Origin of the sequence: Flavobacterium sp. N502536 (assembly GCF_025947345.1) — a bacterium.
GTDB lineage: Bacteria > Bacteroidota > Bacteroidia > Flavobacteriales > Flavobacteriaceae > Flavobacterium.
In genome coordinates, this window is the sequence record NZ_CP110011.1 from 3,114,257 (window position 1) to 3,575,629 (window position 461,373).

Annotated in this window: 383 protein-coding genes, 2 tRNA genes and 4 pseudogenes (2 of these 389 only partly in view); 162 read left to right on the forward strand and 227 right to left on the reverse strand. The window is 36.0% G+C overall.

Annotated features, from left to right (window positions below):
- Together OLM61_RS13140 and OLM61_RS13145 are read left to right on the forward strand one after the other, a co-directional pair.
- A protein-coding gene (locus OLM61_RS13140) for a hypothetical protein (RefSeq protein WP_264523106.1) crosses the window boundary here: on the forward strand, nt 1-1,310 show its 3' portion. 46 nt of this gene lie to the left of the window's left edge; 1,310 of the gene's 1,356 nt are visible here — the last part of the coding sequence; its start codon lies off the left edge, out of view; it ends in the stop codon at nt 1,308-1,310.
- Between the two features lie 18 nt (nt 1,311-1,328).
- Nucleotides 1,329-1,889: a hypothetical protein gene (locus OLM61_RS13145; RefSeq protein WP_264523107.1), complete on the forward strand. Its 561-nt coding sequence runs from the start codon at nt 1,329-1,331 to the stop codon at nt 1,887-1,889.
- A gap of 26 nt (nt 1,890-1,915) precedes the next feature.
- Here the strand turns inward: OLM61_RS13145 and OLM61_RS13150 are convergent, their stop codons facing one another.
- From OLM61_RS13150 to OLM61_RS13175, 6 genes are all read right to left on the reverse strand, one after another.
- Nucleotides 1,916-3,829 (reverse strand): UvrD-helicase domain-containing protein, encoded by a 1,914-nt coding sequence (locus OLM61_RS13150; RefSeq protein ID WP_264523108.1) that lies wholly within the window; start codon nt 3,827-3,829, stop codon nt 1,916-1,918.
- Entirely contained in the window at nt 3,814-6,003 is a 2,190-nt protein-coding gene (locus tag OLM61_RS13155) for an AAA family ATPase (RefSeq protein WP_264523109.1), read from the reverse strand. Before OLM61_RS13155 ends, OLM61_RS13150 begins: the two co-directional genes overlap by 16 nt.
- A 39-nt stretch (nt 6,004-6,042) precedes the next feature.
- Nucleotides 6,043-7,887, reverse strand: coding sequence for an Eco57I restriction-modification methylase domain-containing protein (locus OLM61_RS13160; protein ID WP_264523110.1), 1,845 nt, complete (start codon nt 7,885-7,887; stop codon nt 6,043-6,045).
- A 2-nt stretch (nt 7,888-7,889) separates the two neighbouring features.
- Nucleotides 7,890-10,979 (reverse strand): SAM-dependent methyltransferase, encoded by a 3,090-nt coding sequence (locus tag OLM61_RS13165; RefSeq protein ID WP_264523111.1) that lies wholly within the window; start codon nt 10,977-10,979, stop codon nt 7,890-7,892.
- Nucleotides 10,979-11,287 (reverse strand): helix-turn-helix domain-containing protein, encoded by a 309-nt coding sequence (locus tag OLM61_RS13170; RefSeq protein WP_264523112.1) that lies wholly within the window; start codon nt 11,285-11,287, stop codon nt 10,979-10,981. The genes OLM61_RS13165 and OLM61_RS13170 overlap by 1 nt, the downstream gene beginning before the upstream one ends.
- 197 nt (nt 11,288-11,484) lie before the next feature.
- Nucleotides 11,485-11,649: a hypothetical protein gene (locus tag OLM61_RS13175; protein WP_264523113.1), complete on the reverse strand. Its 165-nt coding sequence runs from the start codon at nt 11,647-11,649 to the stop codon at nt 11,485-11,487.
- Nucleotides 11,650-12,116: 467 nt separating this feature from the next.
- On the opposite strand from OLM61_RS13175, the gene OLM61_RS20980 reads away from it, so the two are divergent.
- The gene (locus tag OLM61_RS20980) at nt 12,117-12,320 is read left to right on the forward strand and encodes a hypothetical protein (protein WP_413614359.1); all 204 of its coding nucleotides are present in this window, start codon (nt 12,117-12,119) and stop codon (nt 12,318-12,320) included.
- Between the two features lie 140 nt (nt 12,321-12,460).
- Here OLM61_RS20980 and OLM61_RS13185 read toward each other — a convergent pair.
- A tRNA-Ser gene (locus OLM61_RS13185) sits at nt 12,461-12,545 on the reverse strand.
- Nucleotides 12,546-12,732: 187 nt separating this feature from the next.
- Here OLM61_RS13185 and OLM61_RS13190 point away from each other — a divergent pair.
- From OLM61_RS13190 to OLM61_RS13200, 3 genes are all read left to right on the forward strand, one after another.
- Nucleotides 12,733-12,876, forward strand: a complete 144-nt coding sequence (locus OLM61_RS13190) for a hypothetical protein (RefSeq protein WP_230000237.1) — start codon at nt 12,733-12,735, stop codon at nt 12,874-12,876.
- 296 nt (nt 12,877-13,172) lie between these two features.
- Complete coding sequence (locus OLM61_RS13195) at nt 13,173-13,412, forward strand: hypothetical protein (RefSeq protein ID WP_264523114.1); 240 nt, start codon at nt 13,173-13,175, stop codon at nt 13,410-13,412.
- The gene (locus OLM61_RS13200) at nt 13,405-13,929 is read left to right on the forward strand and encodes a retroviral-like aspartic protease family protein (protein ID WP_264523115.1); all 525 of its coding nucleotides are present in this window, start codon (nt 13,405-13,407) and stop codon (nt 13,927-13,929) included. The genes OLM61_RS13195 and OLM61_RS13200 overlap by 8 nt, the downstream gene beginning before the upstream one ends.
- A gap of 29 nt (nt 13,930-13,958) precedes the next feature.
- Here OLM61_RS13200 and OLM61_RS13205 read toward each other — a convergent pair whose 3' ends face one another.
- The gene (locus OLM61_RS13205) at nt 13,959-14,876 is read right to left on the reverse strand and encodes a hypothetical protein (protein ID WP_264523116.1); all 918 of its coding nucleotides are present in this window, start codon (nt 14,874-14,876) and stop codon (nt 13,959-13,961) included.
- A 393-nt stretch (nt 14,877-15,269) separates the two neighbouring features.
- Here OLM61_RS13205 and OLM61_RS13210 point away from each other — a divergent pair, with 393 nt between their 5' ends.
- Entirely contained in the window at nt 15,270-15,581 is a 312-nt protein-coding gene (locus tag OLM61_RS13210; RefSeq protein WP_264523117.1) for a hypothetical protein, read from the forward strand.
- On the opposite strand, the gene OLM61_RS13215 is transcribed toward OLM61_RS13210, so the two are convergent.
- Nucleotides 15,578-15,739: a hypothetical protein gene (locus OLM61_RS13215; RefSeq protein WP_264523118.1), complete on the reverse strand. Its 162-nt coding sequence runs from the start codon at nt 15,737-15,739 to the stop codon at nt 15,578-15,580. The two genes, OLM61_RS13210 and OLM61_RS13215, sit on opposite strands and share 4 nt — an antisense overlap.
- A 169-nt stretch (nt 15,740-15,908) precedes the next feature.
- On the opposite strand from OLM61_RS13215, the gene OLM61_RS13220 reads away from it, so the two are divergent.
- Both OLM61_RS13220 and OLM61_RS13225 read left to right on the forward strand, forming a co-directional pair.
- The gene (locus OLM61_RS13220; protein WP_264523119.1) at nt 15,909-16,496 is read left to right on the forward strand and encodes a mobilome CxxCx(11)CxxC protein; all 588 of its coding nucleotides are present in this window, start codon (nt 15,909-15,911) and stop codon (nt 16,494-16,496) included.
- Between the two features lie 22 nt (nt 16,497-16,518).
- The gene (locus tag OLM61_RS13225; RefSeq protein WP_264523120.1) at nt 16,519-16,740 is read left to right on the forward strand and encodes a hypothetical protein; all 222 of its coding nucleotides are present in this window, start codon (nt 16,519-16,521) and stop codon (nt 16,738-16,740) included.
- Nucleotides 16,741-16,782: 42 nt separating this feature from the next.
- On the opposite strand, the gene OLM61_RS13230 is transcribed toward OLM61_RS13225, so the two are convergent.
- Nucleotides 16,783-18,024 (reverse strand): IS1595 family transposase, encoded by a 1,242-nt coding sequence (locus OLM61_RS13230; protein ID WP_264523121.1) that lies wholly within the window; start codon nt 18,022-18,024, stop codon nt 16,783-16,785.
- A 466-nt stretch (nt 18,025-18,490) separates the two neighbouring features.
- On the opposite strand from OLM61_RS13230, the gene OLM61_RS13235 reads away from it, so the two are divergent.
- Both OLM61_RS13235 and OLM61_RS13240 read left to right on the forward strand, forming a co-directional pair.
- Nucleotides 18,491-18,718: a hypothetical protein gene (locus tag OLM61_RS13235; RefSeq protein ID WP_264523122.1), complete on the forward strand. Its 228-nt coding sequence runs from the start codon at nt 18,491-18,493 to the stop codon at nt 18,716-18,718.
- Nucleotides 18,719-18,729: 11 nt separating this feature from the next.
- Complete coding sequence (locus OLM61_RS13240) at nt 18,730-18,963, forward strand: hypothetical protein (protein WP_264523123.1); 234 nt, start codon at nt 18,730-18,732, stop codon at nt 18,961-18,963.
- 205 nt (nt 18,964-19,168) lie between these two features.
- Here the strand turns inward: OLM61_RS13240 and OLM61_RS13245 are convergent.
- The 23 genes from OLM61_RS13245 to OLM61_RS13355 all read right to left on the reverse strand — a co-directional run bounded on the left by OLM61_RS13245 (nt 19,169) and on the right by OLM61_RS13355 (nt 44,048).
- Nucleotides 19,169-19,252, reverse strand: a tRNA-Ser gene (locus tag OLM61_RS13245).
- Between the two features lie 152 nt (nt 19,253-19,404).
- Nucleotides 19,405-19,803, reverse strand: coding sequence for an acyl-CoA thioesterase (locus OLM61_RS13250; protein WP_264523124.1), 399 nt, complete (start codon nt 19,801-19,803; stop codon nt 19,405-19,407).
- Between the two features lie 6 nt (nt 19,804-19,809).
- On the reverse strand, nt 19,810-20,943 hold the full coding sequence (gene ribB, locus OLM61_RS13255; RefSeq protein WP_173967331.1) for a 3,4-dihydroxy-2-butanone-4-phosphate synthase: 1,134 nt from the start codon (nt 20,941-20,943) through the stop codon (nt 19,810-19,812).
- A 2-nt stretch (nt 20,944-20,945) separates the two neighbouring features.
- Nucleotides 20,946-22,400, reverse strand: coding sequence for an LptF/LptG family permease (locus OLM61_RS13260; protein WP_264523125.1), 1,455 nt, complete (start codon nt 22,398-22,400; stop codon nt 20,946-20,948).
- Nucleotides 22,401-22,408: 8 nt separating this feature from the next.
- The gene (locus OLM61_RS13265; protein ID WP_263362991.1) at nt 22,409-23,101 is read right to left on the reverse strand and encodes a LolA family protein; all 693 of its coding nucleotides are present in this window, start codon (nt 23,099-23,101) and stop codon (nt 22,409-22,411) included.
- Between the two features lie 7 nt (nt 23,102-23,108).
- Entirely contained in the window at nt 23,109-25,562 is a 2,454-nt protein-coding gene (locus tag OLM61_RS13270; protein WP_264523126.1) for an FtsK/SpoIIIE family DNA translocase, read from the reverse strand.
- 18 nt (nt 25,563-25,580) lie between these two features.
- The gene (locus OLM61_RS13275; protein ID WP_264523127.1) at nt 25,581-25,955 is read right to left on the reverse strand and encodes a diacylglycerol kinase; all 375 of its coding nucleotides are present in this window, start codon (nt 25,953-25,955) and stop codon (nt 25,581-25,583) included.
- A gap of 9 nt (nt 25,956-25,964) precedes the next feature.
- Complete coding sequence (gene tpx / locus OLM61_RS13280; protein ID WP_264523128.1) at nt 25,965-26,462, reverse strand: thiol peroxidase; 498 nt, start codon at nt 26,460-26,462, stop codon at nt 25,965-25,967.
- Between the two features lie 428 nt (nt 26,463-26,890).
- The gene (locus tag OLM61_RS13285) at nt 26,891-27,148 is read right to left on the reverse strand and encodes a DUF6952 family protein (RefSeq protein ID WP_017495510.1); all 258 of its coding nucleotides are present in this window, start codon (nt 27,146-27,148) and stop codon (nt 26,891-26,893) included.
- Between the two features lie 106 nt (nt 27,149-27,254).
- Nucleotides 27,255-27,563, reverse strand: coding sequence for a thioredoxin family protein (locus tag OLM61_RS13290; protein WP_007805605.1), 309 nt, complete (start codon nt 27,561-27,563; stop codon nt 27,255-27,257).
- 168 nt (nt 27,564-27,731) lie between these two features.
- Nucleotides 27,732-28,370 (reverse strand): peroxiredoxin, encoded by a 639-nt coding sequence (locus tag OLM61_RS13295; protein WP_160375383.1) that lies wholly within the window; start codon nt 28,368-28,370, stop codon nt 27,732-27,734.
- Between the two features lie 137 nt (nt 28,371-28,507).
- Complete coding sequence (locus tag OLM61_RS13300) at nt 28,508-30,121, reverse strand: glycoside hydrolase family 3 protein (RefSeq protein WP_264523129.1); 1,614 nt, start codon at nt 30,119-30,121, stop codon at nt 28,508-28,510.
- 2 nt (nt 30,122-30,123) lie between these two features.
- Nucleotides 30,124-30,573, reverse strand: coding sequence for a GNAT family N-acetyltransferase (locus OLM61_RS13305; RefSeq protein ID WP_264523130.1), 450 nt, complete (start codon nt 30,571-30,573; stop codon nt 30,124-30,126).
- Between the two features lie 24 nt (nt 30,574-30,597).
- Nucleotides 30,598-30,939 carry a hypothetical protein gene (locus OLM61_RS13310; protein ID WP_264523131.1) on the reverse strand — a complete coding sequence of 114 codons (342 nt, stop codon included), beginning with the start codon at nt 30,937-30,939 and terminating at the stop codon, nt 30,598-30,600.
- Between the two features lie 23 nt (nt 30,940-30,962).
- Entirely contained in the window at nt 30,963-32,285 is a 1,323-nt protein-coding gene (locus OLM61_RS13315; RefSeq protein WP_264523132.1) for an MFS transporter, read from the reverse strand.
- Complete coding sequence (locus OLM61_RS13320; RefSeq protein ID WP_264523133.1) at nt 32,272-33,843, reverse strand: glycoside hydrolase family 10 protein; 1,572 nt, start codon at nt 33,841-33,843, stop codon at nt 32,272-32,274. Before OLM61_RS13320 ends, OLM61_RS13315 begins: the two co-directional genes overlap by 14 nt.
- 83 nt (nt 33,844-33,926) lie before the next feature.
- Nucleotides 33,927-35,195 (reverse strand): acyltransferase family protein, encoded by a 1,269-nt coding sequence (locus OLM61_RS13325; RefSeq protein ID WP_264523134.1) that lies wholly within the window; start codon nt 35,193-35,195, stop codon nt 33,927-33,929.
- A 218-nt stretch (nt 35,196-35,413) separates the two neighbouring features.
- Nucleotides 35,414-36,622: an anhydro-N-acetylmuramic acid kinase gene (locus OLM61_RS13330; protein WP_264523135.1), complete on the reverse strand. Its 1,209-nt coding sequence runs from the start codon at nt 36,620-36,622 to the stop codon at nt 35,414-35,416.
- Between the two features lie 302 nt (nt 36,623-36,924).
- Nucleotides 36,925-38,430: a sodium:solute symporter gene (locus OLM61_RS13335; RefSeq protein WP_264523136.1), complete on the reverse strand. Its 1,506-nt coding sequence runs from the start codon at nt 38,428-38,430 to the stop codon at nt 36,925-36,927.
- A gap of 221 nt (nt 38,431-38,651) precedes the next feature.
- On the reverse strand, nt 38,652-39,473 hold the full coding sequence (gene murQ, locus OLM61_RS13340; protein ID WP_264523137.1) for an N-acetylmuramic acid 6-phosphate etherase: 822 nt from the start codon (nt 39,471-39,473) through the stop codon (nt 38,652-38,654).
- Between the two features lie 220 nt (nt 39,474-39,693).
- Nucleotides 39,694-40,038: a hypothetical protein gene (locus tag OLM61_RS13345; RefSeq protein ID WP_264523138.1), complete on the reverse strand. Its 345-nt coding sequence runs from the start codon at nt 40,036-40,038 to the stop codon at nt 39,694-39,696.
- The gene (locus OLM61_RS13350) at nt 40,035-40,970 is read right to left on the reverse strand and encodes a RagB/SusD family nutrient uptake outer membrane protein (RefSeq protein WP_264523139.1); all 936 of its coding nucleotides are present in this window, start codon (nt 40,968-40,970) and stop codon (nt 40,035-40,037) included. Before OLM61_RS13350 ends, OLM61_RS13345 begins: the two co-directional genes overlap by 4 nt.
- 15 nt (nt 40,971-40,985) lie before the next feature.
- Nucleotides 40,986-44,048 (reverse strand): SusC/RagA family TonB-linked outer membrane protein, encoded by a 3,063-nt coding sequence (locus OLM61_RS13355; protein ID WP_264523140.1) that lies wholly within the window; start codon nt 44,046-44,048, stop codon nt 40,986-40,988.
- A 223-nt stretch (nt 44,049-44,271) separates the two neighbouring features.
- Between OLM61_RS13355 and OLM61_RS13360 the strand changes: the two genes are divergently transcribed.
- The 7 genes from OLM61_RS13360 to lpdA all read left to right on the forward strand — a co-directional run bounded on the left by OLM61_RS13360 (nt 44,272) and on the right by lpdA (nt 53,568).
- Nucleotides 44,272-45,021, forward strand: a complete 750-nt coding sequence (locus OLM61_RS13360; RefSeq protein WP_264523141.1) for a DeoR/GlpR family DNA-binding transcription regulator — start codon at nt 44,272-44,274, stop codon at nt 45,019-45,021.
- Nucleotides 45,022-45,162: 141 nt separating this feature from the next.
- The gene (locus tag OLM61_RS13365; protein WP_264523142.1) at nt 45,163-45,687 is read left to right on the forward strand and encodes a DUF6896 domain-containing protein; all 525 of its coding nucleotides are present in this window, start codon (nt 45,163-45,165) and stop codon (nt 45,685-45,687) included.
- 163 nt (nt 45,688-45,850) lie between these two features.
- Nucleotides 45,851-48,757 carry an FAD-binding and (Fe-S)-binding domain-containing protein gene (locus OLM61_RS13370; protein WP_264523143.1) on the forward strand — a complete coding sequence of 969 codons (2,907 nt, stop codon included), beginning with the start codon at nt 45,851-45,853 and terminating at the stop codon, nt 48,755-48,757.
- A gap of 324 nt (nt 48,758-49,081) precedes the next feature.
- Entirely contained in the window at nt 49,082-51,016 is a 1,935-nt protein-coding gene (locus tag OLM61_RS13375; RefSeq protein WP_264523144.1) for an amino acid permease, read from the forward strand.
- A 279-nt stretch (nt 51,017-51,295) separates the two neighbouring features.
- Nucleotides 51,296-51,541: a hypothetical protein gene (locus tag OLM61_RS13380; RefSeq protein WP_264523145.1), complete on the forward strand. Its 246-nt coding sequence runs from the start codon at nt 51,296-51,298 to the stop codon at nt 51,539-51,541.
- The gene (locus OLM61_RS13385; RefSeq protein WP_264523146.1) at nt 51,531-51,821 is read left to right on the forward strand and encodes a type II toxin-antitoxin system RelE/ParE family toxin; all 291 of its coding nucleotides are present in this window, start codon (nt 51,531-51,533) and stop codon (nt 51,819-51,821) included. The genes OLM61_RS13380 and OLM61_RS13385 overlap by 11 nt, the downstream gene beginning before the upstream one ends.
- 343 nt (nt 51,822-52,164) lie before the next feature.
- Nucleotides 52,165-53,568: a dihydrolipoyl dehydrogenase gene (gene lpdA, locus OLM61_RS13390; protein ID WP_095383995.1), complete on the forward strand. Its 1,404-nt coding sequence runs from the start codon at nt 52,165-52,167 to the stop codon at nt 53,566-53,568.
- Between the two features lie 52 nt (nt 53,569-53,620).
- Here the strand turns inward: lpdA and OLM61_RS13395 are convergent, their stop codons facing one another.
- The 3 genes from OLM61_RS13395 to OLM61_RS13405 form a co-directional block, all read right to left on the reverse strand.
- Nucleotides 53,621-54,274 carry a hypothetical protein gene (locus tag OLM61_RS13395; protein ID WP_264523147.1) on the reverse strand — a complete coding sequence of 218 codons (654 nt, stop codon included), beginning with the start codon at nt 54,272-54,274 and terminating at the stop codon, nt 53,621-53,623.
- A gap of 640 nt (nt 54,275-54,914) precedes the next feature.
- Nucleotides 54,915-55,289 (reverse strand): DoxX family membrane protein, encoded by a 375-nt coding sequence (locus OLM61_RS13400; protein WP_070907066.1) that lies wholly within the window; start codon nt 55,287-55,289, stop codon nt 54,915-54,917.
- Between the two features lie 198 nt (nt 55,290-55,487).
- Nucleotides 55,488-56,396 carry a DUF4349 domain-containing protein gene (locus OLM61_RS13405; RefSeq protein ID WP_264523148.1) on the reverse strand — a complete coding sequence of 303 codons (909 nt, stop codon included), beginning with the start codon at nt 56,394-56,396 and terminating at the stop codon, nt 55,488-55,490.
- 198 nt (nt 56,397-56,594) lie between these two features.
- Here OLM61_RS13405 and OLM61_RS13410 point away from each other — a divergent pair, with 198 nt between their 5' ends.
- The 3 genes from OLM61_RS13410 to OLM61_RS13420 all read left to right on the forward strand — a co-directional run bounded on the left by OLM61_RS13410 (nt 56,595) and on the right by OLM61_RS13420 (nt 61,443).
- Nucleotides 56,595-57,881, forward strand: coding sequence for an anthranilate synthase component I family protein (locus OLM61_RS13410; protein WP_264523149.1), 1,287 nt, complete (start codon nt 56,595-56,597; stop codon nt 57,879-57,881).
- Between the two features lie 134 nt (nt 57,882-58,015).
- Nucleotides 58,016-59,326 carry a tRNA lysidine(34) synthetase TilS gene (gene tilS / locus OLM61_RS13415; RefSeq protein WP_264523150.1) on the forward strand — a complete coding sequence of 437 codons (1,311 nt, stop codon included), beginning with the start codon at nt 58,016-58,018 and terminating at the stop codon, nt 59,324-59,326.
- A complete protein-coding gene (locus tag OLM61_RS13420) occupies nt 59,326-61,443 on the forward strand; it encodes a protein-disulfide reductase DsbD family protein (RefSeq protein WP_264523151.1) in 2,118 nt (705 codons plus the stop codon). Before tilS ends, OLM61_RS13420 begins: the two co-directional genes overlap by 1 nt.
- A gap of 155 nt (nt 61,444-61,598) precedes the next feature.
- On the opposite strand, the gene OLM61_RS13425 is transcribed toward OLM61_RS13420, so the two are convergent.
- The gene (locus OLM61_RS13425; protein WP_264523152.1) at nt 61,599-62,915 is read right to left on the reverse strand and encodes an ammonium transporter; all 1,317 of its coding nucleotides are present in this window, start codon (nt 62,913-62,915) and stop codon (nt 61,599-61,601) included.
- 404 nt (nt 62,916-63,319) lie between these two features.
- On the opposite strand from OLM61_RS13425, the gene OLM61_RS13430 reads away from it, so the two are divergent.
- Nucleotides 63,320-65,647, forward strand: a complete 2,328-nt coding sequence (locus OLM61_RS13430) for a TonB-dependent receptor (protein ID WP_264523153.1) — start codon at nt 63,320-63,322, stop codon at nt 65,645-65,647.
- Between the two features lie 120 nt (nt 65,648-65,767).
- Here OLM61_RS13430 and OLM61_RS13435 read toward each other — a convergent pair whose 3' ends face one another.
- The 3 genes from OLM61_RS13435 to OLM61_RS13445 all read right to left on the reverse strand — a co-directional run bounded on the left by OLM61_RS13435 (nt 65,768) and on the right by OLM61_RS13445 (nt 71,505).
- Nucleotides 65,768-67,075 (reverse strand): amidohydrolase family protein, encoded by a 1,308-nt coding sequence (locus OLM61_RS13435; RefSeq protein ID WP_264523154.1) that lies wholly within the window; start codon nt 67,073-67,075, stop codon nt 65,768-65,770.
- Between the two features lie 40 nt (nt 67,076-67,115).
- Entirely contained in the window at nt 67,116-70,112 is a 2,997-nt protein-coding gene (locus OLM61_RS13440) for an amidohydrolase family protein (protein ID WP_264523155.1), read from the reverse strand.
- Between the two features lie 169 nt (nt 70,113-70,281).
- Nucleotides 70,282-71,505 (reverse strand): S41 family peptidase, encoded by a 1,224-nt coding sequence (locus OLM61_RS13445; RefSeq protein ID WP_264523156.1) that lies wholly within the window; start codon nt 71,503-71,505, stop codon nt 70,282-70,284.
- Between the two features lie 404 nt (nt 71,506-71,909).
- On the opposite strand from OLM61_RS13445, the gene OLM61_RS13450 reads away from it, so the two are divergent.
- Nucleotides 71,910-73,445, forward strand: coding sequence for a YifB family Mg chelatase-like AAA ATPase (locus OLM61_RS13450; RefSeq protein ID WP_264523157.1), 1,536 nt, complete (start codon nt 71,910-71,912; stop codon nt 73,443-73,445).
- 33 nt (nt 73,446-73,478) lie between these two features.
- Here the strand turns inward: OLM61_RS13450 and OLM61_RS13455 are convergent, their stop codons facing one another.
- From OLM61_RS13455 to OLM61_RS13515, 13 genes are all read right to left on the reverse strand, one after another.
- On the reverse strand, nt 73,479-75,068 hold the full coding sequence (locus tag OLM61_RS13455; protein ID WP_264523158.1) for an ABC-F family ATP-binding cassette domain-containing protein: 1,590 nt from the start codon (nt 75,066-75,068) through the stop codon (nt 73,479-73,481).
- Nucleotides 75,069-75,221: 153 nt separating this feature from the next.
- Nucleotides 75,222-75,590: a nuclear transport factor 2 family protein gene (locus tag OLM61_RS13460; protein ID WP_264523159.1), complete on the reverse strand. Its 369-nt coding sequence runs from the start codon at nt 75,588-75,590 to the stop codon at nt 75,222-75,224.
- Between the two features lie 61 nt (nt 75,591-75,651).
- On the reverse strand, nt 75,652-76,338 hold the full coding sequence (locus OLM61_RS13465) for a GNAT family N-acetyltransferase (protein WP_264523160.1): 687 nt from the start codon (nt 76,336-76,338) through the stop codon (nt 75,652-75,654).
- 42 nt (nt 76,339-76,380) lie between these two features.
- On the reverse strand, nt 76,381-77,253 hold the full coding sequence (locus tag OLM61_RS13470) for an alpha/beta hydrolase (RefSeq protein WP_264523161.1): 873 nt from the start codon (nt 77,251-77,253) through the stop codon (nt 76,381-76,383).
- A gap of 196 nt (nt 77,254-77,449) precedes the next feature.
- Nucleotides 77,450-78,664: a PorT family protein gene (locus tag OLM61_RS13475; protein WP_264523162.1), complete on the reverse strand. Its 1,215-nt coding sequence runs from the start codon at nt 78,662-78,664 to the stop codon at nt 77,450-77,452.
- A 255-nt stretch (nt 78,665-78,919) separates the two neighbouring features.
- Nucleotides 78,920-79,516 carry a rhodanese-like domain-containing protein gene (locus OLM61_RS13480; protein ID WP_264523163.1) on the reverse strand — a complete coding sequence of 199 codons (597 nt, stop codon included), beginning with the start codon at nt 79,514-79,516 and terminating at the stop codon, nt 78,920-78,922.
- 111 nt (nt 79,517-79,627) lie between these two features.
- Nucleotides 79,628-80,815, reverse strand: coding sequence for a hypothetical protein (locus tag OLM61_RS13485; RefSeq protein WP_264523164.1), 1,188 nt, complete (start codon nt 80,813-80,815; stop codon nt 79,628-79,630).
- Between the two features lie 227 nt (nt 80,816-81,042).
- A complete protein-coding gene (locus OLM61_RS13490; protein WP_264523165.1) occupies nt 81,043-81,438 on the reverse strand; it encodes a VOC family protein in 396 nt (131 codons plus the stop codon).
- 212 nt (nt 81,439-81,650) lie between these two features.
- A complete protein-coding gene (locus OLM61_RS13495; RefSeq protein WP_264523166.1) occupies nt 81,651-82,010 on the reverse strand; it encodes a hypothetical protein in 360 nt (119 codons plus the stop codon).
- A 118-nt stretch (nt 82,011-82,128) separates the two neighbouring features.
- On the reverse strand, nt 82,129-82,512 hold the full coding sequence (locus OLM61_RS13500) for a VOC family protein (protein WP_264523167.1): 384 nt from the start codon (nt 82,510-82,512) through the stop codon (nt 82,129-82,131).
- Nucleotides 82,513-82,554: 42 nt separating this feature from the next.
- Nucleotides 82,555-83,031: a DinB family protein gene (locus OLM61_RS13505; RefSeq protein ID WP_264523168.1), complete on the reverse strand. Its 477-nt coding sequence runs from the start codon at nt 83,029-83,031 to the stop codon at nt 82,555-82,557.
- Between the two features lie 41 nt (nt 83,032-83,072).
- Nucleotides 83,073-83,612 carry a hypothetical protein gene (locus OLM61_RS13510; protein ID WP_264523169.1) on the reverse strand — a complete coding sequence of 180 codons (540 nt, stop codon included), beginning with the start codon at nt 83,610-83,612 and terminating at the stop codon, nt 83,073-83,075.
- Nucleotides 83,613-83,959: 347 nt separating this feature from the next.
- A complete protein-coding gene (locus tag OLM61_RS13515) occupies nt 83,960-84,409 on the reverse strand; it encodes a hypothetical protein (RefSeq protein ID WP_264523170.1) in 450 nt (149 codons plus the stop codon).
- Between the two features lie 224 nt (nt 84,410-84,633).
- On the opposite strand from OLM61_RS13515, the gene aac(6') reads away from it, so the two are divergent.
- The gene (gene aac(6'), locus OLM61_RS13520; RefSeq protein ID WP_264523171.1) at nt 84,634-85,071 is read left to right on the forward strand and encodes an aminoglycoside 6'-N-acetyltransferase; all 438 of its coding nucleotides are present in this window, start codon (nt 84,634-84,636) and stop codon (nt 85,069-85,071) included.
- Nucleotides 85,072-85,414: 343 nt separating this feature from the next.
- Here aac(6') and lysA read toward each other — a convergent pair whose 3' ends face one another.
- A complete protein-coding gene (gene lysA, locus OLM61_RS13525; protein ID WP_264526383.1) occupies nt 85,415-86,695 on the reverse strand; it encodes a diaminopimelate decarboxylase in 1,281 nt (426 codons plus the stop codon).
- A gap of 136 nt (nt 86,696-86,831) precedes the next feature.
- Between lysA and OLM61_RS13530 the strand changes: the two genes are divergently transcribed.
- The gene (locus OLM61_RS13530) at nt 86,832-88,964 is read left to right on the forward strand and encodes a TonB-dependent receptor (RefSeq protein WP_264523172.1); all 2,133 of its coding nucleotides are present in this window, start codon (nt 86,832-86,834) and stop codon (nt 88,962-88,964) included.
- 395 nt (nt 88,965-89,359) lie between these two features.
- Here the strand turns inward: OLM61_RS13530 and OLM61_RS13535 are convergent, their stop codons facing one another.
- Both OLM61_RS13535 and gltB read right to left on the reverse strand, forming a co-directional pair.
- Nucleotides 89,360-90,814, reverse strand: a complete 1,455-nt coding sequence (locus tag OLM61_RS13535) for a glutamate synthase subunit beta (protein ID WP_264523173.1) — start codon at nt 90,812-90,814, stop codon at nt 89,360-89,362.
- A 126-nt stretch (nt 90,815-90,940) separates the two neighbouring features.
- On the reverse strand, nt 90,941-95,458 hold the full coding sequence (gltB, locus tag OLM61_RS13540) for a glutamate synthase large subunit (RefSeq protein ID WP_264523174.1): 4,518 nt from the start codon (nt 95,456-95,458) through the stop codon (nt 90,941-90,943).
- Nucleotides 95,459-95,873: 415 nt separating this feature from the next.
- Between gltB and sucC the strand changes: the two genes are divergently transcribed.
- Nucleotides 95,874-97,067 (forward strand): ADP-forming succinate--CoA ligase subunit beta, encoded by a 1,194-nt coding sequence (gene sucC, locus OLM61_RS13545; RefSeq protein ID WP_173967052.1) that lies wholly within the window; start codon nt 95,874-95,876, stop codon nt 97,065-97,067.
- Between the two features lie 209 nt (nt 97,068-97,276).
- On the opposite strand, the gene OLM61_RS13550 is transcribed toward sucC, so the two are convergent.
- A complete protein-coding gene (locus OLM61_RS13550; protein ID WP_264523175.1) occupies nt 97,277-98,080 on the reverse strand; it encodes a DUF5694 domain-containing protein in 804 nt (267 codons plus the stop codon).
- Nucleotides 98,081-98,301: 221 nt separating this feature from the next.
- Between OLM61_RS13550 and OLM61_RS13555 the strand changes: the two genes are divergently transcribed.
- Nucleotides 98,302-99,342 (forward strand): sensor histidine kinase, encoded by a 1,041-nt coding sequence (locus OLM61_RS13555; protein WP_264523176.1) that lies wholly within the window; start codon nt 98,302-98,304, stop codon nt 99,340-99,342.
- A 1-nt stretch (nt 99,343) separates the two neighbouring features.
- Nucleotides 99,344-100,048, forward strand: coding sequence for a LytR/AlgR family response regulator transcription factor (locus OLM61_RS13560; RefSeq protein ID WP_264523177.1), 705 nt, complete (start codon nt 99,344-99,346; stop codon nt 100,046-100,048).
- A gap of 215 nt (nt 100,049-100,263) precedes the next feature.
- On the opposite strand, the gene OLM61_RS13565 is transcribed toward OLM61_RS13560, so the two are convergent.
- The gene (locus tag OLM61_RS13565; RefSeq protein ID WP_263363048.1) at nt 100,264-100,725 is read right to left on the reverse strand and encodes a DUF1456 family protein; all 462 of its coding nucleotides are present in this window, start codon (nt 100,723-100,725) and stop codon (nt 100,264-100,266) included.
- A 308-nt stretch (nt 100,726-101,033) separates the two neighbouring features.
- On the opposite strand from OLM61_RS13565, the gene OLM61_RS13570 reads away from it, so the two are divergent.
- From OLM61_RS13570 to OLM61_RS13580, 3 genes are read left to right on the forward strand one after another with little or no spacing between them, the layout of a single operon-like run.
- Nucleotides 101,034-102,074, forward strand: coding sequence for a TonB-dependent receptor plug domain-containing protein (locus OLM61_RS13570; protein WP_264523178.1), 1,041 nt, complete (start codon nt 101,034-101,036; stop codon nt 102,072-102,074).
- The gene (locus OLM61_RS13575) at nt 101,957-104,164 is read left to right on the forward strand and encodes a TonB-dependent receptor (protein WP_264523179.1); all 2,208 of its coding nucleotides are present in this window, start codon (nt 101,957-101,959) and stop codon (nt 104,162-104,164) included. The genes OLM61_RS13570 and OLM61_RS13575 overlap by 118 nt, the downstream gene beginning before the upstream one ends.
- Nucleotides 104,165-104,174: 10 nt before the next feature.
- A complete protein-coding gene (locus OLM61_RS13580) occupies nt 104,175-105,707 on the forward strand; it encodes a SusD/RagB family nutrient-binding outer membrane lipoprotein (RefSeq protein ID WP_264523180.1) in 1,533 nt (510 codons plus the stop codon).
- A 40-nt stretch (nt 105,708-105,747) separates the two neighbouring features.
- On the opposite strand, the gene OLM61_RS13585 is transcribed toward OLM61_RS13580, so the two are convergent.
- Genes OLM61_RS13585 through OLM61_RS13595 form a run of 3 tightly spaced genes read right to left on the reverse strand, consistent with a single transcriptional unit; the run spans nt 105,748 to nt 108,614 of the window.
- A complete protein-coding gene (locus OLM61_RS13585; protein WP_264523181.1) occupies nt 105,748-106,779 on the reverse strand; it encodes an aminotransferase class I/II-fold pyridoxal phosphate-dependent enzyme in 1,032 nt (343 codons plus the stop codon).
- Between the two features lie 5 nt (nt 106,780-106,784).
- Nucleotides 106,785-107,795: a dipeptide epimerase gene (locus tag OLM61_RS13590; RefSeq protein WP_264523182.1), complete on the reverse strand. Its 1,011-nt coding sequence runs from the start codon at nt 107,793-107,795 to the stop codon at nt 106,785-106,787.
- Between the two features lie 15 nt (nt 107,796-107,810).
- A complete protein-coding gene (locus OLM61_RS13595; RefSeq protein WP_264523183.1) occupies nt 107,811-108,614 on the reverse strand; it encodes an alpha/beta hydrolase in 804 nt (267 codons plus the stop codon).
- Between the two features lie 56 nt (nt 108,615-108,670).
- On the opposite strand from OLM61_RS13595, the gene OLM61_RS13600 reads away from it, so the two are divergent.
- Entirely contained in the window at nt 108,671-109,072 is a 402-nt protein-coding gene (locus OLM61_RS13600; protein ID WP_264523184.1) for an excinuclease ABC subunit B, read from the forward strand.
- Here the strand turns inward: OLM61_RS13600 and uvrB are convergent.
- The 13 genes from uvrB to trmD form a co-directional block, all read right to left on the reverse strand.
- Nucleotides 109,069-111,060, reverse strand: a complete 1,992-nt coding sequence (gene uvrB / locus OLM61_RS13605) for an excinuclease ABC subunit UvrB (protein ID WP_264523185.1) — start codon at nt 111,058-111,060, stop codon at nt 109,069-109,071. The two genes, OLM61_RS13600 and uvrB, sit on opposite strands and share 4 nt — an antisense overlap.
- Nucleotides 111,061-111,185: 125 nt before the next feature.
- The gene (locus OLM61_RS13610; protein WP_264523186.1) at nt 111,186-112,124 is read right to left on the reverse strand and encodes an alpha/beta fold hydrolase; all 939 of its coding nucleotides are present in this window, start codon (nt 112,122-112,124) and stop codon (nt 111,186-111,188) included.
- A gap of 89 nt (nt 112,125-112,213) precedes the next feature.
- On the reverse strand, nt 112,214-113,173 hold the full coding sequence (gene rlmF, locus OLM61_RS13615; RefSeq protein ID WP_264523187.1) for a 23S rRNA (adenine(1618)-N(6))-methyltransferase RlmF: 960 nt from the start codon (nt 113,171-113,173) through the stop codon (nt 112,214-112,216).
- 57 nt (nt 113,174-113,230) lie between these two features.
- The gene (locus OLM61_RS13620) at nt 113,231-113,893 is read right to left on the reverse strand and encodes a thiamine diphosphokinase (protein ID WP_264523188.1); all 663 of its coding nucleotides are present in this window, start codon (nt 113,891-113,893) and stop codon (nt 113,231-113,233) included.
- Nucleotides 113,894-114,029: 136 nt separating this feature from the next.
- Complete coding sequence (locus OLM61_RS13625; protein ID WP_264523189.1) at nt 114,030-114,470, reverse strand: DinB family protein; 441 nt, start codon at nt 114,468-114,470, stop codon at nt 114,030-114,032.
- A gap of 4 nt (nt 114,471-114,474) precedes the next feature.
- A complete protein-coding gene (locus OLM61_RS13630) occupies nt 114,475-114,957 on the reverse strand; it encodes a GyrI-like domain-containing protein (RefSeq protein WP_264523190.1) in 483 nt (160 codons plus the stop codon).
- A gap of 9 nt (nt 114,958-114,966) precedes the next feature.
- The gene (locus OLM61_RS13635; RefSeq protein ID WP_264523191.1) at nt 114,967-115,788 is read right to left on the reverse strand and encodes a DUF4249 domain-containing protein; all 822 of its coding nucleotides are present in this window, start codon (nt 115,786-115,788) and stop codon (nt 114,967-114,969) included.
- Nucleotides 115,789-115,825: 37 nt separating this feature from the next.
- Nucleotides 115,826-118,207, reverse strand: coding sequence for a TonB-dependent receptor (locus tag OLM61_RS13640; RefSeq protein ID WP_264523192.1), 2,382 nt, complete (start codon nt 118,205-118,207; stop codon nt 115,826-115,828).
- Nucleotides 118,208-118,424: 217 nt separating this feature from the next.
- Entirely contained in the window at nt 118,425-120,647 is a 2,223-nt protein-coding gene (locus OLM61_RS13645) for an NADP-dependent isocitrate dehydrogenase (RefSeq protein ID WP_264523193.1), read from the reverse strand.
- A gap of 278 nt (nt 120,648-120,925) precedes the next feature.
- Complete coding sequence (gene rplS / locus OLM61_RS13650; RefSeq protein WP_017495434.1) at nt 120,926-121,276, reverse strand: 50S ribosomal protein L19; 351 nt, start codon at nt 121,274-121,276, stop codon at nt 120,926-120,928.
- Nucleotides 121,277-121,507: 231 nt separating this feature from the next.
- Nucleotides 121,508-122,638, reverse strand: coding sequence for an agmatine/peptidylarginine deiminase (locus OLM61_RS13655; protein ID WP_264523194.1), 1,131 nt, complete (start codon nt 122,636-122,638; stop codon nt 121,508-121,510).
- Nucleotides 122,639-122,751: 113 nt separating this feature from the next.
- Entirely contained in the window at nt 122,752-123,576 is an 825-nt protein-coding gene (locus OLM61_RS13660) for an AraC family transcriptional regulator (protein WP_264523195.1), read from the reverse strand.
- Nucleotides 123,577-123,680: 104 nt separating this feature from the next.
- Nucleotides 123,681-124,361 carry a tRNA (guanosine(37)-N1)-methyltransferase TrmD gene (trmD, locus tag OLM61_RS13665; protein ID WP_263363065.1) on the reverse strand — a complete coding sequence of 227 codons (681 nt, stop codon included), beginning with the start codon at nt 124,359-124,361 and terminating at the stop codon, nt 123,681-123,683.
- Nucleotides 124,362-124,650: 289 nt separating this feature from the next.
- Between trmD and OLM61_RS13670 the strand changes: the two genes are divergently transcribed.
- The 7 genes from OLM61_RS13670 (at nt 124,651) to OLM61_RS13700 (ending at nt 129,542) form a co-directional block, all read left to right on the forward strand.
- Nucleotides 124,651-124,980 (forward strand): hypothetical protein, encoded by a 330-nt coding sequence (locus OLM61_RS13670; RefSeq protein WP_264523196.1) that lies wholly within the window; start codon nt 124,651-124,653, stop codon nt 124,978-124,980.
- Between the two features lie 115 nt (nt 124,981-125,095).
- On the forward strand, nt 125,096-125,551 hold the full coding sequence (locus OLM61_RS13675; RefSeq protein WP_264523197.1) for a nuclear transport factor 2 family protein: 456 nt from the start codon (nt 125,096-125,098) through the stop codon (nt 125,549-125,551).
- A gap of 385 nt (nt 125,552-125,936) precedes the next feature.
- Entirely contained in the window at nt 125,937-126,398 is a 462-nt protein-coding gene (gene tnpA, locus OLM61_RS13680) for an IS200/IS605 family transposase (protein WP_264523198.1), read from the forward strand.
- A 115-nt stretch (nt 126,399-126,513) separates the two neighbouring features.
- The gene (locus OLM61_RS13685) at nt 126,514-126,864 is read left to right on the forward strand and encodes a cupin domain-containing protein (RefSeq protein WP_264523199.1); all 351 of its coding nucleotides are present in this window, start codon (nt 126,514-126,516) and stop codon (nt 126,862-126,864) included.
- A 142-nt stretch (nt 126,865-127,006) separates the two neighbouring features.
- Nucleotides 127,007-128,158 carry an MFS transporter gene (locus tag OLM61_RS13690; protein WP_264523200.1) on the forward strand — a complete coding sequence of 384 codons (1,152 nt, stop codon included), beginning with the start codon at nt 127,007-127,009 and terminating at the stop codon, nt 128,156-128,158.
- A gap of 46 nt (nt 128,159-128,204) precedes the next feature.
- A complete protein-coding gene (locus OLM61_RS13695; protein ID WP_264523201.1) occupies nt 128,205-129,137 on the forward strand; it encodes a peptidylprolyl isomerase in 933 nt (310 codons plus the stop codon).
- Nucleotides 129,138-129,230: 93 nt separating this feature from the next.
- Complete coding sequence (locus OLM61_RS13700) at nt 129,231-129,542, forward strand: cytochrome c (RefSeq protein ID WP_264523202.1); 312 nt, start codon at nt 129,231-129,233, stop codon at nt 129,540-129,542.
- 108 nt (nt 129,543-129,650) lie between these two features.
- Here the strand turns inward: OLM61_RS13700 and OLM61_RS13705 are convergent, their stop codons facing one another.
- The 3 genes from OLM61_RS13705 to OLM61_RS13715 form a co-directional block, all read right to left on the reverse strand.
- The gene (locus OLM61_RS13705) at nt 129,651-130,046 is read right to left on the reverse strand and encodes a GreA/GreB family elongation factor (protein WP_264523203.1); all 396 of its coding nucleotides are present in this window, start codon (nt 130,044-130,046) and stop codon (nt 129,651-129,653) included.
- 328 nt (nt 130,047-130,374) lie between these two features.
- Nucleotides 130,375-130,938, reverse strand: coding sequence for a thioredoxin family protein (locus tag OLM61_RS13710; RefSeq protein ID WP_264523204.1), 564 nt, complete (start codon nt 130,936-130,938; stop codon nt 130,375-130,377).
- 144 nt (nt 130,939-131,082) lie between these two features.
- Nucleotides 131,083-131,976, reverse strand: a complete 894-nt coding sequence (locus OLM61_RS13715; RefSeq protein WP_264523205.1) for an alpha/beta fold hydrolase — start codon at nt 131,974-131,976, stop codon at nt 131,083-131,085.
- A gap of 133 nt (nt 131,977-132,109) precedes the next feature.
- Here OLM61_RS13715 and OLM61_RS13720 point away from each other — a divergent pair, with 133 nt between their 5' ends.
- The gene (locus OLM61_RS13720) at nt 132,110-132,445 is read left to right on the forward strand and encodes a tRNA-binding protein (protein ID WP_264523206.1); all 336 of its coding nucleotides are present in this window, start codon (nt 132,110-132,112) and stop codon (nt 132,443-132,445) included.
- A gap of 68 nt (nt 132,446-132,513) precedes the next feature.
- Here the strand turns inward: OLM61_RS13720 and OLM61_RS13725 are convergent, their stop codons facing one another.
- The 3 genes from OLM61_RS13725 to OLM61_RS13735 form a co-directional block, all read right to left on the reverse strand.
- Complete coding sequence (locus tag OLM61_RS13725; protein WP_264523207.1) at nt 132,514-133,059, reverse strand: RBBP9/YdeN family alpha/beta hydrolase; 546 nt, start codon at nt 133,057-133,059, stop codon at nt 132,514-132,516.
- Between the two features lie 145 nt (nt 133,060-133,204).
- Entirely contained in the window at nt 133,205-133,573 is a 369-nt protein-coding gene (locus OLM61_RS13730) for a PUR family DNA/RNA-binding protein (RefSeq protein ID WP_017495419.1), read from the reverse strand.
- A 68-nt stretch (nt 133,574-133,641) separates the two neighbouring features.
- A complete protein-coding gene (locus OLM61_RS13735) occupies nt 133,642-135,420 on the reverse strand; it encodes an ABC transporter ATP-binding protein (RefSeq protein ID WP_264523208.1) in 1,779 nt (592 codons plus the stop codon).
- Nucleotides 135,421-135,624: 204 nt separating this feature from the next.
- Between OLM61_RS13735 and OLM61_RS13740 the strand changes: the two genes are divergently transcribed.
- The 3 genes from OLM61_RS13740 to yajC all read left to right on the forward strand — a co-directional run bounded on the left by OLM61_RS13740 (nt 135,625) and on the right by yajC (nt 138,289).
- The gene (locus OLM61_RS13740; RefSeq protein WP_291286155.1) at nt 135,625-136,731 is read left to right on the forward strand and encodes a Glu/Leu/Phe/Val family dehydrogenase; all 1,107 of its coding nucleotides are present in this window, start codon (nt 135,625-135,627) and stop codon (nt 136,729-136,731) included.
- Between the two features lie 257 nt (nt 136,732-136,988).
- Nucleotides 136,989-137,900 (forward strand): transcription antitermination factor NusB, encoded by a 912-nt coding sequence (gene nusB, locus OLM61_RS13745; RefSeq protein WP_264523209.1) that lies wholly within the window; start codon nt 136,989-136,991, stop codon nt 137,898-137,900.
- Between the two features lie 113 nt (nt 137,901-138,013).
- Entirely contained in the window at nt 138,014-138,289 is a 276-nt protein-coding gene (gene yajC, locus OLM61_RS13750) for a preprotein translocase subunit YajC (protein ID WP_264523210.1), read from the forward strand.
- A gap of 190 nt (nt 138,290-138,479) precedes the next feature.
- Here yajC and OLM61_RS13755 read toward each other — a convergent pair whose 3' ends face one another.
- The 3 genes from OLM61_RS13755 to OLM61_RS13765 form a co-directional block, all read right to left on the reverse strand.
- Nucleotides 138,480-139,058 (reverse strand): YdeI/OmpD-associated family protein, encoded by a 579-nt coding sequence (locus OLM61_RS13755; protein ID WP_264523211.1) that lies wholly within the window; start codon nt 139,056-139,058, stop codon nt 138,480-138,482.
- A gap of 11 nt (nt 139,059-139,069) precedes the next feature.
- Nucleotides 139,070-140,347 (reverse strand): peptidase T, encoded by a 1,278-nt coding sequence (gene pepT / locus OLM61_RS13760; RefSeq protein ID WP_264523212.1) that lies wholly within the window; start codon nt 140,345-140,347, stop codon nt 139,070-139,072.
- Between the two features lie 224 nt (nt 140,348-140,571).
- A complete protein-coding gene (locus tag OLM61_RS13765) occupies nt 140,572-141,702 on the reverse strand; it encodes a formylglycine-generating enzyme family protein (RefSeq protein WP_264523213.1) in 1,131 nt (376 codons plus the stop codon).
- A gap of 253 nt (nt 141,703-141,955) precedes the next feature.
- On the opposite strand from OLM61_RS13765, the gene OLM61_RS13770 reads away from it, so the two are divergent.
- Nucleotides 141,956-142,990, forward strand: a complete 1,035-nt coding sequence (locus tag OLM61_RS13770; RefSeq protein WP_264523214.1) for a quinone-dependent dihydroorotate dehydrogenase — start codon at nt 141,956-141,958, stop codon at nt 142,988-142,990.
- Here OLM61_RS13770 and OLM61_RS13775 read toward each other — a convergent pair.
- Complete coding sequence (locus tag OLM61_RS13775; protein ID WP_264523215.1) at nt 142,976-143,692, reverse strand: DUF3307 domain-containing protein; 717 nt, start codon at nt 143,690-143,692, stop codon at nt 142,976-142,978. The genes OLM61_RS13770 and OLM61_RS13775 overlap by 15 nt on opposite strands.
- Nucleotides 143,689-144,303: a SatD family protein gene (locus OLM61_RS13780; protein WP_264523216.1), complete on the reverse strand. Its 615-nt coding sequence runs from the start codon at nt 144,301-144,303 to the stop codon at nt 143,689-143,691. Before OLM61_RS13780 ends, OLM61_RS13775 begins: the two co-directional genes overlap by 4 nt.
- A 209-nt stretch (nt 144,304-144,512) precedes the next feature.
- On the opposite strand from OLM61_RS13780, the gene OLM61_RS13785 reads away from it, so the two are divergent.
- The 4 genes from OLM61_RS13785 to guaB all read left to right on the forward strand — a co-directional run bounded on the left by OLM61_RS13785 (nt 144,513) and on the right by guaB (nt 149,112).
- On the forward strand, nt 144,513-145,379 hold the full coding sequence (locus OLM61_RS13785; RefSeq protein WP_263363083.1) for a hydroxymethylglutaryl-CoA lyase: 867 nt from the start codon (nt 144,513-144,515) through the stop codon (nt 145,377-145,379).
- Between the two features lie 84 nt (nt 145,380-145,463).
- Nucleotides 145,464-146,018, forward strand: coding sequence for a hypothetical protein (locus OLM61_RS13790; protein WP_264523217.1), 555 nt, complete (start codon nt 145,464-145,466; stop codon nt 146,016-146,018).
- Between the two features lie 151 nt (nt 146,019-146,169).
- Nucleotides 146,170-147,420, forward strand: coding sequence for a DUF5723 family protein (locus tag OLM61_RS13795; protein WP_264523218.1), 1,251 nt, complete (start codon nt 146,170-146,172; stop codon nt 147,418-147,420).
- A 219-nt stretch (nt 147,421-147,639) separates the two neighbouring features.
- Complete coding sequence (guaB, locus tag OLM61_RS13800) at nt 147,640-149,112, forward strand: IMP dehydrogenase (RefSeq protein WP_264523219.1); 1,473 nt, start codon at nt 147,640-147,642, stop codon at nt 149,110-149,112.
- 61 nt (nt 149,113-149,173) lie between these two features.
- Here the strand turns inward: guaB and OLM61_RS13805 are convergent, their stop codons facing one another.
- The 17 genes from OLM61_RS13805 to OLM61_RS13885 all read right to left on the reverse strand — a co-directional run bounded on the left by OLM61_RS13805 (nt 149,174) and on the right by OLM61_RS13885 (nt 168,912).
- Nucleotides 149,174-150,331, reverse strand: a complete 1,158-nt coding sequence (locus OLM61_RS13805) for an FAD-dependent oxidoreductase (protein WP_264523220.1) — start codon at nt 150,329-150,331, stop codon at nt 149,174-149,176.
- A gap of 214 nt (nt 150,332-150,545) precedes the next feature.
- Nucleotides 150,546-151,427: a L,D-transpeptidase gene (locus OLM61_RS13810; RefSeq protein WP_264523221.1), complete on the reverse strand. Its 882-nt coding sequence runs from the start codon at nt 151,425-151,427 to the stop codon at nt 150,546-150,548.
- A gap of 81 nt (nt 151,428-151,508) precedes the next feature.
- Nucleotides 151,509-153,026, reverse strand: coding sequence for a S41 family peptidase (locus tag OLM61_RS13815; protein WP_264523222.1), 1,518 nt, complete (start codon nt 153,024-153,026; stop codon nt 151,509-151,511).
- A gap of 39 nt (nt 153,027-153,065) precedes the next feature.
- Nucleotides 153,066-153,647 carry an NUDIX domain-containing protein gene (locus tag OLM61_RS13820; protein WP_264526385.1) on the reverse strand — a complete coding sequence of 194 codons (582 nt, stop codon included), beginning with the start codon at nt 153,645-153,647 and terminating at the stop codon, nt 153,066-153,068.
- A gap of 55 nt (nt 153,648-153,702) precedes the next feature.
- Nucleotides 153,703-154,974, reverse strand: coding sequence for an adenylosuccinate synthase (locus tag OLM61_RS13825; protein WP_264523223.1), 1,272 nt, complete (start codon nt 154,972-154,974; stop codon nt 153,703-153,705).
- A 96-nt stretch (nt 154,975-155,070) separates the two neighbouring features.
- A complete protein-coding gene (locus tag OLM61_RS13830; protein ID WP_029268726.1) occupies nt 155,071-155,529 on the reverse strand; it encodes a Fur family transcriptional regulator in 459 nt (152 codons plus the stop codon).
- Nucleotides 155,530-155,712: 183 nt separating this feature from the next.
- Nucleotides 155,713-156,255, reverse strand: a complete 543-nt coding sequence (locus OLM61_RS13835; protein ID WP_264523224.1) for a hypothetical protein — start codon at nt 156,253-156,255, stop codon at nt 155,713-155,715.
- Between the two features lie 36 nt (nt 156,256-156,291).
- A complete protein-coding gene (locus OLM61_RS13840; protein WP_264523225.1) occupies nt 156,292-158,514 on the reverse strand; it encodes a RelA/SpoT family protein in 2,223 nt (740 codons plus the stop codon).
- Nucleotides 158,515-158,683: 169 nt separating this feature from the next.
- Nucleotides 158,684-160,222 carry a serine hydrolase gene (locus OLM61_RS13845; protein ID WP_264523226.1) on the reverse strand — a complete coding sequence of 513 codons (1,539 nt, stop codon included), beginning with the start codon at nt 160,220-160,222 and terminating at the stop codon, nt 158,684-158,686.
- Between the two features lie 16 nt (nt 160,223-160,238).
- The gene (locus OLM61_RS13850; protein WP_264523227.1) at nt 160,239-161,030 is read right to left on the reverse strand and encodes a TrmH family RNA methyltransferase; all 792 of its coding nucleotides are present in this window, start codon (nt 161,028-161,030) and stop codon (nt 160,239-160,241) included.
- 284 nt (nt 161,031-161,314) lie between these two features.
- Nucleotides 161,315-162,400 carry a phosphoglyceromutase gene (locus OLM61_RS13855; protein WP_264523228.1) on the reverse strand — a complete coding sequence of 362 codons (1,086 nt, stop codon included), beginning with the start codon at nt 162,398-162,400 and terminating at the stop codon, nt 161,315-161,317.
- Nucleotides 162,401-162,551: 151 nt separating this feature from the next.
- On the reverse strand, nt 162,552-163,883 hold the full coding sequence (locus OLM61_RS13860) for a DUF58 domain-containing protein (RefSeq protein ID WP_264523229.1): 1,332 nt from the start codon (nt 163,881-163,883) through the stop codon (nt 162,552-162,554).
- Nucleotides 163,884-163,974: 91 nt separating this feature from the next.
- Nucleotides 163,975-164,985: an AAA family ATPase gene (locus tag OLM61_RS13865; protein ID WP_264523230.1), complete on the reverse strand. Its 1,011-nt coding sequence runs from the start codon at nt 164,983-164,985 to the stop codon at nt 163,975-163,977.
- Nucleotides 164,986-165,026: 41 nt separating this feature from the next.
- Nucleotides 165,027-166,238, reverse strand: coding sequence for a DUF4350 domain-containing protein (locus OLM61_RS13870; protein ID WP_264523231.1), 1,212 nt, complete (start codon nt 166,236-166,238; stop codon nt 165,027-165,029).
- The gene (locus OLM61_RS13875; protein ID WP_264523232.1) at nt 166,231-167,004 is read right to left on the reverse strand and encodes a DUF4129 domain-containing protein; all 774 of its coding nucleotides are present in this window, start codon (nt 167,002-167,004) and stop codon (nt 166,231-166,233) included. The genes OLM61_RS13870 and OLM61_RS13875 overlap by 8 nt, the downstream gene beginning before the upstream one ends.
- Nucleotides 166,997-167,947 (reverse strand): hypothetical protein, encoded by a 951-nt coding sequence (locus tag OLM61_RS13880; RefSeq protein WP_264523233.1) that lies wholly within the window; start codon nt 167,945-167,947, stop codon nt 166,997-166,999. The genes OLM61_RS13875 and OLM61_RS13880 overlap by 8 nt, the downstream gene beginning before the upstream one ends.
- On the reverse strand, nt 167,947-168,912 hold the full coding sequence (locus OLM61_RS13885; protein ID WP_264523234.1) for a stage II sporulation protein M: 966 nt from the start codon (nt 168,910-168,912) through the stop codon (nt 167,947-167,949). The genes OLM61_RS13880 and OLM61_RS13885 overlap by 1 nt, the downstream gene beginning before the upstream one ends.
- Before the next feature lie 20 nt (nt 168,913-168,932).
- On the opposite strand from OLM61_RS13885, the gene OLM61_RS13890 reads away from it, so the two are divergent.
- From OLM61_RS13890 to OLM61_RS13930, 9 genes are all read left to right on the forward strand, one after another.
- Entirely contained in the window at nt 168,933-169,676 is a 744-nt protein-coding gene (locus OLM61_RS13890; RefSeq protein WP_264523235.1) for an RDD family protein, read from the forward strand.
- A gap of 184 nt (nt 169,677-169,860) precedes the next feature.
- The gene (locus OLM61_RS13895) at nt 169,861-170,724 is read left to right on the forward strand and encodes a hypothetical protein (protein ID WP_264523236.1); all 864 of its coding nucleotides are present in this window, start codon (nt 169,861-169,863) and stop codon (nt 170,722-170,724) included.
- 92 nt (nt 170,725-170,816) lie between these two features.
- A complete protein-coding gene (locus OLM61_RS13900; protein WP_264523237.1) occupies nt 170,817-171,419 on the forward strand; it encodes a trimeric intracellular cation channel family protein in 603 nt (200 codons plus the stop codon).
- 172 nt (nt 171,420-171,591) lie between these two features.
- Nucleotides 171,592-172,569, forward strand: a complete 978-nt coding sequence (locus tag OLM61_RS13905) for a GNAT family N-acetyltransferase (protein ID WP_264523238.1) — start codon at nt 171,592-171,594, stop codon at nt 172,567-172,569.
- Between the two features lie 16 nt (nt 172,570-172,585).
- Nucleotides 172,586-173,728, forward strand: a complete 1,143-nt coding sequence (locus OLM61_RS13910; protein WP_264523239.1) for a DegT/DnrJ/EryC1/StrS family aminotransferase — start codon at nt 172,586-172,588, stop codon at nt 173,726-173,728.
- Nucleotides 173,729-173,745: 17 nt separating this feature from the next.
- On the forward strand, nt 173,746-175,062 hold the full coding sequence (locus OLM61_RS13915; protein ID WP_264523240.1) for a CDP-glycerol glycerophosphotransferase family protein: 1,317 nt from the start codon (nt 173,746-173,748) through the stop codon (nt 175,060-175,062).
- Between the two features lie 54 nt (nt 175,063-175,116).
- On the forward strand, nt 175,117-176,472 hold the full coding sequence (locus tag OLM61_RS13920; RefSeq protein WP_264523241.1) for a bifunctional cytidylyltransferase/SDR family oxidoreductase: 1,356 nt from the start codon (nt 175,117-175,119) through the stop codon (nt 176,470-176,472).
- A 26-nt stretch (nt 176,473-176,498) separates the two neighbouring features.
- On the forward strand, nt 176,499-177,944 hold the full coding sequence (locus OLM61_RS13925; protein WP_264523242.1) for a lipopolysaccharide biosynthesis protein: 1,446 nt from the start codon (nt 176,499-176,501) through the stop codon (nt 177,942-177,944).
- A 297-nt stretch (nt 177,945-178,241) separates the two neighbouring features.
- Complete coding sequence (locus tag OLM61_RS13930) at nt 178,242-179,108, forward strand: bile acid:sodium symporter family protein (RefSeq protein ID WP_264523243.1); 867 nt, start codon at nt 178,242-178,244, stop codon at nt 179,106-179,108.
- A gap of 156 nt (nt 179,109-179,264) precedes the next feature.
- Here OLM61_RS13930 and OLM61_RS13935 read toward each other — a convergent pair whose 3' ends face one another.
- A complete protein-coding gene (locus OLM61_RS13935; protein WP_264523244.1) occupies nt 179,265-180,170 on the reverse strand; it encodes a glycosyltransferase family A protein in 906 nt (301 codons plus the stop codon).
- A gap of 89 nt (nt 180,171-180,259) precedes the next feature.
- Between OLM61_RS13935 and OLM61_RS13940 the strand changes: the two genes are divergently transcribed.
- On the forward strand, nt 180,260-180,652 hold the full coding sequence (locus OLM61_RS13940; RefSeq protein WP_264523245.1) for a sugar 3,4-ketoisomerase: 393 nt from the start codon (nt 180,260-180,262) through the stop codon (nt 180,650-180,652).
- On the forward strand, nt 180,649-181,740 hold the full coding sequence (locus OLM61_RS13945) for a glycosyltransferase family 4 protein (RefSeq protein WP_264523246.1): 1,092 nt from the start codon (nt 180,649-180,651) through the stop codon (nt 181,738-181,740). Before OLM61_RS13940 ends, OLM61_RS13945 begins: the two co-directional genes overlap by 4 nt.
- On the opposite strand, the gene OLM61_RS13950 is transcribed toward OLM61_RS13945, so the two are convergent.
- Nucleotides 181,737-182,618: a glycosyltransferase family 2 protein gene (locus tag OLM61_RS13950; protein WP_264523247.1), complete on the reverse strand. Its 882-nt coding sequence runs from the start codon at nt 182,616-182,618 to the stop codon at nt 181,737-181,739. The genes OLM61_RS13945 and OLM61_RS13950 overlap by 4 nt on opposite strands.
- Nucleotides 182,618-183,301, reverse strand: coding sequence for a cell division ATP-binding protein FtsE (locus OLM61_RS13955; RefSeq protein WP_026109865.1), 684 nt, complete (start codon nt 183,299-183,301; stop codon nt 182,618-182,620). Before OLM61_RS13955 ends, OLM61_RS13950 begins: the two co-directional genes overlap by 1 nt.
- 418 nt (nt 183,302-183,719) lie before the next feature.
- Here OLM61_RS13955 and OLM61_RS13960 point away from each other — a divergent pair, with 418 nt between their 5' ends.
- The 13 genes from OLM61_RS13960 (at nt 183,720) to OLM61_RS14020 (ending at nt 206,044) form a co-directional block, all read left to right on the forward strand.
- Nucleotides 183,720-186,734 carry a tetratricopeptide repeat protein gene (locus OLM61_RS13960; RefSeq protein ID WP_264523248.1) on the forward strand — a complete coding sequence of 1,005 codons (3,015 nt, stop codon included), beginning with the start codon at nt 183,720-183,722 and terminating at the stop codon, nt 186,732-186,734.
- 85 nt (nt 186,735-186,819) lie between these two features.
- Nucleotides 186,820-187,683 carry a PhzF family phenazine biosynthesis protein gene (locus OLM61_RS13965; protein ID WP_264523249.1) on the forward strand — a complete coding sequence of 288 codons (864 nt, stop codon included), beginning with the start codon at nt 186,820-186,822 and terminating at the stop codon, nt 187,681-187,683.
- 97 nt (nt 187,684-187,780) lie between these two features.
- The gene (locus OLM61_RS13970; RefSeq protein ID WP_264523250.1) at nt 187,781-189,532 is read left to right on the forward strand and encodes a TonB-dependent receptor; all 1,752 of its coding nucleotides are present in this window, start codon (nt 187,781-187,783) and stop codon (nt 189,530-189,532) included.
- Between the two features lie 144 nt (nt 189,533-189,676).
- Nucleotides 189,677-190,207: a GNAT family N-acetyltransferase gene (locus OLM61_RS13975; RefSeq protein ID WP_264523251.1), complete on the forward strand. Its 531-nt coding sequence runs from the start codon at nt 189,677-189,679 to the stop codon at nt 190,205-190,207.
- Between the two features lie 107 nt (nt 190,208-190,314).
- Entirely contained in the window at nt 190,315-190,662 is a 348-nt protein-coding gene (locus tag OLM61_RS13980) for an SH3 domain-containing protein (protein WP_264523253.1), read from the forward strand.
- A gap of 73 nt (nt 190,663-190,735) precedes the next feature.
- The gene (locus tag OLM61_RS13985) at nt 190,736-191,185 is read left to right on the forward strand and encodes a hypothetical protein (RefSeq protein WP_264523254.1); all 450 of its coding nucleotides are present in this window, start codon (nt 190,736-190,738) and stop codon (nt 191,183-191,185) included.
- A gap of 1,066 nt (nt 191,186-192,251) precedes the next feature.
- Nucleotides 192,252-193,928 carry an asparagine synthase B gene (asnB, locus tag OLM61_RS13990; RefSeq protein WP_264523255.1) on the forward strand — a complete coding sequence of 559 codons (1,677 nt, stop codon included), beginning with the start codon at nt 192,252-192,254 and terminating at the stop codon, nt 193,926-193,928.
- A 313-nt stretch (nt 193,929-194,241) separates the two neighbouring features.
- Nucleotides 194,242-195,858, forward strand: a complete 1,617-nt coding sequence (gene asnB, locus OLM61_RS13995) for an asparagine synthase B (protein WP_264523256.1) — start codon at nt 194,242-194,244, stop codon at nt 195,856-195,858.
- 174 nt (nt 195,859-196,032) lie between these two features.
- The gene (locus OLM61_RS14000) at nt 196,033-198,768 is read left to right on the forward strand and encodes a M16 family metallopeptidase (protein ID WP_264523257.1); all 2,736 of its coding nucleotides are present in this window, start codon (nt 196,033-196,035) and stop codon (nt 198,766-198,768) included.
- 388 nt (nt 198,769-199,156) lie between these two features.
- Complete coding sequence (gene gyrB / locus OLM61_RS14005; RefSeq protein ID WP_173966966.1) at nt 199,157-201,097, forward strand: DNA topoisomerase (ATP-hydrolyzing) subunit B; 1,941 nt, start codon at nt 199,157-199,159, stop codon at nt 201,095-201,097.
- Nucleotides 201,098-201,210: 113 nt separating this feature from the next.
- Nucleotides 201,211-202,146 carry a malate dehydrogenase gene (gene mdh, locus OLM61_RS14010; protein ID WP_264523258.1) on the forward strand — a complete coding sequence of 312 codons (936 nt, stop codon included), beginning with the start codon at nt 201,211-201,213 and terminating at the stop codon, nt 202,144-202,146.
- Nucleotides 202,147-202,373: 227 nt separating this feature from the next.
- The gene (gene secDF / locus OLM61_RS14015; protein ID WP_264523259.1) at nt 202,374-205,346 is read left to right on the forward strand and encodes a protein translocase subunit SecDF; all 2,973 of its coding nucleotides are present in this window, start codon (nt 202,374-202,376) and stop codon (nt 205,344-205,346) included.
- 83 nt (nt 205,347-205,429) lie between these two features.
- On the forward strand, nt 205,430-206,044 hold the full coding sequence (locus tag OLM61_RS14020; RefSeq protein WP_264523260.1) for an acyloxyacyl hydrolase: 615 nt from the start codon (nt 205,430-205,432) through the stop codon (nt 206,042-206,044).
- 54 nt (nt 206,045-206,098) lie between these two features.
- Here OLM61_RS14020 and lgt read toward each other — a convergent pair whose 3' ends face one another.
- From lgt to OLM61_RS14050, 6 genes and pseudogenes are all read right to left on the reverse strand, one after another.
- Nucleotides 206,099-207,031: a prolipoprotein diacylglyceryl transferase gene (gene lgt, locus OLM61_RS14025; protein ID WP_264523261.1), complete on the reverse strand. Its 933-nt coding sequence runs from the start codon at nt 207,029-207,031 to the stop codon at nt 206,099-206,101.
- Nucleotides 207,032-207,096: 65 nt separating this feature from the next.
- Complete coding sequence (yidD, locus tag OLM61_RS14030; RefSeq protein ID WP_070906973.1) at nt 207,097-207,336, reverse strand: membrane protein insertion efficiency factor YidD; 240 nt, start codon at nt 207,334-207,336, stop codon at nt 207,097-207,099.
- A 22-nt stretch (nt 207,337-207,358) separates the two neighbouring features.
- Nucleotides 207,359-208,837 carry a cysteine--tRNA ligase gene (gene cysS / locus OLM61_RS14035; protein WP_264523262.1) on the reverse strand — a complete coding sequence of 493 codons (1,479 nt, stop codon included), beginning with the start codon at nt 208,835-208,837 and terminating at the stop codon, nt 207,359-207,361.
- 105 nt (nt 208,838-208,942) lie between these two features.
- Nucleotides 208,943-209,278, reverse strand: a pseudogene (locus tag OLM61_RS14040) (four helix bundle protein); the annotation flags it as partial.
- 116 nt (nt 209,279-209,394) lie between these two features.
- On the reverse strand, nt 209,395-210,066 hold the full coding sequence (folE, locus tag OLM61_RS14045; RefSeq protein WP_264523263.1) for a GTP cyclohydrolase I FolE: 672 nt from the start codon (nt 210,064-210,066) through the stop codon (nt 209,395-209,397).
- 202 nt (nt 210,067-210,268) lie between these two features.
- The gene (locus OLM61_RS14050; RefSeq protein ID WP_264523264.1) at nt 210,269-211,465 is read right to left on the reverse strand and encodes a pyridoxal phosphate-dependent aminotransferase; all 1,197 of its coding nucleotides are present in this window, start codon (nt 211,463-211,465) and stop codon (nt 210,269-210,271) included.
- A gap of 122 nt (nt 211,466-211,587) precedes the next feature.
- Here OLM61_RS14050 and OLM61_RS14055 point away from each other — a divergent pair, with 122 nt between their 5' ends.
- The 5 genes from OLM61_RS14055 to OLM61_RS14075 all read left to right on the forward strand — a co-directional run bounded on the left by OLM61_RS14055 (nt 211,588) and on the right by OLM61_RS14075 (nt 219,476).
- Complete coding sequence (locus tag OLM61_RS14055; protein WP_264523265.1) at nt 211,588-212,913, forward strand: PDZ domain-containing protein; 1,326 nt, start codon at nt 211,588-211,590, stop codon at nt 212,911-212,913.
- A 149-nt stretch (nt 212,914-213,062) separates the two neighbouring features.
- Nucleotides 213,063-215,702: a gliding motility-associated C-terminal domain-containing protein gene (locus OLM61_RS14060; protein ID WP_264523266.1), complete on the forward strand. Its 2,640-nt coding sequence runs from the start codon at nt 213,063-213,065 to the stop codon at nt 215,700-215,702.
- 33 nt (nt 215,703-215,735) lie between these two features.
- The gene (locus OLM61_RS14065; protein WP_264523267.1) at nt 215,736-216,671 is read left to right on the forward strand and encodes a type IX secretion system membrane protein PorP/SprF; all 936 of its coding nucleotides are present in this window, start codon (nt 215,736-215,738) and stop codon (nt 216,669-216,671) included.
- Between the two features lie 10 nt (nt 216,672-216,681).
- Complete coding sequence (locus tag OLM61_RS14070) at nt 216,682-218,847, forward strand: OmpA family protein (protein WP_264523268.1); 2,166 nt, start codon at nt 216,682-216,684, stop codon at nt 218,845-218,847.
- Nucleotides 218,848-218,990: 143 nt separating this feature from the next.
- Nucleotides 218,991-219,476: a hypothetical protein gene (locus OLM61_RS14075; protein ID WP_264523269.1), complete on the forward strand. Its 486-nt coding sequence runs from the start codon at nt 218,991-218,993 to the stop codon at nt 219,474-219,476.
- Between the two features lie 121 nt (nt 219,477-219,597).
- Here OLM61_RS14075 and OLM61_RS14080 read toward each other — a convergent pair whose 3' ends face one another.
- A complete protein-coding gene (locus OLM61_RS14080; protein WP_264523270.1) occupies nt 219,598-219,978 on the reverse strand; it encodes a DUF1573 domain-containing protein in 381 nt (126 codons plus the stop codon).
- A 273-nt stretch (nt 219,979-220,251) separates the two neighbouring features.
- Between OLM61_RS14080 and OLM61_RS14085 the strand changes: the two genes are divergently transcribed.
- Nucleotides 220,252-222,885: a valine--tRNA ligase gene (locus OLM61_RS14085; protein WP_264523271.1), complete on the forward strand. Its 2,634-nt coding sequence runs from the start codon at nt 220,252-220,254 to the stop codon at nt 222,883-222,885.
- Between the two features lie 64 nt (nt 222,886-222,949).
- Here OLM61_RS14085 and OLM61_RS14090 read toward each other — a convergent pair whose 3' ends face one another.
- The 7 genes from OLM61_RS14090 to OLM61_RS14120 all read right to left on the reverse strand — a co-directional run bounded on the left by OLM61_RS14090 (nt 222,950) and on the right by OLM61_RS14120 (nt 233,339).
- Nucleotides 222,950-223,573 (reverse strand): GyrI-like domain-containing protein, encoded by a 624-nt coding sequence (locus tag OLM61_RS14090; RefSeq protein WP_264523272.1) that lies wholly within the window; start codon nt 223,571-223,573, stop codon nt 222,950-222,952.
- A gap of 181 nt (nt 223,574-223,754) precedes the next feature.
- Nucleotides 223,755-225,068: an APC family permease gene (locus tag OLM61_RS14095; RefSeq protein WP_264523273.1), complete on the reverse strand. Its 1,314-nt coding sequence runs from the start codon at nt 225,066-225,068 to the stop codon at nt 223,755-223,757.
- A gap of 183 nt (nt 225,069-225,251) precedes the next feature.
- A complete protein-coding gene (locus OLM61_RS14100; RefSeq protein ID WP_264523274.1) occupies nt 225,252-227,522 on the reverse strand; it encodes a TonB-dependent siderophore receptor in 2,271 nt (756 codons plus the stop codon).
- Between the two features lie 255 nt (nt 227,523-227,777).
- Entirely contained in the window at nt 227,778-228,503 is a 726-nt protein-coding gene (locus OLM61_RS14105; protein ID WP_264523275.1) for a hypothetical protein, read from the reverse strand.
- A 102-nt stretch (nt 228,504-228,605) separates the two neighbouring features.
- Entirely contained in the window at nt 228,606-229,736 is a 1,131-nt protein-coding gene (locus tag OLM61_RS14110; RefSeq protein ID WP_264523276.1) for an alpha/beta hydrolase, read from the reverse strand.
- A gap of 2 nt (nt 229,737-229,738) precedes the next feature.
- Nucleotides 229,739-230,896 carry a PepSY-associated TM helix domain-containing protein gene (locus OLM61_RS14115; RefSeq protein ID WP_264523277.1) on the reverse strand — a complete coding sequence of 386 codons (1,158 nt, stop codon included), beginning with the start codon at nt 230,894-230,896 and terminating at the stop codon, nt 229,739-229,741.
- A 70-nt stretch (nt 230,897-230,966) separates the two neighbouring features.
- Nucleotides 230,967-233,339, reverse strand: a complete 2,373-nt coding sequence (locus OLM61_RS14120) for a TonB-dependent receptor (RefSeq protein WP_264523278.1) — start codon at nt 233,337-233,339, stop codon at nt 230,967-230,969.
- A gap of 218 nt (nt 233,340-233,557) precedes the next feature.
- Between OLM61_RS14120 and OLM61_RS14125 the strand changes: the two genes are divergently transcribed.
- Nucleotides 233,558-234,547: a helix-turn-helix domain-containing protein gene (locus tag OLM61_RS14125; protein WP_264523279.1), complete on the forward strand. Its 990-nt coding sequence runs from the start codon at nt 233,558-233,560 to the stop codon at nt 234,545-234,547.
- A gap of 50 nt (nt 234,548-234,597) precedes the next feature.
- On the opposite strand, the gene OLM61_RS14130 is transcribed toward OLM61_RS14125, so the two are convergent.
- Both OLM61_RS14130 and OLM61_RS14135 read right to left on the reverse strand, forming a co-directional pair.
- Nucleotides 234,598-237,027 (reverse strand): TonB-dependent receptor, encoded by a 2,430-nt coding sequence (locus OLM61_RS14130; RefSeq protein WP_264523280.1) that lies wholly within the window; start codon nt 237,025-237,027, stop codon nt 234,598-234,600.
- 117 nt (nt 237,028-237,144) lie between these two features.
- On the reverse strand, nt 237,145-239,571 hold the full coding sequence (locus tag OLM61_RS14135; protein ID WP_319800525.1) for a TonB-dependent receptor: 2,427 nt from the start codon (nt 239,569-239,571) through the stop codon (nt 237,145-237,147).
- Nucleotides 239,572-239,724: 153 nt separating this feature from the next.
- On the opposite strand from OLM61_RS14135, the gene OLM61_RS14140 reads away from it, so the two are divergent.
- A complete protein-coding gene (locus OLM61_RS14140; RefSeq protein ID WP_264523281.1) occupies nt 239,725-240,885 on the forward strand; it encodes an MFS transporter in 1,161 nt (386 codons plus the stop codon).
- Between the two features lie 334 nt (nt 240,886-241,219).
- Here OLM61_RS14140 and OLM61_RS14145 read toward each other — a convergent pair whose 3' ends face one another.
- The 3 genes from OLM61_RS14145 to OLM61_RS14155 form a co-directional block, all read right to left on the reverse strand.
- Nucleotides 241,220-241,696 carry a DUF6265 family protein gene (locus tag OLM61_RS14145; protein ID WP_264523282.1) on the reverse strand — a complete coding sequence of 159 codons (477 nt, stop codon included), beginning with the start codon at nt 241,694-241,696 and terminating at the stop codon, nt 241,220-241,222.
- Nucleotides 241,697-241,838: 142 nt separating this feature from the next.
- On the reverse strand, nt 241,839-244,139 hold the full coding sequence (locus tag OLM61_RS14150; RefSeq protein ID WP_264523283.1) for a type IA DNA topoisomerase: 2,301 nt from the start codon (nt 244,137-244,139) through the stop codon (nt 241,839-241,841).
- Between the two features lie 443 nt (nt 244,140-244,582).
- Nucleotides 244,583-246,025: a hypothetical protein gene (locus OLM61_RS14155; RefSeq protein WP_264523284.1), complete on the reverse strand. Its 1,443-nt coding sequence runs from the start codon at nt 246,023-246,025 to the stop codon at nt 244,583-244,585.
- A 317-nt stretch (nt 246,026-246,342) separates the two neighbouring features.
- Here OLM61_RS14155 and OLM61_RS14160 point away from each other — a divergent pair, with 317 nt between their 5' ends.
- Nucleotides 246,343-247,134: a DUF5995 family protein gene (locus OLM61_RS14160; RefSeq protein WP_264523285.1), complete on the forward strand. Its 792-nt coding sequence runs from the start codon at nt 246,343-246,345 to the stop codon at nt 247,132-247,134.
- Nucleotides 247,135-247,192: 58 nt separating this feature from the next.
- On the opposite strand, the gene OLM61_RS14165 is transcribed toward OLM61_RS14160, so the two are convergent.
- The 7 genes from OLM61_RS14165 to OLM61_RS14195 form a co-directional block, all read right to left on the reverse strand.
- Nucleotides 247,193-247,612 (reverse strand): lysozyme inhibitor LprI family protein, encoded by a 420-nt coding sequence (locus tag OLM61_RS14165; RefSeq protein ID WP_264523286.1) that lies wholly within the window; start codon nt 247,610-247,612, stop codon nt 247,193-247,195.
- 435 nt (nt 247,613-248,047) lie between these two features.
- Nucleotides 248,048-248,575, reverse strand: coding sequence for a hypothetical protein (locus OLM61_RS14170; RefSeq protein ID WP_264523287.1), 528 nt, complete (start codon nt 248,573-248,575; stop codon nt 248,048-248,050).
- 253 nt (nt 248,576-248,828) lie between these two features.
- Nucleotides 248,829-249,263 (reverse strand): RidA family protein, encoded by a 435-nt coding sequence (locus tag OLM61_RS14175; RefSeq protein WP_264523288.1) that lies wholly within the window; start codon nt 249,261-249,263, stop codon nt 248,829-248,831.
- 233 nt (nt 249,264-249,496) lie between these two features.
- Nucleotides 249,497-249,673, reverse strand: coding sequence for a DUF3606 domain-containing protein (locus OLM61_RS14180; protein ID WP_264523289.1), 177 nt, complete (start codon nt 249,671-249,673; stop codon nt 249,497-249,499).
- 206 nt (nt 249,674-249,879) lie between these two features.
- Nucleotides 249,880-250,500, reverse strand: coding sequence for a hypothetical protein (locus tag OLM61_RS14185; protein WP_264523290.1), 621 nt, complete (start codon nt 250,498-250,500; stop codon nt 249,880-249,882).
- A 340-nt stretch (nt 250,501-250,840) separates the two neighbouring features.
- Entirely contained in the window at nt 250,841-251,677 is an 837-nt protein-coding gene (locus OLM61_RS14190; RefSeq protein ID WP_264523291.1) for a hypothetical protein, read from the reverse strand.
- Nucleotides 251,674-251,916, reverse strand: a complete 243-nt coding sequence (locus OLM61_RS14195) for a hypothetical protein (RefSeq protein ID WP_264523292.1) — start codon at nt 251,914-251,916, stop codon at nt 251,674-251,676. The genes OLM61_RS14190 and OLM61_RS14195 overlap by 4 nt, the downstream gene beginning before the upstream one ends.
- A 584-nt stretch (nt 251,917-252,500) precedes the next feature.
- Here OLM61_RS14195 and prfA point away from each other — a divergent pair.
- Nucleotides 252,501-253,577, forward strand: a complete 1,077-nt coding sequence (gene prfA / locus OLM61_RS14200; protein WP_264523293.1) for a peptide chain release factor 1 — start codon at nt 252,501-252,503, stop codon at nt 253,575-253,577.
- 440 nt (nt 253,578-254,017) lie between these two features.
- Here prfA and OLM61_RS14205 read toward each other — a convergent pair whose 3' ends face one another.
- From OLM61_RS14205 to OLM61_RS14255, 11 genes are all read right to left on the reverse strand, one after another.
- Entirely contained in the window at nt 254,018-254,368 is a 351-nt protein-coding gene (locus tag OLM61_RS14205; RefSeq protein ID WP_264523294.1) for a hypothetical protein, read from the reverse strand.
- Between the two features lie 11 nt (nt 254,369-254,379).
- Complete coding sequence (locus OLM61_RS14210) at nt 254,380-254,772, reverse strand: hypothetical protein (RefSeq protein ID WP_264523295.1); 393 nt, start codon at nt 254,770-254,772, stop codon at nt 254,380-254,382.
- 39 nt (nt 254,773-254,811) lie between these two features.
- Nucleotides 254,812-255,096, reverse strand: a complete 285-nt coding sequence (locus OLM61_RS14215; protein ID WP_264523296.1) for a YtxH domain-containing protein — start codon at nt 255,094-255,096, stop codon at nt 254,812-254,814.
- A gap of 48 nt (nt 255,097-255,144) precedes the next feature.
- Nucleotides 255,145-255,297 carry a lmo0937 family membrane protein gene (locus tag OLM61_RS14220; RefSeq protein WP_264523297.1) on the reverse strand — a complete coding sequence of 51 codons (153 nt, stop codon included), beginning with the start codon at nt 255,295-255,297 and terminating at the stop codon, nt 255,145-255,147.
- Nucleotides 255,298-255,330: 33 nt separating this feature from the next.
- A complete protein-coding gene (locus tag OLM61_RS14225) occupies nt 255,331-255,972 on the reverse strand; it encodes a porin family protein (protein WP_264523298.1) in 642 nt (213 codons plus the stop codon).
- Between the two features lie 38 nt (nt 255,973-256,010).
- Nucleotides 256,011-256,577, reverse strand: a complete 567-nt coding sequence (locus OLM61_RS14230) for a DUF4142 domain-containing protein (protein ID WP_264523299.1) — start codon at nt 256,575-256,577, stop codon at nt 256,011-256,013.
- A gap of 143 nt (nt 256,578-256,720) precedes the next feature.
- Complete coding sequence (locus OLM61_RS14235; protein WP_264523300.1) at nt 256,721-258,505, reverse strand: CHASE3 domain-containing protein; 1,785 nt, start codon at nt 258,503-258,505, stop codon at nt 256,721-256,723.
- A 10-nt stretch (nt 258,506-258,515) separates the two neighbouring features.
- Entirely contained in the window at nt 258,516-258,965 is a 450-nt protein-coding gene (locus tag OLM61_RS14240) for a response regulator (RefSeq protein WP_264523301.1), read from the reverse strand.
- Between the two features lie 21 nt (nt 258,966-258,986).
- Nucleotides 258,987-259,538 carry a helix-turn-helix domain-containing protein gene (locus tag OLM61_RS14245; protein WP_264523302.1) on the reverse strand — a complete coding sequence of 184 codons (552 nt, stop codon included), beginning with the start codon at nt 259,536-259,538 and terminating at the stop codon, nt 258,987-258,989.
- Nucleotides 259,539-259,694: 156 nt separating this feature from the next.
- Entirely contained in the window at nt 259,695-259,880 is a 186-nt protein-coding gene (locus OLM61_RS14250; protein WP_264523303.1) for a CsbD family protein, read from the reverse strand.
- A 106-nt stretch (nt 259,881-259,986) separates the two neighbouring features.
- Nucleotides 259,987-260,460 carry a Dps family protein gene (locus tag OLM61_RS14255; RefSeq protein WP_264523304.1) on the reverse strand — a complete coding sequence of 158 codons (474 nt, stop codon included), beginning with the start codon at nt 260,458-260,460 and terminating at the stop codon, nt 259,987-259,989.
- Nucleotides 260,461-260,624: 164 nt separating this feature from the next.
- Between OLM61_RS14255 and OLM61_RS14260 the strand changes: the two genes are divergently transcribed.
- The 4 genes from OLM61_RS14260 (at nt 260,625) to katG (ending at nt 267,504) form a co-directional block, all read left to right on the forward strand.
- The gene (locus OLM61_RS14260; protein ID WP_264523305.1) at nt 260,625-262,808 is read left to right on the forward strand and encodes a DUF5723 family protein; all 2,184 of its coding nucleotides are present in this window, start codon (nt 260,625-260,627) and stop codon (nt 262,806-262,808) included.
- 115 nt (nt 262,809-262,923) lie between these two features.
- The gene (gene pyrF, locus OLM61_RS14265; protein ID WP_264523306.1) at nt 262,924-263,751 is read left to right on the forward strand and encodes an orotidine-5'-phosphate decarboxylase; all 828 of its coding nucleotides are present in this window, start codon (nt 262,924-262,926) and stop codon (nt 263,749-263,751) included.
- A gap of 159 nt (nt 263,752-263,910) precedes the next feature.
- Nucleotides 263,911-264,711 (forward strand): ABC transporter substrate-binding protein, encoded by an 801-nt coding sequence (locus tag OLM61_RS14270; protein ID WP_264523307.1) that lies wholly within the window; start codon nt 263,911-263,913, stop codon nt 264,709-264,711.
- A 588-nt stretch (nt 264,712-265,299) separates the two neighbouring features.
- Nucleotides 265,300-267,504, forward strand: a complete 2,205-nt coding sequence (gene katG / locus OLM61_RS14275) for a catalase/peroxidase HPI (protein WP_264523308.1) — start codon at nt 265,300-265,302, stop codon at nt 267,502-267,504.
- A 155-nt stretch (nt 267,505-267,659) separates the two neighbouring features.
- Here the strand turns inward: katG and purU are convergent, their stop codons facing one another.
- The 5 genes from purU to OLM61_RS14300 all read right to left on the reverse strand — a co-directional run bounded on the left by purU (nt 267,660) and on the right by OLM61_RS14300 (nt 273,183).
- A complete protein-coding gene (gene purU / locus OLM61_RS14280) occupies nt 267,660-268,514 on the reverse strand; it encodes a formyltetrahydrofolate deformylase (RefSeq protein ID WP_264523309.1) in 855 nt (284 codons plus the stop codon).
- Nucleotides 268,515-268,594: 80 nt separating this feature from the next.
- Nucleotides 268,595-269,320, reverse strand: a complete 726-nt coding sequence (locus tag OLM61_RS14285) for a DUF4197 domain-containing protein (RefSeq protein WP_264523310.1) — start codon at nt 269,318-269,320, stop codon at nt 268,595-268,597.
- 294 nt (nt 269,321-269,614) lie between these two features.
- Nucleotides 269,615-270,874 (reverse strand): hypothetical protein, encoded by a 1,260-nt coding sequence (locus OLM61_RS14290; RefSeq protein WP_264523311.1) that lies wholly within the window; start codon nt 270,872-270,874, stop codon nt 269,615-269,617.
- Between the two features lie 164 nt (nt 270,875-271,038).
- Complete coding sequence (locus OLM61_RS14295) at nt 271,039-271,458, reverse strand: cytochrome c oxidase assembly factor 1 family protein (protein WP_264523312.1); 420 nt, start codon at nt 271,456-271,458, stop codon at nt 271,039-271,041.
- Between the two features lie 147 nt (nt 271,459-271,605).
- Entirely contained in the window at nt 271,606-273,183 is a 1,578-nt protein-coding gene (locus OLM61_RS14300; protein WP_264523313.1) for a L,D-transpeptidase family protein, read from the reverse strand.
- Nucleotides 273,184-273,485: 302 nt separating this feature from the next.
- On the opposite strand from OLM61_RS14300, the gene OLM61_RS14305 reads away from it, so the two are divergent.
- Nucleotides 273,486-276,926, forward strand: a complete 3,441-nt coding sequence (locus tag OLM61_RS14305; RefSeq protein WP_264523314.1) for a methylmalonyl-CoA mutase family protein — start codon at nt 273,486-273,488, stop codon at nt 276,924-276,926.
- Between the two features lie 338 nt (nt 276,927-277,264).
- Here the strand turns inward: OLM61_RS14305 and OLM61_RS14310 are convergent, their stop codons facing one another.
- A complete protein-coding gene (locus OLM61_RS14310; protein WP_264523315.1) occupies nt 277,265-277,765 on the reverse strand; it encodes a hypothetical protein in 501 nt (166 codons plus the stop codon).
- Between the two features lie 58 nt (nt 277,766-277,823).
- Here OLM61_RS14310 and OLM61_RS14315 point away from each other — a divergent pair, with 58 nt between their 5' ends.
- Nucleotides 277,824-279,401, forward strand: a complete 1,578-nt coding sequence (locus OLM61_RS14315) for a T9SS type A sorting domain-containing protein (protein ID WP_264523316.1) — start codon at nt 277,824-277,826, stop codon at nt 279,399-279,401.
- A gap of 399 nt (nt 279,402-279,800) precedes the next feature.
- Here the strand turns inward: OLM61_RS14315 and OLM61_RS14320 are convergent, their stop codons facing one another.
- Nucleotides 279,801-280,181, reverse strand: a complete 381-nt coding sequence (locus OLM61_RS14320; protein WP_264523317.1) for a flagellar motor protein MotB — start codon at nt 280,179-280,181, stop codon at nt 279,801-279,803.
- Nucleotides 280,182-280,477: 296 nt separating this feature from the next.
- Between OLM61_RS14320 and OLM61_RS14325 the strand changes: the two genes are divergently transcribed.
- Entirely contained in the window at nt 280,478-280,945 is a 468-nt protein-coding gene (locus tag OLM61_RS14325) for a type ISP restriction/modification enzyme (RefSeq protein ID WP_264523318.1), read from the forward strand.
- Nucleotides 280,946-280,996: 51 nt separating this feature from the next.
- Here the strand turns inward: OLM61_RS14325 and OLM61_RS14330 are convergent, their stop codons facing one another.
- The 3 genes from OLM61_RS14330 to OLM61_RS14340 all read right to left on the reverse strand — a co-directional run bounded on the left by OLM61_RS14330 (nt 280,997) and on the right by OLM61_RS14340 (nt 283,086).
- Nucleotides 280,997-281,383, reverse strand: a complete 387-nt coding sequence (locus OLM61_RS14330) for a secretion protein (RefSeq protein ID WP_264523319.1) — start codon at nt 281,381-281,383, stop codon at nt 280,997-280,999.
- A gap of 364 nt (nt 281,384-281,747) precedes the next feature.
- The gene (locus OLM61_RS14335) at nt 281,748-282,155 is read right to left on the reverse strand and encodes a T9SS type A sorting domain-containing protein (protein ID WP_264523320.1); all 408 of its coding nucleotides are present in this window, start codon (nt 282,153-282,155) and stop codon (nt 281,748-281,750) included.
- A gap of 511 nt (nt 282,156-282,666) precedes the next feature.
- On the reverse strand, nt 282,667-283,086 hold the full coding sequence (locus OLM61_RS14340) for a secretion protein (RefSeq protein WP_264523321.1): 420 nt from the start codon (nt 283,084-283,086) through the stop codon (nt 282,667-282,669).
- Between the two features lie 449 nt (nt 283,087-283,535).
- On the opposite strand from OLM61_RS14340, the gene OLM61_RS14345 reads away from it, so the two are divergent.
- From OLM61_RS14345 to OLM61_RS14360, 4 genes are all read left to right on the forward strand, one after another.
- Complete coding sequence (locus tag OLM61_RS14345; RefSeq protein WP_264523322.1) at nt 283,536-284,408, forward strand: AraC family transcriptional regulator; 873 nt, start codon at nt 283,536-283,538, stop codon at nt 284,406-284,408.
- A 211-nt stretch (nt 284,409-284,619) separates the two neighbouring features.
- Nucleotides 284,620-286,656 carry a M13 family metallopeptidase gene (locus tag OLM61_RS14350; protein ID WP_264523323.1) on the forward strand — a complete coding sequence of 679 codons (2,037 nt, stop codon included), beginning with the start codon at nt 284,620-284,622 and terminating at the stop codon, nt 286,654-286,656.
- Between the two features lie 248 nt (nt 286,657-286,904).
- The gene (locus OLM61_RS14355; protein WP_264523324.1) at nt 286,905-287,774 is read left to right on the forward strand and encodes an alpha/beta hydrolase; all 870 of its coding nucleotides are present in this window, start codon (nt 286,905-286,907) and stop codon (nt 287,772-287,774) included.
- 98 nt (nt 287,775-287,872) lie between these two features.
- On the forward strand, nt 287,873-288,397 hold the full coding sequence (locus tag OLM61_RS14360; protein WP_264523325.1) for a hypothetical protein: 525 nt from the start codon (nt 287,873-287,875) through the stop codon (nt 288,395-288,397).
- 69 nt (nt 288,398-288,466) lie between these two features.
- Here OLM61_RS14360 and OLM61_RS14365 read toward each other — a convergent pair whose 3' ends face one another.
- Nucleotides 288,467-289,432 (reverse strand): TerC family protein, encoded by a 966-nt coding sequence (locus OLM61_RS14365; RefSeq protein ID WP_264523326.1) that lies wholly within the window; start codon nt 289,430-289,432, stop codon nt 288,467-288,469.
- Nucleotides 289,433-289,614: 182 nt separating this feature from the next.
- On the reverse strand, nt 289,615-290,631 hold the full coding sequence (locus OLM61_RS14370) for a glutamine synthetase beta-grasp domain-containing protein (protein WP_264523327.1): 1,017 nt from the start codon (nt 290,629-290,631) through the stop codon (nt 289,615-289,617).
- Nucleotides 290,632-291,059: 428 nt separating this feature from the next.
- Between OLM61_RS14370 and OLM61_RS14375 the strand changes: the two genes are divergently transcribed.
- From OLM61_RS14375 to OLM61_RS14420, 10 genes are all read left to right on the forward strand, one after another.
- Entirely contained in the window at nt 291,060-293,249 is a 2,190-nt protein-coding gene (locus OLM61_RS14375; protein WP_264523328.1) for a glutamine synthetase III, read from the forward strand.
- 396 nt (nt 293,250-293,645) lie between these two features.
- A complete protein-coding gene (locus OLM61_RS14380; RefSeq protein WP_264523329.1) occupies nt 293,646-294,272 on the forward strand; it encodes a hypothetical protein in 627 nt (208 codons plus the stop codon).
- A 66-nt stretch (nt 294,273-294,338) separates the two neighbouring features.
- Entirely contained in the window at nt 294,339-294,818 is a 480-nt protein-coding gene (locus tag OLM61_RS14385) for a hypothetical protein (RefSeq protein WP_264523330.1), read from the forward strand.
- Nucleotides 294,819-294,822: 4 nt separating this feature from the next.
- The gene (locus tag OLM61_RS14390) at nt 294,823-295,557 is read left to right on the forward strand and encodes a curli production assembly/transport protein CsgE (protein WP_264523331.1); all 735 of its coding nucleotides are present in this window, start codon (nt 294,823-294,825) and stop codon (nt 295,555-295,557) included.
- 88 nt (nt 295,558-295,645) lie between these two features.
- The gene (locus tag OLM61_RS14395) at nt 295,646-296,089 is read left to right on the forward strand and encodes a curli assembly protein CsgF (protein WP_264523332.1); all 444 of its coding nucleotides are present in this window, start codon (nt 295,646-295,648) and stop codon (nt 296,087-296,089) included.
- 60 nt (nt 296,090-296,149) lie between these two features.
- Nucleotides 296,150-297,526 (forward strand): CsgG/HfaB family protein, encoded by a 1,377-nt coding sequence (locus OLM61_RS14400; protein ID WP_264523333.1) that lies wholly within the window; start codon nt 296,150-296,152, stop codon nt 297,524-297,526.
- Nucleotides 297,527-297,613: 87 nt separating this feature from the next.
- Nucleotides 297,614-299,101: a carboxypeptidase regulatory-like domain-containing protein gene (locus OLM61_RS14405; RefSeq protein ID WP_264523334.1), complete on the forward strand. Its 1,488-nt coding sequence runs from the start codon at nt 297,614-297,616 to the stop codon at nt 299,099-299,101.
- Between the two features lie 156 nt (nt 299,102-299,257).
- A complete protein-coding gene (locus OLM61_RS14410) occupies nt 299,258-300,436 on the forward strand; it encodes an AIR synthase related protein (RefSeq protein ID WP_264523335.1) in 1,179 nt (392 codons plus the stop codon).
- A 187-nt stretch (nt 300,437-300,623) separates the two neighbouring features.
- A complete protein-coding gene (locus tag OLM61_RS14415) occupies nt 300,624-300,980 on the forward strand; it encodes a hypothetical protein (RefSeq protein WP_264523336.1) in 357 nt (118 codons plus the stop codon).
- 96 nt (nt 300,981-301,076) lie between these two features.
- Nucleotides 301,077-301,682: a GNAT family N-acetyltransferase gene (locus tag OLM61_RS14420; RefSeq protein WP_264523337.1), complete on the forward strand. Its 606-nt coding sequence runs from the start codon at nt 301,077-301,079 to the stop codon at nt 301,680-301,682.
- A 778-nt stretch (nt 301,683-302,460) separates the two neighbouring features.
- On the opposite strand, the gene OLM61_RS14425 is transcribed toward OLM61_RS14420, so the two are convergent.
- Nucleotides 302,461-303,084 carry a M949_RS01915 family surface polysaccharide biosynthesis protein gene (locus tag OLM61_RS14425; protein ID WP_264523338.1) on the reverse strand — a complete coding sequence of 208 codons (624 nt, stop codon included), beginning with the start codon at nt 303,082-303,084 and terminating at the stop codon, nt 302,461-302,463.
- A gap of 176 nt (nt 303,085-303,260) precedes the next feature.
- On the opposite strand from OLM61_RS14425, the gene OLM61_RS14430 reads away from it, so the two are divergent.
- Together OLM61_RS14430 and OLM61_RS14435 are read left to right on the forward strand one after the other, a co-directional pair.
- On the forward strand, nt 303,261-305,588 hold the full coding sequence (locus OLM61_RS14430) for a GH92 family glycosyl hydrolase (protein ID WP_264523339.1): 2,328 nt from the start codon (nt 303,261-303,263) through the stop codon (nt 305,586-305,588).
- 169 nt (nt 305,589-305,757) lie between these two features.
- A complete protein-coding gene (locus tag OLM61_RS14435; RefSeq protein WP_264523340.1) occupies nt 305,758-306,204 on the forward strand; it encodes a hypothetical protein in 447 nt (148 codons plus the stop codon).
- A 508-nt stretch (nt 306,205-306,712) separates the two neighbouring features.
- Here OLM61_RS14435 and OLM61_RS14440 read toward each other — a convergent pair.
- Nucleotides 306,713-307,027 carry a GIY-YIG nuclease family protein gene (locus tag OLM61_RS14440; RefSeq protein ID WP_264523341.1) on the reverse strand — a complete coding sequence of 105 codons (315 nt, stop codon included), beginning with the start codon at nt 307,025-307,027 and terminating at the stop codon, nt 306,713-306,715.
- A 302-nt stretch (nt 307,028-307,329) separates the two neighbouring features.
- Between OLM61_RS14440 and OLM61_RS14445 the strand changes: the two genes are divergently transcribed.
- Nucleotides 307,330-307,539, forward strand: coding sequence for a hypothetical protein (locus OLM61_RS14445; RefSeq protein WP_264523342.1), 210 nt, complete (start codon nt 307,330-307,332; stop codon nt 307,537-307,539).
- A 49-nt stretch (nt 307,540-307,588) separates the two neighbouring features.
- Here OLM61_RS14445 and OLM61_RS14450 read toward each other — a convergent pair whose 3' ends face one another.
- The 15 genes from OLM61_RS14450 to OLM61_RS14520 form a co-directional block, all read right to left on the reverse strand.
- The gene (locus OLM61_RS14450) at nt 307,589-309,448 is read right to left on the reverse strand and encodes a peptidase M61 (RefSeq protein WP_264523343.1); all 1,860 of its coding nucleotides are present in this window, start codon (nt 309,446-309,448) and stop codon (nt 307,589-307,591) included.
- A gap of 99 nt (nt 309,449-309,547) precedes the next feature.
- Nucleotides 309,548-309,826: a DUF2805 domain-containing protein gene (locus OLM61_RS14455; protein ID WP_173965611.1), complete on the reverse strand. Its 279-nt coding sequence runs from the start codon at nt 309,824-309,826 to the stop codon at nt 309,548-309,550.
- Between the two features lie 120 nt (nt 309,827-309,946).
- A complete protein-coding gene (locus OLM61_RS14460; protein WP_264523344.1) occupies nt 309,947-310,774 on the reverse strand; it encodes a sterol desaturase family protein in 828 nt (275 codons plus the stop codon).
- 145 nt (nt 310,775-310,919) lie between these two features.
- A complete protein-coding gene (locus OLM61_RS14465) occupies nt 310,920-311,162 on the reverse strand; it encodes a GlsB/YeaQ/YmgE family stress response membrane protein (RefSeq protein ID WP_140506371.1) in 243 nt (80 codons plus the stop codon).
- Between the two features lie 32 nt (nt 311,163-311,194).
- Nucleotides 311,195-311,902: an aquaporin Z gene (gene aqpZ / locus OLM61_RS14470; protein ID WP_264523345.1), complete on the reverse strand. Its 708-nt coding sequence runs from the start codon at nt 311,900-311,902 to the stop codon at nt 311,195-311,197.
- A gap of 29 nt (nt 311,903-311,931) precedes the next feature.
- Nucleotides 311,932-312,288 carry a DoxX family protein gene (locus tag OLM61_RS14475; RefSeq protein ID WP_264523346.1) on the reverse strand — a complete coding sequence of 119 codons (357 nt, stop codon included), beginning with the start codon at nt 312,286-312,288 and terminating at the stop codon, nt 311,932-311,934.
- Between the two features lie 88 nt (nt 312,289-312,376).
- Complete coding sequence (locus OLM61_RS14480) at nt 312,377-313,273, reverse strand: EamA family transporter (protein WP_173965602.1); 897 nt, start codon at nt 313,271-313,273, stop codon at nt 312,377-312,379.
- 208 nt (nt 313,274-313,481) lie between these two features.
- Entirely contained in the window at nt 313,482-314,624 is a 1,143-nt protein-coding gene (locus OLM61_RS14485) for a peptidylprolyl isomerase (RefSeq protein WP_264523347.1), read from the reverse strand.
- A gap of 42 nt (nt 314,625-314,666) precedes the next feature.
- Nucleotides 314,667-315,743, reverse strand: a complete 1,077-nt coding sequence (locus OLM61_RS14490) for a peptidylprolyl isomerase (protein ID WP_264523348.1) — start codon at nt 315,741-315,743, stop codon at nt 314,667-314,669.
- 16 nt (nt 315,744-315,759) lie between these two features.
- Nucleotides 315,760-316,401 carry a gliding motility-associated peptidyl-prolyl isomerase GldI gene (gldI, locus tag OLM61_RS14495; protein WP_264523349.1) on the reverse strand — a complete coding sequence of 214 codons (642 nt, stop codon included), beginning with the start codon at nt 316,399-316,401 and terminating at the stop codon, nt 315,760-315,762.
- Nucleotides 316,402-316,409: 8 nt separating this feature from the next.
- Nucleotides 316,410-317,414, reverse strand: a complete 1,005-nt coding sequence (locus OLM61_RS14500; protein ID WP_264523350.1) for a DHH family phosphoesterase — start codon at nt 317,412-317,414, stop codon at nt 316,410-316,412.
- Between the two features lie 184 nt (nt 317,415-317,598).
- Nucleotides 317,599-318,855: a voltage-gated chloride channel family protein gene (locus OLM61_RS14505; RefSeq protein WP_264523351.1), complete on the reverse strand. Its 1,257-nt coding sequence runs from the start codon at nt 318,853-318,855 to the stop codon at nt 317,599-317,601.
- A 130-nt stretch (nt 318,856-318,985) separates the two neighbouring features.
- On the reverse strand, nt 318,986-319,369 hold the full coding sequence (locus OLM61_RS14510) for a RidA family protein (protein ID WP_264523352.1): 384 nt from the start codon (nt 319,367-319,369) through the stop codon (nt 318,986-318,988).
- 165 nt (nt 319,370-319,534) lie between these two features.
- Nucleotides 319,535-319,840 (reverse strand): chaperone modulator CbpM, encoded by a 306-nt coding sequence (locus OLM61_RS14515; protein WP_264523353.1) that lies wholly within the window; start codon nt 319,838-319,840, stop codon nt 319,535-319,537.
- Nucleotides 319,833-320,753, reverse strand: a complete 921-nt coding sequence (locus tag OLM61_RS14520; protein ID WP_264523354.1) for a J domain-containing protein — start codon at nt 320,751-320,753, stop codon at nt 319,833-319,835. The genes OLM61_RS14515 and OLM61_RS14520 overlap by 8 nt, the downstream gene beginning before the upstream one ends.
- A gap of 483 nt (nt 320,754-321,236) precedes the next feature.
- Between OLM61_RS14520 and OLM61_RS14525 the strand changes: the two genes are divergently transcribed.
- Nucleotides 321,237-321,950, forward strand: coding sequence for a hypothetical protein (locus OLM61_RS14525; protein WP_264523355.1), 714 nt, complete (start codon nt 321,237-321,239; stop codon nt 321,948-321,950).
- 100 nt (nt 321,951-322,050) lie between these two features.
- On the opposite strand, the gene OLM61_RS14530 is transcribed toward OLM61_RS14525, so the two are convergent.
- Nucleotides 322,051-322,578, reverse strand: a complete 528-nt coding sequence (locus OLM61_RS14530; protein WP_264523356.1) for a hypothetical protein — start codon at nt 322,576-322,578, stop codon at nt 322,051-322,053.
- A gap of 242 nt (nt 322,579-322,820) precedes the next feature.
- Here OLM61_RS14530 and guaA point away from each other — a divergent pair, with 242 nt between their 5' ends.
- From guaA to OLM61_RS14570, 8 genes are all read left to right on the forward strand, one after another.
- On the forward strand, nt 322,821-324,350 hold the full coding sequence (guaA, locus tag OLM61_RS14535; protein WP_264523357.1) for a glutamine-hydrolyzing GMP synthase: 1,530 nt from the start codon (nt 322,821-322,823) through the stop codon (nt 324,348-324,350).
- Between the two features lie 61 nt (nt 324,351-324,411).
- Nucleotides 324,412-326,331 (forward strand): LysM peptidoglycan-binding domain-containing protein, encoded by a 1,920-nt coding sequence (locus tag OLM61_RS14540; RefSeq protein WP_264523358.1) that lies wholly within the window; start codon nt 324,412-324,414, stop codon nt 326,329-326,331.
- Between the two features lie 94 nt (nt 326,332-326,425).
- Nucleotides 326,426-328,528 (forward strand): LysM peptidoglycan-binding domain-containing protein, encoded by a 2,103-nt coding sequence (locus tag OLM61_RS14545; RefSeq protein WP_264523359.1) that lies wholly within the window; start codon nt 326,426-326,428, stop codon nt 328,526-328,528.
- Complete coding sequence (locus OLM61_RS14550) at nt 328,528-328,929, forward strand: OsmC family protein (protein ID WP_264523360.1); 402 nt, start codon at nt 328,528-328,530, stop codon at nt 328,927-328,929. The genes OLM61_RS14545 and OLM61_RS14550 overlap by 1 nt, the downstream gene beginning before the upstream one ends.
- A 252-nt stretch (nt 328,930-329,181) precedes the next feature.
- Nucleotides 329,182-329,928, forward strand: coding sequence for a hypothetical protein (locus OLM61_RS14555; RefSeq protein WP_264523361.1), 747 nt, complete (start codon nt 329,182-329,184; stop codon nt 329,926-329,928).
- Nucleotides 329,929-329,971: 43 nt separating this feature from the next.
- Nucleotides 329,972-330,631, forward strand: a complete 660-nt coding sequence (locus OLM61_RS14560; RefSeq protein ID WP_264523362.1) for a hypothetical protein — start codon at nt 329,972-329,974, stop codon at nt 330,629-330,631.
- A gap of 20 nt (nt 330,632-330,651) precedes the next feature.
- Nucleotides 330,652-331,212, forward strand: coding sequence for a hypothetical protein (locus OLM61_RS14565; protein ID WP_264523363.1), 561 nt, complete (start codon nt 330,652-330,654; stop codon nt 331,210-331,212).
- Nucleotides 331,213-331,224: 12 nt separating this feature from the next.
- Complete coding sequence (locus OLM61_RS14570) at nt 331,225-332,253, forward strand: hypothetical protein (RefSeq protein ID WP_264523364.1); 1,029 nt, start codon at nt 331,225-331,227, stop codon at nt 332,251-332,253.
- Nucleotides 332,254-332,721: 468 nt separating this feature from the next.
- Here the strand turns inward: OLM61_RS14570 and OLM61_RS14575 are convergent, their stop codons facing one another.
- The 13 genes from OLM61_RS14575 to OLM61_RS14635 all read right to left on the reverse strand — a co-directional run bounded on the left by OLM61_RS14575 (nt 332,722) and on the right by OLM61_RS14635 (nt 360,470).
- Nucleotides 332,722-334,578, reverse strand: a complete 1,857-nt coding sequence (locus OLM61_RS14575) for a glycoside hydrolase family 35 protein (RefSeq protein WP_264523365.1) — start codon at nt 334,576-334,578, stop codon at nt 332,722-332,724.
- A gap of 86 nt (nt 334,579-334,664) precedes the next feature.
- Nucleotides 334,665-336,020 (reverse strand): Gfo/Idh/MocA family protein, encoded by a 1,356-nt coding sequence (locus OLM61_RS14580; RefSeq protein WP_264526387.1) that lies wholly within the window; start codon nt 336,018-336,020, stop codon nt 334,665-334,667.
- A 99-nt stretch (nt 336,021-336,119) separates the two neighbouring features.
- Nucleotides 336,120-337,445, reverse strand: coding sequence for a DUF3472 domain-containing protein (locus OLM61_RS14585; RefSeq protein ID WP_264523366.1), 1,326 nt, complete (start codon nt 337,443-337,445; stop codon nt 336,120-336,122).
- Between the two features lie 100 nt (nt 337,446-337,545).
- Complete coding sequence (locus tag OLM61_RS14590; RefSeq protein ID WP_264523367.1) at nt 337,546-339,243, reverse strand: RagB/SusD family nutrient uptake outer membrane protein; 1,698 nt, start codon at nt 339,241-339,243, stop codon at nt 337,546-337,548.
- 13 nt (nt 339,244-339,256) lie between these two features.
- The gene (locus tag OLM61_RS14595; RefSeq protein WP_264523368.1) at nt 339,257-342,337 is read right to left on the reverse strand and encodes a SusC/RagA family TonB-linked outer membrane protein; all 3,081 of its coding nucleotides are present in this window, start codon (nt 342,335-342,337) and stop codon (nt 339,257-339,259) included.
- An 827-nt stretch (nt 342,338-343,164) separates the two neighbouring features.
- The gene (locus OLM61_RS14600) at nt 343,165-343,491 is read right to left on the reverse strand and encodes a helix-turn-helix transcriptional regulator (RefSeq protein WP_264523369.1); all 327 of its coding nucleotides are present in this window, start codon (nt 343,489-343,491) and stop codon (nt 343,165-343,167) included.
- A gap of 643 nt (nt 343,492-344,134) precedes the next feature.
- Nucleotides 344,135-346,315: a M1 family metallopeptidase gene (locus OLM61_RS14605; protein WP_264523370.1), complete on the reverse strand. Its 2,181-nt coding sequence runs from the start codon at nt 346,313-346,315 to the stop codon at nt 344,135-344,137.
- 300 nt (nt 346,316-346,615) lie between these two features.
- The gene (locus tag OLM61_RS14610) at nt 346,616-349,711 is read right to left on the reverse strand and encodes a DUF5107 domain-containing protein (RefSeq protein WP_264523371.1); all 3,096 of its coding nucleotides are present in this window, start codon (nt 349,709-349,711) and stop codon (nt 346,616-346,618) included.
- 293 nt (nt 349,712-350,004) lie between these two features.
- The gene (locus tag OLM61_RS14615) at nt 350,005-353,010 is read right to left on the reverse strand and encodes a glycoside hydrolase domain-containing protein (protein ID WP_264523372.1); all 3,006 of its coding nucleotides are present in this window, start codon (nt 353,008-353,010) and stop codon (nt 350,005-350,007) included.
- 166 nt (nt 353,011-353,176) lie between these two features.
- On the reverse strand, nt 353,177-354,166 hold the full coding sequence (locus OLM61_RS14620) for a c-type cytochrome (RefSeq protein WP_264523373.1): 990 nt from the start codon (nt 354,164-354,166) through the stop codon (nt 353,177-353,179).
- A 142-nt stretch (nt 354,167-354,308) separates the two neighbouring features.
- Nucleotides 354,309-355,721: an aryl-sulfate sulfotransferase gene (locus OLM61_RS14625; RefSeq protein ID WP_264523374.1), complete on the reverse strand. Its 1,413-nt coding sequence runs from the start codon at nt 355,719-355,721 to the stop codon at nt 354,309-354,311.
- Between the two features lie 102 nt (nt 355,722-355,823).
- Nucleotides 355,824-357,335, reverse strand: coding sequence for a RagB/SusD family nutrient uptake outer membrane protein (locus tag OLM61_RS14630; protein WP_264523375.1), 1,512 nt, complete (start codon nt 357,333-357,335; stop codon nt 355,824-355,826).
- 36 nt (nt 357,336-357,371) lie between these two features.
- Nucleotides 357,372-360,470 (reverse strand): SusC/RagA family TonB-linked outer membrane protein, encoded by a 3,099-nt coding sequence (locus OLM61_RS14635; RefSeq protein WP_264523376.1) that lies wholly within the window; start codon nt 360,468-360,470, stop codon nt 357,372-357,374.
- Nucleotides 360,471-361,149: 679 nt separating this feature from the next.
- Between OLM61_RS14635 and OLM61_RS14640 the strand changes: the two genes are divergently transcribed.
- The gene (locus OLM61_RS14640) at nt 361,150-361,788 is read left to right on the forward strand and encodes a sugar-binding protein (RefSeq protein WP_264523377.1); all 639 of its coding nucleotides are present in this window, start codon (nt 361,150-361,152) and stop codon (nt 361,786-361,788) included.
- 989 nt (nt 361,789-362,777) lie between these two features.
- On the opposite strand, the gene OLM61_RS14645 is transcribed toward OLM61_RS14640, so the two are convergent.
- Nucleotides 362,778-363,818 (reverse strand): LacI family DNA-binding transcriptional regulator, encoded by a 1,041-nt coding sequence (locus OLM61_RS14645; protein ID WP_264523378.1) that lies wholly within the window; start codon nt 363,816-363,818, stop codon nt 362,778-362,780.
- A 230-nt stretch (nt 363,819-364,048) separates the two neighbouring features.
- Between OLM61_RS14645 and OLM61_RS14650 the strand changes: the two genes are divergently transcribed.
- The 15 genes from OLM61_RS14650 to OLM61_RS14715 all read left to right on the forward strand — a co-directional run bounded on the left by OLM61_RS14650 (nt 364,049) and on the right by OLM61_RS14715 (nt 382,468).
- Nucleotides 364,049-365,140 (forward strand): mevalonate kinase, encoded by a 1,092-nt coding sequence (locus OLM61_RS14650; RefSeq protein WP_264523379.1) that lies wholly within the window; start codon nt 364,049-364,051, stop codon nt 365,138-365,140.
- Nucleotides 365,141-365,278: 138 nt separating this feature from the next.
- A complete protein-coding gene (locus OLM61_RS14655) occupies nt 365,279-366,154 on the forward strand; it encodes a sugar phosphate nucleotidyltransferase (RefSeq protein ID WP_264523380.1) in 876 nt (291 codons plus the stop codon).
- A 184-nt stretch (nt 366,155-366,338) separates the two neighbouring features.
- On the forward strand, nt 366,339-367,712 hold the full coding sequence (locus OLM61_RS14660) for a sugar MFS transporter (protein ID WP_264523381.1): 1,374 nt from the start codon (nt 366,339-366,341) through the stop codon (nt 367,710-367,712).
- 32 nt (nt 367,713-367,744) lie between these two features.
- Complete coding sequence (gene nagB, locus OLM61_RS14665) at nt 367,745-369,673, forward strand: glucosamine-6-phosphate deaminase (protein ID WP_264523382.1); 1,929 nt, start codon at nt 367,745-367,747, stop codon at nt 369,671-369,673.
- Nucleotides 369,674-370,008: 335 nt separating this feature from the next.
- Nucleotides 370,009-370,245, forward strand: coding sequence for a DUF3820 family protein (locus tag OLM61_RS14670; protein ID WP_099711497.1), 237 nt, complete (start codon nt 370,009-370,011; stop codon nt 370,243-370,245).
- 149 nt (nt 370,246-370,394) lie between these two features.
- Nucleotides 370,395-370,805, forward strand: a complete 411-nt coding sequence (locus OLM61_RS14675) for a hypothetical protein (RefSeq protein ID WP_264523383.1) — start codon at nt 370,395-370,397, stop codon at nt 370,803-370,805.
- Between the two features lie 75 nt (nt 370,806-370,880).
- A complete protein-coding gene (locus OLM61_RS20985) occupies nt 370,881-371,207 on the forward strand; it encodes a DUF2752 domain-containing protein (RefSeq protein ID WP_413614379.1) in 327 nt (108 codons plus the stop codon).
- A gap of 217 nt (nt 371,208-371,424) precedes the next feature.
- Nucleotides 371,425-373,038: a CTP synthase gene (locus OLM61_RS14680; RefSeq protein ID WP_264523384.1), complete on the forward strand. Its 1,614-nt coding sequence runs from the start codon at nt 371,425-371,427 to the stop codon at nt 373,036-373,038.
- An 80-nt stretch (nt 373,039-373,118) separates the two neighbouring features.
- Nucleotides 373,119-375,032, forward strand: coding sequence for a membrane protein insertase YidC (yidC, locus tag OLM61_RS14685; protein ID WP_264523385.1), 1,914 nt, complete (start codon nt 373,119-373,121; stop codon nt 375,030-375,032).
- Between the two features lie 96 nt (nt 375,033-375,128).
- Complete coding sequence (locus OLM61_RS14690; RefSeq protein ID WP_264523386.1) at nt 375,129-375,845, forward strand: toxin-antitoxin system YwqK family antitoxin; 717 nt, start codon at nt 375,129-375,131, stop codon at nt 375,843-375,845.
- Nucleotides 375,846-376,049: 204 nt separating this feature from the next.
- A complete protein-coding gene (mnmA, locus tag OLM61_RS14695; RefSeq protein ID WP_264523387.1) occupies nt 376,050-377,237 on the forward strand; it encodes a tRNA 2-thiouridine(34) synthase MnmA in 1,188 nt (395 codons plus the stop codon).
- A gap of 43 nt (nt 377,238-377,280) precedes the next feature.
- The gene (locus tag OLM61_RS14700) at nt 377,281-378,882 is read left to right on the forward strand and encodes a S8 family serine peptidase (protein ID WP_264523388.1); all 1,602 of its coding nucleotides are present in this window, start codon (nt 377,281-377,283) and stop codon (nt 378,880-378,882) included.
- A gap of 12 nt (nt 378,883-378,894) precedes the next feature.
- The gene (locus tag OLM61_RS14705; protein WP_264523389.1) at nt 378,895-379,839 is read left to right on the forward strand and encodes an NAD(P)H-dependent flavin oxidoreductase; all 945 of its coding nucleotides are present in this window, start codon (nt 378,895-378,897) and stop codon (nt 379,837-379,839) included.
- 21 nt (nt 379,840-379,860) lie between these two features.
- Nucleotides 379,861-380,271, forward strand: coding sequence for a hypothetical protein (locus OLM61_RS14710; protein WP_264523390.1), 411 nt, complete (start codon nt 379,861-379,863; stop codon nt 380,269-380,271).
- Nucleotides 380,272-380,302: 31 nt separating this feature from the next.
- Nucleotides 380,303-382,468: a T9SS type B sorting domain-containing protein gene (locus tag OLM61_RS14715; protein ID WP_264523391.1), complete on the forward strand. Its 2,166-nt coding sequence runs from the start codon at nt 380,303-380,305 to the stop codon at nt 382,466-382,468.
- 560 nt (nt 382,469-383,028) lie between these two features.
- Here OLM61_RS14715 and OLM61_RS14720 read toward each other — a convergent pair.
- The gene (locus tag OLM61_RS14720; RefSeq protein ID WP_264523392.1) at nt 383,029-383,466 is read right to left on the reverse strand and encodes a DUF4268 domain-containing protein; all 438 of its coding nucleotides are present in this window, start codon (nt 383,464-383,466) and stop codon (nt 383,029-383,031) included.
- Nucleotides 383,467-383,556: 90 nt separating this feature from the next.
- On the opposite strand from OLM61_RS14720, the gene OLM61_RS14725 reads away from it, so the two are divergent.
- Both OLM61_RS14725 and OLM61_RS14730 read left to right on the forward strand, forming a co-directional pair.
- Nucleotides 383,557-384,207 (forward strand): NUDIX hydrolase, encoded by a 651-nt coding sequence (locus tag OLM61_RS14725; protein WP_264523393.1) that lies wholly within the window; start codon nt 383,557-383,559, stop codon nt 384,205-384,207.
- Between the two features lie 125 nt (nt 384,208-384,332).
- Complete coding sequence (locus OLM61_RS14730; RefSeq protein WP_264523394.1) at nt 384,333-385,142, forward strand: lysophospholipid acyltransferase family protein; 810 nt, start codon at nt 384,333-384,335, stop codon at nt 385,140-385,142.
- A 106-nt stretch (nt 385,143-385,248) separates the two neighbouring features.
- Here the strand turns inward: OLM61_RS14730 and OLM61_RS14735 are convergent, their stop codons facing one another.
- From OLM61_RS14735 to OLM61_RS14745, 3 genes are all read right to left on the reverse strand, one after another.
- The gene (locus OLM61_RS14735; protein WP_264523395.1) at nt 385,249-385,881 is read right to left on the reverse strand and encodes a hypothetical protein; all 633 of its coding nucleotides are present in this window, start codon (nt 385,879-385,881) and stop codon (nt 385,249-385,251) included.
- Between the two features lie 8 nt (nt 385,882-385,889).
- Nucleotides 385,890-386,384, reverse strand: a complete 495-nt coding sequence (locus tag OLM61_RS14740; protein ID WP_089481356.1) for an RNA polymerase sigma factor — start codon at nt 386,382-386,384, stop codon at nt 385,890-385,892.
- Between the two features lie 119 nt (nt 386,385-386,503).
- Nucleotides 386,504-387,565 carry a DUF3810 domain-containing protein gene (locus OLM61_RS14745; protein ID WP_264523396.1) on the reverse strand — a complete coding sequence of 354 codons (1,062 nt, stop codon included), beginning with the start codon at nt 387,563-387,565 and terminating at the stop codon, nt 386,504-386,506.
- A 176-nt stretch (nt 387,566-387,741) separates the two neighbouring features.
- Between OLM61_RS14745 and OLM61_RS14750 the strand changes: the two genes are divergently transcribed.
- Nucleotides 387,742-389,202 carry an aminoacyl-histidine dipeptidase gene (locus tag OLM61_RS14750; protein ID WP_264523397.1) on the forward strand — a complete coding sequence of 487 codons (1,461 nt, stop codon included), beginning with the start codon at nt 387,742-387,744 and terminating at the stop codon, nt 389,200-389,202.
- 242 nt (nt 389,203-389,444) lie between these two features.
- Here the strand turns inward: OLM61_RS14750 and OLM61_RS14755 are convergent, their stop codons facing one another.
- From OLM61_RS14755 to OLM61_RS14775, 5 genes are all read right to left on the reverse strand, one after another.
- On the reverse strand, nt 389,445-390,755 hold the full coding sequence (locus tag OLM61_RS14755) for a DUF389 domain-containing protein (RefSeq protein WP_264526388.1): 1,311 nt from the start codon (nt 390,753-390,755) through the stop codon (nt 389,445-389,447).
- Between the two features lie 208 nt (nt 390,756-390,963).
- Nucleotides 390,964-391,737 carry a carboxypeptidase-like regulatory domain-containing protein gene (locus OLM61_RS14760; protein WP_264523398.1) on the reverse strand — a complete coding sequence of 258 codons (774 nt, stop codon included), beginning with the start codon at nt 391,735-391,737 and terminating at the stop codon, nt 390,964-390,966.
- Between the two features lie 206 nt (nt 391,738-391,943).
- Nucleotides 391,944-393,854 (reverse strand): DEAD/DEAH box helicase, encoded by a 1,911-nt coding sequence (locus tag OLM61_RS14765; protein WP_264523399.1) that lies wholly within the window; start codon nt 393,852-393,854, stop codon nt 391,944-391,946.
- A 204-nt stretch (nt 393,855-394,058) separates the two neighbouring features.
- Complete coding sequence (locus tag OLM61_RS14770) at nt 394,059-394,637, reverse strand: non-canonical purine NTP diphosphatase (protein ID WP_264523400.1); 579 nt, start codon at nt 394,635-394,637, stop codon at nt 394,059-394,061.
- Entirely contained in the window at nt 394,603-395,007 is a 405-nt protein-coding gene (locus OLM61_RS14775; protein WP_264523401.1) for a DUF2809 domain-containing protein, read from the reverse strand. The genes OLM61_RS14770 and OLM61_RS14775 overlap by 35 nt, the downstream gene beginning before the upstream one ends.
- Before the next feature lie 176 nt (nt 395,008-395,183).
- Here OLM61_RS14775 and OLM61_RS14780 point away from each other — a divergent pair, with 176 nt between their 5' ends.
- On the forward strand, nt 395,184-395,588 hold the full coding sequence (locus tag OLM61_RS14780) for a hypothetical protein (protein ID WP_264523402.1): 405 nt from the start codon (nt 395,184-395,186) through the stop codon (nt 395,586-395,588).
- Between the two features lie 41 nt (nt 395,589-395,629).
- Here the strand turns inward: OLM61_RS14780 and OLM61_RS14785 are convergent, their stop codons facing one another.
- From OLM61_RS14785 to OLM61_RS14795, 3 genes are all read right to left on the reverse strand, one after another.
- Nucleotides 395,630-396,103, reverse strand: a complete 474-nt coding sequence (locus OLM61_RS14785) for a hypothetical protein (protein WP_264523403.1) — start codon at nt 396,101-396,103, stop codon at nt 395,630-395,632.
- 119 nt (nt 396,104-396,222) lie between these two features.
- A complete protein-coding gene (locus OLM61_RS14790; protein ID WP_264523404.1) occupies nt 396,223-397,734 on the reverse strand; it encodes an FMN-binding glutamate synthase family protein in 1,512 nt (503 codons plus the stop codon).
- A 33-nt stretch (nt 397,735-397,767) separates the two neighbouring features.
- Entirely contained in the window at nt 397,768-398,562 is a 795-nt protein-coding gene (locus OLM61_RS14795) for an NYN domain-containing protein (RefSeq protein ID WP_264523405.1), read from the reverse strand.
- Between the two features lie 288 nt (nt 398,563-398,850).
- On the opposite strand from OLM61_RS14795, the gene OLM61_RS14800 reads away from it, so the two are divergent.
- Nucleotides 398,851-400,110 carry an aminotransferase class I/II-fold pyridoxal phosphate-dependent enzyme gene (locus OLM61_RS14800; protein ID WP_264523406.1) on the forward strand — a complete coding sequence of 420 codons (1,260 nt, stop codon included), beginning with the start codon at nt 398,851-398,853 and terminating at the stop codon, nt 400,108-400,110.
- Between the two features lie 116 nt (nt 400,111-400,226).
- Nucleotides 400,227-400,709, forward strand: a complete 483-nt coding sequence (locus OLM61_RS14805; protein ID WP_264523407.1) for a hypothetical protein — start codon at nt 400,227-400,229, stop codon at nt 400,707-400,709.
- A 94-nt stretch (nt 400,710-400,803) separates the two neighbouring features.
- Here OLM61_RS14805 and OLM61_RS14810 read toward each other — a convergent pair whose 3' ends face one another.
- The 3 genes from OLM61_RS14810 to OLM61_RS14820 all read right to left on the reverse strand — a co-directional run bounded on the left by OLM61_RS14810 (nt 400,804) and on the right by OLM61_RS14820 (nt 404,034).
- Entirely contained in the window at nt 400,804-401,922 is a 1,119-nt protein-coding gene (locus tag OLM61_RS14810; RefSeq protein ID WP_264523408.1) for a GTP cyclohydrolase, read from the reverse strand.
- Nucleotides 401,923-402,048: 126 nt separating this feature from the next.
- Nucleotides 402,049-402,597, reverse strand: a complete 549-nt coding sequence (locus OLM61_RS14815) for a hypothetical protein (protein WP_264523409.1) — start codon at nt 402,595-402,597, stop codon at nt 402,049-402,051.
- A gap of 438 nt (nt 402,598-403,035) precedes the next feature.
- Entirely contained in the window at nt 403,036-404,034 is a 999-nt protein-coding gene (locus OLM61_RS14820) for a transporter (RefSeq protein ID WP_264523410.1), read from the reverse strand.
- Nucleotides 404,035-404,123: 89 nt separating this feature from the next.
- On the opposite strand from OLM61_RS14820, the gene OLM61_RS14825 reads away from it, so the two are divergent.
- From OLM61_RS14825 to OLM61_RS14850, 6 genes are all read left to right on the forward strand, one after another.
- Entirely contained in the window at nt 404,124-404,444 is a 321-nt protein-coding gene (locus OLM61_RS14825; protein WP_264523411.1) for a DUF4834 family protein, read from the forward strand.
- 51 nt (nt 404,445-404,495) lie between these two features.
- Nucleotides 404,496-406,955, forward strand: coding sequence for a YfhO family protein (locus tag OLM61_RS14830; RefSeq protein ID WP_264523412.1), 2,460 nt, complete (start codon nt 404,496-404,498; stop codon nt 406,953-406,955).
- A 64-nt stretch (nt 406,956-407,019) separates the two neighbouring features.
- Complete coding sequence (locus tag OLM61_RS14835; protein ID WP_264523413.1) at nt 407,020-408,309, forward strand: glycosyltransferase family 4 protein; 1,290 nt, start codon at nt 407,020-407,022, stop codon at nt 408,307-408,309.
- An 81-nt stretch (nt 408,310-408,390) separates the two neighbouring features.
- Nucleotides 408,391-409,860, forward strand: a complete 1,470-nt coding sequence (locus OLM61_RS14840; RefSeq protein ID WP_264523414.1) for a lipopolysaccharide biosynthesis protein — start codon at nt 408,391-408,393, stop codon at nt 409,858-409,860.
- Between the two features lie 96 nt (nt 409,861-409,956).
- The gene (locus OLM61_RS14845; protein ID WP_264523415.1) at nt 409,957-411,609 is read left to right on the forward strand and encodes a mechanosensitive ion channel family protein; all 1,653 of its coding nucleotides are present in this window, start codon (nt 409,957-409,959) and stop codon (nt 411,607-411,609) included.
- Between the two features lie 327 nt (nt 411,610-411,936).
- Complete coding sequence (locus OLM61_RS14850; protein WP_264523416.1) at nt 411,937-412,185, forward strand: hypothetical protein; 249 nt, start codon at nt 411,937-411,939, stop codon at nt 412,183-412,185.
- Between the two features lie 90 nt (nt 412,186-412,275).
- Here OLM61_RS14850 and uvrA read toward each other — a convergent pair whose 3' ends face one another.
- Complete coding sequence (uvrA, locus tag OLM61_RS14855) at nt 412,276-415,071, reverse strand: excinuclease ABC subunit UvrA (RefSeq protein WP_264523417.1); 2,796 nt, start codon at nt 415,069-415,071, stop codon at nt 412,276-412,278.
- Nucleotides 415,072-415,578: 507 nt separating this feature from the next.
- Here uvrA and OLM61_RS14860 point away from each other — a divergent pair.
- The 3 genes from OLM61_RS14860 to OLM61_RS14870 all read left to right on the forward strand — a co-directional run bounded on the left by OLM61_RS14860 (nt 415,579) and on the right by OLM61_RS14870 (nt 418,018).
- Complete coding sequence (locus OLM61_RS14860) at nt 415,579-416,163, forward strand: RNA polymerase sigma factor (RefSeq protein ID WP_264523418.1); 585 nt, start codon at nt 415,579-415,581, stop codon at nt 416,161-416,163.
- A 51-nt stretch (nt 416,164-416,214) separates the two neighbouring features.
- Nucleotides 416,215-416,358 (forward strand): hypothetical protein, encoded by a 144-nt coding sequence (locus OLM61_RS14865; protein WP_264523419.1) that lies wholly within the window; start codon nt 416,215-416,217, stop codon nt 416,356-416,358.
- A 595-nt stretch (nt 416,359-416,953) separates the two neighbouring features.
- A complete protein-coding gene (locus OLM61_RS14870) occupies nt 416,954-418,018 on the forward strand; it encodes a hypothetical protein (RefSeq protein ID WP_264523420.1) in 1,065 nt (354 codons plus the stop codon).
- 24 nt (nt 418,019-418,042) lie between these two features.
- Here the strand turns inward: OLM61_RS14870 and OLM61_RS14875 are convergent, their stop codons facing one another.
- Nucleotides 418,043-418,693 (reverse strand): endonuclease III domain-containing protein, encoded by a 651-nt coding sequence (locus OLM61_RS14875; protein ID WP_264523421.1) that lies wholly within the window; start codon nt 418,691-418,693, stop codon nt 418,043-418,045.
- Between the two features lie 223 nt (nt 418,694-418,916).
- Between OLM61_RS14875 and bcp the strand changes: the two genes are divergently transcribed.
- The gene (gene bcp / locus OLM61_RS14880) at nt 418,917-419,369 is read left to right on the forward strand and encodes a thioredoxin-dependent thiol peroxidase (protein ID WP_264523422.1); all 453 of its coding nucleotides are present in this window, start codon (nt 418,917-418,919) and stop codon (nt 419,367-419,369) included.
- Between the two features lie 141 nt (nt 419,370-419,510).
- Here bcp and OLM61_RS14885 read toward each other — a convergent pair.
- Nucleotides 419,511-420,970, reverse strand: a pseudogene (locus OLM61_RS14885) (TonB-dependent receptor).
- Nucleotides 420,971-421,060: 90 nt separating this feature from the next.
- Between OLM61_RS14885 and OLM61_RS14890 the strand changes: the two are divergent.
- From OLM61_RS14890 to OLM61_RS14900, 3 genes are read left to right on the forward strand one after another with little or no spacing between them, the layout of a single operon-like run.
- A complete protein-coding gene (locus tag OLM61_RS14890; protein WP_264523423.1) occupies nt 421,061-421,825 on the forward strand; it encodes an MBL fold metallo-hydrolase in 765 nt (254 codons plus the stop codon).
- A gap of 13 nt (nt 421,826-421,838) precedes the next feature.
- Nucleotides 421,839-422,342, forward strand: a complete 504-nt coding sequence (locus OLM61_RS14895; protein ID WP_263360397.1) for a hypothetical protein — start codon at nt 421,839-421,841, stop codon at nt 422,340-422,342.
- A gap of 46 nt (nt 422,343-422,388) precedes the next feature.
- Nucleotides 422,389-422,820, forward strand: a complete 432-nt coding sequence (locus OLM61_RS14900) for a hypothetical protein (RefSeq protein WP_264523424.1) — start codon at nt 422,389-422,391, stop codon at nt 422,818-422,820.
- A 124-nt stretch (nt 422,821-422,944) separates the two neighbouring features.
- Here the strand turns inward: OLM61_RS14900 and OLM61_RS14905 are convergent, their stop codons facing one another.
- The 6 genes from OLM61_RS14905 to OLM61_RS14930 all read right to left on the reverse strand — a co-directional run bounded on the left by OLM61_RS14905 (nt 422,945) and on the right by OLM61_RS14930 (nt 428,269).
- Nucleotides 422,945-423,232: a helix-turn-helix domain-containing protein gene (locus tag OLM61_RS14905; RefSeq protein WP_264523425.1), complete on the reverse strand. Its 288-nt coding sequence runs from the start codon at nt 423,230-423,232 to the stop codon at nt 422,945-422,947.
- Between the two features lie 15 nt (nt 423,233-423,247).
- The gene (locus OLM61_RS14910) at nt 423,248-423,586 is read right to left on the reverse strand and encodes a type II toxin-antitoxin system RelE/ParE family toxin (RefSeq protein WP_264523426.1); all 339 of its coding nucleotides are present in this window, start codon (nt 423,584-423,586) and stop codon (nt 423,248-423,250) included.
- A gap of 204 nt (nt 423,587-423,790) precedes the next feature.
- The gene (locus OLM61_RS14915; protein ID WP_264523427.1) at nt 423,791-424,435 is read right to left on the reverse strand and encodes an alpha/beta hydrolase; all 645 of its coding nucleotides are present in this window, start codon (nt 424,433-424,435) and stop codon (nt 423,791-423,793) included.
- 176 nt (nt 424,436-424,611) lie between these two features.
- Nucleotides 424,612-424,938 (reverse strand): membrane protein, encoded by a 327-nt coding sequence (locus OLM61_RS14920; RefSeq protein WP_017498824.1) that lies wholly within the window; start codon nt 424,936-424,938, stop codon nt 424,612-424,614.
- 5 nt (nt 424,939-424,943) lie between these two features.
- Nucleotides 424,944-426,200, reverse strand: coding sequence for a dihydroorotase (locus OLM61_RS14925; protein WP_264523428.1), 1,257 nt, complete (start codon nt 426,198-426,200; stop codon nt 424,944-424,946).
- A 140-nt stretch (nt 426,201-426,340) separates the two neighbouring features.
- Nucleotides 426,341-428,269 carry a vWA domain-containing protein gene (locus tag OLM61_RS14930; protein ID WP_264523429.1) on the reverse strand — a complete coding sequence of 643 codons (1,929 nt, stop codon included), beginning with the start codon at nt 428,267-428,269 and terminating at the stop codon, nt 426,341-426,343.
- A 273-nt stretch (nt 428,270-428,542) separates the two neighbouring features.
- On the opposite strand from OLM61_RS14930, the gene OLM61_RS14935 reads away from it, so the two are divergent.
- Nucleotides 428,543-429,655, forward strand: coding sequence for a lactonase family protein (locus tag OLM61_RS14935; RefSeq protein WP_264523430.1), 1,113 nt, complete (start codon nt 428,543-428,545; stop codon nt 429,653-429,655).
- A 161-nt stretch (nt 429,656-429,816) separates the two neighbouring features.
- On the opposite strand, the gene OLM61_RS14940 is transcribed toward OLM61_RS14935, so the two are convergent.
- The 9 genes and pseudogenes from OLM61_RS14940 to OLM61_RS20910 form a co-directional block, all read right to left on the reverse strand.
- A complete protein-coding gene (locus OLM61_RS14940; RefSeq protein WP_264523431.1) occupies nt 429,817-431,169 on the reverse strand; it encodes a DEAD/DEAH box helicase in 1,353 nt (450 codons plus the stop codon).
- Between the two features lie 109 nt (nt 431,170-431,278).
- Nucleotides 431,279-431,647, reverse strand: a complete 369-nt coding sequence (locus OLM61_RS14945) for a response regulator transcription factor (protein ID WP_264523432.1) — start codon at nt 431,645-431,647, stop codon at nt 431,279-431,281.
- A gap of 8 nt (nt 431,648-431,655) precedes the next feature.
- Nucleotides 431,656-433,869 carry a DUF4838 domain-containing protein gene (locus OLM61_RS14950; RefSeq protein ID WP_264523433.1) on the reverse strand — a complete coding sequence of 738 codons (2,214 nt, stop codon included), beginning with the start codon at nt 433,867-433,869 and terminating at the stop codon, nt 431,656-431,658.
- 5 nt (nt 433,870-433,874) lie between these two features.
- Nucleotides 433,875-435,068, reverse strand: coding sequence for a YaiO family outer membrane beta-barrel protein (locus tag OLM61_RS14955; RefSeq protein WP_264523434.1), 1,194 nt, complete (start codon nt 435,066-435,068; stop codon nt 433,875-433,877).
- Between the two features lie 76 nt (nt 435,069-435,144).
- Nucleotides 435,145-436,581, reverse strand: coding sequence for a glycosyltransferase family 2 protein (locus OLM61_RS14960; RefSeq protein WP_264523435.1), 1,437 nt, complete (start codon nt 436,579-436,581; stop codon nt 435,145-435,147).
- Complete coding sequence (locus tag OLM61_RS14965; protein WP_264523436.1) at nt 436,578-437,639, reverse strand: HEAT repeat domain-containing protein; 1,062 nt, start codon at nt 437,637-437,639, stop codon at nt 436,578-436,580. The genes OLM61_RS14960 and OLM61_RS14965 overlap by 4 nt, the downstream gene beginning before the upstream one ends.
- A gap of 71 nt (nt 437,640-437,710) precedes the next feature.
- Nucleotides 437,711-438,475 carry a TIGR02757 family protein gene (locus tag OLM61_RS14970; RefSeq protein ID WP_264523437.1) on the reverse strand — a complete coding sequence of 255 codons (765 nt, stop codon included), beginning with the start codon at nt 438,473-438,475 and terminating at the stop codon, nt 437,711-437,713.
- Nucleotides 438,476-438,514: 39 nt separating this feature from the next.
- Nucleotides 438,515-438,964, reverse strand: a pseudogene (locus tag OLM61_RS20905) (ABC transporter ATP-binding protein); the annotation flags it as partial.
- Between the two features lie 204 nt (nt 438,965-439,168).
- Nucleotides 439,169-439,393 (reverse strand): annotated as a pseudogene (locus OLM61_RS20910) (ATP-binding cassette domain-containing protein); the annotation flags it as partial.
- Nucleotides 439,394-439,694: 301 nt separating this feature from the next.
- On the opposite strand from OLM61_RS20910, the gene OLM61_RS14980 reads away from it, so the two are divergent.
- The gene (locus OLM61_RS14980) at nt 439,695-439,994 is read left to right on the forward strand and encodes a hypothetical protein (RefSeq protein WP_264523439.1); all 300 of its coding nucleotides are present in this window, start codon (nt 439,695-439,697) and stop codon (nt 439,992-439,994) included.
- Nucleotides 439,995-440,130: 136 nt separating this feature from the next.
- Here OLM61_RS14980 and OLM61_RS14985 read toward each other — a convergent pair whose 3' ends face one another.
- From OLM61_RS14985 to OLM61_RS15010, 6 genes are all read right to left on the reverse strand, one after another.
- The gene (locus OLM61_RS14985) at nt 440,131-440,448 is read right to left on the reverse strand and encodes a DUF6787 family protein (RefSeq protein ID WP_264523440.1); all 318 of its coding nucleotides are present in this window, start codon (nt 440,446-440,448) and stop codon (nt 440,131-440,133) included.
- A gap of 33 nt (nt 440,449-440,481) precedes the next feature.
- Nucleotides 440,482-440,922: a DUF6146 family protein gene (locus tag OLM61_RS14990; protein WP_264523441.1), complete on the reverse strand. Its 441-nt coding sequence runs from the start codon at nt 440,920-440,922 to the stop codon at nt 440,482-440,484.
- Between the two features lie 243 nt (nt 440,923-441,165).
- Nucleotides 441,166-441,723, reverse strand: coding sequence for a hypothetical protein (locus OLM61_RS14995; protein ID WP_264523442.1), 558 nt, complete (start codon nt 441,721-441,723; stop codon nt 441,166-441,168).
- A 108-nt stretch (nt 441,724-441,831) separates the two neighbouring features.
- The gene (locus tag OLM61_RS15000) at nt 441,832-442,782 is read right to left on the reverse strand and encodes a D-2-hydroxyacid dehydrogenase (RefSeq protein WP_264523443.1); all 951 of its coding nucleotides are present in this window, start codon (nt 442,780-442,782) and stop codon (nt 441,832-441,834) included.
- A 243-nt stretch (nt 442,783-443,025) separates the two neighbouring features.
- A complete protein-coding gene (serC, locus tag OLM61_RS15005) occupies nt 443,026-444,096 on the reverse strand; it encodes a 3-phosphoserine/phosphohydroxythreonine transaminase (RefSeq protein WP_264523444.1) in 1,071 nt (356 codons plus the stop codon).
- 93 nt (nt 444,097-444,189) lie between these two features.
- Nucleotides 444,190-445,263 carry an acyl-CoA reductase gene (locus tag OLM61_RS15010; RefSeq protein WP_264523445.1) on the reverse strand — a complete coding sequence of 358 codons (1,074 nt, stop codon included), beginning with the start codon at nt 445,261-445,263 and terminating at the stop codon, nt 444,190-444,192.
- A 138-nt stretch (nt 445,264-445,401) separates the two neighbouring features.
- Between OLM61_RS15010 and OLM61_RS15015 the strand changes: the two genes are divergently transcribed.
- Nucleotides 445,402-445,752: a 4Fe-4S dicluster domain-containing protein gene (locus OLM61_RS15015; RefSeq protein ID WP_263360410.1), complete on the forward strand. Its 351-nt coding sequence runs from the start codon at nt 445,402-445,404 to the stop codon at nt 445,750-445,752.
- A gap of 147 nt (nt 445,753-445,899) precedes the next feature.
- Here OLM61_RS15015 and OLM61_RS15020 read toward each other — a convergent pair whose 3' ends face one another.
- Entirely contained in the window at nt 445,900-448,566 is a 2,667-nt protein-coding gene (locus OLM61_RS15020; protein WP_264523446.1) for a TonB-dependent receptor, read from the reverse strand.
- 316 nt (nt 448,567-448,882) lie between these two features.
- Here OLM61_RS15020 and ychF point away from each other — a divergent pair, with 316 nt between their 5' ends.
- From ychF to OLM61_RS15065, 9 genes are all read left to right on the forward strand, one after another.
- The gene (gene ychF, locus OLM61_RS15025) at nt 448,883-449,977 is read left to right on the forward strand and encodes a redox-regulated ATPase YchF (RefSeq protein WP_264523447.1); all 1,095 of its coding nucleotides are present in this window, start codon (nt 448,883-448,885) and stop codon (nt 449,975-449,977) included.
- A gap of 321 nt (nt 449,978-450,298) precedes the next feature.
- On the forward strand, nt 450,299-450,976 hold the full coding sequence (locus OLM61_RS15030; RefSeq protein WP_264523448.1) for a TIGR02117 family protein: 678 nt from the start codon (nt 450,299-450,301) through the stop codon (nt 450,974-450,976).
- 212 nt (nt 450,977-451,188) lie between these two features.
- On the forward strand, nt 451,189-452,103 hold the full coding sequence (locus OLM61_RS15035) for a YihY/virulence factor BrkB family protein (RefSeq protein ID WP_264523449.1): 915 nt from the start codon (nt 451,189-451,191) through the stop codon (nt 452,101-452,103).
- 7 nt (nt 452,104-452,110) lie between these two features.
- Nucleotides 452,111-452,635 carry an NADPH-dependent FMN reductase gene (locus tag OLM61_RS15040; protein ID WP_264523450.1) on the forward strand — a complete coding sequence of 175 codons (525 nt, stop codon included), beginning with the start codon at nt 452,111-452,113 and terminating at the stop codon, nt 452,633-452,635.
- Between the two features lie 3 nt (nt 452,636-452,638).
- On the forward strand, nt 452,639-453,616 hold the full coding sequence (locus OLM61_RS15045) for a transglutaminase domain-containing protein (protein ID WP_264523451.1): 978 nt from the start codon (nt 452,639-452,641) through the stop codon (nt 453,614-453,616).
- Nucleotides 453,617-453,713: 97 nt separating this feature from the next.
- Nucleotides 453,714-454,889 (forward strand): nicotinate phosphoribosyltransferase, encoded by a 1,176-nt coding sequence (gene pncB / locus OLM61_RS15050; protein ID WP_264523452.1) that lies wholly within the window; start codon nt 453,714-453,716, stop codon nt 454,887-454,889.
- A gap of 163 nt (nt 454,890-455,052) precedes the next feature.
- On the forward strand, nt 455,053-456,924 hold the full coding sequence (locus OLM61_RS15055) for a DNA topoisomerase IV subunit B (RefSeq protein ID WP_264523453.1): 1,872 nt from the start codon (nt 455,053-455,055) through the stop codon (nt 456,922-456,924).
- Between the two features lie 20 nt (nt 456,925-456,944).
- Nucleotides 456,945-458,048, forward strand: a complete 1,104-nt coding sequence (locus OLM61_RS15060) for a PDDEXK nuclease domain-containing protein (protein WP_413614360.1) — start codon at nt 456,945-456,947, stop codon at nt 458,046-458,048.
- A gap of 23 nt (nt 458,049-458,071) precedes the next feature.
- Entirely contained in the window at nt 458,072-460,792 is a 2,721-nt protein-coding gene (locus OLM61_RS15065) for a DNA gyrase/topoisomerase IV subunit A (protein ID WP_264523454.1), read from the forward strand.
- A gap of 104 nt (nt 460,793-460,896) precedes the next feature.
- On the opposite strand, the gene OLM61_RS15070 is transcribed toward OLM61_RS15065, so the two are convergent.
- A protein-coding gene (locus OLM61_RS15070; protein ID WP_264523455.1) for a TerC family protein crosses the window boundary here: on the reverse strand, nt 460,897-461,373 show its 3' portion. 297 nt of this gene lie beyond the right edge of the window; 477 of the gene's 774 nt are visible here — the last part of the coding sequence; its start codon lies off the right edge, out of view; it ends in the stop codon at nt 460,897-460,899.

A 461,373-nucleotide genomic window follows, 5' to 3' on the forward strand; every position in this document is an offset into this window, starting at 1 on the left:
AGGAAATTGATAATTCATTTAAACGTTTTATAGATTTAATATCTGAGGAATGGTTAAACAAAAACAATTATCATCCTCTTAGAGCCCTATGGAAAAGAAGTGATATTTTATCCTCAAATGAAATTTTCTCGCTTGGGACTGCTATTGATGAATTGTCTACTATAGATTCTAATTGGCTTCGTAATCAAGTTAAACTGATGAAATCAGCAGAGCGAAATAATTATCTTGGTGCATTTGCAGAAGTTTTTAGCATATATCTATTAAATGGAGACAATCATGTTACTGTTCCTGCAAAAACAAACCAACCGGGTTATGATGCATTAATGTCATTAACTCCTTCTGGTCAAACAATACGATTATCAATTAAAAATTATGGTCAATCTAAACATGAAGAAACATTTGTAAAATGGGCAACTAAAACAGAAGAATTAATAGTCAAACTTCTGAAAAAATACAAATACCATCCCGTAACAATTTGGATCGATTGTCCAAGTCAATATCCGAGTGAAGCAAAATGGAAATTGCTTCATTCTCATCTCGACAATATTTTTAAAATAAAAAAAAATGCAACAGATCCATTTTCTGCTTTATGTACAGACGTTCCTGAATGGATTGTTATTATTAGTCCCCATATCGCAGCTGATGGTCTACTTCACCCTAAATACAATTCATACACTTTTGTATTGAGTAGTGTTTATCACCCGAACGAAAATGACAATTTGTTAAGCAAGATTCAAGATGCCTGCTCTAATCTTTCAAAACACTCAGCAACCGAAGATGAATTTGTTAAAAATTTTCTATTTATACATCTCTCACCGTTGGCTTCAGTTGCAAAATGTAAAGAATGGCTAGATGAATATTTTATCGAGTTTCCTGATAAACCAATTTCATCTGTTTTATTTCACCAACCATCGGTTGTGACAAATGTGAAAACAGGCTCATCAAATATCAATCATTTCTTTTTCCCATATATAAGAGAAGAACGAATGGAAGATTGGTTACCCTCAGGCTTCCAATTTAATTTCAAAGTACCCATAGGTACAATATCAATGGAACCGGCAACCTATTCTTTAAATTTCACACACCCGGATGGTAAAATTGAAGTTATTACTGTTAATGATAGATATATGTATCAAAGAGGTAATCACTATATCCAAATGCAACCAAATGGTAAAGATGGTTTTACAGCTAATATTAGCCAGTTAGCACCTGGTGTATTTTCGAATATTGTTGTTGAATTTCCTAATCAGCCAGGTCAAGCAGTAATAACTGGCAAATTCCCTCCCAACGATGAATTATTAATTTTATAAAAAATAGGTTATTCAATCATGAAAATAGCAATATTAGTTTGGGGCTCATTGTACTGGGATCCAAGGAATTTACAAATTACAGGTGATTGGTTTTATGGTGGCCCATCATTACCAATAGAGTTTGCGCGAATATCTGGAGATAATAGACTAACCTTGGTTCTTAAACCCGGCTTCGATTCTGTCACTGTTCTATATGCAATTTCGTCACATAATACTTTTGAAGCAGCAAGGGAGAATCTTCGCAATAGGGAAAACACTCCCAATATTGATAATATTGGCTTCATAGATTTCACAAATAATACTCAACAGGTTAGACCCGCAAATTCCTTTATTATTGAAATACTTCGTTTGTGGAATGAAGACAAAGGTTTCGATGCAATACTCTGGTCAGATTTCTCGCCACGTTTTACCGATATCATAGGAAGACAGTTCAGCTTACAAAATGTAACAGCTTTTATTGATGATTTACCAAATAATGAAAAACAAATAGCATTAAGTTATATAAGAAATACACCCGCTCAAGTAGATACTCGTTTTAGAAAATCTATCGAACAATATTTTGAGGGAGTCTACCCCTAATTTTTTTCAGAAATAAAAACAAAAAATCAACTTATCAAATCAAGATTAACTATATTTTCACTTCCAAACCAATTTACAGCTTGTTTAATAATTTGAGCATCTGGATTATAATAGAAAATAATAAGATTGTCTTTTGCTCTAGTACAACAAACATAGAAAATTTTTTGAGTACGGGATAAAATTCCGGGATGAGATTTCTTTTTCGCAGCTGTTAATGTACTATATATGCTTGGGTTTAATAGGTATTCAAAATTATAATTATTCCATCCACCATTATCAAGTACAACTAGTACATTTTTAAATTCAGCACCTTTAATTTTATGTTGTGTTGAAAACGGAGTAAATCCTTCTAGATAATAAAACAAATTTTGGAACTGCTCAAATTTCACTTGCTTTACTCTTTCAAAAATATACGGATATTCATTAATAAATTTAGAGTATTTATCATCCTTTCTGCAAAGTCCTTTTTGATCTGCAAAATCAATAACTGTGGCAATTGTTTGTTGCGACATCTCATCTAATTCTTCAATTATCTTTTTAATGTTTATTTTATCTTTGACAGATCTTACTTGATATTCCGTACGTCTTAAAAACTCATTATATTGTTTTGTCTTATAAAAATGAATATTACGCTGAATTTTAAAAAGATGTTTAATCAGGTTATCTCTTTTAGATCCTTTTCTACTTTCATCTTTTTCATCCTGTTTTTTATCATCGATAAGAGAATCTTTATTAAGATAGGTTCTTTTTAAAATTTCGAAATTAGAATTTGAAGCATAAATAAACAATATAGAATTAGCATCGATGAACTCTTGTTGTGCTGGTGTTGGCGTTATACTTAATTCTTTGCAAACTTGACCAAATGTATACGCAGAAAAATCTTTTGTAATATTATTATCCTTTATATAATCTGTAACTCTCTTCTTGTAATCTAAAATTTTATCGCGATCATATATTTCCATGAGATCTCCAAAACCAGCCTTTGGAGCTATCAAATTGTGTGTCAAGTTCAATTCCTTTGTTTCTTTAGTGTCGTCAGATTTCCAACCAATTTTTACTTTATGTTTTTCTAAATCAGGATTTTTCGAATATATAAACTTTATTTTGCCTTGTTTTATAGCTGTTCCTTCCATATTTGGAGCAGTAATATCTTCAGAAGGTTCTTGTTTCAATCCATCAGTACGCAGTCTATTTGCTAAGTCAATTACTGTCATCGGATTTCTACGATTTTGTTTTTTTTGGACTTCTACTATTGATGAATCTAAAATATATTTTTTTAAATCGCCAACTCCATCATCATAAATTGCCTGCATTGAATCCCCAAAAAAACCAATAATATTTTTCTTTTTACTTTGCTTTAAATGCACCAAAAAGATCTCTATCACAAGTGGATGGGTATCTTGATATTCATCAATGAATATGAATTTATATTTATCTTTCAGAATATCAGATAATAATCTATATGTTTTAAAAAGATGATTTGATAGTTCAAGTACATCATCATGAGAAATAATCCCATCTTGAATTTTTGTCCATTCTTTATATTGAATACCTTCACTAATATCTTTAAAGTAGTGTACGTTGACGATACCTCCAGTAGGGCTTTTAATTTTTGAATCTTCAGTATTTATTAATTGTATTAAACCAGCCTTTAGCTCACTCTGATATAGTTTGATATTATCCCATAGAAAATCGTGAATAGTTGTGACACTTAAATTAGGATGGTTTACTCTTTCCTCTATTTCTTTTACAGCTGCATTCGTGTATGTCATACAGGCAATTTTCGAAGTGGGATTATCTTCAATTGCCTTCTTTATTACTTGTACCAGAGAGTATGTTTTCCCACTTCCAGCTCCTCCACTTAATAAAAAATTTTTCCCTTTGGTAATATACTCAAAGATAGTTTCGACCTCTTTCTCTAATTTTATTTCCTCAACCATAATAAGCTTTCTTTTATATAAGATGGAATTTGCCAGTTAGTATAAGATTCATCACTTGCAAATAAAATGTCTAATGCAAAGGAAGTTTTTTTCAAAATACAGTTCTCTGCAATGTCATATGAATCATAGTCATTGATATCATCAATATTTTTCAGTCCCTTAAATTTATCAATATTGTTTTTAATAAAATCCAAATTTAATGATATGAATGCATCTTCATAGCTCCTTGCATGGTAAGTCCCTTCAATAGACTGAAATGCAATATAGACATTCCCATTTTTGTCCAATTCCCATTTACCCTCAATTTTACTACAAATTGTCTCGTTGGTTTTTAGTAATTTTAAAGCATCAAAAGTAATTTCATTAAAAAAAAGTCTAATTGCGTTATTACCATAATCTGCAGCATCAGCAACTCTAGATTTTGTCCGGATCATTTTAGGTGTACCATCCGTATTCTCTCTGAAATTACCGAACCTGTCTTTTGACTGCTCTAGTTTATAAGTATCTATATCAGTTATAATAACTGTTTTAATATTTAAAAAATGAATTAATTTTTCAAATATTTGAGAATGTGCCCCCACTTCAATTACAGATATATTTTGAGATAGCAAAGGTAAATCTATATCACTTTTATTTTCTATATCTAGTTTTTTCATCATTGTTGCTAGCAATAATCTTTCTGTATCGCCTTCGATTAAGACTACTTTATCAGCAAAAAACAATTCTGTCCTGTTAATAGTCAAATATTGCTTTAAGAAATCATATTGTGTGGAATCTTCTGAATATTCTTTCCTTAGATCTTTTAGGTTCTTAGCAATAACCTTGTTTTCAGTTTCTTTGGAAAAATATTTAATATCATCAAAGTCACTGTCGGCGGTAATATGTGATGAATGTGTTGTAATTATTGTCTGTAAATCAAATGAGTGATTAACTCCTGCTTCACCTTTGCTTGCTTCTTTCAAAATGTTTTTTATGTTTTTTATAAAAACATATTGCATTTGGGGATGCGTGTGGGCTTCTGGCTCCTCAATAAACAACAAATTGATATCGGATGGTTTTTCATTTTCTTTATTATTCTTTCTAAAATCAGTAAGTAGGACTTCTATCTCAAATATAATTCCTATTAGATTCATATAGCCCAGACCATTATAATGTTCCGGTAATGAATGTTCATCGTTATGATCATACATTACTGTTGTATTCCCTTTTAGAAGCTCTTTATGTTGTAAGGTTGAAATAACTTTAATTATGGAATCACCCTTTTTAATCCCTCCAAACATTTCTACTTTTTGTATAATGCTTTTAAATAGTCTCCCATAAACCTCGTCAAGTTGTGCATCGGTTTCGGTTAGAGTGTCTTTAAACTTTTGAATTGCTTCAGATTTATTTTCAAGACCTTCTCTTTTTTCATAATACTTTGAAGATAATAAGGAAAGTGTCTTATCGGTGTCTTTATTTGAAACATCTCTTCGCGCATTTATTATCTTCAGATTAATAATTTTATCTAGTTGAATGTTCTCAGTGGTCAAGTCAATAAAATTACTATCATCTTCAACATTAGCTTCAATATTGAAAAGAATGGTTTTTCTTGATGACTTAAAATATGTTTTCTGATACTTTTTGAAAAAGTCATAAAATAAAGAGCTTACTTTTTGTTTTTTCTGGTTTTCAAATAAAACTTTTTGTTCAGGAGTTGTTGAGTCCTTTTCTTTTTCATTAAAATATTTATTAATCTTTGAAATTTGCTCTTTTTGAAACTCTTTGAATGCAGCTTTTAATTTAGGAAGATCATCAGGATTTAATGAATATTCAAATCCTAATACAACAGTTTTGTTGTCAGGATCAAGATCCATAATTACTTTACTCAAATTTGAAAGATCATCAGTTTCATCATAGACAATAAATAGTTTTAATGAAATTCCTAAAAACGGAATTTCAATATTTTCATCAGATTCAATAATTTTTTTTAGCTGCTTTTGGAAATCAATATTAAAATCATCACATGTAAAATCTTTGGTATTCGATTTATCGCTAAGAAATTTATCTAATACCGATAAAAGAGAAGTTTTACCACAATTATTTTTTCCTATTACAAGTGATAAGTTTTTTTCAAGATCTAACTCAAAATCCTGTAACAAACGATAATTTATAATTTTAATCTTCGTAATTTTCATATTTTAAATGTTATCGTTAGATGTTTCAAAATTTTGGGGTTAGATTTTAATTCTATATTTTTTTACTAAAAAATCATCCACTTCCTCTTTAGTTGCTCCGTTTGATAAAAAATATTTGTCCTGTTCATTTAACTCGCAAATACCAAAATTCTTGACATAATTTTTACCATACGATAAATAGCCTGATGAATATGGCTTACTAGTATTTGCAATGTAATATTCAAACACCTTAGATTCTAAGATACGTTTTAGAATTTTGAGTTCTTTTACCGAATCATTAAATATTGCATATCCACAATATAACATCATTTCCTTCTGATCGGTAAATACAAAATATGGTTTTTTTGCCATATATGGGAAAAGCAATTTATAACCTTTATCACTGAGTGCCTGTGTTCTTCCAAATGCATACCACTCTCCATAATTGCCATTCCCTTTATCCCTTTTATGGAGATCTACTTTATGATCTAACAGATAATCATATGCTTTCGGAAAATTATTCTTTAGATACTCTTCTTTCATTAGAGAAAGTGGAGAAATCCCGTTAGTATAAGGGTAAATTAATTTTTCTTTAACGGTTTCTATTTCATGCTCAAATTTCAAAATATTGGGCTTAATAATATCCCTACAAATGCTTTTTTCAATTTGATATTCTTTATTATTTCGAATCAAGAGATAATGTTTTTTGGTTTCTGAAACTGGCTTGAAAATGTAAATATCATTACTAAGAGTTGCAATCCCGTTTTTGATGGTATATAAATCACCTAGTGTTTTACCTGTTGATTCAATACGTCTGATATTTTCTACTATTATTTTATTATTAAGTAGCCATCCTTTATGATAATTAAGATCGTTGAATGAAATATGGTTGAATGATGTAAGTCCATTTTTTGTTAGTGACTTTGCTGATTCTTTTTTATAAGCAATAGTATCACTTTCTTTTTTTGTGATGAAGCAGATACAGGTGTAAGCCGATATTTTATCAAATATTTTTTCATCACCAAAATCAATAATACTTATATCATATTTCTTTTCCTCAAAATATTTTCTAAGCTGTCGTGCATTGACACTTTTAAAGAAAGAATTTACAGTAATATATCCTAAAATTCCATTTACATTGAGATATTTCAAACCAATTTCAAAGAAAGGAATGTATAAATCAGGATTTCCTGATTTTGTTACAGCCCAATCGGAGAGCATTTTTTTTGTCCCTTCATCAAGATTTTTAGCTCGTACATAGGGTGGATTTCCAATAATTATATCAAACCCTTCATTGTTTTTAATCCTGTTGCATGATGTGAACCAATCAAATGACAATGCATTTCCACAATACAAATTAAATTCAAATTTTTCTTGATCCTCACCATTTGAAAGTGCTAAAAGCGTAAGTAATATTTCTGTTCTTCGAATACTAGTTTCACTAATATCTAGCCCAAAAATATTATCCCTAAATATCTTATTGAAAGACTTTTTTGTTGAATAGTGTATTTTGTTAGCCAATGTAAAAAGGAATGCACCACACCCGCATGAAACATCACCAGATAAAAGTTTATCTTGATTTTTATCTGTTTTACTCAACGCATTTTCAACAATGAAAGATTTTATAAAGTTTGGCGTGTAAACAGCTCCATTTATTATTTTTTCTACTGATGGAATCGCCAATTCGAATGCTTCAATCAGATCATCAAAAGAAAAACTTTGCAATTGCAATGATAATGGTTCTGAAAATACTTCTGAATTTTCAGTAAGCAACAAATCTCTAATTAAAATATTTTTCTCAATTTTAATTGCATTTGATTTAACGAATAATGAGACAAGTATTTTATTAAGAGTCGTCTCATTTTCACTAAATTTCTTAATTATATTTATAAAATCTTTATTCATGACTAAGAATGAAGAATTTGTATTCGGTTAATGTTTCTATTTCTCTCTCTAAAAAAATCTTTTTCCTCTTGAGATAATTCATAAAGCTCATAACATAAATCATCTATGGTATTCCATTCTCTATTCAGAAGGGTTTCTATTCCTCTTTTTTGTGAAGGAGAAGAAGTGCTATGTTGAATTTGCATTGTTGAGATTCTCATGACTGAACGAGCAAGCTGGGCTTTTAAAGCTGCATTATTGGTAAAATTTCCAACGGGAAATGGCACAGGTTCAAGGAACTGCTTATTGAATTTGAAATAACCATTTGTTTGGGGATTCGCAATCGATCTGGCCAAAACAGAGAAAATGGTTGAATTAATAATTGCCGCCATCGCCTGTAAATTTATTTCATTAATTTGAGGAAGCTCTATATAATTTACATTAGCATTGTCACAATAATGTCTTTCAGAATAAGTTATAGCTCCAAAAGTATCCTGAGCTGTCATTGGTATATATATTTTTGGGAAATTCCTAGCAATATTATTTGCTCTTGTATAACAATGCCAGCGTTCACCAAGAAAAGTCTCTACTTTAAGCTGTATTTGCTCTTTATTTCTAAGTAAATAAGCTCCCGCTAGTGGAAATCGTTCATTAAAAAGTGTAAAAGGGATTTCTGTCGAAACTCCATTTTCAATTACATAAGGAAAAATACAATACGTTTCAGGAGTATCATCTCTAAAGGAATAGAAATGCTCATTTGGCAAAAGTGCACAACAAGCGTCCAACTCAATTTCAAATGAATCTTCCAAATGGGTTTTACCGGTAAGGATACCATTTGCTAATGATATTGGGCGAATATGATAAGCATCATTCCATAATGATTGTATACCAACTCTCACAACAGCATAATCACCAAGACACCCTAGTTCTAAAAGTTTTGCACGTATAGCTATGAGATCATTATCTCCGAAATTCCATGCGTTTCCTGATAATGAATTAGAGGGTAACAAAGTATATTCCTCTGCTGCTATATCTGGTGTTGCAACCTCTCTAAGTTCGAACTGTAAAGTTTCTGGTTTATCTTTAAATAATTTATAACTGAAATGGTCAGGAGCCAATCTGTCAAGTATTAATATTGTTACATATGTAATCCTATCTTTAAAAATAGCAGTTGTATCAAAATCAATTACCGAAGAAAGATAACTTAATCCAGAAATTATTTCTCTTATTTTTTTCCCATAATCAGTTTTAAAAAATCTTTTCTGAATAATAAAGCCAAGCCGTCCACTTGGATTTAGCAACTTGACTGACAACTCAATAAAAGGTATCGCAAGATCAATTTTTCCATTTTTTGCAGAAGGAAATTTTTCCTTAATGTATTGATGCATGAATGGCAGGTCAGTATTATAATTCTTCACTTCAACATATGGCGGATTTCCAATAATATAATCAAATCCACCTTTTTGACGGAATATCTCACTAAATCCATGTTCGCTGTCCCAATCAAAAATATTTGTCCTCAACAATTCTTCTTGATTATTTTCAATATCCGGGAATAAATCCAATATATCGGATTCAACTAAAGAGTTTCCGCATCTAATATTATTACCAATTCCATGAAGAATTTTACTTCCAAAAAGACCAATCTCATTATAAGATTCAGGATGTTCAGATGAATCTATTATTTTTAGAGATAATGACATTTTAGTAACCTCTACTGCTTCTGCATCTATATCCACCCCAAAAATACAATTGTCGAGAATAGCTTTTTTACCTGACAAATTAACTATTGTCTCTGTTTCTGTGACATGAAAGTATTGTATAAATTCAGGATGACCAGTAGCTATAAACAATTCTTTGAAATTATCTTCAATATAATCGTAAGCTTCAATAGCAAAAACTCCGCTACCACAAGCTATATCAAGAATTTTTTTGGAAAATATATTTTCAATTCCATCTCTCTGCAAATGTGATTTTAAAATTGTTCTTCGAATAATTTCCTGAACAATATATTGAGGTGTGCTGACAGCTCCTTTAGTTTTTGTATACTCACTTTTGATTTCGTCTTTTACAACCGAATCTTCAATTAAAAGTTTTCTAGAAAGAAATATTTCATAAATATCACTAAGGAGTTTAGTTGGTATAACATCAAAACGATATGGTGAAGGATAATATAAATGCTGAAGCAAAATATCAAAAACCGAATCTGATATATTAAGTTGGTGTATTTCATTAATTCTGTCAAACAACGGTCCATCATAGTGATCATAAAAATTAAAATAGGATGAATGTTTAAATTCCCTCCAGAATCCATTTCCTTTAAACATATTTAACAATCCATCTTCTTCAATCTTTCTTGCTTCGCAAACTCTTATAAAAAGAACTCTATTAATAATTACCTGTGTTATGTAGCTTAAATTAGTAGCATTGTTCTGAATATAGTCAGGATTATTTTCTAGAATATCTGCAGCTAACGCTAAGCGAAATTCTGATAGTTCTTTTGCAAATTTTAAGTCTGGTGTAATTTTCTCAATATATCTATTATCTTTTAATGTTGAAGAATAGATTTCAGCAAGAACTCCTTTATATACATTTTCTTTTAAAAGATGTTTTTCTAAAGTTTCAAAGTTGCCCAAATAATTATCCAAACTAAAATATAAACAACCAAAATTGGCATTTTGTCCTCTCACTGGAGTATAAGTACAGTCATAAATTGCGAATTCTTCAAAATTTGAAATAAAAGCGCATGGAGCGAGAATTGACCAACCGTAAGATTTAATTTGAAATGCTGAGTCAACATCATTTTTGATGTTTACACTAATATCTTTAGCATCTAGAAATGTTAATTTCTGCTTTGCTATTTTAAATGTATAATCAGGGCGTGTATTAGTTGATCCAATAGAGGTTAGTTGCTCTTTTTCTGCTTTTGATAAAACTTTCTCCTGCAAAATTTGAGAAGTATCTCTCACATCCCAACCAAATATTTCGAGAAATTGATTTAACCAAGTTCGAATTGTTTCCTCAGATGTCAAATCAAGTTTACCTTTTTCTTTAAATTCAGTATATTCTGAGATTAGATTTGATAATCTTTGTTTTCTATTTTCTGAACTCATTAATTTTTCTTTTTAATTTGATTATTAATTTGCTCTTCAGCTGCATGAAGAATATCTTTAGCATATTTTTCACCTGCTAATTGACACGCAAGTTGCTTACTCATAAACATTATAACTAACTGTTTCTCATCAACATTAAAAGTTTTTGCAACTATCGGTAGCATCTGTCTATTCACTGGACGTTCACCACGCTCAAGCTTGCTTAAAGTACTTTGATCAATATCTAAAATGGCTGCTAATTTTCGTAATGGCATTTCTGATTTTTCTCTTAAATGCCTGATATATTCTCCAAAATTTTCTACTTGCATCTTGATTTTGTTTTCTTGACAATGTTGTCAAATATAAGAAAAAAGAAGCGGATTAACTTGGTCTAAAAGGTACTGCAAGTACTTAATTATCCACATAATTATTAACTATTATAAACAAGTAATTCAATATAAAAACTAAACAAAAAAACCGCATCACATCTCTGCAACACGGCTTTTCCAATCAACCAAATCAAAAACTATTTTTTTGCTTTCGCCTTCACAACTTTACCACCTTTAACATAGCGATAACCCTTTTTAAGCGTTCCGTCTTTTTTAACGCCCTCTCGAGTAATTACACTACTGCATAATTTTTTTGCCGATACTCTTTTTGTCTTCTTCAATTTTGTTTTCTTTGCTACCATGATTTATGATTTTAAATTAATTTGCTGTGAATGATAATTTTTTCTTTTTGGGTTCGCTGACTACTTTTTTGTAGAACATTGAATATTTTAAAGTGAGATCGTTTCCTCTGTTTTTCTCCAGAGTAGCGAACCGCTGTTTAGGATCTTGATGAGAGGAACAATGAATTACTTAAGTTGGATTGTGTGTCATTTTATTACCTCAGTACATTGCGCTATTTTTTTGCTTGGGAAATGAAGCACCAAATGATTTTTGGGTATTTGGTACGAAGATAATTTAATGGTTGGTTGTGATTTTCAAGTTTGTAACCGAATCGAGATATGTCTCTAATTCGAGATTAATTATAGCTCCAGAATTCAGACATACCGGACTTGCCAAAAGGATTAAAATAAAAATTTTTGAGCTCAGCTGACAGAAATATCCCGATGCTCGTATATTCAGCCTAACTACTGATCTTGCTGTAATGAAAATGAACCACGAACTCGGTTTTGAACCCGTTACTTACTTCGAACTGACTTCAGACGAAACATTCTGGGAAAATTGTAAATCATGTGTAAACTGCCCCATATTGATGAATAAGGACAGGAAAAACTGTTTGTGTACGGCTATGCTTTATGACCTGAAACAAAATGGAACGAAGATAGATCTGGTAAAAGAGTTAGAGATTATGTAATAGTATTACAGATATTGGCTGCGGTTTCAACGGTAGGGATATAATACATTACCGCAACGTATATCTTTTGTAAAGTATCAGGAAACCATTGTAGTATAAAACAACAAAACCCTCAACAATGTTGAGGGTTTTGTCTTTTGCGGAGAAAGAGGGATTCGAACCCCCGGACCTGTTACAGTCAACAGTTTTCAAGACTGCCGCATTCGACCGCTCTGCCATTTCTCCAGTATGTCGCGATCATTTGCTGATTGCGAGTGCAAATATAAGATGCTTTTTTGGTTATTAAAAATATATATTAACCTTTTATTTAATTTAGATATTAATATACCCAGTGTACCAAATGAAAATCTTCTAATACACAACGGGATAATTGTTTAATTATATATACTATATAACTTCAAACAAAGATATCATGAAAACACTTTCTAATCACATTCAAGAAAGTTTTACTACTGTAAAAGAAAATCAGGAAACAATTGTAGAAAATAAAATAGACAACACAGAAGAAGTTGTTAATGAAGATGAATCTGTAGAAAAAGAAAAACCGTCCGAGTAAGGACGGTTTTAAGAATTGAACAAGTATGTACAGTTACCTAACGTATTTAATAAGCTACTAAACAAATATTTTCGATATTGATATATATTTGAAGAATCATTTTTTGCTAACAGTTAAAAAAGGGTATTTATACCTATTGAAAATTAAAATATTGATGATAGATTTGTATTACAGATAGCAAATCTGTATTGAGTATCAGAAATGAAATCTATATAGAATTGCAATTATTTTTAAAATATTGTATCTTTATATATAAATAACTATATTTTTGCACACTAGTTTTAAGAACACATATTATGTTAGAGAAAGAATTTCAATATTATTTAGACAATCAAGATGAACTTCTTAAGAAATATGCTGGTAAAATTATTGTTATCATAGGTGAAGATATTATTGGTGAATATGATACTGAAGTGCAAGCTTTAGTTGAAACAAGAAAGAGTCATGAGATAGGCACTTTTTTAATTCAAAAATGTTCTCCAGGAAACAATGATTATACAGAAACATATCATTCAAGAGTAGTGCTTCATGGTTAATAATAGTAAAGCGTTTACATTAAAGGGAAAAGGCAGAATGAATCAATTGAAAACTCAATGTGGAGTTTCTGATGCTGTTGATATTAATAATCCTTTGGTTAGACCCGTAATTAATAATTATGAAGCTATATGGGATACTGGAGCAACAGGAACAGTTATTACATCAAAAGTTGCTATCGATTTAGGTCTAAAACCCACAGGTAAAGTTACATCTAATCATGCTGGTGGATCGGATCAAGTTAATACTTATTTAGTTAATGTATATTTGCCAAACGGTATTAATGTTATTGGTGTTAAAGTAATTGAAGCTGTTTTATCTGGAAACACCGAAATGTTGATAGGTATGGATATAATATCTTTAGGAGATTTTTCTTTTACAAATTTTAATGGTGAAGCATGCTTTACTTTCAGAATTCCTTCTGCAAAACAGATTGATTATGTTGAGGAATGTAAGCCCAATAAACGATCTTGGTTAAAGCCATCTACTAGCTACAAAGGTCCAAAAAACAAAAAATAAATCCCGCTCAATGAGCGGGATTTATTTTTTTACATCCCAAGCACCACCTTCGAAGCTCCTAAGTTATCTGTGAATTGCCTTCTCAAACCGGTCATCTGATCAAACGGTGTGAAAGAGTAATTTCCGGCATATTGTTCTCCAAGTTTCGAGATTTGATCGTTTATCTTTTGTGCTTGCACCGTTGCATTTTTCCAAGCATTTATGTTTGCAGAAGACATTTTATTTCTTTGAATTCGATAAAGACTTAAATGCTTGTCAAGAATCTTTGAATGTGGGATCGTTTGCTGAATTAATGATTTTAGCTTAATCTGATAATTATCTAATGAAGAAATGTAAGATGGATTCTTTTTTAGTTCATTATAAGTCCAGTTGTCCAGTTTTATTTCACACGTTTTAGATTTGATGTAGTAATAGTTTTCGTAGTAAGCTTCATTAGTTTCATAAACTTTGTACCCTAACTTTTGAACAATTTTAATCATTTCTTGTGCTTGAATGTAGTCAGTAAGAGATTTTAAATTTTCTTCTCTTATTCCATACAATTTACCAGTTGAATCGTTTTTATAGATGAAATAAACAATCTCAGATAACCCATAGTTATTAAATTCTTTCGATTTATCTACTAATTCATTTTCGATATAATTCCCCTGTGGATCATTTCTTCTAGCATGCAAATATTGAGTTGGTATTTTTGAATACGATCCTACTAATTCGTTATCACTTATACCTTCATTGCTTAAAAACAATACAGGTCTTTTAGTTCCAATAATAGTGTCGTGAAGTATTGCATTCCATTTTAAATCTTTATTTTTAAAGTAAACGAGTGTACTTTCCGAAATTGATAATGAATGGTTTTCTTGACCGACTGTACGTGTTGTAAATAAGAATGTTGAAATGGAAATAATGGCGTACGCGAAATGCATGCAGTACTTTTGATAGTGCTTTTTCATTGTGTGGTAATTTGGATTTATAAATGTTTAGTGCAAAAAATAAGCGTGGACATTTACACCACACTAAATCCAGGGTTACCACACCCTTAAACAAGCAATGATGCAAAGCCACGCCATAGCGGCGTACCTCACATACATTATTGGCTTGTTAAATCTAGAAGCTGTTGAGCTTCAGGGTGGTAATTTGGATTTAGCAATAACGTAATTAAGCACGAATATTTTTACAATACAAAAATAATTAAAAAGGATAACGTGGGAAAATGAAAGAGAACAATGTTTTGATAGCTTATGAACATTGTTATATTATAAATAATCTAAAACATTAATATCATGTTCAGACTTCGACTTTATAAGTTTTTAGGTATCTTTATTCCTTACTTCAAAAGGAAACTTATGGATTCAATATATAATGCAATTAAAAATGAATTTGACAATCGTATTAGAAAATACGAAAAGAAAGAATTATTTAATTTAAACTTAATTGATAATTTAAAAAAGAAATATGCTGTCAAATATTCTGGATTTTGTCAAGAAGTAGAGTTTTCGATAGAAGTTGAATATATTAATGAGCAAATAATTTTCTCACATTATGTGGGTGTATCTTATTCTGATGCTTCATTTGAAATAACAGATTTTATAAGATGGATAGTAAAAATGCCAAAAGAGGACTTAATAAGAAGAATTCAATATTCTTCAACTAATTAATTATCCTCTTTCTCCTTTAAAGTTCCTCTCGTTATTCCTCCACCTTTTGCAGGATTCGTCCTCATCAAATCAGATAAATCTTCTTCAACAGGTTTTTCTTGAACTTTCTTTGTTGATTTATTTAGCGATTCTTGAATATGTTGAGTTAATGTTCTCATAATTTATGTTTATAATATTTATAACACTCTTAAAAACACCTTTGTTAAATGTTGTATTTCATCGAGTATATTTTCCATTCATCGATTATATACTATTGTCAAAATATTCAGCATAAAATTTGGTTTTGTTTTTTATATATTTGAATAATTTACCCCAGATAATTAATTCATGAATACTGAAAACCAAATTGACGAATACGATAATTTAAGACAAGATTGTTGGAATGATGCATTACATTCTTTCGGAACATCATATATTTATTCTAAAAGAAGCCGAAAAATTGGAAAGCTTTTAAAATTAAATAATTTTTTGGGAATTATAGTTCCTGTTGTTATAGGTGGAATAGTAACTTCGTATAACGTATCTGCAGATGCATTACAAATTATATTAATTATTGCAGCGCCTATTTCTGTACTTCAATTAGTCTTATCTGTACTTTCACTAACAAATAAATGGGATGATTCTTATTCGTATTATTTAGAGTCTACAAACGATAATGGTCAATTATCTAATGACTATACTAACTTAGCAAAATACCCACCACAAGAAAAAAGTGATTTAAAAACGAAAAAGGATATAATTAATATAAAGTATCAAATTAGAAATACAAATGATACAAAATATCCTTTAACAGACGAAGAAAAACGTGAAGGAATGAAATATTCTTTAAGAAACTTTCGCCGTTCATGTGCTGGATGCAATGTAACACCTACCGATATGAAATCAACCAATTGTGGTGTTTGTGGAAATTTTTAATACTTAACTAATAAATTATAATATGACCAACAACAAAGATGTACTTAGGGTACTTAATGGCTTTTTAGAATTATCCACTGCTGAAAAAATTGAATTAAAAAAAGAAATTGATAATTTAATAATTTCTGGAGTTTTAACCGATTTATCCACTAACCTAAGTAAAAAGAGAGAAATTAGTGTAAAAATGTCAGCAAATTTAGGACCAACGAATAATAATAACTGTAAGTGCTGTGGAAAAAGTTAATATTATATCCCAATCTAATGATTGGGATTTTTTATTTATGTATTAAACCTTTGCAATCAACTCCTTGTATCTTAATCTTTCATCACAGTTAACTAAAGTAAAATTAAACTGTTCTCCCAAGGGCATTTTGCTAATGTTATAGCGGTAAGCAAATTCATCACAATAACGATGTAAATGCTTTTTACTTGTAAAATGATATATCCCAATGATACCTCGTTTTAAAATCCCCCAAAATCCTTCAATTCCATTCGTATGGTAAGCTCCTACCTTATATAATCCTAAGTTATGCTGGATAACTTTATGGTCATAATACTTGTCTAATCCACGATACCCTTTCCATCCATCACTTACAATAGTAGAACCTTCTTTAACTTTATCATTGATGATGGGCTTGAGAGTTGCACCTGTAGTATCCCCCACAACTTTAGTATATACAATTCCATTGTTAAGCATTCCAAATACGATTGTTTTTGTTTTAGGACTTCTACCCTGCGTATTGGGAATCTTTTTACCTTTACTACGATTTTTATTTTTCCCTCCGACAAAAGTTTCATCAACTTGGGTAATACCGTCAAATTCGAAATCATCTCTCATTTTAACTGAATTCCGAATTCTACTTAACATAAACCAAGCAGTTTTTTGAGTAACTTCTATTTCTCTCATGAGTTGATAGCTACTAATACCTTTCTTACTTGTTAAAAATTTAAAAATAGCTATAAACCATTTATCTAAGGGAATTGTTGATTTTTCAAATATAGTTCCAACAATTACAGTAAATGGTAAGCGACAATCTTTACATTTGTAACGAAATTTCTCTTCTGTTCTTCCTTTAATTTTATAATGATTTTCACGTTGACTTCCGCAATGAGGACAAATTGGTTCTCCGTTCCATCGCAATTTTTCTAGGTGTTCACGACATGCTTTAAAATTGTTTAAAGTCTTTCCCATACTATGTACAGATTTAAAAATCTGTGCAGTATCAAGTTCAATATCAGGATGTTTACTCATCTTTGTTTTATTAAAAATAATACTTTTTGGTGTTATAGGCAAGGTTTTTCTTATATTTCTTAAACGAGTTGTTAACAATTTCACTGGGTCAGGGAACCTAACAAAGATTGGTTTAGGAAGTACTATTCCATATTGAACTAGAATTTTGTTTAAAAGATCTTCACAGGTTTCTTGTAATGCAGTTGGTTCTAAATCTGGGTAGATTTCTTCATAGTCAACATGTGAGAAATCGTATGCATCGTAGCAAGAAGTGAAGTCATATTTAATAGAAGCCATAATTTTAGATTTAAAAATTCTGGCTAATTCAACAATGTTTAAAAATGAAATCAATCTGATTTGAAACTTTGGAAAGCATTCAGAGTAAATCAAGAATATTGTTTAATTTATAAAATAAAACCACCTGCTACGAACAGGTGGTTTTGAAAACATCATTAGAAAAATAAATCTTTAAAAAAGTGTATTATTTCGTAAAGATTGTAAAGAAAAATCATTGAATGTAGTAGCTTTTTCAATGGTTCTGAAAATTTTGAAATTTGTTCGTGTAAGAACTTCAATGTCTGTTTAAATTTGTTTATCATAATTTTAAAATTTAAAATTTCGATAATTCAACAAGATTTAAAAATGAAACTCTACACTTTTGTTAAGTTAGAAAATGATGCAAAAAAAGCATGCTTTAGAAAGCATGCTTTTTAATTGTTTTTCAGAACATCTTTGTATCTTTATGGAAACTAAAAATTATAATATGAGTTGGATAGATTATCCTCAAATTAGACCCGCTACTTCGAGAACTTATTTAGTTTCTATTCAAAGACCTTATGTTGGTGGAGACTTCACTTTTAAATATGTTGCATATTATAACGTCGCTACTGGTAATTGGTATAAATCTGATGGATTTGAGGACGATAGCGTTAAAGAAATAATTACTGATAGAGTTGTTGGATGGATAGATGTACCTACATATCTCGTTTAAAATTTTAGACTATGAAGAATAAACTAGTATCATTGCTTCAAGAATTACTAATTGAAACAGATGAAATAAATAAAACTAATATAAAAGTTTCTATAATGTTGAATACTTCATTCTTAGCTAAACCGTCAACTTTTGGAGAACTTAGTAATTTAATGAAACATGTGAATGCTTATATGGAATCTTCAACTGATGCAAATAAAGTCAATATCGAAAAAGTTATAGATCGAATTAATGAAAAGTTCTAGAACTCTTATAAATAACAAAAAAATCCACCAGAAAAAGTGGATTTTTTAATTTGGTACACTGGGTATATTATTATCTTAATTTATTTTAATGTAAAGGCAAAGATAAACGTATTGGGTTGATTAGGTGTTTTTTAGTAGAGTATGGAGAAACCATTGCTGTATAAAACAACAAAACCCTCAACAATGTTGAGGGTTTCGTCTTCAGCGGAGAAAGAGGGATTCGAACCCCCGACCTGTTACAGTCAACAGTTTTCAAGACTGCCGCATTCGACCGCTCTGCCATTTCTCCAGTATGTCGCAGATCATTTGCTGATTGCGAGTGCAAATATAAGATGCTTTTTCGGTTCTCAAAACTTTTTTTAGACTTTTTTTGAAAGTTTTTTTTAATAATTTTCAAGTGTCTAGTTACCAGTATTTACGAGAAACTGATTTTTGAAAAAATTAATCCAGGTCGTCTAAAACCGGTACTGGTTTTTTGTTTTCATCAACCGCAACAAACGAAAAAGTTCCTGAAACTACGGTTTCGCGAAGTTCAGAATACATTTGTTCCATAAAAATATCTACGTGAATTTTACAGCTCGTTCTTCCAACGCTAATCACTTTGGCTACTAATTCGATTAAAGTTCCGGCAGGAATTGCTTTTTTAAAATCAATTTGGCCGGTTGAAATCGTAACTACCTTTTTTCGGCTGAATCGTGTCGCACAAATAAAAGCAACTTCATCCATCAAATGAAGTGCAGTACCTCCGAATAAAGTGTCATAATGGTTGGTTGTACTCGGAAAAACCGCTTTAAAAATGTGTGTTTCCGATTTTGCAATTCTTTCTTCTAATGTTCCCATATTTATTTAGTAGCTAACGTATTCGGTAATTTCAAGACCATATCCAATCATTCCCACACGTTTTGTTTGTTCCGTGTTAGAGACCAGTCTGATTTTTGAAATATCAATATCGTGTAAGATCTGAGCGCCAATTCCGTAATCTTTACTGTCAATGATCACTTTTGGTGCTTTCATTGTTCCTCCTGCCTGTAAGGCTTTAAGTTCTGCAATTCTATTCAACAGATTCACAGCTGTCATGTCCTGGTTAATGAATAATACAGCGCCTTTGCCATTTTCATTAATCACCTTAAACATATCGTCTAATTGCTGCTCGGCATTATTGGTTAATGTTCCTAACAGGTCATTGTTTACCTGCGAAGAATTGATTCTCGTTAAGATAGGTTCTCCCAGATTCCAGGTTCCTTTTGTTAACGCAATATGAATTTGTTTGTTGGTAGTCTGCTCGTATGCTCTTAATCTAAAAGTTCCAAAGCGTGTTTCGATATCAAAATCTTCTTTTTTTACAATCAAACTATCGTGCTGCATTCTGTAGGCTACTAAATCCTCAATCGAAACTAATTTCAAATTGAATTTTTTAGCCACTTTAACCAGTTCCGGTAAGCGGGACATGGTACCATCTTCATTTAGAATTTCGCAGATTACACCAGCCGGCTTGAATCCAGCTAGTCTCGCAAAATCAATTGCAGCTTCTGTATGTCCTGTTCTTCTTAAAACACCCCCTTGTTTGGCTACCAAAGGGAAAATATGCCCCGGGCGTGCCAGTTCATGAGGCTTAACATTTGAATCGGTTAGTGCTAACACTGTTTTAGATCGGTCAGCTGCTGAAATTCCTGTAGTTACTCCATGTCCTTTTAAATCAACAGAAACCGTAAAAGCAGTTTCCATATGATCCGTATTGTTGGTAACCATTGGTCTTAAATCTAATTCCTTACAACGGCTTTCTGTCAATGGGGCGCAAATTAACCCACGTCCGTGAGTCGCCATAAAATTGATCATTTCCGGAGTTACCTTTTCGGCAGCAGCCAGAAAATCACCTTCATTTTCACGATCTTCATCATCGACTACAATGATTACTTTACCCTGACGAATGTCTTCAATAGCTTCTTCAATGGTATTCAGTTGTATTTTTGTTGTTGACATAATTATTTTTGATTTTGAGCAGGGAAGAACCGCTCTGAAATTTTTTGAAATAGTTGTGATATTGGAGTTGTAATTGCGTCAAAGTTGATTAATCCGTTGTCGTTAGTAGCACGATACGTTAATAAAACAGCTAAAGGCAATAATATAAAAGAAGACATCCATGATCCTATAAACGGACTCATTCCGCCTTCCTGCGAAAGTCTTTTCCCAAAAGTATTGATGAAATGGAATGTAATAAAAATTAAAACAGCAAACACTATAGGTAAACCAAGTCCTCCTTTACGGATGATGGCTCCTAATGGTGCGCCAATAAAAAACATTAAAAAACAGGCAAACGCAATAACGAACTTTTCATATAAGGCCGTTAAGTGTTTGTTGATGTCTCTTTGTTTGTCTTTTAAATCGTTTTGTGTGGTTTCAATCGAATAGATGTTGCTCGTAACATTGCTGGTGGCCATTTTGAGAACATCAGATTTCTCTTTGGTGGTATATAGTGATAAAAGATTATTGGGTAAATCTTTTTTCTTTATAGCTGTTTTTAAGGTTGGCGGCGATTTTCGGATCCCAACACGCTGATTGATGTTTTCTGAAAAAGAAATGATTTCATTGTCCAGATTTTTGTTCAGGGAGTCTAGTGTGTAGCGAAGCTCGCTAACATTCAGCATTCCGTTTGTATTGCTTATATTTTCCTTATCGTCATCGGTTTTGTTTAATTCAGATAAGTCGATATTGATGATCTGCTTTTTGAAAGCTCCTTTTATGAAAGGCAGTTTGGCGCGATCCTCGTATTTTTTCGGAGTAACATCCTGATAGTAATAACCATCATTTAAAACTAATTTTAAAATGCTGGATTTTTCGTTACTCATTAATTTACCACTCTTGGCCTTAATAACGGTTTTGTTTTCACCGGTATTGTTTGGCTTTTCGTGAATAGTTACGCCTGTTAAATTGTTTCCGTTTTCTCCCGATTTTTTGTTGACCTTAATATTGTAGAATCCAACATCATTAAACTGTCCTTCGGCAATTGCCATTGCTGGCTTGGCTTGCGCGATGTTTTTTCGAAAATTAATAAACTTGTATTCCGCATACGGAATCACATTATTGGCAAACCAAAAAGCGACAATACTTAAGACAAAGATAAACACGATTAATCCCCGCATCGCTCTTTGAAGCGATATTCCGGATGATTTCATGGCCGCGAATTCATAATTCTCAGCCAGATTTCCAAAAGTCATAATAGAGGCCAGTAAAACCGATAAGGGTAAAACCAACGGGATGATTCGGGGCATCGAGAATAAAAGGAATTTTACCACCAGTATCAAATCCAGATCTTTACCTGCAAGTTCTGAGATAAAGAGCCATACGGTTTGAAGTATGAAGATAAAAAAAAGGATTACAAATACCGTAGTAAATGTAATCAGAAATGTTTTTAGTAAGTATTTGTCTAAAATTTTCAACCTTGTAATTAGTCTAATTTATTGATGTAGTATTTTGGATATTTGCTCGCTACAAATGTAAATTGATTTTTTGATAAAGGCTGATTGGTTTTAAAAGAATTAACGGTTAAAGTGGTTTTTGTTCCATTTTTTCCGGTTTCAATCAAATTATAGATGTGTTTAGTCTGAACATCAATACCTAAAAGAATCTCTTTTCTTTGGTCTTTCGAATTTGTAGGGGCTAATTTGATGTATTGAATTTTTCTTCCTTTTACGTTCTGTACAATATCCATATTGTATTTGTATCCTGAATTGAAGAAAGTCAGCATTTTTGAAGGCGTAATAGCAGTGTCGTCTTTTTCGTTTACTTTAGAAATGGTTACTTCCTCATCTTCCGGAACGATAGTGTATGTTTTCTGACCGTCAAAGATCTTCGTTACTCCCATAAAATTCAATACGTATTGATTGCCTTTCATTGTCACATTACCTTTACTGTCCTGGTTGATGTTTTCTTTGGCGTTATTCAGAGTGTATTTAAAGTCAATAACAATATTGTTGTAGCTCTTTATTTTAGAAGTTACTTCATTCAATAAATCTTTGGCTTTTTTATCCTGAGCCTGAATAGAAGTGAAGCTCAAAAGCAATAAAACTGCCATTTGAATGCACTTTTTAGTCGTCTTAGTAATAGAATTGTTTTGGATTTCCTGAATTTTTGTTTTCATGATGGGCTTAATTTTGTTCATTATTAAAAAATTGATCAAGAGCACTTAAGTCAGTTATGTTTACAGTTCTTGCTTTACTGCCTTCAAAAGGGCCAACAATTCCGGCTGCTTCCAGCTGATCGATCAAACGACCGGCTCTGTTGTATCCTAATTTTAATTTTCTTTGCAGTAATGAAGCGGAACCTTGTTGTGCGTTGACAATAATCTCAGCAGCTTCTCTGAATAAAGTATCTCTTTCGGAAATATCCACATCAAGATTGATGCCAGTTTCTTCTCCAATAAACTCCGGAAGCAAATAAGCCGTGGCATACGCTTTTTGCGAACCGATAAAATCCGTAATTTTTTCTACCTCAGGAGTGTCGATGAAAGCACACTGTACGCGTACTACATCATTTCCGTTGGTGTATAATAAATCTCCACGTCCAATTAACTGATCGGCGCCCTGAGTGTCCAGAATCGTTCGGGAATCAATTTTAGAAGTTACTCTAAAAGCAATTCTCGCAGGGAAATTCGCTTTAATTAAACCTGTAATAACGTTAACCGATGGTCTTTGTGTGGCAATAATTAAGTGAATACCAATAGCACGGGCCAGCTGGGCCAAACGCGCAATCGGAATTTCGACTTCCTTGCCAGCCGTCATAATCAAATCGGCAAACTCATCGACTACCAGAATGATATATGGCAAAAAGCGGTGACCTGCTTCGGGGTTTAATTTTCGTGCTCTGAATTTTTCGTTATACTCCTTAATATTACGCACCATTGCGTCTTTTAACAGGGAGTAACGGTTGTCCATTTCAACACAAAGAGAGTTTAGGGTATTTACTACCTTGGCATTGTCTGTGATGATGGCGTCTTCGGTATCCGGAAGTTTGGCTAAATAATGTCTTTCAATTTTATTGAAAAGCGTAAGCTCTACTTTTTTCGGATCTACCAGTACAAATTTGACTTCTGCCGGATGTTTTTTGTATAGAAGAGAGGTTAAAACGGCATTCAAACCTACAGATTTTCCTTGTCCGGTTGCACCTGCCATCAATAAGTGAGGCATTTTGGCTAAATCGACCACGAAAGTCTCGTTTGAAATGGTTTTTCCTAAAGCAATTGGCAGCTCCATTTCGGCTTCCTGAAATTTCGCTGACCCAATAACGCTTTTCATCGAAACCATTGTCGGGTTCTTATTTGGGACCTCGATACCAATTGTTCCTTTTCCTGGAATTGGGGCGATAATACGAATCCCTAATGCCGAAAGGGATAGCGCGATATCGTCTTCTAAACTTTTAATTTTAGAGATTCTGATTCCGGCTTCAGGTACAATTTCGTATAAAGTTACCGATGGACCAACGGTTGCTTTGATTTGTGCAATTTCAATTTTGTAATTGCGCAGAGTATCTACAATTTTGTTTTTATTTTCTTCTAATTCTTCCTGATTGATAGTGATTCCGCCAGTCGAATATTCTTTTAATAAATCAATTGTTGGGAACTTGTAATTGGATAAGTCCAAAGTTGGGTCAAATAAACCAAAATCGGCTACCAAACGGGAAGCCAGATTTTCTTCGATAATATCCTCTTCTTCCGCTTTTTCAATTACAAATTCTTCTGTGTGAACAGGGGCTTTTACAGTTACCGGATTTACATCCATCTGAACTGGTTTTAAAACCGGATTCAAATCAATTTCTGACGCATTTGAAATGGTTGGTTTCAAGGCTTCTTTGTTGATTTCGAATTGGCTGACATCCGATTTTAAATGAATGTTATCCAATTCCGGATCTTCTTCCTCGATTGCAAATTCTTCTAAATTATAAGCGCTTTCAGCTTCCTGAGGCTTTTTTATAGACGCTAGTTCTGAACTGAATTCCTTTTTAGTAGAATCAAAAAACGACTGAATTTTTTCAGGTGATAGTTTGATTTTAAAAATCAGGTATACAATTAACCCGAAAAGAAGTGTAAGTAAAGTACCTGTTTTTCCAATATAATCTTGTAAAAACAGGTTGAGTTCGTATCCAATTGTTCCGCCTAATTCAGGTGCTGATGTGGCGAAAAATCCAAATAGCACAGAAACAATAATAATGGCAAACAGATCCCAGAACCAAATGTTTTTTAACTTTTTGGTAGAGAGTTCCAAAGCCAGAAACATTCCGGTAAGAAAAAATAAACGCACCAGTACAAAGGCGGCAATACCAAAACCTCTGTATACAATAAGATCGGCGAGGAAGGCCCCAAATTTTCCGAGCCAGTTTTCTACAACTTCAGTACGATCACCAAACTGGGTTACCGCACTTTGGTCAGATTGCCATTGTCCGTTGACATAAAAAGAAATAAATGCCACTAATAGTGCAACTGAAAAGAGCACCAAAAGGCATCCCAAAACAAACTTTTGCTGTTTGGTTAATTTCAAGTACTTCGCTGTTTCAGTCTTTGATTCGTTTTTTTTGTCTAAAGTTTCTTTTTTGGTTGTTTTTGCCATTCTTGCGTTTACTGTTGCCTATATAAATTTTGGGAGATAAATGATCAAGCCTATTGCTATTGCGGTCATTGCAGCAAAAAATACCGCTCCGGCGGCAATATCTTTAATAAAACCGATTCGTTTACTGTAATCAGGGTGAATAAAATCGGCGATTTTTTCGACTGCCGTATTCAGACCTTCAACACTTAAAACTAAACCTATGGCTAATGTTTGGCACAGCCATTCGGTCTGTGAAATATGAAAATAAAACCCGGCAATGGTCATGATAATTCCCAATGAGAATTGAACCATAATGCTGTGTTCTGTTTTGATCAATTTTACGGCTCCATTAAAAGCATAGGTCATACTTTTTAATCGGCCAGTAACAAAGGTATTGTCTTTTTGAAATTCCATTTAAAGGTCTTATAGTGCTGCTAAAGCTGCTTCGTAATTTGGTTCGTTTGCAATTTCAGCTACTTGTTCTGTGTGAACTACTTTTCCATCAGCATCCACTACAATGATTGCTCTTGAATGTAATCCGGCTAAAGGTCCGTCAACAATTTCTAAACCATTAGTTTTTCCGAAATCTCCCGCTTGGAAATCCGATAAATTAACTACGTTTTCTAATCCTTCAGCACCACAAAAACGTTTTTGAGCAAATGGTAAATCTCTTGAAATACACAATACAGTTGTGTTCTCTAAATTACTAGCGCTTTCGTTGAATTTTCTAACAGATGTAGCACAAGTTCCGGTATCGATACTTGGGAAAATGTTTAAAACTAACTTTTTTCCGCTGAAATTCCCTAAAGAAGCAACTGATAAATCGTTTTGTACTAATTTGAAATCAGCCAGTTGTGATCCAACTGCTGGTAACTCGCCTGAAGTATGAATAGGATTTCCTCCCAATGTTATTGAAGCCATGATTTTTATTTAAATTAATGAGGTTCAAAAGTAAGGATTAATATTTGAATCTAAAAGTATTTGTTAATGGGTTTAAGGAGAGATTAAGGATAGTTTTTGGGCTGGTATGAATTAACGAATTTGAATGGAGAGGGCTTTGTTAAAGTTTTAAATTTTAACAAAACGGGAGGAGGGAGTTTGTTCCTAAACTTGCGTTTTTTGTTTGTTGGTCTGAGCAGGGAAGAAGATCTTTTGCAGCGTGAAAGTCCTTCGATTTCGCTTAGGAAGACACCATTGGTTTAAACCGAGACTGAAAACTGAGACAGAAAACTGCCACTGAGACTGAGACTGAACACTGAGACTGAGACTGAGACTGAAAACTAAAAAAAAGCGTCTCAAAATTGAAACGCTTTTTTCCTTGTCATGTTTTTTTTATTTGTAATGCTCGATTATTTATCGATGGAACCTAAAACACGTTTCATAAACGCATTTAGAGCTTCTTTTTTATCGGTACCCTGAACTACCATTTTGTGTACTTCAAGCGCACCATACATATTTGAAATTAATTCGCCAATTACATCTAATTCTTCATCCTTTAAAGATGGAATTTCAGTCATAGCTTCTAAAACTTCGATGGTTTCAATGATATAATCCTGATCGTTTTCTTCGATGAATTGGGTCAATTGCTTTATTACGGGTAATTTCATAATTAGATTTCTTAGATTTTATACATTCTTAGACTTCTTAGACTTTCTTGAAAATTTAGACATCATCTAAGAAGTCTAAAAATCTAAGTAAGTCTAACCAATCTCATTACGCGATTGCGTTTACCAAGTCGATTAAAACTTCTTGTTTATTGGTTTGAGTTTCTCCAACCAATTGTCCGTTTACAAAAGTGGCGAAAGTAGGCAGATTGCTTACATTGGCTAACTTTCTTGATTCCGGTGAATTTTCAGCATCAACCAAAACAAAAGTGATAGCTTCGTTTTCTGTTGCTAATTTTTTGAATTTTGGTTTCATAATACGGCAATTTCCACACCATGAAGCTGAATATTGTACTACTACTTTTTCGTTTTTAGCAACTAAATCTGCTAACGTATCTTCGTTTAAGTCGATTAACATATCATTTTATTTAAATTCCAATATTATAAACTCCAAATTCCAAATCTTACGATTGAATTCAGGAATTTTATTTTTTTGAAATGTTATTGTTTTTTGTGAAAAGGAATTTCAATTTATAAATTCCAAATCCCAAAGTTGGAATTTGGAATTTTAAAAATTGAGATTTTATTAGTTTGCGCTCAAATACTCAGCAGTACTAAGTCTGTCTGCGCTCATTGCTTCTTTTCCGGCTTCCCAGTTTGCAGGACAAACTTCACCTTTAGTTTGAATGTGTGTGTAAGCATCAACCATTCTTAAGTATTCGTTTACGTTACGTCCTAATGGCATATCGTTAACACTTTCGTGGAAAATTTTTCCAGTTTCGTCAATTAAATAAGTAGCTCTGTACGTTACGTTTGAACCTTCGATGATAACTGAATCAGTCTCTTCGCTGTAGCTTGTAGCTTCGATATCAAGGATCCCTAAAATGTTAGCTAAGTTACGGTTAGTATCTGCTAAGATTGGGTAAGTTACACCTTCGATTCCACCATTGTTTTTTGGTGTGTTCAACCAGGCAAAGTGTACTTCGTTGGTGTCACATGAAGCTCCGATTACGATAGTATTTCTTTTTTCAAATTCTGGTAAAGCAGCTTGGAAGGCGTGTAATTCAGTTGGGCAAACAAAAGTGAAATCTTTTGGGTACCAAAACAATAATACTTTTTTGTTGTTGTTTACTGCTTCTTCAAAAATGTTGATTTTTAAATTATCACCCATTTCAGAGATAGCATCAACTGCAATACTTGGGAATTTTTTTCCTACTAAAGACATATTTTTCGTTTTAAAGTTAAAAATTTATTTCTGCTGCAAAAGTAGGGTATAAGTATAGAATCTTATAATAAGATGTGATTATTAATATTTATTAACTGATAGTTTTTGGTTATGAGTAATGGTTTTTGTATTGTAAGTTATTGAATGTCAATATTTACAGGAAGACTTCCTTTACAGTTGCTATTTTCAAGAAATTGATTTCCGGCATTTTTTTGAAACTCGTCAAAATCCTGATACACCTGAATAAGTCCTGAGGCCTTTGAAAGGTTCGGGATTATTGGTAAAACATAAGGATTTCCAAAAACATAAAGAATACATTTTTTGGTTTGAAGCAAATCAGACAGCAATGTCAAAACTTCGGCATTGATTTCAAAATTGTTCATCGGTTTTGCTTTCGGAACAAATAAAGAAATGATAATCGTTTCAAACGGCTCCAGACTTTTTTGAATTTGCTGAAGGTCTGAAACTTCCAGGTTCTCAAAAGCAAATTCTGCTGAATTTAGCTTTGAATTTAAGGTTTGAAAGAATGGATTATTGCTGTTTTTGTACAAACTCAGTTTGGCCAGCTGATTGTTTCTTTGTGCTTCGAAAACCTGCTCAGTAGTGAAATTGCCGATGATTTTGGTGATGGAATTTTGAGCGATTTCAAGGTTCAGGGCTGAAGCTTTTTCAAAATTGAGTTCTCCTGAGGTAAAGGAAGTTTCAGCTAAGATCCCAACTTTTTGTTTGGCTTTTAGGATTCGGTTAAAACTTTCTTCAATGCGTTCCGGAGAAGCATTTTTAAGAATGGCTTCAATTCCTTCGGGTACATTTTCGGCGAAACATAAAACGTCGTTGCCGGCATTAAAGGCTTCCCATTCGAGTTCTCCTTTGGTTTCATACAGTTTAGAAACGCTGTGCATGTTTAGGGCATCAGAAATTACCAAACCATCATAACCCAATTTTTCTCGTAAAAGGGTTTCGATAATAGGTTTTGATAAAGTTGCCGATGTATTTTTGCCGTCATTTAAACTTGGAACGGCCAAATGTCCAATCATAATCGAATCGACATTGTTTTCAATTCCTTTAATAAATGGGTACAACTCATTTTCGAGTAATTCTTCCAAAGTTTCGTTTAAAACCGGTAATCCCAGATGCGAATCGACATTGGTATTTCCGTGTCCCGGAAAGTGTTTCAGACAGCCCAAAATTCCAACTTCGGACATACCTTTCAAATATTCGACAGCAAAATCGGCTACTTTTTCTTTGTTCTCACCAAAAGAACGATAGCCAATTACCGGATTATTCGGGTTGTTGTTGATGTCTGCCAGTGGCGACAAGTTGTAATGAATTCCGGCCGCTTTTAAATCTAAACCAATCTGTTTTCCAACTTCATAAACCAAATGTGATTTACTCTGAGGTAAAGCTCCCAAAGTGATCGCGTAGGGGTATTGTGGTGTTTTTTCGATGCGCATTGCAAGACCCCATTCGGCATCAATACTGATTAAAAGTGGGGTAGAGGCTACTTTTTGGTAGCGAACGATCAGGTCTTTTATTTTTTGATAACTATCGTCATTGAATTCGACTTTTTTCTGGCTTTCGTAGTTTGTCGCGGCACTGGCACGGCTGTGAAAAAAGGTAAGTCCGCCAATGTTGTGTTCTTTTATTAAACGTTCCGTTTCCTGAATGTTTTCTTCAGTATCGTTTATAAAAACGGCAGGAAAAAAGAATTGTCCCACTTTTTGTCTTAATGCTTGTGCTGTCATTTTCATTATTATAAAGTCTTTTTCATGCAAACGCTATTCTCCATTTTTTCGTAAGGAGGATAATTTGGAATAATGGTGTAACCTAATTTTTGGTACAAATTAATGGCTTCGGGCTGATTTTTACCGGTTTCTAAAATCGTATAACGGTATTCAACTTCCTTGGCCCATTGTTCCAGTTCTGCCAGTACCTGAGAAGCAATCCCTTTTTTACGGAAATCCGGATGTACAAACATGCGTTTGATTTCTACCGTATCTTTTTCTTTTTCTCTGAAAGCGCCACAACCTACAGCCACATCATTTTCGTAAAAAACCACAACATGTTTTATTTGATCGGTCTTATTGAATTGATTGTAAAAGGCATGGTCGTCTCCATCTCTGATTTTTAAATCCTGATCCAGTAAAACTACCAGGTTTCTAAAATCAGTATCGTCAGAGTTGGTTCTTTTTAAAGCAATCATGGCAAATTGTATTAAAAGTTAGGTTTATTTCAGTTTGCTTTTCTTTTGTTTGGCAAGTTGTGTTTTGGTATGTAATGCTTTTTCTAATCGGTTTTTAAAGCGGAAGAGTTTTGGCAAACCTTCAATTCTGTCTTCGATTGTAATTTCTTCGTATACGATAATGGCTTTTTCCAAAACTCTAATTTCATTATCAATACTATTTTCGTTTTTGTAGATCGTTGCTAATCGATCATAAGGATGATTTCCTTTAAAGCTTTCCTTGACATTTTCCTCATACAACTCAATTGCTTTTTCTAAATTTCCTGCTTTCTCGAACTCAGCTCCTTTCAGGTTGCGTTCGGCCTGCAGATTCTCATTGATTTCCATATGTAAGATGTTTGATTTGGGGTTTAAACTTCTTCAGCTTTTTTCCCAAAATCTTTCGGGAAAATTAAAAAACGTGATAAAATAAGACCTGGAATTGTGGCAATTACTACCCAAATAAAGAAGTTTTCATAACCTAAATATTTTTGTATAAAACCGCTTAGCATTCCCGGAAGCATCATTCCTAATGCCATAAAACCAGTTGCAAGTGCATAATGTGCCGTTTTCGATTCTCCTTCTGCAACATGTATCAAATACATCATAAACCCTGTGAAACCAAAACCGTATCCAAATTGTTCGAGAATCACAGTAATGCAGGTATAGAGATTTAGAGGAGAGTTAATTTCGAAAAAATAAAAATTTAAATGCAGATGGAAAATATCTTGCGGTTGAAAATGGGCCAATCCGATAAAACCAAGAATAGGCAGATGCATCGTAAGGAACATAGGAAACATCCATTTGGTAAGACCGTGTTTAGAGAGTGCAATTCCACCCAGGATTCCACCAACAGTCAAAGCAAAAATCCCTAAAGTTCCGTAAATTATTCCAACTGCTTCGGTATCTAATCCCATTCCGCCCAGTTCTTTTCCGTCCAATAAAAAAGGACTTAACATTTTAAGTAATTGTGATTCACCAAGTCTGAAAACAAGGATAAAAGCGAGAATTATTCCAATTTGTTTTTTTTGAAAGAAACTGGTAAATACAGTCGCAAAATTTTGATGATGTGCTTTGTCAGTACTTTCTGATGCATTTATTTCGTCTTTTGGAGTAAAGATGAAATTGTAAAGCGTGATAAAGGTCATTAACAAACCAACAATAATCATGGTATAGGACCAGGCTTTTGTATTGTCACCGTATTTATGTTCTAAATAACCGGCAAGCAAAACAATTAATCCATTTCCGGCAAGCATCGAAAGTCTGTAAAATGTACTTCTGATTCCTAAGAAAAAGGATTGTTGCTCTTTTGGTAAAACCAGTAAATAAAAACCATCACTGGCTATATCATTAGAAGCCGAAGCAAAAGCGGCCACCCAGAAAATCGCTAAGGTCATCATGAAAAATCCACTCGCCGGAATCGTAAATCCGACTACTAAAAAAGCAATGGAAATAAGCAGCTGCATCGATAAAAACCATTTTCTCTTGGTGCCGGTCAATTCGATTAAAGGGCTCCAGAGTGGTTTGATCACCCACGGTAAGTATAATAAACTGGTGTAAACACCAATGTCTTCATTCGATATTCCCAGATTTTTGTACATAATTACAGAAACGGAGATAATTATGGCATAAGGCAATCCAGATGCGAAATTGAGAAACGGAATCCAGAACCACGGTTTATTATCTGTTTTCATTAGGCTGGGCAGGGGTATAAGGTTTAAATGTCTTTTTTAAGTCGATCGCAGCGGGCGTACTTTCGTTGGCATAATAATCGATAAAGGTTACAGCACAGGCTTTGTACTGACTGATTTTTTCGGCAGGAATGCTAAAGGTGATCACGTCACCTGTTTCGCGAACGGTAATTTTATCGATAATTTTTGTAGCGTCATTAATGTCTACTTTCGAGACATGATCGCCACCGTAAATTACCATATAACGCACTTTTGTGTTCAACGGATTTTTGATCGTGAAGGTGTATTTACTGCTGTCTTTTGAATACTCATTTACAAACGGTGTATCGATTATAATGTGTTTTAAATTAGGAACTGCAGCCGGAAGTGCCGGATATTTATATTGATTTTCCTCTAAAAGACGAACAATGTCAAAGTTTTTGTTCATGAACCATTTAGAGCTGAAATAGGCGCTTCCGCTTACTTTTTTGAAACTTCTGGCATAATCAATCTGAGTTGGGATTTCACTGGCAAAATTCCAGCTTTTGTCATTGTCTCCTCTAATTTTATAAGAAGCGTGTCCAATATACAAAGCAGTATTGTTGGAGTTCTCCGACCACCATTTCACTAATTTTGAATAGGAAGCTTTCGGATTGTTCATGCTCCAGTACAATTGAGGCAGAATGTAATCGATCCATTTTTGGTCCATCCATAAAACAGGATCGGCATACAAGTCGTCATAATTGGAAGTGGATTGGGTTTCAGAACCTTTAGGATCCTGCGATTTATTTCTCCAAACGCCAAACGGACTGATTCCGAATTGTACCCATGGTTTGCTGGCTTTGATCATGGTAGAAATGGTGTGCACAAAATTGCTCACATTCGCACGACGCCAATCGCCAATGCTTAGTCCGGCTCCATATTTTTTATAAGAGGCGGTATCGTTAAAGGTTTTCCCTGGAACAGTATACGGGTAAAAATAATCGTCAAAATGAATGGCGTCGATATCGTATTTGTCGACTACTTCTTTTACGACTTTGGTTAAATGCTCCTGAACTTCAGGCAGTGCCGGATCATAATATATTTTCCCGGCATATTCGATCATCCATTCCGGATGTTTAAAAATGTCGTGATTAGGACTTAGCTGCTGTTTGTTGAGATCGAAAGTGGCGCGATACGGATTCAACCAGGCGTGAAATTCAAAACCTCTTTTATGAGCTTCTTCGATCATCCAGGCCAATGTGTCGTAATACGGATTGGGTGCCTGACCTTCTTTACCCGTAAGAAAACGAGACCAGGGAGCGAGTTCTGTAGGATACAAAGCATCACCAACACTTCTGACCTGAACAATTACGGCGTTGTAATTTAATTTTTTATAGGCTTCTAAAATTTCAAGATAGTCTGCTTTTTCTTTCTCCACGCCGTCTGTAGCCGTTTTGGGCCAGTCGATGTTTACCACAGTTGCAATCCAGACCCCTCTAAATTCGTTTTTAGGGTAAAGGTCTTTTTCCTGTGCATTGGATTTCCATCCAAAGAAAAATAAAAATAGAATAGAGAATAATAGTTGCTGATTTTTATGCATTTCAATCTTTTTTAACAGAAACCAAAAATAGTTTTTTTAGATGAGTATAAGAAATTATATGCTCTTCGTTTTTTTTACAAAAATTATACCTTAAAAATGAGTCCTTTTTTGTAAAAATATCCTAACATACAACTCCATAAAAGAACATATAGTATAGAATAGGTCAGAGAAGATACCATTTGATTTTCAAAAAGCGGACTGATCCAATATTGGTACGCATAGTCTCTAACGTTGATGGAATCTGAAATATTTTGAGGATCCTGAACTTTAAGCAGTGCGAGTGCACGCGGTAATATTCCGGAAACAAAGAATACGATCATCGGGTTTACACCCCAAGCTAGTAAAAACGGTGTCCATTTTTTGTGATTCAGCACGTCTACGATATAATAAATCAGGGTGAGAAGGAAAAGCGCAATTCCGGCGGTAAATAGCACATACGAACTGCTCCAGAGTGCTTTGTTTAATGGGAAGACGATGGACCAAAGTAATCCTGAAAGAAGCAGTGCAATGCTCAGGATTCCCATTTTTTTGGCAATTTTGATTTTAGGTAAAGGCTTAAGAAGCAGTTGCCCAATTAGTAAACCAATCAATCCGTTGGCTATAGTGGTTACCGTGCTTAAAATGCCTTCAGGATCCCAGGTTTTAGTAGCGATGTACATATGATCTTTGAGTAAAATACTATCCAGCCACGAAGCTAAATTGGTACCCGGTTCTAGGTTTGCAGGACCAATTCCGGGAACGGGAATCAGCGTCATGATGCCCCAATATCCCAATAAAATAAGGATACTTAGAAGGATCTGGGTTTTTATGGTTGTTTTTAAATAAACAATCGACACCACTAAATAGACAATTCCAATGCGCTGCAGTACACCCGGAAGTCTGACATCGCTGAAATTTTCGTGTCCGCCGTAAGCCAAAGTCAGGAAAATAAGGAAAAGTCCAACGGCTAAAATGGTTTTGGTTTTAAGATTGAAGTTTCCAATTAAAGCATATCCGACCAAAAAGGTGATGACTAAACGAACTAGTAGAAGCGGGAATCCGTCGAGTCCTAAGAAATAAATACTGTTAAAAAAGTACAGAAAGAATCCGAGGCAAATAATGCGCAGGGAACGGGTGATTATTTTTAAGATATTTTCGGGTTTGTCCTGTTTGATGGGCATGGCAAGTGGAATCGCAATTCCGACGACAAGAATAAAAAACGGAAAAACAAGATCGGCCAGGGTACAGCCGTTCCATTTTGCGTGATCGAGAATGGGGTAAACGTAATCCCAGCTTCCCGGATTGTTTACAACGGTCATTAACAAGACGGTAAGTCCTCTTAAAACATCAACTGAAATGATACGGTCTTTCATTTTTCTTATTTTATTTAATCCGTTTCGGGGTATTTGTTTTTAACACATAGTGACATAGCATTTTGCAAACTAAAAGCAGGCGTTTCACTTTTTCTTAACGCATATAGCTTTCTATGTGAAAGAAACGGGTTTCTTTTTTGTATTCCTTTTTTACAGATAAAATCTATGTTTCTATGTGTTTATTTAAACTTTGAGAGATTGCTTCTAAAATGTTTTATTTATTGTGGTAACGAAATTTTCCCCATGGTTACGGATGGAATCCCTTTATGTGAACCAAAATTAAAATCTTCTCCGGCTATGGTTTCATTGGCAAGAATGGCAAATAAAACGGCTTCTTTGGCATCACCGGAAATACCCAGTTCGTCTGTTTTGTGAAAATCGCAAGGCAATAATTCTTTAAGCCATTGGACTAACAAGGGGTTGTGTGTACCTCCGCCGGACAGGTAAATTTTGAAATCCTCCAGTTTTGAATCGGACTGGCTTACGGCGTACTGAATCGCCTCGGCAATTGTTTCGGCACTAAAACGGGTTAAAGTAGCCAGTAAATCGGGAGGGGAAATTGTATCGGGGGTGCTTTTAGCCAAAGCCGCTTTTACGTATTCGGCACTAAAAAGTTCAGGTCCAATTGTTTTTGGGAATTCCTGACGGAAAAAAGCATCGTCTTTTAAATGGTTTAGCAACAGCTGGTTTACCGTTCCTTGTTTGGCTATTTCGGCATCTTTGTCGTAACTTTTTTCAGGATAATACTGTTTGGTAAAAAGGTCGATCAGAGTATTTCCGGTGCCCGTATCAGTCACGAAGGTTTCTTCAGCATTTAAAGAAGCAGGTAAAAAAGTAAAATTAGCAATGCCGCCCATATTGAGCATGATGCGGTTTTCTCCCTTTTTTCCAAATAAAAAATAATCACCATAAACAGCCAAAGGAGCGCCTTCACCACCTGCAGCAATGTGTTTTTGTCTGAAATCAGACAGGGTGATGATACCCGTTTTCACCGCAATATGATCGCCATCACCAATTTGCAAAGTGGCGTTTGGAAATTTTTCCTGCTGATGCAAAAACTTAGGTGCGTGCAAAACCGTTTGTCCATGTGAGGCAATCAAATCGATTTGGTTAGCAGGGATATTTCGTTTTTTTAAAAAATCGTTGATCATATCGGCGTGCAAAATTCCAATCCATTCGTTGAGCATGACCAAATGTTGAAAATCAATTTCTTTCTTCGCAAAAACTTTACGGATTTCAATTTTAATGTCTTCCGAATAATCGATGGTTTCAAATTGATCTATTTTGACAACAGTATTTTGCCCTGAACCTGAAATTTCGCATAAAGCAATATCGAGTCCGTCAAGCGAAGTGCCAGACATTAGCCCAATAATGCTGCGGGTTTCTTTTTTTGCAATTTGGTACAGTGCGCTAATATTTTTATTCATGAAATTTGAATTTTATGAAGATGAATTTTTGTGTAAAAATTTTAAAATTAAGCTGTTGTGATGATTTGTTTTAACACATAGTGACATGGATTAAAGGTCATAAAGTTGTTTTCTGCCACGAATTCACGAATTATTGCTTTGTACTAATTCGTGAATTCGTGGCTAAATTTTTTATTCACGAATCCTATGTAAATGCTGTATCATTTAGTTTTACCTTTTCTGAGCTTACAATATCTATGTTTCTATGTGTTATCATTTTTTTGTTAACGGGTTAAAAATAGATTTTTTCGGCATTAATCGGCTTAAAAGTATATTTTTTTCTTTGATTTTTTACTGGTAAAATAAAGACCTGTATAAGTAATCAGAGCATTTACAATTATTAATTCATTGTCAAAAACATAACCCAAAAGGGCTTCGGAATTTTCGCTTAATAAATACGTCAGCAGAGGAGCCAAAATGCAAAACCAGGGCACCAGTTTGTCTTTTACAATTCTGTTTTTCTGCAATAATCCAAAAGCGTATAAACCTAACAACGGTCCATAAGTATAAGAGGCGGCCTTGAAAACCAGTGCAACAACAGAGCTGTCATTAAAAGAATTCAGAACAATAATCACCAGAAAGAAAAGAAAGGAAAAGGCAAGGTGTACCAAATGTCTTCGTTTTACATTTTTGGGATTTGAAATGTTTTCGGCTTTATCCATCCCCAGAAAATCAACACAAAATGAAGTGGTGAGGGCTGTTAAGGCAGAATCGGTAGTCGCAAAAGTGGCCGCGATAATTCCTAACAGAAAGACCAATGCAGGAATAGTCGCTAAATGATTCAGCGCAATTTCCGGAAAAAGCAGGTCGGTTCTGGGTTTGTTGGTTACTAAATCCAGTGGCACGGAAATATTATTTTTTGCGGCATACATGTACAGTAAGGCACCCAGACTTAAAAAAAGAAGACTGATGGTGACAAAAATAACGGTAAAGGTGTACATGTTTTTTTGTGCTTCTCCGATGTTTTTACAACTGATGTTTTTTTGCATTAAATCCTGATCGAGTCCCACCATTGCAATCATTATAAACAATCCTCCCAGAAATTGCTTGGCAAAATGGAATTTATTGGTCAGGAAATCATCAAAGAAAAAGGTCTTGGAATAATTACTGTTTCGGATTGCTGAAACCGATTCGAAAATGGTTAAGTCTAAGCTGTTTAAAACAAAATAAATGGTAATAAAAACAGAGGATACCAGAAAGAATGTCTGTAGGGTGTCCGTGATAATAATAGCTTTCAGACCGCTGCGGTAGGTGTAGAGAAAAACAAAGGTCAGACCTAAAAATACGGTGAGTGGAAACGGAATGTGATAGTAGTCAAAAACATAGCGCTGTAGTACAAGTACCACCAAATAAAAGCGCAAAGCAGAACCAACGGTACGACTGACCAGGAAAATAGAAGCAGCTGATTTGTAACTGTTTGCCCCCATTCTTTTTTCGATATAACTGTAAATCGAAGTAAGGTTCATTCTGTAATACAAAGGAAGGAGTACTTTTGCAATAATGATAAGCCCTACGGCTTGGCCTAATATAAATTGAAAGTATTTGAACTGTTCTCCGTTTGGTGATCCAACCTCACCGGGAACCGAAATAAAAGTAAGTCCGGAAAGTGAAGTACCAATCATACCAAAAGCAACTAAATACCATTTGGAGTTTTTATTGGCTTTGAAAAACGAATCATTGTCCTGTCCTTTTTTGCTGATGATTTGTGAAATCAGCAGTAATATTCCAAAATATACAATGATAAAAATTAAGATGGTGCTTGAAGACATTTTGGTTTTGGATTAGTGATGAGATTATTTTTTGAAGTTGTATGATGTGCCTAGTAAAAGGTCAATTAAACACAATAGTGTCATTTCGACGAAGGAGAAATCACACTAGTAATTCGACAAAGTTTGGCGACTTTCTATGCGGAGTTTCGTGTGTGATTTCTCCCTTCGGTCGAAATGACAGTTACTCTGCGGGAAATTGATTCATCATAGTATTACGGAGTTTATTTCTTAGTGTTATTTGCTTGCAAAACGGCCCTCACGCTTTTGTGTTTCTCCAGCAACTCAGCAGCCGGATCGTGCTCGATATGAAGTTCTTCCATGATCATTTTAATGGCTCTTTTTACCAGTTTTTCGTTAGACAATTGCATGTCTACCATTTTGTTGCCTTTGATTCTTCCCAGTTTGATCATAACCGAGGTTGAGATCATGTTTAAAGTTAGCTTTTGTGCTGTCCCGGCTTTCATGCGGGTACTTCCGGTTAAGAATTCCGGGCCTACAACTACTTCAATGGGATAATCGGCTTCCTGGGCAATCAGTCCGTTGCTGATGCAGGAAATACTTCCGGTTTTGATATTGTTTTCTTTGGCTTTTTGGAGTCCGCCCAGTACGTAGGGAGTGTTTCCTGAAGCGGCGATACCAATAACAAAATCTAAACTCGAGATCTGATGTTGGGATAAATCTTTCCAGGCTTGTTCGGTATCGTCTTCGGCCTTTTCTACAGCTTTTCTAATGGCGGTATCCCCTCCTGCAATAATTCCGATAATCATATCATGGGATACTCCAAAAGTAGGAGGGCATTCAGAAGCATCCAGAATCCCGATGCGTCCTGAAGTTCCGGCGCCAATGTAGAATAAACGTCCGCCCAATTGCATTTTTTTGACGATGGCTTTGACTAGTTTTTCAATTTTCGGAATTTGTTTTTCAATAATATCAGGTACCTTTTTGTCTTCTGTATTCATATTGATGAGCAGTTCTTTGGTGCTCATCTTATCCAGATTTTTATAAAGGGATTCTTGTTCGGTTTCTGGGTTTTTATTTTTCATAATACATGCTGTAGTATTGTTTAATCTTTTAGCTGTTTGTTGTTTGGGAATCAAAAATCAACAATTAAAGAATGTCAGTCTTCGACTTCGCTCAGACTGACAAATCGTATTTATTATAAATTGAGTTTAGATTTTATAAATCAAAAAATAATAATCAGAGAATGTCAGTCTAATCAAAGTCAAAATTGTCAGTCTGAGCAAAGTCGAAGACCAACAATTTTTAAATAGCCGGATCAACAGGGGTGTTGGTATTGTTGTTTCTTTCAGAATCCGGATAAGGATACCAGTTACGGTTTCTTTCGGCACCGGTTGTTCCTGCTGCCGGACGGTCAAATCTTCTGCTGTCTTCCAGTTTTAGACTTGACATGTACATTTCGATACAACGGTTTCTGTAAATTTCAGTTAAAATAGCAGCTTTGGTTACAGCTCCCGCATAGGGCGGAAGGTTGGCGCCAATACCATAGGTATCTGCTCCGGTCGTTTTGGTTAAAACCTTATTTAACTCGATAAGTGCTTGCGGTAAATTGTCTTTTCGGGCATAACCTTCGGCTTTAATCAGCATCATTTCACCCGGTAAATACAATGGGATTGATTTGGTATCTGAATCAAAAAATCCTGTGGCAACCGTAGGATTTGACCCGGTTTGATGTAAAAATTAAGTCTTCCGTCAGCATTTGAAGGGGCTAAGGCAGCAGGTAATCCCAAGGTCAGATCAACGGGCTGAAAAACATTGTTGGTCGTGATCGAAATATAGGCAATCGGATTCGCACTAATCTGATCAAAGGCAAATACCGATTTTACAGAGAGATCAACCATGCCGGCGTAGGCAATGGCATTGTCGTAATCTCCGGCCATAAGATAGGTTCGGGCCAACAGGGCATAAACCGTATTTTTGTAATTAATACTGTTCACCAATCCCGTTACTCCGGTGGCTTTGTCTAATAAAGGCTCTGTTAGTTTTAAAATTTTTATGGCTTCGGCCAATACATCGGCTCTGGAATCAAAAGTGGCATTTTTACCGGTTTTTAGCGGTACGCTTTGAAAATATTGTACCAGAGTTGTAAGCGCCATTGCCTTAAAAATAGTGGCATGAACAAGAACACTGGCTTTCTCAGTGTCTGAAGTTAATACATTAATATTATCGATTACTTTTTGCGATTCAGATTTAATGACAAGGCACTGTGACCATAAATTATTTACGACCTGATTTTTGGTCGAAAGTACACCGGCGCCTACAGAAAGTTCGCCTTCGTCGACATTTCCGGCGTTTAGAAGTCGCAGTTCTTTTGTGGTAAATCCGTTTCCGGTAATGGTATTGTAAACGGGGCTTGTTCGGTCAACGCTCCACAGCAGTTGTAATCCGTTGGCAGCACCAATAATTCCCTCTCGGGTTCCAATAACTAACTCCTGAGACGGTTTGGTTGGGTCTAAATAATCTTCATTACAGCTCGTTAAAAGTAATGTTAGAGCTACTATAGGGATGAATATTTTTTTCATGATGTTTTGATTTGATTAAAATTGAACTTTTACCGCCAAGGAGTAAGAACTTGGAATTGGCACTGTTCCAAAATTGTATTTCGCAACCGAAGACTGTCCGCCCGAGTTGGTTTCAGGATCGAAACTGGTAAAGTTATCCCATGAAATCAGGTTTCTTCCACTGGCAGTAACGGTTAAATCGTCAAAGAATTTGTTTAGTTTTCCGAAAGAATAATTGAGCGAAACTTCTCTTAATTTCAGGTAACTTCCGTCTACCACTCTAAATTCTTCCACGTTATAAACCGACCAGATGTACCCACGCGGTAACTCACCATTAAGTTCCTGAGTAACCAGTTTGCCTGATCCCACACCCTGTCTGGTTCTGTAATCGGCATCAAAAACATCTACGCCCTGAACACCGTCAAACAATATTGAAAGACCAAATTTTTTGTAATTCAGATTCGCTCCGAATGCGATGATATAATCCGGATTTGGATTACCGATTTGTTTGTTCAAAATAGTTCCTGTCGGCTGTCCTGAAGCATCTCTTTGTGGAGCTCCGGTATTTACATCTCCTTTTTCGGTTTGCGGATATCCGCCAGGAGTCAGCAATAAACTTCCGTCGGCATTTCGGGCAAAATAAGTCCCGTAGAAAATCCCGATTGGTTTGTTCATTTCAACAAAAACAGGTGCTCCGGCCAGGTTACTGTCCAGTTTGAAACGGGTTTGCGGTAGGCCTGTTACTTTGTTTCGGTTGCTGCTGTAGTTTACAAATACATCAAGATGAAGGTTTTCTTTTTTGATCAGATCGTATTTCAAATTGATTTCGAACCCTTTGTTGTTCATTTTTCCGATATTTTTAATCGTATTGGTAGCGCCTTCAGAAGCAGCCAATTGAACCGGCAATAACAAATCGTCAATATCAGCATTGTAGTAACTGAAAGACAAATTCAGACGGTCTTTGATAAAACCAAAATCACCTCCAATTTCATAGGTAACACTTTGTTCCGGTCTTAAATCTAAATTTCCCTGTTTGAAACCTTCAATGGTAAAAGTACTGTTTCCTAAAAGTGTTCCGGTAGAATAATTGGTGAAACGCGCATAAGGTTTAATCGCAGTTAAACTTCCTGATTTTCCCCATGAAGCTCTAAAACGTACGGAACTTACAGCATCGCGAATGTTTTCCATGAATTTTTCATCTGAAAATACATAACTCACACTCGCTTTTGGATAAAACTGAGAACGGTTGGCACTCGAAAAAATAGTCGAAGCATCCTGTCTTCCGGCAATTGTCAGGTACAATTTGTCTTTGTAACCAACAGTTTCCTGCAGGTAATAGCCCCATAAATTATATTTGGACTGGCTGGAACTTGGCGAACCCGGAATCAAAGTATTAAAAGCATTTATGGTTTCGATAAATGGTTTTAAGTTACGGCCTTCAACTGCTGCAAAATTATCACGGTAGGTTTGTAGGTTGTAACCTCCGTAAGTAGTAGCTTTCCATTTGTCGTTAATGTTCCAAAGGTATCTTAAGTTCAAATCGTTATTGAATTGTACGACTCTGTTGGTCGCTTCAGAAACGTAACCGTCATTGTAATACGCTGGATTCACCACATACGGATATCTCGGAATGAAAACATTTCCTCTTTGATTGTAGTTGTCGATACCAAAAATCAAATCGGCATTGAAATTTTTAAACGGCGTATAGTTTAATTGTAAATCTGAAATAATACGGTCTGTATTTTGCTTGATTTTGAAAGTTTCGATGATCGAAAGCGGATTCACCCTGTTGGGATCAACAGCCAGCAGATTGCCGTTTACGTCTCTTTGATTGATGTCGTAGATATTATTGGTGATATTGATCGCGTTAATCGGACTCCAGAAAACATTCCCGTCCGGTTTTTCATTCGAACTCGAGTTGATGTAATTTAATCCCACTGTAGCAGATAGCTTTGAATTGAAGTCATGTTTCAATCTTACTTTGGCTCCGGCTCTTTTAAAATCGGTATTTTTTATAATTCCTTCGTTTACCAGATAACCTAGAGAAGCAAAATATTTGGTTTTCTCGTCTCCTCCTTGCAGTGAGAAATAAGTATCGGTTCCAACACCGGTATTGAAAATGTCATCCTGATAGTCGTAGCGTTGTACGTTAGTCGTTCTGGTTTCAAGGTTTCTGCCTAAAACGCTAACTGTAGTTGGACTAGCCGGATTACCCTGAATAGGGAACAGTGCCGGAGAAGTGCTTACAAACTGCTTGTCAGACATATTCATATCCAGTTTTTTACGAATTTGGTTTGACGTTACGCTGGTTGAAAATGTATATCTGGTTTCGCCTGCTACTCCTTTTTTAGTGGTAATCAAAACTACACCATTGGCTGCTCTTGATCCGTAGATGGCGGCTGCAGCACCTCCGTTTAACACTTCGACACTTTGAATGTCGTTAGGGTTAATGTCTGAAGATCTGTTCTGACCAATTTGCATGTTGGAGTTTCCGGTCGTTACATTTAAGTTGGTTACATTGGTAGTTGCATTGTTTAAAACCACACCGTCAATAACATATAAAGGATCTGAAGAACCTAGTATAGAAGAAGTTCCTCTAAGCTTGATGCTGAAACCTCCTGCCGGATCACCCGAGTTTTGAGAAACCTGAGCTCCCGCAATTTTCCCCTGCAAAGCCGTTGAAAGCCCTCCGGGTTGTGCTTTAACCAAATCTTCTCCTTTTAAACTGGTTACGGCATTTCCGAGCTCTTTACGGGTAGCGCGTACGGTGGAACCCAGTACAACCACTTCAGAAAGAGCGTTTGTTTCTTCGGACATTTTTAGGTTGATGGTGGTGGTGTTTGCTGAGATTTTAATTTTCTTCGAAGCAAATCCTACAAAACTAAAAACGAGCGTTTCGTTTTCTTTTGCAGTGATGCTGAATTTTCCGTCTAAATCAGTTGTAGTGCTTTTTGAAGTACCTTCAATCAAAACAGATACTCCTGGTAAAGAAAGTCCGTCGGTAGTACTGGTAATGGTACCGGTTACGGTTTTTGACTGCGCAAAAATGGGCTGCGCAAACAAAATAATTCCAAATAGAATAAATAACAGTTTTTTCATTTTTAAAATATTTGTTTGGTTAGAGATTCTAAATATAGGAATTAATTTTAATAAATGCGATTTAATGCAAGCTTTTTATGAAAATTGTTATAAAATGCATAATAATGCAGTTTTTGTTTTAATTTTTAGTGTTTTTAGGCTTGTGTAAGATAATTTGTAAATTATAGCAGGTAAATAGTGCATAATAACGCATTATAATTTATATTTGTTCAAAAAAGTTAAAATGCTTAAGAAAGAAAGACATCAGTTTATCATGGATAAATTTAAGGATGTCGAAAAAATACATACGATCGATCTTGCCGCAGAGCTCAGCATCTCTGAGGATACCATACGCAGAGATTTTAATGAGTTGCACAACAAAGGCCTGATCAATAAGGTATATGGAGCTGCTTTTCCGGTAAAGGAGAAATCCAATAATGTATTTGATATTACCATTATCAATGAAGACAAAAAGATTGTAGTGGGACAAAAAGCCTTATCGTTTTTAAATGAAGGTCAGGTGATTATCATGACAGGAGGAACCACCAATTTGTCTTTTTGCAAACTCATTCCAATCGATTTTTCGGCTACTATATATACGTACAGTCTACCCATCGCGATGCAGTTGTCGCAGCATCCCAATATTGAATTGATTTTTATTGGTGGAAAACTACAGAAAAAAGCTATGGTAACCGTGGGCATCGACGTAGTTCAGGTGTTGTCTAAAATCAGAGCCGATGTTTGTTTCTTAGGGGTAAGCAGCTTAGATGTCAATCAGGGACTTACCGAAATGGGCTACGAAGTTTCGATTATCAAAAAAGAAATGATCAATGCGTCAGACAAAGTAATTGTACTGGCTACCTCAGATAAAATAAATGGTAAAATGCCACATCAGGTTTGTGGTCTCGATAAAGTAGATGCTATCGTTACTGAGCTGAATCCGAAGAGTGCTAAGATTAAAAGCTTCGTGGAAGCCGGGGCGAGGGTTGTGTAAGTAAATTTGCGTTTTTGTGCGGGATTTTTATTGAGTGGAGTGTTTTAGGTAAATGAATCCCTTCGTTGGTGCGGGCGCCCCGCTCACGTCTGTGAAAGAGGGTTGTGAATCCTATATCTTCATTTTAATTTTGGGACAATTATGATTGAAAAAATAGTAGCGGAGTATATCGGTTTTATAAGGACATTTGAAATTTTATTAAAAAAGAAATATAAACAGGATATAAATCCATGTTCGTTTTCGAGTACTTTTTTTGAAAGAAAAGGTACGATCGAAGGAATTGAATATTGGTTTCATGGAAGTGGCTGTAAGGCTGAAAAAGACGGTATTATCTATGATTATGATATTACTGTAAATGAAATTAAGTTTTCGCAATGGAAATTTTCAGAGTTTGTTAGAACGCATCCAGAGTATCAGAAACTAAATTATAGTGATGATTTTATCGAATATGAATTGTATCAGCTCATAAATAAAGGAATATTAGATTGGGAGATTATTAAGAATACGGAAAAACCTCCCTTTGGGTGTGTTTTTATGAGTTATAGAGTTCTTCAAGAATCACCTTTTCTATATAATATCAAAAGCCCTAGCCCTGATGGGAGGGAAAATCCTTTTGTGGCGGGGTTCGGCACAAAAGATTGGAAGGACAGCAGGATTAGCTTCTGATAAAAAATAAAATTTCAATAATTTAAATCCCAAATTCCAAATGAAAAAGGGAGAATCAAAGAAAAAAAAACTTAGAACCTTAGCTTCTCAGAAGCTTAGAACCTTTAAAAAAAACTATTTTTGTAATTCACTGAATCCGTTTTAGTTCATAAATCAAGTTATAATGTCAATAATTAAAGAGTTACAACACTTATCAGAATCATTAGAAGGAACACTTTTATACGACGATCTTCATAAAACACTTTATTCTACCGATGCTTCGGTATATCGAATCCGGCCAAAAGCGGTGGCCGTACCTAAAACGATCGAAGACATTAGCAAACTAATCCGGTTTGCGGGAAAACATCATATTTCGATTACACCAAGAACGGCTGGGACTTCTCTTGCCGGACAAACGGTTGGTGACGGAATTGTAGTCGATGTTTCGAAGAACTTTACTAAGATTTTGAATTTTGACCCGATTAAAAAAACGGTTACAGTACAACCCGGTGTCATTCGCGACGAACTGAATTTATTCCTAAAACCTCACGGTGTATTTTTTGGACCCAATACTTCGACTTCCAACCGCTGTATGATTGGCGGAATGGTGGGGAATAACTCTTCAGGAACAACTTCGATTCGTTATGGGGTAACACGTGATAAAATTGTCGAAATCAAAGCCATTTTGAGCGATGGTTCGGCGACGGTTTTTAAGGAGCTGACGTCGGCTGAATTTATCGAAAAAACCAAAGGGGATACCTTAGAAAATAAAATTTATAAAAGCCTTTATGACGAACTTTCGGTAAAAGCAACGCAGGACGAAATCATAAAAGAATTTCCGAAGCCCGAGATTCACAGAAGAAATACAGGTTATGCCGTGGATATTCTGCTGAAATCGGATTTGTTTGGAGGGACAGAACCTACTATTAATTTAGGGAAATTGCTTTGCGGAAGCGAAGGAACGCTGGCTTTTACAACCGAAATTACATTAAAAGTCGACGATTTGCCGCCGGCCAATAATATTATGGTCGTGGCGCATTATCATAGCATTCAGGAATCGCTGGAGTCTGTTGTAGTGGTGATGAAACATCATTTGTATACCGCTGAAATGATCGATGATACGATTTTAGATTGCACGAAAACCAATCGTGAACAATCGAAAAACAGGTTTTTTTTAGTGGGTGAACCCAAAGCGATTATGCTCTTTGAAGTGGCTTCGCATGATGCACAGGATGCCGAAAACCAGGCCAACGCTTTAATTGCCGATTTGGAGAAAAACAATTTTGGTTACGCACTCGTAAAAATTTATGGAACTGATATTGAAAAAGTAAACGAGCTTCGTAAAGCGGGTCTCGGACTTTTGGGAAGTATAGTGGGAGACGATAAAGCCGCCGATTCAATCGAAGATACTGCTGTTGAACTGAGTGATTTACCGGCTTATATTGCCGAATTTTCAGCCATGATGCAGCGCCACGGTCAAGAGGCGATTTATTACGCACATGCCGGAGCAGGTGAGCTGCATTTGCGTCCGGTTTTGAATTTGAAAAAAACATCAGACTTAAAACTCTTCAGAACGATTGCAACCGATGTGGCTGTTTTGGTTAAAAAATACAGAGGTTCGTTGAGTGGGGAACACGGTGATGGAATCGTGCGCGGTGAATTTATTCCGTACATGATTGGCGAAACGAATTATGAATTGCTGAAAAGAATCAAGCTTGCGTTTGACCCAAATTCGGCTTTGAATATCGGTAAGATTGTGAATGCCTTAAAAATGGACGAAAATCATCGTGTCGTTTCGGGCAGGGTAGAACCGGATATTAAGACGTTTCAGGATTTCTCCGACAGTTTAGGGATTTTGCGTGCGGCCGAAAAATGCAACGGTTCGGGCGATTGCAGAAAATTACCGTCGGCAGGAGGGGCTATGTGTCCGAGTTATCGCGCGACGAAAAATGAAAAAGAAACCACACGTGCAAGAGCCAACGCTTTACGCGAATATTTGACCTATTCAGAGAAAGAAAATAAATTTGATCAGAAAGAACTCTACGAAGTTTTTGAATTGTGTGTGAGCTGTAAAGCCTGTGCCAGCGAGTGTCCGAGTAATGTGGACGTGGCCACTTTGAAAGCAGAATTTTTATACCAGTACCAAAAAGCAAATGGCTTTTCGACCCGAAATAAGATTTTTGCACACAACGCCAAACTGAATAAGATGGGAAGCCTGTTTCCGTCGATCACGAATTTTATTTCCAATCAGTCCCTCGTGAAAAAAAGCATGGGAATTGCACCGGAAAGACAGGTTCCCTTATTGGCGAAGAAAACGTTCCGAAAATGGTACGAAAATCATAAACCGCAGCAAAAGAATTTTCCAAACGGACAAGTGTATTTGTTTAATGATGAGTTCACGAATTATTACGATGTCAATATCGGAATCGATGCTTTTGAATTACTGACGAAATTAGGCTACGAAGTTTTGATCGTCGATCATGAAGAAAGCGGAAGAACCTATTTGTCGAAAGGATTTTTGGAAGAAGCGAAGAAAATTGCGGACGAGAACGTGACTATTTTCAAGGATTTGGTTTCTGCGAAAGTACCTTTAATTGGAATTGAACCTTCAGCAATTTTAACCTTCAGAGACGAATATTTACGTCTGGCAACCGATAAAGAAGCGGCAGCAAAAGTAGCGCAGCATGCCTTTACGATAGAAGAATTCTTTAAAAAGGAAATTAGTGATGGTAAGATTACGTCCGATTCTTTTTCAGGAGAAAAGAAAGAAATTAAGATTCACGGACATTGCCATCAGAAATCACTGAGTTCGGTTGAAGCGACTTTTGCCATGCTGAATTTGCCAACAAACAATGTCGTTACCATTTACAATTCGGGTTGTTGTGGGATGGCAGGATCATTCGGTTACGAAAAAGAGCATTATCAGGTGAGTATGCAAATGGGAGAAGATACGTTATTCCCGAAAGTAAGAGCGACCGCTCAGGACGTAAAAATCGCTGCAGCAGGTACCAGTTGCCGTCATCAAATTTATGATGGAACGAGCAGGGAAGCACAGCATCCGGTGAGTATTTTGAGAAACTGCCTGAAGTAATTTTAGATTTTAGAATGTAGATTTTAGATTTTTCTCACGCAGATTTTTTTTTAATCATTTTAATCCTCGTAATCTGTGGCAAAAGAATAATTTGTACTAATTCGTGCAATTGCTTCGCCTGTTCGCTATCGCTCGGGTCGTGGCGGAAAAAAAACCAGCGTAAATCCGTTTAATCCGCAACAATCCGTGGGCAAAATAATTCATCACAAAAAACGATGCAAAACAAAATCGTTTTATATATTTGAAATCAGGATAATTTTTGCATTATTTGCAAAATAAAACCACAAAGACCGAATTAAATTAATTTTAAAAGCATAATTACATATGGCATTATCAGGTTTATTCCGAAAAAAAACGGTACAAGATATTCTGAAGCAGGTTGCAAAAAACGATGCAGACGGTCATAATGCATTAGGAAAACACTTAACTGCCAGAGATTTAACTGCCTTTGGAATCGCTGCTATTGTTGGTGCCGGAATTTTTAGTACTATCGGAAAAGCCAGTGCAGACGGTGGGCCAGCCGTTATATTTTTGTTCTTATTTACAGCAGTGGCTTGTAGTTTTGCTGCTTTTGCTTATGCTGAATTTGCCTCAATGGTACCCGTTTCAGGAAGTGCGTATACGTATTCGTATGTTGCCTTTGGAGAAATTATTGCCTGGGTTATCGGTTGGGCTTTAATCATGGAATATTCGGTTGGAAATATAACCGTCGCCATATCGTGGAGTGATTATTTTACGGGACTGCTCGCCAGCGGAGGCATTCACCTCCCGCAGTGGGTTCAAATGGATTATTTAACCGCTTCAAACGGATTTAATAATGCAACTGCTCTGATGCACAGCGGAAAAGCTTTTGATAATTTAGAACCAGCCCTGCAGTCGGCTTATACCGCCTGGACGACTTCACCGGTTTTATTTGGTTCTTTTCATTTTGTTGCCGATCTTCCGGCTTTATTGATCATCATTTTAATTACAGCATTGATTTATCGTGGAATGAAAGAATCCCGTAATGCCAGTAATATTATGGTGGTGGTGAAACTTTGTATTGTACTTTTAGTAATCGCAGTGGGTATATTTTACGTAGATACAGCCAACTGGGACCCGTTTGCGCCAAATGGAGTAAGTGGAGTGTTAAAGGGAGTTTCAGCAGTATTCTTTGCTTATATTGGTTTTGATGCTATTTCGACCACGGCCGAAGAATGTAAAAATCCGCAAAGAGACTTACCGCGCGGAATGATGTGGGCAATTATTATATGTACGCTTTTGTATATCGCCATTGCCTTGGTTCTTACCGGAATGGTGCGTTATAACGAATTAAATGTAGGGGATCCGTTAGCATTTGTATTCGAAAAATTAGACTTAAAATGGATGTCCGGAATTATTGCAGTAAGTGCGGTAGTGGCGATGGCCAGCGTTTTATTGGTTTTTCAAATGGGACAGCCTCGTATCTGGATGAGTATGAGTCGTGACGGATTATTGCCAAAACGTTTCTCGCGCGTACACCCAAAATTCAAAACACCTTCTTATGCAACTGTTGTAACCGGATTTGTGGTTGCGGTTCCGGCCTTGTTCCTAAATCTTACGATGGTAACAGATTTGTGTAGTATTGGAACTTTATTTGCTTTCGTATTGGTTTGTGCCGGAGTTTTGGTATTGCAAAACAAACCGGAGATTCCAAGAGGAAAGTTTAAAACGCCTTACATCAATTCAAAATACATAATGCCGATTTTATTAATCATCGGATTAGTTTTCGCCTTTGGATACAATAAACAAGCGACGATGAGCTTTATCACAAACGAGACTCAAATTAATAGCCCGGCAGACATTATTACGTCATTGGATAAAAGCGAGTCCGAAAAAGTATTCAATTATCTAAAGAGCATCGATGTTCAGAATAAAACTTCAGAAACAGCCGATTTGGAGCATTTACTAAGCCAATATCAATCGGATGATGCGAAGTACGCCGAGGTTGTAAAAGGTTTACCAATTAGTGATTCTTTAAAATTCGAAAGTGGATTTAGTTTGTTCAAACATAAAATTCCAATGTGGATCTTCTTACTTGTTTTAGTTGGCTTGACAGTTTGGGCTTTCAAACAAAATTTATCGTTGATTCCGCTTTTAGGACTAATTTGTTGTCTGTACATGATGGCTGAATTGAGTGTCTGGAACTGGATTTACTTCACAGTTTGGTTGCTAATTGGTCTTTGTATTTACTTTGGCTTCAGCCGAAAAAATAGCAAGCTGAATGTAGAAGCTTTATAGTTAGAATATAAAAAAAAGACAAGCCGTTCTGAGAAGTAGTTTTCAGAGCGGCTTTTTTATTTTGTCGCAGCTTTAAAAAGAGTTAAGCAGATTAGCGCAAAACTATTTACAATATAAAGAGAAAATCTGCCTGATCTGCCAAATCTGCGAGAGCATTATCTTAACTTTTCAAAAACCAGAAAGAACAAATCAGAAACTTCTCATACTGTATTCATAAAATATAACATTAACACATTTCAAAAGCAAAATAGCTTAAATTTGAATCAAATACATTTTAGTATGGAGACAAAAGAATTAAGGCTTAAGCTTATAAAAGATTTCGGGAAATTTATTGAAGATGATTCTAAATTAGAAATTTTAGAAAGTGTTTTTGATGCTCTAAATCATGATGAAAAGAAATCAATTGTTTCTGATTCTCACTATGATCTTGTTGCCGAAGAAAGAGAAAAGTATCTTTCACAGGAGAGCGAAGCCAGTTCGTGGGAAGAAGTAGAACAACGTTTGAATGCTAAGTATGGTTTTTAAAATCAAAATTCTACCTCAGGCTGAAAATGAAATTGATGAAACTATTGAATTCTATGAAAGTAGGAGTAAGGGGTTAGGGAAGCAATTTCTGACTTATTTAAAAGCGTACCTGCAAGTTTTAAAAACTCATCCGGAATTATTTGAAATAAAAAAAGAACCTGGTTATCGGGAATTAACTTTGGTAAAATTTCCATTTGTAATTATTTATGAAATTATTGGAAATGAAGTAATCGTTTACTCTGTTTTTCATACCTCCAGAAATCCTAAGAAAAAACCTTAGTTCAGCATCTAAAGTTTTTTTAAGGCGCTGAGATTCTAAGGATCCGGGTTTGCGTTTTGCACGTCTCTGTTACTATGAAAAGAAAATCTGCCTAATCTGCAAAATCTGCGAGAACCTTACTTTAACATCTTCAAAAACCGATTTCAGATAAAAAAAATCTTTGCGTCTTTGCGTCTTTGCGAGCAAAAAAAAACAACCTAAACGTATCAAATCTTTGCAGATCCGGCAAACCAATCCCAAGTAAAACATTAAGTAAAATTTCACACAAAAAACATTGAGATTTAAACTTTAAACAAAACTTTATTCCTTAATTTTGTATCGCTAAAAATAAAATAGACAAACTATGAGTTCATTTGACGTAGTCATTATAGGTTCAGGTCCTGGCGGATATGTATCAGCAATTCGTTGCGCACAATTAGGTTTTAAAACTGCAATTGTAGAAAAGTATAACTCTTTGGGCGGAACTTGCCTTAACGTAGGTTGTATTCCTTCAAAAGCATTATTATCGTCTTCTCATCATTATGCAGAAATTGCACATTTTGCAGATCACGGAATCGAGGTTTCTGGAGATGTAAAAATCAATTTAGAGAAAATGATCGCGCGCAAACAAGCAGTTGTAGATCAAACCGTAGGTGGAATCAACTACTTAATGGATAAAAATAAAATTACTGTTTTTAATGGTTTAGGTTCTTTCGTAGATGCAACACATATTGCTGTAGCTAAAGCTGACGGAACTTCTGAAACGATTGAAGCAAAATATACTGTAATCGCTACAGGTTCTAAACCATCTTCTTTGCCTTTCATTAAAATTGACAAAGAAAGAATCATCACTTCTACTGAGGCTTTAGCTTTAAAAGAAGTTCCAAAACACCTAGTAATTATTGGTGGTGGAGTAATCGGAATTGAGCTTGGACAAGTTTACCTTCGTTTAGGAGCTCAGGTTTCTGTAGTGGAATTCATGGACAGAATTATCCCGGGAATGGATAGCGCTTTGTCTAAAGAATTGACGAAAGTATTGAAAAAACAAGGAATGAAATTCTACGTTTCTCACAAAGTAAAATCAGTAGAAAGAAATGGCGATGCTGTTGTGGTTCAGGCTGAGAATGCAAAAGGAGAAACTATCACTTTAGAGGGAGATTATTCATTAGTTTCTGTTGGTCGTCGTCCATATACAGACGGATTGAACGCTGATAAAGCTGGAGTGAAAATTTCAGACAGAGGACAGGTAGAAGTAAACGATCATTTACAAACTAATGTTCCAAACATCTATGCGATTGGTGACGTTGTTCGTGGAGCGATGTTGGCACACAAAGCGGAAGAAGAAGGAACTATGGTTGCTGAAATCTTAGCAGGTCAAAAACCACATATCGATTATAACCTAATTCCTGGTGTAGTGTACACTTGGCCGGAAGTTGCTGCTGTTGGACAAACAGAAGAGCAGGTAAAAGCTTCAGGAACAGAATACAAAGTAGGAAGCTTCCCTTTCAAAGCATTAGGACGCGCAAGAGCAAGTGGAGATCTTGACGGTTTCGTGAAAATTATTGCTGACGCTAAGACGGATGAGGTTTTAGGTGTTCACATGATTGGAGCCCGTACTGCAGATTTAATTGCTGAGGCAGTTACTGCAATGGAATTTAAAGCTTCTGCTGAAGATATCTCAAGAATGAGCCACGCACACCCAACTTTTGCTGAAGCAGTAAAAGAAGCAGCTTTAGCAGCTACAGACAACAGAGCATTACACGTATAAGATACGTAAGACTATAGCTAAAAACCCGTCAGAATCACTTCTGACGGGTTTTTTATTGCTTAATTACAGTAAAAGTATAATAAGTTTCTTTGTTCTTTAAATACACACCATAAGTCCCATTCTCTTCTTTGTACAAATGGTACAAATATTTGTCGCCTTTGATGCTTAAATTTTTTCGTGCCAGATTGTTGCTTTCAATAAATTCCAGTTCAAATTCACAATTACTTTTCATTCTGAAATGCAATTTTGAAAAAGTATTGTCGGCAAATTTTTCGATCCATAGATCATCGCTTAAAGTTACTTCTACTTTAGCACCTCCATGCTCGAAATAATAGTATTTTGATGATTGGTCAAAACGATTGCATTCTTCTTTAGATATTTCATCGAGAGGCTTTTCATCCTGCATTGACCAGCTGCTTTGTGCAGATTCATTCGGGAAAAGCGCTACAAATTCATTACAGTTTTTATGCAATCGGTAAAATACCTGTTCAAATACTCTCCTTTGCACGATGCTGTCTTTAAATTTTGTCAGGTAAGGAGTGATATGAGTCTTATTGATGGTATTAATTCTGATTTCATTGTCCAGCACTTTGTTTTGCACTAATGATTTACAGATTTCAATGGTTAGAGAATCTACAGATTTTATAGATTGTGATCTCGAAAAATTAATACACAGTAATAAAAGGATCAAGTAGTGTTTTTTCATGTAAAAGGCTAATTTTAATCAAATATAGTTGTTTAGTAAAACTATTTAGAGAGATCAATTTTATTCTTTTAAAAATTGAGTTCAAAAAAGAGGAAGTTTAGGAAAAATTTTGTAAATTAGAGGTAGAATTCTGTCGCTGTATTTAGTGAGATTAAAGTGGTAATGTTTTGAAAAACAGTGGTGTAGTTTTGCTTTTAGAAGGAATGAAGAATTAGAGACCTGATTTGTTTTTGAAGATCAAAAAAAATCAAAAAATCCAATTTTGACTCCTCTAAAACATTTAGTAAAATTACCGGGTTAGATGATCAATGAAAGTGAGTTTTAAACAATGTAACTACTGGTTCTTTTAAATACTAATGATTGATAAAAGGTTAATAACAGGGGCTATAATGTCATAAAAGACAAATGGGAGGAAAGCATCGGGAAAAGCCAGGTTTGTCAAAAAGGACAATGTTGGTATGCTTAAGGTTTCATTTTTTGGTCCTTTTTATTCGGATTAAAATGAAATTGCTATCGATTTGAGATTACAGGGGATAGCAGTTGTAGTTCTAGGTTACAGTGCATGTATACTTTTAAAATAACAAACCCGACAGGTTTTTAAAATCTGTCGGGTTTACTTTTGGTATAAAGTGAAAATAGACTATCTGGTGAAAACACTTTTATAATTATCCCAATATCTGTAGATTAAGAATAAATTGGCAAGGAATAGCAATATGGCAAGCGGCAAACCTTGTGGAGCCAGAAAATAATTAATAAACAGAATGTTTACCGTAATTGGTAGGATCAATATATTAGCCAATGTTACATAACGCCCCGTTACAAAAGCAATACCGCAAAGAAGTTCGATTGATTTTGCTAAAGGCAATAAATAAGTTGAGGCTACAAGTCCCATGTTAAAAGCTTTAAAATCACCGGTAGTTTCCGGTTCCGGTGCCAGTTTAAAGAAAAAACTAAGAGAGGCGAATAGTAACAAAAGACCAATTAAAACACGGACAATAATGGTAGCAATTTTCATAATACTTGAGATTTTTAATGGGTTAAAAAAGTATAATTTATTTTTGGAAAACGTTACAATCTGAACTCTCAAATAAAATGAAAAGCAGCTTTTAAGGCTTTTGTGTTGAGAGTTTTACAATCTTTATTGCTCTATTTTAGGAAAAATAGAATGCTATATCAAATATAACGAATTTTTTCTTATGAAATTGCTATTTAATTAACACTTTTCTTGTCTCTTAATGTATTTTTTGTAAAGGAAGAATCCACCAAAACCTATCAGAATAAAAGGCCACAGATTAAGAATGAAAACAAAGATCGTTTCGAGAATATACCAGCCGTTTTTAAGAGAATCAATGATTTGGATACCCAGATTTGGTTTGTACGCATTACCACTTTTTTCGCTTGCCATTATTTCCTGTTTTACTGTTTCGTTTTGATAGAGTTGCAAAGTAATGGTGCTGAAATTAATCTGATCCTGCAGCGATAAATTCTCAATGGCACGATTGTCTTTTTCTTCTTTTTGGTTCGCCAGTGCATTTTCGGCTTCCATAACGTCATTGATTTTTTTGCCTTTCGAATCAATTGCATTTTCGACCCTTTTCTCTGTAGCCGCACTTCTTTTTTGCGAAAGCTGATTGGCCAGTAATTTTAGAGAAACATCATCGGCTTTGATAACTCTGAAATCAAGAAAATCGATTTGTCTGGCTATGGTTTTAATAACCGTATCAAGCTGTGTGTTGGGAACGCGAATCGTAATGTTGTTCTCGACCGTGTATTTGGTAGTTTCGAGTGTACTATCCTGACTGATTTTAGTTTTAATCTGATCGTGAATGTTGCTTTGCAAATTCGTGTACGTTACAAAACCTCCAAATTTTTGTGTTGCGTTTTCAATGGCATAAGTTGATTTGATGACATTTTTAACCTTAAACTTAATATCGGCAGTCCGAATGAATTTCTGTTTACTGTCTTTTTTCTCCACCGCAGCCGATGAAGAAATTGCAGTACTGTCTGCTGTGGTTTTGTAATCTGCGCTTGCTGTTTCCGCTGCAGGATCGGCTTTTTTACAGGAAAAGAATAAAGTGATAATCACTAAGGAAGTTAATCCAAGGTTTGCAACTGTTTTCATAAAGGTTTTAGAATTTGATTCATAAATAATTTAAAGGATCTGTTTTTTTAAGAAGTATTTTTTGAATCAATAGGCAGTAAAGTGGTTAAGAGTTCTTGTTAAATCGATGTACTAAAAAGTGTGCCAATATTTTTTGCCTATTTATTTTATTGAGGGATTTTTTTTGTTGTAATTTTGAGGCCTAAAAAATACCTATTTTTGAGAGTTACCACATATAAAAATATTTCAGATCCAGAGCATTTTAAACAGCAGCTTTTAAGCTGGTCACAACAATTTCGTGAGGTTGTTTTTTTGGATAGCAACTCCTATCCACAGGAGTATTCCAGTTTCGATTTTGTATTGGCAGCAGATGCTTTTACGTCTTTAAAAACAGATTTTCATAACGCCTTTGAAGATTTAAAACAATATCAGCAAACTACTAAAGACTGGCTTTTTGGATACCTTTCTTATGATTTAAAGAATGATGTTGAAAAGTTGACATCGTCTAATTTTGATGGTCTGGATTTTCCGGATTTGTTTTTCTTTCAGCCTAAAAAAATATTTACAGTAAGAGGAAATCAGCTTGAAATACAATACTTGCTGCTTTGTGATGATGAACTTGAAGATGATTTTGAAGAAATTGTTCAAAGCAAATTTGACCGCTTCGAAACTTTAAGCGGAATAGAGGTTAAACAACGTATTTTAAAAGAAGCGTACCTCGAAAAGGTTGCAAAAATGCAGGAGCACATTCATATAGGAGATCTGTATGAGGCCAATTTTTGTATGGAGTTTTTTGCGGAGAATGCCGAAATTAACCCTCTGGAAAAATTTCAGAAGTTAAGTGCAATATCACAGGCTCCGTTTTCAGTTTTTTTTAAAAACCACAAACAATATTTGCTTTCAGTTTCTCCGGAACGCTACCTGAAAAAAGTAGGGGAAACTTTGATTTCTCAGCCGATAAAAGGAACTTCAAAACGATCTTTAGATCCGGTTGAAGACGAAAAATCAAAACAATTTTTGGCATCTGATGCGAAAGAACGTTCCGAAAACATTATGATTACCGATTTGGTACGAAATGATTTGTCGCATACTGCACAAAAAGGCTCTGTTGAAGTAGTGGAACTTTGTAAAATTTATTCGTTTTTGCAGGTGCATCAAATGATCTCTACCATCACTTCAAAACTGGATCCGCAATACTCGCCAATTGATGTTTTAAGAACCACTTTTCCGATGGGAAGTATGACCGGAGCCCCAAAAATTTCGGTTATGAAAATCATCGAAAACTTGGAAGAGACTAAACGAGGTTTGTATAGCGGTGCTGTGGGTTATTTTACACCAGAAGGTGATTTTGATTTTAATGTTGTCATAAGAAGTATCCTGTACAATCAGGAGCGTAAATACGTTTCATTTTCGGTTGGAAGTGCTATTACTTCCTTATCAATTCCTGAAAAAGAATATGAGGAGTGCCTTTTAAAAGCCAAAGCGATGCACGAAGTCCTGCGTTAGAAAAGACAATGTCAGATAGAGGATTAGAGCGTCAGGAGATTCGGTGTAAGAGCTGAAAAAGGATAAAATTCATGCACTTTTAAAACATAAAGGAATCTTTCTTCATAATTAGAATTAAATTTTTACATTTATAAATGCTTTCAAAATTTCAAAATCATCTCGCTTCAAGGTTTCCATTTTTGGAAGATAAAAAGCTGTTTCTGGCGGTAAGCGGAGGTTTAGACAGTATGGTTTTGTTGCATTTGTTTCAGCAATTGCCTATTAAAATTGCTGTTTTACATTGTAATTTTCAACTTCGCGGATTAGAAAGTTTCGGGGATCAGGATTTTATTCAAAAGTACTGCGATCAGAATGCTGTTCCGATTTTTAGTACCCAATTTGATACCGAAGCTTTTGCTAAAGATTACAAACTATCTACTCAGGTTGCGGCTCGTGAATTGCGCTACAATTGGTTTTACGAACTTTTAGATACCGAAAATTTCGACTATATTTTAACAGCCCATCATGCCGATGATAATCTGGAAACGTTCATCATCAATCTGAGTCGTGGGACCGGATTGGAGGGTTTAATTGGGATACCGGAAGAGAATGATAGAATTATTCGTCCGCTGTTGCCTTTTTCCAGAACGGAAATTTTAGACTATGCCCAGCAAAATAATATTCAATGGCGGGAAGACAGCAGTAATGCGTCAAATAAATACCTTCGAAACAAAATCCGCCATGATCTTGTTCCAATACTAAAAGAGATCAATCCAAATTTTTTAAATGCCTTTCAAAAAACGCAATCTTATCTGCAGGAATCGCAGGAAATGGTTGAGGATGCTTCGATCATGATTTACCAGCAAGTGGCAAAAGAAGAGGGTGATGATATTCATTTTGATCTGAATCAGCTTAAAAAGCTTCCTAATTATAAATCATACCTGTACCAGTGGCTCAATGAATTTGGTTTTCTGGCCTGGAATGATGTTTATGATTTGGTAGACGGGCAATCAGGAAAACAAGTGTTTTCGGCCGATTTCCGGTTATTGAAAAACAGGGATACTTTGATTTTGAGTCCAATTTCTGAAGTAGAGGAACAGGAAGTATTTGAAATTAGCGAAGTAGAGCAAGACGTTAATTTTCCCTTAAAATTGAGGCTTTGTCAGGTAGACGACATTACAATAGATTCAAATAAAGCTATATTTGTGGACGCTGAAAAAATCCGGTTTCCGCTGATTTTACGTAAATGGAAAGAAGGTGATGTTTTTCATCCTTTTGGAATGGATGGGAAATCGAAAAAGCTAAGCAAGCTTTTTAAAGATGAAAAATTGTCGCTGATTGAAAAGGAAAAGATCTGGATTTTATGCTCAGAGGATCAAATTGTGTGGGTGATTGGAATCAGACAGGATGAACGTTTTAAAATTGAGAATACTACAAACAAAATAATTAAAATAGAATTATTATAATGAACCCTAACTACTACCATCAAACAACAATGTCGAAAAGTGTCTGGAATAAATCCATTGTGTTTTTGCTGTTTTTTCTTTTTGCATTTGCAATGGGGAATGCTCAAATCCTGGAACCTGTAAAATGGACTTCTAAAATTGAAAAGAGAGCCGGAAATAATGCCGTTTTGATTTTTGACGGAACGATTGAAAAAGACTGGCACATGTATTCGCAATTTACACCGGAAGGCGGGCCGCTTGCTCTGGAGATTGCTTTTAAAAATCAAAAGGGAAATTATAATTTGGTTGGAAAAGCCAAAGAAGGAAAAACCAAAACCGCTTTTAATGATGTTTTTGGAGTAAACGAAACTTTCTTTGAAGGTAAAGCACATATCGAACAGGAAATCACCATCATCAATCCAAATTTAAAAACGGTTGATGTTGATTTTGACTTTCAGGTTTGTAAAGAAGTTTGTATCAATTCAAGTAAAAAATTCTCGATTGCAATTCCGTCAACTTTTAAAATGGATGCAGCTGCAATGGCGGCAGATCCAAAGTTAAATGAAACTAAGGTGATCGTGATTGATGCAGCCAGTGATACGGCTAAGAGTGCAGTAGTAACGAAGGCAGGAGATGTAAATGTAAAGGTAAATGTAGCGACTTCGATAGCTAATGCAAAAGAAAAGAACCCAATGCCAGCGTCGCCAAGAAGTTTATGGTCGATCTTTTTTGTGGCTTTCTTGTTTGGGTTTACAGCATTGCTGACTCCTTGCGTTTTCCCGATGATTCCTATGACGGTTAGTTTTTTTACCAAACAGAGTAAAACAAAAGCTGCCGGAGTTAGAAATGCCATTATTTATGGAGTTTCTATTATCGTAATTTATGTGACATTAGGATTTTTAGTTTCGTGGATATTTGGTGCTGACGCATTAAATTCATTAGCTACGAACGTTTGGTTTAATATTGGATTCTTTGTTCTGTTGGTAATTTTCGCTACTTCTTTTTTAGGTGGTTTTGAAATTATGTTACCCAACTCATGGGCTAATAAAGTAGATCAGCAAGCCGATAGAGGAGGAATAATTGGAATTTTATTTATGGCATTAGCCTTAGCTATTGTGTCGTTTTCATGTACAGGACCAATCGTTGGATCATTACTGTTTGAGGCAGCTACAAATGGTGTAATTGGACCAATTGTTGGAATGTTTGGATTCTCACTAGCATTGGCATTGCCATTTATGTTGTTTGCGATGTTCCCGGGCTGGTTAAATTCATTGCCAAAATCAGGCGGATGGCTTAATACAGTAAAAGTATTTTTAGGATTTTTAGAATTGGCTTTTGCTTTCAAATTTTTATCCAATGCTGATTTGGTTTTACAAATGCATTTATTGGAAAGAGAAGTTTTCTTAGCGATCTGGATTGCTATTTTTGGGGCTTTAGCTTTATATTTATTTGGAAAAATTTCTTTGCCTCATGATAGTCCGTTACAACATATTTCTGTAGGGAGATTGTATTTGGGAGTAGTTACTTTGGCCTTTACGGTGTATCTAATTCCGGGACTTTGGGGAGCGCCTTTAAAGTTAATAAATGCATTCCCGCCACCCCCACAGTATAGTGAAAGTCCGTTTGGAGTAGGAGGATCTTCTACTTCGGGTAACAGCAGTATTGAGATTGTCTCAGGCATGCCGGCAGGAGCGGAGTTAGGCCCTCATGGGATCATGGTTTTTCATGATTATGAAGATGGTTTAGCATATGCAAAATCAATCAACAAACCAATTATGCTGGATTTTACAGGTTATGCCTGTGTGAATTGCAGAAAAATGGAAAACAATGTATGGTCAGAACCAATGATTCTGCCAATCCTGAAGAATGATGTTGTTTTAATTTCCCTTTATGTCGATGACAAACGCGACCTTCCAAAAGAAGAGCAATATGTTACAGCAAAAGGAGACAAAATTGAAACTGTTGGAGATAAATGGACCGATTTTATGATCTCAAAATATAAAACAAATACACAGCCCTTATATGTGATAACCGATTTGGAAGGGAAGAATTTAAACCCTTCAAAACCGACGATTAGTTATGTAAATGCAGAGGAATACCTGCAATGGCTGAAAGAAGGAATCTCGAATTTCAAATAGTTTTTTTTGTGAGAGGTTAAATGTGGAAATGGATAGAGTATATAATCTAAATTCTACAATCTATAATAAACAAAGGTGAAGTTAATTCAAAACAAAAATCCCTCTAAGGTTGAGCTTTAGAGGGATTTTTTATGGCAAAGAAGGAAATTGAGTTTTTATAAGAATTCACCGTGTTGGGAAATATCCAGTCCTAATTCTTCTTTTTCTTCGGTAACTCTTAGTGGAGTAATTTTATTTACGATAAAGAATAAAGCATAAGAACCTACAAAAGCGAAGATGGAAACGATTACCAATGCTGTCAGTTGATTGATGAATAAGGTAGGAGTTCCAAAAATCAAACCCTGATTGTCCCCAACGGCCGGGTTGATTGCTTTGGATGCAAAAACACCGGTCAACAGCATTCCAACCATACCACCAACACCGTGACAGGCAAAAACGTCTAGAGCATCGTCGATTTTTCCTTTAGGGAATTTGCTTACGACAAGGTTACTCACTATGGCAGAGAATGCTCCGATAAAAATAGCGTGAGAGATGCTCACGAAACCTGCGGCAGGAGTAATGGCAACCAGACCAACAACTGCTCCGATACAAGCGCCAAGAGCAGATAATTTATGGCCTAAGATTTTGTCAAGGAAAACCCATGCCATGGCAGCAGCAGCGGCGGCAACCGTTGTCGTTCCTAAAGCCTGAACAGCCAGTCCGTTAGCTCCTAATGCAGAACCTGCATTGAAACCAAACCATCCAAACCATAATAAACCTGTTCCTAATAAAACATAAGTAATTCTGGCCGGATTTACTTTTTGAAGTTTTCTTTTTCCTAAGAATATGGCTCCGGCTAAGGCAGCCCATCCGGCACTCATGTGAACGACTGTTCCTCCGGCGAAGTCCAATACACCCATTTTAAAGAAAACTCCATCAGGATGCCACGTCATATGTGCTAAAGGAGAGTATATGAATATAATGAATAGAACCATGAATAATAAATAAGCCCAGAAACGCACACGTTCTGCAAATGCACCGGTGATTAATGCAGGTGTAATGATGGCGAATTTGGCCTGAAATAACGCGAATAACATAAAAGGTATTGTTGGAGCAAGACTCCAGGCAGTAGAAGTGCCTACACCCTGAAAGAATAAATTAGAAGTTGGATCTCCAATGATTCCGCCAATGGTAGGGCCAAACGCTAATCCGAAAGCTACTATAACCCATAAAATGGTAACAATTACCATTGCCATAAAACTTTGCAGCATAGTACTAATAACGTTTTTCTTACCTACCATTCCTCCGTAGAAAAACCCTAGTCCCGGTGTCATAAGCAAAACAAAAGCGGTTGCTACGATCATCCAGGCAGTATCTCCAGTGTCAAACTTTACAGCTTCTGCCGGAATTGGGTTATCGGTTAGGATGAAGTTGGACAAAAAGGTTAGTACCAAAATCGTGATAAGAATCACACTTAAAATAATTTTTCGCATAGTTAATTGGTTTTAAATTTTTTATAAAAATATAAAATCAACTTAAACCCCTGTAAAAAATAGTGTTATGTGGTTTATTTTTATTAATTTTTTATTTTAGACCCTGTTATTTTATGGGTATGTGTTTAAAATATGTCTTAAAATCAGGTTTTGGTAATGAGGTTTTAGCAGAAATCTTTTTTTTAATGAAAAATCGGCTGCAAAATGTAAGTTTTGGTTTGTTTATGTTTAAGGAAGTTGCTATAGAATAGGATTTTAGAGTTTTTTTTGTCTCTGTAATTTCTTATCGATTTAAATTCAGTGGGTTACGTTTTTGAAAGTGTTTTTATTCAAATTTGTTTTTGTTAGGTTGCAAAATATAAGGCTTCGTTTTGTAAGTTTGTAATTTAAAACAATTCTAAATAATGAAAATATTTTTACTTTTATCCGCCATTTTTACGATAAGCTTCACTGCAAGTGCGCAAAAATCTATTATTACAGGAAGAATAAATGACAATCAGGGCATACCTATTTCCTTTGCTTCAATAAGTATTTCAGAACTTAAAGTTGGAGAAGTTGCAGATCAGCAAGGTGTTTATGCTCTCAGTGTTATTTCGGGAAGGTATACTGTTAAAGTTTCGGCAGTAGGATATAAAACAACAGAACAAGACATTGTATTGATAGCGGGGGAGACTCTTCATACCGATTTTACTTTGGTACAAGATTCAGATTTAGATGAGGTTGTAGTCTCGGCCAGCCGTAAGAAAGAAACGCTGGATGAGGTTCCTTCTTCCATCAATATTATAGGTCTTAAAAGTCTTTCGGTACAAAAAACAATTAGTAACAATTTAAGCGAGATCCTGGCAAACACGGTTCCCGGACTTGGATTTAATACCAACAGAACCAGTAACCTTGGACAAACATTGCGTGGGCGTGGAATTTTGGTAATGATCGACGGTGTACCGCAATCGACTCCATTACGTAATGGTATGCGTGATATTCGAAGTATAGATCCGCTTGCTATCGAAAGAGTGGAGGTTATAAAAGGGGCAACGGCCATTTATGGTAATGGCGCCGATGGAGGGCTTATTAATTATATTACTAAGAAACCAAATGTTAGTAAAGCGATAAGCGGTCAGACTTCAATTGGTAGTACAGGTTTTTTATCTAAACCAGATCAGACATTTGGAGGATACATTGGACAGCAATTTACGGGTAAAATTAAGAAGTTTGATTATGTAGTTTCAGGACGTTTTGAGAATACTGGTGTTTCGAGAGATGCCAAAGGCCGCGTCCTTTCTCCCGAATATGGATTGAATGAATTGGATATGTGGAACGTTTTTGCAAAAGTTGGTTATGGTATCAATATTAACAATCGTGTTGAAGTAATGTATAATTATTTTACAAGTAAGCAAAATACAGATTATGTTGCTCAGGCCGGGCAATACGGAAATGCTAATTTGCCAACAATAGGAGTTCCAGGAGATCGTCCGGGTCTGGCAGAGGGAACACCATACAATCACAATCTGTACATTCATTACAATAGTGAGAGAATTATTGGTGAAACAGATTTGGATGTAACTTTATACCTGCAGCATTTTTATACCTTATTATCATCCAGCAATTTTTTTGAAGGAAACGGACAACCCGGAAACCTGAGTAAAAAGAAAGGCTTGCGTATTAATTTGAACACTCCTTTTGTTGTTTCGGATAATTGGAATGGTAATTTTGTATATGGTCTGGATGTTCTTTCAGATGTTACTTCTACGATACTTACTGATGGGCGTGTCTCGGTTCCGGAAATGGATATGCGTAATCTTGCTCCATACCTGCAGGTGAAATCAGTTTTTATGCAAAATCTGATTTTTAAAGCAGGTGCACGTTTTGAGAATATTAATGTCGATGTTCCTACATATACCACTTTGGCTACCCGCAATTATGTTACCGGAGGTTATTCGGGTGGAGGAATTGTTGTAAAAGGAGATGCGATTAATTACAATGCTTTGATTTTTAATGCAGGTTTACGTTACAATAAGCTATCTTATTTTAAGCCTTTTGTTAGTTTTTCACAAAGTTACAGTCTTGGAGATTTAGGACTGGTATTGCGCTCTGCCAAAGAAAATACGGTTAAAGAACTTACAACTAAAGCGATAATAGCCAATAATTATGAGGTAGGTTTTAGCAGTACATTTGGAAAACTGAATATTGAAGCTGCTACATATGTTAGTACTTCTAAACTTGGGGCTTCTTATGTATTTGTGGATGGAAAAGCTCAAATAGCCAGATCTCCGGAGACTATTTATGGGTTTGAATTGGCTGCAGATTATGCCGTATTAGATAATTTAAGCCTGGGGGGATCTTATTCGTATACCGAAGGCAAAAGAGAAATCAACGGCAAGAAAGTTTATCTAGGTGGCGACCGAATTGGTCCTCCAAAAACTACAGCTTATGTTTCTTATAGTCCTTTATCCGATTGGACATTGCGATTGCAAATGCTTAGTGCAGGTAACCGCAAGCGTTTTGATCCTGTAAATGGTAAGTACAGCTACGGAACAGGACCAATGGATTCCTTTACGACTTTTAGTTTCTTTAGTAATTATAATTTGGATAAAAACAGTAGTATACAACTAGGGTTAGAGAATGTTTTCAATAAAGATTATTTTACAGTTCCTTCACAATGGATGGCTGATAATTTGAGTTATGTAAAAGGTAATGGTGCCAGATTCACCTTAAGCTATCTTTACAAGTTTTAGAGATGGCACTCATTTAAAAAGAAGCCCGAACCATTAAAGTTCGGGCTTCTTTTTTGTTTCAAATAAAAAAGGCATCAGATGAATTTTCAAATGATGCCTTTTGTTTTAAAAAACTATTGCTTATTTCTGATTGAATTTTGCTTTGAATTTATCATTCAGTTTCGTCTGGAAAGTTTCTAAATTAATTTTTCTTCCCTGAATGAAAGCAGTCGTTAATTTATTGGTTCTCATGTCCAGTGCATCACCTTCAGAGATAAATAAAGTAGCATCTTTACCCGTTTCCAATGTACCGCAAGTAGCATCAATACCTAATAATTTTGCCGTATTTGAAGTGATAAGCTGTAATGCTTTTTCTTTATCTAAGCCAAATGCAGCACAGGTTCCGGCTAAGAATGGCAGGTTACGTACACTCATACGCTCGTGATCTCCACTGTTTTCAAGCCCAACTACGATACCTTTATCGGTAAGTATTTTGGCCATTTTGTAAGGAAGATTTACATCTTCGTCATCACTTGAAGGCATGTCGTGAACGCGTCTTAAGAATACACCAACATTGTATTTTTGTAATACGTCGGCAGCTTTATAAGCTTCAAATCCTCCCACGATAACTATTTTCTTGATCTGATTGTTTACCGCTAACTGAATGGCATCAACGATTTGTTTTTCTTCATCCGCGTGTACGTAAAGCGTCTGAGTTCCGTCAAAAAGACCTTTTGTAGCTTCAAAAATGATGTTTCTTTCTTTTGAAGCAGCCTGATTGTAAGCTTTCGCATTCCCCCAGAAAGCAGCAATTTCTTCCACTTGTTTTGGATAATCTTTGTTAGCTTCAATAATTCCCGGCTCAAACCATGATCCTGATCTTCTGAAATTAGAAGGAAAGTCAAGATGAATTCCGTCATTCTCTTTTATAATCGCATCTTTCCAGCTCCAGGCATCTAACTGTACAACAGAAGAGGTTCCTGAAATTCGGCCTCCACGAGGGGTTATCTGCGCCATCAAAATACCATTTAGACGAACCGTTTCTACTACTTTTGATTCAGAATTGTAGGCAATAATACTTCTTACATTAGGATTAAAAGTTCCAATTTCTTCCTGATCGTCTGATGATTTTACGGCATCAATTTCTACAAGACCTAATGTGGCATTGGCAACGATAAATCCCGGGTAAACATGTTTTCCGCTGGCATCAATAGTGGTATCGTATGCATCGGCGGCAAGTCTTATCGTTGTTGCATCGGCTACCAGCGTTATTTTTCCGTCTTTAAATCCAACCGCACTGTTTGGAATAACGGTTCCGTTACCTAAATGGGCAGTGGCGTTTAATATCAAAACCGATTTGGTTTGTTGAGGGGCAGGTATTTGCTGTGCTTTTATTTGTAGCGAGGCACAAAAGGCGAGCAAAGTTATATATATGTTTTTATTAATCATGTTAGCTGTTTTTATCTTTATGAATTTTATAAAGCCGTTATTATTGTTCTAAAGTATCACAGTGATATTCTTTCTTCTCTTTTTTGGTTGGCTGTTGCGTGCTCATACCTTTGTTTTTTTCCTGCAACATTTGTCCAATAAGTAAACTTCTTTCTTTTGAAATAGCCAATTGTTTTTCGGCATCTTTTTCAACATCAAAATACACTACACCTTCAATCATTGTTTTTTCAACTTTAGCATAGATAGACAGTGGGTTTTCGCTCCACAATACAACATCGGCATCTTTACCCACTTTTACACTTCCTACTTTATCGTCGATATGTAATAATTTAGCTGGGTTCAGTGTTACAAATTTCCAGGCTTCCTCTTCAGAGATATTTCCGTATTTCACTGCTTTTGCAGCTTCCTGGTTCAATCTTCTTGACATTTCGGCATCATCTGAGTTGTAAGCTACAACCAATCCTTCATTGTGCATAATTGGTCCGTTGAACGGAATTGCATCGTTTACTTCAAATTTGTAAGCCCACCAGTCAGAGAATGTAGAAGCTCCAACACCATGTTGTTTCATTTTGTCGGCAACTTTATAACCTTCAAGGATGTGCGTAAAAGTGTTTACTTTGAAATTGAATTTCTCGGTAACATTCATCAGCATTAAGATCTCAGATTCTACATAAGAGTGGCAGGTAATAAAACGTTCTTTGTTAAGAATCTCAGCTATCGTCTGCATTTCTAAATCAACTCTTGGTGCTTTTCCTTTTTTAGAACCGGCGTTGAATTTTTTCCAGCTTTCATCGTATTCTTTTGCGCGTTGGAAATAGTCGATAAAAACTTGTTCAACTCCCATTCTGGTTTGTGGAAAACGAGTTGGGTTATCAATTCCCCAATTGGCTTGTTTTACATTTTCTCCTAAAGCAAATTTGATAAACTTTGGTTGGTTTTTGTATAACATTTCATCCGGTGCAGCACCCCATTTCCATTTTACAATTGCAGAACGCCCTCCGATAGGATTTGCAGATCCGTGTAATAATTGTGAAGTGGTTACACCTCCTGCCAGGTCTCTGTAGATATTAATGTCTTCAGAGTTTACAACATCCTGAATCGTAACTTCGGCAGTAGAGTTGTGCCCCATTTCGTTTACACCTTTTGAAATAGCGATGTGCGAATGCTCGTCGATAATTCCGCTGGTGATGTGTTTTCCTTTTGCATCAATAACCGTAGCAGAAGCATCTGAAAGGTTTTTGCCTACAGCAGCAATTTTTCCGTTTTTAATTAAAACGTCCGTTTCGGTTAGGATACCTTCTTTTTCGTTAGTCCAAACTGTAGCATTTTTGAATAATAAAGTTTGGGCAGTTAATTTTTTGGAGTCTCCAAAAGCAATATTTGGGTAAGTTGTCGGGATAATCGGATTTAGTTTTTCAACTTTAGTAGAGTCTTTAACTGCTACAAACGGACTTGTTCTTGTAGCGCTCCAAAACAATTCAGTTCCGTTGGCCAAAACCGCTTTTCCGGATAAATTTTCCGGTTTTTCTATTAATCCGGTTAAACGTGTAAAGTTTGATCTGATTGAATCTGTAGGTTTAATCAAAAGTGTGATCCAGTTTTTAGAAACAGCAAAAGTGCTGCTTACTTTTTTGGTATCTGCAGTTGTAATTTCAGATTTTGGAGCATCAGCTGTTCCTTCGATTTTCCATTTGTAAGTGTCTTTTCCAACGGTTAAGTCGTAGTTACCACGAATATCTTTTGCGTTAACGTCATTCACTACATATTTAGTTCCCTGTACCCAGTTTTCGTATAAAACAGTTTTTTCGTCAAAGATCTCACCTGAAGTAATGATGAAATTGGCAAAAGCACCTGTTTTTAAACTTCCCACTTCATTGCTTTTTCCAAGTAAAGCAGCAGGAACTGTAGTTAAAGCTTCTAAAGCTTTTGTTTTATCAAACCCGTACTTAATAGCTTTTAATAAATTAGGTTTAAAATCCTCGGTCTTTTTTAATTTGTCTGTGGTTAAGGCAAAAACAACTCCGTTGTCTGAAAGTACTTTTAAGTTAGTTGGTGCCTGATTCCAGAAACGCATATCAGCCAGTTCGATCTGATTGGACAAATACGGATTAGAAACATCATACGCCTCAGGGAAACTGATTGGAATGATGTATTTTGCATTGGTAGCTTTAATTTCCTCGATTCTTTCAAACTCATTTCCACTACCTTTCAATATATAATTTAGTCCAAATTCTTTAGCAATTTTTGCTGCTCTTAAGCTGTTTAACTTGTCTTCTGTAGCAAAAATCTGAACTAGCTTTTCATTGTCAGCTAATGCCTCTAATGATAAATCTTTTGTTTCTGAATTTCCTTTTTTGTACCAGTCTAAGTCCAGATACATCTGACGTAATAAGGCGGTCATCCCCATCAATGAGCTTGGATAAGCCTGATTGGTTAAGGCACTTCTTGTAAAAGCAAAATGGTTGGTTACTTTATTGGCAATAATTTGTTTGCTGTTTTCGGTATTGTTTAGGGCTACCAGAATTCCGGTTCCCTGAGCAACTCCGTCGGCAATATGCGTTCCAACTACTCCAAAACCGGCTTTTAGTAATTCTTCCGCTTTAGGCTGATCGTATTTAAAAGTTTCATAAGTATTTACTTCAGGACGAACACTTTCGTTCCAGTAGTAACCTACTTTTTTAGTATCGTATAAAGGGCTGCGATCACGTCCACGTCCGGCAGGGGCTTTAGGTTTTTCAACCCCGAAACTGGTGTAGATATCAATAAACGAAGGATAAATAGTTTTTCCGGCAAGATCAATCGCAATGCTGTTTTTAGGAACGGTGATGTTGTTTCCAACAGCAACCACTTTTCCATCTTGAATCAGTAAAGTTCCTTTTTCGATTTTTTGTGTTGGAGTAACATAAATCGTGGCATTGGTAAAAACCGTGTAATTGTTGTTTTTGTTGTGGACACTTTCATTTACAGGAAAGTAATCTTGAGCATACGTTTTTGTTAAAAAAACACTCAAAAATAGTAGTAGTAGTTTTCTTTTCATGGATAATTAATAAAATTTTTAATAAAAATAGCAAATATTAATATTTAAGCAAGTTTTAATTAAAATTAATTTTTTACATTATACGGAAAGTACCAAAAACGATTTAGTACTTTCCGTATTTTTGATGTTTTATATTGTTTTTGGGAGTGCAGTTATTAAGAATGTCTTTTTATTTTAGGATTTTCTCATAGCGGTTTTTTAAGCCGTCCAGATAAGGAGCTTTGATTTCTGTTGCAATTTCTACTGCTTTTTTTAAGACTGCCGTCGCACGATCTTTTTTCCCATTTTGTTCCAAAAGATCACCATATTTTAAAAATGCCATCGGAGATTTTGGATACAATTCGGTATTGCTTTTTAAAATGGACTCTGCAATAAATGGTTTTGTCTTCATGTAATCAGACGATAGCGTGGCAATGTCTTCTTCGGAAAACAAATCAGATTCGGTTAGTTTTTTAACAACCGTTGCGATTTGCTGGTCCATCTTAGCCGAATCAGTTTCGTTAAGAGGTTTCGTTTGCTGATCGATAACGGATTGTAATTCCAGATATAGTTTTTTTGATTCAGCTGCTATTTTGTTTCGATAGCCTTCGGCTGCTTTTGCGGCCAATTCTATCGTTTTGTTGTATGCGGAATCTTTGGTGGTTTTATATTCCGGAATTACACCAATACCTTCCCAGTTTGTTTTGGTAATTGGATTTATGGCCGTTCCGGTAGGAATAAATATTTCCAGGAGAGGGTTCACTTCAAGAATTTCACCCGGATTGGCACCGCCACCGGTTACTTCACCAACTAAGGTTGCTCTTTTTTGTGTTTGCATGTTATAACTGAATTCTTCTGCTCCCGAAAAACTTCTGGCTCCGGTGATAATCAACAAAGGAACATCGATTCGCTTTTTGCCGTTTACTTCGATGACCTTAAATTCTTCTGTAAAGTTGTCTTTCCTAAAGTATAAAGTATTTAACAATATGGGGTCTTTAAAGAAATAACTACATAGGTATTGAACGGTTTTTGGGCTTCCACCACCGTTGGTTCTTAGATCGACAACAATGGCATCTGTTTTAGCCAACAGCAGCATATAAGAATCGATAGTTTGTTGGGTCTCGTGTATGAAATAGTTAAACTTCAGATATCCAATATTGCCGTCAAGTATTTTAACTTCTCTAAAACCATTGGCGAGTTTTCGATCGTCGGTTAAATTGTGAAGATAAACTTCGTACGAATCTTTAGTCGCAATTGATTTGTCTTTTTCAGGAACAAATTTGGGTCTGATTCTAAGATGTTTGTCATCGTTGATAAACCGGACTTCTTTTGTTAAGGCTACAGCAAAGGAATCCAGCAAATCGTATTTTTTGAATTTATTTTCTTTATACGCCTTTTTTAAATGAGCACCCATCAGTTTTCCCTTTTCAGGAAATATGTATTCCTTTTGTATCAGGGAATCTATTTTTAAGATAGTTTCCTTTTTAAATTTTTCGGTTATTTTCTTTTGCTGACTGTTTACACCCGATAGCGTAAGGCAAGACAGAAGGAGGAAAAGAACAGGTTTGTTGCTAAAAATAAAAATCTTGTGTCGAAAAGGTTTGAGGAGGTGCTTCATGTTGCTTTTGGATTTTTATATTATAACGCTAATTTAGAGTTTTATGATAAATTTTGAGAAAAATATTTGATAATGAATGATTTAGGGGATGGATTGATTGTTAAAATAATTTAATGTGGGTCTGAATTATTTAATTGTAATAATAAACCTACTTTTAAATATTTTTCATTAGATTTAGAAACATTTAATGAATAGGATTTATGCTGGTAAAAGTTTACGGAAGTGCCGTTTTTGGAGTAGAAGCAACGACAATTACGGTAGAGGTACATATGGATAAAGGGATTGGTTATCATTTAGTTGGATTGCCGGATAATGCCATAAAGGAGAGCTGTTATCGGATTGCTGCGGCGCTTAAGAACAACGGATTGAATTTTCCCGGAAAAAAAATAACCATAAATATGGCTCCGGCCGACCTGCGTAAAGAAGGTTCTGCCTATGATTTAACTTTGGCGATGGGGATTCTGGTGGCTTCCGATCAACTAAAAGCACCCGAGATTGATAGATACATTATTATGGGAGAACTATCTTTGGACGGTAGTTTGCAGCCTATCCGGGGAGCACTGCCTATCGCGATAAAAGCGAAAGAGGAAGGCTATAAAGGTTTTTTTCTGCCGATTCAAAATGCAAAAGAAGCCGCTATAGTGACTGGCTTGGAGATTTATGGTGTTGAAAAACTGCAGGATGTTATTCACTTTTTTAATGGAAAAGGAACGCTTGAGCCGACCATTATCGACACTCGTGCCGAATTTTATAAAAACCTGGATTTCCCCGAATTTGATTTTTCAGATGTACGCGGGCAGGAAAGTATAAAACGCTGTATGGAAATTGCGGCGGCCGGCGGTCATAATATTATTTTAATTGGTCCGCCCGGAGCCGGAAAAACAATGCTGGCCAAGCGAGTGCCTAGTATTTTACCTCCTATGACTTTGCGTGAAGCCCTTGAAACAACAAAAATTCACAGCGTTGCAGGAAAGTTAAAAGAAGTGGGGTTAATGAATCAACGGCCGTTTAGAAGCCCGCATCACACTATTTCAAACGTTGCCCTTGTGGGTGGAGGAAGTTACCCACAGCCCGGAGAAATTTCGATGGCTCACAATGGCGTTTTGTTTTTAGACGAATTACCGGAATTCAAGCGTGATGTTTTAGAGGTAATGCGCCAGCCGCTTGAAGATCGGGAAGTTACTATTTCGCGTGCTAAATTTACAGTAACGTATCCCTCTTCGTTTATGCTTGTGGCCAGTATGAATCCCAGTCCCAGTGGTTTTTTCAATGATCCTGCGATGCCCAATACTTCTTCGCCGCATGAGATGCAGCGCTATTTGAGTAAGATATCGGGGCCATTACTGGATAGAATCGACATTCATATTGAAGTCACACCGGTTCCTTTTGAAAAACTGGCCGATGATCAAAAAGCCGAAAGCAGTGCCGAAATTCGCAAACGGGTCACTGCTGCGCGAGAAATTCAAAGTATACGTTTTGAAACAATCGAAAACGTACATTACAATGCACAAATGAGCAGTAAACTTATTCGGGAATTTTGTGTATTGGATGATGAGTCAAAAGAGTTATTGAGAACGGCCATGGAGCGATTGAATCTGTCAGCAAGAGCCTATGACAGAATCTTGAAGGTCGCGCGAACGATAGCCGATTTACAAGGAGTGCCCCATGTAATCTCACAGCATATTGCCGAAGCGATTCAGTACCGAAGCTTGGACCGCGAGGGCTGGCTGGGGTAGAGATTTTAGATTTTACTGTTTTGGAGCGAAAATTTAACTTAATTCTATAAAATTCTCAATATGAATTTCATCTAAAAAAAGGATATCATGCGAAACCACAATTAAAGTCCCCTTGTACTCGTTTACAGCTGCGGTCAGAATTTCGATATTTTGAATATCAAGATTGTTTGTTGGTTCATCCAGAATGATCATATCCGGAGCTTCACTATTGAGGGTTAAACAGTAAAGCATCAGTCGCATTTTTTCACCTCCGCTTAAAGCAAAACAGGGTTTGTTCCAATCATTTTGTGAAAACAGAAACTTATCAAGTTTCATTTTCAGATCATGTTCTTGTAAACCGGAAGTATTAAATTTCTGTGCTTGTTCATAAACTGAAATTTGATTTTCAATAAGTGAATAATCCTGATCAATGTAAATTGATTTAGAATTGGCTTTGTAAACATTTCCTGTTTTGGGTTGCAATTGGCCCGTGATTATTTTTATCAATGTCGTTTTTCCGGAGCCGTTTGCACCTTTGAGGGCGATACGCTGCCCGCTTAGAATTTGAAAATGAAGCTTATTTTTCCACAACAACTGATCGTTATAACTATGATTAATTGCTGATGCTTTGAAAAGTATTTTTCCTTTATGAAGGTTTGTTTTATCAAAACCAAATTTCATTTGATCAATATCAGGTAATGTTGACCGCAATTTTTGCAGGTCCTTAGCAATAGTTCCAATTTTTTCGGCATGAACACCTTTTGTTTTGGCCGTACTGTTTTCGGCATTGTTTCGCAAAGTGTTCATCATAATTCTTGAAACTCCGGCTTTCTTCTGCTTCTTTTCACCACGGGAGTCCAGTTTGTTTTGACGTTCCAGAGTTTCATGTTCTTTTTCTTTTGCTTTGCGTAACGCTTTTTCTTTACTTTGAATATCCTGACTCAAAGCCTTATTTTCGATCTGTTTTTGTTCAGTATAAAAATCATAATTACCACCGTAAACTGTTATTCCCTGTCCTGATAATTCATAAACAACCTGCAGTAAATTCAATAATTTTCGATCGTGACTTACTACAATCAAAGTTGAAGCGCTCTTTTTTATAAATTCATATAATAATTCTCTTCCCGAAATGTCCAAATGATTACTTGGTTCATCGAGTAAAACCAGTTTTGGTTCATGAATCGAAATTCCGGCCAGGAAAACTTTTGTTTTTTGTCCGCCGCTCAGCGTTCCGAGTTTTTGGTTCCGGTCTAAATCCTGCAACTGCCAGTATTGTAAGGCTTCATTGCAACGCTCTTCAATTGTCCAGTCGTCGTTTAAAATAGTAAGGTTTTCTTCAGAAACGACTCCGTTAAGAATTTCGTGCAAAGCATTCAGTTTGTCTTCAACCTGAAGCGCCTGAGCAATCGTAAGCTGATTAAACTGCCCGAAAATTTGAGGCAGATAATAGGGTTTGGAATCTGTTTTTAATAAACCGTCGACAGGTTCTGATTCGCCTGCAATAATTTTTAATAAGGTTGATTTTCCAACACCGTTATTGCCAATTAAAGCAATTTTTTGGTGAGGGTTAACTGTAAAAGTAATTTTATCAAACAACAAATTCTTGTTTGAATGTAAGTAGGAGATATGCTGTAAAATAACCATAATTTCTTTCTTTAGGGAATAAACAAATGTGCAAGCCATTTTAATAGCTTACCTTAAAATTGTCCGAAAGAAATTTTTATTCACATAGAGATGGTACGGTTTATTTATTGCTGCAAAGATACAAAAAATAGTTTTTAAGATTTGAGTTTCACCTTATTCAAATTTTAAACTGGCATTTTTAGACATTAAATAGGAGGTGAGCTTTTTAATTTTTCCTTTTTCCATTTCAAAAACGTCACAGAAAACAGCATCCAGTTTATTGCCATTTTTCATGTTTCCCTGAACCGCACCTTCAGCAATAACGATATCATTTTCTTCAATCAGTTTTAGGATCTGAATGGTGGGACTGCCTGTGAAATTGTCGTTTTCGATTTCTTTGTCAAAAGCTTCTTTACCAACATGCTGATAAACTCCGGGCATTTCCCAAATCACATCATCAGTAAGACAATCTAAAATTCGCTTATGATCGCTTACCCTAAAAGCTTCCATGTATTCGGTTACGGTTTGTTTATTTGCTGTCATGTTTTAAGGATTACGATGTTAAAACTGATTTTTGAACAACTATTTTAGGTGCAGTATAAAATTACTGTTTTTTAGAAACATTCCAAAAACTGATTTTTCTTCTTGTCCTAAAACCTAGTTTTTCATACAGGCTAATGGCTCCAATATTACTTTCAACCACATGTAAAAAAGGAGTTTTATTTTCGTCTAAAATCCTATTGACAACAGCTGTAATCAATTGTTTGGCATAACCTTTTCCGGTGTGATCGGGATGAGTGATAATAGCGCTCACTTCTGTGAAATCGTTCATTTTCATACGTTCGCCAGTAACTGCGACCAATTGGGATTCTTTAAATATTCCGTAATAATTGCCTAATAAAGGAGTTTTGGGTTTAAAATACCCCGGCTGAACCAAATTAACCAATTGTAATAATTCGGCATTATGATTTTCGGTAAGTCTGGCAATTTCAGTATCTACTGTAAGCTGAATTTTGTCGGAAACAACCATTTGCAGGCAAATCAGTTCTTTGACTATTTTTAAAGAATCGGCGATTTCAGGTTTTTCACCCACTATAAAAAAAGAATCCGATATAGATGCATATTGCTTTGCGGCTTTTAAAGTGCTTTCCGGTTTTATAAAACCTCCAAACGGGCAATAGTCCGGATTGTAAAATTTAGTACCGTCATAATCAAGAGCAAATGCGGAATGACTTTCGGATAAGGAATGCCAAACCGGATTGTCTAATTTATTCTCGTCTGTATTTTTCATTAGTTTAGAAAATAATTTTCCAGAGCACACTATATTCGGTTTTTATTCTTTCTCTTTTATCGGATAGAAAAAACGAAACGAATTCGAAGCTGCGGGATGTAAAATAGTAGCATGATTTTCAAGTGGGAGATAGTCAAAATAGACTTGTATGTTTTTGCTTTTTGAGGCTTTAATTTTTTCAGCCAGTAAATTGGCATCGACTTCCATTACTCTTGGAATTTCGGTTGGAGTAAGCCCCTCTTTACCAACTGCAAGGTAAATTTGGGTTTGCTGATTAAAATTTTCCTGAAAAAGAGCACTATCCTGATTTAGAATCGATGCATTATTCCACCAAATACTTGGACTCACGATAACGTACTTATTAAAAAGTGTTGGTTTCTTTAATAAAATTTCAGCAGCGAGTAAGCCTCCCAATGATTGCCCCATGATGGTTTTTGAATCATTGGCCTTGTAGTTTTTTTCAATAAAAGGTTGCAACTCTTTTTCGATAAAAGCAATGAATTTATCAGAATGACCGGATGAGGGAAACCTTTTTTGATCTTTTTCAATAGTTGTCGGAAAGGTAAAGTCTCTTCTTCTGTCGACAGTTGCAATTCCCACAACAATTGATTTAGGCACCTGATTGATCCATTCAAAACTATTAAATTGTACCAGACCGGCGATATGAATAAAATCTTCATCAGCTGAACCGTCTAACAAATAAATTACCGGATATTTTGTTGCATCCTCTGCTTTGTACCCTTCCGGGAGATAAATATTCAGAATCCTTTTTTCGCCCAGTTCCTTCGATTGAATTTCATCGATAACTCCCAATACAAATGGTTTTCTGGTTTCTGTTGTTTTGGCTTTATTGGTTTGGCCAAACATAAAAGTTGTAGAGAGAAATAAAAGGGCAAGGGTAAAAAATTTGTTCATTATGGTGTTATTTAATAGTAATAGGGTAAAATGTCACAGCGTGAAACAGGAAAGTTATGTAGAACGAAAATACAAATTTATAGCATGCTAAAATCTTAATAAAAGGGAAAACATTGTTAAAAAACGACTATAAAATAAATCCCTTTCATCAAGCAATGAAAGGGATTTATTAAACGTTTAATGCTAGTGAAATCTTTTAGAAAAAGGAATAACCTAGTATGATAGATGTCGTTGAAAATGAGGAGCTCCAGGTTTGATAATTGCTTAAAATCTTTCTGCTAGCCAAATATCTAAACTCTATACTGTATCTGTCACGAAATTTTCCACCAATTCCAAATACTAAGGTGTTACGGGAACTAACATCTAATTTATTTACTAACGAACCGTCTTTTCTGGTGAGTTCTATTTTCGAGTTCAAATCAAAATCAAATAACAAAGAAGCATTTACAAATATGTTGGAATTATTATTAAGGAAAAAGTAATGTCTAATTCCTATTGGCAGTTCTATTGATTTATAATCTACTTTTGCGTTTACTTCACCACCTGACAAATTGGAGGTTTGTTTTGATTTTTCCCCACTATAATATTGATGAGTTGGCTCTGCGATTATTGTCCATTTATTTTTATTAAAAGGGAGAATAAATTCTGCTTCAAGACCCAGACTAAGATTTGTTTTAGAATCAAACTTAAAGTCAAAATGATCGCTTATTGATAAAGAACTATTATTTAGTCTTGGTCTTAAGGTTAAATTAAAGACATCTTTCTTTTCTTTAGGCTCAAAAGTGGCAAAATTAGTATCACTGCATTTGTTGTACTTGATGAAAAATTTTAGCAGTTTAGTGGAGTTGTAGTCTAAAAATTCATATTCTTTTTGAAGGATATTTTCGCATTTCATGTCAATAAATAACTGCTCTCTAAAGTAGTTGTTTTTGGCAATTGAATAATTTTCGCTTAGATATGTTTTGTAAATCAACTGTTTTATCTCGGTATTGTCCATTTTGTAGAAGAAACGTCTTAAGTTTCCGTCGTTATATGAATAGAGAGATGCTTTTCCTTCAACAAGTACTTTCAGGAAGAGCGTTTCTTCTTTAAGATCAGGATTTTTATCCGTACTCATACTTTCTATGTTTTTTGAGGAGCGGTCTATTTTAACTAAAGATCTGATGTATTTACTTTGTCCGGTGATTGCAAATTCTTTTACAGTTTTTATATCCGCAGTAATGATATTCGTATTGTCAGGGAGTTGGTATCTGAAGCTGGTAGGAGTATTTTTCCAGTCTTGATTTTCGATTTGACACTCTATTTTTTGATTATTTTGGTTAATAATGTAACCGTGTTCGAAAACTATTTGAGAATAACTGTTAATGCTTATTATAAGAGCTAATATAAGAAATAAGGCTTGTTTTTTCATTAAAATTAGGTTGTTGATTATTATTGGTTTTAGTTAGTGAATGTTAGTTAGATAAATGTTTGAATAAAAAAATAGCAGCATTATTTTTTGAGTGTAAATGTAATGTGCGAAATCGGCAATACATTACGTAAAGCCGTAAAGCTCCCGATTTGTTAGTAGGGAAATTTAGTAGTGGTATTTGTCCTGTCGTTTGTAAATGTATACGTTAGGATAAATGAAGCAGTTTTTTTAGCAGATTTTTGTCTTTATCAACAATTACTTCACTTCCGTTCCTTCAAACTTAATTCTTTTATCATTTACGTGAACCAATTCGTCAAGTTCGTAGATGTTTTTATAGCCGTACCCATAAAGGTTAATATGTGTAGGAATGTTCAGCGCCAGCATAACAGGCTTTCTGTTGGCTAAAATCTGAGATTCAGGGGCACTTTTAGGCATAGCCATTTTTGAGGCAAAATCTATCGGGTCACCATTAAAATTGTTGTTGCAGTAAATCAATATTCTGGTGTTGGGATCGGGAATTAACTGATGCAGGTTTTCCTGTGTAAAGTCGGTGAAATCAATATGGATAGCCCCTTTTAAGTGTTTTCGGTTGTAACGAAAATCAGAGCGTGTGTCCAGAATAATGGTATTGTCTTCGCGGCTCATTTTAAGAAAGCGATCAAGACTCACCAGATGTTTTGCTCTTGCCTTTTCGACTTCGGTAACCAGATTTTTAAAATCATCGTAATCAACTAATGCTTTGGGATAAGGTTGCTGCTCTGTCATTGCGGTAGGAGTTTTGGCTGTCTGCGTTTGAGCGACACAGCCTGTGAAACAAAATGATACTAAAAACAGGATTGTTACTTTTTTCATTTGATATCAAATTTATACTTTATTGTAAGTACTACTTAGGGCAAGCACTATATATAGCTGAACATTAGATTTCAGGTATTTCTGCGGCAAATGAATTCATTTGCCATCGGTTTAGCTTCTGAATTTATTTCTAACGATAATGTCTTTCAATCTGGCTTTCAGGTCTTCTCCGGTATCAAAAACCATTTGTTCGTTGTTAGGGAATGGGACTGCTCGTTTATTGAAATAGTTGATGTAACTGTCTTCACAGGCACTTCGGTCTCCCTTAAAAGTAGAGTAAACATTCTCAAAAATAAATTCGCTGCTCACAGGAAAGGACTGAACCAACTGATTTGTTCTTGCATCGACATAATCGACTTTAGCCGTAACCTGACAGGATTTAAATTGTCTGAATTCGTATACATTTGCACGAAGCGTTCTGTAATTGTCTACTTTTACTTCTTTGCCCAGACTGTCTTTAACCGGCCTTCCTCTGCTGTCCAGTAGTGTTTTTACACCGTCTTTGATCTGTCTTTCTTTGATGAACTCTTTTTCTTTGATTTGCTCAGGTGAAATATTAATCTGTACGAAGTTCACAATCAAACTATAATCATAAACGACTCCTTTTTGTCTAAAACTGTGATAAACCGTCCATTTATCATTTAGTCCGTAAGTTTTAATATCCAGCAAATCATCCTGAAGCTGTTTCGGAATGACCATATTGGTTTCATTTGTAGCATACACATCTACAAAATCAGTTCCTTTAAACTGTGCATCGTCCATCAGTTTTTTGGTGTTTTTGTAGTTTGGACTAATACTTTCCAGATAGAAAAAATCATCGTAGGCTTTTCTAAAATCCATTTTGTTTTTTGATTTTAAAAGGGCAGATGCATTTTCATACAAATACCTCGACAATGCAATTTTGCTGCTTATGATCTGATTCGTATAATTATCAAACTGAAATGTGGCACTTCTTCCTTGTTTCAACAGTTGCAGAGGCAATAACGGTCTGATTTTCTCCTGACGATTGTTCAACTGCATGTAGGTATTGTAAGTGCGTTCGGCATTTATCGGATTTGCTTCTTTTATCATTAACTCCAAATTACGCAAGTCTCTGTCTTTGGCTTTTGCGAAAGCTTCTTCCAGTAAATACACATAATCTTGTTTTCCTTTAGAATCTTTTTTGGTTTTTAAAGCTTCGACTGCACGATCTATCGCTCCATCATAATTTCCATCGCTAAGCATTGATTGAGTCGTTTTAACTCCACAAGACGACAGTGTTAAAAATAATATAGAAAACAGTATAGTGATTTTTTTCATGCTAAAGACAATTGATTTTAAAGAAGCAAAGATATCTGTTTTTTAGACAAATTAGAGGTTGTGATTTTAATTTAAGAAGCAGAAGTTTTAATTTTTATCATAACCTTCAGTCCCGCTGTATGCTAAATCTTTTTTGCCGAAACCTGGCAAAAAAGGATACCGCTTCCATCGGGGCTAGTTAATAGAGTTTAGTTTTCATAAAGAACAATCGATTGGAATTTTATGTTTTACTCCGGCCAGTACAGCACATTAAATTTATGACCATCCGGATCAGAGAATCCAAAGAAATAGCCTTTGGCATAATTTTGAGGTTCAGCAAAAATAACGCCTCCTGCATTTTTTACGTCAGATAACCATTGGTCTACTTCTTCTTTGCTTTCGGCTGAAAGCGAGAAAATAATTTCGTTTCCCAGTTTAAGGTCGGCCATTTCATCGTTGACGGCCCATTTAAAACGTTCTTTTATAAAAAAATGAATAATGAAATTGTCGTCACCAAAAATAAAACTTCGGAGTTCTTCATTTGTATTGTGACCGTTTGGTGTAAAACCTAAATCATTGTAGAATTTAGTTGTTCGGTCTAAATTTTCTACGCCTAAATTTGCCCATATTTTTTTAGTTTTCATAAGATGTTTTTTTAAAATATTAGATTTTAACTGCTAAAATTTTAGGATAATAAATTTATGAAATTTAAATTTAGGAATTGCAGAAATGTCCATATACTATTGCGCGTGTACAGATTCAGATGTTCAGCGAGAATGTTTAATGACTTTATTATGCATCGTTTTTAACGTAGACACAAACGCAGCAGTGCGTCTAATATATGGTTAGGGTCTCATTATTTTCTAATTTTCACCTGATATACAATTTCCCAAAAGAGGATTGACAAAATAGCATTGGTGAATATGGCTGTTTTAACTAAATAAGGATCGTATTTGGAAAGCAGATGTAAGTTGGCAAACTGAACCGCTAAGTATAGCGACAATGCTGCAATTACTATAGAACAGACTACATTCAGCACAGGTTTCCATTTTAATCCCAAAAAGGAATAAATGATATTTAAAACGGCAAAACCACATCCGAGCGTGATATACGGATCTGTTTTTAATCGTTCTCCCAAAGAAAGTAAAAGTGAAGTTGAAGTAAGGTATAAAAAGAAAAGGATTGCGTAAAGCAGGATTCGTATTTGGATTTTCATTTTGATGTTTTTTAGATAAAACTGTAGAAAAGAAGTTTTATGAAATGTTGATTATGTTAGTACTGTCTTTATTAAAGAAAAGTAATTTTACAGGGTTGGATTTGTTTTCTATTTTAAATTATTCTTTTTTCCTCATATGCAACGCAATTCTGTTTCCTTCGCAGTCTTTAAATTCTGCAACCCAGCCAAATTCGCCATTTGAGGTTATTGGAAATAAGATTTCGGCACCATTTATTACAGCCAGATGCAGCGTTTCTTCAATATCTTCAGTATTAAAATACACAAGAGTTCCGTTTAAAGTTGGCTTGTATATTTCTCCTTGCGCCAAAGCTCCCGAAATACCAGTATTACCTTCGGTAAGCGGAAAAAAAGCCATTTCGTTATCATGAATACGCTCCCGCTCAAATTCAAAACTAAAAACGGCCGAGTAAAATTGTATGGCTCTTTCGATGTTGGCTACCGGAATTTCAAAATAAACAACGGGGTTTGACTTGTTTTTCATTTTGTAAGGTATTTTTTAGTGTAAGCGAAGTTAGAGAAAATTTTAGTTCAATTTGCCGGATTTTATTTTTTCAATTTGTCGTTTGTGACGAAGAATATGTACAATCGCATGTTCTGTAATTTGTTCAATGTCGTACAATTGTCCCCAACCTGTTTTTATTTTTAGTGAATCGTCAAATTGTTCTAGTTCATCGTCTTTAATTTCTTTGAAAATGTTTTCGGTAAAGAGGAAAACATTCGTCAAATCTGTCAGATATTCGGCAATGGTCAAATGAAAAATTTTGTCAGGTCGTTGAATAGTCGGTCCTTTCAGGTTATGGATACTGATGGCATAACTATAACCGGAACTTACAACATGCGACAGTATGGTTTGTATGGATTTACAATCTTCGTTTGTTGTTTCTTCGTCTATGATAATGGTCAAAGCATCGTCCGGAATACTTTTAATAACGTTGGTAAGATCTAAAATTGCCTGTTCGTAGATATCAAGCAATGCGCCAACCGCTCCTTGTCTGTTCATTTTCTTATTTGTTGATTATTTTTTTTGCAATTTCAGAAACTTCACCGCTTAACGCGAATATTTGGCTTATCGTTAGCATTGATCTGATTCGATGTCGTTGATTCCTTTAAACATTCCTGATAAATTTGTTCCCGCCATTTCTTGAAAAGATCAATTAGAACAAAAAATAATTCTTCTGATGGATTTTCAGGCTGTAGTTTTTTAAGCAAAGTTCCTATTCTAATATTATGTGATTTTCCGGAATGATTGATAACATAATCCTGTGTGGTTTCATCCTCTAAAAACATATCTGCGTAGTAATCCTTTAACAGCACAGAGTCAAGATTCAGGATTTCTAAAATTGTGTTTTTAATTTGGGATGGTATTTCGCATTCAAATTGTTTTTCATATCCTTCACGACCATCTAGAAAAAAAGATATCTCAACTTTACATTCAAAAATTATATCGATGTAAATTCCTAAACTTAATAATCTTGCAGAAAAACCATCAGAATGGTCATACGAAAGAATATAATCTTCATGTAATTTGAAGCTCCCTGTTGTGGAGTCTATTCTACGTATATTAATTACTTCGAAGTTCATTCTACAGGTTTTGAAAGTTCTTAGGGAAGATATTAAATTATTTGTATTTGAAGATAGGATTCTGTTTTATTTAAATTTAAAGCCCCAACTGTCTTCAACCTTGTCATTTTTCCTTACATTGAAATGACAAGATTGCGTTAAGTTTTGTTGAAACTTTAACCACAAAGTATGTCATTTCGACGTGAGGAGAAATCATCGCAAGAAACTCTACAAAGAATGAAAATTAAAAGCTGTCGAGAAACTAATTGTTGTGATTAAAATTAGTAAAAGGGGCTTTTCATAGAGATCTGGTTATGATGTAAATAGTATTAAGGAGTTTTGAATTGTAGATGTACTCTGTTTTTTTCTTATTGTAAAATCGCCTCGATCTTAGTTTCTGATTTTTCTTTGAGGACACTGTTAGGACGAAAATTCCAGATAATCAAGAATTTTCCTTTTGCCAGATATTCTTCCGGACGCTCATCAGTTGGCTGACCGTCTTTTCCCCAAAGCAAGCCTTGCAGAAATCGATCGCCTTTAAAGGTGTGCTCAAATTCAAAATACATTACAGATCCACGATCCGTTTTACTTTTAAAATTTTGAATCGCTTTACTTTTTAAGGTTCCAACAATGCTAGCATAGGTTTCAATATCATTATAAAAAGTACAGGCTTGGGGAGTGATACAAATATTGCCATCGTTTAAAGTGTAGCCTTTGGGAATTTCTTTGTTTTTTAATTTTAAATCGGCAATTGTCTGACCGAATAAAGTAGTAGTAAGTAATAAGAATAATGCCGACAGGGGAATCGTAATTTTCATGGTTTAGGGTTTTAATTTATCAAACTAAAATAGTTTTTTTATTTGAGTTATTTGAAATTCATTTTTCGTTATTAAACCCGACAGGTTTTTAAAACCTGTCGGGTTTGAATAAGATTTATTCAGATAAATTATTTTGATGGTTATGTACCCTATAACCAAACATTTTATGCGGAATTTGTATAATTTTGATTGGATTGTTAAATTAAAAAGACCGGAATTTTAAAATGGACATTGAAGTAATCTCAGCACAAAATTTAAAGCAGCTTGTCGAATTGGTTTTAGAGCTTTGGAACGACTGCTCGTTTGACGAAGAATTTGAAAGTTATAAATCGATCATAGATTCAGAAAATGAAATTTGTTATGTGGTTAGGGATCAGGAAGACTACATTGCGTTTGTACATTTAAGTACGCGAAATGATTATGTTGAAGGCGCTGAAGATTTACCAGTTGCTTATATGGAAGCTATTTATGTGAAGCCAGCGTATCAAAAACAAGGTATTGCCAGAAGGTTAACAAAAGTTGCTGAAGACTGGGCGAAACAAAAAGGATTTAAACAAATCGCGTCTGACACCGACTTGGGTAATTCAGCAAGCATTGATTTTCATCAAAAAGCTGGTTTTACCGAAGTTGAGCGAATAGTGTGCTTCATTAAAAATTTATAAGAATCAATTAAACCCGACAGGTTTTTAAAGGCTGTTGGATTTGTTGCGTAGTTTGGAAATAACAAGATTGAGTTTAGAAAAAAGAGAGAAAAAAAATCTGTCATAATCCGTGTTTTCGCAAAGCGAATCCGCGTCATCCGTGTGCTATATTGACGACTATCTTTGTCGATCAACTAGCGTGATTTACTTCGTCAGTCGCTATCGCTCGAGTTTCCTCTTTAGAGTTGACAATTAAACCCGACAGGTTTTTAAAACCTGTCGGGTTTGAATAACGTGAAAAAATTCAAAAAAAATCCCGCCTCAATTAAGAAACGGGATTAAAGTGATATTCTTTTTTTTTATTTTAAACTGTTGCAGCAACTTCTTGTGGCAACGGAATTTGATTTTTAAGTAAATCCTCGAATGTTTCGTGTTGACGAATTAAGATTCCTTTTCCGTTCATCCATAAAACTTCGGCTGGTTTGTATCTTGAATTATAGTTGGATGCCATAGAGAAACAATAAGCTCCGGCATTTCTGAATGCTAAAATATCACCTTCCGTAATTTCCGAGATTCTGCGGTTGTTGGCAAAAGTATCAGTTTCGCAAATGTATCCTACTACCGAGTAAAAACGCTCTTTTCCTTTTGGATTCGAGATGTTTTCGATATGGTGTGACGAACCGTAAAACATAGGACGAATTAAGTGGTTGAAACCACTGTCGACTCCGGCAAAAACTGTAGAAGTAGTTTGTTTTACTACATTTACTTTGGCTAAGAAGAAACCGGCTTCACTTACCAGGAATTTTCCAGGTTCGAAAATCAGCGTTAAATCTCTACCGTATTCAGCACAGAAAGAGTTGAATCTTTTTGATAATTTTTTGCCTAATTCTTCAATATCGGTTTCGATATCGTCTTTTTTGTAAGGCACTTTAAATCCGCTTCCAAAATCCAGGAACTCCAGGTCTTTGAAGTGTTTTGCGGTGTCAAACAAAATTTCAGCAGCATACAAGAATACTTCGATATCAAGGATATCCGATCCTGTGTGCATGTGAATTCCCACGATACTCATTTTTGTATTTTCTACAATTCGTAAAATATGAGGGATCTGATGTACCGAAATTCCGAATTTACTATCGATATGTCCTACAGAAATATTGGCATTTCCACCCGCCATTACGTGCGGATTGATACGAATACATACTGGAATTTGTGGATATTTTGTTCCGAATTGCTCCAGAATAGAAAGGTTATCGATATTGATCTGAACACCCATTGCAGCAACTTCTTCGATCTCTTCTAAAGAAACTCCGTTTGGTGTAAAGAAAATTTTGTCAGGATCATAGCCAGCATGAAGTCCTAATTGAACTTCCTGAATAGATACAGTGTCCAGGCCAGACCCCATGTTCTTTAATAACTGAAGAATAGCAACGTTAGACAATGCTTTCATGGCATAATTAACTCTTAAGTTTTCTACCTTAGAGAAAGCTTTAGTTAATCTGTTGTACTGAGATTGGATTTTTTCGGCATCATATACATATAATGGACTTCCAAATTGTTCTGCTAACTGCAGTAAATCTTTTGCTTGCATCTGTAAACTATTTTCAGCAAACTTATTACTCTTTTGGGGATTGACAAATTTTAAAATGAAAAATAACAAATTGTAACAAATTGTTATAAAAATAACAACGTGGAATTTGAAGTTTTTTTTAAAATGAATAATTTCTTATTTAGAACAAATTAAAATTATATTTGCAAAAAATTTCTATTTTTAAAGATTATTTATGAAAAAAATCACTACATTTTGCTTGATTATCCTTACAACTACGGTAGGATTTGCTCAGGAAAAATCAAAAGACAGTTTGCAGACCAATAATTTAGATGATATTATTGTAACAGCAAGTCGAAAAAAAGAGAGTATCAAAGAAGTTGTTTCTTCCATTACGATTGTTGGAGCGAAAAAGATCCAAAGTCAGACGATGGTGAATTCAAATATCAGCAATATTTTACAATATACAGTTCCGGGTTTAGCAACAGCAAGCAATCAGACTTCAAATTTTGGTCAGACTTTAAGAGGAAGACCGTTTTTGGTGATGATTGATGGAATACCACAATCTACACCTTTGAGAAATGGAGGTAGAGATCTTCAGGTAATTGATCCATCATCTATCGAAAGAGTGGAAGTAATTAAAGGAGCCACCTCAATTTATGGTAATGGGGCCGATGGAGGTATCATCAATTACATTACAAAGAAAAATCATTCGGAAGAAAAGATTGGTGGTTCGGTACAAGTTGGGTTGATTACACAGCCTAAAACATTTGCAGAATCATTTGGTTACAGAGCTTCACTTTCTTTGGCCGGAAAACTAAAAAAGTTCGATTATGTTGTTGGATTTACGCAGGAAAGATCGGGTGTGTCTAAAGATGCAAATGGTGTTAATCTTTCACCGTTTTACAGTTTATCCAATTTAAATACCTATAACGGACTGTTTAAAATTGGATATTCGCTTACAGACAAGCAAAGACTGGAATTCTCGTACATGGGTTATGCATCGAAGTCATTTTTAGATCAGGATGTTAAGATTGGTAAGTGGGGAGAAATTCCAACTATTGGAGTGGATGCCGGTGGCCGTTTAGGAACGCCTGAAGGAACTCCTAGAAATCATAATTTTAGATTGTCGTATTCCAATTCGGAAATTTGGAACAATACTTCTTTGGACGTAAATGTTTATGCACAGGACTTCAGAACGGTTTATTCGTACGACAGAGATCAGTTTTTAAATGGAGGACAGTCGAATGTAGCTTCACAAAAGAAAGGGCTGCGTGTTAATTTTGATTCCCGTCTTTTTGCAAATGATACGTATAAAGCAGAAGTAATTTATGGTTTGGACTTGCTGCAGGATAAAACGGTTCAAAAATTAGAAGACGGTCGTTTCTGGACACCACAAATGAATATGGTCAATACGGCTCCGTTTGCTTTAATCAAATTTGATGCCTGGGGGAAATTCACCATAAAAGCGGGTGCGAGATATGAAAATATTAAAGTTAAGGCGGATGATTTTAATACATTGCCGGTATTGAATGCTAAAAACAATACCTACACCAAAAGTATTTTTGTCCAGGGAGGCGAATTAGATTACAATGCCCTTGTTGGAAACATTGGATTACGATATAACATCATGCCGGAGGTAAATGTTTTTACAAGTTACTCTCAATCCTTTTCGATCAATGAGGTAGGGCGTATTTTAAGAACGTCTACCGAAAGTGTGATTTCAAAATTACCAACCGATCCTATAATTGTAAATAATTACGAAATGGGTGTGGCCGGAGCGATTAAAAAGTGGTTCAACTATGAGGTAACCAGTTTCTGGAGTACATCAGAGTTAGGGGCTACATCGATTCAGTCTGCTGATGGTTCTTTTGCGATGCAGCGTGCTCCCGAAAACATCTGGGGTTACGAGGCCGTTGTAGGTTTTAAACCGTTGGATGTTTTAAGTTTTGGTGGTGCTTTTGCCTGGATAGAAGGTAAAGTAGATAATGATAATAACGGAACCTACGAGAAATACATTAACGGATCCCGAATAATGGCTCCAAAACTTACGACTTATATTCAGGTACACCCTATAAAAAATTTAGAGGTTGAATTAAGCTCTTTGCATAACTTTAAAAGAGATCGATTTGATCCAAGTCCAACAACAAACCTGTACAGTTTTAACGAAGGACCAGTAAAAAAATATACCGTTTTTAACTTAAGCAGTTCTTATCTTATCAATAAATCATTCCGATTAGGATTGGGAGTTGAGAATTTGTTTAATAAAGATTATGCACCCAATATTGCATGGTGGCAAGCCAGAGATAAAGATTTTGTAAATGCTCCGGGAAGACGTACGACTTTACAAATTCAGTATAATTTTTAAATTTAGAAGAATCTTTCTAATTTGAAGTGTAATTCCATAATTTCATAACAAAGGGGGCTGTCCGAAAAGAATGAACTTCCTCTTATTATGTTATTGTTTAAAATCTCTACCTTAGTTCGACGCGGATAAAACAGATTTACTTCGTAAAAACGCGAATAAAAACAGATTTTTTTCCTCATTTAAAAGTTTTTTTAATTTTTAGAATCCGTTTTTATCAGTGTCTTCGCGATAGCGAATCTGTTTTATCCGCGTTGAATTAAGACGTATAATTTTTGCCGACCAAATAAACTGCTTTTGGATTATAATTCAATCTAAATTATTTATAAAAAAAAGAGGCTGTCCTTGCTTTTCGGACAGCCTCTTTTGTTTTTATAAAGGTGAAATGAGTCTGCGATTTACAAACTCGGTAAATCTCCGTTTCCTTTAGTTGGCAGATTCGTAGAGCCCATTAAGAATAAATCGACCTCTCTGGCTGCTTCACGACCTTCTGAAATAGCCCATACAATTAACGATTGTCCTCTTCGCATATCACCGGCAGTGAAAATGTGTGGTACATTCGTTTGGTAATTTTTGGCTTTATAGTTGCTTCTCATGTCGATTTCCAAACCTAATTGCTCGCTTAAAGTTTTCTCCGGACCTGTGAATCCTAAAGCCAATAAAGCTAAATCACAAGGCCAGATTTTCTCAGAACCTTCTTTTTCGATTAATTCCGGACGTTGCCCGGGAGTCATCTTCCATTGTACTTCAACGGTTTTTAATCCAGTAAGTTCTCCTTTGTCGTTTGAAATAAATTCTTTGGTATTGATTAACCAGTTTCGGTTACAGCCTTCTTCGTGAGAAGAAGATGTTTTTAACTGCAGCGGCCAGAAAGGCCAAGGAGTTGTCTCACTTCTTCCAACCGGAGGTTTTGGTAAAATCTCAAAATTGGTTACTGATTTTGCACCATGTCTGTTCGAGGTTCCGATACAATCTGAACCTGTATCTCCACCACCAATCACGATTACATCTTTACCAGTAGCTTTAACCTGATCCGGAATCGATTCTCCAAATAAAACTTTAGTCTGCTGTGTTAAGAAATCCATGGCCTGAACAACACCTTTGCTTTCTATACCTTTCGTTGGCAAACTTCTTCTTTCGGTTGCTCCACCGCACAATACGATAGAATCAAAAGAATTTAATTCGTCTACACTAAAATTAACACCAACATTTACATTGGTTTTAAAAGTGATTCCCTCTGCTTCAAGAATCGCTACACGTCTGTCGATGATTCCTTTTTCCAGTTTAAAATTCGGAATTCCGTAACGTAGTAAACCACCAATGGCATTGTCTCTTTCAAAAACGGTAACCATGTGACCGGCTCTGTTTAATTGCTGTGCTGCTGCTAAACCTGCAGGGCCTGAACCAATAACGGCAACCGTTTTTCCGGTTCTGGTTTTTGGGGCTTGTGGTTTGATCCAGCCTTCGGCAAAACCTCTTTCGATGATGTTTTTCTCGATGTTTTCGATGGCAACAGGTTCTTTGATGATTCCCAATACACATGATTTTTCACATGGAGCAGGGCATAAGCGACCCGTAAATTCAGGAAAGTTATTCGTCGATTGTAAAATCTCTAAAGCACTTTGCCATTCTTCCTGATGCACCATATCGTTGAAATCAGGAATTAAATTTCCTAATGGACAGGAGCTGTGGCAAAAAGGGATACCACAATCCATACATCTCGAACCTTGTTCTTTTATTTTATCTTTTGCTAACGGAATAGTAAACTCGTTGTAGTTCGTAACACGTTCTGCAACTGCTAAATTACTTTCGTCGGCTCTGCTATATTCTTTAAATCCGCCTATTTTACCCATGACATTTTAAATTAAATTCCAATTTCTTTACATTCCAAATTCCAATCCTTCGACTTCGCTTCCTTCGACTCCGCTCAGGAAGACATTGCCATTGGAATTTGGAATTTTATTTTTTGAAATTGATTTTTATCCCGCTATTAATTCTTCTATTTTTTTCTCTTCTGCAATTCGTTGTAATGCTTTTTTGTAATCTGTTGGCATTACTTTTACGAAATTTTGCTGTTCATTTTCCCAGTCTGCCAAAATTCTTTTTGCTAATGGACTGTTGGTGTACAGAGAGTGGTTTTTGATCAGTTTTCTTAGTTTTCTCACGTCTTCGTCTTCGATAGGATCAAAAGCAACCATTTCCATGTTGCATACCCTTGAATCGAATTGTTGTTTCGGATCGTAAACATAGGCAACACCACCGCTCATACCGGCCGCGAAGTTTCGCCCTGTTTTTCCTAAAACTACTACCGTACCACCGGTCATGTACTCGCATCCGTGATCTCCAATTCCTTCGACAACCGCAGTTGCTCCCGAATTTCTAACACAGAAACGCTCTCCGGCAATTCCATTAATATAAGCCTCTCCGGTAATAGCTCCGTAAAGGGCAACGTTCCCGATAATGATGTTTTCTTCAGGTTTAAAAGTGGCAGTAGGAGGTACTTTTACAATTAGTTTTCCGCCCGAAAGCCCTTTTCCTAAATAATCATTACAGTTTCCGTGAATTTTAAACGACAACCCGTTTGTGGCAAAAGCACCAAAACTTTGTCCGGCAGAACCTTCAAAATCAACTAAAATAGTATCATCAGGTAATCCTTGTGCACCATAAATTTTTGAGATTTCATTACTCAAAATGGCACCTACAGAACGGTCTGTATTTTTAATTTTAAAGGTAACTCTTGTTTTTTCTTTTCTGTAAATAGACGGAATCGCTTCTTTGATAATGGCAAAGTCTAATACATTTTCAAGTTGGTGATCTTGTGCAGTCGTATTGTGATTTGGAACCGTTTTAGCTTTTTCCGGTTTGTATAAAATCGATGATAAGTCCAATCCATTGGCTTTGTAATGTTGGATCGCTTTGTTCACATTCAATTTTTGCGACTGACCCACCATTTCTTTTAAAGTTCTGAAACCTAATTGCGCCATGATTTCTCTTAACTCTTCGGCAATAAAATACATGAAGTTTATGACGTGTTCCGGAGTTCCTTTGAAATTTTTTCTTAATTCAGGATCCTGAGTTGCAATACCAACCGGGCAGGTATTTAAGTGACAAGCTCTCATCATGATGCATCCTGAGGCTACCAGTGGTGCAGTGGCAAAACCAAATTCCTCAGCTCCTAACAATGCTGCTATCGCTACATCACGACCTGTTTTCAATTGTCCGTCACATTCCAGAACTACACGGCTTCTTAAATCGTTTAAGATCAAAGTTTGCTGTGCTTCGGCTAGTCCAAGTTCCCACGGAATACCTGTGTGCTGTAAAGAAGTTAAAGGTGCAGCACCGGTTCCTCCGTCATAACCTGAAATTAAGATGACGTCAGCTTTTGCTTTGGCAACACCGGCAGCGATTGTTCCAACTCCAACTTCAGAAACTAGTTTTACGTTTACACGCGCTTCACGATTGGCATTTTTCAAGTCGTAAATCAACTGTGATAAATCCTCGATAGAATAAATATCGTGGTGTGGCGGTGGCGAAATCAAACCTACATAAGGGGTAGAGTTTCTGGTTTCGGCAATCCACGGCACCACTTTTTCTCCGGGTAACTGTCCACCTTCACCAGGTTTTGCTCCCTGAGCCATTTTAATCTGAATTTCTTTGGCATTTGTCAAATAATTGATCGAAACACCAAAACGTCCCGATGCTACTTGTTTGATCGCACTGTTCCTCGAATCTCCGTTAATTTCTTTCTGGAAACGTTTTGGATCTTCTCCACCTTCTCCCGAATTACTTTTTCCGCCAATTCTGTTCATGGCAATCGCTAAATTCTCGTGCGCTTCTCTACTGATCGATCCGTAAGACATCGCTCCGGTTTTGAATTTCTTTACAATTTCAGTCCACGATTCTACTTCATCGATCGAAATCGGATCTAGATTATTGAATTCAAATAATCCTCTGATGGTCATTAGGTTTGAGCTTTGCTCATTGACCATGTTGGAGTATTCTTTATAACTTTCAGGACTGTTTAAACGAACGGCCTGTTGTAATTTTGAAATAGTAGTCGGGTTAAACATGTGTTTTTCACCGCCACGTCGCCATCTGTAAATACCTCCAATTTCAAGGGAAAGTAAGTTGGCAATTTTTGAGTTTGGAAAGGCTTTCTGGAAACGTTTTTTGACTTCTTTTTCGACTTCCATCAAACCAATTCCTTCAATTCTTGATGGGGTGTAAGGGAAATATTTTGAAGTAAAGGTTTTGTTTAAACCTAAAATTTCGAAAATCTGTGCAGCTCTGTACGAATGTAAAGTAGAGATACCAATTTTGTTCATGATTTTAACGATTCCTTTTGCAATTGCTTTGTTGTAATTTACAATCGCATAATCCGCTTTTACACCTTTGATAAAGCCCTGATTCACCTGATCGTGAATGATTTCGTTTACCATGTAAGGATTGATCGCACTTGCGCCATATCCGAACAATAAAGCAAAATGATGCGGTTCACGAGGCTCGGCAGATTCGATTATGATTCCGAATTTAGAACGAACCTGTAAAATATTCAAAGAGTGGTGAATATAAGAACAAGCCAATAACATTGGTATTGGAGCCAGTTCTTCGCTTACTCCTCTGTCTGATAAGATAATGATGTTGCATCCGTCAGAAACGGCTTTGAATGTGGCTTCAACACATTTTTCAAGTGCGCGCTCTAAGCCATTTACTCCTTTTTCGATCTTATATAAGGTAGAAATAGTGGCCGATTTGAAATCAACATGATCAATGTTTCTGATTTTATCTAGATCCTCGTTCGAAATAACCGGATTTTGAATTTTCAGTTTTTTGCATTGTTTCGATTCAATTTCAAAAATATTAAAATCACCGCCAATGGCTAAACTGATATCGGTAATGATTTCCTCACGAATACCGTCCAGCGGCGGGTTGGTAACCTGAGCAAATAGTTGTTTGAAATAGTTGTACAACAATTGAGGTTGGTCTGATAAAACAGCCAGAGGCGTGTCGTTACCCATTGAGCTAATAGCTTCCGCTCCCTGGCCTCCCATTGGGTTAATGATTGTTTTTAAATCTTCAATCGTATAGCCAAATAATTTTTGTCTGGTTAAGAAATCCAGTTTTTCAACCGGAGTTTGGTTGTTGGTATACGGTATTTTAGATAAAGGCAATAGATTCGCATCGATCCATTCTTTGTAAGGACGTTTGGTAACGATTGATTTTTTAACTTCTTCGTCTTCAATAATACGGCCTTCGTTCATGTCCACCAGGAACATTTTTCCCGGCTCTAAACGACCGTGTTGTATTACATCTTCCGGTTCTATATCTAATACACCAATTTCTGATGACATGATTACAAAACCGCTTTTGGTTAAGGTATAACGGGAAGGACGTAATCCGTTTCGGTCTAGTAAAGCACCAATCACATTACCGTCAGTAAACGGAATAGAGGCAGGACCGTCCCAAGGTTCCATAATACAAGCGTTAAACTCGTAGAATGCTTTTTTCTCAGGAGACATGGTCTGGTGTTTTTCCCAGGCTTCCGGAACAACCATCATCATTGCTTCGGGTAAGGAACGTCCGGTCATTAATAAAAGTTCTACCACCATATCCATAGAAGCAGAATCTGATTTTCCTTCTAATATAATTGGGAATAGTTTTTTGATATCATCGCCAAAAACTTTGCTTTGCATCAATTCTTCACGGGCACGCATACGACTTACGTTTCCACGAAGTGTATTGATTTCACCATTATGACACATGTATCTAAACGGCTGCGCTAATTCCCATGAAGGGAAAGTATTGGTAGAGAAACGCTGGTGCACCAATGCCAGACGAGTCACTAAATCGGGATCTTTTAAGTCAACATAATAACGGCTGATGTCTTCTGGCATCAATAAACCTTTATATATTATGGTAGTTGTCGATAAACTAGAGAAATAAAACATGTGGCTTTCTGAGGTTTTAGATCCTCTAACGGCATGTTCGGCAATTTTTCTAGCTGCAAAAAGTTTTGCATTGAATTCATTTTCAGTTAAATCCTGACCGTTTTTGCTAACAAAAACCTGTTTAACTGTTGGTTCTTTTTCTGCGGCAATCTGCCCTAAATTTTCCACTTCAACAGGTACATCTCTCCAACCAAGGATTTTTAAGTTCTGATCCTTAATAGTCGATTCGAAAGCGTTGATACAAAAAGAAACCTGGTTTTTGCTTTTTGGTAAAAAAACCATTCCTACTGCATACTCACGTGTTTCAGGGATTTCAAAATCACAGACCTTTTTAAAAAAATCATGTGGGATGTCGAATAAAATTCCAGCTCCGTCTCCAGTTCTTCCATCAGAACTAACTGCACCACGATGTTCCAATTTTATTAAGATATCCAATGCTTTGTGAATAATATCATTTGATTTAATACCATTCAAATTACAAATAAATCCTGCACCACAATTGTCGTGTTCAAATTCAGGCAAATAAAGCCCTTGTTCTTTAACTTTCATTCTTGATATTTTTTTTACAAAAATAGAGATTTCGTTAAACATAATGTATTGAAATGATGATTTGGCTTTCATTTTTGTTGTAATAATAGAAAAAGGCTTCTTAATTGATAATATTGTTATTTTAACCATTGCGAATTATTAAAATGACAATTAGGATTAAAATATATTAGGAAAAATCGCTGTAAGGCTAATGAATACGGTGGTGTTTTTGTTAAATATCAAACGTTTTAGTAGTTTTTAGTTAATATTAATAAATTGTTTAGTTAACCATTTCTTTGCATTCAAAAAGAATAAACGTTTCGTGCATATCACACGTATTATTTAATTGAAAAAGATTTTACTATTAAGTTGAATTTTGCTACTTTTGTCGCACTTTTATTCTGAAATAAATTCAGAACCAGACAAATTCTATATTATGAACATACACGAATATCAAGGAAAAGAAATTTTAGCAAGTTACGGAGTACGCATTCAACGCGGAATTGTGGCTAACAATGCGGTTGAAGCTGTGGCTGCTGCAAAACAATTAACTGCCGAAACTGGTACAGGATGGCATGTGATAAAAGCACAAATTCACGCAGGTGGACGTGGAAAAGGTGGTGGAGTGAAGTTGGCTAAAAACTTGCAACAAGTTGAAGAAATTGCTGAACAAATCATCGGAATGCAATTGATTACACCTCAAACTTCTGCTGAGGGTAAAAAAGTAAACAAAGTTTTAGTTGCTGAAGATGTTTATTATCCTGGCGAAAGTGAAACTTCTGAGTTTTATGTTTCTGTTTTATTGAATAGAGGTACAGGACGTAACATGATTATGTATTCTACTGAAGGAGGAATGGATATCGAAGAAGTTGCGGAGCATACACCACACTTAATCTTTACAGAAGAAATTGATCCAACTGTTGGATTACAAGGTTTTCAAGCAAGAAGAATTGCTTTTAACTTAGGCCTTTCTGGAAATGCTTTTAAAGAAATGGTGAAATTCATCGATTCATTATACAACGCTTATGTTGGTTCTGATGCATCTATGTTCGAAATCAACCCGGTTTTGAAAACTTCAGATAACAAAATTATGGCTGTTGATGCTAAAGTAAATATCGATGATAATGCTTTATACAGACAAGCAAAATATGCTGAGATGAGAGATATCCGTGAGGAGAATCCAATCGAGGTTGAAGCTAAAGAAGTAGGATTGAACTATGTAGATCTTGACGGTACTGTAGGTTGTATGGTAAACGGAGCTGGTCTTGCAATGGCAACTATGGATTTAATTAAATACGCTGGATTTGAGCCTGCTAACTTCTTAGACGTTGGTGGAACTGCTGATGCAAAACGTGTTGAAACTGCTTTCCGTATTATCTTAAAAGATCCTAACGTAAAAGCTATTTTGATCAATATCTTCGGAGGAATCGTTCGTTGTGACCGTGTTGCTCAAGGTGTTGTTGATGCTTACAAAAACATGGGTGATGCTATCAATGTGCCAATTATTGTTCGTTTGCAAGGAACAAATGCTGAAATTGCAAAAGAATTAATTGACAATTCAGGTATGCCAATTTTATCAGCTGTTCAATTTCAAGAAGCTGCTGATCAGGTTAAAGCTGCACTTTCTTAATTAAATAAGAAATCAATTTATATAGAAAATCCATTCCGAAAGGAGTGGATTTTTTTTGTTTTTAACCGTAAAGAATTACGCAAAGTTCGCAAAGTTTTTTTAACCACGAATTCACGAATTATTTTTTATAATCTTTGAGAATAAAAATTCGTGAATTCGTGGCTATTTTAAACAACTAGCTTTGCGAAGTTTGCGGTTAAAATAAAAAATTATTTCAAAACCGTCGGCAGTTCTACAATTTCAAAATCGGAGTTGTGTTTGAAAAAGTCTCTTATCATAGCGGTATGCCCGGCTCCCAATAAAACCATGATTTTATCATCTTTACTTTCGGTCAGTTTTTGAATCAAAGCATACATGTAGAGATTTCTTCTGTACCACTCAGAAACTAGAAATGCCCCCACAAAATTGTCTGTTTTACCTCCTTTAATTGCCGTTTCCAGATACCAGCTAACATTGTCTTCATTGGATTCTTTTGAGTTAATGTCCACAAGTAATTCGGTTAGGGAATATTTGGCAATTTTTTCATTCTGGTCTTTTTCGTAGCTTTTCATCGTCTCTTCATTTTTTTTGATCAGATCAAACTGATTGGCAGCTGTCATGCCTTTTACTAAACTGTCGTATGGGAAGTCGGTATCGTTATAATCAATTCCGTATAACTTTTTGTGTCCTAATTTTTTGGCCGATCTTAAAGCTACTTGTACGATTTCATCGGCGCGTTTATGCAACAAACTATCTGTGTTTTTGGCATAAAATTTATCCAGTTTGTCTTGTTTCTGATAATTCCATTCCACAAAAATTTTGTCCGGACCAAACTTTTTAATTTTATTGGTAATGTTTTCCAGTTCTTTTTGGCTCTTGTCTGACATAACATTAAAGCTGTTTATTTTAGCAACGTCAAGTCCCGGGTTTTCAAAATGGAAGGTTCCAAGTAATAGCACTTGTTTCTTTTTGGATTGTGCAGAAACAGTATGGAATGCGAGAGCAAAAAACAGTAATAAGGCGATTTTTTTCATGATGATTGGTTTTTAAATTCAAGACAAATGTAGCGTAGCTTTTCAGGTGAAATTCGGGTTTTTGATGAACAGTAGATTTCAAATTACAAACCTTGAGAATCAGCGGTTGAAAAATTTGGTGTATCGATTTTGATAGTTTGTCACCCAAAATAGCGGTTTCGTATAAATATAGTATCCATATGAAGGTATAGTTGTATTTTTGAAAGGACAACACGGTTATTATGAAGCTAAAAATTCCATTTTCCTATCATATCGCTCTTTTTTTAGGATTGTTTATCACCTTAAACCTTTGGGATATTGGTGTTAACAATCGGGACATGGAGTTAGTCTTCAACTGGATTTCCTATATGTTTAACATTAGTTTCGTACTGGTAATCTTCATCGTTTACCTCTTAAACTTTTATACTTTTTGCAATTGGTTTTTAAACAGAAGGAAAATTCTTTTTTATGTGATGAGTATTCCTGTCTCCCTGTTAATTTTTGCGGCACTACGGTATTTCGTTCAGGAAGTGATCCTTTATGAGCTTACCGGAATTCATAATTATGCAAAAGAAACCAGAGAGATAGGCTATTATATTAAGGATAATTTTTTCTTTGGGCTGCCTGCTGTTATTTTAAGCAGTCTGGCTTATCTGTTCTTTCATTTTCAGGAAGCGCAGAAACAAAATCAGGAATTAGTATTAGAAAATAAAAAGGCCGAGCTCCAAATGCTGAAATCGCAGGTGAGTCCGCATTTTTTGTTTAATACTTTAAATTCCTTTTACAGTCAGCTGGTTTTGAAAGATGATGCAATGGCTTCGGATATTTTAGTACTTTCGGATTTGCTGCGTTATGTTATTACAGAAACGGAAAAGGATGAGGTATTGCTTTCTAAAGAAATTCAGTTTGTACAAAACTATATTCATTTACAGAAAAAAAGATTTGAAGATCTGCTTTACCTAGATTTTATAATTGAAGGAAAGTATGCAACAGAAAAGATTCTTTCATCGGCTTTGGTTCATTTTATTGAAAATGTTTTCAAACATGGAAAATTGAACAATGAGAAAGAGAAAGCAGTTATTTCTATTGTCATAAAAGAAAACTTTTTAGAGCTGTCGACCTTTAACTATAATGCCGAAGGCGAGAATTATTCTTCAACCGGAATTGGTTTTGATAATTTAAGGAAACGTTTGGAGCATGCTTATAAAGGGGAGTTTACACTCGAGAAAACAGCAGAAAAGAATACCTTTAAAACCTATTTAAAAATACCGCTAAAAAAGTAATATGAAATATAAGTGTATCATTGTTGATGACGAACCGCCGGCAACGCGTATTCTGGAAAATTACATCGGGAAAGTCTCTTTTTTGGAAAAAACAGCTGTTTTCAATGATGCATTGAAAGCATTAGAATTTTTAAATACACAAAAGGTTGATGTCATTTTTCTCGATATTCAGATGCCGCAGTTAACCGGTTTACAACTTTCCAGAATTATTTCGAAAGAGATCAAAGTGATCTTCACGACCGCTTATCCGGATTTTGCTTTAGAGGGTTTTGAATTAAATGCAGTCGATTATTTATTGAAACCAATTGCTTTTGAACGATTTTATCAGGCCGTTTCTAAACTAAATACTGATTCAAAAACAGAGGTTGTACCCAACAACTCCTCTGACTTTATTTTTATTAAAACAGACGGAAAAAATAAGTTCGTAAAGCTGTTTTTAGACGAGATTCTGTATGTAGAAAGTCTTCAGAACTATGTTTGTATTCATACAGTGAATCAGCAAATTATCACGCATTCGTCTTTAAAAAATGTAATCGAATCGCTGCCCGAAAGAGATTTTGTCCAGATACATAAATCATACGTGTTGGCTTTGAAACAAATTGAATCGACAGACAGTTTTTCGGTTTTTGTCAATGGTAAAGAACTGCCTATTGGAGCGACTTTTAAAGATGCTTTTTTTGATAGAATTGATAAGAATAAGATATAAGTTTGTTTTGATGGTGATTTCTACCGCAAGGGGCGCAAAAGTTTTTTCTTAGATTGCGCTTAATAACCGCAAAGTTCGCAAAGTTTTTTTCTTAGGTTGTGCTTAATAAACGCAAAGTTCGCAAAGCTTTATCCATTATAGCTTTGCGAACTTTGCGGTTGTATAGATTCTTATAATTAAAAATCCTTGCACTCTTTGCGGTTAAACAAACAGTACTATTTTTTATTCTTCCCGTTTTTGTAAACCACTTTTTCTACCACTGATGGTTTTCCGTTGCCTTTTGGGAACTCTTTCTTTTTAGGTTTTTTGGCAGCCGAACTTGATTTCGATGAACTTTGATCGCCTCTTGCTCTTTCAGGATCTTTTGGAGCAGCTTTAAATTCAGGTCGGTTTGAACTGTCTTTCTTTGGAATTTCAGCTTTATGTTTGGCTAAAACATCATTTGGGTTTTTAGGGTTTTCTTTCGTTCCTCTTAAATGAATTACCAGTCCGTTTAAGAAGTTACGCAAAACCTGATCGCCACATTCCATATAATTCTCATGATCTTCGGCTCTAAAAAAAGCGCCCAATTCTGATTTTGAAATTCTAAAATCTACTAATTCTAAAATTTCTACTATTTGGTCGTCACGGAGCATCAAAGCCACGCGAAGTTTTTTTAGGATATCGTTGTTTGTCATCGTTTAATTTTTTACAAAGGTACGTTTTAAAAGTAATTTGATTGCAATTTATTGAGTGGGGTGAGTTTTTTTTGCCACGAATTTCATGAATTTTCGCAAATTGTATTGCGTTCAAATTTAATTAGTGAAAATTCACGGAATTGGTTAATGAATTTGCTAATGATGTGGTTTTGACTGTTTTTTGCTTAAAAGTGTATTTATAAGAAATATCTTTAAAATTTTGATATGAAAAAGGAATTTTAGTGAAATAAAGTGTTAAATTACGGGTCTAACAAACCAAATTATTAACCATTTTTAACTAAATTTTTATGAAACAAAAGAATTTTACCTTTTCCTTCGTTTTGTTCTTACTTGCTTCAGGCATACTGTTTGCACAAAAAATAACGGTAAAAGGAAGCGTAACAGATGAGAGGGGAGTTTCAATGCCAGGTGTAAACATTCTGGAAAAAGGAACTTCCAATACTGCTACTTCTGGTTTAGACGGGGATTTTGCCATTAGCGTAAATAAAGGATCAGTCCTGCTATTTTCGTTCGTTGGGTACAAAATGAATGAAGCTACCGTAACAGGAAGTATTTTGAATGTAAAAATGAATCCGGATTCCAAAGAGTTGGAGGCAGTGACGGTAACCGCTTTTGGGATAAAAAATAAAACAAAATCTTTGGGTTACGCCAGCCAGACTTTGAAGGCGTTGGATATCGAAAGACCGGGTCAATTAAATGCTCTTGAGAGTTTGCAAGGGGGAGTAGCGGGAGTAACCATAAGTAAAACTTCAGGAGGAGTTGGTGCAGGTGTAGATATTGTTATTCGTGGTGTTTCTTCTTTAGATCCGTCTAATAATAATCAGCCTTTGATTATTATTGATGGGAACCCTGTAAATAATTCTACGGCTATAGGAAATGTAGCGCCCTCAAAAGGCTCTAATTCTGTGAGTAGCGGAGAACAGTTTTCGTTTTCTAACAGAGCAATAGATATTAATCCGGAGGATATCGAAAGCTACACCGTTCTTAAAGGAGCCGGTGCTACGGCATTGTATGGTATTTTGGCTGGTAATGGTGTGATTATTATCACTACCAAAAGAGGAAAAGAAGGAAAGCCAAAAATTAATATCAATTCCAGCATTTCTTTTAGTGAGGTAAATCATTATCCGGAGCTGCAATCCAAATACAGAGAAGGTCTAAACGGAGCTTCTTATGTAAAAAGTACCGTGTCGAATAGTCCTAGCGGTTTTGAATGGGTAAATCCTGCGAGCCCGGAGGATTCTGGAGTTTTGGACCGGAATATTCCAGTTCAGATGGTGCGGGAATTAAGTACAGAAATTTTTATAAAGATTTCTTTAAAACGGGTGTGACTCAAAATTTAGGTGTGAGTGTAAGCGGAGGAACAGAGAAAATCAATTATTTTGTATCTGCTTCTACCAGTAAAGATGAAGGCATTGTACCCAATACCTCTTACCAAAGAAAAACGTTCAAAGCAAATGGAGGGTATCAAATTTCTGAAAAATTTAAAATAGGGACTTCTTTTGCTTATACAAAATCGGGAGGCATAAGATCTAATAATGGAGACAAATCGGTTATGAGTTCTCTGGCATATTGGTCCCCTTCTATTGATGTAAACGATTATCTTACTGCTGAGGGAAAAGAAAAAGATTATACAAATGGTATTATCGATCAGCCAAGGTATTTTACTTCTGTAAGTAATTTAAAAGATGATGTAAATCGTATTATTGCTTCGGCCGATTTTAATTATCAGGCAACTTCATGGTTAAACTTTGTGTATAGAGCTAGTGTAGATAATTATTCTGAAACAAGAAACAGATATGTTCCTGCTAATCTTGATGTGGGAACAGCAGTAAATGGTTTTATTCTGGATGAAAATATTGGTTTTACCGGACTTAATTCCAGTTTTGTGATTACGGCCAATAAAAAATTTGGAAATTTTAATACCACCCTTACCTTAGGAAATCAAATTTTGGATACCAAAAACACCTATTCAAATGTAAGAGGAGAAGGAATTTTTATTACAGATTTTAATAATATTTCTAATGCGACCAATTTGTTTGCTTATAATTTGGGTCAAGAGCGCGTAAGAAACGTGGGAAACTTTTTTGAAGCAAAAGCAGATTATAAAGAAATTATTTATCTGGGTGTTACGGGGCGATACGATCAGGTATCTACTTTGCCGGTAAAAAATAATAAATTTGATTATTATTCTACGAATTTGTCTTTTCTTTTTGGAGATCTGATTGACCAGAACAAATCTATTTTGTCTTATGGAAAATTAAGAACATCCTGGGCACAAAGCGGAAAAACACCTCCGTTTGCGATCTTTAGAAAAAATATAAAAGATGTCAACTTTCCATTCAACGGAGTTGGAGGAGTATCTGCCACATCTGTTGATGCCAATCCAAATTTGAAAGCCGAAATTATATCGACTTGGGAAATAGGTACAGATTTACGTTTTTTTAGAGATAGAATACGACTGGAATACACTTATTTTAACAGAGTTAGTGACGATCAGATTATTCAAAGAATCGTGCCGCAATCCTCTTCAATTACTGCATTTTGGGACAATGGGGGATCTTTAAAAACAACAGGAAACGAATTGACTTTAGGTGCAGATTGGTTTAAAAATCCAAAGTTCAGCTGGACGTCTACGCTAAATTTTACACAATACAAAACTAAGGTTACAGAATTGCCTTTTGAAAATATTATTTTCGGATATGACTCTCAGGCTACCAATATAACTTCACAAGTACGTTTGGGCGATGCAGCGGGAACACTTTATGGACAGTCCTGGCAACGCGTAGATGGTAAAGTAGTGATTGGTGCAAACGGATTGCCCGTTTTTAATAAAACAAGTACCGGAGCCATAGCCATAAATAAGATTGGCGAGGCTTTTCCGGACTGGGTAGCTACGCTAAACAATACGTTCAAAATTCAAAATTTTGATATTGGATTTTTGCTGGAATATAAAAAAGGCGGAGATGCGTACGATACAGCCAGAAGAAACGGAATTAGAAATGGTGTTTTGGGAGTTACGGCAGACCGAAACGAAAGTGCTGTTTTAGATGGTGTAAAATCTGATGGAGCAGGAGGATATGTGCCTAATGATATCCCTATAAATAAATCGTTGCGCAACAATTATTACAACAATACGATTTACAATACAGCTGCAGATGCTCTTATACAGGACGCCTCCTGGTTTAAGCTTAGAAATGTGTCGGTTACTTATAATATGACCAAAGAAGCATTAAAAACCATTGGTGTTTCTAATTTGTCTTTTACCGTATCGGGGAGTAATTTCTTGATTTGGACACCATTTGATGGTTTCGATCCGGAAGGTTCCAGCTATAGTGCCGGTACCAATGTTTACGGATTTACAGGTTTGACCACTCCGCTTACACAATCATATTCATTTAGTATTAATCTAGGATTTTAATTTATAAAAGATGAAAAATATATTCAAAACCTTCTTGATAATAAGCATTGTCCTAACAACTTATAGCTGTAGCGATGATTATTTTGATATAAATACACCGGGAAATGTAATACCTGATGCGAATAAAAATCTGAAAGATTTATTGGGTCCTGCAATTTACTACACATTTGATGCTCAGTATACTGCTGCGACCAGAGTTTCTTTGCTAACGCAATATACTTCCTCTGCACTTAATTCGTCAGTAGGGGTAGACAATCATTACGAAGAATCCTTAGATAGCTATTGGTCTTCTGCGTATGTAAAAGCTTTAGGAAACCTAAAAGAAGTAGCCGATAAAGCCGATGAAACAAAATCATCACATTACAAGGGGATTGTTCAAATTTTACAAGCTGTAAATTTTGGATTGCTGACGGATCTGTACGGAGATATACCTTTTTCGCAGGCGTCATTGGCATCACAGAATTTTAAGCCGGAATATGACCGTCAGGAAGAGGTTTATAAAGGTATAAACAACCTATTAGATCAGGCAATTGCCAATTTATCAGCTCCTAACACATCCTCTTTTACTCCGGGAAAAGAAGACCTTGTTTATGGTGGAAATATAGGAAAATGGATAAAAGCGGCTTACACCTTTAAAGCGAGATATGCGTTGCACTTATCAAAAATCAATGCCACAACTGCTGCCAATACGGTAGTTTCTTATTTGGCAAAAGGAATAACATCCAATGCAGATGATTTTCAATTGATTTTCAATAAAGTACAGACAAATCCATGGTACAATAACCAATTAGGACTTAATACCGGAAATGCATCTTATCTGATCACCAGGCAATTTATTGGTTTTATGAACGGGAGTACCTTTACTTTTAAAACCGTAGCGATGGATCCCAGAATGCCATTATTGATTGATCTTAGAAGTTATCCCGTAACAGATGGAGTTGTTAATCCTAAAGATCCAAATCCTAATGTTCCGGGTAGTTATATTGGTGGAGAACCTGGACAGGGATCAAAAGGAACACCAGCACCTAATGCTAAAATAGGCTTGTATTCTTATTATTCAAAAATAGATTCACCAGTTGTTATTTTGTCCTTTTCTGAAGTTAAACTAATGCAGGCCGAAGCACAATTTATTTTAAATGGAGGTAATGCGACAAGTACCGGAACAAATGCAATAGGGTATAGCGCCTATATGGAGGCTATTGGTGCAAATATGGATAAATTAGGAGTTTCTGGTTCGGATAAAAATGCTTATTTGGGAGATGCTTCTATCAATAAAGGTGCGGCCAATTTGCAGTTGAAAGATATTATGAGGCAAAAAAATATAGCACTCTATTTGAACTGCGAAACATTTAATGATTACAGACGCTATGATTTTTCTACAAACGTTTTTCCGGGATTAGCCCTGCCAAAAGCCGCCGATCCTGCTAATGGAGGAAAATGGATAAGAAGATTTATTTATTCTACCAACGAAAGAAACGCTAATAAAGCAAATTACGAATTAAACTTTAAATCAATGGTCACACCTGTTTGGTGGGACAAATAAAAACTAAAGCGGCTCTGATTTTTTGATCAGAGCTGTTTTTTTATAAGCCGCTACTTTGATTCAAAACGTCAATTAATTTGTCTAAATCATCTTTAACGTGATTTGCCGTAATCACAATTCGATTTAAAGGAGCTGTGTCTTTTTGGTATTTGAAATTGGCAATAATAATCTTGTTTGCTTCCAGTATTTCGATTAGATTTTCATCTTCTAAATAAAGTAAAGGGTATGTTTTATCAAATTGGATTGTGTCATTTTTGATTAGTTTCTGATCGATATAATGAAGGTTATCCAGCAGTTTCTGATGTTGTACACTGTAAATTTCGGTTGCATCCGCCAGCGTCTGAACAAAAGCAGGATTCATTCCGGCAGCTGAGACAAAGGTATCGGTGTTTTTGATCTGATTGATAAAAGAAACATCACTGGCAATTACGCCACCGCTTAAGCCCAGTGCTTTTCCTAAAGACGACACCATGATTTTGCGCTTAATTGGAAGGTCGATACCCGAGTAAAGTCCGCAGCCATTTTGGCCTAAAATCCCAAGTGAATGAGATTCATCTATAAGTAAAGTAATTTCTTTATGATGGGGAATTTCTTTTAAAAGCGACAAATCAATGGTTTTGGTTTGATGGGAGGGAACTCCGTCAGTAAGAATGCTGATTTTTTCTGCTTTAGCATCCAGCAGCCTTGGATTTATTTGGTTATTTAAAAATACTGGTAAACTATTGGGCGTTTTAATTGCGGTATGCAAATCTGAAAAATGAAAGAAACAATCGGTGGTTGTAAGCAATTGCTCGAGAACCAGTTTTCCGGCAAGCATTCCGGAGGATACGGTAACCGCGCTTTCGGATTGTATGTAACGGGCCAGAAAAGTTTCACCGTTTTCATAAGCCGTTAGTTTTATATTGGCATTTCTGGAGCTTCCATAGGTTGTTCCCCATCGCAGCATATTTTTAATGACCAATTCCTGAAAAGCCCTGTTTGTGGGTAATCCCAAATAAGCTGTTCCTCCAAAATACAAATAATGCTCCTGATTGATTTCAATGATTCTGTCCGGAAATTGATCGACGTTCATAGCAGTTAGATTAAAGTAACTCCGGTTCCATTAAGTTCAGAATAATGGATTACACCATTTTTTATGGTGACACCGGTGGCAATATCCTCTGCTAAAAGTAAGGCTCCATCCATATCCACATAATCCAGTTGAGGTAATAAGTGCGCAATTGCCGAGATTCCCACGGTAGATTCTGTCATGCAGCCCACCATCGTTTTCAGTCCTAATTTTTTGGCTTCTTCAATCATGCGTTTCCCCGGAGTCAAACCACCGCATTTCACCAATTTTACATTTACTCCGTGAAAATGATTGAAACATTTGGCTACATCTTCTTCAATAATACAGCTTTCGTCCGCTATTATGGGTAAAACCGAATGTTTGAAAACTTCCTTATGCGCGTCCCAATGATCGGCTTTCAGAGGCTGTTCGAGAAATTCGACTCCTAGTTTTTTTAGTTTAATGGCGTTATGAATGGTTTCGTCAACCTCCCAGCCGCAATTGGCGTCGATTCTGAAAATAGCATCGGTATGTTTTCGAAGTTCTTTTACAATGGCGATGTCTTCTTTTGTCCCTAGTTTAATTTTATAAATAGGCCACGGAAGCTCCTGCATTTTTGAAACCATTTTTTCTATAGAAGCAATACCAATCGTATAATCTGTCAGCGGATTTCGATCAATAGTGTAATTCCATAAATCGTATAGTTTTTTACCCTTTTTGCGTGCATACAGGTCGTTATAAGCCATGTCTAACGCACATAAAGCAAACATGTCATTCTTTAAATACGGATAAATTTTTGCCCAGAAAATTTCAGGAGTTTCATTCGTAGTGTTTTCGATAATGCCTCTGATTTTTTCCAAATCCTGAATCATCATCGGAACGGTTGTTTTATAATACGGATTTGAAGTGGCCTCTCCAAAACCCGAAAAACCATCGCTTTTGAGCTCTACAATTAGCGAAGGCTGAAAATCAATTGATTCTCTGGAAATGGTAAAAGTATGTTTGAGTTTTAGATTGTACTCTCTTAAAATTAATTCCATAAGTCTGTTTTTTAGTTAATACCCCAGCCAGATTATAGCTTTCGCAAAACCATCACGCCAAAGTTTTTCATTATGTTCGCCTCCTTTTACAATTTTAGATTTGGTCAGATGAAGACAATAACAGTGTTTCGTATCTAATAAACGTTCCATTTTTGTCATATCGGTTACCATATCATCGCTTTCTTTGTCTCCGCATAAAAAATAAATCTTGGTTTTGATTTTAGGAGTTTGTGTTGTCAAAGTATAAATGTCATTCGAAAACCAGAAGGATGGCGAGAATACACCCGCTTTTCCAAAGGTTTCCGGGTATTTTAATATGGCGTAATACGAAACTAATCCGCCAAGCGAACTTCCCATAATAAGGGTATTTTTTGCCTTGGTTTTTGTTTTGTAATGCTGATCAATATACGGTTTTAAGGTTTTTACAATAAAATCGAGATAATTATCGGCATTTCCACCACCATATTTGTCATTTTTATAGGGCGTTAATTCGCTTATACGATTGTCATTTCCGTGTTCAATACCCACTACAATTACGGGTGCTTTGAGGCTATCCAGTTTTTCGTCTACATTCCATTCGCCTGCGTACGAGGTTTTGGCATCAAACAAATTCTGAGCATCGTGCATATACATCACGGAGTATCTCTTTTTGGCTGTAGCCGAATAACCTTCAGGAAGATAAAGCCATATTTTTTTGGTGGTTTTTAATTGAGGGGCTTCAATCGTAAAAGTCGATACGTTTTTGGAAGCAGTACTGTTCTGTGCGCCGGCGATAGCCGTTACCCATAAGAAAATAAAAAAGAAAAATCTCCTAATCATGAGTACTGTTGCGTTTTAGATTTAAAAACAATATTTTAGCTAAAAATAATAAATTGATGAATACCGAAACAGAAAAGAGAAGTTTACTTTTAGAAATGATTGCTTTTTCTACCGTTGACGGGCAGTTGCATAAGAGAGAGTATGATTTTTTGTGGCTGGTAGCCCAGGAGCTCAATATTGGCCCGGATGTTTTTCGTGATTTATTTCATCAGGAAAGCGCTGGTATAGTTATAAAATCGGAGTTTCAGCGCATTCAGCAATTTTACAGACTGGCATTGATTATGTATTGTGATGGTATTTTGCATGAAAAAGAAGCAAAAGCCATACAGCAAATTTCCATTGAAATGGGATTGAATCCAAACGCTACCAGACGTGTTTTAGATTTAATGAAAAATGCGCCAAACGCTATAATTGACCCTAAAGTTTTATTGAAAGTTTTTCAGGAACAGCACAACTAAGACAGTTGCTCCTGTAGTTTTTTAATTTCGTCACGCAGCTTTGCCGCTTGTAAAAAGTCCAGTTCTTTTGCTGCTTTCTCCATTGATTTTCGTTTTTCACGAATCATTTTTTCCAACTCCGATTTCGATAAATAAGCGGTTTGAGGTTCTGCTGCAACCGGTATGGTATGTCCTAATTCATATTCCACCAGCGGATTTTTAGTAAAGGCACTATCAATTTTCTTGTTTAGGGCCTGAGGTGTGATGTTATTTTCAGTATTATAATTGATCTGTTTTGTTCTGCGATAATTGGTTTCATCGATCGTTTTTTGCATGCTTGCCGTAATCTTATCGGCATACATAATTGCTTTTCCGTTCAGGTTCCTTGCAGCACGACCAATCGTTTGAGTCAGCGATCTGTGGCTTCTTAAAAAACCTTCTTTGTCGGCATCTAGAATAGCAACAAGAGAAACTTCGGGTAAATCGAGACCTTCACGAAGTAAGTTTACTCCAATTAGAACATCAAAAATACCTTTACGTAAGTCCTGCATGATTTCAATGCGTTCCAGTGTATCGACATCAGAGTGAATATAGCGGCAACGAATGTTTACCTTAGTTAAATATTTGGCTAGTTCTTCGGCCATTCTCTTCGTCAGTGTAGTTACTAAAACTCTTTCATCCAATTCACAACGCACCTGAATTTCTTCGATCAAATCATCAATCTGATTCAAACTTGGTCGGATTTCAATAATTGGATCTAATAAGCCGGTTGGGCGAATGACTTGTTCGACATAAATTCCGTCTGTTTTTTGCAGCTCATAATCGGCAGGTGTTGCAGATACGTAGATGACCTGATTTTGCATGGCTTCAAATTCCTCAAACTTCAAAGGTCGGTTGTCCATTGCGGCCGGCAAACGGAAACCGTATTCGACCAGATTTTCTTTTCGGCTGCGGTCACCTCCGTACATGGCGTGAACCTGTGAGACTGTTACGTGGCTTTCGTCGACTACCATCAGATAATCATCTGGGAAATAGTCTAACAAACAGAAAGGACGCGTTCCCGCTTCTCTTCCGTCCAGATATCTTGAATAATTCTCAATTCCGGAGCAATAGCCCAGTTCACGAATCATTTCTAAATCAAAATTAGTACGTTCTTCCAAACGTTTTGCTTCCAGATGTTTTCCTATTTCTTTAAAATAATCAACCTGTTTGACTAAATCCTGTTGGATTTCCCAAATAGCGTTTTGCAAAACATCAGGGGAAGTCACAAACATATTGGCCGGATAAATCGTCAGTCGCTGGAATTTTTCAATGACTTGTGAGGTCTTGGCATCAAAAGATTCTATTTCCTCGATTTCATCACCAAAGAAGTGAATTCTAAAAGCATCATCGGCATAACTTGGGTATACTTCAACGGTGTCTCCTTTAATTCGGAATGTTCCGGGCGTAAAATCTGCCTCGGTTCTGGAGTATAAACTCTGAACCAGACTGTGTAATAATTTGGTTCGGGAGATAACCTGATCTCTCGCTATTTCAATAACGTTTTTCTGAAATTCAACAGGATTTCCAATACCATACAGACAGGAAACCGAAGCTACAACTAAAATATCACGACGTCCGGAAAGCAGCGAAGAGGTAGTGCTCAAACGCATTTTTTCGAGTTCCTCGTTGATGGACAGGTCTTTCTCAATAAATACTCCGCTAACCGGCATAAAAGCTTCCGGCTGATAATAATCGTAGTAGGAAACAAAGTACTCTACAGCGTTATTGGGAAAGAATTGCTTGAATTCAGAATACAACTGTGCAGCCAACGTTTTGTTGTGCGCTAAAACCAAAGTTGGTCGCTGAACTTCCTGAATGACATTGGCTACCGTAAAGGTTTTTCCGGATCCCGTAACTCCTAACAGAGTCTGGTATTTTTCACCATCTATAATGCCTTGTGAAAGTTTTTCAATTGCTTGCGGCTGATCACCTTTTGGACTGTATTCAGAGGATACCTGGAAATTCATTTTTGGACGATGAAAGATTAGTTTTGTAAAGATACAAAGTTTGGATTCTATATAAAAACTTAAAAAGAGGATGAATCAAATGGGTTAGGTTTGCTATAATTTCCCGTAAGCACAGTGTTTTTTATCTATTCTAAAAAGTCAATCATAGCGTTATTCACTATTTTCGACTGATCAATCGATAGAAAGTGCCCTGCATCCGATATTGTTTTTGTTTGGCTATGAATTAAAAACTTTTTTGCTCTTTCTAAGCTTTCTTCTGAATTGATAACATCACGATCTCCAATTAAAATCAAAACCGGATTGGTGATGGATTGGAGTTCAGCATCTGAAAAAGGACGCATTTTGAACATGCTTGAATTTGATTTCGCATATTTATTGGCCAGATAGAATTGCTTTTTGTAAACAGGACTGATCTTTTCGGGATGAGTAGAAAAAGTTTGGAGTGTTTTTTCGAATTTCTTTTCATTTGGGAACAGTTTCAGCATTAGGGCAGAAGTTGTTTTCCTCACTTTGTCTATAAATTTAAACGTTTGTGCAGGACTTAGCAGTACTATTTTATCAATAGAATTGTTGTTTTGGGTAGCTAATAATGTTGCAATCCAGCCACCACGTGACGCTCCTATAATATCAAAATTCTTTAATTTGTAGTGATTGAAAATTTCATTGTACAAAAGGGCAATTTCGTCTGAGGAAAGAGATTTAGAGGTCAAAGTAGACTTTCCGGGTTCTATTATAAAATCAATTGCATAAATGCGATGTTTTTTGGAGAGTGCTTTTATGTTGGGATACCACATGCTGGAACTTGCATCCATTCCGTGTAGCAGAACCAAGTCTTTGCCATTTTTTAATCCGGTAACAATTACGTGGGCTGTTCCGTAAGCTGTCTGTATGTTTTCTTCGGTATACGGAATGCCCCAAAGCTTTAAAGTCTGATTGTATGAATCGATATAGGTCTGTTTTTCGCTTTTTGTTTTAAAAACATAATCGTCAAACTTTGCCTTTTTTGAAGCGGCACAACCGGCAAGCAAAAATAACAATACTGCTTTGAAGAGTAATTTTGGCATAGGAATAAAATTCAAATTACTTTAAAGGTACGAAAAATGTGAACCCTCAGAGTATCAGAATTTTATTTTAAAGTATTAGAATTTCAATGTTAAGCGTTTTCCAGCTTCCATGCTTTTTGTTGAGTCTCACTTAAAAATGACCAGGCTACAATTCGGCTTGTTTTTTGCCCCTGAGACATATCGATTGTTTTGATGGTAGCAGCGTTTACTTTGTTTAATGTTTTGTAAATACTGGAAAGATTGTCTCTTTTTGAAACCAGAGTGGTAAACCATAAGCATTGCATAGCATATCTGGCGCTTTCATAAATCATTTGAGTTACAAAACCAATTTCACCTCCATCACACCATAATTCTGCATTTTGACCTCCGAAGTTCAAAACAGGATTTGTTTTTTTCTTTTCTTTCGGATTTAAGTTTGAAACTTTGCGTGCGGTGCTTTGGTTGGCGTCTTCAGCCGAAGAATGAAATGGTGGGTTGCACATTGTAAAAGTAAAACGATCTTCGGGGGTGATGATGTTTTTAAAAATAAAACGCGATTCCGTTTGCTGCTGAAGGCTTATAGCCTCAATCAGTTTTGGATTGGCTTCGATAATTTTGCTGCAATTTGCAATCGCTTTTTCGTCAATATCTGTTCCTACGAAACTCCAGTCGTAAATCGCATTTCCTAAAACGGGATAGATGCAGTTAGAGCCTGTTCCTATATCCAAGCCTAACACTGACGGGCCTTTAGGGATATTTCCGTTGTTAGTTTCGGCCAGTAAATCGGCTAGATAATGAATATAATCCGTTCTTCCGGGAATAGGTGGACAAAGATAGTTTTTAGGAATATCCCAGTTTTGTATGTCGTAATAGGTTTTCAGTAAAGCTTTGTTCAGCAGTTTTACTGAAAGAGGATTGCTGAAATCAATAGTTTCAATTCCGTGAATGTTTACGGCAACCTGTGCTTTTAACTCAGGACAATTCGCGATAAGAAGTTCGAAATCGTAACGGGAACGATGAAGATTTCGAGGATGTAAATTGTTTTTTTCGGAATTGTCTGTTGTTTTCATTTTTGTAAATTTCCGTGCAAAGATAGGTATTCCTTTCTTAGGAAACGTCCTGTAAAATTAATCCATGCATTCCATCAACAGCAAATCACCATCGGTGTGGATGATTGTTACTAAACCATCCTGTAGAACAGCATTGCTGCTTCCGGTTCTGTAGCCAATCGTTAGGGTATCGTTTGTAAGCGGATAGAGCAAATTGGTCGAATAAATGCCATTGACAATCCCAATCGGAATCAAGGAGATAGGTGTTTTTTCGGTATACCATTTCTCGAATTTACGGGGCAGTAAAAAAACTTTAGAATGGTCGTCCAGAATAACAATTTTTAGCAAATCGCGGTAACGGGCAATGTTGGTAATATTGGTGATGGTATGGTCTGCACGTTTTCCGGTAGCCCAAACGACGTTTACAGCAGGTATTTTGCGATCGATTAAATAGTCAAAAGCTTTCTCTAAATCGGTTTTGTCCTGGTCGGGTGTATGAACGATTTCGATAGGGTATTGTGTTGTTTTGTAAATTTCAGGATCAAAGCCACGGTCGAAATCACCCAGAAGGACATCGACTTTGATGCCCAGTTCAATTACTCTTTCAATGGCTGAATCGAGTACGATAACCAGCGGAGACCATTCGAGTAATTGTCCTAATAATTCCGGATTGCATGCTGCTCCGTTGGCGATAATTAAAGCGGGTTCCTGGTCGTCGCGTACGATATGGTGTGAAGACATTTAGTTTTTTAGTTTGAATGTGGAGCAAAGGTACTGTTAGTATTGTGAAATGTGAAATGTGAAATGTGAGAAGTTAAATGTAAAATGTAAAATGTAAAATGTGAGAAATCTGAAGTCTACAATCTACAATCTAAAATTAAACAAGACGTCGGTGGTAATTGATTTGCCCTAAATGATACGCTAAATGCGTAGAAAGATGTACCAGAAAGAAGCCTGTTGACATTTCTTTTTCGAAAACAATTTGCGGATAAGTTTGTTCTAAATCAGCTTCGGTCAGGCTGTCGAGCGCAGTGTTTACAACCAAAATAGTATTCTCGATTTTACCGATTAGCTCTGATTTTGGAACATCTTTCAATGAAAATTCTAAGGGACGATCACGGATGTAACCCGTTTTTCCAATTTCGGCTCCAATATAGGTGTTTAGGTTTCCTATTAAATGCAGACAAAGATTTCCGGCTGAATTGGAAATGCCCGGTGCAATTGCCCAAATCTGACTTTCGTTTGGATACGATTCGATTTCGGCTTTCAATTTGTTCAGATCTCTGTTAAAAAGCAATTTTAAGGTTTCAATCAACATGATTTTAAGCTTTATGAGTTATCGGAATCCAGATTTCTTCTTCAGAATCGGGATCTTCTTTTTTGTATTTTTCAGTCATTACGGCAAAATGAGGCCTTTCATCCACCATATATTCTGAATTTGGCAGCCAATCTACAAAAATTTCATGATAGGTTTTATGACCTTCGCTTTGCGGACCTTTATGTACAAAAACAGCATATAATCCGGTAGGAATTACCAATGGTTTCATTTCCAGTGGCATTTCATCAAAAGCAGAGACTTCGACTGCAGCCCATTTTTCGAAGGTATTACCGGGATCAAAATTATCAAAGTGTGCAGTAGGAAAAACTTCGAGCGAATATAAATTGGCGTCGATTGTGTTTTTAATTTCTTTTCGTTTTGGCATAAAAGAACTCCACAGTTGATGCGTTTTGTTTTCAAGAAATGACATTGTAACGTATTTACCAATTAGTTTCTTCTCGGGTAATATCTGAATTTTGGCTTCCATTTTTAGAGCTTATTTGATTTTGTATTTTTTGTAATCTGTTTCACTAAGCGAAAAATAACCCAACGGATAATTGGCTTTATCAACAGTATTAATAATGTTTCCTTTTACAGTTGCGGGTGGGGACTGAAAAGGTCCGCCAGAATTATTCCCGGCTATACTCACCAGTATGTTCATATAGTTGTAATACTGTTTTGAGATGCCGTAATGGGTAATCTCGATCTCATCTCCAATTTTTAAATCGTCATCATCTGATGTGCTAAAATATTCATTTCCCTGAAAAAACTTGTCCTCCGTAACATAATAAGTTGAGGTAATTTTGCTCGAATACATATATTTAAAGAGGTAAAAATTATCATCGTCGGCAGGGTCATTAAAGTAGGCTCTGGTTTCAATATCTTTTCCGGTAAAACCGCCTTGGTTGTTTTGCTCAATTCGGCTTATGGGTGCTACTGCTTTCATGGTTTCGGTAGCAGTATAGGTAATGCCTCCCGAAATCACGGTTAGGGTGTAGGTTTCGTTAATTACCGGAACGAAATTCGAACACACATATCGTCCGGTTTTGGGAACTTCAATAAAGTTGAATTGTGTGTTCTGACTGTTTTTTATAAATACGGTCGCTCCCGCAACGGTTGGAATAACGTTTTGAAAATAACCAGTTGTAGTGGTCAGTTTTATAGTCTGTTGTTTTCCGGTTGTTTGTTTCTGCCAGTTTATCGCAGCTTCGATGACTAACTTTGGAGGGGCAGTATCTAAATTAACATCTACAACTTCCTCACAGCTTGTGAAGAAAATCGATATTAAAACTATCATTAAAATGCTTGCTTTTTTCATGATCTATCTTTTGTTTTCTTTTTACAGAAAGTTGGTCTTAAAATTTAAAATTATAACTCACGGCCGGAACCATTCCGAAAATTGACGTTTTTACAGCTTCATTTGTACCGGTATCTACATTTTGACGGAAGTTGATCGAAGCCGCATTCTGGCGATTGTACAAGTTGTAAATACTAAAAACCCATTCGCCTTTCCAGTTTCGGTCTTTATTTTTTCGGGGGGTCAAAGTTGCCGAAATGTCTAAATGATGATAGGCCGGTAAGCGGTTTTCGTTTCTTAATCCATAATTGGGTACTGTAATTCCCAGATACTCATAGCGTCCATTTGGGTACGTAACCGGCTGACCCGATTGCAGCGCAAAGTTGGCGCCAAAAGACCACTTCTCGTTTAAATTATAAGCAGATGTAATGGCTAAATTATGAGTCTTATCATAGGCAGAGCTGTACCATTGTCCGCTGTTGATACCAATTTCTTCCGGAGTTCTTCCCGGAGTTTGCTGCTGTGATTTTGATAAAGTATAGGAGATCCATCCATTGAACTTGCCTTCATTTTTCTTTAGCATAAATTCGACACCATAGGCCCGCATTCTTCCGTTCAGAATTACCTGTTCGATCGCATCATTGGCAATCAAATTGGCACCATCGATATAATCAAGTCGGTTCTGGATTTTTTTATAATAGGTTTCGATTTCTACAGAGTAAGCTCCGTTGTTGATATTTCTAAAATAGCCTAAAGCCACCTGATCGGCAATCTGAGGTTTGATGTAATTATCACTTGGCATCCAGACATCGAGCGGAGTAGGAGATGAAGTATTCGAAATCAGCTGAAGATACTGTGCCATTCGGTTATAGCTTGCTTTAATCGCCTGATCATCATTTAACTGATAGGAAACAGAAAGCCGCGGTTCTAAATTGTTGTAATGCTGAATGGCCTTGTTTTTGCCAAAATAGCGCGTTGAGGTTGGTGTTCCTTTTTCGTAAATCTGCATGTCGCTATTGAAAACTACTGGTTCGTTATTGTCATAATAATTGATGGTAGAAGATCCTAAACGATAGAACAAACTGTATCGTAATCCGTAAGCAACCGTAATTTTTTTCGAGAGCTGATTCTCGGCTTCGATATAAACAGAAGGTTCAAAGGCGTATTTTTTATCCAGTTGATCCGGATTAATTCCGGACGTTTCATTGCTTGGTTTGATCGTCCCGGGATTAAATTCGTAGTAAATACCATTTAAACCGTAGTTCAGTTTGAATTTGTCTGAGAGGTAGTTTTTGAAATCGTATTTGATGTTGTAGTTCTTAATTCCCGAATCCCATTTGAAGCCTACAAAGTCCAGATCGAGACCATAATAGTAATCGCTGTAAATCAGGGATAAATTGGCAAATAATTTATCAGAGTACAGATGGTTCCAACGCAGGTTTAAGGTTGAATTTCCGTAGATATTGGTAAAACTTTTGTTCAGACTAAACACATCACGGCCAAAATAACCGGACAAATACAAGCTGTTGTTGTCGTTTAATTTATAACTCAGTTTGGTATTCAAATCATAAAAATAGGCAGAGTTGTCTTTTTGATCTTCGGATAGTTTTAGAAACAAATGAGCATAGGAAGCTCTTCCTCCAATAAGAAAAGAACCTTTGTCTTTTACTAAAGGGCCTTCGGCGAGAAGTCGGCTTGAAATTAACCCGATTCCACCATTAACGTGAAATTCTTTGCTGTTTCCGTCTTTCTGATAAATGTCTAAAACAGAAGAAGCTCTTCCGCCATAGCGTGCCGGAATTCCGCCTTTGTATAGTTTTAGATCTTTAATAGCATCGGGGTTAAAAACGGAGAAAAAGCCAAATACATGCGAAGAATTAAAGATGGTAGCCTCGTCTAATAAAATTAAATTCTGATCGGCACCACCACCGCGTACATTAAATCCCGAAGCGCCTTCTCCCGCATTGGTAACGCCCGGAAGCAATAAAATCGATTTTAAAACATCGACTTCACCCAAAACAACCGGCATTTTTTTGATGGTGGAAATTGAGAGTTTGTTGGCACTCATTTCCGGCGATTTGATGTTGATTTTTCTTTTATTGTCGATAATTACCACCTCCTGAAGCTCTTCGCCGCTTTCGCTGATCGCAAAATTATTTTTCGTGTTTTGAGTTAAAGCAATTGTCTTTTGAAGGGTTTGATACCCCACATAACTAATTTCAATCTGATGTTCACCTTGTGGAACGGTAAGCGAATAAAAACCATATTCGTTGGTGGTTGTACCTATTTTTAAGGTCGGAATATAGACGTTCACACCGATTAAGGTTTCGTTGTTTTTAAAGTCAGTAATGGTGCCGCTTAAAGTGAATTTTTCCTGAGAAAATGATGTTAAAATAGTAAAGAACAGAATAAAAAATGTGGTATTTTTTTTTGTGGTCATTGTCTTGGTTTTGAAACACATAGTTAATAATTCTAACTAGATATTTTTGCAGAACGTTTGTTAAACATTAGTTAAGAAAGACTCTTTTTTTGGAGGGGCAAAGGGGCAGAGGGACAAAGGTTCAGAGGTTTTGGTTCCATTCAAAAAAAAAAGACAACTAATTAAAGTTGTCTTTTCTACAGAGCCATATTGTGACGACTCTTTATGTTTCATTCGATTATTTTATTTGTGCAATAATTGAATTGAATGTTTCACTTGGACGCATTGCTTTGCTCACTAATTCAGGAGTTGGCTGGTAGTAACCGCCAAGATTTTGAGGTTTCCCTTGCGCACCAATTAATTCGGCATCAATTTTAGCTTCGTTAGCTTCAAATTCAGCAGCAATTGGAGTGAAGATCGCTTTCAATTCAGCATCTTTGTTTTGAGCAGCCAAAGCCTGAGCCCAGTAATAAGCAAGGTAAAAATGAGAACCACGGTTATCAATTTCCCCTACTTTACGAGCCGGAGATTTATCATTAGCAAGGAATTTATCGTTGGCTTCGTCTAAAGTTTCAGATAGAACAATTGCTTTAGAATTGTCTAAAGTTTGTCCTAAATGCTCTAAAGAAGCACCAAGAGCCAAAAATTCTCCTAATGAATCCCAACGTAAATAACCTTCTTCTGTGAATTGCTCAACGTGTTTTGGAGCAGAACCTCCCGCACCCGTTTCAAACAATCCTCCACCGTTCATTAACGGAACGATAGATAGCATTTTAGCAGAAGTTCCTAATTCCAGAATTGGAAACAAGTCTGTTAAATAGTCACGTAAAACGTTTCCGGTTACTGAGATGGTGTCTAAACCTTTGATGATTCTGTCTAAAGTAAATTCAGTAGCCGCAACAGGGTTTAAGATACGGATATCCAGATTTACAGTATTGTGGTCTTTTAAATATTTTTGAACTTTTGCAATCAATTCTCTGTCGTGTGCTCTGTTTTCGTCTAACCAGAAAACAGCAGGAGTATCAGATAAACGAGCTCTGTTTACAGCCAGTTTAACCCAGTCCTGAATTGGAGCGTCTTTTGCCTGACACATTCTGAAAATGTCATTAGCTTCAACGTTTTGCTCCATTAAAACAGTTCCTTTGTTGTCTGTGACACGAACAACTCCGTCAGCTTTCATCTGGAATGTTTTGTCGTGAGATCCGTATTCTTCTGCTTTTTGAGCCATTAAACCTACGTTAGGAACACTTCCCATTGTCTTAGGATCAAAAGCACCGTGTTTTTTACAAAAATCGATTGTAGCGGTGTAAACTCCGGCATAAGAGCGATCTGGAATAAGGGCAATCGTGTCTTGTTGTTTTCCTTCTTTATTGTACATCTGTCCTGAGGTACGAATCATTGCCGGCATAGAAGCATCAACAATTACATCAGAAGGTACGTGTAAGTTTGTAATTCCTTTATCAGAATTTACCATTGCCAAAGCAGGTCCGTTTTCGATTGCTTTAGTGATATCGGCTTCAACTTCAGCCTGTTCAGGTCTTCCTGCAATTTTTGCATAGATATCACCTAAACCATTTCTGGTGTCAATGTTTAATGCTGCAAATAAAGTTTCGTATTTTTTGAAAAGATCAGCAAAGTATACTTCAACGATCGCGCCGAAGATAATTGGATCTGATACTTTCATCATGGTTGCTTTTAAGTGTACCGAAAGTAAAACACCTTCTTTTTTTGCATCCGCAATAGCATCCGCAGCAAAAGCTTTTAATTTTTTTACACTTAAAACAGAACTGTCAATGATTTCACCTGCTTTAAGCGGTGTACTTGCTTTTAATACTGTAGTTGTACCATCTTTTGCAACGAATTCAATTTTTACATCATCAGCTTCTGCAACTGTAAGCGATTTTTCACTTCCGTAGAAATCACCGTTTGGCATTGAAGCCACTTTTGTTTTAGAATCAGCTGACCATGCACCCATTGAGTGTGGATTTGCTTTTGCAAAGTTTTTTACTGCTCTTGGAGCTCTACGATCAGAGTTTCCTTCACGTAAAACCGGATTTACGGCAGAACCTAAAACTTTAGCATATTTTGCTTTAATTTCCTTTTCAGCATCATTTTGTGGATCTTCCGGGAAATTAGGAATTTTATAACCGTGTGATTGTAATTCGGCAATAGCTGCTTTTAATTGCGGTACCGATGCAGAAACGTTTGGCAATTTGATGATGTTAGCATCAGGTTGTGTTGCCAATTGCCCTAATTCAGCCAAAGCATCTCCCGTTTTTTGATCAGCTGTTAAAAGCTCAGGGAAATTGGATAAGATTCGGGCTGCCAAAGAGATGTCTCTGGTTTCAATTGCAATACCTGCTGTAGACGTAAAAGCCTGGACAATAGGTAAAAAAGAATAAGTCGCTAACAATGGCGCCTCATCAGTTAAGGTGTAATAGATTTTTGAATTCTGTGTCATTTTTTTTTTTTTATAATCGTATCGTCAGAGAATGACGATGTAAAAGGTATAGTCGGCTCAGAATGAGCGGAGCAAATATAATAAAAACAGTCCGAAAACGGTGTAGTTTTGAGGAGAAATGCCGAAATTATCAGATTGTTATTTCGTGCTCTTTAAATTGTCAAATCGACGATTTTGCTATTAAAAAATTACGGTTTTGATATTCTGAAAATAAAGCACAAAAAAAAACCCGTTTCAAATGATATGAAACGAGTTTTTTATAACAAATCGATAAATGATTATCTTCTTTTATCTTTAATCTTAGCTTTTTTACCAGTAAGTTCTCTGAAGTAGAAAATTCTAGCTCTACGTACAGCTCCTTTTTTGTTGATTTCAATCTTTTGTAAAGCTGGTAAGTTTACTGGGAAGATACGCTCAACTCCAATAGCTCCAGACATTTTACGAATAGTAAAAGTTTCTGTGTTACCAGAACCTCTTCTTTGAATAACAACTCCTTTAAAAAACTGAGTTCTTGTTTTTTCACCCTCTTTAATTTCGTAGTAAACTGTGATAGTATCTCCAGCTCCGAAAACAGGGAAATCTTTTTTAGCAACGAATTCGTTTTGAACGAACTTTAATAAATCTGCCATGATAATTTTTTATTATTGTTTAGTATAGAGTAACATTCACGGATTTCGCCAGAGGTTAGTCTAATTCGGGTGCAAATGTAGAAAATAATTGTAAATTATGAATTATAAATTGTAAATTATTTTAAGTTGTTGATAAATTGATGGTTAGGGCTTGTTTCAAGTTTCAAGTTTCAAGTTTCTTGTGTACGTCATCAAAACCTGAAACTTGAAACTTGAAACAAAAGAAACTTTTTATTTAGGCTGCTGCTGTGTAACACAATGGATCATTCCTCCATTGGCGTACAAATTACGAACGTCAATACCAATTACTTTTCTGTCAGGATATAAACCCTGAATCAATTGATTGGCAACAGTATCATTAGGATCGTTGTAATTCGGAACCAGAACAACCGTATTTCCAATGTAATAATTGACATAAGAACCTTTGTAACCTAATTTTTTACCATAAGTCGTTACAACGTTGTTTCGGGACAATGGCAGTTTTACGAAAGTATAATTTTTGCCTTTTACGTCTTTTGAATTGTACAAGGTAGCAATGTCGGCTTGTGGTACTTCCCAATACAATAAATCATCTTCATTCATGGTTACGATCGTGCTGGTATTGCCAAAACGTGCAAAACCATCAATGTGCATGTCTGTGATCTCTCTTCCCGCTTTTCCGTTAAGCCAGATAAAATGAGTAACACCTAAATACTTTTTAAAAATGGCTTCAGCCTGTGACTGAGACATTCCAGGATTACGATTGGAGTTTAAAATAGAACTTTTGGTAGCCATTAAGGTTCCTTTTCCGTCTATTTCTACAGCTCCGCCTTCATTAATCATTATAGTGTTTAAATCTACAATTGTTGTTTTCTGATCTGCTGCAATTTGTGAAGGAATGGTGTTGCAATTACTGAAATCGGCTTTTTTCCCCCAGCCATTAAATCCCCAATCCTGAATTACCAATTGATTGTTCTTGTCTTTTACGTAAATAGGACCATTATCTCTTACCCAGACATCATCCGTTTTGTAAATTTTAAATGTTACGGCAGAAAGAGAAACGCCTGCATTTTTTAATAAGGCGGTAATTCTGTTTTTTTCAGTCGTATCATAGGCAATAATATTGACCTTTTCGCTTGCAGCTAATGATTTAGTCATAGCGACCCAGGTAGCATCTAAATCATTTCTATAGTCAATACCATATTGATATTGATGTGGCCATTGCAGCCAGGTTGCTTCATGCGGAGCAGATTCTTCGGGCATGGTGTACATAATTTCACTTTTAATCGATTCTGTCGGTTCGTCCGGCGTTACGCCTACTGCATCTTCCTGACAGGAAGTAAATAGAGGAAATAGCAGTATAGGTATAAATAATTTTTTCATCTTAATTTGTGTTTGTTGTGGATTAACTTGTTTAGCGTCATTTTGTTACTAGTATTTTGACGGTACAAATGTATTTCTAAACCGTTATCTGGCAGTTGTCCAAAATGGACAAATCAAATCAGCGGAATAAAAATCGCGGTAAGATATTCAGACTCGTTATCACAATTGTCGCTGGTTTTCAGATATTGTTCAATTACAGGCAAGTGTGAAAGTTCAAAAGTGTTGTTTAGAAACCAGCCTCCATAAATTTGGTTATAGGTATTTTCTAAGGTATTGTAACTGCCGTGATGAAAAAAACGGGCATATTTACTGCCAAAAATCTGCTTCTTTGGCAAATTTTTAAGGACCGTTGTCGTAGCAACACAGGCTTCGTAAGTGCAATTTATTTTTTCGGTAATTAAAATATCGTCTGTAATGACTCCAAAAAAGCGGGTGTCAGTTTCAGGGAATTTGTTTTGCAGAAGGTTTTCCCACAGCGTTTCTATTTCCTGATTAACATAAGGAGTTTTGGAACTTAGGTAATAAACAGTTGTTTCAGGGATTACAAGTATATCGGGGGCTAAAACACTGGTAAAAGATTGAAGAGGATGGGTATCGTTGAGTAAAAGCTCCTTTTGATTGCGTGCCAGGGAAGGGGAACAATCAAAATGTTTTTTGAAGGTTTTTGAGAATGACTGTACATCGGCAAAACCTACTTCAAGTGCAATTTCTGAGATTTGTTTGTTGGAGTAGATGAGTTTTTTGTATCCGTTTTCTACCTTCAATCGGGTTTGGTAAGCGCCAATGGTTTCGTTAAATAAAGAATAAAAAATGCGTTGCAGATTCCGGTAGGAGTAACACGAAATGTCCTCCAGAGAATTTATTGAGATGATTTGATTGTAATGCATCTCAATATAATTCCGGGTATTGTAAATATGTTTTAGATTAAAATCATTCATTTTTTAGTTTTTAGAAAGGGGTAATAATAAGGATAACGTATTAATTACAGCTTTCACATATGATTTAGAAGAATCACTAAAAATAAATGAGTAAAGAGTCTGGTTTATTTTTCTTCTAATAAATCCGGTCGTCTGTTTTTAGTATGTTCATACGCCATATCCTCGCGCCATTTGTCAATTTTGGCAAAATGACCGCTAGTCAGAACTTCAGGAACCTTCCAGCCTTTATAATCTGCCGGTCTTGTATATATAGGACCTGAAAGCAGATTGTCCTGAAAACTATCAGTTAATGCTGAAGTTTCGTCGCTCAAAACACCTGGAATCAAGCGGATCAAAGCATCCGATAACACCAAAGCTCCTAATTCTCCACCCGATAAAACATAATCACCAATTGAAATCTCTTTGGTAATAAAATGATCCCGAACACGCTGGTCTACACCTTTATAATGTCCGCAAAGAATGATGATATTTTCATACATCGACATGGTATTGGCCATTTTTTGGTTTAAAGTTTCCCCGTCAGGTGACATATAAATAATCTCATCGTATTCGCGTTGGCTTTTTAAATGCGTGATACAGGCATCAATAGGCTGAACAGTCATCACCATTCCGGCACCTCCTCCAAAAGGATAATCGTCAACACTTTTTTGCTTGTTTGTGGTGTAATCACGCAAATTATGAAAATGAACTTCCACTAATCCTTTGTCTATGGCACGTTTCATAATCGAAGCCTCAAACGGACTCTTTAATAATTCAGGTAAAATCGTTATAATGTCAATTCGCATTTTTTTTCTTCAATAGTTCTAAGGTGCAAAGATACAAGTTAATTTTTGTGAATTTTCAAGATTTGAAAATGGGGAAAAAGAATTAAAGACTTTTTGAGAAAGAGTTCATAACGAGCTACTTAACGTTTAATGTTGTTTGAATGTTATTTAAGTGTTTGTAAAACAGTTAAATACATGATAATTATATAACATAAAACGTCTGAAATGTAAAAAAAAGATGCTTAATTTTAATTACTATTACATTTCAATTATTTGATTTTGTAAAGAATTACTTAAAAACAAAACTCCCATGAAAAAGCTGCTAATATTACTCATTATATTGATTTTACAGGCATGTTCTACCACTAAAAATCCAAATGATCAATGGATTGGTCAGTCCAAAAAAAATCTTATTAAGATTTGGGGGCCACCTATACGTACGTTACAAAATTCAGATCAGGGAGAAATATTACTTTATGCAGAACAAGTGTATACCAATGCAGCTACTAGTGAAGGTCCCAGAATGGCCGGCTCAAACTACTGGAATTACACCTATATATACACTCGTAAGGACGGAAAAATTTATTTTTACAAAACCGATAAACAGCAACAGCCACCTCAGACAATTGCTGTAAAATAAGCTGATTTCTTGTTTTTTATACGAAAATATTGCGTTTTTATCATTGTTGTCAAAATCATTTGATTATATTTATGTCCGCTTTAGGTTGATCTTTAGCGATTTAAAATGATAAATCATGAGAAAAACGGTGATACTTTTGGTATCTTTTCTAATTATTTCCTGTCAGAATCAAAACCAGTTAAAACCTATGGATACCACAAAAAATGAAGAATTAGTCAAAGCGTATTTTGAACATTTTAATAAGCACGATTGGAAAAAGATGTCAGAAATGTACACAGAGACTGCTGATTTCAAAGATCCTTCGCTAGGACCCGGGATTGTCAAACAAACCCGTAAACAAATTGCAGATAAGTATGCAGCGCTTAATGCCGCTTTTCCGGATCTGCATGACAAAGTGATTCAGGTTTATCCGTCGGGAGAAAAGCATATTATTGTAGAATTTGTTTCATCAGGTACAGCGCCTGACAACTCAAAATTTGAACTGCCGATCTGTACTATTTTTACAATCGAAAACGGATTAATCACCAAAGATTTTACCTATTTCGATAACTTTGAAGAAGAGGAAAACTAAGAACAGCTACTGATGTAAAACGTGTGTAGTCCCTACGGGACATCATTTACGGTGGGTTTCTTTTGCTGACCTATATATAGGTTACCGAATTACCGATATTTTGCTCCTTATGGAGCTTTTTTTTTGAATAATAATTAAAATAAGCTGAAGCGAAGTGCTATTTATTAATGAAAATATTGTAGCTTTATTCTTTCATTTATGATATAATATGTAAAATGAAAATTGTTTACATATGACAAATAATTCCGCAAGGAATTACATATTGGTAGTAATATGGTTTTCACATCGCAAATAATTCCGTCAGGAATTACATATCGGTAAATAGAATCCATATATAGTTTTCACATCACAAATAATTCCGTCAGGAATTACATAGCGGCAAATTATGGCAAACACATACACCCAAATACATGTACATTTTGTTTTCGCAGTAAAATTCAGACGCGCGTTAATAGACAAAGAATGGAAAGCAGAATTATATCAATATATAACCGGAATTATAAAAAATAATGACCATAAGCTTCTGGCGATAAATGGTGTTTCGGACCATATTCATATTTTAATCGGGATTAGACCTGCGCAATCAATTTCCGATTTGATGAAAAATGTTAAACAGGACTCCTCAAAGTGGATCAATACGAATAAATTGTCCAAAGGACATTTTCAATGGCAGGAAGGTTATGGAGCGTTCTCATACAGTAAATCTCAATTGACTGCCGTAATTAAGTATATTGAGAATCAGGAAGCGCACCACAAAAAGAAAACCTTGAGAGAGGAGTATATTCACTTTTTGCAAAAAGCTGAAGTCGATTACGATGAAAGGTTTATTTTTAAAGAATTAATTTAGAAGTAAGCCATAAGAAAACAGATTAGCTTAAATTTGATAGAAATAGTCAGGATAAAAAAACGTTGCTGATTTATACAATTTACAACAAATAGAAAGTTAATTAAACACCTTGAAAATGCAGCATTCAAAAACAAGCAAAGAATTTATAAAAGGAGATGAAATCGAGTGGGAGGTGGTTGGTGAAGGTATCAGGCGCAAGATTCTTGCTTTTGATGAAAGAGTGATGCTGGTAAATGTTCATTTTGAAAAGGGAGGAATTGGTGTTTTACACGAACACTATCATTCGCAGGTTACCTATGTTTCAAGCGGTAAATTTGATGTTACCATTAGCGGTGTTACCCAAACGCTGAAAGAAGGAGATAGTTTTTACATTCCGCCTCATGCCATTCATGGAGTGGTTTGTTTAGAAAGCGGACTTTTAACGGATGTTTTTAGTCCGATTCGGGAAGATTTTATACAATCGTAATGTTTTAACATTCAGCATAATCTTTAAAACAATAGTCAGATTTACTGTCGACTTTGGAAAAATTATAATTTTTTTAAAGTTTCGGTAATAATTAGATTGGTATTTTTGCAAAATGAATTTATCTAAAACGAATGTCTTGTTTATGGCAGCTTGCACCGGACTTATAGTTGCAAATCTTTATTATTGCCAGCCTTTAATTGTTTTAATTGCCAACGAATTTAAAATTCCTGAAGCCAGTGCGGGAACAATAACTTATCTAACCCAGGCGGGTTATGCGATAGGGTTGTTTTTTATGGTTCCATTAGGCGATAAAATCGAACGTAAAAAACAAATTTTAATGACCACTTTTGCTTCTGTAATCGCTTTGATTATCGCAGCAACGGCAAAAAGTTTCTTTCTTTTACAGGTAGCTTCCTTATTAATCGGGATTACTTCAATTGTACCCCAGCTTATTTTACCCTTGGCAGCTTCTTTGAGTGCGCCCGAACAGCGCGGAAAAGTGGTAGGAACTATTATGAGCGGTTTGCTTGTTGGAATACTATTGTCCAGAACATTAAGTGGATTTATAGGTCAGGTATTGGGCTGGAGGTCTATGTTTTATATTGCTGCGGGTATCTGTTTGCTGATCTTTTTTGTGATTCAGAAAAAATTTCCGGTCAATAAACCTCAGTTTGAGGGAACTTACGGACAGTTGATTCAATCCCTTTTTACACTTATAAAAACGCAACCGGTTTTGCGTGAAGCGACACTGATCAATGTATTCAGTTTTGCACAATTCGGAGCCTTTTGGACCACTATGGTTTTACTGCTTTCCGGAGATCCATTCGGTTTTAACAGTGCTACAATTGGGCTTTTTGGAATTGTAGGAGCTTCTGGAGCTTTGGCGGCACCCCTTGTAGGAAAAATGGGAGACAAAGGAAACTCAAGAATTGCGGTAGGGTACGGTTGTTTATTGATTTTAATTAGTTTTCTGGTTTTCTATTTTTCAATAGAAAGTGTGATCGGAATTGCGATTGGAATTGTGTTTATTGATATCGGAATTCAGGGCGTACATATTTCAAACCAGACCCGAGTATATTCGCTGCTTCCCGAAGCCAGAAACCGATTGAATACCGTATTTATGTCGTTTAGTTTTTTAGGAACGGCAGCCGGATCAGCTTATGGATTGTTGTTGTGGAAACTGGGCGGATGGCATGCGGTAACCATTGGCTGCGTTGGATTGTCGGCATTGGCATTTGTCGTTTACGGCCTTACTTACAAATCAAAGTCTAAAAAAACAGAAAGCTTAAATTGATATAAAATTAATTTGTAAATTTGCATTCAAATAAAAAATAAGAACAATGGAAAACGGAATATACGCTAAATTCAACACTAGTAAAGGTTCGATTTTAGTAAAACTTACACACGATTTAACACCTGGGACCGTAGGGAATTTTGTAGCTCTTGCAGAAGGAAATATGGAGAATAAAGTAAAACCTCAGGGACAAAAATTCTATGATGGATTAACTTTTCATAGAGTAATTCCTGATTTTATGATTCAGGGAGGATGCCCGAAAGGAACTGGAACTGGTGATCCGGGATATAAATTTGATGATGAGTTTCACCCAAGTTTGAAACACGATCGCCCGGGAGTTTTAGCAATGGCTAATTCAGGTCCTGCAAGTAACGGTTCTCAATTTTACATTACACACGTTCCAACTTCATGGTTAGACGGGAAACATACTGTTTTTGGTCATGTAATCGAAGGTCAGGATGTTGTTGATGCAGTTGCTCAGGGAGATAATCTTGATGCAGTAGAAATCATCAGAGTAGGTGAAGAAGCTCAAAAATGGAATGCTATTGAAGCTTTTATCGCTTTAAAAGGAGCCCGTTTGAAGCGTGATGCTGCTTTAAAAGCGGAATCAGAAGCAAAAATGGAACAATTGGCTGCAGGTTTTGATAAAACAGACAGCGGATTACGTTATAAAATGATTCAAAAAGGAGAAGGTAAAAAAGCTGAAGCTGGAAAAACAGTAGCAGTACATTACGAAGGTTCTTTAGAAAATGGAAAAGTTTTTGATTCATCTTACCCACGTAAAAAACCAATCGAATTCAGATTAGGTCAAGGACAGGTAATCGAAGGATGGGACGAGGGTATCGCTTTACTACAAGTAGGTGACAAAGCTCGTTTTGTAATTCCATCTGATTTAGCTTATGGAGCTGCAGGTGCTGGAGGAGTTATTCCACCAAACGCAACTTTGATTTTTGACGTTGAATTAATGGACGTAAAATAAGAGTTTTACAGACAATTTAGTATTGTTTTAAATAGTAATCCCATTCGCTTGTCGAATGGGATTTTTTTTATATTTACTTAAAAAACAAGAACAATGAAATTAAGGATCTTAACTTTAACCGCTGCGACGTTGCTTTGGGTTTCGTGCGGTACGAAAAAAGCAGCTCCGGTTGCAACAGCTACTCCGGCTGCGAGTGAGACGGTAAAAACTACAGCATTAACGCCTGCATTGGCAGAAGGGAAAAACTTGTACGAAAACAGTTGTGCAAGATGTCATAAATTATATGATCCGAAGAAATTTAGTCAGGAAGACTGGAAACCAATTCTGGTAAGAATGCAGAAAAAAGCGAAGGTTGATGATACTCAGATCGCTTTGATATCCGATTATATCACTTCTCAATTGTAAGAAGCTGGTGTTTTAGATTCATAAAAACTATTCAATTAAGTTGGATAGTTTTTTTTTGTTTAAAAAAGGACATAAAAAAACACCTTCACGCAGGAGGTGTTTAAAAAACTAAGAAATGCTTTCAGCTGAATTGCTAACGGCTGTTATTTTTAATGTTTTTATTCCGGCCGGTAATTCCCAATCGACAACATCATTTTCTTTAAAGCCAATAATAGCAACACTAAGCGGTGCCAAAATGGATATTTTTCCTTCTTTTACATCGGCGAAGGATGGCAGGACAATTTGAATTTTCATGCTTTTATTTGCCTTTACATCTTCAATAGTGACCTGCGAATTGATTCGTATCACGGTTTCGTCCAATTCACTTTCTTTACGGATAATGGCGCGGTCCAATTCGTGCGAAAGCTGTCCAATTTCTTTGGCATTAGTTGCGTTTTTACTTTTCAGTATCAGTTCTCTTAAAAACTGATAATCTGTTTTACAGAATGTAGGGGTTGGTTTCATATCGATTCTAATTTATTGTGATTTGAATATTCGGAATTTTCAGAGACAGATTATAATGAAAGTCATTAGTAGCGGCCTCTAAACAGAGACTACGACCGAAAACTATAAATTGTAACTGAAAACTAAAAAATAAATCCTCCGTCTGAGAGAAGAAATTGAAATAGACGGAGGCCTAATTGATAAAGGCCTTACTATGTGAGATAAATACAGCAGCAAGCGCTCTTCCCGTAAGGGAAAACGATAGCGGAGAGGCTGTAAGTAAATGAATAGTGGTCACTGGGGAAATAATTAATTGGATTGGTAAAGATAGGCAAACTTTTTGAAAACACTAAAGAGTTGTTTTCCATTTGATGTTGCAGCCAATACTTGGTTTTTGCGGATCTTTTAAGCTTCTGTTGTAAATAAGAGCGTCAATTGCGCTGCGAAGATCGCTTCCGCTTAACGGAATCCCATTTCCAGGTCTTGAATCGTCTAATTGACCGCGATAAAACAATCGGTCCTGATTGTCAAATAAATAAAAATCAGGGGTACAAGCCGCTTCATAAGCTTTGGCAACGTCCTGACTTTCGTCATATAAGTACGGAAAATCAATCTTGTTCTGAAAAGCAAATTCAGTCATTAATTCAGGAGCATCTTGTGGATACTTCTCAATATCGTTGCTTGAAATCGCAACAATGCTAATTCCCTGTACACGATAGTCGTTGGCGATCATTACAACCTCCTTGATAACATGAAGTACAAACGGACAGTGGTTGCAAATAAAAATAACCAAAGTGCCTTTTGATCCTCTCAAATCTTCAAATGAGTAAACATTATTAGAATTGGTATCTCTTAATTTGAATCCCGGAGCTATTGTTCCAAGGGGAATCATATTTGAAGGAGTTCGTGCCATTTTGTAGAAATAAGTTCCTCAAAAATAGCTTTAAAATTCTGTAAAAGAAAGTGTATGGACCTGTTTTTAATTTTTTGCCACAGATTTTACTATTTAAACAGCATTAATCAGTATTGACCATTAATCTGTGGCGTTTGTTATAAATCAGGCGTTTAAAAAGTCTAACAAATCTTTGTTTAGTTTATCTTTATGGGTATAAAACAAGCCATGTGGCGCGCCTTCATAAACGATAAAAGTATTTTCAGAAATGGCTTTGGCTGCTTTTTTTGACGTAAGATCAATAGGTACAATTTTGTCATCGTCGCCATGAATGATTAAAGTAGGCACTTTTATAGTATCCAGTTCATCCCTAAAGTCAGTAAAAGAAAAAGACTCAGCACATTTGAGTGTAGCACGCGGTGAGGCAAAAGAGCACAGCATTCTGTAATATTCTAACAGGGGTGTGCTTAAAGGCCTATTGATGATATTGATTCCGAAAAAGATCTTGCCAAAATTATCTATAAAACCAATTCTGTCTTGTTTGATATTATTTGCTGTAATTTCACTTTTTTCTTTCGGATGCCCGTCAGGATTATCATGAGTTTGCAATAAAAATGGGATGATAGAAGAAATTAACGCGGCTTTTGTAACGGCTTTTCCGCCATAACGGCTAAAGTAGCGAACCACTTCACCGCCACCCATTGAGAAGCCAACCAGAGTAACATTTTCTAACTCAAGCTGCTCTATTATCTCTTTTAAATCATCGGTTAGCGTATCATAATCATAGCCGTCATAAGGTTGTGATGATTTGCCAAATCCGCGACGATCATAAGCGATGACGCGATAATTGTGCTGTACTAAAAAATCAATCTGATATTCCCACATTTCATTTGAAAGCGGCCAGCCATGAATCAAAATTATCGGTTTTCCCTTTCCGTAATCTTTAACATATAGCTTTACATTTTTAGCCGTTTCGATGTATTTGTCGCTGTTTAAAAGTTGGATGTCAAAGTCGGAATCTCTAAGGGAGGTACTGTTATTTAGAAGGTTATTTTCCATTTTTATATTTTTTAGCGTTAGCGTACCAATTTGATTCGTAAAATTAAAAGCTACTCAAAAAAAACGGTTATAGAATTAGGGATAATAATTACAAAATTAATAGGTTTGTAAATCATCAAATACTAAAAATAAAATGGATTTAACCTGGAATGAATTTGAAAGAACCGATATGCGCGTAGGAACTATTATGGAAGTAAATGATTTTCCCGAAGCCAGAAAACCAGCCTACCAGCTTACCATTGATTTTGGTGCCGAAATTGGAATCCGTAAATCGTCCGCCCAAATAACAACACATTATACAAAAGAAGATTTATTAAACCGACAAATTATCTCAGTAGTCAATTTTCCCAAAAAACAAATCGGGAAATTTATGAGTGAATGTCTGGTTCTTGGCGCAATAGGCAAGGAAGGAGATGTTATTTTACTTGCTCCCGATTTTAAAATAGAAAACGGATTGCGAATTGGGTGATTTTTTCAGTCGCAGTTTACGGTCACAGTTTTCAGTATGCGACTGCGACTGTAAACTGCGACTGAGAACTATTTAATTTTCTCGATCAATTGTTTCAAAATCAATTGTCCTTCTTCCCAGTATTTTAAATCAGAATCAGAGTTGATGTGTCCTTTTTGTCCCACATTGACCAAATCACTTCCCCACATTTCGGCAAAATACTTTTTTCTTTCGAAAGTTGCATAAGGATCGTTTTCGCTTGCGACCACAATTGAGGGGAAAGGCAGCTTTGAAATGGGCATTGGAGAAAAGTTCCGAATAGAATCGGGGGTATGCTGAGGTGAATCTACATCGGCAGGTGCTACCAGCAGGGCGCCAACAACATTTGGATTGTGGTTTGCCTCCGCCCAGTGCAGGACAAGCGAAACGGCTAAACTATGTGCTACCAATACCGTTGGGCTGTTTAGTCTGGAGATTTCCTCGTTTAAGCGTTCAAGCCATTCTTCACGAATAGGTTCGTCCCACTCGTCGTGAACAATACGGGTTGAATTTTTAAATTTCTTATGCCAAAACGTTTGCCAGTGTCTGACTCCCGAATTCCCAAGTCCGGGCAGGATTAATAGTTGCGTTTCCATTTCTGGTCTTTTTATAAAAATATTTGACAGACTACTTTTTAGACTACAAGATAAATGTCGACTAAAATGGTAGAGTTTTAAGATTTAAAAAAAGTCCAAAATGCAGAACAGAATGGACTTATACTTTTAAAAAGTATTTTTTTGACTAAATATCGTCAAAATCAATATCGGTAAAACTGGTTCTTTGTCCCTCAGGTTTGTCAGAACCGTATTCTTTTTTGAAATCTTTTTGGTGTCTTTCAGAAATTACTTCTTCGCCTTTGTGGTTCAAGACGTACGAAGTCATTTCTTCTAGTATTTCGGCAAAAGCACTAAAGTCTTCTTTGTACAAGTAGATTTTGTGTTTTTTAAAATGAAACGAACCATCCTCTTCAGTAAATTTTTTACTTTCGGTAATTGTGATATAATAATCGTCAGCTTTAGTAGCTCTCACATCAAAGAAATAAGTTCTTCTTCCTGCTCGTAATACTTTAGAAAAAATCTCTTCTTTTTCTAACATGTCATTTTCTCTCATAATACGTTCTATCATTTTTGGAATTAATAGTACTCAAAAATCATAAAAAATTATCGATTACGCAACAATTAAAGTAATTCTTTTTCCGAAAGTTGTTTTAAATATAACGATGCGTAATAGCCTTCCTGATTTATTAATTGATTATGAGAGCCTTGTTGAATGATCCTGCCGTCCTCCAAAATGATTATTTTGTCGGCGTTCTTTGCAGATGATATCCTATGGCTTACGATGATTGTAGTTTTATCTTTACAAATTTCAAACAAATTGCTTAAAATCGTTTCTTCTGTTTCTGTATCTACTGCCGACAAACAATCGTCGAAAAGTAAAATCGCCGGATTTTTAATAATGGCCCGCGCTATAGACACTCGCTGCTTTTGTCCGCCCGATAGTGTGATCCCTCTTTCTCCTAAAATGGTATCGTATTGTTTGTTAAAAGCAACAATATTATCGTGAACTACCGCATTTTTGGCGGCCTCGATTACTTCTTCATCTGTAGCGTTCTGATTGCCAAATTTTATGTTGTTTTTAATAGTGTCCGAAAATAAAAAAGCGTCCTGAGGCACAATTCCAACATTATTACGCAAATCATACAGGTTTAAACTGCTGATTTCGCTTTGGTCGATCATGATTCTGCCTTCGGTTACATCATATAAACGCGAGATCAGAGATAATATTGTGGATTTACCTGAACCTGTTTTTCCTAAGATGGCCAAAGTCTCTCCTTTTTTGACTGTAAAAGTAACATTCTTTAGTGCCTCGATATTGGTGTCTTCGTAGGTGTAGCTTACGTTTTCAAAGGCTATTGTACCCTGAATGTCAGAGTGATTTTCGTTTCTGTTTTTTATTTCAGGTTCAATCTTCAAAAATTCGTTCAAACGTTTCTGAGAGGCTTCTGCTTCCTGAACCATTGAAGAAACCCATCCTAATGAAGCTACCGGCCAGGTTAACATGTTTACATATAGAATAAATTCGGCAATAGTACCAATATTCGGAATCGTTCCATTAATATACATAACACCGCCAAAATAGATCACCACCAGGTTACTGATTCCGATTAAAGCAATCATCAAAGGACCAAACAGGGATTGAACTTTAGCTAAGTCTAAGCTCTTTTTTTTGCTTTCGTCTGCCAGAGCGATCATATTGTTCTGATGCTGATTTTCCAGTGAGTTGGCTTTTATAACCCGGATACCGGAAAAAATTTCCTGTGTAAAACTGGATACTTTAGACAGATATTGCTGAAAGGTGGTACTTCTTTTATTGATTTCTGAACTCAACTTGAAAATACAATAAGAAAGAATTGGCAAAGGTAAAATAGTATACAGTGTCAATCGCGGCGAAACGTTATACATATATATAATGACGATGGCGAAACGGATAAAAGTATTAATCGTATACATTACCGCGGGCCCCACATACATGCGAACCTTTGAAACATCTTCGCTAATACGGTTCATTAAATCTCCGGTGCGATTTTGTTTGTAAAAGTTTTGCGAGAGTTTTTCATACTGTTTGAAAACCTCATTTTTTAAATCAAACTCGATATGACGTGACATTACAATCAAAGTCTGACGCATTAAGAACGTTAGAAAACCGGCAACAATGGTAGTAGCTATGATTAACAGCACGTTATGAATTAATCCTTCGCGGTACGTATCGATAACGATTTGCGAAGTTTGATCGGCTTCGGGTAGTTTGTCAAACTTTTCGATAGCGTTTAGCGACTTGCTAATTAGCTTTGGAGTGAACAAAGAGAAGATTTGTGCGATTATGGTGATTAAAATTCCTAAAGAGAAACTATATTTATATTTGATGAAATATTTGTTTAAATAGCTTAATTCTTTCATTTTTTTAAGAGATTCAATGTTAAAATGTTTTGATTTCGGGAAATATTATGAATAAAAATTAATGTAATGTATAAAATTATCAAAACAAAACGATTGTTAGATTGTTATTTTAAAGATAATAAATTAGCACATGTATATTTTTTATATAAATTTGAGAAGTCTTTTTGACAAATTCATAATTTTAACAAATAATATAGTAGCGCTATGGATGCAACTTTCGCAACTGGAAAAGAACTTCAAAAAATGGATCCTGTTTTTGGTCAATTGTCTTTTGACGATCACGAACAAATTGTATTTTGCAATGACAAAGATACAGGTTTAAAAGCAATTATTGGTATTCATAATTCGGTTATGGGACCAGCTTTGGGAGGTACTAGAATGTGGAATTACAATACTGAATGGGAAGCATTAAACGATGTTTTGCGTCTTTCAAGAGGTATGACATATAAATCTGCCATTACCGGATTGAACATCGGTGGAGGTAAAGCAGTAATTATTGGTGATGCTAAAACGCAAAAAACACCTGAATTAATGCGTAAGTTTGGTGAATTTGTTCACTCTTTAGGTGGTAGATATATTACTGCTGAGGATGTTGGAATGGAAACAAAAGATATGGACACTGTAAGAGACGTAACGCCTTATGTTACGGGTATCTCTGAAGAAAGAGGTGGTTCAGGAAATCCTTCTCCAATAACAGCTTATGGTGTTTATTTAGGGATGAAAGCTGCTGCTAAAAGTCAGTTTGGTACTGATGTTTTAGAAGGTAAAAAAGTTTTAGTTCAGGGAATTGGTCACGTAGGAGAGGCTTTAGTTGAGTATTTAACTAAAGAAGGAGCAGTAGTTACCATTACAGATATCAATGAAGAGAAATTGTATCAGGTAGCTTCAAAATACAATGCTTCAATTTATTCTGGTGAAGATTTATACACTGCTGATGTTGATATTTATGCGCCATGTGCAATGGGAGCGATCATCAATGATGCAACTGTAGATAAAATTAAAGCTAAAGTTATCGCAGGAGCGGCTAACAATCAGTTGGCTGACGAAAATATTCATGGAGCAAGATTACAGGAAAGAGGTATTTTATATGCACCTGATTTCTTGATCAACGCTGGTGGAATCATTAACGTATATGCTGAATTAGAGCACTACGGTAAAGCGGAAATCATGACAAAAACCGAAAATATCTATAACACAACTTTAGAAATTATCGATTATGCTGTGAAAAACGGAATGACGACTCACAAAGCGGCTCTTACAATTGCTCAAAATCGTATCGATTTGAGAAGAATTGAGAACGCGAAAAAATAATTTTTTAAGTTAACAGTCTCAGTTTTCAGTCTCAGTTTCGCAAAAAGTGAAAGCTGAGACTGAAAACTGAGACTTTTTTTATGCGGTTTCTAAATCACTGAAAATTGCGACTGCAAACTGCGACTGGAAACAGAGACTTAAAGAAATACTTTTTTACAAATTAATTTTAATATCAACTGCGAAATTCATACTTTTGCAGACTAATTTTTAAATGTTCTTACAAGGTGGTAAATAGAAGACACATACGCGTTAAAGTAATGCAATCCATTTATGCAATGCATCAAAGCGGTTCTGATAATATGGAAAAAGAAGAGAAGTTTCTTTTTTACAGTATTGATAATATTCAGGATCTATATCTTATAATGCTTTCTTCATTGATTGAAATTTGCAAAAAAGAATCAGTTTTTTTACATCTTTCAAGTAAAAAACATCTTGCAACCGCTGCAGAACGTAATCCGAATGAAAAATTTGTAAAAAACAAAATTTTTCAACTTCTAGCCGAAAGCAACTCTCTTAGTATTGCTTTAGAAAATCGTAAAATCAACAACTGGAATCTGAACGATGATTATATCATTTTGCTTTTAAATGATATCAAATCAAGCGAATTGTATGCGAAATACATGAGCACTACAACAAATACTTTTGAAGAAGACAGACAATTTGTAATTGATTTGTTTGCAGATGTAATTGTTCCAAATGAAAAATTATATGAGTATTTAGAGGATGATAAATTAACCTGGGTGGATGATATTCCGGTGGTAAATACACATATCATCAAACAGTTGAAAGCTATTAAAACCGAAGATCCGGATGATTTTAGAGTGCCTAAATTGTATAAAGATGTTGAGGATAAGGATTTTGCTAAAGACTTGTTTAGAAGAACAGTTTTAAACGAATCGATTCTGGCAAAAGAATACGATGATAAAACACCAAACTGGGACAGTGAAAGGATTGCTGAAATTGATACGATTATCCTGAAAATGGCAATCTGCGAATTTTTAAAATTCCCTTCTATTCCTGTAAAAGTAACTCTTAACGAATATTTAGAAATTGCGAAAGAGTATTCTACACCAAAAAGTAGTATTTTTATCAACGGAATTTTAGACAATCTGGTTAAAGAGCTTACAGCGAATAAAAAGATGGTTAAAGTAGGACGCGGGTTAATGTAATTGATACCGGTTTTATAAATAAATTTCCAAACTCTTGTTGATGATGTCACTTCAGGTGAGGTTAGAAGAGCTTAAAACATAAATATTAATAACAAAAATAAAAACTGAATACTATGCAAGATTTAATGAAATTTGCGCCTTATTTACTAATGTTTGTAGTGTTGTATTTCTTTATGATCAGACCACAACAAAAAAGAGTAAAAAACGAAAAAGAATTTGAAAGCAGCCTGAAAGTAGGTGATAAAATAATTACTAAAAGTGGTTTTCACGGAAAAATTGTTGAGCTTGCTGATACAAGTGCGGTAATCGAAACAATGTCTGGAAAATTAAAAATTGAGCGTTCGGCAATTTCTATGGAAATGAGCGCTAGTTTGAATAAAAAAGCATAGATTTTTTCTTCGAAAAAATAAATTTCAAAATATGAAATCCCAAATTCCAAAACTGGAGTTTGGGATTTTTTTTATTGTCATTTGTGTAAAGAAAAAACCTTTATCAAAGTTTAAAACTTTAATAAAGGTTTGTGTAGCTTGAAATTTGGAATTTGGAATTTGGAATTTTTTAAAAATTAAAATTCTCCCCCTATCTGTATTTATCATTCAGTCCGATGTTTTGTAGTATCATCGGAATAACTTTTTCAATCCTTGAAAGCTTGGTTTTCTCTTGCTTAGCGGTTTCAATATATTCCAGAAATTCATATTGCTTGTAAGGGCTAAATTTCTGAAATGCCTCTGCTAAAGCAGGATTCTGAGCTGTTTCTTTTTCAAAAAGCTCAGAAACGATCGCTTCTTTTTTTGTGGGTTTTATGATCTTACCTTGTTTTTCGTTCTCAATAGCTTCTGCAATATAAGCTAAAACGTCAGCTTCGTTTACTTCGTCTTTTGAAGTAAAGCGCCATTGGCGTAATGACTTTGTTTTGTCTTCCTGAGCGTTGATGAGCTTTTTTTTCTCGTCCTTCAGAAAAACACCATTAAAGAACCAAATCGTAAAGTACTCTTTAAAACCTCCTATGCCGATAACATTTTTTTTGTTGTACACATAAACCGGGCCGCCCCATTTTACGGTTTCAACCAGTTCGGTTTTGTCAATAATCGATTTTAGGAAAAGAAGTTCTTCTTCCCAGCTATTGACTTTGTCCCAAACGTGTTTTTTGTCAGACATATTTTTTGGATTTATCTTTTTCTTTTCGGCTTTTCAGATGCGTCAAAAATGCCTGGAATTGCAGTTAATTCAGCTATTTTTACAATGACATCTGTAGCTTTTTGCATGCTTTCAGCAGGAACATATTCGTATTTTCCGTGGAAGTTGTGACCGCCGGCAAATATATTCGGGCAAGGAAGTCCCATAAATGACAATTGAGACCCGTCAGTTCCCCCACGAATAGGTTTGATGATTGGTTTGATGTTTAATTCGCGCATTGCTTTTTCGGCAATATCAACAATGTGTTTTACTGGAAGTACTTGTTCTTTCATGTTGTAATACTGATCTTTTACTTCAGCAATTACAATATCTTCTCCGAATTGTTTCGCGTATTTCTTATTGATTTTTTTGGCAATCTTAGCAATAAGGTCTTTGCGTTTTTCGAATTTTTTCTTGTTGTGATCGCGGATAATCAATTCTAAAACAGTTTCTTCAATACTTCCGGTAAGGTGGTGAACGTGGAAAAAGCCTTCGTAGCCTTTGGTTTCTTGTGGCGTTTCTCCTTTAGGAAGTTCGTTGATGAAATCGTTGGCGATCAACATCGAATTGATCATTTTCCCTTTGGCATAACCCGGGTGAACACTTTTTCCTTTGAAGGTGATTTTAGCTCCGGCGGCATTAAAATTTTCATATTCTAACTCACCAATCTGGCTTCCATCCATGGTGTAAGCCCATGCAGCGCCAAATTTTTTCACATCAAAATGATGCGCACCGCGACCAATTTCTTCGTCAGGTGTAAAACCAATTCTGATTTTCCCGTGTTTGATTTCAGGATGCTGAATTAAGTATTCCATTGCTGAGACAATTTCGGTAATTCCTGCCTTGTCGTCGGCTCCTAGTAAAGTAGTTCCGTCTGTAGTAATAATGGTTTGCCCTTTGTATTGCAATAAATCCTTAAAGTAGGATGGTGATAAAACGATGTTTTTCTCCGCATTTAAAAGGATGTCTTTTCCGTCGTAATTTTCAACGATTTGAGGTTTTATATTGGCTCCGCTAAAGTCTGGTGAAGTGTCAAAATGAGATACAAAACCAATTGTAGGAACTTCGTGATCAACATTTGAAGGCAATGTGGCCATGATATAGGCTTTGTCGTCTATGGTAACATCTGATAAGCCAATTGCTTTTAGTTCTTCGACTAATTTATTGGCAAGATTCCATTGTTTTTCTGTACTTGGCGTTGTTTTTGAATTTGGATCTGATTCAGTGTCAATAGTTACATAACTAATAAAACGATCTATAATATGTTGCATTTTTTTATTTTATTTTTAGGCAAATATAAGTAAATAGTTAAGGGTTGTAAAGCGACTAATTATGAAAACTGTAAATTAGACCGAAAAAAGTTTGACGCAAATTTCCCGGATTTGCACTAGCTATTGAAAGTTAAAATCCAATTTCACGAATTTAAATTCATGAAATTGGATTTTTAAGTGATATAAAGGATGTTTTAATTCGTGTAATTGATGATAAAAAATCTTTATTGAACACATCTGAAACCAATATGATTTGCGGGTGATTTGTAATCTCCTTTGCCTCTGGTGCCCACCATATAACGGGTGCAATACTGATCGGTACATAAAAACGAACCGCCGCGCTGTACTTTTTTAGGCAATTCTGGTTCTGCCGGATCATAAGAAGATTCAGGACCCTTAGGATTTTTGGCAACCCGACCGTTTTCGCTTAGTATCTTGTAATAGTCTGCGGTATACCAGTCGTTTGTCCATTCCCAAACATTTCCTCCAATATCATAGAGACCGTAAGCATTGGGTGCAAATTTTGCAGTTGGTGCAATACCGATATAACCGTCTTCGCCAGTATCTCCTTTTTCCAGTGGAAATTGTCCCTGATAAATGTTGGCCTGAAATTTTCCTTTAGGTTTTAGGGTATTTCCCCAGGCATACAATTCGCCTGATTTTCCGCCACGGGCTGCAAATTCCCATTCTGCTTCTGTTGGCAATCTTTTTCCGGCCCACTTTGCGTAAGCAGCGGCATCATCATAAGAAATTTGTACAACAGGGTAGCTGCCTTTTCCTTTTATAGAACTTCCGGCTCCTTCCGGATGTCTCCAGTCTGCACCGCGTTTGTAAGACCACCATTGCATATAATTGTTCAAATCTACTTTAGCGGGAGTAGGGGTAAATACGGCCGATCCGGCAACAAGATTTTCTAATGGAGCATCAGGATATTCTTCATGTGTAGGTTTTATTTCGGCAAAAGTGACATAACCGGTTGCTTTTACAAAAGCTTCAAACTGATCGTTTGTAACTTCGGTTTTATCCATATAAAATCCATCTACATAAACGCGATGTATTGGGGCGGCATCTTTAGTAACTCCTTTTATGCTGCACAGGCTTTCGTCCTCCACATTACTTCCCATAGAAAATTCTCCACCCGGAATCCAGACCATTCCCGCCGGAGTTTTACCGGAAGGTTTGTTTTTGTTTTCGATCGTTGGTTTAAATGATGAAGCTTCTGCTGGATTTGGAGTTTCGGTACAATCCATTGCGACTAATTTCTGTTTCGGCACAATAAGTTTTGTGTAGCTGTAAGCAATTGTAATAATGGAGATTGTTAGAATCGCGATAATCCAATAGGTTTTATTTTTCATCCCAAGTGTTTTTATGGAGTATAGTAGTTGTCGGTAAAAATAAGAATAAAGTTTAAAAGAGAATTTAATATAACTATATTTATTTTATAGAATTACTATTGTTTTGTTTGCCCGGTTGTGTTTCAATTGCTTTGTGTTTGTTTTCAGCGTTATATATGGGGGAAAAGAATGTTGGAAACAGTTTTCTATAAATCATAGTCACTTTCAAGTATTATATTTAAATTTGCATCCAAAAAAACAACAACACACTACTATGTATAAATTGATAATTCGCCCGATACTTTTTTGGTTTGATCCGGAAGAAGTACATTACTTTACTTTTTCATTTGTTAAATTCATTTCAAAAATTCCTGGTGTTTCATCAATTATCAGATCGATTTACGAAGTAAAAGACAGCCGTTTGGAACGCGAAGTTTTTGGAATCAAATTTAAAAACCCGGTGGGACTGGCAGCAGGATTCGATAAAGATGCCAAGTTGTATAAAGAATTGTCGGATTTTGGATTTGGTTTTATTGAAATTGGTACCGTGACTCCTGTCGGACAGGAGGGAAATCCTAAAAAACGTTTGTTCCGATTGAAAGAAGACCAGGCAATTGTGAATCGAATGGGATTTAATAATGGCGGAGTTCTGGAAGCCGTAGAGCGTTTGAAAAAGAATTCAGGAGTTTTGATTGGTGGTAATATTGGAAAGAACAAAGTAACGCCAAACGAAAATGCAGTTGACGATTATATCAGTTGTTTTGATGCTTTGTTTGATCATGTAGATTATTTTGTGGTCAACGTAAGTTCGCCAAATACGCCAAACTTACGTGCCCTGCAAGACAAAGAACCTTTAACGGCTTTATTGCAAACACTGCAAAACAGAAACGTAGAGAAGCAAAAAACAAGTACACAAAAGATAAAACCAATTTTACTAAAAATTGCTCCCGATCTTACAGACGAGCAGTTGCTGGATATTATTGATATTGTAAAAACCACCCAGATTGCAGGTGTGATTGCAACAAACACTACAATTTCCCGCGACGGATTACAGTCTGCCAATCAGGTAGAAATGGGAGGATTGTCAGGAAAACCATTAACGAAACGCTCGACAGAGGTCATTCGTTTTCTTTCGGAAAAAAGCAATAAAGCTTTCCCAATCATTGGAGTTGGGGGAATTCACACTGCAGACGATGCTATCGAAAAACTAAATGCAGGAGCGAGTTTGGTGCAGTTGTATACCGGTTTTATTTATGAAGGGCCAGCCTTGATAAAAGCAATCAATAAAAAGGTTTTAAAACAATTGTAAAAGCAATACCTGAACAAGTAGCCCGGCAGCAATCGCAGTTCCAAAACTGATTAACGTACCGATTAGAACATATTCGGTTAGTTTTCGGTCTCTGGCTTCTTTTAAATCGCCAAATCTAAAAATTGATTTCGCTGCCAATAAGAAGCCGATAGCCTCGAAATGACCTGTTAAGATAAAACAGAAGACAAACAGTCTTTCTAAGATACCAATGTAATTTCCCGCTTTGGAGAGCGAATTTTCATTGTGGCTATTTTGACTTTCGGGATTCCAAATTGAAATAATGGTTTTAATGAGAATAGAAGTTGGTTTTGTGATGAATAAAACTCCGGTCACTAGAATCCAAAATTGATTATTGAACCAATGAAAATGGATTGTTTCGCCTTTGTAGAGAAAAACAACGCCAATTAAAACTAAAATGTGCAGCAATTGGTCTACTATAAACCAACTGCGTTTTGTTTTATTTTTCTGGAAATGAAGTTTGATTAAATCGATAATGCCATGAGATACGGCAATAAGAAGTGCATATGGAAGAAATTGGATTTCTCCAACCAATATGGCGGCTAAAATCCCATGCAAAAGAATATGAAGATATAAATAAATACTTTTATGTTTTTTGGCTTCTTTGTCGGTTACCCAGGAGTTGGGTTGGGCTGTAAAATCACCTAGTAAATGTGCTAAAAGTAGTTTTATAAATAAAATCATAACGTTACAAGTTGTTTTATTTGTGTTCTGAAATAGCGGTCTAAATTCAATACCAAATCAAATTGAGCTCGTTTTTGTCTTCGGCTTACAGCGGCTCTTTTTATCCCTAATTTCGGGGCTAATTCTTCTTGTGATAAACTCGGGTTTTCTATTGCAATTGCTACAAATTCGGCAGATTGAGCTGGCCAATTGTCCATAAAAGTAAGAGCAAGCTGAATCATTAAATTCATTCTTTCGTCGATAACGGTATCGCCGGTTCGCAGCGCTAAACTTATTTTTAGTTTCTTTAAAGTCTCAAAAAGTTCCCCCGAATGTATAAAGGCAGAACCATTGCTTTCAGAAACTTTTTCAGCATCATGTGTTTTATTTCCAATGCCAATGCTCATTCGCGCATCCAGTTTTAAGGCTCTTAAATGTGCTTTGATGAGAATGGCGGTCAATAAAGCTTCTTCAGGATTCTTTATTTCAATTTGAAATTCATCCCCTCTGTAAATTTCCCATTGGAGAGGTGTTTCTCCAAAAGGAGATAAGATTTCCCTTAAAGAGGTTACCCAGTCTTTTGATTTTTGCTTTCTGGAATCGATTATATCTCCTGTAATTACACTAGTCATAGCTTCAAATATAAATAAAAAGAATAATAATAGTATTACAAATGTAGTTAATATTTTTTAAATGTTACGTTTTTGTGTAACACTATCAATTGTTACGTTTTTGTGTAACATAATAAAGTGTTACCATATTCTGTAATATAATTAAAGAAAATTATAACTTTTATTTCTTTAAAAAAGAAACTAACTTAGCCATTATAAAAGAGTAAGCTTTGAATAAAGAAATCAAGATTATCGAATGTCCGCGTGATGCTATGCAAGGCATCAAAACTTTCATACCTACCCAAAATAAGGTTTCGTATATACAGGCTCTGTTGAGAGTGGGTTTTGATACCATTGATTTTGGAAGTTTTGTATCTCCAAAAGCGATTCCTCAAATGCAGGATACTGCTGAAGTTTTGGCGCAGCTTGATTTATCGCAAACTACCAGCAAATTGTTAGCGATTATAGCCAATACACAAGGAGCATCGCTCGCTGCAGCACATGAACCTATTCAATACTTAGGATTTCCTTTTTCGATATCTGAAAACTTTCAGATGCGAAACACACATAAAACCATCGCTGAATCTTTAATTACGCTCGAAGAAATTCTTGAAATTGCCGATCAGAAAAACAAAGAAGTCGTTACCTATCTTTCTATGGGATTCGGAAATCCTTATGGTGATCCGTGGAATGTAGAGATCGTGGGCGAGTGGACAGAGAAGCTGGCCGGAATGGGGGTGAAAATATTATCGCTTTCCGATACTGTTGGTAGTTCTACACCGGAAGTAATCACCTATCTTTTTTCAAATTTGATTCCGAAGTACCCGCAAATTGAGTTTGGTGCGCATCTGCATACCACACCCAACAGCTGGTTCGAGAAAATAGATGCAGCTTCAAAAGCAGGTTGTACCCGTTTTGATGGGGCTATTCAGGGGTTTGGCGGCTGTCCGATGGCAACCGATAAACTCACGGGTAATATGCCTACCGAAAAGCTGATCTCTTACTTTACATCCAATAAAAAAGCCACAGGCCTCAACTCTTTAAGTTTTGAGAGTGCCTACAATGAAGCATCAAAATTGTTTGGGAAATTTCATTAGAAAATAACTATATTTACTAAACAAAGACAAATAATAAGTGATAGCAAATCAGCGTTGTTAGTATTTAGATAATGTATAAATACCATGAGACTACATTTTATAAAGAGAATTTCTCAAATACTATTCCTATCCATCTTTATTGCTTCATGTTCCAGTGATCTGGACTTTGATCAGACTAAAGATTTAAAGTTAGAACCTGCTTTTGTGGCTAATCTGGCTTATTTTGACGTCCCCGCAGCTTCGTTTATTGACAATGGTACCGAACAGCAAATAGCTTTTGATGTTCAGGATTTTGATATTTTTAAAGAAAAATTTTTAAGAGACAATCTCGTTAAAGCTGAGTTTGATTTTGAATTGGAGAATACTATAAACAGAGCTTTTACACTTAATGTACTGCTTCTGGACGATAACAATAAAATTCTTCAAACCATCACACTTGCCATTCCGGCCTATTCAGGAGGCACAAATGTTATAAAATATCCTACTGAAGTATTCGAAAATCAACGATTAGATTTATTAAAGCAATCCCGAAAACTTGGTTTTGTAGTTGTAATGGCACCCGGTCCGCCTTTAAACGGAACCAGTGCAGGCAGTTTAAAATTACGTTCAAGTGCAACCGCTTATATGGTAATCGAATGAGAAAGCTACAGCTAGTCTTAATAGTGTTGTTTCAGCTTTCTTGTTTGGCTCAAAATAAAGAAGTGCTGTATAACTTTACCGCCATTCCACAATCTTCGCTTGTAAATCCGGGGCAGATGTTGCCTATAAATATTATTTTGGAGTTCCTGTTTTGTCCGGAGTTTCGGCAAATTTGGGTTCGGGCAGCTTTTCGGCTTATGATTTGTTTGCCAATAATGGAGTGAATTTCAACGATAAAGTCCGAAATGTCATTAATAAATCATCAAGTAAAGATAAAACCCAGATCAATCAGCAGCTCGAGTTGTTTTCGGGAGGTTTCAGGATTGGAGGAAGAGACAGTAAGTCGTACATTTCGTTTGGTGTCTATCAGGAATTTGATTTTTTGATGTATGTTCCTAAGGATTTGGCCGTACTGGCATTAGACGGAAATAAAGATCATATTGGGAAATCGTTTAATTTGGCCGATTTAAATATGAGAGCAGAAATACTCTCGGTATTTCATGTAGGCTTTCATAAAAAGCTAAGTGAGAAATTGGTGCTGGGTGGTCGTGCCAAAATTTATTCGAGCGGTGCAAATGCTACATCAACCCGAAATTCAGGATTTATATATACCGGTCAGGCCGCGGGAACTCCTAATTTATACAATCAGGTAATTTCTTCCAATCTGGAAATAAGGACTTCCGGGATTGCGGCATTTACAAAGGATGAGTACGATGGGAGTATTCCAAAGGATCTTGTGCACAATACTTTTTTTAACGGAAGTTTAGGTTTGGGACTTGACGCCGGATTTACCTATTATTTTAAAGATAATCTTCAACTTACCGGAAGTATTGTCGATCTGGGGTTTGTGAGGCAGTCCAAAGATATTGAGACTTTAACCTATAAAGGAACGTATCAATACCAAGGTGTAAATCCTGATTTTATGAATTCAAACGAACCAAAGAACATTTTTGATGAATTTGATAAGGCAATACCGCGCGACACACTTTACAGTAAATACACCACCCGCAGACCAACAAAATTCTATTCTTCGCTACAGTACTCTTTTGGCGAATCACGTTCTGATGAAGAAGACTGTAATTGCAAAGGAAAAGTTACCAGAAAATATGTTAATGGTGTAGGAGGGCAGCTGTTTGCTATGGCTTTGCCAGTGGAACCTTTTGTTGCGGTAACCGCTTTTTACCGACGCAGTATCTTCGAAAAGTTAGATGTAAAAGCGACTTATACCGTTGACTCTTATTCGAGTAAGAATATAGGTTTGGGACTTTCCGGCACATTGGGAAAACTAAATATGTATGTTCTCGTCAATAATGTTTTAGAATTCAAAGACGTTTCAAAAGCCAATAGTATGGCGTTTCAGTTTGGTTTCAATTTTATTTTTAATGAGGATTCTGATGAATAGCTTTTCTTGATTGTGAAATGTTAGTTGTGAAATGTGAACTGTAAAATGTGAACTGTAAAATGTGAACTGTAAACTGCGACTGCGACTACTAACTACATCTTTATTACACAGTCATAATTTGTACTATCTTTCCTGTAAATATAAATTTATGAATAAGTTAGCATTCAAGTTATCAATTTATTCACTATATTTGCACGCAATTCAACTAGAAATTGCACCATGATAGCACACAACTCCAAGATTATCGGCGAAGGTTTGACTTACGACGATGTATTATTAGTACCTAACTACTCGAATGTGCTTCCTCGCGAAGTGAGTATTAAATCAAAGTTTTCACGAAATATAACACTTAATGTTCCTATAGTATCAGCTGCTATGGATACCGTTACCGAAAGTTCAATGGCGATTGCTATGGCTCAGGAAGGTGGAATTGGTGTTTTACATAAAAACATGACGATCGAGCAACAAGCTGCGAAAGTTAGAAGAGTAAAACGTGCGGAGTCGGGAATGATTATCGATCCGGTAACTTTACCAACAAATTCAACTATTGCAGATGCAAAAAATGCAATGAAAGAATTCGGAATCGGTGGTATTCCAATCGTTGACGAAAATAAAATACTTAAAGGAATCGTTACCAACCGTGATTTACGTTTCGAAAAAAACGGAGCAAGACCAATCGCCGAGGTAATGACAAGCACAAACTTAGTGACTGTTGCTGAAGGTACTTCTTTAGAACAGGCAGAAGTAGTTTTACAAGGACATAAAATCGAAAAATTACCGGTAGTAAATGCTAACTACGAACTAGTTGGTTTAATTACGTTCAGAGATATTACAAAACTGACTCAAAAGCCAATCGCAAACAAAGATGTTTTCGGACGTTTAAGAGTGGCAGCGGCAATCGGAGTTACCGGTGATGCGGTTCAAAGAGCTGAAGCCTTAGTGGCTGCAGGTGTTGATGCTATTATCATTGATACTGCTCACGGACATACTGAAGGGGTTGTAAATACCCTGAAAGAAGTAAAATCTAAATTCCCAAACATAGATGTAATTGTAGGTAACATCGCAACTCCGGAAGCGGCTAAATACTTAGTTGAAAACGGTGCTGATGGTGTAAAAGTTGGAATCGGACCAGGTTCTATCTGTACAACCCGTATCGTTGCAGGTGTTGGTTTTCCTCAATTCTCAGCAGTTCTTGAAGTAGCTGCGGCGATCAAAGGAACTGGAGTTCCGGTAATTGCTGATGGTGGAATTCGTTACACAGGAGATATTCCTAAAGCTATCGCTGCAGGTGCTGATTGTGTAATGTTAGGATCATTACTGGCAGGAACAAAAGAATCTCCGGGAGAAACGATCATTTTTGAAGGAAGAAAATTCAAATCTTACCGCGGAATGGGTTCTGTAGAAGCCATGCAAGGTGGTTCGAAAGACCGTTACTTTCAGGATGTTGAAGACGATGTTAAAAAATTAGTTCCGGAAGGAATTGTAGGACGTGTTCCTTACAAAGGAGAGTTAAACGAAAGTATGCTTCAGTTCATTGGTGGTCTTCGTGCCGGAATGGGATACTGTGGTTCAAAAGACATTCCAACTTTACAGGAATCCGGACGTTTTGTTAGAATCACTTCAAGTGGAATTACAGAAAGTCACCCGCATAACGTTACAATTACAAAAGAAGCTCCAAATTATTCAAGATAATTTTAGTTTTCAATATAAAACAAAAGGCATAAGAGTTAGTTTCTTATGCCTTTTTTGATTTTTAGGATTCGGTTTTATGACCAATGCGGCTGTTCATGATGTCTTCGGTTGTGATATCAGAGTGCAGTAGATTTTCCATTTTAGAAGTTTGTCGTTGCGCTTCTAAAGCATAGCCAAACATCTTTTGTTCATAATCGTCAATGGCGCCCTGTAGCGTTTCAAATGTTCCGTTGGTTAAGTTTTCGGTTAATTGATAGGCGTCCATTAGTCCCATATTGACACCTTCGCCTGCAAAGGGAGGCATTAAATGTGCGGCATCACCAACAAGTGTAATATTAGAATGTTTTTCCCAAGGTTCTTCCAAAGAGAATAAACGTAAAGGCAGCCCGGAGAAATCAGCTGCAACGGCAAAGAATTTTTTATAGTCGTCACCCCAGTTTTTAAAGGTTTCATTCAAAAAAACTCGTACGGCGGTAAGATCTTCAAAGTCAATTCCGTGGTTTGAAATCCAGTTTTCATCTGCTTTAAAAGAAACTCCAAAATGAACGGAACCGTCGCGTAAGGTATGCGTATAAAACATTTTCTGTTCGCCCATTGCCATTACATTTCCGTTGCCATATTTGGGTTTGAATTCCGGATAATCACTATCAGGGTCGGCAATTTCTCCCTGAATAATGTAGGTTCCCGAAAGTTGAGGCTCCTTATGCGTTACAAATTTTCTAGCATTTGATCTTCCGCCATTGGCAACTATCACAAAATCGGCGGTTGCGGTAGTACCGTTTTTAAATTCTAAATGATATTGTGCTCCCGTTTTTTCAATATGGGTTAAATGACTGTCCCAGATTACCGTATTGTCATTCAGATTTTCGAGCATGATTTTTCTCAAATCATTACGATCAATTTCAGGTCGTGCATAAGCATTTTCTTCGTCCGGCATCTCAGCCGAAGTAATCTTTCCCTGCATGTCAGCCATTTTTTCGCCGGTTGGACGTGCGTACTGATAGAAGACGTCCATTAAAGCTGCTTTTTCGATTGCTTTTTGACCTGAATCGGAGTGAATGTCCAATGTCCCGCCCGAAGTTCTGGCCTGTGCATTAAGATCTCTTTCGTAAACGGTTACATCAGCACCGTTAATTTGTAAAATTCTCGCTGTGGTTAAACCAACAGGCCCGCCACCAATAATGACGATCTTTTTGTTTTTTATAAGTGAATGGTTCATGTCTTGTTGAATTAAGAAACAAATATATAAATAATAAATGAACGTTTATTCATTTAAGTGTTAAATAGTTTTAAAACTTCAAAGGAGCAAAGTTTCAAAGTTTCAAAGGTTCCGAGGCTCAGTGGGGGCGTGAATTTTATAAAAAAAATCAGTCAGAACCTTTTGAGAGATGGTTTTGACTGATTGTAATGCTGTCGCTTTTTATAAAATAGAGTTAGGGCGTAGCAGATTGTTCGGCTTCTCTAAGTTTTTGATTTTCTAAGATTTCCTGTATAAAGGACTGAGTTTGGGTTTTTATTTCTGATTCTGATAGATCCAGTGCTTTAGGATTTTTTACTAATGCATACCAGGGTTTTGGTGCGTCAAAAGGATAACTTCCAAAAACAATGACCGGAGTTCCTTTTACTTTTACATTTTCGGGGTCTTTTAAAATCCATTCGTCGGCCCATTTGTAAAGATCTTTGGCGTCGTTTTCCTGTAATCTCAAACAAGAATGCGAGGCAGGGTATCCCGGTAAATCGTACTGATGGAAGCCAACTCCCAATTTATTTTCGATATTAAAATTCCATTTTAAGTCCCATTCATCATTAAAGGTACTGGTTGTTTTCTCAGCTTTCCAGTTGGTAAAGAACAATCCGGTTGGTGTGGGATCTTTTTTTCGGCCCATATTGGTTGGGCCTGCATACATTAATTCTCCATTCTCATAAGCCGCAAATGCCTGAGCAGGATAGGAGAAAAGGATCACTTTCGAAACTTCTTCTAACGCAGTGACATGCGTGGGAAACGGTAGGTAATAGACCAAATCACCTGTAAAATCAGCAGGAATAATAACCGAGTCCATTTTGACGAAATTCTTTTGATCAGTTCGGTTTATGGCGCAGGCAATGCGAAGTTTACTGCTGTCGGAGGCGTTGGTTTTAAGCCATTCCTTTGTGTTTTCAAAATGATAGGAAACCGATTTCGGTTTTGTACGTTCGATCGTTTTTTTAGGCTTTACTTTGCCCTTCGTTTCGGTTGTTTCATTCTTTTTACAAGAACTTATTAAAACCAAAACGACCAGTAGTAAAATACTTGAGGGGTATCGTAACTTTCTCATAATTGTATTTTTTATACTAGTAAAGTTATTTGATTACCAGCCAAATCGTTTATACAATTACCTGAATAGTTTGTTGGATTTTCATTTGAAATTGGCTTCTGTTTTATCTTTTGAGTCAATTAATTTCAAAGTATATTCAAACTGCGTGTCCTTATTTTGTACAAAGTCGTCAATGGTTTGTATGACTTCATGATCGGGAATCACACCTCTGCCAAAAAGCTGATTGGGTTTTTTAGGGGCATCCTGTTCGAGGTTAACGATCGAAAACTGCGTTTTTATTTTTGTATTCGGAAGTTCGTATTCCATAGGTGTATGTCCGTTATGACCGTAATAACCGCCCATTGTTTCTTCTCCAACAATTATAGCGTTGGTATGGCCCGCAACTAAAGAAGCAAAGAGTGATCCTGCAGATGCTATTCTGGGGCTTATTAATAAATAGATCTGTCCTTTAAAGCTGTTTTTGTCGGGCTGTAACAAACGATTGAATTTAGGATCTTGCAGGTACTGTTGCCCTTTCAGTTCAGGGTATTCTTCTTTAAGTTCGGCTTCAAATTCATGGAGCTCTTCGATCTTTTTTTGTGGCTCTGTTTCTTGATAAACAAAATACTGAGGGTAGGGAACTTTTTGAAAATTAATAAATGCCGATGTATTTTCTCGATACGGTTTTTGTGTCAGATAAGAAAAAGCGACAAGGTCGTTCGGATCGCTTCCGCCGCCATTACTTCGAACATCTACAATTAAATTTTTGATTTCCGGATGCAGCGTGAGAAGTTGAAAACAGCTGTCGAGATATTTTTTATAGACGATATGTTCTTTGTCTTCTGCATTCATTCCAATTGCAAAAGTGGGTATAGAAAGCAATGCTGTATTTGGAGCAGCGAGTTTGAAAGTGTATTTGTTTTTAATCTCCCCATAGAACAGGCTGTCAATAGGTAAAGAATGTCGGTTTTTAAAGTTTTGTTTTCTTTGATCGTTCGAAACAGCGGCAATCGTTTTGGATTGTTTTTGAGTTTGATCGGGGAGTGAATATTCGACCAGAAAATGCGCTTTTGGACCGTATTCCAGTTCGAAATACCTTCCGAATGAAGCAGTGATTCCTATTGATTTCCCCGACATGTTGTAACCGTCCGTTGTGTAATATTTATAGAAACGGGAGATTATTTTCTCGATTTTAATACCGTCGATTTTATGAATTTGAGATCCAATCGGAATTTCGGAATTCTTAAAATTGACAATTATTTTATTGCTCAGTAGTTTTACGGGATACGGAAAGAAAACTTTTCCCGATGTATATTTTTTTTGAAATTCATCGGGAAGAGTGGTGTTATTGTGTACGCTGCCTTCAAAATCAGTGATTTTGAGGACTATTTTGTAGAAATCTAGCAGCGATTTAGGTTTTTTTAATTCTGAAAATGCCCACGAATAAATACTGTCGATCTGTTTTTTGGTTCGGTATTTATAAACTCCTGAATTGGCTTTTTCTCTAATTTCCTTAAAAGTCGATAAATCCTGTTTTAGTTTTGCGGCAGGCCATTTTTCATTTTGTGAAAAGAGCAGACAAGGAAAAAGCAGAAAAAGTGATGTTTTAAAATGGAGCATTTAATAGATTTTAGTTTTATCTAAAATACTCAAAAAATCTTAAATCAAATTTTTTATTTTCGCATGCTGTAACAATAAAATAGTTTTTGCATCTGTAATTTCGCCGGATTGAATCATGGCGTAGGCCTGATCAAAGGTGTATTCTAAAACCTCTATGTTTTCTTGTTCCGCATCTAATCCGCCACCGTCGTTTACCTTCATTGTTTCGTCGTATTCTCCAACGAACAGATATAAAATTTCGGTTACAGATCCAGGTGACATGTAGGTTTCGATCACTTTTTCTACTTTTTGCAGACGATACCCGGTTTCTTCTTCGGTTTCGCGAATAATAGCCTGTTCGGGATGATCCTGGTCCAAAAGACCGGCACAGACTTCGATCATCATTCCGGTTTTGTTTCCGTTTAAATAGGTAGGTAAACGAAATTGTCGGGTCAGAATAACTGTTTTTTTAGTGGTATTGTAGAGTAAAATAGCGGCTCCGTTTCCACGGTCATACACTTCACGGATATGAGATTCTATTTTACCATCTTTCATTTCGTAATCAAAAGTTACCTTGTTTAGGATGTACCAATTGTCTGATAATAACTGAGTTTCGGTAACTTTAATTTTTGGATTTTTCATCATTAGAAATGTTTATATAAAAAAAACGCTCTGATTATCAGAGCGTTTAGAGAGATTATTTTGTTATAGTTTGCTTTCTGTCTGGTCCAACCGATACAATTTTGATTGGCACTCCAACTTCTGCTTCAATAAACTCAATATATTCTTTTAGCTCGATTGGCAATTGATCGTAAGAGGTCATTCCGGTTAAGTCAGCTTGCCATCCTTTAAATTCTTTATAAACAGGAGTTACATTTTCAGGCTCGATGTTGTATGGAAAGTGAGAAATGTTTTGTCCTTTGTAGTTGTATTCGGTACAAACTTTTAAGGTTTCAAATCCTGAAAGAACGTCACCTTTCATCATCATTAACTGAGTTACTCCGTTTACCTGTACAGCATATTTTAAAGCTACTAAATCTAGCCATCCACAACGTCTTTGTCTTCCTGTAACAGATCCAAATTCGTTTCCAACTTTCGCCATTGTTGCACCTACTTCGTCAAAAAGTTCAGTAGGGAACGGTCCGCTACCTACACGTGTAACATAAGCTTTGAAAATTCCGTATACTTCTTTGATTTTGTTAGGAGCAATTCCTAAACCGGTACAAGCTCCGGCAGCTGTAGTGTTTGATGAAGTTACAAACGGATAAGTTCCGAAATCAACGTCTAATAAAGAACCCTGAGCTCCTTCACATAAGATCGATTTACCCGCTTTTTGAGCCTGGTACATGTATTCTTCACTGTCAATGAAATCCAGTTTTTTTAATTCTTCAATAGCTTCAAAAAACTCTTTTTCAAGTTCAGCCAGATTGTATTGAATCGCTACGTCATAAAAAGCAATCATAGCTTCATGTTTGTCAGCTAAAGCTCTGTAACGCTCTTTAAAGTCTTCTAATTCGATGTCTCCAACACGTAATCCGTTTCTTCCGGTTTTGTCCATATAAGTTGGTCCAATTCCTTTAAGAGTAGAGCCAATTTTTGCTTTCCCTTTTGATGCTTCAGATGCAGCATCTAATAAACGGTGTGTTGGTAAAATTAAATGTGCTTTTCTTGATATGATCAGTTTGCTTTTGATGTCAAGGTTAAATTTCTCTAAACCTTCAATTTCTTTTTGAAAAACTACCGGATCTATTACAACACCATTACCAATGATGTTTACTGATTTTTTATGAAAAATTCCGGAAGGAATGGTTCTAAGTACGTGTTTAATTCCGTCAAATTCTAAAGTATGTCCTGCATTTGGTCCTCCCTGAAAACGTGCAATAATATCATAATTTGAGGTAAGAACGTCAACAATTTTTCCTTTACCTTCATCTCCCCATTGTAATCCTAGTAATAAATCTACGGTCATTCTATTTTTAATTTGCGTTGAGGCAATCCGAGTTGCCCTACTGATTAATGTAGTTAATTTTCTTTTTTTATATTTTTTGAATAATGCCTTTTGGAATTATTGTTTTTGCTTTTTGTTTCCGTAGAAATACAAAGAATGATTTGTAATTTCAATATCAAATATTTCTTCGATTGTTTTTTTGATGGTTTGGATTCTTGGATCGCAAAATTCAATTACTTCACCAGAATCCGTCATGATAATATGATCATGCTGTTTATCAAAATATGATTTTTCGTAGTAAGCCTGATTTTGCCCAAATTGATGTTTTCTCACCAAAGCACAGTCTAACAAAAGCTCAATCGTGTTGTACAATGTAGCTCTACTCACACGATAGTTCTTGTTTTTCATCTTGATATATAAGTTTTCTATATCAAAATGTTCTTCGCTATCGTAAATTTCCTGAAGTATAGCATAACGCTCAGGAGTTTTGCGATGCCCTTTTTGCTCAAGATACATTGTAAAAACATTTTTTACAATTTCTTGATTTCTAGTGTTGTCAGTTGAAATGAGTGTCATATCCGGCAAAGGTAATTTTTTATTTTTAATGAATAAAAGTTTCGGGTTTAAAGTTTAACGTTTTAATTTGTATTCGATCCGTAATAAAGTATCAATTACAGGTGTTTGTAATGATAAATTTAAAAAATTCAGGCGAACATAATTAACATAATTGTTTTTATTTATGAAAATACTAACATTTTGTCACTTCCTTTTTGTCATGTACATATACCAGTTCCATTCCCATGATTTTCCAGAATCGGCAGACATAGCCTGACTCCATATCGGATTATTTTCATCTCTTGCATCCCATCGGAATACCTGAAAAACTTTTTTGCCTTCAAAGATATCTTTAGAGAAAAAATGTCCGACTTTGTTTTCAAAAGAGCCTATTACGGGTTTGTCTAAGATTCCGGTAGTTGAATCGGACCAGTAAATACTCCACAATCGGGTTTCAGGATTGAATAATCTAACGGTCATGCCTTCAAACGGCTTTCCGTCAAAAGTGGCAAGAAAATTATCAATATTACCAATTCCGTGCAGGATTTTATACATTTCCTGTGTGGAGGGAAATTCGATCCATTCTGTACAGTTTGAAAGCCTTTGTTTTAATTTTTTGTTTCGGATATCCGATTTTCCCTGAAAAAAATCAAAATCATCTTTTGACGAAGTATCGGAAGCCATGATAATAAGCTCGCCGTTTTCATCTAAATGGATCTTAGGAATCTCCAGTACTTCATTTTTCATATCAAAAAGTCAGATTCGATTAAATTCAATTTGGAATTACGTTCTGTATTCTCTGGTTACTTTGTCAACTCCGTCAATTTTCTTAATGGCATTAATCATTTTCTTCAAAATGGTGTTGTTTTGAACGATAACGGCAATCTGTCCGTGAAAAATTCCAGCATCGGTACTTAGTGAAATACTCTGGATATTTACGCTCATGTTGTTCGAAATAACTCTGGTCAGTTGATTCGTAAGTCCTAAAACATCCATTCCTGTTATGTTGATAATGGCTTTGAACTCCTCTTGAGAAGAATCAATCCATTTGGCACTCATAATACGGTAAGCGTAATTGGACTGCATGCCAATCGCATTAGGACAGTCTTTTTTATGAACTTTGATTCCTTCGTTGATGGTTACAAATCCAAATACATCATCTCCCGGAATCGGGTTACAGCATGGTGAGAGTTTGTAATCCAGTTTATCGTGCTCTGTTCCAAAAACCAGCATGTCATAGTTGCTGCTGATTATGGGTTTGTGAATGTCTTCGGAAGCAGTGGTATCTTTGTTTCTCTTAATTTTATTTTTAAAGAAATTGATAAACGTATTGCTTTTTTGCGCCGCGTAATCTTTTAATTGCTGATTTTCGATCGCACCAATCCCCACTCTGTAAAATAAATCTAAACTGGTTTTAAGTTTAAAAAAGTTAACCAGTTCATTAATCACCTGTTCGTTAATAGTGATTTTTAGATGTTTTAGTTTTCTGGTAAGCAGTTCTTTTCCTTCTTCAGCGATTTTTTTGGTGTTCTCGTTCAGAACGTTTTTAATTTTATTTTTCGCTCGCGAAGTGGTTACATATTCTAACCAGTTGACGGTTGGTTTTTGATTGGCAGAGGTAATCACTTCGACCTGATCGCCACTTTTTAATTCGTGATTTAAAGGCACTAATCGCCCATTGACACGGGTTCCTCTGGTTTTAATTCCGATTTCGGAGTGAATACTAAAAGCAAAGTCAAGTGATGTGGCTCCTTTTGGGAGTGATTTGATTTCTCCTTTTGGTGTAAATACGAAGATTTCTTTTGAATATAAATTCATTTTAAAATCTTCTACAAAATCTACCGCATTGGTTTCCTGATTCTCTAATGCTTCGCGAAGTAAATTCAGCCAAACATCCAGACCACTTTCTTCGTTTGCACCGTTTTTATATTTGTAATGTGCGGCATATCCTTTTTCTGCGATTTCATCCATACGTTCGCTTCGAACCTGTACTTCAACCCAACGGCCTTTCGGTCCCATCACGGTAATGTGTAAAGCTTCGTAACCGGTTGATTTTGGAGAGGAAATCCAGTCACGCAAACGACTCGGACTCGGTCTGTAATGGTCGGTAACAATGGAATAGATTTTCCAGGCTACGAATTTTTCGTCATGCTGATCGGATTTATAGACAATTCTTAAGGCAAATTTGTCGTAGACTTCGTCAAAACTCACATTTTGAGCTCGCATTTTTCGACGAATGGAATAGATCGATTTTGGACGCCCTTTAATGACATAATCGATGCCCTCACTGTCTAAGGATTTTTTCAAAACATCCGAAATGTCTTTGATGTAAGCATCCTGTTCTTCTTTTGTTTCTCTGATTTTGCTTACGATATCATTGTAAACAGCCGGTTCGGTATATTTTAAACCTAAATCTTCGAGTTTGGTTTTGATATTATAAAGTCCCAGACGATGGGCAAGAGGAGCGTAAATATAAAGTGTTTCTGAGGCGATTTTGGTTTGTTTGTATTCCGCCATAGAATCCATGGTTTGCATATTGTGCAAACGATCGGCCAGTTTGATCAGAATAACACGAACGTCATCGTTCAGTGTCAGAATCATTTTTCTGAAATTTTCTGCCTGCATAGAGGCATTCAGATCTCTCTGAACTAATGAAATCTTGGTTAAACCTTCTACCAATTGAGCTACTTTCGGATTGAACAGACGTTCGATATCCTCCACCGTCAAAGGGGTATCTTCGACAACATCATGTAATAAGGCCGCAGCGATAGAGGTCGCTCCCAAACCAATTTCAGAGGCAACTATTTTTGCAACTGCAATAGGATGAAAGATATACGCCTCACCAGATTTACGTCTTTGTTCTTTGTGTGCATCAACAGCAACATCAAATGCTTTACGGATAAGTTTTTTGTCGGTTGGGCTTAAAGTCTGATAACTGATTCGAAGTAATTCTTTATACTCTTGTGCAATTGCTTTGTTTTCTTTTTCAATATCTATTTCTATCATAACGGCATAGTTCAAGTACTAAAAATAAGAATAAGTTTGAATATACGCAAGGGAATGGAGGGTTGATTTTAGAATGAGATTATTTTGTTTCAGGTTTCAGGTTTCAAGTTTTTGAGTACTGCTTTTAGATGCAGTTTTCGACCTGAAACCTGAAACTTGAAACATGGAATTACTCTTTTAAAAAATCCAAATCCTGAAAGTCGTAGCTAAAATCGGTTAATTCGGAAATTGGGAGCATTTTTAAGTTAGTGACTTTTCCGCTTTCATCGTATTTGAAAAGTAAATGGGCATCGGCATGAAAGAAAGCATTGTTCCATTTTACGACATAATTTCCGTCTTTGTAGAAAAATACTTCGCCGGCCAGTTGCGGAGAGCGTTTGGAAGCAAAATAGGCTTTTCCTTTTTTCTCTGTAATGGTGATTTCTCCAAACCAATTGTCTTTGTAAGTTCCGTTTATCTTAGAAAAATCGGTTTTAAGTTTGTCTTTTTTGTTTTTGGCAACGGTTGCCCAGACTTCATCGGTTACCTTGTCGGCTGATGCTTCACTGGCTTTCATGCGGTTGCTGTAAAGGGTTACGTAGTCATCGGATTTAACACCGAGATAGCTGTCTTTTATGGTATTGGTGATCGCACTAAAAGCAGCTCCTGATTGCTGATTGGTTAAAACAATAATGCCTAAGCCTAATTCCGGAATCAAAGTAGTTTGCGTTACATTTCCTTCTAATCCTCCCGTGTGCGAAACCTGTTTGTATCCTTTTACATCACTCAGGAACCAGCCTAAACCATAACCTGAGAAATGTGTGTTGTACGGAGGTCTCGTTTTTGCCGGAATGATGGTTTGCAGTTGCCACATTTCATCGTGTTCTTTCTCTGAAAACAATTGTTTGTTATCGCCGTATTTTCCGTTATTGATTTGCAAAATGACCCATTTACTCAAATCATTTACACTGGAATAGATTCCGGCTGCTCCGTCAAAAAGCTGATTTTCATAACGTTTGATGGTTTTGAGTTTGCCGTCAACCGGCACATGAGGGGTGATGACGTTGGTGGTGTCTTTTAAACGTTTTACTGAAGCTACACTATTGTTCATTTCCAGAGGTTTCATGATGCGCTCTTCAACAAATTCGGCCCAGGTTTTACCGCTTACCACGTGTACAATTTCACCTGCTACAATGTACAGTAAGTTGTCGTAATCGTATTTGGTTCTAAAACTCGAAACAGGTTTTAAATATCGTAGATTATGTACAATATCGGCTGCTTTAAAATCGCTTCCGTCTGGCCAGATCATTAAATCTCCGGCTCCGAGTCCGAGTCCGCTTCGATGTGTTAATAAATCACGAATCGTGAATTCACGGGTTACATAATCGTCGTACATTTTAAAATCCGGAAGGTATTTTACGACCTTATCGTCCCATTTTATTTTGCCTTCATCCACCAGCATCGCCAATGCTCCCGAGGTAAAAGCTTTACTGTTGGACGCAATCCCGAAAAGGGTATTGGCATCTACTTTTTGCTGTGTTGTGATTGATTTTACTCCGTAACCTTTTGCAAGAACTACTTTTCCGTCTTTTACAATGGCGACTGCAATTCCGGGCACATCAAATGCTTTTAGGGTGCGATTGACCAGTTCATCTACTTCCGGATTGGTTATTTGAGCTGAAAGGGTAAGGCTAAATAATAAGGCTAAAAGTGATAATTTGTAGTTCATGACGGTATGTTTTGGTTTAGTTAAATCCGCGCTGACGTTTGGCTTCGAAGATTAGAATAGCAGCAGCGACCGAGACATTCATGCTGTCAATTTCGCCCTGCATGGGGATGATAATGTTTTGAGTGGCAGCATCTCTCCAATCCTGCGTTAGGCCGGTGGCTTCCGTGCCTACAACCAAAGCGGTTGGGGTTGTGAAATTCTGTGTATGATATGAGGTAGAATTTTGCAGTGTGGCACAGTAAAAATCGATCTTTTTTTCTTTTAGAAAAGCAATGATTTCAGCTGTTGTTCCTGTTGCGATTTGGTTGGTAAACAAACAACCAACACTAGAGCGTACAATATTTGGATTGTATAAATCACTTTTTGGGTTTGCAATTAATACAGCATCCAGATTTGCAGCATCGGCAGTTCGTAAAAGCGCGCCGATGTTTCCTGGTTTTTCCGGTGCTTCGGCCACAATTATTAACGGATTGTCTGATAATTTCAGATCAGATAACAGCATCGATTTGGTTTTAGCCACAGCCAGAATCCCTTCGGTGGTATCGCGATACGCTAGTTTTTGATAAACTTCTTTATTGATTTCGATGAGTTGAACCGGACCGTTCACTAATTTTTGAATCTGATTTTCGGTAACCAGCTCGGGTAAAAATAAAACGGTTTCGATTTCGTAACCTCCTTTTGTTGCCAATTGAATTTCACGTAAACCTTCAATCAAAAATGTTCCGGTTTGTTTGCGGGCCTTGGCCTTTTCCTGTAGTAAAACAAGTGATTTTATAAACGGATTTTGTATTGAAGTAATTTGTTTCATTTTTTTTGAAGGTACTTAGGTTCTGAGGGGCTAAGGTACTGAGTTTTTTTTTAAATGTTGCAAAGGTTTTTCTGGAGGTACTTAGGTTCTGAGGTGCTAAGGTTTTTCTGAAGGTACTAAGGTTCTGAGGTGCTAAGGTACTGAGGTTTTTTTATAGGGGTGGAGGTGTAAAAGGGGTATAAAAAAGTTGCCACAAATTTCACGAATTTTCGCTAATTCATATTTTGCTTAAAGCTGGTAAAAATTAGTGTAAATTGGTGAAATTCGTGGCAAAAAAAATCTCCTTATTTTTGAAGTACTTCCGAAATCTCGTTTGCTACGGGATGTGAGGTTTCAAAAGTATATCCCATGATTTTTGCAATGGTTTGTGCAACTTGTTTTTGATACAATTGAGAGTCTGTTTTGATTTCTCCTTTTGCTGCGATTTCAGGTCCCATAGCAGCGAACCAGATTTGTGAAGCACCTTCAACATCAGCACCATGATCAGTCCACTGTGCTTTTATTTTGTCGCCACGGCCGTGATCTACAGTGATTAATATGGTAGTTTTGTTTTTGTATTGCGGATCATTTTGTACAAAGTTCCAGATTTCCTTAATCCATTTGTCTACCTGGTTTGCAGCGTCAAGATATGATCTGTAATGTCCGGCATGTGCCCATTCATCAGTTTCTCCGTAGGCGATGTAAAGTACTTTTGGCTTTTTGGTTTTAAGTTCGTTCAAAGCCTGATAATGTGTAAAAACATCCAGACATTCATCCTGATGAAAAGGTTTGAAAGAGTTGTTGCGCATTTCATTCAACAATTTCTGAGTCTCGGTAGGCTTATCTCCTCCCACATTATCAAAAGCAGAAATTACAGGAAAACCACTTCTTTTTTCGTTTAAAATTCGATCAAAAGCATCCCAGGCACCAAAAGCGGCAACTCTTCCTTTTAACTTCGATTGCTGGTTTAAAAATTCCAAAACATTCACATTCGGATTGTCTTTGTAATGATTGGAATTGACGGCAAGATCAACATTTCCGGTCATGATTTCGCTGTATCCGGGATAACTAAACCAATACGGATTTGAAACGTCTACTTTACTGCCTAAGTCACGATTGCCATAAATTTGCCCTTTTGAAGCAATTTCAGACCATAAAAAAGGCATGATTTTTTTTCGGCTTTCTTTCAGGTCAGCACTTGCATATTTTTTATGAATATAGGTACTGTCTCCCTGATTGAATTTTTTATCATTGGCAATTGCACCATCCATTCCTTTAAAAACTTCCTGCCATCTAAAGCCGTCAGTAGTAATAATGATGATGTTTTCTGTTTTTTGTGCATGAGACAAAAGGCTTGTAAAAACGAATACAAGTACAAGTAGTTTTTTCATTTTCTTAAGGAATTACAAAGGTTCAAAGTAACAAAGGTTCAAAGTTTTTTTGACTAATCTTAATTTTTATAAAGAACTTGACGTTTTAATAATATTTGCAAAAAAAGATCCCTGCCATTTTACTTCTCACAAAGAAAAGTATTCCTCACTGCTACAAAATTCCTCTGGCTTTAATTTCTAAATACTTATTAATCGCGTCCAGTGTTAAATTTTCAGGTTGTGTTAAAACAGAGTGTATGCCGTATTTTTTGAGTTCGTTTGCGATTAATCGTTTTTCGAACATGAATTTTTCAGCAATTACTTTATCGTAAATTTCCTGAATGGTATCCGTTTTTTTGTTGATGATCGTATTCAGTTCTGTATTGCTAAAGAAAACGACTACCAATAAATGACTTTTTGCAATTCCTTTTAAATAAGGCAATTGTCGGTTTAAACCGTCCATCGTTTCAAAGTTAGTGTATAAAATGATCAAACTTCTTTGATTGATGTTTTTCTTGATGTCTACGTACAAACGGCTGTAGTCACTTTCGAAAAAATCGGTTTTGATATTGTACAGGGTCTCCAGAATTTTTTGCATCTGAGAAGCCCTTTTTTCGGCAAAAACCCGGTTTTCTACTTTTTTAGAGAAGGAAAAAATTCCTGCCTTGTCTTGTTTTTTCAGAATAACATTAGACAAAACCAAGGTCGAATTGATCGCATAATCCAACAAACTCAGTCCGTCGAATGGCATTTGCATGGCGCGGCCTTTGTCGATCGCCATGTAAACAGACTGTGATTTCTCATCCTGAAACTGATTGACCATGAGCGCATTTTTTTTGGCGGTAGCTTTCCAGTTCAGCGTTCGGAGGTCGTCACCCTGAACATATTCTTTAATTTGTTCAAATTCCATGGTATGACCAATCTTGCGGATCTTTTTGATTCCGTATTGGTATAAATTATTTGAAAAAGCCAGTAAATCATATTTTCTTAATTGGATATAAGACGGGTAGGTGGGAACCATTTTATCTTTATCGAAAGAGAATCTTCTGGAAATTAATCTTAATGGGGAAGAAACATAAACATTCAGGTAGCCAAAGTAGTATTCGCCACGTTCTGTAGGTCGTAATTCATACCCAATTTCTTTTTGTTCTGCGGCTTTAACGGTCTTTACAATTTTGAAATCACGCACCTGAAACTGAAACGGAATTTCGTCAATAATTTTGACTGAAATTTTAAACGTATAAAGGTTTTTGATGCTAATCGTAACGGGATTCAGGTCTCCGTTCGAAAGTTTTTCCGGTGTAGTTCTTTCTGCTTCAATACCCGTTTTACTGAGATAGAGCAGGAGTACATCGAGTCCCAAAAAAGTCAATAAAATTAAAACGATAAACCAAACTGCGTTGTACAAATTTGGAAAAATAAAAGCACAAACAAACAATCCAATAATACTCAGAAGCACATAGAAGAAAAAGTTATTGAGGTAAAGGCTTTTGATGAATTTCACGTTTTAAAAAGTTTCAGGTTTTTATTGTTTCAAGTTTCAAGTCTCAGTCTCAGTTTTCAGTATGCACTGCCACTGAGACTGAGACTGAAAACTATCTTGGAATTTCGACTGTTTCAATAATTTGTCTGATGATTTCTGAACTGGTAATACCTTCCATTTCACGTTCGGGAGCTACAATTACACGATGTTGTAAAACCGGAACCGCAGCTTCTTTAATATCTTCAGGCGTGACAAAATCGCGCCCGCGGATGGCAGCGAAACCTTTGGCAGCATTCAAAATAGCAATTGAGGCACGAGGAGAGGCTCCTAAATACAGGAAGGCATTTTCACGTGTGTTGACTACTATTCTGGCTATGTATTCCAGTAGATTTTGCTCGACTCTGATTTGTTTTACCAAAGCCTGATACTGTTTTATTTCAGCAGCAGACAGTATGGTTTTGATGGCTTCCAGTTTTCCATGATCCTGTAGTAAATGCTCTCTTTGGATAATCAGAATTTCTTCGTTTAGTTTCGGATAATCAATAGTGATTTTGAATAAAAAACGGTCCAATTGTGCTTCGGGCAAACGGTAAGTTCCTTCCTGCTCAATTGGGTTTTGAGTGGCAATTACCAAAAATGGGGTTTCCAGTTGATAGGCCAATCCGTCAATCGTAATCTGGCGTTCCTCCATTACTTCAAAAAGCGCGGCCTGTGTTTTGGCAGGAGCACGGTTTATTTCATCGATTAAGATTAAATTGGAGAATATAGGCCCTTTTTTAAATTCAAATTCAGATGTTTTTAAATTAAAAATGGAGGTTCCCAAAATATCCGACGGCATTAAGTCCGGTGTAAATTGGATGCGGCTAAAGCCAATGTTCAGGGTTTTGGACAAAAGTTTGGCCGTGATGGTTTTTGCAACTCCGGGTACACCTTCAAGTAAAACGTGCCCGTTGGATAAAATAGCAACCAAAAGCTGATCGACCATCTTGTGCTGTCCTACGATTACAGTTTCGAGTTCTTTTTTGATCGCGCCGACATGATCCAATAGGGGAGCTAAGTTGATTCGGGTTTCAAAATTCACATTTTCATTTGTGATTTCTGGTGTTGTATTGATATCGTCCATGATGGGTTTGTTTTCTTTTATTGAATTTGGCTGTAATTTTTTTAATGTAAAATCTTTTCTATCGCAGTATTGATTCGGATCAAATCTTCTTCAAGGCTGCCGTGATAACTATTTCGGTGTTCGTTAATCAGGAATACAAGTTCCTGAATATCGGTTACCTTTTTACCTGTTTTATGATGCAATTTTTGAATAAAATTATCGTCCAGTTTTGTGGTGTCGATTAAGTATTCATTTCTAATTTTTTCTAAAAAGTAAATGATTTTTTTATCAATAATATTGGTATGATCGCCTTCCTGATAATATAAATTCCCGATGGTTTTTGTAAAGTCAACGGTTAAATTGGGCAAAGGTTTTAATATGGGAACAATTCGCTGTTTTCGTTTGGCATTAAAAATAATGAAAATCAACATTCCGAACAAAAAGAAATACCAGGCCCATTTTAAACCGGGCTGACTTAAAATGTAACGTAGGGGTGATGCGGAAATACTCTCGTTATTTTGTCCTTTGGTGTACCAAAAAATATCTCCCTTAGGCAGGAAAGACAGGACACTTTCGGCATATTCATAATGGTTTGCTTTCAGTAAATGGTAGTTTGTAAAAGCAACCGGTTGAGTGTGCAGGTAAAAATGCCCATTATGATACGGTACTTTTATAAAATTGATGTGCTTTTTTGCTTTTTTGAGCGAAGCCACCTGATAACCCAAAACGGTCGTATTAGCGGTGTCAATTTTAGAAAAATAATCTTCTAAGGTTTGTGCGAACTTATATTTTTTGGCTTTCAGCTGTGGGTTGGCCAGCCAGACCGTTGTACTGCCCGAGTTTTGATAATCGGAATTTACTTCGACTTTTAAACTGTCTAACAGGTATTTGGGAAAGGTTTTCATGCTCAGAAAAGCATTGTTTCCACGCGATACAAAATAAAAAAGCTCGTTTACGGACTCTTCGTCAATTGTATTTGATTCGGAAATGTTGATGAAAGTTCCTTTTATTTTATAGTCTTCTACCAGCGTATCATTGTTGTATTTTGAATCTAAATACTCATAAGGGGTTAAAGTTGAAATGCGTTCTACGGTATGATTTTTAAAAAAGCCATTGATTTCTTTGTCAAAAACATAAAGTCCAAAAGGAATTTTGTCGTTGACAGAGTAGGTCGGCCTCCAGTCGATAGGCTTTGGACGGTCGTAATCTGCTACTAAAATTAAGATTAGAATAAAAAGCAGTACAGCAATATAAATTTTAAGTGTTTTACTCATTGCTAAACGTTTTTATGGCTTTCTTAAATCGATTTTGGGCCTTTTCAAAAGTGATTTCATCAATTTCAAATTCACCATACCAGATATAATTGTACAAATAGGACAAATAGGTAAACTCTTCCTTGTGTGCGGGTTTTTGAAGCTCGTACAAATAATCAGAATTGGTCTTTTCGATATCCCATTCGATGTAGTGATTTTGCGCCATCACTTTTAAAAGCGAGAGATAATAATAACGAACGGCAGTTCTTTTTTCTCCGGATTGTATGCTTTCTTTAATTAGTTTATCGAAATCTAAAAGGTGTATGTTCTTTTCGATGTCTGAATAGTAAATGTTTTTTTTCTTAGCATTTTTTCCAAAAATCCACTGTCCTTCTTTATTGATTATGGCTTTTGTAATCAAATAAATGACAAAAATGATGATGATAACGGCCAGTACTCTTAATAAAACCGAAACAAAATTAACGGAGGTCTCAGGACTTTCAAACTCAAACCAATCTCCAAAAAGACTGGCCAACCACTCTTTAAAGCGCTGCCATAGCCCTTTTTCGGGAGCTTTGAATTCGTAAACAAAACTGGAATCGGTATATTTTTTTTTGAAGTTTTTAGCGAAACTTTTAATTTCTACGGTGTCAGAAGTTACCCGAATATTTTTTTCGGTATATTTTACGGTAGCTATTTTCGGAGGTTCGGCTGTAGCCAAAGTGTCCTGGGTACGAGAGATACCCGAGAAAAGCAGAAAGGATAAAAAGAATAGAATTTTATTCATTATCGGTTCCGATTAACTCAATGTCGCTATTTGAAATTTTTTCTTCTGCCCCCAGACTATAATACATAATTCCCTGATTAATCATGATCATGTTGTTGAAGATATTACTCAGCGTAAAGATCAGAATAAAAATAAAAGTCAGAAAGAAAATTAAGAACGGAGAATCGCCCATAGTTTCCGGATTAAATTCTGAACTCCCCAGAGCGGTCAGGAAAAACATAAATATGCCTGCAAAATAAAAAACCATAGTGATCGATCCCTGAATCATCTGCATCATGATAAGTATTAAAAAAGTAGCCCCTATCGAAGTCCAGAAATCTTTTTTCAGCAAAAGATAAGCATGATTTAAGGACTGAAAGAAACCTTTGTCTTCTGACAGGTACGTATAAAAACTAAAATTGACCCAGGTAAATAAAGTGGGTATCGCAATCAGAAGCAATGGGATACCAACGATTAAAAAGCAAAGGAAGAAGAGTAAAATGATAACAACAAACAGCATTGGAACGACCAAAAATATAAGTCCAACACAGAATTTGATGATTTTCCAGAGGTTTTGTCTAAAGATCGTTACGACATCTTCTGTGGTGAAATTGTTTTTGCTTTTTTGGTCGACCAGTTTTAAATACAGTATAGGATAAGTCGAATTGAAGAGCGATAAGGCGATAATAACAACAAAAAAAAGGACGCTAAAACCAATTAAAAGACCAAAATTATCGTTGAAGTAACCGGCAAGATTATCGGTTTCCGGATGGTCTAAGCTTTCATTAATTACGGCTTGAAAATTACTTTTTAGAAAGAAAAAAACTAAAGCACCTACAATAAGCAGAAAGGCTCCGTTGATGATGAAAAAGATTTTAAAAAAGTGTTTTCCAAAAGTTTTGAAAAAACTGAAGGTATCTACGATATAGTCGCCTAATTGTCGTTTTTTGTAAAGCTCAAACATTATGATAAAGTTGTTTTTTTGTGAACAATAAAAGGGTAAATCAAATAATAAAATGAAATTACGGCTAATGTAAGCAAAATGATAAGACTGCTTAACCAATTGGGCATATCAATTGAATATCGGGTGATGAAACCTTCTAAAAAACCTGCACTGATGGTAAACGGAAAGGTACTCAGAAATATTTTGAAACTATTTTTGAAGCCTATTTTAAAGGAATTCATTCGCGAGAAAGTTTTGGGAAACAGGATCGAAGCTCCTAAAATAAAACCGGCAGTAGTTTCGATTACAATTGCAAAAATTTCCATGGCTCCATGAATCCAGATTCCGCGTACGCTTTTCCAGAAAACGCCCTGTTCGTAGAAGAAATATTGAAAAGAGCCCAACATAATACAGTTTTGAAGGAAGATGTAAAAAGTACCAAGACCACCAAAAATTCCATAAATGTAACATCGTGCCCCTACATAAAGGTTGTTCATGGTGATGCCAATAAAACTTCCCCAGTTGCTTCCGGAGCCGTAAACAGCCATTGGATTTCCTTTTTTGATATTCTCCAGGGTCATGTTAACATAACCATCACCCAGAATGAGGCGAACAAAATCCTGATCGTATCTTGCCGAAACGACGCCAATTCCTACCGTGATAAAAAACAGCACAAAAGCATACATTAAATAGCGTTTGTACTCGTACATAAGCAATGGAACTTCTGTCATAAAGAATTCCAGAAACTTATTTTTTTCTGTTCTTTTGGTTTTATAAATTTTCTGATAAATTTGTGAGGCAAGATGATTGAGGTAAATAACGGTTTTACTCTTCGGATAGTACGTTTGGGCATACGCCAAGTCATTCATCATCTGAATGTACAAATTAGCTAACTCGTCCGGATTTTTTTTAGCTTTACCAAAAATAGCTAGTTCAAATTCCAGCCATTTTTCTTTATTTTGTTTTATGAAGGCGACTTCTCTCATTGCAGGCTAAAATATAAAATATGTCAGAATTATCTATAAATACAACACAAAATGTCAAAATAAATTTTATCGCCGCAACTGTCGGGGAAAGAATTGGTTCTTATTTCATCGATTTGGCTATTAAAGTGGCTTATGCCATCGTAATTTCTCTGATATTTTTTTACGTTTTTAATTTTGATAAAGTGTTGGATACCTTAGACAGCTGGTCAAGAGCATCGGTACTTTTACTATTGTATTTTCCCTTTATTATTTACACACTAATCTTAGAAAGTATTTTTGAAGGACAGACCATAGGAAAGAAACTGGTCAAAATAAAAGTGGTAAAAATTGATGGTTATCAGGCGGGCTTTGGCGATTATTTAATGCGTTGGTTTTTTAGATTGGTTGACATTTCGATCCTGGGAGGAATCGTGGGTTTAATATCGGTAATCTCGAGTCAAAAAGGACAACGATTAGGAGATATGGTTGCTGGAACGGCCGTAATCACGCTAAAAAATAAAATCAATATCAGCCACACCATCCTCGAAGAAATTGGAGATGCTTATGTTCCAACCTATCCTTTGGTGATCAAATTGTCGGATAATGATATGCGAATTATTAAGGAAACTTTTCAAAGTGCGCTAGCCAAAAACGATCACGAAATTATTTATAAACTGGTCACTAAGATAGAGAGTGTTACCGGAATTAAAAATCAATCCGGAAATAATACTGATTTCTTAAGAGTTATCCTCAAAGATTATAATTTTTATACCCAGAATATGTAACCGTAAAAAGGATAAATGAAGGTTATGACAAATATCATTTTTTAAATACCAGAAATCCTTTAATTTTACTACTGTTAAAATCAGCTTATTATAAGTTTGATTAGCAGATTGTGTTTATTATTTATTTTTTGAAAAGGAGGGACCGAAAATCCATAAGAGTAGGATCATTTAAATCATAGAAAGAATGAAAATTACAAAGGTTTTTGCGATTATAATGTTACTGTTTTCCATTGCCAATTTTGCTCAGACCGGAGGCAAAAAACTGGATAAAATAATAAAAAGAGATTATCAGATTATAGAAGGTACAATTGCGAAAATGTCCGATAAAACGGTTGAGTATTCTTTACCGGGAGAGACGTTGCAAATTTCACTGGATGTATCTCAGATTGCCAGAATTGATTTTGCCAGCGGGCGTTCACAAACTTTTGATGTGTCTGCAAATACTTCAGCATCAAATACTGCGAATTCTGTTAATTCAGGACAGTCTTTTGCTGCAGCCGAAATGAAACCCAATACCATTGCTGTACTGCCAGTTCCTTATTTGAATTCGGGCACTTTAGAAAGTTCAGAGGAAATGGCAAAATTTGCTCAAAATGATCTTTACAATAAACTGCTGGATAAGTCATCAAATCTGTTTCCGTTAACCGTTCAGGATCTAAGAGTAACAAACAGTTTGTTGCATAAAGCCGGGATTGATTATAAAAATATTGACGAAACTCCAATCGAAGACCTTCAAAGAATTCTGGGAGTTGATAATATTATAGCAACAAAAGTTTCGTACACGATAACAGAAGGCTCTATAGCTTCCACTTACAATAGTGGAAGTGCTAAAGTGAGTGACAATAATAAAAAAGTAAAAACGAGCGATGTTTCAACGACAAGTGCTAGCACACAAACCTACTATAACTACATGGTTTATTTTGACATGTACAAAAACGGAACGAAAATTTACTCTCAAACCCGTAAGCCATTTCTAAATGTAAAAGACAGTTGGATGGATTCTGTTTCTTATCTGTTAAAAAGAAGTCCGATTTATGTAAAAAAATAAATTCTCAGACAGAAGAACCCTTAAAGAATAAAAAAACAAATTTAACCTTTGTACCTTTGCAGCTCTGTATCTTTGCAGCTAAAAAGTAAAAAATGTTTCATTTATTAGATCTTATCGGTACTATGGCTTTTGCCATGTCGGGTGCTTTGACAGCGATGCATAAAAAACTGGACCCGTTTGGCGTTTTTATCATTGCTTTTGTGACGGCTGTAGGCGGCGGAACGCTCCGCGATGTACTGATAGGCAGAACTCCGGTAGGATGGATGTTGGACTTGCAATATGTATATGTAATTATCATTGGTTTCGCCTTTGCCATTCTCTTCAGAAAAAAGTTTGACCGATTGCGTACTTCGTTGTTTCTGTTTGATACGATCGGATTGGGTGTTTTCACTTTAATTGGACTCGAAAAAGGAATTATGATTGGTTTACATCCTGTTATTTGTATCGCTTTAGGAACGATGACAGCTTGTTTTGGAGGTGTGATCCGGGATATTTTGTGTACCGAAATTCCAACGATTTTTAGAAGAGAGATTTACGCAACCATTTGTATTTTTGGGGGAGTAGTATTTTTTATCCTTAAAAAACTGAATTTAGAAGACGATATTTTGTATTTAGTAACCTCTGTTGTGATGATTATTACACGTTTACTGGCCGTAAAATATAAATGGTATTTGCCCGCATTTGAACACAGGTAAGATTTTTTAAACGATATTAGCGTGCTGAAAATTTAAGAGCCGCGAATTCACAAACGTAATTTAAATTTTTGTTGTTCAATAAAAATTAAATTTGTGAATTCGCGGCTTATTTTTTTAATAAGTTTGTTCAAATAAAACGCAAGAGGAGAACCCTAAAACGACCATCGGAATTATGATGAAATATACCGTAAGGAATTACCATAAAAACGATTATGAGATTTGGAATGCATTTGTAGCACAGGCTAAAAATGCAACATTCCTGTTTCACCGTGATTTTATGGAATACCATCAGGATCGGTTTGAAGATTTTTCACTTCTTGTTTTTGAAGACAACAAATTAAAAGCAGTTTTACCGGCAAATAAAGCCAACGATTCTGTTTACTCTCATCAGGGATTGACTTACGGGGGACTGGTATATCAAAAACAAACAAAAGTAGCATCAGTTATGGAAGTCTTTCAGGCTGTTTTACTTTTTTTAAATGAAATTAAAATTCAGAAATTATACCTTAAGGCATTTCCTTCTATTTATCATTTGGAGCCTGCGGAAGAGATTTTATATAGTCTGTTTCTAACTGATGCAAAATTGGTTCGACGCGACACTCTTTCAGTTATTGATTTGTCACAAAAAAGTAACCTTTCAAAAATTAGAAAAAGAGGAATTCAAAAAGCAGTTTCAAAACAATTGATTATTAAGGAAGAAAACGATTTTGAATCGTTTTGGAATGAAATTCTGATTCCAAATTTAGATCAGAAACATAACGCAAAACCTGTTCATTCAATAGAAGAAATGAATTACTTAAAAACGCGTTTCCCTAAAAATATTCATCAATTTAATGTTTATCTGGAGGATAAAATTGTGGCAGGAACAACTATTTTTGAAACGGAAACGGTTGCACATGGTCAATACATTTCAAAAAATCAAAATCAGGAAAATTTAGGTAGTTTGGATTACTTGTTTCACTATTTAATTCACGAAAGATTTAAAAGCAAGCGTTTTTTTGATTTCGGAATTTCAAATGAGAATCAAGGAAGGAATCTGAATGAAGGACTGTCATACTGGAAAGAAAGTTTTGGCGCAGGTACCATAATTCATGATTTTTATGAAGTTGAAACCCTAAATCATAATAAGTTAAATGGTGTTTTAGTTTAACTGAAAAAAAAGAATAATGATATCATTTCTGGATCTTAAAAAAATAAATGAGCCATACGAAACGGCCTTTCAGGAAAAACTGAAAGAGGTTTTAGAGAATGGCTGGTACATATTAGGAAAAGAAGTAGCAACATTTGAAAAAGCATTTGCGAAATATTGTGGGGCCGATTATTGTATCGGAGTAGGGAATGGTTTTGATGCGTTGGTTTTAATCTTTAAAGGATATATAACACTGGGAAAACTTCAGAAAGGCGATGAAGTAATTGTACCTGCAAACACTTATATTGCAAGTATTCTGGCGATTTTGCAGGCAGATTTGATTCCGGTTCTGGTGGAACCAAAGTTAGAGACCTACAATTTAAATCCGGATTTGATTCAGGAGAAAATTACTCCAAAAACAAAAGCCATTTTAGCGGTTCATCTGTATGGACAACTGGCTGAAATGGATCAAATAAATGAAATTGCAGCCCAATATAATTTAGTTGTTGTAGAAGACGCAGCGCAATCGCATGGGGCGGTTGCAAATTCCAATAATGTTAAATTCCAAATTCCAAAACTGACGAATGTCGTTTTAAGGGAAGTAGAAGGGGCCTCGGGAGCAAAAGCTTTTAGTTTTTATCCGGGGAAAAATTTAGGTGCTTTAGGAGATGGAGGAGCAGTTGTTACAAATGATTCCGAACTGGCAAAAGTGCTTTTTTCACTTCGAAATTATGGTTCAGAGAAAAAGTATTATAACGAATACATTGGCGTAAATTCGAGATTAGATGAGCTACAGGCTTCTTTTCTAAATCTTAAATTACCCAATTTAGATTCAGACAACAGTAAACGCCGTAAAATTGCAAAGCGCTACCTGTCTGAGATTAAAAATGCTAAAATAGTGCTTCCTTGTTGGGATTTTTCAAACAATCATGTTTTTCATTTGTTTGTTGTTCGGGTGAAAAACAGAGAAGCTTTACAAGAATATTTAATTCAGCATAATATTCAAACTGTAATTCATTATCCGGTTGCACCTCATAAACAAAAAGCATTTCCGGACTGGAATCATTTATCTTTTCCGGTTACAGAGCAAATTCACAATGAAGTTTTGAGTTTGCCTATCAGCCCTGTTTTGACAGCTGCTGAAGTTGATCTTATTGTTGAAGTTTTAAATGGTTATTAATTTTAATTGAATGAAAAATGTCTGAATTAAAATTAAGGATTAAGAAATTCGTTCCTGAGAAAATATGGATATCACTCATTAAGGTTTATAATTTTACAAATCTAAGAACAGCTTATGAATCATATTTAATTAAAAAGGCACCCAAAAATCATCAGAAAGCACTCGAAATTGTTAGGAAAAAAGAAAAGGTAAAAGTTGCTTTTTTTCTAACTCATGAATCGGTTTGGAAATATGATTTGTTATTCGATTTAATGCTCGTGCATCCTAGGTTTGAGCCTCAAATATTTGTGTGTCCTGTTGTGAATTTTGGTAACGAAAATATGCTTTTTGAGATGGATAAAGCCTATAATGCCTTTAAAAATAAAGGATATGATGTTATTAAAACATATAATAATGAAACAGGAGTTTATTTAGATGTAAAAAGAACTTTTTCTCCGGATATTGTATTTTATACTAATCCTTATGAAGGTTTAGTAGATTATAGATACTACATAAAGGAGTTTTCGAATATTTTAACCTGTTATGTACCTTATGCGATAATGACGACGAACTACGATGCTTTTTACAATTTAAACTTTCATAATCTTGTTTGGAGGATTTTTTCAGAAACCCCGATTCATAAAAATATTGCATTTCAGAAACAAAAAAATAAAGGAAAGAACAATGTTGTAACAGGTTATCCGGGATTTGATCAGCTTTTAACAATTAAGAGGCCTAATAGTAATGTTTGGAAAAATAATAATAAAACTTTAAAAAGAGTAATATGGGCTCCACATCATTCGATGAATGAACTTAATAAAGTATCAAATTTTTTAGAGTATTGTGATGTTTTTTTGGAACTGGCTATTGTGTATAATAATCAATTGCAAATTGCTTTTAAGCCTCATCCTCTATTAAGAATTAAATTAGAAAATGATCCGGATTGGGGTAAAAAGAAAACAGATGCATATTACCATAAATGGATGGATTTAGAGAATGGACAATTTGAAAATTCTGAATATACGGATCTATTTTTAACGTCAGATGCTTTGATTCATGATTGTGGCTCCTTTATGGCGGAATATCTTATTACAGAGAAACCATCTCTTTTTATGGTGAGAAACGAGTCGGTCATGAAAGAATGGAGCGAATTTGGAGAAAAAACTGTGGCGGTACATTATCAGTCTAGAAATAAAAAAGAATTGATTGATTTTATTGAAAATGTGGTATTGAATGAAAATGATTGGATGAAAGAAACGCGTAATAAGTTTGTTGAAAATAATCTAATTCAGAACAATAATTTAACTGCATCTCAAAACATAATGAATTATTTGGAAACTCAAATTTTTGAATAATTTTTTTTGAATAATTTTTTTTGAATAACTAAATTTTATAAAAACAAAGAATAGATGAATATAGCTGTTATTTTAGCCGGTGGAACAGGAATTAGGCTGGAAAAATCTTTGCCTAAGCAGTTTTTTAAAGTTGCCGGAAAAATGGTTATAGAACATACTGTAGATGCATTTGAAAGGAATGAATTAATAGATGAAATTGCAATTGTTATTAACAGTCATTATTTATTTATGATAGAAGATATGATTATTAAAAACGAATGGAAAAAAGTCAAACGAACTCTAATTGGTGGTAAGGAGCGATACCATTCCAGTCTTGCAGCAGTGAATGCTTATGCAGATTTAAAAGACGCTAATTTAATTTTTCATGATGCTGCGCGGCCTTTAGTAAGTCAAAGAATTATCGGTGAGGTTGTACGGGCGATGGATAATTACAAGGCTGTTGATGTTGCTATTCACTCGGCAGATACAATTATTGAGGTTCAAAATCAGATTATAACAGCTATCCCTGAGCGTGTAAAAATGCGTCGAGGACAAACTCCACAAGGTTTTAAACAAACAGTAATCGCAAAAGCCTACGAGTTAGCGATGAAAGATGAAAATTTTAAAGCTACTGATGATTGTGGAGTAGTTAAAAAGTATTTGCCTGAAGAAAGCATTTTTGTAGTAGATGGTGAAGAGGTTAATATGAAACTTACTTATCCGGAAGACACTTATTTGTTAGATAAATTGTTTCAACTGCGCTCTGTTGAAATTCAAAATATTGAATTATCCTTAGAATCTCTATCGGATAAAGTTATGGTTGTTTTTGGAGGAACTTATGGTATTGGGAAAAGTATTGTAGATTTAGGAAAGCAGAACGGGATACGTGTTTATAATTTTTCCCGTAGCGAGAATAATGTAGATGTCTCTAATATGGAAGCTGTTAAGGAGGTATTAGAAAAGGTATTTCAAACAGAGCATAAGATTGATTACATTGTCAATACCGCAGGCATATTATATAAGGAACCTTTAGAAACAATGAACTATCAAAATATTCTGAATTCGATAAATGTTAATTATCTCGGAATGGTTAATATTGCATTAGCTTCATTACCATATCTAAAACAATCAAAAGGGCATATTTTATTTTTTACTTCAAGCTCATATACCAGAGGTAGGGCGTTTTACAGTATTTATTCTTCTGGTAAAGCTGCAATTGTTAATTTTGTGCAGGCAATTTCACAAGAATGGGAAACATTAGGTGTTAAAGTAAATTGTATGAATCCGGAACGAACAGAGACACCAATGCGAATAAAGAATTTTGGAAGCGAACCACAAAATACTTTATTAAAACCAGAAACTGTTGCTTTAAGATGTATTCAGACTTTGTTATCTAACTATACAGGGCAAGTGATAGATGTACGATTGTAAAGAAGTAAAATTTTAACCTTTCTTAAATGCACAACACCTCTCTGAAATCAATAGCAACAAAAGGCGTTTTTTGGTCAGCTATTGATAAATTTGCTGTTCAAATTGGGCAATTTATTGTGAGCGTAGTGCTTGCCCGTATTTTGCTGCCGGAAGATTTTGGATTAATAGGTATGTTAGCCATTTTTATGGCTTTGTCACAAACCTTTATTGAAAGTGGTTTGGGAATAGGGTTAATTCAGCGACAAGAGAGAAAAGATATTGATTTTTCGACCGTATTTGTGTTTAATTTATGGGTTAGCAGTTTTTTTTATCTGGTATTGTTTTTCTCCGCACCTTATATTTCGACTTTTTTTAATCAGCCACAATTAACAGATTTAGTACGTGTATTAGGTTTAAGTTTGTTTATAAATGCTTTTGCAATAGTTCAAAAAACTAAATTAACAATAGCAATGGATTTCAAATCTATTGCGAAGAGTAATGTGTTATCCGTAATCCTAGGTGGATTATGCGGTGTAATATCGGCAATAAATGGTTACGGAGTTTGGTCATTGGTTATTCAAAGTTTAGTTTGGTCCTTAACAACAACAGTTTCTCTTTGGTTTTTAAGCAGTTGGAATCCGTCATTTTCATTTTCGAAAAAATCTTTTCGCTCTTTATTTGGTTACGGATCAAAAATTCTGATTTCAGGATTGTATGCACAGTTACTTAGTAACGTTTATAATATTTGTTTAGGTAGATTTTATCCCACGGCTTCACTCGGTTATTATACAAGGGCTAAGAGCTTTGCTGATCTTTCAGGGGGAACAATAGTGAGTATTATTCAGCAGGCTACATTTCCTGTTTTAACTGCTGTTCAGAACGATAAAGACAAATTAGTTTCCATATATAGCCGCATGATTCGTATGTCAGCTTTTCTAATTATTCCACTTATGACGCTTATTGCTTTGCTGGCAAAACCTATAGTCGTATTATTGTTTACCGAAAAATGGATTTCTCTGATTCCGTTTTTGCAATGGATGGTTTTCTCTCGTATTTTTCTTCCTATGAGTGTGATCAATATGAGTTTGTTAAATGCAATTGGCCGTTCAGATTTGTACTTAAAAGTTGATTTGTCGAAATTACCCATAACTATATTAGCTATGATAATTACAATTCCGTTAGGGCTAAAAGCCATTATAATTGGTCATGTTGCTACATCAGCAATAGCTTTTGTTATAAATGCATATCTCCCGGGGAAGCTGTATGGTTATGGGGTAATAAATCAATTGAAAGACATGCTGCCTGCTGTTTCAGCAACAGTTGGAATGGCAATCTCGGTATTTGTTATGTCATATTTTGTTGATAATCTAATAATTCAATTATTTTTAGGCGTCATACTAGGATCGACAACCTATTTGTTTATTTGTTGGTTATTTAAATTAGAGGAACTTAAAGAGTTTGGGGAAGTGCTTTCAAAGTTGAAGAAAAAATAGTTTTCTTTGGCTTTTTTTCTCCAGAATAACCAAAATCGTGGTAACCTTTTTTATAAATCAATAATCTGTGATTTTGAAAGTTCATGATATACTTTTCGGAATGATAAGTTAGAAGCAATGGCTTTGAGATTATCCTTTCGTGATGCTAGTTATGAGTAAAAATGTGGCGTATATTACATGATAGATGCCTTATAGAGATTGTGTTGAAAAGTTTCAATCCCAAATCGGTAAGTTTGATTAATTTTTAATGTTTTGAAAACCAGTAAAGGCAAACAATTTTAATCAATCAAATCTAAAATGGAACAAAATTCTTTATTAACCGCATTTCTTCCCGCTGCTCTTGGTATTATTATGTTGGGCTTGGGTCTAAATTTAAAGGTAAATGACTTTAAAAACGTGATTTATTACCCAAAAGCAATTTTTGTTGGCTTGTTTTGTCAGATGCTACTTTTGCCTGTCATTTGCTTTAGTATAAGTCTATCGTTCAATCTTCCTCCTGAACTTGCAGTAGGTCTGATACTATTAGCTGCATCTCCCGGTGGTGCCACAGCTAATCTGTATAGTCATTTAGCAAAAGGTGATGTGGCTCTCAATATCTCGCTTACAGCAATAAATAGTGTACTTACGTTATTTTCGCTTCCTTTTATAGTCAATAAAGCGATTGATATTTTTATGATGGGTGATCAGGTTATCCCTATGCAGTTTAAGAAAATAGTTGAGGTATTTGTAATTGTACTTGTTCCGGTTATCATCGGTATGCTGATTAATTATCGCAGTCCCAAAATTTCAAAAATAATGGAAAAACCGGTTAAAATGATTTCGGCCCTTTTTTTAGTGCTGATCATTGTTGGAGCCATTATCAAAGAAAAAGACCAATTTCTGCACTATTTTGAACAAGTAGGAATAGCTTGTTTGGTATTTAATATTGCAAGTATGGCAATTGGTTATTATGTTCCGATGTTGTTAAATATAAATAAGAAACAATCAATATCGATAGGAATGGAAATAGGAATTCATAATGGTACTCTGGCTATTTATGTTGCTTTAAATGTAATTGGTAATAGCACCATGAGTATACCGGCAGCGGTATACAGCCTTATCATGTTTTTTACAGCCGCTCTGTTTGGTTATTTAGTAAATAGAAAAAAGTACACGGCTTCGTAAAATGACTTTGTTTATATAATCAATGTTATTAATTCTTTGCATTTATATAAGAATGAGGTAGTTTATTTCTTAAATTATTTTTAGTGAAAAAGTACTCATGATAAATTATAAATAGAGATTTTTCGAGATTAAATAAGGCTGTAAGTAAAATAGGGTCTAATACTTTTTGAAGTAAGTTCTCCAAAACAAATAGAAACGTAAGCCAATATTTTTTAAAAATAAACCATAATCTCTGATTTGGAAAGTATGTACAATTTCATGATGTACCCTTTTTTGAATGGCGAGATCTTCTTCTTTTGTTCGATTTAACTGGATTGCTTTTTTTAGGATCAGATAAGTAGATTGGTTTATTTTTTTAAATCCTAATTTTTTATTGTCGTAAAAATTTGAAGTTAATGAATTTTTCGAAATTCTCTTTTTTATCAAAATTTCATCAATAAAGTCAAATTCATAAATGCGTGATGCTCTGATCCAAAAATCTAAATCTTCATAGGATAGTTTTTCATCATAGCCGTTTAAGGAATCATAAACTGTTTTTTTTGCCATTGAAGAGACAGAACAAATGCTGTCTATACCCGAAAGTACGCTTAAATAAATATCTCCGGTTTGTTTTGTTTCAATTGTTTTACGGTTATGATTTGCGGGGAAGTAGTAAGAATCGAATTTTCCTTTTTCAGTAATCAATTCAGCATTTCCGTAAACAATTCCAAGATTTTTAAAAGTACTTTCTTTAAAAGTCTTTATCTGTAAGGAAACACAGTTTGGTACTAAAACGTCATCGGCAGCTAAATCAATGATGTAATCTCCTTGGGCCAGTTTTAATGCTTTATTAAAAGATTTAGTATTTCCTAAATTCGTTTTATTGGCAATGAATGCTACTTTAGGATAGTTTACAAGCCATTCTTTAATTTTATTTTTGGAGTTATCAGTACTACAATCGTCTACAATTATTAATTCCACAAAAGCATAATCCTGGCAGATTACTGAATGCAAACTCTCAATCACGAATTTTTCATGATTATAACATAAGCAAATAATAGTTACCAGCGATTTATTTTGCATATTGTTTTTAAAGAGTTATATATTTGATACGAAAATAAGAAATCGAAGTCGATAGTGCCTAACAAAAAAAGTATAATTGAAATAAGATTATGAATATAGTTTTGATTGATTTTCCTAAAATCGAAAACATCTTAGGCAACATTGCAGTAATTGAAAATGGCACAATTCCTTTTGAAATAAAAAGAGTCTACTACTTGTACGATATTCCGAGTTCTTCAAAAAGAGGCGGTCATTCTCATAAAAAATTACAGCAGATCTTAATTGCAATTTCGGGAAGTTTTGATGTGGTTTTAAAAGATGGTGAAGTCGAGAAAACAGTCACTTTAAATAAACCAGACAAGGGTTTGTTGATTGAGAATAATATATGGCGTGAGCTAGAAAATTTTTCATCAGGTGCCGTTTGTCTTGTTTTAGCTTCTGAGGTTTTTGACGAAAGCGATTATTTACGAACTTATAGTGAATTTTTGAAGTCAAAAGAATGAAATTACTCTATATAACGCAAAGAGCAAACGAAGAAGGAGGGGTGCAAAGGGTACTTGCGGTAAAAACTAATTATTTAATCGAGAGATTTGATTATCAAATAAGCATTATTACTCAAAATGAAGGAAATGAAAATCTTTTTTTTGAGTTTAATAAGCGAATTGAGTTTTATGATATTTCATTAAAAAGTAATAAAGTTTTTAATCTGTTTCACTATAAAAAAAGATTACAAGAGTATATAAAAAGAATACAGCCTGATTGTATCGTTGTTTGCGATTTTGCATTAAAATCATTTTCAATTCCATTGCTCATAAATACCAAGATTCCTATTGTTTTTGAAGCACATGGTTCCAGATTCAATGAATACAGAAATGGATTCTTTTTAGGGTTTATGAGTAAGTTCAAATATAAATATCGAAATTATTGTGCTTCTAAATTTATGACTTTTGTTGCATTATCTGAGGAAAGTCTGAGTGAATGGTCAGTTACAGATAGTGTTGTAATTTCTAATCCATTGTGGATGGAAACAAAATCTTTTTCAGATTTAAAAGCAAAAAAAATAATTGCTATAGCAAGACATTCCTATGAAAAAGGAATTGATAGATTACTGCAAATTTGGGAATTAGTTGCGAAAAAATATCCTGATTGGTCACTGGAGATCTATGGAAAAGAAAATGAAGCTTTAGGTTTGCGAAATTTAGCAAAGAAGTTGAAAATAGAAAAAAGCGTGATGTTTTTTGATCCGGTTGAAAGTATACAGGAAAAATACACCGAAGCATCAATATTGGTAATGACCTCTAGAAATGAAGCATTGCCAATGGTTTTAATTGAAGCGATGGCTTGTGGTTTGCCTTGCGTTGCTTATGATTGCCCAGTTGGACCAAAAGCAATTATACAAGACGATAAAAATGGATTTCTTGTAGAGGAAGGGAATCAGGATTCTTATGTTGAAAAATTAAGTCTTTTAATAGAAGATGAACTCTTAAGAAGGAAGATGAGTGACGAGGCCAAAAAAAGCATAGAAAAATATAATTTGAAGCACATTATGGATCAATGGAAAATATTGTTTGACTCAATTGTAAAGGCCTAATTTATATTACAATAATAGCCCAATCGATAAATGTCAAAAAGAAAAAGTGAAGGTTTTTTGCTTAATAATTGCTTCAAAAAAAAAGGTTTAAATATTTTGAATCCAAATGCAACTAAACCTTTAAGGTAATATTTATTTATGATTTGAAAATAATGTGAGAGTTTGGTATACTCTGGAGGAATTAGATCAGAATCAACTAAGTTTTTCAATCCAACAACAGCTTCTTCGGATTTTCGTAAAAATGTTTTACTGTTTTCAATTCCCAAATGATAAACGGGGTTTTCAATGTGAACAATATCAATTTTATTTTGCATTAAATTGTATGAAAACAAGGTGTCTTCATGTCTGAGATTTGGAATGTTTTCGTTGAAATTTACAAGAGAAAATGTGCTTTTTCTGATCATGAAATTCAAAGTTAGAAACGAAATATACGGTTTTTTGTTTCGTTCTAAAGTTGATAAAGCTTCACGTCTTCTACCATAAACCAATCGTAAGGTTTCTTTTTGTTGAGGTTTTGAATCTTCATATAAAATCCCTCCATAGATAACTTTCTCACGGTCGTTGATTTGTGAGATGTAATTTGAAATAAAATTGCTGTGAATTGGAATTGTATCAGCATCTAAAAAAAGCAAATTTTCATAAGCTGCTTTATGAGCTAACAAATTTCTAATGGCACTTCTTCCAATATTTTTTTCTAAGATAGCGTAGCTGCATTTTTCGAATCGATTAATCTTTTGATTTTCAATTGAAAAAAATGTAGAAGCATCATCAAGACATATAATTTCAAAGACGATATCTGATTCCAAAGCCTGTTTATACAATGTCTCAACAAGTGGTAAAACATTATAATTAAAAACCGGAATTAAAATAGAGAGCATTACACGCTGCGTTGCACCACTTCAAAAATTCTTTCATCCTCACATTTTAGTGTTTTGGAAGGGAATTTCATCAGCAAAGCATAATCATGAGTAACCATGATAACTGTTTTACCGTTGGCATTGATTTTTTTCAAAACTTCAAGGACTTCTGAGCTTGTTTGCGGATCGAGATTTCCGGTTGGCTCATCGGCTAAAATGAATTCAGGATCGTTTAGTAGCGCTCTTGCAATTGCAACACGCTGCTGCTCACCTCCCGACAGTTGATGTGGCATCTTGTTTAAGAATTCTTTCATGCCTACCTTGTCAAGAACTTCATCGATTTTATGTTCCATTGCTTCTTTCTCAGACCAGCCAGTTGCTTTTAAAACAAAAAGCATATTGTCTTTTACCGAACGGTCCGGAAGTAACTTAAAATCCTGAAATACAATTCCGATTTTACGTCTCAGATACGGGATTTCGCTTTCTTTTAAAGTCGCCAAATCAAATTCTACAATATGACCTTCACCCTCAGTTAAAGGTAAATCGCCGTACAGCGTTTTCATGAAACTACTTTTTCCGGAACCTGTTTTTCCAATTATATAGATAAATTCACCATGCTGAACATCTAAATTAATATGAGATAAAATTTTCTTTCCTTCCTGATATATAGTGACTTCTTTAAGAGACAGTACGGTTTGCGACATAATAAAATTGATTTGAATGGTAAAAGTAATAAGATAACGCTTGGATTCAAAATAAATTTCAATCATTTCTATGGGAATTTTTTTAAAAGCAACCACGAATTAAACGGATTGGAAGGATTTGATTCTCTTTTTAGACGAAAACTTAAATTTTGTTGAGTAGAAATTTTATAATAAAAAATAACGAAAAAAGGAACCGCAAGAAGTTGCACAGGTTTATTTTACGAGGGAGTGATGACGATTTTTAAACCGAATTAATGGAAGGTTGGTAATGCAATTAAACTCAGTTGATAAAGCATCTAGTTTAGAATTATTTATACGGCTGATCGGGTTTAATTAATTTTTTGTTCATAATAAAAGCCTGAAACGTTTCGTTATAAACGGTATAAAATGATACATTTGAATACTAAATATAATTAAAATGCGTAAACTTCCCTGGTTCTTTTTATTTCCAATTATCCTTTTTTCGACCATAGTTTCGGCACAAAAATCAGCTATTTACACTTACGATTTAAAGGATTTTGACAAAGCACTGGCTTTATACAATGACAAACAATATGCTTCGGCCCAACTTATTTTCGAACAGGTAAAAAACAATGCCACAACTGAAGAAGTTCAGTCAGATTGTGCTTATTATATTGCCAATTGCGCTATTCGTACAAACAAAGTAAATGCCGATGCTCTAATCGAAAAATTTGTAAACGATTATCCAACAAGTACAAAACAAAATCAGGCCTATATTGAAGTGGCCCAGTACTTTTTTGAGCAGGGAAATTATCCGAAAGCTTTGCAATGGTTTGACAAAGTCGATGAAACTTATATGAGTAAATCGGATTCGGATAAATTTAATTTCCAGAAAGGCTATAGTTATTTCAATGCTAAAAAGAAAAAAGAAGCTACAACTTATTTTAATAAAGTGGTAAACTCTCCTGAATTTGGTTCTCAGGCCAAATATTATTTGGGATTTATGGCTTACGAAGGTGACGATTACAAAGAAGCAACTAAATATTTTGATGAAGTTTCGGGTGAAGAAAAATACAAAGAAAAGCTTTCGTATTATCAGGCCGACATGAATTTTAAATTGGGGAATTTCCAAAAAGCAATCGACTTAGGGCAAAAAGCAATGAGTAAATCCAATGATTTGGAAAAATCTGAATTGAATAAAATTATAGGAGAGAGTTATTTTAATTTAAAACAATACGGCAAAGCGATTCCGTTTTTAGAGCAATATGCCGGTAAAAAAGGAAAGTGGAACAATACTGATTTCTACCAGTTGGGATATGCTTATTACGAGCAAAAAGAGTATGAAAAAGCGATCTCTCAATTCAATAAAATTATCGAAGGGAAAGATTTCGTTGCTCAAAATGCGTATTACCATTTAGGTTTGGCTTATTTGAACACGGGCAAAAAACAAGAAGCTTTAAATGCGTTTAAAAATGCTTCGGAAATGGATTTCAATGCCCAGATTCAGGAAGATGCCGCTTTGAATTATGCAAAGCTGAGTTATGAAATTGGAAATGCCTATCAAACCGTTCCGGGCATTTTACTTGATTTCTTAAAAAAATACCCAAACAACTCCAGTAAATCGGAAGTAGAAAAATTATTGGTAGACTCTTATATTTCTTCTAAAAATTACAAAGAAGCATTGTCTTTATTAGAAAAAAACAGATCGGCAGAAAATAAAGCAGCCTATCAAAAAGTACTTTTTTACAGAGGTGTAGAATTGTACAATGAATCAAACTATCAGGAGGCAGGAAAAATGTTCAAAAGTGCTATCAGTGAACAAAAAACACCTGAATTTACAGCCCGAGCGACTTTTTGGAAAGCAGAAACAGAATACATGACCGATGATTTTCAGAATGCTTTATTAAGCTATAAACAGTTTGCCGGATTAGCCGCCGCTAAAACTACCACTGAGTACAAAAACATCAACTATAATATTGGTTACGCCTATTTTAAACTCAAAGAATACGATCAGGCAGGGAATTCTTTTCAGGCACAAATTGATAATTCGAAAGAAGATAAAGTGCGTTTAAACGATTCGTACCTGCGTTTAGGGGACAGTCGATTTGTGAGCACGAAGTACAGTGCCGCAAATGAAGCGTATGCAAAAGCCATTGAAGCAAAAGGGGTTGATGCCGATTATGCACAGTTTCAAAAAGCAATTTCTTACGGATTTATGTCTAAAAATGACAAGAAGGCCGATGAGTTGAACAATTTCCTTCAAATGTATAAAAAGTCGTCTTATCGTGATGATGCTTTGTATGAATTAGGGAATACTTATGTAGCTGAGAAAAAGAACGAGCAGGCCCTTAAAACATACGATCAGTTAATTTCAGAATTTAAAAATGGTTCGTTTACTTCAAAAGCGATTTTAAAACAAGGGTTGATTTATTACAATTCAGATCGTGACGATCAGGCTTTGGTGAAATTTAAGAAAGTAGCAGCTGAGTTTCCTAAAACTCCAGAAGCTCTGGAAGCGGTTTCAACGGCTAGATTGATTTATGTTGATTCAGGAAAAGTAGATGAATATGCAACTTGGGTTCGTACATTAGATTTTGTGGCAGTTACAGATGCCGAGCTGGATAACGATACTTATGATGCAGCTTTCAAACAATACAGTCAGAATAACAGTAAGCCGGCCATAAGTGGTTTTACAGGTTATATAAACAAGTTTCCAAAAGGAATGCATGCGCTTGAAGCAAACTTTTATCTGGCACAATTGTATTTTGCTGAAGGCTCAGAAACAAAATCGACAGCAAATTATCAGTATGTAGCTGATCAGCCAAGAAGTGAATTTACAGAGCAGTCGTTGAGCAGACTGGCACAAATTTTCCTAAAAGCAAAAGACTGTGATCAGTCGGTTCCGGTATTGGTGCGTTTAGAAAATGAAGCCGATTTTCCTCAAAATAAAAGCTTTGCTCAGGCCAACCTGATGAAATGTTATTACGATAAGAAAGACTTTGATAATGCTGTAGTGTATGCTGATAAAGTATTGCAAAATGCAAAAGCTGATGCAAACGTAAAAGCCGATGCTCAGATTATTGTCGCACGTGCAGCAATGCAGACCGGAAATGAAGATAAAGCCAAAGCAGCTTATGCGAAATTATCGGCAACTTCAAAAGGAGAATTAGCTGCGGAAGCCTTGTATTATGATGCTTATTTTAAAACCAAAGAAGGGAAATTTGATGCTTCGAATGTTTCTGTACAAAAGCTGGCTAAAAACTACTCGGCTTACAAATATTACGGAGCGAAAAGTTTAGTCCTGATGGCAAAGAATTTCTATGGATTAAAAGACAGTTATCAGGCAACCTACATTCTGGACAACGTCATTAACAATTTTACCGATTATCCGGATGTTGTGGAAGAAGCTAAGAAAGAATTAAGTGCAATAAAATTAGAAGAGTCTAAAACGAATTCTTCAATTACGAAATAGTTCATTTGGTGAAATGTGAAATGTTGTCTGTGAAATCAGAATAACAGATAACATTTTACGTCTCACAAAACACATTTTACAACATATGAGTTTACCTTTTTATATAATTGATGTTTTTGCTGATAAAAAGTATGCCGGGAATCAGTTGGCCGTTTTTTTAGATGCTGAAAATTTAAGTTCAGAAGAAATGCAGCAGATGGCGCGAGAGATAAACTTCGCAGAAAGCACATTCATAACAAAACTTGACCGGGAGAAAAATAAGGCCGAAATCAGAATATTTACACCAGCTCATGAAATGGAGTTTGCGGGACATCCTATAATTGGAACCTCTTGGGTTTTGATCCATAAAATATTTGAAAATTCCCCTGAAAACATCACATTAAATGTTCCTATTGGAGGAATTCCAATTCACCAGTCCGAAGATTTAATTTGGTTAAAAGCGGCACAGCCAAAATTTTGGGATATTTTTTCGAAAGAAGATTTCACATTATTCAGTAATCTGAAAAAGGAAGATTTCGAAAATCAATTTCCAATTCAGGAAGTGACAACTGGAAGCGCATTTGTAATGGTGGGGCTGAGCAATAAAAAAGCACTGGAAAACTTGGTTTTAGATAAAGATAAAGCCGATCAATGGATGAAAAGAAATTGCAAAACTTCTCATAGAGGTCTGTATTTCTATTATTTAGAAGATTCCAAATTGTTTAGCAGAATGCTATGTGTCGAACACAATCAATTGGTTGAAGATGCAGCAACAGGAAGTGCCAGCACCTGTTTACAGGCTTTTCTGTTAAAATATCATTTGCCGCAAATTGAAATGATTAATTATCAGGGAGATTATATCAATCGTCCGTCGCAAATTTATTTTAAAGGAAAAGTAACCGAAAATCAGTTTGAGATTAAAATAGGAGGAAAAGCACAGTTTGTTGCAAAAGGAGATTGGGAAGTATAACAAATAGAAAAGTTAATAATGTAAAATGTTAATTGTGAAATGTGAACTGAAATGCATCTTACATTTTACAACTAACATTTCACAAAAAGAAATAAATATGAAAATTAATTGCCACAATAAAATCATCATTTTACTAGTATTGTTTGTTGTACAGCTTTCGTTTTCGCAAAAGAAAAACGAAACAATAGGAACAGAAACAGTAAACGTAGTAAAACCTTATTCGCCAACGATTTCAGATGCTTTTAAAGTGAAGGAAACACCTTCGCTTGACGATACCGGAAATCAGCCAAAAGAAACCATAAAATATAGTATTTTATCTGTTCCGGTGGCTTCTACATTCACACCTTCAAAAGGAAAGGCCGAAGGGGTTGAGAAATCTAAAAAAGAAAAACTGTTTAACAATTATGCCACATTGGGAGTAGGGAATTATGGGACTTTAAATGCTGAATTATTTGTCAATCAGGAGTTGGGGAATAACGATTATGTTGCAGGGATGTTTCGTCATCACTCTTCTCAGGGCGGAATTAAAGGGGTAGATCTAAACGATGAGTTTTACGATACAGCCTTAAATGTGGGCTATGGTGTAAACAATCGTGATATGTCCTGGAATGTTGATTTAGGTTATCAGAATCAATTGTACAACTGGTATGGTTTACCAGCTGATTTTGGAGCTACTTTGGCCGGACAAACCCGCGATGATTTAATAAGAGGGATCAATCCAAATCATTCTTATAACACCATTTCCTTGGGTGGTAATGTATCTTTTACGGAGGGGATTTTTAGTAAGATCTCGACCAAGTTTACGCATTTCTCAGATAGTTTTTCATCGTCAGAAAATCGTTTTTATGTAAAACCTTCTTTCAAAGTAGAAGTGATGGATCAGTCTATAAATACCAATATTATTGTGGATCATGTTAGCGGATCTTTTGAACATAATTATGCGCACGATAATACAGCCCCATTAAAATACAGTCTGACGAATTTTGGAATTGAACCAAGTTTTGTGATTTTGGAAAATGACTGGACATTGGAGTTAGGTGCGGGATTGTTTTATGGTCTGGATTCTGAAAACAGCGGAAACAAGTTTTATATTTATCCAAAAGTGAATGCTTCGTATAAGCTGGTAGGAGATTTAATGATTTTCTATACCGGAGTTAACGGAGGTTTAAATCAAAATTCTTATGCTGATTTGGTGACCGGGAATCCGTTTTTATCGCCAACGCTTCATATGAAACCAACTAACAATCAGTACACTGTTTTTGCAGGTTTAAAAGGAAAACTGGCCAACAATATCAATTATAATCTTACCGGTTCTTATCTAAATGAAAAAGACAAAGCCTTATACAAAGGCAATGATTACACGGAAGATTTCTCTAACCAAAATTATGCTTTTGGGAACTCATTTGGAGTGGTTTATGATGATGTGAGAACCTTCCGTTTCTATGGAGAATTAAAAGCCGATTTTTCTCAAAATGTCTCTTTCGGAATCAACGGAACTTTTAACAGCTATAAATTTGATGGTACAGAAGCATGGAATTTACCGACTATGAAATTAAGTTCTAATCTGGACGTAAATATCACGAAACAATGGTATGCTGGACTGAATGTTTTCTATGTGGGAGAACGTAAAGACATGCAATCCAATCTGAATTTAGGAGCAGATCCGGTGCTTACAACACTAAAAAGTTATTTTGACGCCAATGCACATTTAGGGTATAAATACAACGAACGTTTGACTTGTTTTTTAAAGCTTAATAATATTGGAAATCAGGCCTACGAAAAATGGCTGAATTATCCGGTACAAGGATTTCAGGTAGTCGTTGGAGCAAACTACAAATTCGATTTTTAAAAGAGATTTACAGAAAGCTATAAAGTTTTTGAGCCGCGAATTCACAAAGTAATTAGGATTATTAGTGAATTCGTGGCTCACTTTTTTTGAGACTGTATAAAACCTTTGCATCTTTGTAACTAATAACAGTAGTACCTCAAAAAAATGGAAATTAAACTGAGACAAGAAAATGAAAAGGACCACAAAAGTGTTTTCACCTTAATTGAAAAAGCTTTTGAAAAGGAAGAATATAGCGATCACCAAGAACAATTTTTGGTTGAAAGATTAAGAAAATCAGCTGCTTTTATTCCGGAACTATCAATTGTTGCCGAAGTGGAGAATGAAATTGTCGGACATATTTTATTGACAAAGTTAGAAATCAGTAACGATACAGCATCTTTTGAATCTTTGGCACTGGCACCGGTTTCTGTACTACCTGAATTTCAGGGAAAAGGAATTGGTTCAAAACTGATACTGCACAGCCATAAAGTAGCAAAAGAGCTGGGCTATAAATCGATTATATTATTAGGACATCCCGATTATTATCCGAGATTTGGTTACGAACTTTGTGAAAAGTACCATATCGAAATGCCTTTTGAGGTTCCTGCAGAGAATTGCATGGTCATCGCTTTAACCGAAAACGGATTGTCAGGAGTAAGAGGGAAAGTCATTTATCCGACTGCTTTTTTTGAGTAAAAAGGGTAATCTTTTTTTAACTACTTTTTACGATCTTTAGAACTTCGTGACAAAAGATGATTTTGACAACGAAAGAACTGTGTACCTCATTTCAAAAAATATAGTGAATGATGAAAGTATTTAAAATTCTTGAAACCTATAAGACACAATATGAAAATCCTATTATTCTTAAAACTGGCGAGACTGTAAAATTAGGAGAAGAGGAGAAAGAAGAAAAGTGGAAAGGATGGATTTGGGCAGAAAATGAAGTCAACAAAGGTTGGGTACCGTTACAGATACTCGAAATTTCTTTGGATAAAAAGGAGGCAAAAGTTTTAGAATACTACACGGCAAAAGAATTGAATGTCGATAAGGACGATGAAATTGTAAAAATTAAAAGCTTAAACGGTTGGACTTGGGTGCGGAAAATCGTGAATAATGCCGAAGGATGGATTCCCGATGAAATAATCGGTTAAAATATAAAAGGAAAACCTTTGTACCTCTTTATCTTTGCACCTTTGTACCTCAGAATCTCAGTACCTCAAAAAAATGACTTTTAAACAAAAAATACACTCGCATTACCTGCAAATGGTTCAAGACCGAATAGATGTTTTTAGAGACATGATTTCGGCTTTAACCGAAGATTCTAAAAACGATGCCAAAGGTTCTGCCGGAGACAAACATGAAACTGCTTTGTCGATGATGCACATTGAGCAGGAAAAACTCACCAATAAATTGAAAGAAGGGATTGCCCAAAAAGCGATTTTAGATAAAATAGATGCCTTAAAAACTACTGAAAATATTATTTCGGGAAGTTTGGTGAAAGCTAACGGAATTTATTTGTATGTAAGTGTAGCGCTTCCTAAAATCAATATTGAGGGTACAAATGTTATTGCACTTTCACCACAATCGCCTTTAGGAGCCCATTTAATGGGGAATGAAATAGGGTTTACTTTTGAAATTAACGGAACCAAATATCTAATTCAGGAAATTAGTTAAATGGATTACCTTCTATTTAATATGCAGCTTCTCTTTGTTTGGAGCTGCTTTTTTTTGCTTAAACTTTTTTAAATCTAAATGTGTCGTTCCTCTGGAACTTTGCTTTGATGATTGTTTTTTTTCAACGGATTAAAATCCGTTGCTACAATATGTATCGAGCCGAAGGCTCTTATACATTTACTCTTTTGGAACTTTGTTTAGTTTTTTTTTTAGGGATAAAAATCTGTTGTTAGGATATATGTCTAGCCAAAGGCTCTTTTGCGTCACTCTTTCGAAACTTTGTTTAGGTCATTTTTTTTTTGCGGATTAGAATCCGTTGCTCCATTATATGTCTAACCAAAGGCTCTTATTCATCCCTTTTTCGAAATTTTGTTCAGGTGATTTTTTTTCAACGGATTAAAATTCTCTGTTGCAATATATGTCGAGTTTAAGGTTTTATGCAAAAGTTCTGAAGGAACGCTTTATTTTGTAACGACGGATTTCAATCAGTCGAAAAGGTATAAACACGAGCCATAAGTTCCGTAGGAACGACCCATGTAAAATCTGTCAATCTTTGGGCGACTTGGTTAGAAATCTCAGTATGAACTATAATAACAATTCCAGAACCGTTTTTATTCGTCTCTCTTTCGAAACTTTGTTTAGGTGATTTTTTTTCAACGGATTAAAATTCTCTGTTGCAATATATGTCGAGTTCAAGGTTTTTATGCAAAAGTTCCGAAGGAACGCTTTATTTTGTAACGACGGATTTCAATCCGTCGAAAAGGTATAAACATGAGCCATAAGTTCCGTAGGAACGCCCCATATAAAATCTGTCAATGATTCTGAGATATCGTGTAATTTAACCTAAAGATCGTTCTTTGGATTTGCGTTTTTTGTTTTTATCAAACCTGAAATTGAAATTTTTAAGTTTGAGGCTTTTTTAAATGCTGAAATTTTATGTTTTATATGTAAAAATGTATTTTTAGTTTTAAATTGTAATTAAAATAGCTATATGTGTTTTTCAATTATAACTGATATTGCATCTTTGCTTTATCAAAATGAAGTTTAAAAATAAAAATATAGCGTTATGTGTGGAATTGTATGTGCCTTTGATCTAAAGCAAAAAGCCGAAACTTTAAGACCTCAAGTATTAGAGATGTCTAAAATTATCCGTCACCGTGGACCGGATTGGAGCGGAATTTATAGCAATGATAAAGCAATTTTATCACACGAGCGTCTGGCAATTGTAGATCCGGCTTCAGGAAAACAACCTTTGTTTACGGAGGATAAAAAATTGGTTTTGGCTGCAAATGGTGAAATTTACAACCACAGAGAATTACGCAAACAGTTTCAGGGAAAATACAACTTCCAGACTGAAAGTGACTGTGAAGTGATCTTGGCACTTTACCGAGAAAAAGGACCTCATTTTGTAGATGAAATGAACGGGATTTTTGGATTCGCAATCTATGATGTTGAGAAAGACGAGTATTTCATTGCCCGCGATCACATGGGAATTATTCCATTGTATATTGGTTGGGACCAACATGGAACTTTTTATGTGGCTTCTGAATTAAAAGCTTTAGAAGGATATTGTACAAAAATCCAATTGTTTCCTCCAGGACATTATATGACAAGTAAAGATGGCGAATTTGTACAATGGTACAAAAGAGACTGGACAGAATATGAGGCGGTAAAAGATAACGAAACCAGTATTCCTGAAATCAAGAAAGCGCTTGAAGCAGCAGTTCACAGACAATTGATGAGTGATGTTCCTTATGGTGTTTTACTTTCCGGAGGTTTAGATTCGTCTATCACTTCAGCGGTAGCCAAAAAATTTGCACAAAAGCGTATCGAGTCAGATGATACTACTGATGCCTGGTACCCGCAGTTGCACTCTTTCTCAGTAGGATTAGAAGGTTCTCCTGATTTAGCTGCAGCACAGGTGGTTGCCAAACATATCGGAACAATTCACCACGAAATTAAATTTACCATTCAGGAAGGATTAGATGCTGTTCGTGATGTTATTTACAACTTAGAAACCTATGATGTAACCACCGTTAGAGCGTCAACCCCAATGTGGTTAATGGCGAGAGTGATCAAATCAATGGGAATCAAAATGGTATTGTCAGGTGAGGGAGCAGATGAGTTGTTTGGAGGTTATTTGTACTTTCATAAAGCACCAAATGCGAGAGAATTTCACGAAGAAAACGTTCGTAAATTAGGTAAACTGCACATGTACGATTGTCTTCGCGCTAATAAAAGTTTAGCGGCTTGGGGAATTGAAGGACGTGTTCCGTTTTTGGATAAAGAATTTATGGATGTGGCAATGCGAATCAACCCGCAGGATAAAATGATCAACAAAGAGCATCCAATGGAAAAATGGGTAGTTCGTAAAGCCTTTGAAGACATGTTGCCTGAAAGTGTTGCCTGGAGGCAAAAAGAGCAGTTTTCGGATGGTGTAGGATACAGCTGGATTGATACTTTGAAAGAAGTGGTAGCCGTAGAAGTTTCGGACGAGCAATTGGCAAACGCAAAATATAAATTCCCATTGCAGACACCAACTTCGAAAGAAGAGTATTACTATCGTTCGATTTTTGCAGAACATTTTCCAAGTGATGCCGCTGCGTTATGTGTGCCTCAGGAAGCCAGTGTGGCCTGCAGTACAAAAATTGCTTTGGAATGGGATGAAGCTTTCAAAAACATGAACGATCCATCAGGAAGAGCTGTGGCAAGCGTGCATGATGATGCTTACGCGAAAGCATAAACAAGTATTTTTAGAATTAGTATATATATTTCCGAAAGACGTTCTCAGTACTGAGGGCGTTTTTCTTGTCTTATAGTGTTAAATGATGTTATTTCAGTTAGTTAAATGTGTTTTTTGGAAAATAGTGTGACTTTCTTTTTTATATTTGACATTCGCTGAAATAAAAATGAAAAGAACTAAAAATGTAGCTTATTAAGTACATAAAGTCAGAAATAATATTTAGCTTAGCCGAACATTAGAAAAACATAAGATATTTGATTAACCGATTTAATATCGGTAAAAAATAGAGAATAATAAAAAAATATAGAACAGTATGTCTGGATTATTAGCTGTTATTGGTAAAGGAAAAGACCCGCAACTCGTAAAAGAGCTTTCCGCAAGAATGTCCCATCGTGGTCCCGATGAAAGCGATTTGCATATTATGGAAAATGGCAGTATTATTTGCCATGAAAGCTTGTCGATTATTGATTTAAAATCAGGAAAGCAGCCTATTCAGGGAACTAATAAGGCCTGGATGGTGCATGATGGAGAAATCTATAACTATCAGGAACTAAAAGATACAGTTTTAAAAGAGCATACCTTCAGAACAAAATCGGATTCAGAAGTTATCGTGCATTTGTACGAAGAATTTGGATACAAGTTTTGTAATATGCTGGACGGCGATTTTGCTTTTGTAATTATCGATGGCGATAATTATATAGCGGCCAGAGATGCAGTAGGTGTAAAGCCTTTGTATTACGGACTAGATGAGAGAGGAAGAATTTATTTTTCATCAGAAATGAAGTCCATTTCAGATCAGTGTAAATCCTTTTCGACTTTTCCTCCCGGACATTATTATACTGGTAAAACGGGTTTTGTAAAATATTACAATCCGGAATATGAGGACCATTCAAATGCCATTCAAAAATTAAACTTAGATTTAATTCGAGAGACTTTAATCGAAGCAACCCGCAAACGTTTAATGAGCGAAGTTCCTGTTGGAGTATTACTTTCCGGAGGATTAGATTCGTCATTAACATCGGCGATTGCTGCTCGTTTATTGAAAGAAAACGGAGAAAAACTACATTCATTTTCTATTGGTTTGGATGCTGATGCACCCGATAACAAAGCGGCGAGAGAAGCTGCAGCGTTTTTAGGTACAGAACACCATGAAATACATTTTACGGTAGAAGAAGGAGTTGAAATTCTGGAAAAAGTAATCTACCATATTGAGACTTACGATATTATTTCGGTACGCTCCGGAGTGCCAATGTATTTGTTGTCAAAGGCGATTGCTGATAAAGGCATTAAAGTAATTCTTTCCGGTGAAGGCGCCGATGAAGTTTTTGGAGGTCATTTGTATTTTAGAAATGCACCATCAGCACAAGAGTTCCAGGACGAAACAATCGAAAGAGTACAAAAAATGTTTACCGCTGATTTGTTACGTGCCGATAAAATACCAATGGCTCATGGATTAGAAGCGAGAATACCATTTTTGGATAAAGAATTTTTAGAAGCTGCAATTCGAATTAAAACCGAAGAAAAACAGCCAAAAACATATGATGGAATTGAAAAATACATTTTAAGAAAAGCATTTGATACACCAGAGAATCCGTATTTGCCTGAGGAAGTTTTATGGAGACAGAAAGAACAGTTTTCGGATGGAGTAGGATACAGCTGGGTGGATGAATTGATTGACTACTGCGCCGGACAGGTTTCGGACGAGCAGCTGGCGGGAGCAAGTGTTGAATTTCCGTATAATTCACCAACAACCAAAGAAGCTTATTTGTACAGATCGATTTTTCATAAGTATTACCCACAAGTCAGCGCCGCACATACCGTTAGAAAATGGATTCCAAGATGGCAGGAAAATCAGGACCCAAGTGGAAGAGCGAACGCAGCACACGTAAAAGCGGGTGTTGAAACTTCGAAAGCCGGAGTTACCGTTTAAAAGGTGAAACCTGGGAATAAATTAATATAAAAAATCCGGAAAGATATTTAATACATCTCTCCGGATTTTTTTTGTGATATAAATTTCTAAAAACCATGTTAATGCGATGCAGCCTGTTTAGGAAAAATACTATATTTGGCTACCATTAAAAACTAACCTTATTTAAAATTACCTATGAGAAATTTATTGTTTAGTAGTATTTTATGCTGCTCATTTGCGTCATTAAGTGCTGTTTATGCACAAAAACCTGACGTGCCAAAGTATATTAAAAATGTTGAAGGAGTCAAAGAGTATTCCTTAAATAACGGATTGAAAGTTCTTTTAATTCCGGATGCCTCGCAAAGCAATATGGTTGTGAATATTGTTTACAATGTAGGCTCCAGAAATGAGGGGTACGGAGAGAAGGGGATGGCCCATTTATTAGAACACATGCTTTTTAAAAGTACGAAGAATTTAGGAGATATCAAAAAAATGCTTTCTGAAAAAGGAGGGGCTGCCAATGGAACCACTTGGTTAGACCGTACTAATTATTATGAAGTTTTCCCATCCAGTGATGAAAATCTGAAATGGAGTATTGAAATGGAAGCGGACCGAATGATCAATGCGACCATTTTGCAAACAGATTTAGATAAGGAGTTTTCTGTAGTTAGAAACGAGTTTGAAATAGGCGAAAACAACCCTGATGGTGTTTTGCAGGAAAGAGTACTTTCTGCGGCTTATTTATGGCACAATTACGGAAAAAGTACCATCGGAAGTAAAGAAGATATTGAGCGCGTAAAAGCAAAAACATTACGCGTTTTCTACGAAAAGTATTATCAGCCGGACAATTCAACTTTAATAATTGCCGGAAAATTTGATGAGAAAAAAGCTTTGCAATATGTGGGGCAGTATTTTGGTAGTATTCCAAAACCGAAAAGAGTTTTAGATAAAACTTATACCATAGAGCCGGCGCAGGATGGTGAAAAATATGTGGAGTTGAAAAGAGCTGGTGACAGTAAAAATATTGGCGCTTTATACCATACTGCGGCTTACGCAGACAAAGATTATGCTGCCATTGATGCTTTGGGCGAGATTTTAACGGCCGATCCATCAGGTTATTTGTATAAAGCTTTAGTTGAAACTCAAAAAATATCCAGTATTTATTATTGGCAGCCGACTACCAGAGATGCGAGTTTTGTATACTTTGGAGTAGCTGTTCCTAATGATAAAGATGTTGTAGCAACAAAAGAATTGGTGAGAGCCGAATTGGATAAAATAGGAACTATTAAATATACAGATGAAGATGTAAGCAGAGCTAAGGCTAAATTGATCAAGCAAATTGAAGGAATAAAAAACAACACCGTTTCTTTTGCTATTAATCTTACCGAAATTATTGGAGCTGGAGATTACAGATTAGGATTTTTATACAGAGATGCAATCGAAAATCTAACGAAAGAAGACATACAAAGAGTTGCAGAGAAATATTTTAAAAGCAACAACAGAACCGTTGGAGTATTCATTCCTTCAAAAGACGAACAAAGAGTTAAGCCGGTAGAATATACAGACGAACAATTGTTAGCCTTTACTAAAGATTACAAAGGGAAAGCTCTTGAAAAAGAAGCGGCTCCGTTTGAAGCTTCTATCAAGAACTTAAAACAAAATTTTGTAGAAGGAAAGCTTAGCAATGGTGCAAAGTATGGCTTGATTAAAAAAGAAATCAAAGGAGGAAAAGTTCAGGCAAGCTTTAAATTTCCGGTAAGTAATGAAAAGGATTTAGCCGGAAAATCAGATGTAGGGGCTATTTTGGCTCAGTTGTTAAAAACGGGTACCACTACCAGAACAAAAGAGCAAATCAGCGATCGTTTAGATCAATTGAAGTCAAGTTTGTATTTTGATTTCTCAGAACAAACCTTGTCAGTAACGGTTCATACCTACAAAGAAAATTTTAAAGAAGTAATGGATATTTTAGGAGATCTGCTGGTTAATGCTACTTTTCCTCAAAATGAGTTAACGAAAACGATTAGCGAATACAATACCTACTTAGAATCGAGTTTAAACGATCCTCGTTCTGTTGCATTTATAGAACTTTCAAGACAAACGTCAAAATATTCGAAAGAGAGTATTTTTTATACGTCAACTGTTCAGGAGCAAATGGACGCTTATAAAAAGATAAAACAAACAGAAATTGTTGATTTCTATAAAAATATTTTAGGAGGAAACAACGGAGTTGGAACTGTGGTCGGAGATTTAGACGCTAAATCGACCGCTCAGATTTTAGAGAGTACTTTTGGAAAATGGAATTCGAAATCAAAGTATGAAAAGGCAGTACCTGTATTTTTCGAAACTCAGAAAGCAGACAAAGACTATATCACACCGGATAAGGAAAATGCCGTTGCGGTAGGGAAAATTAGTTTTAAAATGAATCAGAAAGATGCTGAATACCCGGCATTTGTAATGGCAAATGAAATTTTAGGAAGCGGAGGCTTTTTGACTGCCAGAATTCCGATGCGATTGAGAGAAAAAGAAGGAATCAGTTATGGAGCAGGATCTTTTGTAAATGTACCCATTACAAATGATGTTGCTTATTGGGCCTACTACGCTTTCTTAAATCCAACGAAAAAAAATGCAGTTGAAGTTGCTGCCAAAGAGGAAATTGCTAAAGCATTAAAAGACGGTTTTACGGCCGAAGAATTAAAAACAAATTTGGTAAGCTGGCTTAATGAAAGAAAAACCAGATTAGGCGATGACGGAACTTTAGCAACTTTGACAAATACCTATCTGCAATACGGAATTCCTTTGGAAGATTATGATACTCTTGAAAGTAAAGTAAAAGCATTAAAAGTAGAAGAGGTAAATGCTGTTGTGAGAAAGTACATAAGCTTAGACAAAATGACTTCTATTTATGCAGGAGATTTTAATAAGAAACAATAAAGCTTAGGGAATTCAAATTCCAAAATTCAAATTCCAAATTCCAATTTTTAGGGATTTAAAATTTATAGAAACCGAAATGCATTTTATAATGTTATTTCGGTTTTTTTTATACGGTTTAAAAAATAATTTAGGTTTTATAAATGCAATCGAAATTTTTACCGCATTCTTAATTTTTGGAATTTGCAATTTGAAAAAAAAGGAATTTGGAATTTGAATTTTGGAATTTAAGAAAATTGGAATCTAAGTCTTCTTTTAGGCTTATTTTTGGGTTTTTAAGACAATTGTGTTAATAACTTACCCGCTTTAAATGGTAATTTAACGGATATATAATTTGCGTTTTTATATATTTGCGTGTTAGACAATAAATACATTTTTTAGAATAAATTATATGAGCGAAGAAATCAAGAAGAACAATTATTCAGCAGATAGTATTCAGGCATTAGAAGGAATGGAGCACGTAAGAATGCGTCCATCGATGTATATTGGAGATGTGGGGGTTCGAGGGCTACATCATTTGGTTTATGAGGTTGTTGATAACTCTATTGATGAGGCGATGGGAGGACATTGTGATACCATTGGTGTTGCAATAAACGAAGACGGATCAGTAACAGTTGAAGATAACGGTCGTGGTATTCCAGTTGATTTACATAAAAAAGAAGGAGTTTCGGCGCTTGAGGTTGTAATGACTAAAATTGGTGCCGGGGGTAAATTTGATAAAGATTCTTATAAAGTTTCCGGAGGTTTGCACGGGGTTGGGGTTTCGGTTGTAAATGCCCTTTCCGTTCACATGAAGTCTACCGTTTTTAGAGAAGGAAAAATCTACGAACAGGAGTACGAAAGAGGAAAATCATTATATCCGGTAAAGCAAATCGGAGAAACAGATAAAAGAGGTACACGTCAGACATTTTACCCTGATAATACTATCTTTACTCAAACTACAGAGTTCTCTTATGATACTTTATCAGCTCGTATGCGTGAGCTTTCTTTCTTAAACAAAGGAATCACCATTACATTTACGGATAAAAGAGAAGTAGATGAAAAAGGAGAATTTAAAAGCGAAGTGTTTCATTCAGATGAAGGTCTTAAAGAATACATTCGTTATTTAGATGGTAACCGTGAGCCAATTATTTCTCACGTAATCAGCATGGATCACGAAAAAGGTGAAATTCCGGTTGAGGTTGCTTTGATTTACAACACCAGTTATACCGAGAATATTTTCTCTTATGTAAATAATATCAACACACACGAAGGAGGAACGCATTTACAAGGTTTTAGAAGTGGTTTAACAAGAACCCTGAAAAAATATGCCGATGCATCCGGAATGTTGGATAAATTGAAATTCGAAATTGCGGGAGATGACTTCCGTGAAGGATTAACTGCTATTATTTCGGTAAAAGTGGCTGAGCCTCAGTTCGAAGGTCAGACCAAAACAAAATTAGGAAACAGAGAGGTGGTTTCTCCGGTTTCTCAGGCTGTTGGAGAAATGTTAGAGAACTATTTGGAAGAAAATCCAAATGATGCCCGAATCATTATCCAAAAAGTAATTCTGGCTGCTCAGGCCCGTCACGCTGCTAAAAAAGCGCGTGAAATGGTACAGCGTAAAACCGTAATGGGTGGCGGTGGATTGCCAGGAAAACTATCCGATTGTTCGGAGCAGGATCCTGCAAGATGTGAGGTTTACTTAGTCGAGGGAGATTCGGCTGGTGGAACAGCAAAACAAGGTCGTGATCGTAACTTTCAGGCGATTTTACCATTGCGTGGTAAGATTCTGAATGTGGAGAAAGCGATGCATCATAAAGTATTCGAAAACGAAGAGATTCGTAACATCTTTACCGCTTTGGGAGTTACCGTTGGTACAGCAGAAGACAGTAAAGCTTTGAATCTTGAAAAGCTTAGATACCACAAAGTAATCATCATGTGTGATGCGGATGTCGATGGTAGTCACATTTCTACCTTAATATTAACATTCTTCTTCCGTTTCATGAAAGAGTTGATCGAAGAAGGTCACGTTTATATCGCTGCACCACCTTTATACTTAGTTAAGAAAGGAAACAAAAAAGAATATGCGTGGAATGATGTTCAACGCGATCAGGCCAATGAGAGAATGGGTGGAAGCGCCGCGATTCAACGTTACAAAGGTCTTGGAGAGATGAACGCGGAACAATTGTGGGAAACAACAATGGATCCGAACTTCAGAACTTTACGTCAGGTAACCATTGACAGTCTGGCTGAAGCCGACAGAGTTTTCTCTATGCTTATGGGGGATGAAGTACCACCACGTAGAGAATTTATCGAGAAAAATGCAGTTTACGCTAATATCGATGCGTAATAAATTTTAATCATCAATTCGTTTAATTGTTTAAATTTACTTAAACGATTAAACGAATTGTCGATTTATCAAATACACAAACAAATTAATTAATAACCGATAAAGTATAAAATATGAAAGTTACCATTGTAGGAGCAGGAAATGTTGGAGCTACATGTGCAGATGTTATTTCTTATAGAGGAATTGCTAGCGAAGTAGTGTTGTTGGATATTAAAGAAGGTTTTGCCGAAGGGAAAGCGTTGGATATTATGCAATGCGCCACAAATACAGGTTTTAATACCAAAGTATCTGGGGTGACCAATGATTATTCTAAAACTGCCGGAAGTGATGTAGTAGTCATCACATCAGGAATTCCAAGAAAACCAGGAATGACTCGTGAAGAATTAATAGGTATAAATGCAGGAATTGTAAAAACAGTTGCCGAAAATGTATTGAAACATTCTCCGGACACTATAATAGTTGTGGTTTCTAATCCGATGGATACAATGACGTATTTGGCATTGAAATCTACCGGAGTACCAAAAAACAGAATTATTGGTATGGGAGGAGCTTTAGATAGTTCACGTTTCAGAACCTATCTTTCTTTGGCTTTGGATAAACCAGCTAATGATATTTCGGCAATGGTTATTGGTGGTCATGGTGATACGACTATGATTCCGTTAACCCGTTTAGCATCTTATAATGGAATTCCGGTAAGCGAATTTCTTTCAGAAGAAGCCTTACAAAAAGTAGCTGCCGACACTATGGTTGGAGGAGCAACTCTTACAGGTCTTTTGGGAACATCGGCCTGGTATGCGCCAGGAGCTTCTGTAGCTTATTTGGTAGACAGTATTTTAAATGATCAGAAAAAAATGATTGCCTGTTCTGTTTTTGTGGAAGGAGAGTATGGACAAGAGGATATCTGCATAGGAGTGCCATGTATAATTGGTAAAAACGGAGTAGAAGAAATTTTAGACATTCAGTTAAACGATCAGGAAAAAGAGCTGTTTGCAAAAAGTGCAGCTGCGGTCAGAAGCATGAATGATGCTCTAAAATCGATTTTAGTATAACGAATTTCGTAAAAAAAGGAAAAGGCTGCACTTTTGCAGTCTTTTTTTTGAGATTAATTAATAAATAAATTGGTTAATCTTTTCGTTAATTATATATTTGCTCGGTTTAAAAAAAATGTTGTAATTCGTGATCTCGATTTTTTAGTTTTAAAAACTCACGTCAGGGCTTATTTTATGGGACTTTAAAACAAAAACAAACAATAAAACATAATTAATTTTTAGTAATAATGCAGAATAAAGGACTTATTAAATTTTTCGCAATTCTATTTGCATTGGTAAGTATTTACCAACTCTCGTTCACTTTTGTGGCCAATAACGTCAAAAGTGAAGCTAAAGCTTTTGCAGGAGATAATCCTGATAAAGAATTAAAATATTTAGATTCTATTGGAAAAGAGAAAGTGTTAAACCTTGGTTTTACTGATTTTACTTATAATGAAGTAAAAAACAAACAACTGAACAAAGGTCTTGACTTAGAAGGAGGAATCAACGTGATTCTTCAAATTTCGGTTAAAGACGTTTTGAAAGGATTAGCAAACAATTCTAAAAATCCAGTATTTAATAAATCATTAGCTGATGCAACTGCAAATTTAGAAGGAAACAAAACCTATTTAAATAAGTTCTTTGAAGCTTTTGAGGCTAACTCAAAAGGGACAGTGAAATTAGCTTCACCTGATATTTTTGCAAACAGAAGTTTACAAGGAGAAGGTGGTGTAGATTTTCAAATGTCTGATGCGCAAGTACAAAAAGTAATTAAGAAAAAAGTAGATGAGTCTATCGAAAGTGCTTACAAAGTACTTAGAGAGCGTATCGACAAATTTGGTGTAACGCAACCAAACATCCAAAAATTAGGAGAAACAGGAAGAATCTTAGTAGAGCTTCCAGGTGCTAAGGATGTAGACAGAATCAAAAAATTATTAGGAGGAAAAGCTCAATTAGAGTTTTGGGAGACTTTTAAAATCGAAGAAATCGGTAACTTTTTAGTAGCGACTAACGAAGCTTTAAAAAAGACTGAAATCAAAAAAACAGAAACTAAAACTGTTGTTAAAGATTCATTAAATGCATTATTAACGGATAACGCTAAAGATTCAGTAGATACTAAAAAAGGAAACAACCCATTATTTGACAAAATGTTAGGTCAGGGTGGTGGACCAGTTTTAGGATACTTTGCTCCTAAAGATACAGCTACTGTAAACAACTATTTTAAAAGAGCTGACATCAGAATTTTATTGGGTGCTGACCAACACAATGCAAAATTTGTGTGGAGTAAACCAACTACTATTAAAGATGCAAAAGGAAAAGATATTGAAGCAGTTGAATTATATGCTTTAAAAGGAAACAGAGACAATGTTCCTGCAATGAGCGGTGGTGTTGTTACAGATGCAAAAGATACATTTGACCAATTAGGAAAACCAGCTGTTTCTATGCAAATGAACAGCCAGGGAGCTAAAGTTTGGGAAGAATTAACAGGAAGAGCATTCTCTCAAAAAGGATATATCGCTATTGTTTTAGATAATATTGTTTACTCTGCGCCAGGTGTTACAAGTGGACCAATTGCCGGAGGAAGATCTGAAATTACAGGTTCTTTTGATGTAGCTGAAACTAAAGATTTAGCTAACGTATTAAACGCAGGTAAATTACCAGCTTCTGCAGATATTATTCAGTCAACAGTTGTGGGACCATCTTTAGGTCAGGCTGCAATTGATGCAGGTACAATTTCTTCTGTATTAGGATTTTTATTAGTTTGTTTATGGATGGTATTCTATTATGGTAAAGCAGGTTGGTATGCTAACCTTGCCTTATTATTGAACTTACTTTTCTTGTTTGGAATTATGGCAAGTTTTGGTTTTGTATTAACATTGCCAGGTATTGCAGGTATCGTATTAACATTAGGTACAGCGGTAGATGCGAACATCATTATATTTGAAAGAGCTAAAGAAGAATTACGTGAAGGAAAATCATTGTCAGAAGCAGTTGTAGCTTCTTACGGATGGCACGGAGCAATGCGTTCTATTATCGACGCAAACGTTACTCACGTTTTAACTGGTGCAATCTTATTCATTTTTGGTACAGGACCAATTAAAGGTTTTGCTTTAACATTATTGATTGGTATCGTAACTTCATTGTTTACTTCAATCTTTATTGCTAGAATTTTTATTGACAGAAACATTGCTGGAAAAGGAGATTTAACATTCTCTACAAACATTACTAAAAACTGGTTTACAAACTTCCACTTTGACTTTATTAAGATTAAGAAATTCACTTACATCTTCTCTTCAATTGTAGTTGTAGTGAGTTTAGTTTCTATCTTCTTCGTAAACGGATTAGATGAAGGTGTTGATTTTGTTGGAGGAAGAACATTCCAGGTGAAATTTGAAAAACCAATTGATGCTACTGTAGTATCAGATGAATTATCTGCTTCTTTTGGTACTCCTGTTGAGGCTAAAATTTTAGGTGATGATGATCAGTTGAAAATCACAACTAAATATAAAATTAAAGAAGACGGTGTAGCTGTTGATGAAGAAGTGAATCAAATTTTATACAAGTCGTTAGCGAAATATTTCCCTAACACTTCTTATGAAAAATTCATCAACTCATTTGATGGTAAGAGAATTGGAGTAGTGCAACAATCTAAAGTTGGAGCTTCTATTTCTGAGGATATCAAAACAAACTCTTACTGGGCTGTATTAGGTGCAATGGCAGTTATTTTCTTATACTTAATGATCTCTTTCCGTAAATGGCAATATTCATTAGGTGCGATTGCAGCTGTAGCGCATGACGTTATCTTTGTATTAGGAATCTACTCTTTATGTTATAAATTCATGCCTTTCCACATGGAAATGGATCAGCACTTTATTGCGGCTATCCTTACTGTAATTGGTTACTCTATGAACGATACTGTAATTGTATTTGACAGAATTAGAGAGTTTATCATCGGAAACCGTAAAGGAAGTTTTGAAGATATCGTAAACGCATCTATTAACACTACATTGTCAAGAACGTTGAATACCTCATTAATGATGATCATCGTATTATTAACGATGTTTATCTTTGGTGGAGAATCTATCAGAGGATTTATCTTTGCCATGTTAATTGGTATTGTGGTAGGAACTTATTCATCATTATTTATTGCTACACCAGTATTGGTTGATACAATTTCAAGTGATGATAAACACACAATCGAAGACAAGCACAACGCATAATTAAATGCTTAAGTTATAGAAAAAGATCCGGTGAAAACGGATCTTTTTTTTTGTTATATTTAGATTAGTAAAAAGAAATGCCTATGAGTAGAAAACTACTATTGTTTTTAATTATTTTTTTTGGTGTATTCAAGATTTCAGGGCAGGTTAAAAAGGAAAAAGTGGCGCTGGGTGTTAACTATGGTTTTGGTAGCGAGTTTAACAACAGAAACTATACTTTTACCAATCAATTTTATAAAATAGAATTGTACTACCGGGTAAAGGAAACACGGCATTTTCAGTTTGAAATTTTAATTCAGCCGGAAGTTAATTTTGGAAGACACCAATTGTTGAACTTTTATTTTGTAAAACCAGAAGAACCGGATTATCTTGAAAAGAGAGAAGAATATACCAAGCTGAAAGAGGTATATGAATATGTGCTGAATCTTGGTTTTTTAGTCAGAAAACCGATTGGTAAGGTTTTTTCGGTTTATGCTTTAGGAAGTATTGGCCCCTTGATAACGGACCGGGACACCGAAAGATTGTCGGCCGGTTTTGCTTTTGCAGATGTTTTTGCGCTGGGTTTTTCGGTTCAAGCAGAACAGCTACGATTTGATATTCGTTCAGGGATTCGGCACGTCTCAAACGCCGGACTAAATAGTGAAAACGCAGGATTTAACACGCGAAATATTGAATTTGGTATTTCGTATTGTTTGTAAAAAAAACGCCCGATATTGGACATATCGGGCGTTTTTTTTGTTTTTGTATTGTTATTAAGATTCCGCTAAAGGGTTTCTTTGTGCTCTTATGATAAAGAAAAGGCCAATAATAATAAACGGAATGCTTAGCCATTGTCCGGTGGAGAAAAGGCCTAATTCGTTCTCAAATCCGCCCTGACTTTCTTTTACAAATTCAACTACAAAACGTACGGCAAATAAAAGAACCAGGAACAGTCCGAACAATAATCCTGATTTCAGTCTGGCATTCGTTTTCCAGTATAAGAAAAACAAAACAGCAAAAACAAAGACATATGAAATTGCTTCGTACAATTGTGTTGGGTGTTTTGCCGGAACCTGAGCTAGTAAGTCAGCAAATTTAGGATCGGTTGCAATAGCAGTATAAGCGGCTTTTGGATCTGCAATTTGTGTAGCATTTACCGCTTCATTTTTGCTGAATTGATCGTGTAAAAAACGAATTCCGAAAGCAGAAGTCGTTTCATGTCCGATAATTTCAGAATTGAAGAAGTTTCCTAAACGAACAAAAATAGCGCCACTGGCAACCGGAATTACTACACGGTCCAAAATCCATAATAAAGGACGTTTTAGGATCATTTTGCTGTAATAATACATTGCAACAATAATGGCAATAGCAGCACCGTGGCTGGCTAATCCCTGAAAGCCGGTAAATTCGAATTTTGGTTCAAATCTAACCGGTAAAAATATCTCAAGTAAGTGATTTCTAAAATATTCCCAATCGTAGAATAAAACATGTCCTAAACGGGCGCCTATTAAAGTTGCCAGAACCGTCCAGACAAATAAAGAATCCAGTTTGTCAATAGATTCGTTTTCGCGTTCGAAGATTTTTTTCATTAAAAACCATCCTAAACCGAAGGCAATTACAAACATTAAGCTGTAGTAGCGAATCATAAAAAAACCTAAATCGATTCCTTCCGAAGGATTCCAAACAATATTTAAGGGCTGTGTCATGTATTGTTGTTTTTGAGTATTTGGTAAAAATAAATATTAAAAATGGAGTTCTACTTTATAAAAAGTTAATGTTTGTGTGAACATTTTTTCTCCGGAACAGGATCGTAACCGGTTCTTCCCCAAGGGTGGCAGCTTAGGATTCTTTTCATGCCGAGGTATCCTCCATAAAACAAGCCATGTGTTTGCAGGGCCTGAATCATATAAGTAGAGCACGTTGGTTCAAATCTGCAACTCGCCGGAGTAAAAGGCGATATTGCAGATTGATAAAAGCGGACTAATAAAACAAATGGAGTGATTACTTTCATGGTTTATTAGAGAGTGATTGTGTTATATCGAGAAACTTGTTCCTTCTTTTCCATCTTTCAACTGAATGCCCAAGGCAATCAACTGATCGCGAATCTGATCTGAAAGAGCAAAGTCTTTATCGGCTCTGGCCTGATTTCTCATTCCGATAAGCATATTGACAGTTCCTGCTAATTTATCGGTATTTCCGTCTGTGGCCTTGTCACTGGTCAAACCTAAAACATCAAAAACAAAAGCATTAATTGTAGTTGTGAAAGTGTTTAAGTCTTCAGCCGACAGGGTTTCTTTTTTCTCTTTTAATAAATTGATGAAACGAACCGCTTCAAATAATTGCGCAATCAGGATTGGCGTATTAAAATCGTCATTCATCGCATCGTAGCACAATTGTTTCCATGATGCAACGTCGATAGAGCTTGTTGCGTCTGCTGTAAGAGACGGTAAAGCATCTACGGCTTCCATTAATCGTTTATATCCTTTTTCGGCAGCCACAATAGCATCATCAGAAAAATCTAAAATACTTCTGTAATGCGCCTGTAACATAAAGAAACGGGTTACTGATGCAGAAAAAGCTTTGCTTAAAAAGGCATTGTCTCCGCTTAGAATCTCTCCCGGTAAAATGTTATTTCCGGTTGATTTTGCCATTTTCTTTCCGTTCAAAGTCAGCATGTTGGCATGCATCCAGTAGTTTACCGGAGACTGACCTGTACAAGCTTCGTTTTGAGCGATTTCACATTCATGGTGTGGGAATTTCAAATCCATTCCACCTCCGTGAATGTCAAAATGGTTGCCCAGATATTTGGTACTCATGGCTGTACATTCTAGATGCCAGCCCGGAAAACCATCACTCCATGGTGAAGGCCATCTCATAATATGTTGGGGTTCTGCCTTTTTCCAAAGCGCAAAATCCTGTGGGTTTCTTTTGTCCGATTGTCCATCAAGATCACGGGTGTTGGCTAACATATCTTCGATATTTCGGCCGCTTAAAACTCCGTAATTGTTGGTTTCGTTATATTTTACTACATCAAAATAAACCGATCCGTTGGCTTCATAACCAATTCCGGTCGCGATGATTTTCTTAACGATTTCGATTTGCTCGATAATGTGTCCCGTAGCAGTTGGTTCGATACTAGGCGGTAGAAAGTTGAACGATTTCAGAATATCGTGAAAATCTACCGTATAACGCTGCACCACTTCCATTGGTTCTAATTGTTCCAATCGTGCTTTCTTGGCAATTTTGTCTTCGCCTTCGTCAACGTCGTCTACAATATGTCCAACATCAGTAATGTTACGCACGTATCTTACTTTGTAATCAAGGTGTAAAAAATACCTGAATATCACATCAAAAGACATGAAAGTTCTAACATTTCCTAAGTGTACATTGCTATAAACCGTAGGTCCGCAAACATACATTCCAACGTTTCCTTCATGTATAGGGTTGAAATTTTCTTTTTCACCCGAAAGTGAATTGTATATTTTTAGATGTTGAGCTGTGTATAAAGGCATTTTTTTGTTGTTTAATCGTTTATTTGTTTAACCGTTTATTTTTTTATTGTAATCGTTTATTTGTTGCTTGTTTAATCGTGTAAACGTTTTGTAATTACTTAAGTCTTATTCTTTGGAAAGATAATACTTTTTTAAGCTGTTTATCTGATTGCAAATTTTTTCAATTTTCTCACGTAATTCGATGTAATCAATGTCAGATATGTAATTTAAATCTTTTGCAATGATCAGATGGTTTAAAGTTTCCATTGCCGATGCGTATGAAATCGTCAGGAAATGAGCTTTGTCTTTATTCGAATTTCTCGAAGTTCCTTCTGCAATATTTGTCGCAATTGAAGAAGAGCTTCTCTTGATTTGAGAAGTTATCCCGAATAGTTCACTTGATGGAAATTTACCAGTTAATTTATAAATATCCAAAATTAATCCTCTGGTGTTTTGCCAAACTTCTAACTTCTCAAATGAAAAAACTTAAATTATTTTCTGTTTAATTGTTGATTTTTTGAATCGCAAACGTAGGACCAGGCCAAGCAATTAAACAAATTAACGATTTACCGGTTCAACTAAAATTGCGTATCTAATTTAATATAGTCTAAAAGTTCTCTTTTAGTTTGCGGATCTTTAAATCTACCACCAAATTCAGAAGTTACGGTACTGCTTTCGATATCTTTAATTCCTCTTGAGTTTACGCAAAGGTGTTTGGCATCGATAACGCAGGCTACGTCTTCGGTTCCAAGTGCTTTTTGTAATTCCTGAACAATTTGCATGGTTAAACGCTCCTGTACCTGAGGTCTTTTAGCGTAATATTCTACGATACGGTTCATTTTGGACAAACCAATAACTCTTCCGTTAGAAATATAAGCCACATGCGCTCTTCCGATAATTGGCAATAAATGGTGCTCACAGGTAGAATAAACCGTAATGTTTTTCTCTACAAGCATTTCACCGTATTTGTAATTATTGTCAAAAGTAGAAGCTTTTGGCTGTCTTGAAGGGTTAAGACCTCCAAAAATCTCTTTTACAAACATTTTTGCTACTCGGTTTGGAGTACCTTTTATGCTGTCATCCGTCAAGTCCATTCCCAGAGTTTGGAGAATGTTTTCAACATCTTTTTTTATCTTTTCTATTTTTTCGTCATCACTTAAGTCAAAAGCGTCCTGTCTTAAAGGATTTTTTGCATTACTGCTAAAATGATTGTCTCCTATTTCGTCTAAAAAATCTTCGTTATTTATCATTAAAAACTTACTATTAGTATGGGTATTTCTTTTTAAGGCGGTAAAGATAATTAATAAATAGGAAATCTTTTCTATGGTTTTTACTATTTAATTGCTCCTTTTGGTATATAATTTAAATTGTTTCCAAAATGTGGTTTCTTTAAAATGCAAAAGACAATAACACAGGCTGTTATTGTCTTTTGAAAGTTTTGGTTTTGTATTATTATTTCTTGTTGTAAACCAAAAGAGCCTCTTTTAAAATGTTTACAGCAGTAATTAAATCTTTTTTATTTAAAACATAGGCAATTCTTACCTGATTGAGTCCCATTCCGGGAGTCGAGTAGAATCCGGCCGCGGGAGCCACCATAACGGTTTCGCCATTAAGATCGTAACTTTCTAAAAGCCATTGTGCAAAATCTTCAGAATTGTCAATAGGCAATTGTGCGATGCAGTAAAAAGCTCCCTTTGGTTTCGTTACAATTACACCTTCGATTTTGTTTAATTCAGCAATCAAAGTGTCACGGCGTCCTTTGTATTCGGTAATTACCTCGTCAAAATAACTTTGCGGAGTATCTATCGCGGCTTCACAGGCAATTTGTTCAATTGTTGGCGGACTCAAACGTGCCTGCGCAAACTTCATTACGGTTGCCAGAACTTCTTTATTTTTGGTTACCAGACATCCAATTCGGGCACCACACATACTGTAACGTTTAGAAACCGAATCGACCATAATTACATTTTGCTGAACTTCTTCGAGATTCATTACCGAAAAATGTTTATCGTCTCCATCGTACAAAAATTCACGATACACTTCGTCAGCAATCAGGTATAAATCATGTTTTTTGATTAAGCCTGCCAGCTGTCTAATTTCTTCTTCAGAGTATAAATATCCCGTTGGATTTCCCGGGTTGCAGATTAATATGGCCTTTGTTTTTGGCGTAATCAATTGCTCGACCGTATCAATGCTTGGTAAAGCAAAGGCACTTTCGATCGTTGAAATTACGGGAATTACTGTCGCACTTGTTGAAGATGCAAAAGCATGGTAATTAGCATAAAAAGGCTCTGGGATGATGATTTCATCTCCCGGATCCGTAATCGTGGCCAGCGCAAATAATAAGGCTTCAGAGCCACCAGTGGTTACAATGATGTCTTCTGAGTTTACATTTACGTTTTGGCGCTGGTAAAATTGAGCTAATTTTTTTCTATAACTTTCATATCCGGCTGACGGACTGTATTCTATAAGAGTTAAATCAATGTTTTTTACCGCCTCGATGGCCACTTCGGGTGTCTTGATATCCGGTTGACCAATGTTTAAATGATACACTTTCTTTCCTTTTTGCTTTGCAAGGTCTGCATAAGGAGCTAGTTTACGTATCGGTGATTCGGGCATGTTTCTGCCTTTGTGAGAAATTGTTGGCATGAGTTTTCTTATTGAAGTGCAAATTTGCATTTTTTTTTCGAATTTAACGTAAACATTACGGGTACTTATTAATTTGTAGTAATTATCGATATTTTTAGTAATTTTATCTTAAAATTTTATCAATGAAAAAACATTTCATGTTGTTTTTTGGGCTTTTGACAGCTTTTGCACTTCACGCGCAAGAAGATTTCCAAATCGAAAACCACGCTTCAAAGGTTACTATACCTTTCAAATTAATTAATAATCTGGTTTTTATTCCGATAAAAGTAAACGGAGTAGAACTGAATTTCTTGCTGGATTCCGGTGTGGAAGAAACCATTTTGTTTAGCATGGAAGAAAGGCAGGAAGTTAGTTTTAAAAATGTTCAGAAGATTAAATTGAGAGGTTTAGGAAGTGAAGAAGAAATAGAAGGCTTAAAATCGACTAATAATATACTCGAAAGCCATGGTTTGAAATCTAACAATCATTTGTTGTATGTGATTTTGGATCAAACTTTTAATTTGTCATCGCATATCGGAATTCCGGTGAACGGTATTATTGGATATAAATTTTTCAGAAACAATCTGGTGGAGATCAATTATCAAAAAAAGAAGGTTTACATTCATCAAAATAATGAAGAGCTCCGTAAAAAACTCAATAAGAAATTTAAAGCCGTTCCAATTACCGTTGAAAGAGCGAAACCCTATCTTTATTCTACCGCTCTTGTTGACAGTGTTACTATACCGGCAAAAATGCTGATTGATATTGGTAACAGTGATGCTTTCTGGATTTTTCAGAACAATAAAATTAAGCTTCCTAAAAAGAATTTTCCTGACTTTTTAGGAAAAGGTTTTAGTGGTGATATAGAGGGACATCGAGCCAAAATCGAGAAGTTTTCTATAGATGAGTTTGATTTCAAACATCCGATTGTCGCTTTTCCCGATTCAAGTTCGGTTCGAAATGTAAAAATGGTACCCGATCGTATAGGCTCTGTTGGCGGTGAAATTTTAAAACGATTTACACTGGTAATGGACTATGCCGGTAAAACGATGTACCTTAAAAAAAACAGTAAATTTTCAGAACCCTTTACCTACAATAAAAGCGGTATAACAGTTCAGCACAATGGACTTCAATGGGTTCAGGAAACCGTTCATCTGGAAACCGTAAAAGTTATTTCTTCAATAGAAGATGCGGGTTACACCAATAAAAAAAATGATGACTTCCGATATAAATTTTCATTAAAACCGGTTTACGAAATTGTAAACATTCGCAAAAAATCAGCTGCCGAACGTTGCGGATTGAAAGTAGGAGATGTCATTGTCCGAATCAATCACACGCTTCCCTATAAATACACTTTGCAGCAGATAAACTTACTTTTAAAGTCTGAAGAAGATGTGTGGGTAGAGCTGGAAGTAGAAAGAAACAGCCTGCTTTTAAAATTCAAATTTAAACTGGAAGATGAATTGTAAAAAGAGGTAAATCCTAAATTTTAGTAAAACAAGAATAGTTATTTTTAGCTTGGGTGTATTTTGTAAAGATTTAATTATTAAAGCAGACTTCAAGTGTTTAATAAACATTATTATTTTGTTATGTTTGTAGAAAATATAATTGGGAGTCTATGGTAAAAAAATACACTAATTTCTTGCAGTTTGTATCGTTTTTAATCGCCTTTTTGATTTGGACTCCAAAAATTCAGGCACAATGTGCGGGTACCGATGCTCAAAAAATAATTTGTGATATCGAGAATCCGGTTAATCAGTCGATTTCTTTATTTGCCCTATTGGGCGGGACACCAACTCCGGGAGGTACCTGGACAGATACTAATAATTTAAGAGGTTTGAATCCTGCTACTGGAATGTTAAATGCTCAGCTTATTTCAAGTGGGGGGACTTACCAATACACCTATACCGTAACAGCAGCAGGATGTACTGTAAATAAAGCAACCGTAACTTTAATTATTGGGGCATATTCCGGAATTGGAACTGAAGCTACAATCTGTAATGACAGAGGGGAGTATAATCTTTTTACCGTATTTAATAGTGCAGTTATGGGGCCGCATTCCAACGGAACATGGAGAGATAGCGCCGGTCAGATTGTAAGATCTACGTTTACGGTACCAAAGGTACAAGTGAAGACAACTTATAATTTTACTTATACCGTACCGCCTGTACTGGAATGTGAAACGGCACCACTTACTTCTGCAGTGGAGGTAACGGTTGTAAGGAAGCCCGAAGCCGGAACTCCATCAAATAAAGATTTATGCGGCACGACTGACCTCGGACCTTATACTAATTTTGATCTGCACGATCTGCTTTCCGGGGAAGATATGGGGGGTAGATGGAGTGGACCAGGTATAACTTTGCCGGGAGACCACTCGGTTAATCTTCAGCAATTGTTTGATGCATCCGGACCTGGAGAGTACATGTATACCTACACTGTTTTTGCAGTTCCGAATCAGAATATCTGTCAAAATGATGTTGAAACAGTAATCATTACACTGGAAAAGAGATTAGATTTTACCGGCGCGAAGATAGAAGTAGATTCAGATATTTGTGAAGATAAAATTGCAACGGCATCGTATACCGCAAAAATTACACAAGGGCCGCAAATGATTCCGAATGGAGAATATGAAGTTCAATATAATATTACAGGACCTACCGTTGCGTCAGCGACTGTAAAGGCTAATTTTACCAATGGGGTATTGGTATTTCCGCTTAATTCTAATTATTTTAGGCAAATAGGCACATTTAGAGTTGCGGTAACCAGTATTATAGCAACAGCAGGTAAAAAATTATGTACCAATATAATCGGTAATTTGTCGGATGATTTAATCATTAGTCCATTGCCGCGATTAGATGGTGCCGTATTGACAACCACTCCAGTCTGTCAGAATCAGCCAGCGACAGTTCAGATTTCAAATGCTTCATTATTGACTAATGGAAATTACAGGATTACTTACAATCTGACGGGAGATAATGTTGTTACCGGAAGAACAGTAAATATTGCAGTTTCCGGTGGCAATGCCAACTTTGTAATTCCGGGAAGTTTAAATGTAAAAAGCGGGTCGTCAGCAATTACGATAACAAGTATCACAGACATTACCAATCCGACTCCCCAATGTTCGAATGTGGCCAATGTGAAAGGAAATCAGGGTATTAATCCTCTGCCAGATGGATCAACTGTTGTTGTACAGGTTGAAAACTTTTGTTTTGGAGAGCCTGTCCTGGTTAATGTTTCGGGATTAGGGAATTTAACTGACGTTACGCTCTCTTACACGCTTTCCGGTGATAATGCTTCGGTAGTACAAACGGTTGTTTTAGCAGTTGCAAACGGAAAAGCTACTTTTGTTATTCCTCAGGAATTACTTTTGAATACCGGTGCTTCAGTAATTATAGCTCGTAATTTGAAGAACAACATTACATCATGTGATGTTAATTTAAATAATGTATTGGATACTTTTATCATAAATACAATTCCAGACGCTCCACTTTCAGTAAGCCCGCAGGAATTTTGTAAAGTGGAAAGAGCAGTAATTGCAAATTTAGCTCCGCGTGGAGCTCAGTACAAATGGTATAGTTCTGCAACGTCAACGACGCCACTTGCCAGTACTTATGTTTTAAAATCAGAGCAATTGTATGTGAGAGAGACTTCGACTGCAAATTGTACTTCTGCACCAACTTTAGTTTCGGTGGTGGTAAACGATACACCGGCTCCGACTTTAAATTCGGGAGGAGAAAATTTTTGCGGTTTAAAAAATCCTACTATTGCAGATCTGTCCAAAGCAACCAATGTTTCTTCAACAGTTGCCTGGTATGACGCTGAAAATAATGGAAACTTATTGGCTTCAACAACAGTACTTAAAGACAAAGTAACCTACTATGGTTTTGATCTTTCGACTGTCACAGATTGTATCTCGGATAATTATTTGGGGGTTACTGTTTCTTTATTCGATTGTAATCCCGAAGAATATACCTTTTTTATTCCGGACGGATTTTCGCCAAATGGAGACAATGTAAACGATACTTTCAGGATTCCGGATATAGAATTTTTATATCCTGATTACACGCTGGAAATTTTCAATAGATATGGAAATGTGATGTTTAAGGGAAATAAAAACAAACCCAATTGGGACGGGAAAAATTCGGAATCAGCCGGTTTTGGTGACGGAATCGCGCCAAACGGTGTCTATTTTTATGTTGTTAATTTTAATAAAGACAACAGACGCCCACAACAAGGCCGACTTTACCTGAACCGATAATTTCCTTTTTACACTATTTAATATAAGTTTCAAATGAAGAAAGTACTACTTTTTATAAGTTTCCTCTTTTACATTGCTTCAGCCTCAGCACAGCAGGATCCGGAATATACCCATTATATGTACAATATGAGTGTGGTAAATCCTGCATACGCCACAGGAGTTCCTGCAATGATGAATTTTGGAGGATTGTACAGAACCCAATGGGTGGGAGCTGTTGGAGCACCCAAGACTTTTACCTTTTTTGGACATACGGCATTAAGCGATAAAATTGAAGTGGGGCTGTCGTTGGTTTCAGATGATATTGGTGATGGTGCTAAAAAAGAAAATAATTTTTATGCTGATTTTGCCTATGTCTTAAACCTGGGTGGAAAAAATAAACTTTCACTGGGATTAAAAGCCGGATTTACATCTCTCCAGACTAATTTTAACGGTTTTGTTTTAGAAAGTGGTGATACTGCTACAGATTTAGCTTTCGCTCAAAATGTAAATGTCACCAAACCCAATATTGGAGTGGGAGCTTATTATTTCAGGGATAATTTTTATGTTGGATTGTCGGCTCCGAATTTGTTGAGCAGCAAACATATCGAAGAAAAATCGGGAATTAATGCTTACGGATCAGAAGCGATTCATACCTTTTTAACTGCCGGATATGTTTTTCAAATCAACGATAAGGTCAAACTGAAACCCGCATTTATGTCACGATTTGTTCCGGGAGCGCCTGTTGCTGTAGACCTGACCGCGAATGTTTTGTACAACAATAAATTTGAATTGGGAGCTGCTTATCGAATTAACGATGCGGTGAGTGCTTTAATGAACATAAATGTAACACCAACTTTAAGAGTAGGTTATGCCTACGATCATACCTTATCTAATATGGGCTGGTTTAACTCTGGCACACACGAAATTATGCTGCTTTTTGATTTAGATCTGTTAGGAAAAGGATATGATAAATCGCCAAGATTCTTTTAAAATGAAAAATATGAAAAAACTACTCGTTATTGTATTCGTATTTTCAATACAGTTTATCAGTGCTCAGGATTTTGAATTGGCCAGAGCCAAACGATTTTTTGATAAAACCCATTACAGTGAAGCGATTACTTTGTATGAAAAGTTAGCAGAGAATAAACCTTCGCAGGAAGTGATAAAAAATTTAGCCGACTCTTATTTTTATACGAACGATTTGATAAAAGCCCAGCGTTACTACAGGCTTTTGATTCAAAATTACAGTAATGATTTAGACCGGAATTATTATTTCAGATATGCGCAAACTTTAAAAGCAAGCGACAGTTATGCCGATGCCAATGCAGCTTTAAAAGAATATTATGCAAAATCTGGTAACGCTGACGCTGTTTCTAATTTTGAAAAAGACCTTAAGATTTTAGAAAATGTTTCGGCAATCGGGAAGCGCTATGAACTTAAAAATCTGGCGATCAATACACCTAATTCAGAGTTTGGGGCTGTAAAATACAATGATAATCTGGTTTTTGCGGGCGTAAAGTTAAAACCGGGATTGCTGGATAAAAAATTCAAATGGGACAATAAAACCTATTTGAACTTGGTTACGATCCCTTTAAAAAACAGCAATTCGGCTGATTCTATTGTGCATTATTTTGCCAAAGAACTAAAAACAGGTATGCACGAGGCCAATGCGGTTTTTACAAAAGACGGTAAAACCATTTACTTTACACGCAACAATTCAAAGAACAAAAGCAAGAAAACAAACGATCGGAAAATCTCGAATCTCCAAATTTTTAAAGCCGAACAGGTTGAAGGAAAATGGACCAATATAGTAGCGCTTCCGTTTAATAGTTCGGAATATTCGGTTGAGCATCCGGCCTTGAGTGCCGATGAAAAGGTATTGTATTTTGCATCAGATATGCCGGGAACCTTAGGGTCATTTGATATTTATTCGGTCAACATTAATAAAGGTGCATTTGATACACCCCGAAATTTAGGTCCGACAATTAATACAGCTAAAAGAGAGCAATTTCCTTTTGTTTCAAACGATCAAAAACTTTATTTCTCGTCTGACGGGCATTTGGGTTACGGTTCACTGGATGTTTTTGTTTCGGAAATTAAGGCTAACGACTACAGTAAACCTGTAAATGTTGGTTTGCCTTTGAATTCAAATCGGGATGATTTTTCGTTTAACATCGATTCCGATACCAAAGAAGGTTATTTTGCTTCCAACAGAGAGGGAGGAAAAGGGGGCGACGATATTTATCAGATTAAAGAAATCAAAGCTTTACTGGTAGAAGATTGTAAACAATTTATTGTGGGGGTTATTACGGATATCGATACCAAATTGCCTCTGGAAAATGCAGTTGTGACGTTAAAGGATTCAGATGGAAAGGTTTTGAGCACAACGACAACTGCCGCAGCGGGGAAATTTAGTTTTACCGTTGCCTGCGAAAGTGCGTTTACTGTTTTGGGCGCTAAGGAAGGCTATACAAGTGAGTCGAGAACAGTGTCTTCGGGAACAACCAGAGAGGCAAGTCATGATGCTTCGATGGCTTTAAAATCTTTGGAAGTACTAAAACAGGAAGAACTGCTGATTGCTGAAACAAAAAAGAAAGAAGAGCTGCAAATTGCTGAGACCAAAAAGAAAGAGGAAGAAATTGAAACCAAGCGAAGAAAAGAAAAAGAAGCTCTGGCGATTATTGCTTTAAAAGAAGCCGATAAAAAAGCGAAAGCCGAAGAAATTACAGCAGGAGAAATCAGAAAGAAAGAAAAAATAGCTCAGATTATTGCACAGGAAAAAGATGTGGTCAAAGACAATAAAGGCAGATTAATTATAAAAACAGATCCGATTTACTTTGATTATAATTTGTGGTACATCCGAAAAGAATCTAAAGTAGTATTGGGCCGTGTGGTAGAATTAATGAAGAAATATCCCGAAATGGTAATCGAAATAGGATCGCATACGGATTCAAGAGGGAATGAGAAGTTTAATGCCAATTTGTCTCAGAAAAGAGCCAGTTCAACCAGAGATTTTATAATAGAATCGGGTATCAATGCCAAAAGGGTTGAGGCTAAAGGATACGGAGAATCAGTGCCTATCATAAAATGCCAACCCGATGAGGCCTGTTCAGAAGAAGAACATGAATTGAACAGAAGGAGCGAATTTGTAATTAAGAATTTATAAACAGAGCGGCTGTACCAGGGCCGGAGGTTCTTGAAATCCTGCGGTTTTGGTTTTACAGTTGAAATTTTAATTTAGAAGCCTTTTTTTTGGCTTCTTTTTTATTTAATTTTATAGAATAACAATGATCTTTAAAAAATATAATTATGAAAAAATTAGTGGTATCCTGCTTGCTTGTGACTTGTGTCGGACTTCAAAGCTGTAAAGACAATGAAAAACAGAAAGCGGCCGAAGCAGCTAAGGTAGCTGCTGAAATCATCGTAAGTACAGAATGTTATAAAGCCATATATGAAAAAGATACAATCGATTTAAAAGTAAACACGCTAAAAAATGGAAAGATAAGTGGTAACATGACTATGAAAGTTGCCGCGGCAACAGAAAGAGTAGGGGAACTTGCGGGAGAGTTTCACGGAGATACCTTATTTGCCGATTATACTTTTAAAGAGGTGACCAACAAGAATAAAACTTTTAAAAACCCAATGGCATTTTTAAAGAAGGATAATAAACTTATTTTGGGTAACGGAACCATGCAGACTACTATGGGCGTAACTTATTTGGTAAAAGACAAACCTATCGATTTTGACCGTGTGAAGTATAAATTTGATGTTGCAGCTTGTGCAGAGAAAAAATAATAACCTCTCAAAACAAATCCGACAGGTTTTTGAAACCTGCCGGATTTAGTTTAAAAATGCGGATAAAAAAAACCGCTTCTTAATTTGAGAAGCGGTTTTACTATTTTTAGATTTTAGTTTTTTATAAAACTTCACCTTTAATTTTTAAGGCTACTCTACCGTCAGGATAGTTTACGGCATTGGTTTCAACAGTAATTGTTTTACGGATCGGACCGGCAACCATGTTGTATTTTACATCAATTTTACCTGTTTTACCTGGCATAATTGCTGCTGCGGGTTTGGTAACAACTATAGAACTTACGGTCGATTCGGCACCTGTAATCAAAAGTGGTGCGTCACCTGTGTTGGTAAATTCAAAAGATCTAACTCCGTTGTCACTTTTAGAAATTTTTCCATAATCAATTGTATTGTCTTGGGCTGCAAATTCAATTTTTGGGCCGTTTTGTGCATAACTTATTGTGCTAAACAATACGACTGCAATAAAAGAGGCTACATTTTTCATTTGAAATTTATTTTAAGTTGTAAGTAAATATACATTCTTTTAATTAACACACAAATTATTAATTCGCTTTTTATAGTGTACTTAATTATTTACTTTTGCTGTCAGTAATGATTACAAAAATTGAACCAGTTTTTCTGTTTTATTGTTTAATCGTTTAACCGTTTAATCGACTGATGATTAGTAAAAGCTGTGATTGCAGTAAAAAACGATTAAACAAATACGGGAATAACGACTAAACAAATACACGAATTAACGATTAAACAATCTATTTAAATGACAATTCCAGCACAATTTGACGCTAAAACAATCGAGAATAAATGGTACGATTACTGGATGAAGAATAATTATTTTCATTCAGAGCCTGATCACAGAACACCTTATACAATTGTAATTCCGCCACCAAACGTGACAGGAGTCCTTCACATGGGGCATATGTTGAACAATACCATTCAGGATGTTTTAATTCGTAGAGCGCGTCTTAAAGGTTTTAATGCCTGCTGGGTTCCGGGAACGGATCATGCCTCTATTGCTACAGAAGCAAAAGTAGTACAGAAATTGAAAGCAGAAGGAATCAATAAAAATGATTTAACCCGCGAAGAGTTTTTGGCACACGCTTGGGAATGGACAGATAAATACGGTGGTGTAATCTTAGAGCAGCTTAAAAAACTTGGAGCTTCCTGCGACTGGGAAAGAACTAAATTTACGATGGATCCTGATATGTCAGCTTCTGTAATTAAATCGTTTGTTGATTTATACAACAAAGGGTTGATTTATCGAGGATACCGAATGGTAAACTGGGATCCGGAAGCCAAAACAACTTTGTCTGACGAAGAGGTTATTTACGAAGAACAACAAGGGAAATTATTTTTCTTAAAATATAAAATTGAAGGTTCAGAAGATTTTCTGACGATTGCTACAACACGTCCGGAAACTATTTTTGGAGATACTGCGATCTGTATCAATCCAAATGATGAGCGTTTTACACATTTAAAAGGTAAAAGTGCCATCGTTCCAATTTGTGGAAGAGTTATTCCGATTATCGAAGACGAATATGTTGATGTTGAGTTCGGAACCGGATGTTTGAAAGTGACTCCGGCGCACGATATGAATGATAAAACATTAGGAGAGAAACACAATCTTGAAATCGTTGATATTTTTAATGAAGATGCTACGTTAAATAGTTTCGGATTGCATTATCAGGGTAAAGACCGTTTTGTGGTTCGTACTGAAATTGCAAAAGAATTAGAAGAAATCGGAGCTTTGGCAAAGACCGAAATCCATTTGAATAAAGTGGGAACTTCTGAAAGAACCAAAGCAGTAATCGAACCGAGATTGTCTGATCAATGGTTTTTGAAAATGGAAGATTTGGTAAAACCGGCTATTAAGTCAGTTTTAGAAACCGGAGATATTAAATTGCATCCAAAACGTTTTGAAAACACGTATGCGCACTGGTTAAACAATATTCGTGATTGGAACATCTCACGTCAATTATGGTGGGGACAACAAATACCTGCTTATTATTTCGGAGACGGAAAAGAAGATTTCGTAGTAGCTGAAAATATTGAAGATGCTCTAAAATTAGCGCAGGAAAGAACTTCAAACCTGAAACTTGAAACAAAAGATTTAACACAGGATGTTGATGCTTTGGATACCTGGTTTTCATCATGGCTTTGGCCAATGTCAGTTTTTGGCGGAATCATGGACCCGGAAAGTGCCGATTATAAATATTATTATCCAACAAATGATCTGGTTACCGGTCCGGATATCTTATTCTTCTGGGTAGCGAGAATGATCATTGCAGGTTATGAATATGCGGGAGAAAAACCATTTACAAATGTGTATTTAACTGGTTTGGTTCGTGACAAACAGCGTCGTAAAATGTCTAAATCATTAGGGAATTCTCCTGATCCATTAGACCTGATCGATAAATTCAGTGCGGATGGAGTTCGTGTAGGATTGCTTTTGAGTGCTTCTGCAGGAAACGATATTATGTTTGATGAAGAATTGTGTAATCAGGGGAAAGCGTTTTCAAACAAGATTTGGAATGCCTTTAAACTGATTAAAGGATGGGAAGTTTCAGAAACTATTCCACAACCGGAATCATCAAAAGTAGCGATCGAATGGTACGAAGCAAAATTGCAGCAGACTTTGGTTGATATTGAAGATAATTTTGAGAAATACAGAATCTCAGATTCATTGATGGCCATTTACAAATTGGTTTGGGATGATTTCTGTTCATGGTTCTTAGAAATGATTAAACCGGCGTACCAACAGCCAATTGATAAGACGACATTTGACAAAGCAATCGAAATGCTAGAAAGTAATTTGAAGTTGCTTCATCCGTTTATGCCTTTCTTAACCGAAGAAATTTGGCATTTAATTGCAGACAGAACTGCTGAAGAAGCTTTAATCGTTTCGACCTGGCCGGAATTAAAACCTTTCAACGCGAGTTTAATCTCTGATTTTGATAGTACTATTGAAGTGATTTCAGGAATCAGAACGATTCGTAAAGATAAAAACATTCCGTTTAAAGATGCAATCGAATTAAAGGCAATCAACAGCGAGAATATTACAACGTATTTTGATTCAATTGTAACAAAACTAGGTAATATTTCAGCTTTCGAATATGTTTCGGCAAAAGTTGACGGAGCGTTATCTTTCCGTGTAAAATCAAATGAATATTTCATTCCGATTACCGGAAGTATTGATGTTGAAGCCGAAATTGCAAAACTGACAGAAGAATTAAATTATACAAAAGGATTCCTGAAATCTGTAGAAGCAAAACTTTCTAACGAAAAATTTGTAAATGGAGCTCCGGAAAAAGTCCTAAACATAGAGAAACAAAAACAAGCTGATGCTTTAGCAAAAATTGCTACAATCGAGCAGAGTTTAGCTGGTTTGAAATAAGAATTAGATTTTTCTGGGGATTATAAAATTAAACCCGACAGGTTTCAAAAACCTGTCGGGTTTGTTATTTAACGGGTTCTCTGAGTAAAGTTTTTAATTTTTCAGAAGGTGTTTTTCGAAAGTCTGACAGATAAATTTCATGATGCAATCCGTTTTGCTCTAAATGGTGTGCAGTAGTAAACTCCTGGATTTTTTTCAGCGTTTGCGGTTCATTTTCAAAAGGACCCACATGAAGAATCTGCACTACTTTGCCTTCTGCCATTTCATAAAACTCAATAGACTTTGCCAACGTTATTTGTTTTTTATTAACGGCAATAGGAATAGCTTCTTCCACATGTTCTTTAGTTATGAAGTCCGGCATTCGAATCATAATTCTGTAATCCCACTCCGCTCGGGGTATTTTTAACGGAGCTTCATCCATTGAAATATCCTTGTATTTTTCGGCATCAAAACTCCATAAAGCTTCTAGTTTTGGAACGACAAAATCATTATCGACTGCTTTTAGCATAAATTTAATGCAGTAAGCGGTGGTATACAGGGCCTGAATTTTTTCTGAAAATACTGCTCCCGAAGGATCTCCTGTTCCGGTAATCGATATATAGTTTGTTCTTTCGATATAAAGTATTTCAGGCTTGGCTTTGGCCGTATAATATACTTTGTCACTTTTTGTTAAATCTAGTTTGCTCATCTTGTATCGTTTTATACCGCAAATTAAATCACAGGGAGTGACAACCGTATGTCAGCAGCGTTAGGGTGGTTTGAAATAAGAATTAATTTTCTCTGTTCATTATAAAATTAAACCCGACAGGTTTTTGAAACCTGTCGGGTTTGGTATTGTAATTATTGAATTCGTGGCTATTAATTAGAAGTTATTTTTTCTTCTTCAAAACTAAAAATAGGGGATAAGAAATCGCTGTAATTCCCATAATAATGATAAAGCTTTTAGGATCGCTGTAAATAAATCCGATTAGTAAAGCAATCGAGATGATAATAGCAATTATGGTGGTCCAGGGATACCAAAAAGAACGGTAAGGTCTTGGAAGATCAGGTTCTTTAGTTCTTAGTTTTAAAAGCGAAAAATAGGCCAGTCCCCAAACGATAATCGAGATAAAAGCGGCGAAGGAGAACAGTACTTCAAAAGAGCCGATGCAAATTAAAAACAAGCTGAAAAGTGATGATACTAAAAGCGCTACTATAGGAGTTCCGCCCTTATTTACCTGCGTTCCTTTTTCGATGAAAAACCCGTCACGGCTTAATCCGTACAAAATTCTTGGTGGAATCATCATAAAAGCATTCAAAATACTGATTAAGGAAAAAATAGAAATTACCGTAACGATAAGAGCACCGTTTTCTCCGAAAAGAATTTTGGCGACATCGGCAGCTGCGAGATTTGATTTGGCTAAAGTTTCGATGGGTAAGACATGAAAAAAAGCGGCATTTACCAAAATATAAATAGACATAACGAGTAAAACACCGCTGTACAATGATTTCGGAATGTTTTTGCCCGGGTTGTCATTTTCTTCAGCAAAAAAGCAAACGCTGTTCCAGCCGTTATAAGTACCGATGATGAGTTGTAATGATTTGAAAAATCCAAATAATAAGCCAATCTGAAAGAAAGAGCTGTCTGTTTTTATGGGTGTAGTTTCAATACCGGTATACATAAAGCAGGCAACAACTAAGGCGACAAAACAAATCACTTTTAGTAAGCTTGTAATTTGCTGGATAACGCTTCCGTTTTTTACACCGCTCAGGTGTATCAATACAAAAGCAAGCAATAACGAAATGGCCATTATAGTAGAATAATTAGCAAGTGCAGGAAATAAAATAATAACATATTCGCTAATGACAATGCAGTAAAAAGCTGGCGGGATAACATTGGTAATATAATCGAACCAACCGGACAGAAAACCCGCATATTCGCCAAAAGCTCTTTTAATATAGTTATAAGAACCTCCGGCTTTGGGTAACATAGTTGCAAGTTCGGCATACGAATTGGCTCCCAGTAAAACATACAAACCTCCAAAGAGCCATGAAGCAATAATTAACCAGTAATTGTTAAGCATTTCGGCGATCGTTCCCGGTGTTCGTAAAATACCAACTCCAATCGTACCTCCAATTAATACGGCAATATTAAAACTTAAGCCGAGGCTTTTTTGTAATTGGTTTTTTCTGGAGTCTGACATATAAAGGGCTTTATTTTGATTAGTGGTATTGCCGGACAAAAGTAATACAATCTCAGTACTTTCTTTAGGTAAAACAAAAAACCTCAACTGTTGCCAGCTGAGGTTTTCGGTTTAAAACCAAACTTTTTTGTTTTCATTGCTGAAATGCAGCAAAAGTCTGGAGGGTAAAATCTAATTCAAAATTTAGAATTTATATTTTAAGCTTGTCATAACCTGACGAGGTGCGATAGGGTTTATACTGTAATTTTCGTGAACAGTATAATTCAATTCGTTTGTAATATTAGATAATTTACATAAAACTGAGAATTTCCCCCACTCATAACCTATTGAAGCATCTATAGTAGTGTAACCTTCGATAGGAATATCTCTGTCTCTAATGGTAACAATGTAAGCAGGATTTGGTTTTGGATTAGCAGGTGTAGGTTTAACAGCTGTCCATAAATAATCATCATTCCAACCTCCTAAACGGTTACCAATGTAGTTGGCGATTGCTCCAAATGAAACTCCTTTAAACATTCCTTCCGGTACTTTATAGAAGAAACTTAGGTTGGCTGTATTTTTTGGTGTTCTTACAACCTGATCTCCTGCTACAAAACTTCCACTTGTTCCTGAAGTTTTAGTATAACGCATATCATTATAGCTATAACCGGCAATAATATTAAGTCCTTCTACAGGTGTTGCAGTAACATCAATTTCAACTCCTTTACTTTTGGTAGCACCACCCAATACTTTTATGTTTGAATTCACATTTTCAGTAACTCCATCAGCTAAAAATGGTGCAGTTTGAGCCAAATTGCTGTTTGAGATTTGGTAAACAGTTAAGTTTGTGCTTAACAATCCATCAAAGAAATCTTTCTTAATACCTGCTTCGTATTGGTCGATGATCGATGCTTCAATTGTTTTGTTGTCAACAGTGAACCCTGAATTTGGTGAAAATGAGTTCGAGTAGCTGGCGAACAATGAAGTGCTTTTTGTTGGTTGATAGATAATACCCACTTTCGGAGAGAATGCATTGTCAAGTCTTTTAGCGCCAACTTCAGCCGTTGCATTTTCCGGAGCGACCGTTTGAACTTTTGTGCCGGTGTTATAAGTTTCTTTATAAGTAGTAGCTTCTCCTTCTTGCCATGACCAACGAATACCAGCCAATACTTTTACTTTTTCTGTAATCGAAATCAGATCCTGAAAATAGGCTCCAAAACGATTAGTTTCTGTTTTTAGAATTTGAGTCGCTCTTGCATTTGGAATATCATTCTTTTGTTTTGAAGGATCAAAAGTAAATAAATTAATGGTGTCGTAATTTGCAGGATCAAAAGCATAAGTGTATCCGGTAGCAAATGAATTTTCCCAATCTATACCAGTATAGATTTGGTGTTTTACTGACCCGGTATTAAAATTTCCTTGTAAGCTTAACTGGTCTCCCAATATCTGCTCTAAGTTTTTATTTTGAACTAATGCTCTGGTCCAGTCTCCCTTATCGGTTATATTAGACATCTGAGCTGTAGATTTCTGAGTTCTATCATAACTTTGGAAAGAACTATTGAAGTTTAGTTTCCAGTTTTTATTGAAATCATGGTTTAATAAAACCGAAGCACTTGCTGATTTTGTCGCACCAGTAGACCAAAGTGATCCGTAGAATGCATTACGAGGCAAGTCAAGAATTTGTTTTCCTATAAGACCTGTTCCAAAATCAGGAGTCCAGTCTGCTGTTAGGTAATCTCCTTGTACCGTAATTTGTGTTTTAGGGCTAACAATAAAAAGCAAAGACGGGTTGATGTACAAACGTTCGTTTTTTACTACATCTCTGAAGCTCTCCGAGTTTTCGTAAGAACCGTTTATTCTGAAAGCAATAGATTTATTAAGTGGACCGTAAAAATCAAAAGAAGGCTTGTAGAAAGCATAACTTCCGATTTGCATCCCTATCTCACCGCCTGATTTGAATGAAGGGGTTTTCGTTACCAGGTTTAAGATACCTCCCGGCGCAACGTTTCCAAACAATAAAGCCGAACCTCCTTTTAAGAACTCAACTTTCTCCAGACCGGAAACTTCAGGAATGGAACCGGAATTGTAACGGAAACCATTTTTAAACATATTATTGGCAGACATGTCATATCCTCTTGAGAAAAAGGATTCCTGTGCACCACCACGTGCAGAACTTACATAAACACCATTGGCATTTTTTATAACCTCGCTTAAACGAATTGCCTGTTGTTGTTCAATTATTTCAGAACCAATAACCTGTATAGTTTGCGGGTTATCCATTGGTTTTAGTCCGGAACGAACTGCAGTAACCGCTTTAGGTTCTCTGTTGGTTTTAATTAAAACTTCATTTAGAACCTCTCCTTTTTTGTTTTTTACAGTATCATTTTCAGTCGAAGTATTTTCTGTACTGGAGTAGTTCTGACTGTAAGACGCAAAACTAATCAAAGATAAAGCAAGTAGTAAATTATATTTCATGATGCTTATTTAGATTTAATAAAAATAAATTTTTGCAAATATAAGGGCGCATCGATGTTTTAACAAAATTTAAAGAAAGGTTTCTAGATTAAAATTTCATTAGAATAGTCTTAAGATTTGCTTAAGATTTTGCTTTTTTGAGTTTTATTGTGTAGGCAAGGATAGTTCTATGCTAGGGCCTTTCGAATAAAAAAGCCCTGTTCTTACTGAACAAGGCTTAACCAGTATATAAAGTTTTAAAATCGAAAGAATGAATTATTTAACCGCGATTAAATAAGTCGCCATCTTCCAGATTTCGTTGTATTTTTTACCATTGTGTTCTCCGGCAGCTTTTTCGGTATAAGCGAACTCTACCATATAATTTCCTGACCAAAGCGGTGTAAAAGTGATTTCTCCTTTGTCATTACTCCATAATTCTTTTTCCCAGCCATTTGGAGCAATTACTTTTATTTTTTGCTTTTTGGCTGCAGCACCTTCGTACAATGCATTTATGTTGATAGCTGTTTTTTGTTTGGCAGCGGTAACTTCTTTAGAAAACACACTGATAATGTTTGTGTTTGCAGTAGCATCGTTTCCTTTTACAGCATTTCCAACGGTAACCGTTGCGCTTGAATTGTAATCTAATTTCATGGTTCCGTACACATCTTTTACAGTGTGGTGCATAACAACCGTGTAAACGCCATCTTCATCTGGTGTAAAAAAGGCCTGATATTTATTTTCTAAAGCTGCCGCAGTAAGTTTTGTTTCCTTTTTTGAAGGGCTGATTACAACCAATGAAAAATCTTTTAAATCTGAAAACCATTTTGCTGAAGCCGTAATATCATTATCTGAAAATTCTCCGAAGAAAACTGAAATTTCCTGTGCTTTCCCTTTAGTACCAGTCGCTTTAGTTTCAATCCATAAAGCATGGGCAAATAATGCAGGGCTCGCAACTAACATTAAAAGTAAAAATGTTATTGATTTTAAAGTTTTAGATTTCATAATATTTAAATAGTGAGTTAATAATTGAGTATCACAAATGTAAAATTTAATATTAGTTTGACAATATTTATTTAGAACAATTATGAATAATAACCTGTAAATCTAATTTTGGATTTTCTTCCGAATATCGTCAGCCAGTTTTGTGTCTCCATTTTTTAGATATGCTTTTTCCAATGCGAGAGGTACATTTTTACTTTTCGGATAATACTTTTCGGCATATTTAAAGAAAATTAGGGCCTGTTGCGGTTTTTCAATATCCAGACAATAATTGCCAATCCAATCGAGATAACTTTCGGTTGGGAGGAAGGTAAAACCGGTTTGCTGAGATAATTTAGCATATTGCTTTTCGACCAGTGTTGGATCAATAACGGCTTGTTTTACCTGAACCAGATGTTCTTCAAAAAGGAATCGTAAACCATCATATTCGGCCGGAATGGGAATGGTTCCGTGGTCTTCATTGTCATAAAATTTAAAGCCCCAGCGAAGGTTTTTAGGCTTCTTATCTTTTAATAATTTTTCAAATTTTCTGATGCCTCTTGCCATATCGGTTGTAGTGTCCTGAGGAATACTTTTTTTATCGGCCATAGCCAAATAAATACTGCGCTGTTCAAAATTTTTTGTATTGAAAAGTGAATCGGCTTTTTTATTCATAAGTTCATTGTCCCACCAAAGACTTGGGTCAATAATGATATAAGAATTAAACAATGAGGTGTGATTCAACAGAATGTTTACGGCTGTTAATCCTCCAAAAGAATGCCCGTTTAAAACATTATAACCCGAAGTTCTGTACTTGGAGTCGATGTAAGGACGTAGCTCTTTCTCTAAAAAAGTGATGAAGTTTTTATTGTCCCCGCTTTGTTGAAACATCTTTTTGTTTTTATCAAAAAACGCCTGACGATTTGCTTCGGTAGGGGTAAGATCTCTGGTTCGGTTGGTATTGGTTATTCCAACAATGATCATTTGAGGAATTCTGGCATAAGGTCCTCGTGCAAGTGATTGCTGAAGTCCGGTAAAGGAATGGAAATTACTCTCGGCATCCAATAAATAAACAACAGGATATTTTGCAGGAGCATATTTAGTACTGTTGTAATCGGGGGGAAGATAAACCCAGAAGTTTCGTTCTTCATTTAATGCTTTAGAGAATAGATGATGTTTACTGCCAATAGAGATGCTATCTTGCGAAAAGGAAGGCGTAAACCAAAAGAGGGATAGCAATAAAATTGTTTTTTTCATTTTTAAACTGATTGTGTTTTTTTCTTTTTATTCTGACGTCCATACCAAATTAAAAAACCTGTTACGGGAAGAAACATACATACAAGTCCCACCAGTAAAGTCAGGGTTTTTCCGATCCATCCGGCCCAAAAACCAATGTGGAGATTCATAGTCGTGTCATCAATATCTAAACCGTTCATTACTTTTACGGGTATTTCAAATTCCTGGCCTGTATAGCGATTAAGCACAAAAGTTTTCCCGTTTTGAACACCTTTCAGACCAATGTCTTCGGCTGTAACTGCAAATAAACTGGTAATGCTGTCTTTTGCGGCAATCGATAATTTGACTTGTTCGATCGTTTTGTCTTTTGCAAATAATCGTTCTATTATAGGGTTTAGTGCTGCAAATGTTTTAGTACTGTCATATTCCGGTTTGATGTCCCGCATTTTGGAGTAAGCACGCGGCATACCGCCAAATGCTTTTTGCGTCGCTGAGTTTAAAGGTTTGTTGACAATAATTAAACCCGTAATGGTAATCAATAAGGCGGGTAACAGGTTATAAAACCCGGGAACATTGTGTAAATCATAATTGAGTCGCTTGAAACTGGCATTTTTTTTAATAGTAAAGCTTTGCAGTTTGGTAGATCGGTTCCATTTTTTGGGCCACCATAAAATAAGTCCCGTAATTAATTCGATTAGAAAAATCCAAACCGAAATTTCTACAACTAAATTCCCAATATCTCCAAACGGAATGTGACCGCTGTGAATGTGGGCAATGACATAAAAGAAATCGTAAGCCTTTCCCGAAGTCAGAACTTTGCCTGTGTAGGGATCGATCCATGAAAATTGCAAATCCCGGTCTTTGGTCGACGAAGCCATTTTAATGGTTCTTTCGGGATCTCTGTAAGTAATAAAATAACTGGGTTTCCGATCCGGTAGCTGTGTTTTGAAAGCTTTTATGATTTCTTCCGGAGTCAGTTTTTGCTCTTTTACTTTAGAAACATATAAGGAATCATAAGCGAGTCCATCAATGATATTATCGCAAAAAATAAACAATACTCCTGTAAGCGCCACAATAAATACAATAATTCCGGAGCTAAGCCCTAACCATAAGTGCAGCCAATGATTCAGTTTACTCCATTTGCTTTTTTGTTTGTTTTTTTTGATTGTATTTCCAGACATACGGTAAAACGATAAAAACCAAGCTACATTTCAAATGAGAGGCAGCTTGGTTATAACTAATTAAAAAGAATTAAAATTTGAAAGTAAGATTAGCTACTAATTGTCTTGTTGGCATCATATTAGCCCAGTAATCTGCTGACCAATATTCTTTGTTCGCAAGGTTATTGACTTTTAGCCCTAATCTAAATTTTTGTTTTTCATAAAATATACTGGCATCTAATGTAGTGTATCCGTCTGCTGTAAAAGTGTTGGCATCGTTTAAATAACTATCACTTTGTGTGTTTCCGCCAAAACCAAAACCAACTCCTTTGGCTTGTCCGTCTAAGATTTTATAGCTAATCCAGAAATTAGCAACATTAGCAGGAGTAGAGTAAGGTTTTTTTCCTTCAAGACTTGGGTTCGCTTTGGTATATTCACTTTGGTTATAACCGTAACCTACAATAATGTGTAAACCTCTAAACGGATTTGCAATCAAATCGGCCTCAAAACCTTTACTGCTTTGCGTTGCATCCTGAACAGAAAATAAAGGATTGTTAGGATCTGTACGCAGTTTATTTTTTACTTTAATATCATAGTAACTCAAAGTACCGTTTAGTTTTCCGCCCAGTAATTCAATTTTCACACCACCTTCTAACTGGTTTGCTTCTTCAGGTTTAAACTCGGTCAAACCATTTGGATTGTCTGCAGTTGGTGCAGGTGACACATTACTGAATCCGTTCATGTAATTTCCAAAAACCGAAACTTTGTCTTTAACAACCTGATACACTAAACCAAATTTTGGAGAAACGGCATTCTGATTGTACTGTGCAATTTTGTTTTCGTAATGATCAAAACGCGCGCTTGCCATAGCAATAAATCGATCGGTAATATTGATCACATCGGAAGCATAAAAACTCAAAGTCCTAAAATCTCTGGTGTTAACTACAGTTGGTGCCGTCATATTGGCAATAAGCTGTTTGTATTTTTCCATATTGATAAAAGCAGCATTTCCGTTGATGGTAAGAGCAGGATTTGCAACAGCAGCATCATAATTATTAATAAGCCATCTGTTATCGTTTGTACTGATACAGGTGTAATCGATCCCTAAAAGTAATCGGTTTTTAAAGCTTCCAATATTGAAATTCCCGATAAAGTTTTGTTGAATTTGTGACGTTTTAAAAGTACTGTTGATGTTGTACAATCTTCGTTGTAAAGTGATACCAGAGTTCGCAGCCGTATTGATCAGCAAGAATAAATAGTTGGCCTTATTGTCGGTAAAAGCATTAGAAAAATTAGTTTGCGAAACCCATTGATCTGACAATTGATAGGTGGCTTTTGCAAAAATATTGGTGTTTTTGGCTTCCGATTGTAAATCATCTGTTGCATACGATTTTTTGAAATCGAAATGTAAATCATTCAGGCTTTTTACTGGCGGTGTACCGCTTCCTAAACCGATAGAAGTAGAATTACGGTTTCCCTGGTACAATTCTAAATCAAAGTCAAAAGTCAAACGGTCGCTGGCTTTATAAGTAAAGGAAGGAGCTACTACAAAAGTGTGGCTTTTGCCATAATCCTGCCATGTTTTTTGGTTGTCTAAAGCGGCGTTAACTCTGAAAAGCATTGTTTTTTCTTCATTCAGAGGTGTATTAAAATCGATAGTTGTACGACTCAAAGCCCAGCTTCCGGTAGTATAACTTACCTCGCCTTTCATCACATCAAAAGGCTTTTTAGTGACTCTGTTGATAAGACCTCCATAGGTGGTTAAGGACGAACCAAACAAGGTTGCCGATGGTCCTTTGATAACTTCGATACTTTCCAGGTTTACAGGATCACTCATCGTTACCCAGTTTGTGTTCATTCCGTTACGAATAGATCCCGCTGCCGATGAACCACTAAAACCACGCATTCTTAAACTTAATCCAACTCCTCCTGAACCTACACTTTGCGTCACGTTGTTTAATCCCGGAGCCGAGTTTAAGGCACTTCTGAAATCAACCGCGATTTGTTCTACAAAAAGTTCTTTTGGAACAACAGTATAAACTTGCGGGTTTTCAAGATTTGAGATCGGTAATCGGGCCACATATTCACTTTGTTTTTTAGCAAATTTTTTGGCGGCAGAAACAACTACAACTTCCTGCAACTCTTTTAAAGAAGATTCCAATTGAAAAGAAACCGTTGAGGTTTCATTTGCTGTGACTGTAATTTGCTGTTTTGACGGAATATGTCCCATCATATTAATTTCGATTTCGTGTGTCCCTGCAGGTATCTGGTTTATTATAAAAACACCATTTTCATCCGTGAGGGCTGACTTTTTTAATTTTGGTATGGCAATATTTACGGCGGAAGCAACGTGGTCATCCGAGGTAATTACAGTTCCTTTTATAGAACCGGTATTTTGTTGGGAAAATGCATCTGTAATGAAAAAACAAACGAGGAGAAGCATGTAAATGGGGGTGCTTAACATCTTTTTTAGCCTTGGTATAATAAAAAGCATACTATATTTATTTAGATTGGTTATAAATTGATAATTTTACGCAAAAGTAATATGTTAATAAAAACATAATAAACGCAATAAGGATTAATATAAACGCAATAGGGATTTAAATGAAATCGTCTTGTAGTTAGTAAGTTATAAGCTATAATTACGCATTTAAACCTGTTGCAGCAAATAGAATGGTAGCGATGAAAACAGTGATGAGAAGTGATATTTTTAAGAGAGAACTGGTTGTTGTAAACGATCCTATTCGGTTTAATAAGGAAGATCTTGTCGAGAAGAAAATCAACTATAATTACAAAGGAATTAGAGGTGTCATTACCGATATTATGTTAGACGGGGTTCATTTGGTGGCAAGAGATCTAATAATAGAGAATGAATTTTATTCGATTGAAGTAGAGCATGATTTTTCGTTTATAAAGCTTCATATTGAAATGGAGGGTGATAATGAATACTGCCCCGAGAATACATCAGACAGAGGGATCTATATTCCGCAGGGGCATTATAATTTGTTTTATTTGCCCAAAATAAAAGGCATTTTAAATTATCGGACCAAAAGAAGAAAAACGCTCGAAATTACGTTTACAGCATCCTATTTAGAGCAGCTGTTTTATCCCAATTTAAAAACCACCATTCCGCTTTTGGCAGAAGCAATAGCTACTCATACCTCATATGCAATGTGGGATACGAGCAAAAGTATTTCGCCAAAACTAAATGTATTAATCGAAGATATTTTGCAATGTTCGTACTCCGGAGCCATTAAAAAAGCTTTTCTGGAATCGAAAGTAGTAGAGATTCTTTCGTATTTATTTACCATTATAAATGAAGAAGAAAATACCAATGTAAGTGTAGAACTTAGTGCATGCGATTATGTTAAAATTCTGGAAGTAGAGAATATTTTAAAAACACAATTTAAAGAAAAACATACTTTAGCGAGTATAGCATCGCAGGTAGGACTGAACAATTTTAAAATTAAAAAGTATTTTAAGATGGTTTTTAATGCTACTGTTTTTAACTATTTGACGCAGGTGAGAATGGAATATGCCAAACAAATGATATTGGAAAAGGATCTCCCGATATCTGTTGTTTCGGAAGAGTTGGGGTATAAAAACCCACATCATTTTACAGTGGCATTCAAAAAGACTTTTGGTTATTTACCCAGTAAGCTAAAAAAATAAAAGGAGCTAACTTATATTAGCCCCTTTTTATATTCAGAAAAAAGTATCGATTAGAATTTGTATGTAAAACTCGCTACAATATTTCTTGGTTTTTGCGGATTTAGAGTTGACCATCCACCGTTAAAATAATCTTTGTTGGCAATATTGTTGAGGTTAAAAGCTACACGAAATTTATTTGAATTATAGAAAACAGACCCATTGATCACGGTATATTCCGGCAATACAAATTTTCCGGTTTTAGAACTGTCCAGAATGGCATTTTCACTCGCATAATTTCCTCCAAAACCAAGACCGAAATGTTCTAGTGCACCTTCTTCAAATTTATAAGTTGCCCACAGGTTTACAAGGTTTTTAGGACCTGACCAAAATGGTCTTTTGCCTTGCTCCAGCCAAACATTTCCAACATCGCCTTTCGTAATTTTACTGTCGTTATAGCTGTATCCGGCAATAATACTTAATCCTTTTATTGGCGCAGCATTTAAATCAAATTCAAAACCTTTGCTTTGGGCTTCACCTCCTTGTGAACTGTACAGCGGATTGCTGGTTACCAAATTGGCTACCTTAATATCGTAGTAGCTCATAGTAGCATTTAACTTGTCTTCAAAAATAGTCGCTTTTACACCAAACTCTAATTGATTGGCATGTTCCGGTTCGAAAGTTTTGGTTCCGATTAAATTACCATCAGTATCATAATTTACGACTGGTGCAATGTTTCTGAAACCATTCATGTAATTGGCAAATACAGCTAGTTTGTCTTCAATAGGCTGGTATAACAATCCGAATTTTGGCGATAAAGCCGTTTGTGTATAATCGTCATTTTTATTTTTGATATCACCTTTCGTATCAAAATAATCCACTCTCAAACTTGCCATGGCCAACAGTTTAGAAGTAATGTTAAGCACGTCAGAAGCATATGCACTGTAGGTAGCATCCTGTGGACTGAAGTTTCCTGCTGGTCTGTTTGCCAGAAGTTTGTCAACAGAGGTTTGTGTTAGATAATAAGGAGCGGCAGCGTCTAATTGTCTCACTTCGCCTTGTGCAGTAATATTGTAAAGACGACCGTAACCGGAACCTCCGTTCGTTACTTTTCTTTCGAAATAATCCAGACCTGCCACAAGACGATTGCGCATGGTACCAATTTTGAAATCTCCAATAAAATTCTGCTGAATATCAGTGGTTGCGGTTTGTGATTGTTCTTTGGTAATATTAAACCCGAAATCTTTATTTCCGTCTTCATTGTCATAAATATAAGAGTAGTAGCCTCTCGATTTTGAGGAACTTCTGGATAAAACCGTTTGAGAAGTCCATTGCTCAGAAATTTTATAGGTCATTTGCCCTTGCAGACTGTATCTCGGGTTTTTTATCGATAAGTCATTACTGTTAAAAGACAAATCGGTATTGTAGTTTAATTCGGCCAAATTGGCATATTGCAAAGCAGCATCTCTCCCTAAAAACAACATCGAAGGCGTTGTTTTTTCTTCCTGCATAAATTCGGTATTGAATAAAAAGGAAAGCTTGTCATTTACTTTGTAAGACAAGGAAGGCGCTACAAAAAGTGAGGTACGGAATCCGGTATCCTGAAAAGTGTTTTCGGTTTGGTACGCTGCGTTAATTCTAAAAAGAACATTATCGGCATCGTCTAGCGGAGTATTGATGTCGGCAGTAACCCTGTTTAATCCAAAACTTCCGGCCAGATAAGAAACTTCACCGCCAAAACCGCTGTATGGTTTTTTGGTAACGGTATTAATTAATCCACCGTAGCTCACTAAACTGCTGCCAAATAAAGTTCCTGATGGACCTTTTATCACTTCTATACGCTCTACATTTGCAGGATCTAAACTACCGTTTGTTAAGCCCGGTAATCCGTTTACGATATTGGCCTGAATTTCAAATCCGCGTAAAGTATAGTAGCTTCCGCCATCACCGCCGCGCCCTGTAGATTCCCATAATTTTTGAATTCCGGGTACATTTTTTAAAGCATCTTCATAATTTGTAATGGCTTGCTCTTTTATTAATTCAGACGAAACAATATTGTAAACCTGTGGGTTTTCGACATTTTTCAATGGCATTTTTGAAACATAAGTACTTTGCTTAGGGAAAGCTTTTCCTCGGTTATTGGTAATGATCACCTCTTTTAATTGTTTATTGGAAACCTTCAATTGTAAATTGAGTGTTGCAGTTTCATTGGCCGAAACAATTACTTCCTGTTCCAGAGTTTCATAACCCGTTAAAGAAACTTGCAAAGTGTAGGTGTTGGCTTTGACTCTGTTAAATTCAAAAGCACCATCTTCATTACTGGTAGTACCGTATTTTGAGCTTTTAAGGATAACGTTAACACCAACGGCCAGTTCGCCATCAGATGTAGTGATTGTTCCTTTAATCTTTCCGTTGTTTTGCTGAGCAAAAGCACTGAAAGAAAAGAGTAAAAAGAGATAAATTACGAATTGAGAATTTTTAATTCGTTTTTCAAAGTTGTTCATGATTTTTTTGATTGGTTATTGTTATCAGTGAATAATTGTAGAAAATTAATAAGCGACTAATTTTCTTTTAAATGCAAACACCTCTAATTTAGAGGTGTTTTTTTATTGCAGATGCTATTAAAACTTAAGAGTTAAGTTTACTAATAAGTTGGCAGGAGCTTGCGCCATTCCGTAAGAATCCCAGTATTTTTTGTTGTTTATGTTGTTGAATTTAACACCGATTCTCCATGTTGGCTTATCATAAAATACGGTGGCATTGTAAACAGAATAAGACGGGTTGTAAAAACTTTCATCTTCAAACTTGTATTGTTTGTCTACATAATTGCCTCCAAAACCAAGTCCTAGATCTTTTAATTTGTTTTGAAACTTATACGATATCCAAAAATTAACTACATTTTCCGGAGCTCCGCTGGCTTTATTTCCTTCAATAGCAGCATCTGATGATTTTACGATGCGATTGTCATTATAAGCATACCCAAGCATAGCATTTAAACCCTCAACCGGATTGGCAATAAATTCAAAATCAATTCCCTTACTCACCTGTTTACCGTCCTGAACACTAAATCCGTCAGAAGTTGTTCTTGTAGCATTATCAATCGTAATGTTGTAGTAACTTAATGTAGTACTTAATTTTTTATTGAACGCTTCTACTTTTACCCCACCTTCGTATTGGTTGGCATAAACCGGTTTTAATACTAACAAGCTTCCATCGGGTTGATTTACAGGACCTGAATTTTGAAAACCATTCATATAATTTCCAAATAAAGAAACCTGATTTTTAACCACTTCATAAACCAAACCTAATTTAGGCGATAAAGCAGTTTGGTTATAGCCCTTCGTGTCTTCCAGTTTTTTCTGAACGAAGTTGTCCAAACGAAGACTTAGCATGGCCGATAAACGGTCTGTAAAGCTTATCACATCTGAGGCATAAACACTAAATATTTGTTCGTCCGGAACTGCCCATGTAAGTTGCGATACCACTGCATCAACTTGTTTTTTTCGGATAGGATCAAAAGGTTTTGTTACATCGATCGTATCCAGAACCGGCGTTGCACCATAATTAAAAGTACCTTTTGAAAATCTGTAATTGGTACCTAATAAAAGTTTATGTTTGATGCTTCCGGTAGAAAACTGACCGTTAATATTTTCTTGTATATTGGTAAACTGATTAAATATTGGCCCAAAACGCGATACACTTCTTTTTACTTCTGTTGGTGAAATCCATTGCGTGTAATACTGATAACTGCGATCTACATTTTCGTCTATAAAAGAGAAAACAGTAGTTGATTTCCAGTTTTCTGCCAATTGATATTCGGCCTGAACAAAAACTTTTGTTGATGAAGTTTTGGCATCAAGGTCATCGTGAAACAAACTTTTTCTATAGTCTACCTTTAAATCCGTAGGGTTTGTAATTCCCGGAGCATAGAAACGTCCGTAAGTAGGACGTGTGTTGTTTACATTGTAAATTTCGGTATCAATACTTAAGGTTAGTTTATCCGTTGCTTTGTAGGTAAGGCTTGGCGCAATCAGGAATGTTTTACTAAAACCATAATCTAAGAAACTCTTTTCGGTATTTACTGCAGCGTTTAATCGAAACAATACGTTGTTATCAGGCGTTAGTGGAGTATTCATATCAAGCGCTAGTCGGTTTAATCCAAAACTTCCTCCGGTATAGGATACTTCTGTTTTTTTAGTTTCAAAAGGTTTTTTGGTAACTAAATTCACAACACCACCAAAAGAAGATACAGACGACCCGAATAAGGTTCCTGAAGGTCCTTTAAGAACTTCGATACGTTCTGCATTATCAATAGCAATAGAGCTTCGACCCGTCATGTTTTCCATTCCGTTTCGGGCATTAACTCCGGTACTAAATCCTCTAAAAGAAATTTCAAGTCCTCCTGACGGATAAATTTTTGTGGTCACACCAGGAGCATTTACAGCTGCACTTCTAATATCTACTGCAATTTGTTCCTGCAAAAGTTCTTTGGGAATCACATTATAGACTTGCGGGTTTTCGAGATTTTTCAGCGGCATTCTCGCAACATAATCTGTTTTTTTAGAAAGGATGCTTTTCTTGCCGTTGACTACAACTTCATGTAGCTCTTTGTTCGAAACTTTTAATTGCAAATTAAGAACTGTTGTTTCGCTTTCAGTTACTACTACCTCTTGTTCAGTAGTTTCATAACCGGTTAGAGATACTTGTAAAGTATAGGTATTAGTTCGCACTCTGTTGAGATCAAAACTACCATCGTCGTTGGTAACGGTACCGTATTTTGAGTTTTTAAGAATAACATTTACACCAGCAGCAGCATCGCCATCAGATGTAGTAATCGTTCCTTTTATTTTTCCAAAGTTTTGTTGGGCAAACGAACAAAAAAAAGAAAAGAAGAAACTGATTGTAAGCAGAAAACGAGAAGTTTTCAAAATAGAATATTTCATTTTATTGTATTTGGTTAAGGTTTTGTTTTTATTTAGAATGAATAAAAACAGTGCAAATGTAAAAATTAATACTTCTTTAACAAATAGTATTTCGTTTGATTTCATGAACTTTCAGTTAAATCTGAGGTACTTTTTTAAAATTTCTTTGAATAATAATTGGAATGAATTAAATTTCTGACGTTTATTAAAAAAAATGAAAAGGGTAGAAGTTACACTTTGAAAGCCTTAATTTTGCGTTTTAAAAATGAAGCTTTTCATATGATTTTACCTTTCTTGAAAAAATTGCAGCATTCTCCTAAAGGATACCGTCTGGCCAATACTGTATTTTTTTTCCTTTCGGGATTTGGATATTCTTCGTGGGTATCCCGTATTCCGCACATACAGGCACAATTGCATTTGTCCGAAGCTCAGTTTGGAGCTGTTTTATTTGCCTTTCCAATTGGTTTAATGCTCACCATGCCTTTTACAGGTAAGCTGTTAAACAAATACAGCAGCCGTTATGTTATGCTGCTCGGAGCAATCATGTTTAATATTGCATTGTCCTTACCGGGTTTAGTTGCTTTTGTCTGGCAGTTGGTTATTGTACTCTTACTCTTTGGTGCATCACGTAATATTTTCAATTTGTCTATTAATGCACAATCTCTGGAGGTTCAAAAATTATATCCACATTCTATTATAACTCGTTTTCATGCCGTTTGGAGCATAGCCGTTTTTTCGGGAGCAGGTTTGGGGTATGTAATGGTAACGCAGCATATTGCGCCATCACATCATTTGCTGGGAGTAAGTGTTTTTATGCTTGCGCTAACGGCTTGTTTTTATCCTTTGAGTATTCATAACGAACCTGTACCCGTTAAAAAGAAGTTCTTTTCAATGCCCGAAAAAAATCTGGTTAAGTTTGCCCTGATTTGTTTTGTGTCTATGGCTTGTGAAAATACCATGTACGATTGGAGTGGTATTTATTTTGAAAATATATTGAAGGCGTCTCCAAAATTAACCAGTGCCGCATTTGTGTTTTTCGCGACAGCAGTAACTCTGGGACGTTTGTTTGGTGATTATGGCGTAATGAAATTTGGTACCAAACGAATTCTGTTTTACAGCGGTGTTTTAATCACCTTAGGATTTGGTATTTGCTTTATCCTGCCGTATGCTTATCCGACTATTTTTGGCTATGTCTTAATTGGGTTTGGAGTTTCCTGTGTGGTTCCGTTGGTATTTAGTATTGCCGGAAGATCATCAAAACTAAGCAGCGGTTCTGCTTTAACTTCGATCTCTACTATTGGTTATCTTGGGTTTTTACTGGTTCCGCCAATGGTAGGGTTTATATCCGAATATTTAAGTATGAAGTGGGCATTTTTGGTAATGGCGCTTTTAGGAATACTCATGATCTTTATGGTGAATAAGATCGGGGAGAATGAGTAGTTTTTTTTGAAGGGACTAAGGTACTGAGAGGCTAAGGCTCTAAGTTTTTTGAAATTCCGTAGGAATGAACTATTTTGTAGCAACGGATTTTAATCCGTTGGAATTGTGATGGTATAAGGAATTAAAGTTCCATAGAAACGGTCTATTTGATAACGCAAAGTTTTTAAAATTCCGTAGGAATGAATTATATTGTAGCGACGGATTTCAATCCGTTGGAATCGAAAAGGTATAAGAAATTAAAGTTCCATAGGAACGGCCCATTTAATAACGCAAAGTAGCGAAGCCATAAAGGAAATTGAACTTTGTAACTTCGCAACAAAATTATCTGGAAATATTATTTCTTCGTCATCACAAATTTTTCCGAACTTGGTTTCCCATTCAAATTCCCTGAAATCTCAGCAGTTAAAGTATTATTTGCACCTTTTGTATAGGTTATCTTTTGCGGATAATCGTGTTTAGGATTCTCGAAAACCAATTGTTTGTCAGATTCAGCTGTTGAGGCGAAAGAAACAGGTTTATCATTATTTTGACCTTTTACGGTTGCAATATAAGTTAGCGTTTCGTCTTTTTGTGTTAAAACGATACTTTCGAAATGAATAGTGTCTTTTTCTTTTATGAAATAGGAGGAAGCACTAAAAGTACTATCGTTTAGTTTTTGCCAGTTCTCGGTCAGAACACCCTCTGGAGATTTGTTTTCCCAGTTCCCGATGAGCCAGTCCGCAACTTTGATTTTATCTTTCTCGGCGGATTCCTTTTTTTGACAAGAAACAGCAGCTAAAACAAGGGCTAAAAGAGTAATTTTCTGAAACATATTTATGAGTTTTGGTTTTAAATGGAAGTACTAAAGTATGAAAAAGAATTGGTTGTTGTGAATTGTAAACAGTAAACTGTGAAAAGTAAAATGGGCAATGAAACACTGTATCTTACATTTTACATCTAACATTTCACATTTTTTAAATCTCACAAAGAATCGAATAAACCAGTTCTTTTGTTGGTTTTTGATCTTTTAGTTTGGTTCTGACGTCATCAAAAGTAACTTTAAAATCACAGCCTGATTTATATTCACTACAGCCATAGGCAGTTTTTCCTTTCAGAATTGTACCCTTTTTACATTTCGGACAGGTTAAGGCATCTGATGTTGTGGAAGCTTTTACTTTTGGAGTTGTTTTCTTTGTTTCTAATTTGAGTTTGTAATTTTCTTCAAAACGAATCAGGCCTTCAACAGTTCCTTCTTCGGTTTTAAAACCTTTTATGTTTACGGTTGATCCTTTTTGAACTAATCTTAAATATTGATTTTCAGATATTTTTTTCTCTGCAAAAGTATAAGGCAGCAGAAAATCGCAACCCGATTTATAATTACCACATCCAAAAGCTGATTTTCCTTTAATTAAGGTCGCTTTTTGGCATTTCGGACAGGTTTCGGCTAATATACCTGCAGCTTTCTTTTTCTCTGCTTTTACAACTGGTTTTTCGATTGTTGCAGCATGCGAAATATTGGCATGTCTGGTTTCACTTCGTACTTCGGTAACCAGAGCCTCGACCATGCGTTTCATGTTTTTAATAAACGCTCCGGCTGTATAAGTTCCTTTTTCGATGTCTTTCAACTGTTTTTCCCAGGAACCGGTTAGTTCGGCCGATTTGATAAGTTCGTTCTGAATAGTATCAATGAGCTGAATACCTGTTGGTGTTGGCAAAACTTGTTTTTTGTTTCGAACGATATACTGACGTTTGAATAGTGTTTCGATAATATTAGCTCGAGTTGACGGACGACCGATACCGTTTTCTTTCATCAGTTCCCGCAGATCTTCGTCATCTACTTGTTTACCTGCAGTTTCCATGGCGCGTAACAACGTTGCTTCGGTAAACTGATTGGGTGGTTTGGTTTCTTTTTGCAGAAAAGAAGGTTCGTGCGGGCCTTTTTCTCCCACCACAAAACTAGGTAACAAATCGGCCTCTCTTTCTTTGGCGTTCGGATCTTCGAATACAACGCGAAATCCTTTTTTTAAGATCTCTTTTCCGGTGGTTTTAAAAGTCACATCGGCTGCTTTTCCAATTACTGTGGTATTAGCAACCAGACAATCGTCGTAAAATACGGCAATAAAACGTTTTGTAATAATGTCGTAGACCTGCTGCTGATTGAATTGCAAATGGGCCTCTATCCCGGTTGGAATAATCGCATGGTGATCGGTAACTTTTTTATCGTTGAAAACCTTTGGCGATTTTTTTATTTTTTTCTCTAAAATTGGCTGAGTTAATTCGGCATATTTGGATAATTTTTGCAGAATTCCAGGCACTTTTGGATAAATGTCATTTGGTAAAAAGGTAGTATCGACTCTGGGATACGTAACTACTTTTTGTTCGTACAAAGTTTGAACGATTTTAAGCGTTTCATCTGCCGAAAATCCAAATTTAGTATTGCAATATACTTGTAAACCAGTCAGGTCAAATAGTTTAGGAGCGTACTCGTTTCCGTTCTTTTTATCAACTGAAACAATTTCGAATTCGCTTTCTTTGACTTTATTAGCTAAAAGTTCTCCGTCTTCTTTTTTTAGGAAACGCCCTTCTTCATAGCTAAAAAGAGTCTCTCTGTATAAAGTTTGTAACTCCCAATAAGGCTGAGGTTTAAAATTTTCGATTTCTTTAAATCGGTCGACAACCATTGCCAATGTTGGCGTTTGCACGCGTCCGATTGACAATACTTGTTTGTAACCGCCATGTTTTACGGTGTACAAACGTGTAGCATTCATTCCCAGTAACCAGTCGCCAATGGCTCTTGAAAATCCGGCGTAGAATAAATTATCGTAGTTTTCGGATGGTTTCAGATTTTCAAAACCTTCTTTGATAGCTTCGGTGGTTAGGGACGAAATCCACAAGCGCTGTACTTCGCCCTTATAGTGCGCCTCATTCATCACCCAACGCTGAATAAGTTCTCCTTCCTGCCCGGCATCCCCGCAATTGATAACCACGTCGGCTTTGTCGAATAGGCTTTTTACGATTTTAAATTGCTTTTGGATTCCTGAATTTTGTACCACCTTGGTTTCAAACTTCTCAGGAAGCATGGGTAAGTTGTTCAGATCCCAGCTTTTCCAATGGGGTTTGTAATCATTGGGTTCTTTTAAGGTGCATAAATGCCCAAAGGTGTAAGTTACAGCATAACCATTGCCTTCAAAATACCCGTCGTGTTTGGTATTGGCTCCCAAAACGGATGCGATTTCACGTGCTACACTTGGTTTCTCAGCAATACAGACCTTCATTTTTCTCTTTCTTATTCGAAAGCGAAATTAGGAATTTTAAAAGTGGTATCGAAATTATAGCGTTATAAAGTTACAAAGAGGCAAAGGAGCAAAGGGACAAAGGTTTTTTGTTTTCCGCAGATTTACGTGGAGTGATTTTATAGAATTTATTTAAATCTGCACAATCTGCCGGATCTGCGAGCGAAAAGAAGCACATAGCTATGCAGTTTATTTTAAGTGAAGCATCTTTTACAAGCATTTTGAGCTATGTCTCTATGTGTTTAAAAGATCCATGCAGAAAGAATTAAAAATTAAAAATCTGCTGGATCTGCAAGAGGAAAAAACTTTAGATGTTTTTAATCTTGTAGCCTTCGAATAAAACATAAAAACCACAAACAGAAGCTTGTGGTTTTTTGTAATTATAAATTTCAGCTTTGCCTTAAAGTAAAAGGCTTGCTATTGGGTTATTTTAATTTTAGACGCAAATTGGATTCTCTCAAGAATTCATTAACATGTTCTTGTTTGATTTGTGTTCTGTTTAACCCCTTCAGACTGCCTACATATCCTGTAAAAACATGGCTAATATTGAGGGGAGTAACAACTCCTTTATGAGATGTATTATGGCAAAAGAAGCAATTAACAAGATCGTTAACTGAAGTTTTGCTTATTGTTGTTGGACTAAATCCTGCCTGAACATAGGTTTCCATCGTAATATTGTAGGCTGCAACGGAACCTCGGGTTAATTTTCCAGGGTTAGAGTCTGAAAGAGTATCAGATAACGTATTTAATAAGGCCGCTTGAGCCTGAGTAGTATCGTATCCTGCAGTATTAATCCATAATGAACCATTGTAAAAATAATTGTTCCAGATACCTTTCAGCTGTGTTTTAACGCTTTGATTAATCGTACGAATATTATTGAAGTTTTGCGAACCATTTTGACTCGTTTTCATATAAACCTGAACATTATGAGAACCTTTCGTTACTTTTTCAACAGGAACACCATATTTGTAAAGAGAAAAGATATCAGTATAAATTCCATTTTTTGTAGTTATATTTTTAACGGTTGCAGTGTTGTTTTTATTAAAAAAAGGATAATCAACTGTACTCGTCACCGGTGCATCAGTGGTTGGCGTAGCTTTTGACCAATCGTAAGCAGGTGCAAGATTTTCATGTTCAAAAGTAGCCCATACAAATTCGGGGTGATTTTGTACAACTCCAACGACATGCATCCCTAAAAGTGCTACTCTTTTTTTAACTCCATTGATTACACCCTGAGTAATAAAATAGGAAGAAGGATCTTTAAGAGCACTCGCATCAATCCAGGAGGTTTTAAGTTCTAAGGAGCCTACAGGAAAAGTTATATCTTTTATTTTGGCAGGATCTTTTTTTGCTATTGGACCATATTTTAGCATGGTTGAGTACATAAGATTGTCCATGAAAATAGAATAATAAACAGTAGTAGATTTAGGAACACCTGATGTATATTTAGGGGTTTTTAAAATATCCTGGGAAGAACTTGCCTGAGCGGTATCTCTTAGAACAACAATTCCTTCACTTGTATCTACTTTTTTGCCTTCCGCAGTCACCTGAATCAAATTGGAAATAAATAACGGTTTTCCGTTGACTTCATTGGTGAGCCAAAGAAACTTTTGCCACGACCATTGATGAAAGTCACAATTCGTTACAGTTGCATTGTTGGCAAATGCGCTTGTTGGTCCTTCATTTGGCGGAGGAGTCTGGCGAGTGTTGTTGACCATCGTAAACCAATTAGCAGGAGCTAAACAGGTAGAAGTAGCGGCACTTTTATTTACAGTTGTATAAGTGTCTTTTTCTGTCTTTGGATCCTTTTTACAGGCACAGAAGACGATTAGCGTGATTAAAAGCAATACCTTTTTTGTAGTTTTCATGATAGAGGGGCTTTAGTTCGTTTTTGTAGTTATCTTTTTTTGAATAGTTGAAAGTAGGTAATTAAGAAACTGACTTCTTAAAAAATGTCTTAAACGCTCTATTTTTAGGTATGAAACCCAAAAAAAGGTGTATTAATAAAATAGTATTAGTGCTGCAGTCGGAATATCCTTGCCGGGAAACTTCCGAATGCTATTCAATAGGAGGTTTTGGACTACTAAGTTATAAAAAAATAACAAGATAATTGCTTCAAAAATGCATTTTGAAAGATTAAAAGAATTATATTCGTTCTGCCAAAAATAATCTTAACCCATTAGAAATGAATATAAAACAAGCTGCGACTATAGAGGAAGTAATTCAGCTATTAGATGAAATAATAGAAGTGTCAAAGATCGAGCAAAGTGCTATAGGTTTGTTTGCTACCCTGTATCGCGAAGTTACTGTGAGCGTAAAAGAAGGGATCCAAAATGGTTCTTTTCAGAATGGTGAACGCATGGAAAAATTGGATGTTATTTTTGCCAATCGGTATTTAAAGGCTTATTATCAATATAAAGCCAAAGAAAAATCATCGGAATGTTGGGGTTTTGCCTTTGAACAAGCCGAAAAGTTTTGGCCGATAGTGCTGCAACATTTATTACTCGGAATGAATGCTCATATCAATTTGGATTTGGGTATAGCTGCTGCTGAGATCAGTACGGTTGAAGATATAGGAAGTTTAAAAGCCGATTTCGACAAAATAAATACCATTCTAAGCAGTCTCGTAGGTAGCGTAGAAAAATGTCTGATTAAAATTTGGCCAACGCTTACCTGGATATTAAAAATAACAGGTAAAGCAGACACCTTTTTTATTGACTTTAGTATGGAAACCGCAAGAGACGGTGCCTGGAAATTTGCCAATGAATTTGTAGCAGTTCCGGAGGATAAAAGGGAAGCCTGTACGCATGAAAGAGATGTGAGAATAACAGAAATCGCCCGCTTAGTTTCAAATCCGGGATATTTTGTGAGTGCTGTTTTCAAATTCATTCGTTTGTTCGAAAGAGGTACAGTGGCTCAAAAAATAATCGATATGCAGATTGCTGAACAAAAAAATATGGAATGTGTTGTTGCGTGATTTTAATTCCGTTGCGAATGATTGTTATTGAAAAAACTCGAAGAGCGGATTGTAAGGCTTAAAAATCTAACATTTTGTAATATTGTTGTAATTCAATTGCTCTGGTTTTTACAATTTCTTTTTTTCTGTTTTCGGCAACGGTGTACCACATTGTTCCTTGTTGAACTTCGAAGTAAAATTTAGAAATAAAAGCGTATTCTTTATCCCGATACTTCAACCATTGCAATTGGGATTCTTTCAGACTGTCAAAAGCTTCTTTTGGGAGTTTTGCTTTTAACAGGTTGTAGTATTTATTCAATTCTTTATCCCAGGATTCACGCGCTTGTATGGTACAATTACACATATCGGCATTCGAGATATCATCTTTGTTCAGACATTTAGATTCTAAAACATCAATTGGATTTTCATTTTTCTTGTTGGTTTGGGAAAAGGCAATGATTGAGAAAAAAAGAAAAACAGTGACAAGTGTTTTATTCATAAGGTTGAGTTTAAAACCTAAATATATTACTGTTTTGTTTTAAATGTGTATTTGCAGTTCAGTAAAAAAATATCCTGCTGATGCAAGCGTCCCGCTCGTCCATGCAAAGAATACAAATTAATATTAATATGCAAAACAGTTTGATCATAATCTCTATAATTTTTTATTAAAAAAATCATGAGAGGTCGTATGCTTTAATTCCGTAGGAATGAAATATTTTATAGCAACGGATTTCAATCCGTTGAAAAAAGGATTTTGGGTTTCGAAAGTTCCATAGGAACGGCATATATTTTAGGTATTAAAATATGTCGAACCGCTGGTTCTCTATTCTCAATGTGTATATTCAAATTGAATTAAAATCCAATTCTACAATATTGGTTGAGCCTATGGCTCTTTTTGTAATCATGTATTTTTTAATTCCGCCAGAAATGATTTCTATTCTCTAGGAACGGAGTAAGTGAGCTGTTTATATTTGTAGGCTGCTCTCCACCAAAACATATTCCAACTATATCTTAAACTTCCTAATTCCCAATTGGCATCAAATTTCTTGTCATCATTTTTGAAATAGGGTGGATGGGCTATTTTACAATGCAACATTGGCGGGTTGTTAATTATTGTTTTTACAAAATTAGGTTCAAGATTGCTTTTTAGGAAGTACCTGATATCAATAATTGTTTGATGTTTTTCAGCTTTGTAAACATATAGATTAATGTCATAAATTGAATCATAAATTTCTTTAAGATCTAAAATTGCTTCATTAAAATTTTTAGGTTTTGTCTTTTTATTGAGCTTATTTTTATTTCTGCGCTGAATAAAAAAGTTTTCTCCTTTTACTTTTGAAATATCTGAAAGAATAAAAACTAAATTTTCTGATATATCATTACAACAATAAAGATTTACCATTTCGAGTAATCTTGTCGTTAGATCTTCTAGTTGCTCTTCAATATTTTTAGCTGTATTCAAATGTTTGGTCGTATATTTTGTTCGCGAATGCTATTTTTCAACAGACAGTTTGGTTTACTCTATTAAATTTGCATAATTACAACTTTAGTAGGAATTATAAATTGGTCTTGGGAAATCCATATGGTGAATTTTAGAATTTCGCATCAGCGAAGTGGCACTTTGGAGAGTCGTTTTTTTAATATCTTGTTTGATATTTAAGTTGTACTTCTATTTTGATAGATTTATCGATTATAGGTAACCCTATTTAACCCAGTTATTTAGGCAGATGCGCAATCAACTCAACCTCTAACTTTGCTTGTGGCATGTATAATTGTACTACTTGTACCCATGTAGCAGCAGGAAAGTCACCATTGTAGAATTTTTTTCTAACGTTGTTGTACTTTTTCACGGTCTCAATATCGGTTGTATATAGATTTTCTTTCACAACATTTGCAAATGTAGCGCCATAACTCGCTAGTGAAGCTTTTAAATCGTTATATACCGCTGTGATTCCTGCCGGAGTCAATTCCGTTGTTACAGCACCCGAAATGTAAAGCACATTGTCCACTTTTAAAACCTGAGCATAACCAATAACGGTATCTTGTTTAGGACCGTTGTTCCAATGCCATTTTTCCTTTTTTATTTTGGCTTCTTGTGCAAAATTGATATTGAAAACGAATAAAAAAGAAAGTAAAATAAAATGTTTCATAATGGTTTGTTTTTTTAATGAAGTTTGTTTTAAGGTTTAATTCTTTCTGCCAGTGTTATTATCTCGCTCTTTACGTTCACGAACGGGGCGCTCGCGCCAGCAGTGGTAAATTGATGCAAAATAATTGGATTCCATCTTTGCTTAGGGTTAGATAGAAATTCTAAAACTTACTCAAATTAAAGTAGAGAAAGAGGAAGTATAGACTACCTCTTTCTTTTTTGATTACATCTTGGTTATTTACCAAGGTGTTTTCTTACTGCTGCTGCTGAATGGCCGACCGCTTCAACCGCTTTACGTAATGCTGCTTCAGAGATTCCAAATTCTTTGCACCAATAATCAATTTCCCATTGTTCCTTAAGACTAATCTTGCTGGCGTCTTGTGGTCTTTTTTTAGTTAAGTCATCTGACATAATTTTTTTGTTTTAAATTAAGCTGATTTACACTCCAGCTTGTGAGTCCTTTATATAAATTGGAACAAATTTCGGTTTATATTAATTATAGGTTTTACGGAAATCCATAATCTACTGGATTTATTCTCAAGTAATTATACTGTAAAATAGAACCATATCTATATGTTAATTGTTTATTTCATGTTAAGCATGTTATCTATGATGTATTACTTGATCATCTTTTTTAATCTTTGTGCAACAGGATCAAGCGGTTCCTTTGTAAGACCTTGGTGGATATTGTCCAAACCTCTTACAATTAAATAGATGGAAGCGGTCAAAATAGCAAAGTAAAATTCTGTTTCAACTGTCTTATTTTCTTTTTCTAAAATTTTAGAAACTCCGATGATGACTCCAATCACTGCTTCAGTTAAGCCATATATACTTCTAACATATAACCGAAAGTAAAACAGAGAAAAACCAATTGATAAAATTATGAATACAATAAGGGGAGTTTTCCAATTATGATAAGAGGAGAAATAATAGTTTTTTTGAAGAGAGGTAAAATCTTCTAAAACTATAGATACAGAATAAAATGTTAATCCTAATAAAAATGCCGAAAAAAAAGCTATTAAGATATTTACGTATTGGAAATTTGTTTTTCGATCTTGAAAGTATATCGAAATTAAAGAGAAAATAAAAATACCATTTATTACACCTCCAAAAAAAAGTATGTTTTGGATAATTGTTTGTAAATTTCGGTTAATAGAAGTATAGACTATGGTGAAAATTAGAATTAAAAAAAAAAGAGTTTTAAAAAAAAGAGAAATGAAGGACTTAATTTTAGTCATAAGTAGAATTTGATAATTAGTGATTTTCGAATGAATTTTTGTTATTGTATTTCTCTAGTCGGCACGAGTGAGGCGCTCGCGCTAGCGGAGAGATTTTCAAAAAATGAGTTTTTTGCCGATTCTACTGTTACAATTAAAAAAATTGTAACAGTAGAATCGGATAAATAATTTTCACGTATTTTTCTCATTATATAATCTTCATCTTCCCCGCGCTACACACAGGGTGGGATTAAGAAAACCTAAACTTTGGGTTAAAACCTAATTTTTCAAATACATAATCATCTTCAAATTAAGCCAAATCCCAGCTTGCTTGTAGCGTGTATTAGATGCCGTTTTTTTGTCAATATTTTATTTTTGCAGACAACTCCAATGTATGAATGTATTTGTAATTTGGGTTGTCATTTCCATATTTATAAGAAAGCCCAACAAATGTATTCTTAAATATTTGTCTGTCAATTGATGACTTAATTAGTCCAGCAAAATTGTCAGTTGTTAATTGTTGGACATCCGAAACTATGTAATAATAATTTCCTGTCACTTTGAAAACCCATGTATCTTCATTTTTAGAGTTTAAAATTCTGGTTTTGTAGTCAATCAATATTCCAGCAGTTGAATATAAATCATCTGTATCATAAGTTTTACTATATCTATAACCAAGATTTGTAAACCCTCCCAAGGCGATTGAATGAACAGATTGAATGTATGTGTTTTCAGTAGCATCTTTATGTTTTTGAGATATCAGATTGACCAATAACTTTAATTGCCCAAATATTAATTTTTCTTGAAAAAGCTTATCTGAATTATATGATGGATTAAATTCGATTGCTTTGTTCCATGCTGATGTTCTTAAATTGTCTTTACTTTTCCATTTCTCTCCATAAAATGCTTTACCCATATTAATTTGAAACAGAATATTATTTTCAGATGAAGTAACTCCGTCACCAATATTCACATCTGAAGAGGGGAGTATGTAAAAGTTATTGTGGTCGAAAAGTAGATATCTTCCTTTCTTTTCATCAATTTTTTCAGTTCTATTGAAGTCAAATGAGAAAGTTTGAACAACTTTATTTTTTTGAAAATCGTGAGCCGCACCAATTCTAATAAAATCTTGGCCAAAAACTTTGTTATTTAAAATTGCCAAGAGAACAATTAGCAAAAGAGTAATTTTTAACTTCATAGTAGAACGTATTTTAGGATTTTTAAAATATCTTCTCCTGTTTTCAACTTGACAAACATATCATTTCGTAATTGTGTCGCATTGATATTTCGCCAAGTGATACAAATATCATCACAAAAATTGTCTTTGAACTCTGCGGCAATATAATTGTCCTTTATTGTTCTTTTAAGGTTAATTTTTGTGTAGTCTAACGGTGTGTAAGCAGCAATAATTTTCTGCAATTTTTCTTCGTTTGTCATATTGATTCTGTTTTGGTTGTTTCTTTAAAATGGCATATAACATCTGAATTAATTGGTTCATTTAAGGATTTGTCTATCATATCAATTTCAAGTTCATCATGAATATATTTTTTATAGTCATGATCTTGTGTCTTAAAAGAAATGAAACATTTATGTGCTATAAATTTAGTTTTTTGAATTATTTACTTCTATAGATTTTGCCATTTATGTAAATCATATCCAATAATTAAGTTTTTATAAAAACAAACATCGCATTAAATTTAAATTCACCACCAAGTATAAACACCTGAATTTTTATAAAAGTAAATTGTTTGAAGTAACTGATTTTACGGAAATCCATAAAGGCCAATTTAAAACCTGAAACCCTTAGCCCTGATAGCAGCGGCATCCTTTTTAGGCAAACGAAAACTCCTAAAATTAAACAATTAACTTTCTGCTTAAAAAGATACAGCGGATAGCAGGAACAAGCTCCTAAAAACCATCCTCATTCCACTAAATCTTCCCCTCAAAAAACCTAAAAAATCAATACTAGAATTTTCAACAAAAATTTTGTAATTTTGCAGTCCAATAAAAGGAATTAGAAAATGTTAGATAGACTTCAATATGTAAAGCAGCGTTTTGATGAGATTTCGGATTTGATTATTCAGCCGGATGTTATTGCTGATCAAAAACGTTATGTGCAACTCAACCAGGAATATAAAAGCATCAAAGCTTTGGTTGAAAAAAGAGAAGAATACATTCTTGTTTTAGCAAATATTGACGAAGCAAACGAAATTATTGCTGACGGAAGCGATGCAGATATGACCGAAATGGCCAAAATGCAGCTAGACGAAGCAAAAGAACGCTTGCCGCAACTGGAGGAGGAAATCAAATTTATGTTGATTCCTAAAGATCCTGAAGATGCTAAAAATGTAATGGTGGAGATTCGTGCCGGAACGGGTGGGGACGAAGCTAGTATTTTTGCAGGGGATTTATTCAGAATGTACACTAAATACTGTGAATCACAAGGTTGGAGAACTTCTGTGGTCGATATGAACGAAGGTACTTCGGGAGGTTTCAAAGAGGTTATTTTTGAAGTTACCGGAGAAGATGTGTACGGAACCCTGAAATTTGAAGCTGGTGTGCACCGTGTACAACGTGTTCCGCAAACCGAAACACAAGGGCGTGTACATACCTCGGCAGCAACGGTAATGGTTTTACCGGAAGCAGAAGAGTTTGATGTACAAATCGATATGAACGATGTTCGTGTAGATTTCTTCTGTTCGTCAGGACCTGGAGGACAATCGGTAAATACAACGAAATCGGCTGTACGTTTAACGCACATTCCTACGGGATTGGTGGCGCAATGTCAGGATCAGAAATCGCAGCATAAGAATAAAGATAAGGCGTTAACGGTTTTACGTTCTCGTTTGTACGAACAGGAATTGGCTAAGAAAGAAGCTGAAGATGCTACCAAACGTACGTCTCAGGTAAGTTCTGGTGACCGTTCGGCTAAGATTCGTACCTACAACTACGCACAAGGTCGTGTAACCGATCACCGTGTTGGTTTAACTTTATACGATTTAGGAAACATCATGAATGGTGACATTCAGAAAATTGTTGCCGAGCTTCAGTTGGTGAACAACATGGAGAAATTGAAGGAAGCTTCGGAAGTGTTCTAAGACACTAAGGTTCTGAGAGACTAAGTTTTTAGGCTCAGAGGCACAAAGTTGCAAAGGATTAATCTTTTCCAATCAATTAAGATTTATATAGTAAAAAGAGCGTATTTCAACTACTTGAAATACGCTCTTTTTTTATTTTCTCCAGTAAAACCTCTGTGCCTTTGTCCCTTTACACCTCTGAACCTTTTAAAAAAACCTCAGGACCTTAGTAACTCAGCACCTCAGTACCTCAGAGAAAAAAATATATAGTGAAGGATATTAACCGATTAACCGTTTATTTATAAAACGTATAAAGCAAGTTAGATACCTAAAAATACTCTTGTGAATTCAAAACATTTATAAAGATTAGAGTACATGTACACACCATTTTTGACTATTATTTCGCTTAACTTTTCCATAATAATTAAATTTTAGTTAGACCATTACTCTCGTGACGATTTTTAAGGTGCCGAATCTTCGTGGGAGGGTTCGTGCGGTTTCGAAACTATATTGGTAACGACAAGCTGTAGTAAGGATCCGAAGATGTTTTTGAAAGTAGATTTACTTTTTCCTACCACAAATCTTTTGGCCAGATAACCAATTCCGATACTGATAGCCGACTGTGCCAGATGGCTTTTAAAACCAACCGTTTCGTTGATTTCTTCGACTGTGTTTCGAATGAGGTTAAGAGGCTTTAAATGCTCTTTAATTTCATCGATTTCGTCTTTAATCGAACACCATTCGGCGTCTTGACGGTTTTCTAAAAGCTGAATCTTCCGGTCCAGTGCATCAAGGGTGTAAATCGTTTCCATAACCGTCTTTTTTAGTTTTTTGACTGACTTACATCAGAGTTGGCTTCTCTGTTAGTTTCTTTTAAAATACTCGAAACAATCATGTTTCCAATAGGGGTTTTAATAAGTCTGTGGTGCAGTTTGTGCAGCACAATGGCTACTATGAGATAAAAAAGGGCCAGTATAAAAAAACCGTAATAGTATTCGCCTAATTTTTTTCCAATCCATAAACTGATCCCAATATTGAGGAACAAGGTAAAAAATGCAACAACAGCTCCAACCGCGATCCTAGAGGTCAATGTCGATAAAACATCTGCTGATGCTGATACCGTTTTGAGCTTAATTAATTCTAAACTCGTTTTGGTATAGTTTTCTGCTTTCTCGTAAAGATTTAAGTTGTCGTTTGTTGTTGCATCTGATTCCATGATAGAGGGGTATGTTTAGGATTTACAAAATTCACTTTCTTAATAGTTCGATTTTACAGCTTTTGCTTCATCTTTAATCGCGTTGAAGTCTTCTTTTGCCTGGCTGAATTTTGCTTTTCCTTCTTCGATAATTTCTTTACCGTTTGAAGTAATCGTGCTTACAATTCCGTCGAACTTGTTTTTCAGATTGTCTCCGTAATCTTTAGACTTGTCTGATATTTTTTTTCTGGTATTTGATCCTTTGTCCGGTGCAAATAAAACACCCAAAAAAGCTCCTGCCGCTGCGGCTCCTAAAATTCCTAAAATTGTGCTGCTCGTTTTCATAATATTCGATTTAGTAATTAATATAAAGTGGTTAATAGTATTTGTTTTTTAAACTTCACGACCTTTAATAAGTCGGAGTAGTATAGCAATAATGGCAATGACTAATAAAATATGAATGATACTTCCCAGGCTGTAAACAAAAAAGCCTAAAGCCCAAAGTATGATCAGAATTACTGCGATGGTATATAATAAATTTGACATGACTTGTGTATTTAGGGTTAATAAAATCCTTTTCTAGTTTAGCTTATACGAAAGATACAAGCTAAGGTTGCTGTTTTTTGCGTCCGGAAAAGTATAGGTTGTTCCGGCAACTGTTCTCTCTTTTCCAACGGTTGTTAGTCCATAATTGTAACGTAAACCGATGCTTATTGGATCAAAATCGACTCCAACACCCGCTGCCAGACCGGCATCAAACTTGTTTAGATCATCGGTATCGATTCTTTGCTCGAAGTTGATATCTCCGCTCCCCGTAACTTTTGAACTCACAAGATAAGAAGCGTAACCACCGGCATGAACATTAAAATTTTTGGTGATATTAACTCTTACCAACAATGGAACTTCGATATAGTTGAGTTTGAATTTTGAATCTCCACTGGCAAAAGCATTATTGTATTCTAGTTTGGCTCCCTTTGTGGTAAACAGGATTTCCGGTTGAATGGCAATAAAATCAGAGATTGGTAAAGTTGCATAAAGTCCGGCATTGAAACCATACAGTACATTGTCGTCGTTGGCATCATTAGAATACAAATTGGACATGTTGAACCCTCCTTTGATCCCGTACTCGGTATTTACATTATTGTTTTGGGCCTGCAGCATTCCGAATGAAGCTGTTAAAAAAAGGGTTAAGGCGGATAAAAAATTAAAGTGCATTTTCATAGTTAAATAGTTTAGTTAATAATAGCGTTTAGAGGCGTTTAGAGTACTATTTTTGATTTTTGTATTTCTCTTGAAAACTCATATTGTTGTGGCAGATATTGTAAAACCATTTTCAGAATCGTTTGGTCATTTGTTTCTTTGGAAATGGATTCCAATAACCGAATCTGTTCTTCCAATGATTCATGCATCGAATCTAGGTAAGCGTGGTTGAAATTGTATTCATTGGCATCAATCAAATCGTACAGGTCCCGTTTTCGGGTTGCGTTGATTTCAGTAATAATAATGAGCTTTCTATTGGCCAGATTGGTTATTTCCTGTAACAACAGATTTTGATTAATTTCGATTTTTTTGCTTACTTCGAGAATGGTACTGTCAGAACTTTTTTGTTGTGCAATTTGACTTTTAGAAATAATGGATTGACTTACATTTGCCGCCGCAATAAAAAAAAAGGCTTCAATTTCTTCTTTTTCATTTTTGGTAAAAGTTTCATTTTTTAAAGAAGTTTCTATTGGATAGCTTTTTTTACATGATGCAACAAAAACTAGGGTTAACAATAAAAATATTGCTTTGAAAAAAGATGCTTTTACTCTGGGGATTGCTTTCATTATTACTTCATAAAGTATTACTTTACAAAGATGGCGACGAATAGAAGATTTTGCTTTACAGCATAAAAAAGAAACGTTATATAATTCCCATAAAAGATTTATACAACGTTTGTTATGTGGTTTTTAAAGGCTTTTTTGAGTGACTAATCCGGAAGAAAAATAGTGAATACAGAACCCTGATCCGGTTGACTGTCGGCCATGATATAACCCTTATGATTGTCGACAATTTTTTTGCAGATGGCCAGACCAATTCCTGTTCCCGGATAATCGGTTTTGGAATGCAGTCGCTGGAACAATACAAAAATGGTTTCCTTGAACTGAGGGTCAAAACCCATTCCGTTGTCTGTGAAAGTTATTTTGTGGAATTTTTTCACATTCTGATCCAGTAGTTCGGGATAATCTACAGAGAATACTTTTTGGCTCTCAATTGCAATCTCGGGAGCAATATTCGGACGGCTGTATTTTAAAGAGTTGCCAATAAGATTGATAAAAAGCTGTTCGATCTGATACGGAATAACGGACAGTTTTGGCAATTTTGTAGTGGTAATGATTGCTTTCTTCTCGTCGATCATTTCTGTTAATTCTGCTTCGGCATTTTTAAGCAATTCATTTAAATTTGATTTAATGAACTCTTTTTTGGTCGTATTGGTTCTGGAGAATAAAAGTAAATCATCAATTAAAACGCGCATTCTTTTGGCCGAAACTTCAATCTTGGCAATATAATCTCTGGCACTCTGTGACATAACAGCTTTGTCGGCATCAGAAACTCTGGAGATAAAAGTCTGAATTTTTCTCAAAGGTTCCTGTAAGTCGTGACTCGCAACATGGTTGAAAGAAGCCAGTTCTTTATTGCTTTTTTCCAATTCCAGATTACGTTCCTGAAGTTCTATATTCAGTAAATGTTCGTCGGTAATGTCAAAGTTGATGCCCAGTAAAATTTTACTTCCCTGTTGGTCTGTTAATAATTTTCCGGTAGTTTTAAAGTGTCTGACTTCCTGATTCGGAAGCATAATTTTATAATAAACAAAAGGCAATTGCTCGTAATTGAGAATCCCTTCCATCGATTTTGCAACTGTTACTTTGTCCTCAGGATGCACAAAATTTAAAAAAGTCCCCTTTTCAGGAACAAAAGCGTTGGGTTCATAGCCAAGTAAACGATATTGATTGTCGGAATAATCGATCTTGTTGGTGTCTAAATCCCATTGCCAGGTACTGAATTTACCGATAGATTCAGATTCCGCCATAAGTCCGCTGGAAATCAACAGTTGTTTGTTAATGATTTTCAGACGTTCAAAATCACGACTGATTTGTCGGTAAGCCAGTAAAATAAAAGTGAGGGCAACCAGAAACAGCGAAATAGAAAAAAGAGGACTCAGGGAAATTTCGGCATCGTAAATTTTTAACCTTTTGGCCAGGTAGCTTTTTTCGCTGTCTTTCATTTCGTCGACTTTAAAACGAATGTTTTCCATCAAAATTCGCCCCCCAAACATATAATTGTCGAGTTTTCGTTTGTCGTAAGTTTTGGGATCGCTGTATTTGAGACAATTTTCAAAAGAAACAAAACGCTGAATGATGAGCTTGAATAACCTTTGGAGGTTTTCCTGCTGTTTTGGGTTGTCGGCCGTTAATTTTTTTAAAGTGATGAACGAAGTGTTTACCTTGTCACGCGAATAAAGGTAAGGAGTTAAAAAACGGGCATTACGGGTTATGATATAACCGCGTTGTCCCGTTTCGGCATCCTTTATAGCTGACATTAACCGTTCTAGCTGAATGTTAATTTCATACGTATGCATTACCAACTTACTGGACTCATTAAGGTCCTGGTTGTGTTTGTAAGCGATAGAAGAAAGAAACAACAGAATGAAAACTGCGATTACAAAAATAACTCTCAAAGAGTTTGAGGAATTAAAATTTGGGATCCACTTCATTGGTGTTTTACTATTTTAGTCGCAACAGGAAATTATCACGATTTAACCCTGAGGTATGATAGTGCCAGTTTACAGTAACGACTTCATTAATTATTTTTTTGAGATTATTAAAATCACTTGGCTTTTTAATGTAAATATTCGCTCCCTGAATGAAGGTGTCTTCAATATCTTCTTCAGAGGAAGAAGTAGAGTAGATGGCAATAATAATGTTTTTTAAATGCTCTGTTTTTTTAATTTCGATTAAGCATTCTTTTCCGGTTTTCTTAGGCATGTTTAAATCCAGAAATAAAATATCAGGTAACGTATTGTCTGGATTCATCAAATGATCCATTAACTGCATTCCGTCATGTGCAAATTCTACTTTTGTCTGGATCTTTATCTCTTCAAAGGCATCTTTAAAAAAAAGGCGATCGTCTTCATCATCATCGGCCAATAAAATATGTAATGCGTTTTTTTGCATTTTAATGTGGGTATTTGGATTTTAGTTTAAATTTTCTCTTCGTTTCTTAATTATTCTCTGAAAAGCCGAGGGTGTAATTCCGGTGGTGTTTTTAAACTGTGTACTCAAATGGGCTACACTTGAATAGTTGAGTAAAAAAGCAATTTCGGTCAGACTCATTTCGTTGATAATAATTAATTGTTTTGCTCTTTCAATCTTTTGTAAAATGATAAAATTTTCGATAGAAGAATAGGTTACTTCCGAAAATACATTCGACAGATAGCCATAACTATGGTTGAGCTTTTCGGCTAAAAATACAGAACTTTTGTAATTGTTGTTGTCTTCCATGAAAACAAGTTCAATTATAGCATCTTTTATTTTTTGAACCAGAACACTTTTTTGATTTTCAACAACTTCAAAACCACACGGGCCCAGTTTCTCTTTTAAAGCTTCAAGCGCCTCAGCATCCATATTATCATTGATTTCAATTTCACCAAAACCAAGGGTCGTAAAATTTATTTTATGCTGATCCAGATTGTGCTTTAAAAAAAGCGAACAAATGGTGTTGATGTCAAACTTTATAAATAGTTTCATTCTATAAAAATTTGGTTAAAGATACTTAATTTAAATTTGGTTACACCGTTTAACAATTGTTAGAAATTTACTAATATTTGAAATAATAAAGAAAATTCTCAAAAAAATACCGTCTAATATGTATACTAGACGGTATCCCGATTGAGCCAGAAAGGGTTACAAATCTGAGAGGATTTGATGAAATTCTTCTTTTGTTTTCCCCAGTTTTTGCTGAATTCTTCCGTACATTTCGTCTTCTTTTCCTTCAGCAAACATCAAATCATCATCTGTCAGAGTTGCAAATTTTTGCTTCAGTTTTCCTTTTAACTCATTCCAATTTCCTTTTATTTCTGTAATATTCATGACCTTAAGTTTTAAAGATTAATAGTATTGTAAAGTTGCCAATTAATGGTTGGTTTTCTGTTACATCCATTTAAAGAAGAGTTGTATAATTCACATTTTGAGCTTTTTAAGCCTGATAGCGGCGCAAAACCCAGGCCATTTTTTCGTGTTCCTGAAGCAATCCGGTCACAAAATCGGCCGAACCTGCATCGTTATTCTCCTCTTCAAAAACCGGAATATAGTCCCGAAACTCCGTCACCAGCTGCTCGTGGTTTTCTAAAAGTTCTTTTAACATTTGTTTCTGTGAAGGGTATTCTTTTGGAGACTCTTTTAGCGTTGAATTCTCGATAAACTCTTTCATTGTTCCAATTGTTTTGTCTCCTAGCTGACTGATGCGTTCTGCAACTTCATCAATATGGGCTTCGAGAATGCGGTACTGCTCTTCAAATAATTGGTGTAATTCCATAAAACTATTTCCCGAAATATTCCAGTGAAATTTTCTGGTTTTCACATAAAGGGTCATTTCATTCGATAAAATCGTGGCTAATAGCGCAGTACTCTTTTTTAAATTTTTTGGTGTTATTCCAATATGCGGGATCATAATTGTCTGATTAAAGGTTGTTTACCAAAAATAGAAAATGAGCCTTCTGATCTTCTTACATAATTTGTTAAAGAAGTTACAGGAATTCAATGTTTACTTAACCTGTTTGTGATTCAAATAGTGTAGTTTTGCCGCCGAATTTACCCAAACAAAAACAAATTTTAATGAAAAAAACTTTACTCAGTTTATTACTTATTGCAATTACTTTTTCGGCCAGATCTCAGTCTTATCTGGGATACACGCACGATAATTATGCAGGTGTTCAAAGTGTTCTTTTTAATCCGGCTTCTATCGCTGATTCCCGTTTTAAAACCGATATTAACCTGTTTTCGATCAGTGGATCGGTATCGAATGATCTTTACGGTGTTCGTCTTTTTGATGTGTACAAAAAAGGATATGATTTTGACCGTCAGTCGATCATGACACCGGCTAACGCCAACAATGGTTTGGTTAATTTTGATATCATGGGGCCTTCTTTCATGTTTAATATTGCTCCAAAACATACGATTGCTGTTTTTACAAGAGCCAGATCTGTTACTAATGCCTATAATGTTAATGGTAGCCTTGTAAATGAAGTGAAAGATGGTTTAGATCATGCCAGTAATTTTAATTTTAACTTAGGCAATCCAAACGCAGTTTCTAATTCATGGGGAGAAGTTGGTCTTTCTTATGCTGCAGTTTTATGGCAAAATAATCAGCATTTCTTAAAAGGAGGTTTAACTGCAAAGTACCTTCAGGGAGGTGTAAACGGTTATGCTCAGGGCAGAGGAGTAAAAGTGGCGTTTGTAGAAAACAAAGCTAACCCAAGAGCCAGCACTCTTCTTTCTGAAGGAGAAGTAACGATAGGAGCGAGCCAGGATTTTGAGGCTAATGAAGATTATAAATTTGATGCAAATTCAAATGGTTTCGGTTTTGATTTTGGACTTGTTTACGAATGGAGACCGGAGTACGAAAAATACGATCTAAACAAGGCCAAAAGAGCCGACAATAACTTTCGTGATTTAAACAAATACAAAGTACGTTTTGGTCTTTCGGTTACTGATATTGGTTCGATTAACTACAGAAATTCAAAATTAGATACCTATAATGTTACCGGAGTTGTAACAGAGAAAATGATAAATGATGCTGATAATCTGTATGATTTCCTAAACGAGCATTATACAAAGGTTTCGACTTCTAAGGGAGTTAAAACAAACTTACCAACGGCTATTCATGCCGATGTAGATTGGAACATGTACAGAAAATTCTACCTGAATTTAAATGGTGACATCAGCATGGTGAGCGATTCTAAATTAAACGGAAGCAGTATTGCCAATCGTGTAAGCCTAACGCCTCGTTATGAAAGTAGATGGTTTAGTTTTTATGTACCAATGACCTGGATGGAATATAGCGGAATGCAGGTAGGATCAGGGATTCGCTTAGGTGCTTTCTTTGTTGGTTCAGGTTCTGTTATTACCAATTTGGTTTCAAAAGAATCAAAAGCGGCTGATTTTCACCTTGGTGTAAAATTACCGGTTTACGAGAAGAAATTCAAAGATACAGATGAAGACGGTGTAATCGATAAAGAAGATGCTTGTAGAAAAGTAGCTGGTCCGGAAGAAAATAAAGGTTGTCCTTGGCCAGACACAGATGGGGATAAAGTTTTTGATAAAGATGATGTTTGTCCGAATGTTGCGGGTCCTGTTGAAAACAAAGGATGTCCGTGGCCGGATACAGACGGGGATACTTTATTAGACAATGTAGATGCTTGTCCTGCGGTTGCCGGTCCGGTAGAAAATAAAGGATGTCCATGGCCTGATACAGACAAAGACGGAATTTTAGACAAAGATGACGCTTGTCCGGAAGCTGCTGGTCCGTTAGAAAATAAAGGATGTCCAATTTTAGATGCTGACAAAGATGGAGTTTTAGACAAGGATGATGCTTGCCCATTAGTATATGGTCCTGCAGAAAACAACGGTTGTCCTAAAGTTACCAAAGAAACATTGGCACAGTTGAAAGTGGAAGCGAAATCTATTTTCTTTACAACCGGAAAAGCAACTTTAAGTGATGCCAGAAAAGGAGAAACTTCAGGCAGATTAGATGCGATCAAAGAAATCCTGAAAAACTATCCAAATGCTAAGTTTGCGATTAACGGACACACTGATAACGTAGGGAATCCTAAAACAAATAAGAAATTATCTGAAGCAAGAGCAAAAGTAGTAATGGAGGCTCTGATTGCAAAAGGAGTAAATCCGACGAACTTAAGTTCACAAGGATTTGGATCTGCAAAACCGGTTCAATCCAACAAAACAGCTAAAGGAAGAGCAGAGAACAGAAGAACAGAAATTGTTTATTTAGGCAATTTGTAAGCTGAAATTGAATATAAAACCAAAAAGCCATTCGTAATTGAATGGCTTTTTTTATTTTTGTATACTTCTAAAATGGAAGTATTTCTACTGCATTAGAAGAACTAAAAAATCAAGAATGACAACACAACAACTACACGAACAAATTCTATTAAAAAAATCATTTTTATGCGTTGGACTGGATCCCGATCTGACCAAAATTCCACCTCATTTATTAGAAACCGAAGATCCTATTTTTGAATTCAATAAAGCAATAATTGATGCCACTCATGATTTGGCTGTGGGATACAAACCCAACACTGCTTTTTTTGAAGCTTATGGATTAAAAGGATGGCTTTCGCTTCAGAAAACCATTGAATACATCAACGAGAATTTTCCGGAAATGTTTACCATTGCCGATGCAAAACGCGGTGACATAGGAAATACGTCAAGCATGTATGCCAAAGCTTTTTTTGAAGATTTGAATTTTGACAGTGTAACCGTTGCTCCTTATATGGGGAAAGATTCGGTAGAGCCGTTTTTGGCTTTTGAAAATAAACACACCATTATGCTGGCGCTGACTTCAAACGAAGGTGCTTTTGATTTTCAGACGTTAAACGTAAACGGAAAAGAATTATACAAACAAGTTTTAGAAACTTCCAAGACCTGGAAAAACAGCCACAATCTGATGTACGTAGTAGGCGCTACAAAAGCGGAGTATTTTACTGAAGTCAGAAAAATTGTTCCGGATAACTTTTTGCTAGTTCCTGGAATTGGCGCTCAGGGTGGAAGCTTGTCTGAAGTTTGCAAATACGGAATGAACGATCAGGTTGGTTTATTGGTCAATTCAGCCAGAGCGATTATCTACGCCTCAAAAGGAACTGACTTTGCAGAAAAAGCAAGGGAAGAAGCGCTGAAAGTTCAAAAAGAAATGGAAGAGATTATTACCTCAAAGTTTCAAGTTTAAAGTTTCAAGTTATTTTACTTTGAAAATTTAACCGCGAAGTTCGCAAAGGATTACGCTATGAACGCAAAGTTATTTTTTGCGAACCCTGCGGAAAATCTTTGCGAACTTTGCGGTTAAAGAACCTGAAACTTGAAACTTCAAACCTGAAACAAAAAAAGCATGAAACAAATAGTAGACCAGATCGGGACTTTACATACTTTCGAAACCGCCCCAAAACGAATTATCTCGTTGGTTCCTTCTCAGACGGAATTGCTTTACGATTTAGGTTTAGAAGAGAAAATCATCGGAATCACCAAGTTTTGTGTGCATCCCTATCATTTTAAATCGACTAAAAAAATGGTGGGAGGAACCAAGAAGATTCATTTTGAAAAGATAAAACTATTGCAGCCCGATGTTATCATTTGCAATAAAGAAGAAAACACTCCTGAAATTGTAGCACAGTTAAGCACAATTTGCCCGGTTTGGGTAACCAATATTGTTTCTATTGAAGATAATTTCCAAATGATTTCGGATTTTGGCCAGCTCTTCAACTGCAGAACCGAAGCTCAAAAATGGAATAATAAGTTAACCTTCGCTTTAGACGATTTTAAAAAATACATTCAGGACATTCCGGAGAAAAAAGCAGCTTACTTTATTTGGAAAAATCCCTATATGGTAGCAGGAAACGATACCTATATTAATGAGTTATTGAAGCTGAATCATTTTCACAATATTTATGGTGACAAAGGCCGTTATCCTGAAATTGAACTCAAAAAAATGCGTCTGGAAGGCGATCCTGATTTGGTTTTCCTTTCGTCAGAGCCTTATCCGTTTAAAGAAGAAGATGCCTTTGAGATCGGACGTTTTACACATCACGCCAAAACTATTTTCGTCGATGGCGAAATGTTCTCCTGGCACGGAAGCCGATTGCTAAAGGCTCTTTCTTATTTTAAAATACTACAGGAAAGGTTGAAGAATTAAATTTCAAAAATCAAATTCCAAATTCCAAGCTTACTATAAATTGGAATTTAGCTGAAAAATAAATCCCAAAATTAAAATTCCAAATTCCAGACTTGCTATAAATTTGGAATTTGGAATTTTTTTATTGGAATTTCGCAAAAAAAAAATAGACCCCAAATACCAGTTCAGCATAAATTGGAATTTGGAATTTTTTTATTGGAATTTAACCAAAAAGTATTGGAATTTCATCAAAAAAAAATGCCGGCATCTCGAAGACGCCGGCATCATTTAACTAACCAAAACCAAAATAATAAATAACCAGTTTATTACACTACAAAGATCCAACTTATATGGATGTTTTGCTGTTAAGGTTTTGTTATTACTTTGTTGAACATAAGTTAAGATTTTTTGATTCGCTGTTTTGAGCTTTCTGTAGTGTTAAATAATTTTTGACTATTAAAATATAAAAACAATCAATTTTGTTTATTAATATCGCAAAGATAAGTTTGTATATTTGATAAAGTGTTAAATATCAATGCGGTGTGGTTTCTTAAAAAAATTAGCATTTGGTAGGCGACCATTAATTTTAATCAAAAAAAACAGAAAAAAATGAGTGATTCAAACGAAAGTAAATGTCCTTTTCACAATGGGCAAATGAAAGAAACTGCTGGTACAGGAACTTCTAACAAAGATTGGTGGCCAAATCGGTTAAATTTAAACATACTACGTCAGCATTCTAATTTGTCAGATCCGATGGAAAAAGGTTTTAATTATGCTGAAGCATTTAAAACCTTAGATTTGAATGCTGTCAAAAAGGACCTTTTTGATTTGATGAAAGATTCGCAGGATTGGTGGCCGGCAGATTATGGTCATTACGGGCCTTTATTTATTCGTATGGCCTGGCACAGTGCGGGAACTTACCGTATATCTGATGGTCGTGGAGGCGCGAGTTCAGGAAACCAGCGTTTTGCACCTTTAAACAGTTGGCCGGATAATGGTAATCTGGATAAAGCACGTTTTTTACTTTGGCCAATTAAACAAAAATATGGAAATAAAATTTCCTGGGCCGATTTGATGATCCTAACTGGTAACTGTGCTTTGGAATCTATGGGATTTAAAACTTTTGGTTTTGCAGGTGGAAGAGAAGATGTTTGGGAACCGGAACAAGATGTGAACTGGGGTTCCGAAATAGAATGGTTAGCTACCAGTGATAAACCTTATAGCAGGTATACTGGTGATCGAAATTTAGAGAACCCTCTTGCAGCCGTACAGATGGGATTAATATATGTAAACCCGGAAGGTCCGGACGGTAATCCAGATCCGCTAGGTTCGGCCAGAGATATTAGAGAGACCTTTGCAAGAATGGCAATGGATGATGCAGAAACTGTTGCCTTGGTGGCGGGTGGTCATACTTTCGGAAAAGCCCATGGAGCCGGCGATGCTGCCTTAGTAGGAGCGGAACCCGAAGGTGCAAGTATTGAACAAATGGGATTTGGCTGGAAAAGCAGTTTTGGTACTGGAGTAGGGGAAGATGCTATCACAAGCGGAATCGAAGGAGCATGGAAACCAAATCCGACGACCTGGGATAATGGTTATTTTGAAACCTTATTTAAATACGACTGGAAATTGACTAAAAGTCCTGCGGGAGCACATCAGTGGACACCAACAGATGAAAGCGCCGCTACAACTGTAGAAGATGCTCACAATCCGGCCAAGCGACACGCTCCGATGATGACAACAGCCGATCTGGCCTTGAAACTGGATCCGATTTACGAACCAATTTCAAGAGATTTTTTCCAGAATTTCGACAAATTTGCAGATGCTTTTGCAAGAGCATGGTACAAATTAACGCACAGAGATATGGGGCCGATTTCACGTTATTTAGGACCTGAAGTTCCGAGCGAAATATTGATTTGGCAAGACCCGATTCCTGCGGCTAAAGGAGAGTTGACTTATAATGATATTGCTGCTTTAAAAGATAAAATTCTTTCCAGTGGTTTGTCGGTTTCACAATTAGTAAATACGGCCTGGGCATCGGCATCTACATTCCGTGGTTCAGATAAGCGTGGGGGAGCTAATGGCGCCCGTATTCGTTTCGAACCACAAATCAGTTGGGAAGTTAATGCAGGAGGACAGGTGAAAAAGGTATTGGCAGTTTTAGAAACCATACAAAATGATTTTGCTAATTCGGGAAAATCAGTGTCTATCGCAGATTTAATTGTTTTAGGAGGATCTGCTGCAATTGAAAAAGCAGCATCAAATGCTGGTTTATCGGTAGACGTTCCATTCGCACAGGGAAGAGGCGACGCTCTTTTAGAACAAACAGATGTACATTCGTTTGACGCGTTGGAGCCAAAAGCTGATGGATTTAGAAACTATAAAAGTGCCACAACATCTGCCATTACCGAAGAACTTTTAGTAGACAGAGCACAATTGTTAACGTTGTCAGTACCAGAAATGACGGTATTGATTGGAGGATTGAGAGTATTGAATGCCAATTATGACGGTTCAAAACATGGTGTACTCACAACAAAAGCCGAAACATTGAGTAATGATTTCTTTGTGAACTTGTTGGATTTGAGAACAACCTGGAAGGCCAGCGATGAAATCGGAGAAGTTTTTGAAGGACGCAACCGCGCTACGGGAGAAGTAAAATGGACAGCAACCCGTGCAGATCTTATATTTGGTTCCAATTCTGAACTTCGTGCCTTAGCGGAAGTTTATGCAGGTAATGATGCCAAAGAAAAATTTGTAAAAGATTTTGTCTCAGCATGGACCAAAGTAATGAATCTTGACCGATTTGATTTACGTTAATAAAAAGGTTCAGAGGCTCAGAGGTTCAAAGGAATAAAGTTTTTCCTCTAAATAAACAAACCCGACAGGTTTTAAAAACCTGTCGGGTTTACTTTTTAAAAATATACGTTCCAAACTCAGAACCTTTGAACCTTTGCTTCTTTGCCCCTCTGTTCCTAAGAAAAAACAATCGTTTTATTGCTGTAAACCATCGTTTTACGTTCGGCATGTAGTTTTATCGCTCTGGCTAAAACGATACGCTCTAAATCGCGTCCTTTCATGATAAAATCTTCAACGGAGTGAATGTGTGAAACTCTCGAAATATCCTGTTCGATGATTGGCCCTTCATCCAGTTCTGCTGTTACGTAATGACTGGTGGCTCCAATAATTTTAACACCGCGTTTAAAAGCCGAATGATAGGGTTTTGCACCCGGAAAGGCCGGTAAAAACGAATGATGAATATTAATGATCTTATTTTCGTAAAGTGAAATCAGTTTAGGCGTGATGATTTGCATATAACGCGCCAAAACAATAAAATTGATCTGATATCTTTTTAAAAGTTCAATTTGTTTTGCTTCCCCTTCTTCCTTAATGTCTTTTGTAAAAGGCACGCAGTGAAACGGAATATCAAATCGCTCTGCAATCGCTCGTAAATCGTTATGATTACTAATGATCAGAGGAATTTCTACATTTAATTCACCTGCGCTGTAGCGTCCAAGGATATCAAACAAACAATGATCGTATTTGGAAACAAAAAGCGCCATTTTAGGCTTTTGTTCCTGTTTGTACAAATCCCAGGACATATTAAAATCGGCCGCAATCGTTCTGCTAAAATCTTCTTTTATCGATTCGGGACTCACCTGATTGTTGGTAAGTTCACATTCTAATCGCATAAAAAACACATTTTGTTCTACATCAACATGCTGATCGATATAGATAATATTTCCTTCTACTTTAGCAATAAAAGTAGTCACTGCGGCAATGATTCCTTTTTGATCTTTACAGTGAATTAAAATGGTAATTTTTTGCATTTTGGCTCTTGGTTAATCGGTTAATTGTATTTGTTGAACCGTAAATTCGATTAAACAAATAAACAGTTTAATAATAAAAATTATTTTTTATCCTGCATGGCAAATACCTTTTTCAATAAAGGAGATGTTCTCGCATTGATATTGGTACGGATGTCTTTTTCTTCCACCGCAATCATTTTAAAAACACCTGCTAAAGCCTGATTTGTTGTATAATCCGTTAAATCAGGATTTACTTTTCGTACTAAAGGGATAGTATTGTATTTCTTGATGATGTTGGTCCAGACCACATCGGCACCTACTTTTTCAAAAGAGGTTTTGATTACCGGATTAAATTTTCCGTATAAAGCGGTCGTGGTACTGTTTTGTAAATAACTGGTTGCCGCATTTTCATTGCCAAGCAAAATGTTTTTAGCATCGGTAAAGGACATGTTTTTAACGGCGGAAACAAATATTGGAGTTGCTTCTTTAACGGCATCTTCGGCAGCACGGTTGAGTACTTTGATTCCTTCATCGGCAAGAGAGGACAATCCGATTTTTCGTAAGGTAGCGTCAACCCTTTGTAATTCTTCCGGCATTAAGATTTTTACAGCTTCATTTTTATAAAAACCATCCTCAGCGGTTAATTTGCTTACTTGCTTCGTAATTCCTTTGTTCAGGGCTTCTTTTAATCCCGAAGCGATATCAACACCACTGTTGCCTTTAATTTTTGACGACAGTTGAGATAATTGGTCTAAGGTTTTTTGTACCTGAGCATAAGAACTAAAAGAAAAGGTAAGGGCAAGTGATAGAATTAAAATCTTTTTCATTAAATGAGTTTTATAAGTTTCAAAAATACTACTTATTCAAAAATAAAGCCACAATTTTATTTCAGGAGGGTAAACAATTTGTTGCATCCTTAACATTGGGTTTTTGGAGGTTCTAAGATGCTGAGGTTCTGAGGGACTAAGCTTTTATTGTTTTCAGAACTTTATTACCTCAGTATCTTAGAACCTTAGTACCTTTTTAAGACAGAGGAATAAATCGTATAAATGTAAAAGAGGTTCAATTTTAGCAATTGAACCTCTTTTTATTTTTTGTACCGTGTAGTATTAAATGTATTTTTATTTTTGAATTACAAATTTACCGTCTTTCTCACAGTAAACATCATTCGAGCTCGATTCGTATTTTTTGAAACATGAATCTCCAGTTTTTTCTACTAAAATAAAGCTATTGTTGTACGAAATGAATTTTAACTCAAGGCCTTTATCAGTGGTGATCGTTGTTTTATCATTAACGACAACAAAATCAACTTCTCCATTATCTTTGTACGCCCAAACCTTTGCTTCCGTTGGATCATTAGATTGCATAATGCCACCCTCTGCGTGATTGGTAAAACGATCGGTTTTTAATTTTCCTGTCAGCTTTTTGTCATTTTGAGACACACTTCCGTTGATGTAGATAAAGTAAGCAGAATCAAATGTTGGATTTTCCACTTTGGTCGTTAAGTTTTTCTGGTTAACGGTCATTAAACTTGTGATATTTGCTTTAGCATCGTCTGGCCATAAACTCATCATACCGGCACCTTGTTTCGCTGTTTCAAGATATTCTAAAGACTTATCAAAATTTAGCAGAAACATTTGTGTCAAAGCTAAGTTCAGGTAAATTACTTTGTTGTAATCTTTCGGCTTTAATTTTTTGTATTCTTTACCAACATAACTCAAGTAGAATTTTTCTAATTCAGTAAGGTACGATTGGTCTAAAGAATTGGCTGCAATTTTGTTTAAAAACTCATCTGTTTTAGTATTAAACTCAACAAGTTCAGGAAACTCCTCCGCTTTCTCAAACAAACCGTAGTTTAAAGCAAATTCTTTTTCAGTTGCAAGAATGTTATTGTCAGTAAGGTATTTGTATCCAATGTTATTCAAATCACTGGCTAAACTTTGATTTGGTTTTCCGTTTACATAAGTACCAGAATACATTTTAGCATTTGTACCTTTTTCATATAAGATTTCATTGTTTTTTCCTAAAACTAAATATTTGAAATCCCCATCTAAAAGGTAAGTACCATTATCAGCTCTTTTGTAAGTAGCGCCTTTGTATCCCATTAAAACGCGAACGTCGGGATTTGTAGTATCTTTTTTAGTGTAATCTTCAATTGTATTTTTAACAACATTGTGCTCATAAGTTTTTGAATTCTTCTTAGCATAAGTCGCATTCCAGGTGTCATCTCCCTGGATGATAATGTTGTAGGTTTTAATGTTTTTGAAAGTATCCGATTTTGGGATGGTAATTTTAACTTTTTTCTTGTTGGTGTCTGCTTTCTGAGCATAAGAAGTACCGCTGATTAGGGCTAGCAGTAAGAACAATGTAATTTTTCTCATAGGTTAATTTTTGCCCAAATATAGGAATATGGACGGGAAGCAAACTACTAAAAAGAATGTTTTTAAAGAGAAAAAAACCTTGCGGAATAAACGGTATTCCATCAGCTATTTACGCAGATGAATCTTAGAATTAGTATTGAATTTGGTTGGTTTGGAGTGAAATTTTATTTCTTTAGTAAATCAATTTGTTCTTTAGTGTCTTCAACATAAAGACTCATTTCTTCGTATTTCCATGTTCCGTTTTTAGTTCCCACTACAAATAAGGTTCCTCTGCTTTTAGAACCTCTTATCGGAATCTGTAAGTCGCAATGCTCTATGCCGTTGCTCGAATTAACACTGCCTGAGGCAATTCCGTTATCTTCAATTGGACTACCCAATTTCTCCAGCACTATGGTATTATGCTGTGCTTCGTTCATGGCCGCTTTATAAGAATCGGATTCTTTGAGCATGGAAGTTAATCCAAAGAAAAGTCCGGCTATAAACAAACCAAACAGCACCAGAAGGCTCAAACATCCTGTTGGTACAAACCATTTCCAATTTCTGTCCCACCAGCTTTTTCTAACTTCAGTATAATCGTCTTCCATAAAAAGGGTAATTTTAGATTTGAGTTTGAAGGATTAAAGATACTATTAATCTTCCAAACTCTTAATTCAAATCTAAAATTACCCATTAAAAATTACAGCTTCAATTAAAAATCTTTTGATGAAGCGAACTAACTAATTCGCTAGACTTTAGTTAGATACTACTCCCGTCTGAGGAGAAACCGTTTTGTTTAATTCAGTATCTCGCTCATAAACATCCTGGAAGAAACCAATTTCTCCATTTTCATTGACCAGCGAAGTAAAATAAGTAATATAAATAGGTACTTTTTTAGTTAGTTTAAAACTGTTTTCTGTTTTACCCGCCATCGCTTTATCAATTTTATCGGGAGTCCATTCAGGATAATCTTTAAGCATGGCAGCAGCTAATTCTCTTGCCATTTTTACGTTTATACAACCATGGCTGAACGTTCTTTTTTCAAAATCAAATAAAGTTTTAGATGGGGTATCATGCATATAGATGTCATCAGGGTTCGGAAACATAAATTTTACCAATCCTAAAGAATTATCCGGTCCTGGTTTTTGTCGTACCTGACCATTTACGATTTCCATATTCTTTTTGGCCAGATAATTTTTATCCTCAGCGATTTTACTTTTCAACTCATTGTTTACAATACTTTGCGGAACGGTCCAGTAAGGGCTAAAAACGATTCTCTCAATTTCGCCATTAAAAATGGTTGTTTTAGTTAATGGTGCTCCAACAAAGACACTGGAAGTTAGTTGCACCTTCCCATTTTTTACATAAATCAATTCATACGAAGGAACGTTGACTAAAACATACTCATCGCAACCGGCCATTTGATCCGAAATAGTACGACATCTCTCCATGTTAAGTTTTAGGGTCTCCATTTTATCGGCAAGAGGAACATTCATTTCTTTAATATGTTCTTCTGATAAAATATAGTTAGGTTTGAAACCGTTACGAACTTTATATTTCATTACAGCATCCATTAATTCACGGTCGTAAACGTTACTTTTAGAATCATTTTTTAAATCTCCCAATAAGTATAAACGGGTTCTGACTTGGGCGATAGTATTTGAAACAGCATCCGGACGTAAATCTTTATAAGGTGTTTCTTCCGGAACAATAGGTTTCCATTTATTAGAACGGTCTAGTTTTTTATATTTTTTCAGAACGTCCTGTAATTTATAATATTGATCATAGGTTACTTTAACATTTTCAGTGGTCGAAGTAGTAGTTTCTTCGATTGTACTATAATTTAAAAAATCTTTCAGCATAGCATCATACGACATTTTTTTCCCGGCATCTGCATTATTTTTTTTGGCGTAAGCAATATATAAAGTGCTCAAAAGCATATCTGCATCTATTTTAGACAGTTTTGTTGTTGAAGAAGAAGAAAAAAGAGCATCGATTTCTTTTTGATAAGGAACAACCAAATCATTCGTTTTTTTGGCTTTTTGATATAATGCAGAACCAAACTCATTGATGGCATCTTCATCAAACCAAATAGTTCCCGGAGTTCTGTTTTTGTATAATGACATGACGTTAGACTTATATTTTTTCAAATCAGAATATCTTTTAAAGAAGTCATTTGAAATTTCGTTTACATTATCAGAACCTGAATTCTTGTAAACGGGTGCGATAGTTGAAGTTTTTTTATAAGAAACGTTCTTATGATCAGTTTTGGCAAAAGAAGACATAAAAAAACTTAGGACTATAATTAGGCTGAGTGGATATAATGTTTTCATTTTTTTAATTTTTACATTGTTACTTTTGTAGGTAGTTTTAAGTAAAAATTTGGGGTTTTTCTATACTACTAAATTAGTTTACAATACTGGTTTTTAAGTTGTTGTATTTTGTTTAAATATTTCAAGATTGCCATGTTGTTAACATTTTTATAAGACTTATATAGGATAAATCAACTTAGTATTCAAATTGTTACCCCTCTGAATTAAAAAAGATTCTTTTTTTTGTTAACAAAAAGATATTAGCATGATCAAATGTTGTAATATTTTGTAAATTGCTCCCTTAAAATTATCATATTCATAAAATGGAACAACAAATACCATATATTCCTAAAAATAAAGTAAGAATTGTAACCGCAGCGTCACTTTTTGACGGACATGATGCAGCGATAAACATCATGCGCCGTATTATTCAGTCCACTGGAGTTGAGGTTATTCACCTGGGGCACGACCGTAGTGTTGAAGAAGTGGTGAATACTGCTATTCAGGAAGATGCAAATGCGATTGCGATGACATCCTACCAGGGAGGGCATAATGAGTATTTTAAATATATGTATGACTTGCTAAAAGAAAAAGGAGCAGGACATATCAAAATTTTTGGAGGCGGAGGCGGAGTAATTCTGCCTAGCGAGATTTCAGAATTACACGAATATGGTATCACGAGAATTTACTCTCCGGATGATGGCCGTTCTTTAGGTTTGCAGGGAATGATTAATGATTTGGTGCAACGTGCCGATTATCCAATTGGAGATCAGTTAAACGGAGAAATTGATCATATCGAAAACAAAATTCCAACAGCAATTGCACGTTTGATTTCGGCAGCAGAGAATTTCCCTGAAATCGCAAAACCTGTTTTTGATCAGATTCACGAAAGCAATACCAATTCTATAATTCCGGTTCTTGGAATTACCGGAACAGGTGGAGCCGGAAAATCGTCTTTGGTAGATGAACTCGTTCGTCGTTTTTTAATTGATTTCCCTGAAAAAACAATCGGATTGATTTCTGTCGATCCGTCAAAAAGAAAAACTGGAGGAGCATTATTAGGAGACAGAATCCGTATGAATGCCATTAACAATCCTCGTGTATATATGCGCTCGCTGGCGACACGTCAGTCGAACTTGGCCTTATCTAAATATGTTGCCGAGGCCATTCAGGTTTTAAAAGCAGCAAAATACGATTTGATTATTCTTGAAACTTCAGGAATCGGACAATCAGATACCGAGATTATGGATCACTCTGATGTATCTTTATATGTAATGACACCGGAGTTTGGAGCAGCAACACAATTGGAGAAAATCGACATGCTTGATTTTGCCGATTTGGTGGCTTTGAATAAGTTTGACAAAAGAGGTGCTCTTGACGCGATTCGTGACGTTAAAAAGCAATACCAGCGCAATCATAATTTATGGGATAAAAATCCGGATGAAATGCCGGTTTTTGGAACCATTGCTTCTCAGTTTAACGATCCGGGAATGAACACGCTTTATAAAGCGATCATGGACAAGATTGTAGAGAAAACGCAATCGGAGCTGAAATCTACTTTTCAGATTACAAAGGAAATGAGTGAGAAAATCTTCGTGATCCCGCCACACAGAACCCGTTACTTGTCAGAAATTGCAGAGAACAACCGATCTTATGACGAAAGCGCGCTTTCGCAGCAAAAAGTAGCACAGAAATTATACGGAATCTTTAAAACCATAGAATCGGTTTCAGGGAAAGTTCCGCAAATTAATAAAGCCGGAATCGATGATTCTACTGTTTTACCAAGCGTTACGGAAGCACATGACGAAAACAGAATCTTTTTAAACCTATTACTCAATCAGTTTGATAAGGTAAAAATGGATTTAGATCCATACAACTGGGAAATTATTCTGAATTGGGACGAAAAAGTAGCCAAATATAAAAATCCGGTTTACAGCTTTAAGGTGCGTGATAAAGAAATTAAAATCGCGACCCATTCTGAAAGTTTATCGCATTTGCAAATTCCAAAAATTGCTTTGCCGAAGTATGAAGCCTGGGGTGATGTTTTGCGTTGGAATTTACAGGAAAATGTTCCTGGTGAATTTCCGTTTGCTTCGGGCTTGTATCCGTTTAAACGTGAGGGAGAAGATCCATCAAGAATGTTTGCAGGTGAGGGTGGACCGGAAAGAACCAACAAACGTTTTCATTATGTGAGTGCAGGATTGCCGGCAAAACGACTTTCGACCGCTTTTGATAGTGTGACTTTATACGGAAACGATCCGGATATTCGTCCTGATATTTACGGAAAAATCGGTAATGCCGGAGTTTCGATTTGTTGTTTGGACGATGCTAAAAAACTATATTCTGGTTTCGATTTGGTTCACGCTTTAACCTCGGTAAGTATGACCATCAACGGACCAGCACCAATGTTGTTAGGCTTTTTTATGAACGCGGCGATCGATCAGCAATGCGAATATTACATCAAAGCCAATGATTTAGAAAAAGAAGTTGAAGCTAAAATCAACAAAATATACAAGGAAAAAGGAACTGAACGCCCGAAATACCAAGGCGATTTACCGGAAGGTAACAACGGTTTGGGATTAATGCTTTTGGGGGTTACCGGAGATCAGGTTTTACCTTTAGACGTTTATAATGATATTAAAACCAAAACCTTATCACAGGTTCGTGGAACGGTTCAGGCTGATATTTTAAAAGAAGATCAGGCACAAAACACCTGTATTTTCTCTACCGAATTTGCTTTGCGATTGATGGGTGACGTGCAGGAATATTTTATTACCAAAAACGTTCGTAACTTTTATTCTGTTTCGATTTCAGGATATCATATCGCCGAGGCAGGAGCGAACCCAATTACACAGTTGGCTTTTACGCTTTCGAATGGTTTCACTTACGTGGAATATTACTTAAGCCGTGGCATGAGCATCAACGATTTTGGACCAAACTTATCGTTCTTCTTCTCAAACGGAGTAGACCCGGAATATTCGGTAATTGGTCGTGTAGCACGTAAGATTTGGGCAAAAGCCATGAAAAACAAATACGGAGCCAACGAAAGAGCACAAATGCTAAAATATCACATTCAAACTTCCGGGCGTTCGTTACACGCACAGGAAATTGATTTTAATGATATACGAACTACTTTACAAGCTTTGTATGCGATTTACGACAACTGTAACTCGCTACACACCAATGCTTACGACGAAGCGATTACCACGCCAACCGAAGAATCAGTGCGTCGAGCAATGGCAATTCAGTTGATTATCAATAAAGAATTAGGTCTTGCGAAAAACGAAAACCCAATTCAGGGATCGTTTATCATCGAAGAATTAACCGATTTGGTAGAAGCTGCCGTTTTACAGGAATTCGACCGTATCACAGAACGTGGCGGAGTATTAGGTGCCATGGAAACCATGTACCAGCGTTCTAAAATTCAGGAAGAAAGTTTGTATTATGAAACCCTAAAACACAACGGAGACTTCCCGATTGTGGGGGTAAACACTTTCTTAAGCTCAAAAGGCTCTCCAACGGTAATTCCGGCAGAAGTAATTCGAGCCACTGAAGAAGAAAAACAATATCAAATTACGATGCTCGATAACTTACACCAGTTTCACGAAGCAAAAGTAAACGAGCACTTGCGTCAACTACAGGAAGCCGCCATTAAAAACGAAAATTTATTCGACCATTTAATGGAAGCCACAAAAGTTTGTTCGTTGGGTCAGATTACTTCAGCCTTGTTTGAAGTAGGCGGGCAGTATAGAAGGAATATGTAAGCTTTTTAATTTTATTTTATGGAAAACCTCTCAGAAATGGGAGGTTTTTTTGTTTTATGAAAATTGAAATACTCAGGTTTATAGAAGAGGATTTATGTAAACGCTCTACAAATGCTTCCCACTTGTGAACACAAAGAATAAAACCCCGTGCAGTTTGTCATTTCGACCGAAGGGAGAAATCACACCGTATTTCCGCAAAGAAAGTCGCCAATCTTTGCACAGTTTCGAATGTGATTTCTCCTTCGTCGAAATGACAGCATTGTGGTTGTTCTTCTCGTTGCTGGTGAGTATTTCCACATGAATCCAAAGCAATGCACGAACGAGTCTCTCACACGAACTTATGCTAATAAATTTTTAGCTTCTTCTATACTAGGCTCTCGGGCTAATTTCAGTACACTAGCCATTACCTCTAACCAATGTCCTTTATTATGAGTGTTATGAAATGAAGCTCCATAAAATGAAGCAGTTGGTGGATAAGAAACAATATTTTTCTCTTTTGCGATTTTAGAAAATATTTTTGCTAATTTTTCTTTGTTAATAATTGTTGTGTCAAACCTTTCTGGTAAAATGCTACAAGTACAAAATAATGTTAAACATAAATTCGATAACTCTCTGTAAGTTGCATTATTTGCTATAGACTGATTTAAATAATTAAAAAGTTCTTTGGTATCATGATTCATAGCTTTTGTATTTAATTTATCGCGCTGGCACAAGAAGGGAAATATGTTTTTTTCTTTTCTCGTATTTTTATTAAAAAGTGGTTTGGTTGAACTGTCAAATCTCTTTTTGTATACATGATTTTTATATTTTTTACTAATGATATTTGTAATAATAATCATTATATATTTGCGACTTTTTTAACAATATTACGCATTAAATTATCAACCATTGCCTTTAATGAAAACAAAACTACTCTTCTTTATCTTCGTTTTTAATTTTACTAATCTTAGCGCTCAACAAAAAATTTATGATTTTTATGGAAATCCTGATTACTTTATAAAATTTAATGATCATATTCTCTTTGAAGGATATGATGAGGAGTTTGGTCGAGAAGTATGGAAATCGGATGGAACTTCCAATAATACAAAAATGATAGCAGATATTTACCCTGGAAAAAAAGGATCTTATCCCCTATTGTCGGAAGATTATTCTGTAACCTTCAAAGATGACTTGTATTTTATAGCAGGCACTGAAAATTTTTCTGACATATGGAAAACTGACGGAACGACAAATGGTACCATAAAATTGACAAATTTTCTAAAGGAAAGAGTTCTGAGGATATTTCCTGTGGGAGACTATGTTTTTTTTTTAATTAGGATAGGTAACGATCATTTGCAAGTTTGGAGAACAGATGGATCTATAGGTGGGGCTGTAATGATTAAAGATATTCAGAATTACTTTTTTGACCCAAGTTTTGTAGGCGAGTTGAATGGGAATTTTATATTCACGATTTCAGCTACAGGATTAAGCAGCAGTAGAATCTGGAGAAGTGATGGAACTACAGAAGGAACTTATCCTATTAGTCCATTATTAAGCGGAAATGGTTCGGGATACTCAGGTACAAATGCATTATCTCAGTATATAAAATTTAACAACAAGTTGTATTTTATTACGAGACATTTTCTCTATGAAACAGATGGAACGCTTGAAAACACAAAAAATATTGGAAGTGTGTGGAATGCACAAAGTGATTTAGTGAATTATAGTTCTGCGATAGAGGTAAATAATAATTTGTATTTCATATTTTTTTCTGCGAATAAGCATAAGCTGTCAATATGGAAATTTGATCCAGCAAATAGAACTTTGAACGAAATATATACACACACAAGTCAAAAATATTTTTCACCCTCAAATTTTATTAAAATAGATAATTCTTTGCTTTTCCTTTCATCTAATGAAATAGGAGCCGCATCTTTAGTGTCATTTGATTTTGCAACTTACAAAGTGTCAAATTTAAAGCAATTATCAAATACTATAGAACAGACTGATGCTTTTATTTATTTATTTGATTGTTCTAAGATTTTTAAAATTAATAATAATGAGTATTTTATATCAGAAATAGATAAGGATAAATATTCGAGAAAAGGATGGATTTTTAATAGAGCATTAAATACAATTGAAAACATTAGTGTACTAGATAATATAAGAGACGCCATTGTTTATAATGGCGATATATATTACGCAAAGGGGCGCAAATTATGGAAATATACTAATAACTTAAGTACTCCATTAATAGAAAGTAGATCATCTTTGGTATTTTACCCAAATCCTGCAAGTGACTTTGTAAGTATACAGGCTGAAAATAATAATCAAGTTGAAAATGCTCAGATTTTTGATTTAAATGGAAAGTTAGTAAGCAATAAAGCTGATTTTGCTGCTGATAAAATTGATGTTTCTAAGCTAAATCCAGGTACTTATATTTTGAAAGCTAAAGTTAACGGAACTATCATCTCAAAGAAAATAATAAAGAACTAAAACTCCATACAGTTTGTCATTTCGACCGAAGGGAGAAATCACACCAGTATTTCCACAAAGTAAGTCGCCAATCTTTGTAGAGTTTCGAATGTGATTTCTCCTTACGTCGAAATGACAGTATTGTGGTTGTTCTTCTCGTTGCTGGTAAGTATTCCCGAGTGAATCCCAAGTAATGTACAAACGAGTTGCTCCCTTGCTAGTCGAGCGTCCCGTTTATGAACACAAAGAATAAAATCCATACAGCTTGTCATTTCGACCGAAGGGAGAAATCACACCAGTATTTCCGCAAAGAAAGTCGCCAATCTTTGTAGAGTTTCGAATGTGATTTGCTTCGCCTATTCGCTATCGCTCGAGTCTCCTTTCGGTCGAAATGACAATATTGTGGTTGTTTTTATCGAATTAAGCTTTCTTTTTTACCGGAACTTTTGTTTTTAATTTTTCAATAAGAGCGTCGGCTTCCTGATATAGGGAAATCGATCGCAGTGATTCTGCATAGCGGTAGTAATATTCAGGTTCTAAATCGGTGGTAAGGGCAAAAAGCTCGCGGTACCATTTGGCGGCTTTGTCCATATTACACTTGGCGTAAGAGGAGTTTCCTAACTTCTGAAATAGATCTACAGATTTGTAGCCTTTTGCGGCAACCCTTTCGTAGGTTTTCATCACGTCAACATAAACGTATTTGTCGCTTACTTTATTGGTTTGATAAAATTTTTCATCCTGAGCAGAAACACGAATTGAAAAAAGAGTCAATAGCACTAGAACAGCTAGTTTTTCTTTCATGGAAATAGATTTAAATGGGGACTTGATATTATTTATATTTTTTTGGAACAATTTAAAAGCAAGAGAATTATTTAATGTCAGCTGATTGTGTTTTTTGCAAATATATCTAAATCAGTAATATAACATGTATTTTGGCGATGTTTTTTTGACTTTATCGATAAAATTAGAGTCGAAAACAATAGTAAAATCTTGTCTGGTAAATAATTTCTTATGGATATAAAAACGTTTAAGGCTTGAAATTATTTTAGTTACGCTAAAAAATAATCTAACTTTATAAAGATTTAGAGGACGGCAGTATGAGAATGGAAGACTATTTAAGTAAAATAAATAATTTGCGTCTTGTAGAACATAGAGTTGGGCTTTGTGTTAATGCTGAGTTGGAGGAGCTTATTTTAAAAATAGCGTTAGAGAACAGTCAAAGCTATTTTACGCTGGAGGTGCTTTTTCAAAAAACAAACAATAATGGTATGGTATTAAATCCCGAAACGGTTCAATTCATTGCAAATTGTTACGGCTTGATGTTTATGGACGAGAAAGTAACCGGAAATGTTTGTTTTGCGCACAGTCAGGAATTGCGACCTGAGTTTAAACAAAGCTGTACGACAATTGATGTTTTAGATTTAAGTTATGCTATTTTGCATTCGTCACTTTATTGCGAAGATTTAAAAATCAATGAGCTAAAAATTCCTGTACCGCAAGATGTTGTTGTGTTTTGGAAACTAGTTCAAATAGGGAAGGAATTACGAGGGAAAGAAAAGGAATAAACAAAAAAAGCATCAGCCCGGCTGATGCTTTTCAATTTCAAGTAAAAACAATTAGCGACGGAAAGCAGGGCTTTTATTCACTGATTCGTCCATCTTTACAGTTTTTGATTTCTTAGTAGAAACCTTAATTTCATGTTTGGCAACTTTACCATTTTCTTTTACTTCCAGGATGTAAGTTCCGGCAGGATATGCCTCTAAACTTAAAGTTTTTGAAGTCTCTAATTGGTTTGAAGCAGCTTCTCCTGTGTAAACCAAATTATTGTTTTCATCATAGATAGTAAAAACTGATTTCTCAATGGAGTTTAAAGTAAAACTAACTACCTTTCCATTTCCGGTTTTTATATTCAAAATATAATCCCCTTTTCCATCAAATGCATACGTAAAAATTGTTGTTAGAAATACGGCAACAACTAAGCCCACCTTCGTTAAATTTGTCATGTCTTTTTTAATTGTTTATTACTCATTTTGCAACGCGTAAAACTACAAATAGAAATTTAATTTTATGCAAAAAACTTACTTTTTTCAATACTTAAATTGCTGAATTAAAGATGTTTCTGTGTTTTACCTGAACTATGTACGTATTTACTGGGATGATGGATGTTTTTATTTGCTATTTTTTTAATAGTGTAAAAAATACCTTTTTGTAATTATTAAGAATATTTTTCTAAAATTATAAAGATCAGTTGTTTGAGATTAAAAATGAACATAAAAAAACAGCTCGATAACGACAAAGAGCTGTTTAAAATGTACTATTTTTACTAACTAGATAAACTCACTTTTATACTGTTGAAGTATAAACTTTTTAGCGTACTGCTACGCTTGTTTTTTTGGCAGAAAAACCTGCTTTATAACTGGATGAAATTGCTTTTCTCGACAATACAGTTGTAGCATCGGTAATTGTAATTTCATGTCTTACTTTTTTTATACTATCCTCCACTTCTAAGAAATAGGTTCCTGCCGGAAGTTCTTCCAGGTTAAAAGTTCTCAAAATGCCTTCTTTACCTGAAGCGTTTTCAGAATAAAGTACACTACCATCTTTATCATAAATCGCCAGGTTTGCTTTTTGCACTTTGTTAAGGGCAAACGTAATCAGCTTTCCGTTGGCTTTTAATACATGAAGATTAAAATCTTCATTCCCGTCAATTGCATACGTACTCATTCCTGTAAAAAGCACTGCACATACTAAACTTAATTTTAAAATCTTTTTCATGACTTTTGTTTTTTAGATTAATAGTTCTAATTCTCTGATGCTAAATTACTTCGGAGATGGTAATTTTCTCACAACTCTATTTTCTTATTTATATGCTATATTCTCATTTACGAAACCGTTATAGGTTAAATTATGAATTATTTTAAGTGTTAGTGTTAATTCTGTGGTTATATTTTAATGTTTTGTAAAAGTTAAGATAATGTATTTTTGCTTCTCTTTCTTACAAAATGTATTTTAGGATTTAACCGCAAGGTGCGCGAAGTTTTTTTATCCCAAATTATGCGTAGTAAACGCAAAGTTCGCAAGGCTTTATCAATAATTAGCTTTGCGAACTTTGCGTTTGTATAAAAAGATATATAAAAAAGCCTTACGCACCTTGCGTTTAAGCTGCTTAGTTTATAGGCAAAAAAAAACAGCTCAATAACCACAAAGAGCTGTTTTAAAACAATCACGTTTTTACTTTACTAACTATCTAACCTCATTTTTATACTTTATGCGAGTATAAACTTTTTTAACGTACTGCTACGTTTGAATTTTGAGCAGAGAAATCTGCTTTGTATGTTGATGAAACTGCTTTAGAAGATAACACAGATTTGTCGTCGGTTATCGTAATTTCATGTCTCACTTTTTTAAAACTGTCTTCAACTTCCAGAAAATAGGTTCCTTCCGGAAATTCTTCTAAACTAAAAGTTCTTAAAATTCCGTCTTTGCCTGAAGCATTTTCGGTATAGAGTAAAGAACCACTTTTATCATAAATACTCAAACTGGCCTTGTGTACCTGGTTCAGAGCAAACGTAATGAGCTTTCCATTGGCTTTTAATACATGAAGGTTAAAATCATTATTGCCGTTTTCATTTCCGTCAATGGCGTAAGTGTTCCATCCGGTTAAAAGTACTGCACAGACTAAACTTAATTTTAAAATCGTTTTCATAGCTTTTAGTTTTAAATGATTGGTTCATTTCTCTGAGGCTAAATTACTTTGGTATCAGGTTTTTTTTCACAACTCTATTTGCCTATTTATGTGCTGTATTCTCATTTACGAAACCGTTATAGGTTAAAATTTTAATTATTATTGGTGTTTTAGTTAATTAGGTTGTTATTTTTTAATGTTTGGAGTTTTTTTAGTTTTTTGAAAAACGTCTTTAATTCTTACAGAAATGTTATATGTTTATAAAAAGACGGGTTTAAATAGTATATGTTAAAAAAAAGAATCAAAAAATTAGGAGTACTAAAAAAAATGGCGCAATAATCGTAATTCGAGATGTAGGTTTTTTTTGCTTTTTCATGAGATATTCTCATTTACGAAACCGTTATAGGTTAAAATATGAATTATGTTAGGTGTTTTTGTTAAATTTGTTATTATTTTTTAAAGTCATTATCATGAAGACGATTGCCCCAGCTCTTGAAGTGATATCTAATTCTTACGGAAGCTCATTTACCTATACCAAACATGCTGAGAAAACCAACAGCAAGGCACATATATGGCATTACCATCCCGAAATTGAGTTGGTTTACATAAACGGGGGCGCGGGAAAAAGACAAATAGGGAGTCATGTTTCGTATTATACCAATGGCAGCTTGCTTCTGATCGGGGCAAACCTTCCGCATTGTGGTTTTACAAATGAACTAACCGGAAATAAAGATGAAACCGTAATTCACATTAAACCTGAATTTTTAGGGAATGATTTTTTCGCCGGACCCGAAATGAAAAAGGTTCGAAACGTCCTGAGTCAGTCAAAGGGTGGAATTGCTTTTGGTGGAGAAACCAAGAAAAAGGTAGGTGAACGAATCGAGATGATGGAAAATCAACTTCCGTTTGAGCGCTTGTTGACGCTTTTAAGTATTTTGGATGAATTAGACTCATCAGAAGAATATACCATCCTGAATGCCGACGGTTTTTCGCTAGAATTGCAAACGCAGGACAATGACCGAATGAATGTAATTTTTAATTATGTGAAAGATCATTTTCAGGAATCGATTGCTATAGACGAAGTCTCGAGTTTGATTAGCATGACGACACCTTCTTTTTGTCGTTACTTTAAAAAAATATCCAATAAAACATTTACGGAGTTTGTAAACGAATACCGTTTGGTACATGCTTCAAAACTTTTGGCAGAGAAACCTATAAGTATTAATGAGGTGTGTTATGAAAGCGGGTTCAATAATTTTAGTCACTTTAGTAAATCTTTCAAGCAGTATACCGGTAAAAGTGCTTCGCAGTACCGTCTCGAACATAAAATTATTATTAGCTAAAGGAATATTGCTATAGGATATGAAAGAAGTAAAAGCTTGTTTTATATTTTTTGGAGTATGAAATCGAGTTTTTACAGCTCGTATCTTTTTTTTTATGAATTTACTTATAAAGGTTGTTGTTATAAAATTTATATTTACAGGCTTGTTGTACTTAAAATGTAACCAGTTGGTCAGGAATAGACCAATACAATCAACTAAACTTTATAACTGCATGAATTTATTTAGAAAACGAATTGCATTTTTTCTTGTTGGAATGGCTTTTTTAAGCTGTAGCAAAAAAGAAACCGTATTTTCAGATCCACTGCTAACCAACCGCGACACCACGGTAAATCCTGCGGAAGATTTTTTTAACTATGCTAATAATGGCTGGTTTAAAAAAAATCCTATTGCTGCTACTGATAGTAATAATGGTATCATGAGAATTGTGATGGATACTATTAACGAACAAATTAAAAGTATCTGTGAAAATTCGGCAAAAGATGAATCCCTCGCCAAAGGCAGCAACAAACAAAAGATAGGTGATTTTTACGCTTCAGGAATGGATACCACTGCGATTGAAAAAGCTGGTTTGTTTCCGTTAAATACAGAAATTAAAAAGATCAGTGAAATTAAAGATGTTTCGAGTCTGGTCAATACAATTGCACATTTACAAACTGTTGGAGCAGATCCCGGTTTTTCATTTTATGTTGCACAGGATGATAAAATCAGCACCAAGTATGCGTTGTTCTTCGGACAAGGTGGTATTGGAATGGGGCAAAGAGATTATTATCTGGATGCTGATAAACGAAATGTCGAAATTCGTGCAGCATACTTGGCACATCTTAAAACCATGATGCGTTTAACAGGGGAAGAAGAAGCGCTTGCAGCAAAAAATGCGGCAACAATATTGAAGCTTGAAACCGAACTGGCAAAAGCATCCCGAAAATTAGAACAGTTACGTGATCCAATCAAAAATTACAATAAATTAAGTATTGACCAGTTCAATGCTCTAACATCCAATATCGATTGGAAGAAAGTGCTTCCGGTTTTAGGGGTAGCCAAAGCCGATTCAGTAATTGTTGGGCAACCGGAATTTTTTAAAGCCCTAAATTCGACTCTTAAAAGTTATTCCATCGACGAATGGAAAACGTATCTGAAATGGAATCTTGTAAATCGTTATTCTTCTTATCTGAATTCGGCCATTGAAAAGCAAAATTTCAAATTCTATTCTACAGTATTAAACGGTGTGTCGACGCAAAAACCAAGATGGAAAAGGGTAGTAGAGCAAACCGATTCGTCTTTGGGGGAATTGATTGGACAGGTATATGTTGCCGACTATATGCCAAAAGGGGTGAAAGAGAAACTACTCGAAATAGGAAACAATATTCGTGATGTATTTGCTTCGCACATTAAGAAGTTAGACTGGATGAGTGAGGCTACCAAGCAAAAAGCGTTGTATAAACTGAGCAAAATGGTAATGAAATTAGGCTATCCGGACAAATGGAAGGATATGAGCCAGCTTTCTATAGACAGAAGTTCGTACTGTGGAAATGTAATGAAAGCCAATGTTTGGGAGTATAATTTTATGGTGAACAAATACGGTAAACCGGTTGACAGAAACGAGTGGGTTATGCAGCCACAAACCTACAATGCCTATTACAATCCGAGTAATAACGAGATTGTAATTCCGGCCTGTAACATTATCGTCCCAGGTTACGAGGGACGTATGCCGGACGATGCTGTGTTGTATGGAATCATTGGAGGTTCGTTTTTTGGACATGAGATTACACATGGTTTTGACGATCAGGGAAGTCAATACGACGAAAAAGGAAATTTAAACAATTGGTGGACAGCGGAGGATTTGAAGAAATTTAAAGCCAAAACACAATTAATTGTAGATCAGTACAACAAATACAGTATACTGGGGAAAAATGTAAACGGAGATGCTACCCAAGGTGAAAATATTGCCGATTTGGGTGGTGTAATTATGGGGTACGAAGCATTTCAAAAAACAGCACAATATAAAAACAAGGAAAAGATCAGCGGATTAACCCCGGAGCAACGTTATTTTTTGGCCTATGCCTATTCCTGGATGATCAACAGAAGGAACGAGTCAAAAATTAATCAGATTATGACCGATGTACATGCGCCTGAACAATTCAGGGTTAACGGGCCGTTGAGTAATATTCCGGAGTTCCATAAGGCATTCAATGTCAAAAAAGGAGATAAAATGTATCAGCAGGATAACTTACGAGTAGTAATCTGGTAATGCTTATCTTTTCAAAATATCAAAGCCATTCGTTTCAACGAGTGGCTTTTTTTTTGCCACGAATTACGCGAATTAGATGTGTGAATGTTGGTGGAAATTTGTGAAATTCGTGGCAAAACTATCTTCCCAACCTAAATAGAAAAAATCCAACAAATTCCTCATTTCTGTGTCAAAAAAACGACCGGATTTTTCATATGGTTCATTTTGAAAAAGTTATATTTACAATCCTTAATCAGAAAAATTTAAATATGAAAAACTTTAGAATTTTAGTATTTGCTGTTTTTTTGGGCGTTACTTCAATGAGTTATGCGGCAAAAGTAGATACGTTACAAGTTGCGAGTACAGCCATGAGCAAAACCTACAAAGCTGCGGTTGTTTTGCCAAATTCGTATGCAAAAAGCAAATCGGCATTTCCGGTGATGTATTTACTGCATGGGGCTTACGGACATTTTAGCGACTGGCTGAAAAATACACCCAATAAAAAATTAGTGCAGAATTTATCCGATCAATACAATATGATTATCGTCATGCCTGAAGGAGAAACGTTTAGTTTTTATCTGGATAGCCCGGTCAATAAAGGAAGTCAGTTTGAAACCTTTATCACACAGGAAGTGATTCAGAAAGTAGACAAAACCTATCGAACCATAAGCAACAGAAATGGAAGAGTCATTACAGGGCTTTCGATGGGAGGGCATGGTGCTTTGTATTTGTCTGCCAAACATCCGGATTTGTTTTGTGCGGCAGGCAGTATGAGTGGCGCAGTAGATATGAGTGTAATGTTAAACAGAGATGCATCGGGACAGATTGTAAAATTAATGCAGCCCGTTTTTGGGGATAAAAGCGACAGTTCTGAAATGTATGCACAATATGCTGTAATGGGGATGTTGGACAAATTAAAAGCAAATAAACTTCCTTTAATTATAGATTGTGGTGTCGATGATTTTTTGATAGAACCCAATAGAGAATTACATCGAAGATTGGTTTATAATAAAGTAGATCATGATTATACCGAACGTGCGGGAGCACATACCTGGGATTATTGGGAGAATTCATTGTCTTATCATGCTTTATTTTTTAATAAAATACTACTTAAAAATCAGCAGGTTACGAAAAAATAATAGAAAATTCTAACAAGAACGGCGCGAAATATTTTTTTTGGTTTGATTTTTGGAATACCTTTATATATATTCTAAAAACAAGTAATACCACAGAAATTATGAAAAAGATACTTACACTTTTCGCAGTTGCAGTCGTTGGACTAATCGGATTTTCAAGTTGTGAAGGACCAGAAGGACCTATTGGTGATCCGGGACCTGCGGCAGAAGTTTTTGAACTTCAAAATGTAAATTTTAGCTTTAATAGCACTGACGGTTATAATATCTATCAGAAATTGACACCGGCGATTTTTGATTCCGATGTACTTATAATTTATAGATTGGCAGGAACAGTTAATCCAACTACTCCAATCTGGCAGCAAATTCCTAGAACAGTTTATACTTCAAAAGGGGATTTCGATTATGACTTCGATTTTAGTAAAAACGATTTTACCATTTTTGCAGGAGGAAGTTATGATTTGGCTTTGACGCCTGAGTTTATAAAAAACCAAACTTTTAGAATTGTAATTGTGCCGGGAGCATTTTCAAGTACAGGTAAATCAGTTAATAAAGCCGATTACTCTGATTACAATGCGGTTATTAAAAAATACAACATTGATGATAGTAAGGTTAAAGTGCTAAACTAATCATTAGAGTATGATATAAAAAAAGGAGATCGAAAGATCTCCTTTTTTTTGTTTATGATATTTTTAATTCTATTCCGGATCTGCATCTGTCAATTCTTTTTCTTCTCCGAATTTTAAAGAAACCAGGATTCCAACTAAAAGAGAAAGGGCAATGAATGCCAAAGAAGCCCATTCCGGTACGTGGAAGACATCGTGAAGCAGCATTTTTAATCCTACGAAACTTAAGATCGCAATAAGGCTGTACTCCAGATAACTGAATTTTGCCAGCATATTGGCTAGGAAAAAGTACATCGAACGCAATCCCAGAATAGCAAAAATATTAGAACTGAATACTAAAAATGGGTCAGAAGTAATGGCGAGGATAGCGGGTACACTATCTACCGCAAAAAGAACGTCCATGAATTCGATTACAATCAGAGCGACAAATAATGGGGTTGCAGCTTTCTTAGCTGTTTTTGTGCTGATGAAAAATTTCTCTCCGTCCATCTGCGAGGTAATCGGAATAATTTTTCCCAGTGTTTTGTAGATAAAAGAGTCTTTGGGCTGAAAATCTTCATTGTCTCCGGTGAACAGCATTTTGATGGCTGTAAAAAGCAGGAAAGCACCAAACAAATAAGTTGTCCAGGCAAACTTATTGATAAGCATTACTCCAAAGAAAATCATTAATCCGCGGAAAATAACGGCACCCAGGATTCCCCAGAATAAAACACGGTGCTGGTATTTTTGAGGTATCTTAAAGGAAGCAAAAATAATCGCGATCACAAAAATATTGTCAACGCTTAGCGATAATTCAATCAGGTAACCGGTTATAAACTTCATAGAAGCCACGGCGGGTTTCAGATTGTCGGGATTTGCAATATAATCGGTAGTGTACAGCCAGTAAATAACTCCTGAAAAAAGAAAAGACAGGGTTACCCAGATAAGAGTCCATTTACTTGCTTCTTTAGTACTGATGATGTGTGGGTTTTTGTTGAAAACGCCTAAGTCTAAAGCAAGAATAAGTGCGACAGCTATTAAGAAGAAAATCCAAACCATTAGGGTGCTTTTTTAGTGATTCACAAAGATAGTTTTTATATTAAATCTAAAAATGAATTCTTGAAAAGTTAACGGCAAATTCCTGTAATTTATTCCCGTTGTCCGGATTTTAGAAAATAGGCCGTATAAAAAAAGTGCCCTTCTAAATGGAGGGCACTTTTGAGTATGATATACTTTAAGAATTACAATGCTGATTTTACAGTTTTGATAATTCTGGCAGCGATTTTATACGGGTCACCGTTTGAAGCAGGTCTTCTGTCTTCTAACCAGCCTTTCCAGCCTTTTTGTACCGTCATTAACGGGATTCTGATTGAACATCCTCTGTCTGAAACACCATAAGAGAAATCATGAATAGAAGCTGTTTCGTGTTTACCAGTCAAACGTTGGTCGTTATAAGCTCCGTAAACTGCAATATGCTCAGCAGTAACAGGACGGAAAGCCTCACAGATTCTTTCGTAAGTAGCCTGATCTCCACATGTTCTCAATACTTCGTTAGAGAAGTTAGCATGCATACCTGAACCATTCCAGTCGGTATCTCCAAGTGGTTTTGGGTGGTATTCGATATAGTAACCGTATTTTTCAGTCAAACGATCTAATAAGTAACGGGCAACCCAGATCTCGTCTCCGGCTTTTTTAGCTCCTTTAGCAAATAATTGGAACTCCCATTGTCCGCAGGCAACTTCCTGGTTGATACCTTCAAAGTTAATACCGGCAGCGATACACAAATCAGCATGTTCTTCTACTAATTTTCTACCATGTGTATTTTTTCCACCTACAGAGCAGTAGTACATCCCTTGTGGAGCTGGGTAACCTCCAACAGGAAATCCAAGAGGAAGTTGAGTTTTAGTATCCATGATGAAGTACTCTTGTTCGAATCCAAACCAAAAATCATCATTATCATCGTCAATTGTAGCTCTACCGTTAGAAGGGTGTGGTCTTCCGTCAGCATACATAACTTCTGACATTACCAGGTATCCGTTAATACGTGTTGGATCCGGATAGATTGCAACTGGAACTAAAAGACAGTCAGAAGATCCGCCTTCGGCTTGTTTGGTTGATGAACCGTCAAATGACCAATTCCCAAGTTCTTCTAACGTTCCTTTGAAATTTTCGTGCTCTTCAACTTTAGTTTTACTTCTAAGATTTTGGGTTGGTTCATATCCATCTAACCAAATGTATTCTAACTTAATTTTAGCCATAATAATATAAATTAATTTTTTTGTTTTTTTTCGTTGGGTCAAAGATAGATTTATTTTTTCACTCCTAAAAATTAGGGGGCTATTTTGTTTTGAGTGTTACTATTTTTTAGATAAGCGTAATTTTTGAAGGGGTATATTTTTAAAAAAGTAATTTTAGATAGTGTAAAAAGGCAAATTCGTAAAAATGAGGGCCTGTTTTTAAATTTTTAAACTATAGAATTGTGAAAAAATGTTGATTTAATGAATAATACTGCGGCATTTTGTTATATTTCTTTGAATCAAATTCATTATTCTTTGAAAAAAGCGTTTAATGTTGATAAATCGTTGGATAATATTCTAAAGTTTATGTTTCAAAGAGGGGAGTTTATTGTTTATATTTGTTTCTCTTTTTTTAATGAAAATAATTACAAATTTTTAAACTTATATACATGTCAACATTACGTTTCCAAGCTTTACAAGAAGCTTCTACAAGAAAGCCGGTACATTTTGAAGAAATAGACAGAAAATCGAACATCTTTGGTTCAAATGTGTTTAATGAAAAAGCAATGAAGCAATTTTTAACTTCTGATGCTTTAAAAGGAGTGAGAGATGCCATTCAACATGGGACTAAAATAGACAGAAAACTGGCCGATTATATCGCCATGGGGATGAAAGAATGGGCATTATCAAAAGGGGTTACCCATTATACACACTGGTTTCAGCCTCTTACAGGAACAACTGCAGAAAAGCATGATGCCTTTTTTGAAACGTCTTACGACGGAAGCGACCCTGTAGAAAAGTTTGGAGGAGCGCAATTGGTGCAGCAGGAACCAGACGCTTCAAGTTTTCCGAATGGCGGAATCAGAAATACATTTGAAGCGAGAGGGTATACTGCCTGGGATCCAACTTCTCCGGCATTTATTTACGGTACCACTTTGTGTATTCCAACCGTATTTATTGCTTATACAGGAGAGGCTTTGGATAATAAAATTCCATTGTTAAGAGCTTTATCTGCAATGGATGAAGCGGCGACTGAAGTGTGTAAATATTTTGATAAAAACGTAAAGAAGGTTACCGCTACTTTGGGCTGGGAACAGGAATACTTTTTAATTGATAAAGCATTGGCCAATTCCCGTCCCGACTTAATGATGACAGGAAGAACCTTATTAGGACATACTTCGGCAAAAGGACAACAGTTAGACGATCACTATTTCGGATCGATCCCAACTCGTGCGTTAACTTATATGAGAGACTTAGAGCAGGAGTGTATGTTATTAGGTATACCTGTAAAAACACGTCACAATGAAGTAGCACCTAACCAGTTTGAATTAGCTCCAATTTTTGAAGAAACCAATCTGGCAGTAGATCACAACTCTTTATTAATGGATGTGATGCAAAGAGTAGCGGAGCGTCACGATTTTAAAGTGCTGTTTCATGAAAAGCCTTTTAAAGGAGTAAATGGTTCCGGAAAACACAACAACTGGTCGTTGGCAACAGATACAGGAGTTAATTTATTGAGTCCGAGTAAAACGCCAATGAGCAATCTGCAGTTTTTAACCTTCTTCATCAATACGATTAAGGCGGTTAACGATTACGAAACTTTATTGAGAGCTTCTATTGCGACGGCCAGCAACGATCATCGTTTGGGAGCTAATGAGGCACCTCCGGCAATCATCTCTGTTTTTATCGGAGCGCAATTGTCTAAAGTATTGTTGGAATTAGAAAGTGTAACCACCGGAAAATTATCTCCTGAGGAAAAAACAGATTTAAAATTAAACGTTGTCGGAAAAATTCCGGACGTTCTTTTAGACAATACAGACCGTAACAGAACTTCGCCTTTTGCCTTTACAGGAAACAAATTTGAGTTTAGAGCTGTGGGGTCGAATGCCAACTGTTCAAACGCAATGACTACCCTGAATGCTATTGTGGCCAAACAATTAAAAGATTTTAAAATAGAAGTAGACGGTTTAATTGAATCTAAAGACATGAAGAAAGACGATGCGATCTTTAATGTTTTAAGAGAATATATCAAGCAGTCTAAAAAAATCCTTTTTGAAGGAGATGGTTATAGTGATGCCTGGGAAAAAGAAGCGGCTAAAAGAGGGTTGAGTAATTTTAAAACCACTCCGGAAGCGATTAAAGCGAAAGTTTCTAAGCAAGCTTTGGAATTATTTGACGAACTCGGAATTCTGAATCACGTTGAAGCGGAAGCGCGTTACGAAATTGAATTGGAAGAATACACTAAGAAAATCCAGATCGAAGGAAGGGTATTAGGGGATATCGCGAGAAACCATGTTATTCCAACTGCTATTCGCTACCAAAATACTTTAATTGAAAATGTAAAAGGGTTAAAAGAGATTTTTGGTAAAGAGTTTGAAACCATTGCAAAAGAACAAATCGTTCTGATCAAAGAAATCTCAGGTCATATAGAAGGAATCAATTCTAAAGTACTGGCGATGACTAGTGAGCGAAAAACAGCAAATCAATTGACCGATGCACAAAAAATGGCAGAAGCGTATTGTAACAAAGTAAAACCTTATTTTGAAGACATCCGCAATCACTGTGATAAATTAGAATTGTTAGTAGATGATGAAAGCTGGACTTTGACGAAATACAGAGAATTGTTGTTTACCAAATAACATTTAGCATATACACTTTCTTAAATCCTGTCTTTTCCAAGACGGGATTTTTTTTATGATTTTGTTAAAAAATTGATATTATGATTTTGTTTTAACAAATGTCTAAGTCAAATTGTGATCAAATTATGAAAAGTAGCTTTTTTCCTGCTAAGAAAAAAACGCATTAAAGTAGTTCATCGAGATAGTTTTACAGTTCATCGAAAAGTAATTAAGATATTGGAAAATAGGTATTTATACCTGTTTTGGTTGGTGATAAGTTTTCTAATTTTGATCATGAAGAAAGAAAATAAGAGCTTTGATTTTTATTTTTGAATGAAGATTTTGAGTGCATGATTTCCCTAAATCATACTGACCTACGTAATAAATTGAATTAATAACCAATTAAATATATTTATTATGAAAAAAGCAATTTTAAGCATCTCCGCGATGCTGTTTGTGGGAGTCGCAGCTTTTGCGCAAGGTAACATGAGTGATGTGGACCAGACAGGTTTATTAAATGGTGCACTAGTAATTCAGGTAGGAGCAACTAATAGCTCAGATGTTGACCAAATAGGTATTGCCAACGTTGCAATTGTAGGACAATATGGAGATGATAATGAGTCTACTGTTGGACAATTAGGAGGAGGAAATGTTGCTATAGTAACACAAATCGGAGACAATAATGACTCTAGCATCGCTCAGGGAATCTGGTTCGGTAATCTTGCAGTTACTACTCAAATTGGAGCTTACAACAATTCTGATGTATTACAGATTGGTAACTTCAATACAGCTACTACTAATCAATTTGGTCTTGCCAATAACGCTTTGACACTTCAATTCGGAAATGACAACACCGCATCTACAGATCAATTTGGACTGTTTAACAATGCAGCTACTTTACAATTAGGCTGGGACAACACTTCTAGTATTCAACAATACGGAGCCGGCAACTTTGCAGCCACTGCACAATTTGGAAACGATCATATGAGTACAGTTACTCAAACAGGTTTCTTAAATGGAAGTGTAGTAATTCAATCTAACTAAGAATAAACCAGGAAAAGGAAGAACTTGAACTATTAAGTTCTTCCTTTTTTTAAATTACAAAAGGTCATGAAACGTTTAGCCACTTTTATCTTCTTACTAATCACAGGGATTTTATTCTCTCAAGTAATTGATGTGAATAGAGGTGACTATTTATTAAATGAAGCCTACAATCGCAATCAAAATCAAACAGTAAATCAATACATCAGAAGCAGCAACATCGTAACTGTTGCTCAAATTGGAAACTACAATCAAGCCAATTTAACCATCATAAGTAATAATGCTTATGTTACCGCACAACAGACAGGCAATAATAACTACATGAATGTCTACAAATATGCTGATGAAATTAATCAGTCCTACACACAAACAGGCAATAACAATTATATAAATGATACTTCGATGTATTCGCGTGGAGTGACTTCCATGGCAATCAATCAGTACGGCAATAATTTATCGGTAATCAGTACCGGCTCAAATTCGATATCTAAAGATTTAATAATTAATCAAACGGGAAACTCGGGGACAATTTACATATTCAATCGATAGTATCATGAAAAAGTATTGGAGCATATTGATTATTGTTTTTGCTATTTTTTTTTCTGAATCTGGATTTTCTCAGGAAGTTCACATTGAAGTAAAAGCCAAAATAGAAGTAAAAGAAATAGAAAATTTACTTGCTATTACGGGAACTGCAGAAAACTTAAAATCGCAGTTTAAGAACATATCATATAAATTGACTGTATTTAAAAAAAACAAAAAAAACTCGAATAAATCAAATAATGCGCAGGACGGAAGAGTCACCCTGGAACCGATTCAAAAAGTGGAACTTTCTAAAACGCAGGTTAATTTTACACCAGAAGATGAAATCATAATATTGCTATTAATTTATGATGAAAAAAATGAATTGATAGGTAAAGACCGTGTTGTTTTTGGAGAAGATAAAGTATCAGATACCGGAAAGTCAATTCCTGTAGATGGAATTGAAATGATCGGGATTGTTGCTAACGATACCAAAACAAAACTGGGGAATGATTTTTATGATTTTTTTTACGCACAATATTCAAAGCTAAGAATTAATACAACTAAAATCGTGACCGTTCAGGAGGAATTGACTTTTGGACGTACAACAAAAATTACTATTCTGGTAGATGGAGAAATAGTCGAAGAATTTATTTCACGTCCGGACGAAGATTTTTTAAAATACATGGCAGAATCTGCCGCATCAAAAGCATTTAAGTATTTTAAAGACATCGAAAAACAGAATAAAATAATCACTCAGTATTAATAAATAACTCAATATTAATAATCGAGAAGTAATTTTTGTAGAGGAGTTTTTCTTTTTTTTTTAATGTAGGAAACTAAATAACAGCAATATGAAAAATTTAATTTCATTCGTATTTGTGTTGGGTTTTTGCACCGTTTCTTTCGCACAGGATCTTGCTTATAAGCCTATAAATCCGGCTTTTAGCGGTGGTGAAACTTTTAATTATCAATGGATGCTTAGTTCTGCACAGGCACAAAATGATTATAAAGAAGACAATACAAACGGATACAAGCAGCCAACAGATCTGGAGCGTTTTAAAAGTACTTTAAATAACCAATTGCTCAACCGAATTTCAAATTCATTATTTGAAGGTCAATTTGGGTCAGGTACAGGTTCTGGCGGTGGTACTGGCGGTGGCCAAGGACTTACTCCGGGTAATTATGTATTCGGAACGCTGTCTGTGGATATTTACAATTCTAACTTAGGAATGGTTGTCAATATTCTGGATATAGAAACTGGCGAGCAAACGCAAGTTATTATACCGGGTAAATAGTCTGGTATTCGATTTTTATAAAAAGTAAGTTCATGTTTTATTATTAAAAAATAACTAATTATGAATAAAACTCTCCTTTTTCTACTGTTAATAACCTGCCTACTCTTTTCAGGATGTGGCGCTTATTTTAATCAACCCGTAGGAGTTCAGAAAGCTGTTTTTGGAGAAAACACTTCTGCAACTGAACACTTAGTCGATATGCCAAAACCAAAAGAACAGATTGTGGTGGGCGTGTATAAATTTAAAGACCAGACAGGTCAATACAAAGCGACGGAAGTTGGAAGCACATTTAGCACAGCAGTTACTCAGGGTGCTACTTCTATTTTAATAAAAGCACTTCAAGATTCAAAATGGTTTGTTCCTATAGAACGTGAGAATCTGGGAAATTTATTAAACGAACGAAACATTATCCGGTCTACACGTCAGGAATATGAAGCAAAAAAAGAAGGCAGTGAAGCAGTATTGACGCCTTTACTCTTTGCGGGAGTTTTATTAGAGGGCGGTATTATTTCTTATGACACCAATATTATTACCGGAGGTTTTGGAGCCCGATATTTTGGCGCCGGAGGTTCTACGCGATACAGACAAGATCGGGTTACGGTATATTTAAGATTGGTTTCTACCTCAAACGGAAAAATACTAAACACGGTTTATGTTTCTAAGACCATCTTATCACAAAGTATAGACGCCAGTTTATTTCGATATGTAAATCTAAATCGACTTTTGGAAGTAGAAACCGGTTTTACCAGAAATGAACCCATTCAGCTGGCAGTTACAGAAGCCATAGAAAAAGCCGTTGAAGGTCTTATTGTAGAAGGAATCAAAGACAAGCTTTGGGAAGTGAATGCGCCTCAAAATCAAATCGATAATTTTGTATCAGCCTACGATAAAGAAAAAAGCGAAGCCGATCTGGCCCAATTATACGATAGAAATTTAGAAGGCAAAAGAGGCCGTTTTGGTATAGAGATCTCCGGTGGAACAACTATTATACAAGGCGATTATAAAAGTCCTGAGCCGCGTCCAATGGCCAGAGGGGCTGTGAAATATTTTTTCACTCCGGCTTTTAACATAAGCGCTTCAACCAATGTATTCAAAATTCAGAATAAAGGAAAAGACGATTTGGGGTATATATCTACAGATCTCAATCTCGAATGCACCATATTACCTCGTGATATTCTGACGCCCTTTATTTATGGGGGGTACGGATTTGAATTTAATAAGGACTACAAAAATTTCCATAGTAAAGTTCAATTTGGAGGTGGTGTCGAATATATGGCTACCAGTCAGTTAGGAGTAAAATTATTCGCAGAATATAATATGGCCTTTAGCGACAATGTCGATTATATCGTAAGAGGTAAAAGAGATGATTATTACTGGAAACTTGGTTTGGGACTCACTTATTACTTCCCAAAAAGTTTCAAGCATAAGAAAAAATAGTTCGGCAGTATAATGCCAAAGAGCGATATTTTTTCAATAAAAAATAGAGAAAAAAGTCAAGATAAGTTTAACCAAATCAAGACCGCAATGAAAATAGGACTAAAAATATTGATATGCTTTATGCTTTTGATTTCTTGTAGTGAAGATCAAGTCGATGAAACAGGAACAGGAGCAATAAAAGGAAGAGTAGTAGATGCGCGAACATATGAAGGAATAGAAAACGCACGTATTTCTTCAAGCCCAACTACGAGTACCGTATTTTCGGATAAAGACGGATATTTCGAGATAGATAAAATAACATTGGGAAAATATTCTTTTCAGGCCCAGAAAGATGGTTTTACCGCCAGATTTGAACCTGCCACTGTTGAGAAAGACATAACAGCTCAGATTATTTTTGAGTTACAAGTCTCTACCGCCAATAACAAACCACCAGATGTTCCCGTACTAACCGCACCTACAGACAATGCTACAGCACAGCCTCTGACCGTAGATTTAACCTGGACAGCAAAAGATCCGGAATCAGATCCGATGACCTATACCGTTACGGTGAAAAACGGAACAACAGACGAAACTAAAACCTATGCCAATCTAAAAGAAACAAAACTTAACATTTCAGGTTTAAGTTTTAGTACAAAATACTATTGGCAGGTAACCGTAGACGATGGAATTAACAAACCCATAAATAGTGTCACAAACTCCTTTACGACTTTAGCATTTCCAAATCCGAGATATTTGTATGTTAAAAAAGTAAAAAATAACAATGTTATTTATACAGCCGATGAAGCCGGAAACGAACTTCAATTATCCTCTGCCGAAGTAAACAGCTACAGACCGAGAAAAAATTTAAGCATCAACAGAATTGCTTATATAAGTTCTGACGGATCATTAAATCAAATATTTACCATGAATCCGGATGGTACCGATGTCAAAAAAATTACAAACTTTATACCGATAGCAGGATTTAATATGGAGTATGTTAATTATTGCTGGAGCACCAACGGAAGACAAATTATTTATCCAAATTTTGACAGATTGTATCGCATTGATTCTGACGGATCGGGATTGGTTCAATTGTTTAAAACGCCAAACGGAAAATTCATCTCAGAATGTGAATGGAGTCAGGACGGGTCACAAATTGTACTTAAAGTAAATGATATGTCAGGATACGGTGTTGAGATATATGTTATCAATACCGCCGGTGATGTATTGTATCAGGTGCTTTCCGGAGTAACGGGTGGTGCAAGTGGTATTAGTATTTCTGTAGACAATAGTAAAATTGCCTATACCAGAGATATTTCAGGATTCGAAAATTCGACTTACAGACGATTAGACTCCAGAATATTTATTTACACAGTCGTGGATAATACTTCAACCGAATTGGCAAGTCAAAAACCAAATGGATTTAATGATTTCGATGTAAAATTCTCTCCAAATGAAGCGGAGCTGATTTATGTCAATACATCAAATGATGGTTTATCAGCCAACACTATACAAAAAGTTACTATTTCTAGCAGCAATAGTAATGGTTCTCGAACAACACTGTTTCAGAACGCCTCAATGCCGGATTGGAGGTAAAATACTAAAAACTCAATTTTTGATAACCAATTTTATTGAAAAAAATCGGCAGTGCCTAAAAGCTTGCCGATTTTTTTTGTGAATCAGACATACGAATCAATCAAAGAATTAAAAAAAGGGATTATCTTTGCACCACATCAACACAAACTAAGTTACATGAGTTCAGATTCTAGCAAAAGGTACGCACAAAGAGGTGTTTCGGCATCAAAAGAAGACGTACACAACGCCATAAAAAATATTGATAAAGGTTTATTCCCGCAGGCATTTTGTAAAATTGTACCTGATTATTTAACACAAGACCAGGAGCACTGTTTGATTATGCATGCCGATGGTGCCGGTACAAAATCATCATTAGCCTATATGTACTGGAAAGAAACCGGAGATATTTCAGTTTGGAAAGGAATTGCTCAGGATGCTTTAATCATGAATATTGATGACTTATTGTGCGTAGGGGCAACCGATAATATCTTGCTTTCGTCAACAATCGGAAGAAACAAAAACTTAATTCCGGCTGAGGTCATTTCGGCGATCATCAACGGTACCGAAGAACTAATCAACGAATTAAAATCTTTTGGGGTAACCATTCATTCAACAGGAGGCGAAACTGCCGATGTAGGTGATGTTGTTCGTACTATTATTGTCGATTCTACGGTAACTGCTCGTATGAAACGCAGTGATGTCGTAGATAATGCCAACATAAAAGCAGGAGACGTAATTGTTGGATTGGCTTCTTTTGGTCAGGCTACTTACGAAAAAAGCTATAACGGAGGGATGGGAAGCAACGGATTAACTTCTGCACGTCATGATGTTTTCGGAAAATACCTTGCGGCAAAATATCCGGAAAGTTACGATGCAGCTGTACCCGAAGAATTAATCTATTCAGGACAGGTAAATTTAACCGATGCTGTCGAAAACAGTCCAATAAATGCAGGACAGTTGGTACTTTCTCCAACCAGAACGTATGCGCCAATTATCAAGAAAATTTTGGATACTTATACGCCAAAAGATATTCACGGAATGGTGCATTGCAGTGGAGGAGCTCAGACTAAGATTTTACATTTCGTTCAGAACTTACATATTATAAAAGACAATTTATTTCCGGTTCCGCCATTGTTCCAGTTAATTCAGGAGCAATCTAAAACCGATTGGAAAGAAATGTACCAGGTTTTCAATTGCGGTCACCGTATGGAAATTTATGTTCCTGAAAACATTGCACAAGATATTATTGCAATTTCAAAATCATTTAATGTAGACGCACAAATTGTTGGTAGAGTAGAAGCAGCAACTGCTAAAAAACTTACCATTACCAGCGAATACGGAACATTCGAATATTAATATTTTTTGAAATAAAGACACAAAGGTTCTGAGTTGCAAAGGTTTTTATGCTGGAGTTTATCACAGAACCTTTTTTTATTAATCATTGGCTTTTTTAGAAGCTAATCCCGCTATTCGTTGCAATCTTTTGTGCCGAACCCCGTCACAAAAGGATTTTCACTTCTATCGGGGCTAAAAACATCAAATCATGTACGAATTACTTTTTTGGAGATATTTAGAAGAGGTTTATTTAAACCATCATGAAGTTTATGAAGCCCTTGTGGAAAAAGAAGAAGTAGAAGGTCTTGAGACCCTTCCCGTTGAAGTTATCTTAAACCGAATCAACTCAGTTTTTTCTCAATGGGAGAGAGTGGACGAAAATAGTTGGAAAAACAACGGAGGAAAAGGAGCTTTTCAGGTCATTACGACACCACAAAGCATCAAAATCGATTGTTACGGAACCGAAGGAAAAACCATGAACAAACTGGTTTCTTTGATGGAAGAATTCAAATGTCCGTTATACGATCCGCAAGTTCCGGAGCGTTATGACGAAATGAGTGAATAAACTATCAATTTTGTAAAACTTTGCGAATCTCTGTGAAATAGTTTTTAGATAAAGTAAATAGAAGACTTTATAGTGAGCGGTTCAAAAAAAAATCTCATGACAACATCAAATTTTAATTTCTCCGATACTATAATTTTAGAAGACGAGTCCGTTTTATTGCGCCCTTTACAAGAATCTGATGTCGATAATTTATTGGAAATTTCGATCAACGAACCGGAAACCTGGAAGTACTCACTCGTAGGTGCAGATGGAAAAGAAAATCTGATCCAATACATTCAGCTGGCGATAAAAGCACGCGAAAATCAAAAAGAATTTCCGTTTATAGTTTTCGATAAAAAAACTCAAAAATATGCAGGTTCAACCCGTTTCTACGATATGAATCTCGAATATAAAACACTTCAGTTAGGATTCACCTGGTACGGATCGGCATTTAGAGGTACCGGACTGAACAAACATTGTAAATTTTTATTGCTGCAATTTGCCTTCGAAACACTTGGTATGGAACGAGTAGAATTCCGTGCCGATAATAATAACGAACGCAGTATTGCTGCGATGAAAAGCATCGGCTGTAAAGTCGAAGGTGTTTTAAGAAGTCATATGCCAACCGCAAATAGTGATGTTCGCCGTGATTCCATCGTTTTAAGTATTTTAAGAAACGAATGGTTTGATGAGGTAAGAGAAAATTTAAAGCGTAAGCTTTAAAAAGAGGTGCTAGCCTCGATTCATTTGGTACAGCCAGATTTTAATCCGGTTAAAACGGAATGGGAAGAAAAGAGGAACCATTGGTTCGTCCTATTTTACAAACCCATTGTGGATTTGTAATTTGCCCAAAAATAAAATCTGTCGTCATAATATGTGCCGTTCCTACGGAACTCTTGGGTGGGATGCATTATTTTACAACGGATTAAAATCCGTTGCTACGATATGTTTCGTTCCTACGGAACTCCTTAATACAACATCTAATTTTGTAATAAATGAAGATATCTCCCTAAGAAAAGATTTTTTTGATGAGGTAAGAGAAAAAAGCGTAAGCTTTTAAAAAAGAGGCGCTAGCCTCGGCCCATATTGTAGGGCCGGATTTTAATCCGGTCAAAACGAAATGAAAGGAAAAGAAGAAGCATCGGTTCGCCCCATTTTACAAAACGTATAATTTGGTAAAAATAAAGCGTAAGCTTTTAAAAAAGAGGCGCTAGCCTCGGCCCATATTGTAGGGTCGGATTTTAAACCCGGTCAAAACGGAATGGAAGAAAAAGAAGAAGCATCGGTTCGCCCCATTTTACAAAACGTATAATTTGGTAAAAATAAAGCGTAAGCTTTAAAAAAGAGGCGCTAGCCTCGGCTCATATTGTAGGGCCGGATTTTAATCCGGTTAAAAACGGAATGGAAAGAAAAGAAGAACCATCCGGTTCGCCCCATTTTATTTACAGAATTTAAGAACACAATTCATTAGAATTTTAAAATTTGGATTGGCATTTAATTTCTATCCGTCTTTCAAAATTAAATTTTGTTCTTTTCTAAGTTTGACAACCAATTGATCAATATGGGTTTTTATTTTTTGCGGTAAAGAATTCCAATTATTGTCTTTTTTAAAGCTCCTGCAATAATCCAGATCACATTCTACGGCGCGAATCACGTACTTTTTGTTTTGGTATACCGTAATAATTTTGACACGTCTTATCTCATTGTACTCTGTTTTTGTACCGTAAACGATTACGGGATCGATATATCCGTCTCCATCAAGATCTTTGGTACTGCTGTATTTTGTCCAGAACCAGATATTTGTTTCTTTGGGATCATAATCTTCCAGTAAATCATTGATTCGCCATTTTTCAAGAAAACCTCCATGATCATTAAGGACATAAATGGCCTGTATTTTTGTATTTAAAGTGTCATTTTGGGTGATTGTTTTTTGATTTTCGCAGAATAGCAATTCATAAACCCCACCTTTATCGGAACACTCGAAGGCTTTATAGATTGGAAAATCAGAAAGATTGTTGAGCTCTCTTTGAGTGATTTCTTTTTTTGTTAGTCTGTGACTTTCTATTTTTTGTGCAGAACTGAATGTACTATAAAAAAGAATCCACAATAAAATATATTTTTTCATGTATGTTATGACATTTTGCAGAATCAAAGATATTTAAAAGCTTTTGAGAATGGATCATTTTATATTTTTTAAAAAGCATATTTTGTTGTATTTTTCAAATCTGAAAGTATTGATAAATCGATTTAGTAGATGCCAGATACTGCTTTAAGCAAAAAATAATCATTAAAAGAAAACTAATGAATAGAATAAATTGTAAAAATTTTGTTTTTGGATTATCCTTTTTAATATTTGGTTGTACCGTAAATGCTCAGAAAAAACCGACTGAAAAACGAGATCTGATTCAGTACGTTGATCCGATGATTGGGACAGCCAAAATGGGACATACCTATCCCGGCGCAACAGTTCCGTTTGGAAGTGTGCAGTTGAGTCCTGAAACTGATACTATAGCTTACAGTACAAATGGGAAATACAATGGAGATGTCTATAAATATTGTGCGGGATACCAATATGAAGATAAAACAATTGTAGGGTTTAGTCACACTCATTTTAGCGGGACAGGGCATTCTGATTTAGGCGACTTTTTAATTATGCCCACAACAGGAAAGTTACAATTGAATCCGGGTATTGCTTCAAAGCCGTTATCGGGTTACCGATCGGCATTTTCTCATACTACCGAAAAAGCAGAGCCGGCCTATTACAGTGTGCTACTGGAGGACCATAAAATCAAAGCGGAACTAACAGCCACCACACGTGTAGGAATGCATCAGTACACCTTTCCAAAGTCGGATGAAGCTCATGTGATTTTGGATCTGACTTCCGGAATTTACAATTATGATAAAAAAAATGTATGGACTTTTGTTCGTGTTGAAAATGATACTTTGATTACGGGTTACCGCCAGACGAATGGCTGGGCGAGAACCAGAACGGTTTATTTTGCGATGAGCTTTAGTAAACCTATTAAAAGCTACGGTCAGGCGGTATCAGAAAAAAGTGTGTACAGAGGTTTTTGGGGTAGGTTTGACCAGACGAAAAACTTCCCCGAAATGGCGGGTCAGAACTTAAAATTGTTTTTTGATTTTAACACGGAAGAAGGAGAGAAAATCAAAATCAAAATGGCTTTATCACCTGTAAGTTCTGCCGGTGCACTTGAAAATATGAAAAAAGAAGTTCCGGGCTGGGATTTCGAAAAAGTTAAAAAACAAAGTCAGGAAATCTGGAACAACGAGTTGAATAAAGTTCAGATTGAAACCATTCAGAAAGAAGATTTGGTGAATTTTTACACGGCGATGTACCACGCCTTTTTAGGACCAACCGAATACATGGATTTAGACGGGAACTACAAAGGTTTGGATATGAACGTTCATAAAGCCGAGAACTTTAAAAATTATACCAGTTACTCGTTATGGGATACCTATCGCGCTTTGCATCCGTTATTCAACTTAGTACAGCCGGGTCGAAACTCGGATATGATTAGTTCTATGCTGGCACATTCAGACCAAAGTGTGCATAAGATGTTGCCTATCTGGTCGCATTATGCCAATGAAAACTGGTGTATGATCGGCTATCATTCTGTTTCTGTAATTGCGGATGCGATTGTAAAAGGCAATACAAATTTTGATGCTGAAAAAGCACTTCAGGCGTGTGTGAACACTGCAAAAGTACCTTATTATGACGGATTGGAATATTATATGACAAAAGGTTATGTGCCTGAAGACAAAAACGGTGCTTCGGTTTCAAAAACACTCGAATATGCTTATGATGACTGGGCGATTGCACAGGCAGCAAAAAAGTTAGGCAAGACAGAAATTTATAAAGAGTTCATCGAAAGATCTAAAAATTATAAAAATGTTTACGATGCTAAGACGGGGTTTATGCGTCCAAAGCTAAATGACGGAACTTTTAAGAAAGAATTTGATCCGTTGGATACACACGGACAAGGTTTTATTGAAGGAAATTCATGGAATTACAGCTTCTATGTACCACAGGATCCCGCCGATATGATCAAATTGATGGGTGGGAATGAGAAGTTTAAAGTTCGTCTGGATTCTTTGTTTAACATGCATTTACCGGACAAATATTTTGAAAACACAGAAGATATTACAAGAGACGGAATCATCGGGAACTATGTTCATGGAAACGAGCCTTCTCATCATGTCGTTTATTTGTACAATTGGACGAATTCACCATGGAAAGCTCAGGACAAAATCAGGATGATTCTGAAAAAAATGTACCGAAACGGAGCCGATGGTTTAGGAGGAAACGATGATTTTGGACAAATGAGTGCCTGGTATATTTTTAGCAGTTTAGGATTTTATCCGGTTGCTCCGGGTTCTGATGAGTATGCATTGGGAAGTCCATTGGTGAAAAAGGCGATTTTTAATTTAGAGAACGGAAAGAAATTTGAAGTCGAAACGGTAAATCAATCCGATAAAAATGTGTTTGTGAGTAAGGTGATTTTAAACGGAAAACAATTGGACAAGCCTTTTCTAAAGCATTCGGAGGTGATAAACGGTGGAAAAATTATCTTTTATATGAGTGCCAAACCGAATAAGAAACAATATTAATTTTATATATGTCAGGCTGAGCGAAGTCGAAGCCCTCTTTTTTGTGGTGAAGTTCTTTCGACTTCGCTCAGTCTTACGATGTGTAATATTAAAATTTGAGAAAATTTGTGTAATTCATAGCGGAACAACAAGAAACTTCACGAAATTTGCACTTTAAATAAAAGTAAATATGAAAGTAAATCTAAAATCAGGAATTGATAAGTTGCTTTTCGGCATGAAGCAGAATGATGTTACAGCTGCTTTAGGAAAGCCTGATAAAAATTATAAAGACGAAGATGATAATGTAATTTTTGTATACAATGCGCAAAAAATCAGATTGACGTTTTATCAGGAAGAAGACCTGAAATTAGGTTATTTAGTAGCATCAAGCAACGATTTGGATGTTTTTGGCTTCAAATTAATCGGAAGAAAAATTGCTGATGTCAAGAAAGATCTCGCAACAAAAGGAATTACAAAATACAATCAGGAGACTTTTGATACTTTTGAAAATTACTTTAATGAAGACAATTGGTTCATTCTTCAAACAGAATTTGACGAGGTTGTGAAGTTTGAAATTGGCGCAATCATTAACGATAAAGACGAATTTGACTGGAAATTTCCGGTGAAGAAGAAGTAGTTAAAAGCTAAAGTACGAACATGCATTGTCAGACAGAGCGAAGTCGAAGTCCTACAAGCTAAACGGTGCTACTACTTAGTCTGATAATAATAGTTGTGAAAAAACCGGCAAGTGATTGCCGGTTTTTTTGTGTTTGAATCAAAAGAAAATGGCAATCACTTGTCGGTTTTTTTATGCAAGTATTTGCGCCACTATTGTCATTCCGAAGAATGAGGAATCTCCACGAGTAACTCCGCAATGCATTGAATTGTAAAGTCTTTATCAGTCTATAGAAATAAGTAATTACTATGTGGAACTGCTTGTGAAGATTCCTCATTCTTAGGAATGATAGTATGATCAATAAAAAAACCGACAATCACTTGTCGGTTTTTTATTGTTTGAATTAAAAGAAAACGGCAATCATTTGTCGTTTTTTATGCAAGTATTTACGCCACTATTGTCATTCCGAAGAATGAGGAATCTCCACGAGTAACTCCGCAATGCATTGAATTGAAAAGCCTTTACCAGTCTATAGAAATAAGTAATCTAAAAAATCTAAATCCAGATTAATTGTTTTAATCAGTTCAATTTTCTTTTCCCTTCGCCAGCCTTTAATTTCTTTCTCTCGACGTATGGCTTCCTGGATCCAGGTAAATTTTTCATAATAGAGTAAAAATTCTACCTTATATCTTGATGCAAAAGTTTTTTTGCCTGTTATACAATTTTCCTTGTGCTGATTCAAACGAACTCTCAAGTTGTTGGTTACGCCGGTATAAAACACAGTTCTTGATTTATTTGTTATGATATAAATATAGTATGTATGATATCCTTCTGTGTATTTCATAAAACTAAAGTAATAGTTTTAATTGATTTTTCATTATAAAAATGAAAGTTTTTTCTTTCTTTTTAAGTAAAATAATTATGCGATGTGGAACTGCTTGTGAAGATTCCTCATTCTTCGGAATGACAATATGATCGTAGTTTTCTATGCAAGTATTTACGCCACTATTGGCATCCTGACGAAGGAAGGATCACCACAAGTAGCTCCACAATGCATTAAATTGTAAAGCCTTCACCAGTCTATAGAAATAAGTAATTACGATGTAGAGCTGCTTATGAAGATTCCTCATTCTTCGGAATGACAAAATGATCAATAAAGAGAACGACAATTATTTGTCGTTTTTCTATGACAGTATTTGCGCCACTATTGGCATCCTGACGAAGGAAGGATCACCACAAGTAACTCCACAATGCATTGAAGTGAAAAGCCTTCACCAGTCTATAGAAATAAGTAATTATGATGTAGAGCTGCTTGTAAAGATTCCTCATTCTTCGAAATGGCAGTATGATCAATAAAAAAACCGACAATCACTTGTCGGTTTTTTTGTGTTTGAATTAAAAGAGATTAACCTTTTAACCATGCATTTTTAAGTTTTTCTTTTGAAGCATCAGTTGCTTTAAAAGTTTCTTTTTCTTCAAATGGTACTTTCACTGTTCCTTTGATGGTTTGTTCAGCACCTGCACGTTTGATTTTAACGGTAATAGGATCATTTTCTTTCCAGTTTTCACTTTCCCCGATCAAATCATAAATATTGTCTAAATTGTAGGTCTTATCGTTTACCGAAAGGATTACATCACCAGCTTTTAGATTCAAATTGGAGAAGAATACATTTAGGTCGATGTTAGAACGAACGTTTATTGCTTTAGTGGCTTTGTCAACTCCAATATAAGGAGCCTGTCCTTTGATGAAAATTGATCCCGGAACTTTTTCAGAGGCTTTGGTAACACCAACTTTGGCCAAATAAAAGTCATAAGGAATAGGAGTAGTGCCAGCCACATATTTGTTAAGGAACTCCCCAACTTCTGGATAAGTAAGTTCAGTTACTTTAGCAAAAAGCTCGTTATCGTTAAATGGTTTTTCAACACCGTATTCGCTTGCTAATTTGTGCATTAAATCCAGAATTCCTCTTTCGCCATTGCTTTTTTCTCTGATGATAATGTCAATACACATCCCGATCAAAGCACCTTTTTGATATACATTTAAGTATTGGTCTTTATAAGGCTGATCCAATACATTTTTACTCATTACAGTAAACGACATGGTATCGTTTAAACGTTTAGACTGCTCAATTTTATCAGCAATACGGGTGTAAAATTCAGCCTCGTTAATCAATCCCTGATTGATTTGAAACAGGTTGGCAAAATATTCGGTTACCCCTTCATACATCCATAAATGTTCTGACATTTTTGGTGCATTGTAATCAAAAAACTGAATTTCTTTAGAGTGAATCGTTAACGGAGTTACAATATGAAAAAACTCGTGAGAAACTACATCTTTCATAGATTCAACCAGTTTTTCTTTAGGCATAGATTCCGGTAAAACAACTGTTGTAGCAGTTGGATGTTCCAATGCTCCAAAACCGTGAGCATCATCCTTAGCCATACTTGACAGATACAAAAGAACAGTATACTTTTTGTTAGCATTTACTTTGCCTAAAAAGTTCTTTTGTGCGGTCATCATCGTTTTCATTTCCGGAGTAATACTTTCTGCTGTGAATTTCCCTGTTGGAGAATAAACAGCGATTAAAATATCCATTCCGTTTACGTTGAATGTCGTATAATCAGGTTTAGAGTACATGATTGGATTTTCGACTAAAACTGCATAGCGCGAAGTGGTGAAAACATCACTTGTTTTGCTTGCATCCTCATCGGTCATAGAAGTTGCTCCCCAAAGGGTTTCCGGGTGAGTAATGGTAACTTTATATGGAATTTCAAGTTTGTCTTTAAAATAACCTACAAAACCATGTGTGTTTACTAAGAAATTCACTCCGGCATTGATATTGGTACCAGCTGGAGAAAAGACGTCGTCATTTCCAAATCCTGTTCCTTTTTCAGTATCAAAAGTGTCTCCTACTAAATAAGTTATTTTGTTAAGCTTTTTAGCATCAGAAATCGACCATGAGTTATCATCAATTCTTTTTACGGCTAATGCATTTCCTTTGGCGTCAAAGGCCTTAAAATCGTCTGAAAACTTACCGTAGTTGTCCGTAGAATAAGTTCCCGGAACCGTTTTTGGGATGCTGTAAATTACCTCGTCTGTTTTGATTTTTGGAGGTGTTACCGTTACCAAAACTTTATCGTCTTTAACGTCAACAAGATTAATATTAACATCTACGACATTGCTTTTTGCGGCACCTGAAGGGCTCCCTGTTTTACAGCTCCAAAGTGTAACTGCCAGAGCTAGGGTGTAAAGTATTTTTTTCATTTCTTCATGTTTGGTTATTGCTATATGACTTACAAAAGGTAAAAAAGTTACATTTTGATTAAAAATAAAAAAAACTCCTGAATCTCAGGAGTTCTAATCTTAGTCTAGTTTATTCTTTATATAATATTTGCCATCCAAATCTTCGTCAAAATCGTCTATTTTAACTGGTTTTGGTTTTGGTTTATTTGCAATTGCCTTTTTTTTCCACATCTCAAATTTCTCAAGTGGCATTTTCTTTTTCATGATTTCCAGAACTTCTTTTTCTGCCAATCCAAATTCTTTTTTTATGATTTCAAATGGATTTTTTTCTTCTAAGGCTAACGAAACAACTTTTTCAGTTTGTTCCCAATTCAATTCTTTGCGGTTACTCTTTTTCATCACGTGAAAATTAATTCAAAATAGAGGTTAATGATTAATAGATTGATTTTCAATTTAAGTATCAATATTAATAAAAAAAATAATTAGTTGGTTCGATCAACGATATTTTTTTTACTGATTTTAACTGTTTTTTATGGATCTCGCTTTTTGAAACGGTATTTTTAATAAATTTTTGAGATTGTTGTTTTCTTCAACAGCCATATGGGTGTCTACGCCATAAATTATTTTGTCTTTGGGCAAACTGGTAAAAGTGCCAAAAAGACGGTCCCAAACCGAAAAAATGTTCCCATAGTTGCTATCGGTATACGGAAGAACATAGTGGTGATGTACTTTATGCATGTTTGGCGAAACAATAAAATAACTGAGAAAAACATCTAATTTTTGAGGTAATGCAATATTAGCATGTGTAAATTGAGTAGACACAACAGATAAGGTCTGATAAAGAAAAACCATCCACATCGGACTTCCTACAATCAAAACACCAACAGTGGTGAAGACAAACCGGATAATGCTTTCGCCCGGATGATGCCGATTTGCCGAGGTAGTGTCGATCCAGGTATCGGTGTGGTGTACCAGATGAAAACGCCATAAAATTTTGAACCTGTGCTGTACATAATGGGCAAGATAAGCGCCAATTAAATCCAATAGCAATAAACCAATTATGGTGTAAAGCCACAGCGGTAAAACAGGCAGCCATTGTAATAGTCCAAAATCGTTTTCTGTTGTCCAGTTGGCTGTTTTAATTAAGATAAAAGCCAAAACGAAATTGACAACAATTGTAGTGAAGGTGAGGAAAAAATTAATCCCGGCATGCTGCCATTTTCGATATTGCAGCTGAAACAAAGGAAAGGTATTTTCGATCAGCCAAAAGAAGGTGATTCCTCCCATGAGAATTAAACTTCTATGTGAAGACGGAATCGTACTGAAATAGGCAATAATGTCATTCATAAGAATAGAATAAAGTGATACGAAAAAAGTCTGAATAAAGTCACTGGAGAAAAAGGACGGACTTAAGTTGCTCCAAAAAGAAAAGAGAAAACCGAATAGTATTATATTTGATTTTCTCTTTTAAAGTAAGTTATAAATAAAGGTTTTAAGCTTTTTTGATTAAGCTGATGATAAAAAGTAGCACCCAGGCTCCTCCAACCGCAATTATAATTTGCCATAGAAGTCCGCCTCCGCCAATGCCAAGTCTACCGGCTATCCAGCCACCAATGATACCACCCACAATTCCTACGATGATATTACCCAATAATCCAAAACCTGCACCTTTCCATATCTGACCCGCAAGCCATCCGGATATTGCACCAATAAGTAAAAAATATAAAAATTCCATAGGATAAAATTTAAAAGTTAGTAATAAGTTGATTAAGCTTCGGCATGATTTTGCAGTAATGTTTTATAAATAAATCCGGCTACAATTGCACCCAGAATAGGAGCTACCCAAAACAACCAGACTTGTGACAATGGCTCTCCGCCAACGAAAACAGCCTGAGATAATGATCTTGCAGGATTTACAGAAGTATTGGTAATTGGAATACTGATTAAGTGTATTAAAGTCAATGCTAAACCAATGGCAATACCGGCAAATCTTCCGTTGGCAAATTTATCTGTAGCACCCAGAATTACCAATAAGAAAAACAGCGTAAGTACAAACTCAGCGATAAAAGCAGATTGCAAAGAATATCCGTCAGGTGAAAATGCTCCAAAACCATTTGAGGCAAAAGCTCCTGCTTTTGTATTATCAATTGCAAAACCGGCTTTTCCTGATGCAATGGTAAATAAAGTCCCGGCTGCGGCAGCTGCACCAACGCATTGCGCAACAATGTAAGGGATTAAATCTTTTGCAGGGAATCTGCCACCTGCCCATAAACCAAAGGAAACAGCAGGATTAAAGTGTCCGCCTGAGATATGTCCTACAGCATAAGCCATTGTTAGTACTGTTAAACCGAAGGCCAGGGCAACACCAGCAAATCCGATTCCTAAACTAGGAATTCCGGCAGCAAAAATTGCGCTTCCACAACCTCCAAAAACCAGCCAATAAGTTCCAAAAAATTCTGCAAATAATTTTTTCATAATAAATAGTTTTAATTAATAGTTGATTGTTAAAAAGTATATTGGTATGCCCATAAAATCAAGACAATCTGAATGGGCAAGCGTATAAGCAAAATCCACTTGGGTAAACCAAAACTTGCTTTTTTATTCTGATACATGAAAAGATTGGCAGGAAATACAGCAATTAAAGTAGCTATAATTCCCCACGCACCAAAATGGGAAGTAGCAGGAATCATCAGAAGTATGCCGAAAAGGATTTCGGCAATTCCGCTTAAAGTATTTATTAATTTGGGGTTTGAAAAGAATGGAGGAATGATTCGAATGTACATTCCCGGTTTTCTAAAATGATTTAATCCGGCAATAATATAAAGCGACGCCATTAAATATAAATGCCAGGGTAAATTCATGATACAGGATTGTTTCTCACGAATTTATAAAAAAATTAACAATTATTGCATTACAAAGAGGCTTTTTTTTAGAGCGTTTCTAAATTAGCTAGTTTTTGCGTTTGAAATTTACATTCATAATAATAATGGCCAGGATGATTAAAACAATTCCAACCCATTGCAATAAGATTACTTCTTCGTCTAATAAAATGTAAGCCATAGTTACAGAAACTGGAAGTTCAAGTGCAGAAACGATACTTCCAAGACCAATTCCGGTTAATGGAAAACCTAAGTTCATTAACATTGGAGGGATGATGGTTCCGAATAAGGCTAGTATGATTCCCCATTTGGCAAAGATCGCAAGGTTAAAAGGGGTAACCTGTGTTACCAATGCAAACGAAAACACGATGATGGCACCTCCAAAAAGCATGTACAAACTACGTTGTGCCGATGAGATTTCGGTTGCAACGCGATTGGCTGTAAACATGGTTGTCGTAAAAGATACTGCAGCTAACATCCCCCAAACAAGACCTCTCCAGTCTAGTTCGATTTCATTGTGCAAAATATTAGTGGCTAAAACGGTACCAATAAGAACGATAAATACCGAAAACACTTTTTGTCTCGAAGGTAATTTTTTTTCTAAGATCATTTCAAGTAAAACACCTATCCAAACCGTTTGCATCAATAAAACGATACCAATCGAAACAGGAATGTATTTTACAGCCAGGTAATAAAACAAACTGGTCATCCCTAAAGAAGTACCTGCAAGCATTAAACTGAATATGTTTTTTGGAGTAGCTTTGACTACTTTGTCCTTATGTTTTATCTTCTGAAACGTATTAATCAGCAAGATACCAATGATTCCCAATACAAATTGAGAGGTAGTTACTTCGGCGGTAGTGTATCCTTCTGTATAGGCCATTTTTACGAAAGTGGCTAACATTCCATAAGTAGTGGCTCCTAATGCTACTAAAAATACTCCTTTTAATACGTTGTTTTGTGACATTTTAATCTGTTTATTTTAAAAAATTTAAGCCGGCAAAGGTAAGCTATTTTGTTTAGGAATTAATATAAAATATTTATAAACGTTGAGATTGCGTTTATTTGGCTCTTTTCCTGAGGTTTAAAATTGAAGATTTAACATCTTTTGTAAAATAAAAAAACCACCAGAAATACATCGTGGTGGTTGATTTTAAGTCTGATAAAGTACTTTATTACTTTACAGGCTGTTCTTTATAAGTTTCGATTTCAAAGACCAAAGTTGCGTTTGGCGGAATTACTCCTCCGGCACCTTTTTCTCCGTAAGCTAAATTAGAAGGAAGAAAAAATATTGCTTTTTCTCCGTCTGTCATCATGTCTAAAGCTTCAATAAAACCAGGAATCATTCCGTCTTTTTTACCTACAACAAAAGGGAATGCTTTGTATCCTTTTTGAGCGTCACGGTTGGCATCGTATTTACCATAAGCTTTTGCTACAGCCGCAATACTGCTGTCAAAAAGATTTCCGTCTTCAAAATATCCGGCATAGTGGAAGTAAATGTTAGAGCCTTCAGCACCTTTAACTCCGGTTCCTTTTTTAGTAACAACATATTTTAAACCTGAAGCTGTGGTAGTAGCTTTGGCTTTTGTAGCAGCAAAATAAGCTGCTTTTTCAGTGATTACTTTTTGAGATTCTGCTTTTTTGGCTTCCTGGCCTTTAGCATCCTCAGCAAGTACTTTTACAGCATCGAATTTTTTGGCTGCAGCACCTTTGCGTGTAATCGTAATTTTAGTCATAATATCGTCCTGAACAATCTTATTAACATTGTCCATTCCCGAAACTACATGACCAAAAATAGTATGTTTACTGTTTAACCACGGTGTATCTTTATGGGTGATGAAAAACTGACTTCCGTTTGTAGCAGGACCTGAATTTGCCATTGCTAAAACTCCGCCTTTTTCAAATTTTAATTCCGGTACAAATTCATCTTTAAAAGCATATCCAGGACCTCCTGAACCATTTCCGTCAGGATCTCCACCCTGAATCATGAAATCATTGATTACTCTGTGAAATTTTAATCCATCGTAAAAAGGTTTTCCTTTAAGTTTTTCAACTTTAACGTTAGGATTAGTTCCTTCTGCCAACGAAATAAAGTTCGCTACGGTTACCGGTGCTTTTACATATTCTAAAGAAAGCACGATGTCTCCTTTTGTAGTTGCTATGGTAGCAAAAATACCTTCGCCCGGATTAGCTTTAGGAGCTGCTTTGGCTGCTGTAGCTGTTGTTTTTGGCTTTGGTTTCGCAGCTGGTTTTTTTGTAGTCTGAGCCTGAATGTTTACTACAGCCAGACAAAATAAAAATAGAAATTTAAACTTCATGATGTTCCGAATTTAAGTCTAAGTTGGTTTCTTTTAAATAAACTATTGTGGTTTTTCTAATAATTGAATTTCGAAAATAATATTTGCATTTGGCGGGATTACTCCTCCTGCACCAGTTGCTCCATATGCCAGGTGTGCCGGAATAAAAAGAACTGCTTTGTCTCCAAATGAAAGTTGTTCAATTCCTTCGATAAAGCCCGGGATCATTCCGTCTTTACGGCCTGCCTGAAAAGGAATTGGCTGGTATCCGTTTGCTTCAGCTCTCGCAGCGTCAAATTTTCCAAAAGCTTTATTCACTTCTTCTACACTTGAATCAAATAAAGTTCCGTCTTCCAGAAAACCTGAATAATTAATGTATAATTGAGCTCCCGGAGCTGGTTTTTTACCTGTTCCTTTTTGAGTAATTACATATTCTAAACCTGAATTGGTTTTGGTTGCTTTAGGTTTTACAGAAGCTAAATACGCTACTTTTTCTTTTTGTACTCCGTTGTATTTGCTTTTTTCTTTAGCAATTTCAGAGAAATAATCGTGAAATACTTTTACAGCATCAAATTTTTTGGCAGCCTCACCGTTTCTGATGATTTTTACCGAAACAATTTTATCGTCTTGTTTGATCTGATTGACAACTTCTTGTCCTTTTTCAACAACATGACCAAAAATAGTATGTTTTCCGTCTAACCATGGAGTTTCAAGGTGAGTGATAAAAAACTGACTGCTGTTGGTAGCCGGACCATTGTTTGCCATTGCCAAAACACCTGCTTTGTCAAATTTCAAATCGGTGATTTCATCTTTAAATCTATATCCTGCATCTCCCGAACCTGTTCCTTCAGGATCCCCGGTTTGAATCATAAAATTATCAATAACCCTGTGAAATTTTAATCCGTCATAAAAAGGTTTGCCTTTTAGGTAATCTTTGGTTACAAACTCGCTTTTACCTTCGGCTAAGGTTACAAAATTAGCAACAGTAACAGGTGCTTTTTTATAATCTAATTCAACAATAATGTGTCCTTTATTGGTTTCAATATCGGCATATAAACCATCAGGTAAGTTGCTGTGTTCGTCTTTACAAGAGTATAATGAACTAACGGCAAGTAATACTAGTAGAATACTTTTTTTCATTTTTTAGCGGTTGTTTTTATGGGTTTAATGTATCTTTTTTAGTCTGAGTTACGGGTTTAGGAGCCGTTGTTTTAGGTGTTTGTGTGGCCGTTGTTGCTGGTGCAGCTGTCGGATCCGGTACAAAATTGCGAAGTGTAACGGTACACATTAAGGATTGATTTGGTCCTATTTTTTTGTTGTCTCCGTGATATCCGTAGGCAATATGGGAAGGGAATAAGAAGGTCACCGTTTCATTTTTATGCATCATTTTGATACCATCGCGCAATCCCATCATAATGTCCTGCTTGTCTACATAATACGTCTGCGGACCAAGATCGGCTTCTGAGTAGATTATTTTACCGTTTATGTCTTTTACTTCCAGATTAAAATAAGCGATGTCACCTTTTTTAGGAGTCTTTAGATCGGTTTCGTTTCGTTCGTCATAAAACAGCCAGTATCCTTTTCTGGTGGCATAGTATTTTGTTTTCGGATTGCTTTTGATTATTTTTTTGATAACATCCTCTTCATTGGCTACTAATTTTTTATTTCGATCGGCCGATTTTTTCATAAAAGTACCTGAAGCCTGAGAAATAGGTCTTCTCGCGTCTTCATGTTGTTTACAGCTAACCAATAAAACAGCAAAAAGTAGGGCGCAACTGCTTCGTTTTAAGTAGTTCATAATGTGGGTTATATTTTTAGTTTGTTTACTAAATCTTCAAATTTCTTCAAAGTTTCTTCCATCGAAACCTCTGATTTTCCTCCGGCTGCATTACTATGTCCGCCACCATTAAAATGATCTCTGGCAAACTGATTCACGTCAAATCCGCCTTGCGAACGGAAAGAGATCTTGATGATTTTCTCTTCTTTATTTTCGATAAAAATAGCAGTAAAAACAATACCTTTTATACTTAATCCGTAATTAACAACACCTTCAGTGTCACCTTTTACATAATTAAAAGCATCCAGCTCGTCCTGAGTAAGCGAAGTGTATGATGTTTTGTGCTCTTCAAGAACTTTCATGTTTTGCAGCGCACGGCCTAACAATTGCAAACGGCTGTACGAACTATTGTCAAACAATAAAACCGGAATTTGTGTGTTTTCAACCCCTAAATCAATTAGTTCTGCAATGATGCGATGCGTATTTCCTGTTGTTCCCGGAAAACGAAAAGAACCGGAATCTGTTAGTATTCCTGTGTAAATACAAGTGGCGATGGTTTTGTCTAAATCGTCTTTTTTACCTAAGAAAGAAATGAAGTTGTAAACCATCTCGCAGGTTGATCCAAAGGAAGTGTCCGAGTACGTATACAGCGCATAATCATCCGGTTTTTGGTGATGATCGATCATGATAAACGGAGCGCTTAGCTTCGCTAAAGTATGTTCCATTTCACCGGTACGATGAAAAGCATTAAAATCGAGTGTAAAAATAAGCTCAGCTTCTTCTAATATTCGGGTACAGTTTTCTGTATCTTTTTCAAATATTTTAACCGTTTCAGAACCCGGAAGCCAGGCTAAAAAATCGGGGAAATCATTAGGAGCAATCACCGTTGGCTGATGATTGTTTTTTAATAAAAAATGGTATAAACCTAAGGTTGAACCCATAGCATCACCATCAGGACCTCTATGCGGAATGATAGCGATTTTCTTTGGGGTTGCGAGTAATAATTGTATCGCTTGAATATCTTGTATTTTCATAGTGTGCGAATTTACATTTTTTTAATGTAATGCTGAAATCATTTTTTTATAAGTTATTTGGGCTGAGTCCAAGGTCTAAAGTTCAAATTCCAAATTCCAAATTCCAAATTCCAAGTTTCAAGTTTCAAGTTTCAAAGTCAAAGATAGAAAGCTTAAAGCTTAAAGCTTACAGCCTATAGCGTAATTACAGATTTTCCAGTTCTTTTCGCTGTAGCTTTTGATACAACTTGTATTTGACTCCTTTGACAATTTGTGATTTGTAAATTCCAACCGAACCGGATGAAAAATAGGCGATGGTGCAGGCGATAGCGATGAAAATTCCAGGTTGGATGCCAAAAAGCTCCATCCCCATAATGGTACAGGCAACAGGAGTGTGAGTCGCTCCCGAAAATACAGCAACAAACCCCAGACCAGCTAAGAAAGCAATTGGCAGTGGAATTACTAAAGACAAAGCACTTCCTAAAGTAGCGCCTACGAAGAACAATGGGGTCACTTCTCCGCCTTTAAAACCTGCGCCCAGAGTGAATCCGGTGAGGAGAATTTTAAGCAGAAAGTCGTACCACGGATTAGCGTTTGAAAAAGAATCGACAATGACAGGCACACCCAAACCGGAGAATTTTGTTAGTCCGAAACCTGCGATGGCAAGGGCCAGAACAATTCCTCCAATAAAAGGGCGGAGTGGAGGATATTTGATGTTTTTTGAAAAAAGTGAGCCCCAGAAATGGGTGCTTCTCGAAAAAAGCAAAGCTGCGAAACCGGATAAAATTCCAATCACAATCACATAGAATAAAGTGGTTGCGCTAATTTCGGGAACAAGCGGAATACTGTAATGCGTGTGTTTTACCTGCCAGAATTCGACTGTAAAATAAGCGGCATAAGCGGTTAAAAATGATAAAAGGATGCTCTTAAAATTGATTTTACTGAAATATAAAACCTCCAACGCGAAAATTGCTCCTGCGAGCGGAGTTCCAAAAACAGAAGCAAAACCGGCACTAATTCCGAGGATGATTAGAATTCTGCGTTCGCCATTATCCAGTTTAAAAAGCTTTGTAAACTGATCGGCGATAGCGCCTCCCATTTGTACAGCAGTTCCTTCACGTCCTGCCGAACCTCCAAATAAGTGGGTGAGTAAGGTTCCTAAAAGTACCAGAGGAGCCATTTTAAACGGAATGACCTTTTTGGGGTTTTCGTATTCTTCGAGCAATAAATTATTGCCTTTTACGACAGATTCTCCCCAGTAATGGTAACTCAATCCGACTAACAATCCGCCGAAAGGCAAAAGCCAGATCAGCCAGTCGTGCTGAATCCTAAATTGTGTAACCCATTCTAAAGCAACTAAGAAAAACGCCGAAGCAGATCCGGACAGTATACCTATTAGAACACAAATGAGAATCCATTTGAAAATAGTAAGCAGTGTTTTTTTGAGGTCTTGAAAAGTCATTAATAAACTTAGTTTTTTAGTCCCGAATTCACGAATAAAACGAATTTTGATTTTTTAAATTTAGACAAAAATAATCTTTTTAATTCCTTAATCTATGGTTAAAAAAAATCGTGAATTCGGGACTAAAAAATTATTGTACAACAGCCGTGAATTCTATTTCAACTAAATATTCCGGCGCAACCAGTTTGCTGATTTCATAAAAACCGGTTGTAGGTTTTATATCTTTAAAAAAGGAAGAGTGTGCTCTGGCTACTTCTTCAAAAGTCGAAATATCGGTGGTGAAAATTCGGGTTCTGATGACATCTTTCATGGCAACATTTAAATCTTCTAAAACTTTTTCAACACGCTCCAGGATGTTATAGGTTTGGGCATAAGCATCATCGGCTTTTACTTTTTCACCATCAACAATAGCCACAGTCCCTGAGACTTCAATGATGTTGCCAATTCTTACAGCACGACAATACCCCATTTTGTCCTCCCAAGGCGATCCTGTTAAGATGTTTTCTCTTTTCATTTTTTTGTTTTTTTTGAATTTGACTCTTTATTTTTAAGCAAATTCCGGTTCGTTAATAGCATTGCAATTTATGAAATATGCCGATGAAAAAGAGCACGATTGAATTGAAATCATTTCGGGATTCCTTCTTTTTTGTGATATTTTCACTAATTAGAAGCTATTTTTTTAATCGATTTGATGCTGCTCGTACAGCCTGAGTTTGTTTTGGGTTGTCGTAAGATTTTGCTGCAGTGCTTCGATTTTGCTGAGTAAGTTTGCAATGACATCAAGCCCTTCAAGATTAATTTTCAGGTCGTAATGAAGACGTATCATTTTTTCGACTGCCGGTAATTGTTCGGGCTGGAAATATTCATCTTCTTCAAACACTATAATTTCGATCAAACCATAGTTGTGCAACTCCGTGATGAAGGTATTTTCAATTTCGTGGTACAAACAAAATTGTTTTATCTGGATTAAGTTTCTACTACTCATGATTTCTTAGTTTAGCTAGTTCTTCGAATAATTCTTTTTCTTTTGCAGATAGTTTGGTCGGGATTTTTATGGTGTAGGTAATGTATAAATCGCCAAACTGATTCTCTTTTTTGTATACAGGAAAACCTTTGCCTTTTAGTTTTACCTTAGTTCCGGGCTGGGTTTCGGCAGGTACTTTTATTTTTACCTTTCCATCAAAAGTGGTCACAAAAACTTCTCCTCCTAAAATAGCGGTGTACAAATCCAGTTCAACATCGGCGTATAAATTATTGCCTTCGCGTTTGAAATCGGAATTGTTATCAATTAAAAAAGTAATGTACAAATCGCCATTTGGCCCGCCATTCGCCCCGGGAGCACCGTGATTTGGAATTTTGATAATCTGTCCGTTTTCGACCCCGGCCGGGATAGTGATTCGGATATTTTTTCCATTGACGCTTAAGTTCTGTTTGTGTGTGGTGTAAGCCGCCGCCAGATCTAGCTGTAATTCGGCGTTAAAATCCTGTCCGCGGTATTTTGCCTGGCTTCTGGAACTTCTTCCTGAGGATCCATACATAGAATGGAAGAAATCAGAGAAGTCACTTTCTGAAAAGTCTCCTCCTCCAAAATCAGTGTAACTTTGATTGCCTTGCTGTTGTCTGGAATGTTGCTGCTGATTGGGATCGTAACCGGCTTTTTCGAACTCGTCGGCATGTTTCCAGTCTTTTCCGTACTTGTCGTATTTTTTACGATTCTCCGGATTGCTTAAAACTTCGTTGGCCTCATTGAGTTCTTTGAATTTCCTTTCCGCTTCTTTGTCATTCGGATTCAGATCAGGATGGTATTTTCGCGCCAGTTTCCGGTAAGCTTTTTTGATTTCCGCTTCAGTTGCAGACTTTGTGATTTCTAATACTTTATAATAATCAATATAATCCATGGCTTGAAAATTTAATAATTAGCTATTTCATCAGGTATTTTAAGGGGATAAGAGTATGTATTACGTGTTGAGTGTAATTGTTTCTATGTTTTGATTTTTTTTTTTGCAGAGGATGATCGGTAGTGCTGCTTTTAAAAAGATTGAAGTTAGGAATAAGTTGTTAATAATCAAAACGATGCTTTTCGAATCTTAAAAAAAATAACATTTCCACAGTTTCAGAAGCCCCGATTGATTTGGCATTTGGAATTTCAGAATTTGGAATTTGGAATTTAGAATTTAGAATTTGGAATTTAGAATTTGGAATTTGAAATTAATTTTGCTCCAATTTGTGGTTTTTGGCAGGTTTTTTGATTCCAAAAAAATGCATAATATAGTGTTATAAAACTCTTAAAGTTGTAGTGCCTAATGATATTATATTATTTTTGTGATGCAAGACCCTGTTTTATTCCAAATTATAAAAGCCGATTCGATAATACCTTTTCAATGAAACACATCCTATTTTTTATATTATTTTTTACTGCTGTCACCGTATCAGCACAAAAGGAATTTGGAACTAAATTCAAGCCTATCGCAGCACCAAAATTTGGCGCAAAACCAAAAAAGACTCCAATTCCAGAAATAAAAGATCCTCAGGGGGAGAATTTGGATATGCCGGGTATTAAAACGCCCAATGTTTTTGACAATACGAGTATTACGCCAAAATCTCAATTTCAGATTGGGGCCGAAAAAAGCAAATTTACCATGTCTACCGAAACTGATTTTGCCAATCCAGGTGATCGTTACGTACCCAAAATGGAGAAGGATTTAGACAAAGCCTTAAGAGATGCCGGTTTAAAAGAAGGACGCGGAACATTAGTTAAAAGAAATATTTCTCTGGGAGATTTTAGAACCAAATCGCAATATTTTATTGTGAAATTCCGTGACTTTGGGGCCATTGATGGCGATTTGGTCAAAGTATCTTCTAACGATAAAGTAATAAAAGATCAGCTATTTTTGGATTCCAGTTTCAAAGACGTAAAAATCATGCTGAGCGATGGCTTCAACAAACTTGATTTTGAAGCACTGAATATCGGTACCTTAGGAGGAAATACCGCCGAAATTCAAGTCTACGACGATAAAGGACAGTTAGTAACCAATGATTATTGGGATAATCTCGCCGCAGGATTTAAGGCTTCGATTATTGTGACAAAAGAATAGTTTTTTTTTAAGTTGCTAAGGTACTAAGGTACTAAGGAGCTAAGGTTCTAAGTCTTTCAAAACTTAGAACCTTAGTATCTCAGAACCTCAGAACCTTCAATTAAAATGGATCCGCAGTCACTCTAAACTTCATTTCTGCTTTTACGGTTACATCTTTGGTAAGCGTTTCTTTTAAAGTAACTTTTGTTCTGATTTTATATTTGTCGGCTTTGATGTATTGATCAAGTCTTGCATCTGTGCAAATTAAATCGATGCTGTTGGTTGAGGCATTAATGTTATCCTGATACGCAAGTTCTATTTCGTCAGAATCTGTGGTGGAGATGTACAAATGAACCGATTTTAAAAACGTAAAGGTCTTATCACTTGGATTTGTAATCATTAGTTTTAACGATTTCAACTTGACATCTTTTACTAAGCTTGCCTTCGTTTTGTTGTTTTCAAATTCAGCCGATGAATTGGTCGTTACATCCGGAGTAATAATTTCTGAAGGCAAATTGATCGGAGAAGTACTTTTAATCTGAATCGAAGTTTCGTTGGAAATAGTGAACGTCAATAAATCATCTACGGCATCACAAGAGCTTAAAAACAAAGACAGGAAAAGGGAAAGGGCAATTAATTTTGATTTCATAGTTAAATTTTAATGGGGTTTTTCGTTACGTACGAAATAATCTGGTTTTTGGATTTTCTTATTTACAGGTTCAAAGATGCAAAGGTTCAAAGGAACAAAGCAAATATTTTTTTAAATTTAGTACTCTTAGAACCTTTGTTGCTTTGTTGCTTTGAGCCTGAAGAATAAGAACGTTGAAAAAAAATATTTTTTTTTTCGACGTTCTGATTTTTCAAATTCGAATATAAAAAGTATTTTTGCGCATGCAACACAACGTACTTATTTTAGATTTCGGATCGCAATATACTCAGCTTATTGCGCGTAGAGTTCGCGAATTAAATATATTCTGCGAAATTTTCCCTTACAATCACTTTCCTAGTGATTTATCACCTTATAAAGCCGTAATTTTAGGAGGAAGCCCTTTTTCTGTTCGTGCAGAAGATGCTCCACATCCTGATTTATCTCAAATTCGAGGCAAGCTTCCAATGTTGGCAGTTTGTTACGGAGCACAATACTTAGCTCATTTTAGTGGAGGTGAAGTAGCCGCTTCGAATACCAGAGAATATGGTAGAGCGAATTTGTCTTATATTAAAGAGAATGAAGTTTTCTTTAACGGAGTTTCTGAAAACAGCCAGGTTTGGATGAGCCATAGCGATAGTATCAAAGCTTTGCCAACCAATGCTGTGAAATTAGCAAGCACGCATGACGTAGAATTTGCCGCTTATAAAATTGAAGGCGAAACGACTTATGCGATTCAGTACCACCCGGAAGTTTTTCACTCGACTGACGGATCAAAAATGCTGAAGAACTTTTTAGTAGATATTGCTGAAGTTCCTCAGAATTTTACACCAAATGCTTTCGTAGAAGAAATGGTGGGAGAGTTAAAAGAGAAATTAGGAAACGATAAAGTAGTTTTAGGATTATCCGGAGGAGTAGATTCAACCGTAGCGGCTGTTTTATTGCACCAGGCAATCGGTAAAAACTTATATTGTATTTTTGTAAATAACGGTTTACTTCGTAAAAACGAATTCCAAAATGTATTGAATCAGTACAAAGGAATGGGATTGAATGTAAAAGGAGTAGATGCCGGAGATCGTTTTCTGTCTGAATTAGCCGGAATCAGTGATCCTGAAACCAAACGTAAAACAATTGGACGTGTATTTATCGAAGTTTTTGATGATGAATCACACCTAATCGAAGACGTAAAATGGCTGGCACAGGGAACTATTTATCCTGATGTTATCGAGTCAGTTTCGGTAAAAGGACCATCGGCAACCATTAAATCGCACCATAACGTAGGTGGATTGCCGGATTATATGAAATTAAAAATTGTAGAGCCGCTTCGAATGTTGTTCAAAGACGAAGTTCGAAGAGTAGGAGCTACTTTAGGAATAGATCCTGAGTTGTTAGGAAGACATCCTTTCCCGGGACCAGGATTATCCATCAGAATTTTGGGAGATATTACTCCGGAGAAAGTTCAGATTTTGCAAGATGTTGACGCTGTTTTTATCGACGGATTAAAATCTTGGGGGTTATATGACAAAGTTTGGCAGGCTGGAGCAATTTTGCTTCCGGTAAACAGTGTTGGTGTAATGGGTGACGAGCGTACTTACGAAAAAGTGGTGGCGCTTAGAGCTGTAGAATCAACAGATGGTATGACGGCTGACTGGGTGCATTTGCCTTACGAATTCTTAATGAAAGTGTCGAATGACATCATCAATAAAGTAAAAGGAGTGAATCGTGTTGTTTACGATATCAGCTCAAAACCACCTGCAACAATTGAGTGGGAATAGTATTGTTTTTCCAATTAAGGCGTTACATTTGTAACGCCTTAATTTTTTAAACCTACTATTTATGAGAGAATTTTTAACGTTTTCTCTTGTCTTTGTTTTGTCTTTTAACAAAATAACTGCGCAAGATTTATTTATTGAGCATAAAATTCAAAAAGGAGAAACCGCCTATTTTATTGCCCAAAAGTACAAGGTTTCTGTCGAAGAGATTTACAAATTCAACCCCGAATCACAGAGTGGAATCAAAGACAATCAGATTATTAAGATTCCTGTTCACCCGGTTGAGAAAACAAATTCCGCTCCCCAAATTACCCACATTGTTGGCGCAAAAGAAACCCTTTTTGGTTTATCGAAACAGTATAACGTTTCGGTTGAATCCCTTCAAAATGCCAATCAGACGATTCTTGCCAACGGACTTCAGATTGGTCAGGAATTAGTTATTCCGCAAGGACCTGCAACCCTTTCCAAAAATGAAAGCACCACTTCTTCCAAAGTAAACCATCAGGTTGTCGCGAAGGAATCTTTATTCAGTATTGCCAGACAATACAATGTTTCGGTGCTGGATTTAGAAAATTTAAACAAAAACCTTCTTCAAAACGGATTGCAAATAGGACAGTCTATTGCGATTCCGAACAAACGAAAAACACTGGACGGAAGAGTTCGTGTCATCAATCAGGAAACAGTTTTTCATGTCGTAGAACCCAAAGAAACCAAGTTTTCGATTGCTAAAAAATACGGAATTTCTATTGATCAGCTGGAATCTCAAAATCCTGAAACGGTAAACGGACTGATCGTAGGAAACAAGCTGGCGATCAATACCAAAGGAGTACAACCGACAAACGAAAGCGAAGAATTGATGCTGGCTTTGGCTGAAAAGCAGGTAGTGGTCGAAAAAACAAAAGCCAAAACGGTTGAGCTCGAAGATTTGAAAGACCGATTGGTGGTTCAGAAAGAAATGAATCAGAAGATTATAAAAATTAATGATCTGAAAGTGAATCTGAATGATATGAACGGTTCCAAAGAAAATTCAGTTGAAAAGCTGCGATTGGTATTGGAAGCCAATAAAAATGTTCAGGATATTTTAATGGCAAAACTGGATTCACTGGTGAATACAATGAGTAACGATCTGGTCGATTTGAAAAGAATGGATGTTTTAAATGTCGACGAATCAAAAAGACTCGAAAAACGATCGTATGAAAGCATCGGAAAAACCAATGAATTGTCGTCTCAGTTGAAAAAAGAACTGGCCGAGAACCGAAAAGCATATGCCGGTTTAATGAATAAGGTGGAAAAAATTGCGGTGGAGGAAAACCAGGAATACAAGAAGAAAATCCGCGAAAGCGAAAAGAACAACAATTCAACTTCGCTGCAGCAACGTCTTTCGCTCGAAGAAATAAAGCGTTACAAAATAGAGCAGGAGCAGGGGGATGCCCAAAATCAGCTTTTGATTGCTAAAATAGATTCGCTGGACATTCAGAAAAAGATCGAAGTAAAAAGACACATCAGTAAAGCATCCTATTACAGCATGGAAGCCCGAAAATTTGATGACAAGGTAGCTTTGGTTAAACTCAAAAAGTATCAGGATCAGGCGATTAAAAATCAGAAAAAAAGCGGCGCAACAGCAGATGTGAAGATCGTTTCGTCAGAAGAAATGAAGCGCGAGTTAAAGGAAAATCCGCTTAGAAAAGACAAAACCGTAAAGGTTGAAGTTTTTGATAATCTTAAAGAAGTTTCAAACGGCTATTACTTAGTTTTAGGTATATTTACAGACGCAACGCTAAGAGACAGGTTCATTATGAAACTCATTGATTCGGGCGATTTTAACGCCAGTTTCTTCTTTAATATCAACAGTCTTTCGTACTATGTGTACTCCGATAAGTACCAAAATATGGAAGAAGTTTTGTATCAATGCAAGAAAAAGGAGGAAGAGGAGTTATATAAAGAGGTTGTTATTGCTAAGGTCGAGATTGATCTTAGGGAATAAGCAGTGCAGAAATAATAACTGGCAGGAATCTTGCTTTAAAGAGAATTTTGTAACTTGTTATTGAAATTGAAATTAAATTGTTTTAAGCTTTATTATGAAATATTATTCAACATTATTGTCTCTGATTTTTTTTGCAACCAGTTCCGCATTTTCACAAGAAAAAGTGGTGAAGTATACGGTTTCAGGCGGAGAAACTATTAATCAGATTGCCGTAAAATTTAAGGTTACGCCTTATGATATTTATTCACTAAATCCGGATGCCAGAAATGGTGTTAAACCGAATACGGTTTTATTGATTCCAACCTCCGGTACGAAAGCGGCGGTTAAAACTGAGGTTGCTGCAGCCAAGAGCTCCAACCCGGGAAAAACGACTACGCATGAAGTACAGCCCAAAGAGACTTTGTTTGGCATTGAGAAAAAATATAATGTTTCGGATGAAGCTTTAAAAGCAGCCAATCCATTTTTGGTAAAAGACGGTTTGCAAATTGGGCAGACTCTTACGATACCGTCAAAAGGAAGTGCGGTAAAAGCAGCAGCTTTGACTCCTGCCAAAACGAAATCGGCAGCTCCTGAAAAATACGTTTATCATGATGTGGTGGCCAAAGAAACTAAGTTTTCGATCGCAAAACAATTCGGAATGACCATTGAAGAATTGGAAAAACGCAATCCTGAGATTGTTTCCAATTTACCGGTTGGGTATCGTTTGACGATAAAAGGAACGGCTCCTAAAACGGAGGTTTCGGCTCAACCTGCGGCTCATGTGGCTAAACCGGCAGAAGTTAAAAAAGCGGCAGAACCTGTGAAAAAAGCAGTTTCTTATATGGACTATCAGGTAAAGCCAAAAGAAACTTTTTATAGTTTAACACACACTTTTCATATTACTCAGGAAGAATTAACGGCTTTGAATCCGGCACTTTCGGAAGGAGTTAAAGAAGGAATGGTCTTAAAAGTTCCGGCAGGATATTTAGCGCCAACACCTATTGTTGTACAGGAAAAGCAGGAACAGCCACAGCAAACGATTGAAAAAGCAGTCGAAAATAAAAGCACAGGCGGGATACAAATTATAGACAAAGTAAAATCGGAAACCGTTTCTGTAAATCCTGAAGTGGTTGAACTGACTAAAAAACGTGGACAAACAGAGCGTCAAAAACTGGTTTTATTGTTGCCGTTTAATTTGGCTAAAATGCAAAACGACACCACCAGTTCGGCTACCAGAATTAAAAATGATAAATTCCTCAACATGACTCTTGATTTTTATTCGGGAGCGTTGATGGCAATCGATTCTGCGAGAACTCTAAAATTACCAATAGATGTTGCCATTTATGATTCTCAGGAAACCAAAAACAGTTCCAATGTTTCGGGTTTAATAGCGCAAAACAAATTACAGGATGCCAATGCTGTAGTGGGACCTTTTTATCAGAGTAATGCCGAATCTACGGCCAATACCTTGCGTTTGTATAATATTCCGGTGATTTCGCCATTGTCAAAAGATAAAGCCAACCCGATCGATAATTTGTATCAGACCATTCCGTCAAACGATATGGTTAGAAATGCTATGTTTGAGTACATGCGCGGCAAAAATGGAAACATCGTTGCGGTGGTCGATAAAAAGAAAGAATCTGTTATCAGTTACATCAAGCAAAACCAAAAAGGAGTTGTGTTTGCCAGTCTGACAGAAACCGGAGCTTTGGACGTGGCCAATTTAAAAAGCTTATTATTGCCAAACCGAGTGAACTATGTGGTAATGGAAACCGCCAATACTGCCATGGTTAGAACCACTATAAAAGCGTTGTTGGATGCTCAAAAAACCTGTCAGGTACAATTGGTTGTTTTAGAGCCAAACAGTACGCTGGACTCAGATGAAATTAGTTTTGACAGTTTGATAAAACTAAAATTGATGTATCCGTCTGTTACGCGTGACAGCGACGAACCGTCGGTTTTGATTTTTGAGAAAGAGTATCGATTGAAGAATAAAGTAAATCCAAATACCTACGCTACCAGAGGGTTTGACGTTACTTTTGATACCATGATGCGTTTGGTTCAGGGAAAAACCTATCAGGAAACAGCCGATTTAATGACAACCGAACAAGTTGACAATAAATTTCAATTTTATAAAAAAGAAGATGGAGGGCACGCCAACAAAGGGGTCTACATCTTATATTACGATAATGATTTAACTTTAAAAGTAGCAAATTAATGACATCAAAAGTAACCTATTTAGGCGATTTAAGAACAAAATCAATCCATGTGCAATCCGGAAGTGAAATCATTTCGGATGCACCGGTAGACAATAACGGAAAAGGAGAAGCTTTTTCTCCAACAGATACAGTTGCCAATGCTTTAGCCAGTTGTATGATGACGATTATGGGAATTAAAGCCCGTGATTTGAACGTCAATTTAATCGACTCCACTGCCGAGGTAACCAAAATAATGAATGCAGAACCAAGACGTATCGGAGCCATTGAAATTGTTTTTGAAATGAAAGGTGATGCCGATGAAAAAAGCAAAACGATTTTGGAACGTGCGGCAATGACCTGCCCTGTATTTTTAAGTTTAAACACTGAAATAGAAAAGAATATTACTTTTAACTGGAAGTAGTTTGAAGCGGTAAAACCGAAAGATATTTACACGTATTGCCCCCAAATAGTCAGACACTATTTGGGGGCTTTTTTTATGGAAAAAAGCGAACTGCAACTTCAAACCCAAATGCGTAAAGTTGATAGCTGATCAGTACTGCTAAACCATTTATGAACTATTGAGATACACATATATCAATGTAGCTGGCGCTTATTAATTTGACGGAATTTCAATCTGTTTTTTGCAGTACACTTGTATAAGATTTAGGTGAATTTGAAGAAATTACTTAATGCAAAATCAAACAAGATGTGTCGAAAATTACTATTTATTCCCATTTTACTACTGTTATGTAATCTCTCCTATAGTCAGGTAGGGATCGGAAATTCTAATCCCGATAATTCGGCAATGCTTGATATCGTTTCAGCAAATAGAGGGGTTCTTATTCCAAGAATTGCATTAGTGGGAAGCAAAGATTTAACTACCATTAAAAGCGGTAATGTGGAAAGTTTATTAGTCTACAACACCGCAACAGCTGCAGATATCACACCCGGATATTATTACTGGTCCAATAACAAATGGAACAGAATAGCGATCACAGGTGATAATTTGTCAGTAGCAGCCGAGAACGGTCTGACCATGTCTAACGGAAAACTACAATTAGGAGGTGCATTACAAATCCCCACTACACTCACAACCACAGCATCAAATACATTGGCCCTAAAGGGTTTGGAAACCGGAGATTTAAAAACCGACGAATTTGTAGTCGTAGATAAAACGAAAGGAACGCTGAAAAAAGTGGCAACAAATTCCTTTGTGCAGGAAAAACAGGAATTGTTTATCGCCAAAGACGGTCAGGCAGAGTTTACACCGGTATCGCCCATTTCGGATCCCGAAAAAGTAAACGTCTATCGGAATGGTATTAGAGTAGATTTTTCGATCGTAAAACCCGGAACTATAAAATTAGAGCCCAGTGCTGTTTGTTACCAAAACGATGAAGTACGAATTGTACTGATTTATTAATAGAAAACCTTAAACTTTAAATCAATAATTAAAACAGAAGAAAATGAGAACAAAATTATTTAAATGCGCGCTTTTTACGGTATTTATGCTTGGAATTAACGCCCTAAATGCACAATCGACTAAAGATGTAGCCAAAGGAACGAAAGCGATTAAAGTGGTGGATAATAAAGGTACCATAAGGTATTTTCAATCCAATAACGGTATTTCACAAATTGTAAATACAACTGGCGATGTTACCACCACCACCTGGCAATTAGGAGGACAGTTGACGGATAATACGTATATAGACGTTAACGGAAAAGCATTTGCTTTGGATGGTATTGCTTTAGAAACAGGTGCCGCATCTGCAAATGCCACGACAGGATCGATCCATGGCGGAACAGGTACAGGCTGGACTTTATTGGTAAGAGACGAAGCCACTGGGGCTACCAAAAAAATGGCAGCAGACAATTTAGTGAGCGGAATCAGAGTAGAGTATACACAAGTAGCCAATGCCGCCGCGAATGTAGATGTCGCTGTAGTGGGTTTACCAGCTTTGGCAGCCGGAACCACAGATGCTAAATTATTTGTTTTTAGAAACGGTATTAAATTAAGATCAGGGACAGATTTTGTGGCAACAGCAGCTAAAGTTACCATTACCTATAGCGCAGCCGACTTGCCAATGTATGCTGGTGATATTATTGAAGTTCAATACATTAGATAACTTTTTTATAAAATTTAAATATGTCTCTTAAATGCAATGTTTTGATGGTTTTTCTTGCAGTCGTCTGTAATTTAGGTTATGCGCAAACTGCCAAAGTAGTTGACAATAAGGGAACTTTGGTCACTATAGAGCAGGGAATAGGAAACCTTGCCGAACTCTATATTGGCAGCCCATCTACTTCGCAGACACTTGCGGGTGCCTTTTCAGACATTGTTTTTAGTGATTCGGGAATTGTTGATACTTCAGACTTCTCTGTAAATGGAACTTCTGTCACCATTAAAAAAAAGGGCCGTTATGAGATAACCTACAGAGTAAGTACAGATGCCAATAACAATGAAAGATCGGGAGGAGAATTTTACTTAGAGGTTGCGGGTACAGAATCACCGGGTACACGAGCTTATACCTATGCCAGAAATAGTGTTGTGGATAAAAACACCGTTTCGGTGACTAAAACAATAGTAACAACAACAGCCTCTACTGTAATTAAAGTAAAAGGGCGTACCTACGCTTCTACAGCTGCTGTTTTAGCTTTAACGATGGTCAATAACGGATCATCATTACTTGTAAAAAGAATCAAATAGATTGAAGAAAAAATGAAGATTAAAATTCTATTTTTAGTAATACTCATCAGTACCATTGCCCGTTCGCAAATTAGTACCACTTCGGCATTGGCTCCAACGATTACCAATGCCGGACTGGGCGATTTGTATCTCACTTCCGACACCAAACAATTGTATATTGGTTTGAGCAATGGAACCCTTTCTTTGATCGGAAATGAAAATGACTGGAGCTTAAATGGCAATTCAAATGCAACAGCCACCAGTTTATTAGGAACGACCAATGACATAAAAGTAGCTTTGGCTTCTAATAATACTTCTATTCTTGAATTGGGAAAACGCGGTACTTTGGGGTTAGTGGATTCAGGACGTCCAGAGGCCTCCAATGCAAATCAATACATGGCCTATCTGAAAGGCAACGGAGTCTCGGCTTTACAATTTGAAGCTTCCGTAGCTCCCAATTTTAAACCTATTATTTATACAACCACAGAGGGGAATTTTAGGATAAAAGGAGCTGCTGCCCCAGGTGTTGGCTTCAGTGATTTTTTTGAAATGGGATCTGCAGGCACCAATGATAATGGTTCTTTAGAATTTATTATCGGAGACGACGGTACCGAGCCTATTGTATTTAAAAATAGCAATTATGGTACTGGTGTTGGTGTTACAACTGAGATGATGCGCCTACAAGGGCAGGGATCTGGTACAACCAGTACCGTTAGAGTAGGTATAATGACCAATGGAGCAGTGGCCAATTCGGTTTTGCAGGTGGGCGGGTCGGTTTCTTTACCCATAAGAGCAGTAACCGCCAGTACCACTTTAACCGAGAACGATTACACCCTTATTCTAAAATCTGGAACTTATACGGGTACAGCGGTCACATTACCTGCAGCCAATACGTGTAAGGGAAGGAATTATATCATTAAGAATTTGTCAGGTATTGCTATAACCATATCGCCATTTATAGGAAGGGTAGGAAGTGGTAGTATTACTACTATAGCAAGAGAAAGAATTTATGGCTTGCAAAGCGATGGTACAGATTGGCAACAAATAAGTGATGATTATTAGGTTTTATGAGTACACAGTAATCTAACGCCTGATGGAATTGTTACGGATAAGAATCTCAAAATATTTTTCAGTTGAAGAACTGAAATAGAAAAGAAATTACTTTTAATAGGAGTAATTTAGTTAAGTGTTAAAACCGAAAGAGGCTGTCCGAAAAGTAAGGACAGCCTTTTTTTATAAATAATCTAGATTGAATTATAATCCAAAAGCAGTTTATTTGGTCGGCAAAAATTATACGTCTTAATTCAACGCTGATTTGACAGATTCGCTATCGCGAAGACACTGATAAAAACGGATTCTAAAAATTAAAAAACTTTTAAATGAGGAAAAAAATCTGTTTTTATTCGCGTTTTTACGAAGTAAATCTGTTTTATCCGCGTCGAACTAAAATAGAGGTTTTAAACAATAACATAATAAGAGGAAGTTCATACTTTTCGGACAGCCCCTTTTTTATGGGAAAAAGAGAAGTGTTTATTGTCCGTTTTCGGGTTTTAGTTCTTCTAAAATTGGCGTAAGGATTGTTTTGATGTCCTTTTGCATTTTTCCGTTTTTCTGTTCAAAGATCAGTATGGTGTTTTTGCCTTTTTTAAGCCAGCAACCCGGTACATACAGTGTTTGCTGTGGGCCAACACTCCAGTAACGCCCAATGTTGATTCCGTTTACAAAAACAATACCTTTGCCCCAGTCGCGCAGGTCCAGGAAGGTATCTCCGGTTTTACTCAAATTAAAAGTTCCCTGATACAAGGTAGGACGGTCGGTTTTTCCTGAGTTTTTGTAAGCCGTTAGATCCGGTTCCTGTGCCATTGGTAATTTATACATTTTCCAGTTTCCGGTAATGGTTTCGCCATTGATCAATACAGGACTGATAATGCCTTTGTTGTTGGCATTAATCTGAGACCCGTAATTGATACGTCCCATATTCTCTACCAAAATATCCAATGTCGCGTTAAAGGGAACTTCAATCTCGCAATCGTATTTTTTATAATAGCGGTTTAACTCGGCTACTTTTTTCCCGTTGACATACACCACAGCATAATCGCGTAATCCGTTTAGTTCCAGTTTTCCGCTAATAGGCTGGGTAAAACGTTTGCTGTACCAAACATAACCGTCTCCCTGATTGAGCTGTTCGAAGGTTAAAGGATTATCGGCAATTATAGGGGTAATTTTAGCTTTTAAATCGGCTAAATCAACAACTTTTGTTAAGGCTATATTCGGAATAGTGATGACAGGCATTTTTGCCGGAACAGCCGGAGTTTCATTTGTTTTGAGCAGCGCTCTTAACGCATTGTATTTTGGAGTTGCCCAACCCGCTTCGCTAATTGGAGCATCGTAATCATAAGAAGTCATGTCGGGCTGAATGTCATGTTCCTTGTCATAATTGGCTCCCGAAGTAAAGCCAAAGTTAGTTCCTCCATGCACCATATAGTAGTTGAATGAAACCTGATTGTCCAAATATTTTTGAGTTTGGCTTACGGTTTCCTCGGGAGTTTGTGTTGGGAAAGGTTCTGCCCAATGATCGAGCCAGCCCGGATAAAATTCGGCCACCATATACGGTCCCTGTCCATTATTGAACTGATTGACCACTTTTTTTAGTTTCGCAATATCACTTTCGCCATTTGCTGTTGGCAGCGCACCCGGCAAGGCTCCGCCTTCAAACAACCAGCTTCCGTCAGAAGTAAAAAACGGAACTTCGAAACCAATATCTTTTAGTTGCTGAAAAACGGCAGCACTGTATTTTTTATGCTCGTCAAGCGGAATGTCTTTGCGTTGTGCTACATACGACCCAAATTCATTCTCCCCCTGAACCATGATAATTGGGCCTCCTTTGGTGATTTGTAAATCTTTAACCTGATGGTACAGTTGGGTAAAATAGGCTTTAGTTGCGGCCAGATAGGCGGTGTTGTTTCCGCGAATGACCATATTGGGTACGTTTTGCAGGAACCACGGATAACCTCCAAATTCCCATTCGGCACACACATACGGGCCCGGGCGTAAAATGACGAATAAACCCTCTTCCTGAGCGGTTTTAATGTATTCGGCCAGGTTTTTATTTCCGGTTTTGAAGTCCCAGATTCCGGGAGCCGTTTCATGGTAGTTCCAAAATACATAGGTGGCCACGGCATTTAAACCCATTGCTTTCATCATCTTTAAGCGATGACGCCAGTAGGGCTGAGGAATACGGGAGTAGTGCATTTCTCCCGAATGAATTTGTATGGGTTTTCCGTTGAGCAGGAAATTTCCATTGGCTATAGCAAAACTTTGTTTCTCCTGTGCCGATGCACCAAAGAAGACAAACAAAAACAACAATGTAAAATATATTTTTTTCATCTTTTTATTTTAATTAGTGTTGGCTATAATGAACAAGAGAGCACTATAAATCGCGCCCTCTTGTTTCTACTAACTAACCAATAAATTTATTCTGAAAACTCTAATTTTTTCAACTTGTTCCATCCGCCACGTGTAAAATCAGGAATTTCTACAGGAGCTGAACCGTTGTCAAGAGAAATCTCTGTTAAAGGCCCTAAACAAGACCACTCGGCTAAATCATAAACGTCCATGTCTAATGGAAGTCCTTTTTGCAGACAGTAAATCAAACGGTAATCCATTACGAAATCCATTCCACCGTGACCACCTACTTTTTTAGCCTGCTCTTCGATGTTCTTTACGATTGGGTGTTTGTATTTTTCCATTAATGCTTTTTTCACATCTGCCGGAACAAAAGAGTGTGCGCTTAATTTTTCGTGATTTGGTTTTACATCGTCACCAAGCTCTTTACCGTCTAAAGCATATCCTTCTAACGGATATTTGTTAGCAAAACCTTTAGTACCGCTTAATTGGTACATTCTGCTGTACGGACGAGGAGAAGTAACATCGTGCTGGATCTGGATTGTTTTTCCGTTTTCAGTACGAATCATAGTCATGGTGTGGTCACCATTTCTAAAATCTTTGATTTCTTTTCCGGATTTTTCTTTGATGTATGCCGGATTTCCAACTGCTTTAGTATCCATAGAAACTAAGAAGTTCATTTTATCTCCACGGTGAATGTTCAAAGCCTGACAAGCCGGCCCCATACCATGTGTCGCATAAATGTCGCCACGGTGTTTGATGTTGTAATCCATTCTCCAGTTGTTCCAGTATTCTCCCCAGAAAGGCTGAAGTCCGTGAATGTAAGATCCTTCTGCGTGAAGAATTTCTCCAAATAAACCTTGCTGCGCCATGTTTAATGTCGTAAGTTCGAAGAAATCGTACACACAGTTTTCAAGCTGCATACAGTGTTTACGGGTTTTCTCAGAAGTATCAATAAGTTGCCAGATTTCTTCCATTGTCATTGCTCCGGGAACTTCTATGGCTACGTGTTTACCGTCTTTCATTGCCTGTACACCAATAATCGCGTGATGTTTCCAGTCGGTAGCAACATATACTAAATCAACATTTGGTAAAGCGGTCACTTTTCTCCAGGCATTTTCGTCACCGTAAAATTCCTGCGCTTTAGGAAATCCTGCTTTGGTTAAAGTTTCGTTTGCTTTAGAAGTGTTTTCCTGTGTCATATCGCACAAAGCGACAATTTCTACACCCGGAATATGTGTCATACGCTCTACTGCTCCAGGGCCACGCATTCCGAGACCTATAAAGGCAACACGAACGGTAGGTATTGGTGTTGTTGCCAAACGTAAAACGTCGGTTTGACCTTTTGCACGAGCTGGTGTTTTGGTTTTAATCATTTGTGCCGATGCGTTTGTTCCTCCAAACAGAATACAGGCGGCTAACATGAATTTTAAAATGCTAGTTTTCATAATAGTTTAATTTGATTTGAAATGATTGATAATCTAAAATCCGATTATCAGGGATTATTGTTTTGTGAGTATTTTTTAAGGTAATGTGCTGAAATTGATTTCGGGTTTTTTATTGGTTAAAGCTTTTGTAAAAATAGTTTTTGGCGTGGTATAATCATTAAAAAAACCTCCATTTTTTAGATAGAAGAAACCATTTTCGGTACCTCCGGCAAAATCCATTCTGTATTCTTTTGCACCGGTATTGTCGTTGGTGAATCGTGCCGAACCGATTTCAGACCAATTGCCTTTATCATCACAAACCCATTGGTTGTTGAAAAGCACTTTACGGGACAGATCGCCCTGTTCGGGAATAAAGTTTTCCAGAAAAGAATGGAATCTCTTTAAATAGGTGTTGGTTTCCGGACGGTTAAAGCTGGCAATTAACAGCCATTTATTCAATTCCGGAGCATAAAAATAAGCGGTATAAGTGGTGGTGTTATTACCCGCTGGGAATCCGCGAAGTAAAAACTTGTAGGTGTTTCCGGCTTTCCAGTTGTATTTCAGATAGCTTTGCCCTCCCGAACCTTCATTTCCGAATTCGCCAGTGTGTACATTTTCTCCTTTTTTCAGCAGTTTAATTTTGTGCGTTTCGGGAATGCTGGCAGGATCATCGGTCGTAAACGGACTCCATACCGAAAATAAAATTCTTCTTTCGGTGGCTGAGTTGACCTGAATTCCAAAGTAGCCTTCTCCAAAACCATTTGCCATAAAGTAAGATCCAATTTTGTCCTCGTTTTGAGGAACGGTAATTTCGTTGTAGTACCACTCGGTGTTGGTGTTTTCAGGTACCTGATAGTTTAAATGAACAGAAGGTCCACGGCGTCCCCAGTGGTAAAAAGCTCCTTCGTTGTTAGGCACATAAGAGATTTTGCCATCAAAATCAGCACTTGCAATCGTTAAACGACTAATAGACGGGAAACGATCGCCGGTTTTACTGATTCCTTTTATTCTGACCGCAATGTATCCTTCTTTTTTAAGGTTCCAGGTTCCTGCTATAACAGCCTTTTTTGAAGTGGTGAAATTTACTTTTTTGGATTCGTTATCGATTGAGAATTCTAATTCCGATTTTCCATACACCTGAACAGATTCTTCTACTGTAATTTGAAATGTTCCGGGTTTAGAAATTCTGAAATAAGCGGTGAAAAACTCACCAGAGTCGGTCCAGTTCTCTATACCGTTGTCAGTAATCGTATTACTTCCGTCTAAGTGTTTGGAACTATATGCATTTCCTCCAAGGGGCAGGGAAATGGTTGTTTTTGGGTTTTCTATGGTTTCACTTATCGGCGATGCATCATCATTGCTGCCAGCGCAGGAAGTGGAGACCAGAAAAGAAGCAAAAAACAAGTACAGTATATTTTTCATTTTTTGAGATTAAGCGATGATACTTTAAGAGGGGATTTTTGAAATACCTCTCTAATCGATCCAATTAGAGAGGCTTCAAAACAAACAATAAAATAAAAAACTATGGGTTTTGTGTTAAAGTCCCAGGGTAAGCATTAATTTCAGATTGCGGGATGTATTGTACCACACGTAAACTCGTAGCCGGAACGTCATTCATTGGTAAATGAGGACCAGGGTAACGGCGTGTCATCGTTTGACCGTTTCTGTAAACGTCGTAACCACGATGTGCTTCAAAAGCCAATTCTAACTGACGCTCTTCATCGATACGCTGTACAGCGTTTGTGCTGTTTAAAGAAGCATAACCTCCGCCAACAATTGATCTTTCACGAATGATGTTCAGGTTGGTCAAAGCATTGGTATAATCTCCTTTTTTAGCATAAGCTTCGGCCATGTTCAGGTACATTTCGGCTAATCTCGAGATGATAGGCGAGTGCAGGTGTGAATCATTATTTTGTAAAGAACATTTTGTGATGTAAAACATTGGATATACACGGTTTAAAAGCATCATATAATCTTTCTCTCCCGTATAGGTTTTGCCTTGGTATACAATCGAGTATTGGTTATCGGCAGCGTTTACCGCAGTAAGGTTGTAATCTGTAGTTCCAATGGTAATAAAGTACGATCCATCAGCTTTTGTTTTTAAAGGCTGCTGCACATAATTGTATCCGGTTTGTGTACCGGCAGTATTGAAAACATCCACTACAAAACGGAAAGCTTCTGTTTTATTTCCACTCGCATCTTTGGTATATTGCGGATCAATAAAAGCCCAACGAGCATCTTTTTTCAATCCGGATTTTCTCAATAAGTCAAGGTATTCTCCACTAGCATACATTTCTCCCCATCCTTGTCCCTGAATATTGGCATACATTCCTCCAATACCATAGTAGTGATCAAATCCGGAATATTCTGAAGCAACTCTTTTTATAGCAAAAATAGTTTCTGTTTGTTCAGCAGAATCCGGCGCATAAGTGTTGTATTTCATAAAGTTCGCACGGCTTAATAAGCTGTATCTTCCGCTAATGATTACTTTTTTGGCATAATCAATAGAAAGTGTTGCATACTCCTGATTTGGCGTTTCATAGGTACCACTCATGTACAAATACACTCTTGAAAGCATGGCCTGAGCCGCTTCTTTGGTTGCATAAGTAGCTGCTTTTCCTACGCTCATCAGAGCTTCTGCTTTTTTCAAATCATTTACAGCCTGTTCGTAAGTTGCTTTTACAGTAGAACGGTCCGGAAGTCTCAGGTTAGCAATATCGGCCGGCAAACCGTTTACAAGCGGTACACCTAAATTGGTTTCAGGCGACTGCGCATAAGGTCTTCCGTAAGTACGGCACAGGTAAAAATAAATCATACCTCTTAAATAGTAAGCTTCTCCTAATTGTTGGTCAACAGCCGGGCTTTCTCCTTCAGGGATGATTTTGATCAAATCACTTGACTGTGAAACGATTTTATAACCGTTGTTCCAAAAAGTAGACAATCGGCCATTATCCGGAATGTGCTGATAGGAAATAAAAGAGTAAAACGAGTCCGTAGAAGTTCCTCTAATCATGATGTTGTCTCCCGGATATTCTCCTACGCGGTGCATGACATCCGACCAGCCTTTTAATTGTGCGTAACATCCGTTAAGTAAAACTTCGATTGAAGCTTCTTTATCCTGTTGTATTTTGTCTTGTGTATATGATCCAAATGGCTCTCTGTCTAACTCACATGAGGACAGTAAACTAATTGCGATACCTAATATTAATATCTTTTTCATGTTTTGTTTCTTTTTAAAGTGTTAGATTAAGTCCAAGAGTTATTCTTCTGGTTTGCGGATATACTTGTGTAGCCACTCCAGAAATTACGTATTGTCCGGTTGCACTGTTGTAATTTGGTGATAACTCAGGATTTACACCTGAAAAGTGTGAGATGGTAAATAAGTTTTCTCCTGCTACAAATAATCTTAAATTGGCGATGCTTATGTTTTTAAGCGGTAGGTTGTAACCGAAAGAAAGACTTCTCATTTTTAAGTAGGTACCTGTTTCAAGATAACGGGAAGAAGCTTTATTAGATTGGCTGGTATTGTCATAGATAGCCTGCGGATGTGTTGCAATATCACCCGGTTTTTCCCAACGGCTCCATCCACTGTGCAGGTTCATTTGATTTCTGTCAGTATAAGCACCATCTGAATCAAACTCTGAACGGGCATAGTTGTAAATTTGTCCTCCAACAGAGTAGCTGAAAACAGCTGCAAAATCAAAGTTTCTATAGTTTAAACTGGTAGAGAATCCTCCAAAGAAGTCCGGAGTATAAGTTCCGATTGTTTTTCTGTTTTTTGAAGCATCCGCATAATCATTTGTTTTTACACGTTCTCCCGAAGCATTAGTCGTAAACCATTGTGGTTTTCCGTTTGTAGGGTCAACACCAGCCCATTCTGTTAAGTACCAGCTGTCTACATCAGTACCCGGTTTTAGCAATTTTGAAGCAGATCCTGCAGCACCACTACCGTCTCCTACAATAATTTCCTGACGATCTCCGTAAAGTGCCGTTACTTTGTTTTTGTTTACGCCTATGTTAGCATCAAATGACCATCTTAGGTTTTCGGTTTTAATGATATCTACATTGATAGAAGTTTCAAAACCTCTATTGTTTACAGCTCCAACGTTTCTCCAGATACCCGTTACACCAATAACTCCCGGAAGCGGTACATAATACAATAAGTCGGATGTGTTTTTATTATAGTAATCAAATGTAATGTTTACTCTGTCGAAAATTCTCAAGTCTAAACCTACACCAGTAGTAAATGTTTTCTCCCAGCTTAAATCAGGATTCGCTAATTGCGAAATAAGAGCTCCCGGATTCTCGTCGTAACTTTGTGAGAAAGAATACAATGGCAGGTGTCCGTATAAACTGTTTGGACGATTTCCTACTGAACCATAACTGGCTCTTAGTTTTAAGTTGTTGATCCAGTTTACTTTAAAGAAAGCTTCATTGTGAACATTCCATCCACCACTGATGGAGAAGAAGTTACCATATTGTGCATTTTTTCCAAAGTTAGAGGCTCCGTCACGACGGAAAGAGAATTGCGCTAAATACCTGTTGTCATAAGAATAGTTAACGTTTGACAGTAAAGATTGTACTGCCCACTCGGATCTGTTTCCTTCTACTTTTTCAGGTTTTGCAGCCGGATCTGTTACAATGATTCCCGGAGGCAATCCTGTAGCAGTAGCGTTACTGTATTTTGAACTGTATTCGTTCCACTCATAACCGGCAATCGCATTGATGTCGTGTTTGTCAATTTTGGTGTTGAATTTTAATAACTGGTTGGTATAAATTCTGTTAAAAGTACTGAAGTTGTCTGTAATTCTACCTTTCACCGCTAATCCTGATGAAGATCTCGGATCAGAATAAGACGTTGAATTGGCATTACCAAAAATATAGTTGTTTACCGATGCAAAAGTCAGCCATTTGGTTAATTTAACATCGAAGTCAAGATTTGAACGTACATTGTAATCTTGAGATTCAGAAAAATTCCATTGCAAATCATACAGGTAGTTTGATCCGGTGGTGTTTACCCAGGTTGGGTTTGGTGCATTTCCTACCAATGTTCCATCAGGCAAATAAGGGCTGTCCCATGGAAGATTACGGTAGATGTCTCCAACAGAATGCTGTTTGTCGTAAGTTGTTTCTTTTGTTAAGTTTATTTGTGGTCTTATGGTCAACCAGGTATTTGGTTTGTATTCAAATTTCATCAAACCGTTGTATCTTTTGTAATCGTAGCCAATGATAGCACCTGTTTCATCATAAACTCCTAAGGAAACATAACTTTTAAAGTTATCACCACCACCACTGATTGACAGGTTGTAATCCTGAGCAATACCGGTTTGAGTAGCATTTTTCCACCAATCGTAGTTTTTGTTTCTTAATTCAGGAGTCCACCATGAAGCATTTTGAAAAATTTGTTTGTTTGGGAAAGAATCATATAAGTCATACAATTCAGATCCGTTCATGATTTTAAAATTCCCTGAATTTATAGTAGCCAAAGCTGTTTTTGCAGAGAAGTTTATGGTTGCCTTACCTGCTTTACCGCTTTTTGTCGTTACTACAACTACTCCATTGGCACCTTGCGAACCATAAACTGCCGTAGAAGCTGCATCTTTAAGAACGGTTAAAGTTTCGATATCAGAAGGGTTCATCGTTGGAGAACTGTTTCCAACTATAACACCGTCTACTACCCAAAGAGGGTCGGTGCTTCCGTTTACGGTACTTCTACCTCTGATAACTACTTTTGACGGAGCTCCGGGCTGACCACCACTTGTACTTACAAAAACTCCGGTTGCTTTTCCAGCCAGTAAGTTTTCGACATTAGAAGTGGTAACATCCAATAATTTTTTATTGTCTAAAGTTTGCAGAGATCCGGTTAAGCTCTCTTTTTTTACTTTGCTGTATCCTACCACAACAACTTCATCCATTTGTTGTCCGGCTTCTTTCATGACTACTTTAACAGTACCATTCCCGGCAGGGATTTCCTGATCCTGCATTCCTAAGAAAGAAAATACTAAAATCGTATTGGCATTGGGTACTTCAATAGCAAAGCTTCCATCGATATCGGTCTGAACACCGGTCTTAGATCCTTTTATAATAACGTTTACACCAGGAATTGGAATTCCTTTATCGTCTACAACTTTACCTTTCACCATTTTTTGAAAGGCAAGTAAGCTGGTTTTGTTTAAGGAGATTTCTTTTGAGGGAGCTGCGGTCGTAATTTGAAAAGTCACGGACAACAATGAAAACAGTGTTGCCTTTATGCTTTTTTCAAGTACTGTCTGCAACCTTAAATTCTTAGGGTTTTTTGAGAGTGCATTTTTCATACTCTTGTTTTTGGGTTTGGTTAATGATTGTTTTTGTCAGGTTATTTTTTTGTCGTAATCGGTATTTAAAGTGTTCTTTTTTATGGCTTAAGAATCGAATAAAAGAGGCTTAAAACATAGGATTATTCCCACTCAGTGTTTTTATTACTTGACGAAACTATCGATTATATTTTTATTAACCAAGAAAAAACACAAAAAATGTGCTCGAACACACAAAATTTGTGTTCTCGAGCACATAAAATTGCGTAAAACGTTTTTTTTACACTAAAAAAGTAGTGTTTTGTTAAAATAAAATGACCAAAAAAGAATAGTTCGATATTTATATTGTCAAAATGTAAATATTCTATTTTTAAGTTATTAAAAAGAGTTGTGTTTAATTTTGTGAATTTCGTAATCACTACCCCTTTATGTTGCTAATAAAGTAAGTTTTCTACTGTTATTCTGTAAGGGCGTTCTTGGGGGGATTTTGTCTTTTGAGGATTAATTTCTGCGGAGAGCAGTTGTGTTTTTTGGGTAAAAAACGGCCTTTAGTTTACGGATAAAAAAGAGCCGGATAAAGAAGCGATTTTGAATGCGATTTTAGAAATTGAAAGGCTAATTTTTTCGAAGTCACAATTTCGAAAAACAGGAAGAAAAATGAATTCAATTTGGAGCGTAGAGGAGACGCTTTTATACCTTTTTTGTGAAATGATTTTTGATTGAATTAAAGCAGAAAAAAAAATTATCATTCCATTGACAAATTCGTTACCAGAGTGCCATTTGGTAAAAGATCAAGCTGAGGTTTAATAAGTAGCATTTATTGATAGATTTTTTTGCGTTAAAGAAATTCAAAGCTCATATTTTTTTAACTTTTCTTCAAGCTGTTTATTTTTCTGAGTCAGCATTTCTATATGTTCAATGATAAATTTTGGAATTACGAACGATTCGGCTTTCAATGAATCGTTTGTCTCAATCGTATTGAGATTATCAGATTCATAGACCTCTTCTTTTGCTACATCCAGACATTTTGCAATTTTAACCCACTCGATATTGGATATCTTTTTTAGCCCCTTTTCTCGTCGGGAATAATTAGACTGGGATATTCCTATTAAGTCTGCCAGTTCTTCTTGTGATAATCCTTTGTTTAATCTTGCTTGTAATAGTTTCTTTTTCATTGCCTACGGTATAATGTTTTGATTATAAGTGTATTTGTTTTTTTTTTGGATAAAAAACATAAATTACTTAAGGTACGAAAATACTTATAAAAAATATTATTTCGAAAAAAAAATGAAAATTTATTTGTATGGATTATTATTTGAAGGGACGTAAATTAAAAGAATATGCATAAAATAAATATAAACAATGAATAAGATTATTCTTGTTTATTGTTTGATTTTATCAAAATAAATACACTTATATTATTTAGAAAAACTTACAGAATCAATGAATCATCTGTTTGCCGATAAAAAAAGCTATTTTAATTGCAAGGAAAATGTTTTAGAAGGTGTTGAGCAATTCTCACTGGAAAAAATAGGTCATGAATGGTTAAATTATTTTAAAAATAACAATTTACAGTCTTTTTCTAAATTTTGAAGCATCATTAGTTTAGTAAAATTGTTGGGAAGAATGTAATTGTCCTATAAAAGATGTTCAATTAAAATTACCAAACATGAAAAAACGGATTTCTCCCATTAAACAAAAAAAGCCTCTCTAATTAGATCAGAGAGGCTATTGGAAACAAAAATTTTTAAGTACTAATTATAAAACCTTGTTCCTTTGTTGTTTTTAAATAACACTGGTATTAAACCAGCCAGCTGTTTATTTTTGATTGTTGAATCGTTTAAGCAATGGCGTGATATGATTTTTAGTGTCTTCGTCTAAGGCTGCTAAGGTTTTATCTGCTTCGTCCGGAGCAAACTTTGATAAACCAAAGATTCCGGCAGCAGCCACATTGTAAGATTGATTTTTAGCGCTTTCAATCATTAAATTCTTGTAAGTTGTATCTCCGGTTCCTGCAAGTTTTATAAGTGCTGTAGCTCTGGTATATGTCTTTTTATCGTTTTGGGCAATGTTCAGTAAGGCTTTAAGAGCAGCTTCTTTTATTTGACTGTCTCCCAGATCAATTCCTCTAATACTAAGCGTTCTTAAGTCTTCTTGCTGATCTTGAAGTCCTGCTAAAAGAATCAGCTGTGCTTCGTGACTTTTGTCTTTTGCTGCAAATTTTATCGCTTCAATCCGGTTATAGAAGGTAGGGACATTTTTGTACTGATATTGGTAATCGGATATTTTTTTATTGTCAATTACTTTACCTACCAGAATTTTGTCAGGATCCAGATCAATAAAATCAGGTTTTGAAGCAAGGTCAAAACTGAAATTTTGCTCTCTTTTTTCAATTAAAATATCTTTTCTGACTTTCGTTCCATTGGTATAAAAATCTACTTTTAGCGGAAGGGTAAAAGTTTGTACAGCGCTTTCCTGAACTTGTTTTACAGCAATTGTAGCTTTTCCATCGGCATAACCGTACTCGATATTCAGAATCGGATTCCCTCCCTGATAATACCACTGGTTAAAATACGGACTCCAGTCTTTTCCGGTTACTTCTTCCATTGCCAGACGCAATTGATGAGTTTCTCCTGTTTTGAAAGCATTCGTGGTCAGGTACTGGTTTAAAGATTTGAAAAACGCAGCATCACCCATTTGATTTTTTAAAGCATACAAGATGATTGAACCTTTAGAGTAGCTGATATTGTCGAACATGTCTTCTTTATTTCCATAATGAAAACGTGCCAATGGCGGACTAACTCCGTCTTTTGAAGAACGCAGACAGTTTTGTAATTTTTCATAACGAGAGCGGTCTTCGGCGTCCTGTCCTTCATCGTGGCCGTGCCAAAGTACTTCACCAAAAGTGGCAAAAGATTCGTTCATGGTTAAGTTCGACCAGGATTCAGCAGTAACATAATCTCCAAACCATTGGTGAAAAAGTTCGTGGGCAATGGTACTTTCCTGATTATCGTCTAACAATTCTCTTTCGGTTTTTTGTACGTGTTCACCGTGCAGTGTAGCCGAAGTGTTTTCCATGGCTCCCGAAACGTAGTCTCTGGCCACAACTTGAGCATATTTCCCCCAAGGATATTCAACGCCTAACATTTTGCCGTAAAACTTCATCATGTCCGGAGTTTTTCCAAAAATCTGTTTGGCGTATGGCGCGTATTTCGGCTCCAGGTAATAACTTACCTCATTTCCGTTATAAGAATCTTTGTAGATTTTAAAATCACCCACAGCCATCATAAACAAGTAAGGAGAATGTGGTAATTCCATTTTCCAGGTATCGGTACGGGTACCATTTTTATTGTCTTTCTGAGCGATTAGTTTTCCGTTGGATAGCGAAGTGTATTTGGCATCAACGGTCATGGCAATTTCAGAAGTTGTTTTCTGATTGGGTTTATCAATGGTTGGAAACCATGCCGATGAGGCTTCCGTTTCGCCCTGTGTCCAGATCTGAATTGGTTTGTTGTCTTTTCCGTCAGGGTTTATAAAATACAATCCTTTTGCATCGGTAATTGCGGCACTTCCTTTAACTTTTAACTCATCTGGTTTTGCCGTATAATCGATAAAAACGGTGTATTTTTCGGTGCTTTTATATTTTCTGTTTAAGGTTATAAGAAGCTGTTCGTTATCGTAAGTGTACTTTAACGGAATTGTTTTTTTACCATCAACAACAGCAATTGCTTTAAAATCCATTCCTTTGGCATCCAGTCTAAGCGAATCGGTTTCATAAAAGTGAGGCTTTAAAGTAAGCCATGCTTTTCCATAGAGATAACGTTTCCCATAATCAAAGGATACGTCGAGTTTGGTATGTACAAGGTCATTTACTTTTAAAGGGGTGACCTGATAAACGGATAACGGGTTTTTAGTCTGATCGCTATTTTGGGCCATTGCATTTTGACCTGCCACAAGGAAAAGACTGAAAAGAGAATACTTTAAAAAGTGTTTGTTCATTGTTTGGTTTTTAGAATGATTATTTTGATTGATTATTATTTATGATTGTCCTTAGTACGTACCAAGAATATTTTTTTGCCACTGATTTTGAAGATTCACACAGATTTTATACGCAATTATTAAAGCAATCTGTGGAAATCTTTCTAATCTGTGGCTAATGTTACCACCTTGGTATTAGCCACGGATAGCCCTATTATTGTTTTTAAACTTGAAATGGAGTTGATAACGTTTTAAATTGACATTTCAGGTGCTATAAAACTCGTATTTTTATTTTGAAAATACAATTTTCCCGAAAGTATTTTAAAGTTTCTCTATAATTCGGACTTCGCCATCTTTTTCATCTTCAGTTAAAATATTGGATTGTTTTTTAGTGTACGTTTCAAGAGACCATTGCACAATTTTATTGTCAGGATAGGATTGGGCCTGTTTTTGCAGCCAGTCCTGTGCTTTTGATGGGGAAGAAGTTTTCTCGATTGCCCAGGCCGAAATCAATTGATTGGCTGGCAGAAAATTCATAACGGTGTTGTCAACCTTTGGGGTAAATGCCGTAATTTTTTGCAAAGCCGTTTGCGCTTTTTCAGGATCACCCAGATTGGTATAACATTGATAATTCAGCCAGTTTTCCAGCCTTTCATCAATATCTTCGTCATAGGGTTTTCCCACTCCTAAATTTTCCGGCCATAATTTGGCGTCCGAAATAAATTGCAACGCTTTTTTAAATTGTTTGTTTTTCATTTCAGCCAGAGCCTGCATCAGTTTTGCCTCATGATACAACTGTCGTCCTGCTGTAGCGCCTTCAAACGGAAGGATTTCGAGCTGGGTTAAGAACGCATCGGCAGCAGTGTACTTTTTGTTCAGCAGCAATGTTTTGGCATACAACATTCCCATCACATAATTACTAGGATGTTTTTTATAGAAAGGAGCTGCGATGGCCAGGGCCTTATCAAATTGTTTTTGAGCAATGTAATATTCGGTTAAAAGCTTAGGATACCTCCAGCTCTGCTGATCCAGTTTGATGGCTTGCTGAAGACTGGATAAAACCAGTTGGTTGTCATTTTTAAACAGCGAAGCTTTGGCTCCATAAAAAGCCGGATCAGCAGGCAGGTTGGCACATTGTGTAAACAGCTCTTTAGCTTTTGAGGTATTATCGCGGTTCCATTCGATTAACGCCAAATGGTATTTCAACTGCCACTGAGGGTTGGTTTTGATGAGTTTTTCCAGAATTTCGGCTGTTTCTCCACGGAAAGGGAAACTATTGTCGGGTTGGAGTTTGCTTAAATCAACAGCTTTGTTTTCCAAATAAGCCTTCCAGTACTCCATTTCAGCATTGGGAAGGGCAAACGAAAGTACTTTTAAAGCTTCTTCTTTGCGGCCAATTTGCTGATACCAGATTCCCAATTCAAGATAAGTTTGCTGTGGCATTTCGTTTTGAATTAGAGCCATAAACTGTTTTTTGGAGGTATCAGAAGACTCCCAGAGGTATTTTTCAAAACCAACAAAATGGTTGAGCGGATCTGCGGTATTGATTTTATTCAGCATTTCGGCTGCCTTGTCTCTGTTGTTTTGCAGACGGTACAAGACTGCGAGTATCTGCATCGCTTCTAAATTACCCTGATTGTTCAGTAGGCTCTTTTCGGCATATTCAGTTGCTTTTGCAAAATCATTTTCAGTAAAGTATATTTTGCTTAAAGCGGTATAACCTGAACTTCTGAATTCAACACTAGCCGTAGCAAGATCAAAACCGTCTTTGGCATCCGTAGTATTGCCCAAATGCAGGTTGGCTAGTCCGTAATAATAATTGGCAGCGGGATGATAGGTGTCGATGGCTAAAGCTTTAGCGGCTGAATTGATTGCTTCACGGTATTGGAATTTACGAATTTGTAGAATCGCCAAATCAGCCAGAGCAGGAGCATAGTGAGGATCTTTTTGAAGGCAGGCGGTTAGTTTTTCTTCCGCTTTTACATAATCTTTAAAACTAATGTAATTTTTTCCCTGAAGGTACAATCCGTATACCGAGTTGTGGTCGAAATCTTTTGGAGTTTCCAACGGACGATTCAGATTACCCTCTTCCGGAGCCGAATTCCAAACCAGTTTAGTACCGCCAAGTGTGAGTTGAAGTTTATTTTCGTCAACTGCAATCTGAATTGAATCTTTGAAGGACTGCAAAGTGTTTACGGAAATATCTTTTGAGTAGATTTTTTTTCCATTGTCAAAGACTTCCAGTTTTTCGTTTAGTTTTTGAAGCGGGGAAAAATAGATTTTCAACCAGCCGTTTTCATTTTTCACGTTTACGGCGCCATAATTATTGGCTTTTACGAACCCTTTGATTTGTTTTACCGGAAACCAGTATTCTGTCCACAAATCGGTTTGATAAGGAGCGAAGGAGCGCTGTTTGAAAGGGGTTAAATTACTACCTTCACTTGCCTGATTGAAGAGCCTTCCGCTTTGAACTTCTACATATTGACCGTCGGTATCCGTTAGTAATTTTTCCCAGATCATTCCTTGCTGTGACAGTCCCCAAATCCATATTTTCTTGCCGGGTTTGTCATCGTGATTGCCATATCGGCCCATTCCAAAATCTTCATCATGGTAATAACCGCCAAAGAAATCGTCGTATTTGCCAAAGACATGATAGGATTTGTAACCGCCAAAATCGTTGTTTTTATAGTACGACAGGTCTTTGCCGTTTTCTTTGTCAATGGGCCACGAATTGTGCTCGCCATTATGTCCGATATAACTTTGCCCGGGGTAAATAAACTGCAAACTTTCAGAGGCTTTTATTCCGGTATTCATCCAGGTATAGTAAGGCTGCTCGGTTTCGGTTGAATTGAACCAGAAGGAATTTGTGGTAAAATAGGCTTTGTCTTTGGGTAAATTGATGTCTAGTTTCCACGACGTCCGCGTGAGCAGATCCAACACCCCAATCACACAGCTTACACTTCCGTCTGCACGGGTAATGGTGACATAATCAACAGGGGTAGCACAGTTAGGCGTGTGTCCGATGATGCCATAATTGCCCTCAACACCACCGCTTGTCCAGGGGCCGCGCATGGCGATATCCCTGAATTTGATCACATGATTGTTGTAAATAAAGTCTTTCCCGGTTGATTTCTCCACAGCCGACCATACTTTTCCGCCAATTTCAGGAAGAATCATGAGTTTGATATAATCATTTTCGAGCTCGATTACTTTCCATTCTTTTTGTATCGGTTTATTGGTAAAACCGTCAAAACGAAAATAGGGATACACTTTTGTATCCGGTTTCGGAATCGGATCAGGATCTGAAAAAGGGTAGGTGGTGAATACTTTTTTGTACTCTTTTATGGTGGGTTTATTTTGTGCATGGACAAACAGGCTTCCAAAAAGTAAAACGGATAGAAAAGATTTAATTTTCATGTGGAGGGCTATTTATGGTTTATGGTTTGTTGTTTATTGTTTATTGTTTGTTGTTTGTTGTTTGTTGTTTGTTGTTTGTTGTTTGTTGTTTGTTGTTTGTTGTTTGTTGTTTGCGCAATCTTGTCATTTCGACCGAAGGGAGAAATCACATACGTGGAGCGACAACGATTGTCGACTTAGTTTGCGGAGTTTCTAGTGTGATTTCTCCCTTCGGTCGGAATGACAAACAAGGTGTATAATCGTTATGAAATGGAAGTCATTTTACATCTTACATCTTACATTTCACATCTCACTTATTTCACAATCAACAACCATCCTTTTCCTTTTGACACCGGTATTTCGTCTTTTACTGTAAAGGTTTGTGCCAGTTGGAAATTCAATACTTCGGGAGCGGTTATGGTTGTTTTTGCCGGATTGATTCCTAATTTTTTCCAGTCGATAAGCAGTTTCACTTTTACATCGGTATCAGCCCAGCTTGCGATAGAGATTAAAGCAGTTCCGTTTTTTTTGTAAACTGTTGCCAGCACCTTATCGTTTGTTGTTTTTACCGGACAGTTTTCGCTCCAGTAGCCAATCATTTCCGAACCTTTAATGCCAAAAGTATCCCATAATTTCCACACTGGTCTTGGGTCGGCATTGTGACTCCATGGCATTCTGTTGGTCATTCCGTACACCATTCCTCTCCACGGATTTCCTCCGTCCTGTAACATTTCACCCATTAATCCAAAAGGGATTCCGCTTACTTCTGTCAGGAAAAAGTCGGGATTGTTTTTTTCGTAGTCAAAATATTCTCCAAACCACAGTTTGTTGATGTACGGAAAATGCTCCATATACAAATTGGCGCTGTTGTTAAATCCGTCACTTTTATTGTATTGATTGGCACTGTGCAGGTCAATGATTCCCGGATGTCCGTCTTTTGTAAGTACTCTTTTGATTCGTTTCATCGTAATTCTGTCAAAAGCCACATCATCAAGATAAACCCCGTCGATGCCCACATTTTGTGTCAGCCAGTTCATTCCTTCCACATAATAGTTATGCCAACGGTTCATGCCGCTGTTTACGATAGCCGCATCTTTAATTTCAGGTACAAACCAGGCCGCAATATAATCGTCTCCCACATGTTCCTGCAGCCAGGAGAATCCACCTCCTTTACCAGGAGAATAAATTTCATGCCCTAAACTTCTTAAAGCAAAAGTCTCGTAAGCTTTGTTGGAAACCTCTCTGACAGTGTTGTAAATCTTCACTTTTAATCCTTTTTCATGGGCTTCATCGATATAACTTTTCATTTTTTTAAATTCAATGAAAGGATAGTTGATGTACGGATTGATGGCGTTGGCATGGTGAATATTGATTACCGTTGCTCCGGTTTTTGCGATAGTATCGATATCGCTGTATTTGTGATAAAACTTAGTGTCCCATTGAAAATCGGTGTTTAGCGTATGAAAAGGAGTGATGAGTAAATTGAAATTATAGTACAAAACATCGCCTTTTTTCATATTTCGGGCTCCGCTATAGGCATTGACCAAAACTGATTTTGGATTAGGGGTAATCGTGATTCCTCCTTTATTTTCATTGCCCCAGGAAGTGGGCAGTAATAGTGGTTTTTGTAAATAGAAGTTGGTGTTTAACGGACGACTGTATTTTTCATCACGCAAAGAAAATTGCAATCCCGAATTTACATTACCAATCCATGCTCCATCCTGATTTTTATGAGCAACGTCCCATTTCCAGTCGAATGTAGCCGGACGATCGCCTCCTTTTTGACCCAATCCCATCATGTATTTTGCAGAAGTAGGCTGAAGAGGCATGTGGAAATTAATATCGTTAAAAGTCACATCTTCAAGGGCTGTGATTTTCACCGTATAGGATAAAAATCCGTCAAACTCTAAGGCAGCATTTACTTCCATTTGAAGTGATTTTGACGTAGAAACACTTTCCCAGGAAACAGTTCCGCTTTCTTTTTTCAGAAATTGGAGTCCTGTGTTTTTCCATTGCAGGGATTCTTTACCTGATGCATCCAGAAAATGAAAAGCTAACGGGCTGCTTAAAATGTCATTGGCTTTTGTGCCTACACTTGTCATTTCGGGAGTAAAATAGGTTTGAATCTGTGCAGGAAAACCATTTGAACCTAAAATTAATTTTCTGCCCAATAAAGAGATTTCCGAATCTTTAACCGTTAGTGGGGTATAAGGCGCAATGACTGTATTTTCCTGTGCTAATGTAGAATTCAACCATTTTAAACGGGTCATTTTCTCAGGGAAATCGATGCCTCCGTTTTGCGTAATTTCATTTTTTACGGTGATCTGAAGTACAATTTCTTTCGACTTTCCGTCGGCAGTTACAATCGCTTTTCCACTGTATGTTCCGGCAGCGGCAGTTTGCGGAACATCGATTCCGCACCACATCGCCTGTACTTTTCCTTTTGAAACCGAAACGGTATTAGCAAAAACCGATCCGTCGTATTTAGTCCCGTCAGTATTGATACAGTTGATGTATTTCGATTCGATGATGGCTCCTGTAGAACTGATCAGATTTGAAAAGGTAACTTTTAAGTTGTCAATATTTTGCAAAGCATAAACGCCCAATTGAAAGGCCAGGTATTCGCCTCTTAAAGCCGTGTCTGAAAAAGTGTTTTGAACCCCTTTTTGAATCCATCTTTGTGGTAAATCATTTTTCATTCGGATCGAATACAGTCGGTCTTCGGGGAATACCAGAAAGGAATTGCCGCTGTTTTTCGCAATAAGATCTTTCGTTTCGGCCGCAGTTGCAATGACTTCCATCGGGTAAAAACTGTTGAAAGCATTTACACTCTGAATTTCGTTTACCGTACAATTATCGGCCAGATTGGGTTTGATTTTGGCAAGCCAGCTTGCAGCTGCTTTATCTTCGGCTTTGGCATAAACACCTTTTGGGTAATTGGCATCACCTTCGTCAATGTAGGGTAGGTAATACACATAATAAGTTCCTTTTCCCGAAACAGGTTCAAAGAAAATAGTACCGTTTTCTCTGTTGATGTTGGTTGTTTTAATGTTTTCAATGGTTTTGCCTGAAGCATCCTGAACAATGATTTTTTTCAGTTCGGGTTTTTCGTCTCTTCTGCGCCATTCGATTGTGGTTTTGGCAACATCTCCGGTGCCGGTAAAGGTTACTGCAACACGATGGTTTCCTAATAGGTTCGGATTCCAGCTGTCGTTACCGTCGGAATATTTTATTTGTGCAGTTAACGAAATACTGAAAACGAAAAGGCACAGTATCAATAGTCTACTCAAAATGGGTTTGTTTTTTAGGTTTGTTTTCATTGTCTTATTATGTGAGATGTTATCTGTGAAATGTTAGTTATTAGTTATTAGTCATGGTTATAGAGGATAAACTACAAATGTTTTATGTTTTAGAGTTAAGGTTTCAAACAACAAACCATAAACAATTAAACGATTAAACAATTAACCGATTAAACAATAAACACATCTAATATACCGCTTTCCAGCCATTTTTTTTCCAATAGGCGATTATGGGTTTGTAGGGGCCATATTTGTGTTGTTGTTCCGAAAAATGATCGTTGAAAGGACTGTGTGCATAATCAATAGGTTTGCCCATTTTATTGGGATAATCGAATGTTTTAGGATTGGGTCTGTCGTGTACGGAATCATCATTTACATAGGCGGCAATATCCAGCGCCTGCAAGTCTGTAAGATAAGGTTTTCCGGGAGTGACTTTGTCATAAGGCATATTGCTTTTTAGCCATTGTGCCTGTTTGATGACTCTGTGCATGCTTGAACCGGGCTGATAACCATATTCTCCCCATAGAGGCGGGTAGGTGTAACCCGATTTGTCGGCATTGTATTGGCCTTCGCCATTGTTTCCGTGGCAGCGGGCGCAATTTTCAATAAAGAGTGCTTTTCCTCTTTCAGGGCTTGCAGCGACATCCGGAAATTCAATTTCGAGGTTTTTGGCTCCTTTGAAATCACCATCTTTTGGAACAAATTTGCTGATCCATTTGAAGTACGATAAAAAAGCGACCATTTCTTTGCTGTCGAGCGGGAGCGGTTTCCCGGAATGAGGACGCATGATACAATTGTTGACTCTTTCGGCAAGCGTCAGGACTTTATTTTCACGGCCGCGGTACTGCGGATAATTGTCGTGAGAAGACATTAAATTGAAGGCGTAAGGTTTTGTTCCTGCATTTTGATGACAGTTGGTACAGTTCATCTTGTTGCCCAAATATTTTCCTTTGATTCCATTCGGACCAATGTAATAAGCCGTTTTTAGCATTAATTCTCTTCCATAACGAACAGCTTCTCCAAATTGATCGTCCGGAATTTTTGAGGTGTCAATGGTAATATACGACTCATCATCAGCGGTTTTGTTTGCTAATGTCTGTGAATTTGATGTATTGCACGAATTGAAAACAACAATTGGCAATGCTGTAAACAGACCAATAAGAATTATTTTTTTCATGTTTTTTATTTTTTTAATACGTCCTGTTTTGTCATTTCGACCTAAGGGAGAAATCACACTATAAACTCCGCAAAGTAAAGAGCCAATCTTTGTCGATTAGCGAATGTGATTTCTCCTTCGTCGAAATGACAAGATTGTGCCTTTAATTCAATAGAAACGGTTTTAAGTTTTCTTCGGGAATGAATTGCACCCGATAAGGCGGAATTTCAGATTCTAATGCCCAGAGTAAAACCCCTTTTTTATTGGTCAAAACAGTAATATGTCTTTTGGAGCAGCAGGCCAAAATGGTTTCTTTATCAATCATATAGGCACTTCCCATTCGGTCGTTGTAAATATCTTTTGGCAATTGTATGTGGAAATCCAGTTTTACGGTTTTAGCTTTTTCATCTACTTTGAGGGCAAAAACAGAAGATTGTTTTTTGTCGACTCCATTATCAAAAAACATCAGACTGCCTTCGGGATTGATATGTGCGGCATGTGCCTGAGAGAAATCGATGTCTTTGGACAGGTTTAGATTTCCGCCTCTTCCTAGTTTCCAGATCACTTTTCCGGTTTTGGCATTTATTTTCCAGATTTGACCGTTGTTGTAAAAAGAGATCAGAAAATTTCCGTCTTTATCATAATTTAAACTGTTGGCGTGCATCCAGTCTTTTTTGGTTTGGAGTAGTTTTTTGTCTTTCATTGGATCCAAATCATCAAAAACACTCCATTTCCAAAGTTGTTTTCCTTTTTTATCCAGAATCAGAATCCCATCGCCATTAATCGTGTCTTTTTGTTTTCCTCCAATGGATCTTAAATCGGTTATTCGGGTGTCTACAAATAAGGTCACAATTTCGTTAGTCGATTTTTTGATGATCTCATGATGAATCACCTGTTTCAGATCGCCCTGCCCTTTTTTGATATGGGTTAGGGTATCGCCTTGTAAGTTGATTTCGAGTATCTCACTTCCATAACTTGTAGGCTCATCATTTTTCCCCAGGATAGCAATAATACTTTGTTCTTTGGTAAAATGGGTTACTTTAAAACCTGTTCCTTCAACAGTATGATACCATCTTAAATTGCCTTTATAATCTACAATATAAGCAACGCCCGGTGTTTCTCTTTTGGCCAAAAGCATAAATCCTTTTTTGAAATTTTCCGGTACCAGTTCAGGTTTCGGACAGTTTGCTTTGAATTGTTTCTGCAGCCATTCCGGTAATTTTCGGGATTTGAAGGTATATACTTTGCTAGTGTCTTTTTCGGGGCCATTTAGTGTTATCAATTGAAAACTATAATGGGTTTCAGGAGTAATGTTGCAAAGCACCAAAGAATGGGAGCGGCCTGCTTTTGAAATTGGAGAAGTTATTTTATTTTTTATTCCTTTTTGATCCGGCCAGTATTCTGCATAAACCTGAACATTTTCATTCGTAGTGACATCGATTTGAATTTTCAATTCGTTGTTGCCATGAGTGCCAATAGTGATGTTTTTGATCGGATTGACCTGATTTTTAGAACAGCTTACCAGAATAAGCAGGATCCAAATAAAAACTCCTTTTGCTATTACATTTTTAATCATCTGAAAGGCTTCTTTTATGAAACAGATAAGATCTACTGTTTATAATTAAAAATCAGGAACAGTCGGGTATTTTAAAACCCGCTGTTCCTGATCTGATTTCTATTATTGTCTGTCGGCGTTGCTCAGGTTAGGGTTTAGGTCCACCTGAGTTTGCGGATAGGTATAATATTTGTTTTTCGGCATGACGATTGGTGCGGTTTCTCCAACTCTTACATGATAGGCGTTTACCAGTACATCAAATTTATTCATTCGAATTAAGTCCTGACGACGTTTTCCTTCATAAAATAATTCCCAGCCTCTTTCCTGTAAAATAGCATCTCTCAAAGTAGATTTATTGTAATCGGATAAAACCAGCAGTTTGGCATGCGATCTTCCTTTTACCAGATTGATAAGGTCTATAGCTTCTGCAGTTGGACCGCTTATCTCGTTTAAGGCTTCGGCTCTGCTTAACAGCACATCTGCATAACGCAATATGTTTACGCTGTGACCGTCATAATAAGTAGTGGTTTCATCGTCGGCATATTTTCTGGTCGATACATCGGGCATATAGAATACTCCTTTTGGGGGCTGGGCTCCTAAAGAAGGCGCTTGTTTGTGCAGCAATTTATCAGTTCCCATAAACTCCGGGAAGAAACATTTTTTTCGATCGTCTTCATCGCCAAAAGTGTTGTAAAAATCCCAGTTTACGGTATAGTACTGCCATCTGTTTTCGACAACCGGATGGTCTATCGGGCCAAAGTGGTTCAGTAGTTCGGTTCCGTTTACATTGGCATCACTAAGAGAAGAAAAGATGTTTTCACTGCACCATTTGTTACTTTCTTTAAACAATCCCAAATAGGAAGGGAAAAGGCTGTATTCGTTGAGGTTCATGACTTGTTGTGTAAGTGAGGCTACTTTTTGCCAGTCGTGATTTCGCAAATACAATTTTGCTAATAAGGTTAAGGCAGCACCTTTTGTAGCACGTCCTACGTCATTACTCTCATAAATTGCATTTTTCTTATAGTTGACCGGTAAAACGGCGGCGACATCATTCAAATCTTTGATTAGAAGCGCTTCTATAGTTTCAACAGAGGAGGGTGGTGTTTGTTCCAAATAGTTTGGATTGTCTAAGTTGGCTTCTGTTACCAGAATAACAGGTCCCCATGCATCTGTTAAATCCATGTAAGCAGAAGCTCTTAAAAATTTGGCCTCGGCTATAAACTGGGTTCGTTCTGCGTCAGTGATCCCGCTCATTTTGGTAATATTAAAAATAGCAAAATTAGCGTTGGCCACCAGTTTGTACATGGCATTCCAGTCTTCGAGAAGCAAACCATTAGCAGAATTCCAGAGTCCCAGAGACAATTGTCCGGGATCACCGCCGTATTGGCAATGCCCTAAATCTGTGGCAATATCGGTTAAAGCAAAATGTCGTGTTGCCCAATACGAAAAGTTATCTCCCACAGAAGGGCCTTTTAGTCTTCCGTAAATGGAATTAATAGAAGCAATAGCATCCGATTTGGTTTGAAATCCATTCGTATCGGTCAAACTGCTATACACGGTAGGATCAAGATCCTCATTGCATGAAAATTGCAACCCGGCAGTCAGTAAGAGGAATATAATTGTATATTTTTTCATTTTAATAAATTTTATGTTACTAAAAAAGCTTTGCGACTAATGAATGGCAACCTTAATACCCAGAATGATGGTTCGTGAAGCCGGGAATGAATTAAAATCAATTCCTCCTCCTAAGTTCTGTTTGGTAGTATCGTTAGTGTAATGTCCGTTTACCTCAGGATCATTTCCGGAATATTTTGTAATCGTCAGCAGGTTCTGCCCAATAGCATACACTCTGATATTGTCTATGAATTTAACCGGTTTTAAAACACTTTCGGGAATAGAGTATCCGATCGAAAGATTTTTTAGACGCAGGTAAGAAGCCTCTTCGACAAATTTTGAATTGACATAACTTCCGTAAGTACTTTTGTAATAACCGTCTCTTGGAATATCCGTATTTTCATTGGTACCTGCCACCCATCGGTTTAATGCATCGGTACTAGTGGTTGATTCTCCAACCATTTTGGTCATGTTGTAAACCGAATAATCAAAAGCGCCCTGAAAAAAGATGTTCAAATCGAAGTTTCCTATTTTAAAGTCATTATTGAAACCAACAGTGTAGTGCGGAGTAGAATTTCCTAAATAAGCCCTGTCTGCCACTGTTATTGCACCATCGCCATCTAAATCCTCGTATTTTGGATCTCCCGGTTTAGACAGGGGCTGCGGAGCATATACTTCTCCTGTTTTGATAACTCCGGCATATTTAAAACCATAGAGTAACCCCATTTCTTTGCCCGGTTCCAGTCTTGTAAATTCTCGTCCCGAAACCGTTCCGCTTGGGTTAGAGGTGTTTTGGGTGATAATGGCAACATTATCGGCAAGTGAAACTACTTCCTGTTTGTTGTAAGCAAGGTTTAAAGAGGTAGTCCACAAGAAATTATCGTTTCTGAAATTGGTACTGGTAATGCCCAGTTCGATACCTCTATTGTCAATAACTCCCGAATTAATGGTCTGCGTATTAAAGCCCCACCAGCCACCAATTGGAACTCTAAGAAGTGCATCGGTAGTTCTTTTTCTATAGACATCAATTGTGGCCGTTATTCTATCATTAAAAAGGCCCATATCTAAACCAATATCGGTCTGAGTAGTTTGTTCCCATTTTAAATCTTTGTTGGATAAGTTGGCAGGTTCAGTACCATTAGAAAAATTTCCATCTCCAATCGTTACTCCCCAGGCTTTTAAGGTAGGCATGAAAGCATAATCTCCAATACCATCTGCCCCCGTAACACCATAACTCACTCTCAATTTAAGATCGGAGATCGTTTTGGAGTTTTGCATAAAAGACTCGTTCGATATTTTCCACGCTACGGCTCCCGATGGGAAAGTACCATAGGAATTATTACTTCCAAAACGAGATGAGCCGTCCCTTCTTAAGGTAAAAGCAGCAAGGTATCGATCGTTAAAAGAATAATTTAGCCTTCCGAAATAAGAAGTTAGCTTTGTTTCGATTTTTTCTGTTTCGGGTTTCAAATAAACCGCTGCAGCGTCAAGGTTGTGATAGGTTAACACATCGTTAGAAAAGCCCGTACCTGCCGCTTTTAAAAATTCATAAGTGTCTTTTTGATTAGAAGTTCCGATCATGGCACTTATAGAGTGTTCGTTTATATTGAATTTATAAGTCAGATATTGATCGGTACTCCATCTAAAATAGGTTTTGTTTTCCTCAGAACCGGATCCCTTCAAAGCCGCTCCGGCCACCAGTGTTCTTGGGGTATATTTTCCCTCGATGTTTTCCTGCCATTCGGCACCGGCTCCAAAATGATAGGTCAGTCCTTTAATGATCTCATAATCCAAAAACATATTCCCGTTAACCAATCTGTTGATGATATGATCGGTTGGCTCTAATAAAAGGGCTAAAGCATTATCTTTTCCCTGAAATTTGTAATAAGATCCATCAGGATTGTAAATCGGAATGGTTGGTGGAGCAGTCTGGATCGAAAACATTGGCGATAAAATGTTATCTCCAAAATCGCTGTTGTTTCCTTCGCTGGCAGCTCCATAAATGTTAGTACCTACATTTAATCGGTCATTAAATCTTTTTTCGCCACCCATTCTCACACTGTATCTTTTAAAATCAGTATTTTCGATAGCTCCGGTTTGTTTGAGGTAGTTTCCTGAAAGAAAAAATTTAGACGTTTTATCACTTCCACTAAAGGTAATGGTTCTGTTTATTACTTCTCCGGGACGTGTTGCGGCCTTAAACCAGTTGGTATTGGCGACAGGGAAATCGGAAGAAAAAACGGGCGGTCGGCCATTTTCCTTTGCGATTGCATTTTGAATATCGGCATATTGCTGTCCGTTGATAAGTGAAGGTTCCTTAATGATGTTTTGAAAACCATCTGAGATTTCAGCTTCGATCTGCATTTTTCCTAACTTTCCTTTTTTGGTGGTAATCAGGATAACCCCATTAGCACCTCTCGAACCATAAATAGCAGTAGAAGAAGCATCTTTTAAGATCTGAATGTTCTCAATATCATTTGGACTTATCGAGGCTCCGGTATTGGTGATGAAACCGTCTACCACATACAAAGGAGAATTAGAGTTGTTAAGAGAGTTTCCACCCCTAATAACAATGGAAGGATTTGTCCCAGGAGCATAACTGTTTTGCTGTACCTGAACGCCTGAAGCACGACCTTGTAAGGCCTGGCCAACGTTGGTAATGGTTCCGCCTAAATTTAAATTGTCTTTGCCAATAGAACTTACAGAACCGGTAAGGTCTTTTTTCTTGGCTTTTCCATATCCTATAACTATTTCTTCTAATTTTTGGCCTACCTCTTTCATAACGACTTTTATAGGTGAGGTTCCAATAGTTATTTCCTGATCTTCCATACCAATGTAGGAAACGATTAGTTTGGTCACATTATCAGCAACAGTAATAGCAAAACTTCCGTCTGCATCTGTTTGTACTCCGGTACGACTTCCTTTTACAACAACATTTGCTCCGGCTATTGGAAGTCCGTTTTGATCTGTCACTTTACCCTTCACTGTTTTTTCAAAAACGAATGCAATATCATTTCTGCGATTTATTTTTACAGTTGAGGTCGCTGAAACCTGAACAGTAAAAACGAATACTAAAAAAAGTGTGAGTTTAATCTCTGTACCGGTAAGATCTTTTAGCCTAAAATCTCCGGGGCTTTTTTGGGTTAATAATTTCATACTTAAAAATTGGGTTTGGTTAATGTTTATTTGTTTTTTTCGTTTGTAAGTTTTGGACTTCTTTTTTTATGAGATAACTTTTTTTGGGAGTAATTTATCTTCTGACGAAATGGCTAAAAAACAATTGCCGTTCTATTTTAATCTTTTTGTATGGGGCTATTTCTTTTGGTTTTTCTGTTTTTTTGAACAATTTAAAACCATTAAAAATCATATAATTAACTTGTTTTTAAGATTATTATGAAACGAAGCTATAGATTATATTTTTATAAAACAAGAAAAAACACTAAAAATGTGCTCGAACACACGTAATTAATGTTCTCGAGCACATTTTTTTAAGTAAAACACATTTTTTTACTTAAATTCGTATGATTATTGTGGAATTAATGAGAAGAAAAACGTTAGTTCTATTTTGAAGTATTTTAGTGTTAAATAGAAAATAGTTGCGTTAATTATCGTATTTGTGTTAAAATTAATGAATAATTATTATTGATAGGTTTGATTTTTTGAAGGAGAGAAAGGCTGTTCTCATGCATTATATTCAGAAAAGTATCCTGTTTTCTTTTATCCGATTTTAACCTATTTTCGTAATCCGAAAAAAAGCAAAAAATACCCTCCGTCTGAAGCGGTCTTCAGAATTTGAAATGTTAAAAAAATTAACAAATATTTAAAGCCAAACATTGTGAAAGAATATCAGGTAGTTTTACGAAATGAGAATCAGAAAATAGCTATAGAAAATCCCGTTGTCTCATTTTGGGAAAAAGCAAATGAACTTACTGATTTTTGCTCGGCATGGAACAGTGACCCCTTTTCAAAAATAGCATTCAGTGCCTTTTGGGATCGTGAAAATCTTTTTTTTAAATTCAGAGTGTTTGATACCCATATTCACCTGGATCAAAAAGACGATAGTATTGACAGTATAGGAAATTCTGACCGGGTAGAATTGTTTTTTAGAATCAATGCGTCTTTAGATCCGTATTATTGTTTGGAAATCGATACAGCAGGGCGTGTAATGGATTTTAAAGCCCGTCCCGGTAAGGACTTTGATTTTGATTGGAATTGGCCTAAAAATGATTTAGAGATCACGACGTCAAAGGATGAAATTTCTTTTACTGTTGAAGGACGAATCAGTATTCAATCGTTAAAACAGTTGAATTTAATACAGAACAACACTATTGAAGCGGGTGTTTTTAGAGCTAAGTTTGATAAGAATACAAATGACGAATACGAGCCCACCTGGATTTCGTGGGTAAATCCCAATACCGAAACACCTAATTTTCATATTGCTTCTTCTTTTGGGAAGTTTATTTTGATGGAGTGAAATGTTTCTTGTGAAATGTGAAATGTGAAATGTGAAATGTGGATTGTGGATTGTGGACATTGTGGAGTGTAAGCGATGTGCGATAGAGGCCACGGATGACGCTGATTCGCTTTGCGAAGACGCGGATTAACACGGATTTTTTTAGGTTGAAAAATATCTGCGAAATCTGCCAGATCTGCGAGAAAAAAAATCTACCTAAATCTGTAAAATGTAGATTGTGTACATTGGACGTGTAAACGATGTGGGATAGGTGCCACGGATGACGCTGATTCGCTTTGCGAAGACACGGATTAACACGGATTTTTTTAGGTTGAAAAATATCTGCGAAATCTGCTAGATCTGCGAGAAAAAAAATCTACCTAAATCTGTAAAATGTAGATTGTGTACATTGGGCGTGTAAGCGATGTGGGGATAGGGTCCACGGATGACGCTGATTCGCTTTGCGAAGACGCGGATTAATACGGATTTTTTTAGGTTGAAAAATATCTGCGGAATCAGCCAGATCTGCGAGAAAAAAAAACTATTTAAATCTGTGAAATGTGGATTATGGACATTGTGGTGTGTGAGTGATGTTGGATAGGGGCCACGGATGACGCTGATTCGCTTTGCGAAGACACGGATTAACACGAATTTTTTTAGGGTGAAAAATATCTGCGAAATCTGCCAGATCTGCGAGAAAAAAAATCCACCTAAATCTATGAAATGTGGATTGTAGGTATTGGGGTGTGTGAGTGATGTAAAGCTTAATTTGAATTTTTAAGAAAAGGACCCTTTGTCATTTCGACCGAAGGGAGACTCGAGCGATAGCGAACAGGCGAAGCAAATCGCAAAAGAAACCCCGTTCCTAAAATCGCCAATCTTTGTCGAGCTTCATGCGTGATTTGCTTCGCCTGTTCGCTATCGCTCGAGTCTCCCTTCGGTCGAAATGACAAAAAAAAACAAAAAATCGTTGCGTTTTAGTGTCTTAGTGGCAATTCTGTGGATAAAAATTAAGAAACGTAAAAAGAAGCATTCTCCACGTTGATAATATCGATTGGCAATAAAATGGTTTCCGGAATATCTTTTCGGAATAAAAAGTGCTCCACCAAAGTACTAACACCCAAATAAGCTTGTCTTTTTTGATTCTGATGAATTAAAAAATGAACCAGTCCCTGATTTAAGAAATTGACATTTTTCGCTACTAAATCATAACCAATGATTGCGATCTTTTTGTTGGGTACAGCAGACAAAATAGAGGCGATTTGATATGCTTTTGAGGTGGTGATGAAAATTCCTTTCAGATTTGGATTTTCGTCTAAAAAGGCTGAAAACTTAGTTTCAACATTCGGATGTTTTAATTTTAGAGTAGTCAGTGAAAAGCTGCGGATCTTTTTCTCGTCAAAATAACTTCTGAAACCCTTTTCCTTTTCCTGCATGTGCACGGCGTTTTTAAGGCTTTCGTCAATATGGATGATGGCAATCTGGCCTTCTGTTAAAATCAGATTCATTAAACTGGCAGCCACACGACCACTTTTATGTAAATCCTGTCCAACAAAACTTTTTATAGATTCGCCTTCGATCTGGTTGTTAAACGTATTCACCATGATGTTCAAATCATCGTATTGTTTTACGATCCCCACTGTTTCTTTGTGGAATAAAGGGGCAATCAAAACAGCATCAGGCGATTTTTTGATAATGGTTTCGTTGGTATTTAAAAATGATTTGGTGCTTTCCGGATTAAAAAAGTGTGTTTCAATAATAACACTGTACGCTTTAAATTCGGTGATCGCATCCTGAATTCCGTTTACACAGGGAAGCCAGTAAGGATCAATTTCAGGATCGGGAAGTAAAACACAGATTCTGTAAACCTTGGTGTTTTTTAAATTTCGTGCTATTAAATTCGGCTCATAATTGATGACGTTCAGAACTTCATTTATTTTGTCTAAGGCCGTAGGAGAAACTTTTCCTCTGTTGTGCAAAACCCTGTCGACAGTTCCTTTAGAAACTCCCGCCATTTTTGCTATATCCTTAATGGTGTACTTTTTATCCATATAGGCAAATATAGAAACTTTGATTTAATTTTTTTAAAATCCTGTAAGAATTAATTAGTGTGCTCGAGAACATTTTAATGGTGTGTTCGAGCACATTTTTCTTTTTTTTCTTGTTTTATAAAAATATAATCTCTAGTTTCGTAGAATCAAAATCAAAAGAATCAAATAAATCCTTAACCAATTTGCGTTGTAAATTATTGTTTTACAAGGCTTTATTATAAAATTTTTAAGTGAAAAAAATTACTTCATTAGCCCCGGGCAGAACCTGCCTCTTCGGAGACCATCAGGATTATTTAGGATTGCCGGTTATCGCCTGTGCAATCGATCGAAATATACAACTATCTGCCGAACAAAATCTAACCCAGACATTTGTTTTAAATATGATTGATATTAATGAGATTCGTATCATTGATATCGATGCTACTTTCGACAAATTAGAGCCCAGAGATTATTTTGCTTCGTCCTTACGGGTATTGCGAAGATATGGCTGTGTGCCTAATGTTGGCTACGACATTATCATTACAGGAGATATTCCAATAAACTCAGGAACGTCGAGTTCTTCTGCTTTATTGATGGCGTGGATTCGTTTTTTAATCGATGCCTTTGGAATTGATCGTGAAGTTACTCCTGAGTTTATTTCCAAATTAGGGTACGAATCGGAAGTTTTAGAACACGGAGAACCGGGCGGAATGATGGATCATTTTAGCATCGGAGTGGGGAATATCGTTTACATTAATACCAAAGATCCTTTTTCGTATAAAATAATAGGAACGAACCTGAAAGGCCTTGTTACCGGAGTTTCGGGAGTTCCAAAAGAAACTATCGGTTTGCTGGGAGAGTTAAAAGGAAATGCTTTAATGTCAATTGATATTGTAAAGCAAAATTTCCCTGATTTTGATCTGAATGCTTCCGAAATAGAAGATCTGGACCGCTATCGAAATTGCCTGCCAGACCGATTGATTCCTTTCTTCGAAGCAGCCTTGAAAAATTATCACTATACCAAAGAAGCTTTAAAAGAGTTTGAAAAACCCGTTTTAGACCTTAAGAAAATTGGTGCACTGATGAATCTTCATCACGAAGTTTTGCGCGATTTATTAAAAGTTACTGTACCGCGAATTGACGCTATGATCAATGCGGCTTTGCGCGCTGGTGCCTACGGAGCAAAAATTGTAGGTTCAGGTGGTGGCGGAAGTATTGTGGTCATAGCAAATCCAGAGAAAGAAGATTTGGTTATTGAAGCCATTCTAAATGCGGGAGCTCAGGAAGCTTACGCGGTGTCTGTTGATCCTGGTGTCAGGGTTATTGAAAATGTTGAAATTTAAGTTGTGAGATGTGGGTTGTAAGATGTGAGTTGTGGTTTTTGTGAACTTGAAACTTGAAACTTGAAACCCGAAACCTGAAACCTGAAACAATTCTAAACCAATAGATTTAAGGAAATTCAAAATGAAAAATATATAAATATGCATAACAATTTAGTTATTCTTGCGGGTGGAGCATCTTCCCGTATGAAAAAAGAAGCCATTTCAGATAATTTAACTGCAGAAGAAATCGCGCAGGCAAATGAAAGAAGTAAAGGCTTAATAGGAGTTGGAGCAAGCGGAAGACCTTTGTTGGATTATCTTTTGCTCAACGCTAAAAAAGCAGGATATAAAAACATCTACATTATCATTGGAGAGCAGGGAGAGCTGTTTAAAGAGTTTTACGGAAGCCGTGACACCGATAATGATTTTCACGGACTCAACATTTCATTTGCGGTTCAGTACATTCCCGAAGGAAGAGTGAAGCCATTTGGTACTGCTGATGCGTTGTTTCAGGCGGTAGAGCAGTTTCCGGAATTAAACACACAGCAATATTCAGTTTGTAACAGTGATAACTTGTACTCAGCTGCTGCTTTATTGGCGCTTAGAGAAACCAATAGTCCAAACGCTTTTATTGCTTACGATCGTGAGGCTTTGGAATTTCCGTCTGAAAGAATTTCCCGATTTGCCATTGCTAAATTGGATCAGAACAATCAGTTGCTGGATATTTTAGAAAAACCTTCGGCCGATGTTTTAGCGGATTATAAAGACGTTGAGGGGAAAATAAGAGTGAGTATGAATGCTTTTAAATTCAACGGAAGTACTTTATACACACACTTAAAAAATTGTCCTGTTCATCCTGAGCGCGACGAAAAAGAGCTGCCTACAGTATTATTAAATGCCGTAAAAGAAAACCCAAATACCACAATAGGGATCCCATTTTCAGAACATGTTCCGGATCTGACTGCTAAAGAAGATATTGCCGATGTAAAGGAATATTTAAAGCAGCATTATCCGGTTTTAGACTGGGACGCTTAAAAAAAATTAACAAAAAATTGATATCTAATTTACAGATAAGTATAACTTATTAAACTACTTTTGTTTTAAAATTGCAAAAAATACGCACTGAAAAGTGTTTAAATTGCAATATATTTGCAAAAAGTGTTGGTGTTATTTTAGATGGATAAAACAACTAATCTATTAACTATCAACCAATAAAATTATGTCAAAAATTGAGACTGCAATACCTATAGAAAAGAGGAGTTCGATCATTCCGATGATTATCCTGACCGCATTATTTTTTATATTGGGATTTGTCACCTGGTTAAACGGACCTTTAATTCCTTTTTTCGAATTAGCGTGCGAGTTGTCTTCTTCTCAGGCTTATTTTGTAACTTTTGCTTTTTATATTGCCTATTTTGTAATGGCAGTTCCATCATCCTGGGTAATTGAAAAGGTAGGCTATAAAAATGGTATTTCTTTAGGATTATTAATCATTGCAGCCGGAGCATTTATGTTTTATCCGGCCGCCGAAAGCCGAACTTTTATATTGTTTTTAATTGCCTTATTTATCATGGGAACGGGCTTGGCTATTTTGCAGACGGCTTCGAATCCGTATGTGGTAGTGATTGGCCCAAGAGAAAGTGCAGCAGCCAGAATTAGCGTACTGGGAATTGCAAATAAACTGGCAGGTTTTGTTGCGCCATTGATCTTAACGGCTTTGGTATTGTCAAACATGCAGGAGTTTACGGCAGATAAAATTGCGCTTTTGGATACTGTTTCCAAAACAAATGCTTTAAATTCTCTTGCATTACAATTGCAAAGACCCTATCTTTATATGGGATTGATTATAATGGTTTTAGCATTTTTGGTAAAACTGTCTCCGCTTCCGGAAATTGATTTAGATGAAGAAGGAAATGTGGCGCATTTGAGTATTTTTAAGCAAATCAGAAATGCCTTCAGACGTCCGCAATTGGTTTTAGGAGTAATCACTTTGATGCTGTATTTAGCGGCAGAAGTTTTAGCCGGAGATTCTATTGGAGGATTCGGAAAAGAACTGGGCGTATATGGAAGCGAAGGGAATTTTTATTTAAAATTAACCTCGTTTACCATGTCGGCAATGGTTGTGGGGTATATACTGGGGATTACATTAATTCCAAAATACCTTTCGCAGGTAACGGCCTTGAAAGGCTCAGGAGTTTTGGGTATAATTTTAGTATTGGCAATCGTTTTGATTTCACCAAAAATTATGATTCAGCTGCCTGGAATTCCAAGTCTGCCGGTGGTGATTCTTTTGGTAGCGTTGTTGGGTCTGGCAAATGCACTTTGCTGGCCGGCAATTTGGCCAATGGCATTAGAGGATTTAGGAGGTTATACCAAAATTGGAAGTGCAATATTGATTATGGGAATTATTGGAGGAGCAATTTTTCCTTTGTTCTACGGAATAATCACAGAAAATATAAATGCGTCAAATATTGCAAATGGTACCGTTGGAGTTTCAAAAAGCGGAAATCAAATTGCGTATTTAATGCTGTTACCATCGTATGTAATGATTCTTTTTTATGCAGTAAAAGGACATAAGTATCGAAGCTGGTAAGGAGTAACGAGAAAAATTAAAAAGACTATATCATGTTAAAAAGTAAAATCGACAAAGCAACGGGGTTCGAGAAACGATTCGAAAACATCAATACAGTTGTTTTTGAAAATTCTGGCGATGCGTCAAAAGCAGTAGCTCAGGAAATTGCGGCTTTAATTCAATCCAAGCAAAAAGAAAATAAACCTTGTATTTTAGGTCTGGCAACAGGATCTTCTCCAAAAGGATTATATGCTGAACTGGTACGTTTACACAAAGAGGAAGGCTTGAGTTTTAAAAACGTAATTAGTTTCAATTTGGATGAATATTATCCAATGGAGCCAAATTCAATCAACAGTTATGTTCGTTTTATGAATGAATTGCTGTTTGATCATGTCGATATTTTACCTGAAAATTACCACGTTCCGGACGGACTTTTAACAAAAGAGCAAATCGCAGATTATTGCCACGATTATGAAGCAAAAATCGAAGCACTTGGTGGAATCGATTTGCAGATTCTTGGAATTGGAGGTAACGGACATATTGGTTTTAATGAATCGGGATCGTTACAAAACTCTAAAACACGTTTGGTGGCTTTAGATCATATTACCAGAGTAGCAGCAAGTAAAGACTTTTTCGGATTGAGCAATACGCCAAGAACAGCAATTACACTTGGAGTAAAAAAGATCATGGAAGCCAAACAGGTAATCTTACTGGCTTGGGGAGAAGGGAAAGCGAATATTGTAAAAAAATCAGTCGAAGATGAAGTGACCAACCGCGTACCGGCTTCGTTTTTACAGGAACACAACAACGCTGTTTTTGTTTTAGACAAAGAGGCTTCTTCAAAACTAACCAGAATCAACAAACCTTGGTTGGTAGAAAAAGTAATCTGGACCGATAAATTGACCCGTAAAGCGGTTTTAGGATTAGCATTACAGCTTAAAAAACCAATTTTAATGCTTACCGATGCCGATTATATCGAAAACGGAATGAGCGATTTATTGGCTGATTCAGGTCCGGCATACGACATCAATATCAAGATATTCAATAAATTACAAAATACAATCACAGGATGGCCGGGAGGTAAACCAAATGCCGATGATACCAATCGTCCTGAAAGAGCAGAACCTGCTAAAAAACGTGTATTGATTTTTAGCCCGCACCCGGATGACGATATCATCAGTATGGGAGGAACTTTCATGCGTTTGCAGGAGCAGGGACATGAAGTACATGTAGCGTATCAAACTTCCGGAAATATTGCTGTAGCCGATGATGAAGCTTTGCGTTTTGCAAGATTCGTAATTGATTACAATGAAAAATTCGGAATCAAAAGTGCCGAAGCAGACAATATTTACCAAAAAGCAGCGACTTTTTTAACCAATAAAAAGAACAGCGAAATTGATATTCCTGAAGTTCGTTACATCAAAGGATTAATCAGAAAAGGAGAGGCGAGAGCGACCAGTCATTTTGTAGGTTTAACTGATGATCAGATTCATTTTATGGAATTACCATTCTATGAAACCGGAACAATTGAGAAAAAACCAATTGGAAAAGAAGACATTCAGTTAACGATGGACTTAATTGAAAAAATTAAGCCGCACCAAATTTATGCTGCAGGAGATTTAGCAGATCCGCACGGAACACATAAGGTTTGTTTGGACGCTATTTTCGAAGCGGTAAAAGCACTAAAACCAAAATCGTTTATGGACGATTGCTGGTTGTGGTTGTACCGCGGAGCATGGCAGGAATGGGGAATTGATGAAGTTGAAATGGCGGTACCAATGAGCCCGGATCAGGTATTGGCAAAACGTCACGGAATCTTCAAGCACCAATCTCAAAAAGACGGTGTTGTTTTCCAGGGAACTGATGCCAGAGAATTTTGGCAAAGAGCCGAAGACCGAAATGCCGAAACAGCTGCTTTGTACCAACAGTTAGGTCTAGCTACTTACGCTGCAATGGAAGCTTTTGTAAGGTGGCATTATTAAAAAAGGGGCTAAGGTTCTGAGGTGCTAAGGTTTTAGTTTTCAGTCGCGGTTTACGGTCTCAGTTTCAAACTTACTGCGACTGAAAACTGCGACCGTAGACTATTTTTTAATTCGTGGCGAAATCATTTACCCGAATAGCTGTCTTTTATTAATCGTTAGTTTGGCAGTACGTTTTAAAAAGAGGTTAAGGCCCTGCGACTGAAAACCGAGACTGAAAACTATCTTTTAATCTCTGGTAAAAGAAAAAAAATAATAATAGCTTTGCATGTAACAAGAAGCAAGAGGAAAGGATATAGAACTTCTTTCCTCTTGCTTCTTTTTTCTTTAAAAAAAACATGGAACCAGACAAAAAACTGCTCATAAAATTAGCCCATACCAAAATGCCATTCGGAAAATACGAAGGCTGGTTTTTAATTGATTTACCCGAATATTATGTCGTTTGGTATCAGAATAAAGGATTTCCAAAAGGAGAGCTCGGACAGCAATTAGCGCTTGTTTACGAGTTAAAACTGAACGGACTTGAGGAACTGATCCGCAATATTAAAAAGCAATATCCTAAACCTTTGAAATAGTGAGAAATATCTTTTTCTTTTAATTAAGTTGTTGATTTCTCAAATTCAGAAAAAGAAGGTTAATTTAATTGTTGATAACTTAGACGGGGTAGTTATCGTTTGTGTAAGTCGTTTTCTATTTTTGTCAGAACTAACAAAAACAATTTTTTATGGAAAATAATTTACCTTCTTCAAATGCTGGCCAGTCATTAGGTATTATCGCTTTAATTTTTGGTATTATCGGTGTATTAGCAGCTTTTATTCCCTGCTTTGGTTTTATTGCAGTTTTATTTGGAATTCTTGCAATTGTATTTGGAGCGATTGGTTTAAATCAGGCAAAAAAAGAAAATGCATCGACTTCTTTACCAAAAGCTGGTTTATATTTGGGAATCGCAGCAACAGTTTTTGTTATTATTTGGGTTGCTATTTTTGTTGGCTCGATAGGTTCTCTTGCTTTAGAACACAAGGATGAAATCGAAAGAGCTTTAGATTCTGTTAAAGTAGAACAAATAAAAACGGCTGATTCTTTAGATGTAGAGGTGCAGGTAGATACTACTGCAATTGAGGATACTGTAAAATAATATATTCGGTAAATGTCTATTTATCAAGAAATTGATTCTTATAAAAAGATAAACATAATTTTGATCTTCATCATTATGTTTGTCTTTTTTTATTGCTTTTTTCTTCCCTATTTAAATTTTGGTTTGCGTTCATCCTGCGACGGATTGCCGTTGATTTATTGTAAAAGCCGCGGACTCACAAGGGCTTTTTCTCAAATACTTAGATTTCATTTTCGGGAAGCAATTCTGTACAATCCATTTAGCATAAAAATTTTTGGTTTCTTTTTGTTTCAGCTTGCTGCGAGATTTTTTATCAATTGCATTATTTCTTTCCCCATATTTAAAAGGGTATTAATCTTTGATATTTCGTTAAGTGTAATTTCTTTTCTTTTCTGTTTTTATAATTTGATACTTCCTTACTAGAAATTAATTAGGCTGTATTTTTGAGTTTTACTTATGGATTTTTAGCTAATACTGATAAAAAACATTCATTTTGATAATAGAATTGATTGCTAAAGCATTTAAAATAAAATGTGCCTAAAAATTTAAAAATTATCTCATTCTCTAATTAACAAATTATCTAATTAAATTTGTACTTTTGCCAAGTTTTTTACACAACTACAATACAAACAACAACAGAATGAATCAAACAAAATATATTTTTGTTACAGGCGGTGTGACTTCTTCATTAGGAAAAGGTATTATCGCGGCATCTTTAGCAAAATTGTTACAAGGAAGAGGATACCGTACAACTATTCAGAAATTTGATCCGTATATCAATGTGGATCCGGGTACGTTGAATCCATACGAGCACGGAGAATGTTATGTAACAGATGATGGTGCTGAAACAGATTTAGATTTAGGTCATTATGAGCGTTTTCTTAATGTTCCAACTTCTCAGGCGAATAACGTTACTACAGGAAGAGTTTATCTTTCGGTAATCGAAAAAGAAAGAAGAGGGGAGTTTTTAGGAAAAACAGTTCAGGTAGTTCCTCATATCACAAACGAAATCAAAGACAGAATGCAATTGTTGGGTAAATCCGGCGATTATGACATTGTAATTACTGAAATTGGTGGAACTGTTGGTGATATCGAATCCTTGCCTTATATTGAATCTGTTCGTCAGTTAGTTTGGGAATTGGGTGAAAATAACGGAATTGTGATTCATTTGACATTAGTTCCTTATTTGGCTGCTGCGGGTGAGTTGAAAACAAAACCAACGCAACACTCTGTGAAAACTTTGATGGAAAGTGGTATCAAAGCAGATATTTTGGTTTGTAGAACCGAGCATGAATTGTCTCAGGAATTACGTCAGAAACTGGCTTTGTTTTGTAATGTTAAAAAAGAAGCGGTAATTCAGTCTATTGACGCTTCAACCATATACGAAGTTCCAAATTTAATGCTTGAAGAAGGATTAGATGTAGTGGCTTTGAAAAAATTAGATTTGCCTAAAAAAGCATTACCGGATCTTAAAAACTGGAATACTTTTTTACGTCGATTGAAAAACCCAAAACATACCGTAAACATTGGTCTGGTTGGAAAATATGTAGAAATGCAGGACTGTTACAAATCTATTTTAGAAGCGTTCATACATGCAGGTGCTGCAAATGAAACCAAAGTAAATGTGATTTCGATACATTCAGAACATATTAATGCTGAAAATATCAAAGAAAAACTAGAAGGCCTGGATGGTGTTTTGGTTGCTCCTGGATTTGGAGAAAGAGGTATTGAAGGAAAAATTGAGGCTGTTCGTTACGTACGTGAAAACAACATTCCGTTTTTCGGAATTTGTTTGGGAATGCAAATGTCTATAATCGAGTATTCAAGAAATATTTTAGGTTACAAAGAGGCAAACTCTACGGAAATGAATGATAAAACGCCTCATCCGGTAGTGAACTTAATGGAAGAGCAAAAAACAGTGACCGACAAAGGTGGAACCATGCGTTTGGGAGCCTGGAAATGTGATATCAAACCGAATACGCTGGCGTATAAAATTTACGGAGAAAAAACAATTTCAGAGCGTCACCGTCACCGTTACGAATACAACAATAAATATGCTGAAGAATTGCAAAATGCAGGTTTAAAAGCATCAGGGGTGAATCCCGATACAGGTTTGGTAGAAATTGTAGAACTAGAAAACCACCCGTTTTTCATTGGTGTACAATACCATCCTGAATACAAAAGTACAGTAGCAAACCCACATCCGATTTTTGTAAACTTTGTGGCTGCTGCAGTGAATGCGCATAAAAAATAATAATTAATATTCTGAAAAGTGTAACTTTTGAGTTCAACTCATTACTAATACCTTTTTAACGAATAACTTTTTAAACTATAATGGAAGAAAAAAAATTTGATCTTAATTCAATCATTGGTTTTGTATTGATATTTGGAATTTTGATTTGGATTATGTACCAAAATCAGCCTTCTGATAAAGAGATTGCTGCTGAAAAAGCAAAGAAAGAACTAGTTGCCAAACAAGAAGCACAAGCGAAAGCGGATAAAACAAAAACAGCTGTTTTACCGGTGGCTGCCACAGCAACTCCTGGAGACACAGTTCAGCTGGCGCAATTACAAAAAACATTAGGTGGTTTCGCTTATTCGGCTACACTTCCTTCTGCTAAAGAAGGTTTTACAACTATTGAAAACGAAAAGATTAAACTAAAAATCGCCAACAAAGGTGGTTATGTAGTTGAAGCTACATTGAAAGAATTTAAAAGATTTGAGAAAAATTCCGGACAATTAGTAGAATTAATTAAAGACAATAATTCGAACCTAAACATTCAGTTACAAACAACTGACAACAGAACTTTAAATTCGAAAGATCTTTATTTTGAGCCAACGTTGACTAAAAACGGTGAGGATCAAATCTTGACTATGCGTTTGAAAGCGGGTGCTAATGAATTTTTGGAATTTAAATATGTATTAAAACCAAACGATTATTTAGTTGGTTTTGATATTCATTCTCAAGGATTGAACAAAGTTTTAAATTCTTCTAAACCATTAGATTTACAATGGAATTTAAGAACTTTCAGAAATGAGAAAAGTATTTCTTATGAAAATCGTTATGCTGAAATTTATTATAGCTATCAGGATGGTAAAGAAAGTTATGTAGGACAGGGTACTCTTAAAGAAGAAAATCCTGAAAAAGTGGATTATGTTGCTTTTAAACAGCACTTTTTCACTACAATTTTACAAACAAATACTTCTTTTGAAAAAGCACATTTGGTTTCTGAAAATTTAGTAAAAGATGAAAAAATCGATACTATTTTCACCAAACAATTTAAAGCAAACGTTCCTTTAGCATTTACTAACGGAGAAGTTGATTATAAAATGAGTTGGTATTTTGGACCGGCTGATTATAAAGTTTTAAAATCTTACGATAAAAACTTCGAAAAAATTATTCCATTAGGTTGGGGGATTTTTGGATGGATCAACAAATGGATTTTCATTCCATTGTTTGGATTCTTAAGCTCTACAATTGGATTGTCATTAGGAATTGCCATTATCATCTTTACAATCATTATCAAATTGGCCATGTCGCCAATTACCTATAAGTCATTCCTGTCACAGGCTAAAATGAAAGTTTTACGTCCGGAGATTACAGAATTGGGAGAAAAATTCAAAAAAGACCCAATGAAAAAACAACAGGAAACCATGAAACTGTACAACAAAGCAGGGGTAAACCCAATGGCAGGATGTATTCCGGCATTGATTCAGCTTCCGTTTATGTATGCGTCATTCCAGTTCTTCCCATCTGCCTTTGAGTTAAGACAAAAAGGATTCCTTTGGGCAGACGATTTGTCTTCTTTTGATGCGGTAGTGAAATTACCATTTAGCATTCCATTGTATGGAGATCATATCAGTTTGTTTCCAATTTTGGCAGCTATTGCGATTTTCTTCTATATGAAAATGACTTCTGGAGACCAGCAAATGGCAGCCCCTCAACAAGAAGGTATGCCGGATATGGCAAAAATGATGAAAATCATGATTTATGTTTCACCGTTAATGATGTTGATCTTCTTTAACAGTTATGGAGCAGGTTTGAGTTTGTATAACTTTATTTCGAACTTAATTACAATTGGAATTATGTTTGTTATTAAAAACTACATCGTGGATACAGATAAAATTCACGCTCAGATTCAGGAAAACAAATTAAAAGAGCCTAAAAAGCAAAGCAAGTTTCAACAACGTCTTCAGGAAGTAATGGAACAGCAGGAAGCTGCGAAAGCTCAGAATAAAAAGAAATAACAATACTAAAAAAATCTCGATTTATCGGGATTTTTTTATACCTCAGATATACTTTATCAAAGCCATTATCGTTAAAGTTAAAAATGAAATATAAATATGATTTTGAGAAAAATAATAATCGGATTGCTTTTTTTAAATACCGTTTTTGTTGCAGCGCAAGAGGTTAATAAATCAGATGCCAGCGGGAAAAAAGACGGGATTTGGAAAGGAACTTATGAAGTTTCGAAACGACCTCGTTACGAAGGAACCTTCAATCACGGAAAAGAAACGGGTGTATTTAAATTTTTTGATGATACCAAAAAAGGAGATGTTATCGCAACTCGTGATTTTACGGCAAATGACGGAAGTTCGTACACCATCTTTTACGATCAGAACAAGAATAAAGTAAGCGAAGGAAAAGAAGTCGGTAAATCGCGTGAAGGCGACTGGAAATATTACCATAAAGCTTCGAAAGCCCTTATGACGCTTGAAAAATATAAAGGCGGAAAATTGGAAGGAGCAAGAACAGTTTATTATCCGGATGCTAAAATTGCCGAAGAAATGACGTACAAAGACGGTCTGAAAGAAGGAGTTTATAAGAAGTACGGGCAAAATGGTATTCTTTTGGAGCAAAGTACATTTAAGAACAATGAATACAATGGTGATGCTGTTTTTTATGATTCTGATGGTGTCGTAGCTTCTAAAGGAAAATTTCTGAAAGGCAAAAAGGCTGGCATGTGGCAATTTTACCTAAAAGGAAAACTGACCAAAGAAGTAAACATGAGTGATCCTAAAAGTAGTTATCAGGCAGATTCTAAACGTAAAACGGAATAAGTTTAGTTACGATAAATATTCTGAAAAAGATTTTTTTAATACAGTATCCCAGATTTCTAAGTGATCAGTTTATTCGCCTACAAAGCTTGTAAAAGGGACAATAAGTTTTATTTACAACGGCATTGCATAAACTAATCAAAACTGCTGCAACTTTCAAAAATAGGGCTTATCTTTGCACTCTTGTAAAAATATAAACGATTTAGAATGAAACGTGTAGTTGTTGGACTTTCCGGAGGAGTAGATTCAAGTGTTGCGGCTTATTTATTGCAGCAACAGGGATATGAAGTTATTGGCCTTTTTATGAAGAACTGGCACGATGATTCCGTTACGATTTCTAATGAATGCCCGTGGTTAGAAGACAGCAACGATGCATTATTGGTAGCCGAAAAATTGGGTATACCGTTTCAAACTGTTGATTTAAGCGAAGAATACAAAGAAAAAATCGTTGATTATATGTTCAACGAATACGAAAAAGGGAGAACTCCAAATCCTGACGTACTTTGTAACCGCGAAATTAAATTCGATGTTTTTATGAAAATCGCTCTAAGCCTTGGAGCCGATTATGTTGCGACCGGACATTACTGCCAGAAAAGCGAAATTGAAGTGAACGGAGAAACGGTTTATCAATTGATTGCCGGAAATGATGTTAACAAAGATCAGTCGTACTTTTTATGCCAGTTGTCTCAGGAACAACTATCAAAAGCTTTGTTCCCAATTGGAGCCTTGACAAAACCGGAAGTGCGCGAAATTGCTGCTGAAATGGAATTGGTTACTGCCGAAAAGAAAGATTCTCAAGGACTTTGTTTCATCGGAAAAGTACGTTTACCTGAATTTTTACAGCAAAAATTACAGCCTAAAGAAGGTCTGATTGTTCAAATTGACAAAAATGACCCCATTTATACTATCGAAAAGCCGGAAGGAATTTCTCTGGAAGACGAATTAAAAATCGATTCTCAAAAACTGGATTATCTTCCAACAATGGGTAAAGTAATGGGCAAACATCAGGGAGCACATTATTTTACAAACGGTCAAAGAAAAGGATTAAATGTTGGTGGTACTACAGATCCGTTATTTGTAATTGCAACAGATGTTGATACCAATACCATTTATACCGGTTTAACAAGCAATCATCCTGGTTTGTTTAAGAAAGCATTGTTTGTTGGAAACTCCGAAGTACACTGGGTTCGCGAAGATTTGAAATTGAATGAAGGGGAGAAAATGGAAGTAATGGCAAGAATACGTTACCGTCAGCCGTTACAGAAAGCAATCCTGCATCAATTTGAAAACGGAATGTACGTGAGTTTCGAAGAATCTCAGTCGGCTATCACAGAAGGACAGTTTGTTGCCTGGTATTTAGAGAATGAATTAGTTGGTTCGGGAGTAATTTCTTAGCTTTATACTTTTTTACGGAGGTTTCACCTTTAAAAAAGTAATCATGAAGCATTATTTTGTGTTTTTATTGTTGATTTTATCTACTGCGATGTTTTCGCAGGAAGATGCATGGGTCTATTTTAAAAATAAACCAAATGCACAAGCGTCTTTAGATGCTCCCCTTTCAATTTTGACACAACGTGCACTAGATCGAAGGGTCAGTCAAAACATTGCCTTAGACGTTACCGACGCACCTGTAGAGGAGACTTATATCAATCAGATTAGATCGAGTGCCGGGATTACTATAATGGCCAAATCAAAATGGTTAAATGCACTTCATATCAGGGGAACTCAATCTGATATCTTAGCACTTAAATTGTTGTTATTTGTAGATAAGGTAACTTTTGCCAATAAAAATCTAAATACTACCTCTAAAAAAAATACAGAAAGTCAGGTTACTCCCGTAAAAGACAAACGTAAATCGAAAACCGATTATGCCTATGGCTCTTCGGGAAATCAGATAGAAATGTTAAACGGAAAGGTTTTACATCAACAGAATAAAACAGGTTCGGGAAAAATAATTGCCGTTTTAGATGCCGGTTTTCCGGGTGTTAACACCGCTTTACCCTTTAAGAAACTAATCGATAACCATCAGATCTTAGGAGGTTATGATTTCGTGAGTAGAAATGCCAATTTTTATACAGGGGATAGTCATGGAACAATGGTACTTTCAACGATGGGCGGTTATAAAGAAAATTCCTTAGTGGGTACTGCTCCCGATGCTTCGTATTATTTATTCATTACAGAATATGATCCTACCGAAAACCCTGTTGAAGAATCCTATTGGGTAGAAGCAGCAGAAGAAGCGGATCGTGTAGGAGCTGATATTATAACAACTTCGCTCGGTTATTTTGAGTTTGATAATGCCAGTTATACTCATACTTATAGTGATATGAATGGCACAACTAATTTTATCTCCCGTGGAGCCGAACTGGCTTTTAGTAAAGGAATAATCGTTGTGGCTTCGGCAGGAAATGAAGGAGCTACTTCAGAACCTCATATTGGCGGACCGGCAGATGCCGTTTCGGTAATTACTGTAGGTGCTGTCACAGCTTCAAAAGTAAAATCCGGTTTTAGTTCGATAGGACCAAGTTACGACGGAAGGATTAAACCGGAAGTTATGGCGCAGGGATCAGCTGCTGTTGTGTCTGATACTGCAGGAAACATAATTACTATAGACGGTACTTCATTTTCGTGTCCAATCATGGCCGGGATGATTGCTTGTTTGTGGCAGGCCTTTCCATCCAAAACCAATAAAGAGATTCGACAAATGATTTTGCAGTCTTCAGATCGATATGCTGCACCCAATAATAATTATGGTTATGGTATTCCAAATTTTGGAGCCAGCTTAGGAGTAGAGAATTTCGAGTCTTTAGATACTGGGTTTTCTGTATTTCCAAATCCTACTCAAACAACACTTTCTTTTTTGTTTGAAAACAATACCGCTTTTGTTTCCATTTACTCGGTTTTGGGACAAAAGCTGATCGAAAAACAAATTACCAATCAAAATCCAATTCTTTCTGTTGAAGCGTTAAAAAGCGGACTCTATTTTTATACTTTTGAGGCTAATGGCCTTCATAAAACAGGAAAGATAATCAAACAATAATTACATTTTTGAATGAACAGAATTACACAACTATTTAATATTAAATATCCAATTATTCAGGGAGGAATGATTTGGAACAGTGGTTATAAATTAGCAGCTGCAGTAAGTAATGCAGGAGGTTTGGGCCTAATTGGAGCAGGTTCGATGTATCCCGAAGTATTACGCCAGCACATTCAGAAATGTCAAAAAGCAACGAGTAAACCTTTTGGAGTTAACATTCCGATGTTGTATCCCAACATCGAAGAAATTATGAATATTGTGGTTGAAGAAGGGGTGAAAATTGTTTTCACTTCCGCCGGAAATCCAAAAACCTGGACTTCTTTTTTAAAAGAAAAAGGAATCACAGTGGTACACGTCGTAAGCAGTAGTGTTTTTGCTTTAAAAGCCCAGGAGGCAGGAGTTGATGCTATTGTTGCCGAAGGATTTGAGGCAGGTGGGCACAATGGCCGTGATGAAACGACAACCCTGACTTTAATTCCAATGGTTAAAGAAAAAATTCAGATACCCATTATTGCCGCCGGAGGAATTGCAACAGGCAGAGGGATGCTCGCCACCATGATTTTGGGTGCCGATGGCGTTCAGGTGGGAAGCCGTTTTGCTGCTTCTGTAGAATCTTCGGCGCATGATAATTTCAAAGACACTATTATTAAAGTTAAAGAAGGTGATACACAATTGACGCTAAAAGAACTGGCTCCGGTTCGATTGGTTAAAAATAAATTCTATCAGGATGTTCAGGAATTGTATGAGCAATGTCCTTCAAAAGAAGATTTGGTAGCGCTTTTAGGCAGAGCAAGAGCAAAAAAAGGAATGTTTGAAGGAGATCTTGAAGAGGGAGAACTCGAAATAGGGCAAATCGCGGGATTAATTCATGAAATTTTGCCCGTCGAGAAAATTATTCAACAAATGATGTCCGATTTTGAAGCTGCCCGCCAGGAAAAGGCTAAATTTGAATTCTAAATTACCCCCAAGAACTACAACATGAAACCTACACGCACTTTTATATGTTTACTTTTTTTCGGACTTGGTTTACAGCAAGCTTATAGTCAGTCTTATCAGTTTAAAACTTCAGGTTTTAGTGTCTTAGAAAAGAATGAAAAAGGAAAATGGGGAGAGTGGTCCGATCTTGATTTGGTCAATTTGTCTGTGATACTGGATACCAATAAACACAGAATTGTGGTTTATTCGCAGGAAATTCAGCTTTTTAGTATTTTGGATTATATCGAACGCGAAGAAAATGATACAGATATTGTGTATTCTTTTATGTGTAAAGACAATGATGGTACGGCCTGTAAGCTATCGATCATCACCCGAAAAAAACAGGATTTCCGTAAACAGCTTTATATTAACTACGACGATCGTATTATTGTTTATAATATTTTTAGTGTGTAGGAACTGCGCTATAAGACTATCCCAATTATTTATGAAATTAAAAAAAAGATCAACACTATTTTTATTACTTAGTGTGTTGACCATGTATTCTCAGCAATGGAAACAAAATTTTAAAATTGTTGAACCCACCAGAGTGAGAGATAATAGTTTTGGTTTTTCTGTTGCAACTTATGATGGTTTTGCAGCTTATGCTTCTAGCACAGCAGATGTACAAGGCGTTGAAAGTGCGGGCAAAGTGTATATTGCAAGACAAGATTGTGACGGTTGGACAATATATCAGGAACTTACGCGTCCTGATGCAAGAAATTATTGTGGTTTTGGTTCCAGATTATTTATGGAAGGAAAAACACTTGTTGTATCAGGTTGTGATTCCGCAGTCTCGAATGGAAACGCAATTTATATATATGAAAGAGATAATAGTGACCAGTATGTTTTTAAACAGAAAATAGGCCGGGTAGAGAATTCCTTAAATGACAATTATAGCTCAGAATTTGCGATCTCAGAAAATTTTATGGTTGTAGGAGCATACTATAATAGTACAGATAGTAATTTGAGTAATTATTTAGAAAACGCGGGTGCGGCCTATATTTTCGCCAAAGGAACTGACGGAGTTTGGACATTGGTACAAAAAATTGTTGCAAGTGACAGAGAGAGACGTGATACTTTCGGTAATTCTGTAGCTATTTACAAAAATACAATTGTGGTTGGGGCAGTTAAAGAGGGGACTAATTGGGCCGGGGCAGCTTATGTTTTTGAAAAGGATAATAATTCTAATACATGGAGGGAAACTAAGAAATTAACAGCTTACGACTTTAGAGGTTTACAAGATAGATTTGGAGAAATTGTACAGATCAATGAAAATGGGATAATGATTTCGGCTCCAGCCGAAGACGATTACGACTCTAATTTAAGTGGAGATGGCGGAGGTGCATTAACTTTTACAGGTTCGGTCTATATCTTTAAGAAAGGCTTAAATGGAGAATGGAATGGGCATCAAAAAATAAGAGCTTCTGATAGTTCAATCAATATTTCGAGTTTTGGTGGTCAAATGGAAATTTACAAAGACCAATTAGCTATTAGGTCCAGTGAAAGTGAATACGATTCCAATGGTAATTTATCAAAAATTTATGGACGCGTTTATATGTTCAAAAAAGGAGTAAATGACTTATGGACGGAGTATCAAATAGTACAGTCAAATATTAAACGTAATAGTGATTGGTTTGCGGGTTCGATTTCTTTATATGACAAGGATTTATTTATAGGGGCATTTTGGGATGGATTAGATGCAAATGACCAAAATTATATAGGATATACCGGATCAGTTTATATTTTTAATCCTTATGATTATTTAAATGCTCAAAAACCGGTATTAAATAGGATACCTGTTCTGAAATCTTGTGCAGATTTAGGAAATGGTTTTTCTTCTAGTTTTAATATGGCGACTATTGAAAATGATTTGGTTGAAAACCCTAATAATTTCCTTTTTACTTATAGTGATCAAAGTGGTAATAAGTTACCATCACCTTTACCGGTAAATTACTCTAATAGTACTCCATTTTCAGAAAAAATTAATGTTAGAGTTGCAAATAAAAACAATCTGGGTTGTTATAAGGATACTAAAATTGAATTAGAGACTTTTTCTTCTTTTACTTTAAATCAAGTACCGGATATTTATAAATGCGACCTAAAGGGAACTGGTTTTGCTGAATTCGATTTATCAAAAATTAATTCTATTCTTGTAAATGATCCTTCATTGTTTACTTTTTCTTACTTTGATAAAAACGGAAATGATATTAGTGGGTTTATTGATGAATCGTATACAAATACCACTAAGAATAGAGAGGAAATAAATATTATTGTTACAGATATTACTACTCTTTGTAATGTAAAAGCAAAAATAAATTTACATGTTTCAAATGATGGTTCAGATTGTAAAGAGGATGATTATATAGTGCCAAAATTTTTTACACCAAACGCAGATGGGTTTAATGATGTTTGGGAAATTACAGGGGTAAAGAATCAAAATTATAAAATCTATATTTACGATAGATATGGAAAATTATTAAAAACTTTAGAGAAAGAGGAGAGTTGGGATGGGAATTATAATGGAGTTTCTATGCCTTCTTCTGATTATTGGTTTCAATTAGTATTTGAAAATGGATTAACTAAAAAAGGACATTTCGCACTAAAAAAGTAATAATAAACCCGACAGGTTTTTAAAACCTGTCGGGTCTAATTTTTAGGTGAATTGGCTGTAGTAGTATATTTATTGGTGATATCCCGGATCATTAGTTGATGCGCTTCTTAAATATTCATCAGTTCACGTAAAGTATTGATTATCCTTTGTGTGCGAAAAAAAAGATGTGTGAATTACCCGTTTTTTGGATAAGACAAATTTATGTAATGATATAAATTTGAGTTATGGAATAGTTCCATAGTAAAAAAATATTAAAAGAGGGGAGGAACACATCATGATTTGGAGTAATTTGCTAATAGGACTTTATGTGTTGATCTTAGTACACAATGGATATTTGTGGTATAAATACAACCAAAATGCCTCTAAGGATCAAAAAAAGAAAGAAGGATGGAGCAATTATTACAGGCTTGTAATCATCTTTATTTTAATACTTCTCTTTCAGAAACTAGGGGTATAGAAATTATCATAAAGGAAAGAAAATAATAAACCCGACAGGTTTTTAAAACCTGTCGGGTTTATTATTTAAAAACCTTAGAATCTTAGCACCTTAGTATCTTTCTTTAAGACTCAATATCCTTGATAAATTCGTCATACTCCAGATAAAACATCTCAAGAGCATGCATGTTTTCGTTGAAGAAATCAAAAATGGCATCCCAGTTGTTGCGATTGCTGAAACCAATACCTAATTTTTCGACCCAGATTCGGCTAATGGTTTTGCCGCTTTCGAGAGTGTAGTTTTGTTCGAAAACCAAATCTTTAATAAATTCTTCTTCCAAAATACTTTTCAACGCTTCAATTTTTTCAAAATAAGCATTTCGTTTTTCATCACTTCGGTGTTCAATATCAATTAAAACCTGTGCTTTTTTATTATCAACATAAAATTTAAAAGAGAAATCTTTAATTTTGGTATCATAAAGTACCCATTTGCGAGGATATTTTTCAGCGAATGCTACCCAGAATTCTCTTTTTATCTTTTGTGATTCTTCTTTACTGTACATTTTTAGGTCTTGATTTTAGAAAACTTGTAGAACCGCGTTTTCTGGACTATATTTATATTTTATTTAAAAGTACAAAAATAAACTTTGCTTATGGATTTTCAAGATTTTTTGCAATATGTTCCTGATTTAATACCGGTAGTATTGCCGGCGGAGTCGGCGCATAGTAAAATGGCTCCAAAAGAACGCCTCGAAGCCTTAAAGAATCTTGATTTAAAAGATAAAAATCCGCGTATTGCGGCCGTTATGATGTTGTTTTATCCCAAAAACGGAAAAACACATTTGGTACTGATCGTCCGAAATGCCTATAATGGAGTTCATTCGTCACAAATTGCATTCCCTGGAGGGAAATACGAATTGACTGATGCCGATTATGAAAAGACAGCTTTGCGCGAAACTCATGAAGAGGTAGGTGTTGTACCCGAAAAAATAAAGGTTATCAAACACTTTACGCCCATGTATATTCCGCCAAGTAACTTTTTGGTACATCCTTTTTTAGGGATTTCCGAAGAGGAACTTTTGTTTTATCCGGATATCAGAGAAGTAGCCGATATTATAGAATTACCGCTGTCGGTTTTTCTGAATGACGAAATTGTCATCGAAGTCACATTATCAACTTCTTATGCGAATGATGCTTTAGTTCCGGCATTTAACATTCAAAATCATATAGTTTGGGGGGCGACGGCCATGATATTGAGTGAACTGAGAGATGTTTTAAAAATAACTTTTGGAGACAAGGTATAAAAAGTAAAAATTAACAATTTGATATTCATAGTTATAGCAGTTTATTTTCGAAATTGTATTATACTATCGCTAAAAGAATAAATTTTGTATGTTTGCGTCCTAACAAAAAAATACATTTGACAGCTATGGGATTGTTTAAACGAAATCCTTTTGGACATATATTATTCATCAAGAAATGGTTGATCCGTATTTTGGGTGCCATGACTCACCGAAGATATAGAGGTTTTAATGAATTGCAGATTGAAGGATCTGAAATCATTAAAACACTGCCAGATACAAATGTTTTGTTTATATCCAATCACCAAACCTATTTTGCTGATGTTGTAGCCATGTTTCATGTGTTTAACGCAAGTTTAAGCGGACGTCAGGATACCATTAAGAATATTGGTTATTTGTGGCAACCGAAGATGAATATTTATTATGTTGCTGCCAAAGAAACCATGCAAGCGGGTTTATTGCCAAGAATTCTGGCTTATGTTGGTGCAATTACAGTCGAGAGAACCTGGCGTGCAAAAGGTGTTGATGTTACCGAAAAACGCGATGTTAACCCAAACGATACTGAAAATATCAGAATTGCACTTGAAGATGGCTGGGTAATTACATTTCCGCAGGGAACAACTAAATCGTTTAAACCTGTTCGTAAAGGAACAGCGCATATCATAAAACAACACAAACCTGTTGTAATTCCGATCGTTATAGATGGTTTCCGTCGTTCGTTTGATAAAAAAGGACTACGAATGAAAAAGAAAGGAATCTTACAATCCTTTATCATCAAAGAACCTCTTGATATTGATTATGAAAACGATACCATCGAAGAAATCGTTGAAAAAGTAGAATATGCAATCGAACAACATCCTTCCTTTTTAAAAGTTATTCCGGCTGAAGAAATTAAAGTAGAGGAAGAACTGAATAAAATGAGAAGATGGGACTACTAGTAATTTTAGATTTCTGATTTTAGAGTTTAGATTGTTTTTTTTGTTTCAAGTTTCAGGTTTCAAGTTTCAAAATAAGCTTAGCAACTTAGTACCTCAGTACCTCTCGTTAAAAATCAATTTTCTTCAACTCCTTATAATTGGCGTACAATCTACGTAATAAAGTTCCGTAAAGCAATCTGTAGATGCACCAGAACATTCCGAAAAGCACTACCGTAAGTAATACCATCGCGCCAATCGAAAACAGCATTGCTTTTCCGTTTAAGGCCAGTTTTTCTCTAATCAGTGCCATATCGGGATTGTAAACATATCCGATGAAAAAGCTCAGTATAGACGAAACCACAAGCATTCCTAAATTGTACCAAACGTAGTATTGAACTGTTTTTCGGGTTTTTAATATACTGCTCATTAACAGTTTAGTAGAAACCGTAGTAGTGATGGTTTTGTAGTTTTTATAGAAAAAGAAAATAAAAACAAAAATCACAACATAATTAAAATACATCAGAATGTCCATAAAGAGAATAATCTCAGGATGATTCATTCGCTTTAAATCGGCGTCGACATTAGAGAAGTAGTTGGACAGTGTCCAGAACAGAACCTCCAAAATGCTAATAATTAAAATCCACTTCACGATCGAAGATGATTTTTTGTGAATCATTTTGTAGATTTCCTTTTCCGATATTTGTTCAAAAGAATCCGAGTTCTTTTGCCAGTCTTTTTTTAATAAATCCAGTTCTTTCATAATAATTTTTAAGGATTTAGTATTTTTTTAAGTTTCCCTTTAATTCTGTTCATTTTCACACGAGCATTCACTTCGCTGATTCCTAAGGTTTCTGCTATTTCTTGATAATCTTTGTCTTCTAAATACATAAAAACTAATGCTTTTTCGATGTCATTAAGCTGATAAACGGCTTTGTACATCAATTTAATCTGTTCTTCTTCTTCATAATTGTAATCGACATCTTTTATAAAATGCTGATGACTTTCATATTCTACGGTCGATACGGTTCGTTTCGTTTTTCGGTATAGGGTTATGGCAGTATTTAAGGCAACGCGATACGTCCAGGTCGAAAACTTGCTGTCGCCTCTAAATTTTGGATATGCTTTCCAGAGCTGAATGGTGATTTCCTGGAACAAATCTTTGTGAGCATCTTCGCCGGCAGTATATAATCGACATATTTTGTGGATTATATTCTGATTTGCCTGCAATTGCGCAACAAATGACTGTTCTAGATTTTCGCTCATAAATTTATTAGTAGTACTGAAAGCTATTTTGTTACAGCTTACGATTATTTTTTTTCTGCCACAGATTAAAAATTCATGTAAGCTGTGGCAGAAATTTTAACCTAATTCGCGATAAACGTTTATAACGCTCTGGTTTTATAGTAATTCACCATCAAATCTACAAATTTGCTATACCCCTCCAAACCGTCTTTTTGATGGTTGATCTTTAAAAAATTGTCATAAAAAATATGAAATCCTTTATCGATAAAAGTATCGTATTGTTTCCAGAAATCCTGACTTTCCTGATAGTTTTTTAAGATTCCGGGATGGGTTTGTTTTTTTAACTGTTTAAAAATAGTTTCGTTTTTGACCTGCCAGATTCCTAAACAATACCGCAGTGCAAAGCTATAGCCGGAATATTGGTAATACAAATTTTCGTTTTTAACAGAAGCCAGTACGCCAATAAAATTGCACTCACTTTCGCTTGCATAACCCATCTGATGGGCCATTTCATGACAAGTTGTTACCGGGAAATTATACATCGGCAGTAAATCATTTACTTGTGCTTCATTGGTGAATGGATTTAAATAACCGCCAAACCCCATATAAGTCAAAGGCAGACTAAAAAGCGATTTTTTGACGCTGGGAATTTCGTAGCTGAAATAAGAATGTTCTTTGGCCAGATTTTCATATCCGTTTAAATTCATTTTAAAAGCCTCCTTTTGTGAGTAGGGGAAGACAATCTTTGAATCGTTGTTTTTGGTAATCTGAAACTGAATTTCGTTTGTTTTTACAATTAGTTTTTTGGTAAAAGACAGTAATTCGGCATCGGTATATTCTTTTTGGATCTTCATTTTTTCGAAAAGAGGCTCCCTGTAGTAATTCAGTGCCCAAAGCAGGTGGAAGAAAAAGTAAAATATCGAGAGTATGCTTAAAGCCTTTAAAAGATGATCTTTCCATTGCTGTTTCCAGGTTTTACGGGTTTTGCAGATCCATCTGATCAAAAATAAAATCAAAACAGAGTAAATGATGTCTCCAATAGAAAAGGGAATTTTGCCCAAAAGGATTCTCGAAAAGTGGGATATTTTTAAATACAATCCGTTACTGTAAACCTCTTCAATAAATTTCGGAAAGCAGGAGAGAAGCTTTAAAAGAACAATCTGAACAAGTAGAAATAGAGGTAAGATGTATTTTGATTTCACAATTTTAAATTTGGATACGTAAATATAAATACAATATTAGAACTAAAAAAGAAGCGTTTTGCGCAATTTGTTTTTTACACATAAGATTACTGCTAATTCATGAAATTTGTGACGAAAAAAGCATTTAAACTTTGTAACTTTGGGACTCTTAATTGTTAAACTACAAACAAAATATAATGAGTCAGGAAATAAGAAATCTGGAACCAAAGGCACTATGGAATAAGTTTGCCGATTTAAATGCCGTTCCGCGTCCGTCAAAGAAAGAAGAGCGTGTAATTGAATTTATGAAAGACTTTGGAAACAGCTTAGGTTTGGAAACTTTTGAAGACGAAATTCGAAATGTAATCATCAGAAAACCGGCAACTCCGGGAATGGAAAACCGCAAGGCAATTGTAATGCAGGGGCATCTTGATATGGTGCACCAGAAAAATGCAGACACTGTTTTTGATTTCGATACACAAGGAATTGATATGTATGTGGATGGTGACTGGGTTCGTGCGCGTGGTACTACACTTGGTGCTGATAATGGACTTGGGGTAGCGACAATGATGGCGATTTTGGAAAGTAAAGATATTCCGCATCCGGCAATCGAAGCTTTGTTTACAATTGATGAAGAAACCGGAATGACAGGGGCTTTAAACCTTAAAGGAGGTATTTTGCAAGGGCAGATTCTTTTAAACTTAGATACAGAAGAAGATGATGAGATTGATATTGGTTGTGCAGGAGGAATTGATGTAACGGCTACAAGAACTTACAATGAAGAAGAAGTTCCTGAAGGATCGGTAGGTCATATCATTACGGTGAAAGGACTTAATGGAGGGCACTCGGGAATGGATATTCATAAAGGATTAGGTAATGCTAATAAAATTATGAATCGTTTGTTGTTTGATGCTTTTGAAAACTTCGGATTGCAGGTAGCTGAAATTAATGGAGGAAGTTTGAGAAATGCGATACCAAGAGAAAGTGTTGCAAAAGTAATTATTTCTGAAATGTTTGATGAAGCCTACATTTTTGATATGCAGGAAATCATCAATGATATTAAAGCCGAATATAAAACTACTGAACCTAACTTATCGATTGAAATCGTAAAATGCGATTTGCCTGAGAAAGTAATGGATTTAGGCGTTCAGGAAGGTATTATTCGTGCACTTTATGCGGCTCACAATGGTGTTTACAGAATGAGCGCTGATATGGAGGATTTAGTAGAAACGTCCAACAACATTGCGCGAGTAATTGTAAAAGATGGTGAAATAACAATTGGTTGTTTAACGCGTTCTTCTGTTGAAACTTCAAAATTTGATTTGGCTAATGCTTTGCGTTCTGCTTTCGAATTGGTAGGTTGTGAAGTAGAACTTTCAGGTTCTTATCCGGGTTGGACTCCAAATGTTAATTCTGAAATCCTGGACACTTTGGTTGGGATCTATGAAAAACAAAATAATGAGAAACCAAAAGTAGTAGCTTGTCATGCAGGTTTAGAGTGTGGAATTTTAGGGACAAATTATCCGGATATGGATATGATTTCTTTTGGACCAACAATTCACGGTGCGCATTCTCCTGACGAAAGAGCAAGTATCTCATCAGCACAGAAATACTGGAAATTTGTTTTGGAAATCCTTTCGAACATTCCGGTTAAGTAATAGTATTCAGTCGCAGTCTCAGTTTACAGTCTCGGTCGCAGTATTCAGTCTTAAAGAACTGAAAACTGCGACTGTACACTGAGACTGAAAACTGCGACTAAAAACTAATCTCTCTTAGGAGCATTTTTCTTCTCCCTCTTTTCTTCTTTTTTCTCTTTAGCCGTTTTTAACGGTTCTTTTTTTGTTGTTTTCTTAGAATCCTGGCCTTTTGACATAATTTTTTTATTTTAATGATTTGTTTATTAGTTGTTTTGCTGATATACTTCAACAGAATCTTTGGCAAGTCTCTCTTTTAGCCATAATTTCATTTTTTGTTTGGTTTCGAAATCGACTTTTTTCTTGCTTTGAAATAAAATTACGGGGATTATCTTTGATTTATTGGCTTCTTCTTCGATATTATAATTTCCAATTTTTAAGGAATTAATAGCGGGGAAAAGTATTTTAGCTTCGTTATTGATCTGCGTGGTGTTGAATTGGTATTGTTCTAATTGACTTCGAAGCGTACTAATTAAGATATCTTTCTGATCAACCACACTTTGATTGCTGTTAATTTGATTCATAATGTCTTTTCTTAAATTAACAGTATCCTGTCTGATAATCAATTTGGTGTTAGGCAGGTCGTAATTGCTCAGTTTTTTGTTTAAATCAATAATTTCTTCATCGTTGAATTTTTTGGCTAAAAAAGCCAGTTCAATTCTTTTGGGAGTAGTGTTGTATTTGATTTTCTTGTAGATAATAGGGTAGTCCTTATCGAGAAATTCGTTTTGTATAAAAATTTCGGTTCTGGAAGTATAGCTTTTTTGAACGTACAATTGATAGGCAAAATAAATGCTCGGTACAATTAATAACAAGATAAGTAGTGTAATGCCATATTTTACTCTCTTCTGCAGGTGTAAATCCAATTGTTTGGTAACGGGATAGTTTAAGAATTTTACGATCACAAAAGTCGCAATACAAATAAATACGCAATTGATGGTGTAAAGATAAAGCGCACCAAAAAAGTAGGTATAATTTCCAAGTGCCAGTCCGTAACCGGCTGTACAAAGCGGTGGCATAAGCGCGGTTGCAATTGCTACCCCCGGAATCGGATTTCCTTTCTCGACTCTGGTAACGGCAATTACACCAACTAAACCACCAAAAAAGGCAATTAAAATGTCGTAAATATTAGGAGAAGTTCGGGCTAATAACTCAGACTGGGCTTCTTTAAACGGACTGATGTAAAAATAAATCGCCGAGGTAGTTAAGCTCACTACTGTTGCAATCAACAGGTTTTTCATTGACTTTTTCAGAAGCTCAAAATCATACATTCCCAAACCAAAACCCGCACCCACAATAGGACCCATTAAAGGAGAAATAAGCATAGCACCTATGATAACGGCCGTAGAGTTTACATTTAAGCCTACAGAAGCGATAATAATGGCACAGGCAAGAATCCAGATGTTGGATCCTCTAAAGGATATGGTGCTGGTTATGTTTTCTATTACCGATTTTTTATTTTCTTCCCCTTTTTGGAGATCAATAAAATTTAGGATTTTTTGTGTAATATCAGTCATGGTATTCGAGGTATTATATTTTGGAAACTGAAGTCTCAAGAGTAGTAAGCTGTCTAATTTAGTCAAAAAAAATGTCAAACGCTACATTTTTATGCGAAGTATTGAAATGTAGATTAGGGTTGCAACTTTGTTATTTCAAAAAAAGCGAAAAAAAAATCCTCAACCTTTCGGATTGAGGATTTGTATATTTTGATTTAAAAGTAAAGTTTTAATTCCTTTTTAGTACTTTATATTGTTCGTAACATCCGCTAATAGCGTCCATAATCTGTAAATCATTTGCGGTTTGTATAAAGGAGTCTGAATAGTTACAGCGTTGTAGGATTTCAGGGATTTCGTCTTTGCTAATACCTAAAAGTACAGAGACTGTTTCACGATCGTATTTTGATTCCAGTAAATTACGAACGGTATCGTCCTTTCGCATTTCTTTCAGTTTCTTGAGTTCTTTTCCGTTTTTTCCAAAGAAATTGTAAAGCATATCGGCAGGGTTAAAAATAGAGCCCAGTACTTTTCCAAAGGCATTCGGAGAGTATTCACCCGCTTCGTAACCTTGTGTAAGGCCCGAAATACTATAGCGATAATTTTCTTTGGTTGGAATTAATTTCGAATCGACTTCAAGGTAGCCCGTCAGGTTAAAAGGAGCAATAATTACTTCTTCCAGTGCAATTGCTTTTTCGGTAAGCTGAATACGGGTTACTTTGTTTTTAATCCAGTCATTGGTTACTCTGATTCTTAAAGATTGAAAACCTAAAATCGAGAAGTGAATGGTATCATTAAGCTGAACATCGATTTCAAAATATCCTTTGGCATCAGACTTTGCACCGCGTACTTTGTTGGTGTTGATGATATTTACATTAGGAAGAGGCTGTTTGGTATTGTCGTTGATTACGTAACCTGAAACTCTCTGTGGTGCTGTAGACTCGGCGTCTTGTGCGAAACCAACGGCTGATAGTAGTGTAAAAAAGAAAACTGCGAAATATTTCATATCCTGATTTAAAGCACTAAAAGTAGTGAATCGGGATTAAATATTTTGCAGTCTTTGAATATAATTATAAGAAAATTAACAAAGCAAAAAGGATTACTTTTGGTATTTAACTAAAAATCGCTAAGGAGAAAGATTTCTCGTATAAAAAAATCCCAAATTCCAATTATGTCTGGAATTTGGGATTTATATTTTAAGAAATCAAAGTATTAATCTCTTCTTGGTCTTCTTGGTCTTGGTGAATCACCAAAGCTTTCAGAACGTCTTGGAGCTCTGTCTGAGCCACCTTCGTTTCTTGGAGCTGAGCTTCTAAAACCACCTTCTCTTCTTGGAGCAGAGTTTCTGTCGCTTCTGAAACCACCTTCTCTAGGAGCTGAGTTTCTGTCGCTTCTGAATCCACCGCCAGAACCTTCACGTCTTGGAGCAAAGCTTCCTTCTCTTCTTGGTCCGCCAGAGCTACGTCCGCCACCGCTGCGTCCGTTATGGTCACGTCTTCCGCCACCATCATTTTTAGAAATTTCAACATTAATACGACGTCCTTCTAATTGTACGTTGTTTAATACTTCCATTACTTTATCAGTATGTTCAGGATCTGTGTTAAAGAAAGAGAAACCTTCTTTTACATCTACCTTGAAAACGTCATCACGACCTAAGTCTAATGTTTCTTTTAAGTAATCTTTAAGAGACATCCAGTCGAAATTATCTCTTGAGCCAATGTTTACAAAATAACGAACTGCTCCGTTGTTGTTGAATTCTCTTGGCTCAGAATCGTTTCTGTCACGTCTTTCTCCTGAAGCTTGAGAAGAAATATCTCTGTTCTTTTTGTAGTAAGCGATGAAACGGTTAAATTCTACTGAAACCATTTTCTTAATCAGCTCTTCTTTAGATAAACCTTCAAGAACATTGTTGATTGCCGGTAAATAGTTGTCAATTTCGTGATCAACTTCAGTATCTTTAATTTTGTTTGCTAAGTGCAACAATTGAATTTCGCAGATTTCAATTCCGGATGGAATAGATTTTTCTTCGAATTTTTGCTTGATGATTCTTTCGATAGAAGAAATTTTACGCAACTCACTTTTTGTAACAATTACAATAGAAGTTCCTAATTTTCCTGCTCTACCTGTACGACCTGAACGGTGGTTGTAGGTTTCGATTTCATCCGGCAATTGGTAGTTCACAACGTGTGTTACGTTATCAACGTCAATACCACGTGCAGCAACGTCAGTAGCAACAAGCATCTGAATTTGTCTTCCACGGAAAGATTTCATTACACCATCACGTTGTGCCTGAGATAAATCTCCGTGTAAGGCAGCAGCGCTGTATCCATCTTCAATTAATTTTTCGGCTACAGCCTGAGTATCTCTTTTAGTACGACAGAAAACCACAGAGAAAATATCCGGGTTTGCATCGGCTAAACGTTTCAAAGCTTCATAACGGTCACGTGCATTTACTAAGTAAAATTCGTGAGAAACCGTTGCTGAACCTGAATTTTTAGTTCCAACTGTAATTTCTACAGGTTCGCTCATAAATTGTTTTGCAATTCTGGCAACCTCTTGTGGCATAGTTGCAGAGAACAACCATGTGCTTTTTTCATCTGGTGTATCTGATAAGATCGCGCAGATATCGTCATAAAATCCCATGTTTAACATTTCGTCAGCCTCATCAAGTACACAGTAATCTATGTTTTTAATGTTAACCAATCCTCTGTTAATCATGTCTTGCATTCTTCCCGGAGTAGCCACAATAATTTGTGCCCCTCTTTTTATTTCTCTGGCTTGCTCTGTAATACTAGCCCCGCCGTAAACTGCTACAACATTAATACCTTTCTCGTATTTTGCGTAGTTTTTAAGTTCGTTGGTAATCTGTAAACAAAGTTCTCGTGTTGGCGATAAAACTAATGCCTGTGTATTTCTGTTGTCAGCATCAATTTTTTGAATTAGCGGAAAACCGAAAGCTGCCGTTTTCCCTGTCCCTGTCTGAGCCAACGCAACCATATCTGTGTCTTTTTCCAATAATAGGGGAATCGCCTTTTCCTGTACCTCTGACGGATTTTCAAATCCTAGATCTAAAATCGCCTTCAGTAACGATTCATTCAATCCTAATTGTTCAAATTTATTCATATGTGTATTTAAAATAGGGTGCAAAATTACTGTTAATTATTCAGATAAACTAATGCTCTTTTAAGAATTATGTATTTGTTATGATTTGATTATCAAAAAGTTATGTTTAATGTAAAATCATTTTTATCGGAAATAGAAGAAATTTCAAAAAAAAAACGTCGTGAAATATCAATTTTGTACTCTAAAATGTTGTATTTTAAACAATTATTTGGCTGAACTCAGAAAATCAATTAGTTGCTGGGTTGCTTTTCCGCGATGACCTATTTTATTTTTGGTTTCTAAGGGTAATTCGGCAAATGTCTGGCTATAATTTTCAGGCTGAAAAATCGGATCGTAGCCAAAACCCTGATCTCCGGTTTTTTCCAAAGTAATAGTCCCCTTTACGATTCCGGTAAACAAATGCTGTTCTCCATTTAAGTTTAAGGTAATAACGGTCTTGAACTGGGCGCTGCGGTCTGACTGGTCTTTTAAGGCATCTAATAGCTTATTCATATTGTCATCGGCATTGCGTTGTTTGCCGGCATATCGGGCCGAATATACGCCAGGTTCACCATTTAAAGCAGTAACCTCCAGACCCGAATCGTCTGCAAAACAATCGTAACCGTATTTTTGGGTTACGTAATTGGCTTTCAAAATGGCATTTCCTTCAATCGTATCGGCCGTTTCTTCTATTTCTTCAAAACAGCCAATATCTTCAAGGCTCACTATTTTTATGCTTTCAGGGAGAATACTTTGTATTTCTTTGATTTTATTTTTGTTGTTTGATGCGAAAACGAGTTTCATAAGTAGTATAATTTAAGGTGAATTTTTCGATAATAAAAGCAATTGCAATTCCTATGGTATAGGCAAGAAGATCGCTCCATAAAAATCCCTGTCCCAGCACATATCTGCCGAAGAGTGTTTTTCTAAGCGCGATAATCCAATCTGCCTGATAAAGCTGAAAAAATTCTATGCTGTAGCAAATAGTCAATGAAAACAGTACTGCAGTGGTGGTTTTTTGGTTAAAAAACAGGATTCTGACCAATACATACATCATTATGGCATACAAGGCATCTCCAAAGCATAATGGAATTATTGCAATTTTTCTGGAGAGAATTCCACAGCAAACGACACAAAGAAACAGGAATAGGTAAGGGATTCTTCGTTTTTTCAATTTTATTATTGCTTTTTTTAGTAAAACAAAGATAAGAATATGGAGCTCAAATAACAGCGATTTGATGCAATTGAAAGCTAAAAAGGGATTTTCTTTTCAGTTTTAAAAAATAAGAAGATTATTAGTATCTTGAGGCAGTTTTAGAATTTAAAGAATTGTAAAAAAGAAAGATTGTGATGAAAAAAATAATACCAACTTTGTTTGCTGTAGTTGTACTGATGTCATTGGTTAGTTGTAAAAATACCAAGCAAAAACTTCAGGAGTATGTGATTACCTATAATACTAGTACGGCTAAGAATTTTCATAAAGAAAACATAACGCTTACTACAGCAAGGGGTTATATGGAAGATGGTAAAATTGAATTAAGGTTTGAAACCAATCTGGAACAAAACGAATCTAATAAAGGAGCCGCCGCTGCATCGTTTCCAAAACTACTGAAAGAAATGATAAAGGAAAATCAGATTCCTCAGGAATTGGTAGAAGAAGGAGTAAAATTTGATACTTATTTCCTAGCCGATGATAATACGGTTTTGGCAAAAGAGGTTATAAATAAAGAAGCCCTTCCGAACTTGTTAAAATAATAACAATAAGGGATAGGGCTTTTTTTTGCTTTAGTACAATATTAAAGGTACATTAAATATACCCTGATTTTGCTATTGTCGTAGTTGTACGTACCGTCTTCATTTCTTGGGCCAAGAACAGCTGGAAGATTGACTTCAAAGGTCCAGCTTGCTCCAAGTGTTAATCCGTTAACGGCACGAATTTGTGTTCCTCCTGAGGATAAGGCAAAATGGAAGAAACCGCTTGAGTTTATACGGTAAAAGCCAATAGCAGTTCCTGCAGGAATTATTTCGCCTGTCCACTCTCGCTGTGTGGTGAATTTCTCCACCCAATTTTTACCTGTAATGGTTTCCATCTCGCGGAGTGAAATTTTTGTGGGATTTAGTAAATACTGAACGTATGCAACGGTTTCGTAGCAAACACCATTAATGTATTCAGAAACATTTTTAAATCCATGAATAAGATCATTTGCCAGATTTGCTCTTTGATGGTGATCAAGCATTTCTATGCGATATCCTTTGGGCGTTAATAGCATGATTAAATTGTTTAGTTAGGTTAAAAGATTAACGATTTATCTTAATGGTTAAATAAATCAGCAACTATACAAATGTAATAAAAAAGCTATGTATTGGTTTTTATTTTATAGGTAAATTTTTAATGTTTTGTTACATTTGTTAAATTGTCCGGGAAATAGTTGTCGGATAAATTGCCAAATTCGTCGCCACGCATGAAAATATTGATGTCGACTTCGCTGAAACTTTTTTTACCTGCTGCGGCTAAAAGCTCGTTGGCAGAATGTAGCGTGTTTTTATGAAAATGGTACACACGATCAGATTTATCGGTGACAACCAAACCTTTCATCAGCATTTTGTTTTGAGTGGCTACTCCGGTTGGACATTCGTTATTATGACAACGCAATGCCTGAATACAGCCTAAAGAAAACATAAAGCCACGTGCGCTGTTACACATATCCGCACCCAGAGCCACCGCATGTAAAATAGAGTATCCCGAAATGATTTTCCCGCTTCCAATAATGCGAATCTTATCACGGATGTTTAAACCGATTAATGTTTTGTTTACAAATATCAGGGCAGGCTCAAACGGCATTCCTACACCATCGGCAAATTCCAGCGGAGCAGCTCCAGTACCGCCTTCGGCACCGTCTACTGTGATAAAATCAGGGAAAATATTTTCGGCGATCATTTCGTGACAGATGGCTTCAAATTCGGCTGTATTTCCGATACACAATTTAAAACCAATAGGTTTTCCATTGGATAACTCACGCAATTGGGCAATAAAATGAATAAGACCTTTACTGTCTGAAAAAGCGTGGTGTCCGGGAGGAGACAGGATCATTGTGTGAGGCTCAACCCCTCTGATTTTAGCAATTTGCTCCGTGTTTTTTCTCGCTGGAAGTACCCCGCCATGACCAGGTTTTGCACCTTGCGAAAGTTTGATTTCGATCATTTTCACATTGGGAAGATTGGCCTTTTCTGAAAATTTTTCAGGACTAAAGTTACCTTCAGTATCCCGACAGCCAAAATACCCGGTACCAATTTGCCAAGTAATATCACCGCCTCCGGCAAGATGAAATTCGGTTAAACCGCCTTCTCCGGTATTTTGATAGAAATTCCCTTTTTGAGCACCAATGTTTATGGCACGAACGGCATTTTCGCTTAGAGATCCAAAACTCATTGCCGATACATTAAATAATGAAGCCAGATAAGGCTGCTTGCAATCCTTACCGCCTACCAAAACACGAGGCAATTCTTCGTTGACTTTTGCAGGGAAAATAGAATGTTTTATTCCTTCGTAACTATCGTGATTGAGGTTTTGTTGTGTTCCAAAGGGAGTACTTGAGTCAATATTTTTGGCTCTTTGGTAGACTAAAGAACGCTGATTTCTGGAAAATGGTTTTCCATCCGTTGATCGCTCAATAAAATACTGCTGGATTTCGGGTGCAATCATTTCAAATAAATACCTGAAATAACCCAAAACCGGAAAGTTCCTTAAAATGGCATGTTTCTTTTGAGTGGCATTGTAAACACCTACCACTAATAATATAGGTAAAATAATTACCAGTAAAAAACCTCGTTTCGTGTAAAGATAAATTGCTAAAACAATTAGAAACAATAAGAATCCATAGATGAAGAATTTTTTTCTCATGTTTACCAGTATTTAAAAAGTAATAATTTGTAGTTAATTGAAGCGCAGGCGTACATAAACATGTTTAATGCCCTTTTTGTCCGACTCTCTTTCGTCGATTTCAAGAATATGCGTTAACGATTTTAACATAGGAGTAAGTTTAGAAAAACCATAATTTCGGGGATCGAATTCAGGCTTTTTCTTTACAATAAGATTTCCGACATCTCCTAAAAATGCCCAGCCATCATCGTCTTCAATATCTTCGATGGTAGCCTCGATAAGCTCGATTGTTTGTTCGTCAATTTTATGAAGTGCTTTTGCAGCAGGTTTTTCAACAGGCTTTTCGGCCGGTTTTTTAGTATCGGTTGTAGTAGTAGTTTTGGGTTTTTTCTTCTGAATAGCGCCGTCCAGAACTTCAATGTAGATGAATCTGTCGCAGGCAACAATAAAGGAATTAGGCGTTTTCTTTTCTCCAATACCGATTACTTTCATCCCTGATTCTCTCAGGCGTATGGCGAGACGTGTAAAATCGCTGTCGCTGGAAACAATGCAAAAACCATCTAGTTTTCCGGAATAAAGTAAATCCATCGCATCGATTATAAGAGCAGAATCAGAAGAGTTTTTTCCAACGGTATAACTGTATTGCTGAATAGGGGTGATAGCGTGTTCGAGTAAAACAGCTTTCCAGCCGTTAGAATTTGGTTTCGTCCAGTCAGCATAAATACGTTTAGTGGTTGGTGTTCCAAACTTTGCAATTTCTTCCATCATTCCTTTTACATTACTGTAAGGTACATTGTCGGCATCAATAAGAACGGCTAGTTTTAGATCTTTTGAAGTGCTTAAAGCCATTATTTTGGTTTTAGAATTTGTAATTCATTTTTTAAAATGCTCTTTAAAATTAGTAAAAATAAAATGATTTGGGCTTTTTTCGCTGAATTTATAACTGGTATAAATTGCAGTATTTTTGAATCACAGGCTTGTTTATTAGGAAAAGTAGTATGTGTTTGATAGTTTTGTGGTGAAAAATTGTCAAAGAGCAATTTTGGTCATAATCATTTTTAAATTATTATGATAGCACAGAATAAATATTTATTTTTGCACCCTGTATAAAATAAAAATAGTACTACACAATATATTATGGTAAAAGATTTATTCGAAAGAATTCAGGACAATAAAGGACCATTAGGGAAATGGGCTTCTCAGGCAGAAGGTTATTATGTTTTCCCAAAGTTAGAAGGAGAGTTAGGACCAAGAATGACATTTCACGGAAAGAATATTCTAAACTGGAGTTTAAATGATTACCTGGGTTTAGCGAATCATCCAGAAGTTCGTCAGGCAGATACAGATGCTGCAATTCAGTTTGGAGCTGCTTACCCAATGGGAGCTCGTATGATGTCGGGACATACAAAATACCACGAACAGTTAGAAGAAGAATTGGCTGCTTTTGTAATGAAAGAATCAGCTTATTTATTGAATTTTGGATACCAGGGAATGGTTTCTATTATAGATGCATTGGTTACTAAAAACGATATCATTGTTTATGATGTTGATTCTCATGCCTGTATCATTGATGGTGTTCGTTTGCACATGGGAAAACGTTTTACTTACAAGCATAATGATCTTGAAAGTATGGAGAAAAACCTGCAACGTGCTACAAAAATGGCTGAGGAAACAGGTGGAGGTATTTTATTTATTACCGAAGGTGTTTTTGGAATGCGCGGGCAACAAGGAAAATTGAAAGAAATTGTTGCAATGAAACAAAAATACAATTTCCGTTTGTTAGTAGATGATGCACACGGTTTTGGTACACTTGGTAAAACAGGGGCCGGAGCAGGTGAGGAGCAAGGAGTTCAGGATGATATTGATGTTTACTTCTCGACTTTTGCAAAATCTATGGCTAATATCGGAGCTTTTGTAGCAGCAGATAAAACCGTAATTGATTACTTAAAATACAACTTGCGTTCGCAAATGTTTGCTAAAGCATTGCCAATGATCCAAACAATTGGTTCACTGAAACGTTTGGAATTGTTGCGTAATTCATCTGAAATCAAAGATAAACTTTGGGAGAATGTAAACGCATTGCAAAACGGTTTAAGAGAAAAAGGATTTAATATTGGAGATACCAATACTTGTATCACTCCGGTTTACTTGGAAGGAAGTATTCCTGAAGCTATGGTAATGGTGAATGATTTAAGAGAGAATTATGGTATTTTCCTTTCTATTGTGGTATATCCGGTAATTCCAAAAGGGATTATTTTGTTGAGAATGATTCCAACAGCTTCTCATACATTAGCAGATATCGATGAAACCTTAACTGCTTTTGAAGCGATTCGTGAGAAATTAGTTAACGGAACTTATAAAGAAATTGCGGAGCGTACTACAGTTGATGTTTCGTAAACTTTAAAGAAATAAATTCCTGATATGGGAATTATATAAAAGAATCCATTCGTTATACGAGTGGATTTTTTTTATTTGGGGTACTTTTATCATTCAAAATCAGTAAAATAAGAGTTATGAAAAAAGTAATAGTAATATCCATGATAATGTTCGCTGTTTTTATTTCCTGCAAGAAAACGACCGATACCGATCCGGTACAAATTGCACCGAGTCCGCCAAAAGAAGCCGAAGTTGCTGAACCGGCTGGAGATCAGTGTTATGCTTCAAGAACCCAAAATAGCGTTACGGAGATGAGTTTTAATGTGAATTCTCATCAGGAAGTAAATGGGAAATTGAGTTATAACCTATCAGGGAAAGATAAAAACGAAGGGACTTTGATTGGAAATATGAAAGGAGATACACTAATTGCAGATTATACTTTTATGTCTGAAGGCGTTTCCTCTGTCAGAGAAGTTGCGTTTTTGAAAAAGGACGGGACTTTTATAGAAGGCTACGGAGATGTAATGGAAGCCAATGGAAAATTTTCTTTTAAAGATAAAAAGCAATTAAAATTTGATCAGAAAAACGTCCTGACAAAAGTAGATTGTAAAGTAGAGTAAGTTCTGCTAGCATTAGTAAAAAAATCCATTCGTTATTGCGAATGGATTTTTTATTGCGGTAAAACGGTACGCTTTTGTAGAAGCGGAACGTTATTTAAAGATATTTTAAATACGTTTTTCTCTGGCAGTGCACTTTTGGGTCAAAGTTTTTCCAAAGTAAATGTATGGCTGTATTATCTGCTAGTTCAGGAGTTCTGATGCAGTTCTGAATTCCTTTTTCGGAAAAAGTTTTATAGTATTCGTCAAAAATAATAGCGGTAACTCCTTTGTTTTGATATTCCGGATGAACTCCGATCAGGTAAAAAACGACATCCTTGCTTTTTTTACGGGCTCTCAGTAAATGAATAAATCCGAACGGAAATAATTTTCCTTTTGCTTTCTGTAAAGCCTGAGAGAAACTAGGCATCACAATACTAAAGGCAACCAGATTATCTTCCTTGTCAACCACAAATTTGATGTACTCCGGATTGATAAAACTGATGTATTTTTTTTTGAAATATTCCTTCTGAACATCCGAAATTGCTACAAACGAAGCCAATTTGGCGTACGAATCATTAAACAAATCAAACATTTTGTCTACGTGTGGCATAATGTCTTTTGTTTTGGTAAAAGTCAGTGCGCGTAAGCCATATCTTTTCTTGATGAGCTCTTGTGCTTTAAGGAAGAATTCAGGTTTTACGTTTGAAAAAGGAAAGATGCTTTCGAGGTATTCTTTTTCAACCTGAAAACCCAACTGCTCAAAATGTGTCACATAATAGGGGTGATTGTACCACGTAATCATGGTTCCCAACTGATCATAACCGTCCGTTAGGACTCCAACTTTGTCTAAATTCGAAAATCCCATTGGTCCTTCAACGTGTTCCAGATTATGTTGTCTTCCTAATTCATACACTTTATCAAGTAGTGCTTTTGTAACTTCGATATCATCGATTGCATCAAACCATCCAAAACGAACTTTTCTTTTCTGCTGGTCGTTTACTTCCGACCAATTGATAATGGCAGTAACGCGTCCTACGATCTCATTGCCTTTATAAGCCAGATAAAAATAGGCTTCGGCATTTTCAAAAGCGGGGTTTTTAGTTTTGTCAAAAGATTCCAGTTCATCTGCAACAATAGGCGGAACCCAGTAAGGATTGTCTTTATAGAGTGAAAACGGAAATTTGATATAGTCGGTTAGTTCCTTTTTGGTTATGGCTTCTTTAATTGTAATCATTAAGATTTTCTTTGTTAAGAATGTTGCTTTAAATTAGATCGTGTCATTTCAGAAACGAATATAGCCATCTTTGATTTAACAAAAAAGAATTGTGTAAAAAAAGCCCTGATTAATGGGTTTGAGAAGTCATTTGAAAGTATAACCAATACGGAGGTGAAGGTCGGCGGCAGTGTCTGAAAAATTTTTATCCAGATAAAATCTACGCCCAATTCCAATGCCTGCTTCATAATTGAAATTACTATTTCCAATATTTCGCCTAATTCCCCATTTTGGGATTATAGCAACTTGGTTGGGAACAAAGACATTGTCATAATTTGAAATAACAAACCAATTAGGATGGTAGTCAATCCCTAAAGTAACGAAATTAGCGCTGTTATTTGATTTTTTATTTTTAGCATTCCGTTTATTGATGTTGTAATACCATCTTGGTTCCAGAGTGATTGCGGGAGTTAATACGTATTCTGTCCTGCAGCCGGAGCATGCGTAAAAACCACCATCAAAACCAATTTCGCTTCGTAAACTTATTTGATTGAGTAGTCGATGTTCATGATTGAGCCATATTCCCAGAAAGCCGGTTTGTAGGTTGTAAATGTCTTTTTCTACACCTGTGTTTTGCGACGCTACAGACAAACAGCTAATAAGCAGTATCAGTAAAGTGTAATTTATTTTCGTCATGATTATTTAAATATTATTCGCAACGAGATACCAAAACAAGTGAGCTTTGTAGTAGCTAATGCTAATGTAAATAGGGTAGATAAGAATTTTAATCTACCCCAATTGAATGGCTTATAAGGTTTCATAGTGCAAAGATTAATTATATTTCAAATGTAATCTTTTATTTATAATATAATTATAAAAAATATCTTTTTTCTTACTTTTAATAGATAGTCAATTTTTGTTTTTAGAAAAATAGGCAAACGGGGTAGGTTAGGTGTATAATGATTTACCTAAGCTAACGGGAGAAAGAGTTTGTTTGTAGTTTAAAAAGGTGGTAGTATGTCAAAAGTGCTTAGGTCAACTATTTGATCTAAGCACTTTTGCTGTGGTAAAACTTGAAAATGGAATAGGACAAAACTAAGGATAATTTTGTAGCAATGACGAGATGAATTTGAATTATTCGTATTTCGATTTGCGTTTTCGTTCTTTTGCCTGGTAATCTATTTCTCTTTGCTCCATTTTGTTGTCTTTATTCTTTTTGGCTCTTTCCTCTCGTTTAGATTGTAGTTGATTTTCTTTATAACTTCCGTCATAACGCCAGGAAACACCAACTCCTCCATAAAATATAGAAGGTGTGTTCTTGAAATTGGTACTTACAGAGGCATCAACCTGAAGGTTCGGGTTAATAAGGTAAGCTGCTCCCCCACGAGCAATGGCATCGCTGTATAAATCACTTTTATAACCCTGATTTTCGACAAAACCGGACCATTTATCGTTAAACCCGTGTGTAAGTGTAAGCACATAGCCGTAGCTCGGGTAGTCTGTTGAAATATAATCGGCAATAATATTGGTTACAAAAACCCATTTTCCGCCACCAAAAAGGTTTTGAGTGATCAACATCACTTTTGGAGAAATACTGCCTTCTACGGAGGAGTATGATGAATGCGAGCCAAAAGCATAAGGATTGTCAGCCCCCACAAAATTGGCTCCTGCAAAAACAGAAACAGCAGGAATTAACTCGTGCCAGTTAAAGCTGTGATTGGCTTTGTAACTGTAGATGTTGGCTTCTTTCTTGTAATTTTTATATGGATCGTAGATCAGATATTTGGCTCCTAAAACCGTTTGTTTGAAATTGTTTTTTTTGTAGCTTGTATAGGGAGTGTCAAAATTCGCCATTTGGTATTGCAAATCCACAATAAACTCCAGTTTTTCTAAAAAAGCCCCGTAACGAATCGTCAGATCGGTACCAAAACCACTTGCATCATAATCCAGCAGATTGTGTTTTTCTTTGATGCCATATACACCAAGTTCTGCCTGTATAACTGATTTTCCAACCGCATAAGCAGACATCGTTTCACCCGGACGGTTTGAGTTGATGACGTCAGTATACTGCGCGAAAAATAATTGTGGGAATAAACAAAGAGCGGCAATAAAAAAGGTTTTATTTTTTAACATACACGTGTTTTTGAATTAAAAAGTAATAACGCATTTCAAATGTACTATATTTTATTATTTATTTAAGATTGATATTTTAATTTTAAACAATGGATTTATTAATTTTGGAAAAAAATTATATGATCATGCAAGAAGCATCTTTTGTAAATCTGTTTAAAACGATAATGTGGATCATTGCGTTTTATTATATTTTTAAATTTTTAGCACGAATCTTTTTACCGGTATTGGTGAAGAAAGCAGTGGAAAAAGCTGGGGAGAATTTTCAGAGACAACAACAATATAGTCAGGATAATACATGGCAAAAAACACGTACGAATAATGATGAAATTATAATCGATACAGCCAATGTAAAAAAATCCCGCGAAACCAAAAAGGTGGGCGACTATGTTGATTACGAAGAAATAGATTAAATTTGTGACCTAGATTTATAGGATTCATCATTTAACCCAAACCAGCCTAAATTGAAAATAGTAAATAAGTTCTATCCGCATGCCCTTGTTATCCTGGGCTTTATCCTCGTTTCTTTAATTTATTTTTATCCAGTTTTACAAGGAAAACAAATTTTCCAGTCGGATATTGCTCAATATACCGGAATGGCTAAAGAGCAAAACGATTTTAGAGCAGCAGAACATGCTGAACCTTATTGGACAAATTCTGCGTTTGGAGGTATGCCAACCTATCAGTTAGGAGCAAATTATCCAAATGATTTTGTAGGGAAATTAGACGATGTTTTACGTTTTCTGCCTCGTCCTGCCGATTACTTATTTCTGTATTTCTTAGGATTTTACGGTTTGCTGTTAGTTTTAAAAACAGATCCTTTAAAAGCATTTATCGGGGCGCTTGCCTTTGGTTTTTCGACTTACTTAATTATCATTCTGGGCGTTGGACATAATGCAAAAGCGCATGCTATTGCTTATATGCCGCTTGTTATTGCCGGATTTATAATGGTTTTTCAGAAAAAGTACATATGGGGAGGTTTGCTCACCATGTTTGCGGTTGCATTAGAAGTTAATGCCAACCACTTTCAAATGACTTATTATTTATTGATTTTCTTATTGATCCTTTCCGCTTATTTTGCGTTTACTTTCATTAAAGAAAAACAATTTAAACCGCTTTTAACTGCAATGGGGGTTTTGGCTGTGGCCGGAATTTTTGCTATTGGTGCCAATGCTACTAATTTGTTGGCGACCAGCGAATATGCTAAGTTTAGTACCCGTAGCAACAGCGAATTGACTTTCAATCCTGACGGTTCTAAAAAGACGAATGAAAATGCTTTGAGCCGTGAATATATTACGGAGTACAGTTACGGAATTGCGGAGAGTTTCAACCTAATCGCACCAAGACTTTTTGGTGGTTCTAATCATGAAAATGTAGGGACAGACAGCCGTATGTATTCGTTTATGATAGAGCAGGGAGTACCTTCTGAACAAGCACAGGATTTTGTGTCCGGAATGCCAACGTATTGGGGAGATCAGCCTATTGTTGCGGCGCCTGCCTATATTGGAGTTGTGGTTTTCTTTTTGGCCGTTTTAGCGCTGTTTATTGATGATCGAAAAATAAAATACGTATTTCTTACCGGAGCATTATTTTCATTAGTACTTTCCTGGGGGAAAAACTTTTCGTTTTTGACAGACTTTTTTATCGATTACGTTCCAATGTATGATAAGTTTAGAGCGGTGTCATCGATTCAGGTTATTCTTGAATTGTGTTTCCCTGTTTTGGCTGTTATGGGATTACAATCGTTTTTTAAAGCCAAAGAAGAGCCTAAATTGCAACAAAAAGCACTGGTGCAAACAGGAGTTTTTGGATTAGGCGTTATTGTGATTTTAGTTTTCGCTAAAAGCATGTTTCATTTTACAGGAAGCAGTGATAATTACTTCTTAGAAAGTTACGGACCTGCTTTTGTAGATGCTTTGAAAGAAGACAGAAAGAGTTTATATTCTGCTGATTTATTGAGATCAGGCTTTTTTATAGTGGTTACTTTTGGAATCTTGTGGTTGTTTATCAAAAATAAATTAGCTCAAAATACGACTTTGATTATCGTTGGTCTTTTAATGATTTTTGATTTGTTTTTTGTGGATAAAAAATATGTTTCGGCCAAAGATTTTGTGAGTCCGGTACAAATTGCAGCACCATTTCAGGAAACACCTTCTGATGCTCAGATTTTAAAAGATACTACACATTACAGGGTTTTTGAAGTAAATGGTAACATGTCTAGTGCACGTGCTTCTTATTTCCACCACTCGTTGGGAGGATATCATGCTGCAAAACCAAGAAGAATACAGCAGTTATTTGACTATCAGATTGCCAAAAACAATGTCGAAGTTTTAGACATGTTAAATGTAAAGTATATCATTCAAACCGATAAAGAAGGAAAAGAATTCCCGACAATAAATCCAAACGCAAACGGAAATGCTTGGTTTGTAAGTACGGTAAAATTGGTAAACAAGCCGGATGATGTAATGAAAGCGCTGGATCATATTGACACTAAAACGGTGGCAGTTTTCAATGTTCACGAACATGAAAGCAAATTCGAAAATGCCCGAATGAAAAAGCAATGGGATACAACAGGAACCATTCAGGTAGTACAGTACAAGCCTAATTATATCAAATACAAATCGAATAACGGAAAAGACGGTTTGGCTGTTTTTTCTGAGATTTATTACAAAAATGGATGGAATGCCTATATTGATGGCCAATTGACCAATCACTTTCCGGTTGATTATGTTTTGAGAGCCATGGAAATTCCGGGTGGTCAACATACAATCGAATTTAAATTTGAACCTCAGGTTGTAAAAACAGGAAGCAGAATTGCATTGGCAAGTTCAATTGGAATCTTACTGCTTTTAATTGGAGGGGTTTATTTCGAAAAGTTCTTTCGCAAAGATTCACAAAAAAATCATGGAGATACGCTAAAATAATTTAAAGATCTTTGTGAGACTTGGTGAAAACTTGGTGAAACTCTGTGAAACCGAAAAAAAATTAATGGAACAAAAAAAACTCTTAATCATTACCTATTATTTTCCACCAGCCGGAGGTCCTGGTGTACAGCGTTGGTTAAAATTTGTAAAGTACTTGCCGGAATTCGGTGTTCAACCAATTGTTTATGTTCCTGAAAACCCAACTTATCCAATTGTAGATGAAGGATTGGTAAGTGAAATTTCGGATAAAGTAATTGTTCTTAAAAATAAAATTTGGGAACCTTATCAGCTGGCTTCCGTTTTTTCGAAGAATAAAACCAAGAAAATTAGTTCCGGAATCTTTCCGCACAAGAAAAAACAAACCTTCTTAGATAAAACCTTTCTTTGGGTAAGAGGGAATTTATTTATTCCGGATGCCCGTGTTTTCTGGGTAAAGTCTTCTGTGGCTTATCTCGAAAAATACATCAAAGAAAACAATATAGATACCATAGTGACTTCAGGGCCACCGCACAGTTTGCATTTAATAGGTTTAGAATTAAAAGAAAAACTAAATGTAAAATGGTTTGCTGATTTCCGTGATCCCTGGACTACAATTGGATACCACAAGGCATTGCGCCTGTCTGATTATGCCGCTAAAAAGCATAAAAATCTCGAGCATAAAGTACTGAATAGTGCTGATAGCATTATTGTTACGAGTAAAACTACGAAAACAGAGTTTGAAGCCATCACCAATAAGCCAATTTCGGTGATTACAAACGGTTATGATATCGAAAATGTGGAGAAACAGACTTTGGATGTTAAATTTACTTTGGCGCACATTGGATCTTTCTTATCCGATAGAAATCCTCCGTTTTTATGGGAATGTCTGGTAGAATTACTTCAGGAAATTCCGGATTTTAAAACACATTTAGAAATTAAACTGATCGGAGCAGTTAGTCAGGAAGTATTAGATGCTATTGGGGAGTTTAATTTGAATGCTTATCTGAATCTTTTGGGATATGTTTCGCATCATGAGGCAATTGCTCATCAAAAGAAATCACAGGTTTTGCTTTTAATCGAGATTAATTCGGAAGATACTAAAAGTATAATTCCGGGTAAATTATTCGAATACATGGTGTCTAATCGCCCAATAGTAGCCATAGGACCTCAGGGTTCTGATTTTGCCGATATTATAAAAGAAACGAATACAGGAGTATTTTTTGACTATTCTGAAAAAGCGAAGTTAAAAAGTGTACTTTTGGACTTTTATAATCAGTTTCTGGAGGGTAAGTTACAGGCTAACGGTGTTGGTTTGCAACAATATTCCAGAAAAAATCTAACAAAACAGTTAGCGGAGCTGGTTAATAAGTTATAAATTATGTGTTGGTGGTTGTGAATTTGGGGCTAAATTTCGATAAACAATCTGCAATCTAAAATCTGCAATCAAAAATTTACAATGGGTATTGTTTTAAATCAGTCTTTTAAAAATACAATTATCACTTACATAGGTTTCGGTATTGGAGCCATTAATACACTTTATTTGTATCCTGTTTTTTTGGGTGCAACTTTTTATGGCTTAACTAATTATGTGACTTCTTGTGCCAATGTGATTATGCCTTTGTTTGCGATTGGAATGCAAAATACCTTGGTTAAATTTTATTCGCAATATCAAACGGAGGAAGAAAAATCCCGTTTTCTATCCTTTACGGTTTTGTTTCCTCTGCTATTAATAATTCCACTTTTACTGATAGGTCTTGTTTTTTATGATGAGATTCTGTTCTTTTTGTCAAAAAAGAATGCGATTGTAAGAAGTTATATTTGGTTAATACCTTTTATCGGATTGTGTATGGCCTATTTTGAAATTTTTTATGCCTGGTTGCGGGTAAATATGCATTCTGTTTTTGGAAACTTTGTAAAGGAAGTGGGCTTACGATTGTTTTCATTATTTCTATTAATAGGTGTTTACTACAATTGGCTTAGCGTAGAAGGTTTTGTGTATGCAACAGCAATTTTATATTTTTTAGCATTCCTGATAACCATGCTGTATGCATTTAGTATTCAGAAACCAACTTTTCAGTTTACAATACCGGCAAATACAAAAGATATATTAGTATATACTTTTTATATTATCTTGTCCGGAAGTGTTGCCAATTTGCTTTTGGATGGCGATAAAATGATCTTAAATCAATATATGCAGATTGAAAATATTGCTTTCTATTCTGTGGCTACCTATATTGCTTTGGTTATTTCGGTTCCAAGTCGTGCCATGCATCAGATTGTATACCCCATTACGGCAAAATTAATGCATGACAACAAACATGATGAGTTGAACCAGCTTTACAAAAAAACGTCAATAAACCTGCAGATTGTGGGTGGTTTTGTAATGCTTTGCATATTTGTAAATATCGGTCAGTTATACGAGTTGGTTCCCAAAGAATACAGCGGTGGAATTGCAGTTGTATTTATGATTGGCTTGTCTAAATACTTTGATTTAATTTTAGGAAACAATAATGCGATTATTTTTAATACTAAATATTACCGTATGGTATTGTATTTAGGATTAATGCTGGTTGCGTTGACCGTAATTTTAAACATGATCTTTATTCCAATTTTTGGAATCTTCGGATCTGCTTTTGCTACTTTATTATCGATTACTTTATATAGTCTGGCCAAACTGCTTTTTGTGGTTAAAAGGCTTCATTTGTATCCTTTTACGATTCAGACAATATATTCGATGTTAATTACATTTGCATTATTTTTATTGTTTTACTTTTGGGAGTTTCCTTTTTATCAATTGATTAGTATTGCATTGAAATCAATTTTAGTAACCATTTTATATGTTTATTTAAATTATAAGTTTGCGATCTCTCCTGAGATCAATAAAGTAATCGATACTATTTTGAAAAAGATAGGAATAAAAATGTAATGCGATTTTTACAGAGAAAGCAAAAGTAATTTACAATTGAAGCTGTTTTGTTTTTATATTTGTTAGAAAGGTTAACCAACTTATTGCTGACAGTATATGAAAAATAAAATACTTTGTTTTTTAACAGTTTTTATTGCTTTGTTTTCTTCACTGGCTTTTGCTCAGAAAGACAGTTCTCAAACCCCCAAAATAGCCGTTAAGGAAGTAAAACCGAAAGGTTATCCTGTAAAACCTTTTAAAGACACACTTTTTTATGTGTACAATAAAGTAGGTTCTTTTTCGCCCGAAAGCAGGGCAAATGCCATTACAGAAAAAATAAAGAAGCTGTACGAAGATTCTTTTTTTGTAGCAGATTCTATTGCCCTTGTGCCTTCAGATATTTCCCAGGATATCGTCTACAATAATGATTTTGTAATCATGTCTGTTTTAGATGTGGATGGAAAAGCTGAAAATCAAACGGCAGATTTTATCGCAAAGCGAAATTTAAATCTGATCAAAAGAGCTATTGTGTATCAGAATGACAATTATTCGATGCTTCCAAAAAGGCTTGGGTATACCGCACTGTTGGTTTTGATTATTGGTTTTGTTTTGTACTTTGTCGGCAAAATTTTCAACAGAGTAAAACTCTACATCCTAAAAAATAGCGACCGGTATTTTAAAGGTTTCAAGTACAATAGCATCAGTATTCTTTCGCCTCAAAAGCAACAGTTTTTACTAATGCGATTGTATGGTGTTATTAAGGCTATTACGCTGATTTTAATCGTATACCTTTCATTACCCTTATTGTTTAGTATTTTCCCTGCTACAGAAGCTTATACGACCACTTTATTGCGTTGGATTCTTTCGCCGGCAAAACTTGCGGTTATGGGCTTTGTTGGCTTCCTGCCAAGTTTGGTTACCATTGTTGTTATTCTAATCATTTTTAAATATGCGATAAGAGTGATCAAATTCTTTTTTGATGAAATTAAAAAAGAGAATATTAAAATTGATGGTTTCTATAGTGACTGGGCGATGCCGACTTTTAATATCATTCGCTTTTTAATGCTGGCTTTTATGCTGGTTGTCATATTTCCGTATTTACCAGGTTCGGATTCTCCTATATTCAAAGGGGTTTCGGTTTTTGTGGGGATTTTATTTTCTCTGGGATCATCCAATGCCATAGCCAATATGGTTGCAGGATTAGTAATTACCTATATGCGTCCTTTTAAAATTGGAGATTTTATTAAGATTGGTGATGTAAGTGGGGAAGTGATTGAGAAAACAGCATTGGTTACCCGTGTCAGAACACCTAAATTTGAGGATATTACCATTCCCAATGCGACCGTTTTGTCGAGTACTTCTACCAACTTTTCGGCCAATACCAAAGAGGTGAATAACGGCTTGTTAATTCATACAACCGTTACAATTGGTTATGATGTACCGTGGAAAGACATTTATAAAGCACTGATCGAAGCGGCTTTAAAAACAGATATGACAGAGCAGACGCCGGCTCCTTTTGTCCTGCAAACCAGTCTGGATGACTTTTATGTTTCGTACCAGATTAATGTCTATACCAAAATGCCTACGAAACAACCTCTTATTTACTCCTCTCTGCATCAAAACATTCAGGACACCTTTAACGCGGCCGGAATCGAAATCATGTCTCCGCATTACAACGCACTGCGAGACGGGAATACCACAACAATTCCGGAGAGTTACCTGAAGAAGGATTATGAAACGCCTTCTTTTAAGGTTAAGAATGAAAAATAGAGAATAGAGGCAAGAGAATATAGAGATTTCGAGGTAAGGGATTGATACTCTGTGAGTAGTCTTAAAATTTTAACAGTTTTTCATTTTGTGGTTAATTTTATAAAATTTAACTTTAGCTAAGAATATGACAACACTTTGCGTTATAAGTTAATGATATCGGACTGATGACAATAAAAGTGTACTTTGCGGTGTTTAATAAATTAGAATGCTTTTTTGAGAATTTATAATTTGTGGAGTAATTGTAGTAGTATTTGGATTAATTTTTAACGGATTATTATGAAGAACGGTCGACTCAGCCAAGAACAAAGTTTGCAAGTATTTTCTAATATGATATCAAACAAAATTCATAATGGATTTACACTGGAAGAACGAAATGATGAATTGCTTTTTGCTGTTCTTACTAAAGGTGGAAAAGTAGTAAATCATAGTTTAAATTTTATGATCTTTTGCCTGACTCTGGGATTGTGGTCATTTGCGTGGCTTTATCTGACAATAGAAGCCTCTAAGCAGAAAAAAGTACTGGTTGCCATCGACGAGGATGGCTTTCCTTTTGAAGAAAAATGTTTAGTGGCTTAGTAACTTAAAAAACGAAATTAAAAAAATCCAAATCCCAATACAACTAACCGTATTGAGATTTGGATTTTTTTTATTGGGATTTCACCAGAGTTATAACTTGTCTTTCAGGTATATCCCGGTAACGGATTCTTTTACTTTTACAATGTCTTCAGGAGTTCCTACGGCCAGTAAATGCCCACCATTTTCACCACCTTCGGGCCCCAGATCAATAATCCAGTCGGCACATTTGATAAGATCGAGATTGTGTTCAATTACGATGATGGAATGCCCTTTTTCGATTAAGGCATCAAAGGAAGCCATTAATTTTTTGATATCATGAAAATGCAGACCGGTTGTAGGTTCGTCAAAAACAAATAAAGCCTTGTCTTTTGTAACCCCTTTTACCAAAAAGGAAGCAAGTTTAATACGTTGTGCTTCACCACCCGAAAGCGTTGAAGATGACTGCCCCAGTTGCACATAACCCAAACCTACGTCTTGTAAAGGTTGTAATTTTTGTGTGATTTTGGTTTGCTTGTTTTTGTCAAAAAATGCAATGGCATCATCAATAGTCATGGTTAGAATATCGTTGATGTTTTTCTCGTCGAAATTGATTTCTAGAATTTCTTTTTTGAAACGTTTACCACCACAGGTTTCGCAGGGTAGCGAAACATCGGCCATAAAGACCATCTCGACATTTATAGATCCTTCTCCTTTACAGGTTTCGCATCGGCCACCGTCTACGTTAAAAGAAAAGTGTTTGGCCTGATACCCTCTTATTTTGGATAATTTTTCTTTTGCATACAAATCACGAATATCATCGTACGCTTTGATGTACGTTACCGGATTGGATCTGGAGCTTCTTCCAATTGGATTTTGATCGACGTATTCGATATGTTTGATTTGCGAAAAAGAACCTTTTAGTTCGCTAAACTGACCCGCTTTTTCGGCAGCACTGTCCAGCTTTTTTTGCATGGCCGGAAAGAGTATCTTCTTAATCAGTGTACTTTTTCCGCTTCCTGAGACTCCGGTGACAACAGTTAAAACGTCCAAAGGAAAAGTAACATTGATATTTTTTAAGTTATTCTCTCTTGCTCCGACAATATCAATATGGTTTTTGAATTTTCGTCTTCTTTTTGGAACCGAAATTTCTAAATCACCGTTCAGGTATTTGGCAGTAAGCGAATCCGATTGCAGAATCTCTTTATAAGTGCCCTGGGCTACTAATTTTCCACCAAAAGTTCCGGCTTCGGGACCAATATCAATAATCATATCGGCAGCCTTCATGATGTCTTCATCGTGTTCTACCACGATTACTGTATTGCCTAAATCACGTAGTGATAGTAAAACCTTAATTAACCTTTCGGAATCTTTAGGGTGCAAACCAATACTGGGTTCATCGAGGATGTACATCGATCCAACAAGGCTGCTCCCTAGCGAAGTGGCCAGATTGATACGTTGTGATTCTCCTCCCGAAAGTGTTGCCGAGTTTCGATTTAAAGTCAGGTAATCCAAGCCTACTTCGGTCAAAAAGGACAAACGGTTGTTGATTTCAACCATTAATCGTTTCGCAATCTGCTGTTCGTAAACATTTAAATCGATGTTTTTGAAAAAAGTAACCAAATGTTTAATAGGCAGATCGACTAAATCTGAAACCGTTTTTCCGTTGATTTTTACGTAAGAAGCCTCTTCGCGTAAACGTTTTCCACGGCAAACGTGACATTTTGTTTTTCCGCGGTAACGGGACAACATGACACGATTTTGAATTTTATAATTTTTCTCTTCAAGTTCTTTGAAAAAATCATTCAGACCTTGAAAATACTGGTTTCCTTTCCATAAAACCTCTTTCTGTTCTTCTGAGAGTTCGAAATAGGGTTTGTGAATCGGGAAATCAAATTTGTATGCATGTTTTACCAGCTCGTCTTTGTACCAGCTCATGCTTTCGCCTCTCCAGGGATAAATAGCACTTTCGAAAACAGATAAGGAAGTATTTGGGACGACCAAATCGGAATCGATGCCGATAATATTTCCATAACCTTCACAAACTGGGCAGGCTCCATACGGATTATTGAAACTGAATAAATGAACGTTGGGTTCTAAAAAGGTAATGCCATCCAATTCAAAATTATTAGAATAGGAGAATCTTTTATCGGAGTTTAATTCCTGTAAATAACAAATGCCTTTTCCTTCAAAAAAAGCAGTCTGTACAGCATCAGCCAGACGGTTGTAGAATTCTTCTTCGTCTTTAACCACGATACGGTCAATAATCAGCAATATATCCTTATTGTCTAATTGATGAAGATCTGCCGGTGAAAAATCGTCCAGACGTACCATTTCATTGTTGACTAAAATACGGGCAAACCCTTGTTGCAACAGTACTTTTAATTTGTCTTCCAACTGTCTGCCTTCCTCGAGATGAATAGGAGCAAGAAGCAGCCATTTGCTGTCAAGTTCTAAAGCTTTCACATCGGTAATGACATCGGTAACTGTGTTTTTTTTCACTTCCTGTCCGGAAACTGGCGAATAGGTACGGCCAATTCGGGCAAACAAAAGTTTGATATAATCGTATATTTCTGTAGAAGTTCCAACTGTAGAACGGGCATTGGTTGTATTTACCTTTTGTTCAATCGCAATAGCAGGGGCAATACCTTTAATGTATTCTACCTTCGGTTTGTCCAAACGTCCCAAAAACTGACGTGCATAGGAAGATAAACTTTCTACATAACGGCGCTGTCCTTCGGCATACAAGGTATCAAATGCCAAACTTGATTTACCAGATCCTGAAAGACCAGTAATAACAACAAGTTTATTTCGGGGTATTGCAACATCTACATTTTTTAAATTATGTACCTGCGCTCCTTTAATGATAATATTATGTTTTGGGTCGAGTGTCGAAAGATCAATTTGCATAAAAAAAGTCAATTTCTACAAAAGTAATCAATTTTGATCTGAGTTTTGTTAATCAGATTGTTCCAAATTCTAACAGAATTGAGATTGACAAAAAGAAGATAAGAGCAAAAGAGGTGGAATTGAAAAAGGGTCAAATCTGAGTGAAAAGAATACAACTGTAATAGATAAAAAAAATAGGGAAGGAAGTTTTCTTTGTAAAATTAAAATAGCAGCTAGTATAGGGGTTAAGGTGTTGTTTTTTAGTGGTTTGTATCTGATTTTTTGTGTTAAAACAGTGGCGATTTTGGATCTTTTTTACTGGGGATGAAGCAAAAAAAAGTGTGTACTGCAAAAATTAACGATTTATTGTTAATTATTCTTCCTTTTGTTTGCTTTTTAAAATATTAATTTGTTAAATTTGGTCAAAATATTAACATAACTACATAACCCAAAAGCCACGCCTATACAAAAAAACTACTTTTTATAAAATTACTCCAAATTTTAAATAGAAACTAAAAAAGTAGTATTATGGCTGATGTGCATATTCCTGACGCTCTATTGGTAAAAAATTATGTCGAGGGCAACGAAAATGCTCTTGCGACATTAATTAAAAGGCACGAGTCTAAGATATATGGATTTATATATTCAAAGATTGCGGATAGAGATATTTCAAATGATATTTTTCAAGACACTTTTATTAAGGTGATCAAAACCTTAAAAAGTAATTCCTATAACGAAGAAGGTAAATTCCTGCCTTGGGTAATGCGTATTTCTCACAATCTGATTGTGGATCACTTTCGTAAAACCAAAAAAATGCCGATGTACCGGGAAACTGAAGAGTTTTCTATATTTTCGGTCATGTCGGATGATTCTTTAACCATCGAAAATAAATTGATTTTTGATCAGGTTGAAGTTGACTTAAAAAGAATAATTGAAGAGCTGCCTGAGGATCAAAAAGAAGTGCTGGTAATGCGTATGTATCAGGACATGAGTTTTAAAGAAATTTCTGAACTTACAGATGTCAGTATCAATACGGCATTGGGAAGAATGCGTTATGCTTTGATGAATTTGAGAAAAATTATTGATAAACATCAAATTATTTTAACCAACTAATACTAATTCAGGTATTGCTTCGTTATACTATAATAAAAACGTTTTGACGGTATGGCGAAAATTTACTCTAAAAAGGCATTAGCTTCTAAAGATTTAAAACCTAAAAAAGAAGTCATTTCTTTTTTATTGAATTATTCACAAGCATTAACTGTTGTGAAAATTGAAGATAAAAGTTTTGAAATTATAGCTAATTAAACAGCCCACTCCATTTGTCGGATGTTTATTTCGAAAGAAAAACCAGATGGTCGTTCTGGTTAAAAGCTCACTATTTGCATGAAAATGCGGGTAGTGAGTTTTTTTTGTTTATGGGTGTGAGCGGATTAGCGTTTTTAAGACCCTGAAATTTTCGTAAGCTTCTATGTGGTATGGAGTAAGTTGTCTTTGAATTTTTGGAGGGCAATTTGTTAAATTTCTATATTTTGTTTGAATTTCATTTATTTATTTTATATTTAGCTTTATTTTAGTTAAAAAGCGAACTTTTGTGTAATGAATTTGCTCTATATTAACGATTTGTGTATTAAAAACCTTTCAATATATAGAAAAGCTCATTCAGGAATGCCGCTTTAAAATGTCTAACCAAAACCGGATAATTTATGAAGAAAAACTACCCAAACTTTGTTTTGTTTGTTGTTCCTCTTAGTATTTTGTAAAAAATAGTAAGAATGGTGAGTTATCGCTTGATGCTCAAAGGGATTCAATAGTGATTTTTGCTGTTTCCTTTTGAATTTTTGCCATCGTGTAGCTCATGAGATTACCCTAAAATCTATTAAACAACTAAACCAAACCAAAAATGAAAAAGAATCTTAAGATGTTATCGTTGTTACTAATGGTAAGTATTGGAGCATTTGCTCAAAAAGAAGAATTAAAATCAGCGCAGTCTTATTATGCTAAAGGAAAAAACCAGGAAGCTTTAGCCGTTTTAAAAAAAATAGACTATCTCATGTTAAATGCACCGGACGAGGTAAAGACCGAATATTTTTTTACCAAAGGAAATATTTATAAGGATCTGGCTGCCAAAAATATAGATGCTGCAAGTAATTTTACTCAGGCATTGGCGGCATATCAGGACGTATTGTTGTATGAGAATGAGTCGCGTAATTATAAGTATGCTTTTAAAGCGAATTTGGCTTTAAAAGAAATGAAATCCAAATTGGTTGACGGCGCATACAATGACTATAAAGCAGAGAAATTCAAAGAAAGTGCCGATAAGAGTTACGAAGTGTATTTGTTTGATAAAAAAGATACTTTGAACCTGTTCAATGCAGCTTCTTCTTCCTTAGCCGGTAAAGATTATACGGCTGCCATTAAATACTTTGAAGAGCTTAAAAAGGTTAATTATTCCGGAAAAGGAATGCTTTTTTATGCCACTAATAAAAAAACAAAACAAGAAGAAGTTTTTGTTTCGATGAGTGCCAGAGAGTCAAGTATCAATGAAGGTTTTTATGAAAAGCCAAGAAATGTAAATCCGCCTTCAAGAAAAGAAGAGATTCTGGTTTCTTTGGCCTATTCGTATTTAGAGAGAAATGATTTTCGCAATGCTGAAAAATACTATGAAGAAGGATTGAAAATCAATCAAAATTGTATGACCTGTTACATTAATCTTGCTTATGTAAAAGTGCAGTTCAGAAAAGAAATTCAGGACCAGATGTCTTCATTAGGGACCAGTGCCAGTGAAATGAAGCAGTATGATAAATTAGAAGCACAGAAAGATGAAGTGGTAAAAAGTGCGATCCCTTATCTTCAAAAAGCATTGGCGATCGAACCCAAAAATGAAGGTGCAGCAAAATCACTTCTGGGTATTTACAGAACACTGAATATGACAAAAGAATACAATGCGCTGAAAAGCAAACTGTAAAATTATATAGAGGAGCTGCTAAAATTACTTTTTGGCAGCTTCTTCTAATAAAGATTTTTTACCAACAGTCCGCGTAATAATATCTTTTTCGAGGCTCCATCCTCTGGCGGGCGAATATTCGCGTCCGTACCAAATAATCTGCAGGTGTAAATCATTCCATAATTCTCTTGGAAATAATCTTTTGGCATCTTTTTCAGTTTGTGTTACGTTTTTCCCGTTCGAAAGATTCCATCTGTACATCAATCGGTGAATGTGTGTGTCGACCGGAAAAGCAGGGACACCAAAGGCCTGCGACATCACTACACTTGCCGTTTTATGTCCAACTGCCGGTAAGGCTTCCAAAGCCTCAAAACTCTGAGGTACTTCACCGTTGTGCTTGTCAATTAAAATATGTGATAATCCATGAATTCCTTTAGATTTCATTGGAGACAAACCGCAAGGACGGATGATTTCTTTAATTTCTTCAACCGACATTTTAATCATGTCATACGGATTATCGGCTTTTGCAAAAAGTAAAGGGGTAATCTGGTTCACGCGAACATCAGTACATTGTGCCGAAAGTAAAACTGCAATTAACAAGGTGTACGGGTCTTTGTGATCTAAAGGTACAGGTATAGTAGGGTAGAGTTCTTTTAACGTATTTATAACAAATGTAACGCGAGCTTCTTTATTCATTTCCGTAATTTTAATCCCGTAAAAATAGTATTATTTTAATTGTGAATTGTATAATGTACATTGTAAAATGTGAATTGTGAGATGTGAAATGGGAATGTTTCATTCTGGGGAATGAATTATTTCTAAGTTGTAATCTAAATAATCTAACAATCTAAGTAAGTCTAAGAAGTCTAAGCAAGTCTAAGAAGACTAAGAAAGTCTAACAATCTAAATATCTAAATAAATGGTAACATTACAAAAAGGCGATAAAGCACCAAATTTCTCAGGAACAGATCAGGATGGTAAGACACATAAACTGGCCGATTACGCTGGAAAAAAACTGGTCGTTTTCTTTTATCCAAAGGCAAGCACGCCAGGATGTACCGCTGAAGCTTGTGATTTAAGAGATAATTTTGAGCGTTTTAAAGCGAACAATTATGAGCTTTTAGGGGTAAGTGCCGACAGTCAGAAAGCACAGTTGAAATTCAAGGATAAATATGAATTTCCTTTTCCGCTATTGGCAGATGAAGACAAATCAGTAATCAATGCATTTGGAGTTTGGGGACCTAAAAAGTTTATGGGAAGAGAGTACGACGGAATCCACAGAACTACTTTTGTTATAGACGAAAACGGAATTATCGAAGAAGTGATTGCTCAGGTGAAGACGAAAGAACACGCTGCGCAGATTTTGAAGTAAGGTTAGTCTCAGTATTTAGTCTCAGTCTCGGTATTCAGTGGCAGTTTTTAGTTGGCAGTGTAGTAACTGAGACTGAGACCGCGACTGTAAACTAAAAAAAAATCCCCAAAAGAAAAACATTCTTGTTGGGGATTTTTTTTGCTATGTATTTTGCTCCAGTTCTTTTTGCGGATGGTATCCAAAAAGATGGTGTTCTTTGATGATTTCGGCAATACCGGTTGGAAGCATGTGTTCCCAGCCTGTTTTTCCCTGATTGATCATTTTTAGAACCTCACGGAGAAAACTTCTAAATTATGTGGATCATAATCGGCGATATCAATTACTTTTCCATTGAATTTAAAGAATTTGTACAATTCTTTCATTCTTGGATGTACTTTTAAGTTGTTTGAATTCATTAGAACGCCATTTTCGTCTAACATCGGATACAAGAAAACTTTCATATCTCTGTAGAACAATTTTCCGAAGGCTTCCAGGATTCCACCGCTTAAATGACGGTAATATTTCTCGTCAAAAATATCGACTAAATTGTTTACACCCATTGCCAATCCCATACGGGCTTTGGTATAATTGGCGAAATATTCTACTACCTTATAATACTCCTGAAAGTTCGAAATCATTACAGTCTGACCCAGAGAGCAAAGCAATTCGGCTCTGTCCATAAAGTCACGCTCGTCAATTTCACCGTCTGAACGTAAGTTCGAAAGCGTGATCTCGAAAATCACCAGTGTATTGTCTTTTTCGACCTTATTTTCTTCAAGGAACATTTTAAGAGATTTCTCGTACATGTCCATGTTTACTTTTGTAACAGGGCGGAAACTTCCTCTTAAGGCAAGAAGGTTCTTTTTGTATAAGATCGCTGCCGGCAAAATGTTTTTTCCTTCCGGATTAAACATTACGGCATCTGTCATTCCGTTTTTAACCAGTTGCAAACTCATCAAACGATTGTCAACATCTGCAAAACGTGGTCCTGAGAAGTTAATCGTATCGATTTCAAGTTGGTCTTTGTCTAAGTGATCGTATAAATAACGAAGTAATCGTTTTGGATCGTTGTATTTGTAAAAAGCACCGTAAATTAGGTTTACCCCTAAAATTCCAAGTGTTTCCTGCTGTAGTCTGGCGTCGGTTTCTTTAAAACGAATGTGTAGAATAATTTCGTTGTATGCTTCGTCCGGTTCAATTTGGTAGCGGATTCCTACCCAGCCATGGCCTTTAAATTGTTTAGCAAAATCTATGGTAGCAACAGTGTTGGCGTAACTAAAGAAAAGCTTTGTTGGATGTTTTTCTCTGCTTAATCGTTCTTCGATGATTTGTCCTTCAAGCGTAAGCATTTTTTTTAACCGTTCTTCGGTTACATAGCGACCATCACTTTCAACTCCATAAACGGCATCGCTAAAATCTTTGTCATAGGCAGACATTGCTTTTGCAATTGTTCCCGATGAACCTCCGGATCTGAAAAAATGTCTTACTGTTTCCTGCCCGGCACCAATTTCAGCAAATGTTCCGTAAATATTCTCGTTTAAATTAATGCGTAACGCTTTGTCTTTTATAGAAGGGATCTGTTCGATGACCTTGTCACCTTTGAGTTTTATTTCTGTACCCATTTTATTTTAAATAGATTTGTTACAAAGTTAGTAAATTAGGCTTCTAATGAAAGAGAAATAATCCTATTTTTGTAAAAAAATTAAGTTCAATTGAAGGTATATTTTTTAGGTACTGGTACTTCTCAGGGCATTCCGATAATCGGAGTGGATCATCCAGTTTGTAAAAGCACTGATGCTAAGGATAAAAGACTTCGTGTGTCCATCTGGATTACATGGGGCGAGCATTCGTACGTGATTGATTGTGGACCTGATTTCAGACAGCAAATGCTTTCCTGCGGCTGCCGAAAACTCGATGCAATCTTATTTACACATGAACATGCCGATCATACAGCCGGTCTGGATGATATTCGTCCGTATAATTTCAGACAGGGTGAAATTCCCGTGTATGCACATCAGCGTGTAATCGACAACTTAAAACGTCGTTTTGATTATGTTTTTGAAACAGTAAACAAATATCCGGGAGCACCCAGCGTTAAAACGATCGAAGTAGTCAATAACGTGCCTTTTGCAGTTGGCGACAAAACAGCAATTCCAATTAATGTCATGCATGGTGATTTGCAGGTTTTTGGATACCGCATTGATGATTTTGCTTATTTGACGGATGTGAAAACGATTGATAAAGCCGAAGTTGAAAAGCTGAAGAACTTAAAAGTACTGGTGGTCAATGCGCTGCGCGTAGAGCCGCACGATACGCACTTTAATTTGCAGGAAGCACTTGATTTTATTGAGCTGGTGAAACCTGAAGTCGCTTATTTAACACATATCAGCCACGTTTTGGGCTTTCACGAAGAAGTGCAAAAACAATTGCCGGAAAATGTTTTTCTGGCCTATGACAATTTAGAAATTACAATTTAATTATACTACAAAAATGAAAAAATCCTTAATGCTTTACCTTTTTATCCTGGCGATATTAATGAATGTTTTTACTTATATGTTTTACAGCAGTGAAGTAAAATTTGAAAAGGAAAGATATGAGAAAACTACAAAGAAACTTAGAGATAGTATTAGTCTGGTATCCACAAAACTGGCTGAAGCGGATTATTTCTCTTTAGAACATAATGAAAATGCACAAAATTACTTTGACAACGGTGCTAGTGGAGGAAAAGTAATTTTATATGAAAAACTGATCCCGCTCGTAACAGAGAAATTATTGGACTTAAATGCAAACCCAAATGGGAACCCTTATACAGGGCAGGATAAAATTGGCCCAAACAAATTTATTATCAATAAAGTAAAAATTCTAAACCACAGATGGATCATTGCAGATTATAGTAATGGAGAATTATGGGGAGAAGTCTTATTAAAGTACTTTGTTAATGACGATGAAAGTATTACTTTTGAAGTAAACCAAACCTGGTTGTATCAAAAATAAGAATGTATTGTTTTGTTTTATAGAGTTTTAACTAAAAAAATGACGTATGAAAAAGATTTTTTTATTGGCGGTTGTAATAGGACTTTCGTTTTCTTGTGGAAAGAAAATTGCTGAAGAAAATAAAACTCCTGAAAATAAAGAGGAAGTAAGACCGGTTGTTGTTGGAGGCGATTCTGACGCTCATGGCTGTAAAGGTTCTGCGGGATATACCTGGTCTATTCTTAAAAATAAATGTATTCGTGTTTTTGAAGAAGGTACAAAATTAGCTCATGCCGAAGACGGAAAAACATACGCGACTGTGGCTTATGTTGTTTTTGAAGGAAATAAAGCAGAGCTTTTTCTGGACACTCAGGATGACGTAATCATTTTAGAAAGAAAATCTGAAGGAGAGCCTTGGGTAAAGGGTGATTATCAATTAATTCCCTGGAAAGGTTATGTCCTGAAAAAGAAGGATAAAATTATCTATACAGGCGAATAAATAATAACGTTTAGGCTTTTATAGCTTTTGATGTGAGATGTAAAACTGATAAACCAATCATTTTACATCTCACATTTTATTTTTTACTAAACTATAGAAGACGATTGACTGCTGTAGAATATTGTTATAGTTTTATCTGAAGGGTAACTTTAGCTTTTAAAGCGGTAAAAACTTTAATTAGCGTTTCGATCGTAACATTTCCGGTGTTGTTTTCTAATTTTGAAATTTGTGCTTTTTGAACTCCTATAAGTTTACCCAGATCTTCCTGAGTTAAATTGCGTTCTTTTCGAGTTTGTCTGATAGCATTGGCAATTAAATCCAGCTGTAAGTCATATTCAAACTGATCTCTGTTTGGTGTTCCTATTTCACCAACTAACTCATCTGTTACTGCTTCTAATGTATATGTTTTCATTACGGTATAATTAGATTACTCTTTCTCTTTAAAATAATTCAGTTGTATCTTTTTTGCTTTTAAAATTTCTTTGGGAGCAACCTTACTTTGTTTCTTTACAAATCCATGTGTTGCTATTACTAAGGTGTTTTTTGTACTGGTTTTATCCCAAAAAGCAAGTAATCGATAGTGGTTTCCTTGATAAAGCGTTCGAAGTTCCCAAATATCATCGGTTAGTTTTTTGAAAAGCTCCGGATCATTTTTTAGTTGTGCTTTACGAATGTTGTAAATGATTTTTTCCGAGTGTTTTGATTCCAGGTTCTTCAAAAAGAAATAAGCTTCTTCAAGAAACTGAATTTCAAAAAGTTTTTCCATTTCATTTTTCCGTTTACAAAAATAAGCAAAAGTTTCCTTTTGTGGATACTTTTGCTTATTCTTTTGTTTTTGTATGTGATGATTTAGACTTTGAGGTCTAAGGTTTTAAAAGTACAAATGTTTTTTCGGAAAACGATTTTATTTGTAAGATTTGTATTATTTTTTATCAACTCCGGAAAAAGAGCTGAGATTTAATACAATAAATTAGAGCGTCAGCCAATTCTTAAAGTCAAAGAAATTTTGCGGAGCAACACCATGTCCAACCGGGTATTCTTTATACGTTACCGGGATGTTTAAATTTTCTAAAATTGCCGGAGTTTTTCTAGCCCATTCAACTGGTATAACCTGATCGACAGTTCCGTGAGAGGCAAATATTTTTAGATTTGCAAAGTTGTTTTTTTCGTAACCTTCTTTGATGATTTCTTCGTTGAAATAACCACTCATAGCCACTACGCGTTGTACTTTTTCGGGATACGAAAGCGCCACGGCATAGCTTAAAATAGATCCCTGACTGAAACCAACCAAAGTTACATTGTTTGCATCAATAGGATAATTTGCAGCCAATTCATCAATGAAAGAAGCAATTACATCACGGGAAGTTTTTGCCTGTTCATTGTCTGAAAATTTATTCTGATCGGCATCAAAATTAATGGCGTACCAAGCATAAGCGCCATATTGTATGTCGTAAGGAGCTCTGGCCGAAATAATGTAATAATGATCAGGAAGTTCGGTTGCAAACGAAAATAAATCGGCTTCGTTACTGCCATATCCGTGTAACAAAAGTAAAACAGGATTTTTGTCTAAGATAACTTTTGGTGCTTGTATTTTATATTCTAGAGATAGATTCATTTTTTTAGTTTTCAGCCGCAGTCTCAGTTTTTAAACTGATTGCCGACTTATTAGAATTTTTATTGTCCATATTCCAAATTAATAAGCTGATGAAACAGATTTACTAAAGCGAAAACGCGGATTTTAACGGATTACTTTTTTTTGGAATTTGGAATTTGAGTTTTGGAATTTAAAGATTACCCAATTTTTTGAAACCATTTTTGGAAAAGTTCTCCCACTAATGGAATTGGCTTTGTTTGCCCCTGTATAGCGGTAAAAATGCCATAAGTCCATAAAATCGAAATACAGATCCACATTGGGAAAGTAATAAAGAAGCTGTCAAAATTGCTGATGATGGCTCCGAATGAAATAAAGGTCAGGGAAAGTCCTAATGCCTGGCGGATGTGGAAAGAAGCAAAGCTGTTTTTGTCTTCAGAATTCATCGACATGGCAATTAATACCCCAATAATCAAAATATAACTGGTGATTGCGATTGGTTTTCCCTTTTCAATTGAATTGTTCATTGTAATTATTTAGAGGTAACAAGTTTATTTTGATTTAATATTCCGTACACAGTTCCTTTGATTTCTGCTCCTAAAAAAGCCGAGTTTTTGGATTTAGAGAGAATATTTTGTTTTGTAAAAGTTGATTTTCCTTCCGGATTAAAGAAAGTGAAGTTGGCTTTTGAACCTTCAGCAATAGTATTGTTTTGAATTCCGAAAACAGATTTTCCTAAAGTTAACTTTTCAATTACGGTTTCTAAAGGTAAAACGGTTAATAGAGTACCAAAAGCGCTTTCAAGACCAATTGTTCCGTTTTTAGCCGTATCAAATTCCATTTTCTTGAATTCGATATCGATTGGGTTGTGATCAGAAGTTATCATGTCAATTGTCCCGTCTAAAACGGCATTTAAAAGAGCAGTTCTGTCCGTTTCGTTTCTAAGTGGTGGTGTGACTTTAAAACGGGTATCAAATTCCTCCAGTTTTTCATCGGTCAGTACAAGATGATGCACTGCAACACTACAGCTTACTTGTAAACCTTTTGCTTTTGCTTCTTTGATTAATGCTACTGTTTTTGCTGTAGATACGGTCGGAATGTGTAATTTTCCACCAGTGTATTCCAGTAAAAATAAGTTTCTTGCCACCTGAAGTTCTTCTGCCAGAGCAGGGATTCCTTTAAGACCTAATCTGGTTGAAACGATTCCTTCATTGGCAACTCCGTTTCCTTTTAGGTTAGGGTCTTGTGCGTAAGTGATCACTAAACCATCGAAATCCTGTACGTACTGCAAAGCAATTTTTAAAAGATTGGCATTGTCGATGCTTTTGTTGTAATCTCCAAAAGCGACGGCTCCCGCTTTCTTCATATCGAATAATTCTGCCATGTCTTTTCCTTCGCTGGCTTTGGTTAAAGCTCCAATTGGGGAAAGTTCTGTTGCAAAACCGGCTGCTTTGTTTTTTACAAAATTTACCTGTGATTGATTGTCAATAACAGGGTAGGAGTTGGGTTGCAGGGCAACGGCTGTAAAACCGCTTTTTGCAGCGACCTTTAATCCGTTAGCGATCGTTTCTCTGTCTTCATAACCTGGTTCTCCGAAGGAAACACTGCTGTCAAACCAACCTTGAGAAAGATGTAAATTATCAAATTTTACTTCGGTTGTGTCCTCGATATCAAGAATTGAAGTTCCTATTTTCTCAATTAAACCATCTGCAATTAAAAGATCAACAGTCTGATTGTGAAACGGACTTTTTGAATCGATAATTTTGGCGCTTCTGATGATTATTTTCATATGTAGAGTAATTTATTTTTTATTTACAAATTCTTTCTTGCCATTTCGGCGAAGGAGAAATCGCATCCAATTATTCCGTGAAGTGCGTTCTCAGTTAGTGTGATTTCTCCTTAGGTCGAAATGACATACAAGCTGAGAAACTACTTTACAAATTTTATAATTGCTATTTCCAATGCTAAAAATAACAGTGCAAAGATAACAAACCATTTCCAAATTTGACTGTCTGTACGCTCAGTTTGTAAGGTGTTAAAAATGGTGGAAAGGGTATCGGCAGTTTTAAAATCTGAAACGACATTTGTGTTTACCTGACTCAAATCGCTTTCGCTTCTTTTGTAATTGAAACTCAGATTTTCAACCCATTCTTTTCTGTCAAAAACACTATAATTACCGGCTGTTTCCGGGAAGTCGTTAAAAGTAAGTTTGACTTTGTTGTTCAGTACCTGCTGGATTGGAATAAAAGAATCATCGTTTCCTTTTACTTCCAGAATAGCATCTTTGGTCAATAAAACATCTACAAAATAGGGTTGGTTACTGCCTATAATCAAAGCATTTACCCCGGTTTTCTGATTGTTTTGCCCCATTTTATAAAACAAAGGAACAATTAAGGGTGATTGCTGAAAGTTTGAATTTGTGGCATTGATAGGAGCTGAAAAAACCGTAATTCCGGAAACTGGATTCTGAATGGCTGTTACAAACACACTTTGATCTTCGTATGATAAAACGGCCGGATAAGGGCTTGAAATTCCGAAAGAACTGTTTGTCTTTGGATATTGAAAATTCGTGATTTTATTCTCGAAAACACCAGAGAATAACGGATGATCAAAATTGATTTTGGTGATTAACTTCACCTTGCTCTCAAGAGTCGTAAATTGAATTTTTCCGAAATTAGCTAAAAAGGAATTCAAATTTGAAATCGACGTTTTCTCAGACGGGATCACGACTAAATTACCTCCTTTACCTACAAAGGCCTTTAAAGTGGTTTGCAGTGCCTGAGGAACTTCGGCTAATTCATTTAAAATAATCGTATTTTGTTTGTCCAGGCTATTGTAATCCAGACTGCTAATCGAATAGTTGTGGTAGTTGAATTCGGCTGCCGTATAAATTCGGGACAGGAAATTGCTTTTTTCAGGTTCACCAATGCTGATGATGTTGGTTTTCTTTGTTTTTAGAATGCTGAAATAGAGTTTGTTGTCGTAGGTTAATCCGTTGTCTTCAATAACGACATAACCGTGAAAAGCTTCTTTCGGAATGGTAAAGTTGATTTTCTTTTTCTTTGCATCAAAATTGATGATGGTTTTAGCAATTAGTTTGCTTTGATTGTATAGTGCCATCGAAACAGGCTTGAAATCTTCACCATAAGCAGATAAACTAACGCCTATTTCGTAGAAGTTCTCTAAGGTTTGATTGATAAAAACACTGTCTATGGCGATGTTATTTTTTTGCTCAGCTTCAGGGATAATAAAATAGGGTTTCTCTTCTGTATCGATATTTTTTACATCTTTTTCGGCTAAACCAACAGCATCAGTGATAACCACAATATCTTTTTTATGCGCTGATTTGTGCGCTTTGATCTTGGCCATTATCGATGGAAGCTCAAATGGAGTAGCGCTGTACTTTAGGTTTTGTAAAGCACTTTTGGATGATTTGATATCGGTATTCCAGTAGTTTTCGGTATTGGTCAGCAATGAAAAAGAGGTGTTTTCGGGCGTGTTTTCCAGCAGTTCCTGCACGGCACGTTTTAGTAATTCCCCTTTTTTGCCTTTGGCCTGCATACTAAACGAGTTGTCGAGAATGATGTACATTTCGTTAGCGGCATTTTTGCTGTCTTTGGCTTGAAAAAAAGGCTGGGCAAAAGCGAGAATGATACAGGTCAACAATAGCAGGCGGGTAGCCAGCAACAATCGCTTCTTGATTTTAGAACTCTTTCGGGTCTGAATAGCAAGTTCTTTCAGGAAACGAACATTGGTGAAAAAAGAGGTTTTAAAACGTCGTAATTGAAATAAATGAACCAAGATTGGAACAATTAACAAAAACAGAAAGTATAGAATTTCGGGATGTTTAAAATGCATTCTGGCTTCGATTTACTTCACTACGTTTTATTTTTCGCGAAGACACTGGTCAAAAATACAAATTTTTACTCAAAACAGCTGAGTTATGAGAGAGATTATAAGCAAAGGTTATTGAAGGGGAAAATTAATCTATTTATAGGATTTGCGGGTTTTAGAAAAGCAAGCCGTATGGTTTGAAAAATGTAACTTTTGTAATCCGTTTTGTAACAAAAAAATGGGATCAGAAAAGATATTATTCCCTATTTTAGCGTATTCAACAAACAACTCAAAATTATGAAGAGATTATCTATATTGCTTTTTTCTGCTTTTTTCTGCGCAGGTTTGCAGGCTCAGAACAAATTCAATTTGCTGGTAGGGACTTATACGAATACCTGCCAGAGTAACGGAATCTATGTTTATGAATTTGATGCCGATTCGGGTGCTTTTAAATTGAAAAATTCTTCTGAAAGCGTTGTGAGTCCAAGTTATTTGTCGGTCTCGGCAGATAATAAGTTTGTTTATGCGGTAAACGAAAACGGACCTCAAAGCTCGGTGAGTGCTTTTGGTTACGATGCCGCAAACGGAAAACTTAGCTTTCTGAATAAAAATGATGCTTTGGGCGCTGATCCTTGTCATTTGATTAACGATGATAAAAATGTGCTTGTCGCGAATTATTCGGGAGGCAATATCGCTGTTTTCAAAAAGAATACGGATGGAAGTATTTCCGAAGTACAGCAGCTGGTTCAGCATGAAGGAAAAGGCACCAATGTGGCACGTCAGGAGAAAGCACACGTGCATATGCTTGCTTTTTCACCGGATAAGAAATTTGTTTTAGCTAACGATTTAGGTCTCGATAAGGTTTTTATTTATAAGTACAATCCCATTTCTAAAAATGAGATCTTAACGTTAAAGGGAACTGTAGATGTAAAACCGGGAAGCGGACCAAGACATCTAACGTTTAGCAAAGATGGTAAATTTGTATATCTGGTTCAGGAATTAGACGGTACGCTGACTACTTTTAGTTTGGATAAAAACGGAAACCTGAAAGCAATTGCCGAAACGAGTATTTTGCCAAAAGGATTTAAAGGCGGAACAGGAGCTGCAGCCATTAAAATTTCACCTGACGGAGCATTTTTATATGTTACAGACCGCGTAGATGCCAATTCGGTTGCCGTTTATAAAATCCAAAAAGAAGGCGGAATCGAACTGGTAGAGCAAATCAGTACTTTAGGAAAAGGCCCAAGAGATTTCGCAATTGATCCTACGGGGAATTATCTGTTAGTAGGGCACCAGTATACCAATGATATAATTATTTTTAAAAGAGACAAAACAACAGGAAAATTAACCGATACCGGAAAAAGAATCGGATTGTGTTCTCCGGTGGGGTTGGTGTTTACTAAAATATAGCTGCTAAACTGCTAAGGTTCTAAGGGACTGAGGTTCTGAGTTTGAACAATAAAAAAAGCTCAAAATATTGAATGAAGAATAACTTAATTCAATATTTTGAGCTTTCTACTTAATCCCTAGTCCCTCAGAACCTTAGCCCCTTAGTACCTTTTAAAAAAAGACTATTTATCCTTATCCTTTCTCTTCTTGTCTCTCGTTTTTAGCATGTTACGATTGACAGATCCGTGGGTTTTCTTTTTTGTTTTGGAAGGACCTCCAAGATTGACTTTTTTATTCTTTTTGGCTTTTTCGTGAAAGGCACCATCACCATCAAGTTTTTGTTTTTTCATTAAAAACTTAATAGGCTGTCTGTCTTTTTCAGGTTCAATTAACTTGGTTGAAATTTCTACTTCTTCCGGGAAATCTGCAATTTCAAGTTCCTGATTCATTAATACTTCCACTTCTACTTTAAATTCTTCTTCACGTGGTGTGATGAAACTAATAGCGGTTCCTGTAGCATCGGCACGACCAGTACGACCAATTCTGTGCATGTACAGTTCCGGGAATTCAGGAAGTTCGAAGTTAATAACGTGAGAGATGTTCGAAATATCTAAACCTCTCGCCATAATGTCTGTAGTGATTAATCCGCGGAGATTTCCTTCCTGGAATTCTGCCATGGTACTCAAACGGTAATTTTGAGATTTGTTGGAGTGAATTACCCCAAACTGTCCTTCAAAATCCTCTTCGATTCGGGTATGAAGCATATCCGAAATCTTTTTATTGTTTACGAAAACCAAAACACGTTCCATGCTTTCGTTGGTCTCAAGTAAATGTTTTAGGAGATTTACTTTCGTGTTGAAATTCGGAACATTATAAGTAATCTGTGTGATTTTTTCCAATGGAGTTCCCGAAGCAGCAAGTGTTACTTCTTCCGGAAAGTCAAAAAAGTCATTTAGTACAGCATCAACCTCATCTGTCATAGTTGCTGAAAATAGTATGTTCTGACGTTTGGTTTTCATCATGGCCAAAAGGGCCGTCAATTGTGTACGGAAACCTAAATTCAGCATTTCGTCAAACTCATCAATGACTAATTTTTGAGTTTCATCAAAACGTACCACAGCATCCAAGGCTAAATCCATGGTCCTACCAGGAGTTCCTACTAGGATATCAACACCTTCGTATACGGCCTTTTTTTGTGTATTGATGTTTACCCCACCAAAAATACCAAGTGTTTTAACCGACATGTATTTGGTTAATTTCTCTACTTCTTCTACAACCTGAACTACTAATTCACGCGTTGGAACCAGAATTACAATTTTAGGTGTATTGGTATTGGTAAATTTGTATAGTTTTAAAAGTGGTAGTAAGTAAGCAAACGTTTTACCGGTACCGGTTTGCGCAATTCCCATCATGTCCCGGCCAGACATAATCACGGCAAAAGATTTTTCCTGAATAGGGGTAGGCGTAACAAAGCCTAATTCGTCGATTGCTTTTTGTACTGATTTTGGGAGATTGAATTTTTCGAAAGTGCTCATTTGCATTAAATTTTGTGCAAATATAGCTATAAATAGCTGAAAATTGATGTTTCTTAGAAATTACGATGGTTTAGGGCATTCGTATTTCTCAAAAAAGCGGTTTGAAATACTATAAAAATCGTTTTATTCGCAACAAAAGCTCATTTGGATTAAAGGGTTTTGCAATAAAATCGTCTACACCAAGTTCAAAAGCTTCTTCAACGGTGTTTTCCTCTTCTCCAAGTGAAGAAAGTGCGATAACGCGAATGTTGTTGTAATTTTGTTTGATTTCATTAATAATTTCCAGACCGGATTTAAGCGGAATTGTAATCGTGGTAATGACCAAATCGGGCATTATAACCGGCAGGCGCTCCATGGCGCTGATACCATCTTTTGCAATACTAACTTTATATCCTTCTTTTTTAAGAATGAATTTTAGAATTTCAACAGTCATGTCATCATTATCGATGATCATAATTTTTTTATCAGCAGTATCCATTTTGACTCTTATTTTTTAAACAATTCTATCTCGTCCAGCATTATCATAGCTTTTTTGTTTTTTCGTTTTCTCCAGGCAGGCAGTTCTTTCTGGTTCTCTGCGACGATTTTAATTTTGGCAAAACTACTGAAGATCGGATTTCTAAGTTCCCATGATTTTGTTGTAATTTCGTAGTCTTCTGTTAAAATGTCACAAATTTGGTCGTTTATAAGTTCCCATTTCTGATTTTTGAAACCGTATATTTTGATGCTTTTGGGTGTGAAAATCCAATGTCTCTGATCGCTTAGGAAATTTAATTTCAGGGTATTAAAAATAAGGTTTTTGGTTTCGATTTCAATTTCGGGATTGATGTCGTACCATCCAATCCAGTTACTGTTAAAATCTTTGTAACCTCTGTTTCCGTCAACCAAACCATAACTTCCTTTACCTTTAAATTCAGCTGAGGGAGGTGTTATAAAGGTAACGTTTAAATCCTCACCCAAATGAGTGGTTGTGTTTTTGCAAATTTCAACCCATTCTTTATAATAATTATCCGGAGAAAGCCCGTCTTCGCTCAATTCATAAATTCCGAATTGCTTACAGGATTGAGCAAATTTTAAAACTCTTTCTGTTAAACCTTTTTTTACTTCTTTTTCTCCATTGGCATTTACGATAAACATACCGTGTTGGTTTTTTCCATAAAATTTAGCTTGTTCAAAGTAGACAAATTCTAAAGCCAGTCGTAATTTATGAACACGTGAGCTTAAGATTGAATCATTTTCAACGGCCGCGTACGCCTGTTCGAGCAAGCGATCGTATTGGTCCATAGCTTCGGGAGTCAGGAAAGTATTTCGGGCCTGAACGGGGCCTGAATAGATGTCTAAATAAGCGTTGCTTTTGTTTTGATTGGCTTGCAGCAGTTCGACATATTTTGCCACGAAAGGAGCTGATTTTCCGTAAAAACCTCTAAAAAAGTCGGCTGTAACAGCTTTGAGATCAATATCCGTATTCCACATTAATTTGGCGAGAAGATATTGCCGCAATTCTGAAAAATCTCCGGGAACATCAGCATAGCCCTGTACAAATAACCCTTTTACTTTGTTCTTTTTAAAGAGCTTATAATTGTCCTGAAAAGAGTTAAAATTAGGAAAGGGTGACATGAAATTGGAGAACTGCACCGTATAATCCCATAAAAAGAGGTGTGGCGAAGCTGCACTCCAGTTTTCTAAATTTTTCACAAACGAAGGGGCACTCTGAGGGCTAACCGGCTTAGCACGGTCCAGTTCGATTGGGCATAAAATAGTATAAATGTTGGGTGCTATTTTTAAATTTACAGGAGGTTTGAAGGTATGAAGATAGGCCAGGGTCGTAATTTTTGTTTTAGGAAAACGAGCTGCAATTTTATTCAAAAAATAATAAAATGAACCCTGCGGGCCGCCATATTTGTGGTTCATGGCCCGGCATTCGGTACATTCGCAATACACGACATCATCGTTCTGACTTACGGAATAGAATTGAGCATTGGGCGTTTTTGCGATAATTTCGGCCAGGTTTTTCTCGATCAAACGCACAACAGTATCATTGGTCATACACAAAGATTCGGTATTTCGCTCGCCTTCGTACAAAGCAAAAAGTTTGGGGTTGTTTTTAAAATACTCTTTTGGCGGAACAAGCGTACTAAAAGAATGTCCCCAAAGTCCAAAATCGTCAAGCTGCCAGTCGAGCTTGTGCCAGTCCCTGAAATCCTCATCGTAACAATCGGGGTAGAACAAGGCTCTGTAATCAAAGGCAGGCTGGTAGGTTTTGCTGGTGTTTTTTGCAAAAGTAAATTGAGTTACTTTCGGAATGTAGGTTTCGGTGGCGGTGAATTTTCGAAACTCCCAGATTTCCAATAAAGAATACACGGCATAACGCAGGTATTTTTGATTTGGAGCCGTTATATAAATGGATTTTGAATCACTTTTGATGGTGAATTCATTTGCTTTAAGTTTTTTATCACTAGAAATTTCCAGAACGATTTCGGACGTAGTACTTTCTTTTTTGCTTTCAGATATAATTTGAAAGGGTTTCGAAATGGCTTTATCAAGATACGTTTTCAGGATTCCTGCTGCTGCCTGAGTATTTTCGGCTGTTGCAATAATCTTGTTTTGATCGGATATTATGATTTCAGATTGTGCCATCATCTTAAAGCTAAGCAGGGTGAAGAGAAAAATTAGGAGATAAGGAGGTTGCTTTTTTTTCATACGGTTTAGAATTTGTATTGCAGTATAAAAGCAAAATCAAGCTCGTTTTGAAATTTCTTGGCGGTATATTCCTGTTGATTGTCTGTGATTAATAGACCAAAAATATAGTGGTTTTTGATTAATTTATAAAAGCCGGCACTCAATCGATAGGAACTTAAAGAAGCTCTGTTTTGATATTCTGCCGATCTGGTCTGGTCGTCCGGTGACGTTCCGTAACCCGCAATTACAGTGATATAGTCAAGTTTAGTTCCGTAATAATAACGTGAAGTCAGGGTAAACGAAGGACCGTCTTTTTGAATGTAGGACCGTAAATTGACCCAATAGGAGCCGAAATATTTTCCGAGACCCACATTTAGTGTTTTTAAATTGCTGTTGTCTTGCATTTCAATAAAACGAAACCCTAAATCGGCCTCCCAGCCTTTGTTGAAATTATAGAAATAGGAATACCCCAGTCTCCATTCCGGAAAAGCACTGTCTTTGCTGTACGCAACATCAATATACGAATAGTTGTTTTTCTTTCCCGAAAGATAAGATTCCACTTCAAACTGGAGTCCGCTAGCCATAACCAGACTGGAGGAAAGTCTTTTGGCATAACTAACTTTTCCAATTATACTTCCCCAGGTACGTTGCCGCATATAATCGGCACTTACCAGATGCCAGGGACCAACACCGTCACGATCAATTGTGGTGTAGTTGTAGTAAGCACCTGCTCGGTCGATATTGGTTTTGGAGTATAAGGTAAAAAGACGCTGCTCGATGTCGGCATCATTAGGATATTTTGCCCGAATCGATTTTAGCTCTTTTTCTTCATTTTTAGCGTCATTTTGCAGAGAATAGATAGCGATTCTTTTAAGTCGGAAGGTTTTGTTGTCTGGAAACGATTCAATCGCTTTATCGGTTAATACCAAAGCATTGTCGTAATTTTTGACTTCCAGATCTATATTGATCAGATACAGATAGGCATCTTCGTATTTTGGGCTTTTATCAATCACATAGTTGTAGTAAAACCGGGCGCTGTCTTTTGCTTTCGTCAAATCATAGTTCCGACCCAATACGAGATAAAAATCAAGATAATCCGGAGCCAGTTTTTTCCCTAACAAAGCTCTTTGAATATTGGTCTTATAATCCGGACGGATGCTTTTCATGTCTTTGAGCACCACAGTCAGAAGACTATCGGTGTCTACTTTTTGTCCTTTCACGGTTTGAAAGGTCAAGAAAAAGAAACAAAGAAACAGCTGTATAAGAGGTATAGTTCTGTTATGGTTCATCATCCTGTTATTTTTTAGTTGGACTTGCATATCCTTTTCGAATCATCACACCCCAGTTTTGTTCTTTTCTGCGGAAAAAGAGCCAATACCCTTTTAACGAGGCATAAATGGTGACAGGATGGTAAACAAAAGGTTCAAGGGCGGCCATCCCGATAAGAATCATTAGTTCTTTATAATTGGCGTAACTTTTATAGAGTATTTCATCAATCAATATGGATATTATGGTGATGGAGAGGTAAAATAAATAAACCAAAAGACTTATTATGAGTAAATACTGGTAATCGATAAGGCCAAATATAAAACTCGAAATCAGGGTTATAATACCAATAAATTCAACAATCGGAACCAAGAATTCGAAACTAAAAAAGTAAGGCAACACCAGGAATGCGGTTCGTCCGTACTTCGGATTTAAAAACATTTTTCGATGCAGCTGTAAGGTTTGCACCAATCCTCGTGCCCAGCGAATGCGCTGCCGCAAGAATATTTTTCGGGTAGCCGGTACTTCGGTCCAGCAAAGTGATTCGGGGATGTATTTGATTAAAAATTTCTCTTTATTGTCGTGCATGTATCTGCGCATTCGGGTAACTAGTTCCATATCTTCGCCCAAAGACTGGTGCCAGTATCCGCCTGCTTTAATTACAATATCTTTGTCAAACATACCCAGACCTCCTGAAACCAGAAGCAAGCCGTTTAGCTGACTCCAGGCCATTCTTCCAAATATAAAAGAACGCACATATTCTAACTCCTGAAAACGCGGATACCATTCTTTGGGATAGTGAACTTTAAACAAAAAACCTTCCTTAATGTCGCAGGAGTTTGAAATCCTGATTCCGGCACCACATGCAATAACACGAGTTTCGTTTTCCATGAACGGTTTGGCCAGTTTTAGAATAGTATCTCTTTTTAAAATACAATCCACATCCGTACATAAAAATAAGGGGTACTGCGAGGAATTTATTCCGGCATTTGTTGCGTCGGCTTTGCTTTTTCCGTTGATCTTGTCTACAATCAGTAGTTTTGAATACACGGGATTTTTTGATTTATAGTGCCCGCGAACAGGTTGTGTGGCTATTTTCTCCTGATAATAAAAATCAACTTGAACCAGATCAAATTCGGCAATAAGTTTTTCGAGTGTATCGTCAGAACTTCCATCATTGACGATAATGATTTCGTATTTCGGATAGGTTAAAGAAAGCAGGGATTTGACATTGTAGACAATATTTACCCCTTCGTTAAAAGCAGGTGCTACAATAGACACCCCTAGTATGTGATTGGATCGAAGTAAAACGTCTTCGTCTAAATATTTCTGATATTTCAAATGTTTGATAATTGCCCAATACGATAAAATGGAGAGGAATACGTAGAACAAAATATACCCAACAGAAAAATAGGCGACAAAAATATCGTAGTAGCGAATCAGATGAGATAGAAAATCCGGAATCATAGCTGTAATTTTCTAATGTGATTAATCATTTTTTTGGTATCTGCATCGGCTATTCCCATTTGATCCAAACGTACTGCATCAAGATTGTTTAAAGCAGTCACCATTTTTAATTTAAGGTCTTTGGTCTCTTCTTTTGGAATTTGGGTATTTAAAAACGTAATTGTTTTTTCAGACCCTATTACGGCCAGCGCGTCCAGAATCTCTAATTGTATTTCGATATTCTCCTGTTCAAACTGCAGCAGTAAATCATCTTCGGCTTCGTACAGGTACAGATCCCGAATGGCGATGATAACATCGGTTCTCAGGCTTTTATTCTCATGTCGGAGCAATTTGATGATCTCTTTAGATTTGTTTCTGTAGTTGTAAAAAACCATTGTCATTACCGCCAATTTCAAAATGGTTGGATTGTCGGATTCGATCCAATCGTCTATTTCCGGTGGGATTGGGATGTTTTGTGAATGCAGTACATCCATTATTTTTATGGTGGTGGTAATCGATACTTTTACAGGAATTTTATTCACCGCCTGCCAGTCGCCCTGAGTTAAAATCAGGTAAGCAACATTGGCATTTGACCGAATGATTTTGTTGGGGTGATACAGGTATTTCTTTAAAAGTGAAATTCCCGGTTTGTATCCCAAGGCCTGAAAATGATAAATGCCATCGCATTTTTTATACTTTCTAAAATCCCGAAGTAAACTTGCTGAATAATGATTTAAGTTCAGCTGTTTGTAAATAAGAAGAATGTTTTTGGCTGTTTTTCCTTTTAAGTTGCTTTTCATCCGAATCATATCTTCGATCAGCATGTTTTTGCACCAGTTTTTATGAATGGGAATTTCGGATTTAAACTTGGCGATTTTATATTTTAGTATGCTTTTCTCCGGTTTTGAGAGTGTGATCTCCGTCAGGAAAATTTCAGATTTTCGGATAATATGATGTCTGTAAGGTAGCGTGTATTGATAATGAATTCTTTTGAGTATTAAGGCAAGTGCTAAAGCTAAACTTGTAAATACAAATAATGGGATGGCGTAGTGTTTTATATAGCCTATAAAATGCTCCATAAATATTGCTTTATAGAGTGAAATTACGAAAAAAAACAGAACAAAGCTAATGAAAGGTTGCTTTATCGGGCTTAGAATCCTTCAAAAACGCCCAATCCAAAAAGAGCAAAGTCGTATTTTACCGGATCGATTGGATCCATTTTTCGGAGTTTGAGGTCAAGTTCTGTCAAGGCCTTTCCGTCATTTTGTTTTCGGGTCAGTATTCCTAATTTTCGGGCTACGTTACCGGAGTGTACATCAAGCGGGCAGGACAATACAGCGGGAGAAATGGATTTCCAGATTCCTAAATCGACGCCTTTGGTGTCCTGACGTACCATCCAGCGCAGGTACATGTTGATTCTTTTTGCAGCCGAATTGTTTAACGGATCTGAAATGTGTTTTTGAGTTCGCGGTAAATGATCGATTTCGAAAAATATCTTTTTAAATTCGCTGATGCTTTTCTGCAAACTGTCGGCTTCCTGATTTTTGGCAAAAACCGCTTCCAGACCATTGTGGTTCTGGTAGATATGCTGTAATCCTTTTATAAACCCTGAGAAGTCTTTTCCGTTAAAAGTACGGTGTACGAAGTTTTCCAGACGTTCGAGATCCTCATCTGAATGTGACATCACAAAATCATAAGGCGTATTCCCCATTAATTCCATCATTTGATGTGAATTCTTAATAATCATTTTACGATTTCCCCAGGCGATGGTGGCACTCAAAAAACCAGCAATCTCAATGTCTTCTTTCTGAGTAAATAAATGCGGAATCTGCACAGGATCGCTGTCGATAAAATCGAGATTGTTGTATTGTGTTACTTTTTCGTCGAGAAATTCTTTGAGTTCTTTTTGTGTCATGATTAAAAGGGAAGAGGCTGCCGGATTGTTGAGGAGTTCTTAATTGCTAATTAACCCGTCCACCATTACTAACTTTCTGTCGGCCATATTAGCCAATTCTTCATTGTGGGTTACAATTACGAAAGTTTGCCCAAATTCATCGCGAAGCTGGAAGAATAACTGGTGTAAGTTCTCGGCCGAGTGGGTGTCGAGATTTCCCGAAGGTTCATCGGCAAAAATAACATCGGGTTTGTTGATTAGCGCTCTGGCGACAGCAACTCTTTGTTGTTCTCCTCCCGAAAGTTCATTTGGTTTATGATGTATGCGATGTGATAATCCTAAATATTCTAAGATTTTTTTTGCTTCGTTTTCCGCTTCAGCCTTAGGTTTGTTAGCCATATAAGCCGGAATGCAAACGTTTTCCAGCGCCGTAAATTCAGGTAATAATTGGTGAAACTGGAAGATAAAGCCTAAATTTAAATTTCGGAAATTAGACAATACCTTGTCCTTTTTGCTCTTCTTTTTAAAATAACGATTCAAATAAATCAGTACAGATAAAATAGGCTGTGCGAAAGCGAAAAGTGCGACATATTCCATCAAATCATCCTCGTTTTTAGTTCTGAAGAAGACCAGATAAACGAATAATAAAATGGAATACACACCGCCGATCCACGATACAATTTTGAATCTTTTTTCTTCTTTCGAATTATCGGTTTCAGCGTCCTGTAGTTTTAATACATTCTCTCCATTGATGGTCAGCGAAGATGCTGTGTTTCTCTCCGGTTTGTCTAAGGTGCCTAAAATTTGTAAAAGTGTTGTTTTTCCTGCACCTGATGCACCAACAATCGAAACAATTTCTCCTTTTTTAATGTGCAGATCGACTCCTTTTAAAACTTCTAATTTGTCGTAAAACTTATGTATATTTTTTGCGTGGATCATTTTGAAACTGTTTCTACAAAGAAACAAAGATTCTTCCGATATAAAAATGCCAGCTAACAGAATTTTAAGAACAAGTTTTTAAGGGCAATAGAAATGATAATCTCAATTTTATGGAGCCGGGAAAAGCTTAGATAACAAAAAAATAGAGACGACTGAATAATCGGTCTGGTTTTTGGTAGAAGATTGAAAAGCATGTTTTTTGTAAAGAAGGTGCTGGACAAGTGGGAATTAAGAAATAAATTGTGATCAAAAAATAAGTTTGTTTTAAAGAATTCTTTTTAAATTCGAATCTCTAAATACGATGAAAATGCAGGATGCCAAAGTAATGAATGACGACAGAACAAAGAAACTCCTTTTGGGGTTGGCTTTGGATGCGATAGGAATGCTAACCTACAGTATACCGGGCTTTGCTGAGCCTGCGGATTTGATCTGGGCGCCGATAGCGGCTTTTATCATGACCAGAATGTATCAGGGAAGGGTAGGTAAAGTAGCGAGTGTGCTGACTTTTGTAGAAGAAATACTTCCGGGAACCGATATTATTCCCTCGTTTACAATAACCTGGATTTACACTTACTTTTTTCAAAAAGGGAGTAAGGAGTAGGGATATTTATGATTGCTGATTAACGATTTTTGATCTGGTGTTGTTAAATAAACAACGCAATAGTTGATTTTATACTGCCATAAACTATCTGAAATCAGCAATCGTTAATCAGCAATCTTAAATCTTTTAGGGTAAATTAAGACTGAGGTTCTGAATCTTTGAACAAAAAACCAAGTCCCATATTTTTAAGCATTTTCTTTTCAAAATTCCAAAAGAAACGGAATTGCCCGAACAAAGTGCCAATGGCTACTAATAAAACCTGATAGATTGGAAAAATAATCAGCAATCGGATCAGCGTAAACCAGCCTCCGAAATCTTCTTTGGTGATGCCCAGTAAAACGCAAAAGGGTTTAGACAGCCATGCAGATGCCGATCCTGTGATGGCAAAAACAATCAGTATTATAATGGCTTGTACATTTGAGGTAATGCCCCAACGTTTTTTTAGTCTGTTCATTCTTTATTTGTAACGATTACAAATATAAGAACATTATCTTATAGGAACATAACCGGCGAGCTTTTGTTTGTATGTATTTTGAAAATAAATCATATAGTTATAAATCAAATAATTTACTTCGTAGCCATAATGAATCGTTGGCTGATAATCAATTCGCATTTCATATAAGTTCGGACTGTAACGCTGCGGCTGTAAAACACGATTGTTCCATTCGGTTACGTACAAATTATTCTTGTTTTCAAGATAAGTTAACGAATAATAATTTCGCGGAAGTGCTCTCGAAGCCAGCCAGGTACTAAAACCATTATCAATGATAATAACTTCATATTCCAAAGAGTCATTGGCAATGCGTACCGTATCGTTTACAGCAGTATTTGGCTTAGAGATAGTATTTGCTGCAACAGTTTTTTTCGAAGCCGTTGAGCATGCTATTATCGTAAACAGTAGGACTAGTATAAAAAGATATTTTTTCATAATTTTTGTTTGAGCCTTAAATTTACGAATAAATGAGGAAAAGGTTTTGGTATTTAACAGTTTGTAAAGAAAGGTGCTGAGCTTTAAAGGTTCAAAGCTACAGAGGTTCAAAGGTTTAAAGGTTTGGCGTAGCTGTTCTATAAAGAGGAAAGGCTGTTTACATTTGTGTAAACAGCCTTTTTATTGATTTAGTTTGAGAACTCTGAACCTTTGTTGCTTTGGGCCTTTGCCTCTTAAAAGAAACTATTTTCCAAACAATTTTCCCAGTAAACCGCCTAGTCCTCCGCTTTTAGTGAGTGCCATGGCATCGGATACGTCTACTTTTCCATCGTTGTTTTGGTCCAGGCCAAACTGCATTCCGTATTTATTAATGGTTTCCATGATGCCCGAAGCCTGTCCGCTATTTCCGGAGATAGAGCTTATGATATCAGAGATATTAAAACTACTGTCGTTCGGATCTTTTGCTTTGTTTACTAAAGAACTTAAAACCTGCGGAATCATACTTGAAGCGACACCGGCTGAATCGGCGCTGCTTAATCCGAATTTTTCACCAAGACTACCGCTCAATTGCTGCGTTATTTGCTGTACAACAGGGTTAGAACTGTCTAACTTCGAAGTTCCGTTGAATAAGCCAGCCAATTGTTCTGCACCTCCTTCTGAAGCAATTTTCTGCAATCCTGAAAATATTGAAGAGCTTGTTTCCTGTATAACCGCTTCATTATGCTCATTTGGGACAGCAGAATTGTTTACCACTGCATCTCCTCCGTATTGTTGTACTAATTGTGTTAATTGTTCAAACATGATTAAAAGAATTTAGGTTAGAATTTAAACTCAAATTTAATCAAAAAAAGAAAGGGATTTATTAAACGATGTTAATAAATCCCTTCTAAATAATTTATTTTTAAATCATTAGCTCAATAAAGTGATGATTTGTGAGGCTAATTCTGTACCGATTCTGTCTTGTGCTTCTCCTGTAGCAGCTCCAATGTGCGGCGTCAGTGAAATTTTAGAGTGCATTAAAATAGCCATTTCTGGTTTTGGTTCGCTTTCAAAAACGTCCAATCCTGCAAACGCAACTTTTCCTGAATCCAATGCTTTTACCAAGGCAACTTCGTCGATAACACCACCACGGGCACAGTTAACGATTCCAACACCATCTTTCATAATCGCCAGTTCTTTCTCTCCAATGATGTATCCATCCTGGGCAGGAACGTGTAAAGTGATAAAATCAGCTTCTTTGAATAAAGATTCTAAAGATTGAGAGACGATAGTGGTTGTGATAGATTGACCGTCAAAAAACTCCACTTTAACGTCTACAGAAGGAATAAAGCTATCGGCAGCGATTACTTTCATCCCTAAACCAAGCGCCATTTTTGCAGTAGCTTGTCCAATACGTCCAATACCAACAATACCAAGAGTTTTTCCTCTTAATTCGGTACCGTTTGCGTAGGCTTTTTTCAAGCCGTCAAAGTTAGAATCCCCTTCAAGAGGCATATTTCGGTTTGAATCATGTAGAAAACGAACACCAGAAAATAAGTGTCCAAATACCAACTCAGCAACAGATTCTGATGATGAAGCCGGTGTATTAATCACATGGATTCCTTTGCTTTTTGCATAATCAACATCGATGTTGTCCATACCAACACCACCACGACCAATAATTTTTAGTCCCGGACAGGCATCGATAATGTCTTTACGAACTTTGGTAGCACTACGTACTAAAACCACCGCTACATTATTTTCGTTTACAAAGTTAGCTACCTGTTCTTGAGCTACTTTTGTAGTAATAACTTCAAAACCACCTTTTTCTAAAGCAAGAATTCCACTTTTTGAAATTCCGTCATTGGCTAATACTTTCATCTTAGTTTATGTGTTTATTTGTTTAATCGTACAGATTAGATTAAACCTATATTATAATTTTTTCTTTTTTGTTTAGAAGCTAATCCCGCTATCCGTTACAAACGAAGTTCACTGAACTCCGATTAAAATAAATATTTTAGTGAAGTAATCTTTTTTGTTTTTAAAGAAAAAACAAAAAAGGATTTCCACTTCTATCGGGGCTAGGAATCCTGTGTTCCATTCACATTTTTGGTAAACTGCAAACTAAACTTTAGTTTCCAAAGCTTTCATTACATCTACTAAAACCTGAACACTTTCGATAGACATCGCATTGTAGATTGAAGCTCTGTAACCACCAACGGAGCGGTGTCCTGGTAATCCCGAAATTCCGGCTTCTTTCCATAAAGCATCAAAAGTTGCAGTATGATCGGCATTGTTTAATAAGAAAGTAACGTTCATTTTAGAACGATCTTCAACTGCTGCAGTACCTTTGAACAATGGGTTCCTGTCAATTTCTGTATAAAGTAAGTCGGCTTTTGCATTGTTTAGTTTTTCAACAGCAGCAATTCCTCCTTTTTCTTTAACCCATTGTAAGGTTAATAACGAAACATACACAGCAAAAACAGGAGGTGTGTTGTACATACTTTCTGCTTTGATATGTTTGGTATAATCTAATATACTTGGAATTGTTCTTCCGTTTTTCGCCAGTATTTCTTCTTTAACCACTACCAAAGTAGTTCCTGCAGGTCCCATGTTCTTTTGAGCACCGGCATAGATTAAATCAAATTTAGAGAAATCCAGTTCACGTGAAAAAATATCAGAACTCATGTCGCAAACCACAGGAACATTAGTTGTCGGGAATTCTTTCATCTGAGTTCCAAAAATAGTATTGTTGCTGGTACAGTGAAAGTAATCAGCATCACTTGGTATTTCGTATCCTTTTGGAATATGGCTGTAATTGTCTTCTTTTGAAGAACCAACGATAACAGTTTCTCCAAAAAACTTTGCTTCTTTTATAGCAGCAGTTGCCCAGGTTCCGGAGTCTAAATAAGCTGCTTTTCCGTTTTCTTTCATTAAGTTGTAAGGAGCCATCAGAAAAGCTGTGCTGGCACCGCCTTGTAAAAATAGGGCCTGATATCCTTTCCCCTGAAGTCCTAACAATTCTAAAGCAAGGGATCGGGCTTCTTCCATAACGGCAACGAAATCTTTACTTCGGTGCGAAATTTCAAGAATAGAGAGTCCTGAATCATTAAAATCTAAAATTGCTTTTGAGGCTTTCTCAAAAACTTCCTGAGGTAAAATACTTGGTCCTGCGCTGTAGTTGTGTTTTTTCATGGTTGTTGTTAATAGTCGAAAAATTTAAAGACGCAAATTTCGGCAATAGGACCTGAAAAAGCGATAAATTATTCGAAATATTTGCACATATTTTTACTTTGTTGTTAACAAAAACGTTATAGTATCTATGTTATCTGCGTAATCCCACAATCGTGGTTTCTGGGTTTGCCCGAAAGTAATGCTGTTTTGGATTAGATCATGGCTCACGATGCATTGAATTTGCTCAGAATCAGCTTCTAAACGAGCTTGCAGCTCTTCGATGTTTTCATAGAATTCATAAAATACGCTCGAAATAGGAGAGGCGTAACTTGGATCTTCTTTTAAAGTTAAAAAGCCATTGTCCAGAAGTTTGAAGTTGCTCATCAAAAATACGGCTTTGTTGTAGTCGTAATTGTTAGCATATTTTTCATAATGGATAACGTCCTGATATTTAAAAATAGCCTGAAAAAAGGCATCAAAGGAATATCCTTTTGGAACAAAAAGTTTGGATACATTGCGGCATCCCAGACCAAAATATCTGAAAATATCTTCTCCCAGAGCTTCTAATTCCTCATGCGTTTCTTTTCCGTTTAAAACCGCTACCGAATTCCTGTTTTTGCGAATGATTGAGGGTTTGTCTTTAAAGTAATATTCAAAGTAACGGGCAGTATTGTTGCTTCCGGTGGCAATTACGGCATCAAAATTTTCGAGTTTGCCTTCTACGAAAGTGATCTTATCTTTTAGACTTTCATCAACAAAAATGAGGTATTTGGCCAAAAACGGCAATAAATGCTGATCGTTTGAAGAAGTTTTTATCAAGGCTTTATTTCCAGTGATTAAAACCGATAAAAAGTCATGAAATCCTACTAACGGAATATTTCCGGCAAGGATTAAAGCGACCGTTTTTTCTGTTTTTCCCGCTTTCTCAAATGCTGCGGTATAAGGAGAAAGCCATTTTTCAAGGTTTTCTTCCGTCAAAGCTTCAGCCCAAGAATTTATGGCAAAATGCACTTGTTCAGGAGTGTACCATCCGTTATGAGATTGCGAAAGGTCAATCAGTTTTATGAAAGCATCAAAAAACAGCTCATTACCTAAAACCGATTCATTTCGTGTGTTTTCTGCTTCAGAGAACTGACTTAAAAATCGACCTAGTGCTATAAAAGACTGTTTTTTTTCGTTTTGTAACATAAGTAATTTGTTTATGAAAGGTTTTGATTGTAATTTTGCACAAAAATAAGCTATATTAAGTTATAAGGCAAAGCAGAATAAAATGTTTGACGTTTTTAACGCAATTCTTATAACTTTTAACTCGTAACTAAGAACAAAATGGCAATAATTATAACTGACGAATGCATAAACTGTGGGGCTTGCGAACCAGAATGCCCAAATACAGCAATTTATGAAGGAGCTGACGATTGGAGATATAAAGACGGAACCAGTCTTTCAGGAAAAATAATTTTACCAGACGGAACTGAGGTTGATGCAGGTGATGCGCAAACACCAATTTCTGATGAGGTATATTATATCGTTCCGGGAAAATGTACTGAGTGTAAAGGTTTTCATGACGAACCTCAGTGTGCTGCCGTATGTCCGGTTGATTGTTGTGTGCCAGATGATAATCACGTTGAAGACGAAGAAACTTTGTTGAACAGACAAGCGTTTTTACATGCTGAATAATAAAAATAAGTATTTACTGTTTTAGATAAATAACAAAAATCCTGAGTGTTGAACTCAGGATTTTTTTTGCTTTTATGTGTCTCACTGGCTAAAGTTGAATTTCTTTTTCGACTTCGCCCAGGAAGAGAATAGGAGTTTTTAACTTCATTAGAAATTAAAACCAAGTCTTGCATAGTAGTAAGCTCCGCTAAAGCCCATTTGTACAGCATCCCAGTAACCGCCAGCTTCAGTGTTGCCTGTCTCATCTTGTTTGGTTGGGTAAACATTAAATAAGTTGTTGCTTCCAACGCTTAATTTCAGATTTTTGGTCAGTTTGTAACCCACCGTTACATCTGTAATTAATCTTGGGTTGTACACATCATTTTCATCTGTATAGTCTACTAAAACAACTTTGCTGAATCGGGTAAATGCGATACCTGCATCAAATTTATTTTTAGCATAGTTTAGGTTTAAACCAAATTTGTTGTCCGGAGCCGAAGATAATAAGAATGCTTTTTCGCGTTTTCCAAAGAAAGTACCCTCGTCTAAAGTACCATTTTTCACATTATTAATTTTCATATCATTGATGTTTCCAACCAAAGTTGCACTAAACAATGACTCTCCGAATCTTTTCTTCCAGGCCAGAACTAAATCTAAACCATGAGTGCTGGTATCTACACCGTTAACAAAAAACTGGGCTTTGTCCACACCAAGGTTTAAAGAAGTAGCATCAAAATATCCGGTAAGAACAATACGGTCTTTTACCTTAATATAATAACCATCAACTGTTGCGGTGAAATCGCCAAAAGAAGTGGTGAAACCCAAAGAAGCGTTTACTGCTTTTTCTTCGTTTAGTTTCTGAATTCCAAAAGCTTTGGTAACAGGGCTGTTGTTTGGCGCAAGTAAAACTTCGGTAGCTCCTCCGGCGTTAAAGTTTGTAAAACGCAGGTTGTAGTAGATTTGTGCCAAAGATGGGGCACGGAAACCGGTACTTACAGATCCTCTAAAGTTAATATGCTCTCCGGCTTTTACTCTCGCGGCTAATTTACCGTTTAAAGTACTTCCGAAATCACTGTAGTTTTCAAAGCGAACGGCAGCGCTTAGTAAAAAAGCTTCTGTAATGTCCAGCTCAGCATCTGTATATAAAGATAAGTTGGTACGGCTTTTATCTACCGTATTCGATGGGCTGTATCCTGGAAAACCTTGTGAACCTCCCGGTCTCGAAATTGTTGGAGAAGAGGTTGGGTCAGTAGGATCGTAATCCGGATTTGGAATTGTTGGTGCGCTTTGCGTGGTAGGATCGGTTATAGGTCTGCCGTTCGTATCGTAAGTAGCATAAGAACCTTCTTCTCCTGAGAAAATGGTAAATTTTTCGGTTCTGTATTCCGCTCCAAAAGCAAGATTTAAACCGTCTAATACAGTATCATAGTTTTTAGAAAGATCAAAATTGGTCGTGTTTTGGGTCAGACTATGTCCTCCCGCGTCAAATTCGGTTGGAGATTTCCCTTCCAATGAAGCATTTATAGTTCCTTTGATGTAGTAGTGGAAAAGGTTTTTACCATACGTATTACTAAGGTCGATATTCCATCCACTGGCTGTTTTAGTTCTGAAACCTGCTGCCAGAGAATTGTCGATAATATTAGACGTAATTCTCGGGGTGTATCCGCCAGGGTAAACCGATTCAACAACTCTTTCTCCTCCGTTTCTGGTAAAAGCATAAGCATCAGTGTCTCTGTAATTTCGACCTCCAAAGGCATAAAATTGCGTTCTTTCGGAAACCGGAATGGCTAAATTTCCAAAAAGATTAAAGCCCTGAATAGAGGCATCACCAAAACCTTTTCTAAAATCGTAAGCAGGTCTTAAGGTTTTGTTTTTATTGATGTACTCCGTAGTGAAATTGGCAAATCCGCCTTTTTCACCAATGGCTACTCCATAATTGGCAGCTACTTTTACAGATCCACCGTCAAAAGACTGATTTTTGCCATACGAATTTCCATTTCCGTTTTGGTCCAGTCTGAAGTTTTTGGTGTTAGGAGTTCCATCCACAAAATCGCCTTTTGCATTGGTGTTAAACACGCCATACGTTACAGATCCTGTTAACTCGTCGACATTGTCGTTTAACACAATATTAATAACACCGGCAATAGCGTCAGAACCGTATTGTGCTGCAGCACCATCTCTAAGGATCTCAATTCGTTTGATAGAGGTAGCAGGGATTGCATTCAAATCTGTTCCGGTATTTCCGCGTCCGCGTGTACCAAATAAGTTAATTAATGACGATTGATGTCTTCTTTTTCCGTTAATCAAAACCAGCGTTTGATCGGGTCCTAAACCTCTTAAAGAAGCCGGGTCAACGTGGTCGGCACCATCAGAACCCGATTGTTTGTTGGCATTAAAAGAAGGGGCAACATATTGCAGTAATTGATTGATTTCGAGTTTACCACTTTGAGTCGTAACGTCCTGTACATTGATCACGTCAATTGGAACAGCCGAATTGACAACGGTTCTTTTTGTATTTCTTGATCCTACAATGACAACATCATTCAGTACTTGACCTCCGTTTTCGTCTAAAACAACGTCAGTTTTACTGTTTGAAGAGGGTTTTTCTACATTGGTATACCCCACGTAACTGAAAATTAAAATGGCACCTTCTTTTACTTTAATAAGGTAACCGCCTTCAAAATTGGTAGATACGCCATTGGTAGTTCCTTTTTCAAGAATATTAACCCCGGGCAGCGGATTACCCGACTTATCCCTTACAACTCCTGATATTTCTTTTTGGGCAAATAGAAATGCTGTGTTAAGCAGTATTATTAATAATGCAATCTTTTTCATAGTTAATTAAATTTGGTTTGGTTCTTCTTAGTTGGTTTGTTATAAAAGTAAGTATTTTTAACAAAAAATTAGTAAAAAGTTTAATTATTTTCAAGACAGGGTTATGAAAAACATTAATCGTCATTTTTACTTCACTTGCGAGCTATTAAATCTTATATTTGCAAAATTTTAAAGCCAAAAAATAATATTTTGGCAGAAATGCATAAGGAAAAACATAAATTATAAGCTGTTTAAAAGAGACTGCTGTATACCAAGAAGGTAGGATAGGAGAAACTTAAAAAAACAGGTTCACATAAAAAACAAATAGAATCAACAGATGAAAGCAGGAATTGTAGGATTACCAAATGTTGGAAAATCAACATTATTTAATTGTTTGTCTAATGCAAAAGCGCAAAGTGCGAACTTTCCGTTTTGTACAATCGAACCTAATATTGGGGTTGTAAACGTTCCGGATCCAAGAATTAACAAACTGGAAGAATTAGTAAAACCAGAGCGTGTACAAATGGCAACCGTTGATATTGTTGATATCGCAGGTTTGGTAAAAGGTGCAAGTAAAGGAGAAGGTCTTGGAAACCAGTTTTTAGGAAACATTAGAGAGTGTAATGCTATTATTCACGTTTTGCGTTGTTTTGATAACGACAACATTGTTCACGTTGACGGAAATGTAAACCCAATTCGTGATAAAGAAACGATTGATATAGAGCTTCAATTGAAAGATTTAGAAACAATCGAAAAACGTCTGGAAAAAGTAAAACGCGCGGCTAAAACCGGAAATAAAGAAGCTCAGACAGAAGAAGCTTTGTTAAACCGAATCAGAGAAGCGTTGTTGCAGGCAAAATCAGCCAGAACTATTGTTCCTCAAGGCAATGATGAAGAGGTTTTAATGGAAGCTTTCCAGTTGATTACGGCAAAACCGGTATTGTATGTTTGTAATGTTGACGAAAGTTCAGCAGTAAACGGAAACAAATATGTAGATCAGGTTCGTGAACTGGTAAAAGATGAAGATGCTGAGGTTATTATTCTTTCAGTTGGAGCAGAAGCTGATATTACGGAGTTAGAAAGCTACGAAGAGCGTCAGGTTTTCCTTGAAGATATGGGATTAACTGAGCCTGGAGCTTCGGTATTAATTCGTGCAGCTTACAAATTATTAAAACAACAAACTTACTTTACCGCTGGTGTAAAAGAAGTACGTGCCTGGACCATCAATATTGGAGCTACAGCACCACAAGCTGCAGGAGTTATTCATACTGATTTTGAAAAAGGATTCATCCGTGCAGAGGTAATCTCATACGAAGATTATGTGCAATACGGTTCTGAGGCAAAAGCAAAAGAAGCTGGAAAATTCAAAGTTGAAGGAAAAGAATATATCGTAAAAGATGGTGATGTAATGCATTTCCGTTTTAACGTTTAATCTTTTTAGATAGAATAAAGATTACAGAACATATAGGAAACTGCTGGAGAAATTCAGCAGTTTTTTTATGCTTAAAAAGGAGTTCGCAAAGTATGTCATTTCGACGAAGGAGAAATCTCTACAGGTAGCTCCACAAGGTAAATCGCTAATCTTTGTAGTGTTTTTAAATGTAGATTTCCTTTGTCTGTCCATTATAGCTCGGAACTCTTTTTGATAAATCTGCAAAATCGGTCTAAAACAAATTGCGCCTTCAAAAATTTTGGCTTAAAAATTGGTTACAGAAAAAACAACCCATTACTAATCTAAAAACAACCAATCAAAATGCTAAAAAAAGCTTTCAAATTTTTGGGCTGGACTCTTTTCGGAATTTTCACTTTCCTTTTCTTGTATACCTCACTAGTACTTATCGCTTCAAAAATCACGGTGAATTCTGATGTTGCAGAAGTCAATGAAAAAGATGGGATTCCAATTTATATACTTTCAAATGGAGTACATACCGATATAGTGGTTCCAATTGTTAATGAAGTCAAAGACTGGCGAAACGAAATCCAGTTCAGTCATACCCAAGCTAAGGATACACTGGCAACCTTTGTGGCTTTTGGCTGGGGAGATAAAGGGTTTTATCTGCACACACCGGAATGGTCGGATTTAAAGGCGAGTACAGCTTTAAAAGCCGTATTCGGAGTAAGTTCGTCAGCGATGCATACTACATTTTTCAAACCTTTAAAAGAAGGAGAAAATTGCAAACGCATACTGGTTTCAAAAGAAAACTACCAAAAGCTGGTAGCTTATATTTCAGAAAGCTTCAATAATCCCACAAACCCGGAGTGGATTCAGGGGTATAGTTATGGAGCCAAAGACGCTTTTTATGAGGCTAAAGGAAGTTATAGTCTTTTTTATACCTGTAATACCTGGGCGAATTGTGCCTTAAAAGCAGCCAATCAAAAAGCAAGCTTATGGACGGTTTATGATAAAGGGATTTTTTGCCATTATCAGTAAAAAGAGAAAGCGGCGGTAAGATTGTTTAGTCCCTACGGGACAAAAAGTTTCGGAGGATTATGGATGTTACCAGTATTGAATCTTTACAGAATAAACTCCGCCAGGAGTTAAATTTCGGTGAAGATGGTAAAAATGTAAAAATTGTCTGTAATACAGGAATTTAATCGTTTAATTATTTTTTAAATTTGAAAGAATATCAAAAAACGAATCCTGTGGAAAAGCGAAATATTTTATCCAAAACCTGGTATTTACTGAAGACGACTTTTTTAGAGTTCAATGACGACAATGCGATCAAGTTAAGTGCTGCTTTATCGTATTACACCATATTTGCATTGCCACCTTTATTGATTATCATTATAACAATTTGTGGTTTCTTTTTTGGAGAAGAGGCGGTAACAGGCGAGTTGTACGGACAAATAAACCGATTAGTAGGCAACGATGCTGCGATTCAGATTCAGGATGCTATCAAAAATGTGCAATTGACTGACAGTAATGTTTTTGTAACGATTTTTGGAGTTGTAATGCTTCTGATTGGGGCTTCGGGTGTTTTTGCTGAAATACAGAGCTCTATTAATTTTATCTGGGGGCTGCGTGCCAAACCCAATAAAGGCCTTAAAAAGTTCATTCAAAACCGAATCATGTCTTTCTCGATGATTGTTTCTGTTGGTTTTCTGATGCTGGTGAGTTTAATGTTAAATGCTGTTTTAGATCTCTTAAACTCCAGACTCAAAATATATTTGGAAGATAACACGGTGTATTTGTTTTATGTCATAAATTTGATAATCGTTTTGGTAAGCATCACATTGCTTTTCGCAATTATATTCCGAACTTTACCAGACGGAGTCATAAAATGGAAAGATGCTTTTATTGGCGCCGGATGTACAGCAGTTCTTTTTTTGATTGGCAAATTTGCAATTGGATTTTATTTAGGAAATTCAACAATAGCAAGTGTTTACGGTGCAGCCGGATCGGTAATAATTATTTTGGTCTGGGTGTATTATTCGGCCATCATTTTGTATTTTGGAGCTGAGTTTACCAAAGTGTATGCCAAATCATTTGGAGGGCAAATTGCTCCAAACGAATACGCTGTAGAAATAAAAAAAGAGATTTTTGAAATTAAAAAATAATACCACTATGAAAATTATAGCCTTTGGAGGAAGTAACAGTCAGCATTCAATAAACAAACATCTGGCGACTTATGCTGCCAGCTTATTTGATAATGCAACAGTTGAGGTTTTGGATCTCAATGATTTTGCCATGCCTTTATTTAGTGTTGATTTAGAAAAAGAAATTGGTCAGCATGAGCTGGCAAAAGCATTTTTGCAAAAGATTGAAAATGCAGATCTTTTAGTGGTTTCTTTGGCAGAAAACAACGGAAATTATTCTGCTGCTTTTAAAAACTTATTTGATTGGAGTTCCAGAATAATGAAAGAAATCTTTCAGCAGAAACCAATGTTGTTATTGGCGACTTCACCTGGACCAAGAGGAGGGGCTTCAGTTTTGGAAATTGCCAATAATGCTTTGCCGAGATTCGGCGCACAAATTAAGGCTACTTTTTCATTGCCTACATTTAATGCAAATTTTGATTTGGAAGAAAATAAAATCTCAAATGCAGAGTTAAATAAGGAACTAAAAGACATTATTAAGTCTAGTTTTTAATTTATGATCCTAAAAAAGATTGCCTTTAGCATTTTACTTCTGAATTTTATCTTCCTGCATTCGGGACATGCCCAAAAACAGGATGCCATTGATAATATGGTACTCAAGTATCCTGCACATTTTAGTTCTGTAGAAAATCTGGCAGACAGAATTCAAAAAGATTTTACTTCAGATCGCGATAAAGCGAGAGCGATTTACAGTTGGATTGCTTTAAATCTAAAATACGATTACAAATCGTATCTGAATCCGCCAAAACCAGTTCGGTTTAGTTACAGAAATGAAGCCGAAAAACAAGCACAGATAACGCTTATAAAAGATAAAACATGGCAGAAAGCTTTTGCTTCTCAAAAAGCAGTTTGTGAGGGTTTTACATTGCTGTATCAGCAGTTGGCTACCTTAACTGGTTTGAAATGTGAAGTGATCAGAGGAGATTCTAAGCGATTGCTGAGTGATATCGGACGTGAAAATTCATTGTCCAATCATTCCTGGAATATCGTTCAGATAGAGGGGAAATGGATATTGGTTGATGTAACATGGGGACAGGGCTATTACGATGGTAACAAGAAGATGGCGGTGAGTCACTTTACATCCGCTTATTTCGACACCGATCCGAAGTACTTTTTTGCGAAACATTTTCCGGATTCCGGTACCTATCTCAATACAAAATTAAACAAAGAGGATTTCCTGAACGGACCTTTGATTTTTGATGCTACAATTGAAGGAGATCATGAAATTTTGAAACCCAATTCGGGAATTATTCGTGCAAACGATGGAGACAAGATCACTTTTAGAGTAAAAAACATCTCAAAGTCGGATACATTGTACTATCTGAAAAATGGGAAACCTGTCAAAGTTGAAGCTTCTAAAGAAATAAGAGGGGCTTTGGAGTTTGAAGTAACCTATGATAAAAAAATAGGCTCATTTATTACTTTTTTTCTCGATCGGAACGGTATAATGGCATTTAAAATCCTTCCGAAGTAAGCCAAATGGGCGATCTTTGTGCAAAGTACTTTCTTCTTTTACCGAATTGCCGTATCTTAGCGTATAAGGTTTTTGAAATTAACTTAGCAGCCAGATCATGGAAACAACTTTTCCGAAATCAATTTTAGATAATGATTTCTATAAATTCACAATGCAGCATGCTGTAATCAAACTTTTTCCGAAGTCTCAGGTCCGTTATGGTTTTATAAACAGGGGAAAACATGATTTTCCACCTGGTTTTGGAGATTTACTTCGAAAATCGGTAGATGCGATGGCAGATTTGCGGTTGACAAAAGAAGAAAAGCAATACTTATCCAGTCATTGCTCTTACTTAGATCCCACTTATTTTGATTTTTTGCAGGGCTATATTTTTGATCCGTCTGAAGTTCAAATTACGCAAACAGGTTCTGAGTTAAAAGTTACGGTTGAGGGATACTGGTACCGGACAATTTTATGGGAAGTGCCCTTGATGGCTCTAATTTCGGAATTGTATTATAAAACCGGTAATTTACTTCGATCAGACGATGCAACTTTAAGAAGTCTGACCAAAAGCAAAATAGACAATTACAATAAAATCGGAGTTTCGATTCTGGAGTTCGGAACACGCCGCCGTCACTCTTATGATGTACAGGCTGTGGTGAATGAAACATTGAGGGAATTTGGTGCTGAGAGTTTTATAGGCACAAGTAATGTTCATTTTGCAATGACAAACAACATACGGCCTTTGGGTACGCACGCTCATGAGTGGTTTATGTTTCATGCTGCACAATATGGCTTTAAAATGGCCAATTCAATGGGGCTGGAACACTGGACACAGGTGTATGGCGGTGATCTTGGAATTGCCCTGACAGATACTTATACCACAGCGGTGTTTTTTGAACAATTTGATAAAAAGTATTCTAAGCTTTTTGACGGAGTACGTCACGATAGCGGAGACCCGATTGAGTTTGCAGAAACAGTAATTTCGCATTATGTCAAAATGGGAATTGATCCGAAATCGAAAGTCATTGTGTTCTCTGATTCGCTGAATTATGAGAAGGTAAAAAACATCACCGATTTTTGTAAAGACAAAATCAAAATGTCATTTGGTATCGGAACCAATTTTACCAATGATGTTGGTTTACGATCGATGAATATGGTTATAAAACTGACAGAAGTTAAGCTGAACGATACCCATTGGCAAGGCGTTGTAAAACTTTCTGATGAAAAAAACAAAAATACGGGAACGCCCGAAATGATTGCTTTGGCGAAAGAGGTACTGGGAATCAAATAGTATTTTTTTGTTCAAATTCTGTTTTTTTATATTTTTAGAAACGTTATTATTTTAAAATCAATGTAAATAGGGTTTAAAGCTGTTATGAATCGTAACAAAAAGAAAAATACGCTTTCATTTTTTGACTATAAATGGTACATTAGCCAAAAATCCAATTCACCTTATGCTAGAGCAAAATCAATATACCGAAGATAACATCCGATCACTCGATTGGAAAGAACATATCCGTATGCGTCCCGGAATGTATATCGGGAAATTGGGAGACGGATCTTCGCCGGATGATGGTATTTATATTCTTTTAAAAGAGGTTTTAGACAACTGTATTGATGAGTTCGTAATGGGCTCAGGAAAAACTATCGAAGTGACTATCAGAGACAAAACGGTTTCGGTTCGTGATTACGGGCGTGGAATTCCGTTAGGAAAAGTAGTTGATGTAGTTTCGAAAATGAACACGGGAGGAAAGTACGATTCGAAGGCTTTCCAGAAATCGGTTGGTCTGAACGGTGTCGGAACAAAAGCAGTAAATGCATTATCCAATTTTTTTCGTGTAGAATCAGTTCGTGATGATAAACAAAAAGGAGCGGAATTTTCTGCGGGAAATTTGGTTCTGGAAGAAGATATAATCGAGACAACAAAGCGAAAAGGAACAAAAGTGACCTTTACGCCGGATGAAACGATCTTTAAAAACTATAAATTCCGTTTAGAATATGTAATTAAAATGGTCAAAAACTATTGTTATCTAAACAATGGTTTGACGATTATTTTCAACGGAGAAAAATATTATTCCGAAAATGGTCTTAGAGACTTATTGGAAGAAACGATTAATGAAGATGATTTAGAATATCCGATCATTCACCTGAAAGATCACGATATCGAAATTGCTTTAACACACAGTAAAACACAATACAGCGAAGAATATCACTCTTTTGTCAACGGTCAGAACACCACGCAAGGAGGAACACACTTAGCTGCTTACAGAGAAGCTATTGTAAAAACCATTCGTGAGTTTTACAATAAAAACTTTGAAGCTTCTGATGTTCGTAAATCGATTGTGAGTGCGATTAGTATTAAAGTAATGGAGCCGGTTTTTGAGTCTCAGACCAAAACCAAATTAGGTTCTACTGATATGGGTTCTGATGACGGAACACCACCGGTATCAGTTCGTACTTTTGTAAACGATTTTATCAAAAATAAATTAGATAACTATTTACATAAAAATCCACCAACTGCCGAAGCTTTATTGCGTAAAATTCTACAGGCAGAAAGAGAGCGTAAAGAATTATCAGGAATTCGTAAACTGGCAACAGATCGTGCTAAAAAGGCAAATCTTCACAATAAAAAATTAAGAGATTGTCGTGCGCATCTTCCGGATACAAAGAATCCAAGAAACCTTGAAAGTACCCTTTTTATTACCGAGGGAGATTCGGCTTCCGGATCGATTACTAAATCACGTGATGTAAATACACAGGCCGTTTTCAGTTTACGTGGTAAGCCTTTGAATTCCTACGGAATGAGCAAGAAAATTGTGTATGAAAATGAAGAATTCAATTTATTGCAGGCAGCCTTGGATATCGAAGACGGATTGGAAAAATTGCGTTACAACAACATCGTAATCGCTACCGATGCCGATGTCGACGGTATGCACATTCGATTACTGCTGATTACTTTTTTCCTGCAGTTTTTCCCGGAATTAATCAAAGAAGGACATTTATACATTTTGCAAACGCCACTTTTCAGGGTTCGTAATAAAAAAGAAACCATCTATTGTTATTCTGAAGAAGAGCGAAGAGATGCGATTGAAAAGCTAAAACCAAAACCTGAAATCACCCGATTTAAAGGTTTGGGAGAGATTTCACCGGATGAGTTTAAGAATTTTATTGGAGAAACCATTCGTCTTGACCCAATTATGATGGACAAACACACTTCGATCGAGCAATTATTGTCTTTCTACATGGGTAAAAATACACCTGACAGACAAGAGTTTATTATCAAAAACCTGAAAGTAGAGCTGGATGCCATTGAAGAGGAAGTTTAAGAGTTAAATAAAAGATACTATTGTCAGAGGGTCTTCAAAATAAAGTTATTTTTCAGCAAGTTGCCGAGTTATTGCAAAATGCACGACAACAGGTTTTACGTGCCGTAAATTCAACTATGACAATTACTTATTTTGAAATTGGGAGAATCATTGTTGAAGAAGAACAGAACGGAAAAGACAGAGCGGAGTATGGAAAGCAACTTTTAAAAGGGCTTTCTCAGCAATTGACAGAAGAGTTTGGAAAAGGTTTTTCTTTAGTCAATTTGGAGAATATGAGGAAGTTTTATTTGACTTATTCAATTTCGTCATCAATGGTGACGAATTCTCAAATTAAAATTCCCCAGTCACTGACTGGGGAATTGAAAACAAAGAAAACCCAGTCGCTGACTGAGGAATTCGAACTTGAAAAAACGCAGACACTGGTTTCGCTTTTTAAATTGACTTGGACTCACTATATTTTCTTAATGCGAATTGATGATGAAAAAGAAAGACGTTTTTATGAAATAGAATCTGAAAAGCATAATTGGAGTGTTCGTGAATTAAAACGCCAATATGATACGGCACTTTACACAAGATTAGCTTTAAGCCGTGATAAAGAAGGAATTTTAAAACTTTCAGAACAAGGTCAGATTATTGAAAAACCGAAAGATATTATTAAAGATCCTTATATACTGGAGTTTCTGGGGTTGCCCGAATTAAATCAGTATTCCGAATCGCAATTGGAAGAGGAGATTATCAATAAATTAGAGCACTTCTTATTGGAGTTGGGGCATGGTTTTACTTTTGTTGCCAGACAAAACAGAATTACTTTTGACGATAAACATTTTCGAATCGATTTGGTTTTTTACAATAGAATATTAAAGTGTTTTGTACTGATTGATTTAAAAATTGGAGAGCTAAAACACCAGGATTTAGGTCAGATGCAGATGTATGTGAACTATTACGATCGGGAGATGCGATTGGAAGACGAAAATAAAACAATTGGAATTGTACTTTGTCAGAACAAAAGTGAATCGGTAGTAAAATATACTTTGCCAGAAAACAACGAGCAAATATTTGCCAGTAAATACAAAACAGTACTACCAAGTGTTGAGGTTTTAAAAGAACTGCTCGAAAACAAATAGAATTATAATAAGGATATAATTAGATGAAAGACGAAGAAGACGATAACATCATTCCGGGAGACGACGAGAATAATTCAGAAGAGAACCTGGATAACATTCAGGAAGGCGATGACGATGAAATTATCGACGTAGATGCCAAACATTTTGAAGGGCAGCATTTTTACGAAAATCAGGAAGAGGAAGGTCAGGACACGATTACGAAAGTAACCGGAATGTACAAGGACTGGTTCCTGGATTATGCCTCGTATGTAATTTTAGAACGTGCCGTTCCGGCGATTGAAGATGGTTTTAAACCGGTTCAGCGTCGTATTATGCACTCTTTAAAAGAGCTGGATGACGGTCGTTATAATAAAGTTGCCAATGTTGTTGGTCACACCATGCAGTATCACCCTCACGGAGATGCGAGTATTGGTGATGCGATGGTACAAATTGGGCAAAAAGATCTATTGATTGATTGCCAGGGAAACTGGGGAAATATTTTAACAGGTGACGGAGCAGCAGCTTCCCGTTACATTGAAGCACGTTTGTCAAAATTTGCTTTGGAGGTTTTGTATTCACCAAAAATTACCGATTGGGGTGTTTCGTATGATGGTCGTCGTGCAGAACCGAACAATCTTCCGGTAAAGTTTCCGTTGCTTTTGGCACAAGGAGCAGAGGGGATTGCGGTTGGACTTTCGACTAAAGTTTTACCTCACAACTTCAATGAATTAATTGATGCTTCGATCAAAATCTTAAAAGGAAGAGCTTTTACCTTATATCCTGATTTCATGACACAAGGTATTGCCGATGTGTCAAATTACAATGACGGACTTCGTGGCGGACGTGTGCGTGTGCGTGCTAAAATTGCTCAGTTAGATAAAAATACACTGGTGATCACACAAATTCCGTTTTCGACCAATACTTCGAGTTTAATTGACAGTATTTTAAAAGCCAACGAAAAAGGTAAAATCAAAATCAAGAAAATTGAGGACAATACTGCGGCCGATGTTGAGATTTTAATCCATCTTTTTCCGGGTGTTTCTCCGGATAAAACCATCGATGCCTTGTTTGCTTTTACAGCCTGTGAGACTTCGGTAGCGCCTTTAGGCTGTGTGATTGAAGACAATAAACCCTTGTTTATCGGGGTTTCTGAAATGTTGAAAATATCGACGCACAGAACCGTTGATTTGCTTCGTCAGGAGTTGGAAATTCAATTAGAAGAATTAAAAAACAAATGGCACTTCTCGACTTTAGAAAAAATCTTCATTCGTGAAGAAATGTATATTGATTTCAAACTGTATTCTGACAGAGAATCACTTTATAAATATTTATACGATCGTTTTGAGCCGTTTAAAAAATCATTCGTCAGAGAAATCAATGATGAAGATTTACAACGACTGACTCAGATTCCGATGATTCGTATTACCCGTTTTGACTCTGATAAAGCCGATGATTTTATCGCGAAGTTAGAAGACGAAATGAAGGAGGTAGAGTACAATCTCGAGAACTTAACTGATTTTGCGATTGCGTATTTTACTAAGTTAAAAGAAAAATACGGAAAAGGCCGCGAGCGTCAGACTGAGCTTCGTGTTTTTGATAATGTTGAAGCTACAAAAGTGGTTTTAAGAAATACCAAATTGTACGTAAATCGCGAAGAAGGTTTTGTTGGAACGAGTTTAAAGAAAGATGAATATGTAGCAGATTGTTCGGATATTGATGATGTTATTGTGTTTTTGCGTGATGGTAAAATGATGATTACAAAAGTAGACAGCAAAACATTCATCGGAAAAGACATTATACATGCTGCCGTTTTTGATAAAAACGATAAACGTACCATTTACAATATGATGTACCGTGATGGAAAATCAGGTCCTTCTTATATCAAACGTTTTAATGTTACCGGTGTAACGCGCGACAAACCTTATGATTTGACCAATGGAACCAATGGATCGCAAGTTGTTTATTTTTCGCATAATCCGAATGGAGAGGCTGAAGTTGTTACCATCTTATTGCGTCAGATTGGAACGATCAAGAAATTGAAATTTGATATTGATTTTGCTAAATTGGCGATCAAAGGACGTGCTTCAAAAGGAAATCTGGTGACGAAATACCCGATCAAGAAAATTGAATTAAAAGAGAAAGGAATTTCGACTTTATTGCCAAGAAAAGTTTGGTTTGATGATACGGTGAAACGTTTGAATGTTGATGCCAGAGGAGAATTGCTGGGTGAATTTAAACCAAGCGATAAAATCTTAATTATCAGTCAGAGCGGTAAACTAAAGGTTATTATACCTGAATTATCGACTCATTTTGATGAAGATATGATTGTTCTGGAAAAATGGAAACCTAAGAAACCTATTTCGGCCATTTATTATGATGGAGAAAAAGAACGTTATTTCCTGAAACGTTTCCTTGTTGAAAATGAAGGAAAAGAAGAAAGTTTTATTACAGACCATCCAAATTCGCAATTAGAAATTGTATCTACAGATTACCGTCCGTTAGCCCAGTTGGTATTTACCAAGGTAAAAGGAGTTCAGAAAGAAGATTTACATATTGATGTTGAAGATTTTATTGCGGTAAAAGGCTTTAAAGCTCTAGGGAATCAACTGACGGCTGATAAGCTGAAACAGGTTAATTTGCTAGATCCGCTGCCTTATGAAGAACCGGTTGAAGAAGTTCCCGAAAGGAAACCAGTAGATTCTGAAGATGAATCTGTCGAAACAGAATTAGATGACGACGGCCAGATTGGTCTGGTTTTAGAATAATAAAAAACAAAAAACGCTAAGAATGTCTTAGCGTTTTTTTTATAGCTCCAGGTTCGTGCTGGATTTGTTGATGAAAAGCTCCCAAATGGAAACTCTTGCTAGTTTTATGAATGTTTCTTTCGGATTCGCATATTGATAAATTCAACCGCTAGCGAAAACGAAATGGCAAAGTACAAATATCCTTTAGGGACAGCCCCAATATGCTCGCCGGCGAGTGCTGCATTCGATAAATGCATGCTTTCTGTAATTAGCATAAAACCAATCAGGATTAAAAATGAAAGTCCTAGTATTTGTATGGACGGGTTTTTGTTGACAAAATTACCCACCGGAACCGCGAACAGCATCATGACCAGAACTGAAATAATCACAGCGGTAATCATGATCGTTAAAGCGCCATGAACACCATTTGTCATACCAACAGCCGTTAAAATCGAGTCGACCGAAAAGATCAGGTCGATCAACAAAATCTGCAGAATAACGTTTGAGAATGATTTTTTAGCAACAGCTTTAAGTGCTTTTTCTTCTTCGGCCTGATGATCTACCTTTTCACTGATTTCTTTGGTACTCTTATAAATCAGAAA

Bases quoted from the DNA above. Each gene is read 5' to 3' on its own strand.
- OLM61_RS13145 (WP_264523107.1), top strand. From the start codon at position 1,329: ATGAAAATAGCAATATTAGTTTGGGGCTCATTGTACTGGGATCCAAGG.
- OLM61_RS13150 (WP_264523108.1), bottom strand. From the start codon at position 3,829: ATGGTTGAGGAAATAAAATTAGAGAAAGAGGTCGAAACTATCTTTGAG.
- OLM61_RS13155 (WP_264523109.1), bottom strand. From the start codon at position 6,003: ATGAAAATTACGAAGATTAAAATTATAAATTATCGTTTGTTACAGGAT.
- OLM61_RS13160 (WP_264523110.1), bottom strand. From the start codon at position 7,887: ATGAATAAAGATTTTATAAATATAATTAAGAAATTTAGTGAAAATGAG.
- OLM61_RS13165 (WP_264523111.1), bottom strand. From the start codon at position 10,979: ATGAGTTCAGAAAATAGAAAACAAAGATTATCAAATCTAATCTCAGAA.
- OLM61_RS13170 (WP_264523112.1), bottom strand. From the start codon at position 11,287: ATGCAAGTAGAAAATTTTGGAGAATATATCAGGCATTTAAGAGAAAAA.
- OLM61_RS13175 (WP_264523113.1), bottom strand. From the start codon at position 11,649: ATGGTAGCAAAGAAAACAAAATTGAAGAAGACAAAAAGAGTATCGGCA.
- OLM61_RS20980 (WP_413614359.1), top strand. From the start codon at position 12,117: ATGAACCACGAACTCGGTTTTGAACCCGTTACTTACTTCGAACTGACT.
- OLM61_RS13190 (WP_230000237.1), top strand. From the start codon at position 12,733: ATGAAAACACTTTCTAATCACATTCAAGAAAGTTTTACTACTGTAAAA.
- OLM61_RS13195 (WP_264523114.1), top strand. From the start codon at position 13,173: ATGTTAGAGAAAGAATTTCAATATTATTTAGACAATCAAGATGAACTT.
- OLM61_RS13200 (WP_264523115.1), top strand. From the start codon at position 13,405: ATGGTTAATAATAGTAAAGCGTTTACATTAAAGGGAAAAGGCAGAATG.
- OLM61_RS13205 (WP_264523116.1), bottom strand. From the start codon at position 14,876: ATGAAAAAGCACTATCAAAAGTACTGCATGCATTTCGCGTACGCCATT.
- OLM61_RS13210 (WP_264523117.1), top strand. From the start codon at position 15,270: ATGGATTCAATATATAATGCAATTAAAAATGAATTTGACAATCGTATT.
- OLM61_RS13215 (WP_264523118.1), bottom strand. From the start codon at position 15,739: ATGAGAACATTAACTCAACATATTCAAGAATCGCTAAATAAATCAACA.
- OLM61_RS13220 (WP_264523119.1), top strand. From the start codon at position 15,909: ATGAATACTGAAAACCAAATTGACGAATACGATAATTTAAGACAAGAT.
- OLM61_RS13225 (WP_264523120.1), top strand. From the start codon at position 16,519: ATGACCAACAACAAAGATGTACTTAGGGTACTTAATGGCTTTTTAGAA.
- OLM61_RS13230 (WP_264523121.1), bottom strand. From the start codon at position 18,024: ATGGCTTCTATTAAATATGACTTCACTTCTTGCTACGATGCATACGAT.
- OLM61_RS13235 (WP_264523122.1), top strand. From the start codon at position 18,491: ATGAGTTGGATAGATTATCCTCAAATTAGACCCGCTACTTCGAGAACT.
- OLM61_RS13240 (WP_264523123.1), top strand. From the start codon at position 18,730: ATGAAGAATAAACTAGTATCATTGCTTCAAGAATTACTAATTGAAACA.
- OLM61_RS13250 (WP_264523124.1), bottom strand. From the start codon at position 19,803: ATGGGAACATTAGAAGAAAGAATTGCAAAATCGGAAACACACATTTTT.
- ribB (WP_173967331.1), bottom strand. From the start codon at position 20,943: ATGTCAACAACAAAAATACAACTGAATACCATTGAAGAAGCTATTGAA.
- OLM61_RS13265 (WP_263362991.1), bottom strand. From the start codon at position 23,101: ATGAAAACAAAAATTCAGGAAATCCAAAACAATTCTATTACTAAGACG.
- OLM61_RS13270 (WP_264523126.1), bottom strand. From the start codon at position 25,562: ATGGCAAAAACAACCAAAAAAGAAACTTTAGACAAAAAAAACGAATCA.
- OLM61_RS13275 (WP_264523127.1), bottom strand. From the start codon at position 25,955: ATGGAATTTCAAAAAGACAATACCTTTGTTACTGGCCGATTAAAAAGT.
- tpx (WP_264523128.1), bottom strand. From the start codon at position 26,462: ATGGCTTCAATAACATTGGGAGGAAATCCTATTCATACTTCAGGCGAG.
- OLM61_RS13285 (WP_017495510.1), bottom strand. From the start codon at position 27,148: ATGAAATTACCCGTAATAAAGCAATTGACCCAATTCATCGAAGAAAAC.
- OLM61_RS13290 (WP_007805605.1), bottom strand. From the start codon at position 27,563: ATGTTAATCGACTTAAACGAAGATACGTTAGCAGATTTAGTTGCTAAA.
- OLM61_RS13295 (WP_160375383.1), bottom strand. From the start codon at position 28,370: ATGTCTTTAGTAGGAAAAAAATTCCCAAGTATTGCAGTTGATGCTATC.
- OLM61_RS13300 (WP_264523129.1), bottom strand. From the start codon at position 30,121: ATGAAAATGACAGCACAAGCATTAAGACAAAAAGTGGGACAATTCTTT.
- OLM61_RS13305 (WP_264523130.1), bottom strand. From the start codon at position 30,573: ATGATTGCTTTAAAAAGAACCAACTCTGACGATACTGATTTTAGAAAC.
- OLM61_RS13310 (WP_264523131.1), bottom strand. From the start codon at position 30,939: ATGGAAATCAATGAGAATCTGCAGGCCGAACGCAACCTGAAAGGAGCT.
- OLM61_RS13315 (WP_264523132.1), bottom strand. From the start codon at position 32,285: ATGAAAACAGATAATAAACCGTGGTTCTGGATTCCGTTTCTCAATTTC.
- OLM61_RS13320 (WP_264523133.1), bottom strand. From the start codon at position 33,843: ATGCATAAAAATCAGCAACTATTATTCTCTATTCTATTTTTATTTTTC.
- OLM61_RS13325 (WP_264523134.1), bottom strand. From the start codon at position 35,195: ATGAAAGACCGTATCATTTCAGTTGATGTTTTAAGAGGACTTACCGTC.
- OLM61_RS13330 (WP_264523135.1), bottom strand. From the start codon at position 36,622: ATGAATAAAAATATTAGCGCACTGTACCAAATTGCAAAAAAAGAAACC.
- OLM61_RS13335 (WP_264523136.1), bottom strand. From the start codon at position 38,430: ATGTCTTCAAGCACCATCTTAATTTTTATCATTGTATATTTTGGAATA.
- murQ (WP_264523137.1), bottom strand. From the start codon at position 39,473: ATGAAAAATAAAAACCCAGAAACCGAACAAGAATCCCTTTATAAAAAT.
- OLM61_RS13345 (WP_264523138.1), bottom strand. From the start codon at position 40,038: ATGATGCTGATTAAAGCCGAAGGTTATGCCCGAAAAGACAATTTACCG.
- OLM61_RS13350 (WP_264523139.1), bottom strand. From the start codon at position 40,970: ATGAAAAAAATATTCATCCCTATAGTAGCTCTAACATTACTTTTAACG.
- OLM61_RS13355 (WP_264523140.1), bottom strand. From the start codon at position 44,048: ATGAAAAAACTGTTATTTATTCTATTTGGAATTATTTTGTTTGCGCAG.
- OLM61_RS13360 (WP_264523141.1), top strand. From the start codon at position 44,272: ATGCTTAAGAAAGAAAGACATCAGTTTATCATGGATAAATTTAAGGAT.
- OLM61_RS13365 (WP_264523142.1), top strand. From the start codon at position 45,163: ATGATTGAAAAAATAGTAGCGGAGTATATCGGTTTTATAAGGACATTT.
- OLM61_RS13370 (WP_264523143.1), top strand. From the start codon at position 45,851: ATGTCAATAATTAAAGAGTTACAACACTTATCAGAATCATTAGAAGGA.
- OLM61_RS13375 (WP_264523144.1), top strand. From the start codon at position 49,082: ATGGCATTATCAGGTTTATTCCGAAAAAAAACGGTACAAGATATTCTG.
- OLM61_RS13380 (WP_264523145.1), top strand. From the start codon at position 51,296: ATGGAGACAAAAGAATTAAGGCTTAAGCTTATAAAAGATTTCGGGAAA.
- OLM61_RS13385 (WP_264523146.1), top strand. From the start codon at position 51,531: ATGGTTTTTAAAATCAAAATTCTACCTCAGGCTGAAAATGAAATTGAT.
- lpdA (WP_095383995.1), top strand. From the start codon at position 52,165: ATGAGTTCATTTGACGTAGTCATTATAGGTTCAGGTCCTGGCGGATAT.
- OLM61_RS13395 (WP_264523147.1), bottom strand. From the start codon at position 54,274: ATGAAAAAACACTACTTGATCCTTTTATTACTGTGTATTAATTTTTCG.
- OLM61_RS13400 (WP_070907066.1), bottom strand. From the start codon at position 55,289: ATGAAAATTGCTACCATTATTGTCCGTGTTTTAATTGGTCTTTTGTTA.
- OLM61_RS13405 (WP_264523148.1), bottom strand. From the start codon at position 56,396: ATGAAAACAGTTGCAAACCTTGGATTAACTTCCTTAGTGATTATCACT.
- tilS (WP_264523150.1), top strand. From the start codon at position 58,016: ATGCTTTCAAAATTTCAAAATCATCTCGCTTCAAGGTTTCCATTTTTG.
- OLM61_RS13420 (WP_264523151.1), top strand. From the start codon at position 59,326: ATGAACCCTAACTACTACCATCAAACAACAATGTCGAAAAGTGTCTGG.
- OLM61_RS13425 (WP_264523152.1), bottom strand. From the start codon at position 62,915: ATGCGAAAAATTATTTTAAGTGTGATTCTTATCACGATTTTGGTACTA.
- OLM61_RS13430 (WP_264523153.1), top strand. From the start codon at position 63,320: ATGAAAATATTTTTACTTTTATCCGCCATTTTTACGATAAGCTTCACT.
- OLM61_RS13435 (WP_264523154.1), bottom strand. From the start codon at position 67,075: ATGATTAATAAAAACATATATATAACTTTGCTCGCCTTTTGTGCCTCG.
- OLM61_RS13440 (WP_264523155.1), bottom strand. From the start codon at position 70,112: ATGAAAAGAAAACTACTACTACTATTTTTGAGTGTTTTTTTAACAAAA.
- OLM61_RS13445 (WP_264523156.1), bottom strand. From the start codon at position 71,505: ATGGGTGCTCATTTAAAAAAGGCGTATAAAGAAAATAAATTCAAAAAA.
- OLM61_RS13450 (WP_264523157.1), top strand. From the start codon at position 71,910: ATGCTGGTAAAAGTTTACGGAAGTGCCGTTTTTGGAGTAGAAGCAACG.
- OLM61_RS13455 (WP_264523158.1), bottom strand. From the start codon at position 75,068: ATGGTTATTTTACAGCATATCTCCTACTTACATTCAAACAAGAATTTG.
- OLM61_RS13460 (WP_264523159.1), bottom strand. From the start codon at position 75,590: ATGACAGCAAATAAACAAACCGTAACCGAATACATGGAAGCTTTTAGG.
- OLM61_RS13465 (WP_264523160.1), bottom strand. From the start codon at position 76,338: ATGAAAAATACAGACGAGAATAAATTAGACAATCCGGTTTGGCATTCC.
- OLM61_RS13470 (WP_264523161.1), bottom strand. From the start codon at position 77,253: ATGAACAAATTTTTTACCCTTGCCCTTTTATTTCTCTCTACAACTTTT.
- OLM61_RS13475 (WP_264523162.1), bottom strand. From the start codon at position 78,664: ATGAAAAAACAAGCCTTATTTCTTATATTAGCTCTTATAATAAGCATT.
- OLM61_RS13480 (WP_264523163.1), bottom strand. From the start codon at position 79,516: ATGAAAAAAGTAACAATCCTGTTTTTAGTATCATTTTGTTTCACAGGC.
- OLM61_RS13485 (WP_264523164.1), bottom strand. From the start codon at position 80,815: ATGAAAAAAATCACTATACTGTTTTCTATATTATTTTTAACACTGTCG.
- OLM61_RS13490 (WP_264523165.1), bottom strand. From the start codon at position 81,438: ATGAAAACTAAAAAAATATGGGCAAATTTAGGCGTAGAAAATTTAGAC.
- OLM61_RS13495 (WP_264523166.1), bottom strand. From the start codon at position 82,010: ATGAAAATCCAAATACGAATCCTGCTTTACGCAATCCTTTTCTTTTTA.
- OLM61_RS13500 (WP_264523167.1), bottom strand. From the start codon at position 82,512: ATGAAAAACAAGTCAAACCCCGTTGTTTATTTTGAAATTCCGGTAGCC.
- OLM61_RS13505 (WP_264523168.1), bottom strand. From the start codon at position 83,031: ATGAACAGACAAGGAGCGGTTGGCGCATTGCTTGATATCTACGAACAG.
- OLM61_RS13510 (WP_264523169.1), bottom strand. From the start codon at position 83,612: ATGAACTTCGAAGTAATTAATATACGTAGAATAGACTCCACAACAGGG.
- OLM61_RS13515 (WP_264523170.1), bottom strand. From the start codon at position 84,409: ATGAAAATTACGATTCCCCTGTCGGCATTATTCTTATTACTTACTACT.
- OLM61_RS13530 (WP_264523172.1), top strand. From the start codon at position 86,832: ATGAAAAAAATCACTACATTTTGCTTGATTATCCTTACAACTACGGTA.
- OLM61_RS13535 (WP_264523173.1), bottom strand. From the start codon at position 90,814: ATGGGTAAAATAGGCGGATTTAAAGAATATAGCAGAGCCGACGAAAGT.
- gltB (WP_264523174.1), bottom strand. From the start codon at position 95,458: ATGAAAGTTAAAGAACAAGGGCTTTATTTGCCTGAATTTGAACACGAC.
- sucC (WP_173967052.1), top strand. From the start codon at position 95,874: ATGAACATACACGAATATCAAGGAAAAGAAATTTTAGCAAGTTACGGA.
- OLM61_RS13550 (WP_264523175.1), bottom strand. From the start codon at position 98,080: ATGAAAAAAATCGCCTTATTACTGTTTTTTGCTCTCGCATTCCATACT.
- OLM61_RS13555 (WP_264523176.1), top strand. From the start codon at position 98,302: ATGAAGCTAAAAATTCCATTTTCCTATCATATCGCTCTTTTTTTAGGA.
- OLM61_RS13560 (WP_264523177.1), top strand. From the start codon at position 99,344: ATGAAATATAAGTGTATCATTGTTGATGACGAACCGCCGGCAACGCGT.
- OLM61_RS13565 (WP_263363048.1), bottom strand. From the start codon at position 100,725: ATGACAAACAACGATATCCTAAAAAAACTTCGCGTGGCTTTGATGCTC.
- OLM61_RS13570 (WP_264523178.1), top strand. From the start codon at position 101,034: ATGAAACAAAAGAATTTTACCTTTTCCTTCGTTTTGTTCTTACTTGCT.
- OLM61_RS13575 (WP_264523179.1), top strand. From the start codon at position 101,957: ATGGGTAAATCCTGCGAGCCCGGAGGATTCTGGAGTTTTGGACCGGAA.
- OLM61_RS13580 (WP_264523180.1), top strand. From the start codon at position 104,175: ATGAAAAATATATTCAAAACCTTCTTGATAATAAGCATTGTCCTAACA.
- OLM61_RS13585 (WP_264523181.1), bottom strand. From the start codon at position 106,779: ATGAACGTCGATCAATTTCCGGACAGAATCATTGAAATCAATCAGGAG.
- OLM61_RS13590 (WP_264523182.1), bottom strand. From the start codon at position 107,795: ATGGAATTAATTTTAAGAGAGTACAATCTAAAACTCAAACATACTTTT.
- OLM61_RS13595 (WP_264523183.1), bottom strand. From the start codon at position 108,614: ATGATTAGGAGATTTTTCTTTTTTATTTTCTTATGGGTAACGGCTATC.
- OLM61_RS13600 (WP_264523184.1), top strand. From the start codon at position 108,671: ATGAATACCGAAACAGAAAAGAGAAGTTTACTTTTAGAAATGATTGCT.
- uvrB (WP_264523185.1), bottom strand. From the start codon at position 111,060: ATGAATTTCCAGGTATCCTCTGAATACAGTCCAAAAGGTGATCAGCCG.
- OLM61_RS13610 (WP_264523186.1), bottom strand. From the start codon at position 112,124: ATGCCAAAATTACTCTTCAAAGCAGTATTGTTATTTTTGCTTGCCGGT.
- rlmF (WP_264523187.1), bottom strand. From the start codon at position 113,173: ATGAAAACAACAGACAATTCCGAAAAAAACAATTTACATCCTCGAAAT.
- OLM61_RS13620 (WP_264523188.1), bottom strand. From the start codon at position 113,893: ATGTCTTCACACCATATCGTACGCGACGACCAGGAACCCGCTTTAATT.
- OLM61_RS13625 (WP_264523189.1), bottom strand. From the start codon at position 114,470: ATGTTGATTGAAACCTTAAAATTGCTTTTTAACAGAGATCTGAACAAA.
- OLM61_RS13630 (WP_264523190.1), bottom strand. From the start codon at position 114,957: ATGGAAGCCAAAATTCAGATATTACCCGAGAAGAAACTAATTGGTAAA.
- OLM61_RS13635 (WP_264523191.1), bottom strand. From the start codon at position 115,788: ATGAAAAAAGCAAGCATTTTAATGATAGTTTTAATATCGATTTTCTTC.
- OLM61_RS13640 (WP_264523192.1), bottom strand. From the start codon at position 118,207: ATGACCACAAAAAAAAATACCACATTTTTTATTCTGTTCTTTACTATT.
- OLM61_RS13645 (WP_264523193.1), bottom strand. From the start codon at position 120,647: ATGACACAGAATTCAAAAATCTATTACACCTTAACTGATGAGGCGCCA.
- rplS (WP_017495434.1), bottom strand. From the start codon at position 121,276: ATGGCAGATTTATTAAAGTTCGTTCAAAACGAATTCGTTGCTAAAAAA.
- OLM61_RS13655 (WP_264523194.1), bottom strand. From the start codon at position 122,638: ATGAAAAAATTATTTATACCTATACTGCTATTTCCTCTATTTACTTCC.
- OLM61_RS13660 (WP_264523195.1), bottom strand. From the start codon at position 123,576: ATGAATGATTTTAATCTAAAACATATTTACAATACCCGGAATTATATT.
- trmD (WP_263363065.1), bottom strand. From the start codon at position 124,361: ATGCGAATTGACATTATAACGATTTTACCTGAATTATTAAAGAGTCCG.
- OLM61_RS13670 (WP_264523196.1), top strand. From the start codon at position 124,651: ATGAAAAAGCTGCTAATATTACTCATTATATTGATTTTACAGGCATGT.
- OLM61_RS13675 (WP_264523197.1), top strand. From the start codon at position 125,096: ATGAGAAAAACGGTGATACTTTTGGTATCTTTTCTAATTATTTCCTGT.
- tnpA (WP_264523198.1), top strand. From the start codon at position 125,937: ATGGCAAACACATACACCCAAATACATGTACATTTTGTTTTCGCAGTA.
- OLM61_RS13685 (WP_264523199.1), top strand. From the start codon at position 126,514: ATGCAGCATTCAAAAACAAGCAAAGAATTTATAAAAGGAGATGAAATC.
- OLM61_RS13690 (WP_264523200.1), top strand. From the start codon at position 127,007: ATGGCAGCTTGCACCGGACTTATAGTTGCAAATCTTTATTATTGCCAG.
- OLM61_RS13695 (WP_264523201.1), top strand. From the start codon at position 128,205: ATGGAAAACGGAATATACGCTAAATTCAACACTAGTAAAGGTTCGATT.
- OLM61_RS13700 (WP_264523202.1), top strand. From the start codon at position 129,231: ATGAAATTAAGGATCTTAACTTTAACCGCTGCGACGTTGCTTTGGGTT.
- OLM61_RS13705 (WP_264523203.1), bottom strand. From the start codon at position 130,046: ATGAAACCAACCCCTACATTCTGTAAAACAGATTATCAGTTTTTAAGA.
- OLM61_RS13710 (WP_264523204.1), bottom strand. From the start codon at position 130,938: ATGGCACGAACTCCTTCAAATATGATTCCCCTTGGAACAATAGCTCCG.
- OLM61_RS13715 (WP_264523205.1), bottom strand. From the start codon at position 131,976: ATGGAAAATAACCTTCTAAATAACAGTACCTCCCTTAGAGATTCCGAC.
- OLM61_RS13720 (WP_264523206.1), top strand. From the start codon at position 132,110: ATGGATTTAACCTGGAATGAATTTGAAAGAACCGATATGCGCGTAGGA.
- OLM61_RS13725 (WP_264523207.1), bottom strand. From the start codon at position 133,059: ATGGAAACGCAACTATTAATCCTGCCCGGACTTGGGAATTCGGGAGTC.
- OLM61_RS13730 (WP_017495419.1), bottom strand. From the start codon at position 133,573: ATGAGAGAAAATGACATGTTAGAAAAAGAAGAGATTTTTTCTAAAGTA.
- OLM61_RS13735 (WP_264523208.1), bottom strand. From the start codon at position 135,420: ATGAAAGAATTAAGCTATTTAAACAAATATTTCATCAAATATAAATAT.
- OLM61_RS13740 (WP_291286155.1), top strand. From the start codon at position 135,625: ATGGATGCAACTTTCGCAACTGGAAAAGAACTTCAAAAAATGGATCCT.
- nusB (WP_264523209.1), top strand. From the start codon at position 136,989: ATGCAATCCATTTATGCAATGCATCAAAGCGGTTCTGATAATATGGAA.
- yajC (WP_264523210.1), top strand. From the start codon at position 138,014: ATGCAAGATTTAATGAAATTTGCGCCTTATTTACTAATGTTTGTAGTG.
- OLM61_RS13755 (WP_264523211.1), bottom strand. From the start codon at position 139,058: ATGTCTGACAAAAAACACGTTTGGGACAAAGTCAATAGCTGGGAAGAA.
- pepT (WP_264523212.1), bottom strand. From the start codon at position 140,347: ATGCAACATATTATAGATCGTTTTATTAGTTATGTAACTATTGACACT.
- OLM61_RS13765 (WP_264523213.1), bottom strand. From the start codon at position 141,702: ATGAAAAATAAAACCTATTGGATTATCGCGATTCTAACAATCTCCATT.
- OLM61_RS13770 (WP_264523214.1), top strand. From the start codon at position 141,956: ATGTATAAATTGATAATTCGCCCGATACTTTTTTGGTTTGATCCGGAA.
- OLM61_RS13775 (WP_264523215.1), bottom strand. From the start codon at position 143,692: ATGATTTTATTTATAAAACTACTTTTAGCACATTTACTAGGTGATTTT.
- OLM61_RS13780 (WP_264523216.1), bottom strand. From the start codon at position 144,303: ATGACTAGTGTAATTACAGGAGATATAATCGATTCCAGAAAGCAAAAA.
- OLM61_RS13790 (WP_264523217.1), top strand. From the start codon at position 145,464: ATGAGACTACATTTTATAAAGAGAATTTCTCAAATACTATTCCTATCC.
- guaB (WP_264523219.1), top strand. From the start codon at position 147,640: ATGATAGCACACAACTCCAAGATTATCGGCGAAGGTTTGACTTACGAC.
- OLM61_RS13805 (WP_264523220.1), bottom strand. From the start codon at position 150,331: ATGAACCATTCACTTATAAAAAACAAAAAGATCGTCATTATTGGTGGC.
- OLM61_RS13810 (WP_264523221.1), bottom strand. From the start codon at position 151,427: ATGAGAAAGTTACGATACCCCTCAAGTATTTTACTACTGGTCGTTTTG.
- OLM61_RS13815 (WP_264523222.1), bottom strand. From the start codon at position 153,026: ATGCTCCATTTTAAAACATCACTTTTTCTGCTTTTTCCTTGTCTGCTC.
- OLM61_RS13820 (WP_264526385.1), bottom strand. From the start codon at position 153,647: ATGAAAAATCCAAAAATTAAAGTTACCGAAACTCAGTTATTATCAGAC.
- OLM61_RS13825 (WP_264523223.1), bottom strand. From the start codon at position 154,974: ATGACCGTAGATTTATTACTAGGATTACAATGGGGAGATGAAGGTAAA.
- OLM61_RS13830 (WP_029268726.1), bottom strand. From the start codon at position 155,529: ATGACACTCATTTCAACTGACAACACTAGAAATCAAGAAATTGTAAAA.
- OLM61_RS13835 (WP_264523224.1), bottom strand. From the start codon at position 156,255: ATGAAAAATGAAGTACTGGAGATTCCTAAGATCCATTTAGATGAAAAC.
- OLM61_RS13840 (WP_264523225.1), bottom strand. From the start codon at position 158,514: ATGATAGAAATAGATATTGAAAAAGAAAACAAAGCAATTGCACAAGAG.
- OLM61_RS13845 (WP_264523226.1), bottom strand. From the start codon at position 160,222: ATGAACTACAAATTATCACTTTTAGCCTTATTATTTAGCCTTACCCTT.
- OLM61_RS13850 (WP_264523227.1), bottom strand. From the start codon at position 161,030: ATGAAACAAATTACTTCAATACAAAATCCGTTTATAAAATCACTTGTT.
- OLM61_RS13855 (WP_264523228.1), bottom strand. From the start codon at position 162,400: ATGAAAAAACTACTTGTACTTGTATTCGTTTTTACAAGCCTTTTGTCT.
- OLM61_RS13865 (WP_264523230.1), bottom strand. From the start codon at position 164,985: ATGGACGATATCAATACAACACCAGAAATCACAAATGAAAATGTGAAT.
- OLM61_RS13870 (WP_264523231.1), bottom strand. From the start codon at position 166,238: ATGAGTAAAACACTTAAAATTTATATTGCTGTACTGCTTTTTATTCTA.
- OLM61_RS13875 (WP_264523232.1), bottom strand. From the start codon at position 167,004: ATGAATAAAATTCTATTCTTTTTATCCTTTCTGCTTTTCTCGGGTATC.
- OLM61_RS13880 (WP_264523233.1), bottom strand. From the start codon at position 167,947: ATGTTTGAGCTTTACAAAAAACGACAATTAGGCGACTATATCGTAGAT.
- OLM61_RS13885 (WP_264523234.1), bottom strand. From the start codon at position 168,912: ATGAGAGAAGTCGCCTTCATAAAACAAAATAAAGAAAAATGGCTGGAA.
- OLM61_RS13890 (WP_264523235.1), top strand. From the start codon at position 168,933: ATGTCAGAATTATCTATAAATACAACACAAAATGTCAAAATAAATTTT.
- OLM61_RS13895 (WP_264523236.1), top strand. From the start codon at position 169,861: ATGAAAATTACAAAGGTTTTTGCGATTATAATGTTACTGTTTTCCATT.
- OLM61_RS13900 (WP_264523237.1), top strand. From the start codon at position 170,817: ATGTTTCATTTATTAGATCTTATCGGTACTATGGCTTTTGCCATGTCG.
- OLM61_RS13905 (WP_264523238.1), top strand. From the start codon at position 171,592: ATGATGAAATATACCGTAAGGAATTACCATAAAAACGATTATGAGATT.
- OLM61_RS13910 (WP_264523239.1), top strand. From the start codon at position 172,586: ATGATATCATTTCTGGATCTTAAAAAAATAAATGAGCCATACGAAACG.
- OLM61_RS13915 (WP_264523240.1), top strand. From the start codon at position 173,746: ATGTCTGAATTAAAATTAAGGATTAAGAAATTCGTTCCTGAGAAAATA.
- OLM61_RS13920 (WP_264523241.1), top strand. From the start codon at position 175,117: ATGAATATAGCTGTTATTTTAGCCGGTGGAACAGGAATTAGGCTGGAA.
- OLM61_RS13925 (WP_264523242.1), top strand. From the start codon at position 176,499: ATGCACAACACCTCTCTGAAATCAATAGCAACAAAAGGCGTTTTTTGG.
- OLM61_RS13930 (WP_264523243.1), top strand. From the start codon at position 178,242: ATGGAACAAAATTCTTTATTAACCGCATTTCTTCCCGCTGCTCTTGGT.
- OLM61_RS13935 (WP_264523244.1), bottom strand. From the start codon at position 180,170: ATGCAAAATAAATCGCTGGTAACTATTATTTGCTTATGTTATAATCAT.
- OLM61_RS13940 (WP_264523245.1), top strand. From the start codon at position 180,260: ATGAATATAGTTTTGATTGATTTTCCTAAAATCGAAAACATCTTAGGC.
- OLM61_RS13945 (WP_264523246.1), top strand. From the start codon at position 180,649: ATGAAATTACTCTATATAACGCAAAGAGCAAACGAAGAAGGAGGGGTG.
- OLM61_RS13950 (WP_264523247.1), bottom strand. From the start codon at position 182,618: ATGCTCTCTATTTTAATTCCGGTTTTTAATTATAATGTTTTACCACTT.
- OLM61_RS13955 (WP_026109865.1), bottom strand. From the start codon at position 183,301: ATGTCGCAAACCGTACTGTCTCTTAAAGAAGTCACTATATATCAGGAA.
- OLM61_RS13960 (WP_264523248.1), top strand. From the start codon at position 183,720: ATGCGTAAACTTCCCTGGTTCTTTTTATTTCCAATTATCCTTTTTTCG.
- OLM61_RS13965 (WP_264523249.1), top strand. From the start codon at position 186,820: ATGAGTTTACCTTTTTATATAATTGATGTTTTTGCTGATAAAAAGTAT.
- OLM61_RS13970 (WP_264523250.1), top strand. From the start codon at position 187,781: ATGAAAATTAATTGCCACAATAAAATCATCATTTTACTAGTATTGTTT.
- OLM61_RS13975 (WP_264523251.1), top strand. From the start codon at position 189,677: ATGGAAATTAAACTGAGACAAGAAAATGAAAAGGACCACAAAAGTGTT.
- OLM61_RS13980 (WP_264523253.1), top strand. From the start codon at position 190,315: ATGATGAAAGTATTTAAAATTCTTGAAACCTATAAGACACAATATGAA.
- OLM61_RS13985 (WP_264523254.1), top strand. From the start codon at position 190,736: ATGACTTTTAAACAAAAAATACACTCGCATTACCTGCAAATGGTTCAA.
- asnB (WP_264523255.1), top strand. From the start codon at position 192,252: ATGTGTGGAATTGTATGTGCCTTTGATCTAAAGCAAAAAGCCGAAACT.
- asnB (WP_264523256.1), top strand. From the start codon at position 194,242: ATGTCTGGATTATTAGCTGTTATTGGTAAAGGAAAAGACCCGCAACTC.
- OLM61_RS14000 (WP_264523257.1), top strand. From the start codon at position 196,033: ATGAGAAATTTATTGTTTAGTAGTATTTTATGCTGCTCATTTGCGTCA.
- gyrB (WP_173966966.1), top strand. From the start codon at position 199,157: ATGAGCGAAGAAATCAAGAAGAACAATTATTCAGCAGATAGTATTCAG.
- mdh (WP_264523258.1), top strand. From the start codon at position 201,211: ATGAAAGTTACCATTGTAGGAGCAGGAAATGTTGGAGCTACATGTGCA.
- secDF (WP_264523259.1), top strand. From the start codon at position 202,374: ATGCAGAATAAAGGACTTATTAAATTTTTCGCAATTCTATTTGCATTG.
- OLM61_RS14020 (WP_264523260.1), top strand. From the start codon at position 205,430: ATGAGTAGAAAACTACTATTGTTTTTAATTATTTTTTTTGGTGTATTC.
- lgt (WP_264523261.1), bottom strand. From the start codon at position 207,031: ATGACACAGCCCTTAAATATTGTTTGGAATCCTTCGGAAGGAATCGAT.
- yidD (WP_070906973.1), bottom strand. From the start codon at position 207,336: ATGAAAGTAATCACTCCATTTGTTTTATTAGTCCGCTTTTATCAATCT.
- cysS (WP_264523262.1), bottom strand. From the start codon at position 208,837: ATGCCTTTATACACAGCTCAACATCTAAAAATATACAATTCACTTTCG.
- folE (WP_264523263.1), bottom strand. From the start codon at position 210,066: ATGATAAATAACGAAGATTTTTTAGACGAAATAGGAGACAATCATTTT.
- OLM61_RS14050 (WP_264523264.1), bottom strand. From the start codon at position 211,465: ATGCCAACAATTTCTCACAAAGGCAGAAACATGCCCGAATCACCGATA.
- OLM61_RS14055 (WP_264523265.1), top strand. From the start codon at position 211,588: ATGAAAAAACATTTCATGTTGTTTTTTGGGCTTTTGACAGCTTTTGCA.
- OLM61_RS14060 (WP_264523266.1), top strand. From the start codon at position 213,063: ATGGTAAAAAAATACACTAATTTCTTGCAGTTTGTATCGTTTTTAATC.
- OLM61_RS14065 (WP_264523267.1), top strand. From the start codon at position 215,736: ATGAAGAAAGTACTACTTTTTATAAGTTTCCTCTTTTACATTGCTTCA.
- OLM61_RS14070 (WP_264523268.1), top strand. From the start codon at position 216,682: ATGAAAAAACTACTCGTTATTGTATTCGTATTTTCAATACAGTTTATC.
- OLM61_RS14075 (WP_264523269.1), top strand. From the start codon at position 218,991: ATGAAAAAATTAGTGGTATCCTGCTTGCTTGTGACTTGTGTCGGACTT.
- OLM61_RS14080 (WP_264523270.1), bottom strand. From the start codon at position 219,978: ATGAAAAATGTAGCCTCTTTTATTGCAGTCGTATTGTTTAGCACAATA.
- OLM61_RS14085 (WP_264523271.1), top strand. From the start codon at position 220,252: ATGACAATTCCAGCACAATTTGACGCTAAAACAATCGAGAATAAATGG.
- OLM61_RS14090 (WP_264523272.1), bottom strand. From the start codon at position 223,573: ATGAGCAAACTAGATTTAACAAAAAGTGACAAAGTATATTATACGGCC.
- OLM61_RS14095 (WP_264523273.1), bottom strand. From the start codon at position 225,068: ATGTCAGACTCCAGAAAAAACCAATTACAAAAAAGCCTCGGCTTAAGT.
- OLM61_RS14100 (WP_264523274.1), bottom strand. From the start codon at position 227,522: ATGAAATATAATTTACTACTTGCTTTATCTTTGATTAGTTTTGCGTCT.
- OLM61_RS14105 (WP_264523275.1), bottom strand. From the start codon at position 228,503: ATGAAATCTAAAACTTTAAAATCAATAACATTTTTACTTTTAATGTTA.
- OLM61_RS14110 (WP_264523276.1), bottom strand. From the start codon at position 229,736: ATGAAAAAAACAATTTTATTGCTATCCCTCTTTTGGTTTACGCCTTCC.
- OLM61_RS14115 (WP_264523277.1), bottom strand. From the start codon at position 230,896: ATGTCTGGAAATACAATCAAAAAAAACAAACAAAAAAGCAAATGGAGT.
- OLM61_RS14120 (WP_264523278.1), bottom strand. From the start codon at position 233,339: ATGTTAAGCACCCCCATTTACATGCTTCTCCTCGTTTGTTTTTTCATT.
- OLM61_RS14125 (WP_264523279.1), top strand. From the start codon at position 233,558: ATGAAAACAGTGATGAGAAGTGATATTTTTAAGAGAGAACTGGTTGTT.
- OLM61_RS14130 (WP_264523280.1), bottom strand. From the start codon at position 237,027: ATGAACAACTTTGAAAAACGAATTAAAAATTCTCAATTCGTAATTTAT.
- OLM61_RS14135 (WP_319800525.1), bottom strand. From the start codon at position 239,571: ATGAAATCAAACGAAATACTATTTGTTAAAGAAGTATTAATTTTTACA.
- OLM61_RS14140 (WP_264523281.1), top strand. From the start codon at position 239,725: ATGATTTTACCTTTCTTGAAAAAATTGCAGCATTCTCCTAAAGGATAC.
- OLM61_RS14145 (WP_264523282.1), bottom strand. From the start codon at position 241,696: ATGTTTCAGAAAATTACTCTTTTAGCCCTTGTTTTAGCTGCTGTTTCT.
- OLM61_RS14150 (WP_264523283.1), bottom strand. From the start codon at position 244,139: ATGAAGGTCTGTATTGCTGAGAAACCAAGTGTAGCACGTGAAATCGCA.
- OLM61_RS14155 (WP_264523284.1), bottom strand. From the start codon at position 246,025: ATGAAAACTACAAAAAAGGTATTGCTTTTAATCACGCTAATCGTCTTC.
- OLM61_RS14160 (WP_264523285.1), top strand. From the start codon at position 246,343: ATGAATATAAAACAAGCTGCGACTATAGAGGAAGTAATTCAGCTATTA.
- OLM61_RS14165 (WP_264523286.1), bottom strand. From the start codon at position 247,612: ATGAATAAAACACTTGTCACTGTTTTTCTTTTTTTCTCAATCATTGCC.
- OLM61_RS14175 (WP_264523288.1), bottom strand. From the start codon at position 249,263: ATGAAACATTTTATTTTACTTTCTTTTTTATTCGTTTTCAATATCAAT.
- OLM61_RS14180 (WP_264523289.1), bottom strand. From the start codon at position 249,673: ATGTCAGATGACTTAACTAAAAAAAGACCACAAGACGCCAGCAAGATT.
- OLM61_RS14185 (WP_264523290.1), bottom strand. From the start codon at position 250,500: ATGACTAAAATTAAGTCCTTCATTTCTCTTTTTTTTAAAACTCTTTTT.
- OLM61_RS14190 (WP_264523291.1), bottom strand. From the start codon at position 251,677: ATGAAGTTAAAAATTACTCTTTTGCTAATTGTTCTCTTGGCAATTTTA.
- OLM61_RS14195 (WP_264523292.1), bottom strand. From the start codon at position 251,916: ATGACAAACGAAGAAAAATTGCAGAAAATTATTGCTGCTTACACACCG.
- prfA (WP_264523293.1), top strand. From the start codon at position 252,501: ATGTTAGATAGACTTCAATATGTAAAGCAGCGTTTTGATGAGATTTCG.
- OLM61_RS14205 (WP_264523294.1), bottom strand. From the start codon at position 254,368: ATGGAAACGATTTACACCCTTGATGCACTGGACCGGAAGATTCAGCTT.
- OLM61_RS14210 (WP_264523295.1), bottom strand. From the start codon at position 254,772: ATGGAATCAGATGCAACAACAAACGACAACTTAAATCTTTACGAGAAA.
- OLM61_RS14215 (WP_264523296.1), bottom strand. From the start codon at position 255,096: ATGAAAACGAGCAGCACAATTTTAGGAATTTTAGGAGCCGCAGCGGCA.
- OLM61_RS14220 (WP_264523297.1), bottom strand. From the start codon at position 255,297: ATGTCAAATTTATTATATACCATCGCAGTAATTCTGATCATACTTTGG.
- OLM61_RS14225 (WP_264523298.1), bottom strand. From the start codon at position 255,972: ATGAAAATGCACTTTAATTTTTTATCCGCCTTAACCCTTTTTTTAACA.
- OLM61_RS14230 (WP_264523299.1), bottom strand. From the start codon at position 256,577: ATGAAAGCAATCCCCAGAGTAAAAGCATCTTTTTTCAAAGCAATATTT.
- OLM61_RS14235 (WP_264523300.1), bottom strand. From the start codon at position 258,505: ATGAAGTGGATCCCAAATTTTAATTCCTCAAACTCTTTGAGAGTTATT.
- OLM61_RS14240 (WP_264523301.1), bottom strand. From the start codon at position 258,965: ATGCAAAAAAACGCATTACATATTTTATTGGCCGATGATGATGAAGAC.
- OLM61_RS14245 (WP_264523302.1), bottom strand. From the start codon at position 259,538: ATGAAACTATTTATAAAGTTTGACATCAACACCATTTGTTCGCTTTTT.
- OLM61_RS14250 (WP_264523303.1), bottom strand. From the start codon at position 259,880: ATGAATATTACAGAAATAAAAGGAAATTGGAATGAGTTAAAAGGAAAA.
- OLM61_RS14255 (WP_264523304.1), bottom strand. From the start codon at position 260,460: ATGATCCCGCATATTGGAATAACACCAAAAAATTTAAAAAAGAGTACT.
- OLM61_RS14260 (WP_264523305.1), top strand. From the start codon at position 260,625: ATGAAAAAAACTTTACTCAGTTTATTACTTATTGCAATTACTTTTTCG.
- pyrF (WP_264523306.1), top strand. From the start codon at position 262,924: ATGACAACACAACAACTACACGAACAAATTCTATTAAAAAAATCATTT.
- OLM61_RS14270 (WP_264523307.1), top strand. From the start codon at position 263,911: ATGAAACAAATAGTAGACCAGATCGGGACTTTACATACTTTCGAAACC.
- katG (WP_264523308.1), top strand. From the start codon at position 265,300: ATGAGTGATTCAAACGAAAGTAAATGTCCTTTTCACAATGGGCAAATG.
- purU (WP_264523309.1), bottom strand. From the start codon at position 268,514: ATGCAAAAAATTACCATTTTAATTCACTGTAAAGATCAAAAAGGAATC.
- OLM61_RS14285 (WP_264523310.1), bottom strand. From the start codon at position 269,320: ATGAAAAAGATTTTAATTCTATCACTTGCCCTTACCTTTTCTTTTAGT.
- OLM61_RS14290 (WP_264523311.1), bottom strand. From the start codon at position 270,874: ATGAGAAAAATTACATTGTTCTTACTGCTAGCCCTAATCAGCGGTACT.
- OLM61_RS14295 (WP_264523312.1), bottom strand. From the start codon at position 271,458: ATGGAAGACGATTATACTGAAGTTAGAAAAAGCTGGTGGGACAGAAAT.
- OLM61_RS14300 (WP_264523313.1), bottom strand. From the start codon at position 273,183: ATGAAAACATTATATCCACTCAGCCTAATTATAGTCCTAAGTTTTTTT.
- OLM61_RS14305 (WP_264523314.1), top strand. From the start codon at position 273,486: ATGGAACAACAAATACCATATATTCCTAAAAATAAAGTAAGAATTGTA.
- OLM61_RS14310 (WP_264523315.1), bottom strand. From the start codon at position 277,765: ATGATTATTATTACAAATATCATTAGTAAAAAATATAAAAATCATGTA.
- OLM61_RS14315 (WP_264523316.1), top strand. From the start codon at position 277,824: ATGAAAACAAAACTACTCTTCTTTATCTTCGTTTTTAATTTTACTAAT.
- OLM61_RS14320 (WP_264523317.1), bottom strand. From the start codon at position 280,181: ATGAAAGAAAAACTAGCTGTTCTAGTGCTATTGACTCTTTTTTCAATT.
- OLM61_RS14325 (WP_264523318.1), top strand. From the start codon at position 280,478: ATGAGAATGGAAGACTATTTAAGTAAAATAAATAATTTGCGTCTTGTA.
- OLM61_RS14330 (WP_264523319.1), bottom strand. From the start codon at position 281,383: ATGACAAATTTAACGAAGGTGGGCTTAGTTGTTGCCGTATTTCTAACA.
- OLM61_RS14335 (WP_264523320.1), bottom strand. From the start codon at position 282,155: ATGAAAAAGATTTTAAAATTAAGTTTAGTATGTGCAGTGCTTTTTACA.
- OLM61_RS14340 (WP_264523321.1), bottom strand. From the start codon at position 283,086: ATGAAAACGATTTTAAAATTAAGTTTAGTCTGTGCAGTACTTTTAACC.
- OLM61_RS14345 (WP_264523322.1), top strand. From the start codon at position 283,536: ATGAAGACGATTGCCCCAGCTCTTGAAGTGATATCTAATTCTTACGGA.
- OLM61_RS14350 (WP_264523323.1), top strand. From the start codon at position 284,620: ATGAATTTATTTAGAAAACGAATTGCATTTTTTCTTGTTGGAATGGCT.
- OLM61_RS14355 (WP_264523324.1), top strand. From the start codon at position 286,905: ATGAAAAACTTTAGAATTTTAGTATTTGCTGTTTTTTTGGGCGTTACT.
- OLM61_RS14360 (WP_264523325.1), top strand. From the start codon at position 287,873: ATGAAAAAGATACTTACACTTTTCGCAGTTGCAGTCGTTGGACTAATC.
- OLM61_RS14365 (WP_264523326.1), bottom strand. From the start codon at position 289,432: ATGGTTTGGATTTTCTTCTTAATAGCTGTCGCACTTATTCTTGCTTTA.
- OLM61_RS14370 (WP_264523327.1), bottom strand. From the start codon at position 290,631: ATGGCTAAAATTAAGTTAGAATACATTTGGTTAGATGGATATGAACCA.
- OLM61_RS14375 (WP_264523328.1), top strand. From the start codon at position 291,060: ATGTCAACATTACGTTTCCAAGCTTTACAAGAAGCTTCTACAAGAAAG.
- OLM61_RS14380 (WP_264523329.1), top strand. From the start codon at position 293,646: ATGAAAAAAGCAATTTTAAGCATCTCCGCGATGCTGTTTGTGGGAGTC.
- OLM61_RS14385 (WP_264523330.1), top strand. From the start codon at position 294,339: ATGAAACGTTTAGCCACTTTTATCTTCTTACTAATCACAGGGATTTTA.
- OLM61_RS14390 (WP_264523331.1), top strand. From the start codon at position 294,823: ATGAAAAAGTATTGGAGCATATTGATTATTGTTTTTGCTATTTTTTTT.
- OLM61_RS14395 (WP_264523332.1), top strand. From the start codon at position 295,646: ATGAAAAATTTAATTTCATTCGTATTTGTGTTGGGTTTTTGCACCGTT.
- OLM61_RS14400 (WP_264523333.1), top strand. From the start codon at position 296,150: ATGAATAAAACTCTCCTTTTTCTACTGTTAATAACCTGCCTACTCTTT.
- OLM61_RS14405 (WP_264523334.1), top strand. From the start codon at position 297,614: ATGAAAATAGGACTAAAAATATTGATATGCTTTATGCTTTTGATTTCT.
- OLM61_RS14410 (WP_264523335.1), top strand. From the start codon at position 299,258: ATGAGTTCAGATTCTAGCAAAAGGTACGCACAAAGAGGTGTTTCGGCA.
- OLM61_RS14415 (WP_264523336.1), top strand. From the start codon at position 300,624: ATGTACGAATTACTTTTTTGGAGATATTTAGAAGAGGTTTATTTAAAC.
- OLM61_RS14420 (WP_264523337.1), top strand. From the start codon at position 301,077: ATGACAACATCAAATTTTAATTTCTCCGATACTATAATTTTAGAAGAC.
- OLM61_RS14425 (WP_264523338.1), bottom strand. From the start codon at position 303,084: ATGAAAAAATATATTTTATTGTGGATTCTTTTTTATAGTACATTCAGT.
- OLM61_RS14430 (WP_264523339.1), top strand. From the start codon at position 303,261: ATGAATAGAATAAATTGTAAAAATTTTGTTTTTGGATTATCCTTTTTA.
- OLM61_RS14435 (WP_264523340.1), top strand. From the start codon at position 305,758: ATGAAAGTAAATCTAAAATCAGGAATTGATAAGTTGCTTTTCGGCATG.
- OLM61_RS14440 (WP_264523341.1), bottom strand. From the start codon at position 307,027: ATGAAATACACAGAAGGATATCATACATACTATATTTATATCATAACA.
- OLM61_RS14445 (WP_264523342.1), top strand. From the start codon at position 307,330: ATGATCAATAAAGAGAACGACAATTATTTGTCGTTTTTCTATGACAGT.
- OLM61_RS14450 (WP_264523343.1), bottom strand. From the start codon at position 309,448: ATGAAAAAAATACTTTACACCCTAGCTCTGGCAGTTACACTTTGGAGC.
- OLM61_RS14455 (WP_173965611.1), bottom strand. From the start codon at position 309,826: ATGAAAAAGAGTAACCGCAAAGAATTGAATTGGGAACAAACTGAAAAA.
- OLM61_RS14460 (WP_264523344.1), bottom strand. From the start codon at position 310,774: ATGAATGACATTATTGCCTATTTCAGTACGATTCCGTCTTCACATAGA.
- OLM61_RS14465 (WP_140506371.1), bottom strand. From the start codon at position 311,162: ATGGAATTTTTATATTTTTTACTTATTGGTGCAATATCCGGATGGCTT.
- aqpZ (WP_264523345.1), bottom strand. From the start codon at position 311,902: ATGAAAAAATTATTTGCAGAATTTTTTGGAACTTATTGGCTGGTTTTT.
- OLM61_RS14475 (WP_264523346.1), bottom strand. From the start codon at position 312,288: ATGAATTTACCCTGGCATTTATATTTAATGGCGTCGCTTTATATTATT.
- OLM61_RS14480 (WP_173965602.1), bottom strand. From the start codon at position 313,273: ATGTCACAAAACAACGTATTAAAAGGAGTATTTTTAGTAGCATTAGGA.
- OLM61_RS14485 (WP_264523347.1), bottom strand. From the start codon at position 314,624: ATGAAGTTTAAATTTCTATTTTTATTTTGTCTGGCTGTAGTAAACATT.
- OLM61_RS14490 (WP_264523348.1), bottom strand. From the start codon at position 315,743: ATGAAAAAAAGTATTCTACTAGTATTACTTGCCGTTAGTTCATTATAC.
- gldI (WP_264523349.1), bottom strand. From the start codon at position 316,401: ATGAACTACTTAAAACGAAGCAGTTGCGCCCTACTTTTTGCTGTTTTA.
- OLM61_RS14500 (WP_264523350.1), bottom strand. From the start codon at position 317,414: ATGAAAATACAAGATATTCAAGCGATACAATTATTACTCGCAACCCCA.
- OLM61_RS14505 (WP_264523351.1), bottom strand. From the start codon at position 318,855: ATGACTTTTCAAGACCTCAAAAAAACACTGCTTACTATTTTCAAATGG.
- OLM61_RS14510 (WP_264523352.1), bottom strand. From the start codon at position 319,369: ATGAAAAGAGAAAACATCTTAACAGGATCGCCTTGGGAGGACAAAATG.
- OLM61_RS14515 (WP_264523353.1), bottom strand. From the start codon at position 319,840: ATGAGTAGTAGAAACTTAATCCAGATAAAACAATTTTGTTTGTACCAC.
- OLM61_RS14520 (WP_264523354.1), bottom strand. From the start codon at position 320,753: ATGGATTATATTGATTATTATAAAGTATTAGAAATCACAAAGTCTGCA.
- OLM61_RS14525 (WP_264523355.1), top strand. From the start codon at position 321,237: ATGAAACACATCCTATTTTTTATATTATTTTTTACTGCTGTCACCGTA.
- OLM61_RS14530 (WP_264523356.1), bottom strand. From the start codon at position 322,578: ATGAAATCAAAATTAATTGCCCTTTCCCTTTTCCTGTCTTTGTTTTTA.
- guaA (WP_264523357.1), top strand. From the start codon at position 322,821: ATGCAACACAACGTACTTATTTTAGATTTCGGATCGCAATATACTCAG.
- OLM61_RS14540 (WP_264523358.1), top strand. From the start codon at position 324,412: ATGAGAGAATTTTTAACGTTTTCTCTTGTCTTTGTTTTGTCTTTTAAC.
- OLM61_RS14545 (WP_264523359.1), top strand. From the start codon at position 326,426: ATGAAATATTATTCAACATTATTGTCTCTGATTTTTTTTGCAACCAGT.
- OLM61_RS14550 (WP_264523360.1), top strand. From the start codon at position 328,528: ATGACATCAAAAGTAACCTATTTAGGCGATTTAAGAACAAAATCAATC.
- OLM61_RS14560 (WP_264523362.1), top strand. From the start codon at position 329,972: ATGAGAACAAAATTATTTAAATGCGCGCTTTTTACGGTATTTATGCTT.
- OLM61_RS14565 (WP_264523363.1), top strand. From the start codon at position 330,652: ATGTCTCTTAAATGCAATGTTTTGATGGTTTTTCTTGCAGTCGTCTGT.
- OLM61_RS14570 (WP_264523364.1), top strand. From the start codon at position 331,225: ATGAAGATTAAAATTCTATTTTTAGTAATACTCATCAGTACCATTGCC.
- OLM61_RS14575 (WP_264523365.1), bottom strand. From the start codon at position 334,578: ATGAAAAAAATATATTTTACATTGTTGTTTTTGTTTGTCTTCTTTGGT.
- OLM61_RS14580 (WP_264526387.1), bottom strand. From the start codon at position 336,020: ATGTTAGCCGCCTGTATTCTGTTTGGAGGAACAAACGCATCGGCACAA.
- OLM61_RS14585 (WP_264523366.1), bottom strand. From the start codon at position 337,445: ATGAAAAATATACTGTACTTGTTTTTTGCTTCTTTTCTGGTCTCCACT.
- OLM61_RS14590 (WP_264523367.1), bottom strand. From the start codon at position 339,243: ATGAAAAAGATATTAATATTAGGTATCGCAATTAGTTTACTGTCCTCA.
- OLM61_RS14595 (WP_264523368.1), bottom strand. From the start codon at position 342,337: ATGAAAAATGCACTCTCAAAAAACCCTAAGAATTTAAGGTTGCAGACA.
- OLM61_RS14600 (WP_264523369.1), bottom strand. From the start codon at position 343,491: ATGAAAAAGAAACTATTACAAGCAAGATTAAACAAAGGATTATCACAA.
- OLM61_RS14605 (WP_264523370.1), bottom strand. From the start codon at position 346,315: ATGAACAAACACTTTTTAAAGTATTCTCTTTTCAGTCTTTTCCTTGTG.
- OLM61_RS14610 (WP_264523371.1), bottom strand. From the start codon at position 349,711: ATGAAAATTAAATCTTTTCTATCCGTTTTACTTTTTGGAAGCCTGTTT.
- OLM61_RS14615 (WP_264523372.1), bottom strand. From the start codon at position 353,010: ATGAAAACAAACCTAAAAAACAAACCCATTTTGAGTAGACTATTGATA.
- OLM61_RS14620 (WP_264523373.1), bottom strand. From the start codon at position 354,166: ATGAAAAAAATAATTCTTATTGGTCTGTTTACAGCATTGCCAATTGTT.
- OLM61_RS14625 (WP_264523374.1), bottom strand. From the start codon at position 355,721: ATGATTAAAAATGTAATAGCAAAAGGAGTTTTTATTTGGATCCTGCTT.
- OLM61_RS14630 (WP_264523375.1), bottom strand. From the start codon at position 357,335: ATGAAAAAATATACAATTATATTCCTCTTACTGACTGCCGGGTTGCAA.
- OLM61_RS14635 (WP_264523376.1), bottom strand. From the start codon at position 360,470: ATGAAATTATTAACCCAAAAAAGCCCCGGAGATTTTAGGCTAAAAGAT.
- OLM61_RS14645 (WP_264523378.1), bottom strand. From the start codon at position 363,818: ATGGATAAAAAGTACACCATTAAGGATATAGCAAAAATGGCGGGAGTT.
- OLM61_RS14655 (WP_264523380.1), top strand. From the start codon at position 365,279: ATGCATAACAATTTAGTTATTCTTGCGGGTGGAGCATCTTCCCGTATG.
- OLM61_RS14660 (WP_264523381.1), top strand. From the start codon at position 366,339: ATGTCAAAAATTGAGACTGCAATACCTATAGAAAAGAGGAGTTCGATC.
- nagB (WP_264523382.1), top strand. From the start codon at position 367,745: ATGTTAAAAAGTAAAATCGACAAAGCAACGGGGTTCGAGAAACGATTC.
- OLM61_RS14670 (WP_099711497.1), top strand. From the start codon at position 370,009: ATGGAACCAGACAAAAAACTGCTCATAAAATTAGCCCATACCAAAATG.
- OLM61_RS14675 (WP_264523383.1), top strand. From the start codon at position 370,395: ATGGAAAATAATTTACCTTCTTCAAATGCTGGCCAGTCATTAGGTATT.
- OLM61_RS20985 (WP_413614379.1), top strand. From the start codon at position 370,881: ATGTTTGTCTTTTTTTATTGCTTTTTTCTTCCCTATTTAAATTTTGGT.
- OLM61_RS14680 (WP_264523384.1), top strand. From the start codon at position 371,425: ATGAATCAAACAAAATATATTTTTGTTACAGGCGGTGTGACTTCTTCA.
- yidC (WP_264523385.1), top strand. From the start codon at position 373,119: ATGGAAGAAAAAAAATTTGATCTTAATTCAATCATTGGTTTTGTATTG.
- OLM61_RS14690 (WP_264523386.1), top strand. From the start codon at position 375,129: ATGATTTTGAGAAAAATAATAATCGGATTGCTTTTTTTAAATACCGTT.
- mnmA (WP_264523387.1), top strand. From the start codon at position 376,050: ATGAAACGTGTAGTTGTTGGACTTTCCGGAGGAGTAGATTCAAGTGTT.
- OLM61_RS14700 (WP_264523388.1), top strand. From the start codon at position 377,281: ATGAAGCATTATTTTGTGTTTTTATTGTTGATTTTATCTACTGCGATG.
- OLM61_RS14705 (WP_264523389.1), top strand. From the start codon at position 378,895: ATGAACAGAATTACACAACTATTTAATATTAAATATCCAATTATTCAG.
- OLM61_RS14710 (WP_264523390.1), top strand. From the start codon at position 379,861: ATGAAACCTACACGCACTTTTATATGTTTACTTTTTTTCGGACTTGGT.
- OLM61_RS14715 (WP_264523391.1), top strand. From the start codon at position 380,303: ATGAAATTAAAAAAAAGATCAACACTATTTTTATTACTTAGTGTGTTG.
- OLM61_RS14720 (WP_264523392.1), bottom strand. From the start codon at position 383,466: ATGTACAGTAAAGAAGAATCACAAAAGATAAAAAGAGAATTCTGGGTA.
- OLM61_RS14725 (WP_264523393.1), top strand. From the start codon at position 383,557: ATGGATTTTCAAGATTTTTTGCAATATGTTCCTGATTTAATACCGGTA.
- OLM61_RS14730 (WP_264523394.1), top strand. From the start codon at position 384,333: ATGGGATTGTTTAAACGAAATCCTTTTGGACATATATTATTCATCAAG.
- OLM61_RS14735 (WP_264523395.1), bottom strand. From the start codon at position 385,881: ATGAAAGAACTGGATTTATTAAAAAAAGACTGGCAAAAGAACTCGGAT.
- OLM61_RS14740 (WP_089481356.1), bottom strand. From the start codon at position 386,384: ATGAGCGAAAATCTAGAACAGTCATTTGTTGCGCAATTGCAGGCAAAT.
- OLM61_RS14750 (WP_264523397.1), top strand. From the start codon at position 387,742: ATGAGTCAGGAAATAAGAAATCTGGAACCAAAGGCACTATGGAATAAG.
- OLM61_RS14755 (WP_264526388.1), bottom strand. From the start codon at position 390,755: ATGACTGATATTACACAAAAAATCCTAAATTTTATTGATCTCCAAAAA.
- OLM61_RS14760 (WP_264523398.1), bottom strand. From the start codon at position 391,737: ATGAAATATTTCGCAGTTTTCTTTTTTACACTACTATCAGCCGTTGGT.
- OLM61_RS14765 (WP_264523399.1), bottom strand. From the start codon at position 393,854: ATGAATAAATTTGAACAATTAGGATTGAATGAATCGTTACTGAAGGCG.
- OLM61_RS14770 (WP_264523400.1), bottom strand. From the start codon at position 394,637: ATGAAACTCGTTTTCGCATCAAACAACAAAAATAAAATCAAAGAAATA.
- OLM61_RS14780 (WP_264523402.1), top strand. From the start codon at position 395,184: ATGAAAAAAATAATACCAACTTTGTTTGCTGTAGTTGTACTGATGTCA.
- OLM61_RS14785 (WP_264523403.1), bottom strand. From the start codon at position 396,103: ATGCTATTAACGCCCAAAGGATATCGCATAGAAATGCTTGATCACCAT.
- OLM61_RS14790 (WP_264523404.1), bottom strand. From the start codon at position 397,734: ATGAGAAAAAAATTCTTCATCTATGGATTCTTATTGTTTCTAATTGTT.
- OLM61_RS14795 (WP_264523405.1), bottom strand. From the start codon at position 398,562: ATGGCTTTAAGCACTTCAAAAGATCTAAAACTAGCCGTTCTTATTGAT.
- OLM61_RS14800 (WP_264523406.1), top strand. From the start codon at position 398,851: ATGGTAAAAGATTTATTCGAAAGAATTCAGGACAATAAAGGACCATTA.
- OLM61_RS14805 (WP_264523407.1), top strand. From the start codon at position 400,227: ATGAAAAAAGTAATAGTAATATCCATGATAATGTTCGCTGTTTTTATT.
- OLM61_RS14810 (WP_264523408.1), bottom strand. From the start codon at position 401,922: ATGATTACAATTAAAGAAGCCATAACCAAAAAGGAACTAACCGACTAT.
- OLM61_RS14815 (WP_264523409.1), bottom strand. From the start codon at position 402,597: ATGACGAAAATAAATTACACTTTACTGATACTGCTTATTAGCTGTTTG.
- OLM61_RS14820 (WP_264523410.1), bottom strand. From the start codon at position 404,034: ATGTTAAAAAATAAAACCTTTTTTATTGCCGCTCTTTGTTTATTCCCA.
- OLM61_RS14825 (WP_264523411.1), top strand. From the start codon at position 404,124: ATGGATTTATTAATTTTGGAAAAAAATTATATGATCATGCAAGAAGCA.
- OLM61_RS14835 (WP_264523413.1), top strand. From the start codon at position 407,020: ATGGAACAAAAAAAACTCTTAATCATTACCTATTATTTTCCACCAGCC.
- OLM61_RS14840 (WP_264523414.1), top strand. From the start codon at position 408,391: ATGGGTATTGTTTTAAATCAGTCTTTTAAAAATACAATTATCACTTAC.
- OLM61_RS14845 (WP_264523415.1), top strand. From the start codon at position 409,957: ATGAAAAATAAAATACTTTGTTTTTTAACAGTTTTTATTGCTTTGTTT.
- OLM61_RS14850 (WP_264523416.1), top strand. From the start codon at position 411,937: ATGATATCAAACAAAATTCATAATGGATTTACACTGGAAGAACGAAAT.
- uvrA (WP_264523417.1), bottom strand. From the start codon at position 415,071: ATGCAAATTGATCTTTCGACACTCGACCCAAAACATAATATTATCATT.
- OLM61_RS14860 (WP_264523418.1), top strand. From the start codon at position 415,579: ATGGCTGATGTGCATATTCCTGACGCTCTATTGGTAAAAAATTATGTC.
- OLM61_RS14865 (WP_264523419.1), top strand. From the start codon at position 416,215: ATGGCGAAAATTTACTCTAAAAAGGCATTAGCTTCTAAAGATTTAAAA.
- OLM61_RS14870 (WP_264523420.1), top strand. From the start codon at position 416,954: ATGAAAAAGAATCTTAAGATGTTATCGTTGTTACTAATGGTAAGTATT.
- OLM61_RS14875 (WP_264523421.1), bottom strand. From the start codon at position 418,693: ATGAATAAAGAAGCTCGCGTTACATTTGTTATAAATACGTTAAAAGAA.
- bcp (WP_264523422.1), top strand. From the start codon at position 418,917: ATGGTAACATTACAAAAAGGCGATAAAGCACCAAATTTCTCAGGAACA.
- OLM61_RS14895 (WP_263360397.1), top strand. From the start codon at position 421,839: ATGAAAAAATCCTTAATGCTTTACCTTTTTATCCTGGCGATATTAATG.
- OLM61_RS14900 (WP_264523424.1), top strand. From the start codon at position 422,389: ATGAAAAAGATTTTTTTATTGGCGGTTGTAATAGGACTTTCGTTTTCT.
- OLM61_RS14905 (WP_264523425.1), bottom strand. From the start codon at position 423,232: ATGAAAACATATACATTAGAAGCAGTAACAGATGAGTTAGTTGGTGAA.
- OLM61_RS14910 (WP_264523426.1), bottom strand. From the start codon at position 423,586: ATGGAAAAACTTTTTGAAATTCAGTTTCTTGAAGAAGCTTATTTCTTT.
- OLM61_RS14915 (WP_264523427.1), bottom strand. From the start codon at position 424,435: ATGAATCTATCTCTAGAATATAAAATACAAGCACCAAAAGTTATCTTA.
- OLM61_RS14920 (WP_017498824.1), bottom strand. From the start codon at position 424,938: ATGAACAATTCAATTGAAAAGGGAAAACCAATCGCAATCACCAGTTAT.
- OLM61_RS14925 (WP_264523428.1), bottom strand. From the start codon at position 426,200: ATGAAAATAATCATCAGAAGCGCCAAAATTATCGATTCAAAAAGTCCG.
- OLM61_RS14930 (WP_264523429.1), bottom strand. From the start codon at position 428,269: ATGCATTTTAAACATCCCGAAATTCTATACTTTCTGTTTTTGTTAATT.
- OLM61_RS14935 (WP_264523430.1), top strand. From the start codon at position 428,543: ATGAAGAGATTATCTATATTGCTTTTTTCTGCTTTTTTCTGCGCAGGT.
- OLM61_RS14940 (WP_264523431.1), bottom strand. From the start codon at position 431,169: ATGAGCACTTTCGAAAAATTCAATCTCCCAAAATCAGTACAAAAAGCA.
- OLM61_RS14945 (WP_264523432.1), bottom strand. From the start codon at position 431,647: ATGGATACTGCTGATAAAAAAATTATGATCATCGATAATGATGACATG.
- OLM61_RS14950 (WP_264523433.1), bottom strand. From the start codon at position 433,869: ATGAAAAAAAAGCAACCTCCTTATCTCCTAATTTTTCTCTTCACCCTG.
- OLM61_RS14960 (WP_264523435.1), bottom strand. From the start codon at position 436,581: ATGATTCCGGATTTTCTATCTCATCTGATTCGCTACTACGATATTTTT.
- OLM61_RS14965 (WP_264523436.1), bottom strand. From the start codon at position 437,639: ATGGAGCATTTTATAGGCTATATAAAACACTACGCCATCCCATTATTT.
- OLM61_RS14970 (WP_264523437.1), bottom strand. From the start codon at position 438,475: ATGACACAAAAAGAACTCAAAGAATTTCTCGACGAAAAAGTAACACAA.
- OLM61_RS14980 (WP_264523439.1), top strand. From the start codon at position 439,695: ATGAAAATGCAGGATGCCAAAGTAATGAATGACGACAGAACAAAGAAA.
- OLM61_RS14985 (WP_264523440.1), bottom strand. From the start codon at position 440,448: ATGAACAGACTAAAAAAACGTTGGGGCATTACCTCAAATGTACAAGCC.
- OLM61_RS14990 (WP_264523441.1), bottom strand. From the start codon at position 440,922: ATGAAAAAATATCTTTTTATACTAGTCCTACTGTTTACGATAATAGCA.
- OLM61_RS14995 (WP_264523442.1), bottom strand. From the start codon at position 441,723: ATGTTTGAACAATTAACACAATTAGTACAACAATACGGAGGAGATGCA.
- OLM61_RS15000 (WP_264523443.1), bottom strand. From the start codon at position 442,782: ATGAAAGTATTAGCCAATGACGGAATTTCAAAAAGTGGAATTCTTGCT.
- serC (WP_264523444.1), bottom strand. From the start codon at position 444,096: ATGAAAAAACACAACTACAGCGCAGGACCAAGTATTTTACCTCAGGAA.
- OLM61_RS15010 (WP_264523445.1), bottom strand. From the start codon at position 445,263: ATGTTACAAAACGAAAAAAAACAGTCTTTTATAGCACTAGGTCGATTT.
- OLM61_RS15015 (WP_263360410.1), top strand. From the start codon at position 445,402: ATGGCAATAATTATAACTGACGAATGCATAAACTGTGGGGCTTGCGAA.
- OLM61_RS15020 (WP_264523446.1), bottom strand. From the start codon at position 448,566: ATGAAAAAGATTGCATTATTAATAATACTGCTTAACACAGCATTTCTA.
- ychF (WP_264523447.1), top strand. From the start codon at position 448,883: ATGAAAGCAGGAATTGTAGGATTACCAAATGTTGGAAAATCAACATTA.
- OLM61_RS15030 (WP_264523448.1), top strand. From the start codon at position 450,299: ATGCTAAAAAAAGCTTTCAAATTTTTGGGCTGGACTCTTTTCGGAATT.
- OLM61_RS15040 (WP_264523450.1), top strand. From the start codon at position 452,111: ATGAAAATTATAGCCTTTGGAGGAAGTAACAGTCAGCATTCAATAAAC.
- OLM61_RS15045 (WP_264523451.1), top strand. From the start codon at position 452,639: ATGATCCTAAAAAAGATTGCCTTTAGCATTTTACTTCTGAATTTTATC.
- pncB (WP_264523452.1), top strand. From the start codon at position 453,714: ATGGAAACAACTTTTCCGAAATCAATTTTAGATAATGATTTCTATAAA.
- OLM61_RS15055 (WP_264523453.1), top strand. From the start codon at position 455,053: ATGCTAGAGCAAAATCAATATACCGAAGATAACATCCGATCACTCGAT.
- OLM61_RS15065 (WP_264523454.1), top strand. From the start codon at position 458,072: ATGAAAGACGAAGAAGACGATAACATCATTCCGGGAGACGACGAGAAT.